The sequence below is a fragment of the Flaviramulus multivorans genome (assembly GCF_021728415.1).
GTDB lineage: Bacteria > Bacteroidota > Bacteroidia > Flavobacteriales > Flavobacteriaceae > Sabulilitoribacter > Sabulilitoribacter multivorans.
In genome coordinates this window covers 1-353,876 of sequence record NZ_JAKKDV010000001.1, presented here as the reverse complement: position 1 = coordinate 353,876, position 353,876 = coordinate 1, and the positions used below count along the sequence as shown (strand labels likewise).

Sequence of the window (353,876 nt, the reverse complement as noted above, 5' to 3'; positions counted from 1 at the left end):
AGGTGTTGTTGTGACTATTGATCCCAATACAGGGGTGTATACCTATACACCACCACCAGGATTTACGGGAGATGATAGTTTTGAGTACACGATATGCGACAATGGCACACCACAATTGTGTGACACAGCGGTGGTTGTTATCACAGTATCACCAGACAATGGCAACATTACGGTAGCCAATGATGATGCTTATCATGCTAATAATTGTGCAGGTATTACAGGTAATGTACTAGATAATGATACAGATCCAGAGGGCGATACCCAAACGGTGAATACGGTCCCTGTTGATGATGTGAATAATGGTACTTTGGTATTAAACGCTGATGGTACATTTACTTACACACCAAACGCTGGTTTTACAGGAACAGATAGTTTTGTTTATAGCGTATGCGATAGTGGTACACCACAAGCGTGTGATCAGGCAACGGTTTACATTACTTTAATTGACTCAACTCCGCCAAATATTGACAACTGTGATATCAGTGATCAAGTTATTGAGTGTAGTGGAAGTGATAATGAATCTATAATTGAGGCTTGGAATGATGCTAATATAGCTTTACTTGAAGCATGTGCTCAAGATGGTTGTAATACGGATTTAACGGGACAGGTTACATCAGATTATGATTTCACAAATTTTGAAACGACATGTGGTTTAAGTGGTAATATTACAATAACATATACTATTACAGATGGAAGTGGTAACATTACAACTGTTCAAGCGACATTAACAATTGAAGATACTACGGCACCGGAAGTAACTAATTGTGATGTATCCGATATGACTTTAGATTGTACATTAAATGATGCGAAAGATATTGCTAATCAGTGGAATCTTGACAATATAGAAACACTTGAAAATTGTGCAACTGATGGTTGTAGTCTAGATCCAATGGTAACAGTGACTTCAGATTATGATTTTGACAATCTAACTTCAGGACAGTTACCAGTAATTTATACAATTGCTGACACTTGTGGAAATGAAGCGACAGTAGAATTAATGCTAACACTTCAAAATACGGGTGTTACTTCAAGCAATATTAGTCTATGTGTAGAAAGCGAAGTTGAATCTCAAATATTTAATTTATTCAATCTATTAGATGGAAACTACAATACAGGAGGTACATGGGAGGTTGTTTTAGGTGATGGAACCATTATAGACGACAACTTCTTTGACCCGAAAAGTGTAAATCTTAATGGCGAAAATGCTTCAGAACTTATAACGTTTAGTTATACCGAATCAGATTCTGATTGTCCAACTTATATTGAAGCAACAATTGAAGTGCATAATCGATGTGGAGTATTAGCTTGTGATATAGACAACCTTGAAATTTCAATTGTTGTAACACCAAATGGAGATGCCCATAATGAGTACTTTACAGTTACCGGAATAGAAGATTGTGATTTTATAGTGGATGTTAAGATTGTTAATAGATGGGGAACCATAATATACGAATCACATGACTATAAAAATAACTGGAACGCTTTATCACATAGATCCTCTGTAGGACCAGCAGGTCAAGTACCAACTGGCACATATTACTACGTAGTAACATTAATTAATAGTGGATTAGAAAACCCAATCGTAGGTCCAATGTTTATTGGAACTAAATAAAATGTAAGTTATGAAGATCATTAAAAATAATTTTGTCTTATTGATATTATTGACTGGGTCGATAGCTTTTGCACAGCAATTGCCTCAATTCACACAATATATGTTCAATACCATTTCGATAAATCCAGCATATGCTGGTAGTAGAGAAACACTTTCGGTTGTAGGACTGCACAGGAGCCAATGGGTTGGAGTTTCTAGAGGGCCAACAACACAAACTTTATCTGCTCATTCTCCATTAAGAAATGAGAATATGGGTTTAGGGTTTTCATTTATAAATGATAAGTTAGGATTTGAAAAATTCAATTACGCTTATGTAGATTTTTCATATACAATCCATACAAGTCAAAACACTAAACTTTCATTTGGGCTTAAAGGAGGCTTTACACATTACCAACTTGATGATGTTTTCCTAAATAACACCCAAGTTACAAGCGATCCATTTTTTGGAAATTACGCTAACAAATGGAACCCTAATGTTGGTGTCGGGTTACTTCTTCATACTGATAAATGGTATATGGGTTTATCAGCTCCCCGGATTTTAAATACAGATTTAAATTTAACGGAGGGGAATGCTAACGTTGAGTATGTAGCGCTAGAACGTATTAATTATTATTTTACAGGAGGATATGTTTTTGATTTAAGTGAAAATACTAAACTAAAACCTTCATTTTTGGTAAAAGGAACAAATGGAGCACCAATTTCTTTTGATTTGAATGCTAATTTCTTATTCAATGAAAAATTTTGGTTAGGAGGTTCATATAGATATAACGAAAACACAGCCTCTATAGGAGCCATAGCAGATTTTCAAGTTTCAAGAGATATTAGAATAGGTTATGCCTATGACCATTACATTTCGGAAGTACGTCCATATTTTGGAGGAACTCACGAAGTATTACTAATTTTTGAAGCCTTTAATGAAAAACGTAAAAAATCTCCAAGATATTTTTAAAATGAGCCTTATGAAAAAAATAATACTATTAACATTTGTTTTAATCTGCAGTTTGTCAGTAAGTGCTCAAAAGGTTAAAACAGCCGATAAGTTATATAGAAACTTCGCATATTTAGAAGCTGCTGAGTTATATAAAGAAGCTCTTGCAAAGAATGATAGTTCCGCACACCTATTAACAAGGATAGGTGATTGTTACTACAAGAATGTACAATTGAACGAAGCTTTAAAATGGTACGCTAAAGCCGCCGAAAAAATAGAAGATGTTAATCCGAAGTTTATGTATAATTACATTCAAACTTTAAGAGGTGTAGGCAATAACGCGTTAGCTGATGAATGGTTAGAACGATTTAAAAACTACACACCTTACGATAGTTTGATTTTAAACTCAAAATTTACGCATGTTAAAGGTGTTGAAACAGCAAACCCTTTGCTGAAATTAATCAATCTTAATTCTAACACGTCCTTTTCAGATTTTGGTGGATTTGAAGACGCTAATGGAAATTTTTACTTTTCATCTTCTGTGAGTACTGATCTTAAATCTGAGGAAAATTCAAATCAGATTTACGACTGGAATGAGGAGCCGTATTTAAAAATATATCAATCGAAAATTTCTAAATCCAATGATACAGCAGAGGTTAGCAATCAGGAGTTAATTGTTTCAGATTCTATTAGCGCCGTATCTAATCATCAAGGAACCCTTGCCATTACTAAAGACGGAAAGACTTTGTATTATACTGGAAGTAATGTAAGAAAGAAAAATGTACCTGTTTATGACCGAAAAGGTACTAATAATTTAAAGATATATAGAGCAACATTAATTAATGGAAAATGGAGTAATTTAACAGACCTATCTATTAATAACAAATCGTATTCTACAGGTCACCCTACGTTGAGTCCGGATGAAAAAACATTGTATTTTGTTTCTGATAAAGAAGGTGGTTATGGTCAAACCGATTTATATAAGGTTGCTATTAATAATGATGGTTCTCTGGGTGTACCCGTAAATCTTGGTCAGCGTATTAATACTGCTGGAAGAGAGATGTTTCCTTTTGTTGCTAAAGATTCAACACTTTACTTTTCGTCTGATGGATATTTTAATAATAACTTCGGTCTTTTAGATATCTATAAATCTGATTTGCTTAAAAAAGGTATTGCTGATGAAGTAATTATTGAAAACCTTGGACCCATTTTTAATAGTGGGTATGATGATTTTGCTTTTTTTACCAATGATGATGAAAAATCAGGGTATTTATCATCAAACCGACCTGATGGAAAAGGAAGTGATGATATATACGCTTTTATTACTGAAAAATGCTTGCAGAGTATAGCTGGTGTAACCTATGATGTACTAACTAATGTTGCAATATCTGGTGTAAAAGTTCAGTTATTTGATGATGAAGGAAACGAGTTGGATGTAACGACATCTAGTGAAGACGGTATATATATATTTGAAAATATAGACTGCGAAAAAACATATAAATTAATAGGAAGCAAAATTAGACATGAATCTGATAGTAAAGAAGTTATAACTACCAATATACCTGATGATGAAATTAAAGCAGATTTATATTTAACACCATTTGATATCAATATCAATCCAATTTATTTTGATTATGACAAATCTTTCATCAGACCAGATGCTGCTGAAGAGTTAGATAGGGTGGTTCAAGTAATGAATGATTATCCAAAAATGATTATTAAAATTGAATCTCATACTGATAGTAGAGGTAGAGATGCTTATAATTTAGCGTTATCCAACAGACGTGCAAAATCAACTAGAGATTATATAATGTCTCAAGGGATTGATTCGAGTAGAATAGAAAGTGCTATTGGTTATGGTGAAACACAATTAATAAATCGCTGTACTAATGAGTTTAGAAATATTTGCTCAGAAGAAGAACATCAATTAAACAGGCGTTCTCGTTTTATTATAGTAAATTTTGATACGTTTAGATAATTAGATAAATAAAAAAACCCATCACATTTGTGATGGGTTTTTTTATTTGATTAGGACAATTATTATCCTACTGTAGCACGTTTAAAACCAGTAATTTTAACATCTCCATAAGAAGAAACGTATTTTGCTACACTTATTTTTTCATCTTTAATGAAATTTTGGTCTAACAAACATTTTTCTTGATCAAGCGTTGTGTTATCTGAAATGAAACGCTCCATTTTTCCTGGTAAAATTCTATCCCAAATTTGTTCTGGCTTACCTTCAGCTTTTAATTCAGCCTTAGCAGCTTCTTCAGCTTGTGCTAATACCTCTGGAGTTAATTGAGCCATAGAAATATATTTAGGAACATTTTTTAATGTTTTACCTAATCGAACTAATTCTTCGTTTTCTTTTTCAATTACTGCAATTCTAGCCTCAGTTTCTGAAGCCACAAATGCAGGGTCAAAATCTTTATAAGATAATGTAGTTGCTCCCATAGAAGCTACTTGCATTGCAACATCTTTAACTAAAGTTTCAGCGTTGGTTACTTTGGCAGATAAACCTACTAACGCAGCAATTTTGTTAATATGAACATAAGCACCAACAAAAGGAGCTTCTAATTTTTCAAAAGCAGTAATGTCTAGTTTCTCACCAATAACACCAGTTTGCTCAACTAATTTTTCAGCAACTGTAATCCCACCAAAATCTGCTGCTAAAAATTCTTCTTTAGTGTTGTAGTTTAATGCTAAATCAGCCAACTCGTTTGCTAGAGCTACAAAGTTTTCATTTTTACCAACAAAGTCAGTTTCACAACCTAAAACAATAGCAACACCTTCAGTTTCAGATTCATTTATTTTTGCAATAGCAGCACCTTCTGAAGAGTCTCTGTCGGCTCTTTTTTCAGCTACTTTTTGTCCTTTTTTACGTAAAACTTCAATAGCTTTATCAAAATCTCCACCAGCTTCAACTAAAGCTTTTTTACAATCCATCATGCCCGCACCAGTAGCTTGTCTTAATTTGTTTACTTCTGCTGCTGTAATTTTTACTGTAGATTCCATAGTATCCTTTAAAATTTAAAAAAGTCGTTCAATAAATTTTCTCTAAAGAAAAGAATTAAACGACTTATTTATGTTTTGTTAATTTTGTTTATTCTTCTTCTTCTGTTGCAACAGCTGCTTTTTTAGCTGGAGCTTTTTTAGCTTTAGGAACACCATTTTCAGAGGCGTCTTTTTCAGCTTTACGTTCAGCTAAACCTTCTGCTATCGCTGATGTAACATGAGCTAAAATTTTATCAATTGATTTAGAAGCGTCATCATTTGCAGGGATTACATAATCAACTTGACGTGGGTCTGAGTTGGTATCAACCATAGCAAAAATTGGAATGTTTAATTTTTGAGCTTCTTTAATCGCGATATGCTCACGCTTAATATCTACAACAAATAAAGCACCTGGTAAACGCGTCATGTCGCTAATAGAACCTAAGTTTTTTTCTAACTTAGCTCTTAAACGATCTACTTGTAAACGTTCTTTTTTAGATAATGTATTAAAGGTACCATCTTTCTTCATTCTATCAATAGAAGCCATTTTTTTAACAGCTTTTCTAATAGTAACAAAGTTAGTTAACATACCACCTGGCCATCTTTCAGTAATGTAAGGCATGTTAATTGCACCTGCTTTTTCAGCAACAATATCTTTTGCTTGCTTTTTTGTTGCAACAAATAAAATTTTACGACCAGAGGCTGCAATTTTTGCTAATGCATTTCCGGCTTCTTCAATTTTAGCTGCTGTTTTGTAAAGGTTTATGATATGGATGCCGTTACGCTCCATATATACGTAAGGAGCCATATTTGGATCCCATTTGCGTGTTAGGTGACCGAAGTGTACACCTGCTTCAAGTAATTCTTTTACTTCTACTGCCATGTTTTTAATAGTTTACGTTCTGTTGAATTAGCAATGTTCCATTTGGCTTTTTTAGCTCTTGGCTTCATTTAGATGCTAAACTAAATCCTGTTTTTACACTAGGACAACAATAACTTGTTTAAATTTATTTATTATCATTTGAAATTCATTTTGAAAGATGCTTCGACTGCGCTCAGCATGACATCTATAATAAACTTCGGAAAACGGATATTAACGTTTCGAGAACTGGAATTTCTTACGAGCTTTCTTCTGTCCGAATTTTTTACGCTCTACCATTCTTGGGTCTCTTGTTAATAAACCTTCTGGTTTAAGTGTTAATCTGTTTTCAGCATCAACTTCGCACATTGCACGAGAAATTGCTAAACGAACAGCTTCTGCTTGCCCAGTAATACCACCTCCATATACATTTACTGTAATATCAAAGTTGCTGTCATTGTTAGTCAAAACTAAAGGTTGTTTTACTTTGTACTGTAAAGTAGCAGTAGTAAAATAATTAGCTAAGTCTTTTTTATTAATCGTAATGTTTCCTTTTCCTTTAGAAACATAAGCACGAGCAACAGCCGTTTTTCTACGGCCAATTTTGTGAATTACATCCATTATTTGAATTCGTTTAAGTTAATTGCTTTTGGCTTTTGTGCAGCATGTGCATGCTCTGAACCAACAACAACTGTTAGATTACGGAATAAATCTGCACCTAATTTGTTTTTAGGTAACATTCCTTTAACTGATTTTTCTACTACTCTTGATGGATCTTTTCCAAACAATTCTGTAGCAGTTAAACTTTTTTGACCTCCAGGATATCCAGTGTGACGAATGTACGTTTTGTCGTTCCATTTGTTTCCAGATAAGTTGATTTTTTCAGCATTAATAACAATTACGTTATCGCCGCAATCAACATGAGGTGTGAAGTTTGGCTTGTGTTTACCTCTTAAAAGTTTTGCAACTTTAGAAGCTAAACGACCAAGCGTCTGACCTTCAGCATCAACCAAAACCCACTCCTTATTTACAGTAGCTTTGTTTGCTGAAATCGTTTTGTAGCTTAATGTGTCCACACTTATATTTTTTTCTTATTAAACATTCCTCTCTCAAAAAGAGTTTGCAAATTTACGATTATATATTTGATTACCAAATAGTGAAGTAAGATTATTTCACGTAAATTTTAAGGTGTTGCATTAATTGTTAAAAAGGTAAGAAAAACAGGTAAGCATTTAAACATCAAAAAAGCCCTATTGCACCAAAAAATGGTGCATTTTTTTATTTATTATACATATATATTATTAGCAACTACATATTGTAGACACCGCCATTAATATCGAGCGTAGCACCTGTAATAAAACCATCGTATTCAGAGGCCAAAAATAAAACCGCTCGAGCCACATCATCTGCGTTACCTGCACGTTGGATAGGAATGCCCGCTATAGTAGCAGCCGCAGACTCTTTTGTGGTATGCGTGTTATGAAATGAAGTTCCTAGGATAAGGCCTGGAGCAACGGCGTTAACCCTTATACCCTGAGGTCCTAATTCTGAAGAGAGGGCTCTCGTAAATGTTAAGATAGCGCCTTTACTAGTAGAATAGACCAATGACCCTGGATGACCTCCTTTACGTCCAGCAAGTGATGCTAAATTAACCATACTACTGTTTGTATTTTTTGCTAGATATGGAGCTGCTGCTCGCGTTACAAACATCATTGATGTTAGGTTGATGTCCATAACCTTGTGCCAGAAGTCTGCTTCCATTTCGTTCAACATTTTACGTGCAACCAGCGAACCTGCGTTGTTAATCAATATATCCAAGCCACCAAGCGCTTCTACTGTTTTTTCAACTACTTTATTAGCATCGGCTTCTTTAGTTAAGTCACCACTTAAAGCAATGGCTTTCTGTCCTTTACTTGTAGCATATTTAACCAAGTGATTTGCAGTATCAGCGCTGGAAAAATAATGAATAGCAACATGGGCTCCACTATCAATAAAGTGTTTTGTGATTGATTCACCAATGCCTTGAGCGCCTGCTGTAATTAGCACGTTTTTACCAGTTAACTTATTATTTTTCATGTTATGTGTATAAGATTATTTGAATGTTTTAAGCGACTAATTTAGCAAACAAAAACGTGCTATAGAAAATTCTGAAGGAAATTTACAAATAAGCAATTACCAAAGCAATGAATTATGCTGGTTGTTTTGCTTTCATTATTTTTGGTTGATTTAAATCAATTCTATTGTATCAATTATTAGTTTAAAGTTTTCATCTTTTTTATTACCAATCAAAAACACAATTTGCTCAATATAATCATGTGAAAAATTGGGAGTATTAAGTCGTCTTCCACGAAATGAAGGATACATGTCTTTCAAAGTTATTTCGACGTTTTGCCATTCATTTGTTGTTGAAAATGTAGTGATATAGGAATAATAATCAGTTGAATTATTTTTAACTCTAAACTGATAATCTTTACCATCACCTTTTAGTCTAATTTTTATTTTAGCGTATTTTGTGACTTTAGTTTTTTCGAACTGATATTGAACTGATGAGAAACCACCATTGTTCGCTAAAGATACATGTCCTTCAAAAACTCCGAATCCATCAGAGTTATGTTTAAACTGACTTGTTGATCTTCCACCCATTACCACATCGTCAATAACATTCCAATCTTGAATGTTTGCGTCTTTATTAAAATCAAAGATAATTTTAGAATTCATTCCTTGTAATAAAATTAGTATGCTTATAAAATATTTCATTATTCAATTATATTTTTGTTTAACTATTTATATGTAAAATTAAACAAAATTGATTTAATGCAATGATTTAAACAAAACTATTTTAGAAAAATCAATAAGAATTTATCATTGGTTACCAGTAGTGTTTTACAATTCCTCTACGAGTTGAATATTATTTCCGCAGGTATCATTAAAAACAGCAACTTTTACAGTCCCCATTTCAGTTGGTTTCATACTGAATTTGACATCAAGGTTTATTAATCGTTCGTATTCTGCGTCAACATTGTCAACATCAAACTGGGTATATGGATATCCCGCATCCAACAGTGCATCCTGATAGACTTTACAAGGTTCAAAGTGATTGGGACCTGGTTCCAATAACAGCTCTGGTCCATCCTCCCATTCTGCTGAAACTAAGGTCAACCATCGATTTCCACCTCCTAATGGGATGTCTTTCTTTTTTAAGAACCCTAATTTTTCGGTATAAAAGTTCAAAGCTTTTTCTTGGTCTCTAACAGGAATACTTATTAGTGTTACTTTCATCTTTAAGTTTTTAATTGATTTGTCATTATGTTGGTTTTTTTAAAATGTTGCCAACCTCTTGCATGGAGATTTTCTCAAATTGACATCACTTTTTCAATTTGGCAACTTCTATCGGAATGAATTTTGGAAGATAACTTGGAACACAATTTTTTGCTACCATTTCATCTTTGTAAAGACCCGTTTCTTCTCCTATCAAAATACATCTATCACGATATTGTTCTTGCCATTTTCCAATTTGACCAGCCGTATAATTCATGGCCCACTGTACTTCAGGCTCTTCTTTCATTAAGTTTTTCTCAATTAAATCTAACAGCTCTTCAGTATTAGTTTGGTTGGTATTTCCCATCCATCTTAACCTTGCTTGATAATACCAAAATACTCTCCTTTGTAATTTAGAAGGACTGTTTTCCCAAGATTCTATTAGCGAAATTATCTTTTTGTCTTTAGATAATTGATTTGCCATTAACCAATCCATCAAATTATTTCGCTCATCAAATTCGTGTTTCTGAATATCATTGTCAAGTTGGTCAATAACTTCTTGATTTAGAAGTTTTTTATCCATTATTAGGATGGCTAACTGACGAGGCAAAAACTCTTTAGTTGACCAAAGTTCCATAGCTAAAGCATGGTCTTTTTTTATCTCTATTGCGATTTTTCTCAAGTCACCCAACTTGGTTGTTTCCTTATCGATTGCGCTATATATTTTTTGTGCTTTTGAAGAAAGTTCCATTTTGTTTTAAATTATGAACGTGTTTGTATATGGCTCGTTGTGTGCTTAAACACCTAATTTAACAAATAAAAACCGAATAGAAAATCCGCGAGGATTTTCGTAAGCAGGCTCGTACCAAGCAATTAATTATACACGTTGTTGTGTGCAGTTTTTATTCAGATATTCTTTTCTTCAAATCCATTCTTTCGTGCAATATTCTTGTTATTTCAACATAATTTTCATTCAAAGTTCTATAGAATATTATATGTCGATTTACATTTATTCCGAGAAGTTGTTTTGATATTCCTTTGTAGAATTTCCCTGTTTCTGGGTTTTCAGCAATTTCTTGACAATTAGAAATAAGTTCATCGTAATATTTGTCAGCTTGTTTTTCCGACCAAACCTCAAAGGTATAATCCCAAATCTTTGATAAATCCTCAACAGCTTTATTGGTCAACTTATATTCAGCCATTTGAGCGCTTTTTCGCTTTTAGAGATTCAAGATGCTTTTTTGGGTCAAAGTCGTGAGCTATTCCGCTGTCAATTCCTTCTTGAATAGCCTTTTTCAATGCAATTACTTTACTTTCTTCTTCTTCTAAAAGTCTTAATCCTGCACGAATAACTTCGCTAACGTTCTTAAATCTTCCTTCCCTTATGCTATTTTGCACAAATTGGTCAAAATAATTTCCAAGTGATATAGATGTGTTTTTGTTCATTTGAGTACTAATTTATATCAAATATACCAAAAATTGGTATAATAACCAAATTCCCCAAATCGCATACAACGTGTTTGTGTATGGTTAGTTGCGTGTTTCAGCAACTAATTTAGCAAACAAAATTGAACGCGAGAAAATTCCGAAGGAATTTTCCAAATAAGCACTTGCCAAAGCAATTAATTATACACGTTGTTGTAAATAGTTTTTTCTTTCCGCTATTAATTCCGTTAACTTATTCAGTTTTATTTGGACAATTTTTTCCCAATCAGTTTTGTCAAATTCCAACGTAGTGAATTTTTTTAGACTCCGATACATTGGTAAAATCACAGAATTAAAATCTCCGTTAAATTCATATATCTGGTTTTGAACTTTTGACTCGTCACTTTCTAAAATCGAAAGTTTTATTAAATTTCTAATTGGTGTCAATTTGAAAAAATAGATGTCAGGTTCCAAATTCCATTGAAATTCAGTTTCTGCACCTTTTAGGCACAAAATCAGCGCATCGCACATTTTGTCCGTTGGATTTTCATGAATATTTGAAATAACAAATTCCAATTCAAAGTCGGAAATTTTTAAGTTAGTTGGTAACCAACCATCTTTAGGGATTCCAAAGGTTAATTGTAGTTTGCTCATTAATTTTAATATTTAAGATCCTTCATAAATATCAAAATTAGGATAAAAAGCTGCAATTGCAAACCAAAAACTTACAACAGAGGTTGCACCTTTTAATTTTTGTCCTTTTCTGCTACCAGAAACCACTTCGCCAAAAACGGACCATTTATTACCTTCATGATCTCTAAAAAACGCATTTTCTTCACCGTTAAATTCATACTCAAAATCAAAATCTTTAAAAGCCGCAGAAAGCTCGAAACCATATATGAGTTTTGAATTGCCAACAATTAAATAATCTTTATTATTAAACGAGGTTTTAATGACTTTTCCGTTTTCGAAGGATGAAAATTTAAACACTTTTGAGTTGGTGCCTTCAGTTAAGGCATACACACGTTGTTTACTTGGTAAAGCATCACTAGAAGGCGTAGCAGGGAATAAAAACCAATCGTGATTGGTTTTGTAATTACCATAAGGATAGTCTCCATAAAAACGATTAAATCCAGTATTAACACTTAAAACTTCTGTGTTCGGATACAATTCACGCCATGTTTTCCAGTTTGTTTCTACCACATTAATCAGGGTTGGTTTTTCACCTATTAAAGCACCATTCACACATTCTAAGCGCATTTGAGACCAATAACTATCGGTATTTCTATCGTATAAAATAAGATTGGAATTATATATTAATCCAGAAACACCAAAGGTTGTGTTTTTGCCTCCGGAGTTTGCTTCCCAACCATAGGCAGTTCCGGTTAACGGACAATACGAAACGGTTAAACTGCCATGGTTTACTATTTCGTGCCAGTCCAGAACTACATGAGGGAGCGCATTAGGGATGCCTTTAAAAATAGTGCCTACAACTAAGTCGTCATCCTTTAAAGTTACGGGTTTACTAGGGTCGTTATTCAAATAGCCTAAAACCAAATTATTATTGTAATAAGTACCATTACTTATATTGAAGAATTGTGGGTTATCTACCGAAGGGATACCATCTTTACCAGGGCCACCATCTCTAACATCTTCTTTGGGTATTAACCATGCATTTGGGTTACTACCACCGCCGTTATTGTTAGGTGGGTTATCGCCCGAATTTTGAGGCTCATTAAACGAATCATTGTCTCCGCTTCCGGAGCATGATATGATTAAAAAAGCAAATAATAATGCGATATATTTTTTCATAGCTACTTTAGTTTATAGTTATTGTTTTAGGCTTTGGATTTAATGTAAATAGAAGACCACTTGTTAGCCTGTAGGTTGGTGTTAATTGGGTACCATCAACATTATTGTAAATTGGAATTTCGGCTTTTGCAGAAAACCTCAAGTTTGATGTTAAATTATATGATATGTTGGGAATAACCGATAACCAATTGCCGCCAGTGTTATCTAAATTAAAACCGTTTATAACATCTTGATTGGCGTCTCTGTATTTGAAAGAAATGCTTGGAGTTATGAATGTTTTAAAAATGGGGAAAACATCTGAAAAATTAAGAAATGCTTGAAATTCATTTCCAAATTTATAGGTAGAATCGCTAAAGTAAGTTTTGTTGGTGCCTGTGCTTCGATATATAATTCGTGTTGAAATAATAAATGATGGTCTGAAATTAAAACTTTTTGAAGCTAATGACCAATAAATGGCGTCCCAAGCATTACTTCCGGGTTGTAAATCGGCATTTAATACAATGCCCTGAGAATTAGTTTCGGTTGTAGACCCTAAAGGTATTTTAGCACCAACACCAAAGGCTATGTTGGAGTTTTTGCCAATAAGGTCCGGAAAATTATATTTAAGTAGTAAAACAGCATCGCCAATGCCGGAAGATTGATCTAAATTTTCGTTTCCGAATTGTGAAATTTTGCGTCTTTGATTGACCCAAGTAAATAGTCCTTCAACAGAAAGATTATCCAAAATAGCATAACTAGTATTTAATAAAACCGAATGCGTAATGCGTAATCTTGAATCGTCGTTCAAGTTTTCGGTTCCATTATTTAAAGTGTTTAGGTAATTGTAATCATAGTACAATCCCACTTGAAAAGTGCCCTTTTCTAGAATAGGTAAACCTAAATTATTTGAAAGCGGAATACCACCAGAGCAACAAGTTTGAGCGTTAATGGTAGTAGTATAAAACACACTTAATACAAAGATAACGCCTTTATAACTCATGGTAATTTGTTAGTAGTTATAAAAGGGAGTCGTAAATTATGCTTAATCCTTACTAATTTTAACTTTTGGGGTGTTGTTAATAATTGAAAATATTAATGCGCTTCCAACCAATCGTTTCCAACGCCTAAATCAACATCTAAAGGAACTTCAAGTTTATAAGCATTTTCCATTTCAGATTTCACCAAGGTTTTGATGGTTTCTAGCTCAGGTTTATGTACATCAAAAACCAACTCATCATGCACTTGTAAAAGCATTTTGGATTTAAAACTTCCTTCTTCGAGCTTTTTATGTATGTTAATCATAGCTATTTTTATAATATCTGCAGCACTTCCTTGTATAGGAGCATTTACAGCATTACGTTCCGCGGCACCGCGCACCACAGCATTACGCGAGTTAATATCTTTTAAATAACGACGACGCCCTAACACCGTTTGCACGTAGCCATTATCTCTTGCAAAATCTACTTGTTCACTTATAAAGTTTCGCAATTTTGGGTAGGTAGCGTAATAGGTATCAATAAGTTCTTTTGATTCACTACGTGATAAATCGGTTTGATTGCTTAATCCGAAAGCAGAAACGCCGTAGATAATACCAAAGTTAACAGTTTTTGCATTGCTTCGCTGTTCGCGTGTTACTTCATTTATTGGCACATTAAAAACTTTAGAAGCCGTAGAGGCATGAATATCTTCACCATTTTTAAAAGCAGTAATCATAGTTTCTTCTTCACTTAAAGCCGCAATAATACGAAGCTCTATTTGAGAATAATCGGCAGCCAACAAAATATAATCGTCGTTTCTTGGGATAAATGCTTTTCGCACTTGTCGCCCTCTTTCCGTTCTTATAGGGATATTTTGTAGGTTTGGATTATTACTACTTAAACGTCCCGTGGCGGCCACCGTTTGCATATAATCAGTATGAACATGACCTGTACTTGGTTCCACCTGTGTTGGTAAAGCATCTACATAGGTGCTCTTCAATTTTGTAAGCCCACGATAGTCTAAAATATGCTGAATAATCTCATGATCTTTAGCTAAATAACTTAAAATATCTTCAGAGGTTGCGTATTGACCTGTTTTGGTTTTTTTAGGCTTATCAACCAATTTCATTTTATCAAACAAAATATCACCCAATTGTTTCGGCGAAGCAATGTTGAATTCTTCACCAGCTTCAGCGTAAATTTTGGTTTCTAAATTTTTAATGTCTTTATCAAGTTGTTCTGATAGGGAGTTTAGGAAATTCTCGTCCAAGTTGATGCCTTCCAATTCCATATCAGCAAGCACTCGTAATAAAGGAATTTCAATTTCATCAAATAGTTTTTGGGTATTGGCCTCACCTAACTCTTTTTCAAAATGCTCTTTTAATTGAAGTGTAATATCTGCATCTTCAACAGCATATTCTGTCTGTTTATCCAATGGAACATCACGCATAGAGAGTTGATTTTTTCCTTTTTTTCCAATGAGGGTTTCAATAGAAATAGGCGTGTAATTTAAATACGTTTCAGCCAACACATCCATATTATGACGCATATCGGGATTGATTAAGTAATGCGCTAACATAGTATCGAACAACTTACCTTTAACGGTTAGATTATATTTCCGAAGTACTTTAATATCATACTTTAAATTCTGACCAATTTTTTCGATGTTTTCACTCTCAAAAAATGGGCGTAATTGTTCAATTAATTCTTGAGCTTCTTCTTTGTTTTCAGGAAAAGGCAAATAAAAACCCTTACCTGCTTCCCATGAAAAAGCAATACCAACCAATTCTGCTGAAATAGGGTCGATACCTGTGGTTTCAGTATCAAAACAAACACTGGTTTGCTTCATTAAGTTTTGGATAAACAGTTTAGTTGCTATTCCGGGAGTGATACTTTGGTAAAAATGTGACGTAGTTTCTGCTGTTTTTCTGGAGTCTTGATTTGTAACAATAACATCTTCATTTCCTTGAGCATCGAATAGTGAAAATTGTCCTGCACCAGCAGAAGGTTTCGGTGCTTTGGTAGTTTTTTCAGGCGTTTTTGAAGGTGTTTCTGGGGCGTTGTTTTCATTAGAAGTTGCTTCTACTGAAAAGGTTTTTTGAAAATTAGCAAGCAGTTGTCTGAATTCTAATTCCTGAAATATTTCTGTTACTTTTTCAATATCGGGATGATCTAATTCAAAATCTTTGGCATCAAAAACCACAGGAACATCCAACATGATGGTGGCTAATTTTTTTGAAAGTAAACCAAGCTCTTTTGCAGCTTCAACTTTTTCTTTCATTTTACCTTTAAGTTCATGAGTATTGGCTAAAAGATTTTCCATACTACCATATTCGGCAAGAAATTTTTTAGCTGTTTTTTCACCTACACCAGGTAATCCAGGAATGTTATCACTGGAGTCTCCCATCATACCTAAAAAGTCAATAACCTGAAGCGGATCGTCCACTTCAAATTTTTTCTTAACCTCTTCTATACCCCAAGTTTCGTAACCGCCTCCAAACACCGGGCGATACATAAAAATATTCTCCGAAACTAATTGTGCAAAGTCCTTATCAGGTGTTACCATAAAAGTTTTGTAACCCTCTTTTTCGGCTTGTTTAGAGAGCGTTCCTATAACATCATCAGCTTCAAAGCCTTCTTTAACCATAATGGGTATATGCATCGCTCTTAGAATTTGTTCAATGTAAGGGACTGCAATTTTTATGGCTTCAGGCGTGGCATCTCTATTGGCTTTATAGGCCTCAAACATTTCAACTCTATCAGTACTTCCACCTTTATCAAAACAAACAGCTAAATGGTCGGGGCGTTCACGTTTTATAACATCTAAAAGGGAGTTCATAAAACCCATAATTGCGGAGGTATCAACTCCTTTTGAGTTGATTCTTGGGTTTTTAATAAAAGCGTAATATCCACGAAAAATTAGTGCGTAAGCATCTACTAAAAAAAGACGTTTTTGATCAGACATTTTGTAAAATTTGATAGAAAACCAAAGCTACAAAAAGTTATGCGTAATTAACAGCATATGCGGTTTGGTTTTTCACAAATAAAACCTTAACAATTAGTTAAATAAAATCAACTTATTTAATATTAAATTTGATTACTGCTATCTTTGAGCAAAAAAGGAGTATGCTACGTTGGATAATTTTTTTAATCATTTTTGGAATATTGGATTTATATGCATTTCAAGCATTTAAAACGGTTACAAAAAATGGTTTGCTTTACACTATATATTGGATAATAACAGCGCTTGTTATTGGTAATTTTGTATTTCATTATTTTGGTTTTAGTAGAAGAGATGGATTTTCTCATGCCCATGCTTACGCTTTCGGATTTTTCTTAGCGATTTTAATTCCTAAAATGATTTTGCTAATTGGCATGTTTGCTGAAGATGTTTTTAGAGTTCCACAAGCGGCTTATCGATATTTTACCGAGGGCGAATCGGCCAAAGGCAATTACTTTGCATCTAGAAGGCAGTTTATAAGCAAACTTGCTTTGGGAGTTGCCGCTATTCCTTTTGCATCCATACTATATGGCATTTATAAAGGAAAATATAACTATAAAGTATTAAAATACACCATGTATTTTGAAGACTTACCAAAGGCTTTTGATGGATATAAACTTACCCAAATTAGCGATATACATTCGGGAAGTTTTGATAATATAGATAAGGTTAAGTACGCTGTAAACTTAATAAACGAGCAACAAAGTGATGTGATATTATTTACGGGAGATATTGTAAATAATAAAACCGATGAGTTAATTCCGTACGTGGATGTGTTTAATAAATTAAAAGCTAAAGATGGTTTATACTCTGTTTTAGGGAATCATGATTATGGCGATTATGTTACTTGGGAAACGGAAGAAGCAAAGCATCAAAATTTAGAGCATTTAAAGACTCTACAAAAAGATATTGGTTTTGATTTGCTGTTAAACGAGAGTAGATATTTGGAAAAGGATGGCGAACGCATAGCACTAATTGGTGTTGAAAATTGGGGCGTTGGTGGCTTTAAAAAAGCAGGTGACTTGAAAAAAGCATCGAGTAAAATTAATAAGGACGATTTTAAAATACTGTTAAGTCACGACCCATCTCATTGGGAACGGGAAGTCATTAAAGACGACTATCATTATCATTTAACATTAAGTGGTCATACACACGGTATGCAGTTTGGGATAGAAATACCAGGTTGGTTTAAATGGAGCCCCGTAAAATGGCGCTATAAATATTGGGCAGGTATCTATAAAGAAATGGGGCAATATATAAATGTGAATCGGGGTTTTGGGTATTTAGCATTTCCAGGACGTGTTGGGATATGGCCAGAAATTACAGTTATTGAACTTAAAAAAGGTACTAGTATAGCATAATTCAATGGAAATGTTATATTTGTAATAGGATGTTTGAACTAAAACATTAAGATATGTCAAAATTTGGGGAACTTATAGATGTAGACATTCCTGTTTTATTAGACTTTTATACAGAATGGAATGATCAATCTGAGGCTATGCATCTTGTGTTGCGAGATGTTGCAGCGGCTCTAGGAGACAAAGCTAAAGTAATTAAGATAGATGTAGATAAAAATGAGGAATTAGCGGAAGCTTTACGAGTTAAAACCTTACCAACCTTAATTATTTATAAAGATGGCGAAATGAAATGGCGTCAAAGTGGTGAGCAAGACGCTAATACCCTAATAAGTATTGTTCAGCAATATGTTTAATTTTCTTTGCTGTTTAAGATATTGTATTAAACCTAAATCCTTTTTCACTAAAATATTCTAACACCTTTGGTAATGCGTATTGCATATTCTGTGAAGCTTTTACGCTGTCATGAAACACAATAATACTCCCTTGTTTTGCCTTTGAAATTACATTATTAAAACATGTTTCTTTGGTTACAGTTTTATCCCAATCAAATGACAAAACATCCCACATAATAATTTTGTAACCTAGATCGATTAAGTCTTTACCTTGCTTGGGTGTAATTTGCCCGTAAGGTGCTCGAAATAAAGTGTTGAGATTTGCTTTTGGATTGTGGGCTTGAAGAACAGACTCACATAATTCAATATTATTTAAATAGTCTTTTCTTTTAGTTTTCCAGCCTTTGATATGGTTTTGAGTATGATTTCCAACAGAATGTCCTTCACTCAATATTTTTTGAAAAATTTCAGGATGCTTTTCTATATTTTTTCCAATGCAAAAAAAAGTAGCCTTAGCATTATACTGATTTAAAATATCTAAAGTCCAATTGGTGATGTCTGGTGTTGGGCCATCATCAAAAGTTAAATATATAACCTTTTCAGTAGTTGGTAAATCCCAAACATAATTTGGGAATAGTTTTTTTGCAACTAGAGGTGTTTTTATGGGTGTAAAGGTCATGCCTTTTACATGTTAGTTAATGGTGTCTATTTGCAAACCACTATCAACAGGAATGTCAATATCTGTTCTTATTTCATCGTCTGGTTCGTCATCACCGTAAAAATGTTTAAAAGCTCTTAAATAATTATTGAAAATATCCCCTTCAGTTTGGGCAAATTCAATATCATATTTAACTAACACATCAATAAGCCCTTTATAACGTTGAATATCGGTGTAAATTTCTTCAAATAAGCGCTCTTGGTCATCAACTTTTAAACTACTATAATAAGATAAGTTCTCTTGATATTTTTTAGCAACATCTTTAAATAAACGTTGTGCTTTTTCTTTACTGCCTACCTCATAATAGGTGCTAATGTAAGGTTCTAAAAGTGTGTAATATCCAAAAAACTCAACTGGCATATTGGTCATAGCAATATCTGCTATTTCCTCAGCTTTATCTAATTTATCCTCATTGATTAATTGTTCTGCTAATCGCGCTAAATTGCCTCTGTAGGTAATTGAGTTTTTACGAGTTTCGGTGTCATGATAAATATCGGGACTTCCACTATTACCCCAATCCCAATTCTTTACTTTTTCATACATTAAGTCGCTATCAACACGTCCCATATCAAAAGGGTTTGCTCTATCAACGGGTGTTTTAATTGGCACCAGTTTGTAACACATACCATCCAGTTGCAGATAGTCTTTCATCCAGATATAATCATCATCGCCAAAACTTCCGCCAGTAAAATAAATCGGGCGCTTCCATTCGTTGTTGGCTACAATGTCTAACATTAACAATCTGTTTTTATATAGGGCACCACCAGTAACTTCAATATCAATATAAGGAACAATTATATCGGCATCTTTTTGTTTTACAATACCAGATTTTAAAGCATTTTCTTTATTTACAGGGATACGTAAATAAGGAGTTGGCATGTAAGTAGCATTTAAATCTTGACTTCTTACTTGCGACAAATCGATGTCTTGTTGCTGTAACACATATTTATATTTTGTTCTAGGATTATCACTAGCAACAAAATTTAAAAACTGTTTCACTTCTAAAGTGTCGTTAATAACAGGTTGAATTATAATGTAATCGTTAGTTCCATATTTATATAAATCATGGGTAAGTTGTGACGGTATAGGATCACTCTCATAAGCTTTACGCTTCATTTGGTCAATGTACCAATCGGTTTGAAAAAGACTTGTATTAACCACACGCACATCGGTTCTATAGCCCTCAATTTCTTGAGCATACCAAAGTGCAAAGGTGTCGTTATCGCCAATAGTAAATAAAATCGCGTTTTCTGCACAAGAGTCTAAGTACATTTTAGCCATGGCATTAGCGGTGTATTTACCGGATCTGTCATGATCATCCCAATTGTTTGTTGCTAAAACAATAGGGGTTATTAACGAAACCAGAACAATTGCTAAAACTCTAACTTCTTTTGATTTAGTAGTTTTTTGAACTATAAAAGTTATAGAATCTATAACAATGATGACAAAAAACACAGCAAATATTAAAAAACTAACACTTGATAATGCATTAAGAAAATCAGCTAAGAAACTATCTGGCTTAAGAGTGGATAGATATTTAAATAAATAGAACAGAATTATTCCAATTACAAGAAAGATTACTTGATAAGCAAAATACTTGTAATTGTTTTTTATGTTTTCAATAAGTCTATTATAAATACCATAAACCCCAAAACCAATCCAAAGTGCAAATACATAGAAGGAGCCAACTACGGAATAGTCACGTTCACGAGGTTCAAAAGGGCGCACATTGGTATATACTTGTATGGCAATTCCTGTAAACAGGAAAAACACCAGCATAACCCAGAATAGTTTTTTGTTTTTATTAAACAAGAAGAAAAACCCAATAAGCCCTAAAATTAATGGCAATAAATAATAGGTGTTTCTTGCTTTGTTGTTTTTAACATCGCTTGGTAAATTATCTTGAGAGTATCCTAAGTGCCATTCGTCTAAGAACTTTATGCCCGTAATCCAGTTTCCATGATTATCATATCTACCTTGAATATCATCTTGTCTTCCAGCAAAATTCCACATAAAATAGCGCCAATACATATATCCTAATTGATACTCAAATAGATAGACGATATTGCTTGCTAATGAAGGTTTCTCAATATCGATATAGCTTTTAAAACGCTTTAAAAAGTTATTGTAATCTTCATAATCAACATTGCCTTCAGCTACGTTCATTTTAAAATCAGAAACTGCAGAACGCAATTCGTTTTCCATTTGGTATTCTGGCTTTAGTTTAAAGTCTAAAAAACCAGAAAACATCATATAGTTTTCAGCATGTTCAGCACTCCACATCCGAGGTAAAATAGAAGCGTGTTTTGAGTTGTAATTTTGTTTAGCGTTTTTGTAATCGTTTACTATAACGTATTTACCCTTAGTATGATCTTTTTCATATTTAGGTTTATCGTCAACATAAGGGTTGTTTTCATCTAAATAAGCGTATTGGTCGGTAAATTGAGGCCCATAAAACAAGTGTGTTTCAGGGTATTGCTCTAAATTATAGTAAGCTAATAATTCTCTGGCACTCGATGGGTTATTTTCGTTAATTACAACATCGGCATTGGCTCGAATAGGGAGCATTAACCACGTTGAAAACCCAATAATTACAAACGTTACACAAAGAATCCCAGTGTTTATATGTACATAGCCTTTTTTTCTTGTAAATCGCAAAGCGTAATTAATTAGAGCAATTAAAACAATACCTGCTATAATTGAACCCGAGTTGAATGGTAACCCAATAGAATTGACAAAAAAGATTTCAAAAACACTAAATATTTTAAGTATGTTAGGCGCTAATAATTTAAAGATAAAAAGTAAAACAGCTACCGAAACCACATTGGCAATAATGAAGTTTTTAACGGTAATGGTTTTATAGTTTTTAAAATAGTAAATAAGCCCAATAGCTGGAATGGTTAATAAACCCATAAAATGAACCCCAAAGGATAGGCCAATAACAAAAGCAATTAATACTAACCATCGGTTACCGCGTGGTTTATCCATGTCTTGTTCCCAGCGTAAACCCAACCAAAATAAAATAGACATGATTAAGGTTGCCATAGCATAAACCTCGGTTTCAACAGCATTAAACCAGAAAGAATCTGTAAACGCAAACGCTAAACTACCCACTAAACCACTACCTAAAATAGCTAAAGCTTTTTCTGTTGATAATTCACTCTTTTTACCTGCTATTTTTTTAAGCAATAGAGTAATGGTCCAAAACATAAATAAAATGGTGAAAGCACTAGATACTGCACTCATCATGTTCATCATCCAACCAATTAATTCGTTATTGCCAAAAGTAAAAATCGAGAAAAAAGCACCCATCATTTGAAATAAAGGAGCACCAGGAGGATGTCCCACCTGAAGTTTTGATGAGGTTAAAATATATTCGCCAGCATCCCAAAAACTTACTGTAGGTTCAACAGTCAAACTATATGTTATAAGCGCTATTAAAAAAGAGAACCAACCTAAAATAGTGTTCCATTTTTTAAAGTTGAAATTTGCCATGTATATCTATCTTTATTTGCTTTGGCGAATTTAACAATAAATATGTTACTTCAAATGTTTTTAAGTAAACGTTAAGTTTTCGGTATTATTTTTCAAAAAAATACTTGTACAAATAAAACTTTGTACTAAATTTGCACCCTCAATTACACAATGGCCTATGGTGTAACTGGCAACACGTCTGGTTTTGGTCCAGAAGAGTCTAGGTTCGAGCCCTAGTAGGCCAACAAGTAATTATAAATCCTAATCATTTATTTTGATTAGGATTTTTTTATTTCTCTCTATGGCGTTACCCTTCTGGTCGCGCTTTTCGTTATATCTTTTTTATTCTGATATAATTCAGAATAAAAAAGGATGCCACTACAATCGCTAACGCATAAACCTATATTTTAAAGGTAATTACAGGGCGTTTAGCATGATTTACTAAATCTTCGCTAATGCTACCATTAAAGAAATGCGAAATACCTTGTCTGCCATGAGTACTCATCCCAATCAAGTCAGCATGAATAGATTTTGAAAAATTCATCACACCTTTTTCGATGCTTATATCATTGTAAATATTAACGCTATAATTTGAGAAGTTAAAAGATTTAGCAAAACTTTCTATCCTTTCTTTAGCTTCACCCGTAGTAATAAATTTGGTAGGTGTATTTACCATAAGTAAATGCATTTTAGACCCCAAAGTTTGAGCAAAATTAATTGCTTTTTCATAGGTTTTTTTGCTTTCATCTTTAAAGTCTGATGCAAAAACAAAATCATTAACTTTAAAGTCCTTGTGTTCATTTTTAACAACCAAAACAGGTGTTTCAGAAGTGCGAACCACTTTTTCGGTATTACTACCAATAAGCATTTCACGCAAACCGCTTACACCATTAGAACCCATAACAATCAAATCTATGTTATGCTTTTTGCTTACATGAAAAACACCTTTAAATATTTCATGAAAATCAACCGTTTCATGAACAGTTAAGCCTTCTAAGTAGTCTTTACTTTTTAATTTTTCAAATTTCTGATGCGCGAGCTTCATAAAGAATACCGCTTCAGGCAAGCTGCTGTAAGAGCTCATAGGGTCTACTTCCTGTAAGGGAATTTCTAATATGTGCAGCAAATAAATTTCACAATCATATTTTTTTGCTAATTGAGCAGCTACTTTTAAAGCGTTTTCGGCTTGTTCGGAAAAATCGGTGGGGACTAGTAGTTTTTTCATCTGTTTTATATTTATAATTATGTCAGATGTAATGTGTATAATATAATTTTCAATTTTAGTATTGAATTTTGGCTATGCACATTTCATTTTTACATAAGCAAGTTGTATCTAAATTTATGAAATAATCCTTTAAAAATCAATTAAATCTTTATATATTTGCGCCGTTGAAAGGCAAAATTAAAGATATGAGGGGACGGAAAGTCCCCTCTTTTTATACTGAAAATGTTGAAAAATAAAGTAGAAGAATTACTTGAAACCGCTTTAACAGAAAGACCAGATTTATTTCTTATTGATTTAACTGTATCAGGTGATAACAGCATCAAGGTAATTATTGATGGCGATAAAGGAGTTCTGGTTGAGGATTGTATGTTTGTAAGTAGAGCCATAGAGCATAATTTAGATAGAGAAGAACAAGATTTTTCACTAGAAGTTATGTCGGCTGGAGCCACTGCGCCTTTAGTAAATAAACGACAGTATAAAAAAAACTTAAAAAGAACCCTTGCGGTAAAAACAGCTTCAGGTAAAACAGAAGGTGTTCTTACAAAAGCAACCGATAATGATATTACATTAGAGTGGAAAGTTAGAGAACCCAAACCAGTAGGTAAAGGTAAAATAACTGTAAAAAAGGAAGCTAAAATAGCTTTCGATGATATTGTAGAAGCAAAAGTTATGATTAAATTTTAATTCAAGAAGAGTTATGGAGAATATCGCGTTAATTGAATCTTTTTCAGAATTCAAAGACGATAAGTTAATTGACAGAGTAACGTTAATGGCTATTTTAGAAGACGTATTTAGAAGCGCCTTAAAAAAGAAATATGGCGATGATGATAATTTTGATATTATTGTTAACCCTGATAAAGGTGACTTAGAAATATGGAGAAATAGGGTTGTTGTGGCCGATGGAGAAGTTGAAGAACCAAACCAAGAAATTTCATTATCCGAAGCTCGTAAAATTGAACCTGATTTTGAGGTTGGTGAAGATGTATCGGAAGAAGTAAAACTGGTAGATTTAGGAAGACGTGCTATTTTAGCACTACGCCAAAATCTAATTTCTAAAATTCACGAGCACGATAACACTATAATCTACAAGCAATTTAAAGATTTAGTTGGAGAAATTTATACGGCTGAAGTACATCATATTCGTCATAGAGCTGTTATTTTATTAGATGATGAAGGGAATGAAATTGTGCTTCCAAAAGACAGACAAATACCGTCTGATTTCTTTAGAAAAGGTGATAATGTTAGAGGTGTTATAGATAGTGTAGAGCTAAAAGGTGCAAAACCTACTATCATCATGTCAAGAACATCACCATTGTTTTTAGAGAAACTTTTTGAACAAGAAATACCAGAGGTTTTTGATGGTTTAATAACTATTAAAAATGTAGTAAGAATTCCAGGTGAAAAAGCAAAAGTAGCGGTAGATTCTTATGACGATAGAATTGATCCTGTAGGAGCTTGTGTTGGTATGAAAGGTTCAAGAATTCACGGTATTGTACGCGAATTAGGTAACGAAAATATTGATGTAATTAATTACACAAACAACTTACAGTTGTATATTACAAGAGCATTAAGTCCAGCAAGAGTTACGTCCTTAAAGATTGATGAAGAAAACAAGCGTGCTGAAGTTATATTAAAACCAGAAGAGGTAAGTAAAGCTATTGGTAGAGGTGGACATAATATTCGTTTAGCTGGTCAATTAACAGGCTATGAGATTGATGTGTTTAGAGAAGGAGCTGAGGAAGATGTTGAGTTAAGAGAGTTTACTGATGAAATTGAAGGATGGATTATAGATGAATTCAGTAAAGCTGGATTAGACACAGCAAAAAGTATTTTAGAACAAGAGGTTGACGATTTAGTAAAAAGAACAGACCTTGAAGAGGAAACCATTTTAGACGTTATTAGAATTTTAAAAGAAGAATTCGAAGAATAAATAAAAGTAGAGTAACATTATTTATACCTTAAATTGGTATAATATATATATTTGAGTATTTTAAAGGCAATTTATGGCTGAAACAATTAGATTAAATAAAGTATTACGCGAGCTTAACATCTCTCTAGACCGTGCCGTAGAATTTTTGGATTCTAAAGGTATTGAGATAGAGAAGCGTCCAACTACCAAAATTTCGGAAGAGACTTACCATATCCTTTCTGATGAGTTTGAAACGGATGCGAACAAAAAGATGAAGTCGCAAAAAGTAAATGAAGCTAAGCTTAAAGAAAAGGAAGATTTACGTATAAAACGTGAGCAAGAATTAGAAGAAAAGCAAAAAGCTCAAGAAGCCATAGAAAAAGCGCAACAGAAAGAAGAGGTTGTTAAAGCATCAAAAACATTAACAGGACCAAAGCAAGTTGGAAAAATTGATTTGGGACAAAAAAAGACTGATAATGTTGCAGTTTCAACACCAAAAGAAACGCCTGTTGAAGCGAAGAAAGAAGAGGCTAAACCAGAAGTAAAAAAGGACTCTACAAAAGAGGTTGAAAAGCCAAAAGAATCAGCTAAAACGGATTCAGAGAAAAAACAAATACTTATTGATGGAGAGTTGGTAACTCCTGATGAAAAAGTAGAAACTCAATATAAAAAATTAAGCGGACCAAAAATTGCAGGCGATAAAATTGATTTAACGCAATTTAAAAAACCTAAAAAGAAGAAAGACGAAAAGAAATCAGATTCAAAAGATGCTGATAAAAGTGCTTCTTCTACAAATAAGAAAAAGCGCCGACGTATCAGTAAAGCTGGAGCTCCACAAGACGGAAATAGAGATTCAGGCAACAGAAATGATAGATTTAAAGGGAAACCAGGTCAAGGTCGTAGAAACGTTATTAAAGAAGAACCTAGCGAAGAGGATGTAAAAAAACAAGTTCGTGAAACACTCGAAAAACTTCAAGGGAAGTCTAGTAAAGGAAAAGGCGCTAAATATAGAAGAGATAAAAGAGATCAGCACAGAGAACAATCTGAAATTGATCAACAAATAGAGGCAGCTGAAAGTAAAATACTTAAAGTAACTGAGTTTGTTACGGCAAGTGAAGTTGCTACGATGATGGATGTAAGTGTTACTGAAATTATTTCGGCTTGTATGTCGTTAGGTATGATGGTAACCATGAATCAACGTTTAGATGCTGAAACATTATCTATTGTAGCTGAAGAATTTGGATATCAAGTAGAGTTTGTAACGGCAGATATTAAAGAATCTTTTGAAGAAGTTGAAGACCAACCAGAAGATTTAAAACCACGCGCCCCAATTGTTACGGTAATGGGACACGTAGATCATGGTAAAACATCTTTATTAGATTATATACGTGAAGAAAATGTTATTGCTGGAGAGTCTGGTGGAATTACACAACACATAGGTGCTTATGGAGTAACTTTAGATAACGGACAAAAAATAGCATTTTTAGATACACCAGGTCACGAGGCGTTTACCGCAATGCGTGCACGTGGAGCACAAGTAACCGATATTGCTATTATTGTTGCTGCTGCAGATGATGATATCATGCCACAAACTAAGGAGGCTATTTCGCATGCTCAAGCTGCTGGTGTTCCTATAGTTTTTGCGATTAATAAAATAGATAAACCAGATGCAAATCCTGAAAAAATAAAAGACGGATTAGCGCAAATGAATTTACTAGTTGAAGATTGGGGAGGAAAAATTCAATCTCATGATATTTCAGCTAAATTTGGTACAGGAGTTAAAGAACTGCTTGAAAAAGTTTTACTTGAAGCAGAACTTTTGGAGCTTAAAGCAAACCCAAATAAACCTGCAGTCGGAACGGTTGTTGAAGCCTTTTTAGATAAAGGGCGTGGGTATGTTTCTACTATATTAGTACAAGCAGGAACCCTTAAAGTTGGTGATTATGTACTTGCAGGACAGCATAGTGGTAAAGTTAAGGCTATGCATGATGAGCGTGGACATGACGTTAAACAAGCAGGTCCATCAACACCGGTATCTATTTTAGGATTAGATGGTGCGCCACAGGCAGGTGACAAATTTAATGTATTTGAAGACGAGCGTGAAGCAAAACAAATTGCGGCTAAACGTGCGCAATTACAACGTGAGCAATCCGTTAGAACACAACGCCATATTACACTAGATGAAATTGGTCGTCGTATCGCACTTGGCGATTTCCAAGAATTGAACATTATCCTTAAAGGTGATGTGGACGGTTCAGTTGAGGCCTTAACGGATTCATTCCAAAAATTATCAACCGAAGAAATCCATGTTAATATTATTCATAAAGGTGTCGGAGCGATAACTGAAAGTGATGTATTATTAGCTACAGCATCGGATGCTATTATCATTGGATTTAATGTTCGTCCAGTTGGAAATGCAAGAATGATTGCAGATAAAGAAGAAATAGATATTAGAACGTATTCTATTATTTATGACGCCATAAACGATCTTAAAGATGCAATGGAAGGTATGTTGTCTCCTGAACTTAAAGAAGAGATTACAGGTACTGCCGAAATTAGAGAAATCTTTAAAGTTTCAAAAATTGGAACCATTGCAGGATGTATGGTTACCAATGGAAAAATCCTTAGAAGTTCTGGGGTTCGTTTAATTAGAGATGGTGTAGTGGTTTATACTGGTGAGTTAGCTTCGCTAAAACGATTTAAAGATGATGTTAAAGAAGTAAGTAAAGGCTACGATTGTGGTATGCAAATTAAAAACTATAACGACATTAAAGAGGGCGATATTATTGAAGCCTTCCATGAAGTTGAGGTAAAAAAGAAATTGAAATAAATCAGTTTGATAAAAAAAAGCGACCAGTTTAGGTCGCTTTTTTATTTATGTAAATATGGTATTTGTTACTTTTTTGGCTTGAAAATAAAGGCACTTGGAAATTTCTTTTTAATACGTTCTAAAGCTCTGTCAGCTTCTAAACGTGTTCTAAAATTACCAACCCAAATTTTAAAGTTTGGTGTTTCATATTGCATCACAGGACGCCAATCTCCGAAAGAATTACTAAAATCCGTTTGAGCGTTTTGAGCTCCAGAACGATTTCCTGAATAAACTTGAATTTTATAACGATCGGAATCATTATCATTCTTGTTCATTTCTTTTTTAATTTCTAATAAATTATCAATTTTTTTATCATGATTAATGGTTACTTGCCCTTGTTGTGCAAAAGAAGATATAGTGCAAACTGCAAAACAAACAATACTTAAAAAACTGATTTTCAAATTCAATGCTTTCATTTTCAATTAAATTTATACAAATGTATACGTTATAAACTAAATTATAGCTCTTTTTATTATTTAGAATCCCTCTAAATTATCAATTAACAGTTCTCTAACATTTCTCAAATCGACTTTAAGTATTACTTTTGCAAGAGATTTTTTAACTGTTTTTTTTTCTATTATTAAATGAAAAAATCATACCAAAGTTTAGAAGCTAATTTAACCAACAATATGAGACAGGTGATTCACCGTAAATTAAGCAATAACCTTCTTCGTTTCAGCTTAATTATATTAATAGCGTTTACAACCTCAATTTCTGCTCAAGAAGATTGTGACCCAGTAAAAGGGAAATCATTATTCAATGCCAATTGTGCAGCTTGTCATCAGTTAGATAAAAAAATGACAGGACCAGCTCTACGTAATGTTGAGCAACGATTAGCTGATGATGAAGGCTTGGATAGAGCGTGGATTTATGCTTGGATACGTAATAGTGCAGGTGTTATTAAATCAGGTGATGCTTACGCCAATAAAATTTATAACGAGTATGGTGGTGCTGCCATGACTCCAATGCCTCAATTATCAGATCAAGATATTTGCGATATTTTGGCTTACACTGCAGAAGAAAAAGCGACTCCTCCAAGTGGTGGAGATACCGCTAGTTTGAGTCCAGTTGCACCTGTTGAGCCAGGTATTTCAAACGAAATTATTTTAGGTGCTTTAGCTATTTTATTTATGCTCTTGGCTATTGGTTTGTATTTAGTAAACAAAACATTACGCCGTTTTGCATCGGCTCAAAATATAGAATTACCAGAAGAAACAAAAGGAACGCCACTTTGGAAAGCGTTTGTGCAAAATCAATTTTTAATGATTGTAGTGGCTATTTTCTTTTTGTTAGCAAGTGCGTATTATGTTTACGGGTATTTATCTCAAATTGGTGTAGACCAAGGATATCAACCAGTACAACCAATACATTTTTCACATAAAATACATGCTGGCGACAACGGGATTGATTGTAAATACTGTCACTCTTCAGCTAGAGTTAGTAAAACATCAGGTATTCCTTCGTTAAACATATGTATGAACTGTCATAAGTCTATTTACGAATACAATGGAGAAACAAGTCCAGAATATTCTAAAGAGTTTTATGATGGTGAAATCCAAAAGCTATACGCTGCTGCTGGATGGAGTGATGCCGATCAACAATACACAGGTAATTCACAACCAGTAAAATGGGTTCGCATTCATAATTTACCAGACTTTGCTTATTTTAACCACTCACAACACGTTACGGTTGCTGGTGTTGAATGTCAAACATGTCACGGACCTGTTGAGGAAATGGAAGTTATGTATCAACATGCGCCGTTAACTATGGGTTGGTGTATAGATTGTCATAGAACTACCAATGTGGATGTAAAAGATAATGCATATTACACTAAAATACATGAAGAGTTATCTAAAAAGTATGGTGTAGATGAGTTAACAGCTGCTCAAATGGGTGGTTTAGAGTGTGGTAAATGTCACTATTAATAAATTTAATAAGAAGTAATTCAATTATATAATATGTCATCAAACAAGAAATACTGGAAAAGTGTTGAAGAGCTAAACGAGAATAGCTCTATTGTTGAGACGCTAAAACAAAACGAGTTTGTAGCAGAGATTCCTACTGATGAATTTTTAGGTGATAAAGAGACATTAGAGGCTACGTCTACAACCCGACGCGATTTCTTAAAATATGTAGGATTTAGTACAGCTGCTGCTTCGTTAGCTGCTTGTGAAGGTCCTGTAAAAAAATCAATTCCTTACGTAGTTCAACCTACAGAAATTATTCCTGGAGTTGCTAACTATTATGCAACAACAATTGCTGATGGATTCGATTTTGCTAGTGTTTTAGTTAAAACGCGTGAAGGTCGTCCAATTAAAATTGAAAATAACACGATGGCAACTACAAATGGTAGTGCTAATGCCAGAGTGAACGCTTCTGTTTTAGGCTTGTATGACAGTTTAAGAGTTCAAAGCCCTAAAAGAAAAGATGGCGAATCTATTTCTTGGAGCACTTTTGATTCAGAAACTACTGAAAAATTAACAAACATTGCAGCTGCTAATAAGGATATTGTGTTACTAACACAAACTTTTGCTAGCCCATCAACAAGCAAGTTAATTTCAGAATTTAAAGATAAATTTGGTAATGTTCGTCACGTTATATACGATGCTGTTTCAGAATCTGCAGCGTTAGACGCTTACCAAGCTAAATATGGAGAACGCGGTTTAGCAAATTACGATTTCTCAAAAGCAATGACTATTGTTTCTGTTGGAGCCGATTTCTTGAGTGATTGGCAAGGTGGAGGATTTGATTCGGGGTATTCAAAAAACAGAGTTCCTGATCATGGAAAAATGTCTCGTCACATTCAATTCGAGTCTAATATGTCATTAACAGGTGCAAATGCTGATAAGCGTGTACCTTTAACCCCTTCACAACAAAAACTAGCTTTAGCTAAATTATACAGTTTGGTTACAGGGAATAATGTAACTGTAAATGGTTTATCTGAAAGCGTTGAAACTGCTATTGCAAATGCTGCTTCTCAACTTAGAAAAGCGGGTAGTAATGGTGTAGTTGTTACGGGAATTAATGATGTAAATGCTCAAACAGTTGCTTTAGAGATTAATGAGTTTTTAGGAAGTAAAGCATTTGATGCTAAAACACCAATAAAAACGAGACAAGGTAACGTTCAAGCAGTTGCTCAGTTAGTTGCTGATATGAAAGCTGGAAAAGTTGGAGCTATTATTATGAGTGGTGTAAACCCTGTTTATACATTACCAAATGCTGCTGATTTTGTTGAAGGATTAAGTAAAACAGAACTTTCTGTAACGTTCTCGATGAAAGTTGATGAAACGTCTTCAGAAACTCAATATATTGCTGCGGCACCTCATTACTTAGAATCTTGGGGTGATGTAGAGTTTAAAAAAGGACATTATGCTTTAACACAGCCAACAATCCGTCCTTTATTTGATACGAGACAATTTCAAGAAGCTTTGTTAAAGTGGACTGGAAATGATATGTCGTATCATGATTATATCAAAGAGGCTTGGGGAACAACTATTTTAGGTGGAAGTTCTTTTAACAAAGCCTTACATGATGGTGTTTATGTTGGAAGTATCGATACTGTAGTTGAAGATACCACAGATGCTGATGCTGAAGATACTGCCGAAGTTCCTTCTGGAAATGCAGCAAGAACCTTAGCTGCTTCTACACAATCTAACGGATTAGAATTAACACTTTATACTAAAGTAGGTATGGGTGATGGTCAGCAAGCTAATAACCCATGGTTACAAGAGTTTCCTGATCCAATCACTAGAACCTCTTGGGATAACTATTTAACTATTTCAAAAGCGGACGCGGATGCAATTGGATTAACCAATACACATGTTGCTAATGGTGCTTTAAATGGTAGTTATGCAAATGTAACGGTTAATGGAACTTCACTAAAAGTACCAGTAATGATTCAACCAGGACAAGCAAAAGGATCGGTAGGTTTATCATTTGGTTACGGACGAACTTTAGGTTTAAAAGAAGAAATGCAAACGGGGGTTAATGCGTATGCATTATACCAAGGCTTCAATAATGTGCAAAGTGTTACTATTGAGCCTGCAGCTGGCGAGCATGAATTTGCTTCGGTACAATTGCATAATACGTTAATGGGTCGTGGAGATATTATTAAAGAAACGACTTTAGAGATATTTAACACTAAAGATAAAAAATACTGGAACGCAGTTCCTGTGGTATCATTGAACCACGTGGAAACACCGGTTACATCACCTGAAGTTGATTTATGGGATGAATTTGATCGCTCGATTGGGCATCACTTCAACTTATCGGTCGATTTAAATGCTTGTACTGGGTGTGGTGCTTGTGTAATTGCATGTCATGCAGAAAATAATGTACCTGTAGTAGGTAAAACAGAAGTACGTCGTAGCCGTGATATGCACTGGTTACGTATTGATAGATATTACTCTTCTGAAACTTCATTTGAGGGTGATAATGAAAAGAAAGAAAATATTTCTGGTTTAGGAAGTTCGTTAAGCGAATTTGGTGAAATGGAAAACGCATCTGAGAATCCTCAAGTTGCTTTCCAACCAGTGATGTGTCAACACTGTAACCATGCACCTTGTGAAACGGTTTGTCCAGTAGCTGCAACATCGCATGGTCGTCAAGGTCAAAACCATATGGCTTACAACCGTTGTGTAGGTACCAGATATTGTGCAAACAACTGCCCATATAAAGTACGTCGTTTCAACTGGTTCTTGTATAATGGAAATGACGAGTTTGATTACCATATGAATGATGATTTAGGTCGTATGGTGTTAAATCCAGATGTAGTTGTACGTTCTCGTGGTGTTATGGAAAAATGTTCTATGTGTATTCAAATGACACAGAAAACAATCCTTGACGCAAAACGTGATGGACGTCAAATTAAAGACGGTGAATTCCAAACAGCATGTTCGGCAGCTTGTAGTAATGGTGCTATGACGTTTGGAGACATCAATGATAAAGACAGTAAAGTTGCAAAACTTAAAGAAGATAATCGTATGTATCACTTATTAGAAAGCGTTGGTACTAAGCCTAATGTGCAGTACCAAACAAAAGTGAGAAATACAACTGAAGCATAAATCTAATTAAAGAATCAATTATATAATTATGGCGTCTCATTACGAAGCACCTATTAGAAGACCTTTAGTTACAGGCGAAAAATCATACCACGACGTTACTGTGGATGTGGCTAAACCTGTAGAAGGAAAAGCAAATAAACAATGGTGGATAGTTTTTGGTATTTCACTGGCGGCTTTTCTATGGGGAATTGGATGTATTATTTATACCATATCTACGGGTATTGGAACTTGGGGTTTAAATAAAACCGTAGGTTGGGCTTGGGATATTACAAACTTCGTTTGGTGGGTAGGTATTGGTCACGCAGGAACGCTGATTTCTGCTGTACTTTTATTATTCCGTCAAAAATGGAGAATGGCCATTAACCGTTCTGCAGAAGCAATGACGATTTTCTCGGTAGTTCAAGCAGGTTTATTCCCAATTATTCACATGGGTCGCCCATGGTTAGGGTATTGGGTGTTACCAATTCCAAATCAATTTGGTTCTTTATGGGTAAACTTTAATTCGCCTTTACTTTGGGACGTATTTGCAATCTCAACATATTTATCGGTATCATTAGTTTTCTGGTGGACAGGCTTATTGCCAGATTTCGCAATGATTCGTGACAGAGCTGTTAAACCTTTTCAAAAGAAAATATATTCATTACTAAGTTTCGGATGGTCTGGTCGTGCTAAAGATTGGCAACGTTTTGAAGAAGTATCTTTGGTACTTGCAGGTTTAGCAACACCACTTGTACTTTCTGTACACACCATTGTATCGTTTGACTTCGCAACATCGGTAATCCCTGGTTGGCATACAACTATATTCCCGCCATACTTCGTTGCGGGTGCGGTATTCTCAGGATTTGCCATGGTAAACACGCTTCTTATTATTATGAGAAAAGTGTGTGACCTTGAAGACTATATTACAGTACAACACATCGAATTAATGAACATCGTAATCATGATTACAGGTTCAATCGTAGGTGTAGCATATATTACCGAGTTATTTATAGCATGGTACTCAGGTGTTGAATACGAACAATATGCTTTCTTAAATAGAGCAACAGGACCTTACTGGTGGGCATATTGGGCGATGATGACTTGTAACGTATTTTCTCCACAATTCATGTGGTTTAAGAAATTAAGAACAAGTATTATGTTTTCGTTCTTCATCTCAATTGTAGTAAACATAGGAATGTGGTTTGAGCGTTTTGTAATTATTGTAACCTCGTTACACAGAGATTACTTACCATCATCATGGACGATGTTCTCTCCAACATTTGTTGATATAGGAATATTTATTGGAACTATAGGATTCTTCTTTGTACTATTCTTATTGTATTCAAGAACATTCCCAGTAATAGCACAAGCCGAAGTAAAAACAATTTTGAAATCATCAGGTGAACGTTATAAGAACTTAAGAGAGGCTGGTAAGAGTTTAGTAGGTACTGGTGTAGATGCTAGAACATCTTCTGGTGTTGCAGCCACTATTAAAGCTGTAGAAACCTCAACGGAAGATAAATCGGGAAAAGTAAGTAGTTTATTAGGCAGTATTGGTTCTTTTGATGCAACTACTCAAACACCAGACGATTTAAAGAAAATAAGTGGAGTTGGTCCTAAAATGGAGGAAGTACTTAATAGTATTGGTATTTACACATTCCTTCAGGTTAGTAAAATGACCAAAAAAGAATATGACTTGTTAGATGAAATTACAGGTTCTTTCCCTGGAAGAGCAGAACGTGATGATTGGTCTGGACAAGCTAAAAAATTAATAAACTAAATATAGTCAATGGAAGCTTCAAAAGTTATTCACGCTATTTATACCGATGATGATGTATTAATGTCTGCCGTAAAAAAGGTTAAGGCAGAAAAGCATCACATTGAAGAAATATATACACCATTTCCGGTTCACGGGCTAGATAAAGCAATGGGATTAGAACCTACACGTATAGCTATTACTGCATTTATGTATGGTTTAGTTGGTTTAACAGTTGCTATTTTGATGATGAATTTTATCATGATTGAAGATTGGCCACAAAATATAGGTGGAAAACCAAGTTTTAGTTATTTGGAAAACATGCCAGCCTTTGTACCTATTATGTTTGAGCTTACGGTGTTTTTTGCAGCACATTTAATGGTAATTACATTTTATTTACGTAGTAGAATGTGGCCATTTAAGCAAGCTGAAAACCCAGATCCTAGAACTACAGATGATCATTTTTTAATGGAAATTGCAGTTCACGGAAATGAAAAGGAGTTGCAAAAGTTGCTTAAGGACACAGGAGCCGTAGAGATTAATTTAGTTGATAAAGAAGCGCATTAATATAGTTATATGAAAAGCTTAATAAAAATATTAGCAATAACAGTCGTTTTAGTGATGGTATCATGTAAAAAAGATACCGCACCAAACTATCAATTCATGCCGAATATGTATGAATCTGGAGGATACGAAACTTATGGTGAAGCAGCATTTAAAGATGGTGTTGAGGCTCAAATACCTGCCGAAGGATCTATCCCTAGAGGATATGTACCTTTTGATATTGATAATACTACGGAAGGATACGACTTAGCTAAAGCCACTTTAGTAAGTTCATTAGATTCTACTCTCGTTGATTTTACTAGAGGTAAAGAGTTATATGATATATATTGTGGAATTTGTCATGGAAATAAAGGTGATGGACAGGGTAACTTAGTGAAGCGTGAAAAAATTCTTGGTATTCCAAGTTATGATGATGCTGGAAGAGCCATTAATGAAGGGAGTATTTATCACACGATTTATTATGGTAAAAATGCTATGGGAAGTTATGCTAACCAGTTAAATGAAGAAGAACGTTGGCAAGTTGTAGCATACGTGTTAAAATTGAAAGCAGATTTAGAAAAGTAAGATTAGATAAGATATGTACACATTTTCAAATAAATTAAAGACATTTTCTATCGTTCTAATGGTTTTAGGATTATTAGGAGTAGGCTATGGTTTTATGACATCTCATAAATCTTTTGAAGAAGTTGAAACCTTACTTGCAGAAGAGTCTCATGGTGGTGGCCACGGTGAAGAAGCGGCTCACGCTACACCTAGTCATGATACACATGCAGAGGATGCTCACGTTAACACAACTCATGGCGATGATGCGCATGCTGAAGTTGACGAACACAAAAAACACGTTGAACATGTTCAGCATCAAATAGCCAACAGACCATGGTCTGCGCTTTATGTGGCAGCATTCTTTTTTATGATGATTGCTTTAGGGGTGTTAGCATTTTATGCTATTCAAATTGCATCACAAGCAGGATGGTCACCTGTACTATTTAGGGTTATGGAGGGTATTACATCTTACTTATTACCAGGGGCTTTAATAGTTTTAGGAATTGCAGTAGCTTCAGGAACAATAGGTCATTACAATTTATTTATTTGGATGGATCCAGAAGTTGTTGAGCACGATAAATTAATAAAAGGAAAGTCAGGGTTTTTAAATTTACCTTGGTTTGTAATTCGCGGATTAGTTTTTATAGCTGGATGGAGTTTATACCGTCATTTTTCGCGAAAATTTTCAATTGCTCAAGATACTGCAGAAGACCAAAGTAACTTTAAGAAATCATTCCGTATCTCAGCGGCGTTTTTAGTATTCTTTATTTATACAGAATCTATGATGTCCTGGGATTGGATTATGAGTGTAGACCCTCACTGGTTTTCTACGTTATTTGGATGGTATGTGTTTGCAAGTATGTTTGTAAGCGGTATTACAGTAATTGCATTAATCACTATTTACCTAAAATCGAGAAATTACTTAGAGTTTGTTAATGAAAATCACTTACATGATGTAGCGAAATTTATGTTTGCATTTAGTATTTTCTGGACATACTTATGGTTCTCACAATTCATGCTTATTTGGTATTCAAACATTCCAGAAGAAGTAACATACTTTGTGTCTCGTTTTAACGATTACAAATTACCATTCCTTGGTATGGTAGTGTTAAACTTTGTATTCCCGATATTAATGTTAATGAATGCTGATTACAAACGTATTCCATGGTTTGTTGTAATGACGGGCTTAGTAATTTTATTTGGTCATTATATTGATGTATTTAATATGATTATGCCAGCAACTGTAGGTGATAGATGGTTTATAGGTATTCCTGAAATAAGTTCTATTTTACTTTTTGCGGGATTATTCATATTTGTAGTATTTACGGCCTTAACAAAAGCTCCTCTACTTGTTAAAGGATATCCTTTTAGAAAAGAAAGTGAAGAGTTTCATTATTAATTTAGATATAAATAAAGACGAACGATAACAATGACTGCTTTATTAACAATTATAGTTTTAGTATTTATTTCAGTTGCCATCTGGCAGATGGTTAAGATTTTTGATTTAGCTCAGGCTAAAAGTGAAAATACTGGAGTTGCCACCGATAAAGACAATACAATTAATGGGTATTTAATGATGGGCTTTTTAGCATTCATTTATATCATAACAATTGTGTGTTTTGTTAAATGGGGCGATTTACCATTAATGTCTAACTCGGCATCTGAACACGGTCCAACTATCGATAATTTGATGATTATCTCTATGGTAATTATCTTTTTTGTTCAAACTGTTACGCAGTTTTTGTTACACTATTTTGCATTTAAATACAAAGGAGAAAAAGGTAAAAAGGCCCTATTCTTTGCAGATAATAATAAATTAGAAGCTATCTGGACTATAATTCCAGTAATAGTTTTAGCGGGTTTAATAATTTACGGATTAAATACATGGATTAACATTATGGGTGTTGATGAAAGTGATGATCCTTTAGTAATAGAATTGTATGCACAACAGTTTAACTGGAAAGCTAGATACGGTGGCGCAGACAATACCCTTGGAAAAGCAAATGTTAGATTAATTGATATTGATAGAGCTAATATTTTAGGTTTAGATGAATCTGACCCTAATGCACAAGATGATGTTATTACTACAGAATTGCATTTGCCAGTAGGACGACCAGTATTATTTAAAATGCGTTCGCAAGATGTATTACATTCGGCATATATGCCACACTTTAGAGCTCAGATGAACTGTGTTCCTGGTATGATTACTCAATTTGGTTTTACACCAACAGTTACCACTGCTGAAATGCGTGAAACGCCACAAATGCAAGAAAAAGTTACCAGAATAAATGAAATTAGAGTAGAGAATAGTAAAAAATTAGTAGCTAAAGGTGAAGAGGCTTTAGAACGTTACGAATTTGATTACTTATTACTGTGTAATAAAATTTGCGGAAAATCCCACTACAATATGCAAATGAAGATTGTGGTAGAAACGCAGGAAGAATACGATGCTTGGATGAAGGAGCAAAAGGAATTTAAGAACTCTCTAATTAACTAATTAAAAAGATAAAAACGATATAAGATTATGTCAGCACACGCAGATACTCACGCTCACGAAGACGACCACGGGCATCATCATAAAGAAACGTTTGTAACTAAATACATATTTAGTCAAGACCATAAGATGATTGCTAAGCAGTACCTAATAACGGGTACTATAATGGGTGTTATTGGGGTTTTAATGTCTATGATGTTTCGTATGCAAATCGCATGGCCTGAAGAACCAAATGTATTGTTTGAAGCATTATTGGGTAAATGGGCGCCAGATGGAGTAATGGATGCCGATATCTATTTAGCATTAGTTACTATTCATGGTACTATTATGGTATTCTTTGTATTAACTGCTGGTTTGAGTGGTACGTTTAGTAATTTATTAATACCGCTACAAATTGGAGCCCGAGATATGGCTTCTGGGTTTTTAAATATGATATCTTATTGGTTATTCTTTTTATCAAGTGTAATCATGGTATTATCCTTATTTGTTGAAGCAGGACCTGCTGCTGCTGGTTGGACTATATATCCACCATTAAGTGCTCTACCACTTGCTCAAGGCGGTTCAGGAATGGGTATGACTTTATGGTTAGTATCTATGGCAATATTTATTGCTTCTTCGTTGTTAGGATCATTAAACTATATAGTAACCGTAATTAATCTCAGAACAAAAGGGATGTCTATGACAAGACTACCTTTAACTATTTGGGCATTTTTTATTACTGCCATTATCGGTGTGATTTCGTTTCCAGTTTTATTATCAGCGGCATTACTTTTAATAATGGATAGAAGTTTTGGAACATCATTCTTCTTATCAGATATTTTTATTCAAGGTGAGGTATTACATTATCAAGGAGGGTCTCCAGTTTTATTTGAACACTTATTTTGGTTCTTAGGTCACCCTGAAGTATATATTGTATTATTACCTGCACTGGGTATTACCTCTGAAATTATTGCAACAAATTCCCGTAAACCAATTTTCGGTTATCGTGCCATGGTAGCATCTATTTTAGCAATTGCATTCTTATCAACTATTGTTTGGGGACACCACATGTTTATTTCTGGAATGAACCCATTCTTAGGCTCGGTATTTACATTTACAACCTTATTAATTGCAATACCATCAGCGGTTAAAGCATTTAACTACATTACTACACTTTGGAAGGGTAATTTACAGATGAATCCCGCAATGCTATTTTCAATCGGATTAGTTTCTACGTTTATAACTGGGGGATTAACAGGAATCATTTTAGGGGATAGTGCATTAGATATTAATGTTCACGACACTTACTTTGTGGTAGCTCACTTCCATTTGGTAATGGGTATATCAGCATTATACGGAATGTTCGCAGGAATATATCATTGGTTCCCTAGAATGTTTGGTAGAATGTTAAATAAAAATTTAGGGTATATACATTTTTGGGTAACGGCAGTTTGTGCTTACGGTGTATTCTTTCCAATGCATTTTATAGGTATGGCAGGTTTACCACGTCGTTATTACACAAATAGTAATTTCCCCTTATTTGATGATTTAGCAAACGTAAATGTTATTATTACCATTTTCGCATTAGTTGGAGGTGTATTCCAGTTGGTATTCCTTTGGAACTTCTTTTACAGTATTTTCTATGGTAAAAAATCTGTAGAAAATCCATGGAAATCGAATACTTTAGAATGGACAGCGTCTTTAAAACATATCCACGGTAACTGGCCAGGTGAGATTCCTCATGTACACCGTTGGGCTTACGATTATAGTAAACCAGGGCATGAAGAAGATTATGTTCCACAACATATTCCTTTAAAAGATGGTGAAGAAGAACTTCAGCATTAATTAACAATATATATCTTACATGTTTAGAACCCGCTTATTATGGCGGGTTTTATCGTTTAAATGCTTTTTTTTTCGATAAAATGAAAAAAAATGTAAAAAAATTCGATGAAATACAAAAAAATCAGTTAAATTGCGACACAATTAATCAAAAATAGATTTTTAAAATCTGTTATAAATGGTTTAATTCAAGCGAATGCTATTAACAACCAATAAATTAACCAAATCTATGAAGACAAAATCCCTTTCAAGGATAACAAAAATTTTTGTATCCTTTTTGATGGTGTTTCTATGGACAACATTTTCTTTAAATGCTCAATGTCCTACTGTAACCGACCCAACCCCGCCTCCCGTTTGTGATGCATCGGGATATACCTTTGCTAATATGAGTGCTGACTATGCAACTGATAATGGTAACGGTATTGTATGGTATAATGCCGCAACCGGAGGAAGCCCTTTTAATAATAGTCAATTGGTTCAAGAAGGAACCTATTATGCTGATGATAACACCGGAACTTGTGGAGTTAGAGCATCTTTGACTATAGACTTTCAAGTTAATGCAAGTGGTCAAAACCTAGATCAGATTTATTGTAGCAATGAAAATGCAACCGTACAAACTTACATAGATGATGTGTTACAATCAAGTATTCCAGTTGGAGGCTCTGTTGAAGTTTATTATGATTTAAATTTAACTAATCAAGCGAATACTACGGACCCTATTTCAAGTGGAGCCACAAATTATTTCATTGTATTTGTAGATAATGGAGGCTGTAAAAGTCAATTAGAAATTGGTCAAGTAGGGGTTTTTAATGCCCCAACTGACCCAACTCCAGCAAATCCTCAAGAGTTCTGTTCGGATACCAATCCAACAGTTGGAGATTTAAACCCAGGTACAACCGCGACTAATTATAGTTGGTATGATAATTTAGATGGTTTTGGAAACCCAGTTTTACCTGCGTTAGCACTGTCAACGCCTTTGGTTGATGGTAACACTTACTATATTCAAATTAATGATGTGTTTTGTGTAAGCAACCCTGTAGATGTGTTAGTTATTATTGATACACCCGTTGACCCAGGAACTCCAGGTAACTTAGAATATTGTAATGACAATTTACCAGCTTCCGATTTTAATTTATTTGATGAATTAGGAGGTACTCCAGATACAACAGGTAGTTGGTCAGGACCTTTAACAACATCAAATGGGCACTTAGGAACGGTTAATATATCTACATTAACAACAGCTGGGACTTACACTTTTGTGTACACTGTACCTAGTACTGGTGTTTGTCCAGATGGCACTTCAAACGTAACTATTACTGTTCATGAGACCTTATCTTCTGGAACACCATCAGCAGCAAATCCAGCTTCATTTTGTGAAGCTAGTTTACCAGCTGCCTTTGATTTGTTTTCTCTCTTAGAAAATGAAGACCCAAATGGTCAATGGACACAAGGAACAACAAGTTCTGATCCAGTAGTTACTTCTCCAATAGACTTAACTGCTTTTACACCTGGCACATATGATTTTACGTATACACAAAATTTATCACCTAACCCATGTCCTGAAGAGTCAACAACGGTACAAGTTATTGTATTACAAGACCCTAATGCTGGAGTTGCCATAAATCAAATATTTTGTGAAAATGATTTGGCTGCAAATTCACCGTTCGATTTATTTAATGCGCTAGATGGATCTCAAGATAATAATAGTGGAACATGGACAGATTCTAGTAATACTACAATATCAAATATATTAGATTTAACAACACTTAATGTAGCAGGTAGTCCTTATACATTTATTTACACTATTGATAATGGAACGTGTTCAGTCACTGAATCAATAACAATTACAGTAGAACCCGCCCCAGAATCTGGAACCCCGGTAGCTACTTTTCCTGAATTTTGTGAAGGTACTGCACCGGCAAGTTATGATTTATTCGATTTGTTGACAGGTGAAGACCAAACCGGAACTTGGTACATTGGAAATGACAATACAGGAACTTCATCAGCTAATCCTGTTGACTTGTCAATATTAACTTCAGGAACATATAACTTCACCTTTGATGTAGAGGATATAGGAAGTTGTGATGACGTTTTAGTAACTGTAAGCGTTACGATAAATCCATTACCAATTACGGGAACACCTACAGCTGCTATATTCTGTGAGAATGATTTAGCAGCAAATTCACCATTAGATTTATTCGGACAATTAACTGGAGAAGATGTAGGTGGTACTTGGACTGATGATAACACAACAGGAGCTTTATCCGGAAGTAATGTTGATTTAACATTGCTAACCATTGGCTCATATAATTTCACATATACAATTACAGATGTTAACGGATGTACCAATAGCAGTACAGTTACTGTAACTGTTGAAGATGCACCAGAATCAGGAACACCAAATACTCCGGTTGAATTCTGTTTAGCTGATATAACAGTAGGTCAAACTTATGATTTGTTTGATTTATTAACAGGTGAAGATCAGACAGGAACTTGGAATGATGATGACAGCACAGGAGCTTTAGCTGGTAACACAGTAACGCTAGATGGATTAGCACAAGGAACTTATAATTTCACTTTTGATGTGGATGCTATAGGAAGTTGTGATGATGCTAATGTAACAGTTAGTATTGTTATAAATGACACACCTGCACCTTCAGCTTCATCACCACAAGAATTTTGTGATACAGCAATAGTTGCAGATTTAGTTGCAACGGGAACCACGATTCAATGGTATGATGTTTCAATAGGAGGAACACCTTTAGCAGGAACAACGGCTTTAATAGATGCACAAACATATTATGCTACACAAACAGATGCAACAACAGGTTGCGAATCGTCTGTAAGAACCCCAGTGTTAGCAACTATATATCAATCTCCGAATGCCGGAAATCCAAATGCTACGCCTATTGTTGCATGTAATAACGATAGTAATATTGATTTATTTACAGGTTTAGATGGTACTCAAGATGCTGGAGGAACATGGCAAGATACAGACGGAACTGGTGCTTTATCAGGAAATATTTTTGATGGAACAGCAGTATCTACAGGTACATACCAGTTCACTTATTATGTAACTGCATCGGCACCGTGTGTGGATGATAGTACTATTATAACGGTAACTATAGAAGCACCACTAAATGCTGGATCAGATAATACATTAGATGTTTGTAGTAATAATGGAACAACCGATTTATTTACACTTCTTGGAGGTGCCGATATAGGAGGAACTTGGTCACCTGCCTTAACTAGTGGAACAGGAGTTTTTGATCCGTTAGTAGATGTAGATGGAACTTATACTTATACATTAACAAATGCTTGTGGAACAGAAACTAGCGATGTGGTTGTAACGGTAACCTTGGCACCAAATGCGGGAACGGATGCTACAGTTGCATTGTGTATGATTGATGCACCTACCGATTTATTTTTATCACTAGGAGCAGGAGCTCAAAGTGGAGGAACTTGGTCGCCTGCATTAAATAGTGGAACAGGAGTTTTTGATCCTGCTATAGATGTACCAGGAGTTTATACGTATACAGTAACAGCTGTATCACCATGCTCTCCAGATTCAACCGCTGATATTACGGTTACAGTTGATGATACACCAACACCAACCGTTGCTAATAATAACCCTGAATTTTGTCTAGTTGACAATCCAATAGTTTCAGATTTGGATAGCACTATTAGCTCATCAGGTAGTATTAATTGGTACGAAGATGCTGCGTTAACTATGCCATTAACTGGTACAGAAGCATTAGTAGATGGTGAGGATTATTATGCTACACAAACCAATAGTTCAGGTTGCGAATCTTCAACGGCTGTTCAAATAGATGTAATCATCAACGATACAGCTACTCCAACATTATTAGATCCAACAGCAGAATATTGTATTAATGATGGACCAACCATTTTAGATTTAAGTGCAAATATTGCAGAGTATAACTCTAGTACAAATAATGTTGTTTGGTATGATGCCGCCACCGGAGGTTCAGTTATTTCAAATAGTTCAACCTTAACAAATATCACGTACTATGCAGTTTTAATTGATGCAACTACTGGTTGCGAAAGCAGTGTACGTTTAGCAGTAACACCAGATGTAACGGCCTGTGGTAAATTGCAAATTCCTGATGGATTTTCCCCGAATGGAGATGGTGTAAACGACACATTTGATGTTGATAATCTAGCCATATTATATCCAAATTTTGAAATGGAAATTTATAACCGTAACGGTAATATAGTTTATAAAGGAAATGCCAATACACCAAGGTTTGATGGAACATCCAACCAATCTAGGGTTGTCTCAAAAGGAGATTTACCTGTTGGTGTGTATTTCTACATTTTCAAATTTAACGATGGCGAAAATAAACCAGAACAAGGACGCTTATACTTAAGCAGATAATTTATAGATAAAGCAAAATTTAGAAACGATGAAACATTTAAATATATATCATAAAATAGCTGCTTTGTTAAGTTTGACGCTCTTGTCATTACAAAGTTATGCACAACAAGATCCTCAGTTTACACAATACATGTATAATATGAGTGTGATTAATCCAGCTTATGCTACTGCAGAAGAAGGAATATTAAACTTAGGTGGACTTTATAGAACACAATGGGTAGGTTTGGAAGGCGCTCCAAAAACAGGAACCTTTTTTGCTCATACACCGCTAAACGATAAAATCGAAATGGGAATATCTTTTACCAATGATAACATTGGAGATGTTGTAAGTGAAAATAATATATACGCAGATTTTGCATATGTATTGCCAGTTGGCATCGAAAGCAAAATATCATTCGGATTAAAAGCAGGATTCACCATTTTTGACACTAATTTTGATGGTTTTATGTTGCAATCTGGAGGTACAAATACAGATATTGCTTTTAATGAAAACATCAATAAAACATTTCCAAATTTAGGTATTGGAGCTTTCTTTTTCACTGACCAATATTATTTAGGTTTGTCGGCACCAAATATGTTGTCTACAAAACATCTAGAGGAAGAAAGTGGTGTGAAATCTACAGGTGTACAAAACGTTCACTATTTCTTTACAGGAGGTTACGTGTTTGATATTAATCAAAACGTAAAACTAAAACCTGCTTTTATGGGTAGAGCTGTAAAAGGTGCGCCATTGGCATTTGATATTACGGCGAACGTTTTAATTAATGAAAAACTTGAAGCTGGCTTGGGTTACCGTTTAGGAGATGCCATGAGTGCTTTAATTAATTTTAGAGTCACTCCAGAGCTTAGAATAGGTTATGCCTACGATTATACAACTACTAACTTAGGAGATTTTAACTCAGGTTCTCATGAAATATTTATTCTGTTCGATGTCGATTTATTCGGGTTCAGAGGAGGTTATGATCGTTCACCTAGATTCTTCTAAAAATTAATAATTGGAAAACATGAAAAAACATTTATACATACTTGCAAGCCTTTTATTAGTTAGTGGAATAGCATTAGCTCAAAAAGGAAACACAAAAAGAGCTCATAAGCTTTTCGAAATGAGAGCTTATTCAGAAGCTGCCGAAACTTACGAAACCAAAGAACGTACTCAAGAAGTACTTCAAAATTTGGCAGATAGTTATTATTACAATACAAATCTTCAAAAGGCCATCAAAACCTACAGAGAATTGTTTGTAGCATATGGCGATTCTATCGATATTGAATATCATTTTAGATTTGCTCAAGCATTAAAAGGTGTTGAAGATTATAAAGAAGCCGATATACATTTAAGCAGATATTATAATAAACCCATTAATACACCTGCTTTTATTGATGATAATTTGAAAACCACACCTCACAATTTCAAGTTAGAACAAATAGTGAATGAAGGATCAAACAGTGATTTTGGTTTATCATTTTATGGTGATAATAAAGTGGCTTTTGCTTCGGCGAGAAATACCGAAAACCCATCGTATTCATGGAATGAGTTACCATATTTAGATTTATACAGCGGGACTTTAACAGATGATAACACCTTAGAAAATATTCAACCATTTTCTGATGCTATTAATACAAGTTCGCACGAAAGTAATGCCGTTTTTACGAAGGATGGTAAAACCATGTATTTTAACAGAACTAATACAACACGTAAAAAAACTGACGAAGAGCGTATTGCTCACATCAAAATTTATAAGGCAGAATTAGTTGATGGCGTTTGGTCTAATGTTACTCCATTACCTTTCACATCAAACAGTTATAGTACAGAACATCCAGCGTTAAGTAAAGATGAAAAAACCCTTTATTTTGCTAGTGATATGCCAGGAACTTTAGGGAGTTTTGATATTTATAAGGTTGCCATTAATGACGATGGAACTTATGGAGAACCAGAAAATTTAGGTGATGTAATTAATACAAAACACAGAGAGCAATTCCCATTTATCAGCGAATTTAATGTGCTCTATTTCTCATCAATTGGTCATCAAGGTTATGGCGGATTGGATGTATTTAGAAGTAATATGGTAAATGGCGGGTTTGATAAACCTGTAAATTTAGGAAGCTCAATTAATAGTAATTTAGATGATTTCGCTTATGTTGTTCGAGAGAAAGACAATAAAGGATATGTGTCTTCAAACCGTACCGGCTACGATAGGATATTTGGTTTTGGAAGAGAAGAAAACCCTCTAACAAAATATCAGGTAGAAGGTATTGTTCAAGATAAAAACAGCAAAGAATTACTTATTGGTTCTTTAGTAACATTATTTGACGAGTCGGATACAGTAATTCAGGACACTATTGTAGGCGATGATGCTTATTATATTTTCAAAATTGAGCCTAATAAAAAATACAAAGTTAGAGGAACCCGTAAAGCATACATTCCACAGGATGTTGAATTTTCAACAGATAGTAAAGGGAAGGTTCAACATAACATTTATTTAAGTTTAGAGTCTTTTGCAGATGCTGAAGAACGCGTTAAAGAAAATGAAAAAGGTGATGTGCAAGTACAATTAGAAAAGATTTATTTTGATTTTGATAGGTCTAACATTCGAGAAGATGCTGCGACAACCTTAAATGTTTTAGTAGATTTAATGAAAAAATACCCTTCTATGGAAGTTGAAGTTTCAGCGCATACAGATGCTCGCGGACCAGATCAATATAACTTAGATTTATCAAAACGTCGTGCTGCTTCAACTTTAGAGTATTTAGTAAGTCAAGGTATTGAAAGAAGCAGACTGAAAAGTATTGGTTATGGAGAAATGCAACCACTTAATGATTGTGTTAAAGAAGGTATTTGTGATGATGAACAGTACGATATTAACAGACGTTGCGAATTCACAATTTTAAATTAACCAAAAACCTATATAACCAACCTTAATCAACCAAAATTATTTGAGAAAGCCTTTCTATTTCGGAAAGGCTTTTTGTTTATATTTGTGATGCATGAACGAAAACTTAGATCCAACAAACGAAAATTTTTCTCCAGAAGAGATAGATGTAGAAAGAAAATTGCGACCTTTATCTTTCGATGATTTTACGGGTCAAGACCAGGTATTGGAAAATCTTCAAATTTTCGTTCAAGCAGCCAATTTACGTACTGAAGCATTAGATCACACACTATTTCATGGACCTCCAGGATTAGGTAAAACTACCTTAGCGCATATTTTAGCAAATGAATTAAGTGTAGGTATTAAAGTAACGTCGGGTCCAGTGTTAGATAAACCTGGAGATTTGGCAGGTTTACTTACTAATCTAGAAGAACGCGATGTGTTGTTTATTGATGAAATTCATCGATTAAGTCCAATCGTAGAAGAGTATTTATACTCGGCAATGGAAGACTACAAAATCGATATTATGATTGAAACTGGGCCCAATGCGAGAACCGTTCAAATCAATTTAAATCCATTTACATTAGTTGGAGCTACAACGCGTTCAGGATTGCTAACCGCACCAATGCGAGCTCGTTTTGGGATTCAAAGCAGGCTTCAATATTACAAAACAGATTTACTAACTACGATTATACAACGTAGTGCCAATATTTTAGATGTGCCGATAACTATGGAAGCAGCTATTGAAATAGCTGGAAGAAGTAGAGGAACACCTCGAATTGCTAATGCTTTGTTACGGCGCGTTCGGGATTTTGCTCAAATAAAAGGTAATGGCTCTATAGATATTAAAATTGCTAAATACGCTCTAGAAGCTTTAAATGTAGATGCCCACGGCCTAGACGAAATGGATAATAAAATCCTATCTACTATTATTGATAAATTTAAGGGTGGACCTGTAGGTATTTCAACCATTGCAACTGCAGTAAGCGAAAGCACGGAAACCATAGAAGAAGTATACGAGCCCTTTTTAATCCAACAAGGCTTTATTATGCGTACACCGCGTGGGCGTGAAGTTACTGAACTTGCTTATAAACATTTGGGAAAAATTAAAGGGTCTGTTCAAGGGGGCTTGTTTTAATCTAAGCATTCCAAGAAGCATTTTTTTCGTACCTTTAAAATCCTCTCCTCAAAGAATTTCATAGCCTAACCAATTTAAAATATTAGGATTATGCCGATTTACATGGATTACCATCACTTTCCTGGTGTTACAGTTGAAGATGTAAAAAAAGCTCATATGGCTGATAAGCGAACCCAAGATAAATTTGGAGTAAAGTATCATCAATTTTGGGTAAATCAAAAAGCTGGAACTATTTTTTGTTTAATCGAAGGACCTAACCCAGAAGCTTGTGAAAATGTGCATAGAGAAGCTCATGGAGATGTAGCCTGCAACATTGTTGAGGTAGAAGCAGGATTAGTTGATATGTTTATGGGAAAAGCCCATAATGTAGATCATGGCATAGTTTATTATAAAGATGGGAATATTGATACTGGATTTCGGTTTATTCTCATTATAGATATTTTAGCAAAAACAAGCTTGGACTTTGCAGATGAAATAAGTCGGTTTAAAGTTCCTACGTTTGCCCGAAACACAGTGTTTAATTCCATAAAAAAATATAAAGGCACTCAAGTTAAAAATATAAGTGATGATAGTATTATTGGAGTGTTTAATGAAGCTGAAGCTGCTTATGAATGCGTTTTAGGTATTCAAAAATTGCTTTCAAAAAAACAGAATATTGAATTTAGAATAGGTTTAGCCGAAGGTCAACCTGTAACTGATAGTGATGGTTTTTTTGAAGATGCTATAGATTTCACCAAGCAATTGGCATTAATGGCGAATAGTGGTGAATTAGTATTGTCTAAAAACTTTTCGAAATTAATTCCAGAAAGAAGTTATGAAAGTATGTCAACTGTAAAAGTTGTAAATGAGTCCCAACAAAAATTTATGGAAAGTTTTTTTGATTATACAGAAAAAAATCTGTCAGATGAAACGCTTAACATAGCAAATATTAGCCAAAATATGGGCGTAAGTCGCCCACAACTCTACAGAAAAATTACTGCTTTAACAGGTAGGTCTCCAGTTTTGTTTATTCGCGATATTAAAATGAATAAGGCCATGAATTTAATAAAGGAAAATAAACTTTCAATCTCTGAAGTTGCATACCAATTAGGATACTCAAACCCTTCTTATTTTACCAAAAAATTTAAAAGTAAATATGGAGTTTCTCCTTCAAAAATATTAGCAGTTTAAAGGGTTTTCTAATGCTGGCATATAACACATACAAAGTACATCAATCTAACCAAAAGGTCTTTCAGCATTTTAAGGTAAACAACCAGTTGTTTGTGTTTTATAATTGTCCTCAAAAAGAAAAAGTGATGCAATTGTACAATGCATACAACCAATTTTTGTTTTCAATAGGTGGCAAGCGTATCTTTAGCATGGGAAATCAGCGTTGGGAACTTACAAAAGATACTGCGTTTTTGCTAAAACGAACAGCTTACCACCAAGAGATGCATGAAGAAGTTGAAGGTTGGAAAGTATTGGCGTTTTATGTGAAAGATGCTTATTTCAAGAAGATATTAGAAGAGTTTAGGCCACTTTTACCATGGGATAATTTACCGCCACATACCGATGATATGTTGCTTTATATTGACCTTAACGACCAGATAAAAAATTGTTTTTTGAGTATGCTGCCTTATTTTGATGATAACCGCCGTTACCCCCAAGATATTATTGAAATGAAGTTTAAGGAGCTATTGTATAATATTTTTATCCACCCAGACAATAAACATATTCTTGCTTATGTAAATGCAATTTCAGAAGGGTACCAAACACCAATATGGGAGGTTATGGAAACCAATTATATGTTTAATCTTAAGCTGGACGCATTTGCTCAAATAACCAACAGGAGTTTATCTGCCTTTAAAAGGGATTTTAGAAAACACTACAACACCTCTCCAGGAAAGTGGTTGATTAAAAAAAGACTGGAACGTGCAAAAATATATTTGGGAACCACGAACCACTCCATACAATCCATAGCATTTGATTCTGGTTTTAACAATGCCTCACATTTTAGTAGGGTCTTTCAAAATCAGTTTAATATATCTCCTTCAACTTACAGAAATAGTTTGGGCTAAAAAGTAAAAACTTTGGACTTTTAAGAACAGCCGTTTACAATGTTGTCTTATAATTTAGTGCTATAAATAAATTATAGTGCATGTTAGCAATGAACGATTTCTTGTATTCTTTGAATAAAACGAGTTGATGTTTCTTGCTAATACTAAATAATTTTGAGTAAATCTAAAATCAAAAATTATGAAATCACAATTTACAACAGTATTTACAATTTTTTTTACAATGGTGTTCTTAAACGTTCAACTTATAATGGCCCAATCAGAAAGTATTATAAATATTGAATATCCAAAAGCACAAGAAGAAGTTATGGAGACCATGGGAGGCATTGTTCAAAGTATTAAAGATGGTGATGTTGAAAAACTAATTGCCTTTCATGCATATGGACCCAAATTTACCGAATTTAAAATGGGAGAAAAATGTGTTGGCAGTAAAGAAAACGAAGCCCATGAGCGTAATGTATTTGGTAACGTTAAAGAAATTTTAAAGTTCGATGCCAATGATTTAAAAATTGCCGTGTACTACGGTAATGTGGCAAACGTAACCTTTCATTCCGATTTTCATTTAAAATTTGAAGAAGATTTAGTAGTGGTAAACGACCAAATATCGTTGCTGTTTGTAAAAGACAATAATGGTGATTGGAAAATTGTACATGAGCATCATTCCCCATTAAAAAAAGAAATTGCCAAAATTTAATTTACAGTTAAAAAAATTAACTAAAACCATACAATTATGAGCTATCAAGATTTATCAGGAGAAGTTATTACCCCAAAAGACACTAATTACGAGAACGCAAGAGCTATTTACAACGCCATGATTGATAAAAAACCAGCAGTTATTGTAAAATGCAAAAACGATCAAGATGTTGTTAATGCAGTAAATTATGCTCGAGACCATAATATTGAGGTTTCCATAAGAAGTGGTGGACACAACGGAGCTGGACTAGCTTTGGTTGACGATGGTTTGGTAATAGACCTTTCAGGAATGAAAGGGATAACTATCAATGCGGCAACCAAAACGGCCACAATTCAATCTGGAAATACTTTAAATGATGTTGATGCGGCAACCCATGAATACGGGCTAGCACTACCGAGTGGTATTATTGGTACAACAGGAATTGGAGGTATTACACTTGGAGGCGGTATAGGTTATTTAAGCAGAAAGGGCGGTTTGACAATTGATAATTTATTGGAATGTAAAGTGGTTCTAGCCTCAGGAGAGCTTGTAACAGCAAATAAGGATGAGAATGCTGACCTATTTTGGGCACTACGAGGAGGTGGCGGAAATTTTGGTGTAGTTATATCATTTAAATTTAAGCTTATAGAAATTAAAAATGTATATGCAGGCCCCATGTTTTGGCCCATTGAAAGAGCCAAAGAAGCTATGATGTTCTATGATAATTTAACAAAAAACGCTTCAAATGACTTATACGGTTTTTTTGCTTTTTTAATAGTGCCTCCTGCTGAACCTTTTCCAGAACATTTATGGAATAAAAATGTTTGTGGTGTAGTTTGGAACTATACTGGACCTATTGAGAAGGCTGATGAAGTTTTCAAACCCATTAGAGAGTTTGGGCCACCCATTCTTGATTTTGTTGGCGAAATTCCAATGCCAGCACTAAATGGTATGTTTGATGCTTTATATCCTCCTGGGATGCAATGGTATTGGAGAGCACATTATATTAAAGAGTTAACGCCTAAAAGTATTGAAGTCAATATTCAGCATGGATCAAAAATACCGACTATGCATACTACAACACATTTGTATCCCGTTGATGGAGCTTGCCACGATGTATCTAATTCTGAAACAGCTTGGGCAAACCGCGATGCACGTTGGGCTCAGGTAATTGTGGGTGTTGATCCAGACCCAGAAAACGCAGAGAAAGTAACAAATTGGTGCAAAAATTATTTTGATGATTTAACACCTTATGCCATGGGTGGTGCTTATGTAAACTTTATGATGAATGAAGGTCAAGAGCGCATCAAGGCGGCTTATAAAGGTAATTACGAAAGGTTGGTTGAGGTGAAAACTAAGTATGATCCTACTAATTTCTTTCATGTCAATCAGAATATTAAACCAAATTAACTTGCGCTAAATTTCTTTGTTTTATTTTAGTGCTGTGGATAAAAAACAGCAATACGCAAAACTTATAAAATCCGAAGCCAAACGCCTCGGATTTTTGTCATGTGGTATTAGTAAAGCAGGTTTTCTTGAAGAAGAAGCACCTCGTTTAGAAAAATGGCTTAACGATAACATGCATGGAGACATGCGTTATATGGAAAACCATTTTGATAAACGACTAGATCCAACAAAACTGGTTGATGAATCAAAATCGGTAATTTCTTTATTATTGAATTACTATCCTTCTGAAACACAAAATTCTGAAAGCTATAAGTTGTCTAAATATGCCTATGGAACAGACTATCATTTTGTTATAAAGGATAAATTGAAATTGCTTTTACATTTTATGCAGGATGAAATTGGGGATGTTCATGGTCGTGCTTTTGTTGATTCTGCGCCAGTTCTAGATAAAGCTTGGGCAGCAAAATCTGGTTTAGGATGGATTGGAAAACATAGTAATTTGTTAACACAACAAGTAGGTTCCTTTTATTTTATTGCAGAGTTAATTATCGATTTAGAGTTGGAATATGATACACCAGTAACAGACCATTGTGGCACCTGTACAGCCTGCATTGATGCATGCCCAACAGAAGCCATCACAGAACCTTATGTTGTAGATGGAAGTAAATGCATTTCATACTTTACAATAGAGTTGAAAGAAAACATCCCAACCGAATTTAAAGGTAAAATGGACGATTGGATGTTCGGTTGTGATGTATGTCAAGATGTTTGTCCATGGAATCGGTTTTCAAAATCCCATAACGAACCACTATTTAATCCGCATCCCGAATTACTTTCTATGACGAAAAAGGATTGGGAAGAAATAACAGAAGAAACCTTTCAAAAAGTATTTAAAAATTCAGCAGTAAAACGTACCAAGTTTTCAGGGTTAAAAAGAAACATCATTTTTTTAAAAGATTAGGAGTTTCCTTGATAGGATTGTTATATTTGGAGTTCTAAAATGTTAGTCCATTATGAGCGAAGAAAGCAAACGAAGAGAGGCCCTTATATACCACGCAAAACCAACTCCAGGTAAAATAAAAGTTGTTCCTACAAAAAAATATGCAAGTCAAAGAGATTTGTCTTTAGCTTATTCTCCAGGTGTTGCGGCACCTTGTTTAGAAATTGAAAAAGATAAAGATAAAGCCTATAAATATACAGCCAAAGGCAATTTAGTTGCGGTTATTTCTAACGGAACTGCGGTTTTAGGACTAGGAAATATTGGTCCAGAAGCTTCAAAACCAGTGATGGAAGGGAAGGGACTTTTATTTAAAATATTTGCTGACATTGACGTATTTGATATTGAAGTAGGCACCGAAAATATTGAAGAATTTATTCAAACAGTAAAAAATATTGCACCAACCTTTGGAGGTATTAACCTTGAAGATATTAAAGCTCCTGAAGCTTTTGAAATTGAAAGACGTCTGAAAGAAGAACTGGATATTCCGGTGATGCATGATGATCAGCACGGGACTGCAATTATTTCGGCTGCGGCCTTATTGAATGCGGTAGAACTTGCAAAAAAGAAGATTGAAAAAGTAAAAATAGTTATTAGTGGTGCGGGAGCTGCTGCCATTTCATGTTCACGTTTATATCAAGCCTGTGGCGCTAAACGCGAAAACATGGTGATGCTGGATAGTAAAGGTGTAATAAGAGATGATAGAGAAAATTTATCAACTGAGAAAGCCGAATTTGCAACCCACAGAAAAATTGATACGCTTGATGAGGCTATGAAAGATGCCGATGTTTTTATCGGTCTTTCTATGGCTAATATCGTATCGCCCGACATGTTATTATCTATGGCAGAAAATCCAATAGTTTTTGCTATGGCTAACCCAGACCCAGAAATTAAATACGATATAGCTATAGCTACTAGAAAGGATATTATCATGGCTACTGGTAGAAGCGACCATCCTAATCAAGTGAATAATGTATTAGGATTCCCATTTATTTTTAGGGGTGCATTGGATGTAAGGGCTACAAAGATTAATGAAGAAATGAAAATGGCGGCGGTAAAAGCTTTGGCAAAATTAGCTAAAGAGCCTGTGCCAGAGCAAGTTAACATTGCTTACGGCGAAACCCGCTTAACGTTTGGTAAAGAATATATTATACCAAAACCTTTTGATCCAAGATTAATAGCAGAAGTGCCACCCGCTGTAGCTAAAGCAGCTATTGAAAGTGGCGTTGCTAAAAGAAAAATTACCGATTGGGAACGTTATAAAGATTCACTTTTAGAACGCTTAGGATCTGATAATAAATTAGTGAGGCTCCTTCTTAATAGGGCTAAGCTTAATCCTAAACGTGTTGTTTATGCAGAAGCAGATCAACTAGATGTAATCAAAGCAGCTCAAATTGTTTATGAAGATGGAATCGCTATCCCTATTCTTTTAGGGAGAAAGGAAACCATTGAAGAACTAATGAAAGAAATTGAGTTTGATGCAGATATCGAAATTATAGATCCTAAAACTGAAGAAGAAAATGAGCGTAAAAATAAGTATGCTAAAGTTTATTGGGAACAACGGAAACGTAGAGGTGTAACGTATTATTCAGCACAACGATTAATGCGAGAACGAAATTATTTTGCTGCTATGATGGTTAACGAAGGTGATGCTGATGCTGTAGTTTCTGGGTATTCACGTAATTATCCATCGGTAGTAAAACCTATGTTGGAACTCATTGGAATGGCTAAAGGGATATCTAGGGTTGCAACAACCAATTTAATGATGACCAAAAGAGGGCCTATTTTTTTAAGTGATACGTCTATAAATATCGATCCTGATGCCAAGGCTTTAGCTAAAATAGCTCAAATGACATCAAAGGTGATAAAAATGTTTGGTTTAAACCCAGTAATGGCTATGGTGTCATATTCCAATTTTGGGTCATCATCGAATGAAAATGCTACCAAAGTGCGTGAAGCTGTGTCACTTTTACATCGCCAAAACCCAGATATGGATGTGGATGGAGAACTTCAAACCGATTTTGCCTTAAATGATGAGATGCTTCGGGAAAGGTTCCCATTTTCGAAATTAGTTGGTAAAAAAGTAAATGCGTTGATATTTCCAAATTTAGATGCTGCGAATATTACATATAAATTATTGAAAGAATTAAACGAAGCCGAATCTATCGGTCCAATAATGATGGGTATGCGAAAACCCGTGCATATTTTACAATTAGGTGCAAGCGTTGATGAAATTGTAAACATGACGGCTATTGCAGTTGTTGATGCTCAGCAAAAAGGTAAATGGGAATTAGAACATGCAGAAAAGTAAGTAGATAGAATGCGAATAATTTTATTACATTTGGTTGGTTAACAGACAACATTCATGATAACACACATTCAAGGAAAGCTTACCGAGAAAAACCCAACGCATGTTGTTATTGAATGTAACGGTGTAGGTTATATGCTTCACATCTCATTACATACCTATTCTCAAATTCCAGATAACGAAAATTTAAAGCTCTTTACGCATCTTCAAGTTAAAGAAGATTCGCATACCTTATTTGGGTTTTCCTCACTTGCCGAAAGAGAAATATTCAGGTTATTAATTTCAGTAAGTGGTATTGGAGCTAGTATTGCACGCACCATGTTATCGTCATTAAGCCCAAAACAAGTCCGAGAAGGAATTGCAACGGGTGATGTTGCCTTAATACAATCCATTAAAGGTATTGGAGCCAAAACGGCGCAGCGAGTTATCATCGATTTAAAAGATAAAATATTAAAGATTTATGATATTGATGAAGTTTCGGTTTCTCAAGGCAATACCAATAAAAATGAAGCGTTATCTGCTTTAGAGGTGCTTGGTTTTGTTAAAAAGCAAGCCGAAAGAGTTGTAGATAAAATTTTAGTTGCCCAACCAGAAGCTAATGTTGAAACCATTATAAAACAAGCGCTCAAAAATTTATAGTACATTTTGAATAGAACTAACCTAAATTTTTATAAACTACTTAAACAATACGTTTTTTTCGTTTTTGTACTTTTTTACTCTATTACCGCTTGGTCTCAACAACCAGTTCAGGACACGGTTCAAACGGGATTTACTTTGGGAACAATAAAAATACCAAACCCCAATAGTATTGAGTCTAAATACACTTACGACCCGATTACCAATCGATACATTTATACAGAGAAAATAGGAAGCTTTAATGTAAACTATCCAGTTATTTTAACTCCAAAAGAATATGAAGCGTTAGTTGCAAGAGAAAATTTAAGACGATATTATAAAGAAAAAATTGATGCCTTTGATGGGAAAAAAGATGGTACGGATGATGCACAAAAAAACTTGTTGCCTGAGTTTTATGTAAACTCCGGCTTTTTTGAAAGTGTTTTTGGAGGTAATACCATTGAAGTAGTTCCTCAGGGGTCAGTAGAAATGGATTTAGGGGTTTTATTTTCTAAACAAGATAATCCGTCATTTTCACCAAGAAACCGAAGCAATTTTACTTTTGATTTTGATCAGCGAATAAGCTTAAGTTTATTAGGTAAAGTAGGTACTAGATTGCAAGTAACGGCAAATTACGATACACAGTCCACCTTTGATTTTCAACAACTTATAAAATTGGAGTACACCCCAACCGAAGATGATATTATTCAAAAAATTGAAGTCGGTAATGTAAGTATGCCTTTAAACAGTTCTTTAATTACAGGGGCACAAAGCTTATTTGGGGTAAAAACGCAATTACAATTTGGAAGAACCACTGTTACAGGTGTTTTTTCTGAGCAAAAATCGCAATCTAACACCGTGGTTGCACAAGGTGGAGGAACCTTGCAAGAATTTGAATTTTTCATCAGAGAATATGACGAAAATAGACACTTCTTTTTAGCACAATATTTTAGAGAGACCTATGATGATGCTTTAAAAAACTATCCTTTCATAAACAACAAGGGACTACAAATTACAAGGATTGAAGTTTGGATGACCAATAGAAGCAATCGTACAGAAAATGTTAGAAATATAGTTGCACTTCAAGACTTAGGTGAAAGTGATAATGTAGGGTCTGCCGTTAATGTATTTGCTGCTCCTGGTGCTTTACCTAATAATGCTAACAATGCTTTTAACCCTATAACTATAGATGCTTCTGCTCCAGGATCACAAATAAATCAAAATATAAGGGACATTGCAACAGTGCAGTCGGGAATTGAGGTTGCTAATGTTAGAGAAGGTTTTGATTATGCTAATTTAGAGAATGCTAGAAAGTTAATTCAAGGGCAAGAATATACACTAAATACAGATTTAGGATATATTTCTTTAAATCAACGTTTAAATAACGATGAGGTTCTTGCGGTTGCGTTTCAATATACAATTGGTGGACAAGTGTATCAAGTGGGTGAATTTGCTAATGACGGAATAGACGCTACCGATGTAACAACGAACGGACAAGGACAAGTAACACAAGTTGTAAACTCAAACTTAATTTTAAAACTATTAAAAAGTAGCATCACCAATGTTACCCAACCTGTTTGGGATTTGATGATGAAGAACATTTACGACACAGGAGCATATAATTTAAGTCAGGATGATTTTAAATTTAATATTTTCTACAATGAGGCATCTCCATTAAATTTTATAACACCTGTTGGAGCCAGTTTTGATGTGGATATCAATGGAAATCCAGTAACGGGCACAACTGATGATAAAGATTTAATACAAAATGTACCATTATTGCGCGTTTTCAATTTGGACAAATTGAATTTTAATAATGACCCTCAAACTAGAGGCGATGGCTTTTTTGACTTTGTTCCAGGGATAACAGTTATTCCCCAAAATGGAAAATTAGTTTTTACAAGTGCAGAACCTTTTGGTGAATATCTTTTTAACGTTCTTGGTGGCGGTGATTATGATAATGATGCTTCTTATAATGCGGATCAAGAAAAGTATGTTTATGATGTGCTTTATAAAAGCACCAAAACAGCGGCTTTAGAAGAAGTTGAGAAAAATAAATTTAAATTAAAAGGGCGCTATAAATCTAGTGGCGGTGATGGTATTCCTATCGGTTCTTTTAATGTGCCACGAGGCTCGGTTCGTGTAACAGCTGGAGGTCGTGTTCTTGTTGAAGGTATTGATTACACGGTGAATTATCAGTTAGGACGCGTTCAAATTTTGGATGAAGCACTAAAAGCATCTAACACACCTATTGAGGTTTCAACCGAAAATAATGCTGTTTTTGGGCAACAAACCAGACGCTTTACAGGACTGAACGTAGAGCATAAATTCAACGAAAATTTTGTATTGGGTGCCACATTATTAAACTTAAATGAACGCCCTATTACCCAAAAGGCCAATTACGGAACAGAACCCATAAACAATACTATTTTTGGACTAAATGGAAATTATTCCACCAAAGTGCCTTTTTTAACACGACTTGCTAATAAATTGCCAAATATTGATACCGATGTAGAATCAAACTTATCACTTCGGGGTGAATTTGCATATTTAGCACCGGGAGCACCAAAAGGAACAAACCTTAATGGCGAAGCTACCTCTTATGTAGATGATTTTGAGGGCTCACAAAATGCCATCGATTTAAAATCGCAACAGTCATGGTATCTGTCAAGTAGACCATTAAACTTAGTAAATTCACCAGGAGATGATTTAAATGGGATTCAAAATGGTTATGGTAGAGCTTTATTAAACTGGTATAGTATAGACCCAATATTCTATAGTAGCCAACGCCCTAGCGGAATTACTGATAATGATGTTTCAAACTTATATACCAGTCGAGTTTTCATTAACGAACTTTTTCCTGATAGAGATTTAGTACAAGGGCAAAACTCGGTATTGTTTACGCTGGATTTGGCATATTATCCTAATGAAAGAGGACCTTATAATTTTGAAGCGTCTGCTGCTGATGGGATTATTGATAATCCGCAGAATGCTTGGGCGGGTATTACGCGTCAATTAACCTCCACAGATTTTGAACAACAAAATGTTGAATATATTGAGTTTTGGTTACAAGACCCCTTCCAGGAAAATCCTTCTAACCCTGGTGGAAAACTGGTATTTAACCTAGGTAATATTTCAGAAGATATAGTAAAAGATGGTAGAAAATTATATGAAAATGGATTGCCGAAGGATGGCGATGTAAGTTTATTACAACCAACGGCTTGGGGTACAGTGGTGCCTCAAAACCAGTCTTTAATTTATGCTTTTGATACTACGGGACAAGAACGTACTAATCAAGATGTAGGTTATGATGGTTATGATGATGCCGAAGAGGTTAATGTTTTTGGTAGCGCTTTTGGAGACGATCCATCAAACGATAATTATTCATATTTTTTAAATGTTGATGGCGATATTTTTCAACGTTACAAAAAGTATAATGGTGTTGATGGCAACACCCCTGATACGTTTTCCGATACAAATAGAGGTGCTAACACGCAACCAGATGTAGAGGATATCAATCGTGATAATACCATGAACACGATTGATAGTTATTACGAATATGAGTTAGAATTAACTAGACAAAATTTACCAACTTCACAAGCTGAATTTGATAATATTCCCAATAGCAACCCATTAAAGGATTATTTAAGAGATTTTAAAGATAGACCACGTGTTTTACCAAACGGCAATAATGTTAATGTTAGATGGTATCAGTTTAGAATACCAATTCAAGGAAGTCTTGCAATGCCTGTTGGAGGGATTACTGACCTGAGATCCATTCGATTTACTAGGGTGTACCTAAAAGAATTTTCGCAACCGACTGTGTTTCGTTTTGGAACCTTAGATTTAGTACGAAGTGATTGGAGGCGTTACACGCAAACTTTAGAGTTCAATGATGATGATCCAAATGATGACGGAACCGATTTTTCAGTAGGCGTTATTGGAACCCTTGAAAATGAAGGTAGTTATGAAAGACCTCCAGGAATTGAACCGGAACAATTATTTAATAATAACACGGTGGTTCGTCAAAATGAGCAATCGCTGGTTGTAAAAGTTTGTAATTTAGAATCCGAAGACTCTAGAGCGGTTTATAAAAACATTAATGTAGATATGCGCCAATATAAACGTATTCGTATGTTTATGCATGCTGAAGATGACGAATCTGGAGTTGGAAATTTAACTAATGATGATTTGGTTGGATTTATTAGAATGGGTAATGATTTAACCGAGAATTACTATCAAATTGAGCTACCATTAGTTTTATCAACGTCCGTTACAAGAGAAGGGCTTTGGCCAGATGAAAACGAAATAAACTTACCCGTAGATATTTTGGCTAAAGTAAAAGCTCAAGGTATTTCGGATATGACTTTAACTAATGACGACCCAACATTTTATGATGTTGTAAATGGAGATATTGTTTTGGCAAGTAATCCATTTGGTGGTTACGTAATCGGGCAGCATCGCGTTGGAATCAAAGGAAATCCAAACTTTGGAGATATCAGAACGCTTATGGTAGGTGTGAAAAGCAGATCGAATAATGATGATGTTTGCGCAGAAGTTTGGTTTAATGAGCTACGTTTATCCGATTTAGATAACGAAGGTGGTTGGGCAGCAGTGGTAAGTATGGATACTAATATTGCAGATTTTGCTAACATTAGTGCAACTGGAAGACAAAGCACATCTGGATTTGGTTCTTTAGAGCAAGGTCCTAGCCAGCGCAGTTTAGAGGACGTGAAACAATATGATGTCGTAACTAATGTAAACGTTGGTCAGTTATTGCCAAAAAAATGGGGAATTCAAGTGCCTTTTAATTATGCACAAAGCGAAGAATTAATCACACCAAAATATGATCAATTTTATAAAGATTTAACTCTAGATTCTAGACTAGAAGCGGCTAACAGCAATGAGGAAAGAGAGCAAATAAAACAGCAATCTGAGGATTATACAAAACGAAAAAGCATCAATTTTATAGGTGTTAGAAAGACAAGATCTGGAGATAAAAAACCACGTTTTTATGATGTTGAAAACCTTACTTTAAACTATTCGTATAACAAGGTTGAACATAGAGATTTTGAGATTGAAAATTCAGTAAATAAAACGGTGCGTGTAGGGGCAAATTATGCGCATAATTTTAACCCAATAACGGTTGAGCCTTTCCAAAAGAATGATTCATTATTCACCGGAAAATATTGGAAATTCCTAAAAGATTTTAATTTCAACTTATTACCTACAAGCTTTACGGTTAACACAAATATTAACCGTCAATTTAATAGGCAAAAGTTTAGAGAAATAGACTTAGGAGGCTCAAATATTGGTATTGAAGAGTTGTTCAGGAGAAATTACACCTTTGATTTTGAATACGGAATAAATTACAACGTAACCAAGTCATTGCAATTTAACTTTGTGGCAGCAAATAATAATATTGTTCGTAATTATTTTGTTGACAACGATTTAATTGCTGGAGAGCAAGATGATGCTTTAGATGTTTGGGATGGTTTCTTTGATGTTGGAGATCCTAATAGACAAACTCAAAACTTAGGTGTTACATATCAATTACCAATAAATAAAATACCTACGTTTAGTTTTATTAATGCAACCTATCAATATACAGGAAGTTTTCAGTGGCAAAAAGGATCTGATTTATATGGTAATTTAGAGGTAGACGGTCAAAACTACGATTTGGGTAATACAGTTCAAAACTCCAATGTTCATAATATCAATGCTACTTTAGATATGAATCGTTTCTATAAATACATTGGCTTGGTAAAAAAGCCTATTAGAACGGTAAGAAGTAGAACACCCGCTAACGGTGGAGCACCTCCAGGCGCAAATCAAAATAGCCCAACACCCAAAGCAAAAAATCAGTCTTTAACTAAAATATTAAATGCTGGAGTTGATATCTTAACGACTATAAAAAGAATTCAAGCCAATTATTCGGAGAATAACGGTATATTTTTGCCAGGGTATTTACAAACTCCAGGGTTTTTAGGAACGTTTAAACCAACAACAGGATTTACATTTGGTAGTCAAAGCGATATAAGATATTTAGCTGCACGAAGAGGTTGGTTAACAACGTTTCAAGAATTTAACCAACAATACACGTCTACAAATACAAAACAATTAGATGTTTCTGCCACATTAGAACCTGTACGGGATTTGAAAATTGATGTTATAGGAAACAGGGCTTATTATGAAAATTATACCGAGAATTATAGAGTAGAAAACGGTATTTATAACTCGTTAACTCCAAACACCTTTGGTAATTTTAATATATCAACGGTTTTAATAAAAACTGCTTTTAGTAAAAGTGATGAAATAGGCTCTCAAGCATTTGATGATTTTAGAGCTAATAGATTGAAAATAGCCGATAGACTTGCGGAAGCTTTTTATGGGACAACCACCTATGCTAGAGACTCTGAAGGGTATCCTTTAGGTTTTGGAAAAAACAATCAAAAAGTGTTATTGCCAGCTTTTTTAGCTGCTTATTCAGGTCAAGATGCCAATAAAATAACAACTAGAGCCTTTAGGGATGTGCCTATTCCAAACTGGGATTTAAAGTATACAGGGTTTATGAAATATGCTTGGTTTAAGAAAAATTTCAAGCGGTTTTCATTAACTCATGGCTATCGATCAACCTATACAATTAATCAGTTTAGCACCAACTTAAATTTGAATTTAGACCCTAATGCTAATGAAGCTCCTATTCCAGGAACGCCGTATGCAAGTCAACCTGCAGAGGCGTTAAACCAATCTGGAAATTACAAAAACGAGCGGTTGTTTAGTAATATTAATTTAACCGAGATGTTTAGTCCATTAGTCCGCTTGGATTTTGAAATGAAAAACTCAGTTAAAATTCTAGCTGAAATTAAAAAGGATAGATTATTATCATTAAGCTTTGATAATAATTTAATGACCGAAGTTCAAGGAAACGAATACATTATTGGTTTAGGATACAGAATTAAAGATTTGCGTATTCGTTCAAAACTAGCAGGTCCTCAGCAAAGGATTGTAAGCGATTTGAATATGAAGGCGGATATTTCAGTTAGAGACAATAAAACGATTATTAGATATTTAGATTTAGAGAATAATCAAATCACATCAGGACAAACCATATGGGGTTTAAAATATTCGGCGGATTATGCATTCAGTAAAAATTTAACTGGGATATTTTATTTTGATTATACGTTTTCGGACTATGCCATCTCAACAGCGTTTCCACAAACCACTATTCGATCTGGTTTTACCATCCGATATAATTTCGGGAATTAACTTTAGTCCGGTTGAGCGCTGTCGAAATCTAAATATTTAATTAACAAATTATTTATTTGAATTTATAGTTTGAATAAATACATTTGCTGAATAAACGAACTTAAATAAAAAGCATGAATATTCCATCAGATTTAAAATACACTAAGGACCACGAATGGGTGAAAATAGAAGGTGATGTAGCTACCATAGGTGTTACAGATTTTGCGCAAAGCGAATTAGGCGATATTGTATATGTTGAGGTTGAAACTTTAGACGAAACTTTAGAGGCTGAAGAAGTGTTTGGAACCGTTGAGGCAGTTAAAACGGTATCAGATTTGTTTTTGCCACTTTCAGGCGAAATTATTGAATTTAATGAAGCTTTAGAAGATGAACCTGAAAAGGTAAATTCAGATCCTTATGGTGATGGTTGGATGATAAAAGTAAAGTGTTCAGATCTTTCTCAAGTAGATTCACTAATGTCTGCGGACGATTATAAATCACTTATTGGTGCTTAAAAAATTTGCGCTTATAATTGCCATATTCTATTCGTTAGTACTGGCATTTGTTAGCTTAATAAAGTTAAATAATCTCCCTGATGTTGGAGTTTCCTTTGGTGATAAAATATTTCATTTTTTAGCCTATTTTGTTCTAACTTTTTTATGGTTTAATACATTCATAAATACCTATAAGTTTAAAAATAGAAGAGCTATTATTTTTTCAATAGTAATATCTGTTGTTTTTGGTATAATTATTGAGGTATTACAAGAAACTATCACAGTTTCAAGAGCATTAGATATTTATGATGTTTTAGCAAACACGATTGGAGTGTTAATAGCATCATTGGTATTATGGGTTAAACATATTTTACAAGTTAAAAACTCATAAACACTTGCTTTTTTGATAAATAAATAGTTATTTTAGCAATCTTGATAAACGTATAAAATTATGGAACCTAAAAAAAATCCGAAAGCGAATGTTGGACGTAACAGTTCTCTTTTCTTTGCCATTGGTTTAGCTTTAATGTTATTTTTAACAAACTACGCCATTAATTACAAAACGTATGATAAATCTAATATAGACATCGGGCAACTTAACCTTGATGAAGAATTAGAAGAAGAAATCCCAATTACTGAACAAATACAAACGCCTCCACCACCGCCACCGCCACCTGCGGCTCCAGAAGTGATTGAGATTGTTGAGGATGAAGAAGAAGTAGAAGAAACAGTAATTGAATCTACTGAGGTGGATCAAGAAACTGAAATTGTTGAGGTTGAAGAGGTAGAAGTTGAAGAAGTAGAAGAAGATATAGATGTTCCTTTCTCTGTAATTGAAAATGTACCAGTTTTCCCTGGATGCGAAAGCGGTAACAATGCAGCCAAGAGAGATTGCATGTCTAAAAAAATATCAGATTTTGTTAATAGAAAGTTCAATACAGATTTAGCGAGCGATTTAGGATTGTCGGGAAGACAACGTATAAACGTTATTTTCAAAATCGATAAAACAGGAAATATTACAGGAATTCGTGCTAGAGCTCCACACCCAGGGTTAGAAAAAGAAGCAGCCCGTGTTATTGGTTTATTACCAAAAATGAAACCTGGTAGACAACGTGGTAAACCGGTAAACGTTCCTTACTCATTACCTATAATTTTCCAAGTTCAAGATTAAACTTTAATCCTTTTAATCAAGGAAGTTTATTAAATATAAAATCCCGTTACATTTTTGTAACGGGATTTCTTTTTTGGTATGCTTATTGAGACTTTATCATAATATTAACATTTAAACTATAATTATTATGAGCAATCTTAAAAAAGCTCACGAACTCATTCGGCAAAATGAGCAAATCGTGAAAAAATCGCAAAAGCATGAAACAAATTTACAAAAAAACTCTACCCTTTATTTTCAAATTGGGTTAATTGTATGTTTACTAGCAGTCTTTGGCTTGCTTGAAATGAAGTTTGAGACTACAATTCCTAATTATGGAGTATTGCCTCCAATTGAAGAACCTTCATATGTAGATATTCCATTGATAAAAAAGAAAGTTCCAGATTTAATTGAACCTATTAAACAAGAGAGAAAAAAGGAGCCAACCAGTTTTGAAGAAGTGCCTAATGATACTCCTGAGCTTCCGTTTATGGATGAACCAAAAACGCCAAAAAAGGATGCTCCTGATTTTAAGCTTGGTGATTTACCAACCTTAGAAAAAAAACCAGATCCGGTAGACGTTCCATATGCATTTATCCAAAACGCACCAATTTACCCTGGATGCGAAAAAGAAAAAAACAATAGCGATAGGAAAAAGTGTATGTCTGAAAAAATAACAAAACTTGTTCAACGTAAATTTAATGGTAGTGATATTGCCGAAAATTATGGTTTAAGTGGTGTGCAAAAAATTGATGTACAATTTACCATTGATAAAACGGGGCGAGTTTCTAATATCAAAACCAGATCACCACATCCAAAATTGGATGAAGAAGCAGTTCGGGTTATTAATTTCATTCCAGAAATGACACCTGGTAAACAAAATGATAAAAAAGTAGGTGTTATTTATACATTACCTATAAATTTTCAAGTGAAATAAAATAAGAATTATAATTTCAAACTTTTAAAACCGTTATCAAGAGAATGATAGCGGTTTTTAAATAACCTTAATTTATTTCTGGTTCTCATAAAGCGGCTATAATTTTAGAATTACTTATCAATGTTTATGTATTACTAAAATCTAAAAATATAGTATCTTTCAGTTTTAAATTAATTCTAATAAGAAAAATGAAGCAATTCATTGTCCTAGTCCTATTTTTAATTCAATACCTTAGTTATTCTCAAGTTAATTTTCTGCCCGAAAAACCACCAGTATTTCCAGATTGCGAAAATGTAGCAATTGATTCTTTACAAAATTGCTTTGATAAAAATGTATTCAATCATATTTATGATAATTTCAAAATTCCTGAAAGCGTATTAACTGAAAATTACAAAGGTGAAGTTGCGGTACTTTTTGAAGTAGATACGATTGGTCAATTTAAGGTTATATATACCGATGCTATTTATCGTGAATTAAAAGAGGAAGCAAAAAGAGTATTTTCTATCTTTCCTAAAATAAAACCGGCGACTTATAATGGTAGAAAAACATTCAAACAATATTCTATAAGAATTAAAATACCCTTAGTAAATCCAGATATAGCCACACAAGATACAGTTAAATCCAATGAAATTTCACTATTAGAACAGGAAGCAAAAAATGAGTTCGATAAAGTTAATAGCAATTTGCAAACTTTTGAAAACAAAGCATACTCCAGCCAACTAAATATCCAGTTTACACATAGTGATTATGCTCGCTTTGATAGATATATGAACGTAATTGGAGCTAATAGTCACACGGCATCAAAACCGTTTGTTTATGAAGAAGTTTCACAGTATTACGATTTTAAGGCTGAAAAAGAAAGACTAAACAAAGAGACTGATACTTGGGCTGGAAAAAAATTATGGAATGAACATTTAGTACAATTACAAAGTGACGATTATTGGTTTACCATAGATCCTATTTTCGATTTACAAGTTGGTAAGGACACTGAAGCTGATTTTAATTCAACGTATAACAATACCAGAGGTTTTTTAATACAAGGGGGCTTGGGCAAAAAGTTTAATTTTTATGCATCTGTTTTTGAAAGCCAAGGGCGATTTGCGCAATATGTTAATGAATATTCCGAGAGTTTAAAAGCTTTTGGACCAGATCCAGCTATTATTCCTGGACGAGGTATAGCAAAACGATTTAAAACCGATTCGTATGATTATCCCGTTGCTGAGGCCTATTTATCATATACCCCAGCAAAGTTTATAAACATTCAATTTGGTCATGGTAAAAATTTTATTGGTGATGGATATCGCTCTCTACTTTTCAGTGATGTAGCGAGTCCACACCCTTTTTTAAAATTAAATACTAAATTTTGGAAAATAAAATATACCAACACATGGATGTGGTTAAAAGATGTTCGACCTGAAGTAACACAAGATGGAGCATTTTTAACTAAATATATGGCGAATCATTATTTAAGTTGGAATGTGTCTAAGCGTTTTAATTTAGGATTGTTTGAATCGGTAATTTGGACTAACACTAATAATCGCGGTTTTGATGTTAATTACCTAAACCCTATCATTTTTTATAGAGCCATTGAATTTGAAACGGGACAAGCCTCCGGAAATGCCATTATGGGTGCATCGGCAAAATATAAATGGAACGATAACATAAATATTTACAGTCAATTTATTTTAGATGAGTTTTCGTTAAGTGATGTAAAAGCAGGTGAAAGGAGCTGGAAAAATAAGTTTGGTTATCAGTTAGGGTTAAAATATTTTGATGCTTTTAAGGTTGATAATTTATTACTTCAAGTTGAATATAACCGAGTACGCCCTTATACATTTTCGCATAATACCATTACTACCAATTATGGGCATAACAATCAATCTATGGCGCATTTGTGGGGTGCAAATTTTAGTGAACTTATTTTAATTGGGCGCTACCGTTATAAACGATGGTTTGCAGATGCTAAATTAATTTTTGGTACTCGTGGATTTGATTTTAATGATGGCACTGATAATTTTAGCTACGGTGCAGAAATATATAGAAGTTATGATGACAGACCATTCGATACGGGTGTTGAGGTTGGACAAGGAATAAAAACAGATATATTTAACGGAAATTTACAAGCGGGTTATCTTATTAATCCTGCATCAAACCTAAAAATATTTACCGATATTACTGTTAGAAATTTTAATCCTGAGGCTACGACCACCTCAACATTTAAAAGCAACACGGTTTGGTTTAATTTTGGATTAAGAACCGATTTGTTTAATTGGTATTTCGATTTTTAATTCAGAAAGCATTCAAAGTCATTTTACTTATAAAAACCATTGCTCAAAATCCTTTTATGAAGTATCTTTGCACTCGCAATACAGTATGCGTTATAAAATTCTATTTTGGGTAGATTAAAAACAGCTAAAGAGAATCCATCTTTATTATTCGATTTTAAAGAAATCACAAAAATGCGATTAGCATTAAGTGTGGTTTTTTCTTCCCTAGCAGGATACTTATTAGGAGTTGATAATGTTGACTTTAAAACACTTACTTTATTGGCTTTCGGAGGTTATTTTATGGTAGGTGCATCAAACGCGTTCAATCAAATTATTGAAAAAGATTTAGATGCCTTAATGGATCGCACAAAAAACAGACCCATTCCAGCGGGTCGAATGTCCGTAACAACAGCTTTTATAATAGCTTCTGTTTTCACTTTATTAGGAGTCATCATATTATACACCATCAATAAGCAAACGGCCATGTTTGGTGCTATTTCAATATTTTTGTACACCTGTGTTTATACCCCTTTAAAAACGAAAACGCCCTTGGCAGTTTTTGTTGGGGCTATCCCAGGAGCAATCCCATTTATGTTAGGTTGGGTGGCAGCTACTGATGATTTTGGGATTGAACCAGGAACCCTTTTTGCACTGCAATTTTTTTGGCAATTTCCTCATTTTTGGGCAATAGGGTGGTTTTTATTTGAAGATTATAAAAAAGGCGGGTTTTATATGCTCCCAACAGGAAAGCAAGATAAAGGAACTGCGGTACAAACGATTATGTACACAATTTGGACAGTAATTGTATCAATTATACCAGTTTTTGGTTTTACAGGTCGATTAGAATTGTCTATTGTAGCTGCAGTAATCGTTTTTGCATTTGGTCTTTGGATGCTATATTATGCCATACGTCTATTTAAAGTAATGACTGAAAAGGGAGCAAAACAATTAATGTTGGTTAGTGTTTCCTATATTACTCTAGTGCAAATTGTTTATGTTATTGATAAATTTATAAGATAAGTATGGATTTAACTCAAGGTACTCAAGAAGAGAAAAACAATAGAGCAAAAAAAATGATGCTGTGGTTTGGTATCGTTTCACTCATTATGTCATTTGCAGGTTGGACGAGTGCTTTTGTGGTAAGTAGTTCTAGACCGGATTGGTTGAAAGATTTTCAACTGCCAAATGCATTTGTAATTAGCACTGTTGTAATTATTATAAGTAGTATAACTTTTATTTTGGCCAAAAGTGCCTTAAAAAAAGGGAACAGATTATTAACAACCCTTTGGTTAGTAGCAACGTTTGTTTTGGGTACAATTTTTATTTTTAATCAGTTTTCGGGCTTTCAACAAATTTTAGATTTAGGCTATAATTTTACAGGACCAACAAGCAATGTAACCATGTCTTACATTTATTTGATAGCAGTTGTGCATATTTTGCACGTTGTTGTTGGGTTAATTTGTTTGTTAGTAGTAATTTATAATCATTTTAAACAAAAGTATAATGCAACTAAAATGCTTGGTTTTGAACTAGCAGCAACTTTTTGGCACTTTATTGATATCCTTTGGGTTTATCTCTTTTTGTTTTTATATTTCATTAGATAGAATATTTGATTATTTTTGTACAACTTTTAATAATAACCAACATATATGAGTACTACAGTTGTAAATACTGGAACAGAAGGCAAAACTTGGGGCGGTGGAAATAAACCACTTAATGCAAGTTATGGTAAAATGATGATGTGGTTTTTCATCGTGTCTGATGCTTTAACATTTTCAGGGTTTTTAGCAGCCTACGGATTTTCAAGATTTAAGTTTATTGATTCTTGGCCAATTGCCGATGAGGTTTTTACCCACGTACCTTTCTTTCACGGAAATTATCCAATGATTTATGTGGCGTTCATGACGTTTATTCTTATCATGTCGTCTGTAACTATGGTGTTAGCGGTTGATGCAGGCCATCATTTAAATAAAGCTAAAGTTACATTATACATGTTTTTAACCATTATTGGTGGTTTAATTTTCGTTGGTTCTCAAGCATGGGAATGGGCTACTTTTATTAAAGGCGATTTTGGAGCTATTCAAACAAAAGGTGGTAATATTTTACAGTTTGTTGATACTGAAGGACAACGTGTTGCTTTAGGAGATTTTGTGGTTGCTGAGCATAAAGATAGAACTGCTCACGAACGTAAAAACGGTCTTTGGTTTGTAAGCGAAGGTACGTTGCCAACTTATACTGTAGAAGAAGTGATTCATGGTTTAGAAACGCATGAAAATGTTTTAGTAAGAACGCAATTACTTGATGAACATGGACACAAAACGGTGTTATCTAGAGAGGAATCTTTGAAGCAAGTAAAAGAAAATGGTAAACTGGTTGTTGAGGGAGCCAACTTACATGTAAATGAGTACGGATCTCCACTATTTGCGGATTTCTTTTTCTTTATAACAGGATTTCACGGATTTCACGTATTCTCGGGTGTAATTATTAATATAATTATTTTCTTTAATGTCATTTTAGGAACTTACGAAAAACGTAAGAGCTACGAAATGGTTGAAAAAGTTGGGTTATACTGGCACTTTGTAGATTTAGTTTGGGTATTTGTATTTACATTCTTCTACCTAGTTTAATAAAAATAATATTAGTTTAAAATGGCACACGCACATAAATTAGAAATATTTAGAGGATTAATAAAATTCAAATCAAACACCCAAAAAATTTGGGGCGTTTTAATTTTTCTAACGATAGTAACAGCAATAGAGGTTATTTTAGGGATATACAAACCAGAAGTTTTAATGGGTAAAGTTTTAGGAATGAAAGGACTTAACTGGATTTTCATCATTTTAACTATCGTTAAAGCGTATTATATTACTTGGGATTTTATGCATATGCGAGATGAAACCAAGGCATTACAAAGAATGGTGGTTTGGACTGCCGTTTTCTTAATCTTATATTTAATCTTTATTTTATTAGAAGAAGGCGGATATGTTTTTGATGTATATAAAGATGGATACGTAAAAAGAGATTTTTAAAAGATTATATTTAGTTAAATAAAAAAAGGCGGTTTTTAAACCGCCTTTTTTTATTTTTGCAAAGCGAAAATTTATAGATAAGAAGGTAGGTTAAATGGATAATAAAAAAGTTAGTAGGTATGTTGTTTTAGGAGTTTTGTTTTTCCTTCCAGTTATATTTTTATTGTTTTTATATCCAGCAACTCATAACTACACACCATTAGATATTATAAATGAAAACATTTCAGAAATAGAGAAGTTTGATTCTAGTAGTTCAGAGAAAATAGTTTTAAAAGACCATATAACGGTTTTAGGGTTTTTAGGATATAATCCTTTAGAAAAAATAATTACCGCATCAAATTTAAAGGAATTGGTGTATGATAAATTCAAGGGGTTTAAGAGTTTTCAAATTGTAATTTTAATGCCAAAAGGTACCGAAGATGCAGTTGAAAAGCTTAAAACTGAAATTAGTTCGTATGAGGATTTAAGATTTTGGCATTTTATTTTTGGAGAACCTGATGATTTAGAGCAAATTTATTTAAGCTTGAAAAGCAAATCCAAATTAGGTAATGATTTATCAAGCGATCAAGTTTTTGTGATTGATAAAGATTTAAACCAACGCGGACGTATTGATGATAGAACTGATAATGAAATAGAAAAGAATAAACCTATTTATGGTTTAGAAGCTTATGATTGCATTGAAGTGGCTGAAATAAAAAATAAAATGAGTGACGATTTACGTGTTTTATTTACCGAATATCGTCAAAAACGAAAAGGCGAATTTAACTCGGATACACGAAGGGCTGATGATTTAAAACCTCAAGAAGAATAATACAATAAATGTCAGTTCGAGTTATTTCGATAATTATTGAAGTCGTATCGAGAACTAATAAAAGAAAAATGAGCAAAAAAACTAATTATTCATACATAGGGATCGCATTTATTATTTTGGTATTTGGAATTATTTTTATCCCAAGAATAATGGATAGAATTTCTAATAATGATGTTATTAGAAATGAAAGTAGAAGCGATTATGCTGATGATTCTAAATCAACACTTTCAGACTTGGTTTTTATCGAAAACAATGGTGAGAAGCGTAAAGTGCCTAGCTTTAGTTTTACCAACCAAGACGGCGAAACCGTCACAAATCAAGATTATCTAGGTAAAGTATATGTGGTTGAATTCTTTTTTACAACCTGCCCTACAATTTGCCCCAGAATGAATTTAAACTTAGTACAAATTCAAAATACATTTAAAGATTTTGAAAACTTTGGTGTTGCTTCTTTTACAATAAATCCAGAACATGATAATCCTGAAGTTTTAAAAGAGTACGCCCAAAAATATGGAATGACTAATCCTAATTGGAATTTATTGACAGGGAATAAGGAAGATATTTACAATCTGGCAAATACGGGTTTTTATATTTACGCTGCAGAAAACGAAAATGTATTAGGTGGTTTTGAACATTCGGGAAATTTTGCCCTAATAGATAAAAACGGATTTATACGCTCAAGAAAAGATACATTTGGAAACCCAATTATATATTATAGAGGGATTATTTCTGAAGAAGAAAAAGTAGATGAAGATGGCGTACCTGAAGAGATTAGTGCCTTAAAACAAGACATAAAAAAATTGCTTAATGAATAATGAACAAAACATTTTGGACGAAAAAAAATATAATAAGCTAATTGTTGCTTTATCAATAATTATTCCTTTAGCGGTAGCAGCATTGTTTGGTGTAAAGTTAGATATTGAGCTTCCTATTTTTCTGCCGCCTATTTACGCAACGATTAATGCCGTTACAGCATTGGTTTTAATATTAGCTGTTTTTAAAATTAAAAAGGGACATAGAAAAGCACATGAAAATCTTATGAAATTTGCAATCCTGCTTTCAGTCCTATTTTTGGTTATGTATGTATTGTATCATATGACTAGCGATTCTACACGTTATCAAGGTAGTTTAAAGCCTTTATATTATTTCATATTAATAAGCCATATTGCATTGTCGGTAGCTGTTATTCCATTTGTCTTAATAACCTATGTTAGAGCTATTACAAAGAATTTTGAAAGACATAAAAAGATAGCAAAAATTACATTTCCTCTATGGCTATATGTTGCAGTCACTGGAGTGATTGTTTATATTATGATTTCACCATATTACCTTTAATATGAAACAAAAGATTGTCTTTTCTCTCTTCTCTCTTTTCTTTTTTCTAAAAAGTAATGCACAATGCGCTATGTGTCGTGCGGTTTTAGAAAGTGAAGAAGGACAAACTGCTGCAGAAGGTATAAATGATGGAATTGTTTATCTTATGGCAATTCCATACATACTGGTTGCTGGTATTGGGTACTTTATTTATAGAAAGTACAATACGTTAAAAAAGAAATAAAATATTTTTTAACTTATTTTGTAACAATTCTTTGTAACGTTAGTCTAATTTAAAAGCTTTGTGCTCACTAATCATAATAATGTAATGCTAAAAATAAACCAACTGCATAAATCCTACCCAATAGGAGACTCAAGTTTACATGTTTTAAAAGGAATAGATCTTTCGGTAGAAGAAGGTGAAATGGTGGCTATTATGGGGTCTTCGGGTTCCGGAAAGTCTACTTTACTTAACATCATTGGTATGCTGGATGAAGCAGATTCTGGTGAGTATATTTTAGATGGGTTACCTATTAAAAACTTAACTGAAAAGAAAGCGGCTGTTTACAGAAATAAATTTTTAGGATTTATTTTTCAATCTTTTAACCTTATCAATTATAAAAATGCACTTGAAAATGTGGCACTACCGTTATATTATCAAGGCATGAAACGAAAAGAACGCCAAGAAAAAGCAATGTTTCACCTTGAAAAAGTAGGTCTAGCAGATTGGGCAAAACATTTACCCAAAGAACTTTCAGGAGGTCAAAACCAACGTGTAGCTATAGCCAGAGCATTAGCAGCAAACCCAAAACTACTTTTAGCTGATGAACCTACGGGTGCATTAGATACTACAACTTCTTATGAAATTATGGCGTTTATTCAGCAATTAAATGATGAAGGTAAAACGATACTCATGGTAACACATGAAGAGGATATTGCTAACATGTGTAAGCGTATTGTAAGACTGCGTGATGGTGTAATAATGGAGGATAAAAAAGTAGAACAGGTAAGAGCAGAACAATATGTTTGATTTAGATCTTTGGAGAGAAATATTTCAGAGTATTAATATGAACAGAACCAGAAGTTTATTATCTGGTTTTACTGTGGCCTTTGCAATATTATTATTTGCCATTCTTTTCGGCATTGCTAATGGTTTACAAAACACTTTTCAAGAAGCTTTCGGAACCGATGCTAATAACTCCATAGTCATTTTTCCAGGAACAACATCGAAAGCACATAAAGGGCTTCAAGTAGGTAGGAGGATTCAATTTACAAATGAAGACCGAGAGTTTATATTAGATAAGTTTGAAGATAAAGTTCAGTTTATTACATCTAAAGTAAATAGAAGTGTAACAGCTTCTTTTAAGGGCGAAAAAAACAACTATGAACTTAGAGGAGTATATCCTGAGTACATGTTTATTGAAAATAACGTCATTAAAGAAGGGCGTTATATAAATCATAATGATTTAGACAATAATGCCAAAGTTGTTGTAATTGGTCGAACCGTCGAAGAAGATTTATTTTTTAAGGAAACAGCCATTGGAAAATATATAAACCTAAGTGGTATTCAATACAAAATTGTGGGAGTTTTTACAGATGATGAAGGGGATAGCGAAGAGAGTGTTATTTATATGCCAATTACTACAACCCAGTTTGTTTATGGTAATAATGATTTTGTTGATTTAATGCATTTGACGTATAACCCAGAAATGAGTTCAGATGAAGCTATGGCTTTTGGGAATTCAATAAAAAACAGTTTAAAAGATAAGTTTGATGTGGCACGAAGTGATCAGCGAGCTATTAGAATGTGGAATATGGCTGAAGGTACAAAACAGGTGGATATTATGACTACCAGTTTAACCTTTATAATATTAATTATTGGATTTGGTACTCTTATAGCTGGTATTGTTGGTATTAGTAATATTATGATTTTTATTGTAAAAGAACGTACCAAAGAAATTGGAATTAGAAAAGCATTAGGAGCATCACCCAGATCTATTGTCTCAATTATTTTAATTGAATCAATAATCATAACCGCTATCGCTGGCTACATAGGATTGTTAATAGGCGTAGGTGTCCTAGAATTAGTAGGCCCTAGTTTAAAAGAATATTTTATAACAAACCCTGGAGTGAGTAATAGTTTAGTGGTTGGAGCAACTATTACTTTAATTATTGCGGGAACCATAGCTGGATATCTGCCAGCAAAAAAAGCGTCACAAATTAAACCGATAGTAGCCTTAAGAAACGATTAATTATGTTTAGATTTTTATTCGATAGAGATACATGGCAAGAAGTTTTTGATAGCTTAAGTAAAAACAAACTTAGGTCTATCCTTACTATGGTAGGTGTTTGGTGGGGTATTTTGTTACTTATAGGATTACTCGGTTCAGCACGAGGTTTAGAAAACTCATTTAACAGGCTGTTCGGAAGCTTTGCTACAAATAGTGTGTTTGTTTGGGGACAAAGTACAAGCAGACCTTTTAAAGGGTTTCAAGAAGGTAGAGAGGTAAAATTATCATTATCAGACGCGAAAAATATTGAAAAAAATGTTGAAGGTATAGAGTTTGTCTTACCTAGAAGTCAAACACGAGTAACTGCAACAAGAAACTTTTTGTCAGGTGGTTTTCAAATGGCCGGCGATTATCCATTATTGGACCAACTGCAAAAGAAGAAATTAATACATGGGCGTTTTATAAATCAAAATGATATTGATGATAATAAAAAAGTTGTTGCTATTTCTGAAGATGCCTATAAACAATTGTTTGAAAAAGATGAAGAAGCCATTGGTAAGTATATTGAAATTAACGGCATAAACTTTACAGTTATTGGGCTTTTCGAGGTTGGTAATGTAAACATGGGGCCATCCACTGATATGCATATTCCATTTACCACATTTCAACAAATATATAATAGAGGAGACAGAATAGGTTGGATGATGATAACCGGTAAACCTGAATATGATATCAAGCAAATAGAGGAAGACTCAAAACTCATACTTAAAAACTTAAATAACATTCATCCAAAAGATACCCAAGCTTTCGGGAGTTTTAATTTAGGGAAGGAGTTTGCAAAACTTACCGGATTTTTAATTGGTATGCAGTTTTTAACATGGTTTGTAGGTATAGCAACACTAATAGCAGGCGTTTTCGCAATCGGGAATATATTACTAATCACGGTAAAAGAGCGCACCAAAGAAATAGGTGTTCGTCGTGCTTTAGGAGCAACCCCTTTTGAAATTAAAAGACAAATAGTTGTAGAGGCTGTATTTTTAACTTTAGTAGCGGGTGTTTTGGGCATCATTACTGGAGGATGGATTCTTATCTTATTAGACCATTTTTTCGGGCAAGGAGCCGACGCAGCCATTGTAAATGCATCCGTATCAATTGCGGTAGTATTTATCGCCTTACTAATATTAGTAGCCTTAGGGACTTTAATTGGCTTAATTCCAGCATTTAAGGCAACAAGCATAAAACCAATAGAAGCATTAAGAGAAGAATAAACAATAAGAATAAAGAATAACCAAAATGAATAAAACAGTAAAAATTATTTTAGTATTAGTTGTTATCGTACTATTAGCATTTGTATTAAAGTACTTTAAAGATTCCAATTCAAAAGCATTAGAAGAATTTAAAGTTGAAGAACCTTTTTATACATCTATCAATACAAAAGCTGTGGCAACTGGTAAGTTAAATCCCGAAGAAGAAATTGAATTAAAGCCTCAAATCTCAGGAATTGTAGATCAAATTCTTGTTGAAGAGGGTGATATTGTTAAAAAAGGGGATTTAATTGCTAAAATTAGAGTGGTGCCAAACGAACAAAGTTTGGTAAGTGCAAGTAGTAGAATAGCATCAACAAAATTATCGTATGATAATGCTAAAACTTTGTACGAAAGAAACAAGGCGCTTTTTGAAAAAGGAGTTATTTCACAGCAAGACTTCGAAAATAGTGAACTTTCATTCAATCAAGCAAAAGAAACCTTAGCACAAGCTCAAAACGATTACCAAATAATCAAAAGGGGTTCTATCTCAGGAGGTAGTTCAGCAAATACAAATATAATTGCACAAATTCCAGGAACTATATTAGAAATACCTGTTCGTGAGGGCGATCAAGTAATTCAAAGTAATAACTTTAATGCTGGGACTACTATTGCAACCATAGCAGATATGAGTATTATGATTTTTGAAGGTAAAGTTGATGAAGCCGAAGTTGGTAAAATAAAAGAAGGAAAAGAAATAAAAGTTATTCTTGGGGCTATTAATGATAAAGAGTTTCCAGCAAAATTAACCTTTGTTGCACCAAAAGGTATTGAAGAAAATGGTGCTGTTCAATTTACTATAAAAGCAGATGTAAAAATAGATGCTTCAACAAACATTAGAGCAGGATATAGCGCCAATGCAGAAATTGATATTGAAGCTAAAGACAGTGTTTTAGCAATTAGAGAAGCTTTACTTCAATACAATAGAATTACTGAAAAACCATTTGTTGAAATTTTAGATGGCGATAAAAAGTATAGAAAAGAAAATGTTACACTGGGGTTATCTGATGGTATAAATGTAGAAATTACCGAAGGTGTAAAAATGGGTGATAAAATTAAAGTTTGGAATAAAGCGTCAAAAGATAATGAAGATGAGGAAGAAGGAAATGATTAATATAAACCTACAACAAATGAAAAATATTTTAGTAGCATGTTTAATTCTTGCAGGTGTTTCCTCATTTGCGCAGCAAAAAACGTGGACGTTACAAGAATGTGTAAATCATGCTCTAGAAAATAATATTACCGTAAAACAAGGTGAAAACACGTTATTAATCAATGAACAAGATATTATTGCAGCAAGAGGTCAGTTTTTACCATCTTTTAACGGTAGTTTAGGTCAGCGAATGAGTATTGGATCGGGTTTCGATCCTGTTACAAACCAACGTATTAATAACCAGACAACGCATTCATTTAATTATAATTTAAGTGTAAATCAGAATGTATTTAATGGTTTCAGAACTTTAAATTTATATAAGCAATCACAGCTTAATAGAGAAACAAACGAGCTGGAATTAAATAGAATTAAAGACGATATTTCACTAAATGTTGTTAATGCATATTTAAATGTATTATTTAATAAAGAAAACCTAGAAACTGCCACCGCACAATATGAGTTTAGTGAAAAACAATTAAATCAAGTTCAAGATTTGGTAGATGCTGGTGTTCAACCTAAGGCTAATATTTTTGATGCTGAAGCGACCTTAAGTAGAGATGCGCAGCAAGTTACTTTGGCCGAAAATAATTTTACCTTATCACTACTTTCTTTATCACAATTATTACAAGTGCCCTTTGAAGGATTTAATATTGAATTTATTAGTATAGATGATCCTTCGGCAGCTTTATTGTACAGTGACGTAAAACCTGTTTTAAATTATGCTTTAGAAAACAGAAACGAAATTAAAGTAGCCGAAAAAGATATTGAAAATGCTAAATTAGGTACTGAAATTTCAAAGGCTGGTTTTTACCCATCAGTAAGTTTAGGGTATGGTTTTGGATCGGTTTGGAGTGAATCGAAAAATGATTTTATAAAGCAAGCATTTTTTAGAGAATTAGATTTATTTAAAGGACATAACTTAAGTTTAAATGTAAATATTCCTATCTTTTCAAGATTTCAAAATAAAACTGCTGTTGCTAAATCCAAAATTCAAGAAGAAAATAGCAAACTTAATCTTGATCAAGCAAAGTTAAATTTAGAGTCAAATATTCAAAGGGCCTTTACCGATGCTCAAGCGGCTTTTAAAGCTTTTGAAGCTGCTAAAAAGTCATTAGAATCTCAAAGTTTAGCTTTTAATAATTCAAAAGAGCGATACGATATTGGAGCAATGACTGCGTTTGATTTAGAGCAAGCAAGGGTGCAATTAATAAATGCAGAATCTTCTTTAATAAATGCTAAATATGATTTTGTTTTTAAAACAAAAGTTTTAGACTTTTACATGGGAAAATCTTTAACGAATTAAATTGAGCTTAATTTTAAACTTAGAAACGGCTACCACAAATTGTTCAGTATCCCTATCAAAGGATGGGAAAACTATTGCTATAAAGGAGGATAATGATAAAAACTATTCGCACGCAGAAAGGCTTCATGTTTATATTGATGCCGTTTTAAGAGAGGCTAAAGTTACTCCCAAAGAAATTGATGCAATAGCAATAAGTAAAGGCCCAGGTTCTTATACAGGTTTACGTATTGGTGTTTCGGCTGCAAAAGGACTTTGCTTTTCTTTAGGTATCCCTTTAATTTCAATTCCAACTTTAGAAGCTTTAGCACATCAAGCTAAAATTGATGATGGTATTATTATTGCCATGTTAGATGCCAGACGTATGGAAGTTTACTCTGCTATTTTTGACGTAAACTATCAGCAAATAAGAGAGACTAAAGCACAGATCTTAGAAGAAACCACTTTTTCAGAATATTTAAACAATGGTAAGGTATATTTTGTGGGTAACGGTGTAGAAAAAACTAAAAGTATAATTCACAATCCAAACGCTGTTTTTATTGAAGACAAACTTCCTTCAGCCAATAATATGAGTTTATTAGCATTTAATAAATACAAAATAAGCGACTTTGAAGATGTCGCTTATTTTGAACCGTACTATTTAAAAGACTTTGTGGCTTTAAAACCTAAAGCTTAAGCATTTTTACGTATTTCAACTTGATGTGGATATGGAATATCTATACCAGCGGCATCAAGTGCTTCTTTAGTTTGTTCGGTAACATCAAAATATACCGCCCAATAATCGGCTGTTTCACACCAAGGTCTTACTGCAAAATTGATGGAGCTATCTGCTAATTCCATAACGGTAACAGATGGTGCTGGGTCTTTTAATATTTTTGGATGTGATGTGAGTACATTCATTAAAACCTCTTTAGTTTTCTTAATATTAGAATCATAACCAACTCCAAAAATCAAATCAACTCTGCGTGTTCCTTCTGTAGAATAATTAACTATATTTCCGTTAGATAAAGACCCATTAGGAATGATAATTTCTTTATTTGAAAGTCCCGTGAGTTTTGTTGTAAATATTTCTATCTGCTTAACCACTCCTATTTCTCCTTGGGCTTCAATTAAATCGCCAATTTTAAAGGGCTTAAATATCATAATTAAAACGCCGCCAGCAAAATTACCTAAAGAGCCTTGAAGCGCTAAACCAATAGCTAAACCTGCTGCAGCTAAAATTGCGGCAAAAGATGTGGTTTCAACGCCAACAGTACCAAGAACTACTATTATTAAGACAATTTTTAAAATCCATTTTAACAAGTTCATTAAAAACTTTTTCAAACTAATGTCATAATCTGCTTTTTCCATGGCTTTTCTTAAGCCTTTTAAAATCAATTTAATTACCCATGAGCCAATAATCCAAATAATTAAAGCTCCAATAATTTTTAATCCGTAATTAAAAATTAAATCAATCCATTTTTCAGCGTCTACGTTTTCTAAATCCATATTTTATATTTTCGATCTATAATATACAAAACTAAAGCTAACTTGGGCTTTGAGTAAATTATTAACGTGAATAAAATGTTAAAATTCTAAAAAATAAAACTTGTCAATGCTAGAATTGCAGGAATAGCTTGAACATAAAACAATTTTATTTTTCTAGTAGAATAAGCCCCATAAATACCTGCGATAATTACACAAATTAAAAAGAAAATAGCCGTTTTAGCATCGCTTTGAATTAGGCTAAACAAGATTCCAGCCGCTAAAAAACCATTATAAAGTCCTTGGTTGGCTGCTAACACTTTGGTTTCTTCAGCAAATTCTTTTGATTTTAAGTCGAAGGTTTTAATGCCTTTGGGTTTTGTCCAAAAGAACATTTCTAAAATCAAAAAATAGACATGCTCGATGGCAACTATTACGATTAAAATGGTTGTTAGTAAAGTCATTCTTTTAAAAGTCTTATAGCATCTTCAACTTCGGAAACAGGAAGTTTGCATGCTTTGTTTACACATACGTAAATTAAGGTTTTTTCAGGATTATATCGGTTCTCTAATAAAGGCATTTTGTTTTCTGATGTACTGGCTGCAATAAGTTTATTAGGTATATAAGTGTTGTTTAATTCTGTTATTTTTTGTTTTGCGTCTTTACCTACAATGGCGACTTCGTAAAAAGGGTTTGAATAATTTAACATTAAATCAAACCAGTTTGAATAGCCCGATGGATATTCTTGCATTTCTGGCTTAACATTATTTAGCATCGTCATGGCTGTATTACTGAAATGTTCATTATCAAAATAATGAGATAGTTTGAATAAATTTTTTGCCATTATAGAGTTGCTGGCAGGAATTACATTATCACGATATTCTATGCTTCTTGATACTAATGATGGATCTTCATTGGAAGTAAAAAAGAACATTTTACTAGTAGTGTCAAAAAAATGATCAAAAGCATAATTAGCTAAGTTTCTTGCAGTATCAAGCCATACTTCGTTTAGGGTGCTCTCATAAAGTGTTAAAAAGGCATCTATAACAGTGGAATAATCTTCTAAATAACCATTAATGGAACTAGTGCCATTTTTATAATTATGGTATAAACCACCATCTTCACGTAATTGATTATTAATTATAAAGTTGGCATTTTTTTCAGCGGAAACAAGATAATCAAGGTCTCCAAAAACCCGATATGCGTCTACATAGCCTTTAAGCATAATAGCATTCCATGATGTTAAGGTTTTATCATCCAGTCTTGGTTTGGGTCTTTTGTTACGAACCTCAAGGAGTATTTTTTTCCAAGTTGCTTTCTTTTCAACTAAAGTATCCAATGTTATTTTATGTTTCTTTATGATGGTGGCATCGTTATCTTTTCTAATAAACACATAATTATCGTGCTCCCAATGGCCAAAATTATTTACATTATAATAATCAGAAAAAAGTTCGAAATCTTCTTTTAAAAGCGTTTTAAGTTCATCTTTGGTCCAAACATAAAAAGCACCTTCTTCTAGTTCGCCCTCAGGGTTAATACTGTCTGCATCAAGAGAGGAATAGAAAGCGCCGTTACTAGTAGTCATATCACGTTTTATAAAGGCTAATGTTTCAACAACAATATCTCTATAAAGTTCATTTTTTGTGATGAGGTATGCGTCAGAATATAAACTTACCAACTGCCCATTATCATATAACATTTTCTCAAAATGAGGTACATGCCATTTAGCATCAACGGAATACCTTGAAAAACCGCCACCGATGTGATCGTATACACCTCCATAGGCAATTTTTGTTAGTGTAAGGTTTACATATTCTTGTATTTTTTTATCATGAGTTTGATAAGCGTATCGTAATAAAAAGTGATAATTATTTGGCATCATAAATTTTGGAGCCCGATTCATCCCACCAAAATTATTATCAAATTGCCTCGACCAATTTTTTATTGCATCATCAATATAGCTGGCTTCAAAAACGGGTTCGTTAGTATTTAGTTCTACAACATCCAAAGATTTAATACCTTGTTCAAGTTTGCCAGCATATTCACGAAGCTTTTTAGGGTCGTCAATATATAATTGTGATATCTGCTCTAAGGCACTTATCCATTGTTCTTTTTTAAAATAAGTTCCACCCCAAATAGGTCTCCCATCGGGCAAGGCAATAACATTTAAAGGCCAACCCCCATGACCCGTCATAAGTTGAACCGCATTCATATACACTTGGTCTACATCAGGACGTTCTTCTCTATCTACTTTAATATTTATAAAGTTTTTGTTCATTACCTGTGCAACCAAGCTGTCTTCAAAACTTTCATGCTCCATAACATGACACCAATGACATGCAGCATAACCTACACTTATAAGAATTAATTTATTTTCAGATTTTGCTTTTGCTAAGGTTTTTTCATTCCAAGGATTCCAGTTTACAGGATTATGAGCATGCTGCAGTAAATATGGACTAGTTTCATTAATGAGTTCGTTGGTATATTGATGTTCCATAGTTTTTGAGTTCTGACCTTTGCAGCTAATAATTAAAATAAAAAAGGGAAATAAAATTATTTGTAATGGCCTCATCATTCAAAGTTAGCGAAAATTAACCATAAAAAAAGCGCTCAGTATATGAACGCTTTTTGTATTTATTTTATAAGTGTTTTTTAACCATTTATAGCTTCAACCGTTTCAACTTTGCCCTGCAACATTTGTTTGAGCATATTTTCGATACCCGTTTTTAGAGTATAGGTTGAAGAAGGACATCCACTGCAAGCCCCTTGTAGCAAGACACTTACATTTTTGCTATCAGCATCGTACGATATGAATTGAATGTTGCCACCATCACTTGCAACCGCTGGTTTTACATATTCTTCAAGTATATTTACTATTTCTTTTGATGTGTCATCCAAAGACTCAAAATGGCTGTCTACTTGTGAAGTAGATTTTTGCAGTGTTTCAGCAGCATTAGGTAATACTACTTCTTTTCCGTTTTCAATATAACTTCTTATAAATTCTCGAAGCTCCAAAGTAATGTCTTGCCATTCGGCAATATCATATTTGGTAATAGACACATAATTCTCATCAATAAAAATACTTTTCACAAAAGGAAAATGAAATAACTCGGTAGCTAAAGGAGATAGTTTTGCATCATCAATAGACGTAAATTCAAAAAGCGTTGTTACAATTTTTTTGTTTGCAACAAATTTCATCACTGATGGGTTGGGTGTACTTTCAGCATAAACTGTTACGGGCACTTTTTTTGCAGAAGAAGTTTCTTCAACTACAATACCACCATCATTTAAATATGCCTCAATTTGTTCTGCAACTTCATCTTGAACATCATTCCATTCTACAATATTATAACGTTCAACTGCAATAAAATTCCCAGAAATATAAACCTTTTTTACAAACGGTAAATAAAATAATTGTTGCGCCAAAGGCGACGATTTTGCTTCGTCAATATTATTAAATTCGAAGCTCTGGTGTTGAGTTACAAATTGATTTACTTCGAATTTTACGATGTTATTATTTGTTGTTTCTTGCACAGAAACCTTGAAAGTGCTCATTTCAACTAATTTTTTACAAAAATACTAAAAGAAACCCTTACTTGTTTATATATTTGGGTTTTGTTGCCCATATATAGCGGCTATGAGATGAATGTAAATTTTGTCTTTTTTTATGTGTAATTTTTTGTAAATCAGCACGTTTATAATAAACAATACCTACTTGGTTATAAAATTTATGAAATTGAAAAGAATTATTATCACTGGATTATTTGTGTTTATATCCTATTTAGGAACTTCGCAAGAAGGACTCCCTATATACACCGATTACCTTACTGATAATTATTATCTAATTCACCCTTCTATGGCTGGTGTTGCTAATTGCTCTAAGGTAAGATTAACGGCAAGACAGCAATGGTTTGGACAAGATGATGCTCCTAAACTTTTAACATTAAGTATGAATGGAAGAATTGGCGAGTCGCCATCGGCGATTGGAGCCATATTATATGCTGATAAAAACGGATATCACTCTCAAAAAGGAGCCTATGTAACCTATGCTCATCATTTAATGTTTTCAAGAAATGAAGTAGATTTAAATATGCTTTCTTTTGGTTTGAGTGCTGGATTTATTCAATATCAATTAGACGAAACTACATTTTTGTTTGATGGACCAGACCCTATAATTGATGGTGTTGTGCAAAATGCAACCAATTTTAATATTGATTTTGGGTTTTCGTACCATTTCCTGGATTTTTATGCTCATGGTACGGTGAAGAATGTTTTAAAAAACTCTGGAGTAAATAATGATATAGAAATTACAAGTAATTTAAGACGTTATTTATTATCTGTTGGAAATGTATTTAGCAAGTTAGGTAGCTCTTGGAGTTATGAGCCTTCTGTAATGTTTCAATACAAAGATGGAACTAAAGAGTCAACTATCGATTTAAACGCCAAAGTATATAAGCAGATGGAATTTGGTACACTTTGGGGTGGATTGTCTTATAGACAAAGTCTAGATGGTGCAGAATATTTATCGAGCAATAACACTATTAGTAGTCAAAAACTTCAGCAAATTTCACCTATTTTAGGTGTTAACTATAACGATTTTATGTTTGCATACAATTATACCTATCAAACAAATTCGGTGGTATTTACCAACGGAGGTTTTCATCAATTAACATTGGGATATAATTTTAATTGCAGACGAGAGCGATTTGATTGTAAATGTCCAGCGGTTAATTAAAAAACAAAAAGAGGCTCGTAACGAGCCTCTTTTTTTAGTTCCATGTGTATTTTTTCTTTTTAGCCTGTTCTTTAATAGCTTTTACCATGGCATTTTCTAAGCCGTGTGTAGTTTCTTTATTTTGTTTAGAAATATAATCTATACGTTTTGCATTTAATTCTTGAATTTGTTTTTGAATTGCTTCGCGTTCTTTTCTTTTACTATCAATATAGGTTTTAATTTCTTCCTTTGTTTTTCCTTTTAATTCATCAGGAAGTACATCGTCTTTTAAGTCTTCAATTACCACTTCGTTTTGAGCTTCGGCATCCACTAAATCCCAAGTTTGGTTTTTGTATAAATGAGAACTTTTACTTACGGTTCTTTTTACAGCATTAGCTTTACTGTAAGATCCAGCGTTTGAGTCTTGCTCTGCCTGTAACGCTAATTTTTGTCTTCCTATAGAACCATAAATCACATAGGTTTTATTTAATTTTTGATTTAAAATTAAAATCTCATCATCGTATGGCGAAACAATATGTACCGTTTTACGGTTTTGATTAATTGCCATATAATCGCCATTGGTTAATTGGGCTCCGTCTTTCCAATAGCTTGAAACTCCCTGATTATAATCACCACAAAAAATAGTATTAATGGTTACATCTTTTTCTTTAGCATTTGTCGAGGCATCTTTATAGTTTATTTTACCTTGGGTAAAGGGTTCGTTTCCAGCTATAAAAATAAGCTTTAAATCATCAGGATTTTTTCCCCAATTTAATTGGTTTAAAGATGTTTGTATCACTTGCCCGCAATATTCTTCACCACCATTAGTGGTTAATGAAAATAGCTCTTTTGAGATTTCATCTAGGTCATCACTGAAGGCTAAAACTTGTCTTATATAGCCTTCATTACTATGTAACCTGTCATTACCATATTCGTACAATGCAATTTGTAGATTGGGTTTTTTAACACCACATTTAGCATACGATAACTCGTTTACAATATCCCACAGTTGTGCTTTAGCCTGGTCTATTAACCCATCCATACTATTACTGGTGTCCAATAATAATGCGACTTTGATAAATTGTTTACTAGGTTCAGGATGAACCGTTTTGGCGTCATTATAGGCGACAACTTGCTTTTTGTTTTTGGCGTTGCACGAAATAAATGCGATTAGTGTACAACAGAATAAGATTTTTTTAATTGATGTTTTCATTATTTTTTCGCTTTTTTTGATTTATGCCATAAAACTATAGGCATATTATTTCTTAAAAAAAGCAGAATGAGTAAAGTAATCATCTCATTGAGTAAACCATCCTTTTAAGTTAGTGAGCAAGGTTTTTAGGGATAAAAAAGCTAGTAAATTGTAAAATCGACATTTTAATATACCAAGTAAAGTGCGTAAGTTTAGCATTATTTAATAACCTATGCAGTCAGTTTTAAAATACATTTGGGTTTTATGTTTGTCGATAAACACCGTTCTAATGTTTGCGCAAGACAATAATGGACTTTTAAATCAAGAGCCTAAATTTACGGTTCGTGGTTCGGTTATAGAAAGTGATACAAAAAAACCTATTTCAAATGTAAATATTGAAGTTAATGGTGGTGCTTATACCACAACCGATATGTTTGGAGATTTTAGAATTGAAGCTAGAAGAGGTGATGAGCTTACAATCAGACATAAAGATTTCGAAACTGTTTACTATACCATACAAAGCAGTGAACGTATAAAGGTAGAGGTGCAACCTAACAAAGAAGAGACTAAATACTCTAAACTCAGAAAAACTTCTAGCACAAGGTTAGAATCTTTCAAACCGTTGATTGATTCCGCTGAAGTCTACTTAAAAAAGGATGCTAAAAAGAGTATACAGTTTATAGGCGATGCGCTCACCGAGAGTACTTCTGCAAAAGAAAACAGTGAAGCTTATGAGGTTTTAGGCGATGTGTACTTGTTTTGGAAACAATACGATTTAGCAGTTTCAAACTACAGAATAAGTTTGCAAAGTAGAGACGGTAATGCTGTTAGATTAAAACTGGCTAAAGCTTATAGGCTAAATAAAAACTACCAAGAGAGTTTAGAAGTTTATAATGCGATAAAAAAGAATGAGTTAACCAATTGGCAACTAATAGAATTATACGAAGGGCTTGGAGATGTACATTTTTCAACTAAAGCATATCAATTAGCTATTGATGCATACCAAGAAGGTTTAAATGTTGCAAAAAAGCATCTTATAACCCCTAAAATTACCGATTTAAACTCCAAAATTGCTCAAGCATATAACGCCAAAGGAGAAACTCAAAAAGCTAAAGGGTTTTTTAATAAATCTATGCAATTAGCTAATACAGAGAACCAAACGAGAGCGGTAGAAGAAAAAATTAAGGTAGCCGATTTTGAGAATGAAAATAATAACTTTTCAGATGAGATTGAGTTAAGAAAAGAGGCTCTAAATACTATAAGTGAAATAGAAAGCGACTCGGTTTTAGAAAACGAAAGCCCTTTAACGCCACAAAAGCAAAACTATAAAATAGGGAATGCCTATGCGTCTCAAAGAGATTTCCCAAATGCGATTTCCTATCTCCAAAAGAGTATTGTAGAAGCCGATATTAAATCAGATTTAATTGTACAAAAAGATGCCACTAGAAAGTTATCGGAAGTATATCGTGATGCTGGACAGTTTGATAAAGCTTTGTTGGCCTATCAAGATTATGTAGAATTAGTAGATAAACTTTATGCAAAAAAAGAACAAGAAATATCTCAAGCAGCTCGGTTTAGTAAAGATATTATAAGCAAACAAAACCGTATTTCAAGTTTAGAAAGCGACAGAGAATTATCAGAGAGTAAATACGAGCTATCTATTGAACAGGCTAAGCGTCAAAAACTGATTATTTATTCATTAATTGGAGGTGTTTTACTGTTATTAATCACGGCTTTTTTAATGTTTAAATATATTAAGCAGCAACGGTTGGCGAATAATTTGTTGGCACTTAAAAGCTTACGCAGTCAAATGAATCCGCATTTTATTTTTAATGCGCTAAATTCAGTAAATAGTTTTATAGCTTCTAATGATGAACGAACCGCCAACAAATATTTAACAGACTTTTCATTACTTATGCGAGCTGTGTTAGAGAATAGTGAACAAGATTTTATTCCTTTGGAAAAGGAAATCGAGTTATTGCAATTATACACCAAATTGGAACATTTTAGATTTCAAGATAAATTCGATTATACTATAAAGGTTGATGAAAACATAAAGGTTGAAGATTTTGTAATTCCACCCATGTTATTGCAGCCTTATATCGAAAATGCCGTTTGGCATGGTTTAAGATATAAAAAATCCAAAGGGCAATTAACTATTAATATTACTCAAAACAAACCTGATGAAATCAAAATCACTATAGCCGATGACGGTATCGGAAGAGAAAAATCCAAAGCATTAAAAACCGAAAATCAGCAAAAACAAAACTCAAAAGGCATGGGAAATATAAAAAAGCGAGTTGCCATTTTAAATGATATGTATAGGGACAAAGTAGATGTGTTTATTGATGACTTCCAAGATGAAGAAGACACAGGAACTAAAGTTGTAGTAACTCTAAAAAAGGACTAGATGAAACTAACCTCCATAATAGTCGAAGACGAAGAAACCAGTAGAGATATTTTAAGAAACTATCTTAAAAAGTACTGCCCTAATGTAACTGTTTTAGGTGAGGCTTCAAATGTTGATGAAGCTTTGGTTTTAATACGTAATAACGATTTAGATTTAGTGTTTCTTGATGTAGAAATGCCTTATGGCAATGCCTTTGATTTACTTGACAAAGTAGGTGATATTAATTTTGAAACTATTTTTGTAACGGCATACAATCATTACGCAATAGATGCTTTAAATGCACATGCTTCTTATTATTTAATGAAACCCATTTCTATCGATCAGTTAATAAAAGCGGTTGATTATGTAACTGAAATTAAAACTAAAGAGGAGGCACTCCAAAATCAAGTGCTTATTCCAAAAACAAATAGTGTCAATGGCAAAATAACCATACCGCATTTAGATGGTTTTGAAGTGATTGATACTTCAGAAATTTTGTATTGTAAAGCCGATGATAATTATACCGAAATTTATCTCAACAACAATAAAAAGAAAGTAGTAAGCAAAACCTTAAAACATTTCGAGGATATTTTATCCGAATCTGGTTTTGCAAGGGTACATAAATCATATTTGGTAAATATTAGCCATGTGATAAAATACGTAAAAGGAAAAGGAGGAAGCGTTGTACTTAACACTGGGAAAGAAATTATGGTTTCTGCCTCAAAAAAATCAGAATTATTATCTTATTTTAAATAAAAATTTGTCACTTCGAGTATCCTGATTTTTAAATCAGGAAGTATCGAGAAGCAACTAACAAAAGTTCTCAATACTTTTCTTTCAGAAAAACTCGTACGGACAGTCATCTAAAAATCAAAAAAATGCCAATAATAAAATCCGTTAGAGGAAAATCACCAGTTATCCCAAATGATTGTTTCATTGCCGAAAACGCCACTATTGTTGGCGAGGTAACTATGGGAAATCAATGTAGTGTATGGTTTAGTGCCGTAGTTCGCGGCGATGTAAACTTCATCAAAATGGGAAACAAAGTTAATATACAGGATGGTGCTGTTATTCACGGTACCTATCAAAAATCGGCCACAACTATTGGTAATAACGTATCCATAGGTCATAACGCGTTAGTACATGGTTGCACCATTCATGATAACGTTTTAGTGGGTATGGGCAGTATTATTATGGATGGTTGCATCGTCGAAAGCAATAGTATTATTGCCGCAGGAGCCGTAGTCACTCAAAACACACATGTTGAGGCTGGAAGTATTTATGCAGGTGTTCCAGCCAAAAAAGTAAAAGATATAAGTCAAGAATTAATCTCGGGTGAAATCGACCGAATCGCTAATAATTATATAAAATATGCGGGTTGGTTTAAAGAGTAGGGCGCTACCTTTATCCTGAAACAAGTTCAGGATCAGGTCGGGCTTTTCGTTATTAGTTTTGGCTCAGTGCTCACCTCGCCAAAAGCTATCCACTGCAATCCCTAACGCAAAATTTGCGTTTAAAAAGCTAAATAGTCTACTTTAAATTTACCACCTAAAAGCGATTGCATCACCTTTGGGTCTCCGTTTGTAAAAAATTCGTTTTTAGATTTGGTAAAACCCGAATTTAATAAATCATGCTTTTCTAAAATTGCTTTTGTTTGTCGCGCTACAGCTTCACCAGAATCTATAATTTTTACATGGTTTGGTAACAGTTCTAAAAGTAAAGGCATTAAATAGGGGTAATGAGTACAACCTAAAACCAAGTAATCAATATTAGCATCTAGCATGGGCTTAAGGTAGACTTCTAAAAGTGACCTCATTTCCTCGGAAAATAATTTACCGGCTTCGATAAGTTCAACGATACCATCACCATGCTGCTCAATAACTTTAATATTACTGGCAAATAACCCCGATGTTTTTGAAAACAAAGCACTAGTTAAAGTGCCTCGAGTTGCTAAAATACCAACAGCATGAGTTTGTGTTTGCAAAGCGGCAGGTTTTATGGCAGGTTCAATACCTATAAATGGCATTTGGTAAGTGTTTCTTAAAAAATCTATGGCGTTTGTGGTGGCTGTATTACAGGCAACAACAATAAGTTTACAGTTTTTGTTAATTAAGTATTCAGTGTTTTTAATACTTAAATCTATTATGGCATCTTTCCCTTTTGGTCCGTATGGAGCATTAGCACTATCAGCTAAATACAACGTATTTTCTTGTGGTAAAAGGGCATGAATTTCTTTCCAAATTGAGGTGCCACCAACTCCAGAATCAAAAATACCAATAGGGTTTGAGTTCATATTATAACAAAAATAAAAAAGCTGCCTTGTAAAAGACAGCTTAAATATATTTATTTAAAAATTAAATTAGATGCCTAATTTTTTCTTTACATCAGCTAAAATATCTTTTCCATCAGCAACTATTAAAGTTGCTCTGTCTAAAACATATTGAAACCCTTGTTCTTTAGCTACTTCATTAATAGCTTTCATAGCTTGTTCTTGAATTGGTTTAAACAACTCAGCTTCTTTTTTAGCTAAATCTTGTTGAGCATCCGCTCTAAATTGTTGAATACGTTGTTGCTTTTCTTGCAAATCTAAACCTCTTTTTTGGTTTTCTTCATCGGTTTTAGTTGCAGCCTCAGCTTCGTATTGTTTTACCGTGTTTTGGTATTCTGTAATAGAAGCTTGAATATCCGTTTGATATGTTTTACCTAAGGCTTCAATTTCAGCTTGTGCCGCCTTAGCTGCTGGCATTGCTGCAATTAATTCTTGTGTATTTATATGTGCAATTTTGCTTTGTGCTTGAGTAAAACTTATAGTTCCAATGCATAATGCAGTTGCTAATAAAATAGTTTTTAAATGTTTCATTTTAAATAGTATTAATGTGTTATAAATTTAATTGTTGTTTGTACTGTCTTTTGCTTTTTGACGTTCTTCTAATATTTTCTTTTTTCTATCTTCAAGCGCTTTTTTTCTCGCTTCTCTTTCTTGTAATTTCTTTTGTCTATTTTCCTCTATTAGTTGTGCTTTTGTTTTTGTTTCAGATTTTGCTTCATCCACTTTTTCCGTTTCACCTCCTGTTTCATCGTTAGCGTTATTTCTAGCATCAAGTTTATCTTGTTTTGCTTTTTCGCGTTCTTCTAATATTTTTTGACGTCTTTCTTCCGCGGCTTTTACTTTCGCAGCTCGAGCCTCTAGTTTTTCTTGTCTTGCTTTTTCAATAGCACTTTCGCGTTCAGCTTTCTTTTCTTCTAATGCTTTTTCTCTAGCTTCAAGTTCATAATTAATCTCAGGAATTAACTCTTCTTCTTCGGCAGCTTTTCTTTCTGCTTTTGATTGCACCTGGTTGCGTTTTGAAGCTCTAGTGATACTTCTTAAAATTTGCTCACTTAAATCAAATTGTCTTGCTGAAAACAGCATAACAGCATCAGATGACTTATCAAAAATAAAATCATACTTTCTGCCTTCAGCTAAATCCTGAACTGCAGCAAATATTTGATCTTGTATGGGCTGCATCAATTGCTTCTTCTGAATAAATAAATCGCCATTAGGACCAAAACGTTTCTGCTGATAATCTAAAATTTCTTGTTCTTCAAAATTTATATCCTCTTCACGTTCTTCAATAAGCTCTTTTGTTAAAAGGGCTTTTTCGTTACTTAGGTCTTTTCGTTTTTGTTCAATTACAGCTAATTTCTCGTCAATTTCATTCTTCCATTTTACAGCTTTTTCATTCAACTGTGCAGTTGCCTCTTGATATTCTGGAACATTTTCTAAAATATATTCAGTATCTATATAACCAATCCTAACTCCGCGTTGTGCAAATGAAGATAGGCTTAGCGTAAAAACTAATATCAGTAAAAAAAGAACTTTATTTTGCATCTGTTTATATTTTATAATTTATCAACATATAAATTCTAAAATGACAGCATTTTACTGCCTTTTTGAATACTATCTTCAAAATTAACGAATTTTAATCTTAAAAATTTTAATTCTCATGCAAAACATCATTGGGTTAATAGAAAATATCGTGCCAAAATATTTTTTTGATTAAAATTGTTGACCAATAATGAAATGAGTTTCCCAACCATTTTTTACCGTGCCACCTGGTAAAGGATCAAAACCATGACCAAAATCAATACCTAGCAATCCAAAGGCAGGCATAAAAATACGAAGTCCTATTCCAGCAGATCGTTTAAGGTTAAACGGATTATAATCTCTAAAAACATCAAACGAATTACCGCCTTCTAAAAATCCTAAGGCATAAATTTTAGCTGAAGCTTTTAAGGTGATAGGATAACGTAATTCTAAAGAAAACTTATTATAGATAGTACCTCCATCAGTACTTGATAACGATTGATTTGGGTAACCACGCAATTGAATGGCTTCTCTACCATCTAAACTATAGTTACCTAAGCCATCACCACCAACAAAGAAACGCTCAAAAGGAATAACACCTCTTGCATTATTATAAGCCCCTAAAAATCCAAATTCAACTTTTGGTCTTAATACTAAATCTTTCGCTATTTGGGTATACCATTCGCCAGAGAATTTTACTTTATAAAATTCTAACCACTTATAACGTTCTTGATCAATTTCAGTAATTCTGGTGGTTGCATTTGTACGAGCTAACAGAGAGTTATTAGGATCTGCTGAAATAATACTATTTGCTTCGCGTTCTGCCTGAAGTGCATCATAATCTACACCGTTAAATAGCGAATATGGTAATGAAAATTTTCCAGTAATGCTGAAATTTGATCCGCCAGTAGGATAAATAGGGTCTACACTGGTGTTATTTCGACTTAATCCTACTGTATAAGATAAGTTATTGGAATAACCATCACCAAAGGTGAATAAACCTGTGTTGTAATTATTTAAATCGTAACGTTGAAAACTTATAGCTTGAGATAGCGTAAAATAATCATCAGGAACTGTTAATCGTTTTGCTAAACCAAACGTAATACCAGTAATGTTAAAACTTCTACTCTTATCGGCATTTCTGGTAAGAGGGTTATATAAAAACTGTTTGGTATGGGATAAGGACGTTGAAAACTGAACGGGACGTTTACCGCCTAACCATGGTTCGGAGAAAGAAAAACTATAGGTTTGAAAAAATCTACTAGCTTGTAAACGTAATGCTAATTTTTGACCATCACCCATAGGGATTGGTTTGTAGGCCTCTTTTTTAAAGATGTCTTTTATAGAAAAATTGTTAAAGGATAATCCTAAAGTTCCTATAAAACCACCGCCACCATAACCACCCTGTAGCTCGATTTGGCTAGACCCCGTTTCTTTAACCGAGTATTCCATATCGATAGTACCTTCAACCGGATTTGGGTTTATGAAGTTTGGTGAAATTTCTTGAGCGTCAAAAAAACCAAGTTGACCAAGCTCTCTTACCGTACGCACTACATTTGCTTTACTATATAATTGCCCGGGTCTTGTACGTATTTCTCGGTAAATTACATGGTCGTTTGTTTTATCATTTCCAATAACCGATACATTGTTGAAATATGCGGGCTTACCTTCAGAAATTCTAACCTCAATATCAATAATATTATTATCGGCACTTACTTCAACAGGGTTTATGGTTGAGAATAAGTAACCGTTATTTTGATATTGGTTTGTTATGTCAAAAGCATCTGGTTTGGTATTGTCTGCTATTCTTTTTTGTAATTCAACACCATTATAAGTGTCTCCTTTTCTAATACGTAAAAGCCTGCTTAAAAATTCATTTGAATACACCGTATTACCTATAAACGTAATGTCACCAAATTTATATAACTCACCTTCATTAACTTTAATTCGTAATGAGATGGTTTCATCATTGTTTATAATAACACTATCAGAAATAATACGAGCATCTCTATAGCCATTTTCTTTATACTTTTCAATAACATGACCTAAATCTGCTTGATAAGCGGAGTCAATAAATTTTGAACGTTTTAAAATTCTAAGGCGATTAATTTTTTTAGTGTTTTTCATAGCTTTTCTAAGCTTTTTATCACTTAAAACATCATTGCCATCAAAAACAATATTCTTAATCTTTACCTTTTCACCTTTATCAATGTTTAGTACCATATTAACTCTTGCTGTTTGCACAGAGTCTTTAACTTCTACGGTATTAATAAGTACTTTTGAGTTTAAAAAACCTTCTTTTTTATATTTCTTTTCTAAAAAGTTTTTAGTCGTTGTTATAAGGTTTTCTGTAACCTTAACACCTTTATTAAGTTTAGCTTCTTTTATAATACTTTCTTTTTTACCTTTTTTTATACCATTAATTTTTAACTCGTTAAGTTGAGGTAAATCAGAGAGTCTTATTTGTAAGTAAGCGACATCGCCTTCTATTTTTGTAATGTATACTTCTATATCATTAAATAGTTTGGAACCCCATAGTTTTTTAATGGCATTGGCAATATCTTCACCAGGAATGGTCATTTCCTTTCCTTTTCTTAATCCTGAATAAGTAATGATGGTTTGCTCGCTAAATGTAGTATTTCCAGAAACCGAGATGTCTCCTAATGTGTACTTTTTACCTTCAATGTATGGTAAATCTTGAGCTTGAATACTAAAACTTCCTGCGAAAAATAAAATAGCTATGCAGTACTTTAAATATGTTTTTACTGGTAAAGTATTAACTAAGTTGTTCACTTGTTTTCCCAAATCGTCGTTCTCTTTTTTGATATTCAATAATAGCTTCATATAAATGTTGCTTGGTAAAATCGGGCCATAATACACTAGTAAAGTATAATTCGGCGTAAGCGATTTGCCATAACAAAAAATTACTTATACGTTGCTCGCCACTAGTTCTAATAAGCAAATCCACGTCTGGTAAATTTTGCGTGTAAAGATGCTCATTTATAATTGATTCTTCAATATTTTCGGGCGAAATTATATTATTTTTAACTTTAATGCTAATCTCTTTAACAGTATTTAGTATTTCTTCTCTAGAACCATAGCTTAACGCAAGCGTTAATGTCATTCTAGTGTTGTGTTTTGTTTTATCAATGACCTCAAAAAGCTCTTTATAAACTTTTTTTGGAAGTGTGCTTAAGTTACCAATTGCTGAAAGTTTAATGTTATTGTCCTGAAGAGTAGCGATTTCCTTTTTTAAGGATGACACTAACAGTTTCATTAAAGTTTGAACCTCCAATTTTGGGCGGTTCCAGTTTTCGGTTGAGAATGCATAAAGCGTTAAATTTTCAACGCCTAATTCTGCTGATGCCTCCACCGTTTGTCTTACTGCTTTGGTTCCATTTTCATGACCAAAAGCCCGCATCATACCTTTTTGTTTTGCCCAACGCCCATTACCATCCATAATAATAGCAATGTGTTTTGGTAACTTTTCAATATGTATGCTGTCTTTTAAGTCCATCTTATTCTACGCAATAGCAAGGGTTTTCTCCAAAGGTATAAGTAAGTGTAATACCAGAGAACACATACCAATCGTTATTATTTATATTTCCAAAGCGGTATTGTTGTCTGAATTTATCATCAGGAATACTTCCATCCAATTCATCTGAAAACGTGTAGCGTGCTCCAACCTCAATACCTAAAATAAAATTTCCTAAAAAATTAGTTTTAAACCCCAATGCCATGGGTATTCCATAAGCCCAACTTGCGGTGTTTTCTGGAGTTTGAGAGCCATTTAAAAAGTAATGATTATCATGATTAGCTACACTAACCCCTGTAAATAAATAAGGAGTTCCTAGCTTTTCACCTGTGTGAAGATTAAAGTCAATAAAAGTGAATTCTATACCCATTGAAAACTCTATAATTTGACTTGAAAATTCATAACCTCTTTGAATTCGACGAGGGTCGTCTGAATTCGTATCTATACCTTCCAGTTCGCTAAAAATTATAGATGCTCTGTACGAGTGTCTTTTACTTCTATTCCATTTGTAAATACCGCCTATAGCCAATTGGTTGGGCGAAATATAATTTGTTGCCCCAACGTCTCCAATAAAATTACTTCCACCTGCAAAAACACCGATTTCATTAATTTGGGAGTAACTAAAATGGACGCTTAAAATGCTTAATGTCAATATGATTAAATGCCTCATAAATATTCAAAAGTTTGCAAATATAATAAATAAGATTAGCCCAAAACAATTTGAACCCAATAGTATTAGTGTAAAACAGATTTTCTTTTGAATTATTGTTTAATTACGCTTGTCTTCGCCCCATAGTAGTTTCTTTCGAAGGGTCGCTAAAAAGCTTTCATCAATAAGGTCAATCATCTTAATTTTAAAATTAGCCTTTTTAATTTTAATTAAAGTACCATTATTTAATGTGGCTATTCTAGAGTCTAACGATACTAAATGTTGTTCTTCTCGTCCGTCGACTCTTAATTGAATTTCTGTTGAATCTGGTATAATCAGTGGGCGAGCACTTAAGTTATGCGGTGCTATTGGTGTTAAAACAAAGCTATTTGCTCCTGGAGTAATTACAGGGCCGCCACAGCTTAAAGAATAACCAGTTGAACCTGTTGGTGTTGAAACTATTAAGCCATCACTCCAATATGATGTTAAAAACTCACCATCTAAATAAGTTTCAACAGTAATCATAGAAGTTGTATTTTTTCTGCTTACCGCAATCTCGTTTAATGCAAAATTAAATGACGTAATATCGTCATTCTCGGGAGTTGTTTCTATAGCTAATAAACTGCGTTCGGATATTTTATACTTACCATCAATAATGTTTTGTATTGCAAACTCAATAGCTTCTACTTGAATGGTTGCCAAAAAGCCTAGCCTTCCAGTATTAATGCCTATTATTGGAATGTCTATATTTTTTACAAAAGTAATGGCTCTTAAAATAGTACCATCACCACCAACACTTACCAACAAGTCAAATGAAGCGTCTAACGTATCAAAAACTTTAAATGCCTCAAAATCTTTAATATTATGTGATTCGTTTTTTATAAGGTTGTAAAACTCGGTTTCAATATAGGCGTCAACATCTTTTTTAGTTAAATAATTAAAAAGAGTTTCAACCGAGTCACTGGTGGTCTTGTTATAAAATCTTCCAAAAACAGCTACCTTCATATTATTAAATGTTTAAATAGCGTTTTAAATATTCTGAACGTTCCTTCAAACTTTCAATATAACTATCTTCTTCATGACCAGAAACGATATTATAACTGTATCTTCTGAAGGTTTGTATAATTTCGTTAAGCCCAGTATGGCCAATTTTTAATGTGATTTGAACTAAATCGGTATTCATTTTAGAAACAAAAGCGCCTAACAGTTTACCGTCATTAGATTCTACAATCTGACTTATTTCACTAAATGAATAATCGTTTATTCCTTTTTCTACAACCAAAATACCTCCAGCTTCAGAGAAAAAAGGCGATTCGCTGAATAAGCTAATAACATCGTTAAGCTCGTAATAGCCTAAATACTTATTTCTCTCATTTAATACAGGCATTACATTTGTGGAATTTACAGCAAAAGCCTCCAAAACATCAAGCCAAAGTGTATTATCACGCACGAAAAAATCTTCTAGGGCATATTTGTACTCGTTGAGGGATTTTTCAGCATCAAAACAATGTGCGTCGGTTTCAGAAAAACACCCTAAATATGCTTTGTTATCATCTTTTACAGGGATGTGGGAAAATGTTAACTGATTAAAAAGTAATTGCAAATCGCTGACTTTGCTTTTACTGTTTAAAGGCTTTATATCATTTATTATAAGTTCCGAAAGTTTCATTGTTGTGTTTTAATACAAGTGCAAATTAATCAAAAAAAAGCTATGTATGCCTGTTCTACTTTGTATTTTTGTCTTTTAAAATTTGTTAAATGGCAAAGTTAAGTGTTAATATTAATAAGATAGCAACATTAAGAAATTCTAGAGGAGGCGATGTGCCAAATGTTGTTCAATTCGCTAAAGATGTACAACGTTTTGGAGCCGAAGGCGTTACTATACACCCTAGGCCAGATGAACGTCATATTCGATATCAAGATGCAAGAGATTTAAAATCTGAAGTTTATACCGAATACAATATTGAAGGTAACCCTATCGCATCTTTTATGAAGTTAGTTTTAGAAGTTAAACCAACTCAGGTTACTTTGGTGCCCGATGCAGAAGATGTTATAACCAGTAACGCCGGTTGGGATACGTTAAAACATAAGGATTTTTTGATTGACATTATTAAAGAGTTTAAACAAAACGGAATAAGAACATCTATTTTTGTGGATCCTGTTTTAAAACAAATAGAAGGTGCTAAAGCAACAGGAACAGATAGAATAGAATTATATACAGAAGCTTTTGCACATCAGTATAGTTTAGGTAACAAGGATGCTATAAAACCTTATTTTGAAAGTGCTCAATTAGCTAATAATTTGGGCTTGGGTATTAACGCAGGTCATGATTTATCGTTAGATAATATTAAGTTTTTTAAAGATAATATCCCTAATTTATTAGAGGTTTCAATTGGGCATGCTTTGGTGGCAGAAAGCCTCTATTTAGGAGTTGAAAACGTTATTCAAATGTATTTACACAAACTTAAATAATGCAGTTACATTCAAATATATTGGGAGAAGGTAGTCCCTTTGTTATTCTTCATGGATTTTTAGGTATGAGCGACAACTGGAAAACACTTGGAGCTCAATTTAGTGAACAAGGGTTTGAGGTGCATTTAATAGACCAGCGCAATCATGGAAGAAGCTTTTGGAGTAACGAGTTCAATTACGAAGCTCTTGTTAAAGATTTAAAAAATTACTGTGATCTGCATGATTTAAATGATATTATTCTGCTAGGGCATTCTATGGGTGGAAAAACTGCTATGTTGTTTGCCGCAGAATATCCAGATTTAGTTTCAAAATTATTGATTGCTGATATATCACCTCGTTTTTACCCAGTCCATCATGATGCTATTTTGAACGGATTAAGTGCTTTGGATTTTGATACTATAAAAAGTAGAGGTGAAGCAGATAAAGTGTTAAGTGAATATGTTTCCGATTTTGGCACGCGCCAATTTTTATTAAAAAACCTTTATTGGGTAGAAAAGGGACAATTAGGATTGCGTATGAACTTGGAGATATTAAAAGAAGAAGTGAGTGAAGTTGGTGAACCTCTTCCAAATCATGCCGTTTTTGAAAAAGACACCTTGTTTTTGCGGGGTGACCGATCTGAATATATTGGAGTTGGTGATGAAAGCATTATAAAAAGACATTTTCCAAAAGCAAAAATTGTAACAATTTCAAATGCAGGTCATTGGTTGCATGCGGAAAATCCAAACGATTTTTTCGATGCAGTAATACGGTTTGTTTCTTAATTTATTTTGTATTTTTATTGAAACTTTAACTTATGAATTTTATTCTAAAATTACTTTTAACTGCTTTGGCAGTGTTTATTTTGGCTTATTTTTTACCTGGTGTAACCTTGTCGGGTGATGTGTATGTAAATGCTATTATTGTGGCAGTTGTTTTGGCAGTTTTAAATGTACTAGTAAAACCTATATTGGTTATTTTAACCTTGCCGATAACCATCGTTACCTTAGGATTGTTTTTATTAATAATAAACGCCTTAATAATTTTATTAGCCGATAAATTAATAGATGGATTTGCAGTAAGCAGTATTTGGACAGCGGTATTGTTTAGTATACTACTTTCGGTCCTGCAATCTATGTTGCATTCGCTTTTAAAAGAGGATAAAAAACAGCTATAAATCAAGCTATTAAAAACTTTGTTGGGATGTAAAAATATACTATTTTTGCATCCCAATTTTGGTTAAAAAAAGAATCGATATTTAAAATGAATATTACAAGAGAAAACGTTGATGCATTAAATGCTGTAGTAAAAGTAGATATCGCTAAAGAAGATTATAGCGATAAAGTAGAGAAAATCTTAACAGATTATCGTAAAACAGCAAACATCCCTGGTTTTAGAAAAGGCCATGTGCCAATGGGTATGGTAAAAAAGCAATATGGGAAAGCTGTACTGGTTGATGAGGTAAATAAGCTTTTACAGGATGCTTTAAATAAATATTTAACTGAAGAAAAGTTAGACGTACTAGGGCAACCATTACCAAAGACTCAAGATGAAATAGATTGGGAAGCTGATAAATTTTCTTTTGAATTTGAATTAGGTTTAGCTCCAGAATTTGAGGTAAATTTAAAAAGTAAAAAAGCTATAACTCAATACAATATCATTGCAGATGATAAAATGCTAAAAGAGCAAATTGAGCGTATTCAAAAGCAATACGGGAAACTAGTTTCTCAAAAAACTGTTGAAAAAGATAGTGAAATCACAGGAACTTTTACTAACGAAGAAAAAGAGATTAATAATACGGTAACTATTACTTTAGATAAGTTTAAGGGAAAGTCTACGGCAAAACAATTTGTTGGTGCTAAAGTTGGTGATGTTATTACTTTAAAAACTAAAGGGCTTTATGATGACGAGCATGAATTAATGCATGCTTTAAAATTGAGTCATGATGATATTCATGGTTTAGATATTGAAGTTAATTTTGAAATTACTGAAATTAACCAACGCGAATTAGCAGATTTAGATCAGGAATTATTTGATAAGCTTTTTGGAAAAGGAACTGTAACATCAGTAACCGAATTAAAGGCTAAAATAAAAGAAGATGCTGAAAAGCAATTTGTTCAGCAAGCAGATCAAAAATTGTTAAACGATGTAACTGAGTATTTAGTTGAAAACACAAAGTTTGATTTACCATCAGAATTTTTAACAAAATGGATGCAAACTGCAGGTGAGCAAGAAATGGATGCAGATCAAGCTAAAGAAGAATATCAAAAATCTGAAAAAAGTTTACGTTACCAATTAATTGAGGGTAAGTTAATTGAAGAAAATAACATTCAAATAACTATGGATGATATTAAAAATCATGCTAGACAAATGATTAAAGCTCAAATGGCTCAATTTGGTCAGATGAATCCTTCAGATAAAGAATTAGATGATATTGCTGCTCGCGTATTATCAAATCAAGATGAAGCACGACGTATTTCAGAACAACTTATTAGTCAAAAGCTCCTTGCACTTTACAAGGAAAAAGCAAATCTTAAAGTTAAAGAATTGAGTTACGAAAACTTTGTTAAAGAAGTTTACGGTGACAAATAAGTAAAGAATAAATGCTTATATTTAAGCGCTTAAATCTTGAGATTTAAGCGCTTTTTTATTCAATGGAAACCTTATTAAAAACCGATTTTAACGTATCTTGATGTAAGTCAAGAGTTTAATCAAAATAAAATTTAAATCAGATTATGGATTACGCAAAAGAATTTGAAAAATTCGCGATAAAAGATCAAGGTATAAGCAGTACATATTATAACAAAATAATAAGTAGTATGTACCCAACCAACCTAACCCCAAATATAATTGAAGAGCGTCAAATGAACATTGCTATTTTCGATGTGTTCTCTCGTTTGATGATGGATAGAATCATTTTCCTTGGGACTGCAATAAATGACCAAGTAGCTAATATAATTCAAGCACAACTGTTGTTTTTACAAAGTACAGATGCTACTAAAGACATTCAAATTTATATCAATTCACCTGGTGGAAGTGTGTATGCAGGTTTGGGAATTTATGATACTATGCAGTTTATAAAACCAGATGTTGCTACTATATGTACAGGAATGGCAGCATCTATGGGTGCTGTGTTATTATGTGCAGGAGAAAAAGGAAAGCGCAGTGGCTTAACACATTCTCGAGTGATGATACATCAGCCTATGGGTGGTGCTCAAGGGCAAGCAAGTGATATTGAAATTACAGCTAGAGAAATTTTAGTTTTAAAAGAAGAGCTTTATAAAATTATAAGTAAGCATACAGGTCAAGATTACGACAAAGTGTACGAAGATAGTGATAGAGATTACTGGATGAAGTCCGATAAAGCCAAGGAATATGGCATGATTGATGAGATTTTGGCTCGTAATTAAATAAAAATTAGTAATTTTAAGAATTGTTATAGAGGGATTTGTAATGATTTTACTCCCAAAATAAATTAGATTAATGGCAAAGGAAGAACTAGAATGTTCGTTTTGTGGTCGTAAAAAACCAGAGACGAACTTATTAATAGCAGGACTAGATGCGCATATTTGTGATAGGTGTATAGAACAAGCCCACGGCATTGTTATCGAAGAATCTAAACAAAATGATAGCAGCGATTTATCTGCCGAATTAAAACTTCGCAAACCTCAACAAATTAAAGCCTTTCTTGATGAATATATCATCGGTCAGAATATGACTAAAAAAGTCATGTCAGTTGCCGTATACAATCATTACAAAAGATTGCTTCAGCCAGTAACGAAGGACGATATTGATATTCAGAAAAGCAATATCATCATGGTTGGGCAAACCGGTACGGGAAAAACATTAATGGCTAAAACTATTGCTAAAATGCTCAATGTACCATTAGCTATTGTGGATGCCACGGTTTTAACTGAAGCTGGTTATGTTGGTGAAGATGTAGAAAGTATACTAACACGTTTACTACAAGCGGCTGATTATAATTTAGAGAAGGCTGAAAAAGGCATTGTTTTTATCGATGAAATTGATAAGATTGCTCGAAAAAGCGATAACCCATCCATAACACGAGATGTATCTGGTGAAGGGGTACAACAGGCTTTATTAAAATTATTAGAAGGTACGGTTGTAAATGTTCCACCCAAAGGTGGTCGTAAGCATCCAGATCAGAAATTTATAGAAGTTAATACAGAAAATATTTTGTTTATTGCTGGTGGAGCTTTTGATGGTATCGAGCGCGTCATCTCCAAGCGTTTAAATATGCAGGCAGTTGGTTACAATGCCGCAATGTCTGATGAGGTTGTAGACCAAAATCATCTGTTGCAATATATCATCCCAAAAGATTTAAAAGACTTTGGGCTTATTCCTGAAATTATAGGTCGCTTACCAGTATTAACGTATATGGATCCGCTAGATGCAGATACATTAAGAGCTATACTAACAGAGCCTAAAAACGCCATTATTAAACAATATAAAAAGTTGTTTGAAATGGATAATATAAACTTCACCATTACTGATGGAGCTTTAGATTTTATTGTTAGTAAAGCGATTGAATATAAATTAGGAGCAAGAGGTTTAAGATCACTATGTGAAGAAATTTTAACCGATGCGATGTTTGAATTACCAAGTAGTGACGAGAAAAAGTTAAATGTTACTAAAACCTATGCTGAGGATAAGTTAACAAAAACAACATTAAAGAAATTGAAGGCGGTTTCGTAAGTACTGTTGTTTGTAGACATAAAAAAACCACGCCAATGGCGTGGTTTTATTTTTTATGGATATTAATTAACAATGAACATTATGGTAAATTGTAATTCTTTCATTATTCTTAACCAAAAGTATTGTTAAACTTAAACGTATGCAACCGATTTTTTGGCTTTTAGATAATAAGACGAAATACTCGTTTAAAAACTTTTAAGCAAACACTTAATCGAATTTAAAACATTTAGTCGATATTTTTTACTCTTCTAAAATTACAAATTCAACACGACGATTAGCTTGTAATTCATCATCTGTACAATCGTTTTTACAATCTATTAATGGTTTTGATTCACCAAATCCTTTAGATTGTAACCTATCTTTACTTATACCGTTTTTAATAAGGTACTTAACAGCAGACGCTGCACGCTTATTAGATAAGTTTAAGTTATAAGAATCTCTACCTTTATTATCTGTATGCGCATTAATAGCTAAGGTCATTTCAGGATGTTCCTTAAGTACTTTAATTACTTTATTTAAAGAAATAGTTGATTCCTCTTTTACATTATACTTGTTGAAATCAAAATAAATATTCTCTAATACAATTCTTAATTCGTCATCAACTTTAGCAATTACCGGCTCAGTAGTAAGTAATTCAATATTTTTACGATAAGTTGTTTTGGTTCCTCTGTTAGCTAAAAAGTCAACGGAAGCATCTTTAAACCCATCTTTAAAAGTTGATATTGTATATCTCTCAAAAGGAATAACATCAAAACTAAATATGGCATCTTCTTGAGTTGTTGTTCTTGCTATTTCAATTCCATCCTCATCTTTTAAAACTACAATGGTGTTAGGCAATTGTATTTGGGTTTCTAAATCCAGTATTTTACCTTCTAATTTTTGAATAACTTCGTCATTGGTTGCGGTATAAATATCATAACTTCCTTTACCACCTTGTCTGTTTGACGACACGTATCCTTTGTTTTTTGTTGCTAAAAAATAGGCTACTTCATCGTAAGACGAATTTATAGTATTACCCATATTTCTTGGTGTTTTAAAACCAGTATTAGAAATTTTACTAACAAATAAGTCAAATCCACCTATAGTTTCATGTCCCTTTGAAGAAAAATATAAGTATTTACCATCAATGGATAATGACGGATATTTATCGTCTAATTCTGTATTTACAATGTTCCCTAAATTTTTTGGAGTTCCTAGAGTGCCATCAGGGTTGATGTCTGATACATAAAGATCATAGCCTCCTATAGAACCTGGCATATTTGAAGAAAAATATAGTTTATCGCCTGCACGATTAACAAAAGGGTTTTCGATAGAAACGTTAGGTTGATTAATACTTAGTAGTTCATTGTTTATCCAATTACCATGAGAGTCTTCTTCTAAATCTGCTTTATATAGTTTATACTCTAAAGAATTTTCTATACTACTTCTAGTATAATATACTGTTTTTTGGTTAGGAGTAAAGCTCAATTGGTCTTCACTCGTATTTGTATTTAAAATTCTAGAGAATAAATACGGATTACTAAGTTGTCCACTATTATCAACATCTAAACAAAATAAATCTTTGTACGCTTCATTAGTATTTGGATCTATTTTTGCTAATCCACCAAGTTTTTTAGAAGATACTATAATGAGTTTATTTCTAAAAAATCCTGAACCAATTTCAGAAAATCGGGTGTTAACTCCAGCGTCTAAAAGTTCAAATTCAAATCCATTGGCATCTATGGTTGCTTTGGAGTCACTTGAAAATGTGTTGGTTCGTGTATTATCGTAAGAATAATTGGTGGCTATTAAATTCGAAGGTCCTTGTTGGCTAATCATAATATTAGAAACAAGGAAAATGAAAAAACATAATTTAGTTTTCATCTTATTGAGGGATTGGATTAATTATATGTAAATATAGTTGTAGAGGTAAGTTATTTGAAAATTTCTTAGACCAATAGCATTTTAAATCGGTAAGTATTTGTTTTAGAGGCGTTTCTGACAGATTAAAATAAACCCTCTAAGAGTTTAAACGCAAAAGCTCTTCCATGTAGTCTCTGGTATTCGAAAGTCTAGGTATTTTATGCTGTCCTCCTAATTTATTGTTTTGCTTTAACCAATCATAAAACAAGTTTTCACGAGCTACGTTAATTTTAGGCTTGTTTAAGGTAATGTTATTGTAGCGTTTAGCTTCATAATCAGAATTTAAGGCTTTTAAAGCGTTATCAAACATTTCATTAAAATAGTTAAGGTCTTTTGGAGCTGTTTTAAATTCAATTAACCATTCATGGGCACCTTTTTCTTTACCTTCCATAAAAATGGGGGCAGCTGTAAAATCTTTAATTTCTGCTTTTGTACGCTTGCAAACCTTTTTTAACGCATCCTCGGCATTTTCAATAATAAGTTCTTCGCCAAAAACATTAATATGGTGTTTTGTTCTTCCAGAAATCTTTATTCTGTATGGACTTATGGACGTAAACCTTACCGTGTCACCTATTTTATAACGCCATAAACCAGCATTTGTAGTAATAATTACCGCATAATTTGTATTAAGTTTTACCTGACTTAAAGGAATTGCTTTTTCTTCAGCAGTGGCATAAATAGTCATAGGAATAAACTCGTAGAATATTCCGTAATCAAGCATTAACAATAATTCATCGGAGTTGTTTTGATCTTGAATAGCGAAAAATCCTTCCGAAGCATTATAAATTTCATAATATCTAAAGTTCTTTTTAGGAAGTATTTTTTTGTATTGATCTATATAAGGAGTAAAGCTTACACCTCCATGAAAATAAACCTCTAAGTTGGGCCACACATCAAACAAACTTTTTTTGTTTGTAGTTTCTAATACATTATTCAGTAACACTAACATCCACGAAGGTACACCTGCAAGACTCGTTACATTTTCGTTGATAGTTTCATCAACAATAGCTTGCATCTTATATTCCCAATCGCTCATTAAAGAAACTTTACTACTTGGAGTACTACTAAACTCTGCCCAAAAAGGCATATTATCAATTAAAATAGCCGATAAATCACCAAAAACGGTTCCGTTCTCTCTGTATAATTCTTTACTGCCACCTAAACGTAAACTTTTCCCAGTAAATAGTTGTGAATCTTCATTGTTATTCAAGTACATGCAAAGTAAATCCTTGCTAGCTGCATAATGGCAATCTTCTAACGATTCTTCACTTACGGGTATAAACTTACTTTTTGCTCGGGTAGTACCGCTAGATTTTGCAAACCACTTTATTGGTGTAGGCCAAAAAAGATTCCCTTCACCATTTCTGGAGCGTTGTATAACATCTTGCCAACCATCGTAATTTTTTATGGGAATGCGTTCAGCGAAAGTTTCGTAGTTTTTTATAGAAGCAAAATCATATTCTTTACCAATTTCGGTGTTTTTAGCAAAATCTAAAAGACTTAGAAGTAGTTCTTCTTGCACTTCGTTTGGGTATTTTAAAAACAATTCAATTTGATGAAATCGTTTTTTTAAAAACCAAGAAGCAATAGAATTTACTAAGGGTATTGGCATATTTATTTTATCTTTAAGTTTTTAAAAATAATACTTTTTTTTCATGTTTTATCAAGGCGTTTTAACAAAAATGGAAACCGAGTTTTCGCAACCCATACAATATTATTTGGTATTTGAAAACGATTTTATAAATATGAATCAGCTGTTAAATAAAGATATCACTATTCAATTTGTTAAGTATCAATGTTTAAACTGCGGATTGGATAAACCTATTTACCGACAAGGGTTCTGTAAAAGTTGTTTTTTTGATATCCCACAAGCCGCAGATTGGATAATGCGACCAGAGTTAAGTACAGCGCATTTAAATAAAGAAGATAGAGATTTAGAATACGAAAAGAAGGTGCAATTACAACCGCATATTGTGTATTTAGCAAATTCAAGCAATGTAAAAGTTGGAGTGACTAGAAAAAGTCAAGTGCCAACGCGTTGGATAGACCAAGGTGCTCACGAAGCGATTGAAATTGTAGAAGTACCCAATAGGTATTTGGCAGGTATTACAGAGGTTGCTTTGAAAGACCACGTTAGTGATAAAACGAATTGGCGAACCATGTTAAAAAACGATATTAAAGATGAAGATTTAGTGGAATGGAGGGAGCGATTAAAGCAATACATACCGGACGAAGCCAAAGATTATTTTATTCAAACCAATACCGAAACTAACTTAGTTTTTCCTGTAAATAAATACCCAGAAAAGCCAAAGAGTTTGAACTTACTAAAAGAGCAAACTTACTCTGGTAAACTCGTTGGCATAAAAGGGCAATATCTCATTTTTGAAGATGATACCGTGTTTAATATTCGAGCTAATGAGGGCTTGTTTGTTAGTATTAGTTTATAAGAAAACAGATAATGAACTCTATTTACGGGATATGAGTATAAAAGTTATTATATAACGATTTGTAAGCAAGTTGAACAGAATCAAGTGAGAAACATTGAACATTTATTAAAAGAATTAATTCCACCATCTAATTATCAAAATCGGAATGGATTTAGCAATGAACATATTGTTTTGAGTTTGACCGAAAAAGAAAAAACTGAAGTTGAGCGGAATTTAATTGAAATGCTCGAAAAAAAAGAAGATGATTTAATCGGAGAAACTTTAACGATTATGAAATCAACCGACTCTCTTCCAACTTTGCGAAAAAGGCTGAATCTATCTAAAAGTCCAACTATGAAAATTATTTGGGCGAGTTATATAAACGAAATAAAAAGCGGAGACGAAGAAATGAAAAAAATAGCTCTTACTGAATTTGACAATGTTTCGGAAAAATACTCACGAATCGGAATCTTTCATCATTTAGCTGGATTCTCTGATTCTAGAATAAATGACAAAATTCGGAATTTTATAAATCATGAAGATTATTTAACTGCTTATAACGCAAGAACATCTTTAGGGATTGATACAGCAGAAATTGTAAATCGAGAGCAAATAAAAAATGGAGTTAAAACTAAAAAATGGTGGGAAATATGGAAATAAAAACACATTGCAACATCCGTCTATATCAAATACTCACCGGTTCATTAGATTACAAAAATATCTCATAAAAAAAGCCACATTTAAAAAATGTGGCTTGTGTGTTTTTATTTGAAATAGCTTATATATCTTCCTGATCTCTTAAATTTTGAATATATGATGCTTTTTGTATTTCACGACGTCTTTTAACAGATGGTTTTGTAAAAAACTGGCCATCTCTTAAGTTTTGCATCACTTTTATATTTCTATGTTTTCGTTTATAACGTTTTAAAGCACGTTCAATGTTTTCGCCTTCTTTTATAATAATTTTTAACATGTATTTCTTTTAATTGTTTGAATTATATTTTTTAGGACTATCCTAAATATGTTTTAAGCACTTTACTTTTTGAAGTATGTCGTAATCTACGAATACCTTTTTCTTTTATTTGTCTTACGCGTTCTCTTGTTAAACCAAAACAATCTCCAATTTCTTGAAGACTCATAGGTTGCTTTTCGCTAATGCCATAATAATGCCTTAATACAACGGCTTCTTTTTCTGAAAGCGTGTTTAATGCACGATTAATTTCTAGGTTTAAAGAGTCTTGTATTAAATCTCCATCAGGTCGTGGCGACTCACTTGCGTTTATAACATCGTACAAATTAGATGTTTCTCCTTCTTTAAACGGCGCATCCATGGATACGTGTCTGCCTGAAATTTTCATCGATTGTTTTACATCACTTACAGTAAGGTCCAATCTTTTAGCAATTTCATCTGCACTTGGGGCTCTTTCATGTTCTTGCTCTAAAAAAGAGTAAGCCTTATTTATTTTATTTATAGACCCAATTTTGTTCAAAGGTAGTCTAACTATTCGAGATTGTTCTGCTAAAGCTTGAAGAATTGCTTGTCTTATCCACCAAACAGCATAAGAAATAAATTTAAAACCTCTAGTTTCATCAAATCGTTTAGCGGCTTTTACCAGTCCAGCATTGCCTTCGTTAATTAAATCGGGAAGTTTTAAACCTTGATTTTGATATTGTTTTGCAACTGAAACTACAAAACGTAAGTTAGCGGTGGTGAGTTTATCTAAAGCTCTTTGGTCGCCCTTTTTTATGCGTTGCGCCAATTCTACTTCTTCTTCGGCAGTAATTAAAGGGATTTTGCTGATGTCTTGTAGGTATTTGTCAAGCGATTTAGATTCACGGTTGGTAACTTGTTTGGTAATTTTAAGTTGTCTCATATATTATGTTGAAGTTTAAAAAAATTGTTCTTCCTACATAATAATCGAATAATCAAGAAAACCTAATTTTTAACCATTTTTTATTCAAAAAGCACTCAAAATCGTTTAAAATTTAGAAAATTTTAAGATTTTTTGACGTTTTTTTAATTTTAAGATTACTTAACCGTATCCTTTTTCTTTTTGTTTAACAAACCACCAAGCACATTTTTTACAGCATCTTTGGTAGTATTAGTTTTTGTAGAGTCTGTTTGTGTCTTATTACCAGTAATGCCATCCAAAACATCTTTTACTGTATTGTTTTGGTTTTTTTGTAATGAATCTGTTTTTGTTTTATTGCTACCTATCAGGTCTCCTAACATATCTTTTACTTTATCTTTCCCTTGATTAAGTAGTTTTTGTTTTTCAATCTCAATAAGCTGCTTTGTTAAATTAGTAACACCACTTGTTAAATCGGTTTTTACAGTAGGGCTAGTAACCGTACCACCAATATTTGCAGTTACAGGAATGGTAATATTTTTTGCTTCCTCGGTATTTATTTTGCCTATTAAACGGTTTACTTCGCTTCCTAAATATTTTGCTGGAATATCAAATACGGCACTATATTCTAAAGATTTGTCAAAACCATGAGACCCAGACACCCTAATAGTGATATCCTCATATTTTAAATCAAACGGTTTTACGCTTACCTTACCATTTGCAAAAGTCAGGTTGGTTTTTAAATCTTTTAAATTAAGCTTATCAAAATCAATAAAGCTTAAAGCGCCTTCAAGTTTATTAATTAATTCACTTTGGTTATTACCTATTCTGGTTGCTAACAATTCAGCCAAAGCATTACCAGAAACAGTGCTTAAGTTTGGTGAAAATTCGCTATCTAAATCACCTGATAAATTAAGTGTTGTATTTAATTTCCCTTGAAGCAATTTAGCTATGGGTGCTATGTTTTGTAATAACTCTAGTTCCTTAAACGATTTAGCAATATCAAAATCATTAGCACCAAGTTTTAAATTAAAAGTAGGTGTTTCATTTTTTGTTGAAATATCGCCCGAAATAGATAAAGCGCCATCAAAAATACTCGAAGTCATATTTTCAAGTGATGCTTGCTGGTCTTTTATAAATAAGGTTCCAGTAACATCTTTTAAATTCAAATTATCATACACTACTGTTTTTGCATTGGCATTAATAATGCATTCTAAAAACGCTGGAATTTTTAATGATTCATTTTGTGTGGTTGTTTTATTCTCAGCAGCAACTTTATCATCTGCAGTCATAAAATCACTTACTTTAAACAGGTTTGAGTTAACATTAAAGTTTCCTTTTAAAGTATTGTTACTCAATAAAAATCCAAGTAGATTTTTAATAGTACCCGTTGCATTTATATCACTATCACCGGTTTTAGCTTTAAAATTATTAAGCGAAACCGTACCCGGATTAAACGTCATATCCGCATTAGAAATATGGATTGGGTTTACAATATCTTCCGAAGAAAAAACAAAATCTGTAATGCTTGCAGAACCATTATTTTTAATACGTTCGTAAGCATTTGTCTCAATGGCATTCATATCAAAACTAGTGTTTAGTTTTGCTTTTAAAATACCAGTAAGCGCTTTTTCTAATTCAATAGGATACGCTTTTGTAAGGTTTGCTAAGTTTAAAACCCCATCAATATCGGCGTTTACCAACATGTTTTTCGTAATATTTTTTAAAGTAGCGGATGATTTAAAAACATCATCGTCTATTTTAAAATTTAAGGTTTTAATATCAATATAAGTATCATCAGTAATACCCGTTGTGTTTTTTATTTCGGTATTAATAGTAATGTTGCTAACTCGTTTTGGCAAGTTTGGGTATTTAAAAGAAGCGTTGTTTGATGTAATACTGATATCGAGATTAGGAATAGTTTCGTCAGAGCTTATTCCTTTAATTATACCTTTAACTTTAAAATCGCCAGTGGTTTGTACGCCTTCAATATTTTTAGAATACTCTTTTGGTATAACCGCTAAGAAATTTTTGAAATCGGACTCTGGGTTTTCAAAAGTAAGATCGATTTCTTGTCCGTTTTCAACCAATTTCACAGAGCCTTTAAACTCTAAAGGTAAATCGTTGATATATCCTTTATTGTCTTTAAATGTATAGATATTGTTGTTTAAATCTAAACCAATAACCGCATCAAGTTTTACCGGATTATTACTTAAATAATTTGTACTATCCATACTGATACTTACATTGGCCTCACTTTTTGTATTTAATTCTGAAGTTTCTGCTGAAAATATACCGTTACCTTCATGATTTAATTCGGTTACTGAAAGCATAATGTTTGAAGCCTCGTCTAAATAAGTCAACGCGCTTTTATTGATGCTATAATTTTCAATATCAAAAGCAAAACTCTGATTGCTATCGGCGGCTACTTGATTTTCTTTTTCTTTAGTAATATCGTAGTTATTATTACCAAATTTATCAGTTTTTAATGTTAAGAGTGCTTCATCAATGTTGATTGAATTTACTACAATAGGGTCTTCACTAGCTTTTTTAAATAGCTCTTTAACTGACATGGTAAATGCTATGTTTTTAGCTGATGCTAAAGTTTCATCTTTAAAGGGCTCAAAATTAGTAATAACCAAATCGCTAACAGTTACATGAGCTTGCGGAAAACTGCGAATAAAACTTAAACTAACATCACTAAATTCTACTTTGGCATTAAGGTTTTCGTTTATAAACCGCTTTACAATGTCTTTTATTTGTCCTTGGAATGCAAACGGGATAGCGATTAAAAGCGCTATTATAATAAGTAAAGTAATACCAGTAATTTTTAAAGCTTTCTTCATAAAGAATATTTGTTATTAAACAGCATCAATCATTTTAATATACGCAAAAATCGGGTTATTGGTTGAGGAACTATCTTATCATTTTGTTAAGATTTGTTGCGTTACAGCAAATCGATTTCTTCATTCACCTTTAAATTGAAGCGTTTTCTGAATAGATAAACGCCTAAATATAAAAAAGGCGTATCGCAAGCTGCAACAATTACTTTAAATAGAAACCCTGAAACTAACAGCCCTTTAAAATTTGCCCAATCTATAATTCCGAAAGAGCAAAGGAGAAATACAATAGTGAAGGTATCAACAAACTGAGAAAACCAGGTTGAAAAATTGTTGCGCAACCATAAGTGTTTCCCTTTTGTAAGTCGCTTCCAGAAGTGGTAAATCTGGATATCTACAAACTGAGCAAATAAATAGGTAAGCATGCTAGCAAAAACAGCAATGGCCGAATTCCCAAAAACCGTTTTAAACATATCATCATTAACATACGACCATGAGGTTGCCGGAACATTATTGGCGGTATAAATGATTAAAAGTGAAAATAAAGAGGCGAAAATTCCAGTAACAACCACATCGTTAGCCCGTTTTTTGCCATAAATCTCACTAATTAAATCGGTGATTAAAAAGGTTATAGGATATGGTAAAATCCCGACTGAAATTTCGAAAAGTTTACTGCCAAAAACTTCTATATCAAGTGGATACCAATAAAAGAACTTCTGAAAAATTAAATTAGAAACTACTAATGATGTGATGAATAATGCGCCTAAAAGGATGTAAATACGTTGTGCCGCAAGTTTGTCTTTTAATGTCATCTATAATTGTGAATAAATAGGTTATGTAAATATAAAGGAATAAAAATTGTTTTAGTTATTTTGCCATTCCTTATGATTCAACCAATCACATATCACATAGCTTTAGGCAGTAATAAAGGCGATAAATTTAAAAATTTGCAGTCTGCTGTTGATGCCATTCATGAATATGTTGGGAGCATTAAATTAATTTCAAAAGTTTATAAATCTCCAGCTATGGGTTTTAAAGGCGATGATTTTTTAAACTGTTGCCTGATTTTAGAAAGTGATTTAAACCCCAAAAAAGTACTCAAAGCCTTATTAAAAATTGAAAAATCCCTGGGTCGTGTTCGTAGCAAAAAAGACGCTTATGAAACTAGAACTATAGATTTAGATATTGTTTTTGCAGAAGACCAAATTATAGACACTAAAACGCTTCAAATTCCGCACCCCGAAATGCAAAAACGCAAATTTGTATTGCAACCACTTAATGATATTGCCATAAAAGCGAAACACCCAAAACTTAATAAAGAGGTATCGGTTTTATTGGCCGAATGCGAGGATATGTCGGTTTTAGAGCCTATTAAAATTTGGTTAAAAAACCCCAGTAAAGCCTATAACTTTTCCAAGTTTGATTACATTGCTATAGAAGGTAATATTGGCGCAGGTAAAACCAGTTTAGCAACCAAAATAGCATACGATTTTAATGCAAAATTGATTTTAGAACGCTTTAAGGATAATCCTTTTTTACCCAAATTTTATCAAGATGCTTCGCGGTATGCGTTTCCTTTAGAAATGTCGTTTTTAGCGGATAGATATCAACAAATTAGTGACGATTTATCGCAGCTTGATTTATTTAAAGATTTTATAGTAAGCGATTACGATGTATTTAAATCGCTCATATTCTCAAAAATTACGTTGCAGGAAGATGAGTTTAAGTTGTACAGAAAACTCTTTAATTTAATGTACAAGGATTTAAGAAAGCCCGATTTATATGTGTATTTATACCAAAACACAGCGCGACTAAAAGAAAACATTAAAAAACGCGGACGGGATTACGAGCAGAATATTGAAAGTGATTATTTAGAAAAAATTAATGCAGGTTACTTAGAGTTTTTAAAGTCGCAGTCCGATTTTAATGTAAAAATCATCGATATATCTGATAAAGATTTTATTGATAACAGGGCTGATTATTTATGGATTTTAAACGAAATCTGCGGCGAGTGATTTTTGGCTTGCGCTTATTGCCATGATATGACGTCGTTTTAATGACTTATATCAGTCGATAAGCGAAGTTAGATTTTTTTAAGTTTAGAATCAAGTTAAATTGTAAATAAAAACTTTCAAAAAAGCTTATATAATGTCGTAACAATACGCCCTTTGTTATTTTTTAAAATATGCTCGTTTAAAACGGTTTTGTCTATAACTTTTAAATTAAAAGGTGGCTCTAAAATATTAACACCACTGTTTTGTTTAAGCCTAATACCTTGTCCAGAAATAATGTCTTTATTAGGTGCGAACGTGCCTAATGGTATGTGTTCTGTTAGGATAATATATTTGAAGTTGTAAAGTTTGTCAACAACGTTTAAAATTTCAGCATTCGATACATGTTGTAACACTTGCCGCAGAATAATACAATCTGCTGGTGGAAGTTCATCTTTTACTATATCTAAACAAAAGAATTCTAAGTTTTCTGCAACAAACATTTTTTTGTTTCTTGTTATAAGGCTTTCTACAATGTCTATAGCTATGTATTTTTTGGTGTAATGGACAAGGTTTTTGCCAATATTAAAATCGCCACAGCCTAAATCGCAAACTACTAAAGGCTCTTTAAACGCCGTTAAAAAATCTCGTACAACTTCTATGTATGGTGTCGTAATATTGGAGTCGTGCGAACCATAACCAGAATAAAAATCATATGCGTTTCCACCCCAAAGTTTCTTCTTGTAAACTTGAGTCATCGCATTTTTAGTTGGCCAAGGCTTTTTGATTTTTTCAATCACCTTATAAAGCGTTTTATTATTCGTCTTTCGTGTTGTGAGTTTTTAACCATTCTTCTCCATCTTTATCTACAAAGAAATCCATCCAAACATAATACATTTCGTTGTTTTCATTTACGCTTACCGAATGACTTGAACCTAGAGGAATATGAAGCAATGAATACTCAGGAAAATCAACCTGCGCATCATCAGCATATACGATGGTTTGGTTGCCAGCAAGCCCAAAAAATAACTGCTCTAACATGGCATGAACATGAGCGCCAACTTTATCTGGACCAATGGTTTTAACGGTCCCCATAGCTACCCTAGGGATATACTTATTAGGCAGAATGGTTCTGCTTGTAGTTTGTGGACTTTTAATCGGTTCAGTGTACGATTTACAGTCTGTAAATTTTTTAAAGTAGATGTTTTCTGTGTTTTCTTTTGGAAACGTTTTTATGTCCTCGATATCTAGCTCTGTTTGAAAAACGGATATTTTCAGATAATGAAGCGTATCGTTTTCAATAGGTTTAAACCAAATGCCTTCAACAGTATTTGGTAGCATAATGGTTTCAGGAACGATATCGTATATTTTTTCGCCTGAAGTTAGTTTGCCATAGCCTTTTATAAATAGGTAAATGGTTTTATGTTTTTCGTCAATATCTACCTTTTGATTAATATCGCTCGTAATCGTAATATGTTCGCTAGTTACACCCTCAATTTCGTTTTTTAAAATATTGAGTTTCTGTTTTTGTTGGTTGGGTTCTAATTCCATAGAAAGGAATTTTATCGGAATTTCTTGAGATTTTTGAGCACAAGCTGTAATAAAGGAAAAAATTATAATAACGAAAATTGATAAATTGAATTTTATTTTCATTTTTTGAACTATTTAATTTCTAATTTACTAAACATATCCCAAACCACCACGCCACAACTCACAGAAATATTTAAGGAGTGTTTCGTGCCATATTGTGGTATTTCTAAAACGAAATCACTTGCGCTTACCACATTTTGGGCAACACCTTTTACTTCATTTCCAAAAACTAAAGCATATTTGGTATTTGACTCAACTTTAAAATCATTTAGCATAATCGCATTTTCGGCTTGTTCTATTGAGCAAATTTTTACGTTTTCAGCTTTTAGTTTATTTACTACATCCATGGTGTTTTCAACATATTCCCATGCAACCGTATCGGTACTTCCTAAAGCTGTTTTATGAATATCTTTATGTGGCGGTTTTGCAGTAATGCCACACAGGTAAATTTTTTCAATTAAAAAGGCGTCACTAGTTCTAAACACCGAACCTATATTGTTAAGGCTTCTAATATTATCGAGTATAATAATAATAGGTGTTTTTTTTGCCTCTTTAAAAGCTTCAACACTTAATCTATCTAATTCGCTATTTTTTAGTTTACGCATGTTAAAATCTTGTAGTTTTTGTAGATAACTTATGCTGTTTACGTTTCAAAAAAGCTTAAAATAATACTACATTAGCAATCTTACAATTTCAACAAAAATAAGACTTAAAAACCACTTAACCATTGGCTAAAAAAGCAAAAAAGGAAACCCCGTTAATGAAACAGTACAATGCTATAAAAGCAAAGCATCCTGATGCGCTGTTGTTGTTCCGTGTGGGTGATTTTTATGAAACCTTTGGAGAAGATGCTATAAAAGCTGCTGGTATTTTAGGGATTATTTTAACCAAACGCGGAGCAGGGAGCGATAGTGAAACAGAGCTTGCAGGATTTCCGCACCATTCCATAAATACGTATTTGCCCAAATTGGTAAAAGCGGGCGAACGTGTTGCTATTTGCGACCAATTAGAAGACCCTAAACAAACGAAAACTATTGTAAAAAGAGGTGTAACCGAATTGGTGACTCCAGGAGTTGCTTTAAATGACGAGGTTTTGGTTTCTAAATCGAATAATTTTTTGTGTTCGGTTTATTTTGATAAAAATTATATTGGCATTTCCTTTTTAGATATTTCCACAGGGGAATTTTTAACATCGCAAGGTAATGCAGAGTATATTGATAAATTACTTCAAAATTTTAACCCAAGCGAGGTGTTGGTATCTAAGCAAAAACGAAGTTTATTTAACGAAACTTTCGGGAACGATTTCCATACCTTTTATATGGAAGATTGGGTATATCAAACCGATTATGCTTACGAAACTCTTATCAAACATTTCAACACAAAAACACTTAAAGGTTTTGGAATTGAAGATTTGTATGAAGGTATAATAGCTTCGGGTTCTATCCTTCATTATTTAGGAGAAACGCAGCACCATAAGTTGCAACATATTACATCTATTTCAAGAATTGCTGAAGATGACTATGTGTGGATGGATAAGTTCACCATTAGAAATTTAGAGCTTTATAATTCAACAAATAATAATGCTGTTACCCTTTTAAATGTAATTGATAAAACCATTTCGCCTATGGGCGGACGTTTATTAAAGCGTTGGTTGGCGTTACCACTTAAAAGTTTGGATAAAATTAAACAACGCCATGAAGTGGTTAGTTTTTTAACCAAAGAAAATACGACGCTTCAAAAAATTCAAAATCATATTAAACATATTGGCGATTTAGAGCGACTGATTTCTAAAATTGCTACGGGAAAAGTGAATCCACGAGAAGTTATTCAACTTAAAAATTCATTGGAAGCTATTGTTCCTATTAAATCATTAGCATCAAATTGCGATAACGAATCGTTACGAATTATAGGTGATAATCTTCAAAGTTGTGAAGTGCTACGTGAAAAAATAAAGGAAACCCTTAACGAGGATGCACCAGTAAATGTTTTAAAAGGTAATACGATTGCTACCGGATTTTCTTCGGAATTAGATGAATTAAGAAGCTTGTCAAAATCTGGGAAAGATTATTTGGATAAGATGCTTCAGCGCGAAACTGAACGCACTGGAATCACGTCTTTAAAAATTGATTCGAATAATGTATTTGGATATTATATTGAAGTTAGAAACACGCATAAAGATAAAGTACCTGCAGAATGGATTCGCAAGCAAACTTTGGTAAGTGCAGAGCGATACATTACTGAAGAGCTTAAAGAATACGAAGCTAAAATATTAGGCGCTGAAGATAAAATTCAGATCATCGAACAACAATTATTTGCGGAGTTGGTTGTTTGGATGCATCAGTATATTAAGGCAGTACAACAAAATGCGTATTTAGTTGGTCAGTTAGATTGTTTATGTGGTTTTGCCCAATTGGCAAAAGATAATAATTATACTTATCCAATTATTAATGAAACTTTTGAGTTAGATATTAAAGAGGGACGTCATCCTGTCATTGAAAAGCAGTTGCCTTTAGGAGAAAGCTATATTGCTAACGATGTTTTTCTGGATAGAACATCGCAACAAATCATCATGATTACGGGGCCTAATATGTCGGGTAAATCGGCTATTTTACGTCAAACGGCACTCATAGTTCTCTTAGCTCAAATAGGAAGTTTTGTGCCAGCAAAAGAAGCCAGAATTGGTTTGGTTGACAAAATTTTTACCAGAGTAGGAGCCAGTGATAATATTTCGATGGGCGAATCTACCTTTATGGTTGAAATGAATGAAACGGCGTCTATACTTAATAATATTTCTGATAGAAGTTTGGTGTTATTAGATGAAATTGGACGAGGCACCAGTACATACGATGGTATTTCCATTGCATGGGCTATTAGCGAGTATTTACACGAGCATCCATCGAAGCCAAAAACCTTATTTGCTACACATTATCACGAATTAAATGAAATGTCTGAAACCTTTGAACGCATCAAAAATTTCAATGTGTCTGTAAAGGAATTAAAAGACAATGTATTGTTTTTACGTAAACTGGTTGAAGGTGGTAGTGCGCATAGTTTTGGTATTCATGTTGCTAAAATGGCAGGTATGCCACAACAGGTTTTACATCGAGCAAACTCCATTTTAAAGAAATTGGAGAAGTCACATTCTAGCGAAGAGCTTACGGATAAGGTAAAACTAATAAAAGATGATATGCAATTGAGCTTCTTTAATTTAGATGACCCATTGCTTGAAAATATAAAAGAAGAGATTTTACATATTGATATTGATACCCTTACACCTGTTGAAGCCCTCATGAAACTTAATGAAATTAAGCGTATGTTGGTTAAGAAAAAACAGGCTTAAAATAAATTTTATTTATTTTAAGAAAAGGCTTTGGTTTTAGTAGAAATATTTTAAATTTGCATCCGCAATAGCGATATTGCACGTTCATATAAAAGACTGCGAAAGTAGCTCAGGGGTAGAGCATCACCTTGCCAAGGTGAGGGTCGCGGGTTCAAATCCCGTCTTTCGCTCTGAAACTTTCTTAAAAATATACCAAAGTTGCTGAAGTGGTGGAATTGGTAGACACGTTGGACTTAAAATCCAATGAACATTAGTTCGTGCGGGTTCAAGTCCCGCCTTCAGTACAAAAGCCTTATCAAAATATTTTGATAAGGCTTTTTTTTATTGGAAACATCTCAATTAATTTTTCCTAATTTTAGTATGCAAAGAATTATTGTGTCAATTATACAAACGCTGTAAAGCATATAAGTTTAAAACTTCTTAAATTGCCATAGTCTTAATAATTTAGCTAAATTTAGGGTAAATATTTAGATGAAAATAAATTTTCACATAACACTATTTTATCTTTTTTTATTAGCCTTAACTAATAATTTATTAGGGCAAGAATTGCCTCCAATTCAGAAATTCACACCAACAGATTATGATGGTGAAAACCAAAACTGGATGATATCTCAGGCACCAAATAAATTTATTTATGTTGCCAATAATGAGGGTCTTTTAGAATATAACGGTGCTAAATGGACTATGTACCCATCGCCTAATAACACTATTATAAGAGCTGTTAACGTAGTAGGAAACCGAATATACACGGGATGCTATATGGAATTTGGCTTTTGGGAACGCGATGTTTCTGGAAAGTTACAATACCAAAGTTTAGTTTCTGAATTTGAAGAGAAGATGATTGAGGACGAACATATTTGGAATATTATTACATATGATGAATGGGTGTTATTTCAGTCTTTTAACAGAATATATTTTTATAACCCGTTAAGTGGAACTCACTCTGTTTTGAATTCACAAAATGGGATTTCAAGAGTTTTTAATACTCAAAATGTTATTTACTATCATGTTACCGATGAAGGTATTTATAAAATTGAAGCGGGCAAACCAAGATTAATAATTGACGACCAATTATTTAAGAATGATAAAGTTGTAAATCTATTTCCATTAGATGGCGGGGTGCTTGTACAAACACGTGGATTAGGGTTTTATACATTAATTAATGGTGAAATATCTGAATGGAATATACCAGCAAATGAACGTCTGAAAACAATGAATGTACTTAATAGCATTCAGCTTAAAGATAAAAGCTTTGTTATAGGAACCATAAAGAATGGTTTGATATATTTAAATCAGAACGGATTTATAGAATACGAACTTAATAGAAGTAATGGACTTAGTAACAATACTGCTCTATCTGTTTTTGAAGATGTTGATGAAAATCTATGGGTTGGTTTAGATAATGGGATTAATTGCATTAATATAAAATCACCTATTAAAGTTTTTAATGATGATGAGGGGAAAATAGGAACTGTTTACGCCTCCATAGTTTTTAACAACTTTTTGTATTTAGGAACTAATCAAGGATTATTTTATAAAAAGGCATTTACCCAAGAGCCTTTTCAGTTTGTTTCAGGTACATCTGGGCAAGTTTGGAGCTTGTTTTTATTTAACAATGAATTGTTTTGTGGGCATCATTCAGGAACCTTCATAATAAATAATGACAATGCTGAATTGGTGACAAATATTCCTGGAACATGGGGGTTTAAACCTATTCCTAATTCCGATAACATGCTCCTAGAAGGTAATTATAATGGGTTAAATATATTAATCAAGGAAAATGGCAGATGGAAACTTAGAAATAAAATTAAAGGTTTTGATAATTCTGCTAGATACTTTGAAATTACTAACGATAGCGAAATTTGGGTAAGTCATGCCTACAAAGGAGTTTTTAAACTTGCCATAGATGAAAACTTCACAGAGGTTAAAAATGTAGTGATAGATTCAACAATTCCTATTGATAAAAACTCAAGTTTAGCTAAATATAAAGACCGAATTTTATATGCGCATAAAGAAGGTGTGCTAGGATATGATACAGAAACAAATAGTTTTGTTAAAGATTCAACACTTAGTTCTATAATTACCCAGTCTGAATACGCATCTGGTAAAATGGTTGTAGACGATACTGAAAAATTATGGACTTTTTCTAATGATAATATAAGTTTTGTAGATGTTAACGATTTAACTAATCAATTAAAAGTTAACAGAATTGCCATTCCTTATCACTTAAGAAAAGGACAAATTGGCTATGAGAATATTTCCCATCTTAATAACAATAAATACCTTATTGGTATAACTGATGGTTACCTTACATTAGATATTTCGCAAGTAGATGAAAATGATGATTACAATTTGATTCTAAATTCGATTGAATTAATTAATGTGGAAGCAAGTAATATAGCTGTTGATATGCAAAAGGATGCAGAATTTGAATACGAAAATAATTCAATCATTTTTAATTATAGCGTTCCTGCCTACAACAAGTTTAATATGGTTCAATATCAGTATAAACTTATTGGTAGATATGATCAATGGAGTGAGTGGAATACAAAATCTGAACTAGTTTTTGAGAACTTACCGTTTGGTGACTATAATTTAAATATCCGTGCAAAAATTGGTAATAAATTATCGAGTAATACTATTAGTTATAGTTTTAAAATAAATCGTCCTTGGTTTTTATCAAACATAGCCATAATACTCTATTTAGTTGCTCTTTTTGGCTTTTCATTGTTTATGCATAGAACTTATAAAAAATATTATAAAAAGTTGCATAAAAATAAGCAGTTAGAAAGTGAGCAATTGATTACTAAAATCAATAATGAAAAATTAAACCAGGAAATTGAAAGTAAAAATAGAGAGTTGGCAATTTCAACAATGAGTATCATAAAAAAGAATGAGGTTTTAAATAGTATCAAAAAGGAACTTAAAAAAAGTAAACTCACAGATAACAACGCTGCATTAAAGTTGATAGATAATAATTTGAATGACGATAAAGATTGGTCGTTTTTCGAACAGGCTTTTAATAATGCGGACAAAGATTTTTTAGACAAAGTAAAATTATCTCACCCAGACCTAACCCCTAACGATTTACGCTTTTGTGCTTACTTACGATTAAACCTGTCGTCAAAAGAAATGGCACCATTACTTAATATTTCGATAAAAAGTGTAGAAACTAAACGTTACAGGCTTAGAAAAAAATTAGGTTTAGAACACGATAGCGGATTGGTTGACTATATTTTAAACTTCTAATAACACTACAAGTTAATTTTTTACCACGACATTACCACGACAACTATAAAAAAAGAACACAACATTGATGTGATAACTCTAAAAATCTTCTTTTTTACAACTGTACTGTTTATAGGGTATTTGGCTTAAGATTTCACTAGTATTTAATCTATATAATGCGATGTTCGTTTTTTATCGAGGTAAATTTTATGGATTTCTCAATTATTGCTCCTAAGTTTACATATGCTTAATTTTATTATAAATCGCAACGTTAAGCACTACCATACTTTTTGGAACTAAACTAAAATTCAATCATATGAAACTAAAACTCTTAAATCAAAAAACAAAAATTCTATTTCAGATATTGATGTTATTGCCCACATTGGTTTTGATTGCTCAAACGCAAAGGACTATAACGGGGACAGTATTATCTGCTGATGACAACATGCCCTTACCAGGGGCATCAGTAATAGTTAAAGGAACTACTAATGGTGCCTCGACTGATTTTGATGGCAACTTCACAATATCAGTTGCAAGTAGCGCAACAGTATTAACAGTATCGTACTTAGGTTATAAAACTAAAGATGTTCCCATAACATCCGATAATTTAACTATCTTACTATCAGTAGATGCGAGTACTTTAGATGAGGTTGTAGTAGTAGGTTATGGAACACAAAGAAAAAGTGATTTGGTAAATGCAGTTGCTACGACCGACTTATCAAAAGCAGTATTAAGTCCGACATCCGATGTCACCGAAATGCTAAGAGGTAGAATAGCAGGTTTGCAGGTTGAAGTTGGTGGTGGAACATTAAGACCTGGAGGATTTTCAGAAATTATTTTTAGAGGTAGAAGTTCTATCGAAGGAAATACAAGTGCTATATATGTAGTAGATGGTATAATAAGAGAAGGTGGAATTGAAGATATAAATGCTGACGATATTAAATCTATCGAGGTTTTAAAAGATGCATCTGCCCAAGCTATTTATGGATCAAGAGGAGCTAATGGGGTGATTTTAATTACCACTAAAAGAGGTTCTACTGGAAAAGTAAACGTGTCATATCATGGTTTTGTTACTACAAAATCTATTGAACGTAATTTTGATGTATATAGTGGTCAAGAGTTTGCTCAATTAAGAAGAGAGGCTATAAGAGCCAATAACGCAACAGATGAATATCCAGACGAAGAAGATGCTTTCTCACCTTTAGAATTGGAGTCTATAGCAAATAATGAATTTGTTGACTGGGAAGAAGAATTGCAAAGATCTGGTTTGGTAAATAGTCAATCTGTAAGTATTTCTAGCGGTACCGATTTAACGAAAGTATATGGTAGTATAAATTACTTTAAGGAAGATGGTATAATCCCAACATCTAGCTATACAAGAAAAAATTTACGATTAAATGTTGATCAAAAAATTAGCGATAAGTTTTCTGTAAATTTTGATTTAAATATTTTAAATGATGATATTGAAAGAGCTGCAAATGTTAATGTAATTACGTTTTCACCATTAGGTAGAGCGTATAATCCTGACGGTTCTTTAACACAATTCCCAAGTGGAGAAGAATTGTCAGCTACAAATCCTTTATGGAATTTACGCGAGCAAGATAACGATGAAAAAGGAAATGATTTTGTGATAAATGTAACACCTACATGGCAAATCACGAAAAATTTGCAGTACCAATTAAAAACGAACTTAACCAGAAAAAGTTCTGAACGTGGTCAATATCAGTCCTCATTAAGTTCACCAGGCGATACTGATAGGGGAATTGCACGAATAGATAATCAATTAAGAGAATCATATCTTATTGAGAATATTTTAACTTACGATAAGGAATTCAATGATAATCATAAGTTTAATTTTACTTTTGTTCAGTCGATTCAAGAAGATAAATTTTCAAGAACTTTTACCGAGGGTAGAGGCTTTCCAAACGAAAGTTTAGGATATAATGGTATTACAAATGCCATAGGAAATGTAACTGTAGAACGTGATCAAAGTTCTATTAGAAATGCATCTTTTATGGGAAGAGCACGTTATAACTTATTGGATAGATATTTATTTTCTGCCACTTATAGAGCAGATGGAGGGTCAGTCAATGCCGAAGGTAATAAATGGGCGCACAACCCAGCAGCATCTTTTGCTTGGAAAATGCACAACGAAAGCTTTTTAGAAAATGTTGATGCCATTCAAGAATTAAAATTTAGAGCCAGTTATGGTGCATTGGTAAATGGTATTAGCCGACCATACACATCATTATTTACTGCTGAAGGTCAAAACTATGTGTTTGATGGTGAATCTGCTTCGGGGTACTCACCTTCGGTAGTGTTGCCAAATACAAATTTGAAGTTTGAAAGAATAACTACACTTAATCTAGGTCTTGATTTCTCGCTTTTTCAAAGGTTCTTAACAGGTTCGGTTGAATATTATGATTCTAGGACGACAGATTTATTATTAAGAAGACCAGTTCCTTCTATAACAGGTTATCAGTACACGTATTTTAACGCAGGAGAATTACAAAATTCGGGTGTTGAAGTAAGTTTAACGGCGAACTTAATTAATACAAATGATTTTAAATGGGCTGTTTCTACAAATTGGTCCAACAATAAGAACAAATTAATAGAACTTTATAATGATGGCAATGGTGATCCAATTCTTGAAGATGATGCCTATAATTATTTTGTGGGTCAACCAAACGGTGTAATTAGACAGTATCAATTTGATGGTATTTGGCAAGAAGGTGATGATTTCGCTAATGCTCCACAGGCTAATCCTGAGTCTACTATTACTCAAGCAAATCTAAGAGCTGGAGATATTAGAATTAAGGACACGAATGCCGATGGTAAAATAACTCAGGACGATCGTGTTTTTACAGATCCTAATCCAGACTGGTTTGGTTCATTTTCAACGACTATGTCTTATAAAGGCTTTGACTTGTTAATTGATTTTTACGTAGTTGAAGGAGCAACTAAAGTGAACCCTTTCTTATCTGATTTTAATAACGGAGGTACGCTTTCAGGAAAATTAAATGGAGTAAAGGTGCCTTATTACACACCTGAAAATCCATCAACAACATTTCCAAGACCAAGTTTTGATACTGCACCACAATACTTAAATGCTTTGGCAGTAAGAGATGCTTCGTATGTTAGACTTAGAACCTTAAGTTTAGGTTACACATTACCAGAATCGCTTTATACCAAACTTAGTATTGATCAAATTAAATTTTATGTAACTGCCACTAACGTATTTACCGATACAGATTATATAGGCTACAGTCCAGAAGTTAATATTAGAAACACATTTTCTAATGCAGATACAGGTTATCCAGATGCTAAAAGTTTCACATTTGGAGTAAAAGTTAATTTATAATTCTAAAAAAATAAACTATGAATACAATACATTTTTATAAGAAAGTAACAAGCAGCTTGTTATTGACATTAACATTGTTTTTGGCGGTAACCTCATGCGAAGAATATTTAGAAGAGCAACCCAGTACATTAATTGATTCTGGATATGTTTATAACACTGAAGAAGGTTTAAAATCTGGAGTAGTTAGTTTATACAAATTCAATCGAGATCGATACGATAGAAGCATTGAAGACTTTATGGGTGCGGTATTACTATCATCGCGAAGTGATTTAGCATTTAACAGATCTGGATATACAGGTTTAATGGGTAGGTATCAGCGAGGTGTTTCTCCAATTGATTTAGGAGCTAATTTTGTATCAACTTTATTTTGGAAGCACTATTACAATATGGCAAATAAAGCGACAGATATAATCAATGCGGCTGAAGTTGTAAAAGGAGTGGATGAAGATACGAGAAACAAAATTATTGCCGAAGCAAAGTTTTTTAGAGCACAATCCTACTTTTTTCTTTACAGAATGTTTAATAATATTTATGTAACTACCGAATCTGTAACTGTTGATAATGCATTTGATTTAATTCAAGATAAATCCTCAAAGGAAGAAATATTTGCGTTGTTAAATAGTGATTTAGACTTTGCAATTGAGTATTTAGATTGGAATGTAACTTTTGGACGCGTATCAAAAGGAACAGCAAAACATATTAAGGCCAAAGTAGCCATGTGGGAAGGTGATTGGGAAGAAGCTAAAACACAAGCATTATCTGTAATTGAAGATCCAAATAGCCCTCACAGCCTTGTGTCTAGTACAGCTGATGTATTTAAGGGAGATAGAAACCATTCTGAGCAGCTATTTGTAATACAATCTCAGGACAATGTATTAGGTGGTGGAGATGCTACCATGATGAATGCCAACTACGTAACACAATACTTTCAAATACCTGGAATTGAGGCTAATATAGAGCAGGGTGGAAGAGGTTTTTCAAGAGTTTTACCTAATTTATATTTACTGAACCTTTTAGCTGAGGATCCTAACGACACAAGAGATGATGACACTTATTTTAGATTAAAGTATTATTATACTTCAGGAGTTAATGCAGGTCAAGAAATTACTATTTATGAGCCAATAACAGATCTTAATAACCCTAGTAGTACTTATACTAGATACTATCAAAGGCTGCATCCATCTTGCATAAAATTTGCACAAGAAGATGATGATCCTAATTCATATTTACAAAGAAGTAATATTTTGGTTTATAGATTGGCAGAAACCTATTTAATTGCCGCTGAGGCCATCTTAAGGTCTGGAAGTGGCGACCCATTACCCTATATAAATACTATTAGAACAAGAGCAAATGCAGCACCTTTGTCTAGTGTAACACTGCAAGATATATTAGATGAAAATGCACGTGAATTGGCATTTGAAGGGGAACGTTGGTTTACATTAAAAAGAATGGGAGCCGATGTATTAAATTTTCAAATGAGAAATTATGCGGGTGATGGCGAGTATTTTCCAAACAATTTTGGTGGCGACCGTGATCCAAGAGTAAATTGGCAAGATCATTTTATTAATTTCCCAATCTTTCAAGAAGATTTAGATTTATTAGGACCTAATTATCCACAAAATGATGGTTACTAAAAATTAATTTGTTTATGTATTGTAGTTAGTTGTTTAGTTCTAAGGGCAATTAAGTTTGCCCTTAGTATTAAATTTAAACTTGCGATATTTACAGTGCTGTATCATTATTAACTTAATAAGTATGCGTTTTTTACTACTATGTTGTTTTGTTTTAAGTATTAATGCTTGCAATACATCAAATAGCAAAGATGATATTGCGTTCGCAAATAATCCTGTGATTGCACATCGGGGTGCTTGGAAAAGTCAAAACCTACCTGAAAATTCAATAGCATCTTTAAAACAAGCTATTGCATTAAATTGTACGGGATCAGAATTTGATGTGAGAATGACGTTAGATAATGTACTTGTTGTTACGCATGATGCAGATTATAATAACTTAGTTGTCGAAAAATCTACTTATAAGGAGTTATCAAAACATAAACTCGCCAACGGAGAAACATTACCCACTTTAAAGCAGTATATACTTTCAGGAATTCAAAACAATAACAGTACGGGATTAGTGTGTGAAATTAAGCCTTCAAAAATACCTGGGCGAAATGACATACTTGCAAAGAGCGTAATGAAACTTGTTAGAGAATTAAAAGCTGAACCTTATATTTTGTCATACATTAGTTTTAGCTATGAAATTCTTAACAAAATAAGAGAGTTAGATCCAAATGCTAAAACACAATATTTAGATGGCTCAAAAGCTCCTGAACGATTAAAGCGAGATGGAATTTCTGGAATGGATTACTTGGTTTATAAATACAAAAAAACCCCAAAATGGATTGAAGCCGCTAAACAACAAGGATTGTTATTAAATGCTTGGGTAGCCAACAATGCTGAAGATATAGATTGGTTATTGGCAAATGAATTTGATTTTATTACCACCGATGAACCTGAGTTGGTATTAGAAAGAATAAAAAATACCCCAATCAATCAAGGATATAAACTAGTTTGGAGTGATGAATTTAATTATAAAGGTAAACCGGACAGCACTAAATGGACATATGATTATGGGTTTATTAGTAATGAAGAAAAACAATATTTTACTGATAGTTTAAAAAATGTTAGGGTAGAAAACGGTTATTTAATAATTGAATCACGAAAGGAGAAAATTGCAAATAAAGACTATAAAAGTGATGCTTTTAAAAACAAAAGTTGGTTAAAATATATCACAGAAATTGATACGGCCCAATACACATCGGCAAGAATAAAGACTGATGGATTGGCATCTTGGAAATATGGTCGCATTGAAGTAAAAGCGAAATTACCAAAAGGCGTAGGCTTATGGCCGGCAATTTGGATGCTTGGTGAGAACAGAAAACAAGTAGGTTGGCCAGAGTGTGGAGAAATTGATATTATGGAACATGTAGGTTTTAACCCTGATTCTATTTTCGGAACTATTCATACGAAAGCCTATAATCACCTCAAAAATACGGAACGAGGTAAAAAGATTTTTATAGAAAAGCCTTATGACGCTTTTCATGTGTTTGCCTTAGAATGGACTCCAGAAAAAATGGATTTTATTTTAGATGATGTAGTATATAACCGAATTGAAAATGAACACAAAACAACTGCTGAATGGCCATTCGATCAAAAGTTTCATCTGATTTTAAACGTGTCAGTTGGTGGTATGTTAGGTGGAAGACAAGGAATAGACGATAGTATTTTTCCACAACAAATGACCGTAGATTATGTTCGAGTTTATCAAAATAAAGAGAATATTTAAATGAAATTATACATAGCTTTATTATTTGTCCTTTTGTTAAACATCTATAGTTGTAAGAGTCAAGATTTTAGTGTCATGACGTATAATATTCGTTTGGATGTTGCTTCAGATGGAGAAAACGCATGGACACATAGAAAAGATTTTTTAATATCTCAAGTTTTATTTTTTAGTCCAGATATTTTAGGTGTTCAAGAAGCAAGACCTAACCAAATGAACGATTTAAAAACAGCTTTAAAAAACTATCAGTTTATTGGTACTGGAAGAGATGGAGGTAATGAAGGAGAACATTCATCTATTTTTTATAATTCCTACAAATTTAAGGTTGAAAGCGCCAATACATTTTGGCTCTCCGAAACACCTGAAAAAGTATCAAAAGGATGGGATGCAGCATACCCTAGAATTTGTACCTATGGCTTATTTACAGATTTAAAAACATCTATGAAGTTTTGGGTATTTAATACGCATTTAGACCATGTTGGTGAACAAGCTCAATTAAAGGGTATAGAAACTATTCAACAGAAAATAGCAGAAGTTAATACCAAAAATTATCCGGTAATTTTAATGGGAGATTTTAATGTAGAGCCTAATAGCTTGCTTATTAGAAACTTGTCTAATAGTATGTTGAATGCAGAAGCAGCTGCGAACTTAACTTTCGGACCTAATGGAACTTTTAACGGTTTCAAATTTACCGAACTTGTAACTAGAAAGATTGATTACATTTTTATATCGAAATCACAAAACCTCAGAATAAATAAGCATGCGGTTTTAAGTGATTCTAATAATTTAAAATATCCATCAGACCATTTTCCTGTGTATGCTGAGTTTACATTGGAATAGAAATACTACAAAATATGAAGAAACTACTCATCATAACCCTGTTTTTTTGCTTATTTTCTTGTGAAAATAAAGGGCAATCTGTTAAAAAAGATAAAACACCTAATATTGTTTTAATTGTTGTTGACGACCAAGGATACGCCGATTTTGAGCCATTTGAAAACCATGACTCGTCTGCCGAAACTCCAAATATGGGGAAATTGGCAAGATCTGGGATGGTATTTACACAAGCTTACACTACTGCACCTGTTTGTAGCCCATCTAGAGCAGGTATTTTAACAGGCAAAAACCAATTTAGATGGGATGTAAAGGCTAGTTGGGGACCAGGATTACCAGACTCTGTTAAAACCATTCCAGAATACTTAAAAGAGATGGGCTACAGTACAGCCAGGATAGGAAAAAATGATTTAGGTAGAAACTTCCATAAATATGATGTAAGAGAATATCCGTTAGAACATGGCTATGACGAGTTCTTAGGATTTAGTGCTCATGCTCATGACTATTGGTTACTTTCAAAAGAAATAAAAGATAGAACGCCAGACCCTAGTGGAACGAGTGCGGTTTTAGGGCCATTAATGCACGATAAAGGAGAGAAAAGTTATGAGGAAGGTTATTTAACAGATATATTAACTGATGAAGCCATTCAATACATTAAAAAATCTAAAAGCAAACCTTTTTTCTTGACACTAGCTTACAGTTCAGTTCATCATCTAATTCATGAAGTACCACAAAAATATTTAGATAAATATAATGTGAAGTCTATAAATAATTACGACCCAGATAGCTTAATGGCTTATGGGAAGCATAAACCTGGAAGTTATGCAGCTTATTACGATAAATATTCAAGATTAGGCGATATACAGGACGAGGATTTAAGAAAATACTATTTAGCCAATTTGAATTGTTTGGATGACAATATTGGAAGGCTTTTAGAATCGCTTAAAAACGAAAATATAGACAAAGAAACGCTAATCATATTTATTTCTGATAATGGTGGTTCACCACTAACAGGTGCAAATAATAGTCCACTAACAGGTGGTAAATATTCATTATGGGAAGGTGGTATTAGAGTGCCAATGGCTTTAGTTTGGCCTGGTAAAATAAAACCAAATCAGACGCAAACGGATTATGTTTCAGCAACTGATATTCTACCAACTATTTTATATTCCGCAGGAATTAAATTAAATGATGATACTATTGATGGGGTTAATTTATTACAGTCCAAAAAAGACAGGTTACTGGTTTGGAAATGGCAAAAAACGTGGGCAGTTCGATTAGGTGATTGGAAACTGACAAATTCCAACGAAAATCATTGGAAAAGCAGACCAAGTAATTTATATATAAAACCAATAAGTAATGATTTGTCTTTAAAATTATTCAATTTAAAAGAAGATACAGGAGAACGTATTGATCTTTCAAGTCAATATCCCGATAAAGTAAAGGAATTAGAAACGGCATATCAAGAATGGTGTAAAGCCAATATTGGTAACTTTTAAATTTTATAAAATGTCTAAGAAAAACTTATTATTTATACCCATAATACTTCTTGCAATTGTACTTTTTAGTGTTAAAAATCATGTCGTTGATAGTGAAAAAGTATATGCAACGAGTAATTTAGATGCCAAAATAGAAGAAAAGGTTGATTCTGTTTTAGCCTTGATGCATCTTAATGAAAAAATTGGTCAATTGGTGCAATACAGCGGTAAATGGAATGCAACGGGTCCTTCAACTTCCAAAGGGGATCAGCACAAACTTGATAAACTGAAAAAAGGGGAAGTGGGTTCCATGTTGAATATTACATCGGTCGCCTCCATTAAGGAAACCCAGAAAATTGTAATGGAACATTCTCGCTTAAAAATCCCTTTAATTTTTGGGTATGATGTAATTCATGGATATAAAACCATTTTCCCAATACCTTTGGGCGAAAGTGCGAGTTGGGATTTAGATATTATAAAACAATCTGCTTCTATTGCAGCAAAAGAAACTGCAGCTTCTGGTTTACAATGGACGTTTGCACCTATGATTGATGTATCTAGAGATGCACGCTGGGGCAGAATTATGGAAGGCGCTGGAGAAGACACTTATTTAAATACCGTAATTGGAGTTGCTCGAATACATGGGTTTCAAGGTGATGACTTGTCGCATCCCAACACTATTGCTGCTTGTGCAAAGCATTTTGCAGGTTATGGTTTTGCTGAGGCAGGGAGAGATTATAATACAGTAAACATTGGAGAATACGAATTACATAATACAATATTACCACCATTTAAAGCGGCAGCTAAAGCAGGTGTAGCAACTTTTATGAATTCGTTTAATGATATAGATGGAATTCCATCAACAGGAAATAAAGTATTGCAAAGAGATATTTTAAAACAAAACTGGAGCTGGAATGGACTCGTAGTGTCCGACTGGGGTTCTATTGGAGAGATGATTGCACATGGTTATGCTGAAGATAAAAAACATGCGACTCAAATTGCCTTGGACGCAGGTAGTGATATGGACATGGAATCATATGCCTATGAAGCTAATTTGGAAGCTTTGGTTAGGGAAAATAAAATTTCTATAGAACAAATTGATGATGCTGTTAAGCGCGTACTAAGACTGAAATTTGAGTTAGGCTTGTTTGATGATCCTTATAAATATTGCAATGAAGAAAGAGAAAAAGCCAACATATATACTGATGAGCATTTAGCAGTAGCTAGGGATGTTGCCAAAAAATCAATTGTGTTATTAAAAAATGAAACCAATTTATTACCAATTACTAAAAATTTAAAGAGTATTGCAGTGATTGGACCCCTTGCAGATGATAAAGATGCCCCACTTGGAAATTGGAGAGCAAAGGGTGAATATAATTCGGCGGTATCTTTATTAGAAGGGGTGAAAAGCGTGGTTGATAAGAATACAAAAGTCTTTTATGAAAAGGGAGTTGAATTAACCATACCAACTGTAAAGCCGGGAGAAAATCAGTTTTTACATCCTTTAAAATTCAATAATACAGATGTTTCTGGTATTAAAGCTGCAGTTGAAGTAGCTAAAAAAGCTGAGGTTGTATTGCTGGCAATAGGAGAAAATGCATACCAAACAGGCGAAGGAAGGAGTCAATCTGAAATCGGATTTTTTGGTGTTCAACAAAAACTGCTGGAAGCAATTTATAAGGTTAATAAAAATGTTGTAATTGTTTTAATGAATGGTAGACCTATGGATATTTCTTGGGCTGCTAATAATGTGCCTTCCATTCTTGAATGTTGGTTTTTAGGTTCAGAGTCGGGTAACGCTATTGCCGATGTGTTGTTTGGAGATTATAATCCTTCAGGTAAATTACCAGTTTCTTTTCCTCATAATGTAGGGCAAGAACCTCTATATTACAATCAGAAAAACACAGGAAGGCCTTTTAGCCCAAAACATGTTACCTATTCAGGGTATACCGATACACCAAAATCGGCCTTATATCCTTTTGGGTTTGGGTTAAGTTATACTACTTTTGAATATAAAAATTTAGAATTAGACAAATCTGAAATTTTAAAAGATGGAGAAATTAAGTTGTCTGTTGAAATTTCAAATACAGGAACTCGTGATGGAGAAGAAGTAGTCCAGCTTTATATTAGGGATTTAGTGGGAAGCTTAACACGACCTATAAAAGAGTTGAAAGATTTTAAAAAAGTTATGATTAAAGCTGGAGAAACAAAGATTGTTAACTTTACGATAAATTCTGAAAAACTTCAGTTTTACACGGTTAATAAAAAATGGGAGGTAGAACCTGGCGATTTTAATGTTTGGGTTGGTGGTAACTCCGAGGCTTCTTTGAAAGGCGTATTTAGAGTAGTAGAATAAAGAGTTGATTAAAACAGTAAATTAGACTGATAAAAAAGGATTGAAAGGTAGAGACATTTATAAAAGAGAAACATTAGTAAAACAATTAGAAGAAAACTCTAATTGGGATGTAATAGTTATTGGTGGTGGTGCATCTGGTTTAGGGGTTGCATTAGATAGTACAACACGAGGATTTAAAACACTTTTATTAGAACAAGTAGATTATGCAAAAGGGACTTCAAGTAGGAGCACTAAACTATTGCATGGCGGAGTACGCTATTTAGCTCAAGGCAATATCGATTTAGTTAAGGAAGCGCTTTATGAAAGAGGTTTGCTGTTAAAAAATGCTTCACATTTGGTAAGCAATCAGTCCTTCATAATTCCAAACTATAAATGGTGGGACGTTATTAAATATACCATCGGGCTCAAAATTTACGATGCTTTGGCTGGAAAATTAAGTTTTGGGAAATCGTTTCGAATTAACAAGAAAGAAACACTTTCAAGGTTAAGTACAATAAAAAATGCGAAACTTAAAGGCGGTGTCGTATATCATGACGGGCAATTTGACGATTCTAGATTGGCTATAAATATTGCACAAACTTCTATAGAACATGGTGCAACGGTTCTAAACCATTTTAAAGTTAAGCAATTACTTAAAAGTGAAAAGGGCATTGTAAACGGGGTAATTGCTGAAGATGCTGAAACCAAAATTGTCTATAATATAAATTGTAAAGTTGTCATTAATGCAACGGGCGTTTTTACCAACGACATTCTAAAAATGGATGATAAGGAAGCTAAAAATTTGGTGCGTCCGAGTCAAGGGATTCATTTAGTTTTAGATAAGTCTTTCTTACCTGGCAATGATGCTATAATGATTCCAAAAACCAACGATGGTAGAGTGTTATTTTTAGTGCCGTGGCATAATAAAATTGTGGTTGGTACAACCGATACCTTGTTAGATAGCCATAGTTTAGAGCCAAAAGCTTTAGATAAAGAAATTGACTTTATTATATCCACTGCAAATAGCTATTTAACAAAAAAAGTGAGTAAAGATGATGTGTTAAGTATTTTTGCAGGTTTACGTCCGTTAGCAGCTCCAAAAGATAAATCTGAAAAAACCAAAGAAATTTCACGAAGTCATAAAATTATCGTTTCAAATTCTGGATTAATTACTATTACTGGTGGTAAATGGACCACCTATCGAAGAATGGCTCAGGACACCATCAATAAGGCTATTTTTTTGGAAAAATTGCCTAATGAAACATGTAAAACTAAGCGTATTTTAATTCACGGTGCCAATGGTTCTAATAATAAACATAATCACTTTGGTATTTATGGAACTGATGGAGAAATCATTCAAAACTTAATAGAAGAATCTTCAGAATTAGGTGATCTTTTACATGAACGCTTGCCTTTTACTAAAGCTGAAGTGATTTGGGCGATTCGTTATGAAATGGCACGAACGGTTGAAGATATTTTAGCTAGACGAGTTCGAACCCTGTTTTTAGATGCTAAGGCAACTTTAGAAATTATTCCTATGGTGGCAAAGATGTTGTCTAAAGAGTTAGGTTGTGATAAATTATGGGAGGAACAACAAATTTCTGAGTTTACAACAATTGCAAATCAATATGTCTTATAAGTACATTTAAAAATAAATCTTATATTTCATTTAACTTTATATCTATGGAAAAATACATACTTGCCTTAGACCAAGGAACCACTAGCTCTCGAGCCATAGTATTCAATAAAAAAGGAAGCATTGTATCGGTTGCTCAAAAAGAGTTTACGCAGTATTTTCCGAAACCAGGTTGGGTAGAGCACGACCCGAATGAAATTTGGTCAACCCAAGCGGGAGTGGCTGCGGAGGCTATAGCAAAAAAAGGATTAAATGTGGAGAACATGGCGGCTATTGGAATTACTAATCAACGTGAAACCGTAGTTGTTTGGGATAAGAAAACAGGCAAACCAGTTTATAATGCTATTGTATGGCAAGATAAAAGAACTTCTGATTATTGTGATGAACTTAAAAAATCAGGTAAAAGCGACTTAATTAGAGAAAAAACGGGCTTGGTTATAGATTCTTATTTTTCGGGAACCAAGGTTAAATGGATTTTAGATAATGTTGAAGGTGCAAGAAAAAAGGCGGAATCAGGAGATTTAATCTTAGGGACTATCGATACTTGGCTAATTTGGAATTTTACAAAAGGTGACCAACACGTGACCGATGTATCTAATGCTTCAAGAACCTTGTTGTTCAACATTAATACAATGGATTGGGATGATGAGCTTTTAGACTTATTTACTATTCCTAAAAGTATGTTACCCAAAGTTAAACAGTCTAGCGAAGTGTATGGTCATACAAAATCTACATTTTACGATGCTAATATTCCAATTTCAGGAATAGCAGGAGATCAACAAGCTGCTTTATTCGGGCAAATGTGTACGAAACCAGGCATGGTTAAAAATACTTATGGTACAGGGTGTTTTATGCTTATGAATATTGGTGATAAACCCATTGTTTCAAAAAATAATTTATTAACTACCGTAGCGTGGAAAATAAATGGCAAAACACAATACGCATTAGAGGGGAGTATCTTTATAGCCGGTGCTGTGGTACAATGGTTGAGAGATAGTTTAAAAATTATTAGAACGTCTGCTGAAGTTGAAAAACTTGCCAGTTCTGTTAAAAGTTCTGATGGTGTTTATTTTGTACCAGCATTTGCTGGGTTAGGTGCTCCACATTGGAATCAGCAAGCTCAAGGAACTATGTTTGGGTTAACAAGAGGAAGTACAGATGCTCATATTGCCCGTGCTGCTCTAGAGTCCATTGCTTACCAAACGATGGATGTATTAAAAGCAATGGAAGCGGATTCAGGAATCTCAATTAAAGAATTGCGAGTAGATGGTGGTGCCACTGTAAATAATATGCTTATGCAATTTCAAGCAGATGTTTTAAATACCGTAACAGTTCGTCCTAAGGTAGTTGAAACTACAGCTATGGGAGCTGCTTTTTTGGCAGGATTGGCTGTTGGTTATTGGGAAAATCCAGAAGAAATTCAAGATATTTGGCAAACAGATATATCATTCAATCCCAAAAAAGAAAGAGATAACATCGAAAAAGAAATCAAAGGGTGGTATAAAGCCATTGACGCGCTTGAATATTGGACTAAAAACTAAGTTAAAACATAAAACTAAGAAATATGACGCCTTTTATTGCAGAAATTATTGGAACAACTTTACTTATTTTATTAGGAGGAGGTGTAGTTGCTAATGTGGTATTAGATAAAACAAAAGGGAATAATAGTGGTTGGATAGTAATTACGACAGGTTGGGCTTTGGCGGTATATGTTGCGGTGGTAGTTGCGGGACCTTACAGTGGTGCTCATATTAATCCAGCAGTAAGTATAGGACTTGCTATTGCTGGTAAATTTCCATGGGAATCGGTGCCTTCTTATATTTTAGCACAAATGATAGGAGCTATGTTGGGCTCTTTTACGATTTGGTTAATGTATAAAGATCATTTTGAAGCAACTGAAGATGGTGAAACAAAAAAAGCAGTGTTTTGTACTGCACCGGCAATAAGGAATACAGTTTCCAATTTGTTTAGTGAGGCAGTGGGGACTTTTGTGTTAATATTTACAATTTTATATTTTACAGATGCCACAATTAATGATTCGCAAACCATAATTGGTTTAGGGTCCTTAGGGGCAATACCTGTTGCTTTTTTAGTTTGGGTTATTGGTCTATCGTTAGGAGGTACAACGGGTTATGCTATTAATCCCGCCCGTGATTTAGGACCTAGAATTACGCATGCACTTTTGCCAATAAAAAATAAAGCATCAAATGATTGGGGTTATTCATGGATTCCTGTTTTGGGACCGATAATTGGAGGAGTATTAGCGGCTTTGTTAATGATGGGATTGTCCTAGACACCCTGTGTTAATGTATAAGAGCTAAAAACACTACTCTATACATTTCAATTTATCCATAAAAAACTCTGGGTAATCAATGTTGGTTAATTCATATGAATCTTCAGTACCTTTAAAAAATATAGATTTTATGGGTGATGCTTTAAGGATATTAATTTGAGAATTAGATATTTTACCTTTAAAATGAAATTCACCGCACTCAAGATTCCATGAATGATAAAGTGTTACAGTTTGGTTGTTTTCAAGCTTAACTTTTATGTATGATCGATTGTTTGATAAATAACTTGCGCAACCTAGATTTACAGATAAATTAAAAAAAATATTTATACTTCTTCCTTGCCTGTACAATTCTATATTTAAATTTTTGCTAATCTGGTATGGATCAGTTCTAATAATCATTTCTCTATAAAATTCATCATAACTATTCATTGTATAATGACAAGTATTTCGAAATTTCATTCTTTTTATATATGCAGGATCTGTCTTCTTCTCCTCTTCTTTTGCAATAGAATCCAGTCGAGCTTGTTCTTTTAATTTAGCAAGTCTTTCATTCTCCAATCTTAGGGCTTCCAGACGTTTGTTTTCGGCTTCTTGGTTGGCTTTGGCAATGGAGTCCAGTCGTGCTTGCTCTTTAAGTTTAGCAAGTCTTTCATTCTCCAATCTTATGGCTTCCAAAAGTTTGTTTTCGGCTTCTTGATTGGCTTTAGCAATGGAGTCCAGTCGTGCTTGTTCTTTTAATTTAGCGAGTCTTTCATTCTCCAGCCTTATGGCTTCCAAACGTTTGTTTTCGGCTTCTTGGTTGGCTTTGGCAATGGAGTCCAGTCGTGCTTGCTCTTTTAATTTAGCAAGCCTTTCATTCTCCAATCTGATAGTTTCCAGACGTTTGTTTTCAGCTTCTTGGTTGGCTTTGGCAATGGAGTCCAGTCGTGCTTGCTCTTTTAATTTAGCGAGTCTTTCATTCTCCAACCTTAGGGCTTCCAGACGATTGTTTTCAGCTTCTTGGTTGGCTTTGGCAATGGAGTCCAGTCGTGCTTGTTCTTTTAATTTAGCAAGCCTTTCATTCTCCAATCTGATAGTTTCCAGACGTTTGTTTTCAGCTTCTTGGTTGGCTTTGGCAATGGAGTCCAGTCGTGCTTGCTCTTTTAATTTAGCAAGCCTTTCATTCTCCAATCTGATAGTTTCCAGACGTTTGTTTTCAGCTTCTTGGTTGGCTTTGGCAATGGAGTCCAGTCGTGCTTGCTCTTTTAATTTAGCGAGTCTTTCATTCTCCAACCTTAGGGCTTCCAGACGATTGTTTTCAGCTTCTTGGTTGGCTTTGGCAATGGAGTCCAGTTGTGCTTGCTCTTTTAATTTAGCAAGCCTTTCATTCTCCAATCTTAGGACTTCCAGACGTTTGTTTTCGGCTTCTTGGTTGGCTTTGGCAATGGAGTCCAGTTGTGCTTGCTCTTTTAATTTAGCAAGCCTTTCATTCTCCAATCTGATAGTTTCCAGACGTTTGTTTTCAGCTTCTTGGTTGGCTTTGGCAATAGAGTCTTGTCTCCTCTTTTGGTTTGCAATATCCTGTCGTTTTTTTAGCCTATTTTCTTTTTCATTAATGGCTTTAATTTTTTGTTTTTCTTCATAGTCAAAATACAAATCCATAATGTCTTCGTTAACAAATAAAAACATGTCCTTTACATACCCTTCCCATTCTTTGTATTTTACTTTGTAAGTATAATTACCAACATAATCAATGACTTCGCAGCGTTCGTCCTCCTTAAATTGAGCTAAAGTTTCGGAAGACTGCTCTTTTTTTTCATATAAAATACCGTCTTGACTAAATTGCGTAGGAATAGCTTTTTCTTGCGAATACAAGTTGCATGTATAAGCAAAAAGCAGAAAAAAATAAAGAACTGCTCTGTAGGTCAATTGCATATGTAATTCGTGACTTATATATTTAAATTATTGAACCAATAAATGTAAATAAATTTTACCATTCAGTAAATTGAGGATTATCATTTAAATAAGTATATAGGCTTTTATTTAAATCGTTAAATAGGGTTTCAATTTGTGAAGGAACATTAATAAAACGTTTTTTAATAGTTCCATTGGCTTTATAAAAATCACTTTCATTTAAATTAATAATATTTTCTTTTGGATTATTAATAGATCCTGTTAGATATGATAATGTAAAAGGTTTAAATATATACTCTTTTTTCTTTAATGTTATCTCAATATCATAGATCATGTTTTTGCACTTGTAATTACTTACACCATAACAAATGGCATTGTATGTAAGACCTTTAATTTTAATTTTGTTTTTGTTACCACTAATTTCAATACCATCACCGTATTTTTCTTTTATCCAATTCACTATTTTTGGATATAAGTCTTTGTCTTTACCTTTGTCTTCTTTTAATTGAACAGAAATACTTTTAGGGCTAAGTCCGTTTATATCATAAACAAAAGATTCAATATCAGAATTTGGATTATTCTTTTGAGTTGAACTAATAGTTTCATTTTGCGAAAACGATAAAAATGAAATAAATAAGGCTACAAGTAGGGTGTATTTTTTCATAATCATTTGGGTTTAGTCTGTAAATTTAATAAAAAAACCGCCAATTGGCGGTTTTTATAATTTACTTAAAAAATAAGTGTTTTATTCTTTTGCTTTCTTTTCAACAGTTTCACCTGCTTTTTTAATAGCATCTTCAGTTGCTTCTGCCGCTTTATCTACAGCATCTACAGCCTCGTCTATTGCTTTACCTGTTTCTTCTAGTGCTCCTTCAGTCGCCTCCGCTGCATTTTCAATCGCTTCTTCCGCAGAATCAGCATTTTTTGTATCTCTACAAGATGTGAAACTTAAACTTAAAGCTAATAATAGAATAGTACTTAATAATAATTTTTTCATCGGTTTTTGTTTTAGTGTTAATTATATTTTAAAAATCAATATCGATTTTTAGTGTGAAATAACTTATATACGAAGATAATTAAGTATTTGGATGACAGCACCTTTATTATTTTCGATAAAAGTCCTATTTTTAATTCCACTATCTAGCCTTTTAGCTTTATTTTCTATAAGTTCTGTTAAAATAAAATCCAGTTCTTTTTGATTAGACACTGAAAACATACCGCCATTATCAATCATTGCTTTAGCTTCGGGAAATTTTTGATGATGGTTTCCAATAATAATAGGAACTCCAAAAATAGCAGGCTCAAGTGTATTATGTAATCCTGTATTCCCCATAGCACCACCTACATAAGCTATGTCGGCATAATTATAAATTTTAGAAAGAATACCAATAGTATCTATTATAAAAACCTGAGCTTTTGACAGTTGATTGTTTTCTTTTTGAGAAAATAAAGCTACTTCAAGATTAATATGGTCTTCAATATTTTTTATTTGTGAAGGTTTAATATTATGAGGTGCTATAATAAACTTTACGTTTTTTGAAGCTTCAGAATTAATAAAATTAATCAGCAAATTTTCATCATCGGGCCATGTGCTTCCTGCAACAATACAAAGTTTGTTATCTTTAAAATCAGCTATGTAATCTAAGGTGTTATCCGTTTTTAACTGACTAAAAACGCGATCAAATCTGGTGTCACCTGATACAGTTACATTATTATAATTTAATGATTGTAAAAGTTTTTTTGATTCTTCATTTTGAGTAAAAATATGTTCAAAAGCAAACAACGCCTTTTTTAATTGTGCCCCGTAGAATTTAAAATAGGATTGATTTTTTCTAAATACTGCAGAAATTAAAATAGCCTTTAAATTCCTATTTTTTAATTCATTTAAAAAATTTGGCCAAATATCATATTTTACAAAAACTGTAAGCTGGGGATTAACGATATTTAAAAACCGTTTAGCATTTTTTTTAGTATCCAACGGGAGATAAACAACAACATCTGCAATGGGCGATTTTTTTCGAATTTCGTATCCTGAGGGTGAAAAGAAACTAAGTACAATTTTACGTCCTTTATAATGATTGCGTAATTCTTTAAAAACAGGCAAACCTTGTTCGTATTCACCTAAAGATGCGCAATGAAACCATAAAGTAGTGTCGCTTTTATTTATGGCTTCGTTTAAAATTTTAAAGGTTTCTTTTCTACCGATAAAACCTTTTTTAATTTTTTCATTAAAAAGCGCCCCACATTTTAATACAATATGGGTAATATAAATTCCTATGGTATAAATAAAATTCAATACTTTAGTTTACGCTAAAATACATTTCTTTGAAATAAATTCATTGGTTAGCGTGTATGAATTTTGTAATTTCGTAACCAATTAAATGCTATTAATGTATTCATTAAAATAAGTCTCCTGTTTTTAAACAAAATTAGACTTTAATTATTTTTAGATGAGGAAAATTCAAATGGTTGACCTGAAAGGTCAGTACAACGATATAAAGGACATTGTAAATCCTTCAATTCAAGAAGTCATAGAAACTACCGCCTTTATAAACGGACCCAAGGTTCATGAATTTCAGAAAAATTTAGAAAAATATTTAGGTGTAAAGCATGTTATTCCTTGTGCAAACGGTACCGATGCTTTGCAAATTGCTATGATGGGTTTAGGTTTAAAACCCGGAGATGAAGTTATTACTGCCGACTTTACTTTTGCTGCGACTGTTGAGGTTATAGCCTTATTGCAACTTGTTCCCGTTTTAGTTGATGTTAATGAAGATGATTTTAATATAAATATTGAAGCAGTAAAAAAAGCCATCACTCCGAAAACGAAAGCCATTGTGCCAGTGCATTTATTTGGTCAATGTGCGAATATGGAAGCCATAATGGACATAGCAAATAAGCATAATTTGTATGTTATTGAAGATAATGCACAAGCAATAGGAGCATCTTATACATATAAAAATGGTAAAAAAGCAAAAGCAGGAACTATAGGCAATGTAGGCGCCACATCATTTTTTCCATCTAAAAATTTAGGGTGTTATGGTGATGGTGGAGCAATTTTCACAAATGATGACGATTTAGCCCATACCATTAGAGGTATTGTTAATCATGGGATGTATGAACGTTATCATCATGATGTGGTTGGTGTAAATTCCAGATTAGATAGTATTCAAGCAGCAGTTTTAAATGCTAAACTCCCACATTTAGATAATTATAATAAGGCACGACAAAATGCCGCTAGAAAATATAATGAAGCATTTAAAGGCATTAAAAATATTATTACTCCTATAACTGTAAATGGTTGTGATGGTATTTGCGATACTTGTGATTGTCATGTATTCCACCAATATACTTTAAAGTTAAAAGGTGTAAATAGAGATGCTTTGGTAAACCATTTGAATGAAAAAGGAATACCATGCGGAGTGTATTACCCAATACCACTTCATAAACAAAAAGCTTATTTAGATGAGCGCTATAATGAAGCAGATTTTACAGTAACTAACCAATTGGTTAAAGAGGTTATTTCGTTACCAATGCATACAGAATTAGATGATGAGCAAATAGAGTTTATTACTTCAACAATTATAAAATTTATAAATGGTTAAAATATTGGTTACCGGCGGGTTAGGATTTATTGGTTCTCATACCGTTGTAGAATTACAAAATGAAGGTTATGAGGTTGTTATTATTGATGACTTATCTAATTCGTCAATAAAAGTTTTAGATGGTATTTCTACAATAACTGGTAAAACACCCATTTTTGAAAAATTAGATTTAAAAGATAAAGCAGGTGTTGAAGCTTTTTTTGCAAAACATAGTGATATAAAAGGTGTGATTCATTTTGCAGCAAGTAAGGCTGTTGGAGAAAGTGTACAAGAACCGCTTTTGTATTACGAAAACAACCTAGCAACTTTAGTTTATGTCCTTAAGGAATTAAAAAAACTACCAGAAGCTAGTTTTATTTTTAGTTCATCATGTACCGTTTATGGACAAGCTGACGAATTACCAATTACTGAAAGTGCACCAGTAAAACAAGCAGAATCACCTTATGGAAATACGAAACAAATAGGAGAAGAAATTATCAGGGATACTTGTAGGGTAACACCAAATTTAAAGGCTATAGCTTTGCGTTATTTTAATCCAGTCGGAGCACATGAGTCTGGAAACATTGGGGAGTTACCCATTGGAGTGCCTCAAAATTTAGTACCATTTATAACGCAAACAGCTATTGGTTTACGCAAACAGTTATCAGTTTTTGGTGATGATTATCCAACAACAGATGGTACTTGTATTCGTGACTATATTCACGTTGTAGATTTAGCTAAAGCTCATGTAGTAGCTTTAGAGCGTTTACTTAAAAACAAGAATAAAGGCAATTACGAAACGTTTAATTTGGGAACTGGAACTGGGAGTTCAGTACTAGAGGTTGTTAAAGCTTTTGAGCGTGTTTCGGGTGAAAAATTGAATTATAAAATTGTTGGGAGAAGAGAAGGTGATATCATATCTGCATACGCAGATACTAGAAAGGCTAATAATGAATTGGGCTGGAAAACTAAATTAACATTAGATGATGCTATGCGTTCAGCTTGGAAATGGGAGCAGAAAGTAAGAGCTAGTGAATAATAATTTGATTAAAACATTTTATAATAAAGGTTGCTAAAATTTAGCAACCTTTATTGTTTGAACAAAAAGATGTATTTAAAGTAAATTATTATCGGGTATTACCTTTTTAAGATAGTTTTAAGAATATTGACAATGTAAATTTATAAATTCAATTAATGATTATTTAATGCTTCAACCTTTATAAAGTCTTAACATTTCACCAGCCAAAACAAAATATTAGATGCCTAATCAATCAAAAAAATATTTTTTTGTTTTTTTTCTGTGTGTTTTCACAATTAAGTTATTCGCTATTCCAGAACTCCCCAGTTTTTTAAGACAGTCTAAAATTGATAGTTTAATTCAGGAAAAAAGCATTAATAATGATATGACACAGCTTGAATTGTTAGTTTTATATCATAATGCTTGGATTGAAAAACACCCTGATTCTATAAATATTTTTAAAAAATTAGCATTGCTTAATGCGGAATTAGAGCAACCTAATGACGCTTATATTTTTACTGAAAAGTATATAAACAACACGTTAGATTTTACTGTGCTTGATGATAAATCGTTTGATTCTATTAACGGTACTGAAGAATACGAAATACTGGAACGTAAGTACATGTTTAAGTTTAATTTTTTAATGTTCTTATATATCTATGTTGCGTTGATAGGGTTTTTCTTCGCCATTATTATAAATTTTAATAAAAAAGCGAACAAATACTCTAAAATATTTATTGGATGTTTTGTTTTTGCACATTCACTTTTTATACTTGAGTTCGTACTTTATATATCTAACTATAGATTAAGGTTACCTCATACATATTTAATGTCATCAATTTTTGCTCTATTATATGGCCCTCTATTGTATTTCTATTTTAAGAGTGTCATTAAAAGTCATCAATTTAGAAAAATCGATCTATTGCATTTTTTGCCAACATTAGGATTGATACTTTTTTTATATCCAATCTATTCTTTGCCATATTCTGATAAAACAGAAATTATCTTAAAAATAAATACCGAGTTTATTAATCATGTAAGAATGATTTTTATTGCTAAAATAATTTCGCTGATTGTTTATGCTAGTTTAATTGGGAAAATGTTGTTGAACCAAAAAGTTGAAAACAACTTTTTAATTAAAAATCCATCCATCAATAAATGGATGAATACATTATTTAAGATTCATGTCGCTTATGTAGTTGCATACATAGTTTATAGTGTAGCAGTAAATTTTGAAATAGGTGATTTCTCAAGATTTATTTATTATACTCAAGTAGGAATTATGTCTTTAATGGTAATATACATTGCTTATATGGCCTATGTGCAGCCTAATGTATTTAATAATGAATATGTGTTATCACGGGATGGACTTTTCTTTGAGAAATATAAAAAATCAGGACTTACAGAAGCTTTATCGAGTGAACTAAGAGAAAATCTAGTTAAGTTATTGGTTGAAGACAAAATATATAAAGAGAGTAACATAAGTCTCGAAATATTGTCAAATAAATTAAATACAACACGACACAATACTTCGCAAATAATTAATGAGCATTTTGACATGAATTTTTTCGAACTCATAAATAAATTCAGGATTAAAGAAGCTGTTAAAATGTTACAAGAAGATACACATGGAAGTTTAAATATTATCGATATTGCTTATGAAGTTGGCTATAATAATAAAGTTACCTTTAATAAAGCATTTAAAAAAGAAACTTCAGTAACACCTTCTGAGTTTATTAATTCTCAATTAAAAAATACATAAGCAAGTAAATTTCCAGTAAACTTTTGTCGGTTAAGTAAACTATTATAGGTTTTAACTTTAATTACCCACTATATCTGTTTTTTTACTATTGCAATTGTAGAAAGGTAAGGCGGTTAAAGAGCTTTACTTAAATTTTATAGATTTCATTAAACTTTGTTTTTATCAGTAAAGTATAATTTTTTTGAATTAGTCACTTAAAAAAACTTTACTGCCTTCCTTTTTTCAATCTGCATAGACTAATTCAAAAAACATTTAAATTTATGAAATTAAAAAACTACTATTCTTTGTTAGTGTTTTTGGTGTTTGGTATAACATCAGCACTAGCACAAGAAAAAACGGTATCTGGAACGGTTTCAGATACTGGCGGGTTACCTTTACCAGGAGCATCAGTAATTATTAAAGGAACAACAACGGGTGTTTCGGCTGATTTTGATGGTAATTACTCAATTCAAGCTAGCCAAGGGCAAACTCTTGTTTTTAGTTTTGTTGGTTATGCTAACCAAGAAATTATTGTAGGTTCATCCAATACAATCGATGCTAGGCTACAAGAAGACACACAAGCTCTGGATGAGGTTGTAGTTGTTGCCTATGGTACAACAACCAAAGAAGCCTTTACAGGTTCTGCTGAAGTTGTTCAATCAGAAAGTTTAGAATTAAGATCGTTAACATCGCCCATTGCTGCTCTTGAGGGTAACGTTACTGGTGTTCAATTTCTTTCGGCTTCAGGACAACCAGGATCATCTCCCGGTGTTGTAATTAGAGGTGTAGGGACTTTAAATGGTAGTAGTTCTCCACTTATCATTGTAGATGGTATTGATTTTCAAGGAGGTCTTAATACTATAAATCAAGATGACATTCAATCGTTAACTGTCCTAAAAGACGCAGCCTCAACCTCTCTTTATGGTTCTCGTGCTGCAAACGGTGTAATTATAATTACTACAAAAAAAGGAAAAAAAGGTTCTGGTATTTCAGTTAATGCAACAAGCCAGTTTGGAGTAATCACAAAAGGCATTGATGAATACGATGCGGCCAGCCCGTCAGAATATTATGAACTCATGTGGCAGGCGTATAAGAACTCTCCTGGTCCTCAAGCTACCGCAAACCCCGCAGCTGAGGCTTCGGCAACTCTTTTTGATCGTTTGGGTAGAAACCCTTTTAATGTACCCAATGACCAAATTGTTGGAGTTGATGGAAAAATTAACCCAAATGCACAACTTATAGCGGAGGATTTGGATTGGTACGATGCGTTAGAAAGAACTGGAAGTAGACAGAGTCATTCTGTAAATGTTGCTGGAGGCGGAGATAACCATAATATATTTTTCTCAGCTTCAGATTTGCAGGAAAAAGGATATGTTATTGAAAGTGATTATAAAAGAACCACAGGCCGTTTAAACGCAAATTTTGATCCAACGAAGTGGCTGTCTTTAGGCGGTAGCGCTAATTTTACAGATGAAAAAACAGAAGGCGCTCCGTTAAGAGGCACTTTTGCAGGTAACGTTTTTGCGTTTGCTAAAGATATGGGGTCTATTTACTCTCCTTTTTTATTGGATCCAAATACAGGTCAAATTATTAGAGATGAAGGGGGTAATGCACTTTGGGATAGAGGTGAAGGTAATCCAGGGTTAGGAATTCAATCAAGACCTACGAATATTGGACGTAACGCTTTGGAAGAAGCTATTTTAAATAACGAGCTAACAAAAAGAAAAAACTATGGTTACCGATTTAATACTGATCTTACCATAGTAGAAGGTTTAAAAGTTAGTTTAATATATGGACAGGATATTCAAACTAGTATTAATCAGAGTTATGAAAATCCTATTGTAGGTGATGGTCAACCAAATGGTAGGCTTGATCAAGTTAGTTTTACACGAACCGTTGAAAATTTTAACCAATTAATTAATTACACTAAATCTTTTGGCGATCATAATGTTGATTTAACCTTAGGTCACGAAAATTTTTATAGAATTTTTCAAAGACAAAGAACATTTAAAGAAACTGAAACGGCTTCAGGAATTTATGAATTAGATAACTTTTCTGTAATACTGGCTGGTGATGGTAGTAGAACAGATTATAAGCTTGAAGGGTATTTTGCAAGGCTTAATTATAACTTCGCTAATAAGTATTATTTAAGCGGATCTGTTAGAAGAGATGGTTCTTCAATCTTTACCAATAATAAGTGGGGTACATTCTACTCCGTTGGAGGTTCTTGGAGAATCAGTCAAGAAAATTTCATGAAAGATGTCTCTTTTATAAATAATCTAAAATTAAGAGGCTCATATGGACAAGTAGGAAATGACTTTTTATTCCAAGATAGTTCAATAGCTAATCCTGTTAGGGATTACTATATCTCACAGGCTTTATATGGTATACTTCCAAATGCCGGTGCTCCCGGTGTTTTTTGGAGTTCTACAGGTAATGCAGACTTACGTTGGGAGAACTCTGAAAGTTGGGATGTTGCTTTAGAATTTGGATTATTCAATAATCGCTTATCGGGTTCTTTTGAGTTTTATAAAAAGACGTCAACGGATCTTTTATATAATGTTCCTTTAAGACTTAGTGTTGGACAAAATCAAGGGCCAGCAAACATTGGAGACATGTACAATCAAGGTTTTGAACTTGGTTTAAATGCACGTATTATCCAATCCGATAATTTCTCATGGGATTTAGGCTTACAAGCGTCAACCCTAGAAAATAAAATTACATTCCTACCAGAACCATTTGTAATAGGCTCTAAGCGCTGGGAAACAGGACGCTCAAGGTATGATTTTTATATTTATCATTTTGCAGGTGTAGACCCTAGTAATGGAGATGCTCTGTACTATATGTATGAAGAGGATGATGATGGGAATGTAGGTATTCCGGTATTAAATGCTAATGGTACTCATGCCACATCAAACAATTTTCAAGATGCTGGTAAAGGCTATATCAACACAAACACGGTTCCAGATGTTATAGGGTCTATAAATAATAGCATCAGTTATAAAAACTTTGATCTTAGTTTCTTATTTACTTACCAAATAGGTGGGAAAATATTAGACTACGGTTATGCTGATATGATGCATGAAGGCGATTATGGGGCTTCTTTACATCCCGATGCTTTGAATGCTTGGAAAGAACCAGGAGATATAACAAATGTGCCTCGTTTAGAAAATGGAAACCAAAATTTATCAGTAAGACTCTCATCAAGATGGTTGACAGATTCTGATTTTTTAGCACTTAGAAATGTGAATTTGGCATACAATTTAAGTGACCAAGTCACTGAAAAAATTGGAGTTAATAAATTGAGGTTATTCGTTTCTGGCGAAAACTTATTTATGTGGGCAAAAAGAACTGGTTTAGACCCGCAATACAACCTTTCAGGTACGCCTGCAGGTAATGATTACAATCCAAATAGAGTCATCTCTGTTGGTGTTAATGTTGGTTTTTAAAAAATAAATTATGAAAAATAAAATATTAAATAAAATGACTCGAAAAATTTATATGCTATTATTGACGATGTCATTGATAGTGACGTACAGTTGTACGGAAACGTATCTGGATACGGCACCTACTGATTCGATTTCAGAGGTAGCTGCGTTTTCTAATCCTGATAATATGGAACTTGTGATAAACGGCCTGCATAGACAAATGTATGCCTCAGTACTGAATGGAGGTGGTACTCCAAACGGTGAGAGCTATTTTATGCCAGCTTTAGATTTTATATCTGGAGAAGTTATCCATACAGGTCCTGGTTTTAATTGGATGAAAGGAGAAGCACGATGGCTTTCACACACTAATGCAAATTCTACGGTGAGTTTTGATTTTTGGTATCAACGTTATCACTTTATAGCAACAACAAATGCTCTAATAAATAATGTTGCATCAAAAGACTTTACGGTTACACCACAACTAAATAGTATATTAGGTCAAGCGCACGCTTATCGAGCATGGTCTTACTGGAGATTGGTAACAACTTTCTCTAAAGGATATCTTATAGGTAATCCTTCAACAGACCCAGGTGTGCCTATTACAAATGGTTTGAGTCTTACTGAAGGCGCTCCTCGTGGAACGGTTGAACAGGTATATAATCAAATAGAAACTGATATAGATGCTGCTATTGGGTATTTAACCAATGCCAGTGCACCGCCAAATAAGTCATACATATCATTAAATGCAGCCTATGGAATTAAAGCGCGGATTGCTTTGTCTAAAGGTGATTGGGCAGCTGCAGCAACAAATGCTGCACTTGCAAGAAATGGATTTCCTCTATTTAATGAAGCAGAATGGCATGCTGGATTTAACTCGGTAGATCAATCTGAAGTTATATGGGCAAGTCGTATTATTGATACGGAATCAAATTTCTTTGCATCGTATTTTTACTATATTTCTTTTATGTTTAACGGCGGTGAGTGTAGAGGTAACAATAAGATAATAAATATAGAATTATACAATCAAATTCCAGCTACTGATCATAGAAATAAAGCATGGTTACCAATGGCACCAAATACAAACTCTGCTGCTTACAACGGTCAAGGAGGAAGTTATTTAACAGATCCAAATTACAATGATGCCGCATCATTTAATGCCGCAAAGGCTGCTATTATAGCACAATATGGAGCTACTCCTGCTCATAATACACACCCTTACATGAATGTTAAATTCAAACAATCTAGACCAGGGACTAATAATCCTGATGATGTAATTTATATGCGTTCATCTGAGATGGTTTTAATTGAAGCGGAAGCAAAAGCGATGATGAATGATATATCTGGTGCTCAAGATGCTCTTGATATCCTAGGGTCTTCTAGAGATACTGCTTTTGATAAAACTGCTTTTGGAACTCAACAGGCACTGATGGATCAAATTAAGTTTCAAAGACGTGTAGAGTTGTGGGGAGAAGGTTTTGGCTATCATGATAAAATTAGATGGGACGAAGGTATAGATCAGACTAATTCTGGCGCTTCCTTGGTAATATATGGTGATGCGTTTATACAGGAAAGACCTTCAGTAAATGATGATTGGATATTTAAAATTCCACAGCAAGAAATTGATTCGAATCCGCTTATAACGGAAGCTGATCAAAACTAGATATTTAATTAAATAAAATTATAAATTATGAAAAAAATAGTAAATATCTTTTTGATATTGTTCTCAATAGTCTTGTTCCAAAATTGTGAAGAAGATCAATTTCAATCTTCACTTGAATATGTGACATTTGGAGCCACTACATATTCAACTATCGTTGATGTGGGTGGTTCCCAGAATTTTGAAGTGGTGGTTTATACCTCTCAGAACGTTGGTTCTGATACGTCTTTTACTGTATCGGTTGATGATAGCTCTAATGCAGATCCAGGGTCCTATGTTGTCCCTAATTCAGTAACCGTACCTGCTGGCTCCAATATTGGTATTCTTTCCGTGACTTTATCAGATGTCAACCTTGGTATAGGCGTAAACCAACTTGTTATTGCGTTCGACGGTGTTGGGGCATTTGCCGCTGGTGGCACAACTACAATCGAGTACATCCAAAAGTGTACTGAGGTTACCGGAACACTTGATTTTGTTTTTGACGGATACGGAAGTGAAGTAGGATGGAATATCAAGGACTCTTTGGGTGGTACTGTTGCTTCAGGAGGTGGATACTCCGACGGGCAAGCAACCGCTTCAGAAAACATTACCCTTTGTGCAGGCAGGGATTATACCCTTACCATCACGGATAGCTTTGGGGATGGTTTGAGCTTCCCTGCTGACGGAACATATACACTAACTATTGGTGGCGGTGTAAAAGCTAGTGGCGGTGGAGACTATGGCTCCAGTGAAACGACGGAATTTGATACTAAATAGTATTTTAAAGGATTTATTAAAACAGAAAAGAGTTGCAATTTGCAGCTCTTTTCTGTTTTAATAAATTACATTAAATTTTTAATTAAAACCGATAAAATATTAATTGTATATTTAAATCGAACAAAATTATTGAATATGAAAAAGTTATTTTATTTTCTTCTTTTTATTGGATACACTGCCATTTCTCAGAACACTTACATGCACTGTGGAAAATTAGTAGATACTAAGAATGGTAATGTATTAACGAATCAAACTATTGTTGTTTCAGAGAATAAAATTTTATTAGTAGAAAATGGATTTCTTCAACCTGAAAATGAAGCCGATATAATTATCGACTTAAAAGACAAAACTGTTTTACCAGGTTTAATAGATATGCATGTGCATTTAGAACAAGAATCGAATCCTAAAAAATATTTAGAAAGATTTACGGACAATGAAGCCGATGTGGCTTTTAAATCCACCGTTTTTGCAAAAGCAACATTAATGGCGGGATTTACTACAGTTAGGGATTTAGGTGGATCGGGAGTTAATATTTCTTTGCGAAATGCTATAAATAGAGGAGATGTGATAGGACCTCGAATTTTTACCGCTGGAAAATCTATTGCGACCACAGGAGGACATGCAGACCCAACTAACGGAATGAAAAAAGAGTTAATGGGTGATCCAGGTCCTAAAGAAGGTGTTGTTAATGGTATTGAAGATGCCAGAAAAGCGGTAAGACAACGTTACAAAGATGGTGCTGATGTGATTAAAATCACTGCTACTGGTGGTGTTTTAAGCGTTGCAAAAAGTGGTCAAAACCCACAATTTACACTTGAGGAAATTGAAGAAATATGTAAAACAGCTAAAGATTATGGAATGACCATTGCAGCTCATGCTCATGGTGATGAAGGTATGAAACGAGCTGTAATCGGTGGTGTTACAACCATTGAGCATGGAACTTTGATGAGTGATGAAACCATGGAATTAATGAAGAAACATGGAACTTACTATGTACCAACCATTACCGCAGGGAAAGAGGTTGCCGAAAAAGCCAAGATAAAAGGTTTTTATCCAGAGTTAGTCGTGCCAAAAGCATTGGAAATAGGACCTAAAATTCAAGAAACTTTTGCTAAGGCCTATAAAAAAGGGGTTAAAATTGCCTTTGGAACAGATGCTGGTGTTTTTAAACACGGAGAAAACGGTAAAGAGTTTGGCTATATGGTTGAAGTGGGAATGCCTGCTATGGAAGCTATTCAAACGGCCACGATAATAAGTGCGAAAATCTTAAATGCTGAGAATGAATTGGGAGAAATAAAAGTAGGTTTTATAGCCGATATTATAGCTGTAAACGACAACCCGATAGAAAACATAAAAACTTTAGAGGATGTTATTTTTGTAATGAAAGAAGGTGTTGTCTATAAGCGTAATTAATCTTAACTCAATTGTTTTTTCTTTTTAATAAAACTAGCAAAAACCAAGATAATCATACCTGTTGTAACAAATACATCCGCCATATTAAAAATACCAGTTTTAAAAACACCACCCAAATCAATGAATAGGAAATCGGTAACAGAACTATAAACAATTCTATCAAAAACATTAGAAATACCACCACCTATAATACTTGAAAAAGCAAAAAGCGACCAATTATCTAAATTTTTGTCTCTTAAAATATATCGTAAAACATAGCCCAATACTAATAAGGGAAGAATAAGTAGTAAAATGATTCGTAAAGGTTTGTTTAATTCACTACCCATTCCTAAAAAAGCACCTTTATTTTCAACATTCATCATAATAAAGGCATCACCAATTAAAGAGATGCGTTCACTGGGTCTGGTTTCTGTTTGACCAATTATGTTTGCCCTAACAAGTACTTTTGAAATTTGATCGATAACAATAGTTAGAACAATAACTAAGGATATGAATGCTGACCGTTTTGATAACTTCATTTAGTTATTAGTATCTAGTGTTGCTGAAGCAGTTTGCGCTTCTCTATTAATCTTCTTTACTAAACCTTGAAGTACGTTACCAGGTCCAACTTCGGTAAATAAAGTAGCACCGTCTGTAATCATTTGTTGTACAGATTGTGTCCATCGTACCGGTGCGGTTAATTGAGAAATTAAATTTGCTTTTATAGCGGTTGGGTCAATTACAGCATTGGCTGTTACATTTTGATATATAGGGCAATTGGGTTTACTAAATGTAGTATTTTCAATGGCTGCAGCCAATTCTTCGCGAGCGGGCTCCATTAAAGGTGAATGAAACGCACCTCCAACAGGTAATACTAAAGCACGACGAGCACCTTCTTCTTTCAGTGCTTCACAAGCTTTGTTTATAGCTTCAACTTCACCTGAAATCACTAACTGACCTGGGCAATTATAATTCGCGGCAACAACAATACCTTCAGTCATTGAACATATTTTTTCAACAATATCATCATCTAAACCTAAAACAGCGGCCATGGTACTTGGCTGCAATTCACAAGCTTTTTGCATTGCTAAAGCACGTTGTGAGACCAATTTTAGACCATCTTCAAAATTTAAAGCACCATTAGCTACTAAGGCCGAAAACTCACCAAGTGAATGTCCTGCAACCATATCTGGTTTAAAACTGGCTCCCAAAGTTTTGGCTAAAATAACTGAGTGTAAAAATATAGCTGGTTGTGTTACTTTGGTTTCTTTTAAGTCATCAGCAGAACCTTCAAACATAGTATCTGTGATATTGAAACCTAAAATAGCGTTTGCTTGTTCGAATAATTCTTGTGCTAAAGGTGAATTTTCATAAAGGTCTAAGCCCATTCCTGAAAATTGTGCACCTTGACCTGGAAATATATATGCGTTCATGTTGGTTTAATTTATCATGCAAAAATAGAAATAAAATTATAACTAGAAGGTATTAGTTGCAGCTTCTGCGCATCGTTCTCCATCCATGGCGGCAGAAACAATACCACCTGCATACCCACCTCCTTCACCGCAAGGGAACAGGTTTGAAATTTGTGGATGTGCTAAGGTTTCAGTTCGAGGAATACAAACTGGGGATGAGGTTCTTGATTCAACGCCAACAATGTTAGCCTCTTCAGTATAATAGCCCTTCATTTTTTGACCAAAAGCCTGAAATCCTTTTCGTAATCTGCTTCCAATTAATTTAGGTAAAAGAGAATGTAAGGGAGCAATGTTTAAACCCGGTTGATAGGACGTTGGATTTAAGTTGCTTGATAATCTGCCTTCTACAAAATCGGTTAATCGTTGTGCAGGCGCTACTTGACTTCGTCCTCCAGATGTGAAAGCTAATTTTTCTAAATTCTTTTGATATTCTAGTCCTTTTAATGCTCCAAAATGTTCGTATTTAGGCAAATCTTTGTTAACATCAATTTCAACAACAATACCCGAGTTTGCGTATAAATTATTGCGTTTTGATGGCGACATACCATTAACAACCACTTCACCATTGGCGGTAGCTGCCGGAACTATAAATCCACCAGGGCACATGCAAAACGAGTAAACACCTCTGTCGTTTACTTGTTGAACCAAGCTGTAGGAAGCAGCAGGTAATAACTCATGGCGTTCACCGCTGCAATGATATTGGATAGAGTCTATGATATGCTGTGGATGCTCTACACGAACGCCCATTGCAAAAGATTTTGCTTCTACTGCAATTTGTTTTTTATGAAGTAAATAAAAAATATCTCTAGCAGAATGCCCCGTTGCTAGAATCACTTTTTCTACAGACATTTCTTCTTCTCCATTAAGTTGAATGGCTTGTATGGCACTATTTTTTAAAATAAAATCAGTAACGCGTGTTTCAAAATGAATTTCACCACCGTAATTCAAAATAGTTTCACGGATATTTTGAACCACTTTTGGGAGTTTGTTAGTGCCAATATGTGGATGTGCATCAATTAATATTTGTTCTGTTGCTCCATGAAATACTAAATTTTCAAAAATTCTGCGCACATCCCCTCGCTTTAAACTACGGGTATAAAGTTTACCATCGCTGTAGGTGCCAGCACCACCTTCACCAAAACAATAGTTCGAATCTTCGTTTATAAAATGGTCTTGATTTATAGCTCTTAAATCTCGGCGTCGATCTTGAACATTTTTTCCACGTTCTAGTACTATAGGTTTAAAACCAAGTTCTATGCATCGTAGCGCAGCATACATACCTGCAGGACCAAAGCCAATGATGTGGATAGGTTTTGCACTGTTGATATCTTTATAATCGAATTGATATTCAGAGGTTTTAGGTACGACTTCGCGAATATAAACGGCTACCTTATAGTTAAATATAATTTTTGGTTTTCTGGCGTCAATCGATTTACGTAGAATTTTTATACCAGTAATATCACTTTTATCTATGCCTAATTTTATGGCTGATTTTAAAACAAGTATATCACTAATTTCTTCTTCTTTTAGTGTAATTCGAATCTGAACCTCTTTTATCATTTGGTAAAATTACTTAAAATTGATTCTGAAGTTTAAAGTTTAATGAAGTTGCTTTCGAACTAATAATCTAAAAGTGCTATTATTCCGTTATACGAAATGAGTAACGAAAAGAAAAAAGCAGCATAAAGTCCAATATAAATGCTAAGACCTGTTTTGTAATCTTTCATAACTTTTTTGTTTTTTAACATTAGAATAATACCTAGTATAACTATAGGTAATACAAAAACATTAAAGACCTGTGACAAAATTTGAATTTCAATAGGATTTGCGCCAAATATAGGACCTATTAACGCTACTAAACATGCAACGGCAGTTATGATTCTAAATTGCTTCGAGTTTGTGTCTAATTCTCCTGATTGGTAATCCGCAATTAATAAAGGAGCAATTAATAAACATGGAAAAATAGAAGATAACCCTGCGCTTAATGCTCCAAAAAAGAAAATGGTAACAGCCCATTTACCAGCAACTGGTTCCAGAGTATTAGCCATATCAAGCACATGTGTTACCACTTTGCCTTCATGAAATAAAGCACCACACGCTACTGCCATTATAGTCCCACTTATCACAAAAATTAAAATAGCCGCCGTAATAGAATCTTTCTTTTGTTGTGGAAGGTTTTTTATAGTCCACCCTTTACCTTTTATAAAGAGAGGTCTTGATAAAAAAGTTGCGGCTGCCATGGTCGTACCAACAAAGGCTGCAACAAGCATTTTACCACCAGGAACTTCAGGAATAGTGGGGATTAATCCTTTTATTACATCTACAGGAAGTGGTTGTACAAAAAATAATGAAATTAAAAACGAAACACCCATGAGGGTTACGAATATTACCAATATTTTTTCAAAAAAGGTATATTTTCCAACAAGCATCAACAAATAGAATACAGTAATTATTATAATGGCTGTTAATAGAACTGTTTCATATTTATAAGGAACTAAGCTTTCAAAATTAATGGCTAATATTTCAAAAATAATATTTGATGAAATTCCTAAAATACCCATTAACGAATTCCATTGACCAAACGTGACACCAATAATTATTAATATGGCTAAAATTTTACCAAATTTCAAATGCTTTTTAAATCCGTAAAGAGCTGTTTCTCCTGTAATTAATGCAAAATTACCATATGCAAACATTAATATACCCGAAAACAAACAACTTAATAAAAGAACCCATAATAATTGCATACCAAATTTACTTCCAGCAACAATCATTGAGGTTACACTACCGGTGCCTATGGTATAACCAATGGCAAAAATACCTGGACCAAAACTTAAAATAATGGCAATAATTTTTTTTAATAGAGAATTTTTACTGGTTTCATCAGCCATAATTTTGTAGTTTCAGATTAATATTGTTTCCAGCAATGTATATTTTGAGTTAGTGTACTCATCATAATTTTATTTTCTCTCGTAAGATATAAAAGAAAATTCATAATCATGCTCTTCATCTTTCTTATGAAACGTATTTGATGTTTCTTTCCAAACTGAAGTATCAATTTTTGGAAAATACGTATCCGCTTCAAAGTTATGATGAACACGAGTTAATTCTATTTTATTCGCAAATGGTAAAGCTTGTCTATAAATTTCGCCACCACCTATTATAAATGGTTGTGAATCGTTTTTTGACGCGTCAATAGCATCTTCTAAGCTACTCACTACAATAACCCCTTCTGGAGCCTTATAGTTTTGTTGTCTGGTGATTACGACGTGAATTCTATTAGGTAATGGCTTTGGAAAACTTTCAAATGTTTTGCGCCCCATAATAATATGATGTCCGCTTGTTAAATTCTTAAACCGCTTTAAGTCATCACTTAAATGCCAAATTAATTTATTACCCAATCCAATAGCATCATTTTCGGCAGCTGCTACAATAATAGTTAGTTTGTTCTTTTTAGTTTTAGTTTGGGATTCGTTGTAAACTTCCGATTGTGCTATGAGAGTTTCTTCTTTTACAAACCCTGCTTTAAGTTTGTCTATGCGGGTTTGCTGTTTAGCAACTAGTTTTTCCAATTGGGCTTTTTCCCATGCTTTGCCCATAAATTTATGTGTAATAAAAACATTGAAAACATGATAAAGAAAAAAGAAAAGCCATATAAGAATAGCAAATAAAAACCACTCCTTACCAAATAATGTAACATCTTTACCAATACCCAATACAGTATTAGCAATAATTAAAAAGACGGCACCAATTAAAAAAACAACAAAATGTATGTACAAACGCTTTTTTTGTTTAATCCGCTTTTGAGCATTTTCGATTAACTCTAATTGGTCTTTATCTATTTGTGGTGTGGGTTTCTTTTTTCCAAACATAGTGCTAAAATAACGGCTGTAAAGTTAATGCTTTTTGATGATAATAAAATCAATAATAATTTATGTAAAATCAAGTTGATTTTCGAAATCGTTTTCGGTTAAAAGTGATTGATTATCAGCTAGAAACGTAATTTTTTTTGTTGATGATTATATAAATATTATGCTAATTTTTTTATTAACCAATAATTTATTTGAATTACAATTAACAAATTGATAATTTTTTCAAATCTCATAGCAATAAATACATACTAGTTAAGAAATGTTCCTAAATTTGCACCGTAAAACAACACTTTAAAATTTAAAAACATGTCTATTAAGAAACAATATTTAAAAAGTAAACCCGTGTGTAAAGTAACTTTTACTTTGCCTGCTGAAGACGCGAAAAAAGTATCAGTAGTTGGAAGCTTTAATGAGTGGAATGCTAAAAAAGCACCTCTTAAAAAATTAAAAAATGGTACTTTTAAAGGAACACTTGATTTAGAAACAGGAAACTCTTATGAGTTTAAATATGTAGTTGATGGTGTTTACGTTAACGATGATGCGGCTGATGCATACGCTTGGAATGATTTTGCTGGAGCAGAAAATAGCGTTGTAAACGTATAGTAATTCAACTTATACAAACAAAAAAGCACTCTCTTTATAGAAAGTGCTTTTTTATTTTCATGAAGTTTTTATTATTTTCTAATAAACTTCTTAGTTCCTTTTTTATCTCCAGTATTAAGTTCTATAAAATACATTCCAGTCTGTAAAGTACTAACATCAATTTTATTGCTTAAAAGCGTACCGTTAGTTATGGATTGCCCTAGCATATTTTTAATACTGTACTTTATTGAATTTCCAAACTCTTGAGGAATATTTAAATTTATTTCGTCAGTAGTCGGGTTAGGAAATAACGAAATATAATGACTGATATCATTAATATCATTTGTGTTTAATACATCTGTGATAATACTTTCATACATACCATTACCGTGCGTTCCAATTAACAAATGATTATCTGAAGGCCTATAAGCTAATGAGCTTACCAAAGCAAACCCTATTTCATCAGGAGACTCTCTAACCCAGTCTGTAGTTGTTGGATCTTGTGAGCTATACAATCCTCTAGCGGTACCAACAAAGTAAATAGTTTGACCAGAAACTTCAGCAATAGCGGCAGATCTTATAGAATGAGATGATAAGTTACGTTCAACCAATGTCCAGGTTGGGCTAGCATTTGTGGCATTAGTAGTTAAGAATATGCTTTCAGTTCCGTAATTTGAATAAGTTGCTAAAACAATATCTCTATTAGTTGGATGTATAGCTAATCCGGTAACAATAGATGGAAACTCTATAGTAGCCGTTGGTGGTGTAATATCAACCGCTGATGCAATAGATGCTGCATTTTGCGGATCATCTAATCTGTAAATATGTCCAGCATCACCGCCCATTAACAAATAACTAGTGGCTGGATTATATGTGCCTCTAGTTGTAGAAAATGTTTGAAAAGAGTCTAAATGGCTAAAAGTAGTATTAGTGGCACCCATATCAGTCCACGTACTTGCAGTCACATTAGTTGCGTCAGTAGTTCTTAAAAGTGTCTTTTCGGCAGCATAATAAAGTGCATTGTTGTTATCAGGATCTAAATAGAAATAAGTAACAAATTGACTCTCATAAGTAACTCCTGGGCTTTCTTCTGGGGTAATATTAGCAAATGTAGGACAATCTCTATAAAGCGTTCCATTTTGAACACTTATGAAGAATGGAATACAAGCATCATCTCTAGAAATAGCAGAGGCAGCCCCATCACCTGTACCAACATTGGTTTGAGTTGTTAAATCAGGTTGGCCATAATCCATTCCACCGGCGTTAGTTCCATTATCTTGTAAACCACCAAGAACAATATCTGACCCTGTAGCAGGATCTATAGCTACATGATAATATTGTTGGGTTTGGTAGTTATTATTTAAACTTGTCCAACCTACAGTAGGAGCTGTAATATTTGAAGTTCTATGGATGCCCCCATCAGTTCCAGATAAAAGAACATTGCTGTTAAAAGGGCTAAAAACTAAAGCATGAATATCGGGATGATTATTAGCATATTGAGCATAACCACTTGCAGAAGCATAACCACCAATACGTGTAAAAGTACCTGCGCCAGTAATATTGCTCATTTTATATGAATTTGTTCCACCAATAACCACAAAGTTTTCATTATCTGGTTTAACACTGACTACTAAATCATAACCACCTTGAACAGCAAATGGGTCGTTTCCATTTGAACAACCTGTTTCATCAGGAAGTTTACTTGAGTAATCGGTGTATGTTAATGTAGATTGATCCCACATCCATAAATCCGCCTCAATAGCAGGAGTTGTAGAACAATCGGAACCGTTTCCGTTAACAAATAAGGTGTATAATTTGTTTTGATTAGAAGGTGCTAAAGCCAAAACAACACGTCCTGCAGGTGTAAAATATGCTGGGTCAATCCCGTTATTATTTATTCTCGACCAACCGCCAACACCATTTGCTGAAGTCCATACTCCTTCTATAGCTGCGTCATGTGTTCCAGAGAAGGCAGCATAAACTCTACCTCCTGTTGTAATTACTACATCGGTTGCTCTATTAGTACTTGTGGCACCACCATCTATTTCTGTAGTCCAACTTCTATTATTGTATCTCATGATTCTACCAAAAGTAGCAGCATAAAGATTACCACTAGTTGGATGAACAGCTAGTTTAAAAATGATATCGAAAGGTGCATTGAAAACATCTTGATCGGAAGCTGTAGATGCAATTTGACTCCAAGTTAATCCACCATCAATTGATTGCCAAATGCCTTGGCCAAAGTAAAAAGAACCACTCAGTGAAGCAGAATTACCTAAACCTTCACCAGTAGCATAATACCATATATTTGTATTTGTAGGGTCTTGAGCTATAGAGGTAACATTATGTATTTCGTCATTTGCAGAAACTTTAGTCCAACTGGCACCTCCATTGGTTGTTCTAAATACACCACCACTAACACCACCGGCAATAATAGTATTCCCAGTGTTATCACTTTTATCTATAACGATGGTTCTAGTACGTCCGCCTAAATTACTTGCGCCTCTATTTATATAGGTTGTTTGAGGAACTTTACCTGTTAAGTTTTTTCTTAATTTAGAACTCGTTGCCTGTTTAAATTCTCGGTTTTTCTCTTCTTTTGGAATAACTCCTGTTAAAGGATTAACCTGTCTATAAAATTCATGTAAATTTCTGGCTTCATTATAAAGCGCTCTTTCTTCAAGTGTTTTTTTCTTTCCAGCGTGGGTTGGATTAATTGTCTTTCGTTCAATTTTAACAACTTTTTGAGTTGTTGTTGGGTCTTTTTTTGTAACCACAAATAATAACGAAATTAGTAAAAGTGATAATACAAATAGTAAAGTTTTTTTCATAGCATATTTTTAAGTTAAACAGCAACCACACCTTTAATGTGTGGATGTGGGTTATAATCAACTAAAGTGAAATCTTCAAAAGTAAAATCGAAAATATTGTTCACTTCAGGGTTTATAATCATTTTTGGAAGAGGTCTTATGTCTCTGGAAAGTTGAAGTTCTAATTGCTCATAATGATTACTATATATATGAGCATCACCAAATGTGTGTATAAATTCACCTGCTTGATAGCCGCAAACTTGAGCCATCATCATGGTAAACAAAGCATAAGAAGCGATATTAAAAGGAACTCCTAAAAAGATATCGGCACTACGTTGATATAACTGACATGATAACTTACCATTGGCAACATAAAACTGAAAGAATGCGTGACAAGGAGGAAGTGCAGCTTTTCCGTTGGCTACATTTTCACTAAACGATTTAGATGTGTCTGGTAAAACTGAAGGATTCCAAGCAGAAACCAACATCCTTCTACTATCTGGGTTGTTTTTTAAAGTATGGATAACTTCTTTTATCTGGTCAATCTCATCGCTATTCCAGTTACGCCATTGATGTCCATAAACAGGGCCTAAATTACCATTTTCATCAGCCCACTCATTCCAGATACGAACACCGTTCTCTGTTAAATAATTAATATTAGTATCACCCTTTAAGAACCACAAGAGTTCATAAATAATGGATTTTAAATGCAATTTTTTTGTGGTTACCATCGGGAATCCTTCACTTAAATCAAATCGCATTTGGTATCCAAAAACACTTTTTGTACCTGTACCCGTTCTATCTTGTTTTTCGTTTCCGTTTGCTAAAACGTGCTTTACTAAGTCGTGATATTGTTGCATTTAAATTGTCAATTTCTTAAAAAAAAATAAAAATATAAAAAACTATTAAGGTACTATGTTAAAACTTTGATTTTGCAGAAAAAGTTATTAACCTATAATCATACCTGCAATAGTTGCCGAAATTAAAGACGCTATGGTACCTCCAATTAAAGCTTTCATACCAAACTTTGATAACGTTTTACGCTGACCAGGGGCTAACGACCCAATACCTCCTATTTGAATGCCTATAGAAGCAAAATTTGCAAAACCACAAAGCATATAAGTTGCCATAATTATAGATTTCTCATAAGTAAGGTGAATGGAGTTTCCAACATTTTTTAAGTCGGCTAATTGAATGTAGCCAACAAACTCACTAGCGGCTAATTTAATACCTAAAAGCTGACCCATAAGTGCCATATCTTCTTTAGCTACACCAATTAACCACATAAGTGGTGAAAATATATACCCAAGAATAAACTCCAAAGACAAACTTTCATATCTGGTATTTTCAATTATCCAACTGTTTAATCCTGAATAATGGCCTATTTTTAAGAACCCGTAATTAATCATAGCTATAAAAGCTACAAAGACTAATAACATAGCACCAACATTTACGGCAAGCTTTAAGCCTTCTGTAGTACCATTGGCAATAGCATCTAAAAAATTAGAACCAATTTTTTCTTGTGAAACGCTAACATCTGTATTAACTTCCTCGGTTTGTGGATATAAAATTTTTGAAATGACTATAGCTCCAGGAGCTGCCATTACAGAAGCTGCTAATAAATGTTTTGCATAGAATAAGCGTAAAGCAGGATCGTCTCCACCAAGAAATCCAATATAAGCTGCTAATACGGCACCAGCAACGGTTGCCATTCCACCAATCATTACTAAAAGCATTTCAGACTTATTCATTTTTTCTAAATAAGCTTTTATTAAAAGCGGCGCTTCAGTCTGTCCTAAAAATATGTTACCCGCAACGCTTAAGCTTTCTGCCCCAGAAATTTTTAAGGCTTTTGTAAGTAACCAAGCCATAGCTTTTACTACTTTTTGAATGATACCTAAATAAAATAATACCGAAGTAAGTGCGGAGAAAAATATAATAGTAGGTAATACTTGAAAGGCGAATATAAACCCAAAAGTATCCATATCAACCACCAATCCTTCAAACAAAAATTTGCTTCCAGCTCTGGTGAATTCTAATACTTGAACAAATAAACCACCGATGAATTCAAAAATACTTTTAATAAATTCAACTTTTAAAACACCAATAGCTATAAGTAATTGAAAGGCTAATCCAATACCCACAATTTTCCAATTAATAGCTTTTTTGTTACTACTAAAAAGGAAAGCAATAAACACTAAAGTAATCATTCCTAAAATACCGCGCCACAAACTATTTATTGAAAAACCTTGACTAGGTATGATATCAGTTGATGACGTATTTTGTGAAGGCGAATGAGAAACGTTTGAGGTTTTTGCTTCAGTACTATTTGTTAAAACTGAATCAGGTGATTTAGTTTCAACGGTAGTAGTATTTTGATTTGTGTTTAATTGAGATTTTGAATTTAAATCTTGTGCTTGTGTGGTTAAAGTAAAAAATAAAATTAGGGAAACAAAAAACAAAAAATGCTTTCTCATAATTTAAGTTGGGTGTTATTCTCTTTTAGAAATTTCGTCGCGAATCCGTGCGGCTTTTTCATAATCTTCGTTTAGCACAGCTTCATCCAATAAATTATGAAGTTCTTTTAAAGTTTTGCCTTTAAAATTTTCTTTTGTCTCTTGAGGTTCTAGTTCATTAGCTACCAAATCATCCATCAAAATACTATCTTGATTTTCTTCGTCTTCGTCTTTCTTTTTTGGGTTTACTTTAAGATAAATCCCTGCTTTATCAAGAATATTTTTATAAGTAAATATAGGCGCTTGAAATCTAAGAGCTAAAGCAATAGCATCACTGGTTCGAGCATCGATAATTTCTTCAATTTTATCGCGTTCGCAAATTAAACTAGAATAAAATACACCATCAACCAGTTTATGAATTATAACTTGTTTAACAATAATATCAAATCTATCTGCAAAATTTTTAAATAAATCGTGTGTTAATGGTCTAGGTGGACTAATTTCTTTTTCTAAGGCAATGGCAATAGATTGTGCTTCAAAAGCACCAATTACAATAGGGAGTTTTCTGTCCCCATCAACCTCGTTTAAAATCAAGGCATAAGCGCCATTTTGGGTTTGGCTATAGGATATTCCTTTAATATTTAATCTTACTAAACTCATATTTTATAAAAACGCAAAGAACTGTTTAAATTCGGACTTTACCAACTACCTTAGGCAGATTAAGATAAAATGCTAATTTAAGCAGTTCAATACGATACTAAGATACAATTTATAAAAAATAATTTTATTGTTGTGCTTTAAAAGCCTTTAATTTTTCAATAAGTTGTGGGACTACTTCAAAAGCGTCTCCAACAACGCCATAATCTGCGGCCTTAAAGAAAGGAGCTTCAGGATCTGTATTAATAACTACTTTTACTTTAGAAGCATTTATACCGGCTAAATGCTGAATTGCTCCCGAAATACCTATAGCTATATAAAGGTTTGAAGCGACAGGTTTTCCTGTTTGTCCAACATGCTCGCTATGAGGTCTCCAGCCTAAATCTGATACTGGTTTAGAACATGCCGTGGCAGCACCTAAAACATCGGCTAACTCTTCAATCATACCCCAATTTTCAGGACCTTTTAATCCACGTCCAGCAGAAACTACAATTTCAGCGTCTGCTATCGTTACTTTATCCGTAGCTTTATCTACAGATTCAACCCTGACGCTTAAATTTGGAATTGAAGGGGAGAACTCTTCCGCAGAAGCACTACCATTACTTTCAACCAATCCGAAAGAATTGTTAGAAACACCAACAATTTTCACATCGGTATTTATCTGAGCTATTTCAAAAGCTTTATTTGTGAACGCTGAACGTTTTATTGTAAAAGGACTTGTGCTAGAAGGTGCTTCAACAACATTAGAAGCATAACCTGCGTTTAATCCAACAGCCAATAATGGTGCTAAATATTTGCTATCTGCACTAGAGCTTACAATTACAACTTTTGCTCCTTCTTTTTCAGCAGCCTGCTTAATAACAGAGGCATAGGCATTTGCATTAAATGTTTCTAACTGCGAGTTTTTTACATTTAAAACTTTATCAACACCATAGTTCCCAAGAGTTGAAGTATCATTTGCATTTATAGCAATAGCAGTAACGGTCGTTCCTAATTGAGACGCTATAGCTTTTGCATAGGAAGCCACTTCCAATGCGGTTTTTTTAAATGTTCCTTTTTCTGATTCTGTATATACTAAAACTGACATATTCTTATTTTTAAATCACTTTAGCTTCGTTATGAAGCAAGTTTACTAATTCATCTAAATTATCTGGTGACACCAATGTAACCGCACCTTTAGGAGCAGGTTTTTCAAAAGAAACAGATGTTGTTTCAGGGCTTGCTTCAATCGGTTCAACAACAGATAACGGTTTTTGACGCGCCATCATAATACCTCGCATATTTGGAATACGTAAGTCACTTTCTTCAACCAATCCTTTTTGTCCACCAATCACTAATGGTAATGATGTTGAAACAGTTTCCTTTCCACCATCAATTTCTCTTACCGCTTTTGCAGAAGTGCCATCGATTTCAAGGCTTATACAATTATTTACAAAGTTAGCTTCTGTTAATCCTGCAATCATTCCTGGAACCATTCCACCATTATAATCAATGGACTCACGACCAGCAATTATCAAATCGTAACCACCATCTTTTGCAACATTGGCTAATTGTTTTGCTACCGAAAAACCATCAGTAGCTACAGTGTTTACTCTTATTGCCGCATCCGCACCAATAGCTAGTGCTTTACGAAGCGTAGGCTCTGTTTCTGGTCCGCCAACATTTACAACGGTTACATTAGCACCTTGCTTTTCTTTAAACCACATAGCTCTGGTTAATCCAAATTCATCGTTTGGGTTAATTACAAATTGCACACCGTTAGTGTCAAATTTGGTATTACCATCGGTAAAATTAATTTTTGATGTAGTGTCTGGTACATGACTTATACACACTAATATTTTCATAATTTATGTATTAAAAATGTCTGATTTTTTTCGTGGCTACGAAGTTAATTATTTTATTTTGAAAAATACTATGCACGCATAATAAAATTTAAAAAAATCTTTTGAATAAGTACGTCATTTATTGTTATTTTTGCTACTTGATATTAAAAGAACCTTAATGAAGACAATTCAATTTAGAGAAGCTATTTGCGAAGCAATGAGTGAGGAAATGCGCAGAGATGAAAGCATTTATTTAATGGGTGAAGAAGTAGCCGAGTATAATGGTGCATACAAAGCATCAAAAGGTATGTTAGATGAGTTTGGACCAAAGCGTGTTATTGACACTCCAATTGCAGAACTTGGATTTGCGGGAATAGCAATCGGTTCAACCATGACTGGAAATAGACCAATTGTTGAATATATGACCTTTAACTTCTCTTTAGTTGGAATAGATCAAATAATAAACAATGCGGCAAAAATCAGACAGATGTCTGGTGGGCAATTTAACTGTCCTATTGTTTTTCGTGGACCAACAGCGTCTGCAGGACAATTAGGTGCGACACATTCACAAGCTTTCGAAAACTGGTTTGCAAACACTCCAGGTTTAAAAGTGGTAGTACCTTCAAACCCATATGATGCTAAAGGTTTACTAAAAGCAGCTATTCGAGATAACGATCCTGTTATTTTTATGGAAAGTGAGCAGATGTATGGTGATAAGGGTGAAGTGCCAGAAGGCGAATATATATTGCCTTTAGGAGTTGCCGATATTAAACGTGAAGGAACCGATGTTACTATTGTTTCTTTTGGAAAAATAATTAAAGAAGCTTACAAAGCAGCAGACGAACTTGAAAAAGAAGGTATTTCTTGTGAAATTATTGATTTACGTACGGTTCGTCCAATGGACAGAAAAGCAATTATTGGATCTGTTAAAAAGACAAATCGTTTAGTAGTTCTAGAGGAAGCATGGCCATTTGGTAATGTGGCAACCGAAATTACTTACTTAGTACAAAGCGAAGCGTTTGATTATTTAGACGCCCCTATTGTAAAAATTAATACAGCCGATACACCAGCTCCATATTCTCCAGTTTTATTGGAAGAATGGTTGCCAAATAGTGATGATGTTATTAAGGCTGTAAAAAAAGTATTGTATAAATAAATTATAATTTTTTACGTTATATAAACTTCATTAGCATGATTGTTGATGAAGTTTTTTTGTATTATGAATGTAAAACTCCTCTTTGCCCTTTTCTTCCTTGGAATTTTTTCCTCATTTTCTCAAACCAAAGTTAGTGGTTATGTATTTGATGAATTTAATGAACCGGTTTCTTTTGCAAACATTATTTTCAAAGGCTCAACCCAAGGTACAATTACCGATGAAAACGGAAGGTTTTACTTAGAGTCTGACGAAACTTGGGAGGCGCTAACAGTTTCATTTATTGGTTATGAAACTTTAATTATTCCATTAGATAAAAAAGTAAATTATAACTTAAAATTCGTTTTAAAGGAAGAGGCAGATCAATTAGATCAAGTTTTTATTGTTTCAGGAAAGCAGTCAAAAAAGAATAACCCTGCCATAGATTTACTTCGAAAAATATGGGAAAACAAACGTAGTAACGGTTTAAAACAATTCAAACAATACGAATACGACAAGTACGAAAAAGTAGAGTTTGATATAAATACCATTGATAGCGCACTTATTAAAAGTAAACTTTTTAGAGGTATGGAGTTTGTTTTTAATCAAGTTGATACCTCACGTGTAACAGGTAAAACCTATTTGCCTATGTTTATTAATGAAGCTATTTCTAAAGTGTATGGTGACAACCTCATTAATAAAGAAAAGGAAGAATTAAAAGGAAATAAAAACTCTGGATTTAGCGATAACCAAGTTATTATTGATTTTGTTGACGATTTGTATTCCGATTTTAATGTTTACGACAACTATTTAAAATTTTTCGATAAAAGCTTTGTAAGTCCGCTTTCAAGAACTGGTATTAGCACCTATAACTATGTTTTAAAAGACAGTGCTTTTATAGATAATAAGTGGTGTTATAATATTATTTACTATCCTCGACGTAAAAACGAACTTACTTTTAAAGGCGATTTTTGGGTGGCTGATACAACATATGCCATCAAAGAAATTAAATTACAAGCATCAAAAAGTGCAAACATAAATTGGGTAAAGGAAATATACATAGAGCAAGAATTTGAAGTTTTGAACGATTCACTTTTTCTTGTAAAACGTGACTACATGATGAGCGATTTTGCTTTTAATAAAAAAGAAAAATCTAGAGGTATTTATGGTAAAAGAACTACACTTTATAATAATTATAAGTTTGATATAGAAAAGGATAAAAAATTCTACGAAACTGAGGTTAATAATTATAATGTAGATGTTTATAATAGAGATGATATATTTTGGGAAGAAAACAGATTTGAAGCCTTAAATAAGGATGAGCAAGGGGTTTATAAAATGTTAGACACTCTTAAAACGGTTAAAAAATTCAAACGACTCTATAATTTAGGAAGCATTTTAGCATCAGGATATATTGAGTTTAATACACTGCCGTTAGATTATGGTCCTATATTTTCAACTTTTGGATTTAATGAAGTTGAAGGACTTCGTTTGCGTACAGGTGGACGTACTTATTTTGGTAGAAATGATTTATGGCGTTTAGAAGGGTTTTTGGCATACGGATTTAGAGATGATAAATTTAAATACGGTATTTCAGGTAAATGGTTAATCGATAAAAAGAGCCGCTTAATAATTTCTGGAGGGAATAGGCGCGACGTAGAACAAATAGGAGCAAGTTTAACCACTTCAACCGATGTTTTGGGAAGAAGTTTAGCTTCCTCATCGGTGGTTGGTACTAGTGCTAATGATAAATTAACATCTATTAATTTAACGAGTTTAGCACTGGAGATAGAGCCTTTGCGAAATGTTATATTTAGACTTGGAGGTGATTATAGAACGTTAGAGTCGGCGTCTCCTACTTTTAGCTTAGATTATAACACTCCAACAGGAGTAGAATCTGAAATTAAGCAGTTTGAAAGTTCTTTATCGGTGTCTTATTTTCCAAAAAGAAAAATGACTGGTTTTGGTGTTGAACGAAAAATAGCCAACGATTACTTTGCTCGACTTTTTGCAAAAGTAAGTGTGGGCGATAAAAGCATTTTTAATAGCGATTTTGACTATACTAAGGTTCAGTTTTCATATACACAGCCATGGCAAATGGGAGGTTTTGGAAGACTGAATACGACCATTGAAACTGGTAAAACTTTTGGTGAGGTACCACTGGGCTTACTTAGTGTTATTCCAGGTAACCAATCGTATTTTTCAATATATAATACCTTCTCTCAGTTAGACTTTTACGAATTCGTATCTGACGAATATGCTTCGTTTCATTTTGAGCATAATTTTAATGGTCGCTTCTTTTCAAGAATACCTTTTTTACGAAAGCTAAATCTACGTGAAATTGTAAGTGTAAGAGGTGTTATGGGGAATATTTCAGACGAAAATAGGGCTCTTAGCAATGTGCCGAGTAATCCTAATAATCTTCAATTAAAAGCCCCGAACAAAGAACCCTATTACGAATACAGTTTTGGTGTTGGTAATATCTTTAAAGTGTTTAGAATAGATTTTAACTTTAGAGGAAATTATAAGGATAAAGTATTATATCCCGAAGCCAGAAAATTTGGTATTACTGGCTCTTTTGGGTTTTATTTTTAATAGTTTCATTTAAATTTAATTATAAGGAAATTTTTAAAATTCTTATCAAGGTGATGCTTAGCTTATTTAAAGGCACTAAGTATTTTTCGTATTCTTAAAGTAAAACATATTAATTATTTTTCTTATCCTTAAAACTATCAAACTCACTTTTAGTATCCATTTTTGGAAAAACGTTATTTCCCATATTGGTATCGGCAAATTCAAAGTTAGGGTCTAAATTTACCTTGCTAACTTCCTTCTCTTTTATAAATGTTTGTTGTATTTCATATTCGTTACGTCTCCAAACGGTTGCCGGCAAAGTGTCAATCTCTGAAGTGCCATCTGTAAATACCCATTCAATAGTTACTGGCATAACTAAACCACCTACGTTTTTAACAGTAATTTCATAGATGTTTTTTCCAGATAACTGTTTGCGTACTTCAGTCTCATCAAGTCGGGATAAAAACTGACCATAAGCATTATCAGGAGTTGAAGTCATTGTAATCACTTCGGGACCATTTGAAAAATCTTTGGCTTCAGCACTTGCACTTTTGCCATCTGCTTGAATTTTTATTTTTGATGATTTGGTTTGGTCTTCAATATTGGTGTTTTCTTCAAAAACTTTAAACCATTTTACATTACTAAGTTCCATATCTACATGGTCGGTAGTAAAAAACCAACCTCTATAAAACCAATCTAAATCGGTTGCGGTAGCATCCTCCAAAGTTCTAAACAAATCTGCGGGATTAGGGTGTTTATATTTCCAACGGTTTGCATATTCTTTAAAGGCTTCATCAAAAAGCTCTTTGCCAATAATGGAGTTTCTTAGCATTTGCAAACCTACTGTAGGTTTTAAGTAAAAATTAGCTCCAAACTGGCTCATCAATTCGTTGTCAGAAGTGGTCATAATAGGACGCAAAATATTTTTATCACCACTCATAAACGGCACAATACTTTTTGGCGTTACACTATTAAAATCGGGGTATCGTTCAGCAACGGTTCGTTGATGCAAAAAGGTGTTTAAGCCTTCGTCCATCCACATCCATTTGCGTTCGTCTGAACTTACAATCATCGGGAACCAATTATGTCCAACTTCATGAATAATGGTTCCAACCATACTTGCTTTGGCACCATCACTTATTTTACCATTTTTCGGACGCCCACCATTAAAGCTAATCATCGGGAATTCCATACCTATATTAGAGGTGTTTACTGAAATACAAACAGGGTACGGATAATCAAAAGTTGCCTCTGAATACACCTCTAAAGCATGCATAATGGCTTTAGTTGACTCTTCTTGCCATACGGGTAAACCTTCTTTTGGATAAAAAGACATGGCCATAACTGTGTTGGTTGGCAGCTTTACAGCTTGGGCATCCCATATAAATTTTCGTGACGATGCAAAAGCAAAATCTCGAACGTTGTTTGCATTAAATTTCCAAGTTTTTTGTTTTATTGCTTTCTGTTTTTCGTTGGCTTCCGCTTCTTCTTTTGTAATAATCATTACGGGTTTATCGAATGAATTTTTAGCATCTTCTAATCGTTTGCGTTGTATTTTAGTTAATACAGATTCAGTATTTTGAAGTGATCCTGTTGATGCAACAACGTGATCTTCTGGTACAGTTATTTCTACCTCGTAATCCCCAAATTCTAATGCAAATTCTCCTAATTTTTGAAATTGCTGATTTTGCCAACCTTCAGTATCATTATAAACAGCCATTCTAGGAAACCAGTGTGCAATAAGGTAAACGGTATTATCATCTTCAGGAAAATATTCGTAACCTTCACGTGATAATAGATACATGCTACGGTCTGTAATTGGGTAAGACCATGATATAGAAATATTTGTAGATTCACCAGATTTTAATGTCGAATTCAGCTTTACTTTCATCATGGTGTTGTTAACTAAAGTTCTTAAATCATTATTGCTACCATCTTTTACATATTTAATAGTATATCCAGCAGGAAAGTTAATGGCTCGCGTTAAAAACTGCATTTGTCTCGTCGTCATAGAATCCTTCACGTTATTATTTATAGCACCAAAATCTTCATTCCCTTTTTTGTTAACATTTTGCTCAAGCTGTATCCATACATAACTTAAATCATCCGGCGAATTATTAAAATACGTAATGGTCTCTTCTCCAGAAATGGTATTATTTTTTTCGTCAAGAGTAGCTTTAATTTTGTAATTAGCTCTTTGCTGCCAATAATTTTTACCCGGAGCACCACTGGCAGAACGGTAAGTGTTTGGTGGCGAAATCATGTTGTCAATAGGTTCAAACTTACCTTGCCATGGTTGTGTTTGAGCGTTTGTAATTGAAAAGGAAAAAACTGTAAGAAAAGCTAAAAGAACTACTCGTGTCATTTTTTTAATTATTTGTTTTAGTCTCGTGCAAGATAATAAATATTTAATGCGGTATATGTTAAATTCATGGTTTGCCATGTCGTAAGATTAATGCATAATATATCATATAAAACATTGCGATTTTATTGCTTTAAGGATAAGTGTTCAGTACATTTGCAAACTGCAATTAAGGATGATTTTATACAAAAAAGTATAATATAAAATAATTAAAAATGAGTGATAAAAAGACTAAAAAAGTATCGTTTGATGTACTTATTGAAATACCCAAAGGGAGTAGAAATAAATACGAGTACGATTTTACTTTAAATAAAATTCGATTTGATAGAACATTATTTTCGTCAATGATGTATCCAGGAGACTATGGGTTTGTACCAGAAACTTTAGCATTAGATCAAGATCCTTTGGATATTTTGGTGTTATCAACAGAGCCTTCCTATCCAATGGTGGTTATGGAAGTAAGACCTATTGGTGTATTTCATATGACTGATGAAAAAGGACCTGATGAAAAAATTATTTGCGTACCAGTTTCGGATCCAGTTTGGAGTAAAAGAAGCGATATTTCAGATTTGAACCCACACAGGTTAAAAGAAATTGAACACTTTTTCCAAGTATATAAAGATTTAGAAAAGAAAAAAGTTGATGTTGGAGGATGGGGAAATGCTGAAGAAGCCATCAAAATTTATCATGAATGTGTGACACGTTACGAAGAAAGTGAACACAAGAAAAAACGAACATTTACCATATAAATTATTAGATCAATAAAAAAAAGACAAAAAAATGAACCATCTTTAATTAAAGGTGGTTTTTTTTATCACTTATATTTCTCTATTTTTACCCCCGTTAAAAAAATAATTAATTTAAAACTAACTAACTTAATATGGAATTAGTAATAAAATTTTTACCACTTTTTGGTGTATTAGCACTTTTATTTGTTTTTATAAAAAGCGCATGGGTTTCTAAGCAAGACCAAGGGACTGAAAAAATGATAAAAATCGCCAAAAATATTGCTGATGGAGCTATGTCTTTCCTAAAAGCAGAATACAAAATTTTATCAGTTTTTGTGGTTGCAGTTGCTATCTTATTGTACTTTAAAGGTAATGCAGAAGACGGGTCAAACGGAATGGTAGCGGTATCATTTATAGTTGGAGCCATCTGTTCAGCATTAGCTGGTTTTATAGGTATGAAGGTTGCTACTAAGGCTAATGTAAGAACAACCAGTGCTGCAAGAACTTCTTTAGGGAAAGCTTTAGAAGTCGCTTTTGCTGGAGGTGCCGTAATGGGACTTGGAGTTGTAGGACTCGGTGTTTTAGGATTGAGTGGTTTATTTGCTATTTATAGCGAAATGGGTTGGGGACTTAACGAAGTTCTTAACGTGCTTTCAGGATTTTCTTTAGGAGCATCTTCCATTGCTCTATTTGCACGTGTTGGAGGTGGAATTTATACAAAGGCTGCCGATGTTGGTGCAGATTTAGTAGGAAAAGTTGAAGCTGGTATTCCAGAAGATCACCCGTTAAACCCTGCTACTATCGCAGATAACGTTGGTGATAACGTAGGAGATGTTGCTGGTATGGGGGCCGATTTATTTGAGTCTTATGTTGGGTCAATAATCGGAACCATGGTATTAGGAGCTTTTATTTTAACGCCAGATTTTAATGGACTAGGAGCGGTATACTTACCTTTAGTATTAGCTGCTGTTGGAATTATAATGTCTATAATAGGAACATTCTTTGTAAGAGTTAAAGATGGTGGAAACCCACAAACAGCATTAAATATTGGTGAGTTTGGTTCTGCAGGTTTAATGGTTGTTGCATCTTACTTTATTATTAATGCTTTATTACCTGAATCTGTTGAAGGGTTACCGTTTGGTGCTATGGGAGTTTTTTGGGCAACTATTGCTGGTTTAGTAGCTGGTTTGGCTGTTGGAAAAGTAACCGAATATTATACAGGTACAGGAAAAGGACCTGTAAATTCTATTGTAAGACAATCAGAAACTGGGGCAGCTACAAATATAATTGCAGGTTTAGGCATTGGAATGATGTCTACAATGATTCCTATTCTTTTAATTGCTGCGGCAATTTTAGTATCACATCATTTTGCCGGATTATACGGTATTGCTATTGCCGCAGTTGGTATGTTAGCAAATACAGGAATTCAATTAGCAGTTGATGCTTATGGACCAATTTCTGATAACGCTGGTGGTATAGCTGAAATGGCAGAATTACCAAGCGAGGTTAGAGAACGTACTGATAAATTAGATGCTGTTGGAAATACAACTGCTGCGATTGGTAAAGGATTTGCGATTGCTTCTGCTGCATTAACGGCTTTAGCATTATTTGCTGCTTTTATGAAAACCGCTGGTGTAACTGCAATTGATGTATCTCAACCAGATATTATGGCAGGCTTACTTGTAGGTGGTATGTTGCCATTTGTATTTTCTGCTTTATCAATGAATGCGGTTGGTCGTGCTGCTATGGCTATGATTGAAGAGGTACGTCGCCAATTTAAAGATATTCCTCAGTTAAAAGCTGCCTTAGAGGTGATGCGTAAGTATGATTCTGATATGAGCAAAGCATCAAAAGAAGATAGAGCCATTTTTGACGCCGCTGATGGTTATGCTGAATACGGAAAGTGTGTTGATATTTCAACAAAAGCCTCCATTAAAGAAATGGTTTTACCAGGACTGTTAGCTATTGCTGTTCCTGTAGCTGTTGGTTTTATTGGTGGAGCTGAAATGTTAGGAGGTTTGTTAGCTGGGGTAACAACTTGTGGTGTACTTATGGCAATTTTCCAATCAAATGCAGGTGGTGCATGGGATAATGCTAAAAAAACTATTGAAGAACAAGGTAAAAAAGGAACTGAGGCACACAAAGCTGCTGTTGTAGGAGATACTGTTGGAGATCCTTTTAAAGATACTTCAGGACCTTCATTAAATATTTTATTAAAACTAATGTCTGTAGTAGCCTTAGTTATTGCGCCTAGTATTGCTTTATCTTCAGAAGATATTGCTGCATATAATTCTTCTAAATCTAATGAGTTGACTGAAATTTCAAAAGAAGTTAAAGTTGAAATGAATAAGAATGAAGACGGAACCGTTAAAGCAGTAGTTACAACAGTCACTACAAAAAACGGTGAAAAATCAACCGATTATCAAACTTTTGAAGGAACAGAAGAGGAAGTAAAGACAAAAATTGAAGCTTTTAAAGGTGATGCAGAGGATGTCAACATAAGAGTAAAAAAGGTTGTAAAAGAAGAAATGACGAATTAAATAAATGCATTTTTATAATTTAAAAAAACCACGTTTTTAAGCGTGGTTTTTTTTGTATTTTTATTCAACTTTAAAAGCATTCAATGTTTAAAAAAGACGCGCTTCAAATAATTGCCTTTCAAACTTATGGGACTTCAAATCATTTGTATTTAAGAGGAAGAGCTATTGAAGACGAAAGCATTAATTTGGAGCAGAAAGGCTTGTTTGCATTATTTTTAAATTCATGGAAACGTTTTGAAACCGATGAAATAAAAAACACACCTTTAAAAGTAACCTTGCCCAACGGAGCTATTTTAAAAACATCTACTGATAACCATGGTTATTTTAAAATAGATGAGAAAGTTAATGGTTTAGACGCCCTTACTAATAATGAAGACTGGCTCAGCTATGAAGTGTCTTATAATGATGTAAATATTAAGCGTAATATTCAAAATGCCAACCGATTTCCTGGTGAATTATTAGTTCCTTCTTTACAAGCAGATTACGGGGTTATTAGTGATATTGATGATACAATTCTTCATACAGGCGTTGTTTCTACTTTAAAATGGAAAGTTTTAATCAATAGTATATTTAAGAATGCTGCAAGTAGGATACCTTTGGAGGGGGCAGCAGAGTTTTATCATAAACTACATAGAGGGCAATCAGGTAATAATGCTAATCCAATTTTTTATGTAAGTCATAGCCCATGGAATTTATATCGCTATCTTGAATTTTTTCTTAAACAGCATAATTTTCCTAAGGGACCTATTTTATTACGAAGCTTTAAAGATATTTTTAAAAAGAAACCTCAAGGCGATAAGCCACAAAAGCAAAAAGAAATTTTAAATATTTTAAAAACTTACCCAGATTTAAAATTTATATTAATTGGTGATAGTGGGGAGTACGATGCTGACATTTACATTGAAATTGCGAGAGAGTATCCCACTCAAGTTTTGGCCATATATTTAAGGAGTGTTAAGCACAAAAAAAAGATGCTCCGAGTTAGGAGTTTATTTGAAGATTATAAACAAACTCCTGTATTGATGGTGGAAAATAGTAATCAAGCCATCGAGCATGCAAAAAAGTATGGATATATTATTTAAAATTTTTAGTTAAATAATACAATTGTATTCCAAAACTTCCTATATTTGAATTGGTTAACCAATTTGGTTAACCAAAAAAAACATAAGTCATGAAAAATTATTTATTTTTAATAGTATTGTTTATTGTAATTAATGTCAACTCTCAAGTTGTTAGCAATAACACCGAACTTCAAAATGCTATAAATGCGGCTACTGCTGGCACTACAATTGTATTACAAAATCAAACATGGACTAATATTCAAATAAGTATTAACAAAACAGGAACTTTAGAAAACCCAATCACGATTAAGGCTGAAACTCCTGGGAGTGTCTTTTTTGAGGGTGTTACCAATGTAAAACTGGGAGGAAGCTACATATATTTCGAAGGTGTTGTATTTAGAAATCCCCCTGCTACAGTAAGTACTGGTACTGCATTAATAGACTTCAGAACTTCTAGCAGTTCTCTATGTAACAATTGTAAGGTTACAAATATAAAGATAGACGCTTTTAATCAAGGAGCCTCTCAGCAAACCAGTGTTTTTAAATGGATTTTGTTGCGTGGGGCTAATAACGAAGTAAGCTATTCTTCTTTCCTGGGAAAGCATGGTGTAGGCAGTATCATTAATGATAATAGAGACTCGTCTGACCCTAATTATCATAAAATACACCATAATTATTTTGCAAATAGAACACCACAGGGTACTTCTGTAGTTAATGATGATAACGACCAAGATGCTATTAGAATTGGGAGTAGTTCAACATCATTATCAGATTCATTTACTGAAATTTATGATAATTATTTTTACAATTTTGTTGGTGAAATTGAAGTGATTTCTAACAAAAGTGGGAGCAATAAATATTACAATAATACATTCGAAAATTATTCAGGAGCATTAACTTTGAGGCATGGTGATAACTGTGAGGTTTTTAATAACTTCTTTTTGGCAAATGGTCAGTCATTTAGTGGAGGTATTCGTATGATGGGCGAAAACCATAAAATCTACAATAATTATGTGCAAGGTACCAGGGCTAAATATCCTAATAACACGAATACTAACGGTCTTGCTGGGATTAATATTCACAATGGAATTTTAAATAGCCCACTAAATGGATATTATCAGGTAAAAAATGCGACTATTGTAAATAACACCTTTGTAGATTGCGATTTAGGGATTAGAGTTGGGGCTACATTTAGTGCTGGTACTCAAAATCAGCCACCTCAAGATGTAATAATTGGCAACAATATCATATATGAAAGCACCAATAGAGCTATACAAGTAACCACACAGCTTATTGGAGCTTCGTCTAAGTATGAGAATAACATTAAGCAAAATGGTACTTTTGATTCTTTTGGTTCCGTGTCAGCTACAGGTAATATAAATGTAACTTCTGGGTTGTTAGTTTCAGGAACTGATTTTTACACAGTGCCTGTTGGAAGCGCAGCTATAGATTATGGAGCTGGAACATATTCGTTTTTAACCGAAGACATTCTTGGTGGTATTAGAGAAGTAGCGTTTGATGCTGGTGCCGAAGAATATGGTGCTGGAGGAACTAGAGAACCTTACAAACAATCGGATGTAGGCATTGTAGTAGGTTTTGGCGCATCGGGGACTTTATCTAATAATGAAAAAGTCTATGAAAAGGCTGTTTTTAAAATTTATCCCGTACCTACAAAAAATCAGGTAACGGTGTTTTTATCAAACAACATATTAGAAACTATAGAAATATTTGATCTTGCGGGTAAATTACTTCTGAAAAAAGCAAGTAATTCTAATATTGAAACAATTAACATAAGTAATTTATCAAAAGGAATATACATCCTTAAAGCAAATAATTTTAGGAGTAAGTTTGTTGTAGAATAGTTGGTTTAAAACAGCCCGTTTATCTCTGCATCAATAGTATTTATTATATGACCTAAATCTTCTGGATTATCAACAAAATCTAGTTTATCTACATCTATAACAAGTAATTTTCCTTTGTCGTAACCATGAATCCATGCTTCATAGCGTTCATTCAAACGGCTTAAATAATCGATGCTTATAGAGTTTTCGTAGTCGCGACCACGTTTGTGAATTTGGGATACTAAATTAGGAATGGTACTGCGTAAATAAATAAGCATATCCGGACCTTTTACCAACGACTCCATTAAATCGAAAAGCGATTTGTAATTTTCAAAATCACGATTAGTCATCAAACCCATGGCGTGTAAATTCGGAGCAAAAATATGCGCATCCTCATAAATGGTCCTATCTTGAATAATGTCTTTACCGCTTTGATGAATTTGAAGAACTTGCCGAAATCTACTATTTAAAAAGTAAACCTGTAGATTAAAGCTCCAACGTTCCATTTGATTATAAAAATCGTCTAAATACGGATTGTCTACAACATCCTCAAGTTGCGCTTCCCATTTGTAATGTTTTGCTAGTAATTTGGTAAGCGTTGTTTTTCCAGCGCCAATGTTTCCGGCAATAGCAATGTGCATGATTTAGTTGATTTTTAATTGGAATTGTTGCAAGATTTCATTGTTGTAAATATACAAGGTTTCATTGGTTACAAAAAACTGATTTATCAACAAATTTGGTATTTTAATTGGATGAGGAACATCACTATCTTTTTTTAAATAAAATAGAGAATTATCCTTTTTTAAAATGATATTTTCATTGCTTTCGGCTAAAGCTGTGTAACCTTCATTTTTTATTTTCTTCACTAAACTTCCAAAATAATTGTATACATAAAGGTTGTTTTCCGTAAGTAACCAGCAATAATTATAATTACTTTTTAAATCTAATATTGCACTTTGCACAGGCACCGTTTGAGCTCTGGTAGTTTTAGTTTTATAATCAAAAAGTTCTAGTTTTTGTAAATCCTGATTAAATAACCATAACGTATTATCATAACCTGTAGAAATATGCGAAACGTTCTTATAGGGCACTAGACCATTAAAATCGATTTTAAATATTTCTGCAAGTCTGTTATCTAGTATAATTATTGTATTAAAATCTTTATAAAATAGATTTATTTTTAAGGGATTGAATGCGTTTACTGAGGTAATATTCCCCAATTGAATATTATTATAGGTTATAGTTTTAGCATTCGTTTTTTTATAAAAGACATTGTTGTTTACAAAGTATGTAGTTTCAAAATTATCTATATCTATTATTATGTCAGCATTTAATGTGGTTTGATTAATAAAAGATGCCTCAATACTTTCTTGTGCATTAAAAAAGAGCGTTGAAAGAATAAAAAGAAAATTTAAAGTGTATTTCATTGTAGCTTGAAAAATACAAAAATCAAACCACTTTATATTATGATTTATTTAACAATTAATAATTAAACTTAATGGATTTTTGTAAGTCTAACAGATGGTATAAAAAATATACTTTTACGTACTATTCAAAAAGACATATCTTATGAAACGTCATTTAACTAACCTAAGTATTACCTGCTTCACACTTTTTATTTCTGCTTTTTCTTTTGCACAAAAGGATTTTCAAGGAAAAGCCTACTATCAAACAAAAACCACCGTCGATATGAGTAATTTTGGTGGTGGCCAAATGAGTGAGGAGCGTAAAAAGGAAATTGCCGAACGTATGAAAAGCATGCTCGAGAAAACCTATATTTTAACCTTTACGCAATCAGAATCTTTATACAAAGAAGAAGAAAAATTAGAAGCGCCAGGTCAAGGAGGAGGTATGAGATTTGGGATGATGAGCGCCTCTGGCGGACCTCAATATAAAAATGTAAAGAATCAACAAATACTTCAAGAACAAGAGTTTTTTGGAAAGCAATTTTTAGTAAAAGACAGTTTACAAAAATTAAATTGGGAACTGGGTACAGAAACTAAAATAATTGGTCAATACACTTGTTTTAAGGCAACAGCTATTAAAAGATTAGATGGATTTGATTTTGCAAGTTTTGGTAGACGACCAGAAAATGATAAACCTAAAGACTCCACTCAAACTAATGCCAAGGAAGCTGAAGAAGAAGAAGAAAAGCCTAGAGAAATATTAGTAACTGCTTGGTATACGCCACAAATACCAGTAAGTCAAGGGCCTGATACTTATTGGGGATTACCTGGTTTAATTTTAGAAGTTAGTGCGGACAGAACGACCATTTTATGTTCAAAAATAGTATTAAATCCTTCAGAAAAAGAATCTATTAAAATGCCATCAAAAGGAAAAGAAATTACCCAAAAAGAGTATGATGAAACTGTAAAAAAGAAAATGGAAGAAATGCGCGAAATGTTTAGAGGCAGAGGTGGTCGTGGAGGCGGAAGACCTAGATAAATACACTTTTCATCATTAAAAAAACTAATCAAACCAAAACGTATACCTGTGAATAAACTATATTTTTTAGTGCTATTTTTAGTAACCAATTTAACTTTTGCACAAGTAAAAATAGAAGGCGTTGTTAAAGATAGTATTGGCAATCCTTTAGAATTAGCCAACGTAATCGCCATAAATCAAGAAACTCAAAAACTAGATTCCTATGGTATTACAAATGCTGATGGACTTTATAAACTTTCAGTAGAAAAAAATACATCTTACAAGCTTCAAGTTAGTTATATAGGAATGAAAACTGCTCAAGAAGAAGTGAAAACTATTGATGCGGATATTACAAAAGATTTTACGTTAGAGTATGATAATGCTTTAGATGAAATTGAGTTAGTTTACGAAATGCCTGTAACTATAAAAGGCGATACCATAGTTTATAATGCCGATTCATTTAATAAGGGGACAGAACGAAAATTAGGAGATGTACTTAAAAATTTACCAGGAGTTGAAATAAATGACGACGGACAAATTGAGGTGGAAGGTAAAGTGGTCTCAAAAGTGATGGTTGATGGAAAAGATTTTTTTGATGGTGATTCAAAATTAGCTACAGAAAACATACCTGCAAACGCGGTTGATAAGGTTCAAGTATTAAAAAACTTTGCCGAAGTGGGTCAGTTAAGTGGTGTTACAAACAATCAAGATAATATTGCCATTAACATAAAGTTAAAAGAAGGAAAAGAAAATTTCTGGTTTGGAAATGTAACAGTGGGTGGAGGCGCTTCAGACAATAATGGATTGTATTTGGTACAACCGAAATTGTTTTATTATAGTCCTAAATATAGTATAAACCTTATTGGCGATTTAAATAATACGGGCGAAGTAGCTTTTACGCGACGTGATTATTTTAATTTTTCGGGCGGATTTAGAAACCCAAGTAGAAGTAGTGGTACCAACCTAAATTTAGGAAATAATAATCTTGGATTTTTGTCGCTTCAAAATAATAGAGCCAAAGACATCAACACCAAATTTGGTGCTGCAAATTTTAGTTATTCGCCTAAAAAGACTTTAGACATCAGTGGATTTGCGATTTTTTCGAATAGCAAAACCGAATTACAAGAAAATAACTCCATTCAATATACTGATGAAAGTTTAGGGATTCCTGATGAGGATACCGAGAGTAACACAACCCAACGAAGTGACTTGGGAATGCTAAAGTTTAGTGCTAAGTATAAGCCAAATACTAGTAATCAATTAGACTATGATATTTTGGGAAGAATTTCAAAAGAATCGCAAGACCAAAACTTTCTGTCCTCAGTTTTAGGAACTATTGATCAAATGGAGAATACAAGTCCGTATAGCATCAACCAAAATGTAAACTACTACTATACGTTAAACGATACTAATATTTTTGCTTTTGAAGCGCAACACTTACTGCAAGACGAAGACCCTTTTTACAATGCTATTTTAGAAGATAAGAGTAATTACCAAAATACTGCTGATGGTTTAGGATTGGACGGAAATCAATCGGTTTATGATATCGCACAGGATAAACGTGTAAAATCAAATCAGTTGGATGCCAAATTAGATTATTGGAATATTTTGAATCAAAAAAGCAATATCAATTTAACTTTTGGTACTATTTTAAGTAAACAACAATTCGATTCAGAAATTTTTCAAATTTTAGACAATGGTACGGTGTTTAACCCAACACCAACATTTAATGATGGTTTAGATACTAATAATACAGATTATAATTTTAGCGACCTGTATTTAGGCTTACACTATCAATTTAAAACTGGTATTTTCACCTTCAACCCTGGAGTTTCTGCCCATGCTTATAGTATAAAAAACACCCAATTTAGCGATACATATAAAGATAATTTCTTTCGATTATTGCCAGATTTTGATATGCGTATACAACTAAAAAAGAGTGAAAACATCTCGTTGCGTTATACTATGCAAACTCAATTTACCGACGTTACTAATTTAGCTAGGGGGTTAGTGTTGAATAATTATAATTCGCTTTATTTTGGTGATGAAGCTTTAGATAATGCGGTTTCGCACAATGTAAACCTGTCGTATTTTAGTTTTAATATGTTTAATTACACCAACGTGTTCGCAAATGTTAGCTACTCTAAGAGTATTGACCAAATTAGGAACTTAAGTAATTTTGAAACTGTAATCCGTACTAGTTCACCTTTTAATTCTGCTTTTGCAGACGAAAATGTTTCAGCTAGAGGGCGTTTTCAGCGTCGTTTCGGAAAGCTTCAGGCATCATTAAATGGAAATTTCAACTATTCAAAATTCAATCAATTTATACAAAATCAACGTTCGGTAAACGAGAACTATACGCAAACGTACAATGCGGAGTTACGAACCAATTTTAAAACGGCACCTAACGTAGAAATAGGATATCGTTACTCAATAGCGGATAACGACCAAGGTACAAGCAGAACTAAGTTTTATACCAAAGCCCCGTCTATTGAATTTGATGCTTACATCTGGCAGAAATTTACGTTCAGAACAGATTATTCATATAATAACTTTAGTAACGACGCGGGTACCCTTAATAGCTTTGAGTTTTGGAATGCATCACTTTCATACAAAAAAGATAAAGATGCTAAGTTTGAGTATGAGCTAAAGGCAACTAACTTGTTAGACACCAAATCAACAGCGCAAAGTAATAATAGTGCCTTTTCTGTAAGTGCTACCGAGTATTTTATACAACCTAGATTTTTAACTTTTAGACTTAGGTATGAATTGTAATATCACTTGAGGTGTTTCAATAATTTTATTGGAATGAGTGGAGAGAAGTTATTTATTTTTATTTGCTATTTTAATAAACAATAATATATTTGCCGTCGGTTTTGGGGAGATACTCAAGCGGCCAACGAGGGCAGACTGTAAATCTGCTGACTACGTCTTCGCAGGTTCGAATCCTGCTCTCCCCACATTAAAGTAAAAGTCTGCATTTGCAGACTTTTTTGGTTAAATATTAAGTTTTAAAATTGAGTTTAACGGTTAAGGCTATGATTTCGTTGAGAAATCAGTCGTTGATTTGTACTTTTATTTTGGTGAGGCGCAAAACCATAATGAATTATAGTTATTTTTTTGCATAGTATTTATTCCTTACAAATCACTCCGTTTTGAGAAATCGTTTCCCCTGAATTGGTAGTCATAGTAGCATTATAAAACATACAATTTTTTTCAATTCTTCTTTTAGATACTACAATTCCATTATTATCATTTGTCCATTTTTTCATTTCATCCAATTCCATTTTGGATTCATCATATGTCAATCGATAGGTGCAATCGTCAATCCACTCAATTATTTCATGAAAAGGTTGTTCATTTCCAATTCCATTTATCCATTCCATTTGAGTTCCTTTTTTTCTTATTACAACTGTATTGGTAACTATCGAATCTAAATTCAGAGTAAACTCTTGAACACTATCATTCTTGATTATTGTGAATTTTTTCAATTCCTCAGTCGTTGGAATATAAAATTTTCCCGTTTGGAAGTCAGCACAAGTCAACTCCTGAGCATTGATTCCAATACTTAATAATATTGCCATAAAAAATGTAATAATGTATTTTTTCATATAGGGTTTTAGCTTTTTCAATATTATGAACTTTTTTAATACTGAAACAAGTTCAGCACTTTTGGTTTAAATCAACAGTTAAACGAAGATAGCTGAAATTTTTACAAAGTGAAATGATATAAAACAAAAAAAGACCACAGTTTAAAGCAGTCTTTTTTAATATTTAAAAAGGTAAAAGTTTATAACCCAAAGGCTTTTTTTACCTTATCAACATAATCTAATTTTTCCCAAGTAAACAATTCTACATCAAGAGTAATGGTTTCTCCATTAGGTTGCGAAAATGTTTTGGTTACAGTTTCGGTTTCGCGTCCCATATGTCCGTATGCCGCAGTTTCACTGTACATAGGCGAACGTAATTTTAAGCGTTCTTCAATAGCAAATGGGCGCATATCAAAAAGCTGCGATACTTTATCAGCAATTTCGCCATCCGTCATGTTAAATGGACAGGTGCCGTAAGTATCAATAAAAATCCCCATAGGTTCTACGACACCAATAGCATAACTTACCTGAACTAAAATTTCATCTGCTACACCAGCAGCTACTAAGTTTTTAGCAATATGGCGTGTAGCATAAGCGGCACTTCTATCTACTTTACTTGGGTCTTTACCAGAAAACGCACCACCACCATGAGCGCCTTTTCCACCGTAGGTGTCAACAATAATTTTACGACCTGTTAAACCCGTATCTCCATGGGGGCCACCAATTACAAACTTTCCAGTTGGATTGATGTGATATTTAATATCATTATTAAATAATTTTTGAATAGCTTCAGGAAGTTTTGCAACCACGCGAGGTATTAAAATGTCCACAATATCTTTTCTGATTTTAGCTAGCATCGTATGCTCATCGGCAAAATCGTCGTGCTGTGTAGAAACTACAATCGCATCAATACGTTGCGGAATATTATCATCACTATACTCAATAGTTACCTGACTTTTAGAATCCGGTCTTAAATAAGTAATCTCTTTATTTTCTCTTCGTAATTCAGAAAGTTCTTTTAAAATTCTATGCGATAAATCTAGTGCTAAAGGCATAAAATTTTCTGTTTCATTAGTAGCGTAACCAAACATCATCCCTTGGTCGCCCGCACCTTGCTCTTCTTTACTTGCTCTATCCACACCACGATTAATATCATCGGATTGTTCATGGATTGCAGAAAGCACACCACACGAATTTCCATCAAACATATACTCGCCTTTCGTGTATCCTATTTTGTTTATAGTATCTCTTGCAATTTTCTGTACATCTAAATAGGTATGCGATTTTACCTCACCAGCAAGAATAACTTGTCCTGTAGTCACTAAAGTTTCACAGGCCACTTTTGAATCTTTATCAAATGCTAAAAAATTATCAATTAAGGCATCACTAATTTGATCTGCTACCTTATCTGGGTGTCCCTCAGAAACACTTTCCGAAGTAAATAAATAAGCCATATAATATGTTTTATGCAAGATTTGACGAAAGCGTCAAAGGGAGTTTTCACTGCCTTTAGCATTTTTACTTGTGCTGAACTTGTTTCAGTATCTTTTAAAGATATTAATGAAGAAATAAGGTCAATACAAAGAGGTTGCAATCAGTCAAATCTTTCCTCTGTTATTTGTGTTGGCAAAAGTAAAAAAATAAAAGAATATAGGGGTTAATTTTTCTTTTTTTCAAAAAAATAATTACAATGTAAAATTTATTTACAATATTTGAACCATTAATGAAAAAGCAAATTTTAAATATCATTTCAATTATTGTCATTGTGATTATTTCACAACGATAAGGAATGGTATATTAAGACTCAATATTAATTTTAAAAGCCTTCCTTAAACAGAAGGCTTTTTTATTGTATAATTTTTAAGTTTTGAACATCATAAAAATATTTATTTAAACAACTGATAATCAATTATATAAATAAGTTTACAGTGTAATGAATTTAACCTTGTTTAGCAATAAGTATATAATAAGAATAGCTAATAAATTAATTTCGAAACTTGTTTCGGTTTTTATGAAGGATTTTCAATAAAAATCTTAATTTTTTTGAAATATTTAGTTAAAAGCCAATAAATGCAAAATCATCTGTAATAAAAATGAGTGAACTTAATAAACATAGTAGAAGATTAACACAAGATGAGTCCCAGCCGGCATCTCAAGCCATGTTATATGCAGTAGGTTTGACAGATGAGGATATGAATAAAGCACAAGTAGGAATTGCCAGTACAGGATATGATGGTAACCCTTGTAATATGCATCTTAACCGTTTGAAAGATGAGGTTAAAATAGAGTGTAATATTGCAGGTTTGGTAGGTTTAGGGTTTAATACAATTGGAGTTAGTGATGGTATTTCCATGGGAACTTCTGGTATGAATTACTCTTTAGTATCACGAGATATTATTGCAGATTCTATTGAAACCGTTATGAATGCACAAAGCTATGACGGATTAATTTCTATTGTTGGGTGTGATAAAAATATGCCTGGAGCTATAATAGCGATGTTACGTTTGAATCGTCCGTCTATAATGATGTATGGCGGAACGATTGCTTCGGGAAGTTATAAAGGAAGAAAATTAAATATTGTTTCTGCATTTGAGGCCTTAGGGCAGAAAGTAGCGGATGAAATTGGTGAAGAAGAATATAGAGAAATTATTAAAAGAGCTATTCCAGGTGCAGGTGCTTGCGGAGGTATGTATACAGCAAACACTATGGCTTCGGCCATAGAATGTATGGGATTTGCGTTACCTTACAACTCTTCAATTCCAGCAGAAAACCCTAATAAATTATCTGAAAGCGAAAGAACTGCGAGAGCAGTAAAAAATCTGTTAGAATTAGATTTAAAACCATTAGACATTATTTCTAAAAAATCTATTGAAAATGCTATTGCTTTAGTGAATGCTTTAGGAGGTTCAACCAATGCTGTATTACATTTCTTAGCAATAGCTCATGCTGCAGATATTGAATTTACATTAGAAGATTTTCAACGAGTTAGTGATAGAACACCCCTTATTGCAGATTTAAAACCTTCTGGAAAATATTTAATGGAAGATGTTCATGGGATTGGAGGAACACCCGCAGTTATGAAATATCTATTAGATAATGATTATTTACATGGTGATTGTATGACCGTTACAGGAAAAACATTAGCTGAAAATTTAAAAGATGTTGAACAGTTACAGTTTGAAAATGATCAAGATGTAATTTATCCAAAGGATAAAGCTTTAAAATCTTCGGGGAATCTTCAAATTCTTTATGGTAACCTTGCTGAAGAAGGTGCTGTAGCAAAAATCTCTGGAAATGAAGGGTTGTTATTTGAAGGGAAAGCCGTTGTTTATGACGGTGAACAAGCTGCTAATACTGGGATTTCAAAAGGTGAAGTTGAGAAAGGTGATGTCGTCGTTATTAGATATGTAGGTCCAAAAGGAGGTCCAGGAATGCCAGAAATGTTAAAGCCAACGTCATTGATTATGGGTGCTGGTTTAGGTAAATCAGTTGCTTTAATTACCGACGGTCGTTTTTCAGGTGGAACCCATGGTTTTGTTGTAGGACACATTACACCAGAAGCACAATCTGGAGGGGCTATTGGCTTATTAAAAACGGGTGATAAAATTAGAATTAGTGCAGAAGACAATTCGATTAACGTATTAATATCTGACGAAGAACTAGCAAAAAGAAAAGCACAATGGGTAGCTCCTGAGTTAAAACATAAAAAAGGAATATTGTATAAATATGCAAAGTCGGTTGCATCAGCATCTCAAGGATGTGTTACCGATGCTTTTTAAACAGTATTATTCCAACTAAAAGAATCTCATGATTGAATTTATGAATTATGAATACAGAAACAATAAAAAAAACACAAGAAGTGGCAGATAAAACAGAACGTATCACGGGTAGTGAGGCAATTATAAGATGCTTAATTGCTGAAGGCGTGGATATTCTTTATGGATATCCGGGAGGTGCTATTATGCCTGTTTATGATGAATTATATAAATACCAAGATAAAATTCATCATGTATTAACACGTCATGAACAAGGAGCAACACATGCGGCTCAAGGGTATGCACGTATTTCAGGAAAAGTAGGTGTAGCTATGGCAACATCGGGTCCAGGAGCAACAAATTTAATAACTGGTATTGCTGATGCTCAGATTGATTCTACTCCAATGGTATGCATTACAGGACAGGTGTTTTCGAATTTACTAGGGAGTGATGCGTTTCAAGAAACCGATATAGTTGGTATTTCTACGCCAGTTACTAAGTGGAATCATCAAGTGACTAAAGCTTCAGAAATTCCTGAAGTTATAGCCAAGGCTTTTTACATAGCCAGAAGTGGTCGCCCAGGACCGGTTTTAATTGATATTACTAAAGATGCTCAGGTATCTGAGTTTGATTTTCAATATAGAAAATGCACGGGTATCAGAAGTTATGTTCCAGTACCAAAAACAAATCCAGAATCTGTTAAAGCTGCTGCCGATTTAATCAATGCTGCAAAAAAACCACTAATTGTATGGGGTCAAGGTGTTATTCTTGGTAAAGCCGAAAACGAGTTAAAGGCAATTGTTGAAAAGGTTGGTATTCCAGCTGCTTGGACTATCCTTGGTGCTTCAGCATTACCAACAACACACCCACTAAACGTTGGAATGGTTGGAATGCATGGTAATTATGCACCTAATAAATTAACCAATGAATGTGATGTACTTATTGCAATTGGGATGCGTTTTGATGACCGCGTTACTGGAAAATTAGACACCTATGCAAAACAAGCTAAAATTATTCATTTTGATATTGACCCTGCAGAGATTGATAAAAATGTAAAAACCGATGTAGCAGTTTTAGGTGATTCTAAAGATAGTTTAGCCAAATTATTACCATTGTTAAATGAAAAATCACATGATTCTTGGTTACAAGAGTTTAAAGATTTATACAAAATAGAGTTTGAAAAAGTAATTAAAAACGATATTTCTCCAACTAAAGAGGGTTTAACTATGGGAGAAGTATTAAAACAAATAAATATTGAAACTAAAGGAAACGCAGCTATTGTGTCGGATGTAGGTCAGCATCAAATGATTGCTTGTCGTTATGCCGATTTTAATATTACGAAAAGTAATATTACATCTGGTGGATTAGGTACTATGGGGTTCGCGCTTCCAGCGGCTATTGGTGCTAAAATGGCGGCGCCAGAAAGAGAAGTAGTGGCAATTATTGGTGACGGTGGTTACCAAATGACCATACAAGAATTAGGAACTATTTTTCAGCAAAAAGCTGCTGTAAAAATTGTTGTTTTAAATAATGAGTTCTTAGGAATGGTGCGCCAATGGCAGCAATTGTTTTTTGATAAACGATACGCTTCTACCGAAATGACAAACCCAAATTTTGTCGCGATTGCTGAAGGCTATTATATTAAAGCAAGAAAGGTAACTAAGCGTGAAGAATTGGCTGATGCTGTAAAAGAAATGATTGCTTCAAAAGATTCTTATTTCTTAGAAGTTTGTGTTGAGAAAGAAGATAATGTATTCCCTATGATTCCAGCGGGAGCATCAGTATCAGATATACGTTTAAGTTAATTTAAGAGAGATGAACGAAGATATAAAAACATTTACCATATCAATTTATACCGAAAATAATATCGGTTTACTAAATCGTATATCCGCAATTTTTCAGCGTCGTCATATTAATATTGAAAGTTTAACAACCTCACAGTCTGAAATAGAAGGTGTCAATCGCTTTGTAATTGTAGTAAATATTACAGAATCGCAAGCTAGAAAAATTATAGGTCAGTTCGAAAAGCAAGTTGAAGTTATCCGAGCATACTATCATAAAGATGAAGACACTATTTATACAGAGTCTTGTATGTTCAAAATTAAATCGGCTTTACTATTTGAAGAACCACAAATTCAAAATATAATTAAAGAAAGTAACGCCAGAATAGTCACTGTAAACAAAGAGTTTTTTGTACTTGAAAAATCGGGTAGAAGAAACGAAATTGAATCCTTACGACGCGACTTAAATGTTTTTGGAATTATGCAGTTTGTTCGTGCTGGTCGTATTGCCGTAACAAAAGATGAAATGAAAATAACTGAAATGCTTTTGGCATTCAATAATCAATAATAACTAAAATTAAAAATGGGAAATTATTTTAACACATTATCGTTAAGAGATAAATTAAATCAATTGTCGAAATGTCGATTTATGGATTCTTCAGAGTTTGAAGATGGTGTAGATGCTTTGAAAGGAAAGAAAATTGTTGTAGTAGGTTGTGGTGCTCAGGGGCTTAACCAAGGTTTAAATATGAGAGATTCTGGTTTAGATATTTCATATGCATTAAGACCACAAGCGATTGCCGAAAAGCGTACGTCTTTTGTAAATGCAACAAACAACGGATTTAAAGTAGGAACTTACGAAGAGTTAATTCCAACGGCGGATTTAGTGTTAAACTTAACACCAGATAAACAGCACACGAGTGTTGTGAAAGCTGTTATGCCATTAATGAAAAAAGGAGCTACACTTTCTTATTCTCACGGTTTTAATATAGTTGAGGAAGGGATGCAAATCCGTAAAGACCTTACGGTTATTATGGTTGCACCGAAATGCCCTGGAACTGAGGTGAGAGAAGAGTATAAAAGAGGTTTTGGTGTACCAACATTAATTGCTGTACATGAAGAAAACGATCCAGAAGGAAAAGGTTGGGCACAAGCCAAAGCTTATGCCGCTGCTACGGGTGGTCATAGAGCTGGTGTTTTAGCATCATCATTTGTTGCTGAGGTTAAATCTGATTTAATGGGAGAGCAAACTATTCTTTGTGGATTGTTACAAACGGGTTCAATCTTGTGTTTCGATAAAATGATTGAAAAAGGAATTGATGCCGGTTATGCGTCTAAATTAATCCAATACGGTTGGGAAACTATTACCGAAGGGCTTAAGTATGGTGGTATTACTAATATGATGGACCGTTTATCTAATCCTGCTAAAATCAAAGCTTTCGAACTTTCAGAAGAACTTAAAGATATTATGCGTCCGTTATTTCAAAAGCATATGGATGATATTATGGAAGGTAGATTTTCAAGCGGAATGATGCAAGACTGGGCTAATGATGATAAAGATTTATTAGGATGGAGAGCTGCCACGGCAGAAACGGCGTTTGAAAAAACACCAGCTGGAAACGTTGAAATTACTGAACAGGAGTATTATGATAACGGTGTATTAATGGTGGCTATGGTAAGAGCAGGAGTGGAGTTGGCGTTTGAAGCTATGACAGATTCTGGAATTATCGATGCATCTGCTTACTACGAATCGCTGCACGAAACACCGCTTATCGCAAACACCATTGCAAGACGTAAATTGTACGAAATGAATAGTGTTATTTCAGATACTGCTGAATACGGTTGTTATTTATTCGACCACGCTTGTAAACCATTACTAAAAGATTTCATGAAGAAAGTCGATACTGATGTGATTGGAAAATCATATGCTAAGGATAATGGCAAAGGTGTTGATAACGCTAAATTAATTGAAGTGAACAAAGCATTGAGAGAGCATCCGGTTGAAAAAATTGGTGGTTTTTTAAGAGCTTCAATGACAGCTATGAAACGAATAGTTTAAGATGTGATTTAGGAAAGCTTAAATTTTTACTAAACCAACAGTAAATAACTGCTGATACTAATAAAAAAGTATCGGCAGTTTTCTTTTTAGAATATGCCATTTGACTGCTCATTTTTAGCTCAATTGGCGCAATCGTTTTCGTTTCATTCTTTTAAAATCAAAGAGATTTTGCACTCATTGTAGTCTATTTTTAATTAATTTAGGGGTATTAAATAGAGTGTTTCTTAAAACTTGATAAAATGAAAAATCCCTTTACTGAAATTCCTGAATCTTATAAAATATCATCGCTTTTGAATCAAGAAAGTTATCTAGCTTCAGGGGAATTAAAAAAGTGGGATGGAAAAACTAGCGAGGTTTATTCAACCATATCTTCTACTAAAACTTACAAACCAACATTACTCGGTACAGTGCCAGATTTAGAAGAAAAAGAGGCAATGGAGGCTTTAAATTCAGCTTTAAATGCTTACGAAAAAGGTCAAGGCCTATGGCCAACAATGAAAGTGGTTGATAGGATTGCTTGCATGGAAAAGTTTGTAACGAAAATGAAAACGAAGCGTGAAGAAGTTGTGAAACTTTTAATGTGGGAAATTGGTAAAAATTTACCAGATTCCGAAAAGGAGTTTGACAGAACGGTTGACTATATTAATGATACAATTGAAGCGTATAAGCAAATTGACAGAGATTCTGCAAAGTTTGAAAAAAGCGATGGGGTATATGCGCATATTCGCAGAGGACCACTTGGAGTAGTTCTTTGTCTAGGACCTTACAATTATCCATTAAACGAAACTTTTACTTTGCTTATTCCAGCACTAATAATGGGGAATACAGTGGTTTTTAAACCTGCTAAACATGGTGTACTACTTATTTCTCCCTTGCTAGAAGCTTTTCAAAGCAGTTTCCCTAAAGGTGTTGTTAATGTTATTTATGGCCGTGGACGTGTTTTAGCAACACCGATTATGCAATCTGGGAAAATTGATGTGTTAGCTTTAATTGGTAATAGTAAATCTGCAAACGCATTGCAATCCCAACACCCCAAAGGAAATAGGTTACGTATGGTTTTAGGGTTAGAGGCTAAAAATCCGGCAATTGTGTTGCCTGATGCCGATTTAGATTTAGCAGTAAATGAATGTATAGCCGGTACGTTGTCATTTAACGGTCAACGCTGTACAGCTTTAAAAGTTTTGTACGTGCATGAATCAATTGTAGATGAATTTAATAAGCGTTTTTCAGCTAAAGTGGATGCCCTTAAATTTGGAAATCCGTGGGAAGGAGGAGTTAAATTAACACCGCTTCCTGAAGTTGATAAACCAGCATATATTCAAGAATTAATTGATGATGCTAAAAGTAAAGGGGCAAAAATATTAAATAAAAAAGGTGGAGAAGTAACAGAGAACTTTATATTTCCAGCGGTATTATACCCGGTGAATAAAGAGATGAGAGTTTATAAGGAAGAACAATTCGGACCCGTAGTTCCAGTTATGTCTTTTAGTGACATTGAAGAGCCTTTAGATGATATGGCAGAGTCAAATTATGGACAGCAAGTAAGTTTATTTGGAAAAAATATAAACACCTTAGCGCCATTAATTGATACATTAGTAAATTTGGTTTGTAGAGTTAATTTAAATAGTTCTTGTCAGCGCGGACCAGATGTGTACCCATTTACAGGAAGAAAAGATTCAGCTTATGGAACCTTGAGTGTTCATGATGCCTTAAGGTCATTTTCAATAAGAACTTTTGTAGCCTCAAAAGATAACGAATACAATAAAGCTATTTTAAATGAACTTTTAGAGAAAAAAATATCTAACTTTATAAGCACTGATTATATATTATAAAACGAAAATTAAACTAAACAAAAACTATAGACATGAAAATTATGAAAATAAAATTTTTAACGATTTTACTGGCTTCCTTAATGTTTAATTGTGGAGGTAAAGAAGAAAAAAAGAAAGAAGGATTTAGTTATGAAAAAACAAGTACTTCCGAAACAACTAGCACCAATAAACCAAGTGATGATGTTGCTAATATTGTGATAACATCTAATGATTTAATGCAGTTCAATATTAAGGAAATAAAGGCTAAAGCAGGACAAAAAGTAAAACTTACTTTAAGACACGTAGGTAAACTGGATATTAATGTTATGGGACACAATGTTGTTATACTTAAGCAAGGCGTTAATCTTACAGAATTTGCAGCTAAGGCAGCCGTTGAAAGGGATAATAAATACATCCCAAAAGATTCTGAAGATATTATAGCACATACCGATATGATTGGAGGAGGTCAGGTTACTACCATCGAGTTTGATGCTCCTGAAGCTGGAACATACGACTTTCTATGTAGTTTTCCTGGGCATTCTGGTTTAATGCAAGGGAAGTTTATCGTAGAATAAATAAGTTATTTAAAAAAAGAAAGACCCTTTTTAAAATAAACTTTAAAAAGGGTTTTTTGATTATTATAGTTTAGTGTATTAAAAATCTAATTTCCAACCTTCACGGTATTCTCTTTTAACAAATTGATTAGCAGGTTCAAAATTAGTTATTTGCATATTTTCTCCATCCCAAAGTAGTTTTTTACGGCCAGGATATTCAAAACCATTTTTAGTTTCCTCTCTTAAATTATAACTTCTAATGGCTAAATTACCCATTAAAATAGATTCCGTAAGTGGACCAGCAAAATCAAAGGAAGAAGTTAACGCTTTATGCGCTTCACTTTCATAACCTGCTTTACAAGCTTCAACCCATTGATGAGGATGTCCATTTTCAGGTAAAGAATTGTTTTCTTCATTATTGTTTTCTGGTAAAATTATTTCACCTGAATTAAGATACACTTTAGGATTTAATCCATAAGTCCCACAAGTCATAATGCCTTTATCACCTATCATGATAACGCCATTAGCACTATCTTCATCACCTATAGGGTGGTCCGCAGGAATTAGTTCTGGATGGAACGGTCGCAAACCACCGTCGGTCCAATTTAATTTTACTTCCGAAGGATTCTTTTCAGTGGCTTCAAATTTTAATTGTGTTCTTGAGGAAGGCGGACAGGATTCGGGGTAATAATCTGGTGTCCAATCACGTGTAAAAACTGCTCCAACGCTACTTTCAACTTCTGTAGGATATCCTAGTCCTAAAACCCTATATGGTGGGTCCATTAAATGACAACCCATATCACCAAGGGCTCCAGTTCCAAAATTCCACCAACCACGCCATTTAAAAGGATGGTATAATGGATGATAATCTACCCACTGCGCAGGACCAACCCATGTGTCCCAATCTAAATTATCAAGGATTGCTGGTTTATCTGTCGGGGTTTTTATGCCTTGTGGCCAAACAGGTCTATTGGTCCAAATGTCAACATGATTAACGGTTCCAATTATTCCAGAGTCAAACCAATCTATCATCGTTTTTACACCTTGCCCTGAAGCTCCTTGATTTCCCATTTGGGTTACAATTTTGTATTTATTGGCAGCTTCAGTAAGAACTCGAGCTTCGTGAATACTATGGGTTAGTGGCTTTTGCACATAAACATGTTTGTTTAATTGCATAGCTGCAAGTGTTATAACCGCGTGCGTATGGTCAGGCGTTGAAACTGTAATGGCATCTATATCCGTTACTTCATCTAAAAGTTTTCTGTAATCTTTAAATTGTTTCGCCTTAGGAAATTGCGTAAATGCTCTTGATGCGCTATTCCAATCAACATCGCAAATGGCAGCAATATTATTTGCACCGTTGTTCCAAACGTTCATCATGTCGGAATATCCTTTACCGCCCGCTCCTACAACAGCGATATTAAGTTTATCACTAGGAGCAATAAACCCTTTTCCCATTACGTGCCTAGGAATTATGGAAATGCCTAAAGTAGTGATAGCGGTATTTTTGATGAAGGAACGCCTGCTATTTAAAGACTTTTTACTCATATTAAATAATTTTAAAGGTTAAAAGCTATTTCAGCTCTAGTATCTCGATATTTCGGAATTCAATGGGGTGACTTTCACTCTGTAATGAAATATATCCACCAGTTAGAGGTTGCCCCTCTTTAGCTTGAACTTCTTCTGAAGTAGAATCTAAAAACTCGCCACCAATAGTTGGTTTAGAATATGAAATAACTGATTTACCATCAATAAAATGTGTAATAGAATCATTATTAACAATAACTTCAACGGTTATCCATTCTTCGTCATAATAAGTTTTACAATCTGCTTGAATACAATGCTCGGTGATTAATTCGTTATTCATTATTACATGAGTCCCAGGGGTACATAAATTTCCTGATGGCCGCGGTTCATTTTCATTAATACCTCCAAGTAATTGAACTTCCAAAGAAATGGGAAACCCTTGATTAATAAGCATGCTTTCAGGAGATTGGCAATGAATCATTATGCCGCTATTTTTTTTAGCCCAAGATTCCCCGCCTTCAACTTGTTCACCGACAAACCTATATTCTAATCTAAGTTTGTAATTTGAAAAAGGTGTTTCGTAAAATAGATGCCCGAATTCATTAGTGAAACTGTCATAACTATCATAAGAAACAATAAGAGCACCATTCTCTACTCTAAAAGTATTATTGTAATTATTTCCTAACTCGTAGCCATTAATTTTTGCAGTCCAACCTGTTAAATCTTTTCCATTAAATAACGGTGTCCAATTTTCGGGTTTACTTTTCTCGACTTTTTTACAACTGTAAAAAAATGAAATCAATAAAATAAATAATACATATTTAGTGGTTACCCGCATTCAATTTTTTGTATTAAATGACTAATGAGTTATCTAAAGACCAAGCTTTACCTCCTGTTAGTTCTTGTAAATCACCACAATAATATTGAGATGGCACAGGGTCGTAAACCAATACATTTTCACCAATTTGTTCTGTTGTTACATAGGCAGCAATAGTCATCATTTTTACACTATTTAAAAACTCAGATTTAGTTGGAATTAACGATTCTAAATCGGCTTCTCTTTCTTCATCAACGTCTCCTTTAACCAACATATATTTGTCTAAAAGTGCTTTGTAGTTTTCCTCGGTAACAGCATCTATTGAGTCCTCAGCATTTGGTTTTAAAATACCAATAATCTTATTAAAAGCAGTTTTTATATTGGCTTGATCTTCATCTTCAACAACTTCCTTGATATATTTATCAATAAATTGTGGAACATTGAGTTCAGTTGCAGATGGTAAACCTTCTGTTTTAGGTAAAATAATATCTACTAATTTTGTTAAAACAACTCCTTGTTCTTCAGTTAAAAATTCAGGCACCCAAGTTTTTACATCACTAGTACAACTTTGTAATAAGCTTACTAAAGTTGGAGTTGCAACAAAAAAGCCAGTTGCGAATCCTAAATTTTTTAATGCGTCTCTTCTTTTCATTTTAAAACTTTTTAAATTAAAGGTTACCTTTTTTTAATTGTTCTGCAGCATGATTAGCTGCTCTTGCTGTAAAAGCCATATAGCCTAATGATGGATTATGACAAGCAGCTGAGGTCATAAACGAACCATCTGTAACATATACATTTTTGCAAGCATGAACTTGGTTGTATTCGTTTAGTACTGATGTTTTTGGGTCTCTTCCCATGCGTGCTGTTCCCATTTCGTGAATACCTAATCCCATACCTCTGCCTTCAACATTGTCATATCCTTCAACATCTTTAAAACCTGCAGCTTCAAGCATTTTTACAGCTTGTTCCATCATGTCTTTTCTCATTGCTAGTTCATTTTCACCAAAATCAGCATCAAAAGTTACAGTTGGTAACCCCCATTCATCTAGCTTATCGTAATCTAAATACATTCTGTTTTTATGGTCAGGTAGTGTTTCACCAAATCCAAGCAGATTTACACGCCATTCTCCAGGTTTTAAAATTGCTTCCTTTAATTCTGGTCCGTATTTTAATTCAGCAACCATTTCTGAAAGTCCCGATCTACTTGCACCGCCTTGGTAGCCATAACCTCTTTTAAAGTCTTTAACGTCGGTGTTTCCTCCTAAATTTCTAAAACGAGGTATGTAAACTCCATTAGCTCTTCTTCCTTTATTGATTTTGTCTTCAAATCCATTAGCAACTGCCGTTGCTCCTACATGAAAGTGATGATCCATGATGTTGTGCCCTAATTCACCACTATCGTTGCCTAATCCGTTAGGAAAGCGTTCCGATTTTGATTGTAATAGAATTGCTGCTGATGCAATTGCAGATGCACATAAAAAGATAATTTTGGCTTTAAATAAAAAGACTTCTTTAGTTTCAGCATCAATAACTTTAACACCAATAGCCTTTTTAGTTGTTTCATCATAAACCACTTCATGCACTATAGAATTAGGTCTCAATGTCATGTTTCCAGTTGCTTCTGCAACTGGAAGAGTCGATGAATTACTGCTAAAATAAGATCCAAACGGACAACCTCGCATACATCTGTTTCTGTATTGACAAGTACTTCTACCCATTCCTGGTTTAGTGCCTTCGGTTATATGTGCAGTTCTTCCAATGGTTAATACTCTACCATCGTCAAACTCTTCACTTATTTTTGCTTTTAATTTTTCCTCAACACAATTAAGTTCCATTGGCTTTAAAAGCTTTTGATCTGGAAGAACTTCTAAACCAAGGTTTTCACCACTTACACCAATAAATTCTTCAACCTTATCATACCAAGGAGCAATATCTTTATAGCGTACTGGCCAATCAACTGCAATGCCATCTTTTTTGTTTGCTTCAAAATCAATATCGCTTAATCTATAACTTTGTCTTCCCCACATTAATGAACGACCACCAACATGATACCCTCTAATCCAATCAAAGCGTCTGTCCTCGTTATATGGATGTTTTATATCATCTACAAAAAAATGCTGATGAGCTTCTTGAGTTACATAACCAGTTCTATGCTGTTTAAATTTACGCTCTTTGGTTTCTCTTGAAGCAACTCCACCATTTGGTAAATCCCAAGGATCTAAATTAGCGGTTGGATAGTCTTCAATATGTTTAACCATTCTTCCTCTTTCTAGTACTAAGGTTTTTAAACCATTTTCACAAAGCTCTTTTGCAGCCCATCCACCAGAAATTCCTGTTCCTACTACAATAGCATCGTATTCTTCTTCAATGGAGTTTAGATTATTAATATTCATTATTATTAATATTATATTAGTTTAGTTATAAATTTAGCATTTTAATGTGATAAAAATTACACATTTAACGCCAAATTAATTAATTTGCACATTATTAATGTTCAATTTTTTTCAGTGAAGTTAAATGTACAAAAAATAACCCCGTTTGAAGCCGATGGGATTATATATCATGCAGACACTTGTTTGCCGCTTATTGATGCGGTGGAAAGAAAGAAAGTTAAGTTTAAAGCATTGGCAAGATATACCTACCCTGGAGATAGGTTAACGGATGATACAGAAGGGTTAAATAGTATTGGGTATTGGGACGCTAATGAACAACAAGATTGGGGTTTAGATTGGCATAGAAATGAAGGTATAGAAATTCATTTTCTCGAATCAGGTTACATGCCTTATTCTCAGGAGAAAAAGGAAATGGAACTGCAACCCAACGATTTAACCATTACAAGACCGTGGGAAGCTCATAAAGTTGGCAACCCAAATATTGGTGTTGGAAAGTTTTATTGGGTGATATTAGATTTAGGAGTACGTAGACCGCATCAAAATTGGGTTTGGCCTGATTGGATAATTTTAGCACCGGAAGATTTACAGAGATTAACAACTATTTTAAGACAAAATGAAGATGCTCGTTTACGCTCGGATAAGCGTGTTAGAGACTGTTTTCAAAGAATTGGGCAAGCGGTTGATACGGATAAAAACGGAAGTAATTCATCAAGAATTAGGTTGTTAGTTAATTACCTATTAATACTTCTTTTAGACCTTCTAGATTCTGAAAATGTGGAATTGAGAGAAGAACTTATGGATAGTTCACGTAGTGTTAAACTATTTTTAAATGAATTGGAAAAGAACTTAACCGAAACATGGACTATTGAAAAAATGGCAGACTCTGCTGGCGTTGGATTAACAAGGTTTACATTTCATTGTAAACAGTTAACTAATTTAACGCCTATGCGTTATTTGATGATGAGGCGTTTAGAAATGTCGAAAAAAATGCTATTAGAAAATAGCGACCTTAGTGTTGCAGAAGTGGCATTTAGTTGCGGATTTTCAACAAGTCAGTATTACTCAACGGTTTTTAAAAAGCACGAGAAATGTACGCCTATTGAATATCGTCAAAAGCATACTGTTTTGGTAGAAAGTTCGTAATCTTAAATTTGTATAAATTCTTTCACTGAATAATTGTAAACACCTTTAAGAATGGAATGTTATAAATTTCAGCTTAATTTAAAACTAACTAAAAACATAATTAAAATGAACTTTGATTTATATAAAAAAAAGACAATTGCTGTCTTTGTGCTATCTTTATTTCTGTTTAGCTTTTCATGTAAGGAAGGAAAAAAAGATATTGCTAAAGAAGAAGTTATAGAGCAAGAAGTATCTAATGAACCATTTTTCAAGCTGTCATTAGCGCAGTGGTCGTTGCACAGAGAAATTGAGACGGGTGAACTAAATCCCTTTGATTTTCCTAAAGTTGCTAAGGAACTTGGATTTGATGCTGTGGAATGGGTAGATCAGCTTTATGCAAAAGAAATTGATAGTATGGGATTCGATGCTGTTATTGAGCGCTGGAAGGAAGAAAGCGAAAAACATGGAGTAAAAAATGTACTCATTATGGTAGATCGCGCTGGTGATTTATCTCATTTCGATGCACAAAAGAGAAATGAAGCAGTAGAAAAGCATAAGAAATATGTAGATGCAGCGGCTTATTTAGGTTGTCATGCTATTAGAGTTAATACATTTGGATCATTTGATTCTGATCAATGGGTAGAAGCTACTATTGATGGGTTAAAAACGCTATCTGAATATGCTGCTACAAAAAACATAAGTGTATTGGCAGAAAATCATGGTTGGTATTCTTCTGATCCAAGACTTCTAATTCCGGTAATTGAAAAAATAAATATGGCAAATTGCGGAACACTTGCTGACTTTGGTAACTGGTGTATCAAAAGAACTAAAAATGAAAACTGGGGTGATTGTGCAGAAGAATACCCAGATAAATATGAAGGCTTTGAACGTTTAATGACAAAAGCCCAAGCTGTTAGCGCTAAAGCTTATGAGTTTGATGATAAAGGAAATGAAACAACATTAGATTTTGAAAAGTTTATAAAATTAATATCAAATTCTGGTTACAAGGGATATATTAGTGTAGAATATGAAAATGAAACTTTGAATGAAAAAGAAGGAATCTTAGCAACTAAGGCATTGTTGTTACGAGCGGCTAAAGGATTAAATTAAAAAACTAACTAACTAAGCTATAGATGAAAAAATCAACACAATTTCAATTGTCTTTTATGATGTTCCTCGAATTTTTTATTTGGGGAGGATGGTTTGTAACCCTTGGTTCATTTATGGGTAACAACCTTAGTGCTACAGGGGCAGAAACTGGTATGGCGTATTCTACACAGTCTTGGGGAGCCATTATTGCGCCTTTTATTATTGGTTTAATTGCTGATAGGTTTTTTAATGCTGAGAAAATTCTTGGGGTATTGCATTTGGTAGGTGCGTTTTTAATGTATCAAATGTCCCAATCAACTGAAGTCGCAACATTTTACCCATATGTCTTAGGCTATATGATTGCTTATATGCCAACTTTGGCCTTAGTAAATTCAGTATCATTTAATCAAATGAATGATCCTGCTAAACAATTCCCTATAGTTAGAGTTTGGGGAACCATTGGCTGGATTTTAGCTGGCTTAGTTATAAGTTTTGTTTTTAAATGGGATTCTATTGAAAATATTGGACAAGGAATGCTATCAAACACCTTTATTATGGTAGCTATTGCGTCAGCTGTTTTAGGCGTGTTTAGTTTCTTTTTACCTAAAACGCCACCAAGTGTTTCAAAGGATGAAAAAGTAACCATTAAAGATATTTTAGGATTAGAGGCATTAAAATTATTGAAAGATAGAAACTTTTTAGTGTTCTTCTTGTCCTCAGTTTTAATCTGTATTCCTTTAGCATTTTATTATCAAAATATAAGTCCGTTTTTAACTGAGTATAAAGTTGAAAATTCTACAGCTTGGGCTTCTTTAGGGCAAATGTCAGAAGTTGGTTTTATGTTATTATTGCCATTTTTCTTCAAAAAATATGGTTTCAAAAAAACTATACTCTTTGGAATGTTAGCTTGGGCTATTAGATATGCTTTATTTGCTTTTGGAAACGCTGGCGATTTATTCTTTATGCTTGTTATCGGTATTGCGTTACACGGAATTTGTTATGATTTCTTTTTTGTTTCAGGACAAATTTATACCGATTCTAAAGCTGGAGAAAAAGCTAAAAGTGCTGCTCAAGGACTAATTACTTTAGCTACTTATGGAGTTGGTATGTTAGTTGGGTTTTGGGTTGCAGGACAAATTGTAGATCAAAACGCATTAGCTAATGGTGATCATAGCTGGATAGACATCTGGAAGTTTCCAGCATTATTTGCACTAGGAGTTTTTGTCCTATTTGCATTCTTTTTTAAAAATGAAAAAGTAGAATATAAAGAATAAAAAAATATTAATGAGTAATAAAATTAGATTAGGAATTTTAGGTGGAGGAGGTGATTCTTTAATTGGTGTACTACATCGAGTGGCATCATCAATGTATGATAAATATCAAATTGTTGGAGGTGTTTTTAATCCAGTTTGGGAAGAAAATATTGGTTTTGCGAAACAAATTGGATTACCGACCAATCGAATTTATAAAGATTTTGACACCTTAATTGAAGAAGAATTAAAACTTCCAGAATCGGAAAGAATACAAGTGGTATCTATACTAACACCAAACTTTCTGCACTTTCCTATGGCAAAAAAGCTACTGGAAAATGGGTTTAATGTTATTTGCGAAAAGCCAATGACAACCACTTATGAAGAGGCAAAAATTCTTAATCAAACATTAAAGAAGGCGCAAACTGTTTTTGCTGTAACATATACCTATACAGGTTACCCTATGGTACGTCAAATGCGTGAAATGATTTTAAATGGAGAGCTAGGAACTATTCAAAAGGTAGATGCACAATATTATCAAGGTTGGATAAACCCAATTATTCACGATAAAGAAAAACGTTCCACAACTTGGAGGTTGAACCCGGAAAAATCAGGTATTAGTTGCTGTATTGGTGATATAGGAACTCATGCTTTTGATATGTTGGAATTTGTTTCAGGTGTAAAGATAGAATCGGTTTTGGCAGATTTGAACTATCTGTATTCAGACAATAAAATGGATATTGACGGAACTGTTTTACTCCGATGTAGTAACAATGTAAAAGGAGTTATTTGCTCAAGTCAAATTGCAACCGGTGAAGAAAACAGTTTTATTGTAAAAGTGTATGGTGATAAAGCTGGATTAAAATGGGAACAAGAAAACCCTAATTATCTGTATTTAATGGAAGACGGTAAACCATTACGGGTTTTAAAACCTGGTCATTCATATAATTCCGAGTTGTCTTTAGACGGAACAAAATTGCCTCCTGGACATCCGGAAGGAATCTTTGATTCTATGGGGAATATTTATAAAGGGGTTGCTAAAGCAATTAATAAAGAACCTTATAATCATGGAGAATACCCAACAATTATAGATGGTGTAAGGGGTATGAATTTTATTGAAAAGGCAGTGGAATCTCACCAAAAAGGAAATGTTTGGGTAGACATTGAAAATGTAAATTAATGAAAACAATAAAGGGACCAGCTATTTTTTTAGCGCAATTCATGGATGATAAAGCACCGTTTAATTCTTTAGACGGATTGTGCAAATGGGCTTCAGATTTAGGTTATAAAGGTATTCAAATTCCAACTTTAGATAAATCTATTATTGATTTAGATATTGCGGCAGATAGTCAAACGTATTGCGATGAATTTAAAGGGAAAATTAACAGTTACGGACTAGAAATTACAGAACTTTCAACGCATATTCAAGGGCAATTAGTTGCAGTCCATCCAGCGCATGATATTATGTTTGATATTTTTGCACCAGACCATTTAAAAGGTAAATTTAAAGAACGTACTGCTTGGGCAGTAGATCAAATGCATAAAGCTGGTAAAACCAGTAAACGTTTAGGTTTAAAAGCGCATGCAACTTTTTCAGGCTCTTTACTTTGGCCATATGCACATCCGTGGCCACAACAACCGAATGGTTTAATTGAACTAGGGTTTAAAGAACTAGCGGATAGGTGGAAACCTATTTTAAATACTTTTGAAGATAATGGTGTGGCTGTTTGTTACGAAGTTCACCCGGTTGAAGATATTCATGATGGTGATACTTTCGAACGTTTTTTAGAAGCCACTGGAAACCATAAAGCAGTTAATATTCTTTATGATCCTTCGCATTTTGTGCTTCAGCAACTTGATTATATAAAATATATCGATCATTATCATGAGTTTATCAGGGCATTTCATGTTAAAGATTCAGAGTTTAATTCCTCTGGAAAAAAAGGAACTTTTGGAGGTTATAATGATTGGAAAGATAGAGCAGGGAGATATCGTTCTCCAGGAGATGGACAAGTAGATTTTAAAACCGTATTTTCAAAGTTAACAGAATATGGCTGTGATGTTTGGGCAGTTTTAGAATGGGAATGCGTTATAAAAAGTCCTGAACAAGGGGCGAAAGAAGGTGTTAACTTTATAAGTAGCCATATTATTGAAGCGACAACCAAACGTTTTGATGATTTTGCTGGTGGAAATACTGATGATAATCAGTTGAGAAAAATACTAGGATTATAAACTAATTAATATTTAAAAATGAAAAAATTAATTTTATTCGTTGTTGTTGCTGTAGCTTTTACAGCGTGCAAAGACAAAACAAAAGAATCTGCGCAAGCCGAAGAGGACATAGAGGTAAACACTGAAGTTGAAGTTGAAAATGATGCAGATTGGGTATATCTTTTTGATGGTACAAATTTTGACAAATGGCGCGGATATTTAAAAGATGAAATGTATCCAGAATGGACTATTGAAGATGGAGCTATGATGTTTACTCCAGGTGAAGAAGGTGGTAAAAATATTATAACCAGAGATACGTTTACAAATTTTGAATTATCATTGGAGTGGAAAATATCTGAAGGAGGTAATAGCGGAATTTTCTTTGGTGTTTATGAAGATGAAAAATTTAATGAAGCCTATCAAACAGGACCAGAAATTCAGGTATTAGATAATGAGCGTCACCCTGATGCAAAGGCAAACCCAAAATTTCATCAAGCAGGTGCGCTTTATGATTTGGTTCAGCCAGAACAAGACGTTTGTAAACCAGCGGGAGAATGGAATCATTGTGTTTTAAGTGTAAATCATAAAACAAATGAAGGCTCAGTAACTTTAAACGGAACTAAAATTGTGAGCTTCCCGGTGCATGGTGAAGCATGGGATGCTTTAGTTGAAAACTCTAAGTTTAAAGGATGGGAAGGATTTGGTAAACACCAAACAGGACACATTGGTTTGCAAGACCACTCCGATAAAGTTTGGTATAGAAATATAAAAATCAGAAATCTGTAAGATTCTATATTGTAAAATTTTAAAAATAGAGTAGTTCATTGGACTGCTCTATTTTTTTTAAATAATAAATAGTCAACTTAAATAGCGCATTATTCATAATAAATAGTAAAATATTATTAAAAATTAATAATTTTTCTAAAAAATCAATATCAATTGATTAGTTATATTAAATAATATTATAGTTTTACATTATGAAAAATTTAAAAAATAAAATACGTTGTACAGTTCCCGGTTTTCCCGTGCGCTTTCGCCGCCGCTACTAATCTCATTTTAGCAGTATAACCTAAACGTAATTTTAATTTTTTAAGAGTGTCCAAAATTTTTTCAATAACATTTCAAAATATAGTTAGTTTTTTAATAAACAACTTTTACCTGCGACCTAAATATATTCGTCGCCCGTAAGGGTGTGTTGTAATTTTATTGAATTAGATGAGTTGAGTTCAGATTAAAAAAAATATTAATAATTATTATATCATATTAAATTAAGAAATGAAGGTTATAATAGCCGATAAATCACATATAAAATACGCTGAAATTATTTGCGAAACTATCGCAGAATCTGCAGCTGTTAGGGGAACAGGTATTGCCAGACGTACTCCAGAATATATAGCAACGAAAATGGAAAATCAAAATGCAGTTATTGCTTTAGATGGTGATAAGTTTGCAGGGTTTTGTTATATAGAAAGATGGGGTCATGGTAAGTTTGTTGCGAACTCAGGGCTCATTGTGCATCCTGATTATCGAGGTGGTGGTCTTGCAAAAAAAATTAAGCATAAGGTTTTTGAACATTCTAGAACAAAGTTTCCTGACGCTAAAGTGTTTAGTATTACAACAGGCTTAGCTGTTATGAAAATGAACAGTGATTTAGGATACAAACCGGTTACTTTTTCTGAATTGACTGACGACCCAACGTTTTGGGATGGATGTCAAACCTGCAAAAACTACGATGTTTTAACACGCACTAATAGAAAAATGTGTTTGTGTACAGGGATGTTGTACGATCCTACAAAACCAGAAAAAAAGGAGCCTAAAAAAATAAAGGAAAAGGTTTTTAATAGATTAAAACATATTAAAGAAACCATGTTTTTAAAAAAAGATAAGAAATGAAAAAATTAGTTATAGCCTATAGTGGCGGATTAGATACTTCATATTGTGCTGTAAGTTTGTCAAAAGAATACGAAGTTCATGCAGTAAGCGTCAATACGGGAGGATTTAATAAGGCTGAAATAGATAAAATTGAAGCTAACGCCTACAATATGGGTGTTACAACCTATAAAAATATTGATGCTGTTGCCACTTTTTACCAAAAAGTAGTGAAGTATTTAGTTTTTGGGAATGTGTTAAAAAATAACACATATCCATTATCGGTAAGTGCCGAACGTATTATTCAAGCTATTGAAATTATTGAGTATGCAAAAAGTATAGAGGCAGAGTATATTGCTCATGGTAGTACTGGTGCTGGGAACGATCAGGTTCGTTTTGATATGATTTTTCAAACGTTGGCTCCAAATATTAAGATTATAACACCTATAAGAGATGAAAAGTTAACAAGACAACAAGAGATTGACTATTTAAAAGTCAATGGTATTGATATGTCTTGGGAAAAAGCAAAATACTCAGTGAATAAAGGACTTTGGGGAACTAGTGTAGGAGGCTCAGAAACTTTAACTTCGGATAAGCCGTTACCTAGTGAAGCATATCCCTCGCAAATAAAGCATGCCGAAGAAGAGAAGGTTAAATTAACCTTTAAGAAAGGTGAATTAGTTGCTGTAAATGGTATTGAAAATGATCCAGAAATAAACATTGAAACCTTAAATAATTTGGCTTCAGCTTATGCTATTGGTAGAGATATTCATGTCGGTGACACTATTGTTGGTATAAAAGGGCGTGTAGGTTTTGAAGCTGCTGCTGCCTTAATAACTATAAAGGCACATCATTTATTAGAAAAACATACACTTACTAAATGGCAATTGCAGCATAAAGAATATATAGCTAGTTTTTATGGGATGCATTTACATGAAGGACAGTATTTAGACCCCGTAATGCGAGACATGGAAGTCTTTTTACAAAGCAGTCAAGACAAGGTGTCTGGAGATGTTACAGTTACTTTAAAACCTTACCATTTTTCATTAGATGGAATTTCTTCAAAGCACGATTTAATGAGTGCCAAATTTGGTAGTTATGGTGAAGAAAATAAAGGATGGACTGCCGATGAAGCTAAAGGATTTATAAAAATATTAGGAAATCAGAATAAGATATATCAACAGGTAAATTCAGAATCATGATACAAGTTGGAATTATTGGAGGTGCAGGTTATACTGCCGGAGAGTTAATACGATTGCTGATTAACCATCCTGATGTGGAAATTAATTTTGTATACAGTACATCCAATGCAGGCAATGCAATAAGCAAAGTACATCAAGATTTAGTTGGATCTATCGATTTAAAATTTACAGACACTATAAATTCAAAGGTTGATGTTTTATTTCTGTGTTTAGGACATGGGAATTCAGTTAAGTTTTTAGAGGTAAATAGTTTTTCAGAGAAAACTAAAATAATTGATTTAGGCAACGATTTTAGGTTAGAAAAAGATAAAGTATTTAAAGGGAAAACATTTATTTACGGTTTACCCGAGTTGCAAAGAGAGGCTATAAAAAAAGCAAATTATATAGCGAATCCTGGGTGTTTTGCTACGGCTATTCAGTTAGCATTGTTGCCGCTAGCTGATAAAAATTTAATAGGAAACGATGTTCATGTAAATGCAGTAACAGGAGCAACAGGAGCAGGTGTTTCATTATCTGAAACCACACATTTTACTTGGAGAGACAATAATTTTTCGTACTACAAACCTTTTACGCATCAGCATTTAGGTGAAATTAATCAGTCGGTAAAACAGTTGCAAAATAGCTTTTCGTCTGAGATTTTGTTTATGCCTAATAGAGGTAATTTTTCTAGAGGAATTTTTGCGACAGTTTATACTGATTTTGAGGCGCCAGTCGAAGAGGCTAAATCTATTTATAAATCATTTTACAACGATGCTGAATTTACTTTTGTTTCAGATGCAGCATTGCATTTAAAGCAAGTGGTAAATACTAATAAGTGCTTAATTCATTTACATAAACACAATGATAAATTGTTAGTAACTAGTATTATAGATAATTTATTGAAAGGCGCTTCGGGACAAGCTATTCAAAACATGAATTTAATGTTCGGTTTGAAAGAAACAACAGGGTTGCATTTAAAAGCGACTTATTTTTAATCCAACAACTAGCAACCAATAACAAACAACTAAAAATGAAAATAGCCATAATAGGTACAGGGAATTTAGGGAGTTCTATAGCAAAGGGGATTATAAACCACAAATTATTTACTTCGTTGTATTTGAGTGATAAAAATACTGCAGCTGTAAAAGACTTTGTTAATGAGGACTACGTAACAGTTACTAGTGATAATATTGAAGCTGTTAAGGCTTCCGACATCTTAATTTTTGCTTTACAACCGCGCCATATTGAAAAGGTTTTGGAAAGCGTGTCATCACATATTACCAACGATCATGTGGTAATGTCAGTTGCTGCTGGATTTGAAATTTCGAAGATAGAAAGCATTATAGGAAGTGATAAAAATATTATTCGTGTGATGCCTAATACAGCTATTTCAATTAGGAAATCAATGACTTGTTTGGCAGCAAACGATAAAGGAAATGGAAAGATTGAATTGGCGCAAAAAATATTTAACCAATTAGGAACGACATTAATAATTCCAGAGGAATTAATCCAAGCTGCTACAGTCATATGTGCTAGTGGTATTGCATTTTGGATGCGATTGGTACGTGCCACTACCCAAGGTGCTATACAATTAGGTTTTGAAGCAGAACAAGCACATCAACTGGCTACACAAACTTGTTATGGAGCCGCAAGTTTGTTAATTGAATCGGGCAGACATCCAGAACAGGAAATAGACCGCGTAACAACCCCAAGTGGATGCACCATTGAAGGATTAAATGCGATGGAGCATCAAGGGTTAAGTTCTGCATTAATTCAGGGGATTGTTGCTTCATTTGAAAAAATTAATCAAATCAAAAAAAGTTAAAATGCCATTATTTGACGTTTATCCATTATATAATGTAACGCCAGTTTCGGGTAAAGATATTCATGTTTATGACGAAAATGGAACGGAGTATTTAGACCTTTATGGAGGGCACGCCGTAATTTCAATCGGACATTCGCACCCTAATTATGTAAAGGCTGTTACCAATCAAGTTTCAAAACTTGGGTTCTATTCAAATGCTATTCAAAATCCATTGCAAGTGGAGTTGGCAAATAAACTAGAAACACTTTCGGGCTGTAAAGATTATGAATTGTTTTTGTGTAATTCAGGAGCTGAAGCCAACGAAAATGCTTTAAAGTTAGCCTCATTTAAAACGGGTAAATCACGTGTTGTTGCATTTAAAAATGGATTTCACGGAAGAACATCGGCAGCAGTAGCAGCAACAGATAACCCAAATATTATTGCACCTATTAATGCCCAACAAAAAGTTACTATTCTGGAGCTTAATGATATTTTGGGTGTAAAAAATGAATTAGAAAAGGGCGATGTCTGTGCCGTTATTATTGAGTTTATTCAAGGTGTTGGTGGGTTAGATCAAGCAACTGCTGATTTTTATGAACAGGTATTTGCGCTTTGTAAGACGAACAACACTATGTTTATTGCAGATGAGGTGCAATCAGGTTACGGACGTTCAGGGAAATTCTTTGCGTTTCAACATTACAATGTAACACCAGATATTATTTCTATAGCAAAAGGCATGGGGAATGGATTTCCTGTAGGCGGGATTTTAATTCACCCAGAAATTGAAGCTAAACATGGCATGCTAGGTACTACCTTTGGAGGAAATCATTTGGCTTGTGCAGCTGGATTAGCCGTTTTAAATACTATTGAAGAGGAAAAGCTTATTGATAATGTTAACGAAATTTCAGCATATTTTATTACAAAAGCAAAATCAATTCCACAGATAAAAAATATTAAAGGAAAAGGATTAATGATCGGTTTAGAATTCGATTTTGAAGTGGGTGAACTTAGAAAAAAATTAATTTACGACCATCATATTTTTACAGGTGGGGCATCTAATAAAAAGCTTATTAGAATTTTACCTCCGTTAACAATCAAAAAAACACATATCGATCAGTTTTTTGATGCCTTAAAAAAAGTGCTTTAGTAAATGAATACATTACTATCCATAGAAACTAGAAATGCTGTTTTATTAAAAATGGCTAAGCTTTTGGATGAAGAAAGGAAAACCATAATTGAAATTAATAAAACCGATTTGGAAGCTTATAAGGGCGATGATATTTCTATGTTTGATCGCTTGAAAGTAGATGATTCTAAAGTGGACGAAATGATTGCTGCTTCTAAACATCTGGCTTCGCAAGATGATCCGGTAGGCGTTGAAAGATTTAGTTTTAAGCACGACAACGGCATGCAAGTTTATAATAAAACAGCATCGTTCGGAACGGTGTTAATTATTTATGAATCACGTCCGGATGTTACTGTCGAAGCAGCAGGAATTGCCTTTAAATCGGGAAACAAAATATTACTTAAAGGCGGAAAAGAGTCTTTAAAATCAAATTTAAAAATCGTCGAACTTTGGCATCAAGCTCTAAAGGAAGAAAAGGCTTCAACCGATTGGGTTGAATATCTACAGTTTAACAGAACTGAGACACAAGCCTTTTTAGAAAATCCGACTCAAAAAGTAGATTTAATTGTGCCACGAGGTGGTGAGCGTTTGATCGCTTTTGTGAAGCAACACGCTACCTGTCCAGTTATCGTTAGCGGTAGAGGGAACAATTTTGTTTTTGTTGAAAAGGATGCCGATGTAGATTTAGCTTTAAAGGTCATTATCAATGCTAAAACAGCAAAAATATCGGCGTGTAACGCTTTAGACAAGGTTTTAATTGATAAAAACATTTCTAATAAGCCGGAATTTATAACCACTCTAATTTCTAAATTAAAAGAATTTGATGTTGAAATTTTAGGTGAAGATTCTTTATCAAAGTATAAAGGTGTTGAGAAAATCCAATCTAATGATATTTGGTATGAAGAGTTTTTAGATTATAAAATAGTTATTGGTGAAATTGAATCAACTGAAGATGCTATTGCTATGATAAACACATATTCCGGTGGACATTCTGCATCTATCATTACAACGAATGAAGCTAAAGCTAAAACCTTCATGGAAAATATCGATACCGCTGCAGTATATCATAATGCATCTACACGATTTACCGATGGAGGTCAGTTAGGGTTAGGTGGCGAATTGGCTATTAGTACGGATAAATTACACCAACGCGGACCAATTGGTTTACAGCATTTGGTAACGAATAAATGGTATATTCATGGAAATGGGCAAATACGATAACCATGCAAAAGAAAAAACGCATATTACTAAAAGTTGGATCGAATACGCTTACCAAAGAAACCGATAATATTTCAAGGGGTAAAATCGAAGATATCGCTAGCCAAATAGCGCAACTTCAAGATGCTTATGAGTTTATTATTGTTAGCTCTGGTGCTATTGCGGTAGCGAAACAATTTGTAAAGCTTGAAAGTAAAGCGGATGGGGTATTTGTAAAACAAGCACTGGCATCTATTGGGCAGCCTCATCTAATACGTATTTACCAAGAGATTTTTAGAGAATACGGGCTTTTAAGTTCTCAATGTTTATTGTCTTATTCCGATTTTGAAAAGAAAGAAAGTAAAACCAATATTGTAAACACAATTAATGTGTTGGTAAACAATAATTACATTCCAATAATTAATGAAAATGATACAGTTGCAACTGACGAAATTCAATTTGGCGATAACGATAAATTAGGGGCTTTAACAGCGTCACTTTTAGAGGTGGATTTGTTTATTATTGCTACAAATACAAATGGTATTTATACCAAGGAGTCTATAGAAAAAAGGGCTCCTAAAACCATTGAATTGGTAGAGGATTTTGAAGTTTTATTAAATCAAGTTGTCAATTCCAAGTCCACTCATGGTAGTGGTGGTATGCAATCTAAAATTGAAGCCGCAGCATTAACAAAAAAAGTAAATATTGAAACGTGGATAGTTAACGGTTTGGAAGATAATTTTATATTAAATGCTATGAAAAATACCGTGCCGTTTACCAGAATAAAATAGTTTAAGATGAAGAATTACACCTCCATACATGATATAGACAATATCCATTCTTGGATTGAGGAAGCAAAGGATTTAAAAGCAAATCCGCTTAAACATATTAATTTAGGAAAGCATAAAACCTTAGGTTTATTGTTTTTTAATTCTAGTTTACGTACAAGGTTAAGCACCCAAAAAGCGGCATTAAATTTAGGAATGGATCCCATTGTAATGAATGTTTCAGGAGATGCTTGGGGTATTGAATTTGGTGATGGTACCGTTATGAATGGTAACACTGCAGAACATATTAAAGAAGCTGCTGCGGTGGTTTCTCAATATTGCGATATTATCGCTGTAAGAGCATTCCCAACATTAATCGATAAGGAAAAAGACGAAAGTGAACAGGTTCTAAAAGCCTTTGTAAAATATGCTTCGGTTCCTATTGTTAATATGGAGAGTGCCACAGGTCATCCTTTGCAAGGTTTAACGGATGCTATTACGATATCAGAATTCACCAAAAAAGCAAAGCCAAAAGTTGTTTTAAGTTGGGCACCACACATTAAAGCGTTGCCGCACGCAGTAGCTAATAGCTTTACCCAAGCAATGCAAAAAATGGATGTTGATTTTGTTATTACGAACCCAAAAGGGTATAATTTAAATCCTGAAATAACGGGTAGTACACCAATTATTCATAATCAGGAAGAAGCCTTTAAAAATGCCGATTTTGTTTATGTGAAAAACTGGAGTTCGTATGAAGATTACGGAAAAGTAATTAATACAGACCCTAATTGGATGATAACTAAAGAAAAATTAGCAGGTGCTAAGTTTATGCATTGTTTACCTGTAAGACGAAATGTAGTAGTTGAAGATGCAGTTTTAGATAGTGAAAATTCGCTGGTAATTAAACAAGCTAATAACCGAACCTATGCAGCACAATTGGTGTTGAAAAAAATATTAGAACATGTCTAAGGAAAAACTATCCATAGTAAAAATAGGGGGAAATATTATAGAAGATGATGTGCTGCTTAAGGCATTTCTAAAACTATTTTCTAACCTACCCGGAAAGAAAATTTTGGTACATGGTGGAGGAAAACGCGCTACGAGAATAGCTTCAAAATTAGGTATAAAATCTAAAATGATTGACGGCAGACGTATTACCGATGCCGAAACCTTAGAAGTTATTACGATGGTTTACGGAGGGTTAGTAAATAAAAATATAGTGGCACAATTACAAGCATTACAGGTTGATGCCATTGGTTTAACCGGAGCTGATATTAATAGTATTGTATCGGATAAACGACCAGTAAAAACGGTTGATTTTGGATTTGTGGGTGACGTAAAAAAAGTGGCGCATAATTCTATAGATAAATTAATTCAAGCCAATTTTACACCTGTATTTTGTGCTATTACGCATGATGGTAACGGCCAATTATTAAATACAAATGCCGATACCATTACATCGCAAGTAGCGGTAGGTATGAGCGAACTTTATGATACATCCATTTACTATTGTTTTGAGTTAAATGGCGTTTTAAAAGACATCAACGATAAAAATTCGGTTATAAAACATATAGATTCTAAAGTGTATTCTGAACTATTAGAACAAGGAATCATTGCCGACGGCATGCTACCCAAATTAGAAAACTGTTTTGATGCTTTAAAACATGGCGTTAAAACTATAAATATGGGAAACACCTCTATGTTAACCCAAGAAAATGATAATTTTACAAGAATAACATTGTAATATGGCGCTACAGGAATTAACAAACGATGCAATTACACTATTAAAACAGTTAATAGAAACGCAGTCATTCTCATCTGAAGAAGATCCAACCGCGTTACTTATTGAGGCATGGTTTAAAAAGCATCAAATAATATATAAGCGCACTAAAAACAATGTTTGGGCAACGAATAAATACTTTGAAGAAGGCAAACCTACATTGCTATTAAACTCGCATCATGATACGGTAAAACCTAATTCGGCTTACACCAAAGACCCATTTAAAGCTATTGTAGAAGATGGTAAATTATACGGTTTAGGGAGTAATGATGCTGGTGGTTGTTTGGTGTCATTAATTGCCACTTTTACACATTTTTATAATCACAAAAATTTAAAGTACAATTTGGTTATTGTCGCTTCTGCGGAAGAAGAAAGCAGTGGACCAAACGGTTTAAACAGTATGCTTTCCATCATTCCAAAAGTGGATGTGGCAATTGTTGGAGAGCCAACCTTAATGAATTTAGCAGTTGCCGAAAAAGGACTGGTAGTTTTTGATGCTGTGGTAGAAGGTACACCAAGTCATGCAGCGCATCCAAACGATGATAATGCTATTTACAATACGATTGATGTCTTGCAATGGTTTAAAGATTTTAAGTTTGAAAAAGGCTCGGAGGCTTTGGGCGATGTAAAATTAACGGTTACGCAAATAAGTGCAGGGTCTCAGCATAATGTGGTTCCAGGTCATGTAGATTTAGTAATTGATGTGCGTGTAAACGATGCATATAGCAACGCCGAAATTGCTAAAATTTTACAAGAAAAAGCCCCATGCACAAGTATTACACCACGTAGTTTACGTTTAAATTCATCATCTATTCCTGTTAATCACGATTTGGTGAAAGCAGGTATTTCATTAGGAAGAACTACTTATGGGTCGCCAACCTTATCGGATCAAGCAGTATTATATTGCCCAAGCTTAAAGTTAGGCCCTGGTGATAGCACACGATCACATTCGGCAGACGAATTTATTTATATAAATGAAATTGAAGAAGGCATAAAAATATATGTTGAATTGTTAAATCGGGTCGTAGTTTAAACAATTCAACGCATAAACAAATAAACATTTTTAAAATGAAACTCTGGGATAAAGGCATATCAATCGATAAAAAAATAGAACAATTTACGGTTGGCAACGATCGAGATATTGATATTCATATAGCAAAATACGATGTTGTTGCATCCAAAGCGCATGCTAAAATGCTTCAGAAAGTGGGCATTATAAAAGTGGAAGAATTGGTAGAGCTTTTAAGTGGGTTAAGGATGTTAGAAAACCAAATTGAAGCAGGTACCTTTGTGATTGATGAGCAATTTGAAGATGTACACTCTAAAATTGAGTATGAACTTACCAAAAAGCTAGGTGAAGTTGGAAAAAAAATCCACACAGCACGTTCCAGAAACGACCAAGTTTTAGTAGCACTTCAATTATATTATAAGGAAAATTTAGGCTTAGTTAAGGCGAAAACAAATACTCTATTCGACACACTCCTTCAATTAGCTGAAACTTATAAAGACAAGGTGCTCCCAGGATATACGCATTTGCAAGTGGCAATGCCCTCATCGTTTGGGTTGTGGTTTTCTGCCTATGCAGAATTGATGATTGACGACGTATATTTATTAAACGCGGCAATTCAAACGGTTGATCAAAACCCCTTAGGATCTGCTGCAGGTTACGGAAGTTCTTTTCCTATTGACAGAGAATTGACCACCAAAGAAATGGGCTTTTCAACTTTAAAATATAATGTGGTAGCAGCTCAAATGGGACGCGGTAAAAATGAGCGTACGATTGCGGCGGCATTAGGTGGTTTAAGTAATACTTTGGCACGTTTTGCCATGGATGTATGTTTGTATATGAGTCAGAACTTTGGCTTTGTTTCGTTTCCAGACGAATTGACTACAGGTAGTAGCATCATGCCACATAAAAAGAACCCAGATGTGTTTGAGCTGATTCGCGGTAAGTGTAATAAAATACAAGCGTTACAAACCGAAATGATTTTGATAACCAACAATTTACCAAGTGGTTATCACAGGGATTTTCAGTTGTTAAAAGAAAATATGATTGCCGCTTTTGAAGATATAAAAGACATCCTGGATATTTTTAATTACTCCATTCAGCAAATTATTGTTAAGGATATAGATATTAACGATGATAAATACAAATACCTTTTTACGGTAGATAATATTAATACCTTGGTTGTGCAAGGGCAGAGTTTTAGAGAAGCTTATCAAAAAATTGGCGGACAAGTGCAAGATGGAACTTACAAACCAGATACCTCCAAAAAGCACACGCATGTTGGGAGTATTCATAATTTGAGTTTAGATAAGATTAAAGCCAAGTTTCCTAAATAAGCCTTTAGTTTTATTACATTACGGCGCAAGCAGCACCTACAATGCCAGCAGTATTACCTAAACGAGATGGCGTAACTGGGGTTTGAACGGTGATGTATTTTTTAAACAAATCAAAATCTTTTGATGTGCCACCGCCCAAAATAATATGGTCTGGGTGTACAAGCAATTCTACCAACTCTAAAAAGGTGTTAAAGCGCTTTCCCCATTTTTTATAGCTTAAATTATCGCGTTCCATGATAGAAGCCGCTGCCCAACTTTCAATTTTTTTATATTTTTTATAAGGAATTTGTCCTAACTCAAAATTTGGAATAAGCTTTCCGTTAAAAAAAACGCCACTACCAAGTCCGGTGCCAATAGTAATCATAACTACCAACCCTTGATTGCCTTTTCCAATACCATAATTCATAACCGCATAACCAGCAGCATCGGCATCATTAATAACAGTTACTGGTAATCCGCAAGCCTCGGAAAATAGTGTTTCGGCATTTGTGTTATACCAATTGGGATGCAAGTTCCCAGGCGCTTTACAAACTCCATTTTTTATGATGCTAGGAAACCCGCAACCAACAGGTCCTTTATAATCAAAATGATTTACAATGTCTTTAAATACCTGCGCCATCTTATCAGGTTTACGAGATTTTGGTGTTGGAATCCTAAACCGTTCACCAATCATGTTACCCGTTGTTGAATCGATTAAACCACCTTTCATTCCAGAACCACCAATATCTATTCCTAAAACCTCCATGCTTAAAATTTGTGTGAGATTCAAAAGTAAAAAAAATCTTTTTAGTGGATTTTGATGAGTTGAAAATGACGCATTAACATCGGAATATTTATCTTGATTTTGTGGGAAAAATAGAAAAATATAGGTTGAATAACTGCGCACCAACATATTAAATAAACTCCTCAAACAAACTAATCTCCCTTGCGTTAGCGATTGAAGCAAACTACCGTGTAGTGCAGAAAGCGCGACCCTTTTGGGTAACGCCCAAAAAAGAAAGGGCATTAAAAAAGCGCATCGGTCAAAATGCGCTTTTAAGGATTCCTGTACTATAATATTGACGACTAACTCAAATAATTAAATAATAGTGGACTGTCCTAAATGTATGTTGGTAAAGTTAAGGTTGGTTTCATCAGGATTATGAATAAAATCCTCGATAAAATCGCCAACTTTTGTGGTGCTTATGTTATCGTATTTAGTATTTAAATCGGGTGTGGTAATGTGTAGCTTTAATGATTTATCTACCCCTTGTCTAACAAGCGAAGCTTCATCATCTAACCCAAAATGATCGAGCAACATAGCTGCCGATAAAATAGACGCTATTGGGTTTGCAATACCTTTGTTGGTTGCCTTGGTGTATGCCCCATGTATAGGCTCGAACATAGCATGATCCTTACCAAGCGATGCCGACGCTAACAAACCAATAGAGCCTACTATAACGCTGGCTTCTTCGGATAAAATATCTCCAAACATGTTTTCGGTTAAAATAACATCAAACTGTTTTGGGTTGATAATAAGTTCCATAGCCGCATTATCAATGTACATGTAATCGGTTTTTACATTAGGATATTGCGGTTCTAGTTCTAATACAACACGTCGCCATAGTCTAGAGCTTTCTAATACGTTAGCTTTATCAACTAAGGTTAATTTGCGTTTTCTTGCTTGGGCTGCTTTAAAAGCTAAATGGGCAATACGCTCGATTTCTTCGCGGGTATATTCGCAAATATCTGAGGCTTTATTACCGTCTGCACTCAACTTTTTTTCACCAAAATAAATACCGCTTGTTAATTCGCGATAAATTAAAATATTGGTGTCTTTTATTTGATTTTTTTTGAGCGAGGATTTATTTAACAAATCTTCATAAGCTATAATAGGTCTTATGTTAGCATATAAATCCAATGTTTTACGAAGCCCTAAAAGTCCTTGCTCTGGTCGTACTTTAGCATTCGGATCTAAATCATATGAGGTTTTACCAATGGCTCCGAACAAAATAGCATCTGCTTTTTCGCAAATACTAATCGTTTCTTCAGGAAGCGGACTTCCTGATTTTTCGATAGCTGAAGCACCAATTAAGCCATAATTAAAAGTGAATACGTGATTAAATTCCATAGCAACAGCCTTCAAAACCTTAACGGCTTGGGCTGTAACTTCTGGACCTATACCATCGCCTGGTAAAACAGCTATGTTTAATTTCATGGCTATAAAATTAAGAAGCCGAAGTGATTTCTTTATACACTTTGCTATTCTCTATTATTTGATGGATATCATTATCGTCAACTTCCTTTTTATTATCAGCAAAATCTAAAAAATTAGTATAGATTTCATCTAACTGAAGTTTGGTTAATTCGTATCCTATATTTTTTGCTCTATACGCTAATGCTGCGCGACCACTTCGCGCTGTTAATACAATAGCAGATTCGGTTACACCTACATCTTTTGGGTCTATAATTTCGTAAGTTTCACGGTTTTTAATAACACCATCTTGATGGATTCCTGAGCTATGAGCAAACGCATTGGCGCCTACAATAGCTTTGTTAGGTTGCGTGTAAATACCCATACTGTCTGATACCAACTGGCTAATGCCGTAAAGCATTTCAGTTTTAATACCAGTATCTAAATTTAAGTAAGGATGTTGTTTTAATATCATTACCACTTCTTCTAAAGCCGTATTTCCGGCGCGCTCTCCAATACCGTTAATAGTACATTCTATTTGGCGAGCACCGTTAATGACACCTTCAATAGAGTTAGCAGTGGCTAAACCTAAATCGTTATGGCAGTGGCAAGATAAAATCGCTTTTTCAATACCTTTTACGTTTTCTTTAAGGTATTTAATTTTTGCACCATATTCGTGTGGTAAACAATAGCCTGTAGTATCTGGAATGTTTAATACGGTAGCTCCTGCTTTTATAACCGCTTCACAGACTCGTGCCAAATATTCATTGTCTGTTCTACCAGCATCTTCTGCATAAAACTCAACATCTTCAACAAAAGATTTAGCATAACTAACAGCTTTAACCGCACGCTCAATAATGGCTTCTTTGTTGGATTTAAACTTGTGTTTTATATGGGAATCTGAAGTGCCTATACCTGTATGTATTCTGGCTTTTTTAGCATATTTTAAGGCTTCAGCGGCTACTTTTATATCGTTTTCAACCGAGCGTGTTAAACCACAAACGGTAGCATTTTTTACAATTTTAGAAATTTCTTCAACCGATTTAAAATCACCAGGACTCGATACCGGAAAACCAGCTTCAATAATATCAACACCTAAAAAATCAAGCTGTTCTGCTATGATTAATTTTTGCTCGGTATTTAGCTTACAACCAGGAACCTGCTCACCATCTCTTAGCGTTGTATCAAAAATTTGGACCTTATTATCAGACATTTATTAAAATATATTTTCTTATTGTACTACGAATGTATATTTTGGTTTCGTAAAAACAGAATTAGACATTATATTATTACGATGTTTAACTATGTGATAATTGGTTTAAAAACTTGAAAATCAATATTTTAATATTGTTTTTGTAACTATGACAAGAGAGCAAAAAGATAATTTGTTTGTGTTGGTAAAGTCGTTGTCTAAGTCAGAAAAAAGGCAATTCAAGCTTTATGTAGGTAGATTAGGGGTTAATGAGGACTCTAAGTTTTTAACGCTGTTTAATATTCTTGATAAACTTTCGGTTTATGATGAAGCTACTATTTTAAAAAAAGGCATTGTAAAAAAGCAGCAATTATCAAACTTAAAAGCACATTTGTACAAGCAAATATTAATTAGCTTACGTTTAAATCCATCGCATCAAAATATTAGAATACAGATAAGAGAACAGCTCGACTTTGCGACTATTTTATACCATAAAGGGCTTTACAAACAGAGTTTAAAAATATTAGATAAAGCCAAAAGTTTAGCCATTGCCAACGAAGAAAAAAACGTTGCTTATGAAATTGTAGAGCTTGAAAAAATCATTGAATCTCAATACATCACCAGAAGTTTAAGCAATAGGGCAGATGAGTTAACCATTCAAGCAAGAGACTTAAGTTTACAAAATGTTTTGGCTAGTAAACTATCAAATTTATCGCTTCAATTGTATGGTCTTTTTTTAAAAACAGGCTATGTAAAAAATGATGAAGAGCATAAAGTAATAACCAAATATTTTAATGACCGATTACCAAAATATGACATCAATAAACTAGGGTTTCGAGAAAAACTTTGGCTTTACAAGTCGTATTTATGGTACAGCTTTTTAACGGTTGATTTTTTGTCGTGCTATAAATATGCGTCCAAATGGGTTGATTTATTTTATGATAATAAAGATCAAATTATTTTAAACCCCGTATTTTTTTTAAGAGGAAATCATTATTTGCTTGAAGCCTTGTTTTATTTAAGACAATACAAAAAGTTTAAACATGCCTTATCAAGATTGGAAAAAGTTACTAAGGAAAAATGGTTCCCTATTGATGATAATATTGAAGGCTTAGCCTTTTTATACATTTATAATAATAAATTCAACTTACACTTTATTGAAGGAAGTTTTAAAAAGGGATTGCCATTAATTGATGAGGTTTTAGAACGCCTGAAAAAATATAGAGACCGTATTGATGAACATCATGTTATGGTATTTTATTATAAAATAGCAAGTATGTATTTTGGTGCAGGCGAACATCGAAAATGTATTCAATATTTAGAGAAAATAATCAGTAATAAATCGTTGCAAATGCGCGAGGATTTGTTGTGTTTTTCAAGAATTTTAAATTTAGTGGCGCACTACGAAGCTGGTTTAGATTATAATTTAGAATCACTAATTAAAAGCACGTTTAAGTTTTTAATTAAAATGGAAGATTTGTACGAAGTGCAGAAAGAATTCATCAAATTCTTAAGAGGCTTGGGCGATATCTATCCGCATGAAGTTAAGGACGAGTTTATAAAACTTCATAAAAAATTAAAAGAATTTGAAAACGACCCATATCAAAGTCGGGCGTTTCTTTACTTAGATATTATTTCATGGTTAGAATCAAAAATAGAAAACCAACCTATCGACTTAATCATTCGAAATAAATTTGAGGAAACACATTCTAATACGAGTGATAGAGCATAAAGTTGAAATTTTTCCTTAAAAAATTTGGATATTAACTTTTTCTAACCGAATATTTGCATTCACAAAGTTCAAACACTTATTGAGATGTTATCAAGAAAGGCGGAGGGATTAGACCCTGTGAAACCTTAGCAACCCTTTACCTGTAAAGAAGGTGCTAAATTCTACTCAAAACTTGAATTTTTAAGTTTTAGATAGATAACCAAACGAAATTGCTTTTAGTAATTTTATTTTTCTTTTTAACATTTTTCTATATAAGTACACCTTTTTGGTGCATTTGGCTTTTGGTTTAATTTATTAATTCAAAAACTTAGAAAAATGAGTACACAAAAATTAGCTACAAATGCGTTACACGCTGGTCATGATGTAACTGCAACAGGAGGAACTAGAGCAGTTCCTATTTATCAAACAACGTCTTATGTATTTAACAATTCCGATCATGCGGCAAATCTATTTTCACTTCAAGAATTAGGTTTTATTTACACACGTTTAAATAATCCAACCAATCAAATTTTACAAGAGCGTTTAGCTGCCATCGAGGGTGGTATAGGAGCCGTTGTTTTTGCATCGGGTACTGCAGCTATTTCTACAGGATTATTAACGCTATTAAAAGCGGGCGACCATATTGTAGCATCAAGCAGTTTATATGGAGGTACCTATAATTTATTAAAAGTTACATTACCTAGATTAGGAATTACAACAACATTTGTTGATGCAGATAACCCAGATAACTTTGCAGCTGCAGTAAAAGATAATACACGGGCGTTTTTTGTAGAATCGTTAGGAAACCCAAAACTAGATGTTTTAGATATTGAAGCCATTGCTAAACATTCCAAAGCAGCGGGTGTGCCTTTTATTGTTGATAATACGGTGGCTACTCCTGCCTTATTAAATCCAATAAAGCATGGAGCTAATATTGTTATTCATTCGTTAACTAAATATATAGGAGGGCAAGGAAATTCACTTGGTGGTGCTATAATTGATGGCGGAAATTTTGATTGGAGTAATGGAAAATTCCCTGAGTTTACAGAGCCTTCAGCAGGATATCACGGATTAAAATATTACGAGACCTTAGGTGCTGCATCCTATACTTTTAAATTAATTTTGGAAGGATTACGGGATTTTGGAGGGGCTTTAAGTCCAACAAACGCTTTTAACATCATACAAGGATTGGAGACCTTATCAGTAAGGATTAAACAACATAGCGAGAATGCTTTAGCATTAGCAAAATGGTTAGAAGGGCAAGACGAAGTAGCATGGGTTAATTATCCAGGATTAAAGAGCAGTAAATACAAAACCTTAGCAGATAAGTATTTGCCTAATGGTAAAAGTGGTATTGTTACTTTTGGTGCTAAAGGCGGATTTGATGCGGCTAAAACTATTGCCGATGAGACAAAACTATTTTCGTTATTAGCTAATATTGGAGATACCAAGTCATTAATCATTCACCCTGCAAGCACAACACACCAGCAATTGAATGAGGATGAACAAGCATCTGCAGGAGTGTCAGCAGATTTAATTCGATTATCTGTTGGAATTGAAGATTTGGACGATTTAAAAGCTGATTTAAAAGCTGCTTTTAGTAAAATTTAAACATTGAAGCACAATTTGCAACATATTATTTTAAAAGACTTTACAACCGAGAGTAAAGTGCTAATTCCTGAAATAAAGTTAAGTTATCAAACTTTTGGTAAAACTTTAGGTACGGCACCAGTTGTTTTAGTTAATCACGCATTAACCGGTAATAGTAATGTTGCTGGTGAAGATGGATGGTGGAAAGATTTAGTGGGAGATGATAAGGTTATTGACACGAAGCTTTACACGGTTTTAGCATTTAATATTCCAGGAAATGGGTTTGATGGTTTTGTTATAGAAAACTACAAAGATTTTGTGGCACGAGATGTGGCGAGCATTTTTTTAACTGGTTTAAAAACACTTGATATTGATAAGGTGTTTGCAACCATTGGAGGTTCGTTAGGTGGTGGTATCGCATGGGAAATGGCGGTGTTAAAACCAAATTTCACTGAACATTTAATACCTGTAGCCACTGATTGGAAATCGACTGATTGGTTGATTGCTAACTGTCAAATTCAGGAACAATTTCTTTTAAATTCAAAGAACCCTGTACATGATGCGCGTATGCATGCTATGTTGTGTTACCGCACACCGGAGTCTTTTAAAGAGCGTTTTCAGCGTTCAAAAAACGAAGATTCAGAAATTTTTAATGTTGAAAGTTGGTTGTTACATCATGGTAAAAAACTGCAAGAGCGATTTCAGTTATCCGCTTATAAATTAATGAATCAGCTTTTAAAAACTATTGATGTTACCAAAAATCGAAAAGCTGATTTGAATGTGCTAGAAGGCATAGAATCAAACATCCATATTATTGGTGTGGATTCGGATTTATTTTTTACAGCAGAAGAAAATAGGCAAACCCATAAACAATTAGCGGTTACGCATGCCAATGTTACATACAATGAAATACAATCGGTACACGGGCACGATGCGTTTTTAATGGAATACGAGCAATTAGAAAAAATAATAGAAGGCATTTTTGTGCCAGATTCTAAAAAGAAAAGAATGAAAGTAATAAAGTTTGGAGGCAAATCTTTGGCTAATGGAGAAGGATTGAATAAAGTTATTTCAATCATCGAAAATAAAGTGAGTGCTGGTGAAAAGATTTCGATAGTGGTGTCTGCTCGTGGTAAATCAACCGATGAACTCGAAGCTATTTTAAATAAAGCACATCGAGGAAAGGATTTTAAAGAAGATTTTGAAGCTTTTAAAGCATATCAAAGGGCGCCTTTACCATCCATTGATTTTTCGGAAGAATTTTCAAGATTAGAGAGGTTGTTTGAAGGGGTTAGTTTATTGCGTGATTTTAGTAAAAAAACTAAGGATGAAATTTTAGCTCAAGGCGAATTGCTTTCGGTTAAATTGGTTTCAGAATTACTGAATAAAAAAGGTATAAAAGCCAAAGCTACAGATACAAGAAGCCTGATAAAAACTGACGGGAATTTTGGAAATGCACACCCTATCACTCAGCTTTCAAAAGATAATGTTAAACGATATTTCAAAGAAAGTAATAACGATACTATTAACATTGTAACTGGGTTTATTGCGTCAAACTCTGAAAACGAAACAACAACCTTAGGAAGAAACGGAAGTAATTATACCGCCGCTTTATTAGCCAATTATTTAGATGCTGAAGAATTACAGAATTATACGCATGTAAGTGGTATTTATACTGCAAATCCAGATTTTGTAGAAGACGCTCAAAAAATAAGAGAGTTGTCGTTTAGCGAAGCTAATGAATTAGCCAATTTTGGTACGACTGTTTTACATGCTAAAACCATCATTCCTTTAGTTGAGAAAAACATTAACCTTCGTATTTTAAACACCTTTAATCCCGACGATGAGGGTACTTTAATTACTGCAAAACCAAGCTCAAAAGAAGTAACATCCTTATCGGTTTTAGATAATGTGGCGCTTTTAAATTTAGAAGGGCGCGGGTTGTTGGGTAAAATAGGTGTTGATGCCCGAATTTTTAGTGCTTTGGCTCATAAAGATATTAGTGTAAGCATCATTTCACAAGGTTCTTCGGAGCGTGGTATCGGGCTTATTATTGATGCGGACAAAGCAACACAAGCAGTTATCGCCTTGGAGCGAGAATTTGAAAACGATTTTTATTCGCAAGATGTCAATAAAATTGATGTGATTGACGATGTATCGGTTATTTCAATTATTGGTATTGAATTGAGTTCGTTTCATAAACCATTCAATGCACTTATTAGAAATCAAATCACGCCATTGCTATTCAATAACACGGTTACAGGACGAAACGTAAGTTTGGTAGTTAGAAAGAGCCAGTTGCATAAAGCAATGAATGTGATTCATGGTGAAATATTCGGAATTTCTAAAAAAATCAACATCGCGATTTTCGGTCATGGTTTAGTAGGTGGTGCTTTAATCAATCAGATTTTAAAATCAAAAGATGAGATTGAAAAGCGTAAAGGCATTAACCTTAATGTGTTCGTTATCTCAAACTCAAAGAAACTCCTACTAAATAAAAAAGGGGTAAATAAAAATTGGCAAAAAGAAATTCAGTCAACATCTACTGAAACTAATATTGAAGATATTATTGCCTTTGCAAAAACGCATCATTTAGAAAACTTAATTGCTGTTGATAATACAGCAAGTTCAACGTTTTACGAAAACTATATTCCGTTAGTGGAAGCTGGTTTTGATTTGGTGTCATCCAATAAAATAGCTAATACTATTTCACACAATTTTTATGCAGAATTACGCGCTCAACTAAAAGAGCACAACAAACAATATTTGTACGAAACCACAGTTGGTGCCGGTTTGCCGTTGATTGATACTATTAAATTATTGCATGAATCTGGAGAAAATATAACGAGAATTCGCGGTGTTTTTTCAGGCACTTTAAGTTATTTGTTTAATAATTTTTCAGTACAGGATAAGCCATTTAGTGCTATAATTAAAGAAACGATTGATAAGGGGTTTACGGAACCAGACCCACGTGAAGATTTTTCAGGAAATGATGTGGCTAGAAAATTGTTAATTTTGGCAAGAGAGTTAGATTTGCAAAATGAATTTGAAGACGTATCAGTGCAAAATTTAATTCCTGAAGCATATCAAAACATTTCGGTGGATTCTTTTTTAAGTCAGTTGGAGGTTTTAGACGAACAATATCAAAAGATAAAAGACCAACAAAAAGAAGGATATGTGTTGCGTTATGTGGGCGATTTATCAGGTGATTTATCTCAAGATAAAGGAAATTTAGAGGTAAAATTAGTATCTATTCCTGAAGATAGTACCTTAGGTCATGTAAAAGGAAGCGATGCGATTTTTGAAATATTTACAGAGAGCTATGGCGAACAACCTATTGTTATACAAGGTGCTGGAGCAGGGTCAGAAGTTACCGCACGTGGTGTTTTTGGAGATATTTTGAGGTTGTCAAAACATATAAATTGAAAAAGCGATTCCTAAAAGTTTAGCTTTTAGGTTTCAATTGAAACTACCATTCTCGCGAAGGGGGTAATCTATAAAATTAAAAATGAATAAGAATAAAAAACATTTTGAAACAGAAGCTATAAGAACCCAGTCTGAAACCACACAGTTTTCAGAGCATTCTGTACCCTTATATTTAACATCAGGGTTTGTTTTTGATGATGCTGAAGAAATGAGAGCCTCATTCGCTGAAGAAAAGCAGCGCGATTTATACAGTAGATATAGCAACCCTAATGTTAATGAGTTTGTAGATAAAGTGTGTTTGATGGAAGGTGCCGAAGCAGGTTTTGCGTTTGCTAGCGGAATGGCTGCTGTGTTTTCTACATTCGCTACTTTACTAGATGCCGGAGATCACGTAGTATCATGTAGTTCTGTGTTTGGAGCAACGCACGGTTTGTTTACCAAATACTTTCCAAAGTGGAATATTGAGTGTTCTTATTTCAACATCAATGAAGTTGAAAAGATAGAAAGTTTAATAAAACCAAATACGAAATGTATTTATGCTGAAACACCGACTAATCCTGGTGTGGATGTTTTAGATTTAGAAGCCTTGAGTGCTATTTGTAAAAAACACAATCTATTATTGGTGATTGATAATTGCTTTGCAACGCCATATTTGCAAAACCCTATAAAATTTGGGGCAGATTTGGTGATACATTCTGCAACCAAATTAATGGATGGACAAGGACGTGTGTTAGGTGGTGTTACTGTGGGTAAGGAGGAATTAATTCGAGAGATTTATTTGTTCTCAAGATTAACAGGGCCATCAATGAGTCCGTTTAATGCTTGGGTGTTGTCGAAATCTCTAGAAACCCTTGCTGTAAGAGTAGATAGGCATTGTGAAAATGCTTTAAAATTGGCAACCTATTTAGAATCTCATCCTAAGGTGAAATGGGTTAAATATCCTTTTTTAAAGTCGCATCCTCAGTACGAAGTGGCTAAAAAGCAAATGAAATTAGGTGGTAATATTGTGGCTTTTGAGGTAAAAGGAGGTATTGAGGAAGGTCGTAAATTTATCGATGCTATAAAAATGTGTTCACTATCTGCTAATTTAGGAGATACCAGAACTATTGTAACGCATCCTGCGAGTACCACTCATGCAAAGGTGGAACCAGAAGTAAAAGCAGCTGCAGGTATTAGCGATGGTATGGTACGAGTATCTGTTGGTTTAGAACACGTCAATGATGTTATTGAAGATTTAAAGCAGGCTTTAGGGTAGGTAGATAATTGTTGTTTTTTTAGAAGCCTTTATCTTCATTTTTTAAATATTTCAAGATATATATAACTTTTCCTAAAATACCTATATTAGCATCATGCTATCTAAAAAAACAAAATACGGCTTAAAAGCACTTACTTACATTGCAAGAAGTAAAGACGAAATACCTGTGCAAGTGGGCGAAATTGCCAAAAGCGAACAAATACCGCAAAAATTTTTAGAAAGCATATTACTTACCTTAAGAAAAGCAGGCTTTTTGGGTTCTAAAAAGGGGAAACATGGTGGTTATTATTTAAGAAAAGAGCCATCAGAAATTTTAATGACCGAAGTAATGCGTGTTTTAGAAGGACCAATTGCTATGGTGCCATGTGTAAGTTTAAACTTTTATGAAAAGTGTGATGATTGTGTAGATGAACATGCCTGTAGTGTTCACAAACTCATGATTCAAGTACGCGATAGCACACTTCAAGTATTTAGAAATACCACACTTGCCGATTTATCGAGTAAATAACACTGAGAATTTATTAAAATAATCCGTATTTCTTGATATTTTCTTCAGTTCATCTTAAAAAAATTCCATTATTCTAAAAAATTGTTAATACTGTTTGTACTTTAATTATATGTTTTATATTTGTAATTCCTATTAAATCGATAGGATTAATGTAAAATTCAATTAAAATGATTATTGATACGGTTTTAAATAGAATTGAGAAGGAAGAAAAAGTACTTAATAAAGACGTGAAAGTAATTAGCATTGACAGTGCGTCTGAAGAAAAAATATTAAAAACTAAAGAGGAACCAAAGGAAAGAGTTAAGCGTAGTATTGCTAAAACTATAAGTTGGAGAATAGTAGGAACTTTAGATACTGTTTTGATTTCTTGGTTAATAACAGGAACCTTGGCGTTGGCATTTTCTATTGGATTGGTTGAATTAGTAACAAAAATGGTGCTGTATTTCTTTCATGAACGTGCTTGGAATAATATTAAATGGGGAAAGTAATGATAGATCAAAACACTATAAACGAATTAAATTCACAGTATAAAAACGCATCGCCTATCGATATTATAAAAAAAGCTTTCCAGCTTAATAATAAGGCGGTAGTTACAACAAATTTTAGACCATATGAAGCGGCTATTTTACATGCTGTAAGTAAAGTAGAATCTAAAATCCCTGTTATTTGGTGCGATACAGGTTATAATACACCACAAACCTACCGACATGCAGAAACGGTGATTAAAAATTTAGATTTAAACATCTTTTTATACGTTCCTAAACAAACGTCTGCTCATCGCGATGTTGTTTTGGGAATCCCAAGTATTGATGCACCAGAGCATGCTTTATTTACCGAGCAAGTAAAACTAGAGCCTTTTAAAAGAGCTATGAAGGAGCATAAACCAAATGTATGGTTTACAAATTTGCGTCAAGGGCAAACAGCTTTTAGAGACAGCATCGGTATTTTTAGTGTAAGTAAAGACGGTGTTTTAAAAGTGAGTCCGTTTTACTATTGGTCTGATGAAAAATTAGATACTTATTTAGCGGAGCATAACTTACCAAACGAATTTAAATATTTCGACCCAACTAAAGCTTTAGAAAACAGAGAGTGTGGTTTACACGCTTAATAAAATATTATGAAGAAAGATACATCACATATTAATTCGTTAGAAAACGAAGCCATTTACATCATGAGAGAAGTAGCAGCACAATTTGAAAAACCAGTGTTGTTATTTTCAGGAGGAAAAGATTCAATTACATTAGTACGATTAGCTGTTAAGGCATTCTATCCTGCTAAAGTACCTTTTCCATTAATGCATATTGATACAGGACACAATTTCCCTGAAACTATCGAGTTTAGAGACCGTTTGTGTAAAGAATTAGGGTTAGAGCTAATTGTACGTAATGTTCAGGACTCTATTGATGAAGGTAAAGTTAAAGAAGAATCAGGGCGCTATGCAAGCAGAAATATGTTGCAAACCACAACGCTTTTAGATGCTATTGAAGAATTTAAGTTTGATGCATGTATTGGTGGTGCCCGTCGTGATGAAGAAAAGGCACGAGCGAAAGAACGTATTTTTTCCGTACGTGACGATTTTGGCCAATGGGATGAAAAAAACCAGCGTCCGGAGTTATTCGATATGTTGAATGGAGACATTGAACATGGGCAAAATGTACGTGTGTTCCCTATTTCAAACTGGACAGAACTAGATGTTTGGTCTTATATCGAAAAGGAAAATATTGAAATTCCATCCATCTATTTTGCACATAAACGTAAAGTGTTTTTAAGAGACGGTATGATTTGGTCTGCCGATGATGAGGTAGTTTACCGCGATGCACATGAAGAGATTGTAGAAGAGTTAGTGCGTTTTAGAACTGTAGGTGATATGAGTTGTACGGCAGCTGTTTTATCGGATGCTACAACCATTACTAAGGTGGTGGAAGAGATTCGAGAAAGTACCATTTCGGAACGAGGCGCTCGAATAGATGACAAGCGTTCAGAAGCTGCAATGGAGAAGCGTAAGCAACAAGGGTATTTCTAATAACAACAAATTACTAATTTAAAAAACAGTCCTTCTTCATCGAAGGTTATTATATAAAATGGAAGTATTAAAAATAGCAACAGCGGGAAGTGTCGACGATGGGAAAAGCACCTTAATAGGGCGAATTCTTTATGATACAAAATCATTAACTACCGATAAGTTAGAAGCAATCGAAAAAACGAGTAAACAACGTGGATACGATTATTTAGACTTTTCGTTAGCTACAGATGGCTTAGTTGCTGAAAGAGAACAAGGAATTACTATTGATGTTGCACATATTTATTTTTCAACTAAAAAGAAAAGTTACATTATTGCTGATACTCCTGGTCATGTTGAATATACTAGAAACATGGTTACGGGCGCTTCAACATCACAGGCATCAATCATTTTAATTGATGCTAGAAAAGGAGTGATTGAGCAAACCAATCGTCATTTCTTTATCAATAATTTATTACGCATTAAAGATATAGTAGTTGCTATTAATAAAATGGATTTAGTTGACTATGCGGAAGATGTTTACAATAAAATTAAGGCAGATTTTTCTGAATTAATGAGTAAACGCGATTACCAAGATCAAAAAATAACATTTATCCCTGTAAGTGCTTTAAAAGGTGATAATGTTGTTAACCGATCTGATAATATGCCTTGGTATACTGGTGAATCATTATTGGAACATTTGGAGAATTTAGATAAAAAAGATATTTATAATGTGGGTACACCACGCTTCCCAGTGCAATACGTTATTCGTCCTAAAACTGAAGAGTTTCATGATTTTAGAGGTTATGCAGGAAAAGTATATGGAGGTGAGTTAAGTGTTGGAGACAACATAATTGTATTGCCTTCAAAAACGAGATCAAAAATTAAAGATATCTACGTTTACGATCAGAAGTATGAAACAGCTTCTAGACGTTCATCAGTTACAATTACTTTAGAAAACGACATCAATGTTAGTCGTGGTGATATGATAGTTAAAGAGGGCGATTTACCAACTATTGATAAGCAGTTTACTGCGAATGTTTGTTGGATGGATTCAGATCATTTAACAATTGGTGGTAAATATGTTGTGCAACATGGCGTAAATAAAGTGTTGGCAAAGGTTGATAGAATCAATCATAAAATTCACCCTGATTATTCTGGGATTGAGAAACATGTTAGTGAATTGGGTATGAATGATATTGCTTCTGTAACCTTCAAATTAAACAAACCAATTTTTTACGATCAGTTTAAAAACCATAGAACAAATGGGTCATTTATTCTTATCGATACACAAAATAATAACACCGTAGGTGCAGGCTTTATTCAATAAAAAAGGATTATGCAAAGTTTTAGAACAGAAATAGAAAACCCAGTTGTAGAAAAAGACATTATTGAATTAGCCAATAAAATTGAGCTTTTTCACAAGGGAAAAATAGACGAAGAGAAATTTAGAAGCTTACGTTTAGCACGAGGTGTTTACGGTCAACGTCAAGAAGGCGTACAAATGATTCGTATAAAATTGCCTTACGGAAAAGTAAAAAGCAAGCAACTACGAAGAATATCGGATGTTTCTGATGAATATTCAAGAGGTCGTTTACATATAACAACACGTCAGGATATTCAAATTCATTATGTCGATTTAAATAGAACCCCAGAACTTTGGGCAGAATTAGAGCGTGACGATGTTACACTAAGAGAAGCTTGTGGTAACACGGTTAGAAATATTACAGCTTCAGAGTTAGCTGGGATTGATCCTAATGAACCTTTTGATGTGTCGCCTTATGCAGATGCTATGTTTCGTTTCTTCTTAAGGAACCCTATTTGTCAAGAAATGGGACGTAAATTTAAGGTATCTTTTTCTTCTTCAGATGAAGATACGGGTTTGTCTTACATGCATGATTTAGGTTTTATTGCCAAAATTCAAAACGGAGTTCGTGGTTTTAAAGTGATGATTGGTGGTGGATTAGGTTCACAACCTCGTCATGCCGATGTATTATACGATTTTATTGAAACCGATAAAATTATTCCAGTAATGGAAGGTGTTTTAAGAATTTTTGACCGTCATGGAGAGCGTAAGAGTCGTGCTAAAGCACGTATGAAATTCTTAATAAAAGATATAGGTTTAGAAGCTTTTATAAAGTTGGTTGACGAAGAACAAAATGCTATCGAACTTAAATCGGTGCCTATTGATGCCGATGCATATGAAGTATCAAAACCAGTTTCGGTTGAAGCACCTCAAGTTGAAATTAAAGATGAAAAGGCTTTTGAGTTGTGGAAGTCTACAAACTTAATTCCTCAAAAGCAAGAAGGCTATGTTGCTATAGGTATTAAAGTTCTTTTAGGAGATTTTTATACAGATAAAGCACGTTTGTTGGCTGATTTAGTTGAAAATTACGCAGCAGGTGAAATTCGCTTATCACTTCGTCAAAATATCGTGATTCCTTTTGTAAAAGAAGATTTAGTGCCGTTTTTCTACAATGAATTAGAGAAATTAGGTTTTGTAGAAGCCGGTTATAATAAAGCTGTTGATATTACAGCTTGCCCTGGAACTGATACTTGTAATTTAGGAATCGCAAGTAGTACAGGAATTGCTGATGAGTTAGAGCGTGTTTTAAAAGCTGAATATCCTCAGTATTTAAAAAATGACGATGTAGTTATTAAAATCAGCGGTTGTATGAATGCATGTGGGCAACACAACATGGCGAATATTGGTTTCCAAGGAATGTCGGTTCGTACTCCAGATAAATTGGTTGCACCAGCTTTACAAGTATTGCTTGGTGGCGGGAACTTAGGAGACGGAAATGGTTTGTTTGCCGATAAAGTTGTGAAAGTACCGAGTAAAAGAGGACCGGAAGCATTACGCAGAATTTTAAATGATTACGAAGCTAATGCTAACGGAAAGTCGTTTGTAGATTATTATAAAGTAACCGGTGAACGTTATTTTTATGATTTGTTAAATGATTTACAAGATGTTACTAATTTAACACAAGATGATTTTATTGATTGGGGAACAACCGAAGAATATGTGAAAGAAATTGGTATTGGCGAGTGTGCAGGTGTGGTTATCGATTTGATTGCGACGTTGTTTTTAGAAAGCGAAGAAAAAATTGATAATGCTAAAGAAGCATTCAACAATAAGGTATATTCAAGTGCTATTTATCATGCTTATAGTTCTCTGGTTAATTCGGCGAAAGCGTTATTATTGGCTGAGAACAAAAAAACAAATACACATGCAGGTATTATTAGTCAGTTTGATGAGCTGTTTGTAGCTACGGGGAATATGGATTTAGGGACTTCTTTTACAGAATTGATATATCAAATTAATAAATTTGCACCAACTAAAGATTTTGCATCTAAATATATTGATAATGCTAACGAATTTCTAGCAAAGGTAAAAGTCTATAGAGAGGCTGATACGATTGCGATTCAAAAGAAGGCAGTTTAGTTAAAAGAAATAATTATGATTACCCCAAAATTAACAGTTGTTGGTGCAGGTCCAGGCGATGCCGAATTAATCACACTTAAAGCTATAAGAGCGATTAAAGAAGCTAACGTAATCTTATACGATGCGCTAATAAACGAAGAACTTTTAGGTTATGCTTCAAAAGAAGCCGAACTTATCTTTGTAGGGAAACGTAAAGGGTGTTATGCATTTCAACAGGAACAAATCAACGAACTTATTGTTGCTAAAGCCAACGAAAAAGGGCATGTCGTGCGCTTAAAAGGCGGCGATCCATTTATTTTTGGCCGTGGCGCAGAAGAGATTGATTATGTGCGTGAATTTGGTTTGGAAACTTTTGTAGTTCCTGGAATTTCATCATCCATGGCAGTACCAGCATATCAAGGAATTCCATTAACCAAACGCGGTGCTTCAGAAAGCTTTTGGGTTATCACCGGAACAACTAAAAACCATCAATTATCATCAGATGTTGCATTAGCGGCTAAATCCACGGCTACGGTTGTTATCCTTATGGGTATGAGTAAATTGCCAGAAATAGTTCGGATTTTTTCTAAAGAAAATAAGCAAGATACTGCAGTTGCCGTAATTCAAAACGGGACAACTACAGATGAAAAAGTCGGTATTAGCACCATAGACAACATTTGCGATGTAGTTGAAGAAAAACAGTTGGCAAACCCTGCTATAATTGTAATTGGTGAGGTTGTAAAAGAACGCGTAATTTTAAACTCTATTTACAACGAAGTAGTTAGAGCTTGATAAACTTTATGGAAAGAAATAATTTATATCCAATTTTTTTAAAAACAAACAACCTTAATATACTTATTGTAGGAGGCGGTTATGTTGCGGAGGAAAAATTACACTTTCTTTTAAAATCGAGTCCAGATGCTTGTGTAACAATAGTATCACCAATGTTTAGAGAAGATACTTTATCTTTAGCTAAAAAAGGAAATGTTACCTTGATAAAGGATACGTACAGTAAAAAATATTTAAAAGGAAAGCATATAGTTGTGGCAACGACTGATGTTCCTGAAATAAATGTAAAAGTTTATAAGCATTGCCGAAAACAAAGTATTTTGGTTAATGTAGCCGATAACCCTCCATATTGTGATTTTTATATGGGAGGAATCGTAACAAAAGGTAATGTGAAAGTAGCGATTTCAACAAATGGAAAATCGCCAACAACGGCCAAACGTTTGCGTCAGTTTTTTGAGGATGTAATTCCTGAAAATGTAGACGATTTGGTTAAAAATTTAAACGAATATAGAAAAACGATAAAAGGTGATTTCGAGGAAAAAGTAGAAACCTTAAACGAATTTACCAAAGGATTAATTGCAAAAAGAGAATCATAGTATGATTAAAACAGATATACTCATCATAGGGGCAGGACCAACTGGATTATTTACAGTTTTTGAAGCAGGATTATTAAAACTAAAATGTCATTTAATTGATGCATTACCCCAACCAGGTGGTCAATGTTCAGAAATTTATCCAAAAAAACCCATCTATGATATTCCTGGTTTTCCTGAAATTTTAGCTGGAGATTTAACAAGGAATTTGTTGGAGCAAGGGAAACAATTTGAACCGGGTTTTACATTAGGTGAACGTGCTGAAACTATAGAGAAACAAGACGATGGGTCTTTTATTGTAACAACCAATAAAGGCACAAAACATCACGCACCTGTAGTTGCTATTGCGGGTGGTTTAGGTTCTTTTGAACCTAGAAAGCCTACAATTGATGCCATTCCAGAATATGAAGATAAAGGGGTAGAATATATTATAAAAGACCCAGAAATTTATAGAGATAAAAGAGTTGTAATATCTGGCGGAGGTGATTCTGCACTAGACTGGAGTATATTTTTATCTGATGTGGCTTCTGAAGTAACTTTAATTCACCGTAGAAATGAGTTTAGAGGTGCTTTAGATTCTGTTGAAAAAGTTAGGGAATTAACACTGCTAAATAAAATAAAATTAATTACACCTGCAGAGGTTACCGATTTACATGGCGATGGAAAAATTGAATCAGTAAGCGTAACAAAAGATGGCGAAGTAACTAGGTTGGAAACCGATCATTTTATACCATTATTTGGTTTGTCACCAAAATTAGGACCTATTGGAAATTGGGGACTAGAAATAGAGAAAAATGCCATAAAGGTTGATAATTCTTTAAACTATCAAACCAATATTCCAGGTGTTTTTGCTATTGGTGATGTGAACACTTATCCAGAAAAATTAAAGTTAATTTTGTGCGGATTCCACGAGGCAACATTAATGTGTCAAGCAGCTTATCGAATCATCAATCCAGGTAAAAAGTATGTTCTAAAATATACAACAGTTAGTGGAATTGACGGATTTGATGGCACACGTAAAGAAGCACCAAAAGCAGTAGTTCAAGCAATTAATTAGAAATAAATAATCTGTGAAAAGTTATAATGTTTGCTTAAAAGACACCGTTAAAACCTTTACAAAAAGATTGTTTTACTCGTTGTTTGATTGTGAACAAGAAGAGGCGCATAGCAATTATTTGGAAAATACATTTCTCGAAATACTTTCTGCTTTAAATATCGAAAACGGCGAACAAACTTGGGCAACATTTAAAGACGAACTTCCTCAGATAAGAAAGAAGTTAGATTTAGATGCTATTGCCTTTGAGCGAAACGATCCTGCATCAAATTGTTTAGAAGAAATTTATTTAGCATATCCAGGATTTCATGCTATTTCAATTTACAGATTGAGTCATGAACTTTATAAACTGAATATTCATATTCTTCCAAGAATGATGACGGAATATATTCACGGTATTACGGGTATAGATATCCATCCAGGAGCAACCATAGGAGAATCATTTTTTATTGATCACGGTACAGGAATTGTAATTGGAGAAACCTCCATTATTAAGAACAACGTTAAAATTTACCAAGGGGTAACCTTAGGAGGAATACAGGTTTCTAAAGATTTAGCCAAGGTAAAAAGACATCCAACCATTGAAGATAATGTATGTATTTACGCGAATGCTACTATCCTAGGTGGTGATATTGTTATTGGCGCAAATAGTATCATTGGAGCTAACGTTTGGATAACCCAGTCTGTTCCAGAAAACTCTTTAGTTACCTATCAAACAGAAATTAAAATCAGACCAAAAAAGAATGGGATTCGAGAATAGTATAATTGGTCAAATAGGAAATACGCCTTTAGTTGAAGCCACACATCTCATCAATAAAAAAGGTGTGAAATTGTTTTTAAAATTAGAAGGCAATAATCCTGGAGGTAGCGTAAAAGACCGTCCTGCTTTTAACATGATTAATGAAGCCTTAAAGCGAGGCGACATAAAAAAAGGAGGAACTTTGGTTGAAGCTACGAGTGGAAATACGGGAATTGCTTTAGCTTTTATTTCAAAGCTGTTAGGTTTAAATATGATTTTAATAATGCCTGAAAACTCCACAGAGGAACGCGTAAAAACAATGCGTGCCTATGGCGCTGAGGTTATATTAACGCCTGCGGATATTGGTATAGAGGGTTCTCGAGATTTAGCTTTTAAATTAAGAGACGAAAAAGGATATACACTTTTAAATCAATTTGAAAACGACGATAACTGGAAAGCCCATTATAAAACTACAGGTCCTGAGATTTGGGAAGGTACACAAGGTAAAATAACCCATTTTGTATCGGCCATGGGAACCACAGGAACCGTAACGGGCGTTTCAACCTATTTAAAGGAAAAAAATAAAAACATTATAATTGTTGGTGCACAACCAGATGATAATTCAAGAATACCTGGTATAAGAAAGTGGTCACCAGAATATGTGCCAAAGTTTTTCGATAAAAATCGAGTAGACCAAGTTGTTGAGGTAACTGAAGACGAAGCTAAAGCAATGACCCAAAGATTAGCAAAAGAAGAAGGTGTTTTTGCTGGTATGAGCAGTGGTGGTTCTGTGTTTTGTGCATTGCAAATTGCAGCGCAAATTAATGAAGGTGTCATTGTAGCTATTATTTGTGATAGAGGAGATAGATATTTATCTTCTACTTTGTTTGAATAAATAAATATAGTTAGTACTTTTGTTTACTAGTTCATAAACGTATTAATATTGTTATCAAGAAAGGTAGAGGGAATAGACCCGTTGAAACCTTGGCAACCCTTTAACTTTAAAGAAGGTGCTAAATTCTACTGCTTGTCCTTAATTTATTTCAGGAACTAATCAAAGAGCAGAAAGATAACGAAAAGTGTTTTCCAACTTTTCTTGATGACATGTAGATATAAAATATCATAAATGTCAAACATAAAACAAGCTTTACAAGAACGTATTTTAGTGCTCGATGGTGCTATGGGTACTATGTTGCAAGCCTATAAATTTACTGAAACCGACTTTAGAGGGGAACGGTTTAAAGAGTATCCTACGCCACTACAAGGTAATAACGATTTATTGTCAATTACTCAACCACAGGCCATAAAGGAAATACATGCAAAGTATTTTCAAGCTGGAGCAGATATTGTTGAAACTAACACGTTTTCTGGAACAACCATAGCAATGGCAGATTATCAAATGGAAGATTTGGTTTATGAGCTTAATTTTCAGTCGGCTAAAATTGCTAAAGAAGTCGCTAATGAATTTACGGTTAAAGAACCTCATAAACCGAGATTTGTGGCGGGGTCTATTGGACCAACAAACCGAACTGCTAGCATGTCGCCCGATGTAAACGATCCTGGATATCGAGCCGTAACTTTTGATGAATTAAGAATTGCATACAAGCAACAAGTTGAAGCCTTAGTTGATGGTGGTGTTGATGTACTTTTAGTTGAAACTGTATTTGATACACTTAATGCTAAAGCGGCACTATTTGCAATTGAAGAGGTGAAAGAGGAAAGAGAAATTGATATTCCAATTATGTTAAGTGGAACGATTACCGATGCATCAGGAAGAACCTTATCAGGTCAAACTGCTGAAGCTTTTTTGATTTCAGTTTCACATATTCCATTGCTATCCATAGGATTTAATTGTGCTTTAGGAGCTAATTTGTTACAACCTCATTTGGAAGCCATTGCCAATAAAACCGATTTTGCAATTTCTGCTCATCCTAATGCAGGATTACCAAATGCCTTTGGAGCATATGATGAAACTCCAGAAGAGATGGGAGAGCAAATTGAAGAATATTTGAAGAAGGATTTAATCAATATTATAGGAGGTTGCTGTGGAACAAGTCCTGAACATATTCGAGTAATTGCGAACATAGCAGCAAAATACAAACCACGTCGTCATGCTGAACTTGCTTCAGTATCTCACTAGAATGAAGTTAGAGAAATGAAAGTAAAACAAACGAAATACATGAAATTATCTGGCTTAGAGCCTTTGGTTTTAAACGAGAATAGCAATTTCATAAATGTGGGTGAACGAACTAACGTTGCGGGTTCTAGAAAATTTTTACGACTAATTAAAGAAGAGAAATTTGATGAAGCTTTAGATATTGCACGTCATCAAGTTGATGGGGGAGCACAAATAATTGATATCAATTTTGACGACGGACTTATTGATGGTAAAGAAGCTATGGTAAGGTTTTTAAACCTTATTGCTGCAGAACCAGATATTTGTCGGGTTCCTATTATGATTGACAGCTCGAAATGGGAAATTATAGAGGCAGGCCTACAAGTGGTGCAAGGAAAATGTGTGGTTAATTCCATTTCGTTAAAAGAAGGTGAAGAGAAATTTATCTGGGAAGCTAAACAAATTAAGCGCTATGGAGCTGCTGTTATTGTGATGGCTTTTGATGAAGTAGGACAAGCCGATAATTACGAGCGAAGAATAGAAATAGCGAAACGATCGTATGATATTTTAGTGAACAAAGTCGGTTTTCCATCTGAAGATATTATTTTCGATTTAAATATATTTCCTGTAGCAACAGGCATGGAAGAACACCGGAAAAATGCCATAGATTTTATTGAAGCTACACGTTGGGTTCGCGAAAATTTACCAAATGTAAGTGTGAGTGGTGGCGTAAGTAACGTGTCGTTTTCATTTAGAGGGAATGATGGGGTTCGTGAAGCGATGCACTCGGTATTTTTATACCACGCCATTCAAGCAGGTATGAATATGGGTATTGTAAACCCTGCGTTGCTGGAGGTTTATGATGATATTCCAAAAGATTTATTGGAGCATGTTGAAGATGTTATTTTAGATAGACGTGATGATGCTACCGAACGTTTATTAGATTTCGCCGAAACCGTAAAAGGCTCTAAAAAGGAGGCTGGAGCAGACTTGTCTTGGCGAGAAAATCCGCTACAAGACAGGATTACCCATGCTTTAGTAAAAGGGATTGATGCTTTTATTATTGAAGATATTGAACAGGCAAGACAAGAAGCTGAAAAACCTATTGATGTTATTGAAGGGCACTTAATGATTGGGATGAATGTAGTAGGTGATTTGTTTGGAGCAGGAAAAATGTTCTTGCCACAAGTTGTAAAATCGGCTAGAGTCATGAAAAAAGCTGTGGCTTACTTAAACCCATTCATTGAAGCCGAAAAAACCGATAAGCAAGAACCTGTTGGTAAAATTTTAATGGCAACGGTAAAAGGAGATGTCCATGATATTGGTAAAAATATTGTAAGTGTGGTTTTAGCTTGTAATAATTATGAAATTGTAGATTTAGGGGTGATGGTACCTCCTGAAAAAATTATTGAAACAGCAATAAAAGAGCGTGTTGATGCCATAGGACTTTCAGGTTTAATTACACCATCGCTTGATGAAATGGTGTATTTAGCAAAAGAAATGCAACGCCAGAATTTTGAAATTCCATTATTAATAGGTGGGGCAACGACATCTAAAGCACATACTGCCGTTAAGATAGATACACAATATAAAAATGCGGTGGTTCATGTAAATGATGCTTCTCGTGCTGTAACGGTTGTTGGCGATTTATTAAATAAGAAAGGCAAACACGAGTATACAGCTAAATTAAAGCAGGATTATGATGAATTTAGAACCAAGTTTTTAAAGCGTGGTAAAGAGAAATCATATATTTCGATTGAAGAAGCTAGAAATAGAAAATATAAAATTGATTGGGATACTTCTGAAATTGTAAAACCAAACGAATTAGGCGTTCAAGTTTTAAAACAATTAAGTTTAAAAGAGTTAGAACCATTTATCGATTGGAGTCCTTTTTTTAGAAGTTGGGATTTACATGGTAAATATCCAGATATTTTAAAAGATGAGGTAGTAGGAGAACAGGCCATCCAGTTGTTTGATGATGCTAAAGACATGGTACAGAAAATCATTTCGAAACAATTGTTAAAGCCAAAGGCTGTTTTTGGATTATTTGAAGCAAATAGTGTAAATGATGACGATATTTTGGTTCAGAAAAAAGGGAATGAAGTTGCCGTTTTTAGAACGCTTCGTCAGCAATTAAAAAAACGTGAAGGCATTCCTAATCATGCTTTAGCAGATTTTATTGTACCTAAAGAAACAGGTAAAACCGATTATATAGGCACGTTCTGTGTGTCCATTTTTGGAGCACAAGAATTAGCCGATAGTTATCGTAAAAAAGGTGATGATTATAATGCTATTATGGTGCAAGCCATAGCAGATAGATTTGCAGAAGCATTTGCAGAATATTTGCATAAGCAAGTGCGAACTAAACATTGGGGTTATGCTGCTAATGAAGATTTAACCAACGAGGATTTAATAAAAGAAAGTTACAAGGGCATTCGTCCTGCACCTGGATATCCTGCATGTCCCGATCATTTAGAGAAGGAAACTATTTGGGAATTGTTAGAGGTTGAAAAACTAATTGGTGTAAAATTAACCGAAAGTTTAGCCATGTGGCCTGCAGCTTCAGTTTCTGGGTATTATTTTGCCAATCCAGAGGCTAAATATTTTGGATTGGGTAAAATTACTGACGATCAAGTAACGGATTATGCCAAAAGAAAAGGCATTGAGAAAGAGAAAGCTAGAAAGTGGTTGCACCCAAATATTGCAGAACAATAGATATGGAGTTTATAGAATTAACTTTAGGGAGTTATGTAATATCGCACGGATATGATGACAAGAATAAAGAAGTTTTAGAGCATGTACACTCGGATACATTTTCAAAAAAGGTTATAGCGGTTTCTAGAATTAAATCAATAAGTGACAAATACATTTTAACGGACTATGTGGATGGAAGATGGATTTATTGGGAATATAAAGAGGCTTTTGCTGAGGTTAAAAAAGCATTTGTTTAGTCCGCGTTAGTGATTGGAGTGGCATCCTTTTTTGATGTCAGTTCGAGTGAATTTGTGAAAAATGAACAAATTTGTATCGAGAACAAAAAAAAGATATAACGAAAAGCGCGACCCAAAGGGTAACGCCATATAAAAAAAATAAATACTGAATAAAATCAGGATAAATGAAAGTAACGGAACACATTAAGAAAGCTAACGGGAAAACATTGTTTTCGTTTGAAATTATACCACCACAAAAAGGAAGGAACATACAAGAATTATATGATAACATTGATCCTTTAATGGAGTTTAATCCTCCTTTTATTGATGTTACAACTTCACGAGAGGAGTATGTATATATTGATAAAGGTGATGGACTTTTAGACAGAAAAATTACAAGAATGCGCCCAGGGACGGTTGGTATTTGTGCATCTATTCAACATAAATACAATGTAGATGCCATCCCTCATGTTTTATGTGGTGGGTTTACCAAAGAGGAAACCGAGTATGTATTAGTTGATTGTCATTATCTAGGTATTAATAATGTAATGGCGTTACGTGGTGATGCTATGAGCCATGAAAAATATTTTGAACCATCAAAAGGTGGTAATAAGTTTGCTTTGGATTTAGTTGAACAAATACAAAATTTAAACTGTGGTAAGTATTTGCATGATGTTATTGAAGCTGACCATAAATCGAATTTCTGTATAGGTGTAGCAGGTTATCCGGAAAAGCATATGGAGGCACCTTCATTAAATTCAGATTTAAAACGCCTTAAAGAAAAAGTAGATGCAGGTGCAGACTATGTAGTTACACAAATGTTTTTCGACAATCAAAAATTCTTTGATTTTGTAAAAAAAGCGAGAGAAGTAGGCATTAATGTGCCTATCATTCCAGGGATTAAGCCTATTGCCGTAAAACGTCATTTACAGCTATTGCCACAAGTTTTTAAAATTGATATCCCCGAAGAACTGATAAATGAAGTTGAGAAATGCAAGGACAATAAAGCTGTTAGACAAGTGGGTGTTGAATGGGCGATAAAACAATCGAAAGAATTGAAAGATTTTGGTGTTCCAGTTCTTCATTACTACTCTATGGGTAAAAGCGATAACATAAAAGCCATAGCTTCAAAATTGTTTTAATAATTCCATTACATTTGTTGAATAAGCAAATCTGTTAATGAGGTTATTAATTTTAGGTGCTTTTTTAGTTGGTTATTGTGTTTCTTTTGCACAAGAAAAGCAGCATACCTCTTATTTTGATCTCAGTTATTTTAAAGGAAATATAGCTTTACATAATAATGATATTCTACACTTAATTAAAGGACATCCTGAAGGTTTTATTTTAGGATGGAATAAGAAAACATATGGGTTTAACGATTGGGAACAACGTTACAACTACCCTGATTATGGCTTGTCGTTTGCTTATCAGGATTTAAAAAATGATGTTTTAGGTAATAACTTTTCCCTGTATGCGCACTACAATTTTTATTTTTTGAAACGACATTTAATGTTTAGAATTGGCCAAGGGTTGGCTTATACAACAAACCCGTACCATAAAGAAAAGAATTTTAAAAATGTTGCTTTTGGGTCTAATATAATGAGTAGCACATTGGTGATGCTTAATTATAAAAAGGAACACATTTTTAATAATTTTGGATTGCAAGCAGGATTCTCACTACTGCATTATTCAAATGCCAATGTAAAAGCACCTAATGCAAGTGTGAACTCAATAACCTTTAATTTAGGAGTGAATTATAATTTGGATGAAGAAGAACCTAATTTTCAATATACTTTGGGTGAAAATGATAAAAAATTCACCCAGCCTTTTAAGTATAATTTGGCTTTTAGAACGGGTGTAAATGAAAGCGATGTTGTTGGTAGTGGGCAATTTCCATTTTATATCTTTTCTGGTTATGTTGATAAGCGCATTAATAGGAAAGGCGCTTTTCAGGTAGGAACCGATGTGTTTTTTTCAAACTTTTTAAAAGAACTTATTTATCATAAAAGTGTTTCGTTTCCTGAAGAAAATGTTTCGGGAAACGAAGACTATAAGCGAGTTGGAGTGTTTGCAGGACATGAGTTGTTCTTCAATAAAACATCTTTTGAAACACAATTAGGGTATTACGTCTATTATCCTTTTGATTTTGAAGGACGAACCTATTTTAGAATTGGCTTAAAGCGTTATTTTTATGATAAATGGTTTGGAGCAATAACATTAAAATCGCATGGTGCAAAGGCTGAAGCCGTAGAGTTTGGAATAGGTTTAAGATTATGAAAAAGGTAATTTACATATTTGGTTTACTTTTCATTTTTGCGTGTGATAGCGAAAAAGCTGGAGATTGTTTTCAAAAGTCAGGTTCCATTATACAGAAGGAAGTTGTAGTTTCCAGTTTTGATAAAATATTGGTAAATCGAGATATTGAATTGATAATTGAAGAAGGCTCCAATCAAAAAGTACTGATTGAAACAGGTAATAATTTAATGAATGATGTAAGTGCCATAGTTTCAAATAATCAACTAATATTAACCGATAATAACACCTGCAATTATGTACGTAAATATGGTATTACTAAAGTATATATTACATCGCCAAATATTACTGAAATTAGAAGTTCTTCGCAATATACCGTAAGTTCTAAAGGCGTTTTAACCTATCCCAGTTTAACCGTGTTGTCGGAAGATTTTAATGCTCCTGACACCTTTACAAATGGAGATTTTAATTTACAGATAAACAATAATTCATTTCTTTTGGTTTTTAATAATATATCTAGTGCTGCGATATTTGGAGAAACGAATAATTTAAACATCACATTTGCTGCTGGAACAAGTCGTTTTGAAGGGAGAAATTTAATTGCTCAAAATGTTGTTATTTGGAACAGAAGCTCTAATGATATGATTGTAAATCCGCAACAATCAATTACCGGAAAAATTTCAGGAACAGGAAACGTTATAGCTGTAAGGCAACCGTCTATTGTTGATGTTGAAGAGCAATATAAAGGGCGACTAATTTTTGAATAAATTTACCGACTGCTTTGCTATTTCCAACTCTTCATTAGTAGGAATGACCAATACTTTTACTTTTGATGTATCGGTACTTACAATAGTTAATTTATCTGGTCTTACTTGGTTTTTTTCTAAATCTAAGGTAATACCTAAGTAGTCCATGTCTTCGCAAATGAGTCGTCTCATTTCTATAGAATTCTCACCTATTCCAGCGGTAAAAATAATAGCTTCCAAACCGTTTAAAACAGCTGTATAACTACCAATGTATTTTTTAATACGATAAGCATTCATTTGTAAAGCTAATTGGCATGCTTTATTACCTTTTTCAGCTTCAGATTGAATATCTCTTAAATCACTATATCCTGTTAAGCCTAACATACCACTTTTCTTTTGTAAAAGGGTATTTATATCTTTTATTGAATAATTAAATCTTTCTGCTAAATGAAATATTATTGACTGATCGATATCTCCAGAACGTGTGCCCATAATGAGTCCGTTATTAGGAGAAAAACCAAGTGTGTGGTCAATACTCTTTCCATCTTTAATAGCAGTCATGCTACAACCATTTCCTAAGTGAATAGTAATAATTTTTGAATGTTTTTTTTCTAAAAACTCTATAGCTTTTTCTGAAACGAACTTATGGCTTGTGCCATGAAATCCATACAAACGGATATTGTGTTTGTCCAGATATTCATTTGGAATAGCATATTTGTACGCGTGCTCTGGAATGGACTGGTGAAACGCCGTATCAAAAACAGCTACTTGTTTTGCATTTACAAATATGGCTTCCGCTACTTCAATACCTTCTAAATTAGCAGGATTATGTAATGGGGCTAAACTTGAAAGTGCCTTAATTTTACTTTTAACTTCGGGAGTAATTTCGGTAGTAGCGGTAAAATGTTTCCCGCCATGAACCACACGATGTCCTACAATATTTATGGCATCGGCAGATTTGATAATGCCTGTGTTTGAATCTAATAATTGCTTTGATAGTAATTCCAGCCCAACTCTATGATTTGGGATAGCTTTAACTATTTCAATGGTGTCTTTATCAGTTTTGAATTTGAATATAGCATCATCAAACCCAATACGCTCAATTAAACCAGAACAAAGAATAGTTTCTTCTGGCATCTGAAATAATTGAAATTTTAAAGAAGAACTTCCAGAGTTTAAAACTAATACTTGCATAAATTATAGGTCTTGCGCTTGAATAGCGGTTATTATTACGGTGCTATAAATATCATCTGCTGTACATCCACGACTTAAATCGTTTACAGGTTTATTAAGCCCTTGTAGCATTGGGCCAATGGCCAACGCACCAGTTTCTCGTTGAACAGCTTTATAAGTATTATTTCCTGTGTTTAAATCTGGAAAAATAAGCACACTTGCTTGTCCTGCAACATCAGAATCCGGCAATTTACTTTTTCCTATCCGCATATCTACCGCTGCATCGTATTGAATGGGGCCTTCAATTTTTAAATCAGGAGCAAGTTTTTTAGCAAGTTCTGTAGCTTTCCTGACTTTATCAACTTCTTCACCTTTCCCAGATGCACCCGATGAATAGGATAGCATAGCTACTTTAGGTTCTACACCAAAGTTTTGTGCCGTTTTTGCCGATGAAATTGCAATTTCTGCTAACTGTTCCGCATTAGGGTTTGGGTTGATGGCACAGTCACCGAAAATAGATACGCGATCTTCTAAACACATGAAAAATACAGACGACACAATATTTACACCTGGCTTTGTTTTTATAAATTGTAGTGCTGGACGTAAAGTGTGTGCAGTGGTATGTACTGCACCAGAAACCATTCCATCCGCATGTCCTTTGTAAATCATCATTGTCGCAAAATAGGATACATCACTCATGGCATCTTTTGCCATATCTAGGTTCACGTCTTTATGTTTTCTGAGTTCATAAAAGGTGTTTACATAATCATTAAAATGAGGAGATTCAACAGGAAAAACAATATTGACATCATTTAAATTTAAAGGAATATCAAATTTTTCGATTTGTTCTTTTATTTTTTCTTCTTCACCAATTAAAGTAATATCAACCACCTGTGCATTTACCAATCTTGCTGTGGCAAGTAAAATACGTTCATCATATCCTTCAGGAAGTACAATGTGTTTTTTGTCACTTAAAGCACGCTGCAATAAATTATATTGAAACATTCTTGGTGTAAAAATATCTGATTGAAATGTGATTAAATCATTTGATAATTTATCAGTATCTACATGTTTTTCAAACGTTGCAATTGAGGTTGTAATTTTATCAATATTGTCAGCGTATATTTTAGATTTTATTTTACCTATTGTATTTGTTACTTGAAATGTACCTTCTTTTGCACTAATAATAGGTACTACACTTGTAAGACCTTCTATTAATTTTAATATAGGTTCTTCTGGTATTAATCCACCTGTAAGGATTATACCTGATATTTTCGGATAATTTTTAGAGACATTAGCTTGTAAGGCACCTAAAATAATGTCAGCTCTGTCGCCGGGAGTAATTACTAAGGCATTTTCTTTTAAATGTGTCAAGTAGTTACGTAGCTGCATAGCTCCAACGCTAAAACTGTCTATTTGATTGTTAATCATGTCTTTACCAAAAATAACAGTACCAGAAATCATTTTTAATATTTCTTTTAACGTAGGATTCGCTAAACTTTTAATTTTAGGTATAACACTTATATCAGTACCGTTATTAATACGATTTTTTAGTTGAATTTTTAATTCGCTTAAGTGTTCAGGGTTGATTTTATTTGTCATTATAGACAACACATCAACATCTTCTCTAAAAGTATCGTAAGCTAATTGTACGTTATCTACAATTTCTTTTATATCCTTTTCATCGCCTTGCGATACTATTATAACAGGAAGTCCTAAATTTTTTGAAATTAAAATATTTATATCTAATTCTAAACTAGAATTTTCATGAGAGAAATCAGTGCCTTCAACAAGGACAATATCGAAGCGTTCTTCAAGATATTTATATTTTTTAATAATTTCGTCTATAACCTCACCAGATTTTCCTTTGTTGTATAAATCTAATACTTCATTTCTGGTGTATACATATGTTTTCTTGTAATTAATATCTATGTCAAAATAGGAAATCACGGTGTTGATATGATTGTCCATTTCACCATCTTCAGTGTCATCAATAATAGGTCTAAAATACCCTACCTTTGCCGTTTTACCTAAAAGCATGCGCATTAAACCAAGAACAACAACAGATTTACCACTATTAGGTTCTATTGTTGCTACATAAATTCCTTTACTCATTTTAGTTATATTGTAGATTTACAAAGATAGCTATTGCATGTTTTTTAACACAAAGTTACCTAAAGTAAAAAGTGTGATTAATAGCACAAAATTAAGGTGTTAAGAATTTAAGCATCATGATATTTGTCATACTTCAATAAAAAACCAAAATATTCCGAAAAAATGATAATGTTTATTTAGTAGTTAAATCTCGAAATAAGGATTCTAGACTTGCATTTTTTTGGTTGAGTTGAAGGATTTTTAACTTATTATCATGCGCAAAATCAAAGACATAAGAACGCATATCTTCAGAGGTTTTGAAGGCAATTTCGTAAACAAAATCGTGCGTATTAATTACACTTTTTACTTTAGGTAGTTTAAGTAAAAAAGCATCTTCAACGCGATAATCAAACTCAACAATAACAATTTGTTCTTTTTCATCTCTCAAGTCTTTTAATTTTTTATCTGCGACAATTTCACCTTTATTGATAATAATAACGCGCTCACAAATAGCTTCAACTTCCTGCATAATATGTGTGGAAAGAAACACGGTTTTTGTTTTACCAATAGCTTTAATAAGATTTCTAATATCTATTAATTGGTTGGGGTCTAAACCTGTAGTAGGTTCGTCTAAAATTAAAACATCAGGGTCATGTAATAGGGCATTGGCTAACCCAACACGCTGACGATATCCTTTAGAGAGCTGTCCAATTTTTTTATGAGATTCTGGTGTTAAACCAGTAATTTCGATGACTTCTTCAATACGTTGTTTACTCACGTTATAAATGTTTGCATTAAACGCTAAGTATTCTTTAATATACATGTCTAAATACAATGGGTTGTGCTCTGGTAAGTATCCAACACTTTGCTGCACTTGCTGTTTATTCAAACTTACATCAAAACCATTTACTTTAGCATTGCCTTCGTTGGCTTGTAAATAGGTAGTCAATATTTTCATCATTGTAGATTTTCCGGCTCCATTAGGTCCTAAAAAACCAACTATTTCAGGTTTATTAACTTTAAAAGATATATGGTTTAAAGCTTTTTGACTTCCGTATAGTTTTGAAATCCCTTCTACTTCAATAGACATAATAAAATTATTTATTCAAAAGTACATGAATTTTTTCATTTGAAAACCTACTAAAAGTAAATGAAAAAATCATTTTGACCAACTAAACGGGTCGAGCGAAAAAACGATTTTCTGTAATTCTAGGATGCAAAATTTAGTTTTTTAAAGAAGAAAAATAATGATTATCTAATGTAACATGTGTTTTACTATAAAATCTTTAAAACTTTTAATAAAAAGGTAAAAAAGATTTTAGACTGTTTTGTTTTGTTAAATAAATAATTACTTTAGCGACATAATTACGACGATGACAGTACATTATACATATTTTAACAACTGGTTTTATTTCTTTTTTAGCAAAAGAAACGAGGCGTTGTATGTATAATTTATAACAATAAATTTAATATGAGTCTCGATGAAAATCGAGACTTTTTTTTGTTAAACAGTGAATTGAATTCATAAAAAATGATAATGAATTTTGATAAATAATGTAGCCATACAAGGAGTTAAAGGGTCCTTTCATCATATTGTATCGCAGCAATTTTTTGATAAGCCAGTTGATGTTATAGAATGCTTAACATTCGATATTGTCGTAGATTCTTTAATATCAGAATCTTGTGACGCCGCTATAATGGCTTTGGAAAATTCTATTGCAGGTTCTATAATACCTAATTATGCGTTAATTGATAAGTATGGTTTACACATTGTTGGCGAACATTATTTGGATATTCAGCATAATTTAATGGCATTGCCAAATCAAGATATTTCAAATATTAGTGAAGTGTATTCACATCCAATGGCATTGTTGCAGTGCAAGGAGTTTTTTAAACTGTATCCCCATATAAAATTGGTGGAGGATAAAGACACCGCTGAGGTTGCTCAACGTATTCAAGAAAAACAATTACAAGGTGTTGGTGCTATTGCTAGCGTAATGGCTGCTGAGATTTTCGAATTGGATATTTTGGCACGAAGTATACAAACTATAAAACATAACGAAACGCGTTTTGCTATAGTAAAACGTACCAATTCTGAAGTGCCAGAAAATGAAATTAATAAGGCATCGGTTAAGTTTGAAACCGACCATAAACGAGGGAGTTTAGCGGCTATTTTAAATGTGATGAGTGATTGTAAACTTAACTTAACAAAAATTCAATCACTACCAATTGTTGAAACTCCTTGGAAATACGCCTTTTTTGTTGATGTTACTTTTGAAAAATATAATGATTTTAAGAAGGCCAAATCTATTATAGATATAATGGGTGAAGGATTTAAAGTGTTAGGCGAATATAAAAATGCTAAGCTATGATTGAAGCAGCTAACAGATTGCAAACCGTTGAAGAATACTACTTCTCTAAAAAATTAAGAGAGGTTGGGTTGCTTATTGCTAGTGGAAAACCGGTAATTAATTTAGGTATTGGTAGTCCCGATTTGCAACCACCGCAAAAGGTTGTTGATGCCATTACAGCTAGTTTTCAGAATCCTAGCGCTCATAAATATCAGAGTTATCAAGGTTTACCTGAATTGAGAGAGGCGATAGCAAAATTTTATAAAGAACATTTTTCTGTAAGCTTAAATCCTTCCAATGAAATATTACCATTAATGGGTAGTAAGGAAGGGATTATGCATATCTCAATGGCTTATTTAAATGAAGGCGATGAGGTTTTAATACCAAATCCTGGGTATCCAACCTATCAATCGGTTACAAAATTGGTGGGTGCAAAAGGTGTTTTGTACGAGTTGGATGAAGCAAATAATTGGATGCCAGACTTTAAGGCTTTAGAAAAGTTGGACCTTAGTAAAGTAAAACTTATGTGGGTAAATTATCCTCATATGCCGACAGGAGCGAAACCATCAAAATACGTTTTTGAAGAGTTGGTGGCATTTGGTAAAAAGCATAATATTTTAATTGTAAATGATAATCCGTACAGTTTTATATTAAATGAGTCTCCAAAAAGTATTTTAAATGTTGAAGGCGCAAAAGATGTGTGTTTAGAACTTAATTCGTTAAGTAAAACCTTTAACATGGCAGGATGGCGAGTAGGTATGGTTGTGGGTAATAGTGAGCACATAAACAATATTTTAAAGGTAAAAAGTAATATGGATTCTGGAATGTTTTATGGCATTCAAAAAGGGGCAATAGAAGCTTTAAATTGTTCAAAAATGTGGTTTGCAACGTTAAATAATGTTTACCTACAACGAAGAAATTTAGTTTGGCAGTTAGCCGATGCCTTAAATTGTACGTATGATAAAGAAGCTACCGGACTTTTTGTGTGGGCAAAATTGCCAGCATCAATAAAATCGGAAGTCTTTATAGATAAAATATTAAATGAAAATCATGTTTTTATAACTCCAGGAACCATTTTCGGTAGCAAGGGTGAAGGTTATATACGATTTTCTTTATGCGCGTCCACTGAAGTTTTAGAAGAAGCCATTGAAAGAATTAAATAAAATGAAGAATATATACATTATAGGAGTTGGTTTAATTGGTGGTAGTTTAGCTATTGATATCAAAAAGAATAATCCAGAAACGGTTATTTATGGTATTAGCAGAAAAGAAGCAACGTTAAACGAAGCATTATCACTTAAGTTAATTGATAAAAAAGCAACTCTTGATGATGTTGAAAATGCCGATTTAGTTATAATCGCTATTCCTGTTGATGCTACCGTAAAATTATTACCAACTATTTTAGATAAGATACCAGATTCAGGTTTAGTTGTGGATGCAGGATCAACCAAAGTTGATATTTGTAAAGTGGTAGAAAATCACCCTAAACGTCGTAATTTTTTAGCAATGCATCCTATTGCTGGAACAGAATATTCAGGTCCTAGTGCTGCGTTTAGCGGATTGTTTATAGGTAAAACGAATATAGTTTGTGAAGTTGAAAAAACAACATTCAAACTTCAAGAGAAAGCTTTAAAGCTGTTTACAGATATAGGCATGCGCATTCGATATATGAATCCTGAAGCGCATGATAAGCACATTGCTTATATGTCGCATTTATCGCATATTAGTTCATTTATGTTAGGAAAAACAGTGATAGAAAAAGAAAAAAACGAACGTGATATTTTTGATATGGCAGGTAGTGGATTCGAATCTACAGTTCGTTTGGCTAAAAGTTCACCAGCCATGTGGACGCCTATTTTTAAGCAAAATAAAGACAACGTAATTGAAACATTAGATGAATATATTACAAACCTTACCCATTTTAAAGAGTTGATGAAACAAAATGATTTTGATGCGATTTATAATGAAATGGAAAACACCAATCATATAAAAGATATTTTAAAAGGAATTAGTTAAGAGTAAGATTATGGAAAACAAAAAAGAAATGAGAACGTGGTTAGATGATTTAAAGCTAAATCATCCCTTAGTAATTGCAGGACCATGTAGTGCAGAAACCGAGGAGCAAGTTTTAAAAATAGCGCACCAGCTAAAAGATACCGATGTTAGTTATTTTAGAGCGGGAATATGGAAACCAAGAACACGTCCAGGAATGTTTGAAGGTGTAGGGGCTTTAGGTTTAAAGTGGTTGCAAAAAGTAAAGGCAGAAACGGGTATGAAAATTACCACTGAAGTAGCCAATGCAACACATGTAAAATTAGCTTTGGAACATGATGTAGATATGTTGTGGATTGGTGCTCGTTCAACAGTGAGCCCTTTTATCATGCAAGAAATTGCAGATGCCCTTGAAGGTACAGATAAACCAGTTTTAGTAAAAAACCCAGTTAATCCAGATTTGGCATTATGGTTAGGTGGTATTGAAAGAATTTATTCATCAGGCGTTAAAAATATTGGTGCTATACACCGAGGGTTTTCCACTTATGAAAAAACGAAATACAGAAATAATCCAGAGTGGCAATTAGCTATCGAATTTCAAAATAAATTTCCAGATATCCCTTTAATAAATGACCCGTCACATATTACAGGAAAACGTGATATGATTTTTGATGTATCACAAACAGCTTTAGATTTAAATTTTGATGGATTAATGATTGAAACACATTTCGACCCTGAAAATGCATGGAGCGATGCGGCTCAACAAGTAACTCCAAAAACTTTGGTGCAAATCATGAAAGATTTGAAAATAAGAAAAGAAACAGATGCTGAAGCCGATTATATAAAATCACTGGATAATTTAAGAGCCCAAATTGATGTTATCGATAATCAGGTTATAGAATTATTAGGTAAAAGAATGAAAGCTGCAGATTCTATTGGAGCTCTTAAAAAGCAAAAAAACGTGGCTGTACTTCAGTCTAAACGTTGGAATGAAATTTTAGGAAAAATGGTACTTGAAGGTGAGCAAAAAGGATTGAGTGAGGAATTTGTTTTAAAAATGTTTAAAGCCATTCACCAAGAATCTATCAATCATCAAGAGAAGATAATTAATGGTTAATATTTTAAAAAGCCTCGCATATGCGAGGCTTTTTCATTTTATTGATGTTTGTTTCTCTTAAAAATATATCTGGTTATAAAAATACCTTGATTATCTCCTTTTCCAGCACTTTCAACAGCGCTTGTTACAAAGGCTAATTCCCAACCTTCTTCAATCATAGTGTTAATTTTTGATGTAATTAAAGCATCATTAGCTGCTATGTTTTGAAAACGAATACCTCCTAAATTAAAAAAGTTAAGCAACTTAGTTTCATCAAACTCTTTAACCCGTATTTCACTTCTATCAGATTTATTTCTTGAATTATCATCTTCGGTCTGGGTGGTTGTAAACTCTTTATAATCCTTGTCTTCATTTGCACTGATGATTCTAGAACGTCCTAAACCATTTGGCACAATAGATTCTACACTGGTTACAAGTTTATACTCTACTTGGGCTTGACTTTCAAAAAAAGCGAATAATGAAATGCTTAAAACAATTAGTAATTTTTTCATGTTATTGACTGGTTTTTTATGATTAAGCTTACAATATAGTCTTTTTCTTAAAATGAAAAGTTGTTAATTTGCATAGCTTAAAAGTTTTAAATGACAGGACGCGTTTATAAATCTACTGGAAGTTGGTACACGGTAAAAACCGAGTTAGGGCATATTTATGAATGCCGTATAAAGGGGAAATTTCGAATAAAAGGGATAAAAAGTACTAACCCCATAGCAGTTGGTGATATTGTAGATTTTGAATTAGAAACAGATAATAATCAAGATACAGGGGTCATTCATAATATTCATGATAGAAAAAATTACATTGTTAGAAAATCGGTAAATCTATCCAAGCAAACACATATTATAGCGGCCAATATAGATCAGGTTTTTTTAATGGTTACCATTAATAATCCACCTACATTCACCAGTTTTATAGACCGATTTTTAGTGACAGCCGAAGCATATTCTATAAAAACCATTTTATTATTCAATAAAATTGATACATATGATGAAGAAGCGTTAAATGAAGTTAGATATTTAGCACATGTTTATAGGAAAATAGGGTATGAGTGCATTGGCATTTCTGCAACAACAGGTAAAAATGTAGAAAAGGTTAAGGCACTTATGTCGGGTAAAGTAAGTATGTTTTCTGGTCATTCAGGTGTTGGAAAATCAACACTGGTTAATGCTATTGAGCCTTCTCTAAATTTAAAAACCAAAGAAATATCAACCCAACATATGCAAGGGCAACATACTACTACTTTTGCTGAAATGTTCGATTTGAGTTTTGATGCTAAAATTATTGATACCCCAGGAATAAAGGGCTTTGGAGTGGTTGACATGGATAAAGAGGAAGTAGGAGATTATTTTCCAGAGATTTTTGAATTAAAACAAGATTGCAAGTTCAATAATTGTTTACATATACAAGAACCTAATTGTGCTGTAAAAGAGGCGCTAGACAATGATGAAATAGCTTTTTCGAGGTATCGCAGTTATTTGCAAATTGTTGAGGGCGAAGATGAAAACTACAGAACTGATAATTGGGGTAATGAATAAATTGTAATATGAAATTAGCCATATCAAGAAGTTTAAACCTACCGAAATGATTATTGCGAATTACATCTGACCAATAAGCACAACAAAGATTAAACAGATGAAAGTTGTTATACAAAGAGTAACAAAGGCAAGCGTTACTATTGAAAATAATAAAGTAGCTTCTATTTCAAACGGACTTTTAATTCTTTTAGGAATTATTGACGAAGATTCTCAAGAAGATATTACATGGCTTTCTAACAAAATAGCTAATCTTCGCATTTTTAATGATGAAAATGGAGTGATGAATAAGTCCATAATAGATGAAAAAGGTGATGCTATAGTGGTTAGTCAGTTTACTTTGCACGCTTCAACCAAAAAAGGAAATCGCCCAAGTTATATAAATGCGGCAAAACCGGATGCAGCTATTCCATTGTATGAAGCTTTTGTAAAACAAATTGAAAAAGATTTAGGTAAACCTATTCAAACGGGGCAATTTGGAGCAGATATGAAAGTGGAGTTGCTAAACGACGGACCCGTAACCATTATAATTGATTCTAAAAACAGAGTATAATGGCATCTGTATTTGGGCATGGGTTTGTAGGGTTTACATTAGCAAAAGTTATAGATTCCAAAAAAATAAAATGGTTATTGTTTGCTGCTATTTTTTCATCTGTTCTTCCAGATTTTGATGTTATTGGATTTTATTTGGGGATATCTTATTTACACCCATTAGGACATCGCGGATTTACACATTCTATCCTGTTTTCAATAATTTGGGCATTTATTTTAATGGTTACATGGGGCAGAAACAATAAACTTGTATGGTTCTTCACTATTTTTTCATCAACACTTTCTCATGGGCTATTAGATGCGATGACATCTGGTGGTAAAGGTGTTGGTTTTTTTATTCCGTTTGATAATGATCGTTACTTTTTACCATTCAGAGGGATAAAGGTTTCTCCTATTGGGGTAAGCGAATTTTTTTCTGAATGGGGTTTAAAAGTGCTATTAAGTGAGTTTAAATACATAGTGCTTTCATGCCTAGTGCTTTTGATTGTAAGATTTTTAGTCGTTAAACTAAAAGATTGGTATTACAACGAATTTTGATTTTTCGTATTTAATAATAAGATTAAAAAAGAATATATTTATTTTTAAGTATGTACTTTACCTTTTTTATGACTTTAAAAAACATTCTAGCTTTTTTTCTACTATTCACGTCAACCTATATTTTTTCGCAAGAAAACATATACTCAAGTTTAACAATTCCAAATAACCTAAAGCAAGGTGCCAATGCCGTTGTGCGGTTAAATGAAGTTGAAATAACTATAAAGGCTGTTAATGAAATGGTTGTTTCTGAAAAACTTATTATTACGGTTTTAAATAAAGAAGGGAATGATAACGTAAATGCCTATGTCTTTTATGATAATAATGTTAAAATTAAAGATTTACAGGTTTTAGTATTTGATGCTTTTGGCAAAGAAATAAAAAAAATAAAGAAGAATGATTTTAAAGACGCAAGTGCTGTTGATGGAGGAACTTTGTATTCTGACTCTAGAGTAAAATATTTGGAGTATACTCCAATTTCCTACCCATATACCATGGAACTCACAAGTGAAACAGTTACAAATAATACAGCATTTATTCCATCTTTTAGACCTGTTTCAGAGTATTATGTTAGCATAGAAAACGCTAATTATAAAATCAACTACCCAGAAACTTTAAACATTAGAAATAAAGAAAAAAATATAGGTGAAGTAAATATTGAAAAAGATATTTCATTAGGAAAAATGTTTTACAAGATTGTTAATCTAGAATCTTTTAAGCCTGAGGAGTACAGTCCATCTATATTGGATTTAGCGCCTTGTGTTTTATTCGCTTCTAAACAATTTTCTTTAGAAGGCGTATATGCTGAAGTTGAGAATTGGGATGAGTTTGGAAAATGGATGTATAATGATTTAATAAAGGATACTTATGATTTACCTGAAACTACTGTAAGTATGATTAAGGATTTAGTAAAAGATGAAATAAATGATATTGATAAAGCCAGAAAAGTATATAAATACGTTCAAGATAAAGTCAGATATATTAGTGTTCAGGTAGGTATAGGTGGCTGGAAACCTTTTAATGCGTCATATGTTGATGAAGTTAGTTATGGTGATTGCAAAGCGTTAACTAATTATACAATGTCTCTTTTAAAAGCTGTTGATGTTGAGTCTAATTATACGGTAATATTTGCAGGTAATTCTCAGAGAAGTTTAGAAAAAGATTTTACTGCAATGCAAGGGAATCATGTTATTTTATCCATACCTAACGGGGACGATACGCTATGGTTAGAATGTACAAGCCAAAAACTCCCATTCGGGTTTATTGGTGATTTTACCGATGATAGAGATGCTTTGGTAATAACACCCGAAGGCGGTAAAATTCAACGTACAAAAAAATATAAAACAGAAGAGAATAAGCAACAAGTAAAAGGTAATTATACCGTTTCAAATGATGGCTCAATTATGGTTAGAGCAAATATAAAGTCAGAAGGAATTCAATATGACGAAAAATATTGGCTAGAATCGGAAACGTCACGCGATTTAGATTTACATTACAAAAAACGGTGGAAGTATATTAATAACATTGATATTGAAAATATTAATATTGATAATAATAAGTCAAGTATCGAGTTTGTCGAAGATATAAATTTTGAAGCGTCTAATTATGTGAAAAAAGCTGGAGACAGAATGTTGTTAACCGTAAACGCTTTAAATAGAAACACTAATATTCCTGATCGTTATAGAAACAGAAAATATCCATTGAAGATTAAAAGGGGATTTATACACGACGATGAGATAGAAATTATACTGCCAGTAGGCTATGAAATCGAATCGTTACCAAAAGGCGTAGTTATTAAAAATAAATTTGGAAGTTATAAAACTGAGATTATCCCCAAAGAAGAAAATAAATTAATTTATAAGAGAGAGTTTGTTGTAAATGATGGGGAATACCCTAAAGAAGATTATGACAAATTTAGAGACTTTTATAAAGAAGTATTAAAACAAGATAACGCGAAAATAGCACTAATTAAAAACCAATAATTTATGAGAGTTCCATTTTTTTTAATTCTATTTACTTTAACCTTTGCAGTATTTGCTCAAGATTACGATTTTGGAAAAGTTTCAAAAGAAGAACTTCAAGAAAATTACAATCCATTGGATTCAGCAGCTTCTGCTACATATTTATATAAATATCGAAGGACATATTTTAACTATGTAAAAAACCAAGGGTTTCAATTAACAACTGAAGTTCATGATAGAATTAAAATTTATAATAAAGAAGGGTTTGACTATGCCACAAAAGCTATATGGCTCTATAAAAGTAAATCGGGAAGGGAAAAACTAAACAGCTTAAAAGCTTATACATATAACCTAGTAGATGATAAGATTGAGGACGTTAAGCTTAAAAAAGATGGGATTTTCGAAACGGAAAAATCTATTTATTATGATGAAACTAAATTCACGATGCCAGATATAAAAGAAGGCTCAATCGTAGAATATCAGTATGAGATTACTTCTCCATTTTATACAAATATTGATGAATTTGAATTTCAGCACGATATACCGGTAAAAAAAATATATGCAGAATTCGAATCACCAGAATATTTTAATTTTAAGGCAAATACGAAAGGGTTTTTAAACGTGATTCCAAGAATAGAAAACAAACGTGGAAAGATTACATTTACTGAAAAAGTAAGGTCAACAAGTAAAGGCTTTAATGGAATTGGAAATTCAACGAGTACTTCATTTGAAACATCAGAGGTTGAATATACTAAACAAGTTAATACTTATAGCTTGGAAAATGTGCCAGCATTGAAAGAAGAACCTTATGTAAATAATATAGATAACTATAAGTCATCAGTGAATTACGAATTATCATTTGTTCATTTTCCTAATTCTCAAATAGATTATTATTCTACAACGTGGGAATCAGTGGTTAAAGCCATTTATGAAAGCCCTGATTTTGGGTCAGAATTGGATAAAAATGGATATTTTGAAAATGAGATAGATGCTTTAATTGGTAGTATTTCTGATCCATTACAAAGAACATCATTAATATTTGATTTTGTAAAGTCGCGAGTTAAGTGGAATGGTTATTACAGTAAATATACTAATGATGGCGTAAAAAAAGCCTATAAGGATCAAGTTGGGAATGTGGCAGAAATAAACTTGATGCTAACATCTATGTTGCGCTATGCAGGCTTAAGAGCTTATCCGGTATTAGTTAGTACAAGAGCAAATGGAGTCCCGTTATTCCCTACCAGAGAAGGATATAATTATGTAGTTAGTTATGTTAAGATCGATGATACTGAAATTTTATTAGATGCCACAAATAAATATAGTACACCAAATGTTTTACCTTATAGAACATTAAATTGGCAAGGTAGAGTTATTGCTGAACAAGGTGGTTCTCAATTAATTGATTTATACCCAAAAGAGATTTCTAATAATTCTATTTCAATGATGGTTAGTTTAGATGAAAGCGGCACTATTGAAGGTGGATATAGAAGTTTGAAAACTAATCATAATGCTCTTGCCTATAGAGAAAGTTTTAATGAAGCTGATAAAGATGATTTTCTTGAAAAATTAGAGAATAAATATGGAGGTTTGGAAATATCAGATTTTAAAGTTGTGAATGCAATGGATATTTCTAAACCGGTTATGGAAACTTATAAGTTTGTAAAAGAGAGTCAAGCAGATGTTATTGGAGGCAAATTGTACTTTTCTCCTATGTTTTTTTTAAAAAGTAATGAAAATCCATTTAAGCTTGAAACAAGAGAATTTCCTGTAGATTTCGGTTATCCATCAAGTATAAATTATAAAATCATTATAAATTTACCTGACGGTTATAAGGTAGAAAGTTTACCAGCTCCAGGAGGCTTTATGTTACCTGATAATTTAGGTCTTTTTAAATATAATATTTCTGGCAATGATAAGATGATACAGTTGTCGGTTGAATCTGAAATATATCAATCAATAATTGCACCTCAATATTATGATGTTTTAAAGACTTATTTTAAGCAACTTATAGAAAAGCAAAACGAACAAATAGTATTGACTAAAGCCTAAGAATGGACATTAAAAACGCACAAAAAATAGTTGACGATTGGATTAATGCTCACGGGGTACGTTATTTTAACGAGCTTACTAATATGGCACAACTTACTGAAGAAGTAGGTGAGGTAGCGCGTATTATAGCACGTAGATATGGTGAACAAAGCGAAAAGGAAAGCGATAAAGACAAAGACCTTGGAGAAGAACTGGCCGATGTTTTATTTGTAGTTTTATGTTTAGCTAACCAAACAGGAGTTGATTTGCAACAAGCTTTTGATAAAAGAATGGATAAGAAGGCAAAACGTGATCATGATAGGCACCATAATAACGAAAAATTGAAATGATCATTTATTAAAATGGAAGGTATTAAGAATTCAGGTAAAACCTAGAAAAAAAACTGAATTACTTAGTATTAATCTCGATTATCGAGTAAATTTGTATGCTTTAGGAAGCAAGTCAATTTTACAATGAACATTACCCTTCACAAATCAAAAATCGTTAATGAAAAATCTGAAGTTACGATTACAGGTTCTAAAAGCGAATCGAATAGACTCTTACTTTTACAAGCCTTATATCCAAACATAAAACTTCAAAATGTTTCAAATTCTGATGATAGTAATTTAATGACCAATGCATTAAATTCAAATTCAGAAGTAGTAGATATCCATCACGCTGGAACTGCTATGCGATTTTTAACGGCCTATTTTTCAATTCAAGAAGGTAGAGAGGTCGTGCTTACGGGATCGAAGCGAATGAAAGAAAGACCAATTCAAATATTAGTCGAGGCACTTCAGGAGTTAGGAGCCGAAATAAGTTATGAAGAAAATGAAGGATATCCACCCATAAAAATTAAAGGAAAAAAGCTAACAAAAAATAAAGTATCGTTAAAAGCCAATGTAAGTAGCCAGTACATTTCAGCATTGTTGTTAATTGCACCAAAACTTGAAAATGGTTTGGAATTAACACTTGAGGGCGAAATAACATCGGTTCCATATATTAAAATGACTTTAAGTTTGTTAGATGAGATCGGTGTTGAATCTTCATTTGTAGGTAACACCATTACTGTAAAACCAAAAAATAATCATAAGCAACCAACAACCTTAACCGTAGAGTCTGATTGGTCTTCAGCATCTTATTACTTTAGTATTGCTGCTTTAAGCGAACTAGGAACAGAGATAACCTTGTCTTCTTATAAAAAGGACTCCTTGCAAGGAGATTCTACTTTGGTAGATGTCTATAAGCATTTTGGAGTAGAAAGCATTTTTAGCAATAATAAAGTGACTTTAATTAAGAAAACAGCAAATTTCAGACCGTTAAGTTTAGATTTAAAAAACGCACCAGATATTGCGCAAACTATTGCGGTAACCTGTTTTGCATTAGGAATTGCTTGCGATTTAAAAGGATTGCATACCTTAAAAATTAAGGAAACCGATAGGTTAGTGGCTTTAAAAACCGAGATTGAGAAATTGGGTGGTCACGTTAAAATAACCGATAAATCTTTGCATTTAACAGCATCAACTCATATTAAAGAGTCTGTTTCAATAGGTACTTATAATGACCATAGAATGGCTATGGCATTTGCACCGTTAGCACTAAAAACACCAATTATTATTGAAGATGCTGAAGTAGTTTCAAAGTCCTATCCAACCTTTTGGGACGACTTAAAATCTATAGGATTTAAAATATCTGAATAATAATTACTTAAATACTTGACAACCCCTATTCCCAGATTGTATATTTGCAACCTTTGTTATAAAAAATAATAAATATTATATATGAAATTATCACACTTCGGCTTCAATTTACCTGAAGAATTATTAGCGGAATATCCAGCAGAAAACAGAGATGAATCACGTTTAATGGTTTTAAACAGAAAAGATCAAACCATCGAGCATAAAATGTTCAAAGATTTAATCAATTATTTTGATGAGGATGATGTTTTAATATTAAACAACACCAAAGTATTTCCTGCCAGATTATATGGTAATAAAGAAAAAACAGGTGCTAGAATAGAAGTGTTTTTATTAAGAGAACTTAATGAAGAGCAACGTCTTTGGGATGTTTTGGTTGATCCAGCTCGTAAAATAAGAATTGGAAACAAGCTTTATTTTGGCGATGACGATATGTTGGTTGCTGAAGTCATTGACAATACAACCTCTAGAGGGCGTACACTGCGCTTTTTATTTGATGGTTCTTACAGAGAGTTCCGTATAAAACTAAACGAATTAGGAGAAACTCCTCTACCAAAATACATAAAACGAGACGTACAACCAGAAGACGAAGATCGTTACCAAACCATTTATGCAAAAAACGAAGGTGCTGTTGCAGCGCCAACGGCAGGACTTCACTTTTCTAAACACTTACTAAAGCGTTTAGAAATTAAAGGTGTTAATTTTGCCGAAGTAACATTGCATGTAGGTTTAGGGACTTTTAATCCAGTTGAGGTTGAAGATTTATCGAAACACAAAATGGATAGTGAGGAGCTTAAAATTGATGCAAAAGCAGTAGAAATTGTTAATAAAGGCATCAAAAACAAAAAGCGCGTATGTGCCGTGGGTACGACAGCAATGCGAGCTATCGAGAGTGCTGTGTCATCAAACGGTATGTTAAACGAAACAGAAGGATGGACCAATAAGTTTATTTTCCCTCCATACGATTTTAGCATTGCTAACTGTATGGTTACCAATTTCCATACGCCTAAATCAACGCTTTTAATGATGGTTTCAGCCTTTGCTGGTCACGATTTTATAAAGAAAGCATACCAAGAGGCTATCAAAGAGCAATACAAATTTTACAGTTATGGCGACGCCATGTTAATTCTATAAAACGTAAGGTCTTAAATTATTTAAGACCTTTTTTTACGCTTAGTTTTCACTGTTACTAGGGCATTCCCCAAGGGTCGCGCTTTCGGCAGTCGCTTTTTTGTGTTGCATAAGTGCAACAACACAAAAAGAGCTTCAACAAAGCCTCAATCTCTAATGCAAAACGCTCTATCATTTTATAATTCGTAAACCAAAAATCGTAAATCGAAAAACCTTTCACTATTTTTGCATCACTTATGGCATCAGGTAAAAAAGATATTCGCGCATTAACCAAAGAGCAATTACGAGACTTCTTTGTAGAGCAAGGCGATAAAGCCTTTCGAGGTAATCAAGTTTATGAATGGCTTTGGCAAAAAGCAGCACATACTTTTGATGATATGACTAATATATCAAAAGAAACACGCCAAATGCTAGAAGATAATTTTGTTATCAATCACATTAAAGTTGATAACATGCAGCGTAGTAAGGATGGCACCATTAAAAATGCTGTACGACTACATGATGGTTTAATAGTAGAGTCTGTTTTAATTCCAACCGCTACCCGTACAACCGCTTGTGTATCAAGTCAAGTAGGCTGTAGTTTAGATTGTAAATTTTGCGCTACGGCACGTTTAAAACGCATGCGCAACTTAAATCCTGATGAAATTTACGATCAAGTGGTTGCTATTGATAATGAAAGCAGATTGTATCATAATCGTCCGTTAAGTAATATCGTATTTATGGGCATGGGCGAACCGCTTATGAACTACAATAATGTACTAAAAGCTATTGATAAAATTACCTCTGATGAAGGATTAGGGATGTCTCCAAAACGTATTACAGTATCAACGTCGGGCGTGCCAAAAATGATTAAAAAAATGGCAGATGATGCCGTTAAATTTAATTTAGCTGTATCATTACATTCTGCAATCGATGAGGTTCGTACCTCCATTATGCCATTTAATGAAACCTTTCCCTTGGAAGATTTACGCGAGGCTTTGGAGTATTGGTATGCAAAAACAAAGCGTAAAATTAGTTACGAGTACGTGGTTTGGAAAGGTATTAACGATACGCAAAAAGATATTGATGCCTTTGTAAAGTTTTGTAAATATGTACCTTGTAAAGTAAATATTATAGAATACAATCCTATTGACGATGGCGAGTTTCAGCAAGCAACAAATGACGCGTTGGAACAATATATTAGTACGTTAGAAAAAAATAGAATTGTAGTAAACGTACGCCGAAGTAGAGGTAAAGATATTGATGCCGCTTGCGGACAGTTGGCTAATAAATCATAATACTTATATTAGCTTCTTCTTAAAATAGAATATTGAAAATAGTAGAGCAAATAAAGCAACCTATAGCCTTTGAAATGGAACTTTTCGAACAGAAGTTTCAATTATCAATGTCTAGCAAAGTAGCATTGCTTAATAGAATCACGCATTACATTGTAAACCGCAAGGGCAAACAAATGCGACCCATGTTTGTGTTTTTGGTAGCAAAAATGGTTTCCAATGGTGAGGTTAGTGAGCGAACCTATCGAGGCGCTTCGGTTATTGAGTTAATACACACCGCTACTTTAGTGCACGACGATGTGGTTGATGATAGTAACCGTCGAAGAGGCTTCTTTTCAGTAAACGCGCTTTGGAAAAATAAAATAGCCGTTTTAATAGGGGATTTTTTACTATCAAAAGGCTTGTTGTTGTCTATTGATAATAACGATTTTGATTTGCTTAAAATCATATCAATTGCGGTGCGTGAAATGAGCGAAGGCGAACTACTTCAAATTGAAAAAGCACGAAAACTAGATATCACCGAAGATGTGTATTACGAAATTATCCGTCAGAAAACAGCAACTTTAATTGCGGCGTGTTGCAGTTTAGGTGCCGCATCAGTAAAACCAGAATCCGTGCATGTGGAAACCATGCGAAAATTTGGCGAACTTATAGGAATGGCGTTTCAAATAAAAGACGATTTGTTTGATTATGGTAATACTCAAATAGGTAAACCTACAGGTATTGATATTAAAGAACAAAAAATGACCTTGCCTTTAATTTATGTGCTCAATCAAGTATCTAAACAAGATAAAAATTGGTTGATAAACTCAATAAAAAATCATAATAAAGATTCCAAACGTGTTAAGGAAGTGATTGCTTTTGTAAAAGAACGTGGTGGTTTGGAGTATGCCGTAAATAAAATGAAAGCCTTTCAAGAGGAAGCCTTACAGCTTTTAAAAACTTATCCAGAATCAAAATATAAAAATTCGCTAGAACTTATGGTGAATTATGTGATAGATAGAAAAAAGTAGTTATATTTTTTCAATTTCGTTTAACGGTCTTGTATAAGGATAGTTGCGGATTTGCGTGCGAGGATTTTCCGAAGGAAAATCAGATGTAGCAAATGCGTAACTACCTTTGTTTTAGCACAAAACCGCAATTATTTTTATACGGTGTTGGGCATAGTTATTTTAATCTACATAAAGTTCAGTGGCTTTTCCCAATTCAGTTCCGTTGACTATGAATTTTATTTCTTTTTTTGATTTCGGAACTTGAACAATTAAAAAAGGTGATAATTCCTTATCGTCATTTTCTGTATTTGAATTCACAAGATTATATTCTACAACAAGATTTTTGTCATTTTCCTTAATTCCGATTAGTTCAATTTTGTCAAATCCCTTTTTGTTTTTGTCAGACTGGAAAATCTCGACCAACATTTTCTTTTTATATAGCGTTTTATCGTCAAGATTATATTTTTTTCTAAAATCCGCAGGTAAATAGTCTTTGTTAAAATACTTATTAAAACAAACAATTTGTAAGTCAGGAATTGGCGAGTCAGTTCCTTCTGCGATAGTTTTGAATTCAGTTTTTGTCAGATTTTCATCTTGAGAATAAGCTCTATTGAATGATATAAATCCTAAGAAAAAACATAATAATATTATTCTACTTTTCATTTTCACGGTTTTTGTTTAATTGTTCCCAATGCAATGATATGAATTTTTGTAATTGTTTATATCAGCAGTTAAACGAAGTTATCACTTTTTTCTGACAAAGTCAAACCAAAATAATTTAAATAACTAAGAAGAAAATTATTGCTGTTGCTGGTATTGTTGGGTAAGTTCTAAATTGCGTTTGTAACTATTATAGGCATCTTCAAGTGCCATTTTTTGGTCTGGAAATGAAGGCGTCAAATCATTTTTGTTGGTTTTTACTTCCACTTTTACATGTAATTCAGATTCTACATTGCCTTTAAAAACGCCTTTAATAGGTGCACAATCGCTATATGCTCTTCCAGTAGCTAGTTTTACATGATATTCGTTAGCAATAACATTATTAGTAGGATCGAATCCCAACCAGCCATAAAACGGTATATAGGCTTCTATCCAAGCATGGGTAGCGCCTTCGCCACGGGTATTACTACCACTAGGGCAAATATATCCGCTAACGTATTTTGCGGGAATACCAACCATACGTATCATTTGTAAAAGAATATGAGTAAAATCTTGACAAACACCTGCTTTTAGTTTCCAAACCAAATCTAGTTTAGAATCGACATTGGTAATACCAGGCATGTATTTGAAATTTTTATAAATATATTCGGAAAACTCAAGTACTAACTTATAGGGTGATAGTGTACTAAGGTCCTTTGTTTTTATTATATCCAGAATATCAGGAGTGCCATCAAAGATTTTATATTTTAAATAATCAATATAATCCGTATGATATTTTAAAGCAAATAGGGCGTCCCACTGTTTTTCTATAGGTTCAGTATCGTTTGGATATTGTATCCCCATGGTTTCTACTTCAATTTCCGAAATAATGGAAAGTTTAGTATGTGGTTCAGTAATCATAAAAGAGCCAACGATATTGTGGTAATAATCTTGAAAGGTTTCTATTCTAGGATTATTAGTAATAGAAAGTGTGTGCGATACTACTTGTTGTTTGCTATCATTAACAGGATGTAAGCGCGTAAGTGTAGCACCATCAATAACGGTGTTGCTGTAGGTGTAATTAGTGGTATGTTTTATAAAAAAAGTTGGCATGGGTTTTTAAATCAATTTTGAGAAAAATAAACAGCGTTTATACTTAGAGAAATGTTATTTATATCCTCTTTAATATCAATGATAAATTTACTCAATCCGTCGTCGATAATAGACTCAATAGTAGTGTATTTTATTCTACTTTCAAGCTTTCCGAGCAAAAATTCTATATTATTTTTTTCTAACTCATTACTTTCGATAAGTCTGTGTATATGTCTACTAAGCTTATTGATGCAGTAATAAACCGATCTTGGGAACGATTTGTCTTGAAAAACCATACGTATTAAATGCGCTTCGTTAAAGGTAGATTTATGAGTTTTTAAATATAACTGATACCCGCCAATGGAAAGTAATAAATTTTTCCAGTAAAAACTTTTCTCTAAATTATCAGATGTATTACCAATATCGGTAAGTTTTAAAGAGGTGAAATCAGCAATTAAGTTAACCCTTTCTAAATACTTTCCTATATTCATAAAATAATATGAAGCTCCTCGTTCTTGAGTAATATCGAAGGTTCCGTTATACACTAAATGAAATTTCCTTAAATCTTCTAAAAAGGCTACTGGGTCATCTTCTTTTAGGCGTTTTGGTAAATTTTTATCTATTAAAAACAAGTAATAATTGTTTATACACAGCCAAAGTTCTCGAGAGATATGCTCTTGAACACTTCTGGCATTTTCTCTAGCTTTTGTAACGATGTTTAAAATAGAATTAGAATTATCTAAATTAAAAACCATAAAATCGATGCACTCAATAGCATCTTCAGTATAAAACTCATTGTCGGTAGTAGTAAAATTTTTAATTATTGGAGACCAAGAAAATAGTTCGGGCGAGTCTTGATTGGCATAATAATTTACCTTTAGTAAACCTAAAATACCATTTCCTCGTTCCATATATCGGTCTAACCAAATAAGGTTATTTGCTACTCTACTTAACATATTTTTGTTGTTTTAAGGTTTATTCTATAACCCAAGTGTCCTTACTACCACCACCTTGAGAACTATTTACGACTAATGAGCCTTTTTTTAATGCTACTCTGGTGAGTCCGCCAGGGCAAATATCAATATCATTTTTTCCGCAAAGCGCAAATGGACGTAAATCGATACAACGAGGGGATAATTTCCCATCGATATAACAAGGTGCAGTTGAGAGTCTTAAAATAGGTTGAGCTATAAAGTTTTCAGGTTTTTTACGTACCGTATTTAAATAATCTTTTATTTCTTCATCTGAAGCTTCATGCCCCATAAGCATACCATAACCACCGCTGCCATCGGTTTTTTTAATAACCATATCTTTTATGTTTTTGGTAACATATTCTAGCTCATCAGGTTTTCCTAACTGGTAAGTTTCTATATTTTTTAAAATAGGTTCTTCGTCTAAATAATATTTAATCATATCAGGCACATAAATATAAATAGCTTTATCATCAGCTATCCCAGTACCAGGAGCGTTAACAATATTGATATTTCCTTTTCGGTAAGCAGCCATAATACCGGCAACACCTAAAACACTATGTGCATTAAACTCTAAAGGGTCTAAAAACTCATCATCAACGCGTCTGTAAATAACATCAACTTGTTTTAAGCCGTTAGTTGTTTTCATATATACAAAATGGTCTTTCACAACCAAATCGCTTCCTTCGACTAATTCAATACCCATTAATCTAGCTAGTGTAGTATGTTCGTAATAAGCCGAATTGTAAATACCTGGAGTTAGTAATACAACTTTTGGATTCACTTTATCCGATAGTTCTTTGAGCTTTTGATACAACAAATTTGGATAGTTAGAGACTACTCGAACATTTGCTTTGGGTAATAAACCTGGAAACAAACGTTTTGAAATCTCTCTATTTTCTAGCATATAACTAACACCTGAAGGGGTTCTTAAGTTATCTTCAAGTACATAAAACTCGCCGTCATTATTTCGTATTAAATCCACACCAGAAATATGTACATATACATCGTGTGGTACTTTAACACCCATCATTTCACGTAAAAAATTAGGACACGAGTAAATTAAATCTGCAGGGATAATACCATCCTTAATAATAAATTGGTCGTTATAAACATCTTTAATAAACAAGTTTAAAGCCTTCAAACGTTGCTTTATACCACTCTCAATTTTAGTCCATTCAGCTGCAGTTATAATTCTTGGAACAATATCAAAAGGAAATATTTTTTCAATACCTTCATTATCGCTGTAAACGGTAAACGTAACCCCTTGACTCATAAATAATTGCTTAGAAAGGTCTTCTTTTTTTGAAAGCTTTTCAGGCGAGGTGTTTTCAAGATATTTTATAAAGTCTTCATATTGATTTCTAAACTCTGCATTATTATTATACATTTCATCCCAAGTTTTTGGAAGCAAATCATAAGAAGAAAAAAGAGGGTTACTTTGCATAGGCTATAGGTATATTACCAAATATAGCTAATATTTAATATGTATTCAATGATTTGGGATTTTAAGTAAATAAAATTCAACACTTTTTAATATATGATGAATTTTTAGTAGAATATATTTCATTTTGTGATTTATTTAATACTTAAATTTAATGTTTCGAAAAATTTTTAAAAATAAAACAACTCTTAGGCAACCATTTGCATAAAATTTGCGTCTTTATAAATAGTAAGGCAAAATGAAAACATTGTTGAAAGTAATTCAGCTACATAAAAACGAATCGATGCTTATAAAAAAAGCGATGAAACAAAATCGCGAAGCACAACATGTATTATTTAATATACATGCTCCAAAAATGTTAAGTGTTTGCAGATATTATATAAAAGATATTCAACAAGCTGAAGAGGCCATGCTTAATGGGTTTTTTAAAGTGTTTTCAAATATAAAAAGCTTTAAACACGAAGGAAGTTTTGAAGGTTGGATAAGGCGAATTATGATTAGAGAGTGTATTTCGTTTTTAAGACAGCAAAAAAAAATTGAGTTCCCTGTTGAAGAAGCTATCGTTGAAAATGATTTTTCTAATAATATAAACACCGATATCGAAGTAGCTCAGATACAGGAACTCATTGATATGCTACCTGAAGGTTATAAAACCGTTTTTGTCATGTACGCCATTGAAGGGTATCAACACAATGAAATTTCAGAGATGTTAAACATATCTGAAGGTACATCAAAATCGCAATTATTTAAAGCACGAAAAGTGCTTCAAGAAAAAATAAAAGAATTAAATAAAATAACAAGCTATGGCACCACTTAAATATGAAGAGCAGTTAAAAGAGAAGCTTGAAAAGCGCAGGCTTGAGCCATCATCTGATGCCTGGGAGAAACTTTCCACTAGATTAGATGAGAACGAAACAAAAAATAATAAACCTTACTGGTGGCTTGGTATTGCTGCAAGCATAATAGGTGTATTGTTTGTAATATCTCAATTTTTAAGTCATGAAACTTCTTTAGAAGTAACTCCTAAGGTGGTAACACCCGATGTTATTCAACAAGAAAATCCAATTAAAGTGGTTTCGGAAGATTTGAACACTGCTGAAAGTGATATGAAAGAAGCTAATAAAGAGATTTTGAAGCCTTCTAAATCAGGTACATTATTAAAAACGAATACGGTTGAAGAATCTAAAGTGGCTGTAGTAGAAGAATCAGAAATTCTTAAGGATCATGGTGCGGTTATTACCCCAAAAAGCTTACCCAAAGAGTCTTTAACTTTTGAACAGCAAAAAATAAATGAGGTTGTTGCCCAAGTACAAGCATTGAAAAATAAAAGTAATGTTGTCACAGATGCTGATATTGATGCCTTGTTAGAACAAGCACAGAAAGAAGTTAGATTACATAAATTAATTAATGAAACTACTGGAGTGGTTGATGCTGATGCATTGCTTCAAGACGTTGAAGCGGATTTAGATCAATCCTTTAGAAGTAAGGTTTTCGAAGCCGTAAAATCAAGTTACAATTCGGTAAAAACTGCAGTTGCCCAACGTAACAATTAAATTCAATCAATTAAATCGAGGTTCATAAAAGAACATAAAAAACGAACAGTTATGCAAACAATTACGAAGTATTTAGCACTATTTGTGCTGTGTGTGTCTATGCAATTAATTCATGCACAAGACACTATTCAAAATGCGAATAACAAAGACAAAATCGCTACCCTAGAAACCGTTAAGGAAGAAATTAAAAACCAAGAACGAGAGTTTTTAAAAGCCGAAGTAGAAGCCATAAATATACGTTTAGACAATGGCGATATTACAAGTGAACAAGCTGAAAACCTAAAAAAGGAAGCTGCTAAAAAGCGTGCTTTGAATATTGAAAATAGGATAGCTATTATTGACAATAAAATAGCACTTTTAAAACGTAATGATGATGGTTATATAACCAATGAAGATGAAGAGGTTTCTAAAATTGGTTTTAGTATTGGTAATGAAGAAGGAAGTTTTGTGGGTATTAATATTAACAATAAAAACAAACCGAGAAAATACGACCTAAGAACTACCAGTGATTTTGTATTAGCATTTGGATTAAATAATGCAATTATAGATGGTGAAAATCTTGACGATTCTCCTTATAAATTTGGAGGTTCTCGATTTTTTGAAATAGGTTGGGCGTGGAAAACACGTGTATTTAAAGAGTCTAATTTCGTACGATTTAAATATGGATATTCTTTTCAAATTAATGGATTAAAACCAGATGATAATCAGTATTTCGTCCAGCAAGGAGACCAAACTGTTTTACAGGAATTTCCTGAAAATCTAAAAAAATCTAAATTAACAATCACCAACTTAGTGTTCCCAGTTCATTTTGAGTTTGGTCCTTCAAAACGTATAGATAAAGACACATATTTTAGATATTCAACCGATAATAAATTTAAAATAGGCTTAGGTGGATATGCTGGTTTTAATATTGGTACGCGTCAAAAATTGAAATACGAATTGGATGGCGAACGTGTAAAAGACAAGCAAAAAAGAGGGTTTAATACGACTAATTTAGTTTACGGTTTAAGTGGTTACGTAGCTTTTGACGAAGTAGCCTTGTATGTTAAATATGATTTGTCGCCTATTTTTAAAGATCAAATGGTTGAACAGAATAACATTTCAATAGGAGTGAGATTTGATATGGATTAGATTAAAACTTAAAAGCATAAAAAAAGCGAAATATTGTTTTCGCTTTTTTTATGCTATACATTATTGTTTAGAATCATTGACTTCTTTTTCTAAATGGTCTAAATACAAAATACCATTTAAATGATCTATTTCGTGTTGAAATATAACCGATGTAAAAGCATCAACGGTTTCGGTTTTATGTTCACCATTCATGGTGTCGTATTCAATATCAATGGCAAAAGCTCTATTGCTTAAAGTTTCGCGCCTGTTAGGAATAGATAAGCAACCTTCTTTATTGGTTTGCTTCTCGTCTGAATATTTTGTTATTTGCGGGTTTAGATACACTTCAAAAGGTAAATTTTCTTTATCCAATCGTTGTACCCAAATAATATTTTTTAATATACCAACTTGTGGAGCCGCAATACCCAAACCTAACGATGCACTATCTGTTACCGTAGCATAAAGTCTTTTTACAAAATTTTGTAAAATAGGATTATTAGGGTCTGGTTTTATATAAGTGCTTTTAGTTCTAAGTAGCAGTGAGTCTTGTTTATTGGTAATCTTATAAACTCGCATAGGTTTTAGGCTATCCGCATTCATAATTAGCTTTATTTCTTCAGAAGAAAATGAAGGTTTAGATACATTTTTAGCACCAGAACATCCTAAAACAAGGAGAGCAATTAAAACTGTAAAGAAGCAATTTTTCATAAGAGTGGGATTAAATGTCAATTAACGATTTACCATTCGTTAATTCTATTAGAATCTAATTTAATGAAAATAAAAACTAAAATAGTAAAAGCCCAAAGACCAGAACCACCATAGCTAAATAGAGGCAAAGGAATACCAATGGTAGGAATTAGTCCCATTACCATTCCAATATTCACAAGAAAATGGATAAAAATTATAGAAGCTACACTATAACCATAAACTCTGCTAAATTGAGACTTTTGCAATTCAGCTAAATGTAAAATGCGTAACAATAGTAAAACAAAAACAATAACAACAAAGGCACTTCCTAAAAAGCCCCATTCTTCACCTACCGTACTAAAAATATAATCGGTATGTTGTTCAGGTACAAATTTCCCTGTAGTTCTTGTACCTTCCATAAAACCTTTTCCAGAAAGACCGCCAGAGCTAATGGCTTTTTCTGATTCGTTTAAGTTATATGCAAAAGTTTGCTTCATTTTTTCAAGCTTTTCAGGATCTTTTTCTAAGCGAAGCCATAAGCTTATACGTTCTTGTTGATGTGGTTTTAAAATGCTTTCATAAAAAAATTTTACTCCAAATGAAATCACAAAAGCAGCAATTATTATAAACAGAGATTGATAAATCCGTAACTTTTTTTTATTGAAAAAATGAAATACAATTACAAAGATGGCTGCAAATATGGACGTTAATACGGCCCCAAATTTTAACGATAAAACAGATATTAATATAGCAGATATGCTTATGGTTAAATAATACTGCGGTAACCCTTCTCTATACAAAACAAAAAAGAATGCTGCATAAACTATGGTACTACCTGTATCGTTTTGTAATAAAACTAATAAGGCTGGAAGAAGTACGATGATAAAAGTTCGTATTTGGTCTTTAAAAGAATTCATATTAGTATTCAAATCACTAATATATTTAGCTACAGCAAGTGAGGTTGCTACCTTAGCAAACTCACTGGGCTGGATAGTAAAACTTCCAATACCATACCACGACGTAGCACCATTTACGTTTTTCCCAAATATAAAGAGCCCAATTAAAGAGATGATAGATACAATATAAAAAATACTGGAAAAACGTTCATAAAACTTAGCATCTATAGCCAGTAAAAGAATAATTAATCCGAATGTTAAGAAAATAAAAATGAGTTGTTTGCCAAAGGGCTGTGAGAAATCGAAATAATTAACAGTTGGACCAATGTGTGAAGCCGATAAAATATTTAACCATCCAAAACCAACTAACAGTAAAAAAAGAATAATAGTAATCCAATCGAACTTAAAATGTCTATTCGTTTCTCTAACCATTAATTCTCAATCTTTTTAAAGGCTTTAAGTTGCTCTTTCAATTTAAGGTGTTCCTGTTCCTCAACTATCTGTAATGTAGTTTGCTCATTAATTTTAAACGGTTGGCCAGAATATGGTTTAGCATATTCATTTTCTAAACTATGTTTAAGTAACCAGTCTTCCAAATCAGTTCTAGTAATATACCCTTTTATATGCTTTTCTATCATTAAACTAGCAACCTTTCCTGCAAATCTACTTCCCCAATAACCATTTTCAACAAAAACTGCAATGGCAATTTTTGGATTATTTTTTGGAGCAAATGCTAAAAAAATAGAATGGTCTGTTAATTGGGTTTTTACGCTATCAATGATTGCAAAATTTTCAACGGTTCCTGTTTTTCCGCAAATATCTATATCTTTTATTTGTAAGGAAGATGCAGTTCCTTTTTTGTAAACCTGTAGCATACCCTCAATTACTGGCTCAAAATGTTTTCTGTCAATGCTCGTGTATTTTGGAGTTGTAAATTGTTCCGGAAGTGTTTCTCCCTCAATTTTTTTAACTATATGAGGCGTATAAAAATAACCCCTATTGGCTATCGCTGCTGCCATATTAGCCAATTGAATGGGAGTTGTAGCTACCTCTCCTTGGCCAATAGCATTGGATATGGTATAGGTTGAATAAAAAGTATTCGGGTAGATTCTTTTGTAATAATCTCTGTCTGGAATTCTCCCTTTCTGACCAACTTTTAAATCATAGCCTAAAAAGTCTCCTAAGCCAAAACTCTTAGCATGTTTACTCCAATTATTTATGCCATCAGAAGCGCTTCCATTTTTATCTAAAATTTTTCTGTAAGTTGTAGCAAAATAAGCATTGCAAGATCTTTGTATACCATCAATCAGGTCGTTTCTTGTGCCATAATTACAATGGCATTTCATAATTCTGTTCCCATATCTATAGCCTTTATAGCACGTAACCGTTTCATTGGGTGTAATAACACCTTCTTGAAGTGCAATTAAGGCATTCATTAGTTTGAAAGGAGAACCAGGTTCGTAAACCCCTTGTAAGCTCCTATTAAAAAGGGGTTTAGCGATGGAGTCATTATACAGCATTGTGAAGTTTTTTGATCGGCCTCTTCCAACTAAAATATTTGGGTCGTACGTAGGGGCTGCCACCATAGCGAGTATTTCTCCTGAGGATGGCTCGATGGCTATTACACCACCGCGTTTATTTTTCATCAATAACTCACCATAAGCCTGTAATTGTGCATCAATCGTTATGGCAACATCTTTTCCTTGCTTTGGTAAGGTATCAAATATTCCACCTTTATATGGTCCTATATTTCTGTTAAATCTGTCTTTTTGAATAAACTTAATGCCCTTTACCCCGCGCAGAATATCTTCATAAGAAGCCTCAACACCTTGTTTACCAATTAAATCGCCCATTTTGTAATAGGGGTCTTTATTTATAATGGCATTGTTAACTTCTCCAATGTCTCCTAAAACATTGGCGCCAATGGTTGTTTGGTAGTATCTTAAAGAACGCTTTTGAATATAAAAGCCCTCAAACTTGCGCATTTTTTCTTGCAATATAGCGTAATCTTCTTTTGATAGTTGCGGAACAAATGGAGACGGCAATCTTGGTGAGTAATTATAAGCTTTATTGAATTTGCTAATGAATTGCTCTTTACTTATTTTTAATAAGTTGCAAAACTCTAAGGTGTCCAACGGTTTTACTTCTCTGGGTATAACCATCACATCATAAGATGGTTGATTTGCTACTAAAAGTTCACCATTTCTGTCGTATACAAAGCCTCTTTTTGGATAATCATAAACTTTTCTAATAGCGTTATCTTCATACAAATTATGGGTACTTGCTTTATAAACTTGCAGATAAAAAAGTCTGGAAATAAATAAAACACCAACAAAAATTATTGATATGAAAAGTAAAAATTGCCTCATTTAGTTTTTCTACTAAAAATAATGGTTATAGTTATACTTAATAAAATAGTAAATATACTTGAGAATAACGTTTTTTGAAGTATTAAAATTATTTTCGAAATGCTAAAAATTTCTAAAGAAAACAAAATAATGTGGTGTAAAACTGTAAGCAAGGTAAAATAAGTAAGTTTTGCACCAAATTCTGCAGAACTAAATTTTATGGTTTGGTGTTCGTAAATGGTTCCAAAAGATGATTTTAAAATAACGGGTCTTATGTAGGCTATAAATACGGATGCTGCAGCATGAATACCACCAGTGTCTGAAAATAAATCGATGGTTAATCCGAGTAAAAAACTTAATAAAATGATGATAATACGGTTGTTTTTAACGGGGAAGAATGCAATAAACAATATGTAAAGATATGGGTTTACATATCCTAAAAAATTAATGTGATTAAATAGAATAACTTGTGCGAGTATTAAAAGAAAAAAACGGACGGTATGTATTGAGAAAATATTATTCATTTATACCGTTTATTAACTTGTTAATTTCAGGAGCATCAATATTTTCAATGATATAAACGTGTTCTAAATTTGTCATATCGTTAAACAACTTCACGTTTAGTTTATAATAATTCTCTGCATCATCTAGCTGAAAGCTTTCAATGGTGCCTACAGGAACACCTTTAGGGAATATTGAAGAACGACCTGATGTAACAATGGTATCACCAACTTTAACTGGTGCTATTTTTGCAATATCGATAAGTTGCGAAAACTCTGGAGATTTTCCATCCCATCTTAAGGTTCCAAAATGATTGGTATTTTTTAATTGAGCACTAATCCTACTTGTAGTATTTAAAATAGATAAAACGGTGGCATAATTTGCGCTTGTTTTATCAATAATTCCTACGATGCCTTTTGATGAAATAACCCCGAAGTCTTGTTGAATACTATCATTAATCCCCCTATTTATGGTTAAGAAATTATCGGTTAAAGCGTAGCTGTTTTTTATAATATTAGCACTGTAAAATCTGTAAGATTTACTAAAAGATAAACTGTCTATAAAAGTTGAGTCTGATGTTATTTGAGAATTACGTATAAGCCAGCGTAATCTTTTATTTTCTTCAACTAATAATTGATTTTGAGATTTTAAATTAAAATATTCACTAATATTATTGACTGAATTGTAAATGCCACCAGTTAAAAAATTAGCTGAATTTATAAATTTACTTTTGTGGTATGAATGTGATTGAATGGTGAATAAAATAGATATACCAAACAGCAACAAGAACAACAAAAAGTTTTTGTTTCTTATTATAAAATTAATAATCTGTTGCATGTTTTAATCCCCTATTTTATCAATACACTCTTGTATTTAGGTAAATTTTTAAGTGTAATACCTGTGCCTCTAACCACGGCTCTTAAAGGGTCTTCAGCTATATAAACTGGTAAATCTGTTTTTTGTGATAAACGTTTATCTAAACCTCGTAACATCGATCCTCCTCCAGCTAAATAGATACCAGTGTTGTAAATATCAGCGGCCAATTCTGGCGGTGTTTGCCCTAATGTTTCCATAACGGCATCTTCAATACGTAAAATAGATTTATCTAAAGCTTTGGCTATTTCTCTATGCGAAATTTGAACCTGTTTAGGCTTACCAGTGAGTAAATCTCTACCCTGAACACTCATGTCATCAGGTGGCAATTCTAAATCTTCTGTTGCTGCACCAATTTGTATTTTTATTTTTTCAGCAGTACGCTCACCAACATAAAGATTATGCTGTGTACGCATGTAATAAACTATGTCGTTTGTAAATACATCACCTGCAATTTTAACCGATTTATCACAAACAATACCACCAAGAGCAATAACTGCAATTTCAGTAGTACCACCACCTATATCTACCACCATATTTCCTTTAGGTTGCATAATATCTACACCAATACCAATTGCTGCAGCCATAGGTTCGTGAATTAAGTAAACTTCTTTGCCATTAACACGTTCAGCACTTTCCTTTACAGCTCGCATTTCTACCTCTGTGATACCAGATGGAATACAAATTACCATTCGAAGTGCAGGAGTGAAGAATTTCTTTTTCAATGCAGGTATGTTTTTAATAAACATACTTATCATTTGCTCTGAAGCATCAAAATCAGCAATTACACCGTCTTTTAATGGGCGAATGGTTTTAATGTTTTCATGGGTTTTACCTTGCATTAAACTGGCTTCTTGCCCAACGGCTATTATTTTACCAGAAATCCTGTCGCGAGCTACTATAGAAGGTGCATCAACAACAACTTTGTCGTTATGTATAATAAGTGTATTTGCAGTACCTAAATCAATTGCAATTTCTTCGGTTAGGAAGTCAAAAAATCCCATGTGCTATTAGTAATTTTATGTGGTTTAAAAACGAATTTCGTAAATGTAATAAAAGTTGATAAATATATGAGTTATAAGTGTGTTCAAAATTCTATTAAAATGAAGTATTTTGTTCTTATACGCTTTTAATCGAGATTTAGACTTTTAAATTAAGTTTTAATGTTTAAAATGACGTGTTCCCGTCATTACCATAGCTACTCCATTTTCATTACAAAAATCTATACTTAATTGGTCTTTTATAGAGCCACCTGGTTGAATAACCGCTTTTATACCAGCACTATTTGCAATTTCTACACAATCTGGAAACGGAAAAAACGCGTCACTTGCCATAACCGCACCATTTAAATCGAATTTAAAACTTCCTGCTTTATGTATAGCTTGCTCCAAGGCATCAACACGACTTGTTTGTCCTGTTCCGCTAGCACATAACTGTTTGTTTTTAGCTAGAACAATGGTGTTAGATTTTGTATGCTTACAAATTTTTGAAGCAAAGATTAAATCATCAATTTGAGTTTGTGTAGGTACCGTATTCGTTACATTTTTTAAATCTTCAGCTTTATCGGTAACATTATTTCTATCCTGAACTAAAACACCATTCAAGCAACTTCTTACATTGGTTTGAGGCATATCTACATCATGAATTTCTAATAAAATTCTATTCTTTTTACCTTTTAAAATTTCTAGCGCTTCCGCAGAAAAAGAAGGCGCAATTACAACTTCGCAGAATAATTTATGAATTTCGTCTGCAGTCGCTTTATCAATTTCCTTATTACTTATTAATACACCACCAAAAGCGGAAACAGGATCGCCAGCCAAAGCATCTACATAAGCTTGGTGTAAGGTGTCACGTTGTGCTAAACCACAGGCGTTATTGTGTTTTAGTATAGCAAATGTAGGTGCATCGTTTTTAAATTCTAACATTAAATTTACAGCAGCATCAACATCTAAAAGATTGTTGTAGCTTAATTCTTTTCCGTGTAGTTTTGTGAATAATTCGTCAAAATCTCCAAAAAAGAATCCTCTTTGATGTGGGTTTTCTCCATAACGCAATACTTTTCCGTTAGTTTCACTAATTTTTAAAGCAGCTTCTTCATGATTTTTGTTGAAATAGTTGAAAATAGCAGTATCGTAATGTGAAGACACATTAAAAGCTTTTCCTGCAAAACGCTTTCTGTCTTCTTCTGAAATAGAACCGTTATTAGCTGATATCAACTCTAAAAACTCAGCATAATCTTTAACAGAAGATACACAAATAACATCTGCATAATTTTTTGCTGCGGCACGAATTAATGAAATCCCGCCTATATCTATTTTTTCAATAATATCTTGGTTGCTAGCACCAGAAGCTACTGTTTTTTCAAACGGATATAAATCAACAATAACAACATCAATTTGTGGAATTTCATATTCTGCTAATTCTGCAACATCACCATCATGATTTTGACGGTTTAAAATACCTCCAAACACTTTTGGGTGTAATGTTTTAACACGTCCACCAAGAATAGAAGGGTATGAGGTTACATCTTCAACAGGAACCACATTAATACCTAAATCCTTAATAAATTTCTCAGTACCACCCGTAGAATAAATGGTAACACCTTGCTTGTTTAATTCTTTTACAATAGGTTCTAATCCGTCTTTACTAAATACTGAAATTAAAGCAGATTTGATGGTTTTCTCGTTGCTCATTGGTGTTGTGTTGTGTTAAAAGTATTAATGCTTTTTATTTATTTTTTTGAATAATTGCAAAAGTACTTATTTCCAACCAAAAAACGAGTTTAGAACAATGAAAAACAGCAGGTTTTTTCAACGAAAAACGGAAGTTGTTAACAACTATAAAATTTCTGAAACTTTAGTACAAACAAACTCTAAAAAACGTTCGTCGTTTTCAGTAAATGGGTCTGGTGTGTTGGAGTCTATATCAATTTGCCCAATATTTTTACCATTAACAAAAATGGGTATTACAATTTCAGCTTTAACAGTAATACTACAAGCAATGTAATTATCTTGTGCTGCAACATCTGGTACTACAAAATTTTGGTTGCTTACTGCTACCTGTCCACAAATACCTTTGCCAAATGGAATTATGGTGTGATCAGTTGGTTCACCTACGTATGGACCTAGTTTAAGCTCTTCTTTATTGCCATTTCTAAAATAAAACCCAACCCAATTGTAATGTGGAATATTGGTTTCAAGTAATTCGCAAATTTTTAGTAAGCGGTCGTTTACTTCTAAACTAGAATTAAAAACAATATTTTCAACTTGTGGTTTAAGGGATTCAAAAGTCATAATAAAAAAGTTTTGGTAAAAGTATTTAAAAAGGCGTAATTTCGATATTCAGTTTTTATTTTTTTTTGAAATAAGTTCAACTAATATTTTAATATAATTCAAAAATATATTATGCGAATTACATCTAACCTCTTAAAGGCAATATGCTAGAATAGATGAAAGCCCTTTTTATAAAATACAAGTCGGTTATAAAGTTTATACTTACGTTTTTGTTGGTTTATGGTCTTTTGTCTTTGGGTTACAAGTTTTATTTGCAGTTTTCCGATGGCTCAAAATTTTACCCCGATTATATGACGCACCTAGTTTCAAAACAAACGGAGGCGCTTTTAGATACTTTTGGGTACGATGTTGAGGTATTACCGCACGACAGCGAACCTTCAATGAAATTAATCTTAAACGGAAACTACATAGCTAGAATTATTGAAGGATGTAATTCTATTAGTGTTATTATTTTGTTTATATCGTTTATTATAGCGTTTTCAGGGAAACTAAAAACCACTTTTTTTTATATCCTTTCTGGGAGTGTTTTAGTTTATGTAGTTAACTTATTGCGTATTGTTGTTTTAAGTTTGGGATTATATCATTATCCCGAATATTCAGATTTTTTGCATACCGTTGTGTTTCCAGGAATTATTTACGGAATGGTATTTTTATTATGGATTTTTTGGGTGAATAGATTTTCAAAATTTAAACAGAATCATGCATAAAATAACAAAATATTTATGGTTAATGCTGTTGTTTGGATTGCTGATTTTAATTCGGTTTTTTGAAGATGAGTTGTTTTACGATCCGTATTTAACCTTTTTTAAAAACGACTATTTATATATTGATAGCCCGCGTCGAGAAATACTAAAATTAGTGTCCTTTACAACCTTACGCTATGTTTTAAATACTTTAATATCGTTGGCTATTTTGTTCGTGTTATTTAAGGATAAAAGCATTATTAAATTCTCTGTTATTGTATATTCTTTAGCTTTTATTGTGCTAATTCTAGTGTATTTGTATTTCGTTATAAATCCACGACAAGAAGATTATTATATGTTCTTTAATATTAGGCGGTTTTTAATACAACCTATTATTTTAATTCTATTAATTCCAGCATTTTACTACGATAAACTTAAAAAGTAACTGTTAATCATTTCGTAAATTTCAGTAGGTAATTTTTATTTTTTGTAAATTTGCATTGTGAAAAAATTGTTTTTACATAAGACATTCTCAATGCTTTTGGCATTACTGGTTTTGTTTTCAACTGTATCATTTACCATTGAAAAACATTATTGTGGTGATGTTTTAGTTGATGTTTCGGTCTTTACTGAAGCTCAAAAATGTGGTATGGAGGCTCTAGAAATTCTTCAAAAGAAAACCTGTTGTAAAGATGAAGTAGATGTTATTCAAGGGCAAGACCAACTTAAATTTTCCTCATTTGAAGATTTAGATTTTCAGCAACAAATTTTTGTTGCATCATTGGCATATGCTTTTATTAATCTTTTTGAAGGTTTACCACAACAAGTTGTTCCTCATAAAGATTATTCCCCACCCAATTTGGTTGCTGATATTCAGGTTTTAGACCAAGTTTTCATCATTTGATTTATTAGTATTTTTTTATTCAAGAAAATAGATAATTCTGTTTGCTTGGAAAAGAACTTATTAATAATATCAAAACAAAAAATCATGAAACATACATATACAGTTACAGGAATGACCTGTAATAATTGTAAAGCATCAGTTGAAGATAAATTGAATGCAATTCAAGGTGTTGTAAAAGCTTCGGTAAATTTAGAAAAATCTGAAGCCACTATAGAAATGTCTGAGCACATTTCATTAAATACCTTACAAGCTGCTTTACCCAGCAAATATTCAATTTCAGAAAAGAATATTTTTAAATCAGGAGTTATTCAAAAAGAAGAAAAAAGCGAGTTACAACAGTTGTTTCCGTTGTTCTTAATTTTTGGATACATCATAGTTGCATCACTATTACTAAACTATAAAAGTTGGAGTTCAACAGACTTTATGCTCGATTTTATGGGCTTATTCTACATTGTTTTTAGTTTTTTTAAATTCCTAGATTTAAAGGGGTTTCCAGAGTCTTTTAAAATGTACGACCCTTTGGCAAAAGTAATGCCTGTTTATGGATGGATATATCCATTTATAGAAGTTGTACTTGGGCTTATGTTTTTAATGCGTATTGAAATACCCATAGCATTGATAGTTACCCTGTTTGTTTTAGGTATTACAACAATAGGTGTTACAAAAACACTTTTAAATAAAAAAACTATTCAGTGTGCTTGTTTAGGAACTGCGTTAAAACTTCCTATGACTAAAGCCACATTTATTGAAAACAGTATTATGATTGTTATGGCAATTATTATGCTAATTAAAACCTACTATTAAAAATGAAAAACATATTCTATATATTATTAATGCTTCCAATTTTTATGTCGTCTCAAGACAAAATAAATGGGATGATTATGGAAGCTAATGATAAAAACGAACATATCGGTTTAGCCGGTGCCAATGTGTATTGGTTAAATACTGAAGTTGGAACGGTAACCGATTTAGATGGAAAGTTTACAATCCCATACAAAACCGATTATAAAAAGCTTGTGATTAGTTATGTTGGATTTAAAACCGATACTTTAACCATTACAGAGCCAAAAATGGTACATCATTGGTTGCAACCAACGGATAATTTAGATGCGGTAACAGTGACCTCAAGAAAGCAGGCCACAGCAAGGTCATATTTACAAGCTACTAATGTGATTAATGTGAGTAGTGATGAATTGCTAAAAGCAGCATGTTGTAACTTGTCTGAAAGTTTTGAAACGAATCCGTCCATTGATGTTAATTTTGCCGATGCAGTTACCGGAACACGTCAAATTAAAATGTTGGGGTTAACAAGCCCATATATTTTGATTGCAACTGAAAACATACCATCAATACGAGGTGCCTCACAGGCCTTTGGTTTAAGTTTCATCCCAGGAACGTGGGTTGAGAGTATCCAAATAACAAAAGGAGCTGGAAGTGTTGTTAATGGTTATGAAAGTATTGCAGGTCAGATTAATGCTGAATTAGTAAAACCATCAACCGATGATAAGTTATTCATAAACGCCTATGGCTCTATGAACGGGAGATTTGAGTTAAATACTCATTTTAATACAAAAGTCTCTGATAAATGGGATACGGGTTTATATCTTCATGGAAATTTACGTGACGAGAAATTTGACAATAATGATGACTCATTTCTTGATATGCCATTGCAAAACCAAGTTAATTTAATGAACCGTTGGCAGTATATCGATACGGAAAAAGGCTTTGTTAGTTTTATTAATCTGAAATTTTTAAACGACCAAAAACAAACAGGTCAAATAGATTTTAATCCAGATACAGATAGATTAACAACAAACTCATGGGGAAGTGAGATAGATACGAAGCGTTATGAGGTTTCTGCTAAATTTGGATATGTAAACCCAGAAGTTCCTTGGCAAAGTATAGGGGTTCAAACTGCTTTTAGTAGTCACATACAGGAGTCGTATTTTGGATTGAATCAATACAATATTACTCATAACAGTTTGTATACGAATGCCATATATAACTCAATTATTAGTGATTCTAGGCATAAAGTTAAAACAGGTATTAGTTATACCTACGATCATTATGACGAGGTTTTAGATGTACAAAATCTAGATTCAAATTACGAACGAACAGAACGTTCTGTTGGTGCTTTTTTCGAATACAATTATGATAATTTGGACAAGCTGAATCTTACTGCTGGAGTACGTATTGATAATCATAATTTATTAGGAACATTCGTAACTCCTAGGGTTCATGCCCGTTATACACCTTGGGAAAAATCTGCTTTGCGAGCATCTTTTGGTCGTGGAAAACGAAGCGCGAACATTTTTGCTGAAAATCAAAATATGTTTGCAACATCCAGAGCTATTAATATTTTGAATTCTAACGGAAATATTTATGGATTAGATCCAGAAATTGCGTGGAATTACGGAGTGTCCTTTTTACAAGGTTTTAATCTTTTTGGACGAAAAGCAGATGTTACCTTAGATTATTATAAAACCGATTTTAAAAATCAAGTTGTGATTGACTGGGAAAACCCTCAGGAAGTAAATTTTTATAATTTGGATGGGAAAAGTTATGCGAATAGTTTTCAAATAGAACTTAATTATAATGTATTTGAACATTTTGATTTGCGTACGGCTTATAAATATTATGATGTAAAAACAGATTATACAAGTGGTAAGTTAGAGAAGTCGTTAACGCCTAAACACCGTTTGTTCGCGAATGCATCTTATGAAACGCACGAGGGTAATTTAAATGATGGTTTTTGGAAGTTTGATGTAACCTATAATTGGTTGGGTGAGCAACGTTTTTCTTCAACGGCTAGTAACCCTGTACAGTATCAGCTTCCAGAGTATACACCTACTATAGGAACTTTAAATGCCCAAGTAACTAAGGTTTTTTCAGATACATTTGAAGTATATTTAGGAGGAGAAAATATTACGAATACAAAACAGAGTAATCCTATTTTAGGAGCTGAAGACCCGTTTGGTTCGAATTTTGATACTACCTTTGTATATGGTCCAATTTTTGGAAGCATGTATTATGCTGGACTAAGATTTAAAATAAAATAAAAACGATATTAATAAAAGAAAAGCCGTGGTAATCTTTTTGTAACAACAATTAAATAGATTGCCACGACTTTAAAACAGAATTTAAAAACATTTAAAAAACTTAATTATGAAAAAAATAATAACCATAGCATTGCTATTTATCGGAACAGCAGCATTTGCCCAGAACAAAAACGCTAAAGTCTCTATTGAAGTAGACGGTGTTTGCATGATGTGTAAAGCAAGAATTGAAAAAGCTTGTTTAAGTACTAAAGGAGTTAAGAGTGCCAATTGGGATGTTAAAACCCATGAGTTAAAACTGTTTTTTGATGAAAATAAAACAGATTTAAAAACAATCCAAGCTAATATTGCAGCAGTTGGTCATGATACTAAAGAACTAAAGGCTACCGATGAGGCGTATGCTTCAGTACATCCTTGTTGCAGATATAGAGATGACAAGGTTGTTGGCGAGCACCACGACTAATGTGCCGCTAAATAACAATTAGCAGTTTATTTAATTATGCCGAAAATACAGTATCGTATTTATGTTATAGAATTGTCCAAGCGGGTTTTTACGGAGAATGCTAAGTTTAGAGCGGCAAATCCACAGTTTAATGGCGTGTTGGAATGTTTGTATGTAGGTATGACTAGCAAGACACCAAAAGAACGATTCATACAACATAAAACAGGTTATAAAAACAAGAAGGGTTATAAAATATCTTCAAACATCGTACAAAAATATGGCTCTTATTTAAGACCGAGTTTGTATAATCATATTGATCCAATAGACACTAGAGAAGAAGCCCTTAAACTGGAAGAAACTTTAGCTTTGGAATTACGACGAAAACGCTACGCAGTATGGTATAATTGAGAAGTTTAATTACGCTTTAAGACGTAAATATATTTTCGGATTTTTTAAAATTTGAGAGAATTAAATTTCTACTAACATATGTATGATTTTTTGTAGTTTATAACTACTTAAAAATGTATTTTCGTTTTTTAAATTTATGACAATGACAATGACAATGACCGAGTTTGAGCCTATTATTGAAGTTATTGAAGAGGCTTACGAAATATCAAACTTAAATGCCACCAGAAAAATTTCAGCATTACTCCCTCACGATTATTATAAAACGGATAAAAAATACCCTGTATTATACCTTCAAGATGGGCAAAATCTTTTTAACCCATTAGCTAAGTATGGCGATTGGGCGATTGATAAATCTATGGCAAAATTAGCCGAAGAAGGGTTAAGCGACATTATTATTATTGCGATAGACCATGGTGAACAGGAACGCATCATTGAATATTTACCTTATTACCACCCGCGTTTTGGAAAAGGAAAAGGAAATTATTATATCCAATTCATGATTGATAAATTAATTCCTTACATTAATAACCATTATCGTACGCTAACAGATTTTGAGCACACAGGTATTGGCGGAAGTTCTATGGGAGGACTAATAAGTCTACATGCTGGTTTAGCTAATCCGGGAGTTTTTGGGAAAATGATGATTTTTTCACCTAGTTTATGGATTTCAAAAACCATTTTTAATCATACCAAATCGTTTAAGCCGTTAGAAGAGTCTAAAATCTATTTATATGCAGGTGGTCAAGAAAGTAAAGAACACTTGCCAAATGCCCAAAAATTAGAAAACATTATCAGAGCCAAAATGGTGAAAGGTCATAATATAGATTTTCATTTTTCTGTAAATGAGTTCGGAAACCATAGCGAAGTGCATTGGCGTGAAGAATTTCCTAAAGCCGTAAAATGGCTTTATTTTAACAAATTATCATGATATATAATAATATTCCGAAATTAGATAAAGCTGAGGATATCATTGTTCCTTGCAGAAAAGGAAATCTAAAACATGTATCAGAATTTATTTCTATAAAACACCTGGATTTTGAGGGTGAGTTCTCAACATATCAACTCGTTTATAGTTCTTCAGGTAATCGAATTTACCTTTTAGGAATTGGAGAAGAAAAAGAATCAATAAAAATAAGTGAAGCTTTTAGGAAGTTAGCTTTTGATAACAAGAAGTATTGGAAAAAAAACATTCAAGTGTATGCCGAATTGCTTTCTGATGAAGAAATAAAGCAAGCTGTTATTGGTATAGAGTTGTCTGATTACCAAATCGGTCAGTTTAAATCTGAACAGAAAAAAGAAGCTCCCTTAGAGGTTAATTTCATATCAAAAAAAGAGGTAACAACTCAAATAAGCGAAGGTAAATCTACTGGTGAAACTATCAATCAAATAAAAGCATTGGTAGATGCACCAGCAAACTACAAAACACCCGAATATTTAGGAGAATGGGCAACTAAATCAGCAAAAAAACACCACTATAAATGTACTGTTTTTCACAAGGACGAGTTAAAGAAACAAAAATTTGACGCTGTATTGGCTGTAGGCCAAGGCAGTATAAATCCGCCTGTGGTAATAGTTACAGAATATATTTCAAAACCAAATGCTAAAATTGATATAGGTTTGGTTGGTAAGGGTATTACGTTTGATAGTGGAGGACTATCTATTAAACCTTCAACCAATTTGCATTACATGAAAAGTGATATGGGTGGTGCAGCAGTTGTTTTAGGTGTTGTAGAGCTTGTTGCCAAATTAAAGCTAGATGTAAACCTTGTTGGTATTGTAGCTTCGGCAGAAAATGCAGTAGATAAAAATAGTTACAGACCAGGAGATGTTATTAATTCCTATTCTGGTAAAACTATTGAAATTATTGATACCGATGCTGAGGGTAGACTTGTTTTGGCAGACGGCTTAAGTTATATAATCAAGCAATTTAAACCAGAAAAAGTTATTGATTTAGCAACCTTAACCGGTAGCGTTGTTAGAACTTTAGGATTCTCTGCTGCTGGTATGTTTACTAATAATCAGCAAATGGCTAAAAATATGTCTGACATAGGTTTTAAAATTAACGAACGCGTATGGCAATTGCCATTATTTGAAGATTTTGAGGCAGATTTGCATTCAGATATTGCTGATTTGCGTAACTTTAGTGGTAAGCCAATTGCTGGAGCTATTAATGCGGCTAAATTTTTAGAAGCTTTTACCGAGTCTCATAAAAATTGGATGCATTTAGATATTGCTGGTGTCGCTTTTGGTGATTCTCAATATTCTAAAATGAAAAGTGCATCAGGGTTTGGGGTGCAATTGATTACCAATTATATTAAATCTTTAAACTAGAAGATTATGTCTAAACAACCACTCAATTTTGTTTGTATTTCTACTTATTTTAAAGGTGAAGATTTTATAAAACGATGTAAAGCCGAAGGGAACAATGTGTACCTGTTAACCATGAAAAAACTGGAGCACGAAAATTGGCCTTGGGAATGTATAGATGATGTGTTTTATATTGAAAATTGGAATACGAAAGATATCATTAAAGGATTAGCTTTTAAATACAGGAGTATAAAATTTGACCGGTTCGTAGCTTTAGATGATTTTGATGTTGAACATGTTGCAGCTATACGTGAGCATTTTAGAATGCCAGGGATGGGTAGTACTACAGCGCGCTATTTTAGAGATAAATTGGCAATGCGAATAAAAGCAAAAAATGAAGGTGTTAACGTGCCAGAATTTACACCTTTGTTTAACGATAGTGATATTAATAATTATGCAGATAGCGTAAGTCCGCCATGGTTGTTAAAACCTCGCTCGGAGGCATCCGCTGCTGGAATAAAAAAAATACAGTCAAAAAATGAACTTTGGGAAATTGTACATAGTCTTGGTGATGAGCGTGACGAATTTTTAGTAGAAAAATTTGCGCCTGGAGATGTGTATCATGTTGATGGATTAAATGTTGACGGGAAAGTAGTTTTTTCTAGAGTTAGTAAATATTTAGACACACCGTTTGAAGTAGCACACGGTGGCGGTATTTTCAGGTCAGCTACTTGCGAAATCAATTCTAAAATAGAGAAAGCACTTAGAAAAATGAATGCTGAGGTTATGAACGCTTTCGGGATGCAATTTGGTGCGTCTCATACTGAATTTATCGCTTCCAAAGCAACAGGTGAATTGTTTTTTCTTGAAACATCATCTAGAGTTGGAGGCGCTAATTTAGCTGAAATGGTAGCTTTTGCTTCTGGTGTTAATTTATGGAGTGAATGGGCAAAAATTGAATCCGATAATTTAAAGCAGCAAAAGTATATTTTACCAAAAATTCATGATAAATATGCTGGAATTGTAGTGTCGTTAAGTCGATACGAATATCCTGACACATCCAGTTTTACGGATAAAGAAATTGTATGGCGCATGCATAAACCATGGCATATAGGGTTTATTGTAGTGTCTGATTCTAGTGAGCGTGTTTTACAATTATTAGATAATTATACCAATCGTATTGCTAATGAGTTTCATGCAAGTTTGCCAGCACCGGATAAACTGAGATAATAAATAGCTATTTATAATTCAAAGAAACAAACACTACCACCAACCCAAGTTTTATCTTTATTATATTTAACACCTATCATTTCGCCTTTGCTTAACCGTGCAAGATTGCTCACAATTTTAGTAGTATTATCTTTTTTGCTATGTATTAGCATCATCCGGATTTCACATTTTGCAGGAATATCCAAGGTTTCTATAATAGGGTGGTAAGCCACTTTTTCTTGTAGTAAATAGTTTGATTTGTTTGCTATATTTTTAATCATGTCAGGGGTTACATGTAATTGAACGCCAGCACCTGCAAAAGAATACAGCGGTTTTAAAACATAATTTTCTAAATCTTCTGGAATAGATTCTAATTGATTTAAATAATACGATTTTGGCACATAATCACCTTTTAATAAAGGCATTGTGTATTTACTGATTCTGAAAAACCAATTGGGGTGACCAACCCATTCAACGTCAACTTCGTCACTAAAATCAAATTCACGTTTTAAATCATCACGTTGATCAAGTTCATCAAAAATAATGCGGTTATAAATTTTTAAAACTTGAATGTTATTTCCTTCATCATCTTTATAAAATAGTTTTTTTCCTTTTTTAATCAGTTTGCTTATGCATAAAACTTTAACTCCCAATAATTCGGTGGTACAATAAAAATCAATAGCTGTGGCTTGTTTGTCGGGTTCAATTTCTAATAAAATAACTTGTTTAGGATTGGTATCTCCAACAATTTCTGTACGCAATGTTTCAATAAATTCTTTTGATGTAATTCCTGTTGGGTGTATGGAAAGATGATTAGGAATGTTATAATGTTTTCGATACATACTTCCTATAAAATGCTGAAAGCAATACAATGAGGGGAAGCCTTGAAGCTCAATGAGCTTGGGAGTAGGATTTCCATTTTCGTCCAAGCAAATTCCAAAATCTAATTGTATAAATTTAGAGTGCTCATCTTCATTAGGCACTTTCATTTTATCATCAAAAAAAGCACTTTCTGTTAGCGTTTTAAAATTAGGCTGATTAATTACAGACATAATATCATGACATGCATTAATCAATCTTTTTTTTAAGTCGTTAGATATAAATATAGGCGTTTCAGCAATTTTAAATATAGGTGTATAATTAAACGTCTGACTTACATCATTCAATAAAGCTTGATAGGTTTCTTGCTTAAAATCACTATTAAATGCATTTCTATATTTGTCTAACATATCAATTTTAAGAAATTAATTGTTGTGTATGTTGTTTGATGGCTCTTCGAATAAATGTTGGTAAAATATGCTGATAGGTTTTGATAATTTTATCAGGGTCGTCTATTCTATCCATCATTTGATTGTATTTAGCTTCACCAAAATTGGTAATTACTTTTTGTTTATTAGCGTCTTCTGAAAAATGGGCGTACATACCAACCGGGTCTGCTTCAGGATGAAATTGTGTACCTATAAATTCTTTGGAAAAGCGTACCGCCATAATTGCGCGTTCGTATTCAACATGAGTTCTTATTTTTTCTAAACTTAAAATAGAAGCACCATGTTCTTTAAAAACAGCTAATCGAGGTTGAATAAGTTGCCAATCGCGAGAATCGACTGCATAAAAAGGATCGTCTAAACCTTTTAAAATAATATCTTTTTTACCAGCAGCTGTTTTATGAACGGGCAAAATACCAAACGAAGTACTTTTTCGAGGTTTTATTTCGCCTAATTCAAAGTAATGACAAACCACCTGAAAAGAGTAACAAATAAAAAATACATGCTTTTTCTGATGGTTAGATTTTAAATTAAAATCCCAAAGGTTTTGTATTAAATTTAGATAAGGTTGGCGCCAAGGTTCATTTTCTAAAGGACTACCAGGACCACCACTAGAAATATAAATATCAAAGCTCAAATCGGGCAATTCATTTTTTGCTCTTACATCAAATACTTCAAAATCTACTTCTTTTTTAAACGATTTTACAATATCAACTATACAACGTAAACCCTGGTTGGGTTCATTGTTGTTCATGTCTAAAATTGCTAATTTTACTTTATCACTCTGCATTTCCTTTCTTCTTTTAGGTATCTAAAATAGTTTGTTCCATAATATAATCGACTACTTTAGTTAAATCTTTAGTTTCTTTAAAAACAGCCAATTGCCTATCGGCTCCAGTACCATTTTTCATTATATTTCTTACGTTCTCAATTTCCTTTCTTGACCCTAATTCATCAACAACATCATCAACAAAAGCTAATAATTCTTCAAGCAACAGCCGTGTTTCAACTTCACATTCTTTACCAAAATCAATCATTTTTCCATCAATACCATATCTACCCGCACGCCATTTATTCTCGTTAATTAAGGCTCTGTGATAGGTTATAAAATTTAAGTTTTGCATTTTTAACTTATAAAGTTTGGCAACTATTGCTTGAATCAATGCAGCGATACTTAGGGTTTCATCAACCGTCATCGGTACATCACAGATACGAACTTCTAGGGTAGGGAAGAAAGGATGAATTCTAATATCCCACCATATTTTTTTTGGGTTGTCAATACATTTCGTTTTTACCAAAAGCTTAACGTAGTTTTCGTAATCAGTTAAATTGTCAAACACACCAGGTATGCCAGTTCTTGGAAATTTATCGAATACTTTAGATCGGAATGATTTAAAGCCCGTATTTCTTCCTTCCCAAAATGGTGAATTAGTCGATAAAGCATACAAATGTGGTAAAAAATAACGCATCGCATTAGTTAGGTGAAGCGCCAATGCCTTATCCTCAATACCTACATGTACGTGAAGTCCGAAAATTAAATTAGAACGCGCTGTGTCTTGAAGCTCGTTTACAATTTCATCGTAACGTGGATTGGGTGTTATAAGTTGTTTTTGCCATTCAGAAAAGGGATGTGTTCCGGCAGCGCCAATTCTAAAACCTAGCCCTTTTGCTATATCGGAAATAGATTTGCGTAAATGAATAATTTCTGATCTAGCTTCGGTTATATTTTTACAAATATTTGTGCCAACTTCCACAACAGCTTGATGCATTTCGGCTTTTACTTGCTCGTCAAGTACTTTTGCTGCCTCAATAACAATTTGCTGGTCGTGAGAAACTAATTCTCTAGTTACAGGATCTATAACTTGGTATTCTTCTTCAATGCCTAATGTAAAATCCATAGACAACTATTATTTAAATGATGTTTTTTTGCCTGTAATTTGATCTTTAACAAATGTACCCCATGTTAAATTCATTTTACCTTTTTTGTATTGTTTTGCTTTTTCAATTGCCATATCTGCTGCATTCTCAACTATCCAATCAAAGTTTTCTTGTCCAACAGAATGTATATCGGCGTCTGGTGCAGGATTACAAAAATCGATGGCATAAGGTATTCCATCTCTCACAGCAAACTCTACGGTATTAAAATCGTATCCTAAAGCTTTATTAAGTCTGATGCAATATTTTTCAACTAAATCTAATATTTCTTTTTTTACTGGTGGACCATCAATAACATAGCGCAAATGATGCGGGTTACGAGGTTCGTATTGCATGATATGTACTTTATCAGTGTTTAAAACATAGCACCTAAAGTATTCGGTAAAATTGATTTCTTCTTGTAGCATCATTACCAAATTTTCGGTTTCACCATGTTTTTTCCATAAATCTTCAGGATTATCTACGCGATAAACACTTTTCCAGCCACCGCCATCATGTGGCTTCATGTATGCAGGAAAACCAATAGTTTCAAACATCTTATCCCAGTTAAATGGGAATTTCATATTTCTAAAGGAGTTCTCGGTGGTATCGGGCGGCCTATGAGATGTTGGTAATATAAATGTTTTAGGAACAGGAACACCAACTTTTTCGGCTAATGCATTGTTGAAAAATTTTTCATCGGCACTCCACCAAAATGGGTTGTTTATTACAGCAGTTCCTGTAATAGCAGCATTTTTTAGAAAGGCCCTGTAAAAGGGAACATCTTGCGAAATTCTATCAATAATTACGGCGTATTCATCAGATTTTGCTTGCTCTACAGTTTCAATTAAAACCGCTTCCGCCATCATATCTTTAATGCCTTGTTCTTTTATTTTTTCATTAACGCGATTAATAAATGCTGGTGGAAATGTGTTCTCTTGCCCAAATAAAATGCCGATTTTTTTCATAAAAGATATAGTTAATGGTTAATTAAATTTTTGATAAATAGTGCGGAAACATCTGTCTCCAAATTGGCCAATCATGTTCTGCCCATTTTCGTTCGTCAAACCAAAAAGGGATGTTTTTATCGCTAAGTATTTTAGCCATTTTTTGGTTAGCTTCTAAGCAAATATCCCATTCGCCAACTCCAAGAATAATTTTCATTTTCCAAAGGTCTGGATGATTACTGTTTGGTAGAAAATCTACTGGGTTATTAAAATACACATTATCATCATAATAGCCGTCTAAAAAAGATTTAATATCAAAAGAACCACTTAAACTAAACATATGGCTCACTTTTTCAGGGTGCTTAAATGCGAAATTTGCAGCATGGTAACCACCAAAACTAACACCTGCTATAGCAACTTTTGGTAAGTTTTTTTGTTGACAAATAGGGTTGACTACTTCGTTTAGAATAAATTCATCGTACCATACATGGTTTTTTACTCTATCAGCAGGATGAATACCCTTATTGTACCAACTTAATTCATTAATACTATCAGGGCAATATATTTGTACCAAGCCTTCTTCCAAAAACCATCTTACAGATTCGATAAGTTTGAAATCTTTACATTCATAATAGCGACCCATAGTGGTTGGGAACAAGACTAGTGGATAGCCTGCATGACCAAACACTAGCATTTCTATATCTTTACTTAAGGTAGGTGAGTACCATTTATGATATTCTTCTTTCAATCGATTGATTTTTAGTTAGATAAAAAATTAGCGCGCAAATGTACAATATATTGCAATAGCTTATTTATATATTTTATTTAAAATTATTGATTAAACATATAGCTATCAACAATATAGTTTTTTATTTGGGGATTTTAAATTATTTGAACGTTTTTCCGTGTGTAATTAAGCTTTTTTTAAAATGGTTAATAGGTTATCGCAACTTTTTATTCCTGTTTTAGTGGCTTTAAGTTTTAAATCAAAGGCACCACGCATGCTTAAAATAATATTTTTCAAAAGTTTTTCATCTTTAAAACCAAATTGCCCTTTACTGAAATCATCATAATCAATGTTATGTATAAAATAATCGCCCACATATTTTTTTTGAATGTTTTCTAAACGTTCATAACTGTCGCTCATATTTTCATAAGTAGCATAGTGCTTTTCAATAGCGGTTTTCATCTCAAAATCATCAATTAATTTGAAATCACCAGAATTAATAAGTGCTTGATATGTGTTATCATTTGGTGTAAAATTGTTAAGAGCCACTATGCTGAATACTTTTCCGATGATACTCATTTTGTCTGGTGCGTTGGTATTGAGTTTAGGAAGTATTTCTTTTGTGGTATTAATTTTCTTTTCGATAGCTAGAACATTTTCTTCAAGGGCCTTTTTGTCCGAAGTAACATCATTTATTAAATTGGTTAAATACTGCTTTTTATGAGATTCATTCTTGGAATGTTCTGCACATTTATTCATGCTAAAAGCAATGGAGATGCCTACAATTACAATCAAAATTTCACCAATTGTGTATTGCCAATTTATTTTTTTCATTTTGAATGATTTGTTTGTTTAAATCTATGAAATATTAAGCAATAAAAAAACGCTTCAATTTAATTGAAGCGTTTTTAGAATTTTAATATAACTTGATTACATCATTCCTGGCATACCGCCTCCGCCCATTGGAGGCATAGCAGGAGCGTCTTCTTTAATGTCGATTAAAGCACACTCGGTAGTTAGAATCATACCTGCAACAGATGCTGCATTTTCTAAAGCAATTCGTGTTACTTTTTTAGGGTCGATAATACCAGCTTTTAGCATATCAACATAGGCTTCAGATTTTGCATCGTAACCAAAATCTTTCTTGCCCTCTAAAACTTTATTGATGACTACACTACCTTCACCACCAGCATTTTCTACTATGGTGCGTAATGGAGCTTCAATCGCTTTGTTTACGATTTGAACACCAGTTGTTTCATCTAAATTCTCTGTGGTAATTTTTTCTAAAACCGCTTTGGCTCTTACTAAAGCTACACCACCACCGGCAACAATACCTTCTTCAACAGCAGCTCTCGTTGCGTGTAGAGCGTCATCAACGCGGTCTTTCTTCTCTTTCATTTCAACTTCACTTGCAGCACCCACATAAAGCACAGCAACACCACCAGCTAATTTAGCTAAACGTTCTTGTAACTTTTCTTTATCATAATCACTAGTTGTTGTTTCAATTTGTGATTTTATTTGGTTAACACGTGCTTTAATATCAGTAGCTTTTCCAGAACCGTTTACGATGGTTGTATTGTCTTTATCAACAGTTACAGTTTCAGCGGTACCTAACATGCTTAAATCTGCATTTTCTAAGGTAAACCCTCTTTCTTCAGATATAACAGTTCCACCAGTTAAGATGGCGATGTCTTCTAACATAGCTTTTCTGCGGTCTCCAAAACCAGGCGCTTTTACTGCGGCAATTTTTAAGCCACCACGTAATTTGTTTACTACTAAAGTTGCTAAGGCTTGTCCATCAACATCTTCAGCAATAATTAATAATGGACGACCAGATTGAGCAACTGGCTCTAATATGGGTAGAATTTCTTGTAAGTTAGAAATCTTTTTGTCGAATAATAAAATGTATGGATTTTCTAAATCGGCAATCATTTTGTCAGCATCCGTTACAAAGTAAGGTGATAAATACCCTCTGTCGAACTGCATACCTTCTACAACATCTACATAAGTATCCATGCCTTTAGCTTCTTCAACTGTAATAACACCTTCTTTACCAACTTTACCGAAAGCAGTAGCAATTAATTCGCCAATAGTATCATCATTATTTGCAGAAATTGCCGCAACTTGTTTTATTTTTTCAGAAGAATTACCTACTTGTTTAGCTTGTTTTTCAAGATCTTTAGTAATGGCTTCAACCGCTTTATCAATCCCACGTTTTAAATCCATTGGGTTTGCTCCAGAAGCTACGTTCTTTAATCCTTCTTTTACAATAGCTTGAGCTAAAACAGTTGCTGTTGTAGTTCCATCACCAGCTAAATCGTTGGTTTTACTAGCAACTTCTTTTACCATTTGCGCACCCATATTTTCGTGCTCATCTGCCAATTCAATTTCTTTAGCTACAGTTACACCGTCTTTAGTTACTTGTGGTGCACCAAAACTTTTACTAATAATCACGTTACGCCCTTTTGGACCTAATGTTACTTTTACCGCATTTGCCAATGCATCTACGCCACGTTTTAAGCCGTCTCTTGCGTCAATATCAAATTTTATATCTTTTGCCATTTTATTTTCGTTTTTTGGAATAATTAAACAATTGCTAATATGTCGCTTTCACGCATCATTAAATAATCTTTACCATCAAGTTTAAGCTCTGTTCCAGCATACTTGCCATATAAAACAGTGTCGCCAACCTTAACGGTTATAGGTTCGTCTTTCGTGCCAGGTCCAGCAGCTACAACAGTACCTTTTTGTGGTTTTTCTTTAGCGTTATCTGGAATAATAATTCCGGATGCTGTTTTAGTTTCAGCGGCAGCAGGCTCAATAAGAACTCTGTCTGCTAATGGTTTAATGTTTAATGCCATTTGTTGTATATTTTTAAGTTTAAAAAATTAATGTTAACGCTAATGCGTTATGCTAAAAATGTGCCAATGCTAGATAACTGACAAACTTACAGAAACAAAAAATGCCAACTGGAAAAGCTGGCATTTTTTGTTAATCATTTAACTAATTTAGTTTCCTGTTGAATCAGCAGGTGTTGCTGTATCATTAGTAGTTTGTACTGGAACTGCTGGTAAAGGTTGCGATGTTGTAGCGTTAGGATCCAATGCTTTTGAATCTAAATTTTCTCCACCTCTGTTTATAGCTACATTAGATAGTAAAATTAATACTAAAAGTAAGGTTGCTAATGTCCAGGTACTTTTATCTAAAAAATCAGTTGTCTTTTTTACGCCACCCAGTTGTTGTGTGCCACCACCACCAAACGAAGATGATAACCCGCCACCTTTTGGGTTTTGTACCATAATTACTACTACTAGTAAAAAGGCTACCACAACTATTAGTGCTAAAAATATTGTAAACGTACTCATTATTCTTTGTTATTTTGTTCTTGTAATTGTTCTACTGCTTTAATTTGGTTTGCAAAGAAACTACTTTTTTCTGGATATTTCAAACTTAAAATTTTATAAGATTGAATTGCCTTTTTATAGTTTTTTTGCTCAACATAAATACGAGCTAAAGTCTCTGTCATTAAGGACTCAGGCGGTATCATTTGAGCTTTGGCTAAATTGCCTTTTTGTGAAACCGTTTTCGAGGGACTGATTTTTGGGTTTTCAGAAATAAATTTATCAATTAATTCAAATTTCTTTTCCTTATCTAAGGTTTCCGGAGTTTCGTTTTTTTCTTCATTTTTCGCTTGTCTTTGAATGGGTTTAAATCTTGTTAGTTTTAACCATTCGTTAAATGAATGCGTTTCTCGTTTATCAAATTGAAGCGGTGTTCCTAAATTTAATATCTCATTGGCAGTAGGTTCCTGAGTCTTTGTTTCTTGGGATACAGCTTCAATAGATTCTGATTCGTCTAAAATAAAAGATTTAACAGGGCGCGATTCTTTTGGTTGAAAAAGCGCAGGATCTAAAACACCGTCTGTTTCTCTGATTTGTTGTTTTAAGGCTTCATCAATTTTTACACTTTTTTCAACCGAAATATCTTCAATATCAACATCTATATCTTTTAAATGGGCAATATTTTGTTTTATGAATTGTGAAATTTCATTTTGAATAAACGCTTCAGATGTGATATAATCAAATAAAATACTTCTATCGCTTGTGTAAGCTGCTGTAGTTTTAAGCTCTTGATTGTATTTAAAACTGCTTTGATCTTTTAAGCCTTTTAGGTAAACAGCACGTGCTGATTGAAAATATGGAAATTCATCAATAATAGATTTTAAAGCTTCAGTTTGCTCCGTTGTTATTGCTTGCGGATGCTGAAGTATGTATGTGAAATCTGTTTGATTCATTACCATCTAGCTAAGGTAGCGTTAACAATATCTTGAGTTAATCTTTCTAAAATTTCTTCGTGAGCTGTTGTTTTTTGAGCGCCAACAAGCTGCGCACTACCAGGGAAATCGTAAAAAAATGAAAACGTTTGTTCTAGGTCTTCTTCTTCTTTTAGTCTATTATAAAAACGCACTTTTACACTTATGGTTAGTCTATTTTGGGCAGCCGTATTTTGTGACGTTGCTGTAGTTGGAGATATTCTATAATCTGAAATTTCACCTTCGTAAACTAAATCGGCATTTGAAGGTACTAAATTTAAATTGGTTTGGTTTTGAATTAAATCTTCCAAAGCCAATTTAAAATCACGCTCTAAACCAGGTTCAACCAATAAGGCATTATTTTCGAAATAATTTACTTGATATGTTTTAGCATTGGTTTCAATTCCAGTGAATGAATAGATGCCGCAACCAAAAAGTAAAAAACTAAAGGTTAAAATAGAAACGTATAAAAGGTGTTTTTTCATGTTATATAAACTCTAACTTTTGCAAGAATTAAGTGGGGTTTTAATTAAACGAAAACTTATAAATCGTATTGTTTAATTTTTCTGTACAAAGTACGCTCGCTAATACCTAATTCTGCAGCAGCTAATTTACGCTTTCCGTTGTGACGTTCAAGCGATTTTTTTATTAATTCTAATTCTTTATCGTGTAGCGATAAAGTTTCTTCTTCTTCAATTTCTTCGGCAAAATGATATTTATCTTGTATACCTATAGAATCATCATCATTTGAACGATGTTCTGGAATTGCAATAACCTCAGGATTTTCTATAGATTCTTCATAGTCAGTATCTTCTTCTTCATTATTATTTCCATAGATTTTTTGAATCAAACTTTCATTATTTTTCTCAACATCTTTTATGTTGCCAGTTTTCATCAACTCTAAAGTGAGTTTTTTTAAATCGTTGAGATCGCTTTTCATATCGAAAAGGACTTTATATAAAATTTCCCGTTCGGTACTAAAATCACTTTCAGACTTCGATGTTTTAATAACTGCGGGTAAGTTTGTGCCAGAAGTTGGTAAATAGCTTCTCAAAGTTTCTGCAGTAATAGTTCTGTCTTGTTCTAAAACCGATAGTTGTTCTGCGATGTTTCGTAACTGACGAATGTTACCACCCCATCTGTGTTTTAAAAGTACTTGAACCGCATTGTCAGTTAATTTTACCGTTGGCATTTTATATTTTAATGCAAAATCACTAGCAAATTTTCTAAAAAGCAAATGAATATCGTCTTGACGCTCGCGTAATGGAGGTAAATGAATATCAACCGTACTTAACCTGTAAAATAAATCTTCACGAAATTTTTCTTTCTGTATCGCTTCAAACATATTTACATTGGTAGCTGCTACGATACGCACATTGGTTTTCTGTACTTTACTCGAACCTACTTTTAAAAACTCACCATTTTCTAAAACACGAAGTAAACGTACTTGAGTAGTAAGCGGTAGTTCACCAACTTCATCAAGAAAAATAGTTCCACCATCGGCTACTTCAAAATAGCCTTCTCGGGTTTGCGTAGCACCCGTAAACGAACCTTTTTCGTGACCAAAAAGTTCGCTATCAATGGTGCCTTCCGGAATGGCACCACAGTTTACGGCAATATATTTATTATGTTTTCTATGAGATAATTGATGTATTATTTTTGGGATACTTTCTTTACCAACACCACTTTCACCAGTAACCAAAACCGAAATATCAGTTGGAGCTACCTGAATCGCTTTTTCAATAGCGCGGTTTAGCGATGGTGTATTACCAATAATACCAAATCGTTGTTTTATAGCTTGTACTGATTCCATTTTCTTTCTTTATATCTTAATTGTTCTCAGAATAACCAATGGCTTCTCCAATTAGTGTTGCACTAGTGCAATCAGTTACTTTTACATTTACAAAATCGCCAATTTTATATGTACCTTTAGGAAACACACAAACTGTATTTTGAGATGTTCTACCAGACCATTGTTTATTGGATTTTTTTGATTCTTTTTCAATGAGCACTTCAACAGTTTTATTGAGCCACTTCTTAGTCCTAATTTCGCTATGTATTCTTTGTAAATCTACAATATCTTGTAGTCGACGTTTTTTAGTTTCTTCAGGAATATCATCTTTCATGTTTCGGCCTGCCATAGTTCCAGGGCGTTCCGAATAGGTAAACATATACCCAAAATGGTATTGAACATAGTTCATTAATGAAACTGTGTCTTGAAAATCTTCTTCGGTTTCAGTTGGGAACCCAACAATCATATCTTGACTTATGGCGCAATCTGGAATGATTTTTCGAATATTATCAATCAGTGCCATATACTCTTCGCGCGTATGCAAACGATTCATCTCTTTTAAAATGCGATTACTACCACTTTGAACAGGTAAATGTATGTGGTTACATATATTTTGATATTTCGCCATGGTATGAACCACATCTAAAGTCAAATCCTGAGGGTTCGAAGTTGAAAATCGAATACGCATTTTGGGTTGAGCTTTTGCGCATAATTCTAATAAATTTGAAAAATTAACAGCCGTTGCTTTTTGTATATCACTCGCTTTAATAAAGTCTTTTTTAAGTCCGCCACCGTACCACAAATAGCTGTCTACATTTTGCCCGAGAAGCGTAACTTCTTTATAGCCATTATTCCATAAATCATTTATTTCCTCAATAATACTTTGTGGGTCTCTGCTACGTTCGCGTCCTCTAGTAAAAGGGACAACGCAAAAGGTGCACATATTGTCGCACCCTCTAGTAATAGATACGAAAGCAGTAACTCCATTTGAGTTTAATCTTACTGGAGAAATATCGCCATAGGTTTCTTCTTTAGAAAGAATAACGTTAATGGCCTCTCTTCCTTCGTCAACTTCGGCAAGTAAGTTTGGTAAGTCTTTATAAGCATCTGGTCCTACAACCAAATCAACAATTTTTTCTTCTTCCAGAAATTTAGTTTTTAACCTTTCTGCCATACAGCCTAAAACGCCAACCTTCATTTTTGGGTTGTGGTCACGTTTTACAGCATTATATTTTTCTAAACGTTTTCTAACAGTTTGTTCTGCTTTGTCTCGAATCGAGCAAGTGTTAACTAAAACTAAATCGGCGTCTTCTAAATTTTGAGTAGTGTTAAACCCTTGTTTAGACATTATAGAAGCAACAATTTCGCTATCGCTAAAGTTCATAGCACACCCATAGCTTTCAATAAAAAGCTTACGCTTGTTGCCTTCTTTTTGGTTTAAAACTAAAGTTTCACCTTGTTTATTTTCGTCTATTATCTTTTCCATAGTTTATCCGAAACATATTAGTTTCAATAAGCATGCAAAGATACAATTTATTTATGTTATATGACAAAGTGGCAGTTTTATTTTTGTTAAATTAACGCAACCAAAATTTGGTTTATGCATCTAAAAATAAATTCATTGCTATGAGAATTGTTAAAAATATTTTTTTCATTATTCCAGTTGCATTTTGCTTTATGAATATGCAGTGTGATGATGATAGTGATGATTATTTGGGTGTTTGCGACCAAACTACTGTAATAGATGAAAGCCTATACGATAGTTTAGAATCTAATAATTTTACAATTCTTGGTGCTGAAATACAAAATAATTGTCTAACTATTGAATTTGGAGCTTCTGGATGTGATGGAAATTCTTGGACATACCAATTGGTTGATTCTGGAGCTGTTGCTGAATCTTCACCCGAACAACGCTATTTAAAATTTGAATTATTAAATAACGAGGCGTGCTTAGCATATTTTGAAAAATCGATTTCTTTCGATTTAACATCGTTACAAATTACTGGTAGTAATAAAATTATTTTGCATATTGATGGTTATGAATCTTCATTAACATATACATATTAAAAAACTAACTAATGAAAATATTAATATTATGAAAATAAAACACCTTTTTTTGTCCTTGTCCCTAATCTTTGTTGCAGCGTGCGACACCAATGATGAAGATTTCGAGTTCGTTCAAGTAGCAAAACCAATGTTAATGAGTAAATCGGCGTTTAGAAGTTCTGTAGACATATCAGCTCCTAAAGGTATTGAAGAAGTTGGTAAGATATACGCCTATAAAAATTACATTTTTGTAGGTGATACAAACAACGGGATTCAAATAATAGACAATTCTAATCCATCAAACCCTAATGCGATAAAATATATTAAGATTCCTGGGAATGAAGATATATCAGTAAAAGATGATATTCTGTATGCTGATAGTGCCACTGATTTATTAGTTTTTGATATTTCGGATATTAATTCAATAAAACTAGAGGAACGATTAGAAGATGTATTCAGAGTATATGATTATAATATACCTGTTGAAGCACAGGTAGTTGATTTTGATAAATTTGATTATAATAATGATGTGATCGTTGGCTGGACAATAACCACTGAACGTCGAAAAAAAAGGGATGATGATATTTTAATCGATGTGGTTTTTGATGGAGCCGTAATAAATTCAAGCGAGTCTGTTACAGGAACTGGTGGTTCTCTAGCGCGTTTTCAGATAGTAGATAATTATTTATATACAGTTGGTAATTATGAAATGACCATCTTTAATATTCATAACCTTTCAGAACCAGTACTTGCCAACACCCAATATGCTGGTTGGAATATAGAAACTATGTTTCAAGCGGATGACTATTTATATTTAGGAAGTAATCAAGGGATGTATATATATAGTTTAACAAACCCATCTTCACCAGAATATGTATCAGAATTTATGCATTGGGAAGGTTGCGACCCTGTGGTGGTTGATGGCGATTTTGCGTATTTAACAATACGAGGAGGTAATGATTGTGGTCAATTAGAAAGCGTGTTAGAAGTTATTGATGTTAGCGATAAAACAAAACCTACGCTTATAAAGCAATACAGCTTGGATAATCCTTATGGACTAGGATTTAAAGCTAATACACTATTTGTATGCGACGGAACTTCAGGATTAAAACTATTTGATAAAAGCAATCCAGAGAGTTTAAATATGACAGCAAATTATAAAAACATTCAATCTAAGGATGTTATCGCCTTGGAAAACTCACTGCTTATGATTGGAGGTAATACATTATATCAATACCATTATGAAGGCAATTTGGTGCAATTATTAAGCACTTATGAATTGAAATAATTAAGAAACGAAATCTTTAATAATAAAAATCCTGCATAATGCAGGATTTTTTAGTTTCCAATATATCTAAGAGTTTTTAAAAAAACATTTACTTTTATAGGATAATAACTAACCAAAGAATGAATACATATTATAGTTTATCAGAAAAAATAAAGAATGCCAAAGCATTAGATTTTGGAACCATTTTAAGTGAAGTTATCGAACTGTTCAAAAAAGTGTGGTTAAAAGGGTTTTTAACAGTTTTGCTAATTTTTTTATGCGCGTTCGTTATTGGTTTTTTGTTCTCCGTTATAGGGTTATCAACAAATATTTATAATTTTAATGATGGTATTAATCTTGAAACGTTTACTTCTTTTTACTCTATGAATGTCTTATATAGTTTGCCTCAAACAATTTTAGGCAGCGTGGTTTCAATTGGTTTTTTGGCATCGTTTTATAGAATTTGTAAAAATTATGTTATGAAGGATGAAGACAATAACGATTATTTTTATTTTTTCAGTAATGGATATTTTTCTAAAATTTTTATGCTAGGTATTATATATGGGTTAATAGCAACCATTGCACAACTATTGTTAGTTATTCCTTATATCTATGTGTTTGTCCCAATTTCTTATTTTTCAGTAATATTTGCCTTTAACCCAGACTTAAGCGAAACAGAAATTGTTAAGGCAAGTTTTGCTTTGGGAAATAAAAAATGGCTTATTTCTTTCGGATTGATTTTTGTTTCAGCTATTCTAGGAATGTTGGGAGTTATAGCTTGCTTTATAGGGGTGTTGTTTACGATTTCAATTGTTTATTTGCCTGTGTTTTATGTATATAAAGAAGTTATTGGTTTTGAAGATGTTAGTGAGATAGAACAAATTGGAGTTAAAGATGATTCAGATTATTAATTTAAATTAGATTTATATGAATACAATTAACAATTTATTGGAAAGAATAGAACAGGCTAAAGATCTAGATTTTGGCGATATTTTTAATAAATCTATTGAGCTTTTTAAAAAGGTGTGGTTACAAGGATTGCTTATGCTTTTATTAACTATAGCTTTTATGATTCCTTTTTATATCATAATGTATTTACCTTTAATTGCTATGGGAATTTTAGACCCAGAAACATTACAACAAGGAGGGCAACCTAATATGGCTATTTTCATTCCATTTTATTTATTTATGATAGTTTTTTCATTTTTTGCCGTAGTAATTACTTTTGGTTTAAAATCTGCTTTTTATAGAATATGTAAACTGAAAGACTTAAATGAATCTGGTGCTGACGACTATTTTTATTTTTTTAAAAAACCCCACTTAAGAAAAACCATAAAATTAGCTGCAATGACATTTGGTATCAGCTTAGTAGCAACTTTACTGTGCGTTTTGCCAATTATCTATGTGATGGTTCCAATTGCTTTAATTAATGTGATTTATGCATTTAACCCTGATATGTCACCTTCTGATATAGTAAAAGTTGGATTTAAATTAGGTAATAAAAAATGGCTTATAACCTTTGGGCTAATTTTTGTTGCGGGCCTTTTGGCTCAATTAGTTGGTATTATAATGTGCTTTATTGGAGTATTTGTAACAGCAGCTTTTGCTTACTTACCAGTTTATTTTATATATAAAGAAGTAGTCGGTTTTGGCGAGCAAACTGCAATAGATCAAATAGGAAACACCGAAGAATAAACTTAAAAATTTAACATAAAAACAACCTGTTTTTTCACTGTAAAAAGCAGGTTTTGTTTTTTAATTAATACACAGATTGTATTTAAAATTAGGCAGATAAACTTTTTTTCATATACATTTGTACCTTCAAAAATTGAAGTATGGCGAAGAATTTAGTGATAGTTGAGTCACCAGCTAAGGCAAAAACCATTGAAAAATTTCTAGGAAAAGATTTTAAAGTAGAATCTAGTTTTGGGCATATTGCCGATTTACCTTCTAAGGAATTAGGTGTTGATGTTGATGGTGATTTCAAACCAAAATATCAAATTTCAAAGGACAAGAAAGACGTTGTAAAAAAGCTTAAAGAATTAGCAAAAAACGCAGATTGGGTTTGGTTAGCAAGTGATGAAGACCGAGAGGGAGAAGCTATTGCGTGGCATTTAGCCGAAACTTTAAAGCTAGATAAGGATAAAACCAAACGTATTGTTTTTCATGAGATTACTAAATCTGCCATTCAAAAAGCTATTGAAAATCCAAGAGGGATTGATTATGATTTGGTCGACGCACAACAAGCGCGTAGAGTTTTAGACAGAATCGTAGGATATGAGTTGTCGCCAGTGCTTTGGAGAAAAGTTAAAGGTGGACTTTCAGCAGGTCGTGTTCAATCGGTTTCTGTACGTTTAATTGTTGAAAAAGAAAGAGAAATTCAAGAATTCACAGCTCAAGCATCGTATAGAATTGATGCGGAATTCTCAAATGAAAAAGGACAAACGTTTAAAGCTAAACTTCCAAAGAATTTTAACTCGGAAACTGAAGCTACTGAATTTTTAAAAAATAATATTGAAGCTACCTATCAGGTTTCAAGTTTAGAGAAAAAACCAGCAAAAAAATCTTCTGCTGCACCTTTTACCACATCAACCTTACAGCAAGAAGCTTCAAGAAAATTAGGCTTTTCAGTAAGTAGAACCATGTCTAATGCACAAAGGCTTTACGAATCTGGATTAATCACCTATATGAGAACAGATAGTGTAAACTTGTCTGATGAAGCACGAAACGCAGCAAAAGCTGAAATTATATCAGCATTTGGGCAACAATATAGTAAACCTCAAAATTATAAAGGAAAATCCAAAGGAGCGCAAGAAGCGCATGAGGCTATCCGTCCTACAGATTTTTCATTGCATGCAGTAGATATTGATAGAGATCAATCAAGACTATACGAATTGATTTGGAAACGTGCTATTGCTTCTCAAATGAGTGATGCAGAGCTAGAACGTACCAATTTAAAAATTCAAATTAACGCTTCAAATAAGGTTAATGAGGAATTTGCAGCTAACGGAGAAATCATCACTTTTGATGGTTTTTTAAAGGTGTATCTTGAAGGAACAGATGATGAAGATGTTGAGCAAGAAGGTATTTTACCAGATTTAAAGGTTAATGAGAAATTAAACAATAATTATATAACTGCAACGGAGCGTTATACGCGTCCGCCTTCAAGATATACGGAAGCTTCCTTAGTTAAAAAATTAGAAGAATTGGGTATTGGTCGTCCGTCTACTTATGCACCAACTATTTCAACTATTCAAAACAGAAATTATGTTGAGAAAGGTTCAAACGAAGGAGAAGAACGTGGTTATAAGCAATTGGTCTTGCAGAAAAGCGAGATTAAAAGTAAAAAATTAACCGAAAAAGTAGGCTCCGATAAAGGGAAACTGGTGCCAACTGATATTGGAATGATTGTAACAGATTTTCTTGTGAACCATTTCGAGCATATTTTAGACTATAACTTTACCGCGAAAGTAGAAGCTGATTTTGATGAAATAGCAGAAGGAAATGAAGATTGGACGAAAGTGATGAAATCTTTTTATAAAGATTTTCATCCTCAAGTAGAGCATGTTAAAGAAAACGCTGATAGAGAATCTGGTGAACGTGTTTTAGGAACCGATCCAAAAACAGGGAAACAAGTAAGTGTGCGTTTGGGTAAATTTGGTCCTATGGTTCAAATAGGTACTGTGGATGATGAAGAAAAACCGCAGTTTGCTAGTTTAAGTCCAGACCAACAATTGAACTCCATTACCTATGATGAGGCTATGGATTTGTTCAAATTGCCCAAAAGCTTGGGAGAATATAAGGGTGAAGAAGTTGAAGTTAATAACGGACGTTTCGGACCTTATGTAAAATTTGGAAATGCGTTTGTATCCTTACCAAAAGGTGTTGATCCATTAAGTGTAGAGTTAGATGATGCTATTGTTTTAATCAAAGAAAAGCAAAAAGCAGATGCTCCTATATATATGTATCAAGATTTGCCTGTACAAAAAGGTAAAGGACGATTCGGACCATTTATTAAATGGAACAATATGTTTATCAACGTGAACAAAAAATACAATTGGGACGAACTGTCTGATGATGATATTGTTGAATTAATAGAAGACAAAATCCAAAAGGAAAAAGATAAAGTTGTTCAAAATTGGGAAGCAGAAGGTATCCGTATTGAAAAGGCACGCTGGGGAAGGCATAACCTTATTAAAGGTAAAACAAAAATTGAATTAGCTAAGACCGTTGATGTTTCTAAAATAACTTTAGAAAAGGCACAAGCTTTAATTGAAGCAAAAGCTCCTAAAAAGAAAACAGCTAAGAAAAAGGCAACTTCGAAAAAGAAGTAATATTTATATTGCCCTCTTTTTAAATTAGTAATTTTGAATGTAATTATTTATTATGTTGATAAATAAATGCATTTCATCGGTTATTTTAACATAAAGCTAATCGAAAACTCATTTATTCTGTTGATATTTGTGTTTAATCAATTTTAAATCAAATTTTCTTTGTAATTAAAGATGAACTTTAATTTTTTATCCCCAGTCTCAGATTCAGTTTTAGCCCATAACGAATTACTATCCTTACAAGCTTTAGGCAGAAAGATTAAAATTCACTCGTCTCAAAATGGTATCCCAGATTTAGACGATGTTAATATTGCTATTATTGGTGTTTTAGAAAATAGAAACGACATTAATTATATAGGACAAGATTTTCAATTGGATGAAATTAGAAAATCATTTTATAGTCTATATCCAGGTAGTTGGAATGTAACCGTTGCAGATTTAGGTGATATAAATAAAGGAGAAAGTGTAGAAGATACATATTTTGCTTTAAGAGAATCGGTTTCTATTCTAGTAAAAAAAGGTGTTATTCCAGTTATACTAGGAGGGTCTCAAGATATTACATATGCAAATTATAGAGCTTACGATGGCTTAATACCTATGGTAAACATTGTAAATGTTGATGCAAAATTTAATTTAGGAGATTCTACTAAACCTATAAAGAATAATAGCTTTGTTGGAAAAATTATTCTAGATCAACCGTACAACCTGTTTAATTATGCTACAATTGGATATCAAACCTATTTTAATTCGCAAGAAGAAATAGATTTAATGGATAGCCTTTATTTTGAATCCTACAGGTTAGGTCAAGTATCTAAAGATATTTCTATTGTAGAGCCAGTATTGCGTGATGCCAATATTGTTAGTATCGATTTAACTTCGGTAAAATCATCAGAGCTAAGTTTAAATCAAAAGTATTCTCCCAATGGTTTAGACGGAAAAGAAATTTGTGCCATATCGCGTTATGCAGGTATTAGTAATAAAGTAACATCGTTTGGTATATATGAATATGTACCTTCAAAGGATGATACTATTACATCTATGTTAGTTGCTCAAATGATTTGGTACTTTGTTGAAGGGGTTAATTTTAGAGTTAAAGACGATGATTTTTCAGATGATAGAAATTATCAAAAGTTTATAACCTTGGTCGAATCGGAAGAATTAGTATTCTATAAAAGTAACAAAACAGGTAGATGGTGGATAGAAATTCCATTTTTATCTGAAGTTAATAATAAATTAAAAAGACATACGTTATTACCATGCATGCATCAAGATTACCTCGATGCGTGTAATAATAAGGTGCCAGATCGTTGGTTTAAAGCATTTCAAAAGAACTGTGTGTAATAGACAAAGCATGGTCAAATAGTCAATTTCATCGGTAAAATGTAATTTTTTTACGATGAAATGTAAATTTTTTAGATAAAAAGTTGTTTTTTAAAAAATATATAAATATGTTTACGCTCTCAAATGAAGCTTAAAATAATTAACCTCGAGTTTTCTATGGATATGAAGAAGTTTATTTTATTAACCGCAGTATTAGCAATTCTAACTAGTTGTGGCTCTAAAGATAGAGGCGAGCTAGTAGGTGTTAAAGGAAAAAAATGGCACCCTGAAAAGCCTTATGGTATGGAATTAATTCCTGGAGGCGCATTTATAATGGGTAAAGCAGATGATGATCTGGCTGGAGTTCAAGATGCACCTTCAAAAACAGTTACTGTTAGAGCATTTTATATGGATGCCACAGAAATTACAAACAGCGAGTATCGTCAGTTTGTTAATTGGGTAAGAGATTCTATTGTTAGAATGAAATTAGCCGTATTAGCAGATGAAGTTGGAAAAGTTCCTGAAGATGGTGGCATTGGTGAATATGCATTTAAAGATGCAGATACAGCAAATATGTCTGTTTACGAAAAGTATATGTTCGAAAATTATACAGGCTTAGGACCAACAGGATATGAAGGTAGAAAATTAAATAAAGATGTAGATTTAATTTTCGATACAGCCGAATATCCAGACGAGTACTATACTGAAGTAATGGATACTATGTACTTACCATTAGAAGAATCTTATAATGGTCAGCGTACTTGGGATGTTAAAAAGTTTAAATTCCAATTCAGTTACATGGATATTCAAGAAGCTGCTCGAAACAGAGGTATTTCTCGTAAAGACGCTATTAAGAAAGAAGAAATTGAAGTATATCCAGATACTACGGTATGGATTAGAGATTTCGCTTACTCATATAATGAGCCAATGCACAATGATTATTTTTGGCATGATGCTTATAGTGATTACCCAGTTGTTGGTGTAACATGGAAACAAGCAAAAGCATTTTGTGAATGGAGAACTATTAACAAAAACTCATACCAAAAATCTAAAAAAGGAGCAGCGATGGTTAATACATTCAGATTACCATCGGAAGCAGAGTGGGAGTACGCCGCCAGAGGTGGTTTACAAGCTGCAACGTATCCTTGGGGTGGTCCTTACACAAAAAGTGACAGAGGATGTTTTATGGCAAACTTTAAACCTGTAAGAGGTGATTATGCGGCAGATCAAGCATTATATACTGTTGAAGCAAAATCATACGAACCAAATGATTATAACTTATACAATATGGCTGGAAACGTTTCGGAATGGGTGAATGCATCCTATGATCCATCAGCTTATGAATATACATCAACTATTAACCCAAGTGTGAATGATGCTAACAATCAACGTAAAATTGTTCGTGGTGGTTCTTGGAAAGATGTTGCTTATTTCTTGCAAGTAAGTTCAAGAGACTATGAGTATGCAGATTCAGCAAGAAGTTATATAGGTTTCAGAACCGTTCAAGATTACATGGGGACACAAGTAACTAAAAACGGTAAATAAATTTTAATCAAATCAATAAAAATAATAATAACTATTAATTAACCTACTTAAGTAAAACCTACTTAAATTAAAAATCGAAAATTATGGCAAAGTCAAAAGCAAACAAAAAGTTCATGAATATGGCTTACGGATTAGGAGCAGCAATTGTAATCGTTGGTGCACTATTCAAAATTATTCACTTTGAAATTGGACCTTTAACAGGTAACGTTATGTTAACCATTGGTCTTGTAACAGAAGCAATTATTTTTGCATTATCAGCATTCGAACCTGTTGATGATGATTTAGATTGGTCTTTAGTATATCCAGAATTAGCTGGAGGACAATCAGGTAAAAATGAAGGAAAGGAATCTGCACAAGGTTTACTATCTAAAAAGTTAGACGAATTATTAAAAGAAGCTAAAATTGATGGTGAATTAATCTCAAGTTTAGGAGATAGCATCAAAAACTTTGAAGGTGCTGCAAAAAATATGTCTTCTACAGTAGATTCAATCGAAGCTAGTAAGAAATACGGTGAAGAATTATCGTTAGCTGCAGCACAAATGGAATCATTAAATAGCTTATACAAAGTACAATTAGAAAGCATTAACAAACAAGCTACTATTAATGAAGAGTCTATTGAAAACGCTGGTAAATTAAAAGAGCAAATGCAATCTTTAGCATCTAACTTATCATCATTAAATGGTGTATATGGCGGTATGCTTTCTGCAATGAATAAAAATTAATTAGGAGAGTTAATAAATCCCAAATTACTATTAATTAACCAAAAAAAACCTAATTAAAAATGGCAGCAGGAAATTTATCACCTAGACAGAAAATGATTAATCTGATGTATTTAATATTTATAGCGATGCTAGCGTTAAATATGTCGAAAGAAGTGCTTTCAGCCTTCGGATTAATGAACGAAAGACTTGTAGAATCTAATGAAGCCGCTGAAGAGCGTAACAATAGTTTTGTTGCAAGTTTGAACCTTAAAGCTGAAGAACAGCCTGAGAAATATGAGCCTTTAAAAGCTGATGCAGAAAGTTTGCATACGTTGGCTTCTAATTTTGATGCTTATTTATCAGAGTTAAAAGGAAAAATGACAGCTACTGTTGATGATCCTACCGATTATGAAATTATGGATAAAGGTGATTACCTTGACGAAAATTTCTTTAAAGGAGACAAGTTAAAACCAGAAGGACAGGAGTTTTTAAACCAAATAAATACGTTTAGAGATGGTGTTGTGTCTTTATTACAAGGAAAAAAAGGTATGGAAAATATCATACAAGATGTTAAAGATAAATTTAACACAGATCCTGTAAAAAGAGACATCGGAACTCAAGATTGGTTAGATTACCATTATAAAGGATTTCCTTTAGTAGCATCATTAACAAAAATGACACAACTTCAAGCAGATGTTAAAACCACTGAATCTGAAGTGTTATCAAATATGTTACAAGGTACACTTTCTAGTGAAGTGTCTATGACGAACTATACTACCTTAATGGAGACAACTAAGTCTGCTTACTTTAATGGTGAGAAATTTGACGGACAAATTGTTTTAGGTCGTACAGATGCTTCAACTAAACCTAACCGTGTAGAGTTAACTTTAGATGGAAGAAAATTAACGGAAAATAAAGATTTTACTATTGAAGGTGGTAAAGTTAAGTTAAACGTTAATACAGGAAGTGTTGGCGAGCATAAATTGGAAGGTAAATTGATTTTTTCTCAAGATGGAGAAGAAGTAGAGGTGCCTGTTAATTCATCATTTGCCACCGTAGCAAAACCTAATGCAGCAACAATTTCAGCTGATAAAATGAATGTAGTGTATCGTGGTGTTAAAAACCCAATGACTATTTCATTTGCAGGTATTCCTGATAATCAAGTGAGAGCTTCTGCACCTGGACTATCAAAAGTTGCTGGAGTTGGAAAATATGTAATGGATGCTACTACTATTAAAGGACGTGAAGTTACAATTAATGTAACAGGTACGCTTGATGGAAAATCAATTCCAGATAATGCAACATTCAGAATCAAAGATTTACCAAAACCAACAGGAACAGTAAGAGGAGAAGACGGTGCTATTAAAATGCAACGTAACGCCCTTGAAATTTCAACTATTGGTGCAAAATTTGATGATTTCGATTTTGAATTACCATTACGAGTTACAGGATTTAAATTTAAAGTTGCTGGTCAACCTACAATTAACGTTAACGGAAATAAGTTAGATAGTAGAGCAAAACAAGCGTTAAGCAAAGCTAAGCGTGGAGGTGATGTTCAAATATTTGATATAGAAGCTAAAGCTAACGGTGTTAGTGTAATACTTAAAAAAGTATCTCCAGTTTTTATTGAGTTAACAAACTAAACTGCAAGTATTAACGTTAAGTTATTACCGTAGTTAAATAAAAAGTGTAAAATAAGATTAAGATGAAACATTCATATAACCTTGAGTTGTTACATTGAACTTAAAGAAATATGGATGTTACATGTGACCTTTGAAAAATAATAAATAATTAAGCACATGAAATTAAAGAGTTTTTTATTAACCGTTGCTACTGTTTTTACAGCATCAAGTATGTTTGCGCAAGCCAATATATTAAATGCTAAAAGCCCTGAACAAATAGGAGTTAGAACAGAAGCTCAAAAGGCAGTCGATAATGATAAACCATTAGAATATGGGTATGTTGACGATAGAGACATCTTGTTTTCTAAAATGGTTTGGGAAAAAGTGGTTCTTGATGAACGTGCAAACTTCCCATTATACTATCCTATCGATACAAATAATATAGGAAAGGATAGAAGATCGTTATACGATGTTCTTATGAAAGCCGTTAAGGATGGAAAAATAAAGAACATTTATGATGATTCTTATTTTACAACAAAAAGAACCTTAAAAGACATTGAAGCTGCTTTAGTTAAAATTGATACTACAGAATTAGGTATTGAGCAATTAAACGCTGGTGAAGAATTATCTCCTGAATATATTAACAGGAGAGATATCACTGCTGCTGATATTAAAGAGTACCACATTAAAGGACTTTGGTATTTTGATAAGCGACAAGCTGAAATGAAATACCGCCTACTTGGTATAGCTCCAGTAGCGCCAGATGTTAACTTTATTGATGATGAAGAGCCAGATTTAGTACCTTTATTTTGGGTGTTTTTCCCAGATGCTAGAGAGGTATTACATGAAGCCAAATCTTTTAATAATGAAAATAGCTCTATGCCATTCTCTTTTGATCATGTGTTAAACGCACGTCGTTTTCATGGTTATATTTTTAGAGAAGAGAATGTACAAGGAGACAGAGCGGTTACGGAATATGTATCACAAAACGCTTTAATGCAATTACTTGAATCTGAAAGGATTAAAGATAAGATTAGAGATTTTGAATTAGATATGTGGACCTACTAAGCCATAATTAATAAAAAGAAAGCTCACTGAAAAGTGGGCTTTTTTTATGAGCAAAATTCAGATGGTTTTGTCAAAGCATGTATCTTCGCAGTCAATGAAAGTAGATTATATAATTGTAGGTTCCAGTATTGCAGGTATTAGTTTTTGCGAACAACTAAAAGCAAATAATAAAACTTTTGTGGCGTTTGACAACGGTTCACAGCAATCTTCAACTGTCGCAGGAGGTTTATATAATCCCGTAGTTTTAAAACGATTTACAACTGTTTGGAAAAGTAAAGAGCAGTTAGATATTGCCTTACCAATGTATGCCAACATTGAAAATAGACTTAAAGTAAAACTGGATTATAAGATTCCAGTTTATCGAAAATTTGCATCACTAGAAGAACAGAATGATTGGTTCGCTGCTTCAGATAAACCCATACTTTCGGAATATCTTTCAACAAAAATTATTAAAAATAATAATGAGGCTATTAATGCACCTTTTGGTTTCGGCGAAGTTTTAGATACAGGGAGAGTAGATGTAAAAACTATGATTGAAGCCTATAGGTCAGATTTACTAAAAAGTGAATTGTTGTTCGAAGACACATTCAATTACAATGAGCTTTTAATTGATGAAATGAAAATTGGATATAAAAATATTGTGGCTAAACATATTGTGTTCGCAGAAGGCTATGGCATAACACAAAACCCTTTTTTTAAACATTTACCACTTGTTCCAGCAAAGGGAGAGTTAATCACAATACATGCCCCAAGTTTAAGAATTGATTTTGTATTAAAAGCGGGTGTTTTTTTAATTCCTTTAGGAGAAGACTTGTATACAGTTGGTGCGACTTACGAATGGAAAGATTTAAGCAATAAAGCGACCAACGCGGGGAAACAAGAACTTACGCGAAAGCTTGAAAAATTAATTAAATGTTCTTATAAAGTTGTGAATCAAAAAGCAGGTATTCGACCTTCTGTTAAAGATAGAAGACCTTTGGTAGGGCAACATTCAATTTATAAAAACATGTATGTTTTAAATGGTTTAGGAACAAGGGGTGTAATGATTGGGCCTTATGTTGCCAATAAACTATACAAGTTTATTGAGAGTGAAATTCCTTTAGAAAAAGAGATTGATATAAAGCGATTCGAATAATTATTTTTTTGCAAACCTTTTATCATAGTGAATAAAAAGGTTAATCCAAATATTTCTAGATAATCTTAAAATAACAGGCATAAAAACGATTAAGGTGCCAATAATAGAAATAAAGACTAGATTAATTCCTGCTTCAAATATAAAATGCGAAATAACAAAAGCAGCAACAGCAAAAGCTATTCCTACACTATAACTAACATACATAGAACCGTAAAAAAATGAAGGTTCAATTTTATATCTCGTGCCGCAATTCGAGCATTTTTCGTACATACTCAACGCTTCCGAAAGCATATAGGGGTTCTTGTTTTTAAACATGGATTCTTCATGACATTTGGGACAAGCACCTTTCAAAATACTATATAATTTAGTTCCTTTTTTAAACATAATATTTGTGTATTTTTGCAACCTGAAATCAGGCAGTAAAAGTACATTTTTAATAATAAAAGCTCTGTAATAAAAGTTACATTTCTATGATGAACATTCATAATTTATCAATTTCATTTCAAGGTGAATACCTTTTTGAAGATATCACATTTAAACTTGGAAATGGCGACAGAGTAGGGCTTATAGGCAAAAATGGAGCTGGTAAATCTACCATGCTCAAAATATTATCGAGAGAAATGGAGCCTGATACGGGGCAAATTGCAACTGATAAAGAACTTAAAATAGGGTTTTTAAAGCAAGATATTGATTTTGTTTTTGGAAGAACAGTTTTAGAAGAATCGTATGAGGCTTTCACAGAAATAAAGGAACTCGAAGCTAAAATGGAAGCAGTTAATACCCAAATGGTCGAACGTACCGATTATGAAAGTGAAGGGTATCATCAACTCATGGTTGATATTAACGAGATACAACATCAATACGAAATTAATGGCGGCTACAATTATCAAGGGGATACCGAAAAAATTCTTCAAGGACTAGGTTTTAAACGCGAAGATTTTGGAAAACTTACAGATACATTCTCTGGTGGTTGGCGAATGCGAATTGAACTAGCAAAATTGCTACTTCAAAACAATGATATTTTACTTTTAGATGAGCCAACAAACCATTTAGATATTGAGTCTATCATTTGGTTAGAGGGATTTTTAAAAAATTATCCTGGTGCAGTGGTTATCGTTTCTCACGATAAGATGTTTTTAGATAATGTGACTAATAGAACCATCGAGATTTCATTAGGACGTATTTATGATTATCCAAAACCTTACACTAAGTATTTGGTATTGCGTGAAGAATTAAGAACACAGCAGTTAGCATCTCAAAAAAATCAGCAAAAGCAAATTGAACAAACTGAGAAGTTAATTGAAAAATTTCGAGCGAAAGCATCAAAGGCGACAATGGCGCAATCGCTTATAAAAAAGTTGGATAAGATTGATAGAATTGAGGTTGATGAAGATGATAACAGCGTAATGACACTTAATTTTCCAGTATCCATCACACCTGGAAAAGTGGTTGTGGAGGCTGAACATATCTCAAAAAATTATGGCGACAACCTAGTTTTAAAAAATATCAATTTACTCATTGAACGGGATAGCAAAACTGCTTTTGTTGGTCAAAATGGTCAAGGTAAATCTACACTAGCAAAGATCATAGTTGGAGATATAAAATATAACGGACATTTAAAACTTGGGCATAATGTACAAATTGGCTATTTTGCTCAAAATCAAGCAGAGTATTTAGACGGCAGTAAAACGGTGCTAGATACCATGATTGATGCTGCTAATGAAACAAATAGGAGTAAAGTAAGAGATATTCTAGGGTCGTTTCTATTTCGTGGCGATGAGGTTGAAAAATATGTACGTGTACTTTCTGGAGGAGAGCGAAATCGTTTGGCTTTAGCTAAATTAATGTTGCAACCATTTAATGTTTTAATCATGGATGAGCCTACAAACCATTTAGATATAAAATCTAAAAACGTTTTAAAGGAAGCTTTGAAAAGATTTGGAGGGACTTTAATTTTAGTTTCACATGACCGTGACTTTTTACAAGGATTAACTAACAAGGTTTACGAGTTTAAAGATCACAAGCTAAAAGAATATTTAGGCGATATAGATTATTATTTAGACCAGCGAAAAGTAGACAGCCTGCGGGATGTTGAAAAGCGCACTGTTGTAAAAGAAACACCTAAAGAGAAAAAGCAGCAATCCTACGAAGATCAAAAAAAACTTAAGTCTTTAAACAATAAGTTAAGTAACGTAGAATCTAAAATTGGCCAGTTAGAGCGTAATATTAAAGCCATAGATGTTGAGCTTGAAATTAATTATGAAGAAGCTACTTCTAAACCAAATTTCTTCGATAATTATCAAAAAATGAAAACTGACTTGCAAGGTTTAATGGAAAAATGGGAAGCCATTCAGTTTGAAATTGACCAGTTCGTCGATTAGAATTTGTTAAAATTTTGTGCATTTCATCGAATTAAATAGTATTTAGTCTAGTTGTAATGTATATTCGTACTAGTTAATCCCAAATCTAACTGTAATATGAATACCTTAAAGCTAACTGTAATTCTTTTACTTACAACAATTTACTCATTTGCCAGTGTGTCTACATCCGAAAAAGATGCATTATTAGCCTTATATAATGCCACAAATGGAAGTGAGTGGAACTCTGCATGGAATTTAGACGAACCTATTGATACCTGGTATGGTGTTAAAATAGAGGATAATCAAATAGTTGAAATTAATCTTCAATTTAACAACCTACAAGGTAGTCTACCTCAAGAAATTGGAAATTTAGTTTTTTTAAGAAAATTAAATTTTGGTTTCAATAAATTATCAGGAACAATTCCTGCCTCATTAAAAAACCTAAAAAACTTAACAGATTTAGAATTATATATGAATCGTTTTGAAGGAAGTATACCTTCAGAGTTAGGAGAATTGAAAAAATTAGAGTCTTTAAAATTATATAGCAATCAACTTACAGGAGAAATCCCTAACTCTTTAATGGGTTTAACAAACTTAAAAGAGCTTTTATTAGGGAGCAACTTTTTGACTGGTAATATCCCAAGAGAGATTTATGCGTTATCGAAACTGCAAAAATTGAGTCTTATGGACAATAAAATGGATGGTGAAATACCAGTTGAAATCGCTCAGTTGAAAAACTTGGAAGAGTTATTATTATCAACTAATCAATTTACGGGGAATTTACCAATTGATTTAATCAATTTAACAAAGTTAAATACTTTAATGGTAAGTGATAATAAATTAAACCAAGAATATATTAGTGTATCCGGAAAAAACCCTCCAGTATTAGGATTGCTAGAAGCACAAAATTCAACTGCAGTAATGGATATTGAAAAGGAATAAAAAAAGTTTTATAAATTATAGTTTCTAATAGCCATCTTTTTGATGGCTATTTTTTTTTAACTTTAATAATGGAAGAATATTTTTTTACATGTCCTTATTGTTGGGAAAACATTTCTATGCTTTTTGATAGTTCTATATCAAGTCAATCTTATATCGAAGATTGTGAGGTTTGCTGTAACCCCATTCAAGTTTCTGTAACATTTTCCAATGCAGAATTATTAGATATTCAGGTGGTAAGTATTGGTCAATAATATTTTTATGTTTTCTTATTGTAGAAATTAAAAAGGATTGTATATTTGCAGTCCAATATCGCGGGATAGAGCAGTAGGTAGCTCGTCGGGCTCATAACCCGAAGGTCACTGGTTCGAGTCCAGTTCCCGCTACAAAATTTAAAATAGACGTAATCAACGGTTTAGGTTTTCTCTAAACCGTTTTTTTATGTCTACATTTAAACAAATTCTTACTTTTGCATACGAAAGTGAATACGAAAGTGCATACGATTTGTCAAAAAAGAAACTTTTTTCCAGCCCAAAAATCTATACAGCCAACGGAAATTTATCCAAGCGATGGTATGTGTATTTTTCCTTTCGAGACCCCAGTACAGGTAAACTAAAGCGTCTCACTCCTTTTTATGGATCAGCAAACACTTATAAAACCAAGGAAGAGCGTATGGAAGTACTTACAGTATATCGTAAAGTATTATTAAAGCTCTTAAAACAAGGTTATAACCCTTTTAAAGATAACACAGCGTTATATCAAAAATTACAAAGAAAAACTAAAACCACACCTTCAACAACTGAAGCAAGCACCCAACAAAAAGAAGCGGAACAGAGCTTAAATCAACCCCAAGAAGTTCCCAATCTATCATTGAGGGCTGCGTTTGATTATGGTTTAAAGCTCAAAGAAAAATTAGTAGGTGCACGTACTTTAAAAGATTATAGCAATAAAATAGATCTGCTGTTAAAATGGTTGGATAAAAACCATCCAAATATTAAAACAATTGACGCTTTAGATAAACAGTTGGTTCTTCAGTTTTTAAACCATGTTTTAGATAAAACCTCTCCACGTAATAGGAATAATTATCGAGCCGATATAGGTAGCATTATGCAAGTGTTGGAGGATAATGATGTTATTGGACAGAACTTTTTAAAAAACATACCCATATTAAAATCAAAACCAGAACGCAATAAAACCTATACGTTAGAAACTCAAGAATCCATCTTCAAGCATCTAAAAGAAAAAGACCCTATTTTATTGTTGTACATTAAATTCATTTCATATGGTTTTCTAAGACCTATTGAAGTTTGTCGATTGAAAGTCGGAAATATTAATTTACAAAACAAAACTCTTCAGTTTAAAGCAAAGAATAGTCAGTTTAAAACAAAAATTATCCCTCAAATATTATTGGATGATTTGCCAGATTTGTCAAGCCTAAATCCTGAAGACACCTTATTCACTCCAGACAAAATTGGTGGTGAATGGGAAACTAATGAAACCAATAAAAGAGATTATTTTAGTAAGCGTTTTAAAAAGGTAATCAAAGATCATTTTAAATTAGGAAAAGACTATGGCTTATACAGTTTTAGACATACCTATATAACTAAAGTATATAGAGCACTCGTTATGGAGTACGCACCTTTCGAGGCAAAAAGTAAACTTATGCTTATTACAGGACATACATCAATGAATGCCCTAGAGAAATACCTAAGAGATATTGACGCTGAGTTACCACCTGATTTTTCAGAAATGCTAAAGAAAAAACAATGAGTGAGCAAACATTACATCAGTTTCATCTAAGCTTGATTCCAAATCTTATTAAAGAGTTATATTTCTTTATCCCAGAGAAAGAGATCCGACCAGATATTATTGAAACCCTAGATGCGCTGAAGAAATATAATTTTTTAAACACAGTTTTAGTCTTCGATGAATATGAAGGTCCGATTCATTATGTAGCGGGAAGAAGCAATAAACAAATTTTATTAAAGGAGGGCGATTTAGAAAAGAACATTTTCAAACTATTAGAAAAGAAAAGTGAGGGTAAAGCGCATGAATTTAATTATGTATTAAACAAATATTTTGAATTTGTTGAAACCATGTTCTATATAGTTAAATGGATGTATCACAACCCCATTGAAATGATACAAATCGATAGCAATTTATCTGGAATATTCTATATTCAATATGAAAGTTATAAAAAGCATTTCGAGGTATTAGTAAAATCCTTTTATGATAGTAAAGAAACCATTCCAAAAGGAAACTTTAATGCTCACGATATCATCGATACTTATTTCCCTGATGTTGTCAATAATTTTAAAAAGAAAGGACCAAGTTTAAACCTTGAAAATTGGATTAAGAAATTTAAAACTAACACGCCTGAAAAAACGACTACACCACCACTACCAACCAATAAAAAAGACAAAAAACCACTTATAACGGAAGCTAAAGCAGAAAAAATATTGTTGCAAACATTTTTTAATATTGGTAAAAAATAGTATATTATACGTAAATTAAACGTTTAATTTACGTATAATAATGAAAAAGACAACCATTTGCAACCATTGTGGTAGTGAGTACACCCCAAGACGTAGAGGTGTACAAAAGTTTTGTAGCAACTCTTGTAGAAGTCGGAGTTGGTTACTAAAGCAGAACAAAACAAAACCCCATAAAACAACTCTAGAGCAGAATAAAATTCAAGTTCCTACGGTTCAAAGCACTCCAAAAAAAGAGACTATATCATTAACTGGTGCTGCAAATGCAGCATTGGGTGCAGCAGCCGTTGATTTGGCCAAATATGTATTTACCCCTGAGGATAATAAAAATGCTACAAAAAGAGATATTAAAGAGTTAAAATCCGTCATTAAAGGTCAACGCTATTTTGAAGTAAAAAATATTCCAAAGGATAATAATGGCAAGATGGCTTACTATGATATTGATACTGGGTTTATGGTTTATTTGTAAATATATTTAACCTCAGATAATTGCATTTTTTATCTCTTATCAAAAAAATATCAAGAATAAATTTTTTAAGTATAACTTGTTTAAAAAGGGAATAAATGCTGGATAAGTTGTAACCATTCAACTATTTGATGAAAGCAAAAATTAAATTAGTTAATACACTTAAATAATGAATAAAATAATAAATTAGTAATTATGGAATAACCAGAATGGACTAAACGCCTAATTAAGCAATGATGAAACTAAGAGACAAAAATCCAGCCCTAATTCTTATAGACGTTCAAAAGGCCTTTTTAAATGAAGACTATTGGGGTGGGAACAGAAATAACCCTGAAGCTGAAATTATTTGCGGAAAGATTTTAGCCAAATGGAGGAAATGCAGACTGCCTATTTTTCATATTAGACATAGTTCAAAGAGCCTAAATTCTTTGCTGCATGAATCAAATTCTGGCTTTGATTTTAATGAACATGCTATGCCATTGGACAACGAGCCAATAATAACAAAAAATGTGAATAGCGCGTTTATAGGAACAGATTTAAAAGAGCATTTAGATATATTTAAAATTAATACTTTAGTACTCGTTGGGTTAACAACGAATCATTGTGTGTCCACCACAACACGAATGGCTGGCAACTTTGGTTATGAAACCTATTTAATTTCAGACGCTACTGCTACGTTTGATCGAATTGGTGTTGATGGTGTATTATATGATTCTGAAATTATTCACCAAACTACCCTTGCTAGTTTAAATGAAGAGTTTGCTACGGTTTGGAAATCAGACAAATTATTAAGTGAATTGTAAAAGAGATATTATTAAACACCAACTAGTATCTGAAATGACTATAACCCTTAGAGAAGCGGAAAAGAATGAAATTAACTGGATTAACTTAAAGTATCAAGAAGTAAATTTTATTGAATCTAATTTTGATAATGAGTTTATTGTGATTGCTGAGTGTGATGCTAAACCTTGTGGTTTAGGTCGATTAATAATTATAGATAACGATAATTTAGAGCTCAGTGGAATATATGTGTTTAATGATTATAGAGGACTGAATATTTCGCATGAGATTATTAAGTTTTTGCTTGAAAATCATACTTTTAATCAAAACATTATTTGGTGCTTGCCATTTACTCACCTTAAAAATAATTACTTTCGAGTTGGGTTTAGCGAGTATAAAATAAAAAAAACTAACATTCCAATGAAAATACTTAAAAAGTACAATTGGTGCTCAACAAATTACAAAAGTAAGGTTCTATTACTTCATAAAAGAAAATGACACAAATAATAGACTTAAGCCAAGAGATTTTTTCAGGAATGCCTGTATATAAAGGCCTTCCTGAAGTTAAAATGACGGTTCATGCAACTCATGAAGAATGGGACAATATAAAGGATAGTCATACGGTTACTCCGAGCGTATACAAGCTAGAGTTAGGTGAGCATACAGGAACCCATGTTGATGCTTTTAATCACATGTCAATAGAGAATAAAGGGCAATCTATAGATACCATGCCACTTACTATGTTTTATACTGAAGGCATCTGTTTAGATTTTTCACAAAAAGGACTCAGAGCACTAATAACTTCTTCAGACATACAAAAAGCTTGTGAAAAATCTCAATTACAAATAAAAAAAGGAGATACCGTTTTATTTTATACAGACCATTTTCGAAATTATTATGGGACAGAAAACTGGGGAAATGGACCTGGTATAACAGCCGAAGCAACTCGTTGGTTAGGAAATAAAGAAATTGCTGCCTTTGGAGTAGAAACTATGTCTCCTGGTGTGCCAAACGTTTCAAACAAGGAAGTGCACAAAATTTGTGGTGAATTGGGCTTTACGCATTATGAAAACATGATAAACCTCCATCTATTAATTAATAAAGGGCGTTTTAGGTTCATTGCTTTACCTTTAAAAATAAGAGGAGGAACAGGATCTCCAGTAAGGGCCATAGCTGTTTTTGAAGAGAATTAGTATAAACAAGTATCAACGCAAACGAAAAAAACATTATTTTAGTTATTCGGAATAGTGACATTGAAAACATAGAAAAGTTTATTAGAATTTGTGAATAATGTCAACTAGATTAATGTTTTGAAACTACACATAAAAAATATGGTTTGCAACCGTTGTATCATGGTTGTAAGAACTGAATTTGAAAAGCTCGGTTATAAACCCTTGTCAGTAAAACTGGGTGAAGTAAAATTAAGTAAAGAACTAACTTCTCAAGAAAAGGCAGAAATTGCAATGGTAATGGAAAGTTTTGGGTTCTCTATTATAGATGATAAAAAAAGCCAATTAATTGAAAAAATAAAAACGTTAATTGTTGAATTGGTTCATCAACAAAACAACGATATTAAAACAAACCTTTCAACCTATTTAAGCAGTCATTTAAATCATGACTATAATTATATTACCAATCTTTTTTCAGAGGTTGTTGGAACCACCATAGAGAAGTATTTTATTTCTCAAAAAATTGAGCGCGTAAAAGAACTCCTTGTTTATGATGAGTTCACTTTAAGTGAAATAGCGTATCAACTTAACTATTCAAGTGTTGCGCATTTAAGTAATCAATTTAAAAAAGTCACAGGGCTTACCCCAAGTCATTTTAAAGATATTCGCTCCAATAAGAGAAAATCATTGGACGAGGTGTAATCTTGTAAATCTTTCCCAAAAAGGTGTAATAAAAAAAGAAGTTAAAGTTGTCAACTTTGCATTGTAATTTAAAATACTATAATTATGACAACTTTAGCATCAAAACCAATGTATATTCCACTTGAAGGTGTGGAAAGCGAACATTGTGCGTTAATCGTAGATAAAGGCTTAAATCAAGTAAAACATATTCAATCTCATAAAGTCGAAATCAATAACAAGAGAGCTGTTATTGAGTCATCTAAAATGGCTACAGCAGTTCCAGAGGCAGTTCAGGCAATTCGTGATTTAGGCTATGATGTTACTACCATAAAAAACACTTTTCCAGTATTAGATATGACCTGTGCTGCTTGTGCCGTTAGTGTTGAGAGCATAATAAGTTATGTAGAAGGCGTAGTAAAAGCTTCAGTGAATTTTGCAACAGCATCCGTCACTGTTGAATATCTACCTAATACCGTCACAGCTGAAGACTTAAAAACAGCTGTACAATCTGTTGGGTATGATTTATTGATTGATAAGGACGATAATGTCTCTCAAACTTTAGAAGACTTACATGAGAAAAAGTTCAATCAACTAAAATGGCGCACTATATATGCCACTCTTTTTTCAATTCCTGTGGTTGTCATTGGGATGTTCTTTATGGAGATGCCTTACGCTAATTACATCATGTGGGTATTATCTACACCAGTTATTTTATGGTTTGGTAAGGATTTTTACATAAATGCTTATAAACAAGCCAAACATCGATCAACCAATATGGATACCTTGGTGGCTTTAAGTACGGGTGTCGCTTATGTTTTTAGTGTATTTAATACTTTGTTTGCTGATTTTTGGCATGCAAGAGGTATACACGCGCATGTGTATTTTGAAACTGCTGCGGTTGTTATAGCATTTATATTATTAGGAAAGCTTTTGGAAGAAAAAGCGAAAGGAAACACATCAACTGCCATCAAAAAATTGATGGGTTTACAACCTAAATCGGTAATTGTAATTAATAGTCATGGTGAACATGTTGAAACTGCTATTGATAAAGTCATGAAGGATGATATCATTTTAGTAAAACCAGGAGAAAAAATAGCAGTTGATGGTGTGGTAATTAGTGGTAGTTCCTATGTTGATGAAAGCATGTTGAGTGGAGAACCTGTGCCTGTTTTAAAAAATGAAAATGATAAGGTGTTTGCAGGAACCATTAACCAAAAAGGGGGCTTTCAATTTAAAGCAGAAAAAGTGGGAGCAGAAACGATGCTCGCTCAAATAATAAGAATGGTGCAAGATGCCCAAGGTAGTAAAGCTCCCGTTCAAAAATTAGTGGATAAAATAGCAGGTATTTTTGTGCCTATCGTTATAGGTATTTCTCTTATCTCCTTTGCATCTTGGATGATTCTTGGTGGAGAAAATGGGTTTACTCAAGGTTTAATTGCGCTTGTAACCGTTTTGGTAATCGCTTGTCCTTGTGCACTTGGTTTAGCAACACCGACCGCTATTATGGTTGGCGTTGGGAAAGGTGCAGAAAAAGGAATTTTAATTAAAGATGCCGAAAGTTTAGAATTGACTAAAAATGTTAATGCCATCGTGTTAGATAAAACGGGTACCATTACCGAAGGAAAACCTGTTGTCACAAACATGGATTGGCTGGATGATGATGATATTTTAAAAGAAGTTCTATTTAGCATTGAAAAACAATCGGAACACCCATTAGCAGAAGCGGTTATCAATCATTTAGATGCTGTTGCTATGGTGGAAATATCCGAATTTGAGAGTATCACAGGTCGTGGTGCAAAAGCTAACTTTAATTCTGAAACCTATTATGTAGGAAATCAAAAACTATTGAATGAGAATGCTATCAAAATTTCTGAACAGTTACAAGATAAAGCAGCTCAATGGAGTAGCGAATCTAAAACTGTTATTTGGTTTTCAAATTCAAAAGAAGCCTTGGCTGTATTAGCCATAGCTGATAAGATTAAAGAATCCTCTTTAGAAGCCATTAAGCATTTAAAACATTTAGGAATAGAAGTCTATATGTTAACTGGAGACAATGAGGCAACAGCCAAAGCCATTGCTTTACAAACGGGTATTGAACATTTCCAAGCCGAAGTGATGCCTGAACAAAAAGCAGCTTTTGTAAAAAATTTACAAGCCAAAGGTAAAATTGTGGCGATGGTGGGTGATGGTATTAACGATAGTGCTGCATTGGCACAAGCGAATGTTAGTATTGCTATGGGCAAAGGAAGCGATATTGCTATGGACGTTGCGAAAATGACTATCATTTCGTCAGATTTAAATAAAATCCCTATGGCCATTAAATTATCAAAGCAAACGGTTGCTGCAATACGTCAAAACTTGTTTTGGGCATTTATCTACAATATTATTGGTATTCCAATTGCAGCTGGTATTTTATACCCCATCAACGGATTTTTACTTAACCCAATGATTGCTGGTGCAGCCATGGCTTTTAGTAGTGTAAGTGTAGTGGGCAATAGTTTGCTTTTAAAGCTTAAAAAATAAATTAATCTTGTAAATCAATTAAATAATTATGTAAATGTTAACTCATTGATATTTAGGAAATTTACAGTAGTAATAACCATTAAAAAATAATAAAATGAAAATTTTAAAACTTCAAATTCCAAACATGCAAAGTGCACATTGCCAAATGCGCGTAAACAAAGCACTACACACTATTCCTGGTGCTACATCTATTAACACAAAATCTGGTGAAGCCTACATTTCTATGCCAAACGAAATGCCAGCTGCCGAGGCCATAATAGCTGTAGAAAAAGCTGGGTATTATGTTTCTGATATTTATGAAAGTATGATGAATACTGCTAATGGTACAGAGCCTTATACTGAACTTGCTCATTGTTAATTTTAAGATTATGAAAACAAAAGTAATTGTAGTTTTCATGTTCATGTTAATTGGACATGTTTTCGCTCAAAAAAATACTCAAAGTATTCTTAGAAGTTATATTAAATTGAAAGATGCTTTTGTTAAAAGTGATAGTGGTCAAATAAGTAATACCGCTATCGAATTCACAAAAGTAATAGAAACTGAAAGTGATTTTACTGATAAAAAAAGTTTACTTGAAGCAGTTGAAAAAATCACAAGAACTAAAGACATAGAAAAACAGCGAGAAGCATTTTCAGTGCTGTCTAAAATTTTTTGGACTATTATTAAGGTGGCAGATCATATCAAGGAAACTATTTATTACCAATATTGCCCTATGAAAAAAGCCTATTGGTTGAGCACAGACTCTGTAATCAAAAACCCATATTATGGGTCAAAAATGTTGAGTTGCGGAAGCGTTTCAGAAAGAAAAAATTAATAGCAATGAAATCTAAATTTCTTATTATTTCAACACTTTTTTTGGGCATAATATCTTATGCCCAAAAAACGGTTAAATATGATTTGTATGTTAAAGATACCATCGTAAATTATACTGGAAAGGACCAAAAGGCAATAGCAATCAATGGCAAATTGCCTGCTCCTACGCTGTATTTCACAGAAGGAGATATAGCCGAGATTCATGTTCATAATAAAATGCATCATGAAACTTCAATTCATTGGCATGGGTTATTGCTTCCTAATGAACAAGACGGAGTTCCGTATTTAACTACAGCACCGATTAAACCACATTCAACTCATATTTACAGTTTTCCTATAAAACAAAGTGGTACGTATTGGTATCATTCGCATACCATGCTACAAGAACAAATTGGGATGTATGGAGCAATCGTGATTCATAAACCAAACGAGAAACCGATAAATGAAGAGGTGGTTCTTTTAAGTGACTGGAGTGACGAAAATCCGCATCAGATTGAACGCTCTTTGCATAATGCAACAGATTGGTATATGATAAAAAAAAATGCTGTTCAAAGTTATTCAGAAGCACTTAAAGAAGGTTATTTTAAAACAAAGCTAACCAATGAATGGAAGCGAATGCATGCTATGGATGTTAGTGATGTGTATTATGAGAATTTTTTACTCAACGGTTTAAAAGAACAACTGGCTAAGTATAAAGCTGGCGATACTGTTAGATTAAGAGTTATTAATGGAAGTGCTTCTACCTACTTCTGGTTGAATTATTCCGGTGGAAAAATTACTGTTGTCGCAACAGATGGTGTAGATGTTGAACCTGTACAAGTAGATCGTTTGATCATTGGTGTTTCGGAAATTTATGATGTCCTGGTTACCATTCCTAAAGACAATAAATCCTATCAATTTATGGCGACTGCCGAAGACAGAACGGGTTTTGCATCATTATGGTTAGGAAATGGAGAGAAGGTATTCCACGAGCCATTGCCTCGCTTAAAGTACTTTGAAGGAATGAAAATGATGAACAACATGATGACTTTAGGTGGAAATATGAACGATATGGGAATGAATATGAGTCTGCAACAAATGGATATGAATACAATAATGTATCCTGAAATAGTAGATTCTGGTGATGAAGAATTGCCTGTAACCCTTAATTATGCGATGCTTAAATCACCTGTAAAAACAACATTACCAGATGTGCCATTTCGTGAATTACATTTTGAATTAACAGGAAATATGAATCGATATGTCTGGACATTAAACAATAAAACTATTTCAGAAAGCGATAAAATAAAAATAAAAGCAGGAGAAAACATCCGCATAGTCATTACAAATAATTCCATGATGAGGCATCCGATGCACTTGCACGGGCATTTTTTTAGAGTTATCAACGGTCAAGGTGATTATGCACCACTTAAAAACGTGATTGACATTATGCCTATGGAAACGGATACTATTGAGTTTAATGCTTCAGAAGAATATGGTGATTGGTATTTTCATTGTCATATTCTCTACCATATGATGTCCGGCATGGGACGGATTTTTACTTATGAAAATACACCACCCAATCCACAATTGCCAAACCCAAAACAGGCTTTAAGAAAAGTGTATAATGATGATCGGCGATTTTATTTTGGCTCTGAAATCAGTTTAGAAAGTAATGGGACTGATGGTGAGCTGTGGTTTATGAATACGCGCTGGAAGTTTGATGCTGAATGGCGTTTAGGGTTAAATGACACAGACGGCTATGAAACAGAAAGCCATTTTGGACGATATATGGATAAAAACCAATTCATGTTTTTATATGCAGGTTGGGATTGGCGCTACCGCGATGAAAAAGAAACAGAAACCAATTTATTTGGCCAAACCAATACGAAAAATAATCGTGGTGTTGTTCATTTAGGATTTGAATATACCTTACCATTTTTCATTGCTGCAGATGTATCTGTTGATCACACAGGATATGTTCGTCTTCAATTAAAACGAGAAGATATTCCTTTGACCAAGAGATTACGACTTTGGGGCATGTATAACACGGATTTCGAGTATAATTTTGGAGCAAAATACATACTTACAAAATACATTTCTGCGTCCTCACATTATGATAGTGATATGGGATTTGGAGCTGGATTGACCTTTACATATTAAAACTATAAATTACATGAATACTACAGAAAACACAAATTTGACCTGGAACGAATTTATGAAGGTTGAAATGAGAGTTGGAACCATCATTGAAGCAGCAATTTTTAAGGAAGTAAAAAATTCAGCATATAAAATTGTTGTTGACTTTGGTCCATTAGGAAAAAGAAAAACGTCTGCTCAAATAACAAAACTCTATCAGCCAGAAGATATTTTAGGGAAACAAGTTGTTGCAGTAGTCAATTTTCCACCAAAGCAAATTGCCAATATGATGAGTGAATGTTTAATTCTTGGAGGAATTGGTAATGATAAGGAGGTGACACTTTTAGTGCCAGATGGTTTGGTGGAAAATGGAATGAGAATTGGTTAACATTTTTTTAATATAAAATTGCAATGATCACATTTATCATGAAAACAATAGCTTATTTAATCATATTAACTTTTTCTATTGGTTGTATTAACACAACCAAAGATGGATATATAGATAATCAATCAGAATTTATCGCAAGGCATCATAGTTTTGGTTATTATGAGTACAGCTCAAGATTAAACGATTCGATGTGGTCAGTTTTAGAAGGACACAAACATAATTTGATAAGTAATGCAACCTATCACAAGATTGTTGAAACTTCAAAAAAAGTTAAAAAAGAAAAACCAATACTGGGCTGTTATCTAATAGATTGGGATGATAACTCTTATGATTCACCAAGTAAAATATTATTAGAATGGAATTCGTCTCAAGGTGTCATCATTCGTTTCTTTACCACGTCAGAAGAAATAAAGAAGAGGCTTCCTAATCAATCTTTTTAATTCAGGTTTAATATTAGCATTATGAAACTGTCTGTAAAAAATATGGTATGTCCAAGATGTATAATGGTCGTAAATAATGAACTTGCTTTGCTCAATTTGATACCAGTATATATAACAATGGGGGAATTTGAACTTAAAGAACAACTCAAAGAAGATCAAATTATGATGTTGAAAAATCAATTATATCAACATGGGTTGGAAGTTATAGATGACCGAAAGGCAATGCTTGTCGAAAAAGTAAAAAACATCATTATTGAACTTATTCATAGTTATGATACTGTAGATATTAAGCAAAAGATTTCTAGTATCATTAGTGAAAAACTGAATGTTGATTATAATCATATTAGTTCAATGTTTTCATCAACTCAAGGCTTAACGATTGAAAAATATATCATTCTTCAAAGAATAGAACGTGCAAAAGAGTTATTAGTTTACAACGAACTTTCATTAAGTGAAATAGCCTATAAACTGGGCTATACCAATGTGCAACATCTATCTACTCAATTTAAGAAAATCACAGGATTAACGCCTTCACATTTTAAAACCATCAAGAAGAACAAACGCAAAGCTATAGACCTACTATAGTCTATTTTTATCCATAAATACTTTTTAAAGGCACTAACTCAAGTGCCTTTTTTCATTGAAAAACATATAAAATTTTAGAACTAATAGGTGAAAAAGTGCAACACAAAATTTAGTGTACAGATATAATTTTGACATGTAATAGTAATCATTAAATCAACATATTATGTATCAAAAAATCAACACATGGAAAACCATATTTTTATACAATATTCTAGCTGTAGCTATAGTTTCATGTACAAAAAGTAGTGGGGAAAATTTAGAGGCCAATGGCACCTCAATGGAAGTCAGTAAGCTTCCTGTAGATGTTATTGAAGCTAAAGAATTAGAACTAAATCAAGAAGAAATTCTTGTTGGCACCATTGTACCAATTCAGGAGGTGGCCATTGTTAGTGAAGTTTCTCAAAAAATCACTAAAATCGCTTTTAAAGATGGTGATTATGTTTCAAAAGGTCAGTTGCTTTATAAATTAAATGATGCCGACATCAGAGCAAAGCAAAAGGAACTTCAAGCAGAATTGAAATTAGCGCAATTAAACGAGCAACGATATGCTAGTTTATTGAAAACCGAAGCCATTCGTCAGCAAGAATATGACGAAATTGAAACTAAACTGCAATCACTTCTAGCACAAGTTGAATTTTTAAACTTTCAGATTAGTAAAACCGAAATTAGAGCACCATTTTCAGGTAACATTGGAATTTCTAAAGTTGATTTAGGCGCTTATGTATATCCAGGACTTGAATTAGTGAACCTTCAAGATCAATCAAAAGTGAAGCTTAACTTTTTAGTACCTGAAAAGTATCTAATACAGGTAAAAAAAGGTAAATCCGTTTCATTTACCACACAACTTTCTAATCAGGTGCACAGCGCAAAAATTGTAGCTGGCAATTCTGGTTTGGATAATCAAAATAGAAGTTTAACGGTTCAGGCGATTGCCGATAATTCTAAAAATGAATTTAAAGGAGGCATGTCTGCAAAAATCAACTTCTCAACACTTAACGAAGGCACTAAAGGTATTACAATCCCTTCACAAGCTTTGATTCCAAGTAAACAAGGGTACAGTGTGTTTTTACTACAAGAAGATAGAGCAAAAATTACAGCTGTGACCATTAGCAACAGAACTGAAAATGAAGTTACCATTCTTTCAGGAATCAATGATGGTGATAAGGTTATCATATCAAATATCATGCGATTAGGTGATGGGACTCCTATTGTTGAGGTTACTGAATCAAATTAAAACATAAGATCATGAGTTTACCATCAATAAGTATAAAAAAACCCGTTTTGGCAGGTGTGTTTTCTGCTTTAATTGTCATTATGGGTATTGTAGGCTGGATGAATTTAGGGGTTAGAGAGTTTCCTTTAACCGAACCTCCTGTCATTTCAGTTGTGACCTTTTATCCTGGCGCAAGTCCAGATGTGATTGCTTCCAAAATTACAAAGCCAATGGAAGAGTCAATTGCAGAAGCCAATGGATTGAGAACTATTTCGTCTGAATCTAGAGAGCAAGTAAGTATAATTACCATTGAATTTAATAGAGATATTGATTTGGAAGATGCCCTAAATGACGTTCGAGATAAGGTATCTAAATCTAAAAATCAAATTCCTGCAGATGTCGATCCTCCAATAGTGGAAAAGGCATCGTCACCAGATAATTTGGTGGCTTTTCTAGAGGTAGAAAGTGACACAAAAGATATAAAAGAAGTAAGTCATTTAGCTTCAACAACTATCAAAGACCGAATGCAATCCATCCCTGGAGTTAATAGAGTTGCGGTTGTTGGTGAGCATAAATACGCAATGAGACTTCGTTTTGACCCTATTAAATTAGCGGCATTGCAACTTACACCTGAAGATATCAGACAAGCTCTGTTAAGAGAAAATATCGATTTGCCTTCTGGAAGAATAGAAGGTGATAATAATGAATTGAGTGTGCGTTCTATTGGACGCTTAACAACTGCAGAAGAGTTTAATAACATGATTATTAAGCAAAATGACAATTCTATTATTAAACTGAAAGATATTGGTTACGCAGAGTTAGGTGAAATGAACGAGCGTACAGCTATCATTAATGGAACTCATAATGCCAATCGTGTTGGTGTGGGCATTGCGATTCAAATTCAAAGAGGAGCCAATGCCATTGAAGTGGTCGACGAGTTTTACAAACGACTTGATCAATTACGACAAGAAGTTCCTAAAGAATACCGATTAATTGTAGGTTTTGACTTCACAAAACCTGTAAGAGAGTCTATTAAGGAAGTTGAAGAAACATTATTTATTGCCTTTGGTCTGGTAGTGCTCATCATATTCTTATTCTTAAGAGATTGGCGCTCTACCATTATTCCTGTATTGGCAATTCCTGTTTCAATTCTTTCTGCCTTTTTCATCATGTATTTGGCTGGATTCTCTATAAACGTTCTTACACTGTTAGGCTTGGTACTTGCCATTGGTTTGGTGGTAGATGACGCCATTGTGGTATTAGAAAATATCTATAAGAAGGTTGAAGAAGGTATGACGCCAATTCAAGCGGCATTCAAAGGCTCAAAGGAAATTTATTTTGCAGTAATATCTACAACCATCACTCTTGCTGCTGTATTTATGCCTATCATTTTTATGGGAGGCATTAGTGGTCAGTTATTTAAGGAGTTCGCCATTGTCGTGTCAGGATCTGTATTGGTTTCAGCATTTGTGGCCTTAACCTTGTCGCCTATGTTGAGTGCTTATTTATTAAAAAAGCAAGACCAACCAAATTGGCTTTATCGCACAACAGAACCGTTTTTTATCAAATTAAACAATGGTTATGAAAAATTACTAACAGCCTTCATGAAAAAACGTTGGATGGCTTGGGTGTTCTTAGTAATAGCTGGTGGTCTAATTTTAGTGGTTGGTAAAACATTGCCTTCTGAATTGGCTCCAGTTGAAGATCGTTCAAACATAAGTTTAATTGCGGTTGCACCTGAAGGCGTTTCTTTTGACTACATGAAAAAAGGAATGACAGAGGTTGGGAAGTATGTGAATGAATCTACTGATGGATTGTACCAAACATATTCTATGGTAGCTATTTCATTTATTCCAGCACCTGCACCAGTTAATGTAGCGGTACAAAGTATTTATTTGAATGATCCTAAAGACCGAAAAATGTCAGCGCAAGATTTATACAATCAATATGGAGCAGCTTCGGGTAACTTTAGAGATTTCTTGCTATTTCCATACATGCCACCAACTATAGGTACGCGATATGGAGGAGGCATGCCTGTTCAATTTGTATTGCAAACACAAAGTTTGGATAGCTTAAATAATGTACTCCCGAAATTTTTACAAGCAGCACGTCAAAGCCCAAAATTAATGTTTGTGGACTCTGATTTAAAGATGAATAAACCTGAAGTAAAAATCAATGTAGATAGACAAAAAGCAGCCCTAATGGGAGTCTCTATTCAAGAGGTGTCTCGAGCATTACAATTATCATTATCTGGACAGCGCTATGGTTATTTCTTACGTAACGATAGACAATATGAAGTGATTGGACAAGTTGAAAAACTGCAACGAAATGATATCAGTGATTTGCGCTCCATCAACGTGCGTTCTTCTAACGGACAAATGATTTCTTTAGACAATTTAGTGACTATGGAAGAAGGGATTAGTCCTGCAGCCATTTATCGCTACGATCAATATACGTCGGCAACAATTTCTGCTGGACTAGCTCCAGGTGTTAGTTTGGAAGAAGGCATTAAAGAAATGCAAAACATAAAGCGCGAGGTTTTAGGAGACAACTTTAAATCGAGTTTAGCTGGTCAAGCAAGGGATTATGAAGAAAGTCAAGGAAATATTCTGTTCACCTTGTTATTAGCACTCATCATCATTTACATGATTCTTGCTGCGCAATTTGAAAGCTTACGAGATCCACTTATTATCATGCTTACGGTTCCAATGGCTGTTACAGGCGCTATATTGAGTCTGTATTTCTTTGGTCAAAGTTTGAATGTATTCAGTCAAATTGGGATTATTACACTTGTTGGACTAATCACTAAAAATGGAATTCTAATTGTAGAATTCGCCAACGATTTAAAAGCCAAGGGACTTTCAAAATTTGAAGCGGCTACACAAGCTGCAGTACAACGTTTTAGACCAATTTTAATGACGTCATTAGCCATGATATTTGGCGCATTACCTATTGCTATGACCTTTAATAGTCGTCAATCATTAGGCATTGTCATTGCTGGAGGATTGATTTTTGCCGGAATTTTAACGCTTTTTATTATTCCTGCAGTATACTCTTATTTATCTAGTGCAAAGGCTACTGCTGAAATTGTAGAAGAAGAGCACCCTTCACTAGAGATTAGTCATGAACATTAGAACTTTAATAATGAAAACACAAATTTTAAAATTAGTGGTTATCCTGTGGGTTTTTACATCAGGTATAAACGTAATGGCTCAAAAAGCAATCAGTTTAGATGAAGCCATTGCATTAGCATCTCAAGGGAATAAAGCATTAAAAATTCAAAACCTTGAGGAACTGCGCGTAAAGCAGGCAGTGAAAGAAGCAAAAAACACATGGTTGCCTAACGTCGCTTTTAATGGTAATATCTCTAGGTATTTTGATAGACAAGTTATTTTTCTTCCTGGTAGTTTTGCAGGTACAGATAAGAATGTCCAAGAAGTTCGTGTTGGTGGATTGTATCAATATAACAGTGCAGTAACTTTCAATCAGACCCTTTTTTCAATGAAATCCAATCAGGAAATCAAAGCGTCCTTAATAGAAGAGAAAATTGAAAAAGAAAAGACAGGTGATTTAGAGAGTCGATTGATTCATGAAGTCACAAAAACCTACTATCAGGTGTTATTAGGGAAAAATCAATTAGTGTTATTAGAGAAAAGTCTTCAAAGAAATAAAAAAGCGCTTAAAGATGCCAAGTCACTTTTTTTACAAGGCAAAGGGTTAAAGACAGATACTTTGAGAAGCTATATTGCTGTTGAGAACTTGAAAACTTCTGTTGCCTATCAATTAAGTACTATTGCGATTACTAAAACCCAGTTAAAACAATTAATTGGATTAGATGAAAACGATGATTTAGAACTTGTGGATAGTTTGTCGTTAAATGATAATAATGATGAGCTTGACGTATTTGATGAATCGATTTCAGTTGAAGATTTAAAGAGACACGACCTTGAAACTCAAAAATTGGTTATTGAACTTGAAGAAAGAAGATTAGCTGCTGTTAAAGCCATGCGATCTCCTGAAATATCTTTAATGGGACAATACCAGTTGCAATCTCAATTGGATGATGAAAACTTCAAAAACCAAACATGGCATAACACCACATTTATAGGTATAAATATGTCAATTCCCATTTTCTTGGGAGGCAAAACAACTTCTAAAGTGAAACAAAGCCAATTAAAATTGGAACAAGAAAAAATTAAAATGGATGATATGCATGACAATGTAAGGTTAGAACTCGCCACGATAATGAATAACTGGAACAATGCCAAGCTACAGTACGAAACTCAAAAGAGAACTGTAGAAGCAGCTGAAGTCAATTATGCGATGAACAACCAGAGATACAATAATGGTATTGGCTCTAAATTGGAAGTATCTGATGCTGAGCTTGCTCTTACGTCGTCACAGATTACTTATTTACAAGCTATTTACAATCTCAAAATGAGTAAAACCGAACTACAAAGAGCATTGGGGCAACTTAATTTTTAAACATTTCGAACAATAAATTTTATTAAAAACAGCCAAAATAGTGCAATACTCACTTGCATTACTACTCGTAATTTTGACTTAAATAAATGAACAATGAAAACAAATAATAACAATAAAACAAATGATGCAGGACACTATCCATTACGATGGGCTGCTTTATTTATATTATGTGTGGCACAGTTTATAGTGATCATGGATACATCCATTATTGGTGTCGCTTTACCAGCGATAAAAGCTGATTTAGGGTATTCACAATCAGGATTACAATGGATATTTAATGCCTACGTGATTTCATTTGGAGGCTTTCTATTATTAGGAGGTAAACTATCGGACATTTTTGGTGCACGCAAGCTCTTTATCACAGGGTTTTTAATCTTAACGATTTCATCATTATTTGCAGGTCTATCTTGGTCTGACGTGACATTAAATGTTAGTAGAGCACTTCAAGGTTTAGGTTCAGCATTAATTGCGCCTTCAGCACTAACAATGGTTTTAGCTATGTTTAGAGACCCTAAAGAATTAGGTAAAGCACTAGGTTTTTGGGGAGCAGCTGCAGCAGCAGGTGGTTCTGCGGGTGTATTTTTAGGAGGTGTTATTACCCAATGGATTTCATGGGAATGGATTTTCTATATAAACATCCCGATTGGGTTGTTAGTGATTTTGACGTCACCTCGTTATCTTCAAAAAGGAGAAACACGAAATGGTAAGGTAGATATCATTGGGTCTATTTTAGCAACTATATCTTTAGTGCTAATCGTTTATGCAATCGTTACCGCAGAAACTAATGGATGGGCTTCGTTGAATACTATAGGGTTATCAGCCATTTCGTTACTTCTTTTTGGATTGTTTATTATAATTCAAAAGAAGAAAGATCAGCCTTTAATTCCACTCTCTATATTTAAAACACCAAATTTATCGTCTGGTAATATTGTGATGGCATTGTTAGCTGGTGCATGGATTCCGTTATGGTTTTATTTAAATCTCTATTTACAGCAAGTACTTAATTATTCGGCGTTTCAGAGTGGTTTAGCACTATTGCCAATGACAGTAACTATTATGATATTAATGGTAAGTTATTCTGGGAAGTTGGTACAGAAGTTTGGTTTTAAGAAGAATCTTGTTTTAGGATTAATTTTTCTGACCTTTTCCTTAGTGTTATTTAGCATGGTGCCAGAAAATGGGAGTTTTATTTCCAATGTATTGCCAGCATCAATATTAGGAGCAATTGGGATGTCATTGGCCTATATTCCTGGAACAATTGCTTCAATTTCTGGAGCAAAACCAGAAGAATCAGGTCTTGCTTCTGGTCTTGTGAACACAAGTTATCAAATTGGTTCTGCATTAGGACTTGCGATAATAGTTGCTATTGCTGCTGCAACTGCTCAGGCAACTAGTTCTTTAAACGGAACATCTCAAGAAGTATTGATTTCAGGATTTAAATCGGCATTTATTGCTGCAGCTTTTATAAGTGGATTAGCAGTATTCGTTTCAATGTTTTATGTAAAAACATTAAAAGCTTAAACTCAATTATTAATATTAAAAAAGTTATAAAATGGAAACTTTAAAATTTAAAACAAATATAAAATGTAGTGGGTGTATTACTAAAGCAACACCTACACTTGATGAAAAATTAGGAAAAGGAAATTGGGATGTAGACCTATTTACTCTTAAAAAAACATTAACTGTATCAGCAGAAAATATAGATAGCGATAAAGTTATCACTGCAGTTAAAGAAGCTGGTTTTACGGCAGAAAAAATATCATAATCAAAAAATGAGCAATCAATATTAGAGTCGCTACCGATTGTTAGTGACTCTATTTATTGAGAGCAACAAAAATGTTGAATTTCAATTTCTTAATCTACATTAATTTTTATAATGTGTATAAATATCAAATTTGCATCAATCAATCAATCAATTAACGAACAGTTTAAAAAGTATTATGAAAGCAAATTATTTTAGAATTAATATAGCAATTTCATTGCTGACATTAATCGGTGGATTACAAACGATATCTGCGCAAAAAACGGGGTTTGGAATCAAGGGAGGTTATAATCTATCAAATTTATCCACTGATTTAAGTGGTATGAAAGACATATCTGGATTTCATATTGGAGGTTTGTTAGAGTATAGAGTATCTAATAAATTTTCAATTCAACCAGAATTGCTATACTCCTTGGAAGGAGGGAAATACAGTATCAGCTATTCAGAAAGTAATGAAGATGGAGAGTTTGTGCTTAAGGCTAAAGAAGAGATAACATTAGGGTTTATCAATCTACCTGTTACAGCAAAATATTATTTAAAGGATAGATTTAGTGTTGAGACTGGAATTCAATTCGGATATGTCGTAAGCGCGAAAAGTGAATATGATTTTTTCATGGAGGCAGATGGAGACATTACTAGTACTTCTGGAGAACGAAACATTAAGGGTGATGTAAAATCCTTAAATACAAGTTTAAATTTTGGTTTAGGGTATGAGCTTAAAAATAAAATGCTTTTTCAAGCACGATATAATTTAGGGCTCACAAATTTAGATAAGTCATTTGATTCTATGGATGATGAAGATTTTATAGGAAAGGTAAAAAGTAAAGGAGTGCTAATCTCCATTGGGTATAAATTTTAGTGTTAGTTAGTTAGTTAGTTAGTTAGTAACACGCTTTATACTTTTTATATGTGTAATAGTATTTAGCGTGTTCTTTTTTTACTTATCAATTGCCGATGTATTGTAGTAATAACTTCAATTTCGATTTGAAGATGACAATATATCATATAAATCTATATAAAGCTGTATTTCAAGTGGTTAATAATAAGATTGATAGCTCTGTATTATCTTAAGGTACCTTAATTTTTATCTTCTGCATACACGATAGTTTTACACTCTGAACTTTTAATTATAAAGCAATGAGATGTTTAATAGTGAACATAGTATTTTTAATGTTCCTACAGAAAAATTTAGCTCAACATTTAAATTACAACCCAGAAATTGTTTTGGGTTATCGTTCATATACATATCAGCATAAAATCAATTATAACTTTAACGATAAATTAAAACTAACCAATATTACATATTATGATACAGAGTATAATAACGACAATAATAATATATATTTTTTAAGAAACTCATTGTCTTATGGAGTGCATAAAAACATTGGTTTGAGTTTGGGAATAGGGTTGAAAAACCCAGGGTCCTTTGCAACTATATCAGGAAATTTTCATTATAAATCAGATTCCATTTGGTTATTATACTCGGCAGGTATAACCTATCAAAATGATTTTACATTAGAACAGGTGGCTTTTATAGAATACAAACCATTAATTAATAATGAAGTTTATGGATTAATAAAGGTGCAGTCAAATGGTAATATAAATTTTAAGGAACAAGAGCGAGGTATTCAACAAATAAGGATTGGAATCAAAAAAAAGCAAAGGCAATATGGTTTAGCCGCCAATTTTGATCAATTTAAAAATAATAAAACCTTAAATAACTATGGGTTTTTTTATAAACATGAATTTTAAACAAACAACAAAGAATTATGAAAACAAATTATGACATCGGACTCTTAATTATTAGACTAATTATTGGTATTCCATTACTTATGTATGGTATAGGAAAACTAATTTATGGTATAGACTTTATTCAACAATTGCTTATAAGTAACGGCTTACCATCTTTTATTAGTTATGGCGTGTATATAGGAGAAATAATAGCACCCGTATTAATAATAATTGGATATAAAATGCGATTGGCTAGTCTAGTTTTAGCAATAAATTGCCTGGTAGCACTAATGCTTACACAAGCTCAAAACATTTTTGCTCTAAATGAAAATGGAGGTTGGGCCATTGAATTATTAGCAATTTACATATTAATACCAATAGCTTTATTTTTCACTGGTGGAGGAAAATTTGCATTGTCTTATGACAATAAGTGGTATTAATAAAATAATTTTACAAGACGATTCTTTAACAAATTATACAACCTTTAAAGGGTGAATGAATAAAATGAAAAAAATTAAAGTACAAATAGTAAATGCATTTGTAGATTACAATTCTGGAGGAAATCCGGCAGGCATTGTACTTAATGCTGATAATTTAAGTAATATTGAAAAATTGGAAATTACATCTAAAGTTGGGTTATCTGAAACAGCATTTGTTTCTAAATCCACGGTTGCCGATTTTAAATTAGACTTCTTTACGCCTATTAGACAAATTGCTCATTGTGGGCATGCTACTATTGCAACTTTTTCATACTTAAAGCAATTAAACTTATTAAAAACTAAAATTTCATCCAAAGAAACAATTGATGGTTTAAGAAGAATACAAATCGAAGGGGAATTCGCATTTATGGAACAATTATCTCCCAAATTTGTTAATGTTAGTCATAAACAAGACCTTATTCTTGAATCAATAGGTTTAAAAGTCACTGATCTATTGCCAAATGCGCCCATACAATTAGTAAATACGGGTAACTCATTTATTATAATTCCTGTAAAGAACACAGAAATATTAAAAAAGGCAACACCAAATTATGATTTAATTACCGAAATAAGTACTGAACTTGATTTAATAGGATATTATATTTTTACTCAAGACCTGAATGATCCAGAACGGGATGCAACAACAAGGATGTTTGCACCGCGATATGGAATTCTAGAAGAAGCAGGAACAGGAATGGCTGCAGGGACATTAGCCGGCTACCTTTATAATACGCTTAAAATTAAAAAGAATAGATTTTTCATTCAACAAGGTAAGTTTATGCAGCCTCCATCTACAAGTTTAATAATAGTAGATCTTACTATTGAAAAGGAAAAGATAAAATCTATTATGGCAGGAGGAAAAGGAATGTTAATAGAAGCAAAAGAAATAGAGTATTAAACAAAATAAGGATAAGAGTCATGGAAATTAAAAATTTAAGCCAGACCCCTTTCAATATCATTGTGGATTGCTTTTTTTCAGCGTTTGAAAACTATTTTGTTGAATTTCCTAAAGATAAGTTCCTGTTTAAAAATAGATGGGAAATGGCAAGCATTAATTATAGCTTTTCTTACGGAATGTTCAACCGTGATAAATTAGTAGGGTTCGTTCTTCATGGTATAGAAAACAGAGAGTCTTATTTAACCGCATTTAACCTCGCAACTGGTGTTATTCCAGAATACAGAGGAAAAAAAATAATACAACAGATTTATGAATATGCGCTTGATGAATTAAAAGCGATAGGGGTTACGAAATGTAAATTAGAAGTAATTAAAGAAAATAAAACTGCCATCGAAGTCTATAAAAAAATAGGTTATAATATTATTAAGAGCTATAAGTGTTTTGGTGGTAATATAGAAATACTTTGTGAAGTTCCTTTTGAGTTAAAAAAAATAAAGTTTCAAGATTTTAATTTTGAGGATAAAACTGCACAGAGTTTATACTCTTGGGAAAATCAGATAGCAACTTTAAAAAGAGGTGATTTTAAATGTTATCAAGTACTTCATGATAATAATATAGAGTCTATTTTTATAATAAACGACCAAAATGGGTATTTGGCTCAGTTTGACGTATTGATAGAAAGTAAAAACGCTTGGAAACGTTTGTTTTCAGCTATTCACAGTATCTCAAAAGAAATAAAAATTAATAATATTGATGCGCGATTAATCACAAAAATTTGTCAAATTTATAAATTTGGATTGAACAATACGGTTGATCAATATGAAATGGAAATGTTGCTGGATTAACTAGTGTTATTTTAAGTTTTCTTTAATAAAAAATATCGTTTAAAAAACTACCTTTGTGAAGTAAACTGTAATAAATCCTTTAAGGTATAATCATGGATTATGAAGCAGTTCTTCTTTCAAACATACAGCAATTAGTCTCTTTGACTAAGGCTGAACAGATTTCTATTTTAGATCATTTTAAACCCCAAAAACTTAAAAAGAAAGAATACTTAATTGTAAAAGATGACGTATCCTCTTATATGAATTTTATTGCAAAAGGAAGTATAAGAAGTTTTTATATGGATGACCAAGGTAGAGAGCATATTCTTCAATTAGGAATTGAAGGGTGGTGGATTAATGATTTATATAGTTACCTAACACAAACTCCTGCGAAACACTATGTTCAAGCTGTTGAAGAGAGCGTGGTAATGCGCATACATCGAAGCTCACTTGAAAATCTATATAATACAGTGCCAGTTTCTGAACGGTTTTTTCGTTTAAAGATACAAGGAGGTTATATTGCCTTGCAAGAACGTACCATTTTAAACATGAGCCAAACTGCGGAAGAGCGTTATATAGAATTCAGAACTAAATATAGATCTCTTGAACAACGTTTTCCACAGTATATGGTCGCTTCTTATTTAGGAGTAACTCCAGAATTTTTAAGTTCTGTTAGAAAAAAATTAGCAACTATCGAGTACTAATTTTGTTTTTTTAGGAGCTCTAGTTCGTCAACCGATTATAATGTAAATCAAAAAAAGAGTGATAAGTCTCTAAGCTATCAAACCTTCTCTTTTAACTTTCTTAATGTACATTAATTTATTATAAATATTTAAGTATCAAATTTGCCTCAATCAATTTAATACTGCATAAAATTTTAGAACTATTGGCTGTAATTGTGCAACACAAAAGAATAGATTGCATATTAATTTTGGTAAAATTTTAATCAATTTTTTTAATAAACAAAATTATGAAAACACACTTTTTTTATCGATTAATGTTATTCTTCGTTACAAGCTTAACTTTCTTTAGTTGTAGTATAGATGAAGTTAATAGCCCTGACAGTTTTGTCAAAGTAGGATTTGTCAATCAAACACACACGATGATGCAAGACATGGAAACGCTTTCTATTCCGCTAAAATTAGATGTAAAAGCGATCGAAACAGGCTATATTACTATAGAATTATCAGGAAATGCTTCCTATGGAAGTGACTTTATAACGGAGCCACAGGCTGTAAATAATAAATTAAGAATTAAACTTTTAGCTAATACTAAGGATACTAGTTTTGTTGTGTCACGTGTAAATAATACCACAACTGAAAAAATAATAAATCTTAAATTAAGTAATCCAACTGCTGGATTTGCTTTAGGTGCTAAAGTAACTGCTGAAATAAAACTAAACGCGCAGCCAATTGTTGTCAATAAATTTAATTTTGATGCATCTACTGGATCAATTTCTGAAGGAAATGCAGAAGGATTGGTTGTAGGGCTTAATTCAACAAATCTAGCAGCTAATAATAGTAACATTAAAGTGAAAATTACTACGCCACAAGGTATTTCTTATGGCACACATTTTCATACAGTTCCTGCAGCCGTATTAAATGAAATTACACTTCAACTAGGACAGAACACCCAAAATACAAGTTTTAAGATTATACCAGTAAATGATAATTTAGTTTTAGGGGATTATATAATTTCTTTTGAGCTTATCGAAGCTACAGGAGGGCTAGAAATTGGTGAAAATAAAGTGTTTACTGCATCGGTACTAGAAAATGACCAAAACCAACAAGTAGTTAATACTATTTCAGAATTAAAGTCAAAATTTAATGAACACCAAGGAGACTGGTATTTGTCAACAGACTATTATATTGAAGGCGTAATTACATCAAATGGAAATACAGCTAACAACTCTGTTTATATCCAGGATGCTTCTGGAGGTATCTTAATTCGCTTCAACACACCTAATATTTTTAATTTAGGAGATAAAATAAGACTCAATCTATTAAATGGTACAGGAGCTATTATTAATAATCAAAAAAGTATTAATGGTGTAAGTTCAAACGGATATGTCAAATATGCTGAAAATATAGTTGTTCAACCTGAAACTATTACAATCCCACAATTATTATCAGGTAATTATGAAGGAAAGCGAGTTAAAATTGAAAATGTATATTTCGTAAATGCAGATAATATCGTGACATTTTTAGGGAACCATCACATTAAAAATAACAACGATGTGGCTACCGTAGCTACTTATGAGAACGCAGAATTTAGTAATAATGTATTACCAACAGGTTTAATATCAATCTCAGGTATAGTTGGAGATTGGGGACGTTTGTTACCTCAAAAATTTACCCATGACGTAATTAGTAACTAAAAGCAGTAGACTATACATATCAAGCAATTTTGATAAAAAAATATAAAATACAATACAATGAAACTTATAATAACATTTTTTTTGTGCTTTAACTTCTGGTTAATAAGTGTTTTAGGTGCTCAAACAGAAAAGAGTATTAAAGTCTCACTTAACGAGCAAATGAATCATCATAATGAACTAAATAGCAGGCAAATTGCGCTGGCTTTGGCAGACTCTTTAATGAAGTCCTACATAATTGAAGATAAAGCGCGAGAAATGGCTGAAATGTTACGTTTTAATTCTATTAATGGAGATTACGATAAGTTCATAAACGGTCTTGAACTAGCCACTCACATAAATAAAGAGTTGTTCAAGATTTCAAACGATTTACATTTGAGCCTTTTGTACTTTGATTCGCCTGTAGAGCCTGTTTTGGGAAGAAATCCCAATAATGAAGAGGAATCAAAGCAACTCATGGATTTTTTAAATGAAAATCAACATGGCATTTTAAGCAAATCAATACTAGAGGGTAATATTGGTTATTTGGCACTGTCATTTTTTGGGCCAATGTTATATTGTGAAGATAAACTGGTAAGTGCGATGAAGTATGTTGAAGGAACAAATGGATTAATTATTGACTTAAGAAGGAATTCTGGTAGTTTAGATCCAGACACTGTGCCTTTTTTTATGAGCTATTTTTTTGATAGTCCAGTTCATATATTCAGTTTTGAAAATCGTGAAAAGAAAAGTGAAAGGAAAATGTGGACTAGAGCAGAAATGTCTGGAAATCGGTATTTAAATAAACCTGTTTATATACTGACCAGTGCGCAAACGTTTTCGGGAGCGGAGGAGTTTGCCTATGATATGAAACACCATGATAAGGCAACAATTATTGGAGAGCGAACAAAAGGAGGAGCAAACCCCACCTCTGGAGTAAGAATCAATAATCACTTTATAGTTGTTATGCCAAAAGAACGTTCGGTTAATACCATTACAAAAACCAATTGGGATCAAGTTGGTGTTATCCCCGATATTGATATTGACGCTAATTTGGCGCTTTACCAAGCGCATAGATTAATATTAAAAGATTTCTATACCAAAGCATCCGCGTTAAATCCTGCCGAAATTGAAAACAAGATTAACGGTTTAGGAATACAAAAACCTAAATTTAGATCTACAGAATTTGAACTCAAAGGTTACCTGGAGGCTGATTTAGTTTATCTTGTAGGAAACTTTAATTATTGGAATGCCACAAAACATCCCTTAAAAAGGAATGAAAATGGTTGGAGTATTGAAACGGAGGTATTAATTGGCGAAATTGAATATAAATTTGTTGTTGATGGCGAATGGATTTTGGATCCCAATAATCCGAATACTAAAGGGAAGAATGAGCATATAAATTCTGTAAAAATTATTTTAGAATAATTGCTATTACAAAATGTATTAAACATAAAAATACGTTAAATAATGAAACCAAACATGCAGCAAAAATTGCTTTTACAATTGAAGGATAAAACAGTGTTTAGTTTGGCGCAAGAGTACGCAATGAGCTACTTGGACGATGCATTAGAAAGGCCTGTGTTCCCTGCTCAAGATGCTTTGGACTTACTGTCTAAATTTGATGAAGCGATACCAGTTTCATCTACGGAGCCCAAAGATATTTTGAACCAATTACACACCTATGGAAGCCCTGCTACTGTATCAACTTTAGGAGGGCGGTATTTTGGTTTTGTTACTGGCAGCGCATTACCAATTGGCCTTGCAACAAAACATTTAGCAACGTATTGGGATCAAGCTCCTGCAATGTATGTATTATCTCCAATAAGTTCAAAATTAGAAGCAGTAGTAGAAAAATGGTTGATTGAATTATTTAACCTTACCAAAAGAACTTGTGCTGAATTTGTAAGCGGTACTTCCTAGGCTAATTTATGTGGTTCAATTACTTAAAGTGGACAAAAATGACAATACTAATTGTGTTAATTGCAGTTTCAAGTTTTAGTTACTTTATGATTAAAGCCATCAAAGGAACTAATGATTTTTCTCGTAGTGCGAGAGTTGGTATGTCCACAATGTTAGTGTTTACAGCATTAGGACACTTTTTGTTTGCCGAGGGAATGACCCTGATGATTCCATCTGGAATCCCATACAAAAGAGAACTAGTTTATATCACAGGAGTTTTAGAAATTTTTGTAGCGATCGGGCTTCAAATATCATCTTTCAGAAAGGTGATTGCTTGGCTATTGATTATCTTCTTTATTCTAATACTTCCTGCCAATATAAATGCCTCACTCCATCAATTAAATTACCAAACCGGAACATTTGATGGTTATGGATTAACTTATTTATGGTTTAGGATACCTTTACAAGTTTTTTTTATTGGATGGATCTATTTTAGTTCTATTAGACCTTTGAAAGGATTCAGGCTACAAGTTTTAGACAATATTCAAAAATATAGGTGAATTGATGTGCTAGTTTAAAAAATATAAAATCTCTTTAAGGTCATTTCAAATTAATTGTATCTATAACGTAATTGACTAAAAAATAAATAGAAATGGAAACTACTAAACTGATATCAGAGTTAACGGCGTTAACCTATCAAAATATTGAAGACGCGGAAGACATGCTTCAAAAATCGATGGACGAATTAAACTGGAAAATAAATGTTAATATTTGGAGTGCTTTAGAGTGTATCGCACACCTGAATTTGTATAGCAACTTTTATCTGCCAGAAATAAAATACGGAATCAATCAAGATATAACACCCACGGATACTGTTTTTGTTCCAGGTTTAATTGGTGATTTTTTCGTCAATTCTATAAGGCTAAACGAAAAAACAAAGAAAATGAAAACACCAAAAGAAATGAACCCCAATGGAAGCGTTTTGAGTAAGGAGACATTAAATAAATTTATTAGGGATCAATATGATCTTATCTCTCTTTTAGATGATGCTAGAAATGTAAATTTAAACAAAACGAAAACGGCTATAAGTATTTCAAAATTAATAAAATTAAAGCTAGGAGATACCTTCAGGTTTGTTATTTATCACAATGAAAGACACATTCTTCAAGCTATGAGGACATTATATTTACAAAAGAAAAAGGCAGCTTAAAACTCAAGGATTATTGAGCGAATGATGTTAAACGAAAAGAATTGGCAACAAAAACTAGTTACCATCCTAAGGTGTCTTTTCACATTTGGGCGATTAAATGAAATTTTATAGCTGCAAAAATGAAGATTAAAGAGGGCATAATACAACTCATCAAAAACCTGAAAAGACAAATATTTATCGATATGAGAATATTAAAGGCGAATTTGTTGGTGGAATTGTAAACGAAAAGAGTGTAGTTGTTCCAAATAAGCAACTTGAATATTTAGGTTTTCAATATGATGGCAAAAAAGTTAGAGTAAAAACTGTTGGCTTTTCAAAATTCTACAGAAGTATGAAAAGAGCTTTTCGAAGAGGTGTTCATTTCGCTACAAAACCCGAGAATAAAAGTCATAATCTTTTCGAGGAAAGACTTTATAAAAGGTTTACTTATAAAGGCGCAAAAAGAAGATTGATATACAAACCAGACCCAAAATCAGAGACTGGATATTCAAAATCTAAAGAACAATATTGGGGAAATTACATAAGCTATTTAGAAAAAGCTAATCGTGTTATGAAACCTATCAATGGTGATGATACAATCAAAAGACAGTATTCAAAATTTTGGCCTATGTTTGGAAAGGAAATGAAAAAGGCATACAAAGAAATTGGCGAAAAAGTAGCCAAAATGTAAATCTCAATCTTTATTGTTCGTAGGTTTCTTCAAATGTGCTACAACGTGTTCGTGTATGGTTAGTTGCGTGCAAGCACGCTGTTATTCTTTGCTAAGCAATATAGTGAATTGTGAGAAAAGATCCTGCGCTTAGCCATCAAACCGCAATGAATTATACACGTTGTTGTGTGTAGTGCTTTCGTTACATTTTTGTTCCAATATAATATACTTTGTTTTCATTCGGTATTACAAAAATTAATTCCGCACCACTTGGGTCAATTCCATTGCAATATATGCTCCAAGGATAGACATAAACATCTTCTTTTTGCAAATCTTTTAATTTCGGAAACCAAGGGATTTGATATTGCCAGCCATTCGTCATTTCAACAGCATCATTCAAAACTTTAGGTAAACTATCTAATCGATAAAAGCCTTTTTTGTTTTTCAGTTCATCGTGAGTTACTTTCGAAATGTCAATTCCATATGCATCCAGATAATCTCCAGTAAAAGAGCGACCAGATTCATAACTATTCGATACTTTCTCAATTCTATCGTCTCCAAGTCCACACCAATTCAGCACGAATCTTACATCAGATTTCGTTGCTTTATTTTCGACAGTTTTATTTCCAATTGTAGTCGAGTAGGCGAGATAGCCAAAAATCAGAATTATTCCAATTAGTGATATTCCACCCCAAATCATTAGAGCTTTTTTTCCTAAATTATAAATCTTTTCTTTCAATTATTTTTTAGTTCAGATGTTTGTCTCGCATTACACACAACGGTTCAGCTAAGTGTTCGGGCGGGAGACGGGCGATAGCCTGTCCACCGTGACGAACACGAATGCGATGTGGTTTGCCCCAAGTTACGCAATACCATAGCCCTGACACTTAGCTTTTGTTGTGGCTCGTTTTTATTTCTTTTTCTCGCTTCAGGTTCTTTCCAGGTTCCAACCAAGTTCGATGGTGAAATACAGATGTGTTGAATTCATCCGCGATTTGTCGTCCAATAGTTTCAATGTCGAGTGGCAGGTCCGTCAGGCCTGTGACTGAAATACCAACATTACAACCTTCAGGAACTGTGCTGTCCCATTGTTGTAATACACCTTTTTCGTACGGTTTACTGATGTTGATGGAAAACGTCTCTGTCTTGGCCTCTCCCCATTCTGTCTCATTTTCGTGGTCAAATTGAAAATCCGTTGTCGCCAAGGTGCCAGCAACTCTTCTGCAAAAGGTTTCCAGAATTAGGTCTGTATGTAAGGCTAAATGTTCCAATTTCAAATGAGCCACAACGTGATTGTGTATGATTTCGTTGCGTGTTTAAGCACTAAAGTTAGCAAATAAATCACAGATAGAAAGTCCGCGAGGACTTTCGTAAGTAGGCTAGCACTAGCAATAAATTATATACGTTGT

Annotated in this window: 302 protein-coding genes, 5 tRNA genes and 2 riboswitches; of the genes, 208 read left to right on the top strand and 99 right to left on the bottom strand. The window is 33.4% G+C overall.

The window, feature by feature from the left end:
* The 3 genes from L3X39_RS01535 to L3X39_RS01525 form a co-directional block, all read left to right on the top strand.
* A partial coding sequence (locus tag L3X39_RS01535) for a cadherin-like domain-containing protein (protein ID WP_237229663.1) occupies positions 1 to 1,612 on the top strand: 1,612 nt, incomplete at its 5' end.
* Positions 1,613 to 1,622: 10 nt separating this feature from the next.
* On the top strand, positions 1,623 to 2,561 hold the full coding sequence (locus L3X39_RS01530; protein WP_237229662.1) for a PorP/SprF family type IX secretion system membrane protein: 939 nt from the start codon (positions 1,623 to 1,625) through the stop codon (positions 2,559 to 2,561).
* A 10-nt stretch (positions 2,562 to 2,571) separates the two neighbouring features.
* Positions 2,572 to 4,518: an OmpA family protein gene (locus tag L3X39_RS01525; protein ID WP_237229661.1), complete on the top strand. Its 1,947-nt coding sequence runs from the start codon at positions 2,572 to 2,574 to the stop codon at positions 4,516 to 4,518.
* A 62-nt stretch (positions 4,519 to 4,580) separates the two neighbouring features.
* Here L3X39_RS01525 and tsf read toward each other — a convergent pair whose 3' ends face one another.
* The 14 genes from tsf to polA all read right to left on the bottom strand — a co-directional run bounded on the left by tsf (position 4,581) and on the right by polA (position 16,809).
* A complete protein-coding gene (gene tsf, locus L3X39_RS01520) occupies positions 4,581 to 5,555 on the bottom strand; it encodes a translation elongation factor Ts (protein ID WP_237229660.1) in 975 nt (324 codons plus the stop codon).
* Positions 5,556 to 5,643: 88 nt separating this feature from the next.
* Positions 5,644 to 6,417, bottom strand: coding sequence for a 30S ribosomal protein S2 (rpsB, locus tag L3X39_RS01515; protein ID WP_237229659.1), 774 nt, complete (start codon positions 6,415 to 6,417; stop codon positions 5,644 to 5,646).
* Positions 6,418 to 6,627: 210 nt separating this feature from the next.
* Complete coding sequence (gene rpsI, locus L3X39_RS01510) at positions 6,628 to 7,014, bottom strand: 30S ribosomal protein S9 (protein WP_237229658.1); 387 nt, start codon at positions 7,012 to 7,014, stop codon at positions 6,628 to 6,630.
* Positions 7,014 to 7,469 carry a 50S ribosomal protein L13 gene (rplM, locus tag L3X39_RS01505; protein ID WP_237229657.1) on the bottom strand — a complete coding sequence of 152 codons (456 nt, stop codon included), beginning with the start codon at positions 7,467 to 7,469 and terminating at the stop codon, positions 7,014 to 7,016. The genes rpsI and rplM overlap by 1 nt, the downstream gene beginning before the upstream one ends.
* A 232-nt stretch (positions 7,470 to 7,701) precedes the next feature.
* A complete protein-coding gene (locus L3X39_RS01500; RefSeq protein WP_237229656.1) occupies positions 7,702 to 8,469 on the bottom strand; it encodes an SDR family NAD(P)-dependent oxidoreductase in 768 nt (255 codons plus the stop codon).
* Positions 8,470 to 8,619: 150 nt separating this feature from the next.
* Entirely contained in the window at positions 8,620 to 9,150 is a 531-nt protein-coding gene (locus L3X39_RS01495; RefSeq protein ID WP_237229655.1) for a CIA30 family protein, read from the bottom strand.
* Between the two features lie 126 nt (positions 9,151 to 9,276).
* Complete coding sequence (locus L3X39_RS01490; RefSeq protein WP_237229654.1) at positions 9,277 to 9,672, bottom strand: VOC family protein; 396 nt, start codon at positions 9,670 to 9,672, stop codon at positions 9,277 to 9,279.
* 85 nt (positions 9,673 to 9,757) lie between these two features.
* Positions 9,758 to 10,402 (bottom strand): DNA alkylation repair protein, encoded by a 645-nt coding sequence (locus tag L3X39_RS01485; protein WP_237229653.1) that lies wholly within the window; start codon positions 10,400 to 10,402, stop codon positions 9,758 to 9,760.
* A 151-nt stretch (positions 10,403 to 10,553) separates the two neighbouring features.
* A complete protein-coding gene (locus L3X39_RS01480) occupies positions 10,554 to 10,853 on the bottom strand; it encodes a type II toxin-antitoxin system RelE/ParE family toxin (protein WP_237229651.1) in 300 nt (99 codons plus the stop codon).
* The gene (locus L3X39_RS01475; RefSeq protein WP_237229648.1) at positions 10,846 to 11,097 is read right to left on the bottom strand and encodes a type II toxin-antitoxin system ParD family antitoxin; all 252 of its coding nucleotides are present in this window, start codon (positions 11,095 to 11,097) and stop codon (positions 10,846 to 10,848) included. Before L3X39_RS01475 ends, L3X39_RS01480 begins: the two co-directional genes overlap by 8 nt.
* A gap of 180 nt (positions 11,098 to 11,277) precedes the next feature.
* Complete coding sequence (locus L3X39_RS01470; RefSeq protein WP_237229645.1) at positions 11,278 to 11,730, bottom strand: hypothetical protein; 453 nt, start codon at positions 11,728 to 11,730, stop codon at positions 11,278 to 11,280.
* Between the two features lie 12 nt (positions 11,731 to 11,742).
* Positions 11,743 to 12,888 carry a DUF3179 domain-containing protein gene (locus L3X39_RS01465; RefSeq protein ID WP_237229644.1) on the bottom strand — a complete coding sequence of 382 codons (1,146 nt, stop codon included), beginning with the start codon at positions 12,886 to 12,888 and terminating at the stop codon, positions 11,743 to 11,745.
* 7 nt (positions 12,889 to 12,895) lie between these two features.
* Positions 12,896 to 13,867 (bottom strand): transporter, encoded by a 972-nt coding sequence (locus L3X39_RS01460; RefSeq protein WP_237229636.1) that lies wholly within the window; start codon positions 13,865 to 13,867, stop codon positions 12,896 to 12,898.
* Between the two features lie 92 nt (positions 13,868 to 13,959).
* Complete coding sequence (polA, locus tag L3X39_RS01455) at positions 13,960 to 16,809, bottom strand: DNA polymerase I (RefSeq protein WP_237229634.1); 2,850 nt, start codon at positions 16,807 to 16,809, stop codon at positions 13,960 to 13,962.
* Between the two features lie 161 nt (positions 16,810 to 16,970).
* Here polA and L3X39_RS01450 point away from each other — a divergent pair, with 161 nt between their 5' ends.
* Together L3X39_RS01450 and L3X39_RS01445 are read left to right on the top strand one after the other, a co-directional pair.
* A complete protein-coding gene (locus L3X39_RS01450; RefSeq protein WP_237229632.1) occupies positions 16,971 to 18,206 on the top strand; it encodes a metallophosphoesterase in 1,236 nt (411 codons plus the stop codon).
* A gap of 53 nt (positions 18,207 to 18,259) precedes the next feature.
* Positions 18,260 to 18,556, top strand: coding sequence for a thioredoxin family protein (locus tag L3X39_RS01445; protein WP_237229631.1), 297 nt, complete (start codon positions 18,260 to 18,262; stop codon positions 18,554 to 18,556).
* 13 nt (positions 18,557 to 18,569) lie between these two features.
* Here the strand turns inward: L3X39_RS01445 and L3X39_RS01440 are convergent, their stop codons facing one another.
* On the bottom strand, positions 18,570 to 19,214 hold the full coding sequence (locus tag L3X39_RS01440) for a polysaccharide deacetylase family protein (RefSeq protein WP_237229630.1): 645 nt from the start codon (positions 19,212 to 19,214) through the stop codon (positions 18,570 to 18,572).
* A gap of 12 nt (positions 19,215 to 19,226) precedes the next feature.
* Complete coding sequence (locus L3X39_RS01435; RefSeq protein ID WP_237229629.1) at positions 19,227 to 22,748, bottom strand: glycosyltransferase family 117 protein; 3,522 nt, start codon at positions 22,746 to 22,748, stop codon at positions 19,227 to 19,229.
* A 151-nt stretch (positions 22,749 to 22,899) separates the two neighbouring features.
* Here L3X39_RS01435 and L3X39_RS01430 point away from each other — a divergent pair.
* Positions 22,900 to 22,972, top strand: a tRNA-Gln gene (locus L3X39_RS01430).
* A 155-nt stretch (positions 22,973 to 23,127) separates the two neighbouring features.
* Here L3X39_RS01430 and L3X39_RS01425 read toward each other — a convergent pair.
* Complete coding sequence (locus L3X39_RS01425) at positions 23,128 to 23,952, bottom strand: universal stress protein (RefSeq protein ID WP_237229628.1); 825 nt, start codon at positions 23,950 to 23,952, stop codon at positions 23,128 to 23,130.
* 222 nt (positions 23,953 to 24,174) lie between these two features.
* Between L3X39_RS01425 and rimP the strand changes: the two genes are divergently transcribed.
* The 3 genes from rimP to infB all read left to right on the top strand — a co-directional run bounded on the left by rimP (position 24,175) and on the right by infB (position 28,691).
* Positions 24,175 to 24,636, top strand: a complete 462-nt coding sequence (gene rimP, locus L3X39_RS01420; RefSeq protein ID WP_237229627.1) for a ribosome assembly cofactor RimP — start codon at positions 24,175 to 24,177, stop codon at positions 24,634 to 24,636.
* Between the two features lie 13 nt (positions 24,637 to 24,649).
* Positions 24,650 to 25,882 (top strand): transcription termination factor NusA, encoded by a 1,233-nt coding sequence (gene nusA / locus L3X39_RS01415; protein ID WP_237229626.1) that lies wholly within the window; start codon positions 24,650 to 24,652, stop codon positions 25,880 to 25,882.
* A gap of 73 nt (positions 25,883 to 25,955) precedes the next feature.
* Positions 25,956 to 28,691, top strand: coding sequence for a translation initiation factor IF-2 (gene infB, locus L3X39_RS01410; RefSeq protein ID WP_237229625.1), 2,736 nt, complete (start codon positions 25,956 to 25,958; stop codon positions 28,689 to 28,691).
* 65 nt (positions 28,692 to 28,756) lie between these two features.
* On the opposite strand, the gene L3X39_RS01405 is transcribed toward infB, so the two are convergent.
* Positions 28,757 to 29,146: an SPOR domain-containing protein gene (locus tag L3X39_RS01405; protein WP_237229624.1), complete on the bottom strand. Its 390-nt coding sequence runs from the start codon at positions 29,144 to 29,146 to the stop codon at positions 28,757 to 28,759.
* A 213-nt stretch (positions 29,147 to 29,359) separates the two neighbouring features.
* Here L3X39_RS01405 and L3X39_RS01400 point away from each other — a divergent pair, with 213 nt between their 5' ends.
* The 39 genes from L3X39_RS01400 to tsaB all read left to right on the top strand — a co-directional run bounded on the left by L3X39_RS01400 (position 29,360) and on the right by tsaB (position 81,319).
* A complete protein-coding gene (locus L3X39_RS01400; RefSeq protein ID WP_237230628.1) occupies positions 29,360 to 30,655 on the top strand; it encodes a c-type cytochrome in 1,296 nt (431 codons plus the stop codon).
* Positions 30,656 to 30,688: 33 nt separating this feature from the next.
* Entirely contained in the window at positions 30,689 to 33,793 is a 3,105-nt protein-coding gene (locus tag L3X39_RS01395; protein WP_237229623.1) for a TAT-variant-translocated molybdopterin oxidoreductase, read from the top strand.
* 28 nt (positions 33,794 to 33,821) lie between these two features.
* Positions 33,822 to 35,552, top strand: coding sequence for a helix-hairpin-helix domain-containing protein (locus L3X39_RS01390; protein WP_237229621.1), 1,731 nt, complete (start codon positions 33,822 to 33,824; stop codon positions 35,550 to 35,552).
* Positions 35,553 to 35,561: 9 nt separating this feature from the next.
* Positions 35,562 to 36,095: a DUF3341 domain-containing protein gene (locus L3X39_RS01385; RefSeq protein WP_237229619.1), complete on the top strand. Its 534-nt coding sequence runs from the start codon at positions 35,562 to 35,564 to the stop codon at positions 36,093 to 36,095.
* Positions 36,096 to 36,104: 9 nt separating this feature from the next.
* Positions 36,105 to 36,656, top strand: coding sequence for a c-type cytochrome (locus tag L3X39_RS01380; RefSeq protein WP_237229617.1), 552 nt, complete (start codon positions 36,105 to 36,107; stop codon positions 36,654 to 36,656).
* Between the two features lie 13 nt (positions 36,657 to 36,669).
* A complete protein-coding gene (locus L3X39_RS01375; RefSeq protein ID WP_237229616.1) occupies positions 36,670 to 38,034 on the top strand; it encodes a quinol:cytochrome C oxidoreductase in 1,365 nt (454 codons plus the stop codon).
* 30 nt (positions 38,035 to 38,064) lie between these two features.
* Positions 38,065 to 39,132 carry a cytochrome c oxidase subunit II gene (locus L3X39_RS01370; RefSeq protein WP_237229615.1) on the top strand — a complete coding sequence of 356 codons (1,068 nt, stop codon included), beginning with the start codon at positions 38,065 to 38,067 and terminating at the stop codon, positions 39,130 to 39,132.
* A gap of 27 nt (positions 39,133 to 39,159) precedes the next feature.
* Complete coding sequence (locus L3X39_RS01365) at positions 39,160 to 40,953, top strand: cytochrome c oxidase subunit I (RefSeq protein ID WP_237229613.1); 1,794 nt, start codon at positions 39,160 to 39,162, stop codon at positions 40,951 to 40,953.
* 226 nt (positions 40,954 to 41,179) lie between these two features.
* A complete protein-coding gene (locus tag L3X39_RS01360; protein ID WP_237229611.1) occupies positions 41,180 to 45,349 on the top strand; it encodes an Ig-like domain-containing protein in 4,170 nt (1,389 codons plus the stop codon).
* A 28-nt stretch (positions 45,350 to 45,377) separates the two neighbouring features.
* Positions 45,378 to 46,334, top strand: a complete 957-nt coding sequence (locus L3X39_RS01355; protein WP_237229609.1) for a PorP/SprF family type IX secretion system membrane protein — start codon at positions 45,378 to 45,380, stop codon at positions 46,332 to 46,334.
* A 19-nt stretch (positions 46,335 to 46,353) separates the two neighbouring features.
* Positions 46,354 to 48,240, top strand: a complete 1,887-nt coding sequence (locus L3X39_RS01350) for an OmpA family protein (RefSeq protein WP_237229608.1) — start codon at positions 46,354 to 46,356, stop codon at positions 48,238 to 48,240.
* Between the two features lie 91 nt (positions 48,241 to 48,331).
* Complete coding sequence (gene ruvB / locus L3X39_RS01345) at positions 48,332 to 49,354, top strand: Holliday junction branch migration DNA helicase RuvB (RefSeq protein WP_237229606.1); 1,023 nt, start codon at positions 48,332 to 48,334, stop codon at positions 49,352 to 49,354.
* 90 nt (positions 49,355 to 49,444) lie between these two features.
* Positions 49,445 to 50,524, top strand: coding sequence for a nickel-binding protein (locus L3X39_RS01340; protein WP_237229599.1), 1,080 nt, complete (start codon positions 49,445 to 49,447; stop codon positions 50,522 to 50,524).
* A gap of 11 nt (positions 50,525 to 50,535) precedes the next feature.
* Complete coding sequence (locus tag L3X39_RS01335; protein WP_237229598.1) at positions 50,536 to 51,411, top strand: helix-turn-helix transcriptional regulator; 876 nt, start codon at positions 50,536 to 50,538, stop codon at positions 51,409 to 51,411.
* Positions 51,412 to 51,589: 178 nt separating this feature from the next.
* A complete protein-coding gene (locus tag L3X39_RS01330) occupies positions 51,590 to 52,102 on the top strand; it encodes a YybH family protein (RefSeq protein WP_237229596.1) in 513 nt (170 codons plus the stop codon).
* A 36-nt stretch (positions 52,103 to 52,138) separates the two neighbouring features.
* Positions 52,139 to 53,491 (top strand): FAD-binding oxidoreductase, encoded by a 1,353-nt coding sequence (locus L3X39_RS01325; protein WP_237229593.1) that lies wholly within the window; start codon positions 52,139 to 52,141, stop codon positions 53,489 to 53,491.
* 34 nt (positions 53,492 to 53,525) lie between these two features.
* Positions 53,526 to 54,449, top strand: coding sequence for a tRNA epoxyqueuosine(34) reductase QueG (gene queG / locus L3X39_RS01320; protein ID WP_237229591.1), 924 nt, complete (start codon positions 53,526 to 53,528; stop codon positions 54,447 to 54,449).
* A gap of 52 nt (positions 54,450 to 54,501) precedes the next feature.
* On the top strand, positions 54,502 to 56,796 hold the full coding sequence (locus L3X39_RS01315; RefSeq protein WP_237229589.1) for an NADP-dependent malic enzyme: 2,295 nt from the start codon (positions 54,502 to 54,504) through the stop codon (positions 56,794 to 56,796).
* 54 nt (positions 56,797 to 56,850) lie between these two features.
* Entirely contained in the window at positions 56,851 to 57,432 is a 582-nt protein-coding gene (ruvA, locus tag L3X39_RS01310; RefSeq protein WP_237229588.1) for a Holliday junction branch migration protein RuvA, read from the top strand.
* 6 nt (positions 57,433 to 57,438) lie between these two features.
* Positions 57,439 to 64,677: a T9SS outer membrane translocon Sov/SprA gene (gene sov / locus L3X39_RS01305; RefSeq protein ID WP_237229586.1), complete on the top strand. Its 7,239-nt coding sequence runs from the start codon at positions 57,439 to 57,441 to the stop codon at positions 64,675 to 64,677.
* 113 nt (positions 64,678 to 64,790) lie between these two features.
* The gene (gene gcvH / locus L3X39_RS01300) at positions 64,791 to 65,171 is read left to right on the top strand and encodes a glycine cleavage system protein GcvH (protein WP_237229582.1); all 381 of its coding nucleotides are present in this window, start codon (positions 64,791 to 64,793) and stop codon (positions 65,169 to 65,171) included.
* Positions 65,164 to 65,541 (top strand): VanZ family protein, encoded by a 378-nt coding sequence (locus L3X39_RS01295; RefSeq protein WP_237229581.1) that lies wholly within the window; start codon positions 65,164 to 65,166, stop codon positions 65,539 to 65,541. The genes gcvH and L3X39_RS01295 overlap by 8 nt, the downstream gene beginning before the upstream one ends.
* Before the next feature lie 60 nt (positions 65,542 to 65,601).
* Positions 65,602 to 66,321 (top strand): energy transducer TonB, encoded by a 720-nt coding sequence (locus tag L3X39_RS01290; protein ID WP_237229579.1) that lies wholly within the window; start codon positions 65,602 to 65,604, stop codon positions 66,319 to 66,321.
* Positions 66,322 to 66,448: 127 nt separating this feature from the next.
* Positions 66,449 to 67,234: an energy transducer TonB gene (locus tag L3X39_RS01285; protein WP_237229577.1), complete on the top strand. Its 786-nt coding sequence runs from the start codon at positions 66,449 to 66,451 to the stop codon at positions 67,232 to 67,234.
* A gap of 188 nt (positions 67,235 to 67,422) precedes the next feature.
* On the top strand, positions 67,423 to 69,522 hold the full coding sequence (locus tag L3X39_RS01280; protein WP_237229574.1) for a gliding motility outer membrane protein RemB: 2,100 nt from the start codon (positions 67,423 to 67,425) through the stop codon (positions 69,520 to 69,522).
* 105 nt (positions 69,523 to 69,627) lie between these two features.
* Positions 69,628 to 70,521 (top strand): heme o synthase, encoded by an 894-nt coding sequence (gene cyoE / locus L3X39_RS01275; RefSeq protein ID WP_369411602.1) that lies wholly within the window; start codon positions 69,628 to 69,630, stop codon positions 70,519 to 70,521.
* Between the two features lie 2 nt (positions 70,522 to 70,523).
* Positions 70,524 to 71,105, top strand: coding sequence for a cytochrome c oxidase subunit 3 (locus L3X39_RS01270; protein ID WP_237229572.1), 582 nt, complete (start codon positions 70,524 to 70,526; stop codon positions 71,103 to 71,105).
* Positions 71,106 to 71,150: 45 nt separating this feature from the next.
* A complete protein-coding gene (locus L3X39_RS01265) occupies positions 71,151 to 72,128 on the top strand; it encodes a cytochrome c oxidase subunit 3 (protein WP_237229571.1) in 978 nt (325 codons plus the stop codon).
* Positions 72,129 to 72,149: 21 nt separating this feature from the next.
* A complete protein-coding gene (locus tag L3X39_RS01260; protein WP_237229564.1) occupies positions 72,150 to 72,530 on the top strand; it encodes a cytochrome C oxidase subunit IV family protein in 381 nt (126 codons plus the stop codon).
* Between the two features lie 94 nt (positions 72,531 to 72,624).
* Entirely contained in the window at positions 72,625 to 73,341 is a 717-nt protein-coding gene (locus tag L3X39_RS01255) for a hypothetical protein (protein ID WP_237229563.1), read from the top strand.
* A 68-nt stretch (positions 73,342 to 73,409) separates the two neighbouring features.
* Entirely contained in the window at positions 73,410 to 74,156 is a 747-nt protein-coding gene (locus L3X39_RS01250) for an SCO family protein (RefSeq protein ID WP_237229562.1), read from the top strand.
* Complete coding sequence (locus tag L3X39_RS01245; protein WP_237229561.1) at positions 74,149 to 74,676, top strand: DUF420 domain-containing protein; 528 nt, start codon at positions 74,149 to 74,151, stop codon at positions 74,674 to 74,676. The genes L3X39_RS01250 and L3X39_RS01245 overlap by 8 nt, the downstream gene beginning before the upstream one ends.
* A gap of 1 nt (position 74,677) precedes the next feature.
* A complete protein-coding gene (locus L3X39_RS01240) occupies positions 74,678 to 74,899 on the top strand; it encodes a hypothetical protein (RefSeq protein ID WP_237229559.1) in 222 nt (73 codons plus the stop codon).
* An 84-nt stretch (positions 74,900 to 74,983) separates the two neighbouring features.
* Complete coding sequence (locus L3X39_RS01235) at positions 74,984 to 75,685, top strand: ABC transporter ATP-binding protein (RefSeq protein ID WP_237229558.1); 702 nt, start codon at positions 74,984 to 74,986, stop codon at positions 75,683 to 75,685.
* Positions 75,678 to 76,907: an ABC transporter permease gene (locus L3X39_RS01230; RefSeq protein WP_237229557.1), complete on the top strand. Its 1,230-nt coding sequence runs from the start codon at positions 75,678 to 75,680 to the stop codon at positions 76,905 to 76,907. Before L3X39_RS01235 ends, L3X39_RS01230 begins: the two co-directional genes overlap by 8 nt.
* Before the next feature lie 2 nt (positions 76,908 to 76,909).
* A complete protein-coding gene (locus L3X39_RS01225; protein ID WP_237229555.1) occupies positions 76,910 to 78,154 on the top strand; it encodes an ABC transporter permease in 1,245 nt (414 codons plus the stop codon).
* A 25-nt stretch (positions 78,155 to 78,179) separates the two neighbouring features.
* Complete coding sequence (locus tag L3X39_RS01220; RefSeq protein ID WP_237229554.1) at positions 78,180 to 79,304, top strand: efflux RND transporter periplasmic adaptor subunit; 1,125 nt, start codon at positions 78,180 to 78,182, stop codon at positions 79,302 to 79,304.
* 16 nt (positions 79,305 to 79,320) lie between these two features.
* Positions 79,321 to 80,646, top strand: coding sequence for a TolC family protein (locus tag L3X39_RS01215; protein ID WP_237229553.1), 1,326 nt, complete (start codon positions 79,321 to 79,323; stop codon positions 80,644 to 80,646).
* A 1-nt stretch (position 80,647) separates the two neighbouring features.
* The gene (gene tsaB / locus L3X39_RS01210; RefSeq protein WP_237229552.1) at positions 80,648 to 81,319 is read left to right on the top strand and encodes a tRNA (adenosine(37)-N6)-threonylcarbamoyltransferase complex dimerization subunit type 1 TsaB; all 672 of its coding nucleotides are present in this window, start codon (positions 80,648 to 80,650) and stop codon (positions 81,317 to 81,319) included.
* On the opposite strand, the gene L3X39_RS01205 is transcribed toward tsaB, so the two are convergent.
* From L3X39_RS01205 to L3X39_RS01190, 4 genes are all read right to left on the bottom strand, one after another.
* Positions 81,316 to 82,131: a mechanosensitive ion channel family protein gene (locus L3X39_RS01205; RefSeq protein WP_237229550.1), complete on the bottom strand. Its 816-nt coding sequence runs from the start codon at positions 82,129 to 82,131 to the stop codon at positions 81,316 to 81,318. The two genes, tsaB and L3X39_RS01205, sit on opposite strands and share 4 nt — an antisense overlap.
* 86 nt (positions 82,132 to 82,217) lie before the next feature.
* Positions 82,218 to 82,571: a DUF1304 domain-containing protein gene (locus L3X39_RS01200; RefSeq protein ID WP_237229549.1), complete on the bottom strand. Its 354-nt coding sequence runs from the start codon at positions 82,569 to 82,571 to the stop codon at positions 82,218 to 82,220.
* A complete protein-coding gene (locus tag L3X39_RS01195; RefSeq protein ID WP_237229548.1) occupies positions 82,568 to 84,604 on the bottom strand; it encodes a thioredoxin domain-containing protein in 2,037 nt (678 codons plus the stop codon). Before L3X39_RS01195 ends, L3X39_RS01200 begins: the two co-directional genes overlap by 4 nt.
* A 155-nt stretch (positions 84,605 to 84,759) precedes the next feature.
* On the bottom strand, positions 84,760 to 85,662 hold the full coding sequence (locus tag L3X39_RS01190) for a NifU family protein (RefSeq protein ID WP_237229547.1): 903 nt from the start codon (positions 85,660 to 85,662) through the stop codon (positions 84,760 to 84,762).
* A 175-nt stretch (positions 85,663 to 85,837) separates the two neighbouring features.
* Between L3X39_RS01190 and L3X39_RS01185 the strand changes: the two genes are divergently transcribed.
* Positions 85,838 to 86,842 carry a PorP/SprF family type IX secretion system membrane protein gene (locus tag L3X39_RS01185; protein ID WP_237229545.1) on the top strand — a complete coding sequence of 335 codons (1,005 nt, stop codon included), beginning with the start codon at positions 85,838 to 85,840 and terminating at the stop codon, positions 86,840 to 86,842.
* Positions 86,843 to 86,876: 34 nt separating this feature from the next.
* Here L3X39_RS01185 and L3X39_RS01180 read toward each other — a convergent pair whose 3' ends face one another.
* Complete coding sequence (locus L3X39_RS01180) at positions 86,877 to 88,034, bottom strand: vWA domain-containing protein (protein ID WP_237229543.1); 1,158 nt, start codon at positions 88,032 to 88,034, stop codon at positions 86,877 to 86,879.
* Positions 88,035 to 88,302: 268 nt separating this feature from the next.
* On the opposite strand from L3X39_RS01180, the gene L3X39_RS01175 reads away from it, so the two are divergent.
* The 3 genes from L3X39_RS01175 (at position 88,303) to L3X39_RS01165 (ending at position 91,796) form a co-directional block, all read left to right on the top strand.
* Positions 88,303 to 90,423, top strand: a complete 2,121-nt coding sequence (locus tag L3X39_RS01175; RefSeq protein ID WP_237229542.1) for a histidine kinase — start codon at positions 88,303 to 88,305, stop codon at positions 90,421 to 90,423.
* Complete coding sequence (locus L3X39_RS01170) at positions 90,424 to 91,158, top strand: LytR/AlgR family response regulator transcription factor (RefSeq protein WP_237229541.1); 735 nt, start codon at positions 90,424 to 90,426, stop codon at positions 91,156 to 91,158.
* Positions 91,159 to 91,280: 122 nt separating this feature from the next.
* Positions 91,281 to 91,796, top strand: coding sequence for a gamma carbonic anhydrase family protein (locus tag L3X39_RS01165; protein ID WP_237229540.1), 516 nt, complete (start codon positions 91,281 to 91,283; stop codon positions 91,794 to 91,796).
* 119 nt (positions 91,797 to 91,915) lie between these two features.
* On the opposite strand, the gene murI is transcribed toward L3X39_RS01165, so the two are convergent.
* From murI to L3X39_RS01125, 8 genes are all read right to left on the bottom strand, one after another.
* Entirely contained in the window at positions 91,916 to 92,695 is a 780-nt protein-coding gene (gene murI, locus L3X39_RS01160; RefSeq protein ID WP_237229539.1) for a glutamate racemase, read from the bottom strand.
* A 66-nt stretch (positions 92,696 to 92,761) separates the two neighbouring features.
* Positions 92,762 to 93,262: an OmpH/Skp family outer membrane protein gene (locus L3X39_RS01155; RefSeq protein WP_237229538.1), complete on the bottom strand. Its 501-nt coding sequence runs from the start codon at positions 93,260 to 93,262 to the stop codon at positions 92,762 to 92,764.
* Between the two features lie 27 nt (positions 93,263 to 93,289).
* Positions 93,290 to 94,273, bottom strand: a complete 984-nt coding sequence (locus L3X39_RS01150; protein WP_237229537.1) for an OmpH family outer membrane protein — start codon at positions 94,271 to 94,273, stop codon at positions 93,290 to 93,292.
* Positions 94,274 to 94,441: 168 nt separating this feature from the next.
* On the bottom strand, positions 94,442 to 97,093 hold the full coding sequence (gene bamA, locus L3X39_RS01145) for an outer membrane protein assembly factor BamA (RefSeq protein ID WP_237229536.1): 2,652 nt from the start codon (positions 97,091 to 97,093) through the stop codon (positions 94,442 to 94,444).
* The gene (gene uppS, locus L3X39_RS01140) at positions 97,026 to 97,766 is read right to left on the bottom strand and encodes an undecaprenyl pyrophosphate synthase (RefSeq protein ID WP_237229535.1); all 741 of its coding nucleotides are present in this window, start codon (positions 97,764 to 97,766) and stop codon (positions 97,026 to 97,028) included. Before uppS ends, bamA begins: the two co-directional genes overlap by 68 nt.
* A gap of 1 nt (position 97,767) precedes the next feature.
* Entirely contained in the window at positions 97,768 to 98,454 is a 687-nt protein-coding gene (gene porG, locus L3X39_RS01135) for a type IX secretion system protein PorG (RefSeq protein ID WP_237229534.1), read from the bottom strand.
* A 99-nt stretch (positions 98,455 to 98,553) separates the two neighbouring features.
* A complete protein-coding gene (locus L3X39_RS01130) occupies positions 98,554 to 99,438 on the bottom strand; it encodes an NAD kinase (protein ID WP_237229533.1) in 885 nt (294 codons plus the stop codon).
* A gap of 4 nt (positions 99,439 to 99,442) precedes the next feature.
* Positions 99,443 to 100,102, bottom strand: coding sequence for a CBS domain-containing protein (locus L3X39_RS01125; RefSeq protein ID WP_237229532.1), 660 nt, complete (start codon positions 100,100 to 100,102; stop codon positions 99,443 to 99,445).
* Between the two features lie 89 nt (positions 100,103 to 100,191).
* Between L3X39_RS01125 and L3X39_RS01120 the strand changes: the two genes are divergently transcribed.
* The 6 genes from L3X39_RS01120 to clpX all read left to right on the top strand — a co-directional run bounded on the left by L3X39_RS01120 (position 100,192) and on the right by clpX (position 105,600).
* Positions 100,192 to 100,905, top strand: coding sequence for a pyridoxine 5'-phosphate synthase (locus L3X39_RS01120; RefSeq protein WP_237229531.1), 714 nt, complete (start codon positions 100,192 to 100,194; stop codon positions 100,903 to 100,905).
* The gene (locus L3X39_RS01115; protein ID WP_237229530.1) at positions 100,905 to 101,669 is read left to right on the top strand and encodes an alpha/beta fold hydrolase; all 765 of its coding nucleotides are present in this window, start codon (positions 100,905 to 100,907) and stop codon (positions 101,667 to 101,669) included. Before L3X39_RS01120 ends, L3X39_RS01115 begins: the two co-directional genes overlap by 1 nt.
* Positions 101,670 to 101,701: 32 nt before the next feature.
* Positions 101,702 to 102,061 (top strand): phage holin family protein, encoded by a 360-nt coding sequence (locus L3X39_RS01110; protein WP_237229529.1) that lies wholly within the window; start codon positions 101,702 to 101,704, stop codon positions 102,059 to 102,061.
* An 86-nt stretch (positions 102,062 to 102,147) separates the two neighbouring features.
* Entirely contained in the window at positions 102,148 to 103,476 is a 1,329-nt protein-coding gene (gene tig, locus L3X39_RS01105; protein WP_237229528.1) for a trigger factor, read from the top strand.
* 143 nt (positions 103,477 to 103,619) lie between these two features.
* Positions 103,620 to 104,294 (top strand): ATP-dependent Clp endopeptidase proteolytic subunit ClpP, encoded by a 675-nt coding sequence (clpP, locus tag L3X39_RS01100; protein WP_237229527.1) that lies wholly within the window; start codon positions 103,620 to 103,622, stop codon positions 104,292 to 104,294.
* Between the two features lie 73 nt (positions 104,295 to 104,367).
* A complete protein-coding gene (gene clpX / locus L3X39_RS01095) occupies positions 104,368 to 105,600 on the top strand; it encodes an ATP-dependent Clp protease ATP-binding subunit ClpX (RefSeq protein ID WP_237229526.1) in 1,233 nt (410 codons plus the stop codon).
* A 240-nt stretch (positions 105,601 to 105,840) separates the two neighbouring features.
* On the opposite strand, the gene L3X39_RS01090 is transcribed toward clpX, so the two are convergent.
* The gene (locus L3X39_RS01090; RefSeq protein ID WP_237229525.1) at positions 105,841 to 107,463 is read right to left on the bottom strand and encodes an OmpA family protein; all 1,623 of its coding nucleotides are present in this window, start codon (positions 107,461 to 107,463) and stop codon (positions 105,841 to 105,843) included.
* Positions 107,464 to 107,599: 136 nt separating this feature from the next.
* Complete coding sequence (locus tag L3X39_RS01085; protein ID WP_237229524.1) at positions 107,600 to 109,114, bottom strand: GH3 auxin-responsive promoter family protein; 1,515 nt, start codon at positions 109,112 to 109,114, stop codon at positions 107,600 to 107,602.
* Between the two features lie 43 nt (positions 109,115 to 109,157).
* Here L3X39_RS01085 and L3X39_RS01080 point away from each other — a divergent pair, with 43 nt between their 5' ends.
* On the top strand, positions 109,158 to 109,949 hold the full coding sequence (locus L3X39_RS01080) for a DUF2797 domain-containing protein (RefSeq protein ID WP_237229523.1): 792 nt from the start codon (positions 109,158 to 109,160) through the stop codon (positions 109,947 to 109,949).
* An 84-nt stretch (positions 109,950 to 110,033) separates the two neighbouring features.
* Positions 110,034 to 110,588, top strand: coding sequence for a hypothetical protein (locus L3X39_RS01075; protein WP_237229522.1), 555 nt, complete (start codon positions 110,034 to 110,036; stop codon positions 110,586 to 110,588).
* 118 nt (positions 110,589 to 110,706) lie between these two features.
* Here the strand turns inward: L3X39_RS01075 and rpsU are convergent, their stop codons facing one another.
* From rpsU to L3X39_RS01055, 4 genes are all read right to left on the bottom strand, one after another.
* Positions 110,707 to 110,901 (bottom strand): 30S ribosomal protein S21, encoded by a 195-nt coding sequence (rpsU, locus tag L3X39_RS01070; protein WP_237229521.1) that lies wholly within the window; start codon positions 110,899 to 110,901, stop codon positions 110,707 to 110,709.
* A 37-nt stretch (positions 110,902 to 110,938) separates the two neighbouring features.
* Positions 110,939 to 111,802, bottom strand: coding sequence for a sigma-70 family RNA polymerase sigma factor (locus L3X39_RS01065; RefSeq protein WP_237229520.1), 864 nt, complete (start codon positions 111,800 to 111,802; stop codon positions 110,939 to 110,941).
* A 155-nt stretch (positions 111,803 to 111,957) separates the two neighbouring features.
* On the bottom strand, positions 111,958 to 114,624 hold the full coding sequence (locus L3X39_RS01060; protein WP_237229519.1) for an AsmA-like C-terminal region-containing protein: 2,667 nt from the start codon (positions 114,622 to 114,624) through the stop codon (positions 111,958 to 111,960).
* A gap of 101 nt (positions 114,625 to 114,725) precedes the next feature.
* The gene (locus L3X39_RS01055; protein ID WP_237229518.1) at positions 114,726 to 115,430 is read right to left on the bottom strand and encodes a queuosine precursor transporter; all 705 of its coding nucleotides are present in this window, start codon (positions 115,428 to 115,430) and stop codon (positions 114,726 to 114,728) included.
* A 72-nt stretch (positions 115,431 to 115,502) separates the two neighbouring features.
* Between L3X39_RS01055 and folK the strand changes: the two genes are divergently transcribed.
* Positions 115,503 to 116,633, top strand: a complete 1,131-nt coding sequence (gene folK / locus L3X39_RS01050; RefSeq protein ID WP_237229517.1) for a 2-amino-4-hydroxy-6-hydroxymethyldihydropteridine diphosphokinase — start codon at positions 115,503 to 115,505, stop codon at positions 116,631 to 116,633.
* Positions 116,634 to 116,749: 116 nt separating this feature from the next.
* On the opposite strand, the gene L3X39_RS01045 is transcribed toward folK, so the two are convergent.
* The 3 genes from L3X39_RS01045 to L3X39_RS01035 are packed head-to-tail and all read right to left on the bottom strand — an operon-like array spanning position 116,750 to position 118,804.
* On the bottom strand, positions 116,750 to 117,409 hold the full coding sequence (locus L3X39_RS01045; protein WP_237229516.1) for a class I SAM-dependent methyltransferase: 660 nt from the start codon (positions 117,407 to 117,409) through the stop codon (positions 116,750 to 116,752).
* 16 nt (positions 117,410 to 117,425) lie between these two features.
* Positions 117,426 to 118,262 carry a cupin domain-containing protein gene (locus L3X39_RS01040; RefSeq protein WP_237229515.1) on the bottom strand — a complete coding sequence of 279 codons (837 nt, stop codon included), beginning with the start codon at positions 118,260 to 118,262 and terminating at the stop codon, positions 117,426 to 117,428.
* A gap of 8 nt (positions 118,263 to 118,270) precedes the next feature.
* On the bottom strand, positions 118,271 to 118,804 hold the full coding sequence (locus L3X39_RS01035) for an RNA methyltransferase (RefSeq protein ID WP_237229514.1): 534 nt from the start codon (positions 118,802 to 118,804) through the stop codon (positions 118,271 to 118,273).
* Between the two features lie 122 nt (positions 118,805 to 118,926).
* Here L3X39_RS01035 and mutS point away from each other — a divergent pair, with 122 nt between their 5' ends.
* From mutS to L3X39_RS00970, 13 genes are all read left to right on the top strand, one after another.
* Positions 118,927 to 121,539 carry a DNA mismatch repair protein MutS gene (gene mutS, locus L3X39_RS01030; RefSeq protein WP_237229513.1) on the top strand — a complete coding sequence of 871 codons (2,613 nt, stop codon included), beginning with the start codon at positions 118,927 to 118,929 and terminating at the stop codon, positions 121,537 to 121,539.
* Positions 121,540 to 121,637: 98 nt separating this feature from the next.
* Positions 121,638 to 121,709: transfer RNA gene (locus tag L3X39_RS01025), tRNA-Gly, on the top strand.
* Between the two features lie 30 nt (positions 121,710 to 121,739).
* Positions 121,740 to 121,823 (top strand) — tRNA-Leu (locus L3X39_RS01020).
* A 187-nt stretch (positions 121,824 to 122,010) separates the two neighbouring features.
* Positions 122,011 to 124,788, top strand: a complete 2,778-nt coding sequence (locus tag L3X39_RS01015; RefSeq protein WP_237229512.1) for a helix-turn-helix and ligand-binding sensor domain-containing protein — start codon at positions 122,011 to 122,013, stop codon at positions 124,786 to 124,788.
* 295 nt (positions 124,789 to 125,083) lie between these two features.
* Positions 125,084 to 128,128, top strand: a complete 3,045-nt coding sequence (locus L3X39_RS01010; RefSeq protein ID WP_237229511.1) for a SusC/RagA family TonB-linked outer membrane protein — start codon at positions 125,084 to 125,086, stop codon at positions 128,126 to 128,128.
* Positions 128,129 to 128,145: 17 nt separating this feature from the next.
* Positions 128,146 to 129,762 (top strand): RagB/SusD family nutrient uptake outer membrane protein, encoded by a 1,617-nt coding sequence (locus L3X39_RS01005; RefSeq protein ID WP_237229510.1) that lies wholly within the window; start codon positions 128,146 to 128,148, stop codon positions 129,760 to 129,762.
* Between the two features lie 121 nt (positions 129,763 to 129,883).
* Positions 129,884 to 131,473, top strand: a complete 1,590-nt coding sequence (locus L3X39_RS01000) for a glycerophosphodiester phosphodiesterase family protein (protein WP_237229509.1) — start codon at positions 129,884 to 129,886, stop codon at positions 131,471 to 131,473.
* A 75-nt stretch (positions 131,474 to 131,548) separates the two neighbouring features.
* The gene (locus tag L3X39_RS00995; RefSeq protein WP_369411599.1) at positions 131,549 to 132,310 is read left to right on the top strand and encodes an endonuclease/exonuclease/phosphatase family protein; all 762 of its coding nucleotides are present in this window, start codon (positions 131,549 to 131,551) and stop codon (positions 132,308 to 132,310) included.
* A 14-nt stretch (positions 132,311 to 132,324) separates the two neighbouring features.
* On the top strand, positions 132,325 to 133,803 hold the full coding sequence (locus L3X39_RS00990; protein WP_237229507.1) for a sulfatase family protein: 1,479 nt from the start codon (positions 132,325 to 132,327) through the stop codon (positions 133,801 to 133,803).
* Positions 133,804 to 133,813: 10 nt separating this feature from the next.
* Positions 133,814 to 136,138, top strand: a complete 2,325-nt coding sequence (bglX, locus tag L3X39_RS00985) for a beta-glucosidase BglX (protein WP_237229506.1) — start codon at positions 133,814 to 133,816, stop codon at positions 136,136 to 136,138.
* A 40-nt stretch (positions 136,139 to 136,178) separates the two neighbouring features.
* Positions 136,179 to 137,756, top strand: a complete 1,578-nt coding sequence (locus tag L3X39_RS00980) for a glycerol-3-phosphate dehydrogenase/oxidase (RefSeq protein ID WP_237229505.1) — start codon at positions 136,179 to 136,181, stop codon at positions 137,754 to 137,756.
* A 44-nt stretch (positions 137,757 to 137,800) separates the two neighbouring features.
* Entirely contained in the window at positions 137,801 to 139,294 is a 1,494-nt protein-coding gene (gene glpK, locus L3X39_RS00975; RefSeq protein ID WP_237229504.1) for a glycerol kinase GlpK, read from the top strand.
* A 23-nt stretch (positions 139,295 to 139,317) separates the two neighbouring features.
* Positions 139,318 to 140,046: an MIP/aquaporin family protein gene (locus L3X39_RS00970; protein WP_237229503.1), complete on the top strand. Its 729-nt coding sequence runs from the start codon at positions 139,318 to 139,320 to the stop codon at positions 140,044 to 140,046.
* 33 nt (positions 140,047 to 140,079) lie between these two features.
* Here the strand turns inward: L3X39_RS00970 and L3X39_RS00965 are convergent, their stop codons facing one another.
* The 4 genes from L3X39_RS00965 to L3X39_RS00950 form a co-directional block, all read right to left on the bottom strand.
* Positions 140,080 to 141,960, bottom strand: a complete 1,881-nt coding sequence (locus tag L3X39_RS00965; RefSeq protein WP_237229502.1) for a coiled-coil domain-containing protein — start codon at positions 141,958 to 141,960, stop codon at positions 140,080 to 140,082.
* A 55-nt stretch (positions 141,961 to 142,015) separates the two neighbouring features.
* Positions 142,016 to 142,603, bottom strand: coding sequence for a hypothetical protein (locus L3X39_RS00960; protein WP_237229501.1), 588 nt, complete (start codon positions 142,601 to 142,603; stop codon positions 142,016 to 142,018).
* An 81-nt stretch (positions 142,604 to 142,684) separates the two neighbouring features.
* Positions 142,685 to 142,936, bottom strand: a complete 252-nt coding sequence (locus tag L3X39_RS00955; protein ID WP_237229500.1) for a hypothetical protein — start codon at positions 142,934 to 142,936, stop codon at positions 142,685 to 142,687.
* 63 nt (positions 142,937 to 142,999) lie between these two features.
* Positions 143,000 to 144,235 (bottom strand): 3-deoxy-D-manno-octulosonic acid transferase, encoded by a 1,236-nt coding sequence (locus L3X39_RS00950; protein ID WP_237229499.1) that lies wholly within the window; start codon positions 144,233 to 144,235, stop codon positions 143,000 to 143,002.
* A 154-nt stretch (positions 144,236 to 144,389) separates the two neighbouring features.
* On the opposite strand from L3X39_RS00950, the gene L3X39_RS00945 reads away from it, so the two are divergent.
* The 7 genes from L3X39_RS00945 (at position 144,390) to L3X39_RS00915 (ending at position 155,536) form a co-directional block, all read left to right on the top strand.
* Complete coding sequence (locus L3X39_RS00945; protein WP_237229498.1) at positions 144,390 to 145,544, top strand: DegT/DnrJ/EryC1/StrS family aminotransferase; 1,155 nt, start codon at positions 144,390 to 144,392, stop codon at positions 145,542 to 145,544.
* Complete coding sequence (gene galE / locus L3X39_RS00940; protein WP_237229497.1) at positions 145,537 to 146,562, top strand: UDP-glucose 4-epimerase GalE; 1,026 nt, start codon at positions 145,537 to 145,539, stop codon at positions 146,560 to 146,562. The genes L3X39_RS00945 and galE overlap by 8 nt, the downstream gene beginning before the upstream one ends.
* A 220-nt stretch (positions 146,563 to 146,782) precedes the next feature.
* Positions 146,783 to 148,303, top strand: a complete 1,521-nt coding sequence (locus L3X39_RS00935) for a helix-turn-helix domain-containing protein (protein WP_237229496.1) — start codon at positions 146,783 to 146,785, stop codon at positions 148,301 to 148,303.
* Between the two features lie 260 nt (positions 148,304 to 148,563).
* On the top strand, positions 148,564 to 151,731 hold the full coding sequence (locus L3X39_RS00930) for a SusC/RagA family TonB-linked outer membrane protein (RefSeq protein WP_237229495.1): 3,168 nt from the start codon (positions 148,564 to 148,566) through the stop codon (positions 151,729 to 151,731).
* A gap of 10 nt (positions 151,732 to 151,741) precedes the next feature.
* Positions 151,742 to 153,370, top strand: coding sequence for a RagB/SusD family nutrient uptake outer membrane protein (locus tag L3X39_RS00925; RefSeq protein ID WP_369411598.1), 1,629 nt, complete (start codon positions 151,742 to 151,744; stop codon positions 153,368 to 153,370).
* Positions 153,371 to 153,421: 51 nt separating this feature from the next.
* Positions 153,422 to 154,123 (top strand): hypothetical protein, encoded by a 702-nt coding sequence (locus L3X39_RS00920; RefSeq protein WP_237229494.1) that lies wholly within the window; start codon positions 153,422 to 153,424, stop codon positions 154,121 to 154,123.
* 135 nt (positions 154,124 to 154,258) lie between these two features.
* Complete coding sequence (locus tag L3X39_RS00915) at positions 154,259 to 155,536, top strand: metal-dependent hydrolase family protein (RefSeq protein WP_237229493.1); 1,278 nt, start codon at positions 154,259 to 154,261, stop codon at positions 155,534 to 155,536.
* 2 nt (positions 155,537 to 155,538) lie between these two features.
* On the opposite strand, the gene lspA is transcribed toward L3X39_RS00915, so the two are convergent.
* The 5 genes from lspA to L3X39_RS00890 form a co-directional block, all read right to left on the bottom strand.
* Positions 155,539 to 156,054, bottom strand: coding sequence for a signal peptidase II (gene lspA / locus L3X39_RS00910; RefSeq protein WP_237229492.1), 516 nt, complete (start codon positions 156,052 to 156,054; stop codon positions 155,539 to 155,541).
* Positions 156,055 to 156,948: an ACP S-malonyltransferase gene (gene fabD, locus L3X39_RS00905; protein ID WP_237229491.1), complete on the bottom strand. Its 894-nt coding sequence runs from the start codon at positions 156,946 to 156,948 to the stop codon at positions 156,055 to 156,057. It abuts the gene before it with no gap.
* Between the two features lie 42 nt (positions 156,949 to 156,990).
* Positions 156,991 to 158,547 (bottom strand): NAD(P)/FAD-dependent oxidoreductase, encoded by a 1,557-nt coding sequence (locus L3X39_RS00900; protein WP_237229490.1) that lies wholly within the window; start codon positions 158,545 to 158,547, stop codon positions 156,991 to 156,993.
* Positions 158,548 to 158,606: 59 nt separating this feature from the next.
* The gene (locus L3X39_RS00895) at positions 158,607 to 159,878 is read right to left on the bottom strand and encodes an Nramp family divalent metal transporter (RefSeq protein ID WP_237229489.1); all 1,272 of its coding nucleotides are present in this window, start codon (positions 159,876 to 159,878) and stop codon (positions 158,607 to 158,609) included.
* A 69-nt stretch (positions 159,879 to 159,947) separates the two neighbouring features.
* A complete protein-coding gene (locus tag L3X39_RS00890) occupies positions 159,948 to 160,859 on the bottom strand; it encodes a dihydrofolate reductase (RefSeq protein WP_237229488.1) in 912 nt (303 codons plus the stop codon).
* A 306-nt stretch (positions 160,860 to 161,165) separates the two neighbouring features.
* Here L3X39_RS00890 and L3X39_RS00885 point away from each other — a divergent pair, with 306 nt between their 5' ends.
* Entirely contained in the window at positions 161,166 to 161,462 is a 297-nt protein-coding gene (locus L3X39_RS00885) for an isoamylase early set domain-containing protein (protein WP_237229487.1), read from the top strand.
* Between the two features lie 71 nt (positions 161,463 to 161,533).
* Here L3X39_RS00885 and L3X39_RS00880 read toward each other — a convergent pair whose 3' ends face one another.
* The 6 genes from L3X39_RS00880 to L3X39_RS00855 all read right to left on the bottom strand — a co-directional run bounded on the left by L3X39_RS00880 (position 161,534) and on the right by L3X39_RS00855 (position 169,208).
* Complete coding sequence (locus L3X39_RS00880; protein ID WP_237229486.1) at positions 161,534 to 164,272, bottom strand: T9SS type A sorting domain-containing protein; 2,739 nt, start codon at positions 164,270 to 164,272, stop codon at positions 161,534 to 161,536.
* Between the two features lie 14 nt (positions 164,273 to 164,286).
* Positions 164,287 to 165,111, bottom strand: a complete 825-nt coding sequence (locus tag L3X39_RS00875; RefSeq protein WP_237229485.1) for a thymidylate synthase — start codon at positions 165,109 to 165,111, stop codon at positions 164,287 to 164,289.
* 87 nt (positions 165,112 to 165,198) lie between these two features.
* Positions 165,199 to 166,728: a NupC/NupG family nucleoside CNT transporter gene (locus L3X39_RS00870; protein WP_237229484.1), complete on the bottom strand. Its 1,530-nt coding sequence runs from the start codon at positions 166,726 to 166,728 to the stop codon at positions 165,199 to 165,201.
* Between the two features lie 15 nt (positions 166,729 to 166,743).
* Complete coding sequence (locus tag L3X39_RS00865) at positions 166,744 to 167,367, bottom strand: bifunctional nuclease family protein (RefSeq protein ID WP_237229483.1); 624 nt, start codon at positions 167,365 to 167,367, stop codon at positions 166,744 to 166,746.
* Positions 167,368 to 167,491: 124 nt separating this feature from the next.
* Positions 167,492 to 168,451: an electron transfer flavoprotein subunit alpha/FixB family protein gene (locus L3X39_RS00860; protein WP_237229482.1), complete on the bottom strand. Its 960-nt coding sequence runs from the start codon at positions 168,449 to 168,451 to the stop codon at positions 167,492 to 167,494.
* 10 nt (positions 168,452 to 168,461) lie between these two features.
* Positions 168,462 to 169,208: an electron transfer flavoprotein subunit beta/FixA family protein gene (locus L3X39_RS00855; protein ID WP_237229481.1), complete on the bottom strand. Its 747-nt coding sequence runs from the start codon at positions 169,206 to 169,208 to the stop codon at positions 168,462 to 168,464.
* Positions 169,209 to 169,365: 157 nt separating this feature from the next.
* On the opposite strand from L3X39_RS00855, the gene L3X39_RS00850 reads away from it, so the two are divergent.
* Complete coding sequence (locus L3X39_RS00850; protein WP_237229480.1) at positions 169,366 to 170,343, top strand: pyruvate dehydrogenase complex E1 component subunit beta; 978 nt, start codon at positions 169,366 to 169,368, stop codon at positions 170,341 to 170,343.
* Positions 170,344 to 170,406: 63 nt separating this feature from the next.
* A complete protein-coding gene (locus L3X39_RS00845) occupies positions 170,407 to 172,914 on the top strand; it encodes a DUF5686 and carboxypeptidase-like regulatory domain-containing protein (RefSeq protein WP_237229479.1) in 2,508 nt (835 codons plus the stop codon).
* Between the two features lie 109 nt (positions 172,915 to 173,023).
* On the opposite strand, the gene L3X39_RS00840 is transcribed toward L3X39_RS00845, so the two are convergent.
* Positions 173,024 to 175,258, bottom strand: a complete 2,235-nt coding sequence (locus L3X39_RS00840; RefSeq protein ID WP_237229478.1) for a M1 family metallopeptidase — start codon at positions 175,256 to 175,258, stop codon at positions 173,024 to 173,026.
* Between the two features lie 212 nt (positions 175,259 to 175,470).
* Here L3X39_RS00840 and L3X39_RS00835 point away from each other — a divergent pair, with 212 nt between their 5' ends.
* From L3X39_RS00835 to L3X39_RS00820, 4 genes are all read left to right on the top strand, one after another.
* Positions 175,471 to 176,004, top strand: coding sequence for an inorganic diphosphatase (locus L3X39_RS00835; protein ID WP_237229477.1), 534 nt, complete (start codon positions 175,471 to 175,473; stop codon positions 176,002 to 176,004).
* A gap of 131 nt (positions 176,005 to 176,135) precedes the next feature.
* Positions 176,136 to 178,523 carry a sodium-translocating pyrophosphatase gene (locus L3X39_RS00830; protein WP_237229476.1) on the top strand — a complete coding sequence of 796 codons (2,388 nt, stop codon included), beginning with the start codon at positions 176,136 to 176,138 and terminating at the stop codon, positions 178,521 to 178,523.
* A gap of 83 nt (positions 178,524 to 178,606) precedes the next feature.
* Complete coding sequence (locus L3X39_RS00825; RefSeq protein ID WP_237229475.1) at positions 178,607 to 179,605, top strand: App1 family protein phosphatidate phosphatase; 999 nt, start codon at positions 178,607 to 178,609, stop codon at positions 179,603 to 179,605.
* Between the two features lie 89 nt (positions 179,606 to 179,694).
* Positions 179,695 to 181,446 (top strand): chondroitinase-B domain-containing protein, encoded by a 1,752-nt coding sequence (locus L3X39_RS00820; RefSeq protein ID WP_237229474.1) that lies wholly within the window; start codon positions 179,695 to 179,697, stop codon positions 181,444 to 181,446.
* Positions 181,447 to 181,451: 5 nt separating this feature from the next.
* Here the strand turns inward: L3X39_RS00820 and L3X39_RS00815 are convergent, their stop codons facing one another.
* Together L3X39_RS00815 and L3X39_RS00810 are read right to left on the bottom strand one after the other, a co-directional pair.
* Positions 181,452 to 182,066, bottom strand: a complete 615-nt coding sequence (locus tag L3X39_RS00815; RefSeq protein ID WP_237229473.1) for a deoxynucleoside kinase — start codon at positions 182,064 to 182,066, stop codon at positions 181,452 to 181,454.
* 3 nt (positions 182,067 to 182,069) lie between these two features.
* Positions 182,070 to 182,852 (bottom strand): hypothetical protein, encoded by a 783-nt coding sequence (locus L3X39_RS00810; protein ID WP_237229472.1) that lies wholly within the window; start codon positions 182,850 to 182,852, stop codon positions 182,070 to 182,072.
* Positions 182,853 to 182,994: 142 nt separating this feature from the next.
* On the opposite strand from L3X39_RS00810, the gene L3X39_RS00805 reads away from it, so the two are divergent.
* The 3 genes from L3X39_RS00805 to L3X39_RS00795 all read left to right on the top strand — a co-directional run bounded on the left by L3X39_RS00805 (position 182,995) and on the right by L3X39_RS00795 (position 186,809).
* A complete protein-coding gene (locus L3X39_RS00805; protein WP_237229471.1) occupies positions 182,995 to 183,870 on the top strand; it encodes a GLPGLI family protein in 876 nt (291 codons plus the stop codon).
* A gap of 48 nt (positions 183,871 to 183,918) precedes the next feature.
* The gene (locus L3X39_RS00800) at positions 183,919 to 186,624 is read left to right on the top strand and encodes a carboxypeptidase regulatory-like domain-containing protein (protein ID WP_237229470.1); all 2,706 of its coding nucleotides are present in this window, start codon (positions 183,919 to 183,921) and stop codon (positions 186,622 to 186,624) included.
* 103 nt (positions 186,625 to 186,727) lie between these two features.
* A tRNA-Tyr gene (locus L3X39_RS00795) sits at positions 186,728 to 186,809 on the top strand.
* Between the two features lie 171 nt (positions 186,810 to 186,980).
* Here the strand turns inward: L3X39_RS00795 and L3X39_RS00790 are convergent.
* Complete coding sequence (locus L3X39_RS00790; RefSeq protein WP_237229469.1) at positions 186,981 to 187,340, bottom strand: hypothetical protein; 360 nt, start codon at positions 187,338 to 187,340, stop codon at positions 186,981 to 186,983.
* Between the two features lie 299 nt (positions 187,341 to 187,639).
* Positions 187,640 to 188,893, bottom strand: a complete 1,254-nt coding sequence (metK, locus tag L3X39_RS00785) for a methionine adenosyltransferase (protein WP_237229468.1) — start codon at positions 188,891 to 188,893, stop codon at positions 187,640 to 187,642.
* 639 nt (positions 188,894 to 189,532) lie between these two features.
* Here metK and ilvD point away from each other — a divergent pair.
* From ilvD to L3X39_RS00755, 6 genes are all read left to right on the top strand, one after another.
* Complete coding sequence (ilvD, locus tag L3X39_RS00780; protein WP_237229467.1) at positions 189,533 to 191,218, top strand: dihydroxy-acid dehydratase; 1,686 nt, start codon at positions 189,533 to 189,535, stop codon at positions 191,216 to 191,218.
* Between the two features lie 47 nt (positions 191,219 to 191,265).
* A complete protein-coding gene (ilvB, locus tag L3X39_RS00775; protein WP_237229466.1) occupies positions 191,266 to 192,999 on the top strand; it encodes a biosynthetic-type acetolactate synthase large subunit in 1,734 nt (577 codons plus the stop codon).
* Between the two features lie 10 nt (positions 193,000 to 193,009).
* The gene (ilvN, locus tag L3X39_RS00770) at positions 193,010 to 193,543 is read left to right on the top strand and encodes an acetolactate synthase small subunit (protein WP_237229465.1); all 534 of its coding nucleotides are present in this window, start codon (positions 193,010 to 193,012) and stop codon (positions 193,541 to 193,543) included.
* Positions 193,544 to 193,558: 15 nt separating this feature from the next.
* Positions 193,559 to 195,034: a ketol-acid reductoisomerase gene (gene ilvC / locus L3X39_RS00765; protein ID WP_237229464.1), complete on the top strand. Its 1,476-nt coding sequence runs from the start codon at positions 193,559 to 193,561 to the stop codon at positions 195,032 to 195,034.
* Between the two features lie 239 nt (positions 195,035 to 195,273).
* The gene (locus L3X39_RS00760) at positions 195,274 to 196,866 is read left to right on the top strand and encodes an NADP-dependent glyceraldehyde-3-phosphate dehydrogenase (protein WP_237229463.1); all 1,593 of its coding nucleotides are present in this window, start codon (positions 195,274 to 195,276) and stop codon (positions 196,864 to 196,866) included.
* Positions 196,867 to 196,907: 41 nt separating this feature from the next.
* Positions 196,908 to 197,420 (top strand): plastocyanin/azurin family copper-binding protein, encoded by a 513-nt coding sequence (locus L3X39_RS00755; protein ID WP_369411597.1) that lies wholly within the window; start codon positions 196,908 to 196,910, stop codon positions 197,418 to 197,420.
* Positions 197,421 to 197,498: 78 nt separating this feature from the next.
* On the opposite strand, the gene L3X39_RS00750 is transcribed toward L3X39_RS00755, so the two are convergent.
* From L3X39_RS00750 to L3X39_RS00735, 4 genes are read right to left on the bottom strand one after another with little or no spacing between them, the layout of a single operon-like run.
* On the bottom strand, positions 197,499 to 198,947 hold the full coding sequence (locus tag L3X39_RS00750; RefSeq protein WP_237229461.1) for a Gfo/Idh/MocA family protein: 1,449 nt from the start codon (positions 198,945 to 198,947) through the stop codon (positions 197,499 to 197,501).
* 25 nt (positions 198,948 to 198,972) lie between these two features.
* Positions 198,973 to 199,728, bottom strand: coding sequence for a 3-keto-disaccharide hydrolase (locus L3X39_RS00745; RefSeq protein WP_237229460.1), 756 nt, complete (start codon positions 199,726 to 199,728; stop codon positions 198,973 to 198,975).
* 49 nt (positions 199,729 to 199,777) lie between these two features.
* Complete coding sequence (locus tag L3X39_RS00740) at positions 199,778 to 200,395, bottom strand: gluconate 2-dehydrogenase subunit 3 family protein (protein WP_237229459.1); 618 nt, start codon at positions 200,393 to 200,395, stop codon at positions 199,778 to 199,780.
* A 16-nt stretch (positions 200,396 to 200,411) separates the two neighbouring features.
* Positions 200,412 to 202,136 (bottom strand): GMC oxidoreductase, encoded by a 1,725-nt coding sequence (locus L3X39_RS00735; protein ID WP_237229458.1) that lies wholly within the window; start codon positions 202,134 to 202,136, stop codon positions 200,412 to 200,414.
* A gap of 114 nt (positions 202,137 to 202,250) precedes the next feature.
* Here L3X39_RS00735 and L3X39_RS00730 point away from each other — a divergent pair, with 114 nt between their 5' ends.
* From L3X39_RS00730 to argH, 17 genes are all read left to right on the top strand, one after another.
* Complete coding sequence (locus L3X39_RS00730; protein ID WP_237229457.1) at positions 202,251 to 203,279, top strand: helix-turn-helix transcriptional regulator; 1,029 nt, start codon at positions 202,251 to 202,253, stop codon at positions 203,277 to 203,279.
* Positions 203,280 to 203,384: 105 nt separating this feature from the next.
* Positions 203,385 to 204,368: a sugar phosphate isomerase/epimerase family protein gene (locus L3X39_RS00725; protein WP_237229456.1), complete on the top strand. Its 984-nt coding sequence runs from the start codon at positions 203,385 to 203,387 to the stop codon at positions 204,366 to 204,368.
* 23 nt (positions 204,369 to 204,391) lie between these two features.
* Positions 204,392 to 205,621, top strand: a complete 1,230-nt coding sequence (locus L3X39_RS00720) for a nucleoside permease (RefSeq protein WP_237229455.1) — start codon at positions 204,392 to 204,394, stop codon at positions 205,619 to 205,621.
* A 10-nt stretch (positions 205,622 to 205,631) separates the two neighbouring features.
* On the top strand, positions 205,632 to 206,777 hold the full coding sequence (locus tag L3X39_RS00715; protein WP_237229454.1) for a Gfo/Idh/MocA family protein: 1,146 nt from the start codon (positions 205,632 to 205,634) through the stop codon (positions 206,775 to 206,777).
* Positions 206,777 to 207,829, top strand: coding sequence for a sugar phosphate isomerase/epimerase family protein (locus L3X39_RS00710; protein WP_237229453.1), 1,053 nt, complete (start codon positions 206,777 to 206,779; stop codon positions 207,827 to 207,829). The genes L3X39_RS00715 and L3X39_RS00710 overlap by 1 nt, the downstream gene beginning before the upstream one ends.
* Before the next feature lie 18 nt (positions 207,830 to 207,847).
* Positions 207,848 to 208,594 (top strand): DUF1080 domain-containing protein, encoded by a 747-nt coding sequence (locus L3X39_RS00705; protein ID WP_237229452.1) that lies wholly within the window; start codon positions 207,848 to 207,850, stop codon positions 208,592 to 208,594.
* A gap of 489 nt (positions 208,595 to 209,083) precedes the next feature.
* The gene (locus L3X39_RS00700) at positions 209,084 to 209,701 is read left to right on the top strand and encodes a GNAT family N-acetyltransferase (protein ID WP_237229451.1); all 618 of its coding nucleotides are present in this window, start codon (positions 209,084 to 209,086) and stop codon (positions 209,699 to 209,701) included.
* Positions 209,698 to 210,879 (top strand): argininosuccinate synthase, encoded by a 1,182-nt coding sequence (locus L3X39_RS00695; RefSeq protein WP_237229450.1) that lies wholly within the window; start codon positions 209,698 to 209,700, stop codon positions 210,877 to 210,879. Before L3X39_RS00700 ends, L3X39_RS00695 begins: the two co-directional genes overlap by 4 nt.
* Positions 210,876 to 211,853, top strand: coding sequence for an N-acetyl-gamma-glutamyl-phosphate reductase (argC, locus tag L3X39_RS00690; RefSeq protein ID WP_237229449.1), 978 nt, complete (start codon positions 210,876 to 210,878; stop codon positions 211,851 to 211,853). The genes L3X39_RS00695 and argC overlap by 4 nt, the downstream gene beginning before the upstream one ends.
* A 35-nt stretch (positions 211,854 to 211,888) precedes the next feature.
* Complete coding sequence (gene proC / locus L3X39_RS00685; protein WP_237229448.1) at positions 211,889 to 212,683, top strand: pyrroline-5-carboxylate reductase; 795 nt, start codon at positions 211,889 to 211,891, stop codon at positions 212,681 to 212,683.
* 1 nt (position 212,684) lies between these two features.
* Complete coding sequence (locus L3X39_RS00680; protein ID WP_237229447.1) at positions 212,685 to 213,809, top strand: aspartate aminotransferase family protein; 1,125 nt, start codon at positions 212,685 to 212,687, stop codon at positions 213,807 to 213,809.
* A gap of 3 nt (positions 213,810 to 213,812) precedes the next feature.
* On the top strand, positions 213,813 to 215,009 hold the full coding sequence (locus tag L3X39_RS00675) for a glutamate-5-semialdehyde dehydrogenase (protein WP_237229446.1): 1,197 nt from the start codon (positions 213,813 to 213,815) through the stop codon (positions 215,007 to 215,009).
* 2 nt (positions 215,010 to 215,011) lie between these two features.
* Positions 215,012 to 215,776: a glutamate 5-kinase gene (gene proB, locus L3X39_RS00670; protein WP_237229445.1), complete on the top strand. Its 765-nt coding sequence runs from the start codon at positions 215,012 to 215,014 to the stop codon at positions 215,774 to 215,776.
* Between the two features lie 6 nt (positions 215,777 to 215,782).
* The gene (locus tag L3X39_RS00665; protein WP_237229444.1) at positions 215,783 to 216,721 is read left to right on the top strand and encodes an N-acetylornithine carbamoyltransferase; all 939 of its coding nucleotides are present in this window, start codon (positions 215,783 to 215,785) and stop codon (positions 216,719 to 216,721) included.
* On the top strand, positions 216,714 to 217,496 hold the full coding sequence (gene argB / locus L3X39_RS00660; RefSeq protein ID WP_237229443.1) for an acetylglutamate kinase: 783 nt from the start codon (positions 216,714 to 216,716) through the stop codon (positions 217,494 to 217,496). The genes L3X39_RS00665 and argB overlap by 8 nt, the downstream gene beginning before the upstream one ends.
* Position 217,497: 1 nt before the next feature.
* Positions 217,498 to 218,565, top strand: coding sequence for a M20 family metallo-hydrolase (locus L3X39_RS00655; RefSeq protein ID WP_237229442.1), 1,068 nt, complete (start codon positions 217,498 to 217,500; stop codon positions 218,563 to 218,565).
* Positions 218,566 to 218,600: 35 nt separating this feature from the next.
* Positions 218,601 to 219,875 (top strand): argininosuccinate lyase, encoded by a 1,275-nt coding sequence (argH, locus tag L3X39_RS00650; RefSeq protein ID WP_237229441.1) that lies wholly within the window; start codon positions 218,601 to 218,603, stop codon positions 219,873 to 219,875.
* A gap of 13 nt (positions 219,876 to 219,888) precedes the next feature.
* Here the strand turns inward: argH and ppgK are convergent, their stop codons facing one another.
* The 3 genes from ppgK to L3X39_RS00635 form a co-directional block, all read right to left on the bottom strand.
* Positions 219,889 to 220,620: a polyphosphate--glucose phosphotransferase gene (gene ppgK, locus L3X39_RS00645; protein ID WP_237230625.1), complete on the bottom strand. Its 732-nt coding sequence runs from the start codon at positions 220,618 to 220,620 to the stop codon at positions 219,889 to 219,891.
* Positions 220,621 to 220,953: 333 nt separating this feature from the next.
* Positions 220,954 to 222,072: a 3-isopropylmalate dehydrogenase gene (gene leuB, locus L3X39_RS00640; protein WP_237229440.1), complete on the bottom strand. Its 1,119-nt coding sequence runs from the start codon at positions 222,070 to 222,072 to the stop codon at positions 220,954 to 220,956.
* A gap of 10 nt (positions 222,073 to 222,082) precedes the next feature.
* Positions 222,083 to 223,261, bottom strand: coding sequence for a 2-isopropylmalate synthase (locus L3X39_RS00635; protein ID WP_237229439.1), 1,179 nt, complete (start codon positions 223,259 to 223,261; stop codon positions 222,083 to 222,085).
* Between the two features lie 148 nt (positions 223,262 to 223,409).
* Here L3X39_RS00635 and L3X39_RS00630 point away from each other — a divergent pair, with 148 nt between their 5' ends.
* From L3X39_RS00630 to L3X39_RS00530, 21 genes are all read left to right on the top strand, one after another.
* The gene (locus tag L3X39_RS00630; RefSeq protein WP_237229438.1) at positions 223,410 to 224,972 is read left to right on the top strand and encodes a hypothetical protein; all 1,563 of its coding nucleotides are present in this window, start codon (positions 223,410 to 223,412) and stop codon (positions 224,970 to 224,972) included.
* Between the two features lie 84 nt (positions 224,973 to 225,056).
* Positions 225,057 to 225,174: riboswitch (SAM riboswitch) on the top strand.
* A gap of 113 nt (positions 225,175 to 225,287) precedes the next feature.
* Positions 225,288 to 226,562, top strand: coding sequence for an O-acetylhomoserine aminocarboxypropyltransferase/cysteine synthase family protein (locus L3X39_RS00625; protein ID WP_237229437.1), 1,275 nt, complete (start codon positions 225,288 to 225,290; stop codon positions 226,560 to 226,562).
* Positions 226,563 to 226,565: 3 nt separating this feature from the next.
* Positions 226,566 to 229,967 (top strand): bifunctional aspartate kinase/homoserine dehydrogenase I, encoded by a 3,402-nt coding sequence (thrA, locus tag L3X39_RS00620; protein ID WP_237229436.1) that lies wholly within the window; start codon positions 226,566 to 226,568, stop codon positions 229,965 to 229,967.
* An 82-nt stretch (positions 229,968 to 230,049) separates the two neighbouring features.
* Complete coding sequence (locus L3X39_RS00615) at positions 230,050 to 231,222, top strand: trans-sulfuration enzyme family protein (RefSeq protein ID WP_237229435.1); 1,173 nt, start codon at positions 230,050 to 230,052, stop codon at positions 231,220 to 231,222.
* Between the two features lie 94 nt (positions 231,223 to 231,316).
* On the top strand, positions 231,317 to 231,730 hold the full coding sequence (locus L3X39_RS00610; RefSeq protein ID WP_237229434.1) for an RrF2 family transcriptional regulator: 414 nt from the start codon (positions 231,317 to 231,319) through the stop codon (positions 231,728 to 231,730).
* A 194-nt stretch (positions 231,731 to 231,924) separates the two neighbouring features.
* The gene (locus L3X39_RS00605) at positions 231,925 to 232,218 is read left to right on the top strand and encodes a DUF2061 domain-containing protein (RefSeq protein ID WP_379840295.1); all 294 of its coding nucleotides are present in this window, start codon (positions 231,925 to 231,927) and stop codon (positions 232,216 to 232,218) included.
* A complete protein-coding gene (locus tag L3X39_RS00600) occupies positions 232,218 to 232,838 on the top strand; it encodes a phosphoadenosine phosphosulfate reductase domain-containing protein (protein ID WP_237229432.1) in 621 nt (206 codons plus the stop codon). Before L3X39_RS00605 ends, L3X39_RS00600 begins: the two co-directional genes overlap by 1 nt.
* A 9-nt stretch (positions 232,839 to 232,847) precedes the next feature.
* The gene (gene cysD / locus L3X39_RS00595) at positions 232,848 to 233,753 is read left to right on the top strand and encodes a sulfate adenylyltransferase subunit CysD (RefSeq protein ID WP_237229431.1); all 906 of its coding nucleotides are present in this window, start codon (positions 232,848 to 232,850) and stop codon (positions 233,751 to 233,753) included.
* A 58-nt stretch (positions 233,754 to 233,811) separates the two neighbouring features.
* The gene (locus L3X39_RS00590) at positions 233,812 to 235,059 is read left to right on the top strand and encodes a sulfate adenylyltransferase subunit 1 (RefSeq protein WP_237229430.1); all 1,248 of its coding nucleotides are present in this window, start codon (positions 233,812 to 233,814) and stop codon (positions 235,057 to 235,059) included.
* 9 nt (positions 235,060 to 235,068) lie between these two features.
* A complete protein-coding gene (locus L3X39_RS00585; RefSeq protein WP_237229429.1) occupies positions 235,069 to 237,174 on the top strand; it encodes a ferredoxin-like domain-containing protein in 2,106 nt (701 codons plus the stop codon).
* Positions 237,175 to 237,189: 15 nt separating this feature from the next.
* A complete protein-coding gene (gene cobA / locus L3X39_RS00580; RefSeq protein ID WP_237229428.1) occupies positions 237,190 to 237,945 on the top strand; it encodes a uroporphyrinogen-III C-methyltransferase in 756 nt (251 codons plus the stop codon).
* 8 nt (positions 237,946 to 237,953) lie between these two features.
* A complete protein-coding gene (locus L3X39_RS00575) occupies positions 237,954 to 238,538 on the top strand; it encodes a precorrin-2 dehydrogenase/sirohydrochlorin ferrochelatase family protein (RefSeq protein ID WP_237229427.1) in 585 nt (194 codons plus the stop codon).
* A gap of 1 nt (position 238,539) precedes the next feature.
* Positions 238,540 to 239,592, top strand: coding sequence for an NAD(P)/FAD-dependent oxidoreductase (locus L3X39_RS00570; protein WP_237229426.1), 1,053 nt, complete (start codon positions 238,540 to 238,542; stop codon positions 239,590 to 239,592).
* A 13-nt stretch (positions 239,593 to 239,605) separates the two neighbouring features.
* Positions 239,606 to 240,349, top strand: a complete 744-nt coding sequence (epsC, locus tag L3X39_RS00565) for a serine O-acetyltransferase EpsC (RefSeq protein ID WP_237229425.1) — start codon at positions 239,606 to 239,608, stop codon at positions 240,347 to 240,349.
* Complete coding sequence (cysM, locus tag L3X39_RS00560; protein ID WP_237229424.1) at positions 240,333 to 241,223, top strand: cysteine synthase CysM; 891 nt, start codon at positions 240,333 to 240,335, stop codon at positions 241,221 to 241,223. Before epsC ends, cysM begins: the two co-directional genes overlap by 17 nt.
* Before the next feature lie 48 nt (positions 241,224 to 241,271).
* Positions 241,272 to 241,404, top strand: a riboswitch (SAM riboswitch).
* A gap of 50 nt (positions 241,405 to 241,454) precedes the next feature.
* Positions 241,455 to 242,468 carry a homocysteine S-methyltransferase family protein gene (locus L3X39_RS00555; RefSeq protein WP_237229423.1) on the top strand — a complete coding sequence of 338 codons (1,014 nt, stop codon included), beginning with the start codon at positions 241,455 to 241,457 and terminating at the stop codon, positions 242,466 to 242,468.
* Positions 242,469 to 242,483: 15 nt separating this feature from the next.
* Entirely contained in the window at positions 242,484 to 245,159 is a 2,676-nt protein-coding gene (gene metH, locus L3X39_RS00550) for a methionine synthase (protein ID WP_237229422.1), read from the top strand.
* Positions 245,160 to 245,161: 2 nt separating this feature from the next.
* Complete coding sequence (locus L3X39_RS00545; RefSeq protein WP_237229421.1) at positions 245,162 to 245,395, top strand: hypothetical protein; 234 nt, start codon at positions 245,162 to 245,164, stop codon at positions 245,393 to 245,395.
* A gap of 164 nt (positions 245,396 to 245,559) precedes the next feature.
* Entirely contained in the window at positions 245,560 to 246,516 is a 957-nt protein-coding gene (gene metF, locus L3X39_RS00540; protein WP_237229420.1) for a methylenetetrahydrofolate reductase [NAD(P)H], read from the top strand.
* A gap of 37 nt (positions 246,517 to 246,553) precedes the next feature.
* Positions 246,554 to 247,651: an acyloxyacyl hydrolase gene (locus L3X39_RS00535; protein WP_237229419.1), complete on the top strand. Its 1,098-nt coding sequence runs from the start codon at positions 246,554 to 246,556 to the stop codon at positions 247,649 to 247,651.
* Complete coding sequence (locus L3X39_RS00530) at positions 247,648 to 248,394, top strand: head GIN domain-containing protein (protein ID WP_237229418.1); 747 nt, start codon at positions 247,648 to 247,650, stop codon at positions 248,392 to 248,394. Before L3X39_RS00535 ends, L3X39_RS00530 begins: the two co-directional genes overlap by 4 nt.
* Here the strand turns inward: L3X39_RS00530 and L3X39_RS00525 are convergent.
* The 3 genes from L3X39_RS00525 to gldA all read right to left on the bottom strand — a co-directional run bounded on the left by L3X39_RS00525 (position 248,380) and on the right by gldA (position 252,730).
* Positions 248,380 to 249,567, bottom strand: coding sequence for an acetate/propionate family kinase (locus L3X39_RS00525; RefSeq protein ID WP_237229417.1), 1,188 nt, complete (start codon positions 249,565 to 249,567; stop codon positions 248,380 to 248,382). The genes L3X39_RS00530 and L3X39_RS00525 overlap by 15 nt on opposite strands.
* Before the next feature lie 3 nt (positions 249,568 to 249,570).
* On the bottom strand, positions 249,571 to 251,661 hold the full coding sequence (pta, locus tag L3X39_RS00520; protein WP_237229416.1) for a phosphate acetyltransferase: 2,091 nt from the start codon (positions 251,659 to 251,661) through the stop codon (positions 249,571 to 249,573).
* Positions 251,662 to 251,833: 172 nt separating this feature from the next.
* Positions 251,834 to 252,730, bottom strand: a complete 897-nt coding sequence (gene gldA, locus L3X39_RS00515) for a gliding motility-associated ABC transporter ATP-binding subunit GldA (protein WP_237229415.1) — start codon at positions 252,728 to 252,730, stop codon at positions 251,834 to 251,836.
* 454 nt (positions 252,731 to 253,184) lie between these two features.
* On the opposite strand from gldA, the gene L3X39_RS00510 reads away from it, so the two are divergent.
* From L3X39_RS00510 to L3X39_RS00495, 4 genes are read left to right on the top strand one after another with little or no spacing between them, the layout of a single operon-like run.
* Positions 253,185 to 254,012: a prephenate dehydratase gene (locus L3X39_RS00510; protein WP_237229414.1), complete on the top strand. Its 828-nt coding sequence runs from the start codon at positions 253,185 to 253,187 to the stop codon at positions 254,010 to 254,012.
* Positions 254,009 to 255,154 (top strand): pyridoxal phosphate-dependent aminotransferase, encoded by a 1,146-nt coding sequence (locus L3X39_RS00505; protein WP_237229413.1) that lies wholly within the window; start codon positions 254,009 to 254,011, stop codon positions 255,152 to 255,154. Before L3X39_RS00510 ends, L3X39_RS00505 begins: the two co-directional genes overlap by 4 nt.
* 1 nt (position 255,155) lies before the next feature.
* The gene (locus L3X39_RS00500) at positions 255,156 to 256,007 is read left to right on the top strand and encodes a prephenate dehydrogenase (RefSeq protein ID WP_237229412.1); all 852 of its coding nucleotides are present in this window, start codon (positions 255,156 to 255,158) and stop codon (positions 256,005 to 256,007) included.
* A gap of 10 nt (positions 256,008 to 256,017) precedes the next feature.
* Entirely contained in the window at positions 256,018 to 257,100 is a 1,083-nt protein-coding gene (locus L3X39_RS00495) for a bifunctional 3-deoxy-7-phosphoheptulonate synthase/chorismate mutase type II (RefSeq protein ID WP_237229411.1), read from the top strand.
* Positions 257,101 to 257,138: 38 nt separating this feature from the next.
* Here the strand turns inward: L3X39_RS00495 and L3X39_RS00490 are convergent, their stop codons facing one another.
* The gene (locus L3X39_RS00490) at positions 257,139 to 257,591 is read right to left on the bottom strand and encodes a hypothetical protein (protein ID WP_237229410.1); all 453 of its coding nucleotides are present in this window, start codon (positions 257,589 to 257,591) and stop codon (positions 257,139 to 257,141) included.
* 90 nt (positions 257,592 to 257,681) lie between these two features.
* On the opposite strand from L3X39_RS00490, the gene rsgA reads away from it, so the two are divergent.
* From rsgA to L3X39_RS00440, 10 genes are all read left to right on the top strand, one after another.
* Positions 257,682 to 258,632, top strand: coding sequence for a ribosome small subunit-dependent GTPase A (gene rsgA / locus L3X39_RS00485; RefSeq protein ID WP_237229409.1), 951 nt, complete (start codon positions 257,682 to 257,684; stop codon positions 258,630 to 258,632).
* Positions 258,633 to 258,729: 97 nt separating this feature from the next.
* Positions 258,730 to 259,182, top strand: coding sequence for a D-aminoacyl-tRNA deacylase (gene dtd / locus L3X39_RS00480; protein ID WP_237229408.1), 453 nt, complete (start codon positions 258,730 to 258,732; stop codon positions 259,180 to 259,182).
* Positions 259,182 to 259,718 carry a metal-dependent hydrolase gene (locus tag L3X39_RS00475; RefSeq protein ID WP_237229407.1) on the top strand — a complete coding sequence of 179 codons (537 nt, stop codon included), beginning with the start codon at positions 259,182 to 259,184 and terminating at the stop codon, positions 259,716 to 259,718. The genes dtd and L3X39_RS00475 overlap by 1 nt, the downstream gene beginning before the upstream one ends.
* 68 nt (positions 259,719 to 259,786) lie before the next feature.
* The gene (locus L3X39_RS00470) at positions 259,787 to 261,697 is read left to right on the top strand and encodes a DUF3858 domain-containing protein (protein WP_237229406.1); all 1,911 of its coding nucleotides are present in this window, start codon (positions 259,787 to 259,789) and stop codon (positions 261,695 to 261,697) included.
* A 3-nt stretch (positions 261,698 to 261,700) separates the two neighbouring features.
* Positions 261,701 to 263,725, top strand: a complete 2,025-nt coding sequence (locus tag L3X39_RS00465; RefSeq protein ID WP_237229405.1) for a DUF3858 domain-containing protein — start codon at positions 261,701 to 261,703, stop codon at positions 263,723 to 263,725.
* Positions 263,726 to 263,727: 2 nt separating this feature from the next.
* Entirely contained in the window at positions 263,728 to 264,054 is a 327-nt protein-coding gene (locus L3X39_RS00460; RefSeq protein WP_237229404.1) for a nucleotide pyrophosphohydrolase, read from the top strand.
* Between the two features lie 123 nt (positions 264,055 to 264,177).
* On the top strand, positions 264,178 to 265,404 hold the full coding sequence (gene aroA, locus L3X39_RS00455) for a 3-phosphoshikimate 1-carboxyvinyltransferase (RefSeq protein WP_237229403.1): 1,227 nt from the start codon (positions 264,178 to 264,180) through the stop codon (positions 265,402 to 265,404).
* An 81-nt stretch (positions 265,405 to 265,485) separates the two neighbouring features.
* On the top strand, positions 265,486 to 266,535 hold the full coding sequence (queA, locus tag L3X39_RS00450; RefSeq protein WP_237229402.1) for a tRNA preQ1(34) S-adenosylmethionine ribosyltransferase-isomerase QueA: 1,050 nt from the start codon (positions 265,486 to 265,488) through the stop codon (positions 266,533 to 266,535).
* Between the two features lie 233 nt (positions 266,536 to 266,768).
* Complete coding sequence (gene rlmN / locus L3X39_RS00445) at positions 266,769 to 267,809, top strand: dual-specificity RNA methyltransferase RlmN (RefSeq protein WP_237229401.1); 1,041 nt, start codon at positions 266,769 to 266,771, stop codon at positions 267,807 to 267,809.
* A 32-nt stretch (positions 267,810 to 267,841) separates the two neighbouring features.
* On the top strand, positions 267,842 to 268,819 hold the full coding sequence (locus L3X39_RS00440) for a polyprenyl synthetase family protein (protein WP_237229400.1): 978 nt from the start codon (positions 267,842 to 267,844) through the stop codon (positions 268,817 to 268,819).
* 159 nt (positions 268,820 to 268,978) lie between these two features.
* On the opposite strand, the gene L3X39_RS00435 is transcribed toward L3X39_RS00440, so the two are convergent.
* The 4 genes from L3X39_RS00435 to L3X39_RS00420 all read right to left on the bottom strand — a co-directional run bounded on the left by L3X39_RS00435 (position 268,979) and on the right by L3X39_RS00420 (position 272,947).
* A complete protein-coding gene (locus tag L3X39_RS00435) occupies positions 268,979 to 269,461 on the bottom strand; it encodes a hypothetical protein (protein WP_237229399.1) in 483 nt (160 codons plus the stop codon).
* A 135-nt stretch (positions 269,462 to 269,596) separates the two neighbouring features.
* Positions 269,597 to 270,550, bottom strand: coding sequence for a transglutaminase family protein (locus L3X39_RS00430; protein WP_237229398.1), 954 nt, complete (start codon positions 270,548 to 270,550; stop codon positions 269,597 to 269,599).
* An 11-nt stretch (positions 270,551 to 270,561) separates the two neighbouring features.
* A complete protein-coding gene (locus L3X39_RS00425; RefSeq protein ID WP_237229397.1) occupies positions 270,562 to 271,485 on the bottom strand; it encodes an alpha-E domain-containing protein in 924 nt (307 codons plus the stop codon).
* 19 nt (positions 271,486 to 271,504) lie between these two features.
* A complete protein-coding gene (locus L3X39_RS00420) occupies positions 271,505 to 272,947 on the bottom strand; it encodes a circularly permuted type 2 ATP-grasp protein (protein ID WP_237229396.1) in 1,443 nt (480 codons plus the stop codon).
* A gap of 235 nt (positions 272,948 to 273,182) precedes the next feature.
* Between L3X39_RS00420 and L3X39_RS00415 the strand changes: the two genes are divergently transcribed.
* Genes L3X39_RS00415 through L3X39_RS00405 form a run of 3 tightly spaced genes read left to right on the top strand, consistent with a single transcriptional unit; the run spans position 273,183 to position 275,628 of the window.
* Complete coding sequence (locus tag L3X39_RS00415) at positions 273,183 to 273,761, top strand: RNA polymerase sigma factor (protein ID WP_237229395.1); 579 nt, start codon at positions 273,183 to 273,185, stop codon at positions 273,759 to 273,761.
* Positions 273,748 to 274,497 carry a hypothetical protein gene (locus L3X39_RS00410; RefSeq protein ID WP_237229394.1) on the top strand — a complete coding sequence of 250 codons (750 nt, stop codon included), beginning with the start codon at positions 273,748 to 273,750 and terminating at the stop codon, positions 274,495 to 274,497. Before L3X39_RS00415 ends, L3X39_RS00410 begins: the two co-directional genes overlap by 14 nt.
* Positions 274,498 to 274,548: 51 nt before the next feature.
* Complete coding sequence (locus L3X39_RS00405) at positions 274,549 to 275,628, top strand: hypothetical protein (protein WP_237229393.1); 1,080 nt, start codon at positions 274,549 to 274,551, stop codon at positions 275,626 to 275,628.
* Between the two features lie 60 nt (positions 275,629 to 275,688).
* Here L3X39_RS00405 and def read toward each other — a convergent pair whose 3' ends face one another.
* The 8 genes from def to L3X39_RS00365 form a co-directional block, all read right to left on the bottom strand.
* Complete coding sequence (def, locus tag L3X39_RS00400; protein ID WP_237229392.1) at positions 275,689 to 276,315, bottom strand: peptide deformylase; 627 nt, start codon at positions 276,313 to 276,315, stop codon at positions 275,689 to 275,691.
* Between the two features lie 29 nt (positions 276,316 to 276,344).
* The gene (gene rodA, locus L3X39_RS00395) at positions 276,345 to 277,622 is read right to left on the bottom strand and encodes a rod shape-determining protein RodA (protein ID WP_237229391.1); all 1,278 of its coding nucleotides are present in this window, start codon (positions 277,620 to 277,622) and stop codon (positions 276,345 to 276,347) included.
* Positions 277,622 to 279,559 carry a penicillin-binding protein 2 gene (gene mrdA / locus L3X39_RS00390; RefSeq protein ID WP_237229390.1) on the bottom strand — a complete coding sequence of 646 codons (1,938 nt, stop codon included), beginning with the start codon at positions 279,557 to 279,559 and terminating at the stop codon, positions 277,622 to 277,624. The genes rodA and mrdA overlap by 1 nt, the downstream gene beginning before the upstream one ends.
* Positions 279,556 to 280,062, bottom strand: a complete 507-nt coding sequence (gene mreD / locus L3X39_RS00385; protein ID WP_237229389.1) for a rod shape-determining protein MreD — start codon at positions 280,060 to 280,062, stop codon at positions 279,556 to 279,558. Before mreD ends, mrdA begins: the two co-directional genes overlap by 4 nt.
* On the bottom strand, positions 280,055 to 280,876 hold the full coding sequence (mreC, locus tag L3X39_RS00380; protein ID WP_237229388.1) for a rod shape-determining protein MreC: 822 nt from the start codon (positions 280,874 to 280,876) through the stop codon (positions 280,055 to 280,057). The genes mreD and mreC overlap by 8 nt, the downstream gene beginning before the upstream one ends.
* A gap of 11 nt (positions 280,877 to 280,887) precedes the next feature.
* Positions 280,888 to 281,916, bottom strand: a complete 1,029-nt coding sequence (locus L3X39_RS00375; RefSeq protein ID WP_237229387.1) for a rod shape-determining protein — start codon at positions 281,914 to 281,916, stop codon at positions 280,888 to 280,890.
* Between the two features lie 156 nt (positions 281,917 to 282,072).
* Positions 282,073 to 283,605, bottom strand: a complete 1,533-nt coding sequence (gene purH, locus L3X39_RS00370; protein WP_237229386.1) for a bifunctional phosphoribosylaminoimidazolecarboxamide formyltransferase/IMP cyclohydrolase — start codon at positions 283,603 to 283,605, stop codon at positions 282,073 to 282,075.
* A 144-nt stretch (positions 283,606 to 283,749) separates the two neighbouring features.
* Positions 283,750 to 284,205 (bottom strand): XrtF-associated fRMsr-like GAF protein, encoded by a 456-nt coding sequence (locus tag L3X39_RS00365; RefSeq protein ID WP_237229385.1) that lies wholly within the window; start codon positions 284,203 to 284,205, stop codon positions 283,750 to 283,752.
* A 155-nt stretch (positions 284,206 to 284,360) separates the two neighbouring features.
* Here L3X39_RS00365 and xrtF point away from each other — a divergent pair, with 155 nt between their 5' ends.
* The 10 genes from xrtF (at position 284,361) to L3X39_RS00315 (ending at position 293,235) form a co-directional block, all read left to right on the top strand.
* A complete protein-coding gene (gene xrtF, locus L3X39_RS00360) occupies positions 284,361 to 284,912 on the top strand; it encodes an exosortase family protein XrtF (protein WP_237229384.1) in 552 nt (183 codons plus the stop codon).
* On the top strand, positions 284,905 to 285,333 hold the full coding sequence (locus tag L3X39_RS00355; protein WP_237229383.1) for an exosortase F system-associated membrane protein: 429 nt from the start codon (positions 284,905 to 284,907) through the stop codon (positions 285,331 to 285,333). The genes xrtF and L3X39_RS00355 overlap by 8 nt, the downstream gene beginning before the upstream one ends.
* Positions 285,334 to 285,390: 57 nt before the next feature.
* Positions 285,391 to 285,792, top strand: a complete 402-nt coding sequence (locus L3X39_RS00350; protein WP_237229382.1) for an HYC_CC_PP family protein — start codon at positions 285,391 to 285,393, stop codon at positions 285,790 to 285,792.
* Between the two features lie 84 nt (positions 285,793 to 285,876).
* Complete coding sequence (locus tag L3X39_RS00345) at positions 285,877 to 286,596, top strand: heavy-metal-associated domain-containing protein (RefSeq protein ID WP_237229381.1); 720 nt, start codon at positions 285,877 to 285,879, stop codon at positions 286,594 to 286,596.
* Positions 286,597 to 286,598: 2 nt separating this feature from the next.
* Positions 286,599 to 288,851 (top strand): TonB-dependent receptor, encoded by a 2,253-nt coding sequence (locus L3X39_RS00340; protein WP_237229380.1) that lies wholly within the window; start codon positions 286,599 to 286,601, stop codon positions 288,849 to 288,851.
* Positions 288,852 to 288,957: 106 nt separating this feature from the next.
* Positions 288,958 to 289,311, top strand: a complete 354-nt coding sequence (locus L3X39_RS00335; protein WP_237229379.1) for a heavy-metal-associated domain-containing protein — start codon at positions 288,958 to 288,960, stop codon at positions 289,309 to 289,311.
* A 36-nt stretch (positions 289,312 to 289,347) separates the two neighbouring features.
* Positions 289,348 to 289,698, top strand: a complete 351-nt coding sequence (locus tag L3X39_RS00330) for a ribose-5-phosphate isomerase (protein ID WP_237229378.1) — start codon at positions 289,348 to 289,350, stop codon at positions 289,696 to 289,698.
* Between the two features lie 142 nt (positions 289,699 to 289,840).
* The gene (locus L3X39_RS00325; RefSeq protein WP_237229377.1) at positions 289,841 to 290,626 is read left to right on the top strand and encodes an alpha/beta hydrolase; all 786 of its coding nucleotides are present in this window, start codon (positions 289,841 to 289,843) and stop codon (positions 290,624 to 290,626) included.
* Positions 290,623 to 292,029: a leucyl aminopeptidase family protein gene (locus tag L3X39_RS00320; RefSeq protein ID WP_237229376.1), complete on the top strand. Its 1,407-nt coding sequence runs from the start codon at positions 290,623 to 290,625 to the stop codon at positions 292,027 to 292,029. Before L3X39_RS00325 ends, L3X39_RS00320 begins: the two co-directional genes overlap by 4 nt.
* A 6-nt stretch (positions 292,030 to 292,035) precedes the next feature.
* Positions 292,036 to 293,235 (top strand): ATP-grasp domain-containing protein, encoded by a 1,200-nt coding sequence (locus tag L3X39_RS00315; RefSeq protein WP_237229375.1) that lies wholly within the window; start codon positions 292,036 to 292,038, stop codon positions 293,233 to 293,235.
* An 11-nt stretch (positions 293,236 to 293,246) separates the two neighbouring features.
* On the opposite strand, the gene L3X39_RS00310 is transcribed toward L3X39_RS00315, so the two are convergent.
* From L3X39_RS00310 to miaB, 13 genes are all read right to left on the bottom strand, one after another.
* Positions 293,247 to 294,443: a hypothetical protein gene (locus L3X39_RS00310; protein WP_237229374.1), complete on the bottom strand. Its 1,197-nt coding sequence runs from the start codon at positions 294,441 to 294,443 to the stop codon at positions 293,247 to 293,249.
* Positions 294,444 to 294,450: 7 nt separating this feature from the next.
* Positions 294,451 to 295,269 (bottom strand): type 1 glutamine amidotransferase, encoded by an 819-nt coding sequence (locus L3X39_RS00305; protein ID WP_237229373.1) that lies wholly within the window; start codon positions 295,267 to 295,269, stop codon positions 294,451 to 294,453.
* Positions 295,270 to 295,282: 13 nt separating this feature from the next.
* Positions 295,283 to 296,377 (bottom strand): carboxylate-amine ligase, encoded by a 1,095-nt coding sequence (locus L3X39_RS00300; protein ID WP_237229372.1) that lies wholly within the window; start codon positions 296,375 to 296,377, stop codon positions 295,283 to 295,285.
* 9 nt (positions 296,378 to 296,386) lie between these two features.
* Positions 296,387 to 297,361: an ATP-grasp domain-containing protein gene (locus tag L3X39_RS00295; protein WP_237229371.1), complete on the bottom strand. Its 975-nt coding sequence runs from the start codon at positions 297,359 to 297,361 to the stop codon at positions 296,387 to 296,389.
* A gap of 22 nt (positions 297,362 to 297,383) precedes the next feature.
* A complete protein-coding gene (locus L3X39_RS00290) occupies positions 297,384 to 298,088 on the bottom strand; it encodes an esterase family protein (protein WP_237229370.1) in 705 nt (234 codons plus the stop codon).
* A gap of 165 nt (positions 298,089 to 298,253) precedes the next feature.
* Positions 298,254 to 298,901, bottom strand: a complete 648-nt coding sequence (locus L3X39_RS00285; RefSeq protein WP_237229369.1) for a DUF6090 family protein — start codon at positions 298,899 to 298,901, stop codon at positions 298,254 to 298,256.
* Positions 298,902 to 298,997: 96 nt separating this feature from the next.
* Positions 298,998 to 300,629, bottom strand: a complete 1,632-nt coding sequence (gene groL, locus L3X39_RS00280; protein ID WP_237229368.1) for a chaperonin GroEL — start codon at positions 300,627 to 300,629, stop codon at positions 298,998 to 299,000.
* A 23-nt stretch (positions 300,630 to 300,652) separates the two neighbouring features.
* Entirely contained in the window at positions 300,653 to 300,928 is a 276-nt protein-coding gene (locus L3X39_RS00275; protein ID WP_237229367.1) for a co-chaperone GroES, read from the bottom strand.
* Between the two features lie 147 nt (positions 300,929 to 301,075).
* On the bottom strand, positions 301,076 to 301,432 hold the full coding sequence (secG, locus tag L3X39_RS00270; protein WP_237229366.1) for a preprotein translocase subunit SecG: 357 nt from the start codon (positions 301,430 to 301,432) through the stop codon (positions 301,076 to 301,078).
* Positions 301,432 to 302,361 (bottom strand): DUF8458 domain-containing protein, encoded by a 930-nt coding sequence (locus L3X39_RS00265; protein ID WP_237229365.1) that lies wholly within the window; start codon positions 302,359 to 302,361, stop codon positions 301,432 to 301,434. The genes secG and L3X39_RS00265 overlap by 1 nt, the downstream gene beginning before the upstream one ends.
* Positions 302,361 to 302,864, bottom strand: coding sequence for an LptE family protein (locus L3X39_RS00260; RefSeq protein ID WP_237229364.1), 504 nt, complete (start codon positions 302,862 to 302,864; stop codon positions 302,361 to 302,363). The genes L3X39_RS00265 and L3X39_RS00260 overlap by 1 nt, the downstream gene beginning before the upstream one ends.
* A 56-nt stretch (positions 302,865 to 302,920) precedes the next feature.
* Entirely contained in the window at positions 302,921 to 304,192 is a 1,272-nt protein-coding gene (locus L3X39_RS00255) for a sigma 54-interacting transcriptional regulator (protein WP_237229363.1), read from the bottom strand.
* Positions 304,193 to 304,208: 16 nt separating this feature from the next.
* On the bottom strand, positions 304,209 to 305,657 hold the full coding sequence (miaB, locus tag L3X39_RS00250) for a tRNA (N6-isopentenyl adenosine(37)-C2)-methylthiotransferase MiaB (RefSeq protein ID WP_237229362.1): 1,449 nt from the start codon (positions 305,655 to 305,657) through the stop codon (positions 304,209 to 304,211).
* Positions 305,658 to 305,797: 140 nt separating this feature from the next.
* Between miaB and L3X39_RS00245 the strand changes: the two genes are divergently transcribed.
* The 11 genes from L3X39_RS00245 to L3X39_RS00195 all read left to right on the top strand — a co-directional run bounded on the left by L3X39_RS00245 (position 305,798) and on the right by L3X39_RS00195 (position 319,206).
* Entirely contained in the window at positions 305,798 to 306,238 is a 441-nt protein-coding gene (locus L3X39_RS00245) for a hypothetical protein (RefSeq protein WP_237229361.1), read from the top strand.
* Between the two features lie 28 nt (positions 306,239 to 306,266).
* Positions 306,267 to 307,505 carry an LVIVD repeat-containing protein gene (locus L3X39_RS00240; RefSeq protein ID WP_237229360.1) on the top strand — a complete coding sequence of 413 codons (1,239 nt, stop codon included), beginning with the start codon at positions 306,267 to 306,269 and terminating at the stop codon, positions 307,503 to 307,505.
* A gap of 119 nt (positions 307,506 to 307,624) precedes the next feature.
* A complete protein-coding gene (locus L3X39_RS00235; RefSeq protein ID WP_237229359.1) occupies positions 307,625 to 308,395 on the top strand; it encodes a hypothetical protein in 771 nt (256 codons plus the stop codon).
* Positions 308,396 to 308,411: 16 nt separating this feature from the next.
* The gene (locus L3X39_RS00230) at positions 308,412 to 309,179 is read left to right on the top strand and encodes a hypothetical protein (RefSeq protein WP_237229358.1); all 768 of its coding nucleotides are present in this window, start codon (positions 308,412 to 308,414) and stop codon (positions 309,177 to 309,179) included.
* Between the two features lie 140 nt (positions 309,180 to 309,319).
* Positions 309,320 to 311,818, top strand: coding sequence for a type I DNA topoisomerase (gene topA / locus L3X39_RS00225; RefSeq protein WP_237229357.1), 2,499 nt, complete (start codon positions 309,320 to 309,322; stop codon positions 311,816 to 311,818).
* Positions 311,819 to 311,989: 171 nt separating this feature from the next.
* Entirely contained in the window at positions 311,990 to 313,156 is a 1,167-nt protein-coding gene (locus L3X39_RS00220; RefSeq protein ID WP_237229356.1) for a formimidoylglutamase, read from the top strand.
* 162 nt (positions 313,157 to 313,318) lie between these two features.
* The gene (porK, locus tag L3X39_RS00215; protein ID WP_452124567.1) at positions 313,319 to 314,680 is read left to right on the top strand and encodes a T9SS ring complex lipoprotein PorK/GldK; all 1,362 of its coding nucleotides are present in this window, start codon (positions 313,319 to 313,321) and stop codon (positions 314,678 to 314,680) included.
* A gap of 83 nt (positions 314,681 to 314,763) precedes the next feature.
* On the top strand, positions 314,764 to 315,402 hold the full coding sequence (porL, locus tag L3X39_RS00210; RefSeq protein ID WP_237229355.1) for a type IX secretion system motor protein PorL/GldL: 639 nt from the start codon (positions 314,764 to 314,766) through the stop codon (positions 315,400 to 315,402).
* A 59-nt stretch (positions 315,403 to 315,461) separates the two neighbouring features.
* Positions 315,462 to 317,024: a type IX secretion system motor protein PorM/GldM gene (gene porM / locus L3X39_RS00205; RefSeq protein ID WP_237229354.1), complete on the top strand. Its 1,563-nt coding sequence runs from the start codon at positions 315,462 to 315,464 to the stop codon at positions 317,022 to 317,024.
* A 156-nt stretch (positions 317,025 to 317,180) separates the two neighbouring features.
* Positions 317,181 to 318,071: a type IX secretion system ring subunit PorN/GldN gene (porN, locus tag L3X39_RS00200; protein WP_237229353.1), complete on the top strand. Its 891-nt coding sequence runs from the start codon at positions 317,181 to 317,183 to the stop codon at positions 318,069 to 318,071.
* Positions 318,072 to 318,117: 46 nt separating this feature from the next.
* A complete protein-coding gene (locus L3X39_RS00195) occupies positions 318,118 to 319,206 on the top strand; it encodes an NAD(P)/FAD-dependent oxidoreductase (protein ID WP_237229352.1) in 1,089 nt (362 codons plus the stop codon).
* Here L3X39_RS00195 and L3X39_RS00190 read toward each other — a convergent pair whose 3' ends face one another.
* Entirely contained in the window at positions 319,207 to 319,590 is a 384-nt protein-coding gene (locus L3X39_RS00190) for a DUF983 domain-containing protein (RefSeq protein WP_237229351.1), read from the bottom strand.
* An 86-nt stretch (positions 319,591 to 319,676) separates the two neighbouring features.
* Here L3X39_RS00190 and L3X39_RS00185 point away from each other — a divergent pair, with 86 nt between their 5' ends.
* From L3X39_RS00185 to L3X39_RS00015, 35 genes are all read left to right on the top strand, one after another.
* Positions 319,677 to 321,587 carry an ABC-F family ATP-binding cassette domain-containing protein gene (locus tag L3X39_RS00185; RefSeq protein ID WP_237229350.1) on the top strand — a complete coding sequence of 637 codons (1,911 nt, stop codon included), beginning with the start codon at positions 319,677 to 319,679 and terminating at the stop codon, positions 321,585 to 321,587.
* Between the two features lie 96 nt (positions 321,588 to 321,683).
* Entirely contained in the window at positions 321,684 to 322,508 is an 825-nt protein-coding gene (locus L3X39_RS00180; RefSeq protein ID WP_237229349.1) for a Two component regulator three Y domain protein, read from the top strand.
* 68 nt (positions 322,509 to 322,576) lie between these two features.
* Entirely contained in the window at positions 322,577 to 322,759 is a 183-nt protein-coding gene (locus tag L3X39_RS00175) for a CPXCG motif-containing cysteine-rich protein (RefSeq protein WP_237229348.1), read from the top strand.
* 59 nt (positions 322,760 to 322,818) lie between these two features.
* Positions 322,819 to 322,891: transfer RNA gene (locus L3X39_RS00170), tRNA-Met, on the top strand.
* Positions 322,892 to 322,946: 55 nt separating this feature from the next.
* On the top strand, positions 322,947 to 324,275 hold the full coding sequence (locus L3X39_RS00165) for a tyrosine-type recombinase/integrase (protein ID WP_237229347.1): 1,329 nt from the start codon (positions 322,947 to 322,949) through the stop codon (positions 324,273 to 324,275).
* Positions 324,272 to 325,000 carry a hypothetical protein gene (locus L3X39_RS00160; RefSeq protein ID WP_237229346.1) on the top strand — a complete coding sequence of 243 codons (729 nt, stop codon included), beginning with the start codon at positions 324,272 to 324,274 and terminating at the stop codon, positions 324,998 to 325,000. Before L3X39_RS00165 ends, L3X39_RS00160 begins: the two co-directional genes overlap by 4 nt.
* Before the next feature lie 40 nt (positions 325,001 to 325,040).
* The gene (locus L3X39_RS00155; RefSeq protein WP_237229345.1) at positions 325,041 to 325,466 is read left to right on the top strand and encodes a hypothetical protein; all 426 of its coding nucleotides are present in this window, start codon (positions 325,041 to 325,043) and stop codon (positions 325,464 to 325,466) included.
* Positions 325,467 to 325,699: 233 nt separating this feature from the next.
* Positions 325,700 to 326,266: a cysteine hydrolase family protein gene (locus tag L3X39_RS00150; RefSeq protein ID WP_237230623.1), complete on the top strand. Its 567-nt coding sequence runs from the start codon at positions 325,700 to 325,702 to the stop codon at positions 326,264 to 326,266.
* On the top strand, positions 326,256 to 326,741 hold the full coding sequence (locus tag L3X39_RS00145; protein ID WP_237229344.1) for a GNAT family N-acetyltransferase: 486 nt from the start codon (positions 326,256 to 326,258) through the stop codon (positions 326,739 to 326,741). Before L3X39_RS00150 ends, L3X39_RS00145 begins: the two co-directional genes overlap by 11 nt.
* Positions 326,738 to 327,436, top strand: coding sequence for a cyclase family protein (locus L3X39_RS00140; RefSeq protein ID WP_237229343.1), 699 nt, complete (start codon positions 326,738 to 326,740; stop codon positions 327,434 to 327,436). The genes L3X39_RS00145 and L3X39_RS00140 overlap by 4 nt, the downstream gene beginning before the upstream one ends.
* 159 nt (positions 327,437 to 327,595) lie before the next feature.
* Positions 327,596 to 328,114 carry a helix-turn-helix domain-containing protein gene (locus L3X39_RS00135; RefSeq protein WP_237229342.1) on the top strand — a complete coding sequence of 173 codons (519 nt, stop codon included), beginning with the start codon at positions 327,596 to 327,598 and terminating at the stop codon, positions 328,112 to 328,114.
* 84 nt (positions 328,115 to 328,198) lie between these two features.
* Positions 328,199 to 330,616 (top strand): heavy metal translocating P-type ATPase, encoded by a 2,418-nt coding sequence (locus tag L3X39_RS00130; RefSeq protein WP_237229341.1) that lies wholly within the window; start codon positions 328,199 to 328,201, stop codon positions 330,614 to 330,616.
* A gap of 94 nt (positions 330,617 to 330,710) precedes the next feature.
* Positions 330,711 to 330,974: a heavy-metal-associated domain-containing protein gene (locus tag L3X39_RS00125; protein WP_237229340.1), complete on the top strand. Its 264-nt coding sequence runs from the start codon at positions 330,711 to 330,713 to the stop codon at positions 330,972 to 330,974.
* Between the two features lie 10 nt (positions 330,975 to 330,984).
* Positions 330,985 to 331,431: a DUF3347 domain-containing protein gene (locus L3X39_RS00120; RefSeq protein WP_237229339.1), complete on the top strand. Its 447-nt coding sequence runs from the start codon at positions 330,985 to 330,987 to the stop codon at positions 331,429 to 331,431.
* A 5-nt stretch (positions 331,432 to 331,436) separates the two neighbouring features.
* On the top strand, positions 331,437 to 333,572 hold the full coding sequence (locus L3X39_RS00115) for a multicopper oxidase domain-containing protein (RefSeq protein ID WP_237229338.1): 2,136 nt from the start codon (positions 331,437 to 331,439) through the stop codon (positions 333,570 to 333,572).
* 13 nt (positions 333,573 to 333,585) lie between these two features.
* The gene (locus L3X39_RS00110) at positions 333,586 to 333,936 is read left to right on the top strand and encodes a tRNA-binding protein (protein ID WP_237229337.1); all 351 of its coding nucleotides are present in this window, start codon (positions 333,586 to 333,588) and stop codon (positions 333,934 to 333,936) included.
* A gap of 23 nt (positions 333,937 to 333,959) precedes the next feature.
* Complete coding sequence (locus L3X39_RS00105; RefSeq protein ID WP_237229336.1) at positions 333,960 to 334,376, top strand: hypothetical protein; 417 nt, start codon at positions 333,960 to 333,962, stop codon at positions 334,374 to 334,376.
* Positions 334,377 to 334,493: 117 nt separating this feature from the next.
* Positions 334,494 to 334,961: a helix-turn-helix domain-containing protein gene (locus L3X39_RS00100; RefSeq protein WP_369411589.1), complete on the top strand. Its 468-nt coding sequence runs from the start codon at positions 334,494 to 334,496 to the stop codon at positions 334,959 to 334,961.
* Between the two features lie 163 nt (positions 334,962 to 335,124).
* A complete protein-coding gene (locus tag L3X39_RS00095; protein ID WP_237229335.1) occupies positions 335,125 to 336,195 on the top strand; it encodes an efflux RND transporter periplasmic adaptor subunit in 1,071 nt (356 codons plus the stop codon).
* Positions 336,196 to 336,206: 11 nt separating this feature from the next.
* Positions 336,207 to 339,308, top strand: coding sequence for an efflux RND transporter permease subunit (locus tag L3X39_RS00090; RefSeq protein WP_237229334.1), 3,102 nt, complete (start codon positions 336,207 to 336,209; stop codon positions 339,306 to 339,308).
* Positions 339,309 to 339,342: 34 nt separating this feature from the next.
* A complete protein-coding gene (locus tag L3X39_RS00085) occupies positions 339,343 to 340,659 on the top strand; it encodes a TolC family protein (RefSeq protein WP_237229333.1) in 1,317 nt (438 codons plus the stop codon).
* Positions 340,660 to 340,752: 93 nt separating this feature from the next.
* Positions 340,753 to 342,180: an MFS transporter gene (locus tag L3X39_RS00080; RefSeq protein ID WP_237229332.1), complete on the top strand. Its 1,428-nt coding sequence runs from the start codon at positions 340,753 to 340,755 to the stop codon at positions 342,178 to 342,180.
* 31 nt (positions 342,181 to 342,211) lie between these two features.
* Positions 342,212 to 342,424: a heavy-metal-associated domain-containing protein gene (locus L3X39_RS00075; protein ID WP_237229331.1), complete on the top strand. Its 213-nt coding sequence runs from the start codon at positions 342,212 to 342,214 to the stop codon at positions 342,422 to 342,424.
* A 175-nt stretch (positions 342,425 to 342,599) separates the two neighbouring features.
* Positions 342,600 to 343,280, top strand: a complete 681-nt coding sequence (locus tag L3X39_RS00070) for a porin family protein (protein ID WP_237229330.1) — start codon at positions 342,600 to 342,602, stop codon at positions 343,278 to 343,280.
* A gap of 311 nt (positions 343,281 to 343,591) precedes the next feature.
* The gene (locus L3X39_RS00065) at positions 343,592 to 344,173 is read left to right on the top strand and encodes a hypothetical protein (RefSeq protein WP_237229329.1); all 582 of its coding nucleotides are present in this window, start codon (positions 343,592 to 343,594) and stop codon (positions 344,171 to 344,173) included.
* A gap of 17 nt (positions 344,174 to 344,190) precedes the next feature.
* Complete coding sequence (locus L3X39_RS00060; RefSeq protein WP_237229328.1) at positions 344,191 to 344,592, top strand: DoxX family protein; 402 nt, start codon at positions 344,191 to 344,193, stop codon at positions 344,590 to 344,592.
* A gap of 64 nt (positions 344,593 to 344,656) precedes the next feature.
* Positions 344,657 to 345,529 carry a PhzF family phenazine biosynthesis protein gene (locus L3X39_RS00055; protein ID WP_237229327.1) on the top strand — a complete coding sequence of 291 codons (873 nt, stop codon included), beginning with the start codon at positions 344,657 to 344,659 and terminating at the stop codon, positions 345,527 to 345,529.
* 20 nt (positions 345,530 to 345,549) lie between these two features.
* Positions 345,550 to 346,374 (top strand): GNAT family N-acetyltransferase, encoded by an 825-nt coding sequence (locus L3X39_RS00050; protein ID WP_237229326.1) that lies wholly within the window; start codon positions 345,550 to 345,552, stop codon positions 346,372 to 346,374.
* Between the two features lie 92 nt (positions 346,375 to 346,466).
* Positions 346,467 to 347,057 (top strand): Crp/Fnr family transcriptional regulator, encoded by a 591-nt coding sequence (locus L3X39_RS00045; RefSeq protein WP_237229325.1) that lies wholly within the window; start codon positions 346,467 to 346,469, stop codon positions 347,055 to 347,057.
* A 266-nt stretch (positions 347,058 to 347,323) separates the two neighbouring features.
* On the top strand, positions 347,324 to 348,730 hold the full coding sequence (locus L3X39_RS00040; protein WP_237229324.1) for a DUF5689 domain-containing protein: 1,407 nt from the start codon (positions 347,324 to 347,326) through the stop codon (positions 348,728 to 348,730).
* Positions 348,731 to 348,787: 57 nt separating this feature from the next.
* Positions 348,788 to 350,134, top strand: coding sequence for a S41 family peptidase (locus L3X39_RS00035; protein WP_237229323.1), 1,347 nt, complete (start codon positions 348,788 to 348,790; stop codon positions 350,132 to 350,134).
* A 42-nt stretch (positions 350,135 to 350,176) separates the two neighbouring features.
* Complete coding sequence (locus tag L3X39_RS00030; protein ID WP_237229322.1) at positions 350,177 to 350,629, top strand: hypothetical protein; 453 nt, start codon at positions 350,177 to 350,179, stop codon at positions 350,627 to 350,629.
* A 38-nt stretch (positions 350,630 to 350,667) separates the two neighbouring features.
* The gene (locus L3X39_RS00025; RefSeq protein ID WP_237229321.1) at positions 350,668 to 351,168 is read left to right on the top strand and encodes a DoxX family protein; all 501 of its coding nucleotides are present in this window, start codon (positions 350,668 to 350,670) and stop codon (positions 351,166 to 351,168) included.
* A 92-nt stretch (positions 351,169 to 351,260) separates the two neighbouring features.
* Positions 351,261 to 351,818: a DinB family protein gene (locus L3X39_RS00020; RefSeq protein WP_237229320.1), complete on the top strand. Its 558-nt coding sequence runs from the start codon at positions 351,261 to 351,263 to the stop codon at positions 351,816 to 351,818.
* Between the two features lie 331 nt (positions 351,819 to 352,149).
* Positions 352,150 to 352,488 carry a hypothetical protein gene (locus L3X39_RS00015; protein ID WP_237229319.1) on the top strand — a complete coding sequence of 113 codons (339 nt, stop codon included), beginning with the start codon at positions 352,150 to 352,152 and terminating at the stop codon, positions 352,486 to 352,488.
* Positions 352,489 to 352,669: 181 nt separating this feature from the next.
* Here the strand turns inward: L3X39_RS00015 and L3X39_RS00010 are convergent, their stop codons facing one another.
* Together L3X39_RS00010 and L3X39_RS00005 are read right to left on the bottom strand one after the other, a co-directional pair.
* The gene (locus L3X39_RS00010; protein ID WP_237229318.1) at positions 352,670 to 353,206 is read right to left on the bottom strand and encodes a hypothetical protein; all 537 of its coding nucleotides are present in this window, start codon (positions 353,204 to 353,206) and stop codon (positions 352,670 to 352,672) included.
* Positions 353,207 to 353,354: 148 nt separating this feature from the next.
* Positions 353,355 to 353,738, bottom strand: coding sequence for a hypothetical protein (locus tag L3X39_RS00005; protein WP_237229317.1), 384 nt, complete (start codon positions 353,736 to 353,738; stop codon positions 353,355 to 353,357).
* Between the last annotated feature and the right edge of the window lie 138 nt (positions 353,739 to 353,876).

Coding starts and splice junctions, on each gene's coding strand:
- L3X39_RS01530 (WP_237229662.1), top strand. CDS start 1,623: ATGAAGATCATTAAAAATAATTTTGTCTTATTGATATTATTGACTGGG.
- L3X39_RS01525 (WP_237229661.1), top strand. CDS start 2,572: ATGAAAAAAATAATACTATTAACATTTGTTTTAATCTGCAGTTTGTCA.
- tsf (WP_237229660.1), bottom strand. CDS start 5,555: ATGGAATCTACAGTAAAAATTACAGCAGCAGAAGTAAACAAATTAAGA.
- rpsB (WP_237229659.1), bottom strand. CDS start 6,417: ATGGCAGTAGAAGTAAAAGAATTACTTGAAGCAGGTGTACACTTCGGT.
- rpsI (WP_237229658.1), bottom strand. CDS start 7,014: ATGGATGTAATTCACAAAATTGGCCGTAGAAAAACGGCTGTTGCTCGT.
- L3X39_RS01500 (WP_237229656.1), bottom strand. CDS start 8,469: ATGAAAAATAATAAGTTAACTGGTAAAAACGTGCTAATTACAGCAGGC.
- L3X39_RS01495 (WP_237229655.1), bottom strand. CDS start 9,150: ATGAAATATTTTATAAGCATACTAATTTTATTACAAGGAATGAATTCT.
- L3X39_RS01490 (WP_237229654.1), bottom strand. CDS start 9,672: ATGAAAGTAACACTAATAAGTATTCCTGTTAGAGACCAAGAAAAAGCT.
- L3X39_RS01485 (WP_237229653.1), bottom strand. CDS start 10,402: ATGGAACTTTCTTCAAAAGCACAAAAAATATATAGCGCAATCGATAAG.
- L3X39_RS01480 (WP_237229651.1), bottom strand. CDS start 10,853: ATGGCTGAATATAAGTTGACCAATAAAGCTGTTGAGGATTTATCAAAG.
- L3X39_RS01475 (WP_237229648.1), bottom strand. CDS start 11,097: ATGAACAAAAACACATCTATATCACTTGGAAATTATTTTGACCAATTT.
- L3X39_RS01470 (WP_237229645.1), bottom strand. CDS start 11,730: ATGAGCAAACTACAATTAACCTTTGGAATCCCTAAAGATGGTTGGTTA.
- L3X39_RS01465 (WP_237229644.1), bottom strand. CDS start 12,888: ATGAAAAAATATATCGCATTATTATTTGCTTTTTTAATCATATCATGC.
- L3X39_RS01460 (WP_237229636.1), bottom strand. CDS start 13,867: ATGAGTTATAAAGGCGTTATCTTTGTATTAAGTGTGTTTTATACTACT.
- polA (WP_237229634.1), bottom strand. CDS start 16,809: ATGTCTGATCAAAAACGTCTTTTTTTAGTAGATGCTTACGCACTAATT.
- L3X39_RS01450 (WP_237229632.1), top strand. CDS start 16,971: ATGCTACGTTGGATAATTTTTTTAATCATTTTTGGAATATTGGATTTA.
- L3X39_RS01445 (WP_237229631.1), top strand. CDS start 18,260: ATGTCAAAATTTGGGGAACTTATAGATGTAGACATTCCTGTTTTATTA.
- L3X39_RS01440 (WP_237229630.1), bottom strand. CDS start 19,214: ATGACCTTTACACCCATAAAAACACCTCTAGTTGCAAAAAAACTATTC.
- L3X39_RS01435 (WP_237229629.1), bottom strand. CDS start 22,748: ATGGCAAATTTCAACTTTAAAAAATGGAACACTATTTTAGGTTGGTTC.
- L3X39_RS01425 (WP_237229628.1), bottom strand. CDS start 23,952: ATGAAAAAACTACTAGTCCCCACCGATTTTTCCGAACAAGCCGAAAAC.
- rimP (WP_237229627.1), top strand. CDS start 24,175: ATGTTGAAAAATAAAGTAGAAGAATTACTTGAAACCGCTTTAACAGAA.
- nusA (WP_237229626.1), top strand. CDS start 24,650: ATGGAGAATATCGCGTTAATTGAATCTTTTTCAGAATTCAAAGACGAT.
- infB (WP_237229625.1), top strand. CDS start 25,956: ATGGCTGAAACAATTAGATTAAATAAAGTATTACGCGAGCTTAACATC.
- L3X39_RS01405 (WP_237229624.1), bottom strand. CDS start 29,146: ATGAAAGCATTGAATTTGAAAATCAGTTTTTTAAGTATTGTTTGTTTT.
- L3X39_RS01400 (WP_237230628.1), top strand. CDS start 29,360: ATGAGACAGGTGATTCACCGTAAATTAAGCAATAACCTTCTTCGTTTC.
- L3X39_RS01395 (WP_237229623.1), top strand. CDS start 30,689: ATGTCATCAAACAAGAAATACTGGAAAAGTGTTGAAGAGCTAAACGAG.
- L3X39_RS01390 (WP_237229621.1), top strand. CDS start 33,822: ATGGCGTCTCATTACGAAGCACCTATTAGAAGACCTTTAGTTACAGGC.
- L3X39_RS01385 (WP_237229619.1), top strand. CDS start 35,562: ATGGAAGCTTCAAAAGTTATTCACGCTATTTATACCGATGATGATGTA.
- L3X39_RS01380 (WP_237229617.1), top strand. CDS start 36,105: ATGAAAAGCTTAATAAAAATATTAGCAATAACAGTCGTTTTAGTGATG.
- L3X39_RS01375 (WP_237229616.1), top strand. CDS start 36,670: ATGTACACATTTTCAAATAAATTAAAGACATTTTCTATCGTTCTAATG.
- L3X39_RS01370 (WP_237229615.1), top strand. CDS start 38,065: ATGACTGCTTTATTAACAATTATAGTTTTAGTATTTATTTCAGTTGCC.
- L3X39_RS01365 (WP_237229613.1), top strand. CDS start 39,160: ATGTCAGCACACGCAGATACTCACGCTCACGAAGACGACCACGGGCAT.
- L3X39_RS01360 (WP_237229611.1), top strand. CDS start 41,180: ATGAAGACAAAATCCCTTTCAAGGATAACAAAAATTTTTGTATCCTTT.
- L3X39_RS01355 (WP_237229609.1), top strand. CDS start 45,378: ATGAAACATTTAAATATATATCATAAAATAGCTGCTTTGTTAAGTTTG.
- L3X39_RS01350 (WP_237229608.1), top strand. CDS start 46,354: ATGAAAAAACATTTATACATACTTGCAAGCCTTTTATTAGTTAGTGGA.
- ruvB (WP_237229606.1), top strand. CDS start 48,332: ATGAACGAAAACTTAGATCCAACAAACGAAAATTTTTCTCCAGAAGAG.
- L3X39_RS01340 (WP_237229599.1), top strand. CDS start 49,445: ATGCCGATTTACATGGATTACCATCACTTTCCTGGTGTTACAGTTGAA.
- L3X39_RS01335 (WP_237229598.1), top strand. CDS start 50,536: ATGCTGGCATATAACACATACAAAGTACATCAATCTAACCAAAAGGTC.
- L3X39_RS01330 (WP_237229596.1), top strand. CDS start 51,590: ATGAAATCACAATTTACAACAGTATTTACAATTTTTTTTACAATGGTG.
- L3X39_RS01325 (WP_237229593.1), top strand. CDS start 52,139: ATGAGCTATCAAGATTTATCAGGAGAAGTTATTACCCCAAAAGACACT.
- L3X39_RS01315 (WP_237229589.1), top strand. CDS start 54,502: ATGAGCGAAGAAAGCAAACGAAGAGAGGCCCTTATATACCACGCAAAA.
- ruvA (WP_237229588.1), top strand. CDS start 56,851: ATGATAACACACATTCAAGGAAAGCTTACCGAGAAAAACCCAACGCAT.
- gcvH (WP_237229582.1), top strand. CDS start 64,791: ATGAATATTCCATCAGATTTAAAATACACTAAGGACCACGAATGGGTG.
- L3X39_RS01290 (WP_237229579.1), top strand. CDS start 65,602: ATGGAACCTAAAAAAAATCCGAAAGCGAATGTTGGACGTAACAGTTCT.
- L3X39_RS01285 (WP_237229577.1), top strand. CDS start 66,449: ATGAGCAATCTTAAAAAAGCTCACGAACTCATTCGGCAAAATGAGCAA.
- L3X39_RS01280 (WP_237229574.1), top strand. CDS start 67,423: ATGAAGCAATTCATTGTCCTAGTCCTATTTTTAATTCAATACCTTAGT.
- L3X39_RS01270 (WP_237229572.1), top strand. CDS start 70,524: ATGGATTTAACTCAAGGTACTCAAGAAGAGAAAAACAATAGAGCAAAA.
- L3X39_RS01265 (WP_237229571.1), top strand. CDS start 71,151: ATGAGTACTACAGTTGTAAATACTGGAACAGAAGGCAAAACTTGGGGC.
- L3X39_RS01260 (WP_237229564.1), top strand. CDS start 72,150: ATGGCACACGCACATAAATTAGAAATATTTAGAGGATTAATAAAATTC.
- L3X39_RS01255 (WP_237229563.1), top strand. CDS start 72,625: ATGGATAATAAAAAAGTTAGTAGGTATGTTGTTTTAGGAGTTTTGTTT.
- L3X39_RS01250 (WP_237229562.1), top strand. CDS start 73,410: ATGAGCAAAAAAACTAATTATTCATACATAGGGATCGCATTTATTATT.
- L3X39_RS01245 (WP_237229561.1), top strand. CDS start 74,149: ATGAATAATGAACAAAACATTTTGGACGAAAAAAAATATAATAAGCTA.
- L3X39_RS01240 (WP_237229559.1), top strand. CDS start 74,678: ATGAAACAAAAGATTGTCTTTTCTCTCTTCTCTCTTTTCTTTTTTCTA.
- L3X39_RS01235 (WP_237229558.1), top strand. CDS start 74,984: ATGCTAAAAATAAACCAACTGCATAAATCCTACCCAATAGGAGACTCA.
- L3X39_RS01230 (WP_237229557.1), top strand. CDS start 75,678: ATGTTTGATTTAGATCTTTGGAGAGAAATATTTCAGAGTATTAATATG.
- L3X39_RS01225 (WP_237229555.1), top strand. CDS start 76,910: ATGTTTAGATTTTTATTCGATAGAGATACATGGCAAGAAGTTTTTGAT.
- L3X39_RS01220 (WP_237229554.1), top strand. CDS start 78,180: ATGAATAAAACAGTAAAAATTATTTTAGTATTAGTTGTTATCGTACTA.
- L3X39_RS01215 (WP_237229553.1), top strand. CDS start 79,321: ATGAAAAATATTTTAGTAGCATGTTTAATTCTTGCAGGTGTTTCCTCA.
- L3X39_RS01205 (WP_237229550.1), bottom strand. CDS start 82,131: ATGGATTTAGAAAACGTAGACGCTGAAAAATGGATTGATTTAATTTTT.
- L3X39_RS01200 (WP_237229549.1), bottom strand. CDS start 82,571: ATGACTTTACTAACAACCATTTTAATCGTAATAGTTGCCATCGAGCAT.
- L3X39_RS01195 (WP_237229548.1), bottom strand. CDS start 84,604: ATGGAACATCAATATACCAACGAACTCATTAATGAAACTAGTCCATAT.
- L3X39_RS01190 (WP_237229547.1), bottom strand. CDS start 85,662: ATGAGCACTTTCAAGGTTTCTGTGCAAGAAACAACAAATAATAACATC.
- L3X39_RS01185 (WP_237229545.1), top strand. CDS start 85,838: ATGAAATTGAAAAGAATTATTATCACTGGATTATTTGTGTTTATATCC.
- L3X39_RS01180 (WP_237229543.1), bottom strand. CDS start 88,034: ATGAAAACATCAATTAAAAAAATCTTATTCTGTTGTACACTAATCGCA.
- L3X39_RS01175 (WP_237229542.1), top strand. CDS start 88,303: ATGTTTGCGCAAGACAATAATGGACTTTTAAATCAAGAGCCTAAATTT.
- L3X39_RS01170 (WP_237229541.1), top strand. CDS start 90,424: ATGAAACTAACCTCCATAATAGTCGAAGACGAAGAAACCAGTAGAGAT.
- L3X39_RS01165 (WP_237229540.1), top strand. CDS start 91,281: ATGCCAATAATAAAATCCGTTAGAGGAAAATCACCAGTTATCCCAAAT.
- murI (WP_237229539.1), bottom strand. CDS start 92,695: ATGAACTCAAACCCTATTGGTATTTTTGATTCTGGAGTTGGTGGCACC.
- L3X39_RS01155 (WP_237229538.1), bottom strand. CDS start 93,262: ATGAAACATTTAAAAACTATTTTATTAGCAACTGCATTATGCATTGGA.
- L3X39_RS01150 (WP_237229537.1), bottom strand. CDS start 94,273: ATGCAAAATAAAGTTCTTTTTTTACTGATATTAGTTTTTACGCTAAGC.
- bamA (WP_237229536.1), bottom strand. CDS start 97,093: ATGAAGCTATTATTGAATATCAAAAAAGAGAACGACGATTTGGGAAAA.
- uppS (WP_237229535.1), bottom strand. CDS start 97,766: ATGGACTTAAAAGACAGCATACATATTGAAAAGTTACCAAAACACATT.
- porG (WP_237229534.1), bottom strand. CDS start 98,454: ATGAGGCATTTAATCATATTGACATTAAGCATTTTAAGCGTCCATTTT.
- L3X39_RS01130 (WP_237229533.1), bottom strand. CDS start 99,438: ATGAAGGTAGCTGTTTTTGGAAGATTTTATAACAAGACCACCAGTGAC.
- L3X39_RS01125 (WP_237229532.1), bottom strand. CDS start 100,102: ATGAAACTTTCGGAACTTATAATAAATGATATAAAGCCTTTAAACAGT.
- L3X39_RS01120 (WP_237229531.1), top strand. CDS start 100,192: ATGGCAAAGTTAAGTGTTAATATTAATAAGATAGCAACATTAAGAAAT.
- L3X39_RS01115 (WP_237229530.1), top strand. CDS start 100,905: ATGCAGTTACATTCAAATATATTGGGAGAAGGTAGTCCCTTTGTTATT.
- L3X39_RS01110 (WP_237229529.1), top strand. CDS start 101,702: ATGAATTTTATTCTAAAATTACTTTTAACTGCTTTGGCAGTGTTTATT.
- tig (WP_237229528.1), top strand. CDS start 102,148: ATGAATATTACAAGAGAAAACGTTGATGCATTAAATGCTGTAGTAAAA.
- clpP (WP_237229527.1), top strand. CDS start 103,620: ATGGATTACGCAAAAGAATTTGAAAAATTCGCGATAAAAGATCAAGGT.
- clpX (WP_237229526.1), top strand. CDS start 104,368: ATGGCAAAGGAAGAACTAGAATGTTCGTTTTGTGGTCGTAAAAAACCA.
- L3X39_RS01090 (WP_237229525.1), bottom strand. CDS start 107,463: ATGAAAACTAAATTATGTTTTTTCATTTTCCTTGTTTCTAATATTATG.
- L3X39_RS01085 (WP_237229524.1), bottom strand. CDS start 109,114: ATGCCAATACCCTTAGTAAATTCTATTGCTTCTTGGTTTTTAAAAAAA.
- L3X39_RS01080 (WP_237229523.1), top strand. CDS start 109,158: ATGTTTTATCAAGGCGTTTTAACAAAAATGGAAACCGAGTTTTCGCAA.
- rpsU (WP_237229521.1), bottom strand. CDS start 110,901: ATGTTAAAAATTATTATAAAAGAAGGCGAAAACATTGAACGTGCTTTA.
- L3X39_RS01065 (WP_237229520.1), bottom strand. CDS start 111,802: ATGAGACAACTTAAAATTACCAAACAAGTTACCAACCGTGAATCTAAA.
- L3X39_RS01060 (WP_237229519.1), bottom strand. CDS start 114,624: ATGAAGAAAGCTTTAAAAATTACTGGTATTACTTTACTTATTATAATA.
- L3X39_RS01055 (WP_237229518.1), bottom strand. CDS start 115,430: ATGACATTAAAAGACAAACTTGCGGCACAACGTATTTACATCCTTTTA.
- folK (WP_237229517.1), top strand. CDS start 115,503: ATGATTCAACCAATCACATATCACATAGCTTTAGGCAGTAATAAAGGC.
- L3X39_RS01040 (WP_237229515.1), bottom strand. CDS start 118,262: ATGAAAATAAAATTCAATTTATCAATTTTCGTTATTATAATTTTTTCC.
- L3X39_RS01035 (WP_237229514.1), bottom strand. CDS start 118,804: ATGCGTAAACTAAAAAATAGCGAATTAGATAGATTAAGTGTTGAAGCT.
- L3X39_RS01015 (WP_237229512.1), top strand. CDS start 122,011: ATGAAAATAAATTTTCACATAACACTATTTTATCTTTTTTTATTAGCC.
- L3X39_RS01010 (WP_237229511.1), top strand. CDS start 125,084: ATGAAACTAAAACTCTTAAATCAAAAAACAAAAATTCTATTTCAGATA.
- L3X39_RS01005 (WP_237229510.1), top strand. CDS start 128,146: ATGAATACAATACATTTTTATAAGAAAGTAACAAGCAGCTTGTTATTG.
- L3X39_RS01000 (WP_237229509.1), top strand. CDS start 129,884: ATGCGTTTTTTACTACTATGTTGTTTTGTTTTAAGTATTAATGCTTGC.
- L3X39_RS00995 (WP_369411599.1), top strand. CDS start 131,549: ATGACGTATAATATTCGTTTGGATGTTGCTTCAGATGGAGAAAACGCA.
- L3X39_RS00990 (WP_237229507.1), top strand. CDS start 132,325: ATGAAGAAACTACTCATCATAACCCTGTTTTTTTGCTTATTTTCTTGT.
- bglX (WP_237229506.1), top strand. CDS start 133,814: ATGTCTAAGAAAAACTTATTATTTATACCCATAATACTTCTTGCAATT.
- glpK (WP_237229504.1), top strand. CDS start 137,801: ATGGAAAAATACATACTTGCCTTAGACCAAGGAACCACTAGCTCTCGA.
- L3X39_RS00970 (WP_237229503.1), top strand. CDS start 139,318: ATGACGCCTTTTATTGCAGAAATTATTGGAACAACTTTACTTATTTTA.
- L3X39_RS00965 (WP_237229502.1), bottom strand. CDS start 141,960: ATGCAATTGACCTACAGAGCAGTTCTTTATTTTTTTCTGCTTTTTGCT.
- L3X39_RS00960 (WP_237229501.1), bottom strand. CDS start 142,603: ATGAAAAAATACACCCTACTTGTAGCCTTATTTATTTCATTTTTATCG.
- L3X39_RS00955 (WP_237229500.1), bottom strand. CDS start 142,936: ATGAAAAAATTATTATTAAGTACTATTCTATTATTAGCTTTAAGTTTA.
- L3X39_RS00945 (WP_237229498.1), top strand. CDS start 144,390: ATGAGGAAAATTCAAATGGTTGACCTGAAAGGTCAGTACAACGATATA.
- galE (WP_237229497.1), top strand. CDS start 145,537: ATGGTTAAAATATTGGTTACCGGCGGGTTAGGATTTATTGGTTCTCAT.
- L3X39_RS00935 (WP_237229496.1), top strand. CDS start 146,783: ATGCCTAATCAATCAAAAAAATATTTTTTTGTTTTTTTTCTGTGTGTT.
- L3X39_RS00930 (WP_237229495.1), top strand. CDS start 148,564: ATGAAATTAAAAAACTACTATTCTTTGTTAGTGTTTTTGGTGTTTGGT.
- L3X39_RS00925 (WP_369411598.1), top strand. CDS start 151,742: ATGAAAAATAAAATATTAAATAAAATGACTCGAAAAATTTATATGCTA.
- L3X39_RS00915 (WP_237229493.1), top strand. CDS start 154,259: ATGAAAAAGTTATTTTATTTTCTTCTTTTTATTGGATACACTGCCATT.
- lspA (WP_237229492.1), bottom strand. CDS start 156,054: ATGAAGTTATCAAAACGGTCAGCATTCATATCCTTAGTTATTGTTCTA.
- fabD (WP_237229491.1), bottom strand. CDS start 156,948: ATGAACGCATATATATTTCCAGGTCAAGGTGCACAATTTTCAGGAATG.
- L3X39_RS00900 (WP_237229490.1), bottom strand. CDS start 158,547: ATGATAAAAGAGGTTCAGATTCGAATTACACTAAAAGAAGAAGAAATT.
- L3X39_RS00895 (WP_237229489.1), bottom strand. CDS start 159,878: ATGGCTGATGAAACCAGTAAAAATTCTCTATTAAAAAAAATTATTGCC.
- L3X39_RS00890 (WP_237229488.1), bottom strand. CDS start 160,859: ATGTTTGGAAAAAAGAAACCCACACCACAAATAGATAAAGACCAATTA.
- L3X39_RS00885 (WP_237229487.1), top strand. CDS start 161,166: ATGTCTATTAAGAAACAATATTTAAAAAGTAAACCCGTGTGTAAAGTA.
- L3X39_RS00880 (WP_237229486.1), bottom strand. CDS start 164,272: ATGAAAAAAACTTTACTATTTGTATTATCACTTTTACTAATTTCGTTA.
- L3X39_RS00875 (WP_237229485.1), bottom strand. CDS start 165,111: ATGCAACAATATCACGACTTAGTAAAGCACGTTTTAGCAAACGGAAAC.
- L3X39_RS00870 (WP_237229484.1), bottom strand. CDS start 166,728: ATGAGAAAGCATTTTTTGTTTTTTGTTTCCCTAATTTTATTTTTTACT.
- L3X39_RS00865 (WP_237229483.1), bottom strand. CDS start 167,367: ATGAGTTTAGTAAGATTAAATATTAAAGGAATATCCTATAGCCAAACC.
- L3X39_RS00860 (WP_237229482.1), bottom strand. CDS start 168,451: ATGTCAGTTTTAGTATATACAGAATCAGAAAAAGGAACATTTAAAAAA.
- L3X39_RS00855 (WP_237229481.1), bottom strand. CDS start 169,208: ATGAAAATATTAGTGTGTATAAGTCATGTACCAGACACTACATCAAAA.
- L3X39_RS00850 (WP_237229480.1), top strand. CDS start 169,366: ATGAAGACAATTCAATTTAGAGAAGCTATTTGCGAAGCAATGAGTGAG.
- L3X39_RS00845 (WP_237229479.1), top strand. CDS start 170,407: ATGAATGTAAAACTCCTCTTTGCCCTTTTCTTCCTTGGAATTTTTTCC.
- L3X39_RS00840 (WP_237229478.1), bottom strand. CDS start 175,258: ATGACACGAGTAGTTCTTTTAGCTTTTCTTACAGTTTTTTCCTTTTCA.
- L3X39_RS00835 (WP_237229477.1), top strand. CDS start 175,471: ATGAGTGATAAAAAGACTAAAAAAGTATCGTTTGATGTACTTATTGAA.
- L3X39_RS00830 (WP_237229476.1), top strand. CDS start 176,136: ATGGAATTAGTAATAAAATTTTTACCACTTTTTGGTGTATTAGCACTT.
- L3X39_RS00825 (WP_237229475.1), top strand. CDS start 178,607: ATGTTTAAAAAAGACGCGCTTCAAATAATTGCCTTTCAAACTTATGGG.
- L3X39_RS00820 (WP_237229474.1), top strand. CDS start 179,695: ATGAAAAATTATTTATTTTTAATAGTATTGTTTATTGTAATTAATGTC.
- L3X39_RS00815 (WP_237229473.1), bottom strand. CDS start 182,066: ATGCACATTGCTATTGCCGGAAACATTGGCGCTGGAAAAACAACGCTT.
- L3X39_RS00810 (WP_237229472.1), bottom strand. CDS start 182,852: ATGAAATACACTTTAAATTTTCTTTTTATTCTTTCAACGCTCTTTTTT.
- L3X39_RS00805 (WP_237229471.1), top strand. CDS start 182,995: ATGAAACGTCATTTAACTAACCTAAGTATTACCTGCTTCACACTTTTT.
- metK (WP_237229468.1), bottom strand. CDS start 188,893: ATGGCTTATTTATTTACTTCGGAAAGTGTTTCTGAGGGACACCCAGAT.
- ilvD (WP_237229467.1), top strand. CDS start 189,533: ATGAGTGAACTTAATAAACATAGTAGAAGATTAACACAAGATGAGTCC.
- ilvB (WP_237229466.1), top strand. CDS start 191,266: ATGAATACAGAAACAATAAAAAAAACACAAGAAGTGGCAGATAAAACA.
- ilvN (WP_237229465.1), top strand. CDS start 193,010: ATGAACGAAGATATAAAAACATTTACCATATCAATTTATACCGAAAAT.
- ilvC (WP_237229464.1), top strand. CDS start 193,559: ATGGGAAATTATTTTAACACATTATCGTTAAGAGATAAATTAAATCAA.
- L3X39_RS00760 (WP_237229463.1), top strand. CDS start 195,274: ATGAAAAATCCCTTTACTGAAATTCCTGAATCTTATAAAATATCATCG.
- L3X39_RS00755 (WP_369411597.1), top strand. CDS start 196,908: ATGAAAATAAAATTTTTAACGATTTTACTGGCTTCCTTAATGTTTAAT.
- L3X39_RS00750 (WP_237229461.1), bottom strand. CDS start 198,947: ATGAGTAAAAAGTCTTTAAATAGCAGGCGTTCCTTCATCAAAAATACC.
- L3X39_RS00740 (WP_237229459.1), bottom strand. CDS start 200,395: ATGAAAAGAAGAGACGCATTAAAAAATTTAGGATTCGCAACTGGCTTT.
- L3X39_RS00735 (WP_237229458.1), bottom strand. CDS start 202,136: ATGAATATTAATAATCTAAACTCCATTGAAGAAGAATACGATGCTATT.
- L3X39_RS00725 (WP_237229456.1), top strand. CDS start 203,385: ATGAACTTTGATTTATATAAAAAAAAGACAATTGCTGTCTTTGTGCTA.
- L3X39_RS00720 (WP_237229455.1), top strand. CDS start 204,392: ATGAAAAAATCAACACAATTTCAATTGTCTTTTATGATGTTCCTCGAA.
- L3X39_RS00715 (WP_237229454.1), top strand. CDS start 205,632: ATGAGTAATAAAATTAGATTAGGAATTTTAGGTGGAGGAGGTGATTCT.
- L3X39_RS00710 (WP_237229453.1), top strand. CDS start 206,777: ATGAAAACAATAAAGGGACCAGCTATTTTTTTAGCGCAATTCATGGAT.
- L3X39_RS00705 (WP_237229452.1), top strand. CDS start 207,848: ATGAAAAAATTAATTTTATTCGTTGTTGTTGCTGTAGCTTTTACAGCG.
- L3X39_RS00700 (WP_237229451.1), top strand. CDS start 209,084: ATGAAGGTTATAATAGCCGATAAATCACATATAAAATACGCTGAAATT.
- L3X39_RS00695 (WP_237229450.1), top strand. CDS start 209,698: ATGAAAAAATTAGTTATAGCCTATAGTGGCGGATTAGATACTTCATAT.
- argC (WP_237229449.1), top strand. CDS start 210,876: ATGATACAAGTTGGAATTATTGGAGGTGCAGGTTATACTGCCGGAGAG.
- proC (WP_237229448.1), top strand. CDS start 211,889: ATGAAAATAGCCATAATAGGTACAGGGAATTTAGGGAGTTCTATAGCA.
- L3X39_RS00680 (WP_237229447.1), top strand. CDS start 212,685: ATGCCATTATTTGACGTTTATCCATTATATAATGTAACGCCAGTTTCG.
- L3X39_RS00675 (WP_237229446.1), top strand. CDS start 213,813: ATGAATACATTACTATCCATAGAAACTAGAAATGCTGTTTTATTAAAA.
- proB (WP_237229445.1), top strand. CDS start 215,012: ATGCAAAAGAAAAAACGCATATTACTAAAAGTTGGATCGAATACGCTT.
- L3X39_RS00665 (WP_237229444.1), top strand. CDS start 215,783: ATGAAGAATTACACCTCCATACATGATATAGACAATATCCATTCTTGG.
- argB (WP_237229443.1), top strand. CDS start 216,714: ATGTCTAAGGAAAAACTATCCATAGTAAAAATAGGGGGAAATATTATA.
- L3X39_RS00655 (WP_237229442.1), top strand. CDS start 217,498: ATGGCGCTACAGGAATTAACAAACGATGCAATTACACTATTAAAACAG.
- argH (WP_237229441.1), top strand. CDS start 218,601: ATGAAACTCTGGGATAAAGGCATATCAATCGATAAAAAAATAGAACAA.
- ppgK (WP_237230625.1), bottom strand. CDS start 220,620: ATGGAGGTTTTAGGAATAGATATTGGTGGTTCTGGAATGAAAGGTGGT.
- leuB (WP_237229440.1), bottom strand. CDS start 222,072: ATGAAATTAAACATAGCTGTTTTACCAGGCGATGGTATAGGTCCAGAA.
- L3X39_RS00635 (WP_237229439.1), bottom strand. CDS start 223,261: ATGTCTGATAATAAGGTCCAAATTTTTGATACAACGCTAAGAGATGGT.
- L3X39_RS00630 (WP_237229438.1), top strand. CDS start 223,410: ATGACAAGAGAGCAAAAAGATAATTTGTTTGTGTTGGTAAAGTCGTTG.
- L3X39_RS00625 (WP_237229437.1), top strand. CDS start 225,288: ATGAGTACACAAAAATTAGCTACAAATGCGTTACACGCTGGTCATGAT.
- L3X39_RS00615 (WP_237229435.1), top strand. CDS start 230,050: ATGAATAAGAATAAAAAACATTTTGAAACAGAAGCTATAAGAACCCAG.
- L3X39_RS00610 (WP_237229434.1), top strand. CDS start 231,317: ATGCTATCTAAAAAAACAAAATACGGCTTAAAAGCACTTACTTACATT.
- L3X39_RS00600 (WP_237229432.1), top strand. CDS start 232,218: ATGATAGATCAAAACACTATAAACGAATTAAATTCACAGTATAAAAAC.
- cysD (WP_237229431.1), top strand. CDS start 232,848: ATGAAGAAAGATACATCACATATTAATTCGTTAGAAAACGAAGCCATT.
- L3X39_RS00590 (WP_237229430.1), top strand. CDS start 233,812: ATGGAAGTATTAAAAATAGCAACAGCGGGAAGTGTCGACGATGGGAAA.
- L3X39_RS00585 (WP_237229429.1), top strand. CDS start 235,069: ATGCAAAGTTTTAGAACAGAAATAGAAAACCCAGTTGTAGAAAAAGAC.
- cobA (WP_237229428.1), top strand. CDS start 237,190: ATGATTACCCCAAAATTAACAGTTGTTGGTGCAGGTCCAGGCGATGCC.
- L3X39_RS00575 (WP_237229427.1), top strand. CDS start 237,954: ATGGAAAGAAATAATTTATATCCAATTTTTTTAAAAACAAACAACCTT.
- L3X39_RS00570 (WP_237229426.1), top strand. CDS start 238,540: ATGATTAAAACAGATATACTCATCATAGGGGCAGGACCAACTGGATTA.
- cysM (WP_237229424.1), top strand. CDS start 240,333: ATGGGATTCGAGAATAGTATAATTGGTCAAATAGGAAATACGCCTTTA.
- L3X39_RS00555 (WP_237229423.1), top strand. CDS start 241,455: ATGTCAAACATAAAACAAGCTTTACAAGAACGTATTTTAGTGCTCGAT.
- metH (WP_237229422.1), top strand. CDS start 242,484: ATGAAAGTAAAACAAACGAAATACATGAAATTATCTGGCTTAGAGCCT.
- L3X39_RS00545 (WP_237229421.1), top strand. CDS start 245,162: ATGGAGTTTATAGAATTAACTTTAGGGAGTTATGTAATATCGCACGGA.
- metF (WP_237229420.1), top strand. CDS start 245,560: ATGAAAGTAACGGAACACATTAAGAAAGCTAACGGGAAAACATTGTTT.
- L3X39_RS00535 (WP_237229419.1), top strand. CDS start 246,554: ATGAGGTTATTAATTTTAGGTGCTTTTTTAGTTGGTTATTGTGTTTCT.
- L3X39_RS00530 (WP_237229418.1), top strand. CDS start 247,648: ATGAAAAAGGTAATTTACATATTTGGTTTACTTTTCATTTTTGCGTGT.
- L3X39_RS00525 (WP_237229417.1), bottom strand. CDS start 249,567: ATGCAAGTATTAGTTTTAAACTCTGGAAGTTCTTCTTTAAAATTTCAA.
- pta (WP_237229416.1), bottom strand. CDS start 251,661: ATGAGTAAAGGAATTTATGTAGCAACAATAGAACCTAATAGTGGTAAA.
- gldA (WP_237229415.1), bottom strand. CDS start 252,730: ATGTCTATTGAAGTAGAAGGGATTTCAAAACTATACGGAAGTCAAAAA.
- L3X39_RS00505 (WP_237229413.1), top strand. CDS start 254,009: ATGATTGAAGCAGCTAACAGATTGCAAACCGTTGAAGAATACTACTTC.
- L3X39_RS00500 (WP_237229412.1), top strand. CDS start 255,156: ATGAAGAATATATACATTATAGGAGTTGGTTTAATTGGTGGTAGTTTA.
- L3X39_RS00495 (WP_237229411.1), top strand. CDS start 256,018: ATGGAAAACAAAAAAGAAATGAGAACGTGGTTAGATGATTTAAAGCTA.
- L3X39_RS00490 (WP_237229410.1), bottom strand. CDS start 257,591: ATGAAAAAATTACTAATTGTTTTAAGCATTTCATTATTCGCTTTTTTT.
- rsgA (WP_237229409.1), top strand. CDS start 257,682: ATGACAGGACGCGTTTATAAATCTACTGGAAGTTGGTACACGGTAAAA.
- dtd (WP_237229408.1), top strand. CDS start 258,730: ATGAAAGTTGTTATACAAAGAGTAACAAAGGCAAGCGTTACTATTGAA.
- L3X39_RS00475 (WP_237229407.1), top strand. CDS start 259,182: ATGGCATCTGTATTTGGGCATGGGTTTGTAGGGTTTACATTAGCAAAA.
- L3X39_RS00470 (WP_237229406.1), top strand. CDS start 259,787: ATGACTTTAAAAAACATTCTAGCTTTTTTTCTACTATTCACGTCAACC.
- L3X39_RS00465 (WP_237229405.1), top strand. CDS start 261,701: ATGAGAGTTCCATTTTTTTTAATTCTATTTACTTTAACCTTTGCAGTA.
- L3X39_RS00460 (WP_237229404.1), top strand. CDS start 263,728: ATGGACATTAAAAACGCACAAAAAATAGTTGACGATTGGATTAATGCT.
- aroA (WP_237229403.1), top strand. CDS start 264,178: ATGAACATTACCCTTCACAAATCAAAAATCGTTAATGAAAAATCTGAA.
- queA (WP_237229402.1), top strand. CDS start 265,486: ATGAAATTATCACACTTCGGCTTCAATTTACCTGAAGAATTATTAGCG.
- rlmN (WP_237229401.1), top strand. CDS start 266,769: ATGGCATCAGGTAAAAAAGATATTCGCGCATTAACCAAAGAGCAATTA.
- L3X39_RS00435 (WP_237229399.1), bottom strand. CDS start 269,461: ATGAAAAGTAGAATAATATTATTATGTTTTTTCTTAGGATTTATATCA.
- L3X39_RS00430 (WP_237229398.1), bottom strand. CDS start 270,550: ATGCCAACTTTTTTTATAAAACATACCACTAATTACACCTACAGCAAC.
- L3X39_RS00425 (WP_237229397.1), bottom strand. CDS start 271,485: ATGTTAAGTAGAGTAGCAAATAACCTTATTTGGTTAGACCGATATATG.
- L3X39_RS00420 (WP_237229396.1), bottom strand. CDS start 272,947: ATGCAAAGTAACCCTCTTTTTTCTTCTTATGATTTGCTTCCAAAAACT.
- L3X39_RS00415 (WP_237229395.1), top strand. CDS start 273,183: ATGAAAACATTGTTGAAAGTAATTCAGCTACATAAAAACGAATCGATG.
- L3X39_RS00410 (WP_237229394.1), top strand. CDS start 273,748: ATGGCACCACTTAAATATGAAGAGCAGTTAAAAGAGAAGCTTGAAAAG.
- L3X39_RS00405 (WP_237229393.1), top strand. CDS start 274,549: ATGCAAACAATTACGAAGTATTTAGCACTATTTGTGCTGTGTGTGTCT.
- def (WP_237229392.1), bottom strand. CDS start 276,315: ATGAAAAATTGCTTCTTTACAGTTTTAATTGCTCTCCTTGTTTTAGGA.
- rodA (WP_237229391.1), bottom strand. CDS start 277,622: ATGGTTAGAGAAACGAATAGACATTTTAAGTTCGATTGGATTACTATT.
- mrdA (WP_237229390.1), bottom strand. CDS start 279,559: ATGAGGCAATTTTTACTTTTCATATCAATAATTTTTGTTGGTGTTTTA.
- mreD (WP_237229389.1), bottom strand. CDS start 280,062: ATGAATAATATTTTCTCAATACATACCGTCCGTTTTTTTCTTTTAATA.
- mreC (WP_237229388.1), bottom strand. CDS start 280,876: ATGCAACAGATTATTAATTTTATAATAAGAAACAAAAACTTTTTGTTG.
- L3X39_RS00375 (WP_237229387.1), bottom strand. CDS start 281,916: ATGGGATTTTTTGACTTCCTAACCGAAGAAATTGCAATTGATTTAGGT.
- purH (WP_237229386.1), bottom strand. CDS start 283,605: ATGAGCAACGAGAAAACCATCAAATCTGCTTTAATTTCAGTATTTAGT.
- L3X39_RS00365 (WP_237229385.1), bottom strand. CDS start 284,205: ATGACTTTTGAATCCCTTAAACCACAAGTTGAAAATATTGTTTTTAAT.
- xrtF (WP_237229384.1), top strand. CDS start 284,361: ATGAAAGCCCTTTTTATAAAATACAAGTCGGTTATAAAGTTTATACTT.
- L3X39_RS00355 (WP_237229383.1), top strand. CDS start 284,905: ATGCATAAAATAACAAAATATTTATGGTTAATGCTGTTGTTTGGATTG.
- L3X39_RS00345 (WP_237229381.1), top strand. CDS start 285,877: ATGAAACATACATATACAGTTACAGGAATGACCTGTAATAATTGTAAA.
- L3X39_RS00340 (WP_237229380.1), top strand. CDS start 286,599: ATGAAAAACATATTCTATATATTATTAATGCTTCCAATTTTTATGTCG.
- L3X39_RS00335 (WP_237229379.1), top strand. CDS start 288,958: ATGAAAAAAATAATAACCATAGCATTGCTATTTATCGGAACAGCAGCA.
- L3X39_RS00330 (WP_237229378.1), top strand. CDS start 289,348: ATGCCGAAAATACAGTATCGTATTTATGTTATAGAATTGTCCAAGCGG.
- L3X39_RS00325 (WP_237229377.1), top strand. CDS start 289,841: ATGACAATGACAATGACCGAGTTTGAGCCTATTATTGAAGTTATTGAA.
- L3X39_RS00320 (WP_237229376.1), top strand. CDS start 290,623: ATGATATATAATAATATTCCGAAATTAGATAAAGCTGAGGATATCATT.
- L3X39_RS00315 (WP_237229375.1), top strand. CDS start 292,036: ATGTCTAAACAACCACTCAATTTTGTTTGTATTTCTACTTATTTTAAA.
- L3X39_RS00310 (WP_237229374.1), bottom strand. CDS start 294,443: ATGTTAGACAAATATAGAAATGCATTTAATAGTGATTTTAAGCAAGAA.
- L3X39_RS00305 (WP_237229373.1), bottom strand. CDS start 295,269: ATGCAGAGTGATAAAGTAAAATTAGCAATTTTAGACATGAACAACAAT.
- L3X39_RS00300 (WP_237229372.1), bottom strand. CDS start 296,377: ATGGATTTTACATTAGGCATTGAAGAAGAATACCAAGTTATAGATCCT.
- L3X39_RS00295 (WP_237229371.1), bottom strand. CDS start 297,361: ATGAAAAAAATCGGCATTTTATTTGGGCAAGAGAACACATTTCCACCA.
- L3X39_RS00285 (WP_237229369.1), bottom strand. CDS start 298,901: ATGAAAAAAATAAATTGGCAATACACAATTGGTGAAATTTTGATTGTA.
- groL (WP_237229368.1), bottom strand. CDS start 300,629: ATGGCAAAAGATATAAAATTTGATATTGACGCAAGAGACGGCTTAAAA.
- L3X39_RS00275 (WP_237229367.1), bottom strand. CDS start 300,928: ATGGCATTAAACATTAAACCATTAGCAGACAGAGTTCTTATTGAGCCT.
- secG (WP_237229366.1), bottom strand. CDS start 301,432: ATGAGTACGTTTACAATATTTTTAGCACTAATAGTTGTGGTAGCCTTT.
- L3X39_RS00265 (WP_237229365.1), bottom strand. CDS start 302,361: ATGAATCAAACAGATTTCACATACATACTTCAGCATCCGCAAGCAATA.
- L3X39_RS00260 (WP_237229364.1), bottom strand. CDS start 302,864: ATGAAAAAACACCTTTTATACGTTTCTATTTTAACCTTTAGTTTTTTA.
- L3X39_RS00255 (WP_237229363.1), bottom strand. CDS start 304,192: ATGGAATCAGTACAAGCTATAAAACAACGATTTGGTATTATTGGTAAT.
- miaB (WP_237229362.1), bottom strand. CDS start 305,657: ATGGAAAAGATAATAGACGAAAATAAACAAGGTGAAACTTTAGTTTTA.
- L3X39_RS00245 (WP_237229361.1), top strand. CDS start 305,798: ATGAGAATTGTTAAAAATATTTTTTTCATTATTCCAGTTGCATTTTGC.
- L3X39_RS00240 (WP_237229360.1), top strand. CDS start 306,267: ATGAAAATAAAACACCTTTTTTTGTCCTTGTCCCTAATCTTTGTTGCA.
- L3X39_RS00235 (WP_237229359.1), top strand. CDS start 307,625: ATGAATACATATTATAGTTTATCAGAAAAAATAAAGAATGCCAAAGCA.
- L3X39_RS00230 (WP_237229358.1), top strand. CDS start 308,412: ATGAATACAATTAACAATTTATTGGAAAGAATAGAACAGGCTAAAGAT.
- topA (WP_237229357.1), top strand. CDS start 309,320: ATGGCGAAGAATTTAGTGATAGTTGAGTCACCAGCTAAGGCAAAAACC.
- L3X39_RS00220 (WP_237229356.1), top strand. CDS start 311,990: ATGAACTTTAATTTTTTATCCCCAGTCTCAGATTCAGTTTTAGCCCAT.
- porK (WP_452124567.1), top strand. CDS start 313,319: ATGAAGAAGTTTATTTTATTAACCGCAGTATTAGCAATTCTAACTAGT.
- porL (WP_237229355.1), top strand. CDS start 314,764: ATGGCAAAGTCAAAAGCAAACAAAAAGTTCATGAATATGGCTTACGGA.
- porM (WP_237229354.1), top strand. CDS start 315,462: ATGGCAGCAGGAAATTTATCACCTAGACAGAAAATGATTAATCTGATG.
- porN (WP_237229353.1), top strand. CDS start 317,181: ATGAAATTAAAGAGTTTTTTATTAACCGTTGCTACTGTTTTTACAGCA.
- L3X39_RS00195 (WP_237229352.1), top strand. CDS start 318,118: ATGAGCAAAATTCAGATGGTTTTGTCAAAGCATGTATCTTCGCAGTCA.
- L3X39_RS00190 (WP_237229351.1), bottom strand. CDS start 319,590: ATGTTTAAAAAAGGAACTAAATTATATAGTATTTTGAAAGGTGCTTGT.
- L3X39_RS00185 (WP_237229350.1), top strand. CDS start 319,677: ATGATGAACATTCATAATTTATCAATTTCATTTCAAGGTGAATACCTT.
- L3X39_RS00180 (WP_237229349.1), top strand. CDS start 321,684: ATGAATACCTTAAAGCTAACTGTAATTCTTTTACTTACAACAATTTAC.
- L3X39_RS00175 (WP_237229348.1), top strand. CDS start 322,577: ATGGAAGAATATTTTTTTACATGTCCTTATTGTTGGGAAAACATTTCT.
- L3X39_RS00165 (WP_237229347.1), top strand. CDS start 322,947: ATGTCTACATTTAAACAAATTCTTACTTTTGCATACGAAAGTGAATAC.
- L3X39_RS00160 (WP_237229346.1), top strand. CDS start 324,272: ATGAGTGAGCAAACATTACATCAGTTTCATCTAAGCTTGATTCCAAAT.
- L3X39_RS00155 (WP_237229345.1), top strand. CDS start 325,041: ATGAAAAAGACAACCATTTGCAACCATTGTGGTAGTGAGTACACCCCA.
- L3X39_RS00150 (WP_237230623.1), top strand. CDS start 325,700: ATGAAACTAAGAGACAAAAATCCAGCCCTAATTCTTATAGACGTTCAA.
- L3X39_RS00140 (WP_237229343.1), top strand. CDS start 326,738: ATGACACAAATAATAGACTTAAGCCAAGAGATTTTTTCAGGAATGCCT.
- L3X39_RS00135 (WP_237229342.1), top strand. CDS start 327,596: ATGGTTGTAAGAACTGAATTTGAAAAGCTCGGTTATAAACCCTTGTCA.
- L3X39_RS00130 (WP_237229341.1), top strand. CDS start 328,199: ATGACAACTTTAGCATCAAAACCAATGTATATTCCACTTGAAGGTGTG.
- L3X39_RS00125 (WP_237229340.1), top strand. CDS start 330,711: ATGAAAATTTTAAAACTTCAAATTCCAAACATGCAAAGTGCACATTGC.
- L3X39_RS00120 (WP_237229339.1), top strand. CDS start 330,985: ATGAAAACAAAAGTAATTGTAGTTTTCATGTTCATGTTAATTGGACAT.
- L3X39_RS00115 (WP_237229338.1), top strand. CDS start 331,437: ATGAAATCTAAATTTCTTATTATTTCAACACTTTTTTTGGGCATAATA.
- L3X39_RS00110 (WP_237229337.1), top strand. CDS start 333,586: ATGAATACTACAGAAAACACAAATTTGACCTGGAACGAATTTATGAAG.
- L3X39_RS00105 (WP_237229336.1), top strand. CDS start 333,960: ATGATCACATTTATCATGAAAACAATAGCTTATTTAATCATATTAACT.
- L3X39_RS00100 (WP_369411589.1), top strand. CDS start 334,494: ATGGGGGAATTTGAACTTAAAGAACAACTCAAAGAAGATCAAATTATG.
- L3X39_RS00095 (WP_237229335.1), top strand. CDS start 335,125: ATGTATCAAAAAATCAACACATGGAAAACCATATTTTTATACAATATT.
- L3X39_RS00090 (WP_237229334.1), top strand. CDS start 336,207: ATGAGTTTACCATCAATAAGTATAAAAAAACCCGTTTTGGCAGGTGTG.
- L3X39_RS00080 (WP_237229332.1), top strand. CDS start 340,753: ATGAAAACAAATAATAACAATAAAACAAATGATGCAGGACACTATCCA.
- L3X39_RS00075 (WP_237229331.1), top strand. CDS start 342,212: ATGGAAACTTTAAAATTTAAAACAAATATAAAATGTAGTGGGTGTATT.
- L3X39_RS00070 (WP_237229330.1), top strand. CDS start 342,600: ATGAAAGCAAATTATTTTAGAATTAATATAGCAATTTCATTGCTGACA.
- L3X39_RS00065 (WP_237229329.1), top strand. CDS start 343,592: ATGTTCCTACAGAAAAATTTAGCTCAACATTTAAATTACAACCCAGAA.
- L3X39_RS00060 (WP_237229328.1), top strand. CDS start 344,191: ATGAAAACAAATTATGACATCGGACTCTTAATTATTAGACTAATTATT.
- L3X39_RS00055 (WP_237229327.1), top strand. CDS start 344,657: ATGAAAAAAATTAAAGTACAAATAGTAAATGCATTTGTAGATTACAAT.
- L3X39_RS00050 (WP_237229326.1), top strand. CDS start 345,550: ATGGAAATTAAAAATTTAAGCCAGACCCCTTTCAATATCATTGTGGAT.
- L3X39_RS00045 (WP_237229325.1), top strand. CDS start 346,467: ATGGATTATGAAGCAGTTCTTCTTTCAAACATACAGCAATTAGTCTCT.
- L3X39_RS00040 (WP_237229324.1), top strand. CDS start 347,324: ATGAAAACACACTTTTTTTATCGATTAATGTTATTCTTCGTTACAAGC.
- L3X39_RS00035 (WP_237229323.1), top strand. CDS start 348,788: ATGAAACTTATAATAACATTTTTTTTGTGCTTTAACTTCTGGTTAATA.
- L3X39_RS00030 (WP_237229322.1), top strand. CDS start 350,177: ATGAAACCAAACATGCAGCAAAAATTGCTTTTACAATTGAAGGATAAA.
- L3X39_RS00025 (WP_237229321.1), top strand. CDS start 350,668: ATGACAATACTAATTGTGTTAATTGCAGTTTCAAGTTTTAGTTACTTT.
- L3X39_RS00020 (WP_237229320.1), top strand. CDS start 351,261: ATGGAAACTACTAAACTGATATCAGAGTTAACGGCGTTAACCTATCAA.
- L3X39_RS00015 (WP_237229319.1), top strand. CDS start 352,150: ATGAAAAGAGCTTTTCGAAGAGGTGTTCATTTCGCTACAAAACCCGAG.